We start from the raw sequence: 461373 nt of genomic DNA, 5'->3' as shown, positions 1-461373 counted from the left end.
CGCCGGTGCCACTTGTAACGCCAGGAAATTCTCTGACGATGACGAACACGGGCGAAGAGTTGGACCTCGCCGTCGCTGCCGCTGCGCAGGGCGACAGATCCGCTTTAGCCCAGGTACTCGAATTGGTCCGCCCGTTGGTGGTGCGCTATTGCCGCGCGCGGATCGGCGCCGCGGAGCGTGGACAGCTCTCCGCGGACGACGTTGCGCAGGAGGTATGTCTGGCCGTGATGACAGCTCTGCCCCGGTATCAGGACCAGGGCAGGCCCTTCATGGCCTTCGTATACGGAATCGCTTCGCACAAGGTTGCCGACGCTCATCGCAACGCCGCCCGTAACAAGGCGGAGGCAATGGCCGAAGTACCAGATGTCATATCCACCGACCAGGGGCCGGAACAGCGAGCTCTCGAGTCCGAAACGAGCAGGCAGATGAACAGCCTGCTCGCGACGCTTCCGGAGAAGCATCGAGAGATTCTGATCCTGCGTTTGGTCATGGGTTTGTCAGCAGAAGAAACCGCAGTCGCCGTGGGCAGTACGGCGGGTGCGATACGCGTCGCCCAACACCGGGCGCTCGCGAAACTGAAGTCACAAGTGGCGAGGGCAGGTGAAATGTATGGCTAGGGATGGCGAGCGCGGTCGGGGCGACTGGAAGGCGCGGCGTGGATCGCGAAATAGCGGTCCCTACGCCGGGAGCGGTGACACCGGTCCGGTGGATATCGCGGCGGTGCGCCGAGACGATGCGCTGATCGATGCCATTGCTAGCAACGGCCCGGTACAGACCGACAGCACGGAGGAGTTTCAGCTCGCCTCGTTGCTCGCGGACTGGCGAGCGGAGCTGATTGCTCCGCCGTTGCCCGGCGGACCGAACCTGGACGAGATCGTTGCGGCGGTCAATCAGGAGATCGGCGCCCGGCAGGTCCGTATCGGTGCGCAGTCCGGTGGGCGACTACGGCTTGTCCGTCCGATTCTCGGGACGGCTGCCGCGCTGGCACTGGTCATCGGTGGTCTGTCGGCGTTCTCCTATGGTGCCGCTCCGGGTGATCCGCTCTGGCGGGTCAAGGAAGTCGTGTTCAGCGAGCAGGCGCAGTCGACCGTGGTGCAGCGTGCCGACAGCGATCTGGCCACCGCGAAAGCGGCGCTCGCTCAGGACAATCCGGAGCAGGCAAGGGCAAGGCTGGAGGGCGCCAAGGCGAATGCGGAACTGATCGACGATCCGGTCAAGCGGGACAAGCGAATCAACGAATTCAACCTCTTGCTCGCGGAGTTGAACAAGATCGCTCCGGAGATCGGCAAGTCGCTGGCGGCGAGCACGACACCGACGACGCCCAGCCCGGCGGCAACCGATGGCACCAACTCACCGACCAAGCCTTCCGGCGATGCCGGTTCGACCTCATCGGTGGTTCCGCCGGTCGATACGAAGGTGCCGACAACGGACGCGAATCCACCGGACAAGTCGACACTGCCGACCACCGCGCCGCCGGTGACCACTCCAGAACCGCCCACCCAGCCCAGTCAACCGACCCAGGCTCCGCCGACCACCGTGGTACCCAAGCCCACGGGGGTCGTGCCGAGCGCGGATACCGGCCCACCCGTGCAACCACCGACTCATCAGCAGCCGCCGACCTTCGTGGTTCCCACCGGTTTGCCGTCTTTGCCGGGGTTGCCCGGATCGGGCCCAGCCACTTAATCGGAGTCGATACTCCGACAGCGCTTTGGTTCGTGAAAGCGCTCGATCCAGCAGAAGCGCTGTGGCGGATGCACATCCGCCACTTCCGCGCGTGCGTTGGTGCGCGGACATCCGAATAATCGTGCATGAACCGATCGCCGACCGGCGGTCGGCTTCTTGTATGTCAGCTATTTCACATCGCGCCCGCGCGTCAGCGCGGTGTGTGGGCGCGCGATGTCAGCTGTCGAACCCGTCGAATCCGTCGCCGTGGAATGCCTCGTTCATCGAGGCGTCCGCGTATCCCCGGCAGTAATCCCAGGTGACATACGCTTCCGGCATCGGGTCGTAGGCGGGCTCGTGCGGGCGCACCGTGCCGTCGACCAGCAGCTGAAGCAGGTTGGCGCGCAGCATGTCCCAGTCGTGGTAGTGATCTTGTCTGCAGTCTTCGCAGCTGACCACGAGTCCTCGGATGCCACGGTGCGCTAGTAATGCCTCATACACCGCAAGGTCGGCGAGATCCTCCTCGACCGCAAGGCGCTCGTGGGGATCCAGCGGTTCACCGGGCTCGATGGCATCGAGCGCGGCGGACGGGTCGGAGGGGTCTCCGGCGAACGGATCCGGCGGCAAGCCAGGTGGTAGATGGTCACGCACACCCCCACGGTACGCAGAACAGGGTGCTCTTCGCCAGCTATGTGGCGCGCAAGTTTCGGTGGTGGGCTCAGTTCATCCGCGTGTTTGCGGGACAGATACCATGGGTGACAGGCCCGGCCAGTATCCGACAGCGCTGGCGGAGCCGCCACCATCTATCCCATCAGCTTCCACGACGCCGGCCACCCCGGCGTTCGTTGCTTTCGACGTCCAGGAGGGGTCGATCCGAATGAGTAATCCCGTATCGGGCGAACGAATCGCGGTCCGCCCTCCTACGGGTGGTGACGATCCGAACAAGATCGCCATGCTCGGCCTCACGTTCGACGATGTGCTGTTGCTGCCGGCCGCTTCGGATCTCATCCCGAGCTCGGTGGAGACCTCCAGCCAGCTCACCCGCGAGATCCGGTTGCGCACCCCGCTGTGCAGTTCCGCGATGGACACCGTGACCGAGGCACGCATGGCCATCTCCATGGCGCGCGCTGGCGGCATGGGCGTACTGCACCGCAATCTCTCCGTCGCCGATCAGGCCGCGCAGGTCGAGACCGTCAAGCGGTCCGAGGCGGGCATGGTCACCGATCCGGTGACCTGTCGACCCACCGACACCCTGGCCGAGGTGGACGCGATGTGCGGGCGCTTCCGCATTTCCGGTCTGCCGGTGGTGGATGAGACCGGCGCGCTTGTGGGCATTATCACCAATCGCGATATGCGCTTCGAGGTGGATCAGAACCGTCGGGTCGCCGATGTGATGACCAAGGCGCCGCTGATCACCGCACAGGAGGGTGTCACCGCCGAGGCCGCGCTCGGTCTGCTGCGCCGCCACAAGATCGAGAAGCTGCCGATCGTCGACGGCAACGGCCGCCTGCGCGGACTCATCACCGTCAAGGACTTCGTCAAGACCGATCAGTACCCGAACGCCACCAAGGACCGCGACGGCCGCCTGCTCGTCGGCGCGGCGATCGGTGTCGGCGAGGACTCCTGGTCGCGCGCCATGACTTTGGCCGACGCCGGGGTGGATGTGCTCATCGTCGACACCGCGCACGGCCATCAGGCCGGTGTGCTGCAGATGGTCACCAAGGTCAAGGCCGAGGTCGGCGATCGCATCCAGATCGTCGGCGGCAATGTGGCCACCAGGGCCGGTGCGGCCGCGCTGGTCGAGGCGGGCGCGGATGCGGTGAAGGTCGGTGTCGGTCCCGGCTCGATCTGCACCACCCGCGTGGTCGCCGGTGTCGGAGCGCCGCAGATCACCGCGATCCTCGAGGCCGTCGCCGCGTGCAAGCCGCATGGCGTTCCGGTGATCGCCGACGGCGGCATCCAGTTCTCCGGTGATATCGCCAAGGCCATCGCGGCGGGCGCGTCCACCGTGATGCTCGGCTCGCTGCTGGCCGGTACCGCCGAGTCGCCGGGTGAGCTCATCCTGGTGGGCGGCAAGCAGTTCAAGAGCTACCGCGGCATGGGATCGCTCGGTGCCATGCAGGGCCGCGGCCAGGCCAAGTCCTACTCCAAGGATCGCTACTTCCAGGATGACGTGCTCGCCGAGGACAAGCTGGTGCCCGAGGGCATCGAGGGCCGGGTGCCGTTCCGGGGACCGGTCAACCAGGTGATCCATCAGCTCGTCGGCGGACTGCGGGCAGCCATGGGCTACACCGGGTCGCAGTCCATCGCGGATCTGCAGGAGGCACAGTTCGTGCAGATCACCGCGGCGGGACTCAAGGAGAGCCACCCGCACGACATCACGATGACCGTCGAGGCGCCCAATTACACTGGTCGCGGCTAGCCTGCTTGACGGGTTGTGTACTGGACGGAATGGTCCGTGCATGATTGACCGTGTTCGCGGTCATCGAGGTGCACAGCCGAGGGCCTCGCGAGGTGGAGGGCACAGGATCACGAGTCCTGACCCGACGCTCCGGACGTAGTCACGTGTTGGCGATCGACCGCTCAGTATGGCTCTACGAATATTGGCGATCGATGACCCGATCTGCGACTACGAATATTCGTGCGTCAGATTCGTCTGGCGCACCATAGCTGACGTGATCGGCACCTGAGGCGACCACAACGGAGCGAGTCTACGAGCGACCGTTCGCGGCCCGTCTCGCGTCCCGCGCCGAAGGCGCGGCCATCGACTCAGCCGAGTCGTCGAAGCGCATACGACGCAGTCGTATGTCTCGACGGCTCGGACGCGAGACACCAGGGGGCCGCGAACACGCAGCGCCGAAGGCGCTGCCAAAGATAAGGAGAGCAAGCGTGCGCGACATGGTCGAGATCGGTATGGGTCGGACCGCCCGGCGTACCTATGAACTGGACGATGTCGATATCGTCCCGTCGCGGCGGACCCGTTCGTCGAAGCAGGTATCGCTGGCGTGGCAGTTGGACGCCTACCGATTCGAGATCCCGTTCCTGGCGCACCCGACCGATGCGCTGGTCTCGCCGGAGTTCGCCATCGAACTCGGCAGGCTCGGCGGACTCGGCGTCATCAACGGCGAGGGGCTGTGGGCCCGGCACGCCGATGTCGCCGCCAAGATCGACCAGTTGCTCGAACTCGTCGCCAAGGGCGGTTACGAGCGTGCCGTCGGGTTGCTGCAGGAACTGCATGCCGCGCCGATGCAGCCGGACCTGCTGGCCGCCGCGGTCGCGCAGGTGCGCGCCGCCGGTGTGACGGTGGCGGTGCGGGTGAGCCCGCAGAACGCACGCGCGCTGACCCCGGCGCTGCTGCAGGCCGGTATCGACCTGCTCGTGGTGCACGGCACCATCATCTCCGCCGAACACGTCGGCGACGGTGAGCCGTTGAACCTGAAGACCTTCATCGCCGAACTGGATGTGCCGGTGGTGGCGGGTGGCGTGAGCGATCACAAGACCGCACTGCATCTGATGCGCACCGGCGCCGCAGGCGTCATCGTCGGCTACGGCTCCTATCCGGGCGCGACGACCACTGGCGAGGTGCTCGGCATCGGGGTGCCGATGGCCACCGCCATCGCCGATGCGGCCGCCGCCCGTCGCGACTACCTGGACGAGACCGGCGGACGCTATGTGCACGTGATCGCCGACGGCGATATCGCCACCTCGGGTCAGCTGGCCAAGGCCATCGCCTGTGGCGCCGATGCCGCCATGCTCGGTGTACCGCTGGCGCTGGCCGCCGAGGCTCCTGGCCGCGGTTGGTACTGGCCGTCGTCGGCCGCGCATCCTTCGGTCCCGCGCGGTTCGCTGCTGCATGTCGAGGATCCGTGGGATCTGGGCGGCGAGCTGTCCGGTGATACCGGCGAGACGGTGCGCCCGAGCCTGGAGCGGGTGCTGTACGGCCCCTCCGACGACCCGTTCGGTTCGCTGAATCTCGTTGGCGGCCTACGTCGCTCGATGGCCAAGGCAGGCTACTCCGACCTCAAGGAATTCCAGCGGGTCGGCCTCAGCGTCCGCGCCTGACATCTCGCTGCGGCACAGATCTCGCCGTAGCCGTTCAGCGGTGTCATTCGACTACCCTCGACGGTCGTCAGCGGACGTGGGTGGGGACACCGCGCTCGCGGAGGAACTGCTGGATGGCGTTATTCACCGGGTCCGGGTGGGTCATGGTGACCGCCAGGCGCGCACCCGCGATCTCGACGAAGGTCGATGCGGTGAGACCGGCGGCCAGCTGCTGGGCGCGCTCGCGGGCGATGCCGCTGTCGGTGGCGTGAATCACCAAGGCGGGGCAGGTGATTTCGGATAAGCGGTCCGATACCGAATCGCGGCTGAGCAGACAGCCCGCGGCCGCCTCGATGCCGCGGCGGTCGCGGCCGAGCCAGCGCTTGGTCCAGATCGCCCGGTACCACTCGTCGTCGCCGATCAGCCAGTACGCGAGCTGTTCGACCGCCTCCTGTCGGGAGCCGTCGTCATACCATTCGTCCAGGAATTTCTGGGTCGCGGTGGATTGTTCCGGCGTCGGGCCGTGCGCCTCGGTGCTGATCAGGATCAGCGCGGAAACCCGCTCGGGTGCGATGAGCGCGGTGCGCAGCGCGGTGAATCCCCCTTGCGCGGTGCCGCCGATGACGGCGCGTTCGGCGCCGAGATGATCGAGCACGGTGAGGGCGTCGCGCGCCGCGGTCCAGTAGGTGAACGGTAGCCCCTCGTCCCTGGTGCGGCCGTGTCCGCGCGCATCCCAGGACACGATCCGGAATTCCGGTGCGAGCGCGGCCATCTGGGATGCGAACATCGTTCGGTCCATGAAGAATTCGTGTGCTAGTAAGACCACCGGACCGTCGCCGCCACTGTCCTCGTAATGGATGTCGGCGTCTATCGCGCGGGCGAAGGGCACGGCATGAGGATAACCAGCGGTGCGGGGGCGCGCGGGACGATTTCACCCCCTCACTAAACTGTGCGAGTGGCAGAAACTCAGAGACCGGTCCTCGTCGTCGACTTCGGCGCACAGTACGCCCAGCTGATCGCCCGGCGGGTCCGTGAATCGAGTGTGTATTCGGAGGTGATCCCGCATTCCGCCACGGTGGACGAGATCGCCGAGAAGCAGCCGCTCGCGGTGATTCTGTCCGGCGGACCGTCCAGCGTGTACACCGAGGGTGCGCCGCAGCTGGACGCGCGGCTGTTCGATCTCGGCATCCCGGTCTTCGGCATCTGCTACGGCTTCCAGGCCATGGCGCAGGCACTCGGCGGGACCGTCGCGCACACCGGGACTCGCGAATACGGCCGCACCGAGTTGAGCGTGGACGGCGGTCTGCTGCACGGTGGCCTGCCGACCAAACAGCCGGTGTGGATGAGCCACGGCGATGCGGTCACCGACGCGCCCGAGGGCTTCGAGGTCACCGGAACCAGCGCGGGCGCTCCGGTCGCCGCATTCGAGGATCGGGCCCGCAAGCTGGCCGGTGTGCAGTACCACCCGGAGGTGCTGCACTCGCCGCACGGTCAGCAGGTGCTCAGCCGCTTCCTGCACGAACTCGCCGGAATCCCCGCCACCTGGACCCCGGCCAATATCGCCGAATCGCTGATCGCCTCGGTGCGTGAGCAGATCGGCGACGGCCATGCGATCTGCGGGCTCTCGGGCGGTGTGGACAGCGCGGTCGCCGGCGCACTGGTGCAGCGCGCCATAGGCGACCGGCTGACCTGCGTATTCGTCGACCACGGCCTGTTGCGGGCGGGCGAGCGCGAGCAGGTGCAGCGAGACTTCGTCGCCGCGACCGGCGCCAAGCTGGTGACCGTCGACGCGGTGGACAAGTTCCTCGGTGAGCTGAAGGGCGTCACCGATCCGGAGGAGAAGCGCAAGATCATCGGCCGGGAGTTCATCCGGTCGTTCGAGGATGCGGTGTCCGAGGTCGTCATCGAACAAAGTGGCGGCACCAAGCCGGAGGTCGAATTCCTGGTGCAGGGCACGCTCTACCCGGACGTCGTCGAATCCGGCGGTGGCAGCGGCACCGCGAATATCAAGAGTCACCACAATGTCGGCGGTCTGCCCGACGATCTGGAGTTCGACCTCGTCGAACCGCTGCGGTTGTTGTTCAAGGACGAGGTGCGTGCGGTCGGCCGCGAACTCGGGCTGCCCGAGGAAATCGTTGCCCGCCAGCCGTTCCCGGGTCCCGGCCTGGCCATCCGCATTGTCGGCGAGGTCACCGCGGACCGCCTCGAGACGCTGCGGCAGGCCGATGCCATCGCCCGCGAGGAGTTGACCGCCGCCGGACTGGATCGCCAGATCTGGCAGTGCCCGGTGGTGTTGCTCGCGGATGTGCGCAGCGTCGGCGTGCAGGGCGACGGCCGCACCTACGGTCATCCGATCGTGCTGCGCCCGGTCTCCAGCGAGGACGCGATGACCGCGGACTGGACCCGGCTGCCCTATGACGTACTCGAGCGCATTTCCACCCGAATCACCAATGAGGTGGCCGAGGTCAACCGGGTTGTCCTGGATGTGACGAGCAAGCCACCGGGCACCATCGAATGGGAGTGACCCCGCAATCGGGCCTGATTTGCCGGATTCCGGGAGTACCGTCAGCCGGGTAGACCAGTTCCCCAGGGAGTCCGGATGGCAGCGAAGAAGCCGCTCTGCACCGTCAACGCGGTCGTCGAGGCGCCGTGTGGCCTGGTGGCCGCGCTACTCACCACGGTGTGCGCCGGTCCGGTCGGTCCGGACAACGCCTTCTTCCTCGCCGACGGCCCCGATCCCGGGATGCGGTTGCGCGGCGGCCCTAATGAATTCCGGGCCGCGATCGCCGGGGACCCCAATGGGATTCGGGTCGAGGTGGATCGGGCGCAAGCGATGCTCGCGGTCGAAGGGCAGCGATGGTTTCGCGCCGAGTGTCGAGTGTTGCCGCATCCGAAGGGCGCTCGGGTGATCCAGCAGATGTTCAACGTCGCGACCAGTGCGCGGTGGATGGTGCCGATGATCGCGCGGGGTGTCGAGGGCAAGCAGCGGGTGAGTATGCAGCGGCTACTCGACCGGATCAGTGAACATTTGGGCTGCCCGGCCTATTTGGAGTAGTGGTCTCGGGATTCGTCGTGGGCGGCGGTGTGCGGCCGAGGACGAGTTGCCCGAGTAATAAGCCGCCGCCGAGGTAACTCCGGCTCGGTGTCAGCGGCATGAAGTGGCCGATCGGGATTCCCGTATGGTCGGTCGGATCGTCATCGATGTCGAACTTTTCCATGGGCATTGGCGTTCTGCTCCTCCGGAAAGAAAATGGCCCGTCCATCGGACGGGCCATTCGGGTGATCAGCGGGGTCTGCGCGGGGAAATGACCAGCAGGATGCCGACCACGATGGCGGCGATCACGACGACCCAGCCCAGTGAGGCCACGCTGGTGGCGGTCATGGGGGCCGGACCGACGAAGGCCCAGATGCTCACGCCCAGGGCGAGCAATCCGACGATCAGCAGGGAGACGGACGGTCCCCGCTTGGTGACGTTGTCTTGGGTGGGGTCAGCCACGGTGCACCTCCGCATCGCCGGTCCGGACATGGACTTTCAGATCGAGCACCGGTGCGCCGTCGGCATGCGGGCCGGTAATGCCGGTGGGACAGTTGACATCTCCCAGATTGACGGTGCAGTCGGTGCGCACCGCCATACCCTCCGGCAGCAGGATCTTGGCATTGCCGAGTTGGACGACGACCTCGACTGCGCGGCTCTCGGTCAGCTTCAGCGAGCGCAGATCCAATGTGCCTGTCCCCACGGTCAACTCGTACTTCGGGGCCAGATCGGTCATCGTGGTCGGCGCCCAGGTGCGGTCGCCGACGGTGGCGCTGTCGAATTCGATCGGGCCGAGCATCGAGGCCAGCACCACGAATCCGGCGAGCGGTGCGGTGAGTACGAGCAGGCCGTAGCCGCGGCGCAGGAATGCGCCGATCACCAGCCCCAACCCGATCACCACCAGCGCCACCGCGGCGATGCGTCCGGGTGTCATCCACTCGACGCCGGACGCGGCCAGCGCACCCGCACCCGCGGCGGCCAGGATGGCCAGGCCGAGCACCACTGGCGTGAGCCGGGACCGAGGGCGCTTCGGCGGCGGCGCGACGATGGTGCGGGTCGGGGTCGGGTCGGGCAGATCCCAGGCGAGCGGGGCGACGCCGAGCGGGTCCCAGGCGGGTGGCGTGAGTCCGGTGCGGTGCGCGGGTGTCGCGGTCGCCGTGCGGGATGGGGGAGTGCTTGTGCGCGAAGTGGATTCGGCTGCGGCAATCCCCGTGGGTGTTCCGTCTTCGGGCGCTGCGGTCTCGACGGGAGGAGCTTTGGTTCCCGCGTCGCCCTTGTCGAGCAACACGGTGTCGGCGTCTTCCTTACGTAGCAGGACGGTGTCGGGATCGGCTGGCGTAGCGCCCGCGATCGGCGTGCCGGCCTTTTCGATCAGTTCGGTGTCGGTGTCGCCATTTTCGGTGTCCGGCGAGAGGATCGGATCTGCCTGCTGCGCCGGGGAGTTCGGTGCCGCCTGTGCGGGAGCGTCCGGGACATACGCGTCCGGCAACTTCGTGTACGGCGTGTACATGCTGGTCTCCGGCGCGTAGAAGTCGCCGGGCATCGTGCGCTGCGGGAATACCGCCCCGGGGTAGCCGGTCGCGGTGAGACCGCCGTCGAAGCCGCCCAGCGAACTCGTGCCGGGCGGCGGCTGCGGGGTGCGCATATGCAGCATCCACCATCCGGCCAGCATCAGCGCCATGCTGATCATGCCCGAGCCGGCCAGTCCGACGCCGACCGGTCCGATGGTGCTGACCGCGATGGCCAGTGCCACGAGCAAAACGATGGTCTTGGTCTGCGACTGCGAGCTGTGCCCCTTGCCGAACAGCGACTCGGCCGCCGAGGACTGGTCACCGGCCGCGCTGAACAGCAGCCAGGCGAGCAGGTACAGCACTATGCCCGCGCCGCCGAAGATCGTCGACACCACGAGCGCGACCCGCACGAGCACCGGATCGATCCCGTAGCGCTGCCCGAACCCGGCCGCGACGCCCGCGATCGGACCTTGCCGCGGCAACCGGACGGGCCGCGTCTGCCACATCTGGTGAATCTGATCGCCGAAGCTCGTTTTCGTCATGGTTTCCATGGTGGGCGTGACCAGCGCTTCGGCACATCGGGGGGAACCCTGAAACTATGGCTGATCCTTTTGGACCAATCGGTCTCTTGGGTTATTCGATCGCGTGCTGCTCGTCCAGACCGCACCGCCCTTGTGGTGCCGGGTTACAGGAAGATCCGGTCTCCTGTCACGGCATCGGCGGCGGTGACCTCGGATGTGTCGGCGGTTATGGTCACGTAGGACTGGATGGTCAGTGGGCCGCCGCAGTTCTCGACCACCAGGTGGTAGTCGTGGCTGACCAGATAGCCGGTGCCGCCGAGGGCCAGGTCCTTGGTGCCCACTTCGATCGGCTTGATCTCGCCGGGGCTGATCGACATGTCGAGGCTGACTCCGGCGTAGATCTTCGGGCCGATACTGGCGTCGAAGTTCGGTGACGTCGAGTCGCCGCTGCCGCTGACACCGATGCTGAATCCGGCGTCGAAGCCGATCCCGGCCTGGATATCGACCGTTAGATCGAGATCGACCGCACAGGCGACCAGGTAGCCCGCCTTCATGGTGCCCGTCGCATGCGCGGGGATGGTGCCGTAGAAGGTGTTGTCCAGGAACACCTCTCGGTTGGTCGGCATTCCGTTGAGCGGGGGGACCGGGCGGAACTGTTCGTCCATATGACCGACCGTGAGCTCGAATCCCGCTGGGCCCGAGTAGTTCTTCTCGTGCGGCGCCATCCCCTGGGCGGCGGCGAGTGGCGCACCCGCCGATGCGATTCCGACCAAGGTGGCGGCGGTCAGTACCGACTTGATATTCATGATTCCTCCCCGAACCTGTGCTCGGCCCCCTGCGGCGCGAGTCCCGGTGTTGAGTGGGACGTTTCCGGCCCGAAAGAAACGTATGGCGCAGAGTGCTGCGCTACCGAGTCGATTGATCGACGGGAGGTATGAAACGTGCTGGTAGAAGCGGTCGTGACCAGTTATCCGGTCCGGCGGCGCGCGAATCGGCCGGGTTCGGGCGCCTGGCCCGGACCGTGCGTCGTGTGTCGGCTGAGCGGCGGATAAGAACGAGAGGTCAGCGCGGCTTTTTTGTCCGGACCGGACACTCGGGCAGCCGTTACGGCCGATGCTCCGGCTGTGGGCGGCCGGCCTCCATCGCGATCGGTGAAGATCAGGGTGATTCCTTATGGTCGGGTGTCGGTGAGCCGTGCCAGTATCGAAGGCATGTACCCGTCCGTGCCCGCGTTCGATGCTGCTCGGGGGGCCGATCCCCGGGGGTTCGGCGCCGCGCCCGGCTTCGCGCCCGGCCCCGGTCGCTTCGGCGCCGCGCCGGTCCTTCAGCCCACTGCGCCGTATCCGAGGATGGTGCGGCGTTCGGGTGGTCGGATCGTCGGTGGTGTGGCCGGTGGTGTCGCCGATCATCTCGGGCTCGATGTGTTCAAGGTGCGGATGGCATTCGTATTGCTGTCCGCACTCGCGGGGGCCGGAATCGTCGGCTACGGGATGCTCTGGATCTTCACTCCGGGCGGCCACGATGCGGTAAAGCCGACCGGTAAGGAGCGCCGTCAGGCGATCGGGTTGGCCTTGCTCGGACTCGGGCTCGCGGTGGGGGTGTCGTGGCTGTTCAGCGGTACCGCGGCGAAGGTGATCGTGCCGATCGTCGTGGTGGCGGTGGGTGCGGCGCTGGTGTGGCGCGAATACGACACCGACGGCCCGCGGTCACTGCTCGGGCTGCCCGCGCGACCCTCGGTGGTGACCTGGTCGCGCATCGTCGCCGGGATCACGATGATCGTGCTCGGACTCGGCGTGGTGGTGCTGGCCAGGATCGATCTGAGTTCGCTCGGCTCCGCGCTGATCGCGGTGGCGGTCACATTGATCGGCGCCGGTCTGCTGACGGTGCCGCTGTGGCTGCGCATGATGCGCGCGCTGAATGCCGAGCGCGCGGCCCGCATTCGCAATGAGGAACGCGAGGAAATCGCATCCCACCTGCATGATTCGGTGCTGCAGACGTTGGCGCTCATCCAACGTCAGGCCGACGATCCGCAAGAGGTGGCCCGGCTGGCGCGCAGTCAGGAGCGGGAACTGCGCCGGTGGCTCTTCGAGGATTCCGGGCCCGCGCAGTCGAGTCTGGCCGTGGCGCTGCGCACGATCGCGGGCGAGGTCGAGGATCAGCACGGGGTGAAGGTGACTCCGGTCACCGTCGGCGATGTGACGATGGACGGCGCCGACAGCGGATCCGGCCTGCCGAAGGAGCATTTCACCGCATTGCTCGGCGCGAGCCGGGAGGCGCTGGTGAATGCCGCCAAACATGCGGGTGTCCCGGAGATCGATCTGTTCGCCGAGGCGGAACCGCATCAGGTGAGCATCTTCGTGCGCGATCGTGGGGCCGGATTCGATATCGCGGCGGTGCCGCAGGATCGGCGGGGTGTCGCGAAATCCATTCGCGCCAGAATCGAGCGGCGCGGCGGTTCGGTCGAGATCCTTTCCGCGCCCGGTCGGGGCACCGAGGTGCGGATCATCATGCCGCGCACCGATTCCGGCGATCAGGATCGAGTCGAGGATGCGCCGGTCGGCGACGAAAAGGTCGATGGAGTGCGACAAACGGTTCGCAATCGTCGATGATCGTGGCGTCGAGCAGGGGCTGCCGTGCTGACGGCGTTCGGTCGCGGGTTCGCGGCTCGGCCGATGGTGTCGGATAGATGGAACTCGGCACCGGCGATTCGGTCGTTCGAATATCGGGTTGCCGTGCGTCCGATCCGGGCGGCGGGCAGCGCATTCGAGGCTTCGCTGGCGATGGTTGCGCCGTAGTGGCGCGGATGACGACGGATGCGGCGGCGGTTGTGGTACCGATGAAGTGCGGACGACCTGCGGGCGGTCCGTGCGTCAGGGTGGGTCGATCCACCGAGGGTGAGGAGAAGTAGGTGGCCGTGCGGGTCTTTCTCGTCGATGATCACGCCGTATTCCGCTCGGGTGTGCGGGCCGAATTGAGCCGGGAGACCGATATGGAGGTCGTCGGGGAGGCGGGGGGCGTGGCGGAGGCGGTCGCCGGAATCAATGCCGCGCGTCCGGATGTCGTACTGCTCGATGTGCATATGCCTGACGGCGGCGGGGTCGCGGTGCTGTCCGGGATCGATGACGGTCCGGTATGTCTGGCATTGAGCGTCTCCGATGCGGCCGAGGATGTGATCGCGGTGATCCGTGCGGGTGCGCGCGGTTATGTGACCAAGACGATCTCGGGATCCGAACTGGCCGATGGCATTCGGCGGGTTGCCGGGGGTGATGCGGTGTTCAGCCCGCGGCTGGCCGGTTTCGTCCTCGATTCGTTCACTGGCAAATCGCCGGTGCCGGAGCCGCCGCTGGATCCCGAACTGGATTCGCTCACCCCGCGCGAACTGGAGGTGCTGCGGCTGCTCGCCCGCGGCTACACCTATCGGGAAATCGCGGAGAAGCTCTTCATCTCGGTGAAAACCGTTGAGACGCATGCCTCCAACGTGCTCCGCAAGACCCAGCAGTCCAACCGCAACGCCCTCACCCGCTGGGCGCACCGGCGCCGCATCGACTGACTCCGCGCATTCTGGCGTGCCGCACACGTATTCGCTCGGCGCGCACGGTCTCGCCGGGCAATTTGTGCGGACTGGGCAAGTTCGTGCGCGCCGGGCAAATTCGTCCGCAACGGGTCGGTTTGCGCGTGTCGGGCTGGTGCGTCTGCGGCGGGCCCGTTTGTGCGCGCCGAGCCCAGCTCGCAGAGTTCCTACGCGCCGCGCTATTTCGTCCGCGCTGTGGTGCCATTTCTACACTCGAGTTCAGAGTTCGTGTGCGCCCCACGGTGCCATTTGTGCGCGCGGTGCCACTTCGTGCGTGCTGCGCAGTCATGGGAAAGCTGAAGAGCTGCGGCGCAGTGGATTACATCATCGCGATGATGACGGCGATGATGAGGATCAGGCCGATCAGCAGGCCGATGGCGATGGCGAGCGGGGCATTGCTGGCTTCCTTCGACTTCGCCTTCGGGCGCTGGGGTGCGGCGGCCGCTGGACCGGAGGTGTTGCTGCGGTGCGGGCGAGGCAGCGGAGTCGAGTGCGGACTGCGCAGGCCCGATGCCGAATTGCGGGCGGCCCATGCCGGAATGGTGCCGTCCTCGGTGCGCACCGGAGCGCCGAGGATATACGGACCGGTGCCGGGACCGAATGCGGCGGTGAGGATTTCGTCCCGCGCCTCGGCCATGGTCGGCCTGCGCTGCGGAGCCGGTTCCATCATGTGCAGCAGGGCGTTGGTGAGCATGCCGCTGCGGCTGGGCGGGATGATCTGCGCCATGGCCGCGCGATAGACCACGGCATCGGTGTCGTCGTCCATACCGAACGGCGGTTGCCCCTCGATCGCGGTGTAGAGCGTGGCGCCGAGGGAAAATACATCGCTGGCCGTGGTCGGCTGTGCGCCGCGCGCCACCTCTGGGGGAAGGTAGGCCGGAGTGCCGGTGATCACGCCGTCGGGTTCGTCGGAGTTGTCGGTCGCACCACGCGAGATGCCGAAGTCGCTGAGCTTGGCCATGCCGACGACGGGTCCGCGGTCGGCGACGAGAATATTGCCCGGTTTGATATCGCGGTGCACGATGCCGGCGGCGTGCGCGGCCGCCAACGCATCGGCGACCTGCGCTCCGATCTGCGCCACTTCGATCGGCGGCAGCGCATTCACCAGCGCCAATGCCTTTGCGACACTGCGTGATGGCAGATGTTCCATCACCAGCCACGGCTCGCCCGCCTCGAGCACCACGTCGTAGACGGCGATGGCGTGCTCATGCGAGAGCTTGGCCGCGACCCGGCCCTCGTGCATGATCTGGTTGCGGATCTCATTGGCCTCCGCCTCCGGGAGTCCGGCGGTGGAGAGCACCTGTTTGATCGCGACGTCCCGGTTGAGCAGGCGATCGTGTGCGAGCCATACCGCGCCCATACCGCCGCCGCCCAGCTTCGACTGCAGACGGTAGCGGCCGGCAACCAGATAATCGGGGCCGACAATGGGACGAGCGCGTTCGGTCACGGTGCGAGGGTAGCGGAAAACGAGGCCAGCTGGCCTGATTCGCGTCGTGCCGGTTATTGCGTCAGCAGCCGATCCGGGTGCATGCCGTCCACCATGCCGACGAAGGGCGGGTGAATGCTGTAGCCGAGCATGCGCCGGATTTCGGGCGAGACCGCGCGCACGGTATCGCGACTGGTCGAGAGGGTGAAGGCCTCCTGGGTGCGCAACCACGGCTCGCAGTACTGCGCGGTGGCGGCCAATCGCGAGCTCGCCGAGCGGTTCGCGCCGCCGCCGTGCCAGAGGGTGCCGAGGAAGAAGACGCACGAGCCGGCGGGCATGACGCCGGGCACGCGCACGTCGTCCTGCTGTGGTGTCCGACCGTCCGGCCAGCGGTGACTGCCAGGGATGAGCATTGTCGCGCCGTTCTCGGCGGTGAATTCGTCGATCGCCCAGATGGTGGCCGCCGACAAGGCCTTTCGTGGTCGCGGCACCGGATAGAAGCCGTCGTCGGGATGCAGGAGTTGGGCGTTTTCGCCGGGGGCGATATTGATGATCTGCAATTGCGACAGCAGATATCCGGGTAGCAGGAGTCGATCCAAGAGGGCGAGTACGCGGGGATGGTCGACCAGCCGATCGACCATGCGCGTCTTGCCGAGCACGCTGTAGAGCCGCTGAGTCCGGTGGCCCTCGAACGCATTTCGCCCGTTCGGGCCGAGCAGGGGCAGGAGTTCCGCGCGCAGTTCCGCGCATTGTGCCGAGTCGAGCAGGCTCTCGAGGATCACATAGCCGTCGCGATCGAGGGCGGCGAGATCGGCGTCCACCTGCGCGGCGGGAACGTCGCGTACGTCGTGGACGGTTCGATGGGTTCGAGACAGATCGCCCGCGAGGTCCTCGAGCCGTTCGACCTCCGGTTGTGCAGTGCTCATTGTTCTTCCTTCCCCGCGCCGGTTGCTCCGGCCACGAATTCCCATACCTGGTCGGCGACGACGGCCCGGTCCGGGCGCGGGCTGCGGGTGAGCGCCACCGCGACGGCCATGTGCACCCCACCGAGGACGGCCGCGACTAGCAATTCCGGATCGCGGTCCGCGGGCACCATGCCCTGTCGCTGGCCCTGCGCCATATTCCGGATGCCGACCTCGATCGCCTGTTGTAGCCGTTGCCGCTCCACGCCCGCCGCCTCGGCGTCACCGAATCGTCCGAGCGCGACGGGGGCGAGCGGTTCGTCGTAGAGGAAGTTCACCCAGGCCACCACGCGCGCGTGTTCGCGTGCGCGCCAATCCTTTCCGGCGAATTCCGCATAGGTGACCTGGGCACCGAGCCGGTCGTAGAAGTCGGTGATGACGGCGGTGAGCAGTCCGCTGCGCGAGCCGAAGTATCGGTAGGGCAGCCCGACGCTGACCCCGGCGCGGCGGGCGACGGCGGCCACCTCGAGTTCGCCGGTTTCGCTCAGCTCGGCGTGCGCCGCTTCCAGCAGTCGCCTGCGTGCGGTCGCGCCGCGGCCGGTCCATTGCTCGCGCATGACTCTGATCCTAAGTTGAGTTCAACTCAAAAACAACGGCAGCATTGCGACGCGATCGCGGTCGGTACGCGTACTTGACGGAAGTCGGGGGTGGGTTTCTACTGAGCGGGTATCGAACGTATATTCGATACTGATCGATAGCTGGATCGGTGCTGAACCCTTGTTCTTGGGGGGTTCGGGCCGCGCCTTCGCCTCGGGTCCATCGTTGGAAGTAGGTGGTTGTGATGGGTTCGGATGGGGATTCAGGGGCGGGGAGACGGCGGGACAGGATGCCGCCGAGGGATATACCGACACTGGATGAGCTGCGCCGACGGATGGCGGCGATACCCGGGCGCGGGGAAGCGGCGGCCGAGCGGATTCCGCGTGCCGCCGAATCGCGCAGGGAAGCGCTTGCGGTTCCGCCAGCTCTTGCCGAGCTTTTGCCTGATGGTGGCCTGGCCAAGGGGTCGGTGGTGGCCTATTCGGGTGCGAGTTCGCTGCTGGCCGGGCTGCTCGCCGCGGTGACCGAGGGCGGTGGGCATGCCGCTGTGGTCGGGATGCCGCGGCTCGGGCTGCTCGCCGCGGTCGAGATGGGCGCGCAATTGCAGCGCCTCGCCGTCGTCGCCGAGCCCGGGCCGGATCCGGTGGAGGTGGCCGCGGTGTTGCTCGACGGCCTCGATCTGGTGGTGCTCGGCCTCGCCGGTGCCGCCGTCGCCCCGTCCCGGACCCGCGTCATCGCCGCCCGCGCGCGTAGCAAGGGGGCCACCCTGGTGGTCACCGACGGGCGCTGGCCCAATCCGTCTCTGCGCTTGGATACCCGCATCGCCGGGTACGGCGGTCTGGGCGCGGGCCGCGGGCGCCTCCGTTCGCTCCGCTTGGAGGTCGCGGTCCGCGGCAAGGCGGGCCCACCCTGTCACGGCCGAATCGAGCTGCGCCCCAGTGCGAGCCGAGTGGAATGGGTGGCACTGGAAACGGTCGCCGCGGCCGATGAAACGACCGTCGAGGCGCATGGTGCGGCGTCATGAGTCGGCCCGTCGCGCCATGAGTTCAGCTGCGCGAAGCGGCCTTTCCGTCGATCCGGGGCGACCGGAACCGCGGGGCGCCCTGCGGGTCCGCCGTGGTCTCGACCAGTGGGGTTTCGACGCGGCGCCGAGGCCGGGGCAAGTGAGGTGATGTGCGGTGCGCTTGCATGATTCGGGCGAGGTCACGCTCACTGCCGTAACCATCGCCGGTCAGTGGGCAACGGTTGGCTGCCGCATTGACCGCGGCGCGCCGCCGCTCGGCGGCGAGGTTCGTCCGGGAACCCGGTCTTGCGACTGGACACCCCGGATAGCGGGTGCCAGGACGCTACACGAGGTGCCGGTGTGGTGATCCAGCCGAGTCGGGTGGGGATGCGGGTGCTGGCGCTGTGGTGTCCGGACTGGTCGGCGGTGACCGCGGCGGCGGTGGCGCGGGTGCCTGCGACGCGGCCGGTGGCGGTGTTGTTCGCCAATAAGGTGGTGGAGTGTTCGGCCGTTGCCAGGGCCGAGGGGGTGCGGCGTGGGCTGACCAAGCGGGAGGCGCAGGCACGGTGTCCGAATGTGTATGTCGCGCAGGTGGATCCGGATCGGGATGCGCGATTGTTCGAGCCGGTGGTGGCGGCCATCGATGCGACGGTGCCGGGCGTGGAGGTGCTGCGCCCGGGACTGTTGGTGCTCGGCGCGCGCGGTGCGGCCCGGTTTTTCGGGTCCGAGGAGGCGGCGGCCGAACGGCTCGTCGACGCGGCCGCCGCGGTCGGGGTGGAGGCGCAGATCGGCGTTGCCGACGAATTGTCCACGGCGGTGATCGCGGCGCGTTTCACCGCGATCGTGCCGCCCGGCGGCGGTGCGCGATTCCTGGCCCCACTGCCGGTGCGCGAACTCGCGCTGGAACCGAGCCTGTCCGCACCGGAACGCATCGATCTGGTGGATCTGCTGCACCGCTTGGGATTGCGGCGGATCGGTGATTTCGCCGCGCTGACCCCGATCGAGGTCACCTCGCGCTTCGGCGCCGATGCCGTGCTGGCGCATCGCTGTGCCAGGGCCGCGCCGGAGCGTCCGCCGTCCGCGCGTCGTCCGCCGAAGGATCTGACGGTGCAGCATCGCTGCGATCCGCCGATCGATCGGGTCGATGCGGCCGCCTTCGCCGGACGCCTGCTCGCCGCCCAATTGCATGAGGCGCTGTCCAAAGCCTCGATGGCCTGCACCAGGTTATCGGTGCTCGCGGAAACTGAAGCGGGCGAACAGCTTTCGCGCATCTGGCGGTGCGCCGAACCGCTGACCCCGGAGGGGACCGCGGATCGGGTGCGCTGGCAGCTCGACGGCTGGCTCACCCGCCGCGACCGGCCGACCGCACCGATCACACTGCTGCGTTTGGAGCCCGTCGAAGTCGTTGCGGCGAGCGCACTTCAGCTCGGTCTGTGGGGCGGCGTCGGCGAGGAGGACGAGCGGGCCCGCCGCGCCCTGATCCGGGTGCAGGGTCTGCTCGGCGGTGAGGCGGTTCGGGTCGGTGTGCTCAGCGGCGGTCGCGGGCCCGCCGAACGCATCACCATGGTCGCGCTCGGTGACGAGCCGATTCCGGCCGCCGACCCGGCTCTGCCGTGGCCCGGCCGCCTGCCCCGCCCCGCACCCGCGGTGATCCTGGTGAACCGTCCTGTGGTGCGTCTGGAGGCCGCGGACGGAACGCCGGTGCGGGTCACCGACCGTGGCCTTTTCACCGCCGACCCGGCCCTGCTGCGCTGGGGCAGTAAGCAGTGGCCCCTTGCGGGCTGGGCCGGTCCGTGGTCGGTGGACGAACACTGGTGGACCCCGGAATCCGCCACCCTCTGCGCCGGAATCGCCGCCCGCATCCAGGTGCAACTCGCCGGTGAACCGGCCGACGTTCGCGTCCTGCTGCTCATCTACAACGATCAGACCTGGCGCGCCGAGGGGCTCTACGACTGACTACGTGCGCGACCACACCAGCGCCAGCGTGAACGGATGTCCGCGCAGCCGCGCCCATTTCGGCTTGGCCGCGATCCACGCGTCATCCACCAGCGCCTCGGCCATCTCGGTGAGCACCCAGCCCGCCGCCGTTGCCGCCGACACCTGCTCGCTGATCAAATGCAGATGCGTGCTGATCGCGACCGGCTCACCAGATGCCGGGGTGTAGTGCGTCGGCATCCCGGTCACCATCATGAACTGCGGGTGATAGCTGACCGTGACACAAGTGCCGCCGGGTGCGGCCAGCCGCCAGGCTTCCGCGTAGAAGGGCGACAGCTCGTCCAGGTGCTCGTCGATCAGCGAGGAGATCACCAAATCGTATGCGCCACTTGTCAACCCGGTGTCACGTACATCGGCCTCGGCAAGTGTGGTGTGCACCCCGCGGTCGCGTGCTCGCGCCAGCATTCCCGCACTCACGTCGACCCCATCGATATGCCGTATTCCGCGCTCCCGCAACCAAGCTCCGGTCCGCCCGGTCCCACAGCCGAGATCCGCGGCGCGTCGCACGCCAGCCCAGTCCGGTCGCCGCAGCCGATTCAGCAGCGCGAGATCCATCTCGTCCATGACGGTCTGCTCATATGTCGGCGCCCACCCGTCGTACCCGGCGGCGACATCGACGGTGTGATAGTTGCGGCGATCGAAGTCAGCGAAGGAGGGCATGGCCGCAGTTTGCCGCGACCCTTCGACATCCGCCAGACAATTTTGGCCACTGCACCCGGCATGGCGAAGCCAACACCGTGATACGTGCGACAAGTCGGGGGCGCTGCTATGGCAACACCAGTACCCTCGGAAATCGTGGATCTTGCGGTGACCAGGGCTGTGCTCGACGGCGTGCGGATCGCCTATCGGGATTCCGTGGTGGGCGATGGCGTGCCGGTGGTGCTGGTGCACGGTATGGGCGGGGACGGACATACCTGGGATCGGTTCGCGCACACGTTGGTGCGGGCCGGGCGGCGGGTCATCATTCCCGACCTGCGTGGGCACGGGCGCAGCGCGCACACCGAGTCCTATCTGTTCGCCGAATTCGGCGCGGACGTGCTGAACCTGTGTGACCGGCTGGAGCTGGATTCGGTGGATCTGGTCGGACATTCGCTCGGCGGCTATGCGGTCTCCTGTGTCGCGCAGGAGCGGCCCGAACTGGTGCGGCGGCTGGTCATCGAGGAGTGCCCGATGCCGCTGCGTTCCGGCGATGAAGAGGTGAAGCTGACCCGCCGCTTCCCGACCATTCCGGAACTCTGGCACGCCACCACCAGCCTGATCCGGCATCCGCGCGCGGTGCTCGCCTTCGATCGCTCGATGACGCGGACCGCGCTGGAACAGTTCCGCAAGCCGCATCCGGAGTGGTGGGAGCGGCTCGCCGATATCACCGCGCCCACCCTGGTGCTGCGCGGCGGCCCCGGCGGCATGGTCGATCCGGAGAAGCTGGCCATTCTGCGCGACACCATTCCGGACTGCGCGGTCACCGCCTTCACCTGCGGTCACAGCATCCACCGCGACCGCTACCGCGAATTCGAGGCTGCCGTACTGCCGTTCCTCACGACGCTCCCCGCCGCCGCTATCTAGAGTGAAGCGGTGCCCGCGCAAGACCGCCCGGTTCTGTTCTTCCCCGACGAGCAGTCGTTCCGCGACTGGCTCCTGGTCAACCATGCCTCGGTGGACGGGGTCTGGCTGCGCTTCGCCAAAAAGGGCTCCGGACGTGCTTCGCTGAACCATGCCGGCGCGCTGCGGCAGGCACTGTGCTTCGGCTGGATCGATGGGCAGGCGCGTGGCGAGGACGCGGAGTTCTGGCAGGTCGGCTTCACCCCGCGACGCAAGTGCAGCCCATGGTCACTGCGCAATATCGGCTTGGTCGCCGAGCTGATCGAGCAGGGGCTGATGCATCCGGCCGGACAGGCCGAGATCGATCGGGCCAAGGCCGACGGCCGCTGGGACCTGGCCTACGGCGCGACGGTGGTGCCTGCGGATTTCCTCGCCGCACTCGCGCGAAATCCCGAGGCCGAGGCCTTCTTCCAGACGCTCGGCAACCAACAGCGTGCCGCCGTCGGCTATTTGCTCGCCGACGCCGTCAAGCCCGAGACCCGGGCGCGGCGCATCGAGAAGTTCGTGCGGAAGTTCGCCGACGGACAGACCTTGGGCTGATGACCGGATTCGAAGGGATGCTGTGCTCGGCCGCGGCCGCGGTCGATGTGCCCTTGCCCGGCACGGCGACTCGGGTGACGGGGTGGCTGTGCGTCGAACAGCCGGGCGCGTGGGGTCGGGATGTGATCGGTGACGAGGTGCTCGGTCAGGAGATCACTGCCGAACTCGCTGTCCGCACCGCCGCCGCGAAGGTTCGTCCGACGCTGATCCGGCGGCCGGGACGCAATGAATTCACCGGTGTCCGAACGGTTTTCATCGCCAACTCGCGTCCGCAGGGCTTCTGGTGCGAACGCTTCGAGATCACCGACCTGAAGCAGTTGCTCGATCTGGACCTGAACCTGCTGAACGGTCCACCGCCGGGAATCGGTGCGCCCGTGCGTGATCCGCTGATCCTGGTGTGTGCGCACGGAAAGCGCGATCAGTGCTGCGCGCTGTTCGGCCGTCCGATCGCCGCGAATCTGGCCGCCGACTATCCGGATCGGGCCTGGGAGTGCTCGCACACCGGCGGTCATCGCTTCGCGCCCGCCATGGTGTTGCTGCCCGCCGGACTGACCTACGGCCGCGTCGATACCGCGGCAGCTGTCGCGGCGGTCGAAGCCGTGCAGCGCGGTGCGGTTTCGCTGGCTGGACTGCGCGGCCGCAGCGGTCACCATCCTGTCGAGCAGGTCGCGGAAATCGCGGTCCGCGAACAGGTTTCGGCGGGACTCGACGAACTCGACGTTCGTCGCGAAACCGATTCCACCGCAACCAATTCCGACCTGGCGGTGGTAACCCATCGCGACGGCCGCCGCTGGCGTGTGAGGACCCGCACCGTCGAACTCCCACCGCGCCAAGCCAGTTGCGGTGCCGCCCCGAAACCTGTCACCGCCATTGTGGCCGACCAGATCCAGTCGTTGACCACAGGAGAGTGGCCCCGGCTAGTCCTCGGCTGAAAACGACGAACGGGACATGGTTGCCGTGAATCCATCGCAGCCATGTCCCGTTCGCGGCGACCTTTATCGCCCCCTGCGGGATGAAGGTCGCGGGCTTACCAGTGCGTGCCAGGCACCCAGCGGGCAGCGCGGCGCAGGGCCGTGCCGGTGACTCGGCGGGTCGTCGACTGCTGACGCGGTTCGCGTTGCGGCACAGGGGATTCCGCTGGTTCCCCAGTGTCCACCTGCTCACCCTTGGCGGCGGGGGAGTCGGGCAGGGCACGGTAGTAGCGGTGCAGGATGCGATCGCGCAGCTTCGGGGTGAGCAGCGCGGCGTATTCGGCGAATGTGCCCAGCGGGACGTCGATGCGCTTGGGCCGCTCGCTCAGCGCGCGCACGATGGTGGCGGCCGCCCATTCGGGGGACGCCGACGGACCCTGATCGCCGCTCGGCGTGATCATCGGGGTACGCACCAGCGGCATGTGGATGGTGGTGAAGGTGACGCCGTCTGCCATGGTTTCGACCGCCGCGACCTCGGCGAACTTATCCAGTGCCGCCTTGCTCGCGAGGTAGGCGGCGAAGCGCGGCGTGGCCACCTGCACGCCCGCACTGCTGATATTGACGATGTGGCCGAACTTGCGCTCACGCATCTGCGGGAGCAGCGCCAGCGTCAATCGCACGGCGCCGAAGTAGTTGACCGCCATGGTGCGTTCGAAGTCGTGCAGCCGGTCGGTGGAGCGGTGGATGGCGCGGCGGATCGAGCGGCCCGCATTGTTCACCAGCATGTCGACGTGGCCGTGCTCGTCCAGGATGGTCTTGACGGCGTGGTCGACGGAGTCGGAATCGGTTACGTCGCACTGATATCCGTAGGCGCTGCCGCCCTCGGCCCGGATCTCCTCGACCACGGCCGTGAGTTCGTCGGCGCGTCGGGCGAGCAGGAAGACGATGGCGCCCTTGTCCGCGACGGCCAGCGCGGCGGCCCGGCCGATGCCGGAGGACGCGCCGGTAATGAGCACATGCCGCCCGGTCAGGTCGCGGTTGCGACGATTGCGCCGGGTCTGCCCGCGCAGGTCGACGTCATCAGCGGAAGCTCGGGTCATCGCTGCTCCTTCGCAGGTCGAGTTGGCATGAACTTACTCTGAAGTAAGTTTACCTGCCAAGTGCGCTTCGTCACCTCCGGCGTTCGAATCCGGCCACGCCGAGGTGTTCGAACCGGTCTCGAATCTATCGAACATATGTGCGATACTCTGCGCATGGCGGACGATCGGATGGCGGAAATCTTTGCCGCGGTGCGGCTCTCCGGCAGTGATCCGGAGGCGGCGCGGCGGATGCTGGCGGAACTGTGGGACGAGCTCGGCGACGGTGGAGATCCGTTGCAGCGCTGCGTGATTGCGCATCACCTCGCCGATCTGCAGGGCACGGCCGAAGGTGCGCTGCACTGGGATCAACGCGCGCTGGCCGCGGTCTTCGGTCCTGGCGTTCCGCTCGATGAGGGGCTGCGCGGATTCCTGCCCTCGCTCTACCTCAATCTCGCCGACAGTCACCGCCGCGTCGGCGACTTCGATGTGGCCTATATGCAGCTGACCATCGCTCGCGGCCACCTCGATGTCCTCGCCAACGACGCCTATGGCGCCGTGATCCGCACCAGCCTGGACAAGGTCGAGGCCGCGCTGGGTGAGAAGTCGACGGATCCGCTCCCGGTCGCCTGATTCGGCGGGTGCCCTCACCTTCTTCGTGGTTCGAATGTATGTTCGACTATATGAGGAGGTGATGTGTCATGGGTTGGAGCAACGGCCCGCCGACCTGGGCGGAGTTGGAGCGGGTGCTGTCCGGTCGGCCGGGGCCGACGAATCCGGACGCGATGTATCCGGGCGACGGCGGCGACAGTCCGGCGTGGTCGCGCAGGCGCGGGGATTACCGACCCGAACCGGTCGAACCGCCCGGTGGCCCAGTGGTGCCGTACGCGGAGTTGCACGCGCATTCGGCCTACAGCTTCCTCGACGGTGCGAGCCAGCCGGAGGAGTTGGTGGAGGAGGCGGTGCGGCTCGGGCTGGAGGCGATCGCGCTCACCGATCACGATGGCTTCTACGGAACCGTGCGCTTCTTCGAGGCGGCCAGGGAATTGGGTATGCCGACGGTCTACGGGGCCGAATTGTCGCTCGGCACCGTGGAAGACGCACCGCGACTGGGGAATTCGCTCGGACATATCGGCGCACCCGATTCGGCGCCGCGCACCGGTTCGCCGGACCCGGCCGGTCCGCATCTGCTGGTGCTCGCCCGCGGTCAAGAGGGCTATCGCCGACTCTCCAGTCAGATCGCGGCCGCGCATATGGCCGCGGGGGAGAAAGGCATCCTCCGCTACGACCTGGACGCGCTCACCGCGGCGGCGGACGGGCACTGGCACATCCTGACCGGATGCCGCAAAGGCCATGTGCGCCAAGCCCTCGAACGCGATCTGCAGGCGGGAGACACCCGTCTCGGACGAGCCGAGGCCACCCTGCGTGATCTGACCGAGCGCTTCGGCGTCGACCGGGTGAGCGTGGAACTCACCCATCACGGCATTCCTGAGGACGACGAACGCAACGCCCACCTCATCGCCCTGGCCGATCGCCTCGGTCTGCCCGTGGTGGCCACCACCGGGGCGCATTTCGCCGCACCCGCCCAGCGCCGTCGCGCCATGGCGCTCGCGGCGATCCGGGCGCGCCGGAGCCTGGACGATATCGCGGGCTGGCTGGCGCCGACCGGTGGTGCGCATCTGCGCTCCGGCGCGGAGATGGCGCAGTTGTTCGCCGCGTGTCCGGAGGCGGTGGCGAATGCGGTGACGCTCGCCCGCGAATGCGCCTTCGATCTGAAATTGATCGCACCGAGCCTGCCGCCGTTCGACGTGCCCGACGGCCACGACGAGTCTTCCTGGCTGCGTGAACTCACACTCGAGGGCGCGGCTCGGCGTTACGGTCCGCCATCGGGAAATCCCGAGGCGTATCGGCAGATCGAGCACGAACTCGCGGTCATCGACGAGATGAAATTTCCCGGCTACTTCCTGGTGGTGCACGATATCGTCAGCTTCTGCCGGGAAAACGACATCCTCTGCCAGGGGCGGGGTTCGGCGGCCAATTCGGCCGTCTGCTACGCGATCGGCATCACCAATGTCGACCCGGTCGCCGCCGAGTTGCTGTTCGAACGCTTCCTCGCCCCGGAGCGCGACGGTCCGCCCGATATCGATATCGATATCGAATCCGATCGCCGCGAGGAGGCGATCCAGCACGTCTATGCCGAATATGGTCGCGAATACGCCGCTCAGGTGGCGAATGTGATCACCTATCGCGGCAAGTCCGCGGTCCGCGATGCCGCACGCGCACTTGGCTTTTCACCGGGACAACAGGATGCCTGGAGTAAGCAGGTGAGCCGCTGGACCGGAGTAGGCGCCGAAACCGGTACCGATATTCCCGCGGAAGTGCTGGAGCTGGCCACCGAAATCGAGGGTCTGCCGAGACATCTCGGCATCCATTCCGGCGGCATGGTGATCTGTGATCGGCCCATCGCCGATGTCTGCCCGGTCGAATGGGCGCGCATGCCCGGCCGCAGCGTACTGCAGTGGGATAAAGACGATTGCGCCGCAATAAATCTGGTGAAGTTCGACCTGCTCGGTCTCGGCATGCTCTCCGCGCTGCACTACATGATCGATATGGTGCGCGAGTACAAGGGGAAGACCGTCGAGCTGCACAAGCTGGACCTGAAGGAAACCGCTGTCTACGAGATGCTTTCGCGCGCCGATTCGGTGGGGGTGTTCCAGGTGGAGTCGCGGGCGCAGATGGCCACGCTGCCCCGGCTGAAGCCGCGGGAATTCTACGACCTGGTGGTTGAGGTGGCGCTGATTCGTCCCGGCCCGATTCAGGGTGGTTCGGTACATCCCTACATCCGTCGCCGCAACGGTGACGAGAAGGTGCGCTATGACCATGACGCGCTGAAGAATTCGCTGAAACGCACGCTCGGCGTGCCACTGTTCCAGGAACAGCTGATGCAGATGGCCATCGACGTCGCCGGTTTCACCGCCGCCGAGGCCGATCAGTTGCGCCGCGCCATGGGCTCCAAACGCTCGCCGGAACGCATGGAGCGCCTCAAGGACAGGCTGTATCAGGGCATGCGCGACCTGCACGGCATTACCGGCGAGGTCGCCGACCGCATTTACGAGAAGCTGTACGCCTTCGCGAATTTCGGCTTCCCGGAAAGCCATTCGCAGAGCTTCGCGTCGATCGTGTTCTATTCGGCCTGGTTCAAATTGCACTATCCGGCGGCCTTCTGCGCCGGACTGCTGCGTGCCCAGCCGATGGGCTTCTACTCTCCGCAGTCGCTGGTCGCCGACGCCCGCAGGCACGGCGTTCCGGTGCACGGACCCGATATCAATGCCAGCCGCGCCGAACCCACCCTCGAAAACCACGGTGAGGAGGTGCGGCTCGGCCTTGCGACGGTCCGCCACATCGGTACCGACCTCGCCGAACGCATTGTCGCCGCCCGCTCGTCCGGTCCGTACACCTCCTTCCTCGACCTGACCGGTCGCGTGGAACTCACCGTCCCGCAAGCCGAATCCCTCGCCACCGCAGGCGCTTTGGGTTGTCTCGGCATCACCCGGCGGGAAGCATTGTGGGCGGCGGGAGCCGCAGCGGGTGAACGCCACGACCGACTTCCCGGCACCGGCGCCGCCACCACCGCCCCCGCCCTGCCCGGCATGAGCGAATTAGAACTCGCGGCCGCCGACGTCTGGGCCACCGGCATTTCCCCGGGCAGCTATCCCACCGAATTCCTACGCCCGCAACTGGATGCGCTCGGCGTCATCCCCGCCGCCGGTTTGCTCGACGTGCCCGACGGCTCCCGTGTTCTGGTCGGCGGCGCCGTCACGCATCGGCAACGTCCCGCCACCGCCGCCGGTGTCACCTTCCTCAACCTGGAAGACGAAACCGGCATGGTGAATATCGTCTGCTCGGTGGGCCTGTGGACCCGCTATCGCCGCCTGGCCCAGAGCGCCCCCGCCCTGCTCATTCGCGGCCGGGTCCAGAATGCCGAGGGCGCGGTCAGTGTCGTCGCCGAATATCTGCAGCGCATGGACCTGCGCGTCGATTCGAGATCCCGCGACTTCCGTTGAGCCTTAGAACATTCCGTTCGCATTGACGGCCTGCTCCGGAACCGGCTGGATGACATCCCAGTGTTCGGCCAGCTTTCCGTCGTCGAGGCGGAAGATATCCATGATCGCCAGCCCACGATCACCGGGCTCGCGCACGCCGTGCACATGGGCGACCACGTAATCACCCTCTGCCACAATGTGTTTCACTTCGACGCGCAGTTTCGGTGCGCGCTCCTTCAGGTCGGTGAGCCGGGCGAGAAGTCCGTCGAAACCATCTGCGATTTCCGGATTGTGCTGGATGTAGTGCGCGCCGAAGAACTCGGCGGTGGCCTCGAAATCCTTGGCATTGAACGCGGCCTCGTAGAACGCGAGGACGGTCTGCCTATTCGATTCGAGCTTCGGATCTGCGCAGGTCACGAGGATTTACTCCGAACTTTCGAGCGACATACAAGCAGTCGCAGCGGTAACTGAACAGGTGTAGCGTTACAACTGTAGCGCTACGTATGTCCAGCTACAATCCCCTCATGACCTCCGATACGACGACCCGGCGCGGTCGTAATCCGCGCGGCCACGGCGGCCGACTGCGTGCGGAGATCGTCGACGCCACGATTCGGCTGCTGGATGAACTCGGCGATGACCAGGCCCTGTCCATGCGTGCGGTCGCGCGCGAAATCGGCAGTGCCGCAACGTCGATCTACCTGCATTTCGCCGATCGGGACGCTTTGGTGTCGGCCGCGCTGGAGCGCTATCACAGCGATCTGGTGCGAGCGATCGATGACGCGGAGGCCGCGGTCGATGATCCCGTCGACAAACTGCGCGCTCGGATCCGCGTCCTCGGTGACTGGGCCTATCGACACCCCGGCATGTACAAGGTGTTGCACGAGAGCACCATCAACCAGCGCGTGTCCATGCCGTTCAAGCGGGAACTGACCGAGCGGACCGCCGCCGCGATCCGGCGCTGTATGGACGCCGGTCTGGCACCCGTCGACGACCCGGTCTCGGTCATGCTGGATCTACGCGCGGCGGTGCACGGCGCGGTGTCGATGCGGCTCAACGAACCCGGCCAGACCTGGCCGCCGCTCGCCGATCAGATCGAACGATTTCTCGTGAAACTGGTCGGCGTCCCTTCGGCATTCGGGAATGGGCCGCATCGAGCTTCGTGACCGAATCCGCCGCAGCGGCTACCCTGCGTCCATGCGGAAGCTTGCTGTGCTGGTGATCGGCCTGCTTGGTTTGACGTTGCTGGTCGGCTGTGGTGATGACAACGACGACAAGTCCGGTCCGGGTCGGACGGGCATGGCGACCGTCGCGCCGATGGCGCCGCCACCGAGTCTGCGTGAGGGCTCCCCGGCGAAGGGGGATACCGGCGGAAACACGGTCGAGGCGCGCAAGGAGGTCATCACCGGCAGCGTCGACATCACCGCGGACGATCCGATCAAGGCGGGCGGTCAGGTGACCGATCAGGTGCGCGAGGTCGGCGGTCGGGTCGACAGCCGCACCGAGCAGCCGCGGACCGATGACAACGATCCGCAGGCCACGCTCACCCTGCGGGTGCCCGCGGACAAGACCGACAAGTTCATCGACGGCTTAGGCAGCGTCGGCCGGGTCACCCGGATGAGCACCAACCGCGACGACGTCACCATGCAGTGGGAGGACCTCGACGCCAGGATCAAGGCCCTGCAGGCCTCGGTCGACCGGTTGCGCACGCTCATCGCCGGTGCGACCAACACCGCGGATCTCATTGCCGCCGAACAGGCGCTGTCGAGTCGGCAGGGTGAACTCGACAGCCTCACCGCACAGAAGCGGCACCTCGACGATCAGGTCGCGCTGTCCACCCTCACCATCGACATAACCACCGAGGACAAGGATTCCGATGAGGGGCCGACCAATTTCTGGGACGGCATCGTCTCCGGTTGGCATTCGCTGGTGAATTGGCTGAAGGACGCGGTGGTGTTCACCGGCAAGGCGATTCCGTGGCTCGGGTTCGTCGTCGTGATCGCCGCGGTGGTGTGGGGCGTTGTGCGAGTGGCGAGGGGTCGGAGGCATTCGACGGGATCGGGAGAATCCGAGCACGGCAAGGCCGCTGCGGTCGGTGCGCCGACCGGGGCGAGCGCGACCGCAGCAGAAGGTGCCGGTGCTGACGCAGGTGCCGGATCGGCTGGAGGGGCCGGAGCCGAGACTGACACGGGTGCTGGAACCGGTTCAGGCGCGGGAACTGGTGCAAGCGCTCAGCCAGCGAAAGGCGCTGGGATGACAGGAGATACAGGTGCCGACGGTCGTAAGGGCGACGATCAAACCGAACAGCCGTAAGGGTCCACTCGTCGAAACCCTCGATGACGGCACCCTATTGCTGTACGTCCGCGCCCCCGCCATGGAGGGCAAGGCCAACAAGGCCGCGGTCGAACTCCTTGCCGACCACTACGGCGTACCCAAGTCCGCCGTCCGGCTCGCCGCAGGCGCAACCTCCCGCTTCAAACGTTTCGAGCTGGACCTCTGAACCCCGCACTGGGGCTCGAACTGCTCACCGCTCGTATGAGCCGTACACCCATGTTCCGTGTGTACGGCTCACGCAAGCGGTCTCGGCATCGCCGAATCGGGTTGAGCGACAGGGTCATACAGCGCCGGGAAATCCGAACTGGCGCCAAGCCTCGTAGACGGTGACGGCGGCGGCATTGGAGAGGTTCATCGAGCGGCGGCCGGGCAGCATCGGAATGCGCAGTCGATCGGTGATGTGCGGATCGTCGAGCACCTCCGTCGGCAGCCCCGTCGGTTCGGTGCCGAACAGCAGCACATCGCCATCGCGGTAGGCCACATCGGTATACCGCGTGCTCGCCTGGGTCGTGAACGCGAACACCCGCTCGGGCCGCACCGCATCCCACGCCGCCGCGAGATTCTTGTGCACCGTCACCGAGGCCAGATCGTGGTAATCCAATCCGGCCCGCCGCAACTTCGCCTCCGAAAGGTCGAACCCCAACGGCTCGACCAGATGCAGCTCACACCCGGTTCCCGCGACAAGTCGAATCGCATTGCCGGTATTTCCGGGAATCGCGGGCTCGTGAAACATCAAACGGAACACCCGTGCAGTCAACCAGGTCGCTCGAGCCAGCCGGGAACGACGTCGGCTTCAGTTCGGGCACGTTCAGCTCGCGCGCGGAACGCTGGTTCAGCGTTCCTCAGCGGCCCGTTCCGGGATGGCGCATGCCATGCCCTCCGCCATCCCGGTCGGGCGCACGCCGAGGCCCTGGTTATGGCGGGCACGCTGGTTCTCCCAGGCAATGGTGGCCGTCAGTTCGGCGAACTGCCCTTTGGACAGGTGGGTCAGCAATTCAGTGCGCAGATCCGCGAGGTCGATGGCCGGGGTGGCGGTCATGGCTTCGGCGAAGGAGATGACGAGTTTTTCCAGGTCGCTGTAGGCGTCGCTGGTGCGATAGCGCGGCAGGTCGCGCAGTTGCTGTTCGGTGAGTCCGCTCGAGTGCGCCAGCGCCGAGCCGATATCCAGGCAGAACTCACAATTCACGAGTCCGGCCGTCTTCAGTTCGGCCAGTTCCTTGAGCTTCGGATCCAGTCTGTTGCTGAACAGCAGCGCTGTCTCGTACCCGATCGTGCCGAAAAGGATCTGCGGTCGGCGGGCGAGCCAGCCGAAAAGATCGGATCGGTTCCGCTTCGCCTGTCGAATCGCTCGCAGGTAGTGCCGAATCCGGGTGAGCGCTCGCATGTCCGTACCCCCTCGTGCGGGATGAATCTCTTCTCGCTGAAACTACGCCGTGTAGTAGTCGGAGGCAATGCCTGATCGGATATCGCGAAACCTGTTGCGGCGCAGTAGCCGTGCCTCGGGGCTCGGCAATCGGGTGCACGGCTGCGTCGCACTGGTGTGAGCGGCGGCATGCCGTCTGCAAGAATCGGGGCGTGACCGACGTTGACTCGTCTGCCGCCGAACGGCAGTCCGACCGGACCAGCCCGGGTGCGCAGTTCCTGCGCTGCCACCTGCCCATGCTGGTCGTGACAGCGGTCATCGTGCTCGCGGTCGTCTTCGTGGCCTGGGACCGCTGGCGCCGCGGCGCACTGTTCTTCGGCGGTGCGGCCCTGCTCGCGGCCACTTTCCGGCTCTGCCTGCCGACGGCGCGAGTCGGGCTGCTGGCGGTGCGAAGCAAGCCGTTCGATGTCGCCGCGCTGAGCCTGCTCGGCAGCGCCATCGTCTTCATCGCCGCCACGATCAATACGCTCGGCGTCGGCTGAGACCGCGACGATTTCGCCACGACATCCGAGCCGCTAGACGGTATGAAGGCCCACTGAGTTTGGGGGCCGGAGGCCTCGATTCTGTAAAACCGCGTGGGTTGCCGGGGTGAAACTCACTTCGGTAGGGCCACATTTGCAGGTCAGGAGGGCCTCCGGTGAGTATCGAGCGTACGAGTGTCGGGCTGGATGTGCATGCGTTATCGGTGGTGGCGTGTGCTATCGATAACGAGACCGGGCAGCTGAAGCGGCAGCGGTTGTGCCCGGATCCGGGACAGATCCTGGCGTGGTTGGCTGGGCTGGCGGGGCCGGTCCGAGTGGTTTACGAGGCCGGGCCGACCGGGTTCGGCCTGTACCGGGCTTTGACCGCGGCCGGGATCGACACTGTCGTGGCCGCACCGTCGAAACTGCAACGCCCGGCCGGGGACCGGATCAAGACCGATGCTCGTGATGCCCTGCATCTGGCGCGGCTGCTGCGGCTGGGTGAGATCGTGGCGGTGGCGGTGCCGAGCGTGGCCCAGGAAGCGGCGCGTGATCTGGTCCGTGCCCGTGAGGACGCGCGTGGTGATCTGATGCGGGCCCGGCACCGGTTGTCGAAACTGCTTCTGCGGCAAGGGATTGTGTATTCCGGTGGGTCCGCGTGGACCGGGGCGCATGATCTGTGGTTGCGTGGGCAGCGCTTCGACCAGGCCGCGTTGCAGACCGCGTTCGATGCCGACTACGAGGCGATGACGCTGACCAAGACGCGCCGCGACCGGCTCGATGCCGCTATCACCGCGATGGCCGCCGCCAGCGACTACACCCCGATGGTCCACCGGTTGGGGTGTCTGCGCGGGATCTCGACCCTGACCGGGTTCGCCCTGGCGGTGGAGATCGGGAATTGGGATCGGTTCACCGGCAAGACAATCGGTGCCTACCTGGGCCTGGTTCCCACCGAATTCTCCTCCGGCACCACTCGATCCCAGGGATCGATCACCAAGACCGGCAACACCCACGCCCGCCGACTGCTGGTCGAGGCGGCCTGGCACCACCGCCGCTCCTACCGCAACCCGACTGCCACTATGGGCGCACGCTGGGCGCTGGCCCCGGCCGCGGCCCGCGTGCGCGGCCATGCCGGCAACCACCGACTGCACCACCGGTGGGAACAATTCACCGCCCACCACAAACGGCCCGTGATCGCTAACGTCGCCGTCGCCCGTGAACTCGCCGGCTGGTGCTGGTCACTGGCCATCCTCGATGGCGGCTGACGCCGCCCCCGAGACCGCGGCCAGGCGAGTCAACCCTCGAGTCGGCGTGCGGGACGATCCGCGACACAACTATGGGCAGCAACGCTTTTCGCGTCGCGATGCCCGACGCTAGACCAGCGGCACCGTCCCCATCGAACAGTCGTCCTGCGGTAACCAACCCGCGCATATCAGTCTGACCACGCCGTCGCCAACCACGACACGACCCGAGACAAACCCCGCCCAACCGCACACGAAAGCGGTCCCGGCAACCGACGTTACCGGGACCGCTTTCACCTGCCACTTGACAGAACAGGCCTACATATCAGTTGTGGCAGGTGTCCCGGTCGTTGTAGAGCATCAGCTGGGTGACCTTGGCATCGGCGGGCATATTTCTATAGATGCCGAGGAAGCCGTAGTGCGCGGGTTGGTCGGGTACCACGGCCGAACTCCAGTTGTAGCCGATCTCGAGTGTGGGATACGCGGCGCGCACTTCATCGACGGTGGAGCCGACGGCTATGCCCTCGGGGGTGCGGACCGGAAGTGTGCCGGGCATGATCGCGACGATTTCGCCCTTGTTGGTGAACCCACGCCAACCGGCTCGCGCGGTATAGCGGCCGCAGCCGGGCGGATCGTTGGTGTCGTCGAAGGCCGCGATTTCACCGCTGGCCTCGGCCTCGCTTCGGTTCATCCCGAGCCGAAGCTTGCCGAATCCCAGCGGGCCGAGCACGGTCGGCGCAGCTGGCACCGAGGTCGTCGACGCCGCTGGCCGGGTGGGCTCGGTCGGCTCGTCCGAGCACGCCGTTGCGCCGGTGAATACCGCGCTGAGCAGGGAGAATGCCAGTAGGGCACGGTGAATACGCATGGTCTTTCCCCCGATGTCGTTCATGAACCGGAATGCCCGCCGAATCGAGACGGGTGCGATGTCGGCCCAGTCTGCACAGCGGCGACTGCCCGAGTCAAGGCGACCCCCATCGGCCCACGTGCAGCTTATGCGTCACCACTTCGGCGACGGTGTCGGTTGAGGCGCAACAACTTTCGACGGCCGCGGCTTCCGATCGAGCGCAGTGAAATGGCGGCTCCCGAGGTCTTGCGGAGCCACCATTTCACCAGCGATGAAATGTCAGCTCGACGGGTATCGCTACTCCTATCGCTCGGGACTGGATCGAGGTCAATATCAACCGCATCGAAGCGGTACGTCGCGCCGCCCGCTAGCCGCCCTCGGTCCCCGCGAACCGACCTTGGCCCCGGTGAACCGCCCGTTAGCCGACCTCGGCGACCGGGCGCCGACCGTGCCCGCCGTACAACTGCCGCGCCCGGCTCGGCGTAATCGTCTCCAGTCGCGCCGGGGGCTCGCCCTTCAGATGCTGTTCCAGAATCTGCCCCGCCATCGGTGCGACGAAGGGCGCGGCGACGATAAGACCGTACGAGTTGAATGCCGCAGTGCCCCACACGATGGTCTTGGCGGCCGGTCGGACCAGTAGGTCGACGATTCCCCAGCGATCGAAGCGGCCGAGTTTGCGCATCCATTTCGGGAGCGTGGCAACCGAAGCCATGGACAGTAGCCGACTGCCGAGGGCATAGCTGATGCCCGCGCCATTGCGCGGCGAGGTCCACAGCAGGTGGTGCATGCCCTCCTCGGCGCGCTCGGAGGTGCACAGGCGTGGACGCACCTCGGCGAAGTACGCGCGCACCTCCTCGCGGGAGCGCGGCACATCCTCCGGTTTGCAGGTCTGCAGTTCGGCGGCGATCGCGCACTCGCGCCAGTAGCGCGCTTCTTCCTCCGGGCTGAGCGGACCGGGGCCGAATACCTCGTACGCCTCGAGCACCGAATGCCAGCCGGTGATGTGGATCCACAGCTGGGTTTCCGGACTGTTCGCGCTGTAGCGCTGGCCGCTGATCGGTTCGACACCGGTCATCGGCGCGTGCACCCGCATCAGATGTTCCGCGGCCTGGATGGCCGTGCGGCCGTCGGCGATCGCGACGAGCAGGAAGTAGGCGAAGGTGTGGTCCAGACGACTGCGCGGGTCGGTGTAGATGCCCTGCGAATCGGCGACGGCCGCGGTCAGGAACGGATCGAAGTGCTCGAGGACTACCGCGCGCTGGAAGCCGATCACGGCGGTCGGCGCGGTCCAGATCTTCCAACTCGGCGAATCCGGGCCGAAGAACCCGAAGTCATCCCGGCGAAGAGTGGTCGGATCGAAGGCCATCTGCTTGCTCCTTTGCCTGCTGGCCCGCCCGTATCGGCGAATACAACGCAACCGTAGCAATTGTGGCATTTGTTCGTGCGCCTACCGCGCGGCCGACTGAATGACGGCTGCGTCGGGCTGAACGTTCTTGTTTGCACACTAGAATCGACACATGACCGCAGCGCACGACTACGAAGATCTGCATCGCTTGGTCGATCGGCTGACGCCGGACCAAGCGCATGCGCTCAGGGCCGTCGCATTGCAGTTGGTCGTCACTGATGCCCCCCAACGAGGCTCCACCACCGAGTCCACGGCCGACCGCCGTCGCCGCCTCTCGTTTGCTGGCATGATGCATGCTGAGCCCGATCTCGCGGCGAGGTCGGAAGAGCTACTCCGCGAGGAGCGTGCTAAACAAGCCGAGTGATCGTCTGCGACACAGGTCCGCTCGTTGCCGTACTGAACGAAAACGACTCGGATCATCAACGCTGCCTTGATCTCCTGGAGACGCATCCCGGGCCGTTGCTTGTGCCTGGCCCTGTTCTCGCGGAGGTCTGCTATTTCTTGGAAACTCGTGTCGGACCTACCGCTGAGGCTCGGTTCCTGGAATCGATCGCAAACAATGAGATCGAGCTCATCGATCTCACCCGAACCGATCTATTTCGGATGGCCGAGTTGGTCCGGAAATACGCCGACTTCCCACTGGGGGCGGTCGATGCCGCCGTCCTTGCCGTCGCCGAACGACTCGAGGTGAAGGAAGTGGCAACCCTGGATCGCCGCCATTTCAGCGCCGTCCGAACCCGTCACTCGGTTCCTCTTCGACTGCTACCTGACTGACGGTGGCGTTGGCGGCAGCGAATTATCAGCTGGCGCGGCCGATTCGCGCCAATCGCATTGTCTCGATCAGCAGCTTGGATACCGCGGCGGCTTCGGTGAGGAAGCCGTCGTGGCCGTCGCGGGAGTGCACGATTTCCAGGCCCTCACAGCCCGGCAGGCCGTCGGCCAGTTCCTGTTGAGTTCGCAACGGGTACAAGCGATCCGAGTCGACGCCGCCGACCACGCACGGCACCGGGGTGGCGGCGAGGGCGGCCGCGATGCCGCCGCGACCGCGGCCGATATCGTGTCGGTTCATCGCCTCGGTCAGCAGCACATAGGTAGCGGGATCGAAACGGCTGCAAAGCTTTTCGGCTTGGTGATCCAGGTAGCTCTGCACCGCGTAGCGGCCGCCGTTGCGCGGATCCTCATCGCCCTGCGCGTTGTTCTCGAAGCGGTGATCGAGTTCGCTTTCGGTGCGGTAGGTCAGGTGCGCGATGCGGCGGGCGATGCCCATGCCGGTCATCGGGGCGCGATCGGTGTCGTGATAATCGCCGCCCTGCCAATCGGGATCGGCCTTGATGGCGGCGATTTGCGTTGTCTGCGTGCCGATCTGGTCGGCGGTGGCGCGTGCGCCGACGGCGAGCACCAGCGCGGATGCGACCCGCTCCGGCGCGCCGACCATCCACTCCAGCACTCGCATACCGCCCATCGAACCGCCGACGACGGCGGCCAGGCGTTCGATGCCGAGCAGATCGAGCAGCGCCGCTTCCGCGGTCACCTGATCCCGGATCGAGATCTCCGGAAACCTTGCGCCCCAAGGCTTTCCATCCGGCGCCAGCGTCGACGGGCCGGTGCTGCCCTTGCAGCCGCCGAGCACATTCGTCGCGACGACGCACCATTCGTCGGTATCCACCGGTGCGCCCGGCCCGACCATGCCGTCCCACCAGCCGGGCAGCGGATGGATGTCGTCGGGTACCCCCACGACATGCGAATCGCCGGTCAGCGCGTGCTCGACGAGCACCACATTGTCCAGTGCGGGGGAGAGTTCGCCCCAGCGCTGTACGGCCAGATGAACGTCCGGGATGACAGCGCCGCTCTCCAGCCGCACATCCCCGATGGCGATGATGCCGAGCCTCCCGTCCGGCGGTGGCAGGGCCACCGTGGCGGAACGCGCGGTACGAGGGTCGGTCACAGTCACGTCGTCGCCGCCGTGAAACCGACCCGCCGCGCACAGTGCGTCGCCGACGCCGGGGGAATCACGAGGGAACGCACATCCCCGATGTTAACTACCCGGCTGAACCGGGCCGCGGTCCGGTAGACCGGGAGTCCGGCCGCGGACGCGATGGGGTCACTCATATCGTGCTCCAAAGGGTTGTTCGCCTGCGGTCTTATCGGGGTGCGGGTGACGGACGACAACTCATCGGAAAAACCTCCTGAAGTGCGCGCTTGCCCTCGACCATCGAGAGCCCGGTCATCACCCGGAGCACCCCACCGCTGCTGGAGGGTTGCCGTCCAGCAAGCCGGGGCTTCGCGCTGGCACTCATGACCTGACGGACATGGTAACCGGCGGGCGGGCGGCGACTGAAATCCGTTACCGGGTTTCCACCGGCTCGGTCGCGGGCCGCCCGGTGCACACGCGCATGAATTCGTCGAACGATGTGGTGAATCCGTTGCGGGCCTCGGCGGCGGCCGCGGCGGTGTCCTCCTCGTCGAAGATCGAGTTCTGGCACTCCATGCTGAGATGGCCGATCAGCTGCCAGGCGCCGACGACCAGCCGCACCGGCAGCGCGTCGGGCTGGGTGCCGAGTCGCTCGGCGATCACGTCGGCGATCGCGGCGTTTTTATCGTCGGCCAGTTCCATGCTCTGCGCGCTGACCGTCGGACTGCTGCGCAGGATTCGCTGCATCTGCTGGAAGCGGCGGAATGACAGCGGTCCGTCGACACTCGCCGCAGCCTGGTCGACGACCTGCAAGAAGGCCTCGCGCAGCGATTGCAGCTCATTGCCGGTGACCGGGAGTCCGCGCAGGCATTCGGCGATCGCCAGTCCGAAATCCTTGACCGGCCCGAGGACGATGGCCTCTTTGCTGTCGAAATACCGGTTGATCGTGCGCGGGGACACATCCGCGCGGTCGGCGATCTGTTCGACCGTCGTCGCGTCGAATCCCTGTGCGTCGCACAGGTCGAGTGCCACCTCGATGATGCGCAAACGGGTCTGCTGCTTCTTGCGCTCGCGCAATCCCGGACCGCCGGACGCACTGGTCCCTGGATTCGCTGGGGCGCGCACAGCGTCCTCGGCTGTGGCGCTCGCGCCGATCGGCGTCGATGACTCGAGCATGGCCCCATGCTATCGCAATCGGGCGGGTTTGTGTCCTCAACGGTCAAATGTCGGAGTGCGACATTTTTCTCTTGACGACAAATGTCTGTAGATGACAGGATGGCTGCACGAACTTCGGACTAGGAGACCAAGGTGAGCGAGACTGCGACAGCGGTGGAAGTTCTGGAGAAGCAAACGAGTTCGGCACGCTGGTGGGCCCTGGGGGTGATCGCCTTGGCCCAGCTCATGGTGGTGCTCGACGCCACCATCGTGACCATCTCGCTGCCCTTCGCCCAACAGGATCTCGAGATCAGCGACGGCAATCGGCAGTGGATGCTGACCGCCTACACCCTGATCTTCGGCGGTCTGCTGCTGCTCGGCGGACGGCTGGCCGACTACCTCGGCCGGCGACGGATCTTCATCGTCGGCCTGGTCGGCTTCGCCGGGGCGTCGGCGGTGGCCGGTCTGGCGCAGAACGGCGCGGAGCTGTTCGCCGGACGGGCGCTGCAGGGCGCGTTCGCGGCTCTGCTGGCTCCCGCGGCGCTGTCACTGCTCTCGGTGACCTTCACCGAGGCCAAGGAGCGCGCGACCGCCTTCGGCGTCTTCGCCGGTATTTCCGCGGGTGGTGCGGCTCTCGGCCTGATCGCCGGTGGCGCGCTGACCGAATACGCCTCCTGGCGCTGGTGCCTGCTGGTGAACACCCCGATCGCCCTGCTCGCGCTGCTCGGCGCGCTGGCATTCGTGCTGAAGGATGTGCCGACACCGCGCATCGGCGGTTACGACGTGCCCGGTGCGGTCACCGTGACGCTCGGTCTGATCGCCATCGTGTACGGGTTCAGCCGCGCCGCCGAGGACGGCTGGCTGGCTGGCAGCACCCTCGGCTTGCTCGTCATCGGCGTCGCGCTGCTGATCGCCTTCGTCGCCATCGAGCGTCGCTCGGCGAATCCGTTGCTGCCGCTGCATATTCCGGGTGAGATCAACCGCGGTGGCGCCTTCCTGGCCGCGCTGCTGATCCCGATCGCGATGTTCGCGATGTTCCTGTTCCTGAGCTACTACTTCCAGATCACCCTCGGCTACTCGTCGCTGAAGGCCGGCTTCGCCTTCCTGCCGTTCCCGGCGGGCATCGCGATCTCGGCCGGTGTCACCAGTGCGCTGCTGCCGAAGCTGGGCCCGCGGCCGCTGATGGTCGTCGGTGCCGTGCTCGGCGTGCTCGGTCTGGTGTGGCTGGCGCAGTTGGGCTACGGCGACGGTTACGCGGTCAGCGTGCTGCCCGCGCAGTTGCTGATCGCGCTCGGTATGGGCCCGCTGTTCGTCGGGATGCAGACGGTCGCGCTGCATCAGGTCGAGGAAGCGGACTCGGGTGTGGCCAGTGCATTGTTGAATGCGGCACAGCAGGTCGGCGGCGCGGTCGGCACCGCGCTGCTCACCACCATCTCGGTGCAGACGGCCAAGACCTACGCGCAGAACAATCCGACCATGGACAATCTGCTGGCCCGCGCTTCGATCCACAGCTACGACGTGGCGTTCTATGTCGGCGCCGGATTCTTCCTCGCGGCAATTCCGGTGATCGCGTTGATGATTCGGGACAAGCCGGAGAATCTGATCGAGGGATCCGAGGAGGACGCCCGGATTCCGGTCGCGATCTGATCCTGAAATAGCGATGTCCGGGTATCCGATGGGATGCCCGGACATCGCTATTTCGGCAGGGTGTCGGCACCGCCGACCTACTTGTCGGTAACAATTTCGGGCGGCTTCACATGGGGGGCTGCCCGCGCGGTGAGGTCAATGGCAGCAGTACGCTTGTCTTGTTTGCACCACTCGTCTCGCGGACAACGCGGGACATATACGTTGTCTGTTGGAACAGCTGGGGTCCGCTCACAAGCGTGTTCGCCTGGCCGTGCAATAAGGGCACCATCCTAGGAGGACACGAAGATCCATGTCCAAGATCAAGGTTGAAGGCACCGTCGTCGAACTCGACGGCGACGAGATGACCCGGATCATCTGGCAGTTCATCAAGGACAAGCTGATCCACCCGTATCTCGATGTGAACCTCGAGTACTACGACCTCGGCATCGAATATCGGGACAAGACAGACGACCAGGTCACGATCGACGCCGCGAATGCGATCAAGGAGCACGGTGTCGGCGTCAAGTGCGCCACGATCACTCCGGATGAGGCCCGGGTCGAGGAATTCGGCCTGAAGAAGATGTGGCGCTCGCCCAATGGCACCATCCGCAACATCCTCGGTGGCACCATCTTCCGCGCGCCGATCATCATCTCGAATGTGCCGCGTCTGGTCCCCGGCTGGACCAAGCCCATCATCATCGGCCGTCACGCGTTCGGCGATCAGTACCGCGCCACCGACTTCAAGGTCTTCCAGGGCGGCACCGTCACCCTCACCTTCACCCCCGAGGACGGCAGCGAGCCGATCGTGCACGAGGTCGTGAAGATGCCCGAGGACGGCGGCGTCGTCATGGGTATGTACAACTTCAAGAAGTCCATCGAGGACTTCGCGCGGGCCTCGTTCAACTACGGCCTGCAGCAGAACTACCCGGTCTACATGTCGACCAAGAACACCATCCTCAAGGCCTACGACGGCATGTTCAAGGACACCTTCCAGGAGGTGTTCGACGCCGAGTTCAAGACCCAGTTCGACGCGGCGGGCCTCACCTACGAGCACCGCCTGATCGACGATATGGTCGCCTCCTCCATGAAGTGGGAGGGCGGCTACGTCTGGGCCTGCAAGAACTACGACGGCGACGTGCAGTCCGACACCGTGGCGCAGGGCTTCGGCTCGCTCGGCCTGATGACCTCGGTGCTGCTCACTCCGGACGGCCGGACCTGTGAGGCCGAAGCCGCGCACGGCACCGTTACCCGGCACTACCGCCAGCACCAGCAGGGCAAGCCGACCTCGACCAACCCGATCGCGTCGATCTTCGCCTGGACCCGCGGCCTCGAGCACCGCGGCAAGCTGGACAACACCCCCGAGGTAATCGGCTTCGCGCAGACGCTCGAGGACGTCGTCATCAAGACCGTCGAGGGCGGCCAGATGACCAAGGACCTGGCGCTGCTCGTCGGCGGCGATCAGGGCTACCTGACCACCGAGGAGTTCCTCGGTGCGCTCGACGCCAACCTGGCCCGCGCCCTGCGCTGACGGGGTGAACTGAATACCCGGCGCTGGGCAAGAGCCAGCGCCGGGCGCGACATACGGGCACCCGCACCACACCGCTAGCGACTGCTTGCAGGTCGCTCGAAAGGGTCGGTGGTACGGGTGCCCGCACTGTTTCGCGACCCGGGGGTCACTTGACGCCTGTATCGGCGATGCGAAGCCTCGGATCGCGGTGTCCTGTGCGGGAATCGAGCAGCGGTTGCCATCCGGTGCCCGAAATGTGCGGTATGCGGGTGAGACTTTCGATTTCTCGATGCTGACGTGGGGGAACTCACGCTTGCTCGGGAAGCGTCGGCGGTCGCCGGACGGTTACATGAAGTTGTGACCAGTTCCGTAGCAACGCAGAGTCCCGCACGTGCCGAGGCCGAGCGGACGGACTGGCATATTCCGGCGATGCTGGCGCTGGCCCTCGGTGGATTCGGAATCGGCACAACCGAATTCGTCACCATGGGTTTGCTGCCCGATATCGCGAGCGCCATGAGCGTGTCCGAGCCGACGGCAGGGCATGCCGTATCGGCCTATGCGCTCGGTGTTGTCGTCGGCGCTCCGCTGATCGCCGCACTGGCCGCACGGGTGCCGCGCAAACGTCTGCTAGTCGCCCTGATGGTGGCGTTCACCATCGGAAATGCGGCGACGGTTATCGCGCCCACATTCGAAACTCTGGTCATCGCGCGGTTCTTATCGGGCCTGCCGCACGGCGCGTACTTCGGTGTCGCGTCGCTGGCCGCCGCGACGCTGGCGCCGGTGGGGCAGCGTGCCAAGGCGGTTGCCGCGGTTATGCTCGGATTGAGCGCCGCCAACGTTGTCGGCGTTCCCAGCGCGACCTGGCTGGGCCAGCATCTCGGCTGGCGCGATGCCTTCGTGGTGGTCGCGGTGATCGGTGTCGCCACCGTCGCGGCCCTGATCCGCTTCGTTCCGGAGCTGCACGGTATCCGGATCACCAATCCGATGACCGAACTCGGCGCATTGCGGCGCCCGCAGGTGCTGCTGACCCTGCTGGTCGGCGCGATCGGCTTCGGCGGCATGTTCGCCGTCTACACCTACATCACCACCACCTTGACCGATGTGGCCGGTCTGCGGCTCGGACTGGTGCCGTTCGTGCTCATGCTCTTCGGACTCGGAATGGTCGCTGGCAATATCGTCGGCGGCATTCTGGCCGACCGCGGCGTCGACCGGGCGATCTACGTCTCGATGATCGCCATGGTGGTCATCCTCGCGGGATTCGTTGCCGCCGCGCACAATCCATACACGGCGGCCATCAGCGCGTTCTTGGTCGGCGCGTCAGGTGCGGCGCTCGCGCCAGGTCTACAGACCCGACTGATGGATGTCGCCGCCGACGCCCAGACCCTCGCCGCGGCGCTCAATCATGCGGCGCTCAATATCGCCAATGCGGCGGGTGCGTGGTTGGGTGGGCTCGTTATCGCGGCGGGGCTGGGCTATACCGCGCCCGCTACGGTCGGGGCGGGCTTGGCCGTGGTTGGTGTGCTGCTGTTCATGGTGACTGTGTGGGCTGGTCGTCGCTCGGTGGCTTAGGTGTTGGGTTCCAGTGCGACGACGGGGATCACTCGATCGGTCTTGGTCTCGTATTCGGCGAAGCCTGGCATGACCTGCACCATTGCCGCGTAGAGCCGATCGCGTTCCGGTCCTGCGGTGATCGGGGTGGTGGAGCGGTAGGCCGACGGATCCGGCCAACGCCTTCACCGCGTCGTCGCCATCGAATCATCCAGACCCCAGGTCTGCCCGCGCCCGTTCAGCGATCTCATCGATGCTGGTGTCTTTCAGGAACTTCTCGATCGCCGTGATCCCCGCCGTCGCGACCCGACGCCACTCGTCGTCGTCTGTGAGTGCGCCCGGTTGACGATCGAGGTGGTTTCGGACCACCACCAAGGAGGAGTCGGGTGCAACCATCAAATCTGTTATCGCGCGGTCCCGGCGCTCTAGGGAGGGGCCCACCTCGCTGCCCACGATCCGCATCGCAACTTCCGCGCGCATATGAGCTTGCAGAGGTTCCTGAAGTTTGTTCATTTCCGCTGTGATAGTGGCCCGGTCGGGTGGATGGGCGCCCAACGCAACATTGATCCGCTGCAACTGGACGCTGAGGTTGATGGTAGAAGTCGCATACTCCACATACACCTCACGACGATCCTTGCGCACCGCCTGCGCTGCGGTGAAATGCTCCTGCCGGTTCATCTCCGTGCTGCTGACACTGGTGGATGCCCACGCTGATATCCCAGCTGAAATCACAGCCGCAGCGACTGCGGTGACCAGCGCGTATCGTCCGTTCCGTGTCGCGATCCGCAGATCGCGTTGAAGTGCTGCCAAGTCGAACGAGGACGCTGGCACCGAAGGTTCGGCCGGACCGGCGGACTCCTGAGGAGTCCTCGGCTTGGAGGTCTCGTCTTCCATGAGCTCAAATTACGTAGGAGCTGTCCTCAAAGGGCCAGGCGCGCGCGAGTGTGGTCAGTTCTCGATGGCCACCCTGCCGCCGCTGCGGAGTTGAGCGCATATTTGTATAGGGTTTCTGGCCGCCGGTAACTCCCACTTCGCGTCAGTTCTCGGCGGTCAGGTGGCGGTAGGGGGGTCGAGGAACATCGCTGAGAAATCCGGCGCTTAGCCAGTACCGCACATAGCCACGCACTATGTGCGGCAACTCGGACGCCGACCTGGGCGGATAGGCCGTGCGGAGGGTTTCGGCTCCCGAAACTATCTGCGGTACATGGCTTACCGCCGGATTTGGAGCTAGTGGACCTCACGGGCCGATTACTACTGGAACCCCCTGGAGCGGGATCCGGCTGGCCGGTACTTGCAATGAAACCAGGTGGGATCGTCCCTGCTGCGTCATCGAGGTCACTGAGACCGCATCGGACATCGTGCAGGACTGTCGGCAGGGCGATCCCGCCCGTCGCGGCATGGGTTTCGGCTGCGCGGCCGGTCGGGGATGGATTTGCCGGCGATGCGTTGACATGGGCAGATCGGGTGCTCACGCTTATTTGAGGCAGCGTGTTCCCTGCGTTGACTGAGCAGTTCATCGATGTGCCGTAGGACGCACCTGGACCAGGGTGCGGCAAACCACAACGGAGGTTTCGATGTCTGGCAGTAGCAAAGGCAGCAAGGCCAAGGCCGTGAAGGCCCAGCCGATGAGGCAACAGCAGCAACAGCAACCCGCCGTTCAGGCTGACACCGAGAAGACGCCGTGGTCTGCGGCACGCGATCGCGCATCGGTGACAACCAGAGCGCGCCCCAGTACGTACCAGATACTCAACGACACCGACTCGGTCGTCGCCGTGCTCGCGGTAAAGGGCGGTCAAGCCGCTATGCACCAGCTCTTCACCCTTGAGCCGAACCAAACTAGCAGCGTCTTCACAAATTCCGACATCGGCGACTACCTCATCGTCAAACGCTGCAATGGCACTTGGATCTCGTCCGACACGGGCTACGCGGCGGATTGGCAGGGGCCGCCGAATGACGGCAACCTGACCCGTGTTTCCGCTCTCTAGCGATGAGCTCAACGCAACAGGGCGGATACCGCCGGATGCCAGAGTTTCGTGCGGCGTGCCGGCCGTCGGCGCAGGGTGGTAGGGCGACCGGCTCCCTGGGATGGATCACCGACACAGCGATGGGAGATGCGAATGACTCAGCAGAGTAGCGAGATCACCGAAGTCGAGCGTGCAGCACAGGAAGAGGCCACCGGGATCCTCTCGAAGATCCTGGGCATGTTGGTCTCATCGCCGACGCCGGAGGGCGCCGAGGGAACCGCGGGGACCGGCGGCGAGTACGACGGCCCGTTCCCCCACAATGCCGCGGTGCGGGGCCACCCGGAGGTCCAGGCGGCCCTGCTGGACCTGCAGAAGAAGGGGGATTACTACATAGCCCAGCTCGTGTGGCGCTGCTGGGGCCACGCCAACGAATGGGACGGTGGCCTGCTGAACGCTCTGCGGTCGTTTGGCTACAAGGTCTGAGCGCAGAGATCCACACTCGTTCCGGACCGCGCGGCACGACCGCGAGGCTCTGACATCCGGAACTCACACCGCGCAGCCCCGGACTCCGAGTCCGGGGCTGCGCCGGATGTCGATTGCTCGGCGTCGCCATCGACGGGGACATCCCAAGCCGATCGACCCCGGCGTCGCGGCGCACGGCGAGGGGATTGTGGTGCTCGGTGGCGAGGCATGCCTCCTCGCCCCGCCCGCTGGCGTCCGGGTCGAGGTGTGGACATCGACGAGCCCTCCGAGCGCGGGATCGAGGGCATCGAGCGGATACGCCTGATCCGCGACGACATCACCACCCGCGTCCACACCCTGCTCACCGGGCTGCGGGAAATCGCCGTCAACGGGAAACCCCAGCGCCCCGCACTGACGTTCACCGGGAAAAATTACTGACACCGAGTGGGAAAAGCCCAGCTCACCCCCCCTGACATTTCAGCGGGAAATCGCACAGCGCAGACAGCGGAATCCGCAGATCAAATCCGGCGGTAAGCCATGTACCGCAGATAGTTTCGGGAGCCGAAACCCTCCGCACGGCCTATCCGCCCAGGTCGGCGTCCGAGTTGCCGCACATAGTGCGTGGCTATGTGCGGTACTGGCTAAGCGCCGGATTTCTCAGCGATGTTCCTCGACCCCCATCACGATGCTGCTGGCTGGCTCGAATACAACCGATCAGTCCTGACCCGACAGTCCCCAGGATGGGGATGAGAACAAACCACAGCGGGCCTGACCACGGTAGGTGGCTCCAGGAGGACATCGTCATGCAGGGTAATCGTTTTCCGGCCACAGAATCTCTGGATCGGCAGGTCAGGCCGAACCATCTGACCGCCGACGCCAGTAATCAGTGACTATGTGCGATACGGGCTAAGCGCCGGATCGGGCAGAGATGTTCCTCGACCCCTGTCATGGGCCGCAAACGCGGTGAGCCGTTGGTGCGGATCGTCGACGTCGAGGTCGTCGAGGTCCGGCGTGAGCGCTTGGACGCCATCACCGCCGAAGAGGTTCACGCCGAGGGGTGCTGGCGGAAACGATGACCCGCAGATTGCTCTGCGGGTCATCGTTTTTGGTTGAGCGGCGAACCTGATCTACTGCACCAGTCCGCGGCGACGCCAGTCCTCGGTGACCGCAGCCGCGATCTCTTCCTCGGACAAATCGGCGGAGACGGTTACCGTCTTCTGGATCTCACGCAGCCAGTCCTCGTTGAACTCGAACGTTGCACCCATATCAGAACACCTCCTTCCCAGGGTGCGAATCCTGTTGGGCAGCAACACTCGCGTGTGAGCTGCCCAACCGAATCTGCCTGTACTACTTCTCGTTGCGGACGCCCTTGTGTTCCTTCGGGCTGCCGTTGAGAATGCGGCCGGTCGAGGCGTCCCGTTTGAACCAGGTCTTGCCGACCTTGAATTCACTGCGGTTCTTCACCGCACCAACGCGATGTCCGCGTCCGGTGTTCTTGGCCATCTCGATCACCTCCGTCCTGACAGCGGCCGGATTCACGGCGGCGTTGTCTGCGCTGTCATGAAGTAGTCGAGACAGACACCGAGACAGTTAGTGAAGGGCAAATCTGTTATCGGCGATCAGGGCTGGCAGTCCTCACATAGCCCGTTGACCAGCAGATTCGGCTGGAATTTCATGTAGCAGCCTCCTGTGCACATCTGCTCTTTCAGCGCAGCGCGTTCGCAGCGGCAATATCGGCATTTCGGACAGTGGGGCTGGTGGCAGGTATCGCAGGGATAGCCGCGGACGGTCTGTGTACTTCCGCAGCAGTAGATCTCGGCGGCGGGGCGCTGGTCGATTTCACGTTCAGAATCAAGGTGAAGCGTCTCGCTTCCCCACACGTCGACGTCCGAGAACACGGCGATGGTTCGTCTGGCATCGCTGATGGCGTCGATGTAGAAGTCGGCCCGCTTTCCCCACGTGGTCTCCCAGAAGGTCTTGCGAGTCAGCGACATATCGCGGTGCATGTTGTTCAGTGGGTGGCCGGGGGGCACACGTTGTCCTGGCCATGGAAATACGGTCGGCCACGGTTGGTCGGGGTCGGGCCGGACACTGCCGTAGCACACAGCCTGAGAGGGGCGATCGATGATCACGACAGCGCCCAGGTGTGACAGCTTGGAGGCAACGGCGATCGCGCAAACGGGGCGACTGGCTTGGGTCGCCTCGTATAGCCTGGTCACATCGGATGCGCGGGTGGGCTGTGTGTCGAGAACCGAGTCGATGAGACTGCTCGGAAGGAGCAGGTGCTGAGCGACTCGGTCGCAGACGGTTTCCAGCAGTTCTTCGGTGTGGTCCTGGTCTGCGAGCCAATCGAGTACTTCGTCGTTCTGGTTGACCAGGTAGTGACCGAATTCGTGTGCGAGGGTGAAGTTCTCGCGACGGCTGTACGGGGTCGGGGCGTACAGGATGACACCGTCTTGTAGGTACGACATGCCATCACATGCACCGCCGTCCGCGCGCTGCTGGGCAAGCTGCGGCACAGCCTTGACCTTCAACAGCAACTCGGTACTGAGTACGCCGAGCGGATCCGCGGCGAATCGCGCTCGTGTACCTGGATCCAGCTGGGCCAGACTCAACTCAACGCACCTGTCGAGCGTCACCCGTTCTGTCCTTCTTCCATCGCGGTCACGAGCTCTTCCAACGAATCCAACATCTGCTCCGCGTTCGGACGTTCACCGCGGTGAACAGTGGTGAGCATCCGCGACTGCAGCGTGGATGTCGCCATGCTCAGCGTTTGGTCAGCTCCGACGCAAGAGAGTAACCACGCAGGTCAGCGGGCTAAAGATCTATATCCGCCCGATTTTCGGCCGATGCTACGGCGACCCCTTCATGTAAAACTCCGCCTTACGCATCTGGAGGCGGATCCGGTCTTTTCGACCACCACCTCGTGAGGTCGCGAAGAATGCGGCGTGCATCTCGCCGACGGGTCTCGTCGGGATGCATCACAGCGTAGCTGCCGGCGACGAGCAGCAGTAGTGATTTGGACTAAGCCTACGAAAAGCCGGACCTCACAACGATTTCCAAGGAAAACGGGGTGTGCGCGGCGGTGGCGTCAGGGAAGCATGTACCTGATCAGGGGGTTGTGCGGTGCCGAAGTCCAAAGGGCGCAAGCTGAAGAAGACCGTTTCGCCTCGCCGCGCAACGCCCCACCGGCTTCGGCGGCAGCGCTGAGCGAGTTCGCCGTCGGGCCGCACCGGTGAGACCGGCCCGCACCGCGGAGGAACTGAGCGGGTTCCAGCGGTAGGCATCGGTTCGGCTTGCGGAACGGGCGATCCGTTTGCCGAGAATGATTACCGAGCTGGCTACACCGCTGTGATCCGTGTCAGCGTGTGCCGAGCAGTAGGGTCTGGGTGCCGCGCCCGATCGGGCCTCTTTGGTCGAAGAGGCGGGACTCGGCCAGGCCGATGCCGCTGTGTTCCGGGTAGGTGACCGCGTCCAGGCATATCCATTCGTCGACCGGGTCGCGGTGCAGGGTCACTGTGAGGTCGGTGTTGATGAAAAAGTATCGGCCCCAAGCCAGGATAGAGCTAACGCCGTTGCCGAAGTCAGCGGCGGCGAGGGTGCGCTGCAGCGGGCTGAGCGAGGCGCCGGCCACGATCGGGTAGCGCAGGCGAATCCAGCACACGGCCGGGCCCGGGGTCTGGAAAGCGCCTGAGACAAAACGGTATTCGACCCCGGTGTGGAATCCGACCGGTTGAGTACTCGGGAAGTTGTGATCCGGGCTCGGTGTCACGGTGGCCGGGCCGGGCCGGGTTCCGGTCGGCAGCATCTCGGGTGGTACGTCGAGTTCCGGCTCGACTGGTTGAAGCCGCCACGCTGTGGACTTCAGGACCGGTCCTCGGTCCGAACTCAGTGTCGCCTCGATCAATTCGACACTGCGCCCGGGTTGGGTGACTCGCGCTTGGGCCGGGGTGACTCGCGCTTCGACTCGTAGCGGCGCGATCGGCACCGGCCCGAGAAACTCCACCGTGACCCGTGCGACCCGAGACCCCGGCCGTGGCTCGCACTGCTCGATCACATACCCCAATAGCGCCGACGGTGCCCCGCCGTGCTGAGCATCCGGCGACCACGGTCCACGGGTGAGTTCGGTGGGATGGAACAGATTCGGGTCCGAAGAGTCGGGCAGGTAGAAGGCATCCATGGCGTTACTCCTTGCGGCACCGGAAATACCGGCGGTGCACTTGTGCTCAGCGCGTCACTTGGCGGCGGTTGATGGTCTTCACGATTGCGTCGCGCACGGCGTCGGCGTGCCGGCGGAGTGTCGATGCCAGGGCCGCGGCGTCCCTTTCCTTCAAGGCGTGCGCGATTTCGATATGTTCGTTCTGGCGCTGAGTTTCGTGTGCGCCGGCATCTAGCACCAGGTAGTGGGAGATCAGCAGGTGAAGGTTCAGCGACCGATAGGCCTCGCAGAGGTAGGGGTTGTTTGCGCCGGCGATGATTCGGCGGTGAAACTCGACATCGTTGTCGATGAATTCGATCCGGCGGGCTAGTTCGTCCGGTGTCTGCTCCTCCGGCGATGGCGCGGAGGTCAGAGCGGGGACCAGTGCGAGCACGTCAGCGATCTGTTCGTCGGTGATCCGCTCCGCGATGAGGGGAGCCGCGGCATCTTCATACAGTGAGCGCATCTCGAACATCTGCATGACACCGGTTGCGGTCAGTCTGGTCACCGAAGTGCCACTGCGGCCGCGAATCTGGAACAGTCCTTCGCCAGCGAGCCTGTCGATGGCAGCTTTGACCGGTGCCCGGCCCAGGCCGGTCGCAGCCGATAGTTGACCGACCGATGTCCGCTCACCGGGGCGAAGCTCCTGGTGGAGCAGCATAGATCGGATGCGGCGGTACGCGGCATCCGTCAGATCTCCGCCAACACCTGCTAATTCAGTCACCTGTGCCCCTAATTCTCGGCTCGGCACTACCTCATGCAAACTCACGCGGCCGTGGCGTTATCGAGCGCTACGAGCATCCCGTGGGCGGCTCGGGTGACTGGAGTCGGGACGCCGTGGGCCTCGCCAAGTTCGATAACATAGCCGCTGAAGGCATCGAGTTCGATCTTTCGTCCGGCCGCGAGGTCCTCGGCCATGGACGAGGAGATGTCCATTCGGGCGGCGGTGTCATCGACGCGGGCCTTGTGATCGGGTGCCAGCGGCGCGCCGGCCGCCAGGGCCGCAGCCGCGGCTTCGTCGACGAGCATGTCGAACACAACGGCGGTCGCCTGGTGTGACAGCAGCTCACCCAGGCGCTTCTTCGTGATCGCCGTGAGGGGGTTCAGTCCGCAGTTGAACAGGAACTTCTGCCACTTCGACCGGCTGATATCGGGTTCGACGGCGGCTTTGATGTTGGCGCTGGAGAACAACTCCCGCACTTGCGAACTCGCGGCGAGATCGGTGCCGAGGTAAGGACCGACGGTCAACGACGGCGGTGCTGAACAGCGGATAGCCGCCCGTCGCGCCAGCGCCGACCACCGTCACAGACATTTCAACACTCATGTGATCTCCCCGAAATCATCGCCGTGCCCATTGGCATGTCAATCTAACATGTCAATACGCTAAAGCGGTCATCGCCGCGACATCACCGAGCCACGGCTCCGCCAACTCTCCGGAACCCGCGCGGACCGGCGACGGTCGTATCCGGGTTCTCACCAGCCCAAAAGCCCTTAGCGCTGTCCGTTCCGGTTCAGCCTTGCCGACAGCGACTGGCTGACCTGCGGCCCGAAAGGTAGTACGGACGGTTTTGGCTGCCCGAGCGTTCGGACCTACTTTGCGGATTTGGGGGCAACCGGGTACTGCATGTAGTTTCGTCCGGCTGATCTGCCCCTGGATCCTCGGCTTCCCGCCCCATCGAGAAAAACTCAGGCAATAGCGGTGAGGGCCAACGTAGCAGCCACGAAGGCGAGTACGACCACATCCATTGTCACCGCCGAGATGGCGTCGCGAACCCGGAGTCGGGCCACGATCGCTCCTACCATCAGGGCAGCCAGGCCGACGGTCGCAGCGATCCCCAACGGTCTGAAGTAAATACCGACGCCTGCGCCCAAGGCGCCGGCCACCTCTAGCGCGCCTGTCAGGCGCCACAGAACAGGAGAGATGCGCAGGTGATCACGGATCTCGAGCGATTGTCGTAGCCCGATGAGCTTCACCGCGCCAGTCACAACGAAAAGGAGACAGACGGCCAGGGTCAGGACTGTCGTCACGTTCATATGACTCCTGAAAGTTCGAGAGATCTCGCGACTCTATGAGGTTCTGAACGGATCTCACACACCAGGTGTCCCAGTCCCTCCTCCAACGGCACCAGCGCACCGGATCTGGCATCGACACAGGCGACGTCGAGCCCCCGACCGGCGGTGCGCCGTCGTGCACCACGCTCAGGCTCGGCGTGGGCACACAGTTCGCCTGCCGGAGCCCTGCGGCCCTATGTTCTCAGAACCCGCAACCTATGTCCGAACTCCGCAACCACTCCCGCAAACTACCCCCGGACACCGCACGCTATCCCCGGACAGTACAAGCGCGACTTTTCGCGTCATTGGACCCCATGTGCCGTCTCGTCGGGGTGTCTTGAAACCATGGATTCGAGACGGCGCGATGCGCATGGTGACCCCGAGGGTTTGAGCCGAGATTCAGGGAATTGCCTTGCCGCGCAACAAGATCGAAAACAAGATGTGTCGGTGGGTGCTGTCATACTTCGCGGCTATGACTCATCAAGTGCGTGCGCATTTGCGAAAAGGGCGTCCCGTGCGGGCGCACACTCGAAGGTCGCGAGGGAGTTCGGCCTCCCCGCTGGGAGTTCTCGCTCTCGGCGGCGTCGCCGTCTTCGGCGTCATCATCATGGCGGCAGGAGGCGGTCAGAGCTCCGATGGCCATCCCTCAGCGCCGACAGTAGCTCCCCGGCAGATCGTGTCGGCGACACCAGCGTCGCCGCCCTCCGGATACTTCCCGTTCCAGGCTGGCTGCTAAAAGCCGCCGATTCCGCCCACTTATCGGAGGTCAGAAAACCGTCGGTGATCGCTTGAGATTTCCGCCGATTGTCCTATCTCAGCGAAGTCGGCCAAGTCTCGGTCGATCTGGCCAACGGTCCGTAGATTTGGCCAACGTTTCTGAATCTGGCCAATCCCGGTATCGCGGCTACCTGTCGTCCTTATCATCACTCGAGTCGTACTCGTCGACATCGAGCTCAGCTCGCGTCGACAGCAGGAAGTCCAGCACCCTCAGCGATAGATGCCATCCCAGCGGTCGGGGCCGCTCCTGCCCCTGATCCCATGCAGTGTCATCGGGCACGGCATCGACGCCCTCTGGATCACCGAAAAGGCGCACGACCTGCATTACCGGGCTGACATCGTCGTCGGCACACAGCGAGACCAGTTCGGCACGAATCGGTTCCAACCGATCCATCAGATGGTGAAGTTGGTCGTCGACGCTCTCGTCGCTACGGCAGACGATCTGCCAGGCATGGAAACGCGGAAGGACACGTGCGGGTGATCGGCTGCCCATGACAAGCGCCTTGTCCGGCTGCATCCGCAGCCTCGCGGTCATGTCCGCAGCCGACAGCGAGGTACTCCTCACCGAGAAATAGCAGTACTGGCTGATCTTCACGCCGCAGATCCCACCACACACACCTCGGGACCAACGACTCAATTACCTGCTTCAGGCTGGTGAGACCGGTTCACGGCTCGGGAGCTCGGCGGTGAACGGTTCAAGCTCGCGCAGGCACCTGCACTGGCCAGAAACACTGAGACCCAGAGACTTTCGTCGTCTTCATGAAGGATAAGTCGCGCGACCTGCACGACCGGATTCAGACGGTGGTCGAGGATTTACACACGGATAGCCCGGAGCATCCGGCGATTGCCCTGCTGACGAAGGCGGCAGACGAGATCGAGGTGGCGGCGATGGCCAATTCGTCGCGCCGCCATGCGGACTACGAGCAGAAGTCAACAAGATGACCCGTCGAGACGACACGGCGGTCCATCGAAGTAGATGCCGCCGAGCTTGGCGAACCACGCTATGGAATGCGGTTTTTCGCGATGTCGCTCGATGAGACGGAAGGGAGCGTCGCCGTCGCCAGTGGCGAGATCTGGCGCGACCATATTGCGCTTTCGGCGCTCTAGAACTCAACTCGCAAGCGACGTACCCCCCGGAGGCCCTCTCTGGGGGTTACGCGTTCTCTAGGTTCGTAACGGAGGTCACGTTTGGGTCGATAGTCACTCGCTATCCTTGCGCGGTCGTCCAGCTGCGCGGGACCCAAACATGCTGCTACTTGCAGTGTTTGGGTGCACTGTTGTCAGTTCACGTCAAATGAACAGTCCGAACAGGTCGCCGATCGTCTTGTGCCCGATGTGCGCACACGCGGCGATATCGAGACGGTAGGGATGCTGCACCTGCAAGCGTCGTTGGTGTCCGCCACGATGGGCAAGGACCCAGAACCGCATCTTGCCGAAGCGGCCGAGCAAGCGAGCAGGCTTGACGATGCCCCAGCGGGAACGAGTCAGGCACGGAATCGAACTTTCGGCACGGCGAACGTCACCCTGTGGAAGATGTCCGCTGCCATGGAGCGGCGCGAACCGGGGCAAGTGCTCGACCTTGCGCCCACGTTGTCACCGGCCGATCTGCCTGCCGATGCGCGCCGTGCTCAGTACTTCGTGGAGATCGGGCGTGCGCACACCATGCAACGTGACCACCGGAGCGCGCTGAATGCCTGCTGCGCGCCGAACATGCCGCGCCCCAGCACGCACGAGCGATGCCGATCGTGCGCGAACTCGTCGGGCACATGATGCGTACCGCGCGGCGCGACCTTACCGCCGGGGATCTCGGGCGGCTCGCTCAGCGGGTCGGCGTCGTGCCCGCGTGAGAGCAGTACAGCGGCACGGTCGAGGACAATTCGCTGTGACCAGTGCATTTCAAGGCGCGGAACCTGACAAGTGACGCTCGCTGCGGCGCTCAATCACGCGGCGCTCAATATCGCCAATGCGGTGGGTGCGTGGTTGGGTGGACTCGTTATCGCGGCGGGGCTGGGCTATACCGCGCCCGCTACGGTCGGGGCGGGCTTGGCCGTGGTTGGTGTTCTGCTGTTCATGGTGACCGTCTGGGCTGGTCGTCGTTCGGTTAGGTGTTGGGTTCCAGCGTGACGACGGGGATCACTCGATCGGTCTTGGTCTCGTATTCGGCGAAGCCTGGCATGACCTGCACCATTGCCGCGTAGAGCCGATCGCGTTCCGGTCCTGCGGTGATCGGGGTGGCTGTTGCCTGGATGGTCTCGGTGCCGATTTCGAGGGTGACCTTCGGGTTCGCGAGCAGATTGTGATACCAGTCCGGGTTATCGGGTGCGCCTGCCTTGGACGCGATGATCACCAGTCGGTCGCCGTCGCGGATGTAGGCGGCCGGATTGGTGCGCGGTAGTCCGGTCTTCGCGCCGGTCGTGGTGAGCAGCAGCAGATCCTTGCCCTCGAACGGGCCGCCGACCTTGCCCGCATTCGCGCGGAACTCCGCGATGATGTTCTGGTTCCAATCGTTGGCCATCTGCACTCCTCGGATCGAGAGATCGGGTCGAGGTAATCGTCGCCGATCTACAGTCTGCTCAGATGACCTTTTTGAAGAATCCGCGCAGGTCGGCGAGTAACAGGTCGGGGGCTTCGTGGGCCGCCCAGTGCCCGCCCCGGTCGTATTCGTGCCATTGCACCAGGTTGCGATGGTCGCGTTCGGCGAATTTGCGCGGCGGTTTGAAGTCGAAACCGAAGGAGGCCAGCCCGATCGGCACGGTGGTGGGCTGCGTCGCCTCGGGTGCGCGATCGTGCTCGAAGTAGAACCGGGCCGCAGGTGCCGAGGTATTGGTAAACCAGTAGATCGCCACATTGGTGAGCAATTCGTCGGTGCTCATCGCGTTCACCAGTGCCTGACCGCTCCAGGCGAGTTGGCCGACCGGGGAATCCGACAGTGCGTGGCCGAGGGTCTGCGGCTGCGCTTGCTGGACGGCGTTGTGGATGGCGTGCGCGCGGAATTTCTGCCCGAAGTACACCATGATGAGCTCGTATTCGCTGAGTCCGTCGAACTCGCCCGGCTCGCGCCTCGGAAAGGAATAGAGCTGGGTCACGTGCACGCCGACGACTCGGTCCGGGGCGAATCGGCCCAGCTCGGGGGCGACGACGGCGCCGCAGTCGTTGCCGTGCACACCGTAGCGGTCGTAGCCGAGCCGGTTCATCAGCTCGTCGAATGCCGCCGCCATGCGCGCAGGATGCCAACCGGCGGTGTGGGTCGGTCCCGAGAAGGCGAAGCCGGGGTAGGACGGGATCACCACGTGGAAGGCGTCGCTCGGATCACCGCCGTGTGCGCGTGGATCGGTCAATTCGCCTACCAGGCCGAGGAATTCGGTGAACGAACTCGGCCAACCGTGCGCGAGTAGCAGTGGCATCGCGTCGGGCTCTGGCGAGGTGACGTGCACGAAATGGATGGTTTGCCCATCGATTTCGGTCGTGTATTGCGGAAATGCATTGAGCCGCTGCTCTTGTGCGCGCCAGTCGAAATTGTCACGCCAGTATTCCTGCAGCGGGCGGACGAATGACAGCGGAACGCCGTACTCCCAGCCGGGCCGCACCGGCACGCCCGGGTACACCCGGCCCGCGATCTCCCGAGCGGGCAGTTCCGCGACGTACCTGGTGTGTGTCAGGCGGTATGCCAGGTCGTCCAGGTCGGCCTGCGGGATCGCGATTCGGAAGGGCTTGATCTCGGACACGTCTGCTCCAGCGGTGTGTTGCCAATGTGCCGCCTCAGCCTGCGAGAGTCGCGCGGCCGGAACAACGCCGAATCCGACTGTCTTTCGATCACTTTCGCTTATCGGCGGCCGTATGCAGTAGCCGGTCGACCAGCGTATCGACGTAATCGTCGGTGAGCGGGCCGGTGCCGAAGAGGGTGCGGGTGTAGAGCGGGGCCAGGATGATGTCGACCACCTCCAGTACCTCGGGGGCCGCTTCGCCGCGGGCGGTGGCTCGATCCAGCATGGCCTGGACCTGATCCGCGCGTTCGGTGAGGAATCGATCGCGCGTCTGTTCGCCCGCCGCGCCGGTGTCGAGCAGCGCGAGAATCGTGCGCAGCAACGCCAATCCGTCTGGCCCGCTGACGTCACGGGCCGCTTTGGCGGCATACGCGCGTAGGTCGCCCTCGAGCGAACCGGTATTCGGTATCGCCGACTCGGTGCCGAGCCGATCGACGGTCACCTCCATGGCCAGCGCCTCGAGATTGCCCCAGCGCCGGTAGATGCTGGTATCGGCGACACCGGCGCGCGCCGCGACATCGGCGACAGCGAAGTTGCCGTAGCCGCGTTCGGCGACCAGTTCGGTGACCGCCTGGTGTACCGCCGCGCGGACGCGGGCGCTGCGACCTCCAGGACGGCGGGCGCGGGCTTGTTCATCCATGACGCGATCTTAACGCAGTGCCGACTTGCGTTTGTGGGCGTCGACCACTACCGTCGTTTAACGCCGCCTTTAACTGCGTTTAGGGGGGGCTGGGCCTAACCCTTGCCCAGCTGCTCGATACTTTCCAGGAGACCTGACATGAACACCGTCGACCGCATCGACCGAGCCATCGATATGACCGGCGGCATCGTCAAAGGGATTGCCGCGGAACAGATGACCGCGCCGACGCCGTGCCGGGAATGGGACCTGCGCGAACTGCTCAATCACCTGGTGGGCGGCATGAATATCTTTGCCGCGCAACTGCAGGGCCTGATCCCGGTCCGCGATCACCACGACGACTGGCTCGGCGCTGATCCGCAGGGCGCCTACGCCGAGGCGGCCGGGCTCGACCGCGCGGCCTGGCATCGCCCCGACGCACTCGAGCGGAAGGTGCGCCTCGGCTTCGGCGAGGTGCCCGGCCCGATGGCGGCGGTGATCCACTTGACCGAACTCGTCGTGCACGGTGCCGATCTGGCGGTCGCCACTGGACAGGTGCATTCGCTCGACGAGCAACTGTGCGCGGAGCTGCTGGCGATCATGTGTGAAATGGGCATCGAAAACTTCCGCGTACCAGGGATGTTCGGTCCGGAGGTCGCGGCGCCCGGCGATGCTCCCGCGCACCGTCGGCTGCTCGCCTACGTCGGCCGAGCCTGAGCCTCGTGGCCCGTTGCATCGTTGCGGCGGGCCTGTGCCATGCCGTCTGCCTTCGTCGCGTCACCGGCTGCCGCCGTCAGCTCGGTCGCGTCCGACCGCGCGGTCAGTTCTGCTCCAGTGGCCCCAACTCGCGAACAACGCTCGCCAGCGCGTGAATCTGCTGGGTCTCACCGCCGCTGCGCCAGACCAGCGCCCACCGGACCAGGTGTGAATCGCTGATCGGCACGTAGCGGATACCAGGGCGGTTGTAGTAACGGGCGACATGGCTCATGCCCATGGTGAAGGCGCCGCGGGTGCTGGCGACCGTGAGGATGTCTTCCACCGTCGAGACGGTGGAAACGCGTTCGATGCGGCGTCCGCGGGGTGTGTAGAAGGGGCTGATGGCGTCTTCCCAGTAGTCGGGCATCGGTTTGCTCGGCGCCAGCACGCCGCGATCGCCGAAAATTTCCAGGGATAAGTGCTTTTCGCCCGCGAGCTCGTGGTCGTCACCCATCATGGCCACCATGGGTTCGGTCGAGATGATCGGCCCGACGGTCAAATCGGGTTCCTCGACCGGTAACCACGCGATGACGATGTCGGCCTCGCCGCGTCGCAATGGGTCGAACTGTTCGACGAATTCGATATTGCGGATCTGTAGTTCCCACTGTGGGTGCCGGGTGCGGAAGAGTTCCCAAAACGGCCGGTAGTCATAGGAATTGAAGCCGATCATCGCGATGCGGAGCACCCGAGCCGCGCCCTGCGCGGTCGCGCGCGCGTTCTCGATCGCCTGGGTCAGATCGTGGTAGGCGGGGCGCAGGTCGTCGAGCAGCTGCTTGCCGAGCGCGGTGAGTTGGATATTGCGCGGGTTGCCGCGGTCGATGAGACGCCCGCCGATACGACGTTCCTGATTCTTGATCGACTGGCTGATCCGAGCCTGGGAAAGATACATCCGTTCCGCGGTCCGCCCGAAGTGCAACTCCTCGGCCAGTGCCAGAAAGATCTCGATATCTCTCAGTTCCATCGTGGTGCTCCTGATTGGTTACGCCAGCCAATCAGACCATTTTTCGACGGAACGCGCTCATCCTGCTCAGTCGCCCACGGCGGAGATCCGCGCGGCACCGGGACGCGCCGTGAAGCGGCGCCGCTCGAAGTCCCAAAAGCGGTAGATCGGCCACTGCACCGTGTGCGCGAGCCACGCGCCGACGATGAAGGCGCGATGGCGGGCCTGCGGTTGGAATCGGTCCACGCGGCAATGAACATACAGCTCTGTATGTAAGTGTAGAATCGCCGGAATGACCAGGTCCGAAGCGTCCAAGCAGCAGCGTCGCACGCAGGAGCAGCGCAGTAGTGAGATGCGCACCCGGCTGCTCGATGCCACCATTGATTGCCTGGTCGAATACGGATATGCGGGGACGACGACGCCGCGGGTCGCCGAGCGGGCCGGGGTCACCCGCGGTGCGCAGGTGCACCACTTCGGGTCCAAGACCGATCTGGTGGTCGCGGCGATCAGTCATCTGGCGCAGTTGCGCGCGGAGACCGCGATGCGGGAGATGTCCAGAGTGCAGGGCGGTGGCGATCCGGTCGGGGCAGCCTTGGACTTCCTCTGGGAGCTACATCAGGGGCCGCTGTTCATCGCGACCGCCGAGCTGTGGGTGGCGGGCCGGACCGATCCGGTGCTCGCCTCGGCCATGGAGAAGGTCGAGCCGTTCGTCAACAATGCCGTGCTGATGGCGGTCGCCCGGTTCGTCCCGGATGAGATGCGGCGCAAGGAAGCTCGTGATTTCGTCTACACGGCGATGGATGCGCTGCGCGGAATCCTGGTCTCCAACTTCATCGATCCGGATTCCGAACGGGCGCACCGGCGTTGGCGTCGGGCCTCGGTGAATCTGCGGGAGATCGCGACCGCCGCATTGGCGTCGCGGCCGGTGCTTCGGCCCGCCGAATAGCAATGGCCCCTGGGCTTTTCGACCTGGCGATGTGTGATGGCGCGGCAATCAGCGTGACGGTCGGCGAATGCTTCGCCGCGACGAACAGGCCGTCGCCTGCCTGATCGCATCGAGGAGATCGCCCTGAAGGGCGCTCAGGCGGGTCGGTGAGCAGCATCCGAGGCTGCTGGCTCCGGCATGGCATGTCCGGCGCGCTTGGCTGCTCGCTCAGGTCGACTGTCTGCGCTTCATGCCTCGGCGCGCGCAGTTGCCCCTTGGTGGATGGCGCAATATCCACCGCGCACGGCATGTTGCTGATTATTCGTCTGAACAGGAGGTTCTCTCGTTTCATGAGGAAGATGCTCGCTAACTCTTGCGACCTTACATACAGCTCTGTATGTTTGTTTCTGTTCGATCCGGGCGCGAGCGACCACTGCGGGCTGTCGACTTCGACGCGACGCGTGGTCACGCCGGGTCAGGTACTACGTGAGGAGTTCGATGGCGAACAAGGTCTACGTCGTTGGCGTCGGTATGACGAAGTTCGAGAAGCCGGGCCGCCGTAAGAACGAGGACGGCAGCGCTTGGGACTACCCGGATATGGCGCGGGAATCGGGTACCAAAGCACTCGCCGACGCCGGGACCGACTATCGCGAAGTCGAGCAGGCCTATGTCGGCTATGTCTACGGCGAATCCACCTCCGGACAGCGCGCGGTCTACGAACTGGGTATGACCGGCATTCCGGTGGTCAATGTCAATAACAACTGCTCGACCGGATCGACCGCGCTTTTCCTTGCGGCACAGGCGATTCGGGGCGGATTGGCCGATTGCACGCTCGCCTTGGGCTTCGAGAAGATGCAGCCGGGCTCACTCGGTTCCACCTGGGACGATCGTGAACAGCCGATGGCCAAGCACGTGATGGCGCTCGCGGAGATCTCCGAGGTGCTTTTCCCGGTGGCGCCGTGGATGTTCGGCGCGGCCGGGCGTGAGCATATGAAGCAATACGGCACCACGGCGGAGCATTTCGCGAAGATCGGCTTCAAGAATCACCAGCATTCGGTGAATAATCCGTATTCGCAGTTCCAGGACGCGTATTCGCTCGATGACATCCTGGGCTCGCGGATGATCTACGACCCGCTCACCAAGCTGCAGTGTTCGCCGACCTCGGACGGTTCGGGTGCGGTGGTACTGGCCAGCGAGGAATTCGTGAATTCGCACGACCTCGCCGCGCAAGCGGTGGAGATCGTCGGCCAGGCGATGACCACCGACTTCGCCTCCACCTTCGACAACACCGCCAAGAACCTCATCGGCTATGACATGAATGTCCAAGCCGCACAGCAGGTTTACCGGCAGGCGGGCCTCGGGCCGGAGGACTTCCAGGTCATCGAACTGCACGACTGCTTCTCCGCCAACGAACTGCTGCTCTACGAGGCCCTCGGGCTCTGCGGCGAGGGCGAGGCCGGAAAGCTGATCGACGACAACCAGACCACCTACGGCGGCAAGTGGGTGGTGAACCCCTCCGGCGGGTTGATCTCCAAGGGACACCCTTTGGGCGCGACGGGTTTGGCGCAGTGCTCCGAACTCACCTGGCAGCTGCGCGGCACCGCGGACAAGCGCCAGGTCGACAACGTCACCGCCGCGCTGCAGCACAATATCGGCCTTGGTGGCGCGGCGGTCGTCACGGCCTACCAGCGGGCGGACCGCTGAACGCTTCTCGGCGAAAGCCATAAGACAGCAACGACATTCACTCGACGAGGAGTAACTCATGGGCCATATCGAAGCCAGCAAGGACGTCAACGCCACTCCCGATGCGCTGTGGGCGGTCGTCTCCGACCCGCAGACCTGGGACAAGTGGTTCACCATCCACGAGCGCTTCATGGAGGAGCCGCCCGCCACCTTGGCCGAGGGGGCCAAGCTGGTCGCGAAGATTGTCATGCTCGGCATGGCGAACAAGCTGGAATGGACCGTCGTCGCGGTGCAGCAGCCGAACAAGCTCACCCTCGGCGGCACCGGAATGGCCGGGGTGAAGACCGAATTCACCTTCGATATCCGGCCGAAGGGCGATGGCGGCAGCACCATCCTGGTCTCGGGCGACTTCGAGGGTGCGCTGATCAAGGGCGCACTCGGCAAGGCGGTCGAGAAGGACGGTCTGAAGCAGTTGGACCGGTCGCTCGAACAGCTCGACGCGCTGGCCTCGGCCTGAGAAGGAGCCGGTGATGACAGCGGAGGCCGCTGCGGCCCGGCCGGTGGAGTTCGATGACGGCGGACTCGAAACCTGGTGCGACGATGAACATTTCGAGGTAACCCAGGAGCGGATCGCCGAATACGCCGCCGCGACCAATGATCCGATCGAGGCGCATCTGGCGGGCAAGGTGGCCTCGCCGATCTTCGGCATCGTCCCGGTGTTCGAGGCCATGATGATGCCGGTGATCGATGTCGCGCCGATGGATATCTTCGGCCGAGTCGTGCACGGCGAGCAGGATTTCCACTTCTACCGCGCGATCCTGCCCGGAGACAAGCTGGTCTCGCGGGCCAAGGCGATCGGCTACGCCAGTCGATCGAACGGCAGCACCATCACCATCCTCATCGAATGCCACACCGAGGCAGGGGAATTGGTGAACGAGCAGTATCTGACCGCCTTCTTCCGCAATATCGACGCTGGCAAGACGGTCGGTGTCGCCGCTCCGGCGCACAAGTTCGACGAGAACCTGCGGGCGCGGCAGCCGATCGCGGTGGTGCCGCAGCATGTCGATCTCGACCAGACCTACCGATACTCGCCCGCATCCGGTGATCCGGTGCCGCTGCATCTGGACGAGCAGGTCGCCAAGGACGCGGGTCTGCCCGGGATCATCGCGCACGGTCTGTGCACCATGGCCTTCGCATCGTGGGCGGTGCTCACCGAGGTCGCGGGCTCGGATGTCAACCGGCTGAAGCGATTCGCGGTGCGCTTCGCCAAGATGGTCTTCCCCGGTGACGACCTGCAGACCCGGATCTGGCGGGTCGGCTCGGCGAACGGCAGCACCACTTATGCCTTCGAGACCGTCCGCGGCGAAGACGTCGTCCTGAGCGACGGTCTCGCCGAAGTCGCCGACCAACTACCGAACTGAGGAGCCATCTAGATGGGTGCATTGGAAGGACGGGTCGCCGTCATCACCGGCGCGGGTCGCGGCATCGGGCGTGAGCACGCACTGCTGTTCGCGCGCGAAGGTGCGGCCGTCGTCGTGAACGATCTCGGCGGCAGCAATGCCGGTGAGGGTTCCGATATCGGTCCGGCCCAGGAGGTCGTGAACGAGATCATCGCGGCGGGCGGTAAGGCGGTCGCCAACACCGATGACATCGCGAGCTGGGACGGCGCGGGTAGCGTTGTCGCCCAGGCGGTTTCAGAGCTAGGCGGCCTCGATATCGTGGTCAACAATGCGGGCATTCTGCGCGACGCCTTCATCGCGGGCATGGATGAGGCGCAGTGGGATGCGGTGATCGCCGTACATCTCAAGGGCCACGCCGCGGTACTGCATCACGCGGCCGCGTACTGGAAGGCGCAGAGCAAGGCGGGCAACCAGCCGAATGCCGCGGTGATCAATACCGCGTCGGCCTCCGGAACGACCATCCCGAATGCGGGTCAGGCCAACTACGGCGCGGCCAAGGCGGCCATCGCCGCGCTGACCCTCGTCGCGGCCGACGAACTCGCGCGCTACGGCGTTCGGGTCAATGCCATCGCACCGATCGCGCGCACCCGGCTCACCCTGGCCACCCCCGGCATGGGCGAGATGATGGCCGCCGAAGCCGCGGCGATCGAGGACGGCGATTTCGACGCCTTCAGCCCGGCCAATATTTCTCCGCTGGTCGCCTATCTGGCCTCGGAAAAGTGCCCGATCACCGGCAAGGTTTTCGCGGTCCAGGGCGGTGCCATATCCGAGCTGGCAGGCTGGCATGACGTGAAGACGATCGAGACCAACGGGCCATGGCTCATCGACGATATCGCCGCTCGGCTGCCTTGATCTCGCGGGAACGTTAGGAGAACGATGATGTTCGAATGGTCCGAGACCGACGAGATGATCCGCGAGGCGGTGCGCAACTTCATCGATAAGGAAGTCCGCCCGCACCTCGACGCACTGGAGAGCGGTGAGCTCACCCCCTACCCGATCATTCGGAAGTTGTTCAGCGACTTCGGAATCGATGCGATGGGTGGGGAGGCGGTGCAGCGGCTGCTCGCCAAGGAACGCAAGAAGGCACAGGCGCTGGCCGCGGGCGAGCCGCTGCCGGAGAAGTCCGAAAAGCCCTCCGGCGGTAGTCCGTTCGCCGGTCAGGAATCGCTGATGGCGGTGCTGATCGGGGAGTTGTCCGGCGTCTGCATGGGGCTGGTCACCGCGATGGGCGTCAGCATCGGTCTCGGTGCCACCACCATCCTCGCGCGCGGCACACTCGCGCAGAAGGAGCGCTGGCTGCCCGATATCGTCACCATGAAAAAGGTTGCGTCATGGGCGATTACCGAGCCCGATTCGGGTTCGGACGCGTTCGGCGGTATGAAGACCTACGTCAAGCGCGACGGCGAGGACTACATCCTCAACGGGCAGAAGACCTTCATCACGAATGGTCCGTTCGCCGATGTGATGATCGTTTACGCGAAGCTCGACGAGGGCGACGGCGGGGACAGGCGCGAGCGCAAGGTGCTCACCTTCGTCCTCGACAAGGGGATGGCGGGCCTCACCCAGGGCAAGCCGTTCAAGAAGATGGGCCTGCACGCCTCACCGACCGGTGAATTGTTCTTCGACAATGTGCGCCTGGGCCGCGACCGGCTGCTCGGCGAGACCGAGGAGCACAAGGGCGGCGACGGCCGGGAAAGTGCCCGCTCCAGCTTCACCGCCGAACGCATCGGCGTCGCCTTCATGGCGCTCGGCATCATCAACGAATGTCACCGGCTCTGTCTGGACTATGCCAAGAGCCGCAAGCTGTGGGGTCAGGAGATCGGCCGCTTCCAGTTGGTACAGCTCAAACTGGCCAAGATGGAAATCGCCCGGATCAATGTGCAGAACATGGTCTTCAACACCCTCGAGCGCGGAAAGGCGGGCAAGCCGCCGACCCTCGCCGAGGCATCGGCCATGAAGCTCTACGCCTCCGAGGCCGCGACCGAGGTGGCCATGGAGGCGGTCCAACTCTTCGGCGGCAACGGTTACATGACCGAGTACCGAGTCGAGCAACTCGCCCGTGACGCCAAGTCCCTGATGATCTACGCGGGCAGCAATGAAATCCAGGTCACCCACATAGCCAAGGGCCTGCTCGCCCAGTAGCGCGAACTGTGCCCTTGGCACACCACATGGTTCAGACCGCGCGCAAATGGGTGCGGCTGGCGTAGATATGTTCGGCTATCAGGGTCGCGATGCGGTCCGGAGCTTCGAGCATGGGGACGTGCCCGACCCCGTTGACCAGGATGCGGTCGGCGGAGTCGGGCAGTTCCTGCAGGAAGCGGCGGGCGTACACGCGGTTGGGAATGATCCGGTCGTATTCGGCCATCAGCAGACGCACCGGGGTCGGGAGGTTCGACAGGTCTTCCAGGGCGGGAGCGCGCACGGTCCCCAGGATCAGCGGAATCATGGCATCGCAGTGCAGCGCGGCGCTGATCACGGCGGCGATATCGCGGCGCGAGACGGCCGCGGCGTTCTTGCTCAGCAGCAGTAGTGCGAAGCGTTGCGCGATCGGATTGTTGATCGCGAATCCGCCGAGCCGCTTACCCACCTCGACGATCGGCACCAGCGACAGGAATTTCGCGCCGACGCGGAACTGGATGAGCGAGGGCGACTGCCAACCGCCCGCCGGTGCGATCGCGGTCAGGGTACGGGCCCGGCCACGTCGGGCCAGTTCGAAGCCGACCCAGGCGCCGAGCGAATTGCCCGCGATGTGGCAGGTGCGCCAACCGAGTTCGTCGAGTTGATCCTCGATCCGATCGGCGAGGGCATGGACATCGGTTGACCAGCCGTCGATCGGCGCACCGCCCCAGTGCCCGGCGAAGGCGGGGGCGAACACCTCGCAATGGGCGGATAGCCGCAGCGCAACCTGTTCCCAACAGTGCGGCGAAAGCATGAACCCGTGCAGCAGCAGAACCGGATCACCGGATCCGATGTGCAGCGCTTTGATCGGGGCGGGGGAGTTGGTGGTGCCTGACTTCATCGTCAATCACCCCTTCCTGGACTTCGATGTCCCGGGGGAGTTCGTCTGACCAGCATTGTACGGTCGTCAGGTGCCTTATATCATCTCGTCGATCAATGTGAACGGGGTCCGTGCGGCGACGGGCAAGACGGGCAAGGGGATGCTCGAGTGGCTGGCGGTCACCGAAGCCGACATCATCTGCCTGCAGGAGACCCGGGCAACCGATGAGCAGACCCGCGCCGCGCTGGCGCCCGCACTGGACGCGGGCTGGTACCTGACGCATGCGGAGCCGGGAGCGAAGGGCCGGGCCGGGGTCGGCATTCTGTCCCGTCGCGAACCCCGTGCCGTCCGCATCGGACTCGGGGGCTGGCAGGACGGAACCTGGCATCCCAGCACCGAATTCGCGGGTACCGGACGCTATGTCGAGGCCGAATTCGATGAATTGACCGTGGCCAGCGTGTATGTGCACACCGGCGAGGCCGATACGCCGATGCAGGACGAGAAGTACCGCTTCCTAGACGAGATCGGCGCCCATATGCGGGCCCAGACCAGCGATTTCGTGATCTGCGGCGACTGGAATGTCGCGCATACCGAACTCGATATCAAGAACTGGAAGGGCAACCTGAAGAACTCGGGCTTCCTGCCGCAGGAGCGGGCCTGGATCGACGGCATGCTCGCCGCCGGATACGTGGACGTGGTGCGCAATCTGCATCCCGGTGTCGCGGGCCCGTACAGCTGGTGGTCCTACCGCGGCCGCGCCTACGACAACGATGCGGGCTGGCGCATCGACTACCACCTGGCCCGCGGCGAGGTGGCCGGACGGGCGAAACAGGCCGTGGTCGAACGCGCCGCCACCTACGCCGAGCGCTGGTCCGACCACGCCCCTGTGACGGTGCAATACCGATAGGGTTCGCGACATGGCAGTGCTGGAGATCGGGATCGCATGAATATTTCCTCGAAGCGGGTTCGCGCCTTCGCCGCGCTCGGTGTGGCCCTGCTGGCCTTGGTGATCGCACTGCTCGCATCGCGCGGCGGGGACAGCAAGGCGAGCGCCGCCTCCGTCACCTCCACCACTCGCAGCGCGAGCGTGGCGGTTCCGGCGCGCGGCCCGGATGTGACCACAACCGCTACGGCGCGAGCCCCCGGCGTTCCAGACCGCGCCTACGCGACCCTGGTCGAAATCGATGCGGGCCGCTGGCCGGATTCGGCGAACGCGCCAGGCACCAAGGGCGGCGACCGCTGGATGAACCGCGCGGGCACCCTGCCCGCCAAGGATTCGGCGGGCAAAGCCATCACCTACCAGGAATGGGATGTGAACCCGAAGGAGCGCAACCGTTCCCGCGACGCCGAACGCATCGTCACCGGCAGCGATGGTTCGGCCTGGTACACCGGTGACCACTACGAAACCTTCACGAGGATGCGCTGATGACAGTTCCGTTATCGCAGTTCCTTGCCCGCCCGGAGGCCACCGACGCGCCCGCTTCGATGCCGACCGCCGTCGTGGGTGCCCTCCCCGTGGACGCCCCGACACTCAGCGGTCTGCGCTACGACGCACCCGTCGACTACGCCGTGCGTGAACTGCGCGGACCCAAAATGCGTACCACCGCACGCGTTTTCGACGAATTCGCGGCCGCGTTCCAATTCCCGTACTACTTCGGCGCGAATAAGGACGCTTTCGACGAATGTCTACGCGATCTCGATGATTTCGTCGGCCCCGCCGCCGGATACGTTGCGGTGATCCGCGATTCGGCCGAGCTGCTGATCGATGAACTGGAAGAACGCGCCTGGTTCGTCGAAGCCATGCGCGAGGCCGCCGCATACTGGTCCCAAAAGGGTCTGGCCTTCCGAGTGGTACTCCAGGGCGAACCTGCCGATCCGGACATCGTCCGCCTGAAACCGTAGCGCCGAGGACAGTCGAGTGGTGGCTGTCGGTCTCTCGGGGAACAACCATTCGACTACCGTCGATGCGGTGCCAGGCGGCGGGCGAGGTCCTCGCCGAGCAGGACGAAGACGTCGGTGGTGTGGTTGATCAGTTCGTCGCGGGTGAGGGGGAGGCTGTTCTGTAGCCAGGCGGTGAGGGTTTGGACCAGGCCGCCGACCAGGTAGGTGGCGCGAAAGTCGATGGTGGGATCGGGATTCGGGTCGGTGATGCCGTAGAAGTCGATGCCTTCGGCGGCGACGATGCGGGCGAATACCCGCACCGTCTGGTTCGTGCGAGCGCGCAGTTCCGGCGTCGCCATGCCCGCGACCAGCGCGACGTGCGCCTTGCGCGGATCGTCGGTGAGCAGGTGAATGCCCGCGGAGATCGCGGCATGCGCCTTGGCCCGGGTATCGGCCGGTGCGGTCTGCAGGGCGCCGATGATCGCCCCGGCCAGTTCCTCCGCGATCCGATCGATGAGCGCGGCCAGCACCGCGTCGCGGCTGTCGAAGCTTTCGTAGTAGTAGCGCTCGTTCAGTCCGGCCTGTGCGCACAACCCGGAGACGGTGAGCTTGGCGATGCCCTGGGTGCCGATGATCTCCAGTGCGGCATCGAGCAGTGCCGTGCGTCGCTGGGCGCGGCGCTCGTCGGCGGAGACGCCGCCGTAGGTCCGTTTCGCCGGACCGCTCGTCGTCCGACCGGATTCGCTGCGTGACGCATGCTCGCCCGTGGCCTGACCGGGATCGCTTCGCGATGCAGGCCCGCCCGCCGCCCGACCACGCTCCTCGACGGAATCGTTCCGCGATGCAGTTCCCTCCGTCGCCCGCCGACCGCCCCCCACGGAATCGCTTCGCGATGCAGTCATGTGGCGATTCTGGCACGGCTGCGGTTCCGGTCGATCGGATCGTGGTCGGGAAGTATGGCCTCAATCTGGCATAGGATATTGCCAGATTGCGAAATCTGGTGGATTCTGTTGTCAGATGCTGTGCGCCCCGACACCCGGGGCGCTATGCCCCACGGCACGCGCTCAAAGAGGAGGCAGCGATGTCCCAGCCCGGCTACTTCGCCGATAATTCGATGGCCCGACGGGTCATGAGCAAGCGTGCGGTGGGGCTCACCTATGGCCAGCGCGCCCTGGTGGTCGGCGCGGTCAATCCGCTGCTGTATGTCGGAACCGCCGAGAACACCGAGCATCGGATGACCCCGTACTCGCGACTCGCGTTGACCGGCAAGCTCTTCGAGGCCGTCTTCCTCGGCAGCAAGGACGAGGCGGATCGCGCGCTCGCATTCACCAGCAAGAAGCACGCGAAGGTCGTCGGCGAACTGCCCGAGGACGCTGGCCCGCACCATCGGGCGGGCACCGGCTACTCCGCGCTCGACCCGCACCTGATGTACATGACCATGGCCTTCGCCTTCGACTCGGCCGAGGTGATGCACGATCTGCTGGTCCGACCGCTGACCAATGGCGAACGCGAGGGCCTGTACCAGGACTACGTCCGCTGGGGCGAGCTGTTCGGCATGCCGCGCGAGGCCGCACCAGGCAGCTATCCGCTGTTCCGCAAATCCTTCGACGACTACCTCGCCTCCGACGAGCTGTTCCTCACCGATGAGGCCCGGCTGGTCGGTTCTTATCTGGCCGGTCAGCGCGTGCCCTATCCGCAGCGCAAGCCGATGCGTCAGGTCGTCGACGCGTTCTACCTGCTGGTGCAGGGCAGTCTGCCGCTGCGCATCCGCGAGATGTACGGGATGCGCTGGGGGCTGCCCGAGCAACTCGCCTTCCGTGCGCTCGCTCAGGGCGTGCGCACCGCGCATATCGCCCCACCGCTGGTTCCGCCGGTGCTGCGCGGGACACTGGCCGGTCCGAGCGCGCCGGTCTACAAGTTGCTGTCCAAGCGGGAACGTGAACTGCACAGCACCGGCCGCCCGAGCATGCCCGGTGTCGACCCGCGCAACTGGGCGGCGCGAAATTCCGCGTGACAGCCATGCGAAGATCGGGATATGTCCAGTCCTGCTCAGACGAACCCGGCCGCTGAACGCAAACAGCGGGTGCTGTCCGGGATCCAGCCCACCAGCGCGTCCTTCCATCTCGGCAACTACCTTGGGGCGCTGCAGTACTGGGTGACCATGCAGGACGACTACGACGCGCTCTACTTCATCCCGGACATGCACGCGATCACAGTGTCGCAGGATCCGAAGGAACTGCGCAGGCGCACCAAGGCGGCCGCCGCGCAGTTGCTCGCGCTCGGCATCGACCCCAAACGCTCCACGCTCTTCGTGCAGAGCCAGGTGCCCGAGCATGCCGAGCTGACCTGGGTGCTCAGCTGCATCACCGGATTCGGCGAGGCCAGCCGGATGACCCAGTTCAAGGACAAGTCGGTCAAACAGGGCGCGGAGAACGCCAGCGTCGGACTGTTCACCTATCCGGTGCTGATGGCCGCGGACATCCTGCTCTACCGCGCGCACCAGGTGCCGGTCGGCGAGGATCAGCGCCAGCATCTGGAGCTGACCCGAAATCTGGCCCAGCGCTTCAACACTCGGTTCAAGAAGACGTTCGTGGTGCCGGAGGCGCATATCGTCAAGGGCACCGCGAAGATCTACGACCTGCAGGACCCCACCTCGAAGATGAGCAAGTCGGCCTCCACCGACGCCGGTCTGATCAACCTGCTCGACGATCCGAAGATCACCGCCAAGAAGATTCGCTCCGCGGTCACCGATACCGAGCGCGAAATCCGCTACGACCCGGAAACCAAGGCGGGTGTCAGCAATCTGCTGGTGATCTTGAGTTCGTTGAACGGCACCCCGATCGTCACGCTGGAACGCGACTATGCCGGTAAGGGTTACGGCGATCTGAAGTCCGATGTCGCCGACGCGCTGGTCGAATTTGTCACCCCGCTGCGGGCGAAGGTGGAAGAGTACTTGGCAGATCAGGGCGAACTCGACCGCATCCTCGACGCAGGCGCCGAGCGGGCGCGCGAGATTGCGGGCAACACCCTGGCGCAGGTCTACGACCGGGTGGGTTTTTTGGCTCGCTAGTCGGGGAATCCAGCTAGCGACCGCTTGCGGGATCCACACCGCGGTCTCTGTTGAAGGGGCGTGACAGGTGCAGGTGATCGACAACATCAAGGCGTCGCTCGAACGTCGGATCCAGTCGCGGCCGTGGCTGGATCACCTCATCCGCGCGGGCGGAAATTATCAGCGGCAACGCGGTGATTACTACGCGGCCGGTATCACGTATTTCACGGTGCTGTCGCTGTTTCCGCTGTTGATGGTCGCCTTCGCCATCGCGGGCTTCGTGCTGTCCGGCCATCCGGATATGCTCACCGAGCTGCAGAACAAGATCATCGAGAACATTCCGGGGTCACTCGGCGGCCAGCTCAATGATCTGATCGAGCAGGCGGTCCGATCACGCGGCACGGTCGGCACGCTCGGTCTGCTCGTCGGTGTCTACACCGGACTCGGCTGGATGGCCAACCTGCGCGCGGCACTGACCGAACAGTGGGAACAGAAGACCCCGGAAGACAATTGGTTCCTCAACAAGCTTTCCGACCTCGGTGCCCTGATAGGTCTCGGCCTGGCCTTCGTGGTCTCGATCGGTCTGTCCACGCTGGGGTCGAGCACCCTCGGCGCGCGACTGCTGATCACGCTCCGCCTGTCGGAGTTGCCCGGTGCGCGCCTGATCCTTGTCCTCATATCGATACTGCTCGGCTTCCTCGCATCGTGGGCGGTATTCGTCTGGATAATCGCGCGCCTGCCCCGCGAGCCGGTCACCTTGCGCAGCGCCGCCCGAGCGGCGGCGATTGCCGCAGTGGTCTTCGAGCTCTTCAAATACGTCGCGTCGTTCTACCTGCAGATGGTGCTGCACAGCCCCGCAGGCGCGGTATTCGGATCGATCATCGGTCTAATGGTGTTCAGCTACACCACCTATCGCATCATCCTGTTCGCAACCGCCTGGGCCGCAACAGCATCGGAAAACGAGATCGAAGCCGAAATCCCCCCACCCGCCCCCGCCGTAATCAAACCCCGCATGACCGCGTCCGGGCTCTCGATGGGCACCAGCGCCGCCTCCTTCGGCGCGGGTGCCCTTGCGGCACTAGTACTTTCGGGCCTGCGCCGCCGCTGAGTGTTCCCGTCCGGCTGTGAATCACCCCGGAAGCCGACGAAGCGCGGGTCGGTCCCGGTGAAAGTTGCTGCAATGGAATTGGCGCCGGATGCGGTTCAAATGACAGCTTCACTTGTCGGTCCGAGTTCCACCTGGTTGCTATAAATTGTCTGCGGTGAAGTGAGAGTTCGTGGCGCAATTGCGCTGTCAGCCGGCGGGTACGAGTTCGCCGCGTTCATCCACGACTAGCGCGGACAGCGGTGTGAGTGATGGCAGGAAACGCGGATTAAGCGGTGGCTGGGTAAGAGTGTCCCAGTCCACGGCCTGAATGCGCCGTCCGTTCGAGAGAAAGAGATAGTAGCCCGGAGATGGGCCGTCGGAGCTCGTCCGGTGCGGTAATCCCTGCCAACAGATTTCGGGCAGATCGATCTGTGCCGCCTTGTTCAGTTCGTGGATATCCGGATCCGAATAGACGGTGATCATTCGATCCCAGTTGTCAGACCATCCGGCGTCGCGTGCGATGTCGCCGAGGGTAGTCGGTGTTTTGGCGGCGGCCGCCTTGCTGATCTCCGTCTTGAGGCGTGAACCAGATCCCAATGGCTCATTTCGGATATCGAAGTTGAAAAGGTTATTCGAGCCACATACTTCCTCGGCGGATGGTGGCGTCCCGCAAGCGGTCATCATGGACACAGCCGCCGCAACGACGGCAACGTATTGGATCTTCATTCCCGTCCTCATCGCTTCTAGGGGAACAACCTCAACAAACGCCAGGCCGGTGTTGGAATAGTACGGCCGCATAGATAGTTGACAACCTGACCTGCCCCACCTCTCGGGTTCCAGTTCCGAAGTCGATCAGCTCTGACCAAGCCAATTCACAGCTGGCACAGGGACCTCGGGCGCTGAGATCCACCAAGCTCGACGGCCGGAACAGACCGTGTCTGGTCCGAGTGGTCACAATAAGTGTCGGTTTGCTCCCAGGCGCACGAAACCGCCCGCCTGCATTGCGTCCACCTATTTTGGGAACTCTTCGATTTGGATGCTCCAGTAGGTGTCGCTTTCCGTTGTTCCCGCTGCCGTTCGCTCCACGGCTTTCACCTCAGAATCTGGTGTTGCGCCCCTATAAGCCGCATACCGTGGATTGCGGTCACTGTATGCGTACACGACTTTGCCATTATTGACGAATACTTGTATGAGAGAGTCGGACATAAAAGGGAGACCCGACCAGTCCAATCCCTTCGTCCCGAGACCATCGTTGAGGCTTTCCTCTGTGGCGGACGAAAAGCTGTACATCCGGTCCCACGTACCTACCGGAATCCCGGATTCGGTAATGAGGTCCCCGAGTCGAGCTGTGCCGTGAGAGTTCCGAACACGTTCGAATGCTTCCGCCAGAGCTGGACTCTCCTGTTCGACGATGACTTTCTCATCGGACGACGACAGGTCGCAGCCGACGGGCAGGAGCAGGATTGCCGCGAGCCCGAGTACAGAGAGCAGGCGCATACTGGGGGTCAGATTTCTCCGCATGAATTCCTAACTGAGCTAGATCATTAGGGTGACAGTCATTTCTCTGCTACAGGGGCGCCCGGCAAGCGGCTGTCCGGCTGGTCGTCGAAGGCCGCCGAGTTCACGGCCTCGCCGATCTTCACCTGGTTGGTCCAGTTCAGATTCATGTTCTTGTCGATCAGTACGGTGTCGCCTCGCAAGACAGCTTCTTTGACGACATCGCTCAAGTCGCTCCCAAAGGGGCTGTACCCATTCTTCGTCGGATTGTCGACGGCAATCTTGCGCCCGACCTCGTTGTTGTACAGGTCCATCGCCTCGCGCACCGAGCGGTTGTCGTCTCGCATCTCGTGCTTCGAGGTGTATTCCTTGGTCCAATCCTCGCCGAATTCGCGGGTCAACAGGGCATTCCAGTAGGCGTGGCGGAACGCGTCGGTGTGATTGTCCTGGTTATTCATAACAGGCTTGCCGTCCTTATCGAACACGGGATTGCCTGCAGCATCGAGCATCTGTACCGGAGGAAAGGCCTTTTCGGCTTCCTCCTGCGCTTTCTCCGAAATCTGTTTGAATTGCCACTGGTCCCAAAGGCTCAAGTTGTTCAGCATTTCCGCCTCCGCAGCGGTGACCTGCTTGGGCTCGATGTCGATCGTTCCCAGAGACCACTTCTTCCACTGCGCAATCTTGTCCGGGTCAGGCCACATCACGTAGCGCTTGTCGCCGTCATCGACTTGGTATGAGGTCAGGATGGTTTCGAGATCACTACCCAGCGGCACCGGAACATCAGCGAACACCTTCTCGATCGCTTCCCGGGCAGCCCCCGCGGCATCGCCGGCCTCCCGGAGGCACTTCTTGATCTTGTCCTCGTACTGGTTGGCGACACGCGTCACCACCATCCTGGCGATTATCGGACTGCCGATGTCGTTTTCCTTCGCAATCCATGCGAGGACGTCTTCGGAGAAGCTGACCGTGCCGTCCTCAGCGACAGTGAACCGCGCGTCCTCGGCATCTCGAATCGCGTTGACTGCAGCGGATTTGGCGAAACTGAGCGAGGCGACGATCTGCGACGTGGATTGCTGAGCGTTGTCGAAGGCCGAAACCACCTTCGACAACGACGATTTAGCTTCGTCCCCCTTCCATCGCATCGAGTCTCCGGCGCCTCCGCGCCAGAAACCCGGGGAATCCGCGAGCTGCTGGGAGACGACGGTGCGCTGCTCGGTGATCTTCTGTGCGTTTTGGCCCCATTCCCCAGCTTGGGAGGTCAACGCATCGAAGGTCCAGCTGCGGACTTGAGTCTTCGTGGGCGGTACCCAGCTCATCGCGGACCGGACTCCAGCGATTCGGACAACTCCGCGATTCGTTGCGCCTGCTCTTGTTGCTGCCTGTTGTACTCCGCGATGCAGATACCCGCCGAGTCGTTGATCTCCTTCAGCTGGACGTTGACACCGCGGACGCTGAGCTCGGCCCGTGCACCGGCCTTCATGAAGGCGTGCCCGAGGCCGGAGCCGGGCAGCGCATTCTCGATAGCCCACATGAAACTCGTCGCCTTCACGGCAGCAAGTGCGTCGTGCGCTGTGTTCAACACGGCAACCATGCCCTCGAGCGCAGCCTGATCCACATACAGATCGGACACGCGCGACCCCCCTCACCACGAATCTTCCGCACGAAATGTGTTGCTACGATAGCACGGTCGTACCAGCCACGATGGGGAGCGTGCAGTGCAGTTGTACCCGAAAAACGGTGATATCGACCCGATCACCAATCAGATCGATGCCGTACAACGCGCCCTGATGACCGACCGGTCCACCGCATCGCGATACGGGGTTGCGGTCGACGTGCTCGCGGACGGAACGCTCCAAGCAGTTCGAATCGACGAGAGCGTCACACCTTTCGGAGCCGCACTGGGCAACCTGATCACCGAGCTCGTGCACGAGGCCCTGGACCAGGCTCGTGGGAATGTGCGTGAGCGTCTCGCCGAACTCAGCGCTGACCCGCGCATAGCAGCGGCGGTCGAGACTCTCGGGCTGGCTGCGGAACGCCCGTACCCGGTCTCATTCGAGCCTACGGTGAGGCATGAACCGTCCGACGACGAGCTCACCGAAGAAGAATTGATCGAGCAAAACCAGCGGCGTAACCAGTCGTACTGGTAGGCCTGTGAACGCCTGCGGCGCAGGAGTATTCAGATCGGCAGGGTTCGAGCAGACGTGTGGACGAAATCGGTGACGCGACTGCGCACGATCAAACTTCCACCGGCACATTCGATTTCGGCTCCCGCTGAGCTGAGCCGCTTGGATGCTTGGATCGAACAAACGTTTCGACGCCGTGCTGCGCGACGGCGAAAGGTACGGATGGAGCCACACTGATCGAGGTAACCCGTGCGGCCGGTAACGCTGATGGCTGGATATTTCCGATACTGTCGTCGCACGGGTGCCGGTCTCCGTTGGGGAGTTTGCCGAATGCCGAGAGGACTTTGGCGATGGGTTTGTCCAGGAACTCCTTCAGGCCGCCGTGGTCGGTGAAACCGATTCCGTTGTCGGCCACCGACGACCCGATCCGGACGGCCCCCCCGCTATCTCCCATGCACAAGACGATAACGGCGCTCTGCCTCAGGCATCCACACTGCAGCGGGCTATGTCGGTTGCCCGGCAGACGTCTGTCCATGTCGATTGGCCCTCGACCACATCGACGCCACTGTTGAAGAGTTGGTGCCCGGTCCGCTCGTGGCATCGCCACCTAGTGGTAGGTGAACACCAGTGCGGGGCCGGAGCGGTTCTTCGAATCGCGGACGCCGACAAGGGTGTTCGGGAGGAGTGCGACTTCGACGCAGTTCGAGTGGGCACCGCTGCGGCTGCTCTTGAACCATTTCGCTTCCGAGAGATTCGCCATAGGGTGCCCCTACGAGATCAGCGGTCGAACTCTCCGCGAGTTGTCGCGGCGGTGAAGGCCGACCATTCGGCTGGGGTGAACACCAGTGCGGGGCCGGAGGGGTTTTTCGAATCACGGACGCCGACAAGGGCGTTGGGAAGGAAGGCAACCTCAACGCAGTTCGCGTTGCCTCCGCTGCGACTGCTCTTGAACCAGTTCGCGTTCGAAAGATTCGTCATAAGTGCCCCTCTGAGATCAGCTGTCGAACTCTCCGCGAGTTGTCGCGGCGGTGAAGGCTGACCATTCGGCTGGGGTGAATATGAGCGCCTGGCCGGATGGGTTCTTCGAATCGCGTACGCCGACAAGGGTGTTCGGAAGGAAGGCGACTTCGACGCAGTCTGAGCTGGCACCGCTGTGGCTGCTCTTGAACCAGCCAGCACCGGTCAGATCAATGTTCACGCGTACTCCTTCGCCATTCGCATCAGTAGAGCACGGCTGTCGATGGGATCCATCGCACTTCGCCGGAGGCCCTCGTACGCCTCATGATATCGCCGAACAGTGGCTGGTTTCGCAAGATACAGACCCCCTGTGAAATTCTCAGCGAAGACCACGGGCGGTTCGATCGCCTGTCCCTGCTTATCCGTGCCGAACTCCAGGATGACGAATGGACCGGTCGCGTCCCCAAGGGGGAATCCCGCGCTGAACGGGAGGATCTGCAAACGCACGTTGGGGCGGGTGCTCATGTCGGCGAGGTGTCTCAGCTGGGTCGCCATTACTTTCGGCCCACCAACCAGCCCTCGCAGGACCGGCTCTCGCAGCATGACGTCGAGTGTCGCCGGATGGTGCTTGCGGGTGATTCTCGTTTGCCGCCGCATCCGCAACTGCACCCGACGCGCGTGTTCCTCAGCGCCGTCGTTGGGGTAGCCGGACCGCAGCAGGACGCTGGCATATGCCGGTGTCTGTAACAATCCCGGCACGAGTTCGGGCTGATAGGTCGTCAGGCGCTGCGCCGATGCCTCCAACCCCACGAAGAAGTCGAAGTTTGCTGGCATCACGTCGCCATATTCGAGCCACCAGCTCAGCTCATTGCCTTGTACCGCAAGCCCTTTCATCGCGGCAGTGTGGTCAGGATCGAACTCGTAGATCTTGCACAGCGCCTCGAGATCCACCTCGCGCAGGTGCGCCACGATGCCCTTCTCGATCCGCTGTAGTGTGCTGCCGCTGCGTTCGATCAGCCGGGCTGCCTGCTGGAGCGTGAGTCCGCACCCCTCCCGTCCATCCCGCAGGTACTTTCCCAGCTGCCGCCGTGCCAGCGTCGATCCATCCTCCGACATGTCCCGCCTCCCATCAGGTTTCACTGTTCGCCACAGCAGAGCACACCGGCATTTCATGCGGAGGCCACATCGCGAATGATCATGCGATCGGGGCATAACACCAGGAAGGATTGCATCCTTGAGGCTTTCGCGGATCAGGTCAGCGTCGGCGTATTTGCGTCCGTCGGGTTCACTGGGCCCGCCATGAGCCCGGCACCGCACGCTGCTCGAGGTAAGTGTCCGCGCCGAGTGCGGCAGGCGTCGCCTGAATCCCCAGCATCGGAACCAATCGAGAACGTTTTGCGTCCCAATGGAACCGATTGAGCGTTTCACGCGTCCAGTACAGTAAGCGCACGAACAGCGAGGGAGGGAGCGCCGATGGAAGTGGGGCAATCGGCCGCAAATGCGCTGTATCAGCAAGCTACTGGGGGAACATTTCGGATGGAGGCCGACGCTGCACGGCGGTGCGCCGATGTCTACACCAGGTTCGTTGAGACGACGCTCGATCCAGAGATAAATCGATCGATTCGTTTGCAGCGGCTCGATGGCTTCGGTGGGTTCGAGTCGGCCAAGCAGCTTCAAGAAGGGTTTTCGCGCAAGGCTGTGCAGATGACGGATGCTCTTAGCGGGATGAAAGAGGCCGCGTTGAAGATGGCGGCGGCATACCTGCGTGCTGGTCAACTAGTCGAGGAAGCCGACGCTGTGTATGCGCGGTCGGTCAGTACCGCTACCTCGGAGGTGCAGTCTTCATGAGGGGAATACGCAATACCTGGCTTGCACTATTTGCGATAACGATCGCACCAGTTGTGGTGAGTTGTTCCTTCGGCAGCGACTCCACACAGCACACTGCCAATTCAGGTCAAACTACGTCGACCACCGCGACACAACCAGCGCGGCCGACAATAACAAACCCAAAGCTTCAACCGCCATCGCAGGACAACCAGTACACGGCCAGCACGGGACGCCCCAAGGTCGTCTTCGACCCGTGTACATGGATCAGCGATGACACAGCTCGACGAGCTGGATTCGATCCCGCATCCCGGGCACGTGGCGACGACCTCGTGGCCGAGTACAGCTTCCTTACCTGCGACTTTCGCTCGACTTTGAGAAACCTCCAATTGAACTCGGGAAACGCGACTTGGGCGGAAAACCTCGCGAAGGTCGGTTCATACAGCGAGCCGATCACTGTGAACGGACGCCAAGCTCTGTTGGTCCATGACCCCGCCACGTCCATGAAGCGGAGTTGCCAGGTTGATGTTCAGACCAAGGTGGGTTTCGTGCAAATAGCGGTCGACCTCACCGACCGCGCCCCGCAAAACCTCAACCCCTGCGACGGCATAACCGACATCGCCTCCACCATCGAGCCGGAGATCGGCAAGGACAACTAACCATGACCGGCCCTCTCGACATCAACAATGTTCCTTCGGCGCTCGGTGCATTCGATTCGAGCCGCAAGCCCGACACCACCCGGTCGAGCACGCTTGCGCGCGGTCAGCAGCAGGGTGTGGAGCAGTACGAGACGAAACTGTCCGCTGGCGGCCAGGATTCGGCGTACATCACTCGGATGGAGCAGTTCGAGGGCATCACTCACGAGGAGATCTATACCCACGCACAGCAGATGAGTCCGGGGATCATGCATCAGCAGGCCGATACCTGGATCAGTATCGCCACGGCGCTGAGCGGTGGGCTGCTTGGCGCGAATATCGCGATTCAGAAGGCATTGGCGTCGGGCATCGAGGGCGCCATGGCCGATGCGGCTCTTGCCGCGGCGCAGACGTTCTATCGGCAGGCAAGTGATGTCGAGCAGGTGATCAATGCCTGCGGGCATCGGATCAAGGGTGTGGCGTCGGCCGCCGAAGTGGTGAAGATGACGGTGCCGCCACCGTCCGCGGCGCAAGGCGGCAGAGGTTCGGCGACATCGCTGGATCCCGCGCAGGTCATTATTTCCGCGATCGGCGCGGGACTTGCCGGGGCCGGTGACAGTCAGGAGGTCGCCTATCAGCGCGGCATCGAGGCGCTGCATCGCACGGCGATCGACACCATGAACAACAACTACAAACCGTCCTACGGTCCCGCCGGGTCCGGTGTGCCTACATTCGTGCCGGTTACATCGCCGGGTGGGGGCAACGAGGGCGTGAGCGGTCCGGGCGGAAGTAACGGGGGCAGCGGTGGCGGCACCACCGGAGCGGGCACCGGTGACACCGGCGCCGGCAACGGCGAGTCGAACGGATCGGGGACATCTGGGACCGATCCGGGCACGGTGAACCCCACGAGTCTCGACTCGAATTCCACTACCGGACAACAGACGCAATCCCCGACCACGGCCGCGAGCACCACCGCCACCTCGCCCGCCGCAACGACCACCACCCCGACGACTTCGGGACATCCGGGCAGTCTCGGCACCTCCGGACCGGGCAGCATCTCCGGACTCGGCAGCAGCACCACACCCGGCCCAGGCCGCAGCGTAACCGGCGTGCCGACGACCGGAAATGCCAGCGCTGCAAAGGTTTCCACGGCGGCGACCAGCGCGGCCAGCACCGGCCGCAACGGCATGTCGGGCATGTCGTCGCCCGGCGCGGGGCGCAAATCGGGGGAGGACGAGTCGAGCCGCAAGGTCCCCGATTACCTGATCGGCCAGTACGAAGAACTGGTCGGCCCGGACGATCCCGCGGTTCCCCAGGCGATCGGTTCCGATGCGCCTGCGGCGAACGGTGAGCGCGGGTGAAGTTCGAGTTCACGCCCGATGAGTTCATGCACATCTGGCGCGAGACCCGGTCGGATCGCTACCCGTTTCCGTTGCGCCTGATCGCCTCGGTGCGCTGGGAGGACGAATTCGACCAGCTCACCCGCGAATTGGACCGTCGCATGCCGCTGCACGGCAACCCGGACCTCTCGGCCGCCTTGCGGGTGGCTGCCGACCCGCCAATCGCATTGACGCTCATAGGAACTCGGCGACGCCCGCTTCGCGCGTTCGGCGCGATCGACGCCGACATCGGCGTCACGCTGGTGCAACGGCCTGGCCCCGACCCCGAATTCGGCGGCAATGTCGTGCTCGAAGTCGGCACCGCCGCAATCGTGCCCGCCGTGTTCACGGCGGTGCTCGGCGACGTGCCGCCCGGACGGCATCCTGCGGTGGCCGAGGATGTCCAATGCCTGGTCGACAATCTGGAGTCCTGGACCGGCATCGAAGAGGCAGCGTCCGACCGGATCTACCGCCTGCTGCGCGCCCCGCGCTCAGGGTCCGGAACCGTGGAAATCCTTCGCGGCCTACGCGATTCACAGCCCGCCCCACCCGAATACCTGAACTGGTTCGACATCGACGGCGACGGTCGCTATCACTACCGCCACCGATACAACGAATTCCACATCACCCCCTGCGACCAGCACGCGATCCGCCGCGAAATCACCCGCATGGTCCACCCGATCTCCTGATCCGTCGCTCGAGCACCGAGGGTCGCCTCACGGTCGACCGCCAGAGTGGCCGGATGCCCAAAATTCCGCCTCGGACGCCTGGCCAGCTCGGGCAGTTCGCGGTGGGACCGTTCCCCGGTGGGCGCGGTTAGGTTCGAATTCGGCTAGGTCCTGGTCGTTTTCGTTGCTGAATGCTGTGAGGACACTGATCATGGTTGGTCACTGCTACTTCGCCGGGAATTCGTTATCCAAGTGGCGATCTGGCGCCCCCGCGCCGGCTTGGGCGCCCGCCGTGGTCGGTCACTACGCCGCGGACCAGTCCGCCACTCAGCGCCTCCTGGAATCCACCGGTACCGACGCGACCGCGTATGGCAGGCTCAATATGCCCTACTCGCCAACAGCCTCTGAAGTCCGGTACCTCCGATTCGCCCCCCGCACCGGAACTTCCCGACGACACTATCGGTGGCGGTTGACGCGGCGAGCTCCGAATAGCAGTGCGAGGACCAGAACTACCCCGCCTACCAGCAGTAGCGTGCGGTTCCCCGCGTGGTTGTCGGGTTCATCGGCGGGCTCGGCATGGTCGGTGTCTTTCGGGGGCGGGGAGGCAAGTCCGGCAGTGCCTTTCGTGGATGCGGACTTGGTTTCGGGGAGTTTGCCGACGGTGGCGCTCTTCGGCAGGGCGAATCCGTAGTCGAGCAGGCGCGCGGCCTGTTCCGACGGACGCAGCGGCAGCACATCGGCTTTCAGCAGCGTCACGACGAGGCGGCGGCCATCGCGTTGGGCGGCGGCGACGAAGGTCTGTCTGGCGTCGTCGGTGTAGCCGGTCTTGCCGCCGAGTGCACCGTCGTAGTCGTAGAGCAGGTGGTTGTCGTTGGCGATGGGGAAGCCCGGATGGTCTTTGTCGTCAGGGTTTTGCGGGTCCTTGGGGTAGCCGGGGAAGTCGACCTGTTCGGTGTGGATGAGTTCGGCGAACACGGGAATTGTCATCGCCTCGCGGAACAACACCGACAGGTCGTAGGCCGAGGTGCTCATGCCGGGACCATCCAGACCGGACGGGCTGGCGGTGCGAGTATCCAAGGCGTACAACGACTTTGCCAGTTCGTTCATCTTCTGCACCGCGGCGGCGTCGCCGCCGAGCTGGGCGGCGATGGCATGCGCTGCATCGTTGCCCGACGCCATGATCAGCGCCTGCATCAGCTGTCGGTTGGTGTAACGGCCACCCGGACCGATGCCGACACGGGTGCCGTCGGCATTCGCGTCCTCCTGCGTACCGGCGACGGGCTTGTTCAGGTCGAGGCTGCGCAGCGCGACGGTCGCGAGCAGCACCTTGATCGTGCTGGCCGGCCGGTAGCGCCCGTGCGGGTCCTTGGCGGCGAGCACCTCACCGGTATCGAGATCCGATACCTGCCAGGCCGTGGCGGAAATGTCCTGCGGCACCGGCGGTGCGCCGCGCGGGATGACGACCCCGCATTCACCCAGTCGTGAGCCGCCGACCGGCGGGATCGGCACGGCCAGCGGGGTCGGTGTCGGCTGTCCGGGTTCGGGGACCTCGGATTCGTCGATCGGGTTGGGCGGCTTCGTCTTCTGCGGGCAGCTGTCGGTATTCGGGGTGCTGAACGGCGTCGTCGTGGTGGTCGTCGGCGTCGCCTGCGAAACGGTCGCGGCCGGACCCCAGGTCACGGCCGTAATGGCCAGCGCAGAACCGAGGCAGAGTGCGAGGAGGAGGCGAAGGTCCCGGGTGTTCATCGGCTGCGAGCCTACTGACCGGCCGCGTGATGGGCCCGGAGGAGACACGGATAGGGCAGGTATTGACATGAACTACTAAATGAGAGCTACTATCAAAAAGTTGTAGCTATCAATTTCTGGAGGGGTTATGCAGACAGACTCGACTCGCCGCTGGTTGGCGCTGGGTGCGCTGGCCTTGGCGATGCTGACCATCGGCCTGGATATGACCGTGCTGACGGTCGCGCTGCCCACCCTCGCCGTCGACCTGAACGCGAATACCGGCGCGCTGCAGTGGTTCAGCAGCGCGTACACACTGGCGCTCGCGGCCGTGATGCTGCCCGCGGGCGCGCTCGGCGACCGCTACGGCCGCAAAAAGCTGCTGCTCGGCGCGCTGGTGCTATTCGGAGCGGCCTCGCTGGCCTGCGCCTTCGCCGCCACCGCCGGTCAACTCATCGCGGCCCGAGTTGTGCTCGGCGTCGCGGCGGCGGTCATGATGCCGCTGTCGATGGCGGTGTTGCCGGTGCTGTTCCCGGATTCGGCGCAGCGAGCCAAGGCCATGAACATCTGGGTCACCTCGACCGCACTCGGCCTGCCGCTCGGTCCGATCCTCGGCGGGTGGCTGATCGATAACTTCTGGTGGGGTTCGGTATTCCTGATCAATGTCCCGATGGTGGTGCTCGGTGCGGCGGCCGTCGCGGCCCTGGTGCCGGAATCACGGAATCCGGATCAGCGGCCGATGGATCTGCCGGGCATCGCGCTGTCGATCCTCGGCATGGTCGGCGTCACTTACGGATTCATCCGGCTCGGTGATAAGGGCTGGGGCAATGGGCTCGGTTGGGGTGCGCTGCTCGGCGGTGTCGCGATCGTCGCGGTATTCATCGGGTGGCAGCGGCGCGCGAGCTTCCCGCTGGTCGATCTGGGCCTGTTCGGCAGCCGCGGTTACCGCTGGGGGGCGGCCTTCACCGTGATCATCACCTTCGGCCTGTTCGGCCTGTTCTTCACTGTGCCGCAGTACTTCCAGGCGGTTCTCGGCGCGGATGCGCTCGGCAGCGGCGTGCGCCTGCTGCCGTTGATCGCCGGACTACTGATCGGATCGCGGCTGGGTGATCGGTTGCAGCCCAAACTGGGTCCGGCGCTGATGGTGGCACTCGCCTTGGCGGTGTTGGCACTCGGCCTGGGCTTGGGCGGGTTGACCGAACTGGGGACCTCGTACTGGTTCGTGGCCCTGTGGGTCGGGTTGACCGGTGCGGGCATGGGCCTCGGGCTGCCGGTCGGCATGGCGGTCGCGCTGGACGATCTCGAGGTCGCCCGCGCGGGCGTCGGCTCGGCACTGGTGCAGGCGCTGCGTCAGGCGGCGGGCACCATCGCGGTGGCGCTGCTCGGCACCGTGCTGGCTACCGTGTACCGCGGCGATCTCGGGGCGCTGAATGTCGACCCGATTCGCGACAGCGTGAATGCCGGTGTGGCAGTTGCGAAGTCGACCGGCGATGCCGCCATGCTGGAACAGGTGCAGTCGGCGTTCGTCGGCGGGATGAGCGCGATGCTGTGGGTGTGCGCGGCCATCTGTGCGGTGGCGGTGCCGCTCGCGCTGCGGGTGTTGCCCGGGCGGTCGATTGCCGCACCACAACGCCAGGACGCGATACCGGACGCGCTGGTGGCCGTCGATGGGCCAGAATCGACACATGTCGGTTGAACTGCCCGCGGACGGGACGGCCGCGCAGAGCCTGCGCGAGCGGAAGAAGGAACGGACCCGCCGGACGATTCGCGAAGAAGCGTTCCGGCTGTTCCGTGAGCAGGGCTATACCGAGACCACCGTCGAGCAGATCGCCGCGGCGGCCGAGGTATCACCCAGCACCTTCTTCCGCTATTTCCCGACCAAGGAACAGCTGGTCTTGGCCGACGATCTCGATCCACTGATGATCGACGCGATTCGGGCCCAGCCGCACGACATCGCGCCGATGACGGCATTCCGCAATGCGGTGGCTGGGGTTTTCGCGAATCTGCCCGCGGCCGAGCTGGCATTCGAACAGGAGCGTCAGGCGCTGCTGTATCACGTGCCCGAGCTGCGCGCGGCCATCGGACTGGAACTGCAACGGGGCATCGACCTGATGGCCGGTCTGCTCGCCGACCATATGGGCCGGGATGCCGATGACTTCGAGATACGCGTGACCGCAGGCGCCATCGCGGGAGTCGCGCTCGGCATCGCGAGGTTCAACCCGCTGAATGCCGAGAACCTCAATCGCGCACTGGATTTCCTGGAGGCAGGGTTACCGCTCGGCAAGCAGTGATGCTGCCGAGCGGCCGAAAATCCTAGGCGGACTTGGTAACCGGGCACCCGTGTGCCAATGGGCCGAGCAGCTTGTTGTTGTCGTAGAAATGCTCGAGTTCGAGAATGCGCAGGTCGTCGCTGACCCGGGCGATTGTCACGCCGAACATCTCGATCAACGCGCCGGTTGGCTGGTGGCCCTTGTATTCGCCGTCGTAGCGACCCCAGTGCCGCCAGCGGAATGTGACCGCGGGCGGTCCGGCCAGCACCTCCAGCACCTCCCAGAAGAAGCCCTTCGGGAAGGCGGTGTGGAAGGTCTCGTGCGAGGACTCGAAGGTCTCTCGTTCGACCTCGTAGTACGGGTTATCGCCGATCAGGATGTTGTAGCTGCCGATCCGCGCGAATTCCTCGGCGTCCTGCCACGGTCCGCCGTTGACCCGGCCCCGGTAGTGTTCGGCAACCAGCGACACCCAGGTCGCCGGATCCTTCTTGTGCGAGACCTCCATTTCGAAGACCCGCACCAGATCCTCGACGATGGCCTCGAGCGAACCCGCCGCGTGGTCGGTGGTGCGCTCGCGCGGCACGGTCTCATTGGTCAGGTGGTAGTCGGGCGCGCCGTTGCGCCAATCCTCGGCCGGTGTCGCGGCGACCACCGCGTCCCGGCCCTGTAGCCACAGCGGTGTCTCGGTTGTGGAATCCGGTGTATCAACTGTCATCTCGGCTCTCGCCCCTTCGAAGAGATCGGACGCGAGGCAGGCTAACAGTCGGTTGGTCGGTTGTCGCGGCATGTTGGCGAGACGGACAATTTGCCGAACTGTAATGTCTCCCAGCAACTTTCGAGTTTTAAACGATGATGTGTCACATTCTACTCGTGCTGTGCAGCACGCGGTGCGGCGAATCGTCGTCCATGGTGGCGAAGAAGCCGCCGATCACATCCTCGATCTCCGAAATCGACTGTGCGCAATACAGAATCGGTTGGTAGTGGGTGATGTCGTAGACGGCGGTGCCCATCGTCGCCACGTCCAGCGGTCGCAGCTCGGCGTGCTGGAACTCTTCGATCTCGCCGTAGGAGGACAGCAAACCGGCTCCGTAGCAACGAATTTCGTCCTTCTCGCGAACCACGCCGAACTCCATGGAGAACCAGAACACATCGGCGAGGAACTTCAGCGCCGTCTCGGTGGTCAGCCGGGCGACAGCCGCGCCGACCGCCTCGTAGATGGCGGCGAAGCGCGGGCTGGCGATCTGATTGGCGTGCCCGATGATCTCGTGGATGGCATCGGGCTCCGGGGTGTACAGCGGGGCCGAGTGGTGCCGGATGTACTGGGTGGAGTGGAAGGTCCGATCGGCGAAGGAGCCGAAGAACTCGCGCAGGGGCACCAGGCCCGCGGCGGGCACATAGCGGAATCCGGTCAGCGGGGTCAGTGCCGCGGAGACCTCGTCGAGCTGCGGAATGTGATCGCGCGGCAAATCGAGCCGGGCCGCGGCCGCGAGTACCTCGGTGGCGGCGTACTTCTGGTGTTTGCGGGCGAGTTCGGCCGACACGATGCGCCACACCTCTTCTTCCGCGTCGGTGTAGTGAATGTGCGGCAACGGTTTACCCGGTGCGTAATCCAGTGCCAGCGCGGCGATCGCATTTCGGCGGGCGCGGTAATCCGGATCGTGCACGCCGGGGTGCTCGTCGCTCAGGTGCACCATGACATCGCCATCGCCGGATCGGGTCACCGGCGAGTACAGCTGAGCTTCGGTGAACATACCTCGATGCAAGCACCGCCGGGCGGTCGCGACAACAAAAGCCCGCCCAGATGGTCAAACTGCCTAGCTGGGCGGGCTTTTTCGCGTAATTACCGGCAGCAGACCGGCTCCTGCGGCGGCGAGCTGATCAGTGGTGGCCGTGCAATTCGTGCACTACCGCATGGCCCTTGCCGCGGCCGATCATCCACTTGTTTACCGGTGTGGTGAGGATGAAGGCGACCACCAGGGAGAAGGCGAGTGTCGACCAGAACATCACCGTATCCAGATGCGCGTTCATGGCGCCCGGCACGGCGAGGATGACGGCATTGTCGACGATTTCCATGACCGTGATCGAGACCGTATCCGCGGCCAGCGCGGTGGTGATGGCGGCGGCCAGCGGCAGACCCGCCTTCAGTACGCCGCGCATGGTCAGCGCGTAGCCGAAGAAGAAGGCCAGCACGATCGCCAGCACCATGGTCGCGGTGTTGTTCCAGCCGAGCGCGGTGCCGATCACCATGCCGAGGATTTCGCCGATCGCGCAGCCGGTGAGGCAGTGCAGGGTGGCCTGGGCGGCCATTCCCCAGGACGCCGGAGCGTGATGTTCGGTGGTTGCGTGCCGGGTGTGCCCTGCGGCCGCCTGATGCGCGGAATGTGCTGCATGCCCGGCATGTTCGTGGTGATCGACGGGCGTTCCGTGCTCATGCTCCATGCGTGGAACTATACCCCCGTAGGGTAATTAGTCAAATGTCGATCCCGCCGTTGTGCCCGATTTGCCAGACATCAGCGGGCCGGATAAAGCAATATGGCGAATGTACGAAGGAGGGCGCATGAAATCCGTGCGGATCGATCTCGACCAGAAACTGCTCGCCGCCGCGGCCGCCATCATGGGCACGTCGACGAGCGACGCCACCATCAACGAGGCGCTGCGCCGAATCGTTGTGCACGAGCGGCAACTTCACCATCTGGAGCGATTGGCTGCCGGTGTGCTGTGCCCCTTGCCCGGACCCGAGATCGCGGTTTCCGACGGCTGATCGGGTCACCGCGTCGGGCAGCGCAGCCCTTTCTGCGGCGGAGTCGGTTCGATCAGGTACTGCCCGCCTCGCGATATCGCGAGGCGGGGGCGCAGACCATCGCGGCCGACCTGTCGGTGCGGGCTGGCATGATGCCGAGATCGCACCGCATTCGAGGGGGATTGATGTCGGTACCCATCGCCAAACTGCCATCCGGCCAACGTCCACGGGAACGGCTGCTCACGCTCGGCCCGCACGCGCTCAGCGACAGTGAGTTGCTCGCCCTGTTGCTGCGTCAGGGGCGTAGGGGTGAGAGCGCACTGGATATGGCCGCCGAACTGATTGCCGCGCACGGCGGCATCGCCGGGTTGGCGGCCGCGCGGCCGGAGGAATTATCGCGGCGTGCGGGCGTCGGGGACGCCAAGGCCGCGGCCATCATCGCCGCATTCCATCTCGGCACCAGGGCCCGCAACAGTCCGGAAACCGCGCCGCGCATGGACGGCGGCGCCGATGTCGTCCGGGTGGCGCTGCCGCTGTTCGCCGGTGCCCGCGTCGAACGGCTGCTGGTGCTGGTGTGCGATGCGCAGAATCGGTTGCGGCACAAGGTATTCGTCGCCGAGGGCGCGATCGATCAGGTCGCCGTCCCGGTCCGCGAAATATTGAATACCGTACTGCGCCACGACGGTCGCGCCTTCGCGGTCGTGCACAATCACCCCTCCGGCGACCCGGTCCCCAGCTTCGACGACCGTCGCGCGACGAGCCTGCTCATCGAATCCGCGCGCACCGTCGGCCTGCGCTTTCTGGACCACGTGGTGATCGCGGGGGAGGGGTGGGCCAGCGCCGCACCTCTGCACCGGTCCGGCGCGTGATGCGGTCAGCGGGGCAGCGCTGGAATGCGTTGCAGCAGTCCGGGTGTCGGCTCGTCGACACTCGCCGCGAAATCGTCGTGCCTGGTGACCCACCGCACCACGAACGGGCACACCGGCACGATCCGTCGGCCGCTGGCCACGGTGTCCGCCAGCGCGTCATGGATCAGAATGCTGCCCAATCCGCGGCCGCCGAACGCCGGATCGACCTCGGTCGCATAGAACACCCGGTGCGCACCGTCATCGAAATACAGCTCCTCGCCGACGGTCGTGCCATCGAGTCGGATCTCGTACGCATTGCGCGCGGGCACGCCGACTACCTCTACTTTCATTTCACTCATGCCCCCTGGAACGCATCCGTACCGCCGTTTATTGCGCAGACGACGAAGGCCGCCCGCATCTTTCGATGCGGGCGGCCTTCGGGTGTCTCGGGTCAGCGGGCGAACAGCAGTGCGCGCTTGACTTCCTGGATGGCCTTGGTGACCTCGATGCCGCGAGGGCAGGCGTCGGTGCAGTTGAAGGTGGTGCGGCAGCGCCAGACACCTTCGACATCATTGAGGATGTCGAGGCGTTCGCGGGCGCCTTCGTCACGGCTGTCGAAGATGAAGCGGTGCGCGTTCACGATCGCGGCCGGGCCGAAGTAGCTGCCGTCGCTCCAGTACACCGGGCAGGAGGTGGTGCAGCAGGCGCACAGGATGCACTTGGTGGTGTCGTCGAACCGGGCGCGATCGGCCTGGCTCTGGATGCGCTCGCGGGTGGGCTCGTTACCCGAGGTGATCAGGTAGGGCTTCACGGCACGGAACGCGTCGAAGAACGGCTCCATGTTGACCACGAGATCCTTCTCCACGGGCAGGCCGCGGATCGGCTCGACGGTGATTGTGAGGGTCTTGCCGCTCTTGGGCAGCATGTCCTTCATCAGCACCTTGCAGGCCAGCCGGTTCACGCCGTTGATCCGCATGGCGTCCGAACCGCAGACGCCGTGCGCGCAGGAGCGGCGGAAGGTGAGCGTGCCGTCCAGGTAGGACTTGATGTAGATGAGCACGTTCAGGAAGCGGTCGGTCGGCAGCACCGGCACCTGGAAGGTCTCCCAGTGCGCGCCCTTTTCGTCCTCCGGGTTGAACCGGGCGACCTTGACGTCGACCATGACCGAGCCCTCGGGCACCGGTGCGGCCTTCTGCGGGGGTGTTTCGAGTACGGCAGTCATCAGTACTTACGCTCCATCGGCTCGTAGCGGGTCTGCACCACCGGCTTGAAGTCGAGGCGGATATCGGAGATGAGCTCCGCACCCTCCTTGTAGGCCATCGTGTGCCGCATGAAGTTGACGTCGTCGCGGTCCGGGTAGTCCTCGCGGGCGTGGCCGCCGCGCGATTCCTTGCGGTTGAGCGCGCCAACCACGGTGACCTCGGCCAGCTCCAGCAGGAAGCCGAGCTCGACGGCCTCGAGCAGGTCGCTGTTGTAGCGCTTGCCCTTGTCCTGCACCGTGATTCGGGTGTAGCGGTCCTTGAGCGCGTGGATATCGGTGAGCGCCTGCTTGAGGGTGTCCTCGGTGCGGAACACCGCGGCGTTCATATCCATCGTGTACTGCAATTCGGTGCGGATATCCGCGACGCGCTCGTTGCCGTGCTCCGACAGCAGCATGGCCAGCCAGTCCTGCACCATCTTCGCCGGGTTCTCCGGCATCTCGACGAACTCGGTGCGCTGGGCGTATTCCGCGGCGGCGATGCCGGAGCGGCGGCCGAAGACATTGATGTCGAGCAGCGAGTTGGTGCCGAGACGGTTGGAGCCGTGCACCGAGACGCATGCGCATTCACCCGCGGCGTACAGACCGGGCACCACATCGGTGTTGTTGCGCAGTACCTCGCCGCGGATCCGGGTCGGGATGCCACCCATCACGTAGTGACAGGTCGGCATGACCGGCACCAGTTCCTTCACCGGGTCCACACCCAGGTAGGTGCGCGCGAATTCGGTGATGTCGGGCAGCTTTTCCTCGAGCACGTCCTCGCCGAGGTGGGTCACGTCGATGTAGACGTAGTCCTTGTTCGGTCCGGCGCCGCGGCCCTCGAGCACCTCGAGCACCATCGAGCGGGCGACGATGTCACGCGGCGCGAGGTCCTTGATGGTGGGGGCGTAGCGCTCCATGAACCGCTCGCCGCTGGCGTTGCGCAGGATGCCGCCCTCACCGCGGACGGCCTCGGAGATCAGGATGCCCAGACCGGCAAGGCCTGTCGGGTGGAACTGGTGGAACTCCATATCCTCCAGCGGCAGACCCTTGCGGAACACGATCGCCATACCGTCACCGGTCAGCGTGTGCGCGTTCGAGGTGGTCTTGTACATCCGGCCGGAACCGCCGGTGGCGAAGATGATCGACTTCGCGTGGAAGACATGCAGTTCGCCGGTGGCCAGCTCGTAGGCGACCACACCGGTCGCGACCGGACCGCGGTCGGTCTCGGACATGACCAGGTCGAGCACATAGAACTCGTTGAAGAACTCCACGTCGTGCTTGACGCAGTTCTGGTACAGCGTCTGCAGGATCATGTGGCCGGTGCGGTCGGCGGCGTAGCACGCGCGGCGGACCGGGGCCTTACCGTGATCGCGGGTGTGACCACCGAAGCGCCGCTGGTCGATCTTGCCCTCGGGTGTGCGGTTGAACGGCAGACCCATCTTCTCCAGGTCCATCACCGCGTCGATGGCCTCCTTGGCCATGATCTCCGCGGCGTCCTGGTCGACCAGATAGTCGCCACCCTTGACGGTGTCGAAGGTGTGCCATTCCCAGTTGTCTTCTTCGACATTGGCCAGTGCGGCGCACATGCCGCCCTGTGCCGCGCCGGTGTGACTGCGGGTCGGGTAGAGCTTGGTCAGGACGGCGGTGCGGGCCCGGGGACCGGCCTCGATCGCGGCGCGCATACCGGCGCCACCGGCACCGACGATGACGACGTCGTAGCGGTGCTCCTGAATCCGGGATTCACTCATCGAGTGCCTGTTCCTAACTGATGTTGGGGTCGAAGGTGAAGATGACGTAGGTGCCGACGCCCACGATCAGGATCATCGAGATGGCCAGCAGGGTGTTCAGCCAGAACCGGGTCGAGTCCTTGCGCGAGTAGTCCGCGATCACGGTGCGCAGGCCGTTGCCGCCGTGCAGCTGGGCCAGCCAGAGCATGGTCAGATCCCAGAACTGCCAGAACGGGCTGGACCAGCGGCCAGCGACGAAGGCGAAGTTCAGGCGCTTCACGCCGCCGTCGAGCAGCAGCATGATCGTCATGTGGCCGAGGACCAGCACGATCAGCAGCAGGCCGGAGAAGCGCATGAACAGCCACGCGTACTTCTCGAAGTTGTTGTTGGAGCGGGCACGCGGCGAGCGGGGGAGGTCCAGGCTCGCGGGCCGGTCGTATGACTTACCGAGAACAGGTGCGCTCATGTCAGTGCTCCGTGAACAGGTAGAAGAACTGGCGACCGACGGCCGGAACCACCAGCAGGAACCAGACGGCGAGAATCACCCAGAGCATCGTCTTCTGGTACTTGGGGCCCTTGCCCCAGAAGTCGACCAGGATCACGCGGACGCCGTTGAGCGCGTGGAACAGCACGCAGACGACAAGGCCCATCTCCATCAGCGCGACGATGGGGTTCTTGTAGGTCTCGATGGCGTGGTCGTAGGTATCGGGGCTGACCCGAACCAGTGCGGTGTCCAAGACGTGCACGAAGAGGAAGAAGAAGATGGTGACACCGGTGATCCGGTGCAGCGCCCAGGACCACATTCCGGGGTCGCCTCGGTACAGCGTCTTCCGCTTCGGCTGTGCCGGAGCTTCTATCGTGGTCATAGAGTGCGGTGCCTCCAACGTCGTTGATGGACCCGGTTGCAAGTCCGAGGCAGGCGACGTGGATGTAAATGCCCAGGTGGCTGCGCTTTGCTGCTCCAAATAGCTCGCGCGGGGCCCGCCGCCGGGAACCTGAACCGATCTGTTCTGGACTCTAATCCCCTCGCAATCGCGGAACTAATTCGGCGTGCCGTGCGTTGCGCTACAGTCGAGGGAGTTAGGTTTACCTTTCTTGATGCGTAATGGGATGCGCCGTAGCCCCTGCGTGGGCGGGTGTGGCTCGGCTCGGCCTGGGGTGCCGATATCGGAATTCGCCTGAAAAATCTTGTGCGACAAGGTGATTCAAGTTATGCGCAACGTCTATGCGTCGAACTCGTGGTTCCCGGCCGGCGTCGGGGCTCTCAGTTCCACGAGCCGAATTGTGAGCGTCGGCAGTGTGGAAAATGTCTCATTCGACGGGCGATAACCTACTCATCGGTAACAGAAAACTATCGCAGATTCCGGCTCGACTACGGCTGAATTTCGCTACAACCCCGATCGACGTCGTTCCAGCAATCGAGTCATGAGTTCGCGTTCCGCACGCCGGTGACGGAGCCGCGCTCCCACAACTCCGATCCGCACCGGAGCGCCGGAAACAGCACGCACTCACGCCGAGTCGACAACGGCACCTCGCTGCACAGAAAATCCGGTGCGTAGAAAATCAGGCTGACGAGCCGCGCACTGGAATCTGGACACCCGCCCTCGACCACGGAAGGTAGCGAACACGTGGATATCGACTGGAATCTCTTACGGACCAGCGCATATGAGGTGATGCAGCGGGCGTACGCGCCGTATTCGCGATTCCCGGTCGGGGCGGCCGGGCTGGTCGACGGCAGAGTGGTCGTCGGGTGCAATGTAGAGAATGTCTCCTATGGATTGGGCCTGTGCGCCGAATGCGTACTGATCGGGAACCTGTGCGCGGGCGGCGGTGGGCGGTTGCTGGCTGTTTCCGTTACCGATTCCCGAGGCGAAATCCTGATGCCCTGTGGGCGTTGCCGACAGCTGCTCTACGAACACGGCGGACCCGACCTGCTTGTCGACCACAAGGCCGGACCCGTTCCGCTACGAAACCTGTTGCCCGACGCCTTCGGACCCGACGATCTGGATGCCGGGCAGACCTAGGCTTTGCTCAGGGTGGGCGAGCGTGTCCCGTGCCAGACTTGCCGGTGTGACGGCAGTGGACGCGGTTTCGATCATTACGACCAAGCGCGACGGTGGGGAGCTGTCGGATGCGCAGATCGATTGGGTGGTGGATGGATTCACCAAGGGGGCGGTGGCCGACGAGCAGATGGCGGCGTTGGCGATGGCGATCGTGTGGCGTGGGATGACGCGGCGGGAGACCGTGCGGTGGACGAATGCCATGATCGCGTCGGGGCGGCGGATGGACTTCACGGATCTGGCGCGGCCGACGGTGGACAAGCATTCGACCGGTGGGGTGGGGGACAAGATCACGTTGCCATTGGCGCCGTTGGTCGCCGCCTGTGGGGCCGCCGTGCCGCAGCTTTCCGGGCGCGGGTTGGGGCATACCGGCGGCACGCTGGACAAGCTGGAGGCGATCCCGGGCTGGCGGGCCGATGTGCCGGTGGCGCGGATGCGCGAGATTCTGTCCGATCCCGGCATCGGCGCGGTGGTGTGCGCGGCGGGAGCCGATCTCGCCCCCGCCGATAAGCGCCTGTACGCGCTGCGTGATGTCACCGGAACCGTCGAATCCATACCGTTGATCGCCAGCTCGATCATGAGCAAGAAGATCGCCGAAGGGACCGCCGCGCTCGTCCTGGATGTGAAGGTCGGCTCGGGCGCCTTTCTGAAAACCCTGGACGGTGCGCGCGAATTGGCAACGGCCATGGTCGAACTCGGCGCCGACGCCGGGGTGCGGACAGTGGCACTACTGACCGCGATGGACACACCCCTCGGACGCACCGCCGGCAATGCACTCGAGGTCGCCGAATCGGTGGAGGTGCTCGCGGGCGGAGGCCCCGCCGACGTCGTCGAACTGACGCTCACTCTCGCCCGCGAGATGGTCGCCCAGGCGGGACTCGATATCGATCCCGCCGACGTGCTCGCCGATGGCCGTGCAATGGACCATTGGCGTGCCATGATTCAGGCCCAAGGCGGCGATCCGGACGCGCCCCTGCCGCGTGCGAAGCACACCGAGATCGTGCGGGCTGAACAAGACGGTGTGCTCACCCGCCTGGATGCCATGGCCGTCGGCATCGCCGCCTGGCGCCTCGGCGCCGGTCGCGCCCGCCAGGGCGACCCCGTCCAATTCGGCGCAGGCATCGAAATGCACGCCAAGCCAGGCGATCCCGTAACCACCGGCCAGCCCCTACTCACCCTGCACACCGACACCCCGCAAGCCTTCTCCACCGCCCTCGCCGCCCTCGAAAACGCCTACACCATCGGAACCACACCCCCACCGCCAACCCCTTCGGTCCTGGACCGCATCGCCCCCTGACGCCACAGCGAACTGCCGCACCCGATTTGCCCGACGCACGATTTCCCCAGCGCATGAACCGGGCGCACGGACTTCGCCTGCCCGATCTGGACTCGGCTGCGCGTGAGCTTGCCTGTCCGCGCGATCTCGCGTGCTCCGCATGAACTCGTACTGCCCGCACGGATTCAACCGGCCGCATGAGCTTGCTCGCTGGGCCGTGGTCAACCGGGCAACCGCAAGCGCGGCGCCCCAACTTCGTGTGGCGGTGTATGCCGTCCACTCATCGAACGACTGCGACACGTCCGAGCCTGAGTGCGAGTCGATCGCGCCGAGGTAGGTGTGCGGGTTGCGACAAGTGGGCAGGAAACCGACCGCTACGTTAATTCTTGGCTGGTCAAAGGGGCTTTCCGGTACTCATGGGATGGCCATCGGCTACTCGAGCTGGGGACATTGCGGGTTATGTCTCGGGTGGGCGTAGCGGAGAGCGCAATCACAGGCGCATGAAGGGGGCGGTGCGGCTAACGTGTGGTCATGACAGGACCGATGCCTTTGACCCTTGCCTCGATCCGCCAAGCTCCCAAGGCGCTGCTGCACGATCATCTCGACGGTGGTCTGCGGCCCGCGACGGTTTTGGAGCTCGCCGCCGATTGCGGTTACGACGACCTACCCGCCGACAATGAGACCGAGCTGGCGGCATGGTTCCGCGATGCGGCCGACAGCGGCTCGCTCGAGCTCTATCTGGAAACCTTCGCGCATACCGTCGCGGTGATGCAGACCCCCGAGGGGCTGCGCCGCGTGGCTCGGGAATGTGCGGAAGACCTCGCCGCCGACAGCGTGGTCTATGCCGAAGTGCGCTTCGCTCCCGAACAGCATCTGGAGCGCGGCCTGACCCTGGACGAGGTGGTGGAGCACACCCTCGCCGGATTCCGCGAGGGTGCCGCGGCCGCGGCAGAGGCCGGTCACCCGATCGTGGTGATCTGCCTGCTGACCGCCATGCGGCATGCCGCGCGTTCGCGCGAGATCGCCGAACTCGCGGTGCGGTGGCGCGATCGTGGTGTTGGCGGTTTCGATATCGCGGGCGCGGAAGCGGGCTTCCCGCCCAGCCGCCACTTGGACGCCTTCGAATACATGCGAGCCAACAGCGCGCACTTCACCATTCACGCCGGTGAAGCGTTCGGGTTGCCGTCCATCCACGAGGCACTGGCATTCTGCGGCTGCGACCGGCTCGGCCACGGCGTGCGGATCACCGACGACATCACTGTTCCCGGTGCGATCGAGGACGCGCAGCTCGGACTGGTCGCGAACTATGTGCGGGATGCCCGAATTCCGCTCGAGCTCTGTCCGTCGTCGAATGTGCAGACCGGTGCGGTCCCAGCACTCGACAAGCATCCGTTCGACCTGCTGGCCCGGCTGCGCTTCCGCGTCACCGTCAATACCGACAACCGCCTGATGAGCGATACCAGCATGAGCCAGGAGATGCTCAAGCTGGTGGAGACCTTCGGCTACGGCTGGAGCGACCTCGAACGCTTCACCATCAATGCGATGAAGTCCGCGTTCATCCCGTTCCCCGAACGCCTGCGCATCATCGACGACATCATCAAGCCGGGTTACGCCGTACTGCTCGGCTAGTTACTTCTCCTGCGTGAGCCGGGACTCGAAGTTGCGTTCCAGGTCCCGCCAGCTCTGGGCCTCCGCGGTGAACGGCGGGTTCGGGGCCAGGCGGGTCGGGTCCGGGTTCAGCAGGTAGGAGACGTACCAGCCGAGCGGGGTGGACTGCGCCAGCGCCTGCTCGACGGTGTCGTCGTCGGCGTAATCGGCTGCGTCGGTGAACAATTCGACCGCCAGATCGAGCTGTTCGATATCGACCGCCTCCGGACCCTCGGCCAGATCGTCGGCGAGACCGGGCAGCACGTAGACGTTCTCGTCGGTCACCTCGACCTCGAGCGAACCGTCGACAGCGGCGGTCTGCACATCGGTGTAAGTGCTCACCCGCGCCAGCTCGTGCTCGTGGTCGTCGGCCAGGTAGCGGGCCAGTGCGCGCTCGGAGCCGAAGACGGTGATGGATCCGTTCTTGCCGAGGAAGATCGGCTCGTCGTCGAGGTAGCAGCGCAACGTGAAGTAGGTGCCGTCGGAGGTGACGATCTTGACCGGGTCGATGCCGACCTCATGCCAGAACGACTCGTCTTCCTCTTCTTCCTCCTCCTCTTCGTCCTCGTCATCGGCATCGAGGTCGACCGATTCGAACTCCTCGTCCTCCTCGCTGTCGGCCGCGTCATCGGCGTCGACGACGTTCTCCTCCGCGGCGAGCAGTTCGGCCTCCGCGACCGCGACCGCCTCGGCATCGACCTCGGGGGTCTGCACCACGGAGTCGATGGCGTCGAGGACATCGTCCCAACCCTTGGCGATGGCCGCGCCGATCTGATCCCACAGCTCCTCGCCGTCGCGCCCGACGAAGGCGCTCACGCCGCTGGCCAGCGCGCCGACCACCGGATGCGAGCCGAAGAACTTGGTCACCGTCTCCAGCTCGCATACCTCACCGATATTGCGCACCATGCTGAGCGTGTCGTCGAGCTCGGCGATGGTGTCCACATCGGGATCGCTGGCGACCAGTTCCGGCACCCCGACCAGATCGAAGGTGAAGTTCTCCTCCGGCTCCAGTTCGACCGCCGACAACCCGGACACGACTTTCCACGCCGGATGGTCCACGAGATCGTTATCGGAGTTGGTCCGGATGAATGCGGCCAGCTCCGCGACGGTCTCGAAACCGTAGAGGGAGTCCTCGTGTCCGAGGAACGCCTCCCACTCGTCATCACCGTCGCGCCAGCGCGGTGCCCACAGGGTGACGAGATCGCCGTCGGTCAGGCCGAGCTCGATCGGGACGATGTCTCCAGAAGCCATGTGCGGAAGCCTATCGACCTTCCGAGTCAGTGACTATCCGGCCCGCCTCCAATGCTTCCGGGGGCACCCTCCGGCGCCACCGCGAATGACTCGTTCAGTGTCGCAACGACCTTCGATCGCTGCGCGCCGGCGTCCTCGGCGGCCTGGCGACAGGCCCATACGATCAGCTGACCGACCTCGGCGGGCGGCAGCGAGGTGACCGCCTCCGACAGGCTCAACGCGACCAGCGCGCCGTCGCTGTTCACCTCGACGCTGACCGTCCCGTCCTCGGTCCGGAACCGGCCGTGCACCTGCTCGAGGCCGTACAGGGCGGCCTCGAGCGCCTCCAGTTTCGCCGTCGCGTTGGCGACCAACGCATCCATCTCAGCGCTCATACCGGCCTCATCCAGCTCGTCGGTCCCGTGTCCGCGTCATCTATCCGGTCCAGTTCGTCCACCGCGGCCTGGCGCGTCGGCAGACCGAGCTTGTCCAGGATGTCGGCGGGCATACCCGCCTCGGCGAGCAGCTCGCGGCGGCGGGCCCTGGCGGCGACAGTGGAGCGCTTGGTCAGCCGCAGGATCTCATCGGCCAGAGTCTGTGCGCCGTAACGGTATTCGCTGCGCTCGAACTTGATCTCGATCGGCATGCCCTGATCGGTGGCACGGACCGAGATGGTGCCCGATCGGTTGGTGCTCGACGCCACCGTCACATTCGGTATCGGCGGGGTCTGGGGCTGGGACATTAGTGGTTCGCTCCGCTCACTTATGAGGTCGGCCGGTAGAAGCCATGGAAGTTCATGCCCATGTTGTCGGTTCGGACCGAGCTGATCTGGACCGGATTACCGGCCTCGACGAACTGCCCGTTACCGATCACCATCGCGACGTGGCCATCCCACACCGCCAGATCACCCGGCATCAGATCGCCCGGCGAGACCTGCATATGGCCATTGCCCTGTTCCTGGGCCAGGCGGGGCAGGTCGACACCGGCCTCGCCATACGCGTACTTGGTGAGGCCGCTGCAGTCCAGTCCGGAACCGGGCGCATTGCCACCCCACACATAGGGCGTGCCGACCGCGCCGATCGCCGCCTTGACCGCTGTCGCCGCCTTCTCGTTCGGGGCCTCCACGACGCTGCCGTCCGGCAGGGTGATCTTCACACCCTTGCCGGAGGTCGTCGACTGGCCGGTCCCGGTTGTGCTGCTCGTACTCGGTTTGGAACTCGACGCCGTGCTCGCGGTCGTCGTACCGGCCTTGCTCGCGGTGCTCATCAGGCTGCTGAGCATGCCGCCCGCGCCGCTCGCGACGCTGCTCACGGTCGACGACAATTGCGAGGCGCCCTGGGTGGCGGTGCCGACCGTGCTGGCGACATTGGACAGCGACGGCGTCGACGGCGCGGGAGTCAGCTCGTTCATCGACGCGGTCTGGGTATCGAGTTCGTTGCGTACCCGGCCGACCACATTCAGCCCTTGACCGATGTGGTCGATCGCGGAGCCGACGAGCACCGTGAGCCCCTCCGGTGTGGCCAGCACCGGACCCAGACTGGTGGCCTGGTTCACGAACGACTGGACGATCCCGTTCAGTTCCTTCTGGCCCGTTTCGACCTGGGCGGCAGCCTGATTCACGACGGTGGCCATATCGTTGCCGCGGTCGGAAATGGCGGCGGCCGAGGTCTGTACCCGCAGCGCCTTCGCGGTGACGGCGTCGGCCGCCGCACCGTCCCATGCGTTGTTCACCTGGTTGATGCTGTTGCGGCCGACCGCATGCACCTGGTCGACGGCGGTCGAGGTTGAGGTCAGTGCGTCGGCGGGACCGCCGGTGGGCAGGACGCCGGTGCCGAAGCTGGAGAGCAGGTCGAGCAGCGGCTGGACCAGGGCGCTGACATCGATCACGGCGTCACCCGTCCAGTCCGATGGCGTTCAGTCCGGAGGCATTGTTCAGGTCGGTTTCCTCGAGGACGACGGCGGAAGAGGCTGCCGTGCCGCCCATGCTCGCGAGCACCGCCGACAATTGACCGATCGAGGCAACGTGTCCGGCGTGCGCCGCGGCGTACGCGGCCATGAAATCGCCGCCGATCAAGCCCATTATGGGGCCGAGGAGCGTGGGATCGGCGGCCGCGGCGCTTACTCCGGCGGCGGCGAGATCACCTGACATGGCCGCGGCGGTCGCGCCGTAGGCGGTGATGCCCTCGGTGTCGGCCGACATCTTTCGCATAGTGCTTCCCCCATCTGTTCGTTCCCAGGCAGAGTACGTCATCCACCTAGTTCGACGCGCTGCCTTCCAGATCGGTTCCAGCCGTTCGAAAAAAATTCGGGTGGAGGTTTCCCGCCGAACTCGATTTTCGACCTTATCGTTCCCTCATGCGCACGCACACCGTGGACCACCCACTCGCCGCCGCCCTGCTGACCACGATGCGCGATGCGGGAACGGCCAATCCGGCCTTCCGCGCGGCATTGCGCGATCTCACCGGAATCCTGATCTACGAGGCGCTGCGCGAAGCGCCGGTCGTCCACTTCCCGATCACCACACCGGTATCCGATACCGAGGGAACGCGATTGGCGCGGCCGCCGCTATTGGTTCCGGTGCTGCGCGCCGGACTCGGCATGGTCGACGCGGCCGCCGAACTCATTCCGGACGCCAGGGTCGGTTTCGTCGGCATCGCCCGCGACGAAACCACCCATCAGCCGGTGCCGTATATGGAATCACTGCCCGCAGACCTGTCCGAGACGCCGGTCTTCGTACTCGACCCGATGCTGGCCACCGGCGGTTCGATGCGCCACACCCTGCAACTGCTCGCCGCCCGCGGCGCCACCGACATCACCGCGATCTGCGTCGTGGCAGCCCCCGAAGGCATTGCCGCTCTTGCTGATTCGGGATTGCCGGTGCGCCTGGTCACCGCGGTCGTCGACACGGGCCTCAACTCCGACGCCTACATCGTCCCCGGCCTCGGCGACGCGGGCGACCGCCAATTCGGCCCCCGCTGATGTCACACCCATCGAGGAGTCGAATGGTTGCTCAAAAAACACCCACAACCACCATTCGACTACCCTCGAGTGCGGCCCACACGTCTGGCTCCACCGAATACGCCGCGTTCGAGCCTGCTCTCGATCCAGCGGGCGTGACGGCAGTGGCTTCATCAGTGTCCTCGATGAACGCGGTCCCAGATCCGTTGCGCCGCAAGGTTCGCAGGTCCTTACGACAGGTCCTCGCAGAATGCGTGGAGTTCGATGAGACGTTGCTGGGCGGCGGATCGTGCGGCATCGAGTGCTTCGCGGGTAGCGACCGGCTCGACCACCTCCAGGTAGCACTTGAGTTTCGGCTCAGTGCCCGACGGCCGGACCACGATCCGGAAATTGACGCCTTCGAAAATCAGTGCGTCGGTGCGCATTCGGCCGCGCACCTGGAGCAGATCGGTGTATTCGACCGGCTCGCCCGCGATTTCATCGGGCGGGGCGGCGCGCAGCCGGTGCACGAGGTCCGCTGCGGCGGCCGGGTCGGGTAGGCGCAGCGCGACCTGGTCGGTGGCGTGCAGGCCGAATTCGACCGCGTAGTCGTCGAGTTCGTCGCCGAGGGTGCGGCCCGCGGTCTTCAGCCGGGCCACGAGATCGGCGGCCAGCACCGCCGCGGAGATGCCGTCCTTGTCGCGAACCGCGGCCGGGTCCACGCAGTGACCGATGGCCTCCTCGTAGGCGTAGACCAGACCGTCGCCCGCGCGGGCCAGCCATTTGAAGCCGGTCAGCGTTTCCGCGTACCGCGCGCCGCGGACGGCGGCGAGTTTGGAGAGCAGTCGCGACGACACGATGGTGGTCGCTACCAGTGCATCCGGCGGCGCGGTCCGCAGCACGTAATCGCCGAGCAGCACACCGGTTTCGTCGCCGCGCAGCATGCGCCAGCCGCCGTCGCCGTCCGGAATTCCTATGGCGCAGCGGTCGGCATCCGGGTCGAGCGCGATGGCGAGATCCGCGCCGATCCGGGTGGCGGTTTCGAGCAAGAGGTCGGTGGCTCCGGGCTCCTCGGGATTGGGGAAGGCGACGGTGGGGAATTCGGCATCGGGTGCGAATTGCGCACCCACGACGTGCACATGCTTGAATCCCGCCCCGGCAAGAGCTGCCACGGCCGTATCACCACCGACGCCGTGCAGCGGCGTCAACGCGATTCGGATATCGCAGCGTTCACCGGGACCGCCGATCAACTCGGGCAACCGAGCAACCCGATCGATGTAGCGGCGCACCACGTCATCGGCGGCGGGTGTGACGGGCGTGCGGGCGATCGGCTCGGTGACGGTCTCGATGCAGCGCTCGATCTCGGTGTCGGCCGGTGCGATCAGTTGCGAACCGCCGTCCAGATACACCTTGTAGCCGTTGTCCGTCGCAGGATTGTGCGATGCGGTGATCTGTACTCCGGCAACAGCTCCCAGCTCACGCACCGCGTAAGCGACGACCGGGGTGGGCAGCGGTCGCGGCAGCAGCGTCACCGGAAAGCCCGCGGCGGCAAAGATTTCCGCGGTCGCGATGGCGAATTCGGCGGAGCCGTGCCTGGCGTCGCGTCCGACGACTACCGCGCCGCCGCCGAGGCAGCGACCGCGCAACCAGTCCACTAGCCCGGCGCCCGCCCGGCTCACCGTGTCCAGGTTCATACCGTCGGGCCCGTCCTGCAGCGGCCCGCGGAGCCCGGCGGTGCCGAAGCGCAGCATCTACAGCCGTTCCAGTACGCCGCGCAGCAGTTTGCCGAGACGTGGTGCGGCCGCATGTCCCTCGGCAAGTACCTCGGCATGCGAGAGGTGCGCACCCGTGACACCCGCGGCGAGGTTGGTGACCAGCGAAATGCCGAGCACTCGGGCCCCGAGCGCACGGGCCGCGATGACCTCGAGCACCGTCGACATGCCGACCAGATCCGCGCCGTTGGTGCGCAGCATCCGGATCTCGGCCGGGGTCTCGTACTGCGGTCCGGTCAGACCCGCGTACACGCCCTCGGTCAGGCTCGGATCGATTTCCCTTGCCAGCGCCCGCAATTCGGGATCCCAGGCGTCCACGAGGTCGACGAAGGTCGCCCCAACCAGTGGCGTGCGGCCGGTGAGATTGAGATGGTCACTGATCAGCACCGGCTCACCGACGCGCAGTCCGTCCCGGATCCCGCCCGCCGCATTGGTGAGCACCACGGTTTCCACGCCCGCCGCGATCGCCGCGCTCACCGGATGCACGACATCGCTCGGCTGATAGCCCTCGTACAGATGCTGACGCCCCATCAGCAGCAGCACAGGCGTGTCGTCGACGGCGACCGAATGCACCATTCCGACATGCCCTTGTGCACTCGGCGTCCCGAATCCGGGCAGCTCCGGCATCGGCACCGAAGCGATCGGCGCGCCGATCTCCGCGGCCGCCTCCTGCCAGCCCGATCCCAGCACCACCGCAACCCGGTGCCGTTCCACTCCCGTACGTTCGGCAATCGCCCTCGCGGCCTGTTCGGCAAGCATGCCGTCACGGTATCTGATTTGCCGCGCCTTCGGCGCGGCGTGTTCGCGGCCCCCCGATGTCTCGCGTCCGAGCCGTCGAGACTCGCGACTTCGTCGCATGCGCTTCGACGGCTCGGACGCGAGACGGGCCGCGAACGGTCGCTCGTAAGACTCGCTCCGTCGTGGTCGGTGATGGCGGGATCTTCGGCACCTATTGCACGCGTGCCGGAGGGTCGAGTCCCAGGCCTGCGGCGCATGCGCTTCGACGGCTCGGACGCGAGACGGGCCGCGAACGGGTCGCTCGTAAGACTCGCTCCGTTGGGGTTGGTGATGGCGGGACGTTCGGCACCTAGTGCACGCGTGCTGGATGGGCGAGTCCGGGGGCCTGCGGCGGATGCGCTACGACGACTCGGACGCGAGGCGGGCCGCGAACGGTCGCTTGTAAGACTCGCTCCGTTGGGGTCGCTGATGGCTGTAGGTTCGGTACCTGGTGCGCATGCGCCCTGATGGTCGAGCCAGCGCGCGCTCCCCTCGACCGCGGCAAAGGTGATCTCCTCGCGGGTCAGGCTCGCTCCCGTGGCGGCCCGGGGGAGCGGGGTCGGGTCCGCCATCTGACCTGCCGAGGATTTGCTACCCGTGAGTAGGTATTCCATCGTTTACCCGTTACGCTGCACGCATGCCGTACCTGGAACGTGAAGGGGATGTGTTCGTCGTCTACCTCGGGAACGAGGGGCAGACCGACAGCGAGAACCGTTTCCATCCGGATTGGATCGATGCGTTGCACGGGCTGTTGGACCAGGTCGAGGCGTCCGAGGGGCCGGCGGCGCTGGTAACAACGGCGAGTGGGAAGTTCTACAGCAACGGGCTCGATACCGACTGGCTGTTCGGCAACCTGGACAAGATGCACGGCTACCTCGATCGCGTGCACAGCGTCTACACCCGCCTGCTGACCTTCCCGCTGCCGACGGTCGCCGCCGTCAACGGGCACGCCTTCGGCGCGGGCGCGATGCTCGCCACCTCGCACGATTTCCGGGTGATGCGCGCCGACCGCGGCTTCTGGTGCCTGCCCGAGGTGCACCTCGGCATGCCGTTCACCGTGGGGATGAACGCGCTGCTCACCGAGCGCCTCGCCAACCAGGTCTGCGTACAGGCCATGACCACCGGTCACCGCTTCGCCGCCGACGAGGCCATTACCGCGGGAATTGTCGACGCGAAGGCCGATGCTGATGTGTTGCTGAAGTCCGCGATCGAGCGCGCGGGCGCCCTCGCGGCAAACCGCAAGCCCAATCTTCCGGTGATCAAGCGGTCATTGCATGCCAAGGCACTCGCCGGGCTCGCTACCCCCACCACACCGGAGAATCTGGCGTTCGCCGCGGGATAACCGCAACTCGAGCACAATCCTTGCGCCGCGCGGCGATATCGCCCATGGACGCAGGGTGCGCCCGATCATCTGCGCAGTGCCAGACTGTGTGCCATGCCACCACCGCGCAGCGGGCACCCCGAATCACGCACGGACCACCACGTCGCGCACCCGGGTGCGGCGGCGGATGCCGCGATCCTGGCCGCCGCGCCCGAACTGATCGCGCTCTCGCATTCGCTGCACGCCGAACCTGAGCTGGCGTTCGAGGAAACCCGCAGCGTCGCCAAGACCATCGCGCCGCTGGCCGAACGCGGTTTCGCGATCGAGACTCCCGTCGCCGAGTTGTCCACCGCATTCCGCGCGACCTACGGATCCGGCGAGCTCACGGTGGGTATCTGCGCCGAATACGACGCGCTGCCCGAGATCGGGCACGCCTGTGGACACAACATCATCGCCGCATCCGCGGTCGGCGCCGGACTCGGTCTGGCCGAGGTGGCCGACGCCCTCGGTATCACCGTCGTAGTCTTCGGCACACCCGCCGAGGAGAGCGGCGGCGGCAAGGTGCTGATGCTCGAGCGCGGCGTCTTCGACGATGTCGCGATGGCGATGATGGTGCACCCAGGCCCCATCGATATCGTCGACGCGCGCTCGCTGGCACTGGCGGATCTGTCGGTGGTCTTCCACGGCCACGAAGCGCATGCCAGCGCGGCTCCGGAATTGGGCCGGAATGCGGGCGACGCGGCGACTGTCGCGCAGGTTGCTCTGGGATTGCTGCGGCAACATCTCCGACCCGGACAGCAACTGCACGGTATAGTCAGCGACGGTGGCGTAGCCCCCAACATCGTTCCCGGACGTGCGGAACTGCTGTATTACCTACGCGCAGTCGACTCCGCATCCCTCGACGATCTGATGCGACGAGCGTCGGCTTGTTTCGAGGCGGGTGCGTTGGCGACCGGCTGCACTCACGAAATCCGGACGGTTGCGCCGACATATACCGAGCTGACGCCCGATTCGGGATTACTGTTCGCCTATCGTGAGCAGATCGTCGACTTGGGCCGGGTGCCGATCGCACCGGAACTCGAGGCGCAGCGACCGCTCGGGAGTACGGATATGGGCAACGTCACCAACGTCATACCGGGCATACATCCGGTCATCGGCATCGATGCCGGTGGGGCGGTGACGCATCAGCCCGGCTTCGCCGCGGCGAGTGTCAACGCTTCGGCCGATCGTGCGGTAACCGACGGTGCGATCGCGCTCGCGCGTACCGCTATCGCCGTAGCTCGCGATCAAGTACATAGGGACAGGTTGTTGCAACGGCTCGTTCAACGACAGGAGGACATTCGGTGAGCATTACCGGCCGTTCCGCGGCGCACGCGACACGCTCCGTGGCGGTGAAGCGCGCGACCATGGGGGGCCAGGGGAGCGCCGCGCAATCGGATATCGCGGAAGTCGGACCGGATGCGGTCGATTCCTGGCTGGCCGAGCACACGGTCGATCTCATCCAGTGGCGTCGGCACATTCACGCGAACCCCGAGCTGTCCCGCACCGAATTCGCCACCACCGAGTTCGTCTCGGCCTGGCTGACCAAGGCGGGGTTGACGCCGCAGAAGATGCCCAACGGCACCGGAGTGCTCTGTGACATCGGTCCGGTGGACGCACCGCGCATCGGTCTGCGCGCCGATATGGACGCGCTCCCGCTGCAGGAATTCACCGGACTCAGCTTCGCCTCGACCGTCCCCGGCGTCTCGCACGCCTGCGGTCACGACGCGCACACCACGATCCTGCTCGGCACCGCGCTCGCGCTGGCCGATCAGGAGCTGCCGGTGGGGGTGCGATTCGTCTTCCAGCCCGCCGAAGAGGTGATGCCGGGCGGTGCCATCGATATGGTCGCCGCCGGGGCGATGGAGGGCGTCGATCGGATCTTCGCACTGCACTGCGATCCGCGCCTCGAGGTCGGCCGGGTCGGCATCCGGGTCGGTGCGATCACCTCGGCCGCCGACACCATCGAATTGGTCCTCGATTCGCCGGGCGGGCACACCTCGCGTCCGCACCTGACCAGCGACCTGGTCTACGCCATCGGCACCGTGATCACCGGCCTGCCCGGTCTGCTCAGCCGTCGCATCGACCCGCGCACCAGCACGGTGATGGTCTGGGGCGCGGTCAGCGCGGGCAAGGCGCCGAATGCGATACCGCAGACCGGCATGCTCACCGGCACCGTGCGCACCGGCGATCACGCGACCTGGTCGCTGCTGGAGCCGATGGTGCGCGAGATCGTGGACGGCCTGCTCGCCCCGACCGGGGTGCGCTACCAGTTGAACTACCGTCGCGGCGTGCCGCCGGTGGTCAATGACGAGCACTCGACCAGGATGTTCGAGGACGCGATCCGCATGCTCGGCCCGGACGCGCTCGCCGACACCTTGCAGTCCGGTGGCGGTGAGGATTTCTCCTGGTACCAGGAAGAGGTGCCGGGCGCGATGGCCCGCCTGGGCGTTTGGTCCGGGCACGGCGAACAGCTGGATCTGCATCAGCCGACCTTCGATCTCGACGAGCGCGCGCTTGCCGTCGGTGTCCGGGTGCTCAGCAATATCGTGTTGAACGCGAGCTGACGAAGACAAGGAAAGCGGCCGACCCTCCATGGGGGTCGGCCGCTGCTGTTCAGCTACCGAAGAAGCCAGGTCCGACGTTCTTGCTGTTGCGAGTGCGCAGCGCGTGCACGTATTCCGCTGGCGCGCCAGCCTTTTCGGCCGCATCGGCCATCACGCCGATATAGCGCGCCGAGGGTAGCCCGCCCTCGTAGGCATCGAGGACGTACAGCCAGGCCAGGATGGGTTCGGAACCGCTGCCCGCGCTCGGGGTCACGCGCAGCCGGATCTTGCGGTGGATCCCGAAATCGGAACCCTCCCAGCGGTCCAGGCGCTGCTCGTCCTCGGGAGATACGTCGTAAAGCACGACGAATACCCGTTCGCCCGGCTCCTCGACGACGGTGGCCAGCGGCCCCTCCCAGCCGATGTCGTCGCCGCTGAAGGTGAGGCGCCAGCCCTCCAACCAGCCCGTCCCGTACATGGGGGAGTGCGGACAGCGCTCGAGCATCTGGGACGAGTCCATGTTGGACCCGTAGGCGGCGTAGATCGGCACGACGCAAGGGTATCCAATAACCTGCGCGCATCGTCTCTATCCCGGCGAGATGACCGTGTGTTCGCCAGCTAACGTTGTTTACCGGCACCGGAGATCCCGGTCGAACAGCTCCAGCGGAGGTATCCATGACCCGCATAGCGATCATCGGTGGCGGACCGGCCGGTTATGAAGCGGCATTGGTGGCGGCCCAACACGGGGCCACGGTCACCCTGATCGATAGCGACGGCATCGGCGGGGCGTGCGTCCTGTGGGACTGCGTGCCGTCGAAGACTTTTATTGCCTCGACGGGCGTGCGCACCGATCTGCGTCGCGCCCGTGACCTGGGCATTACCCTCGATCCGAGCCAGGCCCAGATCGAATTGGGCGAGGTGAACGCGCGAGTGAAGGCGCTGGCGCTGGCCCAGTCCTCCGATATCCGATCCAAGGTGCAGGCCGCGGGCGTGACGGTGCTGGCCGGACACGGACAGCTCAGCGGTCCGGCCACCGGGCTGGCCGCGCACCGGGTGCGCGCGCTGCTGGCCGATGGCACCGAAGAGGCCGTCGAGGCCGAAGTAGTGTTGATCGCCACTGGTGCGAGCCCGCGCGTGTTGCCCGGCGCCGAGCCCGATGGCGAGCGCATCCTGAACTGGCGCCAGCTCTACGACCTGGAAGAACTCCCGGAGACGCTGGTCGTGGTCGGCTCCGGTGTCACCGGCGCCGAATTCGTCTCCGCGTACACCGAAATGGGTGTGCGGGTGAAGTTGGTCTCCAGCCGCGACCGGGTGCTGCCCGGTGAGGACGCCGATGCCGCGCTCGTACTCGAGGACGCGCTCGCCGAACGCGGTGTCGAACTGGTCAAGCACGCCCGCGCCGATGCGGTGGAGCGCACCGCCGAGGGCATCGTGGTCAAGCTCTCCGACGGCCGTACCGTCACGGGTACCCATGCGTTGATGACCGTCGGCTCGATTCCCAACACCGGTGACCTGGGCTTGGAGCGGGTCGGCATCGAACTCGATCGCGGTGGCTATCTGCGGGTGGACCGGGTGTCGCGTACCTCGGTGCCCGGCATCTACGCCGCGGGCGACTGCACCGGCCTGCTGCCGCTGGCCTCGGTGGCCGCCATGCAGGGCCGCATCGCGATGTACCACGCGCTGGGTGAGGGCGTCAGCCCGATCCGGCTGAAGACGGTCGCCTCGGCGGTATTCACCCGTCCGGAGATCGCGACGGTCGGCGTGAGCCAGACCGCGATCGATAACGGTGAGGTCCCCGCGCGCACGGTTATGCTGCCGCTCAATACCAACCCGCGAGCCAAGATGTCGGGTCTGCGCAGGGGTTTCGTCAAAATCTTCTGTCGGCCCGCGACCGGTGTGGTGATCGGCGGTGTGGTCGTCGCGCCGATCGCCTCGGAGCTCATCCTGCCGATCGCGCTCGCGGTCCAGAACAATCTGACGGTCAACGATCTCGCCCAAACCTTCTCGGTGTACCCCTCGCTCACCGGCTCGGTCACCGAGGCGGCGCGCCTGCTGATGCGTCACGACGACCTGGATTGAACGCCGCTGTGTTCGACTTGCAGCGCCTGCGGCGCTGGGTGTTCGCGGCCCCCTGCTGCCGCGAACGTCGCTCGTAAGACTCGCTCCGTGGTGGCCGGATATGCGGTCGGTCTCGAGTGCCCCGAGTCTTACTGTCTTGTCTGGTTTTTCATCGCGTTGCCAGTACGGCGCGCATGTGGTTCACTTCCCGCAGAGATGCGATCGGCGGGCGATCGCGAGGGTTCTGTGTGGGGGGATCGATCCTTTCCAGCGGGAACGGCGAACGGCCGCTTGGTCGTTCGGCGGTCCTCATTCGTGGACCAAGCGTCTCACCAGGGATAACTGCGTGCGACCCACCCGGTCGCACACGGGAAGGGATTGCGAAAAGTGAAACATCGTAAGCCGAGTCGGGCGCAGCGAGCGATGGCGAGCACATCGTTGCCACTGGCCACCGCGGCGGCCGTGGCCACGCTCTTCGCGGCGCCGGCGGGGGCAGTTCCGGATCAGCCGAGTACACCGACCAATCCGGCGCCCGCGCCCGCCGATCCCGGCAGCACCTCGCCGACGGACCAGGGCCAGCCGGAGACCACCAAGCCGGATCCGGGTAAGCCGGAGGCCAAGCCGTCGCCGACGCCGAGCCAGCCGGGTGTCACCACGCCGGATCCGAACCAGGTCATGCCGAATCAGCCGAAGGATCCCAACGATCCGAAGCTGGCCGGGCCGACCCAGCCGGGTGTAACCACGCCGCGCGTCGCGCCGCTGCCGGTTCCGGGCCAGACCGGACCCGCGATCCCCGCTGTGGTGCCGGAGACGGCCCCCGGTGCGGAGGCTCCGAAGCCCGCGCAGCCCGGTACCACCGCGCCGGGTGCGAACACCCCGAGCGGTCCGAATGCCCGGACCCCGCAGCAGCCGGAGTCCGACACGCTGGTGCAGCAGCCGCGCTGGTCGGCCCCGCGCTTCCAGCAGGCCCCGGCCGCGCCAGTCGTCGAGATGGACGGGCCGCACCAGGAGGTCGGCGCCAATATCGACGGCGGCTCGCTGGCGCCCGGCTACGTGGCCAACACGCACCACTTCAACAATGCCTCGGGCTACGTCGGCACCATCGGTTACCGCACGCCGACCGGTCAGGGCGAGGCCGGTGTGTCGGTCGAATACATCACCGCCAACAGCGTCAAGGTCACCTCCTACACCGGTGGTGAGGGTCTGGCCGACAACAAGACCGAGGTCGTGCTCGACACCACCCAGGCCAACCTGGCCAAGGCCGCTGTCGAGCACTGGATTCGGGAACAGCCAGGCGGCGCGGCTGCCCTCGAGGCGGCCGCACAAGTTAAACTTCCGGTGCCGCCAGGCGAACTGGCTCCGCAAACGGTCAACGTTGCCGGGGTCACCACCCAGTGGGGTGGGTCACTCCAGTACTGACACGAGCTGATTCGACGGGTGGGGCGGTCGTTCTCGACCGCCCCACACGTGTGTCCTGGGGAAAGGATTTGGTGTGGGCTCCGAGGGTGATGGCAGGGACAACGAATCCGACCGCTCCGGGTCGGAATTCGGACCACCGTTGGACGATTTCGGCCCGCCGGTCTCCGAATTCGGTCCGCCGTTAGGCGATTTCGGTCCGCCGACGGGTGGTCAGGCTCGACCGCAGTGGTCGGTGCCCGAGCCTGCCACCGATCATCCCGAGCTGATCTGGCGGCCCGCCGACGAACCGCCGACGGTGCCGCCGCCGCCCCCGCAGTACCGCGCGCCGGATACGACGGTGTTCGGTGATGCGCCGCCACCGCCGCCCCGGCGACCGGAACCGCCGGTCGAACCGGACCCCAACGAGGCCACCGTCCGGCATACGACCTCTGCCGCGGGCCAGCGCGACACCTGGTGGAACAGTCCCACCGAATCCGGCGGGGTGCCGAAGCCGCCGCCGTCCGGGCCGCCCGGCCTGTCCTGGGCCGACGATCCGATCGCACAGCGTCTTGCGCCGAAGCTGATCTCCGACACCATCACCGCGACGCCGACTCGGCACAGTTCGCGCGGCCGGTGGGTCGCGCTCGGTGTGCTCGCCGCCATCGTGGTGGTCCTCGCGCTGGTGGTGACCTTCGTCGCGGTCAAGCGCGACGACAACGGCAGTCCGAAAGCGGCACCGCCCGCACCGCCGAGCACCTCCGCCGCGTTGAGCTGTCCGGCGAGTAAAGACGGCAAGGTGACCCGCGGCAACGGGCAGGGCGACACCTCGAGCGGCCCCGGCGCGATCCTCGGCTTCCAATACGGGTTCTACGTCGACCGCAATGGTGAGCGGGCGCGCAGATTCGTCGCGCCGGATGCCGAGAATGTGTCGACGGCCGAGGTCATCCAGCAGGCCATCAATGAACAGATCCCGGTCGGCACCACGCATTGCCTGCGGATTGCCGAGTCGGCCGCGGACACCTTCGAGGTGGATCTGACCGAACACCGCCCCGACGGCACGACCAATGTCTACCGGCAGACCATCATCACGGTGGTCCGGGACGGCAAGACCGTGATTTTCGCCATTCGGGAGCGCATCTGACCCAGATCATGGGATGAATATTTCCCAATTTGGTAGCGGTATGCGAGAGTGGGATTTCGCGTGTCCCCTCGGAGGTTTTCCATGTCGCCGACCAATCCACCGCTCGCGGCCAAACTGAGCGGACTGAAGAGTTCGGCGATTCGTGATCTGCTGAAACTGACCGCGCGCGACGAGGTGATCAGCCTCGCCGGTGGTCTGCCCGATGCTGAGTTGATGCCACGGGAACGGCTCGCCGCGGCTGCCGATGCGGCGCTGCGTGGTTCCGCGGTGTTGCAGTACACCGAGTCGGCCGGGTGGCTACCGCTGCGCGATGTGCTGCGGCAGCGGGAGTCGGCGAAGCTCGGTCGTGCGGTGGGGGTCGACGAGGTCTTCGTGACTCATGGTTCGCAGCAGGCGCTTTCGCTGCTCGCCGAGGTGTTGCTGGATCCGGGTGCGTTGGTTGTCGTGGAGGATCCGGCGTATGTCGGTGCGCTGCAAGTGTTCCGAGCCGCCGGAGCACGAATTGTGGCGGTGCCTCTGGATTCCGAGGGCATGCGGGTGGACGTACTGAAGGAACTGCTGGCGCGCGGTGAGCGTCCAGCGATCGTGCACACGGTGAGCAATTTCCACAATCCGGGTGGCGTCACCATGAGCCCGCCGCGTCGTCGCGAATTGGCCGAACTCGCCGACAACCACGGCTTCTGGGTGATCGAAGACGATCCGTACGGTGAGCTCTGGTTCGACCGGCCCTCGCCTGATCCCGTGGCGACCTACTCCCGCAACGTGATTCGGCTTTCCAGCGCCTCGAAGATCCTCGCTCCCGCGCTGCGGGTCGGCTGGATGGTGGCGCAGGAGCGGATCTGTCGCGCCGTCGAATTGCTGAAACAGGGTGCGGACCTGTGCGGTTCGGCGCTGACCCATCAGATCGCGGCCGATCTGCTCACCGACGAAACCTGGCTGACCGGCCACGTCGACACCGTCCGCACCGCGTACGGTGACCGCGCCAAGGCGCTCGTGCACGCCGTGCGCACCCGCTTCGGCGACCGTGTCAGGTGCACCGATGCCGCCGGTGGCATGTTCGTCTGGGCCGATTTCACCGACGGTACCGACTCCGATCGGCTGCTGCCGCGAGCCCTCGAGCACGGCGTCGCCTTCGTCCCCGGCGCGGCCTTCGCCGTCGATACCGACTACAGCCACTCCATGCGCATGTGCTTCACCACTTCGGACACGGCGACGTTGGCGGAGGCGATCGACCGGCTGGCTCGCGCTGCCGAATAGGCGTCAATCCACCCAGTTGTAGGTGCGCTCCACGGCCTTGTTCCAAGCGGCCAGACGGGTCTCGCGGTCCGTCGCCGACATCGCGGGCTGCCAGGTCTTATCCGCGGCCCAGTTGGCGCGGATGTCATCGGTGCTCTCCCACAGGCCGACGGCGAGTCCGGCCGCATAGGCCGCACCGAGCGCGGTGGTTTCGTTGACGACCGGGCGGACCACCGGCACGTCGAGAATGTCGGATTGGAACTGCATGAGCAGATCGTTGCCGACCATGCCGCCGTCGACCTTGAGGGTGGTCAGCTCCAGCCGCAGCTGTTGGGATTCGGCGTCGGCGCGCATCGCGTCCATGACCTCGCGGGTCTGAAATGCGGTGGACTCCAATACCGCTCGCGCCAGATGCGCCTTGTCGACGAAGCGCGTGAGGCCCGCGATGACGCCGCGCGCGTCCGGGCGCCAGCGCGGCGCGAACAGCCCGGAGAACGCGGGAACGATGTACGCGCCGCCATTGTCCTCGACGCTGCGCGCCAGCGGTTCGATCTCGTCGGCTGCGGAAATGATGCCGAGATTGTCCTGGAACCATTGCACCAGTGAGCCGGTCACCGCGATGGACCCCTCCAATGCGTAGACCGGTGCCTTGCCGTCGAGCTGGTAGCAGACCGTGGTGAGCAGGCCGTGCTTGCTGAACACCGGTGTGGTTCCGGTATTGAGCAGCATGAAATTGCCGGTGCCGTAGGTGTTCTTGGCCTCACCCGGGGACAGACAGGCCTGGCCGAAGGTCGCCGCCTGCTGGTCGCCGAGAATGCCCGCGACGGGTATGCCCGCCAGCGGGCCGGAGCCGATCTCCGCGTAGATCTCCGATGAGCTGCGGATCTCGGGCAGCATCGACTGCGGTACCCCGAATTCCGCGCAGATCTTCGAATCCCATTGCAGCGTACGCAGATCCATCAGCATGGTGCGCGACGCATTGGTCACATCGGTGATGTGCTGACCGGTGAGATTCCACAGCACCCAGCTGTCGATGGTGCCGAAACACAGCTCACCGGCCTCGGCCCTGGCTCGCGCGCCCGCCACATTGTCCAGAATCCAGCGCAGTTTCGGACCGGCGAAGTAGGTGGACAGCGGCAGACCGGTGCGGTCCTGGTAGCGCGTCGCGCCGAATTCGCCGCCGAGTTCGGTGACCAGGCGGTCGGTGCGGGTGTCCTGCCAGACGATCGCGTTGTGAATCGGCTTGCCGCTGGCGCGATCCCACACCACCGTCGTCTCGCGCTGATTGGTGACGCCGACCGCATTGATCTCCTCGGCGGCGATACCCGTACTCCGCAGCACCTCGCCGAGTACGAATTCGGTATTGCGCCAAATGGTTTCCGGATCGTGCTCGACCCAGCCCGGCCGCGGGAAGATCTGCTCGTGCTCGCGTTGCGCGATACCGACGACGCGGCCCTGCTGGTCGAAGACGATGCACCGACTCGAGGTCGTGCCCTGATCAATGGCGGCCACATAGCGACGCATTCGTGCAGGCTACTAAAACCGACGTGGCCCGCGGTGAAAACAGCGGACCGCGCCGCGCATCGCCTCGCGACCAGCATCGTGTCGGACTAGTGTTGGGATCGGTTACCGGCGAGTAGCGCGGGCTATCGGCCGCGGGCGACACGGCTTCGGCCCCCGACCGGGGATCGTCGCCGATTCCTTTAGCCTGTACAACAGAACACCCCCCCGGACTGAGCAGCTCGATCGTGTGCCCTAAAGACCACAAACGTCGTCTGAACCCCGACGCCGGGGTCGGCTGGAGGAGTCGAGCATGACCATGAAACCGGAATCGCAGTTCCTGGGCCCCGAGCAGCGCGTGGCGGCATGGGAGCGCTTCGGTAAGGACCACTTCGACGTGGTCGTTGTCGGTGGTGGCGTGGTCGGCTCGGGTATCGCGCTCGATGCGGCGACACGTGGTCTCAAAGTCGCGCTGGTCGAGGCGCGTGATCTCGGCTCCGGTACCTCCAGCCGCTCCTCGAAGATGTTTCACGGCGGGCTGCGCTATCTGGAGCAACTGGAATTCGGGCTGGTGCGCGAGGCGTTGCGGGAGCGCGAACTCGCCCTCTCGACCCTGGCGCCGCATCTGGTGAAGCCGCTGCGCTTCCTCTACCCGCTGACCCGCCGTGGTTGGGAGCGTCCGTATGTGGCCGCCGGACTGGTGCTCTACGACACCATGGGCGGCGCGAAATCCGTTCCGGGCCAACATCATCTGACTCGGCACGGCGCACTGCGGCTGGCGCCGGGGTTGCGCCCCGACTCGCTGATCGGCGGCGTCAGTTACTACGACACGGTCGTCGACGATGCCCGCCACACCATGACGCTCGCCCGCACCGCCGCGCACTACGGTGCGGTCATCCGTACCTCCACCCAGGTCGTCGGTTTTCTGCGCGAAGCGGACCGGGTCGTCGGCGTGAAGGTGCGCGACAGCGAGGACGGCCGAACCGGGGAGATCCGCGGGCATGTGGTGATCAATGCGACGGGGGTGTGGACCGATGAGGTCCAGGCGCTGTCGCACAATCGTGGCCGCTTCCACGTGCGTGCGTCCAAGGGGGTGCACATTGTGGTGCCGCGCGACCGCATCGTCAGCGATGCCGCGATCATTCTGCGCACCGCCACCTCGGTGCTGTTCGTCATCCCGTGGGGGGCACACTGGATCATCGGCACCACCGATACCGATTGGAATCTGGATCTCGCCCATCCGGCGGCGACCAAGGCCGATATCGAATATCTGTTGGATCGGGTCAACCAGGTGCTGGTCACGCCGCTCACCCCGGACGATATCGACGGTGTCTACGCGGGTCTGCGGCCTTTGCTTGCGGGCGAAAGCGATTCGACTTCCAAGCTGTCGCGCGAACATGCCGTCGCCCGGGTTGCGCCGGGGCTTGTCGGCATCGCGGGCGGCAAGTACACCACCTACCGGGTGATGGCCTATGACGCGGTCGACGAAGCGGCACAGGACATCCCGGCGCGCGTCTCGCCGTCCATCACCGAGAAGGTGCCGCTGCTCGGTGCCGACGGCTATTTCGCGCTGATCAATCAGACGGTGCAACTCGCCGAGGCCTATGGCGTGCATCCGTACCGGATCAAGCATCTGCTCGATCGCTACGGTTCGCTCATCGACGAGGTCATGGCCATGGCCGACGGCAAACCCGAACTGCTGCAACCGATTATGGACGCACCGTCGTATCTGCAGGTGGAAGCCGTCTACGCGGTCGCAGCGGAAGGCGCGCTGCATCTGGACGACATTCTGGCCCGCCGTACCAGGATCTCGATCGAATACTCGCACCGCGGCGCGAACTGCGCCGAACAGGTGGCCCATCTGGTCGCGCCGATCCTCGGCTGGGACGGTGACGAAATCGACCGGGAGGTAGGCACTTACCAAGCACGCGTCGAGGCGGAGATCCGCTCCCAGACGCAGCCGGACGACCCCTCCGCCGATGCCCTGCGCATCGCGGCCCCCGAACCGCGCGCGGAGATTCTGGAACCGGTCCCGTTGGACAGCTGAGAACTAGACAGCTGGCGGCGGCAGCACAATCGAGGTGATCGTGCCGCCACCGGCAGCAGGTTCCATTGTCGCTGTGCCGCCATGCAATTCGGCGATCCACGCCACCAACGCCAGCCCGATTCCGCTGCCACGCCCACCACTCACCCCGCGCGTGAACGGACTGCTCGACAACTGCGGAGTCAAACCCGCCCCATGGTCACGCACACTGACCCGGCCATCGGCCACATGCACCTCCACGGGCGCACCGCGGTTGATCGCCCCGTGCGTGATCGCATTCTCGATGAGATTGCGCACCGCGAGGCTCAGCAGATTCGGATCACCGACCACCACACTGGGATTCGCCTCGAGCATGATATTCGCATCTGGGAATTCCTCGACCACCGACTCGGTGAGCTGATCGAGCAGCAGCTGCACCTTCTCCATGGTGGTCACGCCCGCCTGCATCCGGGCACGTGCCAATAGACCCGCGACGATCCGCTCCATCCGACTGCCGAGCGCCCTGGCATCGACCAGCGCCCGCTCGACCTCGTGCGGATTGCGGCGGCGCGGCGCGGTGACCAACCCGAGAGTCGTGAGCGGGGTACGCAATTCGTGTGCGGCATCGCCGAGGAAGCGCTCCTGCTCTTCGAGCAGCACAATGGCCTGCCGCATGCTCCGGCCCGAGAGCAGATGTCCGGCCACCGCCGACAGCGCGACCAGCGCGAGCCCGCCGACGACGAGTCCCCAGATCAACAGCGCCCGATCACGGTCGAACGCACCGGGATTCGTACCCGCGATGACCACCGCCTCGGTCCCGGAGCCCTCCCAGGTGATGGGTGTCGCCGCGATCCGGACCGGGCGGCCCGCACCGTCGTATCCGTCGCGGAAAACGGTCTCACCGGCCAGATCGGCGTCATCGGCGAGTCCAGCGACGCCGTCGTCCTTGGGCAACCAGGAGCGCAGATGCGCGAAATTCTCCTGCCATTTGCCGTCCCCCGGCGCGCTGAGCACCAGCACCGCGACCTCGCCATTGGCCAATGCGTCGTTCTCGAGCTGGCTCACATCGATGGCATCCTCGCCCTCGGGCAGGTTGACGGCGCGGAAGAGTCCGCTCACCACCCGATCGAGGGAATCGTCGAGCGCGGCCTCCCGCGAGCGGGTATCAATGGTCGCGGCGACGATGCCGAGAATGATCAGACAGGTCGCGGTGATGGCGGTGATCACTGCGGTGAGCAGCCAGCGGGTGCGGCGCAGGCGGGCCACGGCGGGGCGGGCGTCCGCCGTGGAAATCAGGGTGCGAATGAGTCACTTCCGATCATGAAACCGGTGCCGCGCACGGTCTCGATCACCTGCGGTGCACCGAGCTTGCGCCGCAGCTGCGCGATGACGGCGTCGACGACATTCGATGCCGGCTCGGCCATTTCGTCCCAGCAGCATTCGATGAGTTCCGAACGCGAGACGACGCTGCCCGCGCGGGTGGCGAGCAGTTCGAGTACGGCGAATTCCTTCGGCGTCAGCGAGCGCAATATGCCCGCGCGCTGCACCCGGCGGCGCGGCAGATCGATATCGATATCGCCGAGCACGATCCGGGCGGGCGCCGGATGTTCACGCCGCCGCGACAGCGCGCGCACCCGCGCGGCGAGTTCCGGCAGTGCGAATGGTTTGACGAGGTAGTCGTCGGCGCCGTGCTCGAATCCGGCAATGCGATCGGCGAGCGCGTCGCGGGCGGTGAGCATCAGGACCGGCACCCGCTGACCTCGTGCGCGGTGTGTCGCGACCAGCTGCAGACCCTCGCCATCGGGCAGGCCGCGATCCACCACGAGCACGTCGTAGCCATTGACGGAGATCTTGAAATCGGCATCCGCGAGGTTGGCGGCGAGGTCAACCGCGAAACCGGCCGAGCGCAGTCCCGCGGCGACTTCCATGCCGAGACCTTCGTCGTCCTCGATCACCAGCACTCGCACGAGGTCAGAGAATAAGGTATTTCACACCTGGTGCGCAGACTGGTACCCGAGTGCTCAGTAGGTGTACAGATCCCAGCCGCCGACGACCTCGCGGCACTCCCACTGGGTGCCACCGGTCTTCGGGGAGTTGCCGTCGGCGGCGCAGGCCTCGTAGGTCGCGTAGTTGCCGATGAAATCGGTGTGCATCGGAGTGGGCGCGGCCGAGGCGACACCGGCTGCGGCTACGGCGCCGATGGCGAATACTCCGGCGGCGATCGCGGTGCGGATCTTCATGGCTTTCCTCTCTTTCGCGCGGGTCGTTCCCGCGTCGGGACTAGAAAACCAATGCGTCCGTGAGAATTTCGTGAGGACGATGAAACCGCAGTTCAGTGTGGCTTTTTCGAGGCCTCGACATGGGTGGCCCAAGCGATGAGCGACCGAATGTAGTTCAGTACCAGTTCATCCGGGTACCGCTGCGGATCGGCCAGGTGCAGCCGGGCCAATTCCTCCAATGCCGCGAGCATGATTCGCTCGGTCGCGCCATCCGGATCGACCGTGACCCCGGCATAGCGCGACAGATGTCGCGCGCCGATCGCCCGCGCATAGGCCCGGCCGAGTTCGAGCCGGTCGCGCAGATCCGGCGGTCCGCCGTCGGGTGGGCTGAGGATGATCCGCCAACTGGTCGGTGCGGCATGCAGATAGGCGAGAATGCCGCGGCCGACCTGATCCGCATCGTCCTCGGTGCCCGCCCAGTCGACACTGCCGATCCCGGCCAGTGCGATCGCCGATTCCCGATCCAGCAGCGCGGTCATCAGCCCGGACAGATCGGTGAACTGCTGATACACCAGTGCCCGTGCGACCTCGCCCTCGCGCGCGACCCGATCGATGCTCACCGCGGCGAAGCCGTCGGCGGCGACGATTTCGCGCGCCACATCGAGTAGCTGTGCGCGCCGGTCGGCCGCGGACATGCGGCGCTTGGGCGTTGCACAGGGTTTCGCGGTGGGGTGCTCAGACGTCGAGCGCTCCGTGGTCACGGCAACGACGGTAGCGCAAGAAGCAGATCCACCGCCTTGGCAGCGCTTTGCACCGCGCTCTCCATGGTGGCCGACCAGTCGGTCGCGGTCCAATCACCGGCCAGCACCAGCGTCGGCACCGAGGTGCGCTGATCCGGGCGCAGGCCGTGCGTGCCGAGCACCTGGGAGAAGGTCGCCTTCGGCATCCGAACCACGTGTCCCTGAACGACTTTCGCGTTCTCGGCGGCCGGGTAGTAGCGCCGCAGCAGCCGCATCTGTTCGTCGATGATCTGCTCGTTGGTCTTGTGGATCTGCTCGTAGGCACCGCTGGTGGTCAGGCAGTACAGCCAGGCCTGGTCGGTGCTGCGCCCGGTCATCAACTGGCGGTCGAAGACCTCGTCGATGACGCCGGTGCCGCCGATCAGCGCCTCGAATTCGGCCTCGGTGCCGAGCGGCCGGTCCAGGTACAGATTGGTGCTGACTATCGGCGTATAGCCCAATTTATCTGCGGCGGCATAGATTTCGGGATGTTCGGGCAGGTCGTCGAGCAGTCCGCCGATATTCGAATTCGGTACCGCGCAGACGACGGCATCGGCTGGGACGATCGATCCGTCGGCGAGCACCACCCCCGTCACCGCGCCATTCTCGATATTGATGCGGCGGGCCACCGCGCGGTGTCGGACCTCGACGCCGTATTTCTCGAAAACCCTTTGGGCCCCGGTGATGTAGAGCGTATCGAGGTCGGTGGTCGGGTAGCCGATGGTGACCGCTCTGCGGTGTTTGATCCCGAGCCGGATGCCGGTGGCCATCAAATCGGCCAGTATCTTGGCCGATTCCTGCTGCACCGGTTCGGCCGCCAGACCGAGAGCGAGCCAGTCCCACAACGCTTCTCGCGCCGGTGCGGGCATGCCTACCCGGTCGAACCACTGTTCGGTGGTGAGATCGGCGAGATCGGCGGGTTGGCGCAGGCACTGACAGCCCAGCCGCAGCGTGGCACGAGCGGCGCGCAGCCGATCGAGCAGGCTCGCATCGGGATGTGCGCCGAACAGGGTGCGCCATGCGCCGAAACCCTTGGTCGACATGGACGCGCTGCGTCCGTCCGGCCAGCGCAGCATGGCGCGATGCGGGAAGGCGATGTACTGGCGGGTGCCGATGCTGGTCAGATAGCGGAACAGATGGTCGTAACCGCTGGCGATCACATGCTGACCATTATCGGGAAGGTCATCGGCCGCTTCGACTTTCATCGCATGGGTGCGGCCGCCGAGTCGGCCGCGGCGCTCCAGCAGGGTCACCTGCTTACCCGCCTCGGCCAACCAGACCGCGGCGGCGAGCCCGGCCAGTCCACCCCCGATGACCACGTACCGCCGCGAATCGTTCACGTCGCACTCCCTAGATTAACTTACATTCTGCAAGTTAATCGGGAGTGCTTGGGCCGTCAAGGGTTTGGCTGAACGCCGACCTGTTCCATCGCATGGAATTCGATCGAACTGTGCGCCGAAAACACCCTGACCTCGTCGCCGTGGTCGCGCACCAGTTCACGCAGCCGCCGCTGGTTCTCGATGCGGGCGGCGGGAAGCGTCTGCACATTCCTCTCGAACATGGCCGTTCCGAACGGTTGTCGCGGACGAACCGGGTCGAGCACGCCGGGATGGTAGTAGGAGTCGCCCGCGGACAGCAGCCATCCGTTTCCGGTATCGACGGCGACGCCCGCATGCCCGCGGGTATGCCCGGCGAGCGGGATGATCAGGATTTCCGGTGGCAGACCGGTCAATTCGCGCACCGCGTCGAAACCGAACCAGCTTTCACCGGTATCCGCGTACGACTCCCAACGTGGACCGTGCCGGAACTGAGGTTCCTTGTAGCGCAAGCGTTCTGCCCGCGTATGTCCACCCTGCAGCGCACGCAGTTCCTCGGCGTATACGTGCACCCGCGCGTGCGGGAAGTCGGCGAGTCCGCCCGCATGGTCGAGATCGAGATGGGTGAGCACGATGTCACGGACGTCCTCGCGTCGGTAACCCAGCGCTTCGATCTGGCGCACCGCGGTCTGCGCGAGATCGAGGACCGGATTGGTGAGCCGGACGAAGCGGCGGCCGAGCCATTCCTCGGGCCGGTGCACCGCCTGTTCGCCGATGCCGGTCTCCACCAGGACCAGTCCGGAGTCGAGTTCGAGCAGCAGGCAGTGGCAGACCATTTCGGCACGGCGGAAGACGCTGCCGGTGCCGTCGAGGAGTCGGCCGCCGAGTGGGCGCATGGTCCCGCAATCGAGGTGGTGCACGCGCATCAGGAAAGCTCCCGTTCGAAGGTGGTACGCAGGTGGGCGGCGACCGCGCGCAGCGGCGCGACATCGCGTTTGGTCTTGGCGAGCATCAGGGCGCCCTCGATCGTGGCGAGGGCGACGGTGGACAGTTCGGCGGCGCGCTCTTGGCCGATTCCTTTGTCCCGCAGGTACTTTTCGATCGACTCGCGCCAGGATTCGAAACCGGTGACGCATGCCTGCCTGATCGTTTCGCTCTCGCGGCCCGCATCGAGTGCGATGGTCGCGATCGGGCAACCGCGTTCGAAATCGGACTCGACCAGCAGTGCGGTGAGGGCGTCGAAGACGGCGGCGATATCGCCGCCATCGGCGAGGGTGGCGTCGAGCTGGTCGCGCAGTTGCCTGCTCGATTGGGTGAGGGCTTCGGCGGCGAGCTGTTCCTTGCCGCCGGGGAAGTGGAAGTAGAGCGAGCCCTTGGGTGCGCCGCCCGCGCTGACGAGTTGATTCAGGCCGGTGGCGTGATAGCCCTGGGTGTGGAAGAGGTCGGCCGCGGCGTCGATGAAGCGTTGGCGGGAGTCGGTGCGAGGTGCCACGTCCTCACGATACGTGAACTATGACGACCGGTCTAGTTAGTTGGCGAAGTTCGAGTAGTGGGGGGATTCATAATCGCGTGGCTATCGCGATATCAGGCGGGTTCTGGTTGGCAGCGCGGGCAGAAGTAGATGCCGCGTTCGCGCTGGGTAATTCGGTCGGACTGGGGGTTTCGGGCGGTACGGCCGGGTTGGGATTCGGTCTCGCCGAGTAGATGCACGACCATGCGGGTGCCGCAGCGCTGGCACGGTCGGCGAGCGCGGCCGTAGGCCAGTGGCCGCCACGGTGGTTCGGTGGCGGCCTTGGTGAGTACCCGATGTGCCTCGTGTACGAGGGCGAGCAGGTCGGGGACATCGCCGACCGGTGTGGCCGGGTGGACGCGGCGCAGGAAGCAGATTTCGCTGCGGAAGATATTGCCGATCCCGGCCAGATTACGTTGATCGAGTAGCGCGAGGCCGATGGGTTGCGCCGGATGCCGTTCCAGCCGTCGCACCGCCTCGGTCACATCCCAGTTCGCGCCGAGCAGATCCGGCCCGAGGTGGTCGGTGGCGGTGTGCTCGTCAGCGCGTCGCAGCACCTCTACGGTGCCGAGTGAAAAGCCCACCGCCTCGGTGTCATCGGTGCCGAGCACCAGCCGGGCGGTCACCGGCGGCCGGGTCCACCGTTCACCGGCGCAGTAGGTCCGCCATTCGCCCTCCATCTTCAAATGCGTGTGGACGCTGACCTCGTCGGTTCGGACGAATAGGTGCTTGCCATAGCTCGCGACCCCCTCGACCCGCTGCCCGACCAGATCGACCGTGGCATAGCGCGGCACCCGGAAATCGCTGCGAATCAGCGTCTTCCCCTCCAGCGCGAGCCGCAGCCTGGCTGCGGTCAGGAAAACGGTGTCGCCTTCAGGCATGGCTCGACCCTTGCCGCAGCGGTGTCGCCACGCGCGAGTTGGTTCGGCGAGTCACGGCTTGCTCCGGAGTCGCAGGCCGCGTGGGGTCGCGGAGAAACCGGCCTCGGTGAGGAAACCGGCGAAGGTGTTGCCGTGCACGGTTTCTCCGTCGACCCGGTCGATTACCAGCGAGTCGACGCGGCGGTCGCGCACCAGATCGGCCAGCGCGGTGGCCGCGGCCTGGCGGACGTTCGGATCCTCGGTGAAGGTGAGCAGGGTTTTGCCGCCGCGCTCCACATACAGCGCGAGTTCGCCGTCGACGAGCACGACGATCGCACCGGCCTTGCGTCCCGGACGGTGGCCCGCGCCCTCGGATGGTCCCTTCGGCCAGGGCAGTGCCGCGCCGTAGGGATTCGCGGGATCGCTTGCCGCCAAGGCGAATGCGGTGCTCCGGCCGCGTCCGCCGTCGCCTGGGCGAGTGCGCTCGGTGTCGAAGGAGCGCAGTCGGTCCACCACATCGGTGGTGGAGAACTGCGCGCCGCCCAGCGAATCGATGAAATAGCCGCGGCGGCAACGGCCGCGATCCTCGAATTCGGTGAGCACGCGGTACATCAGCGCGAATCCGCCGGGCACGCCCTCGTTCTGCACCGAGCCGCGGGTCAGCACGCCGTACCGCTCCAGCAGGGTGTCTGCCGTCGCGTGCGCGCGCAGGGTGTTGTCGGCCACCCGTTCCGGCAGCAGCGACCAGCGGCCAGCGACGGCGGGCGGCCCGGATCTGGTCGGCATATTCGGTCGGGGAAGGTAGGCCCGTCCGCGTGGTGCCCGCCGGGGTGTGCGATGTGCGGTTGTGGTCCGTGCCGTGCCCGAGAGCAGGGCGCGGACCGGGGCGAAGGTGTCACCGGAGACCACGCCTGCCCAGACGAGCTCCCACAATGCGCTCGCGACTTTGCTGTCGTCGAGAAGTCCGGTGGTGTCGGAGAGTTGCCGGAAGAAGTACGCGCCGCCACCGTGCAGGACCGGGGGAAGTCGCATCGGCGAACCGCCTCGGCGCGCTGAGCCCGAGGAACCCCCAGTCGGCGAACTGCCCGGCCTCGCTGAAACATCCTGTACCGCATCATCATCCAGCGAGACAACCTGGTCCGTCCCTGCGGGCTGCTCCGGCGTATCGACATCGATGGGCGTCCACGGGGCGATCGATGCGCCCAATGCGCTGAGCAGACGCAGATGCACCTCGGAGAGTTCGATCTCGTCGGCGGGAGTCAGTGTGAACGGGGCCTGATCGGCCAGGTGCAGCGCGATCCAGCCATCCTTGGTGGTGATGGCGCCGTGCCCGGACCAGATGACCTCACCGGTGGCCATCAACTCGTCCAACATGGCGGGAGAGTAGTCGCGCACCCGCGCGGGCAATACCAGCGATTCCCATGCCGAAGCGGGAATCGGCACTCCCGCAAGCTGTTCCACCACGGTGGCGACCCCGTCGACGCCGCGCAATTCACCGGTACCGATGTGCTGCCAGGACGGCAGGAATCGGCCGAAGGCGGCGGTCGCGACCGGCTCCACCTCGTGCCGGGCGGCGGCCAGCGACCGACGGCGCAATCGGCGCAGCACCTGGCTGTCGCACCACTCCGAGCCGCTGGCCGCTGGCGTGAATTCGCCCTCTACCACGCGCTTTTCCGCGACCAGCCGGTGCAGTGCCGTCGCGGCGACCGCGGTGCCGAGTCCGAAACGGGCGGCCACGGCCTCGGTGGTGAACGGTCCGTGCGTGCGGGCATAGCGCCCGACCAGATCCCCGAGCGGATCGGCGACCGGTTCGATGAATGCGGCCGGGGTGCCGATCGGCAGCGGTACGCCGAGCGCGTCGCGCAGGCGCGCGGCGTCTTCCACCGCGACCCACCAGGTCCGTCCCGCGAAGGTGACCTCGAGTGCGCGCTTCGATTTCACCAAGGCGGCGAACCATTCCGCCGGACTACCGGTTGGCTCTGCGTCGTCGAGTCGCACACCGACGCACCGCTGCGCGGCTTCCTCGGCAGTAAGCGGTCCGAGCAGCCGCAATAGATCGGCCAACCCCTCCGCATCCCGCGCCAACCGTTCGGGTGTGAGCCGCTGCAACTCCTGTTCGGTCTGCTCGATGACGCTGGCGTCCAACAACTCCCGCAGCTCCACCCGCCCGAGCAGTTCGGCGAGCAGACTCGAATCGAGGGACAGCGCGGCGGCCCGACGTTCGGCCAGCGGACTGTCTCCGTCGTACATGAACTGCCCGATGTAATCGAACAGCAGCGAATTGGCGAACGGCGACGGTGTCGCGGTCTCGACCTCTACCAGTCGCACTTGGCGACGCGCCACCCGTCCGAGCAGATCCCGCAGCGACGGCAGATCGTAAACGTCGCGCAGACATTCGCGCACTGTCTCCAACAGGATCGGAAAGTCCGGAAACTTCCGCGCCACATCGAGCAATTGCGCCGACCGCTGTCGCTGCTGCCACAGCGGCGCACGCTTACCCGGATCGCGTCGGGGCAGTAGCAGCGCCCGCGCCGCGCACTCCCGGAAGCGCGATGCGAACAGCGCCGATCCGCCGACCTGCTCGGTGACGATATCGTCGATCTCATCGGGCTCGAAGACGAAAAGCTCGGCACCGGGCGGATCGTCGGTGGTATCGGGCAGTCGCACCACGATTCCGTCATCGGAGGCATTCGGTGCGACATCCACACCGAACCGCTCCCGCAGCCGCGCACCGATCGCCAGCGCCCACGGCGCATGCACCGGCAGACCGTACGGGGAATGCAGCACCAGTCGCCAATCACCGAGCTCGTCGCGGAACCGCTCGACGATCAGGGTCTTATCGGTGGGCAATTGTCCGGTGGCAGTGCGCTGTTCATCGAGCAGGGTGACCAGATTCGCGGTGGCATTGTCGTCCAGGCCGGCATCACGAAGGAGTGCCTCGACTGCCGGGTCCGCTGGGGAGTTCTTCTTCGGGTCGAGGTCCGAACCCTTCGGCGAGTGCGCGCCGGCATTGCGAATGAATTCACCGAGCGCCGCACCGAGTTCGGCGGGGCGACCGAGTCCGTCGCCATGCCAGAACGGCAATCGCCCCGGCTGCCCGAATGCGGGCGTGACCAGCACTCGGTCGAAGGTGATCTCCTCGATGCGCCAGCTGGTCGCGCCGAGAGCGAATACATCGCCGACCCGGGACTCGTAGACCATCTCCTCATCGAGTTCGCCCACTCGAGATGCCTTTTCACCGACCATGTAGACGGCGAACAGGCCGCGGTCCGGGATCGCGCCACCGGAGGTCACCGCCAGTCGCTGTGCGCCGGGCCGACCGGTGAGCGTGCCCGCGTCGCGGTCCCACACGAGCCGGGGCCGCAATTCGGCGAACTCGTCCGACGGGTAGCGACCGGCGAGCAGATCGAGCACCGATTCATACGCCGACCTGGGCAGCGAGGCGTAATTTCCGGTGCCGCACACGGTCTCGAACCACGCGTCGACATCGATGGGTTCGAGCGCGCAGGCCGCGACGGTCTGTTGGGCCAGGATGTCCAAGGGGTGCGCGGGAACTTGGAGTGCTTCGATCTGACCAGCCGTCATCCGCTGTGACGCGACCGCGCAATGGATGACGTCCGTGCGATGCTTCGGGAACAGCACCCCGCGCGAGATCTCACCGACCTGGTGCCCGGCCCGCCCGACCCGCTGCAACCCACTTGCCACCGAGGGCGGCGCCTCCACCTGCACCACCAAATCGACCGCGCCCATATCGATTCCGAGTTCGAGACTGCTGGTGGCCACCACGCAGCGCAGCCGTCCGCTCTTGAGATCATCCTCGATCAGCGACCGCTGCTCCTTGCTCACCGATCCGTGGTGTGCCCGGGCGAGCAGCGGATCGGCGCCGTGGATTACTTCGGTGGACGCACCGAGTTGGGCGGGCGGTTTGTGCTCGATCTCGACGGCCTCGCCCAGCCGCGCGGCATAGGCCTCATTGAGCCGTGCGGTCAGTCGCTCGGCCAATCTGCGCGAGTTCGCGAAGACGATCGAAGACCGGTGGTCCAACACCAGATCCACGATCGCCTCGTCGACATGCGGCCAGATCGAGCCCGGCTGATCGGAATCGCCCGGCTCGGTCATATCCGCGATCGGTACACGCACAGACAGATCGAAGGTTTTCGGCGCAGGCGGCGAGACGATCGTGATCGGCGCATTTCCAACCAGGAACCGCCCGACTTCCTCGGGCGGCCGCACCGTCGCCGAGAGCCCGATCCGCTGCGCGGGCCGCTCGGTCAGCAGATCCAGCCGGGCCAGCGACAGCGCCAGATGCGCACCGCGCTTACCGCCCGCGATGGCGTGCACCTCGTCCACGATCACCGTGCCGACATCGCTCAGCGTTTCCCTGGCCGCCGAGGTGAGCATCAGGAACAGCGATTCGGGTGTGGTGATCAGAATGTCGGGCGGTGTCCGCTGCATCGATCGCCGGTCCGCCGCACTGGTATCGCCGGACCGAACGCCGACGGTGATCGTCGGCGGGTCCAGGCCGAGCCGCTTGGCGGTCTGGGTGACCCCGACCAGCGGCGCGCGCAGATTCCGTTCGACATCCACCGCCAATGCCTTCAGCGGTGACACATAGAGCACCGAGGTGCCGACCTTGCCCTCGGGCTTCGGTCGGGTCGCGAGTTGGTCGATGGCCCACAGAAAGGCCGACAGCGTCTTACCCGAACCGGTCGGCGCGACGACCAAGGTGTGCTCACCTGCGGCAATGGCCTTCCATGCGCCCAGCTGAGCGGAGGTCGGCGCAGGAAATGCGCCGTCGAACCACTCTTGGGTCGCGGTGGAGAACTGGGCCATGGCATCAGTGTGCACCCCGGCACCGACAACCAGCAGCGGCGCCCGGAATACCTCGAGTCCGGCAAATGGCTCCAGGCCCGAGCGAAGGGGTGGCAATCGAAGTACGGCCGCCAGCGTCGCGCCGTACGCTTCCAACCGTGCAAAAGGTGCTCAGACTCGACCTGGTCAGCCATGGCATGACCGAGGCGATGCGAAAGGCACGTTTTCCAGTAGACGAATCGCTGACCGAGGCGGGTCGTCGAGCAATCGCGGCGTGCGGCCGCCTGACCGCGGCGCGGGTACTCACCGGACCCGAACGCCGCACCGTGGAAACCGCTGCGTTGATGGGACTTCCGGGCGAGGAAGACGCCCGGTTGCGCGATCTGGACGCCGGAGCCTGGCGCGGCGGCGAACTGATGTCGGTGCCGCAGGATGAGCTGTACGCCTGGCTGACCGACCCGCAGTTCCGTGGTCACGGCGGCGAATCCGTAACCGATGTGGTCGAGCGAACCAGGTACTTGATGGCCGAAATCGCTTCCGAGGGCATGTCCACCATCGCGGTCACCCACCCGGCGGTGATCCGCGCGGCGCTGTTGGTGACCCTGGACGCCCCGCCGAAATCGTTCTGGCGGATCGATATTCCGCCGGGCAGCGTCACCCGATTGCACTACCGCGGCGAATGGACGCTGCACTTCACGGCGTGAGATCCGGGCGCGTCTCCGGTGCGACTAGTGTGTGGAACCATGGGTAACAAAAACCGGTCGCAACGACGCGGCCTGGCCATCGGCTGCGGCGGCACGCTCGGGTTCGCCTGGATCGTCGCCGCGCTGGCCGCCACCCGCGAGGTGCTGGATTGGGATCCGCGCGAGGCGGATCTGCTGCTCGGCACGTCGGCGGGTGCCGAGACGGTCACCCTGCTCGGCAGCGGTATCGGCGTGGACGAACTCGTCGCCATGCAACGTGGCACCTCGACGAACCCGATTCTGTCGGCGCATATGCGTTCCGAGCCCGGACGGTTCCCGCCGCTGCCCCGACCGCGGCTGGGTGAGCTGGCATTGAGTCTGCGTGCGCCCGCGACCGGACAGCGGTTGCTCACCGCGGGCAGCGGTCTGCTGCCGATAGGCGGCGGTGACGCGAGTTGGCTGCAGCACCTTGCCGATCGCCTGAACCCCGGCGACTCCTGGGTATCTCACCCAGCGACCTGGTTGGTCGGCATGGATTATGCGACGGGAGAACGGGTTCCGTTCGGCTCGCCCGATGCGCCGTCGGCGAACTTGGGGGCGGCGCTGCGCGCGTCGTGGGCGGTGCCCGGCTGGTTTCCGCCGGTGACGATCGCCGGACGGCGCTTCATCGATGGTGGTGCGGGCTCGACCGCATCGGTGGATCTGCTTGCCGCGCAACAACTCGACGAGGTACTGGTGCTCGCGCCGATGGCCTCCGTCGAAGAGGTCTCCGCGACCGGCCCCGGTCATTTCTTGGAGCGGCAGTTGCGCAATCGAATGAGCGCCCAACTCGCGGCCGAGGTCGCGGTGTTGCGCGCGTCGGGCACCCGCGTCCTCGTGATCGGTGCCACCGCGGCCGATCTCGCGGTAATGGGCCCGAACTTCATGGACGGCCGCCGTCGCCTCCAGACCTTCGAACACAGTTTGCGCAGTACCCGCCGAGCGCTAGAACAAGGAGCTTTCGCATGAATATTCTCGGTCACGGTTACCCGGGTATCGACCTGCGGGGCGCGCGGGTGCTGATCACTGGTGCGGGCCGCGGTATCGGACAGTCGACCGCGGAACTTTTCGCGGCGGAGGGCGCTGATATCGCCATCGCCGATGTGGATAAGGTCGCAGCCGAATCCGCCGCTGCCGCGATCGGTGCGCGCGCCTATGAGCTCGACGTCCGTGCCCGCGATCAGTGGGACAAGGTCGTCGCGGAGTTCGGCACGGTGGACGTGCTGGTCAACAATGCGGGTGTCATGCCAGCGGGCGCGTTCCTTGACGAGCCCGATGCGGTCGGCCGCGCCACCATCGATATCAACGTCTGGGGTCTCATCCACGGTATGCGCGCGGTGGTGCCAGGCATGATCGAGCGCCGCCGCGGGCACGTCGTCAATGTCGCCTCGCTCGCGGGCAAGATTCCGGTCGCGGGCCTGGCCGTCTACAACGCCAGCAAATTCGCCGCGGTAGGCCTGTCCGCCGCAACGCGTTTGGAGTTCGCACCGCAGGGTGTCAGCGTCAGCTGCGTCATGCCCTCGGCTGTGCGCACCCGCCTCTCCTCCGGCCTGACCCTCGGCAGGGGCATGCCCACCGTGGACCCCGAAGACGTCGCCGCAGCCATCCTGCAAACCTGCGAAACCCGCAAGGCCGAGGTAGCCGTTCCGAACTACCTCGGCCCCATCGACATAGCCTTGGCCGCCGCTCCCGAACGCGCAGTGCGCCTTGTTCGCAGACTCCTCGACGGCAACCGTGCCCTCCATCCTGCCGACTCCGAAACCCGCGCCGAATACGAACAGCAGGTCCGTTCGATTACCGAATAGTCAGATCTTGTGGCGAGAGATCGACCGGCCCGCCACAGGTACCTCTGCGATCAGAACTGGGGTGGTTCGATGCCGAGGTCGTGGAGGGCGTTTCGGTAGAGCTCGACGTTGGCCAGTTTGACGTCCTCGTAGCCGCGGACCATGTCGGGGAGTGCGGCGGCTTCGGCGGCGCGGTCGTAGTCTGCCAGGTCGAGGTCGGCGGCCAGGGTGGTCACCATTTCCGTGTAGTGGCCGAGCAGGGTGCGTTCGACACGGCGGACGTGCGCGTAGCCGAAGGGGTCGAACTTGGTGCCGCGCAGGCGTTTTCCCTTGGCGAGGACACGCAGGGCGACGTGGCTGCGTGGACCGAGGCCGATCTTCTTCTTGCGGCCCATGGCGCGCAGGATCGGTGGGTGCAGGCGGTAGGTGAGGTTCGCGCCGTCGGGGAGTTGCTCGCTGACCTGCTCGAGGAAAGCCGGGTCGGTCAAGCGGCGGGCCACCTCGTATTCGTCCTTGTACGCGGTGAACTTGTAGAGGCCACGGGCCACCTGCTCGCTGAACTCGGTGCGATCGGTGACGCGTCGCTCGGCATCCCAAATGCGTTGCACGGTACGGACATACTCGCGTGCGATGCGCACACCTTGGAAGCCGATCAGCTCGACGGCACGCAGTTCGAGCAGTCGCCTGGTCTCTCCCGTCACGGAAACACCATCGAAAAGGTCTGCCGGAATAGCGATCTCGGCACGCTTATGGGTCTTTCGTACAGTGGCGGCAGCGAATTCATCCGGTCGCGCGATCGCCATCCGACCCCATCGGAATGCCGCGATATTGGCATGCACCGCAACGCCGTTGATCTCGATGGCCTCCTCGATCGCGGAGGCAGGTATGCGCAGACCACCGATCTGATAAGCGGCGCCGACGAGCAGGAAGTTGGCAGCCGCGGTATTGCCGAACAGCACCTCCGCGGCGGCCAGCGCGTCGAACGATCGCACCGAACGCGAAACCCGCTCGAGCCGGGAAAGCAGTTCGCGCTCTTCGGGATATGCGACGGATTTGTCGTAGACCATATCGCCGGTCGGCGTCTTACTGGTCGAGGCGACGGACAAGGTGGTCTGCTCGGACCCGTACGACAGATTCTTGTTATCAGTCGCGGCGAGCAGGTCGAATGCGACGATGCAGTCGGCCGAGCCCGGGGTCAGGCGGTTCGCCGGTTCCAATTCGCCGCTCGCGAAGCGCAGATGCGATACGACCGGTCCGGCCTTCTGACTCAGGCCGATCTGGTCCAGACTCGCCACCTCGTACCCGGCGCGCAGCGCCGCGGTCGCGAGCACCTGGTTGACCGTCACGATTCCGGTGCCGCCGATACCGGCGAGGAATACGTTCTGGGTCGTCGCAGGAGCGCCGGTCGGCAGCTCGGGCAGCACCGGTGGCTCCGGGCGTCGAGTTGCCTTGCGTTGCTCGGCTTTCGCCGGAAGCTCGACCGTGACGAATGAGGGGCAATCGCCGTCCATGCAGCTGTAGTCGGTATTGCAGGAGGTCTGATCGATGCGGGTCTTGCGACCGAATTCGGTATCGATCGGCTGCACCGAGAGGCAGTTGCTCTTGACACCGCAATCGCCGCAGCCCTCGCAGACCGCCTCGTTGATGACCACCCGGGTCCGCCGGACCGGCAGCGTGCCCCGCTTGCGCTGGCGGCGCGCGTCGGCGGCGCAGTGCTGGTCGTAGATGAGCACGGTCACGCCGGGAATTTCGCGCAGGGTGCGTTGGGCTTCGTCGAGCCGATCCCGGTGCCAGAGCAGGGTTCCGGCGGCGAGGTCGCGCTTGCGGTATTTCTTGGGTTCATCGGCGCAGATGATGATCTGCCGCACGCCTTCGGTGGTGAGTTTGTGGGTCAGCATTGGCACCGCGAGTGCACCCTCGGCGTCCTGTGCGCCGGTCATCGCGACGACATCGTTGTAGAGCAGCTTGTAGGTGATATTCACGCCCGCGGCGATACAGGCCTGCACGGCGAGTTGTCCGGAGTGGAAATAGGTGCCGTCACCGATGTTCTGGAACAGATGCCGCACCGAGGTGAACGGGGCTTGCCCGATCCACTGCGCACCCTCGCCGCCCATCTGGGTCAGCCCGGTCACCTTGCTGTCCTCGCGGCCGGACATGGTCACCATGGTGTGGCAGCCGATGCCGCCACCGGCGATCGACCCTTCCGGCACGGCGGTGGACCGGTTGTGCGGGCAGCCGCTGCAGAAGTAGGCCGCCCGCTTCGCGGGCAGTACCGCAAGCGACAGTGGTTGCGGCAAGGGACGTTTCATCTCCAGCCGACCCTGCAGCGCGCGGCGCAGCGGCGCCACGATCCGACCCGAGGTGAGTTCACCGTCCTGAGGGAACAGCGGCCGGTTCTCCGCATCGCGCTTGCCGACGATCTGCGGCGCATCGGCGCCGCCGTACAGGATTTCGCGGATCTGCGTTTCGATGAACGCGGTCTTGTCCTCGACGACCACGATCCGCTCCAACCCATCGGCGAACTGCCGGACCCGTTCGGGCGCAATGGGATACGGCATGCCGATGCGCAGCAGTCGAACCCCGGCGCGATGCAGGGCGTCATCGTCGACACCGAGATCGATCAGTGCCTGACGCATGGCGTCGAAGGTGGTTCCGGTGGCAGCGATTCCGATGCGGGCGCGCGGCGGATTCACCTCGATGACGTCGAGTTCATTGAGTGAGCTGTAGGCCTGCACCATTTTCCAGCGCGGCCCGTACAGATCGGCCTCGGCGAGCACGCTGTCCGCTGGTGCGGCCATCGGACGCTGCAGGTAGGTGAACGGCCTTCCCTCCCAGTCGATCTCGGGGACAGCGATGTCGATATCACCGACCGTGCCGTCGACTGTCCACGCGCCATCGGCCACGTCCGCGACGATCTTCAGCGCCACCAGGCATCCCGATGCGCGCGATAACGCGACGCCCTGCAGACCCATGGTGATGATCTCGCGCGCATTGCGCGGAAACAGCACCGGAATGCCCATTGCGGCCAGCGATCGCTCACTCACCGCTGGCACGGTCGAGGACTTGGAGGCCGGGTCATCGCCGACCAGTAACAGCACGCCGCCACGGGCATTCGCGCCGTACATATTGGCGTGCCGCAATGCGTCCGTGGCGCGATCGAGGCCGGGGCCCTTGCCGTACCAGACTCCGACAACGCCGTCGTGCGTCGCCTCGCCCGCGGGCAGATCCGCCTGGCTACCCCACACCGAGGTCGCCGCGAGTTCCTCGTTCAAACCGGGGACAAACGAAATATCGTGCTCGGCCAAGATATTCGGCATTCCGCTGAGCATCTTGTCGACGCCGCCGAGCGGGCTGCCCTGATATCCGGAAACGAAGGTGCCGACCCGGCGTCCGGCGCGCAGATCACGAACATGCTGCTCGACCAGCTGTCGAGCGATCGCCTGGACGCCGGTGAGGACAACGGTGCCCGCGCCGACGCGGTAGCGGTCGGCCAGGTCATAGGGGGCTGGGATCAGTTCGCGGTCCGCGAGCTCGGTCATGAATCCACCCGTCCGCGAAGCGCCGATCGGGCGCTTCGCTTCGTTGAGCATTTGTTGCCGCCATCCTGTACTTGAAGAGCTGAACGCACAACCGATGCGCGGCACGCTGAGCACACTGCTCAATCTGAAGCTCAACGAGTGGGCACGCGCTATGCAGGATGTGAGGTGGACTGTGACCCCGGCCACGCGAGCGGTAATCGGCTGCCTCGCCGTCGGGAGCTACAACCAGGCGGCTACACCACCGTGATGGGAGCAGGTGCCCGACCGATGCTGGCTACAGCTGTAGGTGCCGTCGGAGCGGCGGGCGGTGGCTCCGGGCGGGGCGGCGGGTGCGGACTGGGGTCGGTGCACACATTGGTTGTCCGAGTTGAGGTATGAGTCGTCGCCGCAGCTCTGCTGGGATTGTGGCAGCGGGGCGGCTGCTGCCAGTGGTGGGGAGGCGATCGGTGCGGGAGCCGCCACGGGCGGTGATGCCGACGTGGTCGGCGGTGCGGTCGTCTGAGCCGCAGTAGTTGTGGTTGGCTGCGGCGACGGTGTCGGAGTGGGCGTCGCGATGTGACCTTCGACGTGATGACCGACGCCGTCGCGGCGGTGAATGCTGGTCCGCTCGATTGCGGCGCGCATCCGCTGAGCAGCAGTGTGAGCGCACCCATGAAGGCAGTGCCTGTGCCGACGAAGGTGGTGAAGCGAGTTCCGGTTTGGCGGCAAATCACCGGGGCCGACCGCTCGGACCAGCGGACGCGACGCTTCGTGACTCGTGACCATCACCGCGGGGCGTGTCAGATAGACCGCACCCTAATTTCCTGGAGTGTCTACTGCTTCCTTCAGTTTCGCTGTCTCCTGCACTTGCTGTTCCTGTTGCTGGCCGAAGCTGGTGGCGGCTGTATGAAGCGCATTTCCAATCTGCTCAGCCACGGGCTTCGCCTCGTTGAGGCGGTTTTGAATGAAATCAGCCGCTTGGGTATATTCGAACCACATACCGGCGAAGAGCGGGCCGAACTGCACGACCGTGTATTTCAAGCCGTCGATATCTGCAGCTGTCTTTCCCAGTTCTGGCGCCACCTCATCCAGCCAAACCTTGGAAACCTTCTCGAGAAGCTCGAGGTCGACATTCAAATCTCTAGTCATAAACAATCACTCCGGAAATATTCATTTCTCGAGGATATTCACGGTTGGTTCGATAATTGTCCACATCATGCTGGATCGACAATCTTCCAGATCGCCGTCTCGGCCTCCCTGGACGGCACGCCATTCCATGGGTGTTCTTGGAAATTTTCATCGGTCAGCAGCGTTCGGTACTTCGGCTTCGCTGTACCCCAGTTATCGATGTCCACGACCGAGATGCGCAGTCCGATTACAGTCTTCTTGAGAACGTGTGCGATATCGGTAGCGACCGGACGTAGATCATCCGGGCTTTTCGAGTCTGCGACGTCGAGACTGACAGTGACGTGTATTGTTTCTGGTTTGTCGAGTGCATCGCCCGTGTCCACCATGAATAAGCAGGTTCCCGAGGGAAACTGCATTTTCGAAATTTCCGCCGTCAAGTATTTCTCGTCCGGGTTCCGCGCGTAGAATTCTGTCTTGGTGCATGCTGCAACGGTGGATGTCGCCACTGTCGGCGAACTAAACTCCGCAGTTGGCGTAACAGATTCTCCTGAACTACACGCTGCCAAGACGAACACACCCGCTACAGCAGCTATGATCTTCGGAGCCGAATAGAGATGACCAAGGCCTTCAATTGATCGGGCATACGCCCCAGTGAGTTCATCGCCCGCCCGCGACGGCTGTCTGCGCACTACGCCGCTCCATCCTGTTTCCAATCGTCCTCTTTGTTATCGAACAGATCGCTTGCGCTGCTGGGCCAGCTCACCTTGCCTGATTTGGCCACGTCGAACCCGCTCGGTGCCCGGACAAGGTTCTTGAGCTCCTGACTGGCGACATACACCTTGCTCTCGGTCTTTACGAAGTCGGTAAGTGCCTGCACGATGAGTTCAACGGCCGCCACAATAGCCGAGTTCAAATTATTAATTGTCCAGATACAGGCAACGCCCGCTGTGCCAGCCGTCTCCTCGGCGAACGTCGCGACCTGGGCGACTATCGTCGACAGCTTATTGACTATGTTCAGATAAAGATTCTGCCCCTCTTCCGCGACAGTAATGAGTTTGTCATGAATCGTGTTGCACATATTCTCGATGGAAGTCATGGCCGCCTGCTGACTTTCCTTTGTTGTCTTGAAAGACTTGTAGGCACTCCCATCCCATCGACCCTCCATATTCAACACACGTCTACCCTGCATGCCATTACATGAGCGGACCTGGGAACCTATGACTTGCCATTTGGCCGCGTAATCCAGGAATAACCAGGGGGCAAACATTCCATCGACTGCCTCTTTGAGTTTCTCGAACAGTTCAGCGAGGGTTTCTTGTATATCATCCCTGACTTCGCTCACTTTCAAATACACCAGGGGTGCTACATATTTCAAATTGTCGACCGCATTATTGATTTTGTCTGGCGTCTTCTTGACTTCATCCACCTTTTGTGAGAAGTTGTTCCTGAGTTGCGCCAGGCTCGCTTCCGTCAATTCGGCCACAAGAATCAAACGTCCGTTCTTATCCAGCTTCGATCTGCTTATCCACTAAAATGGCACCCATCCCGAGGTGCATGAGGTCGACTGGTCAAAGGTGTTCAAAATTGCCGATGCGATGGAAGGCTGCCTCGCCTCCCGACCAACTCTGCAGTTTATCGGAAGTGCTTTATCGACCGTTGGTGTGAGGGTCGACCATACCCGTCGCAATAACTTCGCCACCCCTATCCATATTGCAATAGATACTGCTCATGCCCCACGACCCTCGAAGCCAATTCGCTATCCGATTCCTGATCCAGGTATACGTCTTTCACAGACTGCGGTTTTTTCGCTCGAACTTGCTGACAGCATTCGAGAATGTCTTGGGCGATGAAATTCGCATCGGTTCCCTCCGCCCACCCTGGATCGATCCCGATCGAGATCAGCTTGGACTCTGTCGCGGTGACTGTCAGTGCTGGCTGACCGTACGCGTTACGTCCCGGCCCGTGAACCGTAATTGGATTTTCCAGAAATAGATGATCGTACAGTTCTCGAAACTCGTCGATAGTACGGGTTCCCAACAGCAACGGAGCAGCATCACGCAGCGACGGCACGGTAGATGGAGGCAGCTCTCCGGACTCGACCATGCGAGCAGCCATCAGATAGAGCCCATAGCGATAGGCATCCATAATCGACCGACCGTATTGCGACGGATCTAATGAATTTTTCCAGCTGCGCCCCAGACTGATACCTATGGGCAGACGATCGGAACCCACCTCCACGGAAACCAAGGACGATTTCTCAGGCGGGGTGATGCCAAGCCTGGTCATTACAGTGGCCGACGAGCTCGGCGTCGGTGCTGTAGAAGGCTGACTGAACGAGTGAGAGGGGGTCGCGGGAGTAGCGGAAGTTACCGGAGGGGGCGGACTGTACGAGGCGGACCGACCTGCTGGGTGAGGGTGCGAAGAAGGCGACGGTGCATGAGAAGCCTTGGTCCGCGGCTCGAGCGGTGCCTCGTCCCAGAATTCATCGGGGTCGTCATAGTGGTTGTAGAAGCCGCCAGCCATCACTGCACCTCGCGGTAACCGTTGACCGCCGTTGCGGACAGCGCGGTCATCTCTGGAATCGACATCAACCCCCCGTGGCGTCAACCGCCCCCCAAAGGGGCGGGCGTGATCACTCTCTCCGGCGTCCTTCGGTTTGTCAACCGCTCCTGCTCGCAGACACGTAAACCTCTGCCCGGGATCGAATCTCGCGCGCAGATCCCGTGCGCGCGTTCGCAGACAAGACGCAATTGCCCACTCTGGCTGGGGAACCGGGCTCGACATCCGCGGAAGATTATTCGCTCTGCCGCACACACATGAGCGGCGCGCAGAACCCGTGCCTCGTGCTGTCGCCGTTCACTGCGACGATATCGCCGCGCCATGCGCCCGGGTGGCAGGACGGACTGTGGCTCAGCCGAACTGGATGCCCTGCGCCAGTGGCAGCTGATCGGAGTAGTTGACGGTGTTGGTCGCCCGCCGCATGTATGCCTTCCACGAGTCCGACCCGGATTCCCGGCCGCCGCCGGTGTGCTTTTCGCCGCCGAACGCGCCGCCGATCTCCGCGCCGGAGGTGCCGATATTGACATTGGCGATGCCGCAGTCGGAGCCATCGGCGGCGAGGAAGCGTTCGGCTTCGCGCTGGTCGGCGGTGAAGACGGCCGAGGAAAGGCCTTGCGGCACACTGTTGTGCAGGGCGATGGCGGCGTCGAAGTCACGGTAGGTCAGCACGTAGAGGATCGGTGCGAAGGTTTCCTCGCGGACCACGGCGGTCTGGGCGGGCATCCGCACGATCGCGGGGCGCACATAGAAGGCGTCGTCGCCGAAGCCGTCGACTCGCTCACCGCCGCAGACCAAATCGCCGCCATCGCCGAGCGCACGATCGATGGCCGCACGCATTCCCTCGTAGGCGCGGCCGTTGATCAGCGGTCCGACCAGCACCCCGTCGTCGAGCGGATTACCCACGCGCAGTTGCCGATACGCTCCGGCCACTCGATCCAGCAGCGGCCCGACGACATCGGCGTGCACGATCAGCCGACGCAAGGTGGTACAGCGCTGTCCGGCCGTACCCGCCGCCGCGAAGACGATCCCGCGTGCGGCCAACTCCAAATCCGCTGTGGGCGTGACGATCGCACCGTTGTTGCCGCCCAACTCCAGCAAGCAACGCCCGAACCGAGCGGCCACCCGCGGCGCCACCATTCGGCCCATCCGCACCGAACCGGTCGCGCTCACCAGCGCCACCCGCTCGTCGTCTACCAGCCGGGAGCCGACCTCCGCACCACCTTGAATCAGTTGGTGCACTTCGGGATCCGCGCCCACATCGGCCGCCGCGCGGCGCAGCAGCGTATGGCAGGCCAGCGCCGTCAGCGGTGTCGTCTCCGACGGCTTCCACACCACCGTGTCGCCGCAGACCAGTGCGACCGCGGTATTCCACGCCCACACCGCGACCGGGAAGTTGAACGCCGAGATCACCCCGACCACGCCGAGCGGATGCCAGGCCTCCATCAGCCGATGTCCGGGCCGCTCCGAGGGCATGGTCTTGCCGTACAGCTGGCGTGACAGCCCGATCGCGAACTCGCAGATATCGATCATTTCCTGCACCTCGCCGACGGCTTCGGCTCCGATCTTCCCCGCCTCCAGGGTGACCAGTTCGCCGAGTTCGGCCTTGTGCGCGGCGAGCAGCTCGGCCAGTCGCCGCACCACCCCGGCCCGCACCGGCGCGGGAACGGTACGCCAGCCGCGGAAGGCGACCGCCGCCCGCCCGATCGCCGCATCGGCGTCGTCGAGGGAATCGGCGGGCAGGGTCATGAGCGTGCCACCGGTGATCGGCGTCCGTGCGGGCAGTTCGCCCGCGACCGGTGTCTGCGCCCCGAGTGTGTGCAGCAGTTCGGCCGCGCGGGTGGCCAGGTCCTTGGTCAGGTGGTCGTCGAGCGTATCTGTCATCGGTTGCTCCGCTGTAACTTTGGGTCTGCGAACAGTATCGGATGGGTAGGGCGGGTTAACGAGCAAAAGTTTTCGCCACGAGTAGCCTCCGCTGGGTTAGCCTTCGCTGATGGCGGATACACCGGCAAGACCCGTACTCGATGACATCGATCGCCTGCTGATTCGTGAACTGATGGCCGATGGTCGCGCCACCCTGTCGAATCTGGCCGAAAAGGCGAGCTTATCGGTCTCGGCAGTGCAGTCGCGGGTCCGCAGACTAGAGGCGCGCGGGGTGATCCGTGGCTACACCGCACATGTCGATCCAGAGGCGCTCGGGCAGCTGTTGTCGGCATTCGTCGCCATCACTCCTCTCGACCCCTCGCAACCCGATGACGCGCCCGCCGTGCTGCAACATATCCCGGGAATCGAGGCATGCCACTCGGTGGCCGGTGACGAGAGTTACGTGTTGCTGGTGCGGGTGGCCTCTCCTCGGCACCTCGAGCAGTTGCTGCAGGAGATCAGGGCGACCGCCAACGTGCGAACTCGAAGCACCATCATCTTGCAGACATTCTACGACAGGTAGCCTCTGACCGTAATTACTCCGTTATTCCGTAGAACTTTCGTAAAGATTTACGTACCCTACGGGTGTGACCATCGAACTGGAGCGCACCCGCGCGGGGAGTGGCACTGCACCGGTCGCCCCCGCCTCCCGGGTACACGAGATCTTGTCGGCGCACATCCTCGCCGACGGATTCGACCTGGTGCTGGATCTACGGAAATCCCGTGGCTGCCGGATCGTCGACGAACGCGACGGCAGCTCCTACCTCGATATGTTCGGCTTCTTCGCCTCGAATGCCCTTGGCATGAACCATCCCGCCCTGGCCGAGGACGAAGAGTTCCGGGCCGAACTGAGCGTCGCGGCGCTCAACAAGCCGAGCAACTCCGATATCTACACCGTCGAAATGGCCCGCTTCGTAGAGACTTTCGTGCGAGTACTCGGTGATCCCCGGCTACCGCACCTGTTCTTCATCGACGGCGGCGGACTAGCGGTGGAGAACGCGCTCAAGGTCGCGTTCGACTGGAAGAGCAGGCACAACGAATCCCATGGACGCGCACCGGAACTCGGCACCAAGGTGCTGCACTTGACCGGAGCGTTCCACGGCCGCACCGGCTACACCATGTCGCTGACCAATACCGATCCGGTGAAGACGGCCCGCTTCCCCAAATTCGATTGGCCCCGCATCGATGCGCCGTTCCTGGCCAACGGCGTCGATATCGCCGCCGCCGAAGCGCACGCACTCGACCAGGCGCGTCGCGCCTTCGCCGAAAACCCGCACGACATAGCTTGTTTCATCGCCGAGCCGATCCAGGGCGAGGGCGGAGACCGGCATATGCGCCCGGAATTCCTGCAGGCCGTGCAGCGGCTCTGTCGCGAGAACGACGCACTGTTCATCCTCGACGAGGTGCAGACCGGCGTCGGCATGACCGGAACCACTTGGGCTTACCAACAACTGGGGCTCGAGCCCGATATCGTCGTGTTCGGCAAGAAGACCCAGGTCTGCGGCATTATGGCGGGCGGGCGCGTGGACGAGGTGCCCGATAATGTCTTCGTGGTCAGCTCTCGGCTCAATTCCACCTGGGGCGGCAATCTCACCGATATGGTGCGGACCCGGCGCATCCTCGAGGTCTTCGAGCGCGATGAGCTGATCGAGCGGTCCCGGCCGCTCGGTGCGCACCTGCTGCGGCGTCTGGAACAGCTCGCGGCCGACCATCCTCGGGTCACCGAACCGCGCGGACGCGGGCTGATGTGCGCCATCACGCTGGCCTCGACCGAACTGCGGGACGAGCTGCTGACCGCACTGCGCGAACGCGAACATGTGCTGATTCTCGGCACCGGCGATCGCGGCATCCGGTTCCGGCCGCCGCTCACCGTTACCGAGTCGGAACTGGACGCCGCGGTCGACGCGCTCGATCGGGTACTCTCCGACGCCGGATAGTTATCTGACCGCAAACGGAAAATCGGCTGTCCGAGTGCGTATTTCCGGATGATTCGGGCAATCCCTCATGCCCTGGCGGGGATTGCTGTGGAATCCCTGCGGCAGCGCCTAGGCTTCGCACCCATGTCATCTCGTCTTCACCACCTCCTGGCACGGTGCAGCGCGTGAACCGACAGCGCAAACACCGAAGCTGCGCACCATTGCTCGCCTCGCTGACCGTCCTCGCGACGGTCGCGGGGTGCGCCCCGAGCGAGGCCGGATCGGTGGGTGTGACTACTGCGCCACCCACCACCGTCGCCGCCCCGACCAGCGCGGCACCGCCGTATCTGGAGAATCTGCTCCCCGGCATGCCGCCGCCGCTGTCGCCGACCGACGTCTATGCCGCGAACCGGGAGCTGAGCCCGGCGGTGGCCTATCATCGGCCCCTGGTCTACGTGCCGAACAGCGAATCGCATTCGGTAACGGTGATCGACCCGGCAACCTTCCAGGTGATCGACAATTTCTCGGCCGGTGGTCGGGAACCCCAGCATGTGGTCCCGTCCTATGACATGCAGACGCTGTATGTCACCAACGATCTGCCGATCGGCGGGGGCACCCTGCTGCCGATCGATCCGCGCACCGGCAAACCCGGCGAGCCGTTCCCAGTGCGCGACCCCTACAACATGTACTACACGCCGGATGGCCGATACGCGCTCGTCGTCGCCGAGGCGGATAAGTCGCTGGACTTCTACGATCCGCACACCTGGCAGAAGATGCATGCGCTCGCGGTGCCGGACTGCGCGGGTGTTGACCATATGGACTTCACCGCCGACGGTCGATTCGCCCTGGCCAGTTGCGAATTCATCGGCCGCATGCTGGTTTTCGATGTGGCCGAGCGCAAGGTGGTCAAGATGATCGACCTGCCCGGCGGACGTGCTGGCATGCCGCAGGACGTCAAGCTCTCCCCGGACGGACGGACCTTCTTCATCGCCGATATGGTCGCGGACGGCATCTACACCATCGACGTATCGACGTGGGAGAACACCGGTTTCGTGCCGACCGGCAAAGGTACGCACGGCCTGTATGTCACCCGCGACTCCAAACAGATGCTCATCACCAACCGGCACGAGGGCAGCATCTCGGTCTGGGATTTCGCCGCGAACAAGTTGGTGCACAAGTGGTTCATCCCCGGCGGCGGCAGTCCGGACATGGGTAATCTGTCCGCGGACGGGCGGGTTTTCTGGGTATCGGGTCGACACCATGGTGAGGTCTACGCGATCGATATCGAGAACTGGAACCTGTTGGCGCGCATACCCGTTGGGCGCGGGGCGCACGGTCTCACCATCTGGCCGCAGCCGGGCCGTTACTCCACCGGGCACACCGGTGTGATGCGCTGACTCAGGGGAGTCGCAGGCCGAGGCCGCCTTCCACGAAGCGCCGGACCGCGGTGATGCCGGTTTCGAGGGCGGGCTGGTAACCGGGACGGGCCCAGCCAGAGAGTTCGGCAGTTTTGTCGGCGCCGGGCGTCACCACGATTTCGGCGACCAGTTCGGCGGTGGTGGGTTCGCAGACGGCCCAAGAGAAGTGGGATTCGTCATCCCACTGCTCGGTACGGAGGGTGACGTAGTTCGGATCGGTGATGCCGCCAGCGGCGAGGGCGGGGCGGTCATCGATGCGGTCGTCGGCGCGCAGGGCCCGCAGGTACCAGGTGCCCGCATTGATTTCGACGGGCTCCATCAGTCCTCCAGCAACCTGCGACGTCGGCGGTCGCGCGGGCGGCGGCGTTGGTGTTCGTGCCGACCGCCGAACAGCAGTGCGCCCGCGAGCGGGATGGCCAGGAACCAGAGCCAGCTGCCGGTGACGAAGAAGAGGATGACCGCGAGGATCGGGATCACCGCCATCACCCGCTCCGGCCACTCGTCGAGGAACCCGGAGTCGGGCTTGGCGGGCGCCGCGGCGACGGGGGCTGGTTCGGGCAGGTCGATGAAGACTTTTTCCAGGTCGCCGCGGGTCAGCGCGGCCGCGACCACGGCACTGCGCTCATCGAACTCCGCCACGCTGAGCCGCCCGGCGGCGAAATGATCGGACAGGCGTTGCATCGCTTGCTCACGCTCCGCGGTGCCGATGCGAATCTCGGGCAGGTCACTCATAACAGCAAGGCTAGCCGCTTTCACCGAACGTTCTCCTGCTGCCGCCTCGACCCCGAGCTCGTCGAATTTCGCGACGCCGAGCGGCCCGATTGCGTCATGATCGCCTCTGCTGCCGGATCGGATTCACGGATTATGTAATGCCGGTGCGGATTTCGGGTAGCTAAAGGACGAAGGGAAGGTAGTAGGAGGTTGGACATGGGCAAGGCGTGGTTTGGCCACTACCGCCTCGATAGGTTGCTCGGCAGCGGTGGGACCGGCCAGGTCTGGCTCGCTCGGGACACCGTCGCCGACCGTTGCGTCGCACTGAAGGTGCTGGCATGTTCGCACGCCGCCGATCCGACCTGCCGACTGCGATTCACCAGGGAGGCCCGCCTGGCGGCGCAGGCCCCCGGACCACACCGGGTTCCGATCCACAGCTTCGGCGAACTCGACGGCCGCCTCTATATCGATATGGAGTTCATCGAGGGCACCGATGTCAGCGCATTGCTGCGGGATTCCGGGCCGCTGGATCCGGCGCGTGCTGTGGCGATCATCGCGCAGACCGCTATGGCGCTCGATGCCATGCACCGGGTCGGTCTGGTGCACCGTGACGTCAAACCGTCCAACATCATGGTGGGTCCGACCGGGTTCGTCCACCTGATCGACTTCGGCATCGCACATCGCATCGACCAGCCCGCGATCACAGCCAACGGCAATGTGGTCGGCACCTTGGCATATATGGCGCCGGAACGTTTCGACGGCGTCGCTGACGCGCGTGCGGACCAATACTCGCTGGCCTGCGTCCTGTACGAATGTCTGACCGGCCAAAGGCCTTTCGGCAATGTCGACTCCCCACAGCAACTGCGCGCCCACCTACTGACCGCCCCACCCAGCGCAGCCATCCTGAACCCCGCCGTACCCGCGGCCCTGGACGCCGTCATCGTCCGCGCCATGGCCAAGGACCCCAGCCAACGCTATTCCAGCGCAGGCGAATTCGCCGCCACGGCCTATACCGCCGCGACCGGTCGCGAGGCATCGACAGTCGAGATCGCCGCAGAAACCGAGCCGAACAACTATGGCCCACTCGAGCCATGGTGTACGGCCGAGTCGCTCGGGGTCGATGCCGGGGGCTGCTACGCCGAGTCTGCGGGTGGGCCGATGCGGACCAGCGGGATCGCCGACCCTGCGAGTGCGCCGAGGTGGGTAGCTGGGCAGATGCTCGATGGCGGGACTAAGCGTGAGCCGATGCAGGACGGACCGTTCGAAGCCACGGAGACGCGGGAGGCTGGACCTACGCCGGAGCCGACCTTGGCCGGTGGCGACCAGGGTGCCGCGATGGGGGAGGCAGGGGCTGCGCGTGTGTCGGCGCGGGTCGGTGGGGCAGTGGGCGCGGGGGTGCAAGGCGCCGGGTCTATGCCTGGGGCGACGTGGGTCGCCGGGGCTGGGAGCGGACCGGTGTGGCTCGGCGGGTCTGTGGGCGGGACGATGCGGGGCGGCGAGGTTGCGGATGGGGGAATGCGGGAGGGCGGTGCTGCGCGTGATTCGATGTGGGGCGGCTGGACTGGGGACCAGTCGATGCAGGGTGGTGCGGGCGCGGCTGAGCGGACGCGGGATGTTGGGACTTCGGGTGAGGCCACGTGGGTCGGCGGGGGTGTGGGGGAGTCGGGGCGCGATGATGAGTTGTGGGGGGAGCGGGGAGTTGGGGCGGGGTATGCGACTGTCGCTATTGCCGCGTTGGTTGGGATGATCGGGCTGGGGTTGTGGTTGGGGCGGCCTGGGGGTGAAACGAGGGTTGCGGCACCGTCGTCCGGGCGGAGCACACCGACTGCTCCCGTATCGCTGGTGCCGACCGAATCGGCGCAGGCGGCATCGCCGAATGTGGTGATTCCGGGTGTTGGGCAGCCGTGCGATCCAGATGTCGACGGTCATGCCGTTGCCGTGGATGGCACATCGCTCGCATGTCGAACAGTGGGTGTCGGTATCGCGAATTGGGTTCCCGCGCAGCCTTTCGGCGAGCTACCCGAACAGGAGTCGGAGCCCACCATCGTGGGCAATGGAAATCCGCATGTGGACAACTCGGCCAATGGCGACTCGGGCAACGACAAGCCCAACAAGGGCAAGCCCGGACATGGTGGCCGCGCCAAGCCGGGCAAGTGAGCGTCGCCCGGGAAAGGCGGATATCGCTCGGTGAGTAGGACTACGTAGGGGAGCTCACACTGTTCGATGGCGGCTGGCGGGGTTAGGGTCGGGAGAGGTTCGGGCGATGCGGTTTCGATCGGGTTGCCGCCCCACTCCGCAACGGCGCGGCCACCTGCCTCGTCCCAGCGATGGAGGTCAGTGATGGGGGAACAGTTCGGGAAGTACCGGCTCGACCGTTTGCTCGGGCGAGGCGGTATGGGGGCGGTATGGCTGGCGCATGACAGCGAAACCGGGCGCACGGTCGCGCTGAAGGTATTGGCGGAGCATGTGGCCGCCGACACGGACTATCGAAAGCGATTCCAGCGGGAGGCGCGGCTCGGATCGAGTCTGCGGCATCCGCACATCGTGCCGATTCACGGTTTCGGCGAACTCGACGGCCGGTTGTACATCGATATGGAGTACATCGATGGCATCGACCTGTCCGAAATGCTGACCAGGGTCGGCACTTTGACACCCATCGCGGCCGTCGACTTCGTGACGCAGGCGGCATCTGGTCTGGATGCGGCGCATCGAGCCGGGCTGATCCACCGCGACGTCAAACCGTCGAACATCCTGGTCGGTACCGGCGGCCACGCATATCTCATCGACTTCGGCATCGCGCACAGCCTTGGCCAGACGGCCGTCACCGCCACCGGCATGGCCATCGGCAGCTGGGCCTATATGGCGCCGGAACGCTTCAACGGCACCGTCGACGCACGCTCCGACGTCTACTCCCTGGCCTGCGTCCTCTACGAATGCCTGACCGGCCGCCGCCCCTACGGCGACACCGACCCGGCCCGCCAAATGCACGGCCACCTGATGACCGCCCCGCCTCACGTATCAACCGTGAACCCTGCGGTCCCACCGGCATTGGACGCGGTAATCGCCCGAGGTATGGCCAAGGACCAGACCCAGCGCTACCCGACCGCCCGCGAATTCGCCGCCGCCGCATACGCAGCCACCGCTTTCGCGCGTCGCCCACACACCACCCCGCACTCATCGACACCCAGCTCGCCCACACCCGCTGCCGAGCCCTCGACACTGAAGTCTCAGCCGTCCGCGCAGCCGCCCCCGGTTGCACTGCAGTCGCACGCGCCGCAGTTGGCTCCACCGCAGCCGTTCTCGGATGTCCCGCAATCCCGTGCGTCGCAGTCAGGTTCACCGCAGCCCCCGCTCGAGGGTCGTCCGCAACCGCACACGCCGTTACCGCAGACAGAACGGCCGCTAGCAGATGTGCAGCCGCCACGGACGCGGGTAGAGACGTACCCGCCGACACGAGTCGAACCACACCCTCCGGTACGGCCAGAGACGCCTGCACCGACCCCATCGGCAGAATCGCCAGCGCCACTGGTCAAGTCGCCGAAGCCACTCAATCCGACCAAGGTCTTGCCCGAGCCCGGCCCGACACCCACACTCGTGGCAACGCGACTGGCACCGGCCCAAGCGGGACCCGCCGCACCGCAACAGCATTCACCGTGGTCGCCGAATCGTGCTGCGGTCCAACCGCAACCGCTCGTCCGACCGGTCAAACGCGTTGCACCACAACCGAAGCGAGCAGCATGGCGCGCTCCGGTCGCCCCTCGCTGGTCGGTCTCACAACGCCGCCCATGGATCGCAACACCCCCGCGTAGAACACAGCGTCGGCGCCGCAAGTCCTTCCTGTCCAGGATGATCGGCGCACTCGTCGTGATATTCCTGACCCCGTTCATGCTGGCGGCGGGATGTGCCGCGCTCATCGCGTTCGGCAATACCGGCAGTGGCGGCGGCACGCGCACGACTGATCCGTCGGTCGCGGTGCGCGACGGCGATACCGCGCAATCGGCCGAGCCGCCCGCGCCGGGGTCCGCCGGTCTGAACAGTCCGGTGCGCGACGGCAAGTTCGAATTCGTGGTCAGCTCGGTGGATTCCGGTGTCCCGCGGATCGGATTGCAGAATGCGAGCGGCTCCTACTCCGTGGTCACGGTCGCGGTCCGCAATATCTCCGATGAGCCGAAGTGGTTCCTGCCCGTCGGCCAACGGCTCGTGGACACCCAGGGCCGCCAGGTCGACCACAACGCCATCGCGACCATGTGGCAGACCACCCAGCGCCGCTACGGCTATTCGTTCGAACTCCAGCCCGGCCAATCGGCCACCACCCAGCTGGTTTTCGACGTCCCGCAGGACGCCACCCCGAGTCGGCTCGAACTACACGACTTCATGTTCTCCAACGGCGCCACCGTCGAGCTGAACTGAGGCCGCCAAGGACGCATGCACGGCTTGCCGCCCGATCATCAATGCCGCGGCGAGCAGCGCGGTATCGCGTGCGGCGCTGTCCACATCCGGCGAGCCGCTGGGCGGGTGGATCTGTAGCGCCGCCGCTCCGAGGCCCGCCAGGAAGCGGTCCTCGATGGCCTGCTGATGCGGCCGCTGCAACCAGGCACGATAAGCGCCGGGTGCCCGGACGCGCAGATAGCTGCCCCCGACAACCTGGTGCAACCGTGACGCGGGCGGACGTTTTTCATCGGTGCGCCGGGTGCGCAGCACCAAGGCGTGCGTCGCCCCGTCGCGCACCGCGGTGCGGATCGGCACTGTTTCCGACAGCCCGCCGTCGAGATATTCGGCACCGCCCAGCGGCACCGGTGGACCCGCGAGAATCGGCAGCCCCGCCGAGGCTCGCAGCGCGGTCATCAGCGTGGATTTGTCGACGATGTGACGGCGCAGATCTACCGCGTGCCCGGTTCGGACATCGGTGCCGATCGGATGAAAGGTGGTGGCATTGGCCAGAATTGCCGGAAAATCCATCGGCACGATGCCGTCGTAAACCTGGTTCACCAGGTAGTCCAGATCGAAGGCGGGCCGCCCGCGCAGCAGCCGGGCCGGATCGACCGCGCGTCGCATGATCACCGGATCGGTCCAGGCCCGCGTTGCCGACTGCGCCCGCCCGCACAGGAACCATGCACCGTTGATCGCACCGGCCGACGTGCCGTACACGGCATCGAAGATCGAGGCGAGCCCGAGTTCTTCCAGCGCCAGCACCATCCCGCTGGAGTAGACGCCGCGGCTGCCACCACCCTCGATGACCAAGGCGAGGCGATATCCGTCGGCGCGGCTGGCTGATTCACGTCGGCCGCGGATGACCTCCGCGACGGTGGGCACGACGGCAGAGCTGGTCACCGGACCACGATACGACAGAGCGGGCGCGGACGTCGGTGTCCAGCGCCCGCTCCGAGACGGTCTTCGCCAGCTGTTTACTTACTTGATCTCTGCCAGCACGGTGCCCTGGGTAATGGCCGCGCCCGCCTCCACGGACAGGCCGGTGACCACACCGGCCTTGTGCGCGTTGACCGGGTTCTCCATCTTCATGGCCTCGAGCACCACGATCAGATCGCCCGCCTCGACCGACTGGCCCTCTTCGACCGCGACCTTGACGACGGTGCCCTGCATCGGCGCGGTGACCGCGTCACCGGAGGCCGCACCGCCACCGGAGCCGCCACGCTTGCGCGGCTTGGGCTTCTTGCGGATCACTCCGGCGCCATTGCTGGCCGAGCCCGCGGCGCCCGCGCCGACGGTGAAGTTGCCCGGCAGCGACACCTCGACCCGACGTCCGCCGACCTCGACGACGACCTTCTGCCGCGGCAGATCCTCGTCCTCGTCAGCGGCGGCACCGGCAGGGCTGTACGGCTCGACGGTGTTGACCCACTCGTTCTCGATCCACTTGGTGTAGACGTCGAACTTCTCGCCGTCACCGATGAATGCCGGATCTTCGACGATCGCGCGGTGGAACGGGATGACCGTCGCCAGCCCCTCGACGTGGAATTCGGCCAGCGCGCGCCGGGCCCGCTGCAGCGCCTGCTCCCGGTTCTCGCCGATGACGATCAGCTTGGCCAGCATCGAGTCGAACTGACCGCCGATCACACTGCCCTGCACCACACCGGAATCGACGCGCACACCGGGACCGCTCGGCTCCTGGTACACCGAAACCGGACCCGGCGCTGGCAGGAAGCCGCGACCAGCGTCCTCACCGTTGATCCGGAACTCGAAGGCGTGCCCGCGCGGCGTCGGATCCTCCTTGATCGCCAGCTCGTGGCCCTCGGCGATGCGGAACTGCTGGCGCACCAGGTCGATTCCGGCGGTCTCCTCGGTGACCGGGTGCTCGACCTGGAGGCGGGTGTTCACCTCGAGGAAGGACACGGTGTCGCCCTGCACCAGGTACTCCACGGTGCCCGCACCGTAGTAGCCGGCTTCCTTGCAGATGGCCTTGGCCGAAGCGTGGATGCGGGCGCGCTGATCATCGGTCAGGAACGGCGCGGGCGCCTCCTCGACCAGCTTCTGGAACCGGCGCTGCAGCGAGCAGTCACGGGTACCGGCGACCACGACATTGCCGTGCTTGTCCGCGATGACCTGCGCCTCGACGTGGCGGGCCTTGTCCAGGTACTGCTCGACGAAGCATTCACCGCGACCGAATGCCGCGGTGGCCTCGCGCACGGCGGAGTCGAACAGCTCCGGAATCTCCTCGATGGAGTGCGCGACCTTCATACCGCGACCACCGCCACCGAAGGCGGCCTTGATCGCGACGGGCACGCCGTACTCCTTGGCGAACTCGACCACCTCGGCCGCGTTCTTGACCGGATCTTTGGTGCCCGCCGCCATCGGCGCCTTCGCGCGCTCGGCGATGTGGCGCGCGGTGACCTTGTCGCCGAGGTCGCGGATGGACTGCGGGGAGGGGCCGATCCAGATCAGCCCGGCGTCGATGACGGCCTGGGCGAAATCGGCGTTCTCGGAGAGAAATCCGTAGCCGGGGTGGATGGCGTCGGCGCCGGACTTGGCCGCGGCGTCGAGAATCTTGTCGAAGACGAGGTACGACTCGGCCGAGGTCTGCCCGCCAAGGGCGAACGCCTCGTCGGCGAGCTTCACGAAGGGGGCATCGGCGTCCGGCTCCGCGTACACCGCGACACTGCCGATACCGGCATCCTTGGCCGCCCGGATCACGCGAACGGCGATCTCGCCTCGGTTAGCTACGAGTACCTTCGATATCCGCGCGCTGGCATGGCTGGGCACTGAGCCTCCTGTTAGCAATCTTCTTGGTCGCCCCGTGGTCGACAAACTTCCGTCTCGGGGGAGTGTAGGCAGTCTGCCAACAACCGCCGCACTCGGATAGGCCTACTCCACAGTAGGTCACACATCACAATGTGCTCTCGGATGTGATGCGCCCAGATCACGGCTATCGGGCTCGCGCCTTGCGGGTACCGGCCGTCGGTGCCTCACCCGGTTCATACCCCTTGGCAATCGGCATGCGAACCGAATTGCCCCATTCGGTCCAGGATCCGTCGTAATTGCGCACGCTTTCGAAGCCGAGCAGATAGGTCAGTACGAACCAGGTGTGGCTGGATCGCTCGCCGACCCGGCTGTAGACGACCAGATCGTCCGCGACCGCGAGCGCGCCATAGATCTCGTCCAATTCGGCGCGGGAACGGAAGCGGCCGTCGCTGTGGAAGGCCTCGGTCCACGGAATGTTCACCGCGGTCGGAATATGTCCGCCGCGCAGCGCCGTGTCCTCATACCTCGGTGGTTGGATCAGCTCACCGGCGTACTCCTCGGGGGAGCGCACGTCGATCAACGGTTTACCGAGATGGGCGAGCACATCCTCGCGGAACGCGCGCACCGAACTGTCGTCGCGCCGGACCGCCGGATATTCACTGCGCACCAGGTAGGGCAGGTCGAACGTGGTGTCGCGCACCTCGGAGATCCACGCGTCCCGTCCGCCGTCGAGCAGTCGCACATCCGGATGCCCGAACAGCGTGAAGACCCAGAACGTGTGCGCGGCCTGCGCGTTGCCGCGATCGCCGTAGATGACCACGGTATCGTCGCGCTCGATTCCCTTGGCGCGCATCAACTCGGTGAACCGGGCACCGTCGATATAGTCACGCGTAACCGGATCGTTGAGATCGCCACGCCAGTCGATTTTGGTGGCGCCGGGAACGTGACCGATGTCATAGAGCAGGATGTCCTCGTTGGACTCGATGATCTTCAGTCCCGGCGTGCCGATGTTTGCCGACAGCCACTCTGTGGTTACTAGTCGGTGAGGATGTGCGTACGAACCGAAAGCGGGATGAGGATCCGGGGCAACGGGCACGATGTGTGGGTCCTTCATACGAGGTAGACGGGTGGTTATAGCGGTTCGGGTCGCACGCCGATGTTCGGTGTGAGGCGTTAGTGAAACTCGTTTCAGATCACAAATCGGCTGAATGGGCGAATAAATCGCACCCTCATCCGATAAAGTCTCCCGGGAGGAGGGGTGAGCTATGTCCGATTCTTGGCCGAGGCGTCGACTGCTCGCGATCCTACGTGGCGCCAGCGAACCTCTCGACGCCCAAGAACTGGCCAGAATCACCGGACAGCACGTCACCACTGTTCGGTTCCATCTGGATGTGCTTACCAGGGAATCGCTGGTGCGCCAGTTCCAACAACCGCCGCGCGGGCGTGGGCGGCCACGCATCGGCTACAGCGCGGTCCAGCGATCGGTTGGTTATCAGGAACTGGCTCAGGTCCTGGCCGACCAGCTCGGCCCCGATCCGCGGCGTCGCTCCGAGGCGGCCATTGCCGCCGGACGTGCCTGGGGCGCCAAACTCGACGCGGGTGACCATGCGGTCGAATCGCTGGAGGACGCCAAGGACGTCACCATGACGCTGATGTCCGAACTCGGTTTCGCACCGGAGCGTGATGCGGCCGCCGAAACCGATGAGCAAGTCCTGATCCGGCTCACCGCGTGCCCGCTGCGCGAACTCGCGCGCACGCACTCCGAGGTGGTGTGCGGCGTGCATCTGGGCCTGATCAAAGAGGTGCTCGATCGCAACGGGGTGCGCGGCGAGGTCAATGTCCGGCTGCAACCGTTCGTCGAGCCAGAACTCTGCGTAATCCGATTGGAGATGATGGCGGCACGGCGGGAGCCGGAGCGCGAGGCGACACCGGTGCCGATCGGCGCGGAGGCCGGGGCGGACGCGCGGATCGCGCCGCCGTCAGCTGGGCGAGTGGCGCCACAGCTGCGCAATGCCGATCCCAACGTCGCCAAGCAGTCGGCGCAGCAGTGGTAGTCCGATCCCGATAACGCTCGACGGATCGCCATCGATGCGATCGACGAACCATCCGCCCATCCCGTCCAGGGTGAACGCCCCGGCGACCTGCAAGGGCTCCCCGGTCGCGATATAGGCGTCCAGTTCCTCGGGTTCGGGCTTGGCGAAATGCACTGTGGTGCAACTGCAGTCGACAGATTCGGCGATGATTTCGCCGTCTCGCATGCGCAAGACGCAATGGCCGGTAATGAGATCCGCACTGCGCCCTGCCATTGCGGACCAGCGGGCCCGCGCCACCTCGGGCGTATGCGGCTTGCCCTGTAGTTCGCCGTCCACCAGCAGCATCGAATCACAGCCGACCACAACGCAATCCGCGGCGAAATCCGGAATCACGGCGGCCACCGACCGGGCCTTGGCCCGCGCGAGCTCTACCACGACGACCTCGGGCGCCGTGCCCGGCGGCAGTGCCGCCGCGACGGCATCCTCGTCGACATCGGAGATCTGGACGACGGGTTCGATGCCCGCCGAGCGCAATACCGCGCGGCGGGCGGGTGAGGCGGAGGCGAGAACGAGTCTCGTCATCCGATCAGTCGCGCAGGTGTGACAGTTGCGGGAAAGAGTACGGCGAGAACGGCGAGGTGCCGCGGTGCATCAGGGTCGGGCGACCCCAGGAGTCGGCCGGGCCGACCGGTCCGCCGGGCGCGGCGCTGTTCGCGGCCGCCAACAGCACACATACCAGCGCCGCGACTTCCTCATCGGACGGCGCACCCTTGATGACTCGGATGAACGGCTGCTCGGCCGGCGCGGGGGCCGGTGCTGCCGCCGGTGCGCTCGCCTCGACCGCATCCGCGATCGGGTCGACTGTGAGATCCAGTTCGACGGCGGTCAACACATCTTCATCTGCCACGGTCGTCACGGTGCCAGATCCTCTCTCTATTGCGATCGAGCCTATGCCCGACTCGAAGACATATGGACCAAGCGACCCTCATCCTCGAATCGACTCATTGCGTCTCTGCAACCAGTGTGCGCGGCCCATGGAGGTTATCGCTTGATCACAGTGGAATGTTGCCGTGTTTCTTGGGCGGCAGCGAGACCATCTTGCGCTCGAGTAGACGCAGCGCCGACACGATCTGGCCGCGGGTGTGCGAGGGCGGGATGACCGCGTCGACGTACCCGCGCTCGGCGGCCACGTAGGGGTTCACGAGGGTGTCCTCGTACTCGTTCTGCAGCTCCAGGCGCAGCGCGTCGACATCGTTTCCGCTCTTCGCGGCCTCTTGCAGCTGTTTGCGGTAGACGAAACCGACGGCGCCCGATGCGCCCATCACCGCGATCTGGGCGCTCGGCCACGCGAGGTTCACATCGGCGCCCATGTGCTTGGAACCCATGACGTCGTAGGCGCCGCCGTAGGCCTTGCGGGTGATGATCGTGATTTTGCCCACAGTGGCCTCACCGTAGGCGTAGAGCAGCTTCGCGCCGCGCCGGATGATGCCGTTGTATTCCTGGCCGGTGCCGGGCAGGAAGCCGGGAACGTCGACCAGGGTGATGATCGGGATATTGAAGGCATCGCAGGTGCGCACGAAGCGCGCGGCCTTCTCCGAGGCGTCGATATCGAGGCAGCCAGCGAACTGGGTCGGCTGGTTGGCGACGATGCCGACGCTGCGGCCGTCGATCCGGCCGAAGCCGACGATGATGTTCATCGCGCGCTCGGCCTGCACCTCGAGGAATTCGTCGTCGTCGAGCAGGCGACGAATGACCTCGTGCATGTCATAGGGCTGGTTCGGCGAATCCGGGATGATCGTGTCCAGCTCGAGGTCCTCGTCGGTGAGCGAATCCTCGATGGCGCCGTTGATCGGGTCGGTGGCCGGGAAGCGCGGGGCCTCGGCGCGGTTGTTGCTCGGCAGGTAACTCAGCAGATCCTTGACGTAGTCCAGCGCGTCCTGCTCACCGGAGGCGACGTAATGCGCCACACCGGATTTCGTCATATGGGTGTGCGCACCGCCGAGGTCCTCCATGGTGACGTCCTCACCGGTGACCGTCTTGATGACATCCGGTCCGGTGACGAACATCTGGCTGGTGCCGTCGACCATGACGACGAAGTCGGTCAGCGCGGGCGAGTAGACGTGCCCACCAGCGGCCGGGCCCATGATCAGCGAGATCTGCGGGATCACGCCGGAGGCCTGGATATTGCGGTGGAAGATCTCGCCGTACAGGCCGAGCGAGACGACGCCCTCCTGGATGCGCGCGCCCGCGCCCTCGTTGATGCCGATCAGCGGGCGACCGGTCTTGAGCGCCAGATCCATCACCTTGACGATCTTCTCGCCGTAGACCTCGCCGAGGCTGCCGCCGAAGACGGTGACGTCCTGGCTGAAGATGCAGACGTCGCGGCCGTCGATGGTGCCGTAACCGGTCACCACGCCGTCGCCGAGCGGCCGGTTGTTCTCCAGGCCGAAGTTCACGCTGCGGTGGCGGGCCAGCGCGTCCAGTTCCACGAAGGAGCCCTCGTCCAGCAGTGCCAGGATGCGCTCACGGGCGGTCATCTTGCCCTTGGCGTGTACCTTGTCGACCGCGGCTTCACCCATCGGGTGCTTGGCCTCTTCCAGCCGATTCCGCAGATCAGCCAGCTTCCCAGCGGTGGTGTGGATATCGGGGGCGCCCGCCGATTCCGATGCGGGCTGGTGCTGGACACTCGTCATGGCTCCGGAGTGTAACCAGTACCAGTGCCTCTCGGTAACCGAGTGTCGCTTACCGGTCAGTAGAAAACCGCAGCTAGATCATGTTCCAACAGGCGAATGGCGGCAAACTTCCTGGTCGATTCCCGAACCGAACGCGGTGCTCGCGGCCGGAAAATCGGTGGAGCGCCACCTCGGTGCCCGGATACCCTGAGGACGTTCGCATTTCAGCTCGAGACAAGGGGGCAGTGAGGTGCACGGGAGGACAACGCACACCTAGCTGAGGAGCAAATCGTGTGGGGATGGAGCAGCAGAGTCGCCGAGCATGCCTCGGCGACCACGTGGACCAGTTGGCAGACGGTGGAAACCGAGCCGACCGTAGTGGATCCGCAGGATTGGGGACGGCAGTCGGCGGAGCCGACGGGGTGGGTAAACACAGGGGCCGAGGTCGAAGCGGAATCCGATGACGGCATGTCCGTCGCGGTACCGATTCGCGAGTACGACCTCGTCGGATAGCCTGCCGGTGTGCACAGGCCACCGTTGGATGCAGAGCAGTTGCGGCGCAGTCTCACCGAGTCGCCCGAACTGTCGTTCTTCTCCCACATCGCTGTGGTGGAGTCGACCGGGTCCACCAATGCGGACCTGATCGCTCGGGCCGGGGAGGTCGGAGCCGATCGTGCGGTACTGCTCGCCGAAACCCAGGAGCAGGGCCGGGGTCGGCACGCGCGCAGCTGGGTCAGCCCGCCGCGCGCACAGATAGCGATGTCGGTGTTGCTGCGGCTGCCCGGCATCGATCCCGCCGCGATGGGCTGGCTGCCGCTGCTCACCGGTGTCGCCGTGGTGGACGCACTGCGCGCGACCGCCGGTGTGGACGCGAATCTGAAGTGGCCCAACGATGTGCTGATCGATGGCCGCAAAGTCGCGGGCATCCTGGCCGAAGTCGCCTCCGGTGGTGGGGCGCCCGCCGTTGTCGTCGGGATCGGTCTGAACGTCGGTCTCACCGAGGCGGAACTGCCGGTGCCGCATGCCACTTCGCTCGCGCTGGCGGGCGCGAAGGTCACCGACCGCACCGAGCTCGTGCGGTCGCTGCTGACCGAATTCGCCCGCCGCTTCACCGGGTGGCGCGACGCCGGTTGGGACACCACCGACCTGATCGGCGTCTACCGCGACCGCTGCGCCACCCTCGGCGCACCCGTGCGCGCCGAACTGCCCGGCGGCCAGACTCTCGAGGGCATCGCCACCGATGTCGACACCGCGGGCCGCCTGCGCATCGGCGAACACGTCGTCTCCGCCGCCGATGTAACCCACTTGCGCGCCGACTACTGAGTACTCAGCTGAACCTTTTGTGCGGCACCGACATTCGCGGCATCACACTGGTTGCATGATGCCGCGCGCCGCCTCGCGGGCGAGCAGCCGGTCGCGCTGTTCCTCGAACTTGACGACATCCTTCTCCAGCTTCGCCAGGAATTCGCCGAGTCGCTGGCGCGCCTGTTCGCCGCGTGGGCCGAAGTCGTTGCGGTCGAAGACATTCCACTTCTTCAGCACGGGCTGCACCACCTCCTCGAGGTGCTGGCGCAGATCGTAGATGCCGTGCTTGGCCATCAGTGCGCCGTTGCGGCGGAAGTTGGGCATGCCGTAGCCGGGCATGACGAAGTTGGTGAGGATTTTGGTGATCGCCGCCATGGCCTGGTCTGGGACCAGATCCAGGCCAGCGCCGCAGAGGTTGCGGTAGAAGATCATGTGCAGGTTCTCGTCGGCGGCAACGCGCTGCAGCATGCGATCGGCGATGGGGTCATCACAGACCTTGCCGGTGTTGCGGTGGCTGACCCGGGTGGCCAGCTCCTGGAAGGTCACGTACGCGACATTGACCAGGAATCCGCCCCAGTCCTCGGGCGAGGGCACGCCGCGGGTCATATGGATCATCCGGGCCTGTTCGAGCGCGACCGGATCGACGCCACGGGTGACCACGAGATAGTCACGCAAGACGATGCCGTGCCGGTTCTCCTCGGCGGTCCAGCGCCCCACCCAGGTGCCCCACGCGCCGTCCTGGGAGAAGTTCTCGGCGATCAGCCGATGGTAGGAGGGCAGATTGTCCTCGGTGAGCAGGTTGGTGATCATCGCGGCCTTGGCTACCTCGTTCAGCTTGGACTGTTCCGGCTCCCAGTCCCGGCCGCCCATCGCGGCGAAGTTGCGCCCCTCGTCCCACGGGACGTAATCGTGCGGGTGCCAGTCCTTGGCCATCGACAGGTGACGCTCGAGATTCTGTTCGGCCACCGGTTCGAGTTCGGTCAGGATTTCCAGCTGGGTCAGATCCTTGGTCACACACGCCTCCACGGTTCGTTTTTCGACGTCTTGTCAAGCCGGACTTGTGTTTTCACAGGCAGAGCGTTGAGCAGAACAAACGAGAGCCAGTCGACGACAGCGCCGGTCGAGCGGCTGCCGTCGGATCGAGGCTATGGAGCGATCCTGTGCGAAATCTCGAGGGTTCTCGAGAGACGCTCGAGGCCCCGACGGCGCAAGGTGCCGATTGTGCAGCACGGCACGCGTCGCTGTCCACGCTTTCCGGCATGTTCTCGCGGTAGGGTTCCGGCATGGGTTATCCGGAGGAGGTGCTCGCCCCGGACGAGCAGTTGATACTCCATCGTCATCCGCATTGGAAAATGCTGTTCTGGCCGATCGTGACGCTGATCATCGCAACCGCGTTGGCCGGATTCGCCGGGGGGCTGGTCTGGCGCAGGACCGAGGGCACGACCCGTTCGGTATTGCTGATCGTGCTGCTGGTCGTCTGGCTCGGCATCATCGTATGGCGTTGTGTCGCAAGGACTATCAGCTGGAAGACGACGCATTTCATCGTGACCGACCGGCGGGTGCTCATCCGACAGGGCGTGATCACGCACACCGGCATCGATATCCCGATGAGCCGGATTTCCAGTGTGCAGTTCCGGCACGGGCTGTTCGACCGGCTGCTCGGCACCGGCACCCTGATCATCGGATCCTCCTCGGAGGAACCGCTCGAATACGACGACATCCCGCAGGTGCAGCAGGTGCACGCGCTGCTGTACCGGCAGGTGTTCGAGGAATCCAGAGACGACGATCCGCGCTGGGACCACCGCATATGACCGCTGTACTGCTGGCCGAAGACGATGAGGCCATCGCCGCACCACTCTCGCGTGCGCTCGGGCGCGAGGGCTATTCGGTCACCGTGGAACGCTTCGGGCCCGCGGTGCTGCAACGCGCCTTGGAGGGCGATCACGATCTGCTCATCCTCGATCTCGGACTGCCCGGTATGGACGGGCTCGAGGTGTGCCGCCAGGTGCGCGCCCGCGGCGCCGATCTGGCCGTGCTGATGCTCACCGCGCGCACCGATGAGGTGGACTTCGTCGTCGGGTTGGACGCGGGCGCGGATGACTATGTCGGCAAACCGTTCCGGTTGGCCGAGTTGCTCGCCCGGGTGCGAGCACTGTTGCGGCGCAGCGGAATCGGTGACGAGGCGGTCGAAGTCGGCGGTATCCGGCTCGAGCCCGCGGCGCGTCGGGTACTGGTGAACGGCGTCGAAGTCGGTTTGGCCAATAAGGAATACGAGTTGCTCAAGGTCTTGATCGATCGGGCGGGTCAGGTGGTGCCGCGCGAGACGATCCTGCGCGAGGTGTGGGGCGATGCCGAGCTGCGCGGTTCCAAGACCTTGGATATGCACATGTCCTGGCTGCGCCGCAAGATCGGTGACGAGGGGCCGATGGCCGAGCGACGCATCGTCACTGTGCGCGGTGTCGGCTTCCGGCTGAACACCGATTGATGGTGCGGCGCAACTGATATGAGACGCAGAATTCTGCGATCGATCCTCACCGTGCTGACCATCACCACGGTGGTGCTCGGTGTTCCGCTGATCTACACTGCGTGGCTTTGGGTCGAGGACATCACCCGCAACGATCTGGAGAACCGGCTCGAGCGCATCGCTTCGGAGATCATCAACCAGGAACACGGCGACGGTATGGTGCTCGGCGAACTCGACACCCGCCTGGTGCGGCCGCTGATCCCCAAGGACGGCAAGCTGACCATCATCTATCCGGCCCCGCAGGACAATGCGTCCCGGCTCGATATCGGCGCGGATCGAGTACACGATCCGGTGGTGGAATCGCTGGCGATGGGCACCGAGGGGTCGTTGCGCCTCGAGGTGCCTTCGGGGCCGATGCATACGCGCCAGATCCAGGCCGTCGCGGTAGTTGCCTTCGCGGTGCTCGCCTCACTGGGCGCGGCGGTGTCGGTGGCGATGATCACCGCGCGGCGGGTCGCCGATCCGCTGCGTGATGTCGCGGCCCGCGCCGCCCGACTGGCCATGGGTGACTTCCGGCCGGACCCGCGACGGCACGGGATTTCCGAACTGGACCGGGTTTCCGATGTGCTCGATTCGGCGACCGTCGAGATCGCCGGGCGGCTGCAGCGCGAGCACGCGCTGGTCGCGGACGTTTCCCATCAGCTGCGCAGTCGCCTCACCGCGGTGCGATTGCGGCTGGACGAGTTGTCCGCGCACGCCGATCCGGCCGTGGTGCACGAGGCCGAGGAGGCGATGGCGCAGGTCGACCGCCTGACCGAAGCGATCGACGATCTGGTCCGGGCCTCCCGCGACGAGGATGCCGCCGATCGCGATCCGGTGCCGGTAATGGACGAGCTGCGCGGTGTCGTCGAGGAGTGGTCGCATCCTTTCACCGAGGCGGGCCGGATCCTACGGCTGATCGGCGATGAATCACTGCGCGCGCCGATCACCGGTTCCCGGCTGCGCGAAGCACTCGCCGTGCTGGTCGACAATGCGCTGATGCACGGCGGCGGCACCTGCACGGTATCGGTGCGCACGGTGCGCACGGTCAGCGAGCGCGAACCCTTGGTGGTGGTCGAGGTCGCCGACGAGGGTGACGGCGTCCGTGACGAACTCGCACCGCATATCTTCGACCGCGGCTTCTCCGCGGGCGGCTCGACCGGTGTCGGACTCGCTCTGGCTCGGGCGCTCATCGAGGCCGATGGTGGACGGTTGGAATTGCAGCGCCGCCGCCCCGCGCTGTTCGCGATGTTCCTCGGATCCAGCGCATCACAACGCACGCCCAACGGCGCGCAGGTCCCCGAGCCGCGCTAGCTGTGGCCGAGCTGCTCTTCCTCGAGCATCTCCTCGATTTCCTCGACGAGTTCGCTGATTTCGTCCGGGAACACCCAGCGGCGCATCGCCCAGAAGCGGAATGCCATCTGCAGCAGGTTGCCGATGATGAAGGCGCTGATGAAGTCCGCGATGTTCTCGACGGTGAAGCTCACGTCGGGTTGACGTAGGTCGAAGACGTAGCTGGAGATCCACAGCGGGATGAAGCTCAGCACCACACCGACGCCGCTGACACCGAAGAACAGCAGCGCCTCATGGTGCTTCTCACGCCCGCCGCGGTTCTTGAACGACCATTCCCGGTTGAGGATGTAGGAGCAGATGACCGCGATTACGCCGGAGATGATCTTCGCGGTGACCGGCTTGGTCTCCAGCACGGTCCACTTGAGTACGTAGAAGATGCCCGAGTCGATGATGAAGGTGGTCGCGCCGACGATGGCGAATTTGATCAGTTCGTGGTGGCGGTAAGCGATCTCCCGCAGGGGCTTGGGGAGGACGTTGACCACGTCGTCGACGAAAGACACAAGGCCCGAGTGTACCGGTAGGGATCATGGCGCTCGGACATGACAAGATTGCACGACGTGAGGTCCCGCCGTTCATTCGATCCTGCCGCCATGCCCACCGTCACCATGATCGGTGGTGGCCAGCTCGCGCGCATGACGCACCAGGCCGCCATCGCGCTCGGTCAGCGACTGCGGGTGCTGGCCGAGAATCCGGATGACCCGGCCGCGCAGGTCAGCCCGGAGGTCGTACTCGGCAGCCACACCGATCTGACCGCACTGCGCAAGGCCGCCGTCGGTTCGCACGCGCTCACCTTCGACCACGAGCACGTGCCGACCGAACATCTGGAAGCGCTGGTCGCCGAGGGCGTGAACGTGCAGCCGCCGCCGCAGGCGCTGGTCTTCGCGCAGGACAAGTTGGCCATGCGCACCAAGCTGTCCGACCTCGGGTTGCCGGTGCCCGCCTTCGTACCCGTCAGCTCGGTGGCCGATGCGGTGCGATTCGGTGACGAACACGACTGGCGGATCGTGCTGAAGGCGGTGCGCGGCGGTTACGACGGACGCGGCGTCTGGATGCCGGAATCGGCGGCCGAGGCCGAGACGATCGTGGCCGACCAACTCGCGCACGGTGTGCGACTACTCGCCGAGGCCAAGGTGGATCTGAAGCGCGAACTGTCGGCGATGGTGGCGCGTTCGCCGTTCGGCCAGGCCGCGACCTGGCCGGTGGTGGAGACGGTGCAGCGCAACGGTCAGTGCGCCGTGGTGATCGCGCCCGCGCCGGACCTGAGCGACGAATTGGCAGCGCAGGCAGAGACACTCGCGTTGAACCTGGCCAAGGAACTCGGTGTGGTCGGTGCGATGGCCGTCGAACTCTTCGAAACCGATGACGGCGCGATCCTGATCAACGAACTGGCCATGCGCCCGCACAACTCCGGTCACTGGGGCATGGACGGCGCGTGCACCGGCCAGTTCGAACAGCATCTGCGCGCGGTGCTCGACTATCCGCTCGGTGACACCAGTCCGCTGGCGCCGGTCACGGTGATGGCGAATATTCTCGGCGCGGCCGAGGCGCCGACCATGTCGATGGACGAGCGGCTGCACCACCTCTTCGCCAGATTGCCGCAGGCGAAGGTGCACCTGTACGGCAAGGGCGAACGCCCGGATCGCAAGATCGGGCATATCAACGTGCTCGGCGACGATGTCGCCGTGGTGCGCGAGCAGGCCGAGCGCGCGGCGCACTGGATGTCGCACGCCATTTGGACCGACGGATGGGATCCCCACGGTGAGTAACGCGCAAGTCGGCCTGATCATGGGCAGCGACTCCGACTGGCCGACCATGGAGGCCGCGGCAATCGCCTTGGCGGAGTTCGATATTCGCTTCGAGGTCGGCGTCGTTTCGGCGCACCGCACACCGCAGCGCATGCTCGACTACGCCCGCGAGGCGGCGGGCCGCGGCCTGAAGGTCATCATCGCGGGCGCGGGCGGCGCCGCCCACCTGCCCGGCATGGTCGCCTCCGCCACTGCGCTCCCGGTCATCGGCGTGCCGGTGCCGCTCAAATATCTCGACGGCATGGACTCTCTGCTGTCCATCGTCCAGATGCCCGCTGGCGTCCCGGTGGCCACCGTCTCCATCGGCGGCGCCCGCAATGCTGGCCTGCTCGCCGCCCGCATCCTCGCCACCGCCGACCCCGACCTGCGTGCCCGGATGGAGCGGTTCCAGTCCAGCCTGGAAGCCATGGTCTTGGAGAAGGACGACGCGCTCCGCAGCAAACTCCTCGGCTGACCGACCGACTCGGCTCGCTCGGAGCGCGGCGGCTCGGCTCGTGGCCGCACTGCGACGCTTCCCGCATCGGCCGGGGTCAGTACGGTGATGCGGTGGCGATTGAGGAAACCGTTCGGGGGCGTGGTGGAGATGATGCGGCCAGGTTTCGGCTGACCGTTGTGGATCAGGCGCTGCGGTTGTTCGCCGAGCAAGGGTATGAGGCGACGACCGTGGATGAGATCGCCGAGGCGGCGGGGATTTCGCGGCGGACATTCTTTCGGCAGTTCCGGTCGAAGGAGGATGTGATCTTCGCCGATCACGAGTCCCAGTTGGCGCAGGCGGCGCAGTTCTTGGCGGCCGCGCAGGGGGATCCGTGGGAGGCGGTATGTGCCGCGGTGGTGCAGGTATTCGAGCGGTTCACCCAGTGGCGCGAGATCGCCGAGCGGCGGTATCGGGTGGTGCGCAAGGTGCCGGCGTTGCGAGAGCGCGAGATCGTGACCGTATTCCGGTACGAGCGGTTGTTCACCGACTACCTGCGTGAGCGGCTGCCGGAAGTGCCGGATCTGGCGCGGGTGCAGTTCACGGCCGCGGTGACGGCCACGCACAACTACCTGCTGCGCCGCATGGTGCGCGGCGAATCGGATGCGGGCGCGGCGGATCTGCGCGAGGAGTTGGCGGCGATTCCGCGTGGGGGCGGATCGGGTGCGGCGGAAATGGTGGTCGCGGTGTTCCCGAGGGATATGCCGCCACGGCAGGTCGCCGATCTGGTGACGCGGCAGCTCGGTAGCTTGTGACAGGAGTCATAGTATGCATTATCTGACACTCGGTGCCATGCTGTAACCGCACTTGATGTCGGCTTCCGGGCATATACTCGATCGAAGTATGGCACTGAGTGCCGACAGTTGGAGCTCCGATCCAGCACAATCACGACCGACAAACCCAGGAGTGTGTCCCATGGCAGGGAACCCCGATTTCAATCTGTTCCAGCTCGAGGATTTCCACGACGAACTGCGTGCGGCCATCCGCGGACTGGCGGAGAAGGAAATCGCTCCGTACGCCAAGGACGTCGACGGCAACTCCCGCTTCCCGGAGGAGGCGCTCACCGCGCTGAACGCCGCGGGCTTCAACGCGGTGCACGTACCCGAGGCCTATGGCGGCCAGGGCGCGGATTCGGTCGCCACCTGCATCGTGATCGAAGAGGTCGCCCGCGTGTGCGGTTCGTCCTCGCTGATCCCCGCGGTCAACAAGCTCGGCACCATGGGCCTGATCCTCAACGGTTCCGAGGAGCTCAAGCAGAAGGTGCTGCCGGATATCGTCAACGGCGAGATGGCCTCCTACGCGCTGTCCGAGCGTGAGGCGGGCTCCGACGCGGCCAGCATGCGCACCCGCGCCAAGCGGGACGGCGACGACTGGGTCATCAACGGCTCCAAGTGCTGGATCACCAACGGCGGCAAGTCTTCCTGGTACACCGTCATGGCCGTGACCGATGCGGAGAAGGGCGCCAACGGCATCTCCGCCTTCCTGGTGCACAAGGATGACGAGGGCTTCGTGGTCGGCCCGCTCGAGCACAAGCTCGGCATCAAGGGCTCGCCCACCGCGGAATTGTATTTCGAGAACTGCCGGGTGCCGGGTGACCGCATCGTCGGCGAGCCGGGCACCGGCTTCAAGACCGCGCTGCAGACGCTCGACCACACCCGCCCGACCATCGGCGCGCAGGCCGTCGGCATCGCACAGGGCGCACTGGACGCCGCGATCGCCTACACCAAGGACCGCAAGCAGTTCCGCACCGCGATCGCCGACTTCCAGAACACCCAGTTCATGCTCGCCGATATGGCGATGAAGATCGAGGCCGCGCGCCTCATGGTCTACACCTCCGCGGCCCGCGCCGAGCGCGGCGAAAAGAACCTCGGCTTCATCTCCGCCGCCGCCAAGTGCTTCGCCTCCGATGTTGCCATGGAGGTCACCACCAACGCCGTGCAGCTGTTCGGCGGCGCGGGCTACACCACCGACTTCCCGGTGGAGCGAATGATGCGTGACGCCAAGATCACTCAGATCTACGAGGGCACCAACCAGATCCAGCGCGTCGTCATGTCGCGCGCGCTGCTGCGGGGCTGATAGCGCGATACCGACCGGGTGTTTACGCCGCTGCGCCGAGCGGTGTGAACACCCGGTCTTTTTTGTGCCCGCGGTACCCCACATAATTTTGTGCACCGTCGAAATAATTTCGAAGCCGATCGGTTGTTTATCCGTGTCCTTGGCACGAGCAATTCGAGACCTTGCGCGGAACATTAATATTGTGAAAAAGATTCGACACTGATTCGCCCGGCGTATGGCGCGAACGAGGGCGGCGACCTCCGTTGACGAGGTCGCGCCGAGTGTGGCCCTCGTAGGTGTGTCTCCAACGGATGGGTGCGCGTTACGCGTTTTTCACCCAATTTCGCATGGAAGTTGAACCGATAAATTAGGTGGCTCGTTACCTACTAAAGACACCCAGCAAGGGTGGATACTCGACTTCGTAAGCATGACGAGGTTTGGATATGACCAAGATCGTAATTGGATCGCGGTCGGGGATGAATTGGGTCCCGCTGTCCATGACCGAGATGCCGTGTCCATTCACGAGATCCGTGATGGACGTGGTCCGAACGTGGGCCGAGCAGCATTTGTCGGTGGAGGATCCGGAGTTGGGCCGCGCCGGTCCGGTCTGTCCGTATGTCGCCCCGTCCATGCGGCGCGACCTGATGTGGGTCGGCCGCATACCCGGCGCGCGCCCATGGCCGTCGTTCGTTCGGCTGGTCCTGCGGGACGCGATGGAGCTGTATCAGAACCTACCGCCCACCGAGGGTGGCGCGGCGGTCCTGCGCGCACTGATCACGGCGTTGCCTGACCTGAAGGACTACGCGCTGATCGATGAGCTGCACGCCGAGTTGAAGACGCCGTGCGTGGCGCGCGGGTTCATGCTCGGTCAGTTCTATCCGGGTTGCGATGAGCCCGGGCTGTGGAACAAGGACTACCGTCCGCTCGACGCGCCGATTCCGATGTTCGTCCTGCGCAGCATGATGGCCACCGACTTCCCGTTCCTGCTGGAGAAGCCGGAGTGGATGGCGGCCTACGTCAAGAAGTTCGCACCCGCTCTGCCCGCGTACGTACGCAACGTTGTGGTGAGCAGACTGATGGCGGGTTCGATCAGGGATGTCGAGGTGTATCACATCGAGCCGGAGGGGGTTACGGTCGACGCGACGCATGCTCGGACCAACGATAAACCGGTGCCCCGTCGGGCGGCATCGAGGTAACTGATCCGGGTGGTTGCTCATGTCGCACGGCCTGTCATCGGTACGGCCATCGGCTGCCGCTGACACTCAGGTTTTCCCGCTCTCACCCGCGCAGCTGGGCATGTGGTACGCCCAGCAGCTGGATCCCGATGTGCCGTTGTACGAGGCGCAGTACATCGAGATGACCGGACCGCTGGATATCGACGTGCTGACCCGGGTGGGTCGCCAGGCCGCGCACGAATTCGAGTCGGGCGTACTGCGGTTGATCGAAAAGGACGGTCGGCCATATCAAGTGGTCGACCATCGGGTCGACACGGAAGCGCCGTATCTGGACTTCCGTGACGCAGCGGATCCATATGCCGAGGCGCTGGCCTGGATGCGCGCCGATGTGGCGGCGCCGATTGATCTGCTCCGGGACCGGCTCGCGATTTCGGCGCTGCTGCGGGTCGGCGCCGACCGCGTGCTGCTGTACTCGCGGGCGCATCACATCGTGCTCGACGGCTTCGGGGCGGTGAGTCTGCTGTATCGGGTCGCCGAGCTGTACAACGCGGCGCTGGCGGGTGACGAGCCGCCGCCCGCGGCGGCGGCGAGCCTGCGGGAGGTGCACGAATCCGAGATGAGCTATCGCTCGTCGACGCGATTCACCGCCGATGCGGCGTACTGGTCCGAACGGATGGCGGGCATGCCGCAGCGGTGCAGTCTGGTGGATGCGGTGGCGCCCGCACACGCACTGGGTCGTCAGCATCGGATCGAGCTGTCGCAGCGGACGATCGAGCGGATCGATACCGCGGCGGAACGCTTCGGTGTCGGTTCGGCCGCATTGGCGATGGCGGCGCTTGCGCTGTATTACGCGCGGATGACCGGTGAGCGGGAGGTGGTGCTGAGTCTGCCGGTCTCCGGGCGGACCAATGCGATGCTGCGGCGCTCGGGCGGCATGCTGGCCAATGTGGTGCCGTTGCGGATCGCGGTCACCGAGGACAGCACGGTCGCCGATATCGTCACGGCGGTGCGGCTCGAGGTGTCGGGTGCGCTGCGGCATCAGCGGTACCGGCACGAGGAGATCCGGCACGGTGCCGACGATATGGTGCCGGGACGTGGGTTCGTCGGGCCGGTATTCAATATCATGTTGTTCCCGACGGAAGTCGTTTTCACCGGTGTCCGAACAGCGCTGCATGTACTGACTTCGGGGCCGGTCGAGGACCTGTTCGTCAACCTCTACCAGCACGGCGCGAACAGCCCGATCCATGTCGACTTCACCGCCAACCCGGACTTGTACGACGCGGATTCCCTTGCCCGGCACCATTATCGGTTCATCGCGCTGTTCGAGTCGATGCTCGCCGCGCAGCCCGATACACCGGTCAGGGAGCTCGAGTACTTCCTCGACGATGAGCGGCATCTGCTTCGCGGGGTACATGGACCGAAGGTTTCGGCGGTGCGGTTATTGCCCGAGGTGCTGGAGGCGGGATTGCGTGCTGCGGAGGCAGACGCACCCGCTGTCATATGCGGCGACCGGACGTTGTCCTATGCGGAACTGGATCAACTCTCGAATTCGTTGGCGTGCAAGCTGATCAGGCTTGGTGCGGGACCTGATATTCCGGTGTTGAGCGCGCTGCCGCGTTCGATCGAATCGGTGCTGACGTTCTGGGGTGTGGCTCGATCGGGTGCGGCGTTCGTGCCGATCGGGGCCGGGAATCCGAGCGAGCGGGTGGCGCGGATAGCGGCGGAATGCGGTGCGCGACTGGGGATTACCGTGTCGGAGCGGCTTCCAGATCTGCCCGACGATATGACGTGGATCGTGCTCGATGCCGATGCCGATGCCGATGCCGATGCCGATGCCGATGCCGATGCCGATGCCGATGCCGATGCCGATGCCGACGCGATGGCGGCAGCGGACCTGCGTGGGGTCGTGCGGGCGGAGCACGCGGCCTATGTCGTCTTCACCTCGGGGTCGACCGGCGTGCCGAAAGGTGTTGTGGTTTCGCATATCGGATTGGCGGGACTGGTCGCGGCGGCCCGCTATTCGTTCTATTCGGGGCCGTGGGCGCGGGTATTGCACTGTTTGAATCCGAGTTTCGATGCCTCGCTACTGGAGTTGCTGCTGGCCTTCTCGGCGGGCGCGACATTGGTGGTCGCGGAGGGGGATCAGGCGGCCGGGACCGAGTTGGCGCGGGTGATCCAGGACTACGGCGTGACGCAGTTGTGTTCGACGCCCGCCGTTTTGGCGACTCTGCCCACCGAGGCGTTGGACGGGGTGCATGCGGTGTCCACTGGCGGCGAGAGTTGTCCGCCGGAGTTGGTCGCGCGGTTCGGGTCAGGGCGGACATTGCTGAATTCCTATGGGCCGACCGAGACTACGGTGGCGGCGACCTTCACGGACCGGTTGACGCCTGCTCGGCCGTCGGGGCTGGGGCACCCGGTGCCAGGGCTCGGGCTGCTGGTGCTGGACCGCTGGTTGCGTCCGGTGCCGATCGGGGTCGCTGGCGAGTTGTACATCGTCGGGTCTGGACTGGCCAGGGGTTATGCGGGGCAAATGGGCATCACCGCAGAACATTTCGTGGCGAATCCCTTCGGGCCGGGTGGATCTCGGATGTATCGGACCGGTGATCTGGTTCGATGGCAGCTGGAGCATCCGATCGATGTGCAGCACGATGGGGCGCCGGAACCGGTGCTGGAATATCTGGGCCGCACCGACTTCCAGGTCAAATTGCGCGGCATGCGGGTCGAGCCGGGTGAAGTGGATGCCGTGCTGGATATGCATCCCGATGTCGAGATCGCGGTGACGGTATTGCGACGCACTGCCGCGGGCGGCTCGATGTTGGCGTCGTATGTGGTTCCGGTGGATCACAGGGAACCGCCTGTACGCCTGGATGTTTCGGATCTGCGCGACTTCTGTGCACACCGGCTGCCCGGACATCTGGTACCTGGATCGATCACCGTGCTGGATGCGCTGCCGTTGACCGGCAACGGCAAGATCGATCGTCGTGCCCTGCCGGAACCCGAGCTCGTGGCGGCCGCACCGGTGCACGCGGTGGGTACCGAAACCGAACATGCGCTGTGTGCGATTTTCGCGGAAATCCTCGGCAGCCGGACCGTTGACGCGGAGTCGTCCTTCTTCGCACTCGGCGGTGATTCGATCATGGCCATCCAGCTGGTATCCCGGGCCCGTGCCGAAGGACTGATCTTCGCGGCCCGCGATGTTTTCGAACATCCGACTCCCGCTGACCTGGCCCGATTCGTCTCGACACCTACCGGTCACCCGGTACTGCATGAACTGCCGGGGGCGGGGATCGGCCGGATACCCCGCACGCCCATCGTTTCCTGGCTGCTCGAACAGCCGACCGATACGCGCCGCTTCGCACAGTCGATGGTGCTCACTCTGCCCGTCGGCATCGAGCGAATCCCGTTGGTGCGCACCGTACAAGCCGTCCTCGATCGGCACGACGTCTTGCGTGCGATTCTGGTGGATGGGGAACTCGAGGTGCGTCCGGTGGGGGCGGTCGACGCGGACACCCTGCTGGTCGTCGATTCCGAAAGTTGCCCGGACGCGTCCGCTCGGGCTGTCGCAGACGCTACGGATCGTCTCGATCCGCAGCGTGGGCGGATGCTGGCCATGGTGTGGCTGGACGCAGGGCCGACGCGGCCCGGACGACTCGTCATCGTGGCGCATCACCTCGTCATCGATGCGGTGTCCTGGCGGATCGTAGTTGCCGATCTGATCGCCGCATGGACCCGGATCGCTGCGGGTGAGGAGCCGGTACTGCCGCCGGTCGGCACATCGATGCGAACGTGGGCGCACGCTTCGGCCATGGCCGCCGCCGAGGAATCCGTGGTCGAGGAGCTGGATTACTGGGCTGCGGTCCTTGCCACCCCGGATCCGCTGTTGCGGCGTGATCGCGAGGCTGCCATCCCGCAGGAGGACACCGGTCGTCGTGATCGCGGCGATTCGATCGAAGCGCCGACCGGGCGTGCTCAGCAGACCGGACACGCTCAGCCGACCGGGCAGGTTGAGGCGACCGAGCGCGGTGATTCAGACCTTGCCGTTGATCTGACGCGGGCACGCGATGTCAACACCGAGCCCGAACCCCTGACGGACGAATCGCGACAGACCCGTGAGCGAATCGAGGTGCGACTGCCGGTCGAGGTGACGAGGACGCTGCTCGAGCGGTTGCCGGAGGCGTTGCGGTGTGGCATTGAGGACGCACTGTTGAGCGCGTTGGCGTGCGCGGTGACGCGGTGGCATGGGGATCGAACACCGGTGCTGGTGAATATCGAGCGGCATGGGCGGGATGAGGCGTTGGTGCCTGGGGCGGATCTTTCCCGGACGGTGGGTTGGTTCACCAGTCAATTCCCGGTGCGGTTGGACGTCGACGCGGCCGACCCGGTCACGGCATTGAAGGCCGTGAAGGAGCAAGTACGCGCGGTGCCACGGGGCGGGTACGGATTCGGGCTATTGCGGTATCTGAATCCGGCTGGGCGCGAACGATTGTCGGCCGTGCAGCCGCGGATCGGGTTCAACTATCTCGGGCAGGTGCCTGCCGTCGATGTGGGGCCATGGCTGCCGGAATCGATAGTGACGTCGTTGCGAACCGCGCCGGACTTGCCCGCGGCCGGTGATATCGCCATCGATGCCCTGACCTCGGAAACTACTGAAGGCCCTGTCTTGCAGGCGGTCTGGCAGTTCAGGTCCTCGGCGGCCGGTCTGGAAGACGTTGCACAGCAATGGATATCGGAACTCAGTTCGCTCGCCGATCTGCTGCGTGCCCCGGATGCGGGTGGATTCACACCCTCGGATCTGCCGCTGGTATCCGCCACGCAACAGCAGATCGACGAATGGGAGTCGCGGTACCCGGCATTCGAGGATGTCTGGCCGCTCGCGCCGCTGCAGCAAGGGCTGTTGTTCCACACACAGCTGGCCGCCGGACGCACCGACGGGTACTCGGTGCAGGCGGTGATCCAATTCGAGGGCGAAGTGGATGTCGCACGGCTGGAGCGGGCCGCTGGCGCGCTCGTCGAGCGGCACCAGGCGCTGCGGACGGCCTTCCTACCGGGCGACGATGCGACGGTTCAGCTGGTGCAGGAGCAGGTAACCGTGCCGTGGGACTACATCGAAGCGGATGCGATGGAATGCGACCGCCGCGCCGACGCCGAACTAGCGAAACCGTTTGCCCCGGATCGGCCACCCCTGCTGCGCTTCCTCTGCGTGCGCTGCGGCGAGCGCGATGTCCGGTTGGTTATCACGAACCATCACCTGATCCTCGACGGCTGGTCCATGCCATTGTTCTTAGGTGAACTGCTCGCGCTGTACGAAAAAGACGGTGACAGTGCCGAATTCGGCCCAACTGTCTCGTATCGTCGCTACTTGGAGTGGCTGGCGGAGCGAGACCACACCGCCGCGCGGGCCGCATGGGCCGCCGCATTGGCCGACCTATCAGGCCCGACTTTGGTGACCGCTGGGCGGGCTCCGGCCATGGCCGACGGCGGCCCGAGTGAGTCGAAACCCACCGGGACCATCGCCATCCCTTTGGCTCAACCGAATGTATCCGCACTCCAGCGGATTACCGCGGAGCATGGCGTCACGCTCAATACGGCGGTACAGGTCGGGTGGGCATTGCTGCTGGCCGAGCTGACGGGGGAGCACGACATCGTATTCGGCGCCACCGTATCCGACCGTCCGCCCGAATTGCCGGGGGCGGAACGCATTGTCGGCATGCTGGTGAACACCATTCCGGTACGGATCACGCTGGCACCGGCCGAGTCGGTGGCGGATCTGCTCGGGCGCGTACATCGTGAGCAGGCCGTCTTGCTCGAGCACCACATGTTGGGGCTCAACGATATTCAAGGTGCAGTCGGTTTGGGGCCGCTGTTCGACACCGCACTCGTCTTCGAGTCGTATCCGGTGGATGCGGCGGCCCTCATGTCGGCGGCCGAGCGGGTGGCATTGCGGGTCAGGGGATTCCGTGCCTACGACGGTACGCACTATCCGCTCGCATTGGCCGCACACGCCCGGGGCGGCCTGCATCTGGTGATGAGCTATTCGGCCGAGTACTTCGATGAAGCCGAGGCGGATGCGCTGGCGAGTCGGCTGGCCCGCATTCTCGCTCGGCTCGGATCGGATCCGAACCAGCTGGTCATGGCAGTCACTGGAGCCGACCCCGGCGACATACTGCGCGCGCGTCCACAGCCGCTGCGGTTGCTCCCCGAGATACTGACGGGAGGCATCGAACCGGGCCGGATCGCAATCCATTACGGTCCAACAGAATTGACTTATCGAGAACTCGACGAGCAGTCGAATCGGCTGGCCAGCGTGTTGCTCGAGGCCGGTGCGGAACCGGAAACGGCTGTGCTGCTCGCGGTGCCGCGATCGCCGGAGTGGATGGTCGCGGTGTGGGCGATCGCGAAGACCGGGGCTGCCTTCGTGCCGGTCGATCCGGCCCAGCCCGCGCAGCGGATCATCGATATCGCCGCCGACTGCGGTGCGCTATTCGGGGTGACCGTCGCGACGGTGCGGGATCGACTTCCGGACGAAGTTCGGTGGCGGGTGCTGGAGGATCAGACGGCAGCCGCGCCATCGCTGACTGTCGCGGATCGACGCAGGCCACTGCTTGCCGCACACCCGGCCTACATCGTGTACACCTCCGGCTCGACCGGAACACCGAAGGGCGTAGTCGTCACCCATGCCGGTCTGAGCGGGCTCGTGACGGGTACCGCTGCCGCCATCGGAGCCGGGCCGGGAGATCGCGTATTGCAGAGTCTGAATCCGAGTTTCGATGGCGCCATTCTGGTGTGGCTATCCACCTTCGAAACCGGCGCGACCCTGGTGATCGCACCACCGGAGGCGAATGCCGGTGCCGAGTTGTGTGCGGTCATCGCCGAATCCAATGCCACCCACGTGATCTCGACGCCCGCGGTACTCGCCACGGTGCCCGCCGCGGCGGTCGCGGATGTGCGGGTGCTGGTCTCCGGCGGTGCGGCGTGCCCGCCGGAGCTGACCGCGCGCCTCGCTGACGGCCGGACGCTGCTGAATTCCTATGGCCCCGCCGAAACAACCGTGGCAGCGACGTTCACCGCTGCGCTGCGTCCAGGAGAACCCGCGGATCTCGGCACGCCGCTGCCGGGAACCGGTCTGGCCGTGCTGGATTCGTGGTTGCGTCCGGTACCGCTCGGTGCGACGGGTGAGTTGTATGTCATGGGGCCCGGACTCGCCCGCGGCTATGTCGGGCAGCCGGGACCGTCGGCGGCGCGGTTCGTGGCGAACCCGTTCGGAACGTCGGGTGAGCGGATGTACCGCACCGGCGACCTGGTCAGGCGTATGTCTCGGCGGCGACTGGAGTACGTGGGGCGCAATGATTTCCAGGTGAAGTTGCACGGCATCAGAGTCGAACCCGGTGAGGTCGATGCGGTGCTGCGCAAGTGCCACGGTGTCGAGACGACTATCACCGTGCCGCGCCAGGGACCGGCCGGAGCGCATGTGCTGGCCAGCTATGTGGTGCCGACAGAGGATGCCGTACTTACCGTGAACGCGTTGCGGGACTATCTTTCCCAGCGCCTACCGAGACATCTGGTGCCCGCGACCATCACCGTACTGACCGACCTGCCGCTGACCGGAAACGGCAAGGTCGATCTGCGCGCACTGCCCGAACCCGAACTGGCGGTGGCCGAATACGTCGAACCAGTCGGGCGGGAGCGCGTGGTCGCCGACGTCTTCGGCACGGTGCTCGACCAGGAAAAGGTCGGTGCGGCCGACGACTTCTTCGCACTCGGCGGTGATTCGCTCTCGGCAATCCGAGTCGCCGCTCGGCTCGGCTCGGCCCTGGCGATTTCGGTGCCGGTCCGCCTGATCTTCGAAGCGCCGACCGTGCGCGCGCTCGCCGCGCGACTCGGCGCCACGGCCGCCATGGATATGGCTGGTCCGCGGCAAGGTGCACGGCCACAATGGATTCCGCTTTCGCCCGCGCAACAGCGGATGTGGTTCGTCAACCAATACGATCCCGATTCCGGCGCTTACAACGTGCCGATCGTGCTGCGGCTCACCGGAAGATTGGATCCGGTGGCACTCGAAGCGGCGGTGCGCGATGTGCTCGAGCGGCACGAAGCGCTGCGCACGGTATATCCGGCTCGCGACGGCGTCGGGTATCAAGTGATTCTGCCAACGGATTCCGTTGTGCCGGAACTAGATCCGATTTCCATCACCGATGCGAAGCTGCCCGGCGCGATCGCGGACTGTGTCGGTGCGGGATTCGATGTGACCGCCGCGGTGCCATTGCGGCTACGCCTGTTCCGGCTCGCGGAGAACACCCACGTACTCGTGCTGGTAATCCACCACATCAGCACCGATGGCTTCTCGATGGGCCCACTCGCCCGCGATGTGATGAGGGCCTACGCGGCCCGGCTTGGCGGCGCGGCACCTGCCTGGACCCCGCTGCCGGTTCAGTACGCCGACTACACCCTGTGGCAACACGAGCGTTCGGGCTCCGAAAACGACCCGGAATCGAGACTGGCCCAACAGATTCGGTACTGGACCGATGCATTAGCCGCACTGCCCGACCAACTCCCACTGCCCGCCGACCGCCCCCGCCCGCCGACAGCATCTTTGCGGGCGGGCACGGTCTACCGCGAATTCGACGCCGCACTTACCGCGCGTCTCGATGAACTCGCCACCGCGAACCAATGCACGCGATTCCAGGTGCTGCACAGCGCACTCGCGGTGCTGTTCGCCCGACTGAGCGGCACCACCGATATTGCCATCGGCACCCCAGTGGCGGGCCGTGGCGTCGCCGAACTCGACGATGTGGTCGGCATGTTCGTCAACACCCTGGTGCTGCGCACCGAAATTCGTGCCGCCGAGCCATTCACCGCGCTACTGGGCCGGGTGCGACGCACCGACCTCGACGCACTCGCTCACGCCGACGTGCCCTTCGAGCGGCTCGTCGACCTGCTCGAACCCACCCGCTCGCCCTCCCGGCATCCCTTGATTCAGACAATGCTGGTGATGCAGAACCTCGCGCCGGTCGAACTCGCGCTACCGAATCTGCGCGCCGAAGTACTGGATCTCGACCAGCAGAACATCCGTTTCGATCTGAGTGTCACAGTGGCGCCGACAGATTCATCCGGCCTATCGGTCCGGATCGTATACGCCACCGACCTCTTCGACCGCGCGACCGTCGCGCATATGGCCGAACGCTGGCTGCGCGTGCTGCGCGCGGTAGCGGCGAATCCCGAGGTGCCCGTCGGTGATATCGAATTGCTCGCGCTCGCCGATCGCCGCGATCTGCTGTCGAGGCGGGCACCGATCGAGCGGCCACCGCGCGTGCTGGCAGAGCTGCTCGCCGACGCGGTCACCGCGAACACGGACGGCATAGCCGTGGTCGATGGCGCGACGACGATGACCTATGCCGAACTCGACGAACGCTCGAATCGACTGGCCCGCAAACTTATCAGCGCGGGCGCGCGCCCCGAAACGCTGGTCGCGGTGGCCCTGCGCCGCTCGCTCGAGTCGGTCCTCGCGGTATGGGCGGTGGCCAAGTCCAGCGCTGCCTTCGTCCCTGTCGACCCCGGCTACCCTGCCGAGCGGATCGAACAGATAATTGCGGACTCGGGTGCCGAACTCGGCATCACCCGGAGTTCGATCGAACCGAGTCTGCCGGATTCGACGCGGTGGCTCGTCCTCGATGACCCGGACTTCATCGAATCACTCGATGCCACCGCGAGTTCGTCGATCGAGCCGCGGAACGTGCGGCCCGAGAACCCGGCCTACGTCCTGTTCACCTCCGGATCAACCGGCAGGCCGAAGGGTGTCGTCGTCACCCACGCCGGTCTCGCCAATCTCGCTGCGGTACAACAGAAACGCAATGCGACGACCAGCGCCTCTCGCGTCCTGCACGTCGCCTCACCGAGTTTCGACGCCTCGATTCTCGAACTCCTGATAGCAGTGGCTCCGGCGGCAACCCTGGTCATCGCGGGCCCCACCGCATTCGGCGGCCCGGAACTCGCGGAACTGCTGATACGCGAACAGGTTACGCACATCGCCCTGTCACCATCGGCGCTGGCTTCGGTCGACCCCGCCGGATGCGACACCGTGCGCGTCATCATTACCGGCGGTGAACCGTGTTCGCCCGACCTGGTCGCCCGCTGGGCTGCGCCGGGTCGCCTGCACTTCAACGATTACGGGCCAACCGAAACGACAATCTGGGCGACAGGGAGCAACTCGCTACACGAAGGTGACGCGGTCACCATCGGCGGTCCCATCGCGGGCATGGCCGCACTGGTGCTCGACGACCGGCTGCACCCGGTGCCCGAAGGCGTTGCCGGTGAGCTGTATCTGGCGGGTCTCGCACTGGCCCGCGGCTACCACGATCGTGTCGGCCAGACCGCATCGCGCTTCGTCGCCGACCCGTACGGCCGCCAGGGTGAGCGCATGTACCGCACCGGTGACCTGGTGCGCTGGCGCGGCCGCGACCTCGAATTCCTGGGCCGTTCGGACCTGCAGATCAAGCTGCGCGGCCTGCGCATCGAACTCGGGGAGATCGAATCGGCGCTGCTCGCCGACCCGGCCGTGGACCAGGCGGCGGTGAGCGTGCACACCGATGCCGCCGTCGGTGAGGTGCTCGTCGCCTACGTTGTACCCGGTGCCGAATTCTTGTCCGATTCGCTCAAGAGTCGTGTGGCACAGCGCCTTCCGTCTTACATGGTCCCGTCGGTCATTATCGCGCTCACCGAACTGCCGCGAACCGCGAGCGGAAAGCTGGACCGCAAGGCGCTGCCCGCACCCGATCTGCGCGGCGGCCGGTATCGCGCGCCCGAGACGCCCACCGAACGAGCGATCGCCGAAACCTTCAGTGAACTGCTCGGTGTCGCCCGCGTCGGCCTCGACGACAACTTCTTCGCCCTCGGCGGCAATTCGCTGATCGCCACCCGCATCGTCGCCCGGCTCGGCGCCGCACTGAATACCCGAATCCCGGTGCGCACCGTCTTCGACGCGCCCACCGTCGCCGACCTCGCCGAGGCGATCCGGACCGCGTCCGCCCCACCCGGACCGCGGCCCGGCCCACGCGAGCGACCACGCCACATCCCACTCTCGGCAGCCCAGCGGCGCATGTGGTTCCTCAACCGCTACGACCCGAGCTCTCCCGCGCACAATGTGCCCATCGCCGTCGAGGTCCGCGGCGATCTAGATCCGGAACTGCTCCGCGCGGCCGTCCCGGATCTGGTCGCACGGCACGAATCACTGCGCACCGTGTACCCGGTGGATGCCGCGGGCGATCCATACCAGAAGATTCTTCCGGCAGCGGAAGCCGTTGTCCCGGTGGTGGTCTCCGATATCGGAGAGGAGACCGCGGCCGAGTTCACCATGCGCGCCAGCGGGCACGGCTTCGATCTGACCCGAGAACTTCCGCTGCGCGTGTGGCTGCTGCGCCTGGAACCCGAGCGCTGGGTGCTCATCGTCGTCATGCACCACATCGCCTCGGACGGCTGGTCGTTGGGGCCGCTGACCCGCGACGTGCTGTTGGCCTACGCCGCGCGCCGGGCCGGTACCGCGCCGCAATTCGCCCCATTGCCGTTGCAATACGCCGATTACGCGCTGTGGCAGCACGAATTGCTCGGCGCCGATGACGATCCGGACAGTGCGGCACACCGCCAGCTGGAGTACTGGCGCGGTGCACTCGACGGACTGCCGGAGGTATCGGCGCTGCCCACCGACCACCCGCGACCCGCGGTGGCGACGCATCGCGCGGACATGGTCGAGTTCGATATCGGAATCGCGGTGCAGCAACGGATCCGCGAGATCGCGCGCTGGCACGGCGTGAGTGTCTTCATGGTGGCGCATGCCGCGCTCGCGGTGCTGCTCACCAGGCTCTCCGGTGCCACGGATGTGGCGATCGGTTCGGTCACCGCGGGACGCGGGGACGGCGAACTCGACGATCTCGTCGGGATGTTCGTCAATACCCTGGTCCTGCGCACCCGGATCGAGCACGACGCGACCTTCGAAAACATCCTCGCCACAACCAAAGACGCCGATCTGGATGCCTTCGGCAATGCCGATCTGCCATTCGAACGGTTGGTCGAGGTGCTCGCACCCGCTAGGTCGACCGCGCATTCGCCACTGTTCCAAGTGATTCTGGTGTTCCAGAACTTCGATCGCGAGCCGCTTCGGCTGCCCGGATTGGAGATAACGCCGGTATCGCTGGCGGCGGTCGGTGCCAAATACGATCTGGAATGGATGCTCGCCGAGGAATTCGATGCCGATGGCGCACCCGCCGGTATCACCGGAACCCTGACCTTCGCCCGCGATCTCTTCGAACAGGCGTCCGCGGAAACCTTGACGCGCAGATACGTTCAGGTACTCGACGAAGTCACCGCGGACCCGGCCGTCGTCATCGGCGAACTCGATGTCACCGCCCCGCCGGGCACGGTCGTGCACCAGCCTCCGCCAACGACCGTGCGGCGCAAGGATTTACCGTACCGGCCGCCGGTCACCAGCACTGAACACCTCGTTGTCGACGCCTTCGAAGCCGTACTGGGTACGGACCGAATCGGCTTGGACGACAACTTCTTCGAACTCGGCGGCACCTCCATGGTCGCCATTCGACTCGTCACCGAAATCCGCGAGCGCAGCGGCTTCAATATGCCGGTGCAGTGGATGTTCGGTGAACCGACGCCCGCCGTTCTGGCGCAGCGCATCATCGAGGGTGACCAGCCAGGCGTCGATCCGGCCTTGCGCACCGTCCTGGCCCTGCGCCCGGGTGGCACGGGTCCGGGACTGTTCTGCATCCATCCCGCCATCGGATTGGCCTGGTGCTACGCCGGTTTGGTGCAATACCTCGACGGTGATCACCCGATCTATGGCCTGCAGTCACCCGCCGTGGCCGACGGTGTCCAACCGGACGGCACCCTCACCGAACGGGCCGCCCGCTACGCCGACCACATGCTCCTGACCCAGCCCGCTGGCCCCTACCGCCTGCTGGGCTACTCCGCGGGCGGCCCGCTCGCCCATGCGGTCGCCGTCGAACTCCAGCGCCGCGGTGCCGAGGTATCGGCCCTGGTCCTCATGGACGGCCGCGCCGATGTCGAAGCGGAAAGCGCCGTCCAGATGCCGCCCCCGGAGGCATTGCTCGCCGAATTCGGCGGTATCGATCCCGCCCTGCTCGACAATCTCGACGGGGACGTGGCGCTCGCCGACCGCGCCGCCGAACTCCTGCGCGCCGCAGGCGGCACGTTCGCGGCCCTGACCCCCACCGACCTCGAGCACCTCTATGTCGACTATCAGCAACTGATCCGGGAAAGCGCCGACTACCACCCGGCCGTCTTCGATGGCGACATACTTTTCTTCAGCAGCACCAACAGCCGCCCCGGGTTCATTCCCAACTCCGAAACCTGGCGACCCTATGTCACCGGAACCATCGCGGACCACCAAGTCGGCCACGAACACAACAAACTCACCAGCCCGGAAGCCCTGGCGGTGATCGGTCCGATCCTCGCGGACTACCTGCGTTAGGCGACCAGATCGGCGTATTCGCGGTGCTCCGCGATGTACTTCTCGACGTACCAGCAGGTCGGGATGATGGCGAAGCCATGCGCACGCGAATCCTGCAGCGCGTACTCGACCACCTGCGCGGCCACGCCGCGGCCGCGGAACTCCGGGAAGGTCATGGTGTGGTGGAAGTCCCGTACCTTAGGGGGATGGTTGTCGGCGGAGCCGACGGGGCGGGTGAGATCAGCATCGTCTTGTTCGGCGTAGTCGGCGTACCCGGCGAGGGTGTCGTCGAGATAGATCTCGAAGCGGGTATCGGCGACATTGTGCTCGAGCCTGGTGGTCATGATCGGGTGAAACTCCTCAGCAGCCGGGAATGTTCCGTTTACAGAATCGCGCCTGGGTTGAGAATGCCATGCGGGTCGAGCGCATCCTTGATCCGATGAGTGAGTGCCATCACATCGGGGCCGAGTTGATCGGGCAGCCATGCCTTCTTCAACCGGCCCACGCCGTGTTCGCCGGTAATGGTGCCGCCGAGCTCGATGGCCAGGTCCATGATCTCGCCGAAGGCGCGGTGCGCGCGTTCGGTCATCGCCGCATCGGTCGGATCGTGCACGATGAGCGGGTGCGTATTGCCGTCCCCGGCGTGCGCGATCACCGAAACCAGCACGTCATTGCGCGCCCCGATGGCGGCTATACCGTTGACCAGATCGGCGAGCCGCGGCAGCGGAACACCGACATCCTCGAGCAGCAGCGGCCCGATCTTCTCCACCGCCGGAATGGCGAAACGCCGTGCGGCGGTGAAGGCTTCGCCTTCCTCGGGATCCTCGGTGTGGAAAACCTCGGTGGCACCGGCCTTTTCGCAGATGCCGACCATGATTTCGGCTTCGTGCCTGGCGAATTCGCCCGGTGCGTCCGAACGGGCGACCAGCAGCGCGGCGGCCTCGCGATCCAGGCCCATCCGCATCTCGTCCTCGACCGCATTGATCGCGACGGCATCCATGAACTCGAGCATGGCGGGCCGCAGGGTGCCGGTGATGCCGAGGATGGCGTCGGTGGCGGCGGTCAGTGTCGGGAAGGTCGCGACCACGGTGGACTGCGGCGGTTGTGCTGGCAGCAGCCGCAGGGTGAGTTCGGTGATCACCCCGAGCGTGCCCTCGCTGCCGACGAACATCTTGGTCAGCGACAGACCCGCCGAATCCTTCAGCCGTGGCCCGCCGAGTCGCACCACTGTGCCATCGGCGAGCACGACCTCCATGCCCAGCACATAATCGGTGGTAACGCCGTATTTCACACAGCACAGGCCGCCCGCATTGGTGGCCGCGTTGCCGCCGATCGAGCAAATTTCGAACGAGGACGGGTCCGGCGGATACCACAGGCCGTGCTCGGCGACCGTGCGTTTGACCTCGGCATTGAGCAGGCCCGGCTGGACCACCGCGGTGCGGGTGACCGGGTCGACGGTGATCGCGCGCATGCGTTCGGTGCTGAGCACGATGCCGCCGTCGACGGCCGTCGCGCCCCCGGACAGTCCGGATCCGGCGCCGCGCGGCACCACCGGGACCTTGTGTTCGTGCGCCCACCGCAACGTCGCCGCGACATCATCGGTGCCGGTCGCGCGGACCACGGCCAGTGGTGTGCCAGCGCTCGGATCGCGCGCCCAGTCCTGCCGATAGCCCGCCAACAGGTCGGAATCGGTGAGTACCGCGCCATCGGGCAAGCGGGAGATCAGGTCATGCAGGTCCACATGGCTCACGCTATACGCCGGGTGCGGGCCAGGGTGAGCGCCCGACTGTAACAGCCGCGCGTCCGGTTCTCCCTGGAGGTTTGCTACAACACCGAGCCCGGCGGGATGTGGGCCGGTCCAGTGGTGCCGGCGCCGCCAGCCGATAAGAATTTCGGACAAGGCGCCCGTTCGGGGCGCTGTCCGATTCCATAAGGTGCGCAGGCGCGCCGAGGAGGTCTCATGCAGGTCGAGTCGCCGGATTACTGTGATTTGGTCGCTGCCGTGTTCTCCTACGAAGTCGTCGACGGGGGCATTGATCCGGATTCATTGCGCCGCATCCACGCGGGGGATATCGCCGAATGGATCACGGCACTGGATCGCTCGGGCATGTTCGGCAAGACCGCCATTGCCACCCTGTCCGATCAGTGGCACAGCAACCCTCGCCTCTTGCTCGACGCCCTCCTCGACGATGTCGACGACGTCACCCGCCGCCGCTGCCTCGTCGCCTGGTCCGCCCTGGACCGCCGTTCAGCACTGATCCAGATCGGCTGATCGAGGTCGGCTTCCACCCCGGTCTTGTTTCCTGGACGATCACCTGGTGGACACCTGCCGCTGGCAAGCTGGCGGCGTGACGAGCACCGAGTCCCTGGTGGCGGGCTTCTCCCGCTGGTGCGAGGCCGTCGTCGGGCGGCTGCCCTCGGGGCTGAATCGCCTTGTCGCCCCGACGTTTCTAGGTTTCGCGCTGATCAACGGCTGCACCTTCGGTATCGATCTGGCGCTGCTCACGGTGCTGCACGGCTGGTTGGGACTGCCGGTATGGCTGTCGGTCACCGTGGCCTATATCTGCGCGTTCGGGCTCGCTTTCGTGCTCAATCGCACCTTCAACTTCCACTCGCACGCGCCGGTCGGCAGACAGGCCGTGGTCTACGTGCTGGTCGTCGTGATCAACTACCTGGCCTTCATACTCGGCGTCGGCAGCGGACTGGCCGCACTGGGGTTGGAATATCACCTGTCGCGGCTGCTGGCCGGGGTGTGTGAGGCGGTCTATATGTACAGCGCGATGCGCTGGGTGGTGTTCCGCGGCCTATCGCAGGATCTCGAGCTCGTCGCCGTCGACCACGACGACATCGTCGTCGGTGAGCGCCCAGTGCGCGATGCCCTCGGCCCGGTAGCGAGCGGCGAGTAGCGCGGACTCGCCGTCCGGATCGGTCGCGGAATCCAGATGCGGGACGATGCGGTGGTCGACCAGCCCCAGTCCGTCCCATAGCGGTTCGATACCGCACGCCGGTTCGACCTCGGCCGGGTCGTCGGTGGATTCCAGACCGTGCAGATCCGGGGTCAGCAGGCAGGCGCCCGCGCTGTACCCGGCGTAAACAAGCGCGTCGGCGGCGAGCAGCTTCGGCAGGACGAAATCGGCTCCGCTGCGGGCGAATTGGGCCCGCAAGACGAAAGTATTGCCGCCCCGCACCCACACCAGAGGGTATTCGGTCAGGGTGGCTTCCAGTTCGGTTGCGCGCCCGACGAATTCGCGCAGATCCAGCACGTCGGGGGAGTAGCCGAGCTTGCGCAGCGGGGTCACATCACTGCTGACCGCACCCGCCCAGGCCGCGGGCCAGGCGTCACACGCGTTGGGAATCACCGCGACTCGGCCCGGCGCGCCGACGAGCGCGGCGAGCCGGTCGTAGTGTGCGCCGAATCGGTAGCTGGACAGGAAGAGTCGCACCGCGGCTCAGATGGTGAAGGCCAGGCTGCGCACCAGTCGGTTACCGAGTTCGGCGTCGCCGGAGATGGTGAATTCGCCTTCGTGCGCATCCGCGGTGGTGCGTCCGCCGCGCAGCCGGGCGAACAGGCCCGAACCCATCCGAACCAGCACGGTCGCGGGTGCGTCCAGCTCCGCCACGATATTGGCGCGACCGTCCACCGCGACGTGCAGCGTCTGCGGCAACGGACCGGTCAGCTCGAAGGTGATGCGCGATCCGTCCGGCGCCTGCGCCCCCTTGGCCACTGCTCGCCCGATCGTGGCGGTGAGTTCGCCGAAGGCCCGCTCGGCGCGCGGACCGCCCTCATCGACGGAAATGCCGAGCGCATCGGCGATATCGAGTTCGTGCATCCAGCAGTCGAACAGCCGCACCCGCATGAACCGGGCATAGCTGACCTTGCCGATCGGCGAAACGGTCTCGGCCTGCCATTCCGCATCTCCGAAGGATGCGAGCGCCGCGCGCCTGCGGTCGGTGACATCGCGGTACAGCTCGAGCAGTCGCTTACCCGAAAGCGGCCGCAGCCGGTCGACCCAGATCTCGTTGAGCACACCGGTTTCATTGCGCACATGCGGCAGCGTGGTCACATCGGTTTTGGGCCGGATCGGATCGTGCGCGGGCGGACGCTCGCCGAGCAGCCAGGACTCCGTCCCGACGACGTGTGCGACCACATCGAACAGCGACCAGCCCGGCAGCGGAGACGGTGTGCGCCAACGCTCTTCGTCGAGATCGGCGACCAGAGTCGCGATCGTCTCCCATTGCTCGGACAGTAGGCCGGTCAGCTCCGTCCGGTCCTGGGTCGAGTCGGTCATTCCTGCTCCTCGGCGCTGGTCTTGTCGTCATGTGCCAATGCCGATATTCCGGCGCGGATGGCGGCCGCGGTGGACTCGGGATCGTGCGGGCGCCGCAGCAACAGTCCGGCGGCGAAGCTCAGTTTGTCGCCGTGTCGGCGCGGGATCACGTGCAGGTGGACGTGCGGGACGGTCTGGAAGGCGGCGGTGCCGTCATTGAGGACGAGATTCGCGCCGTCCGCGGCCAGATCGCTGCGTCTGATCGCCAGCGCGAGCCGGTGTCCGGCGCGGAAGATATGCGCACCCGATTCGGCATCCAGATCCTGCAATTCGGCTGCGTGTCGCTTCGGGATGACCAGGGTGTGGCCGCGGGCGATCGGGCGAATGTCCAGGAATGCGCACAGCGTGTCGTCCTCGTAGACTTTTGTCGCCGGGGCCTGTCCCGCCGCGATGCGGCAGAAGACGCAGTCGTTCACACCGCCGACCCTACGGCGTACCAGTCACCGGGAAAATACTCGGGCATGACGCACATCACTATGCGGGGGTATTGCACCGCATCGACCAGGATTCGAACCTTGGTGATGGTCGCGAATCCGACATAACGGCGGAATCCGGCCGCAACTTGTGACCGCCATCTCAGCTACGCTCACCGCGAGCCGGGTACAGTTGCGAGGATTTGGGCGAACTTACTCTGAAGTAACATCGTCCAGCCGTGACCGGTTGCCTGAAGCTGAGCCAGAGAAGGAAGTCTGACAAGTGGAGACAACGCAGAGCGCGGGCGACCAGTCGCCTCGCGGAGCGCGTGTCGGAGTCGTTCGCGAGTCAAACGCGGGCGAGCGGCGTGTCGCATTGGTGCCCAAGATCATTCCGAGCCTGCTGAAGCAGGGCGTCGAGGTAGTGGTCGAAGCTGGCGCCGGACTCGGTGCGCTCATTCCGGACGCGGCCTATGTGGATGCGGGCGCGACCATCGGCGATCCGTGGTCGGCCGATGTGGTCGTGAAGGTCGCCCCACCGAGTGACGCCGAGGTGGCGAAGCTGAGCAGCGGGCAGACCCTGATCGGCTTCCTGGCCCCGCGCAATACCGAGAACCAGATTCCGGCGCTGAAGGCGGCCGGGGTTCAGGCCTTCGCCGTGGAGGCGATTCCGCGTATCTCGCGCGCCCAGGTGATGGACGCTTTGTCCTCGCAGGCCAATGTCTCCGGTTATAAGGCGGTGCTGCTGGCCGCGTCGGAGTCGACGCGTTTCTTCCCGATGCTGACCACGGCGGCCGGCACGGTGAAGCCCGCGACGGTGCTGGTGCTCGGTGTGGGCGTCGCGGGTTTGCAGGCCTTGGCGACGGCGAAGCGTCTGGGTGGGCGGACCACCGGCTACGACGTGCGCCCCGAGGTCGCCGATCAGGTGCGTTCGGTGGGTGCGCAGTGGCTCGATCTCGGTATCGATGCCGCGGGTGAGGGTGGTTATGCCCGTGAGCTCACCGATGAGGAGAAGGCCAAGCAGCAGCAGGCTTTGGAGGATGCGATCAAGGGTTTCGACGTGGTGATCACCACCGCGTTGGTGCCGGGTCGTCCCGCGCCGCGGTTGGTGACCGCGGCGGCGGTGGAGGGTATGAAGCCCGGCAGTGTGATCGTGGATCTGGCCGGTGAGACCGGCGGCAACTGCGAGCTGACCGAACCCGGTGAGACCGTGGTCAAGCATGAGGTGACCATCTGCTCGCCGTTGAACCTGCCCGCGACGATGCCCGAGCATGCCTCGGAGTTGTACTCGAAAAATATTGCGGCGCTGTTGGAGCTGATGTTGGTCGACGGGAAGCTGTCGCCTGATTTCGGTGATCAGGTGCTCGCCGATTCCTGTGTCACTCGTGAGGTGGATGCCTGATGTACACCGAACTCCTAGCGAATATCGCGATCCTGGTGTTGTCCGGGTTCGTCGGGTTCGCCGTTATCTCCAAGGTCCCCAATACCCTGCACACGCCGTTGATGTCGGGTACCAACGCGATCCACGGCATTGTCGTGTTGGGTGCGCTGGTAACTCTCGGGAATGTGCAGGATCCCTCGATCCTGACTCAGATCATTCTGTTCGTCGCGGTCGTGTTCGGAACCCTGAATGTCATCGGTGGTTTCGTGGTGACCGACCGGATGCTCGGCATGTTCAAGGGCAAGAAGGCCGCACCCGTGAAGGCGAGTGAATGATGCATACCTTCGACAATGTGACCTATCTGGTCAACGGGCTCTACATCATCGCCTTCGGCATGTTCATCTACGGTCTGATGGGTTTGACCGGCCCGAAGACCGCGGTGCGCGGCAACCTGATCGCCGCCGCGGGCATGGTGATCGCTGTTGTGGCGACACTGATTTCGATCCGCCACACCTCCAACTGGATCCTGATCGTCGCCGGACTGGTCGTCGGTGTCGCGCTGGGCGTGCCGCCCGCCAAGTTCACCAAGATGACCGCGATGCCGCAGTTGGTGGCCGCGTTCAATGGTGTCGGTGGTGGCACGGTCGCGTTGATCGCGTGGTCGGAATTCATCAATTCCCAGGGTTTCTCGCATTTCGATGAAGAACCCACCGTGCACATCGTGATCGGCTCGCTGTTCGCGGCGATCATCGGTTCGGTGTCGTTCTGGGGATCTTTGATCGCGTTCGGCAAACTGCAGGAAATCCTGCCCGGACGTCCGATCGGTCTTGGCAAGCTCCAGCAGCCGTTGAACCTGCTGCTGCTGCTCGGGGCGATCGCTGCCGCGGTAGTGATCGGCATCGGCGCCACCAATGATGGTGTGCCGCAGATCTGGATGATCGCGGTACTCGTGTTGGCCGGTGTGCTCGGTTTGATGGTGGTGCTGCCCATCGGCGGCGCCGACATGCCGGTGGTCATCTCGCTGCTGAACGCGTTGACCGGTCTATCGGCCGCCGCAGCGGGTTTGGCGTTGAACAACACCGCGATGATCGTTGCGGGCATGATCGTCGGCGCGTCCGGCACCATCCTGACCAATTTGATGGCCAAGGCCATGAACCGCTCCATCCCCGCGATCGTCGCCGGTGGATTCGGTGGCGGCGGAACCGCTCCCGGCGCTTCGGGTGGGGAGCAGAAGCAGGCCAAGGCCACCTCGGCCGCAGACGCCGCGATCCAGATGGCCTACGCCAATCAGGTCATCGTGGTACCCGGTTACGGTATGGCCGTGGCCCAGGCCCAGCACGCGGTCAAGGAAATGGCGTCCCTGCTGGAAGCCAAGGGCGTCGAGGTCAAATACGCCATCCACCCGGTCGCCGGTCGCATGCCAGGCCACATGAACGTGCTGTTGGCCGAGGCCGAGGTCTCCTATGATGCGCTCAAGGAAATGGACGACATCAACGGCGAATTCTCCCGCACCGACGTGGCTTTGGTGATCGGCGCCAACGACGTCACCAACCCCGCCGCCCGCGAGGACTCCTCGTCCCCGATCTACGGCATGCCCGTTTTGAACGTCGACCAGGCCAAGTCGGTGATCGTGCTCAAACGTTCCATGAACAGTGGATTTGCCGGTATCGACAACCCGCTGTTCTACGCCGACCACACCTCCATGCTCTTCGGCGACGCCAAGAAGTCTGTCGGAGCTGTCACCGAAGAACTCAAGGCACTGTAAGTACGTAAACACGAAAGCCCTCGGCCCTGCCGAGGGCTTTCGTGCTCTACTCGTTCGAGTGTCGGCTTTATAGTTCGCATTCTGAGCGTTCATGTTCGCGCCGTCGGTGTTTCGACCGTTCCCGGTCCGCGTCGGCGCGGGGTTCTTGCGCGGTCAGCTAGCGCGCGCTCACCTCGACAGACAAGCACAGCTTCTCACTAATATCTGGCGGATCCGTCCGGCCACACGATTTCCACGGGTACACCGTGCTGTCGTGCCAACGCAACCACGCTGCCGGTTCCGCTGCGTTCACCATCCCGGCCATCCCACACCGCGATCAGCCGAGTTCTCCGCCTAGACGAGTCTGCGTCATCGGAGGTGCCGTTCGCGCTCTTCGACCGCATCCTTGGCAGCAAGAGACTGTTTCGGGCGTATGCGCGGCTGGTATTTCGAGCATTCCGAGGACCGGGCCTGAGAGGTGCTACCGGGTGGTCGCGACCAAATCTAGCAGGAGCGGGGCAATGGCTGGACTGGCTGCAATGGTATGTGCCGCAGTCAGGCTGTGTTCGCTGCCATTGGAATCGGTTACGACAGCGCCGCTTTCGCGTGCGATGAGCACTCCGGCCGCTGTGTCCCACGGCTTATTGGATAGCATGACGCAGCCGTCGAGGCGCCCATCAGCGACCCAGGCGAGATCCAAGGCGGCTGATCCGATCATGCGCACTCGCTCGACGCGTTCCGCGAGCGCAGTCGTCACGGCGAATCGCCGCCGATTCTCCTCGGAGGCATCGACTCCGACGGCGTAGTCACCTATCGAAACGATCGCATCCTCGAGAGAACTAGTGTGACTTGCTCCTATGCGGACATCATTGCTGAAGGCGCCCTGCCCCGCACTCGCGTGGTATTCCAGATTCAGGAATGGGGCCTTGATGATTCCGATCACCGGAATGTCGTTGTGCACCAAGGCTAATGACACCGCACACAGGGGGATGCCGTGGATGAAATTCGATGTGCCGTCGATGGGGTCGAGTATCCAGCGATAGGGCTGTCCGTCGTCGGACTTTTCACGCTCGCCAGCTTCTTCTCCGATAAATCCCACGTCCGGAGTTCGGTCGCTGAGAAATTGGCAGACTGTCTCTTGAATGCGTAGGTCGAGATCAGTAACGAAGTCACGGTCGCCTTTGACCGCTATTTTTCCTGGCTCAGCAGTCCGCAGAAGTCGGCAGCCTTCCTCGGCTGCTGCCCGCCCAACCGTCAGCAGTTCGTCCAGGGTCATCTCCAGGATTCCTCTCTTTTCGGTGCGCGATGACGTTGGTACTCAACGAGAATCGCGAAGCTCTGTTGAGTGGAGGAGGAGACGGGCTGGCGGCCGAAGTTGATGGAGGGATTGGTCACCTACCAGCCACCGTCAACCGCGCCCTGTACGAGGTCGTCGCCGAGTTCAGGTGACGGGCCTACAGCAGATTGAGGAATTCAGTGGCTGTCATCCCCGCCTGCCGCAGAATCGAGGCCAGTGTGCCGCGCTTGACCGTGCCATGCAGCGGCACGACCGCGGTCCTGCCGTCTGCGCGACGATAGACGGCATGACTGCCTGCCGTTCGCGTGTGTTCGAAACCGACTGATTCCAAGACCCGCAAGACCTTCCGCACCGGAAGGTCCGACAGCGCCGGGCTCACGCCGCCGTGCCGGGAATCTGGAATGAAGTCACCAATGGAGTGGCAGTTAGTTGGGGTTCGGGTGCCTCGGCCAGATAGAGAGCGACGGCTTCACGGAGATTGGTCAGGGCCTCCTCGATCGTCTGGCCCTGGCTGGCTACATCGACCTCGAGGCACTGCGCGACATACCAGTCCTCTTCCTGGTGCACCGCCGCCGTCAATACTCGCTGATCAGCCATGGAAATAGTGTCCCACAATGCCTTCGGCGCCGACATCGCCCGGCACACTCAATCTGTGACCAGGGCGGTGGCAGCGGTGCGGATTACTTCCGGGATCTCCACCGGTTTGCGGGTTTCGTTGTCCACGTACACGTGCACGAAGGTGCCGGTGGCGGCCAGTTCTAGACCGTCATCGGCTTCGCGGAAGATGGCCAGGTCGTAGGTGATGCTGGAGCGGCCGAGGCGGGAGATGCGCAGGCCCACCTGGAGTTGGTCGGGGAAGCTCAGGGAGCCGTGGTACTGGCAGGAGGTTTGGGCGACCACGCCGAGGGCGGGCAGTTGCCGGATGTCCGTGCCGGTGGCGTGCATCAGCCAGGCATTGACCGCGGTGTCGAAGTACGAGTAGTACGTCACGTTGTTCACGTGGCCGTAGTGGTCGTTATCGGCCCAGCGGGTCGGCATCGGCCAGAGGACCGGATACTGCTGTGTCACCCGGCCGACGATAGCTCAGCCGGAGTGCTGCCCTGCCGGTGGTCGCGGGGACTCACGCCGAAGTGGCGTTTGAATGCCGTGCTCAGTGCGAACGCGCTGCCGTAGCCGACCTGGCGGGCTATGGATTCGATGGTGGCATCGGATTCCTGCAGCAGATCGGCGGCCAGAGCCAGCCGCCATTCGGTGAGGAATGCCATCGGCGGCTCACCGACCAGATCGGTGAACCGGCGGGCCAGCGCCGCCCGTGAAACCCCGACCGCCTCCGCCAAGCTGGCGACCGTCCAGCCGTGCGCCGGATTGTGCTGCAGCAGCCGAAGCGCCTTGCCGACCAGCGGATCGCTGTAGGCGTGATACCAGGCGGGCGCGTCATTGCGGGCGAACCAGGCGCGCAGGGCCGCGATCAGCACCATATCGAGCAGCCGGTCCAGGACCACGCCCTGTGCGGGCTCGTCCTTGGTGGCCTCGTCGACCAGGATGTCGAGCAGCCGGGTGTCGAAATCGCCGCGCTGCAAGACGATCACGGGCGGCAGGGCGCGCAACAGCCGCTGACTCGCCGCGCCCGCGGACTCATAGGTGCCGGTAACCATCAGGGTTGCGCCGTTCGCGTCGGTCCCCCATTGACGCACGCCGAGACTCAATGTCTCGCAGAGGATTTCACCGTCGGCGGTCTTGGTGACATTGCCCGGATCGATGAAGATCTGCGGTGCGGTGGCCGGATCGTCGGCGACCGTATATGGATCGGGTCCGCGGAAGATCGCGATATCGCCCGCGTTCAGTTGCCGTGGCTTACTGCCCGCCGCATCGGCCATGATCCAGGCCGTGCCGCGGATCATCGACACCACCGTCAGCGGCGCCCGGTCCTGGATGCGCAGCGACCACGGCGGATCGAGCAGTGAACACATCACGAACGCGCCTCGGGCGCGTGGACCTTCGAGCAGACTGGCGAGCGCATCCACCCCACAAACAGTAGACGCTGACGCATGATCCCGAGTCGCTGAACTATGTTTCGTCGCGGGCCGCGCCGATGTACTGGAAACATGACAAACAGCACCCCCCACCAGCGCCTCATTCTCGTCACCGGAGGTACGGGCAAGACCGGCAGTCGCGTCGCGACCCGGCTCCGGCAGGCCGGACATCCGGTGCGGATCGGTTCCCGCGCCGCCGAGATCCCCTTCGACTGGGCCGATCGCAGCACGTGGACACCGGCGCTGTTCGGCGTGGACGCGGTGTACATCGCCTTCCAACCGGATCTGGCGGTGCCGGGTGCGCCCGAGACCATTCGCGCGTTCACCAATGCGGCCAAGGTCAATGGTGTGCGCAAGCTCGTCCTGCTGTCCGGTCGCGGCGAACCGGAGGCGGTGGCGTGTGAGCAGATCGTGCAGGGCTCGGGCCTCGACTGGACCATCGTGCGCTGCAGCTTCTTCGCCCAGAACTTCAGCGAAGGCGCATTCCTGGAGCATGTGCTCGCCGGTGAGGTGGCACTGCCCAATGGCGACGTACCGGAACCGTTCGTGCATGCCGACGATATCGCCGATGTCGCCGTCGTCGCGTTGACCGAGGACGGGCACAGCGGCGAGCTCTACGAACTGACCGGGCCGAGGTCGTTGACCTTCGCCGAGGCCGTCGCGGAGATCGCCGCGGTAACGGGACGCGAGGTCGCGTTCATTCCGGTCTCACGCACGGATTTCGTTGCGGCACTGACCGAGTACCAGGTGCCCGCCGACGTCGTCAGCCTGCTCGACTACCTGTTCGGCACGGTCCTGGACGGCAGGAACTCCAAGACCGCGGACGGCGTCCAGCGTGCGCTTGGCCGGGAACCCAAAGATTTCCGCGATTACGCCGACGAGACGGCAGCCGCCGGAATTTGGAACATCTCGAGCGAGTAAGTTGTTGAACGTAGCAGGACCACCGCGCGGACGTTGATCTCAATGGCGAGATCCGCGGAGCCGGACCCTACGGCCGATGATGTCCCGGACCGGCTCCCCGCGCGGCCACGCGATCGCCCTCGACGCGGTACCGTCGAATCGGTGTCGACCACGACGATCGATCCGCATATCCGGATAGCACGCGCCGCGGTATTCGTGGTGTTCGCGTTGAACGGTTTCCTGCTGGCCATGTGGGTGGTGCACATCCCGGCCATCACCGACCGGACCGGGATCGCGCATTCCACGCTCGGCATGTTCATTCTCATGCTCGCGGGTGCGGGCATTGTCGGTATGCGCATCGCGGGCCCGCTCGCCGACCGACTCGGCAGCCGGACCGTGGTCGCGGCCGCCGCGGCGATCACCTCGATATCCGTGCTCGGACCCGGACTCGCGACCGGGCCTGTCGGCCTGGCAATCGCGTTGGCCTGCTTCGGTTTCGGCAATGGTGCGCTCGATGTTTCGATGAATACCCAAGCGGTGCATGTCGAGCGGGCTTATCAGCGACCGATCATGTCGGCGTTCCACGCATTGTTCTCCGGTGGTGGATTCCTCGGTTCGTTACTGGGCGCGGCCGCTCAGGGCGCGGGATGGGATGTGCGCTTGAGCTTGTCCCTCGCGGCGGTGGCGGGGTTGGCGATTACCGCCGTGCTGGTGCCGCGTCTGCTGCCGGACACCGGATCTGTGGCGCGAGAACGGAATTCGGACGATCGTGCCGAGAGCGGCCCGCACGACCACACTCCGGAGAGCATGGGCCGCGTTCCACAAAACCCGGGAGCCGCAACCGCATCGGATGCCGTGACAGCGCGGTCGACAACCACACCGAACCGTTCCCGAAAAGTCCTGGCGCTGGCCGCGATCGCCTTCGCGCTACTGCTCACCGAGGGCGTCGCCGCCGATTGGAGCGCCCTGCAGGTCCGCGACCACCTCGATGTCGATGATGCCACCGCCGCATTGGCCTTCGGTGCGTTCTCCTGCACGATGACCGCGGGCCGATTCGCCGCCGATCGCGTCGCGGGCGCGTTCGGCCGGGTCGCCGTCGTACGCTACGGCGCCTTGATCGCCGCATTCGGATTGGTCCTGATCATGGCGTCGGGTTGGGTGCCGCTGACGCTGCTCGGCTGGGCGATGTGCGGCCTCGGTCTCTCCGGCGGCATACCGCAAATCTTCACCGCCGCAGGCAATCTCGGCTCGACAACGGCCGCCACCGATATGTCGCGAGTGTTCAGCCTCGGTTACTTCGGTCTGCTCGCCGGACCCTCCATCATCGGCTGGCTGACCGCCCTCGTCCCGCTCACCACCGCGATGGCGGTCCCCCTCATCGCCGTCCTGATCTGCAGCCGCTACGCGGGTGCGGTTGCCCCACGACAAGTCACCGGCTAGCGGCTGAATCCCGTGCCAGCGCGGCCAGCTCACGCCATTGCGGCAGCGGCAGCGCCATCGGGTCGGCCGTGAGCACCTGCAGACACACGTGATCGGCCCCCGCGTCAAAGTGTTGCCGGACGCGGTCGCCGATCACCTCGATATCCCCATACGCCACAACCGAATCCACCAGCCGCGAACTCGGACCGCCGACGATGTCTTCGTCATCGAATCCGAAGCGGCGCAGATTGGCCACCTGATGTGGCGCGGATTCGAGATAGCCCCCGATATGGGCCCTGGCCACCTCGCGGGCGCGCGTCCGATCGGCATCGAGCACGATGACCTGCTCGACACCGAGAAATGCGGCCGATCCCATGATCCGCCGTGCCTCGGCGGTGTGCTCGACCGGCGCGTGATAGGGATGCGCACCCCATGTCCGCTCGGCGGCCAATGCCAACATCCTGGGCCCGAGCGCGGCGAGGACTCGACGCGGGGCCGGGTCAGGTCGCGGCCCGTACTGCGGTACAGCATCCATCGCATCGAGATAGCCACGCATCAGCGCCAGCGGTTTGCCGCCGGATGGAATCGTGTAGCCACCGGCCTCGACGGACCGACCACCGACCCGCTGACCGCCGAGTCCGAGCAGATAGCGACCGGGGAAGGCCTCGCCGAGCGCGCGCTCGGCGGTGGCCATCGCCATCGGATCCCGCAGTGCCACATTGGCAATGCCCGCGGCGACCACCAGCCGCTCGGTCGCCCCGAGCAATAGCCATGCCTGCCCGACCGAATCGCGTCCGAACGCTTCGCCGAACCACAATGCGCGGTAACCCAATTCCTCGATCTCGGCGGCGGCATCGCGCACCCGAGCGACCGGTTGTCCATCGAATGCGAAGGTCCAGATGCCGACGCCGCCGAGTTCGTGCTCCACCATCATCGCGCTCCCAACACTTAACCGGAGAAGTTCTCCGCTTCCCTGGCGGTACGATAGCGGAGAACTTCTCCGGTTAACAAGGGATGCGCATGCGGGTCGATGCTCAGCGGAACTACGAACGCGTACTCGAAGCGGCGACGGCGGCATTCGCACAGGAAGGACCGGAGGCCTCGCTCAATGACATCGCCCGCCGCGCGGGCGTCGGCCCCGGCACTCTCTACCGACACTTCCCCAACCGGCAGACACTGCAGGCCGCCGTGCTGAGGGAGCGGATCGAAACACTCTGCGGCCGAGCCGAAGAACTGCAGTCGAGCGAGCCGAGCGCCGCACTCACCGAATGGCTGCGCGCCCTACTCGTGCACGCCCGGACCGACCACGGGCTCGGCGGTGCTGTCCTTGCCGGACCGGTCGACCTGGGCTTCGACTGCCAGCAGGCCATCCACCAAGCGGGTGCCGGTCTACTCACCAGGGCGCAGCAGAGTGGCATCCGTGCGGATGTCGACATCGACGATGTGATCCAACTGGTCGCGGGCATTGCCCTGGCAGCGCGTCACGGCACCGATCCAGACCAACCCGACCGCCTGCTCCGCCTCGTCACGGATGCCCTACGAAGCACGAGCGAAGAGCGTCGAAATCGGTAAGTTCGAGAGATGTTCGACAACAACAGGCTCGAGCGCCGAATCGATCGACTCGAGCGCAAGCTCGACATGATCATCGAGCACCTCGGTCTCCCGAGCCAAGATTCGGCGACACCCTATGACGAAATCGACGAACTGATTCGGCAGGGTAAGAAGATCCACGCCATCAAGCTCCATCGCGATATGACGGGCAGCAGTCTCCGTGCTGCCAAGGATGCGGTCGAAGAGCGCGAACGCCATTTGCGATGACGCGCTGACTCGTCTAGCCGGAGAACTCGGCGACTACCTCGTAGAGCGCGGGGTTGGCGGTGGCGACCGTCATCCCGGATCGAATCGCCATGCGATGGCGTGCTCATATGACTATCCTGAAGCCTCGATTGCACTCCAGCTCGAGGGGATTCGCCGGATCAGGCCCGCAGTGAGCGATCGGCGGATCCAGCCAGTCGATCCAGCAGCGGTGCCGTGCGCGGTCCGACGAATTGCTGCATTACCAGTGCCATATTTGTGCGTTCCACCCCGGGAATCTTCAATATCTGTCCGGCGATCCGGTAGAGATCGTCCGCGTCCTGGGCCACCACCCGTACGGTGAGATCGGTCAGTCCGGTCATGCCGCACACTTCGGTCACCTCCGGCACCCGGGCCAGTTCGCCGACCACCGAATCCAACCGATGCTGATCGACGACGACAGCGACGAAAGCCGCCAGTGGGTAGCCCAGCGCCTGTGGTTGCACGCGACGTTCGAAGCTGGCGAGCACTCCGCTCGCCTCCCAGCGCGACAGCCGCGCCTGCACGGTATTGCGGGACAGCCCGAGCCGGGTCGCCAGTTCGACGCCGGTCGCGCGTGGGTTGGCGACCAGCTCGAGCAGCAGCCGCGCGTCGGTGGCGTCCAGGGTCACGTCGGCGGGTTCTCTACTGGTCATACAACGCAGTATGACATCAGCTCGCCGCACAGATTTGGGCATTCTGCTTACTCGTGTATCGGTCACTTGCGCACTTCGCCTAGTCGTGGATGCTATGTGATATAGGGCACACCAGCCCTGCGCTCGTGGTCAGGAGGCGATCCCGAATGACGAACAAATCCGACTATCCGGTTCAGTTGGTACAACCCGACGGCCGCCGTGTATTCGACCGAGAACATGCGGCCCTGATCACCGACATCGGGCCCGCACAGCTGCGCGCGATGTATACCGACCTGGTGGTGACCCGCCGGATCGACACCGAGGCAACCGCTTTGCAACGCCAGGGTCAGCTCGGACTGTGGGCGCCGATGATCGGCCAGGAGGCCGCCCAGGTCGGCTCGGCGTACGCACTGCGCCCCGACGACTACGTCTTCTGCAGCTACCGCGAGCATGCCGTCGCCTACTGCCGCGGCGTCCATCCCGCAGAGCTCACCCGGATGTGGCGCGGGGTCGCGCACTCCTGCTGGGATCCCGATGCGGTCAATATGACCAACCCGAATATCATCGTCGGCTCGCAGGGCCTGCACGCGACCGGTTACGCCTACGCCGCCCACCTCGACGGCGCGGAGATCGCGACCATCGCCTACTTCGGTGACGGTGCCTCGAGCCAGGGCGATCTCGCCGAGGCCTTGGGCTTCGCCGCGACCTGGAGTGCGCCGGTCGTATTCTTCTGCCAGAACAACCATTGGGCGATCAGCTCACCCGTCCGGATCCAGAGCGCGACCCCGATCGCGCGGCGCGCCTACGGATATGGAATTCCGGGTCTGCAGGTCGACGGCAACGATGTGCTCGCCGTCCTCGCGGTCACCAGGCAGGCCGCCGCCCGCGCCCGTGCCGGTGGCGGACCGTCGTTCATCGAGGCGCTCACCTACCGGATGGGCCCGCACACCACCGCCGACGACCCGACCCGCTACCGCTCCGCCGCCGAAACCGAGGAGTGGGCGCGCCGCGATCCGATCGCAAGGCTGCGCCTGCTTCTGGAGCGAGAGTTAGTGTGGGACAACGCATTCGAGCGCCACGTCGATGCGCGCGCGGACGAAGTCGCGCAACAGGTGCGCACCGCGACCATCGATATGCCGGAACCGGCGCCGACACAGCTGTTCGACCACGTCTATGCCACCCCGCATCCGCTGATCACCCAGGAGCGGAGCGAATACGCGGCGTATCTGGCCGGTGATCCCGGCGAGACCACCGCGCGACCGGAAGGAGTCCCCAGATGATCACGACCTTCGCCGCAGCGCTCAATGCCGGGCTGCGGCGGGCCATGGACGACGATCCGAAAGTCGTATTGATGGGCGAGGATATCGGCCGTCTCGGCGGGGTCTTCCGGGTAACCGATACGCTGCAAAAGGACTTCGGGAACAACCGGGTCATCGATACGCCGCTGGCCGAATCCGGCATTGTCGGAACGGCTTTCGGTATGGCGCTGCGCGGCTACCGGCCGGTCTGCGAGATTCAATTCGACGGCTTCGTCTATCCGGCCTTCGATCAGATCGTCTCGCACGTCGCCAAGATCCATTACCGGACGCAGGGAAAGGTGATCGCGCCCATCACGATTCGCATTCCGTTCGGCGGCGGAATCGGTTCGGTCGAGCATCACTCGGAGTCACCGGAGGCGTATTTCGCGCATACCGCGGGACTGCGCGTCGTGACGCCGAGCAACCCCGCCGACGCGTATTTCATGATCCGCCAGGCGATCGCGCTCGATGATCCGGTGATCTTCTTCGAACCCAAGCGGCGTTACTGGGATAAGGCCGATGTCGATTTCGATGCCGAGGCCATGCCGCTGGACCGGGCCCGCGTCTGCGTCAGCGGTACCGACGCCACTGTCGTCGCTTATGGCGGCACCGTGGCCTCGGCCGTTACCGCCGCGAAAATTGCTGCCGAGGAAGGGCATTCGCTCGAGGTGGTCGATCTGCGCAGTTTGTCGCCGATCGATTTCGACACCATCGAGGCCTCGGTGGCCAAGACCGGCAGGTTGATCGTGACGCACGAAGCGCCGGTCTTCGGCGGGCTCGGCGCCGAAATCGCCGCGCGGATCACCGAGCGCTGCTTCTACTACATGGAGGCGCCGGTGCTGCGCGTCGGTGGCTTCGACATCCCCTACCCCCCGGCTAAGCTCGAAAAGCACCACCTGCCCGATGCGGACCGCATCCTCGCGGCGGTCGATCGCTCACTCGCCGCCTGACTCACTGAGAGGTGCCCAAGTGGAAGATCGTGCCCCCGAGGAAGATCAGGGCAATATCCTGGAATTCCGGCTACCCGATCTCGGCGAGGGCCTGGCCGATGCGGAATTGGTGTCCTGGTCGGTGGGCGTCGGCGACACCGTGCAGCTGAATCAGACGATCGCCGATGTGGAAACGGCCAAGGCGGTGGTATCGCTGCCGTCGCCCTTCTCGGGCACGGTGATCGAATTGCTCGCTCAGCCAGGCGAGACGGTCGCGGTGGGGGCGCCGCTGATCCGGGTGCGCAATGATCTGGCGGTCGCGCCGGAGGGTGCGAACGGGCGTACCGCGGTGCTGGTCGGATACGGTCCCGAAGGGGAGACGGTGTCGCGGCGGCGCAGAAAGCCCGCGGAACCGACCGCGCCGAGTTCGACAGCCGAGCCGGTCGAGTCGGAAATGCGCCGGGCCGCGGCGACCCCGGGGGCACGCAAACTGGCCAAGGAACTCGGCATCGACCTCTGGTACGTCGCGGGTTCGGGTCCAGAGGGCGCGGTCACGATCGAGGATGTGCGCGGCGCGGTCCCGGTATCGCAGCCGCGCGCCCAGACGAACCACGCGGAGGGCCCGACCACGCTGCCGACGCCATCGGTCACCGATCCGAATGCGGGCGTCATCCGCCCGGCATCCCGCGAGGAACGCGCGCCGATCAGCGGTATTCGCAAACGCACCGCGGCCGCGATGGTGGCCAGCTCGCGCACCATCCCGCAGGCCAGCACCTTCGTCACCATCGACTTCACCGCATCGATGGAACTACTCGACCATCTGCGCACCACCAAATCCTTCGAAGGGCTGACGCTGACACCGCTGGCCTTGGTCGCCAAGTCCGTACTGGCCGCCCTCGCGGAATATCCCGGCCTCAACGCGTTCTGGGATGAGGCGAATCAGGAGATCGTCACCAAGCATTATGTGAATCTCGGCATCGCGGTCGCCACCGAACGCGGCCTGCTTGTGCCCAATCTCAAGGAAGCCCAGGCATTGAGCCTGCGCGACCTGTGCCGGGAAATCAGCTGGCTCGCCGATACGGCGCGATCGGGCGGCGCTACCCCGACCGACCTGCGCGGCGGCACCTTCACCATCACCAATGTCGGCGTCTTCGGCGTCGATGCCGGTGTTCCGCTGGTCAATCCCGGCGAGGCCGCGATCCTGTGCCTCGGCTCGATTCGCAAGCGCGCGTGGGTATTCCGTGACGAACTCGCCATCCGGTGGGTCACCACCATCGGCATCAGCTTTGATCACCGGATGATCGACGGTGAGCTGGCATCGCGCTTCCTCGCGACGGTCGCCGGTCTGCTCGAGGATCCGCTCACGCTGTTGAGCCGGATGTAGTCATACCTCCGGGTCGCCGTAGTGCGCGGCGATGTCTTCGGAGCCGCTCCATCGGCTGTAGGTCGGCGACTGCGGCCACCCCTCGGGCGAGTCCTGCCATTCCTCCTGCCGCCCGTACGGCAACACGTCGATCAGGGCGAAACTGTGGCTGAGCTGCTCGGTGCCGCGGCCATTGGTGTGCCAGGTGCGGTAGACCTTGTCGCCGTCGCGCAGGAATACATTGACCGCGAATCCACCGCCGGGCGGTGCGCCGACATCGCTGCCGAAGGAACTGTTCGCCGTGGAATACCAGCTCATTTTGTTCCCGACTCGCCGTTTGTATTCGAGTGCCTCGTCGATCGGTCCCTGCGTGACGATGACGAACCTGGCGTCGTAATTGTCCAGGAACTCCAACCTGGTGAACTGGGAGGTGAACCCGGTACAACCACCGCACTGCCACTTCTCGCCCGGGAACCACATGTGGTTGTAGACGATCAGCTGTGACTTACCGTCGAAGATCTCCGCCAGCCGAACCGGTCCCTGCTCGCCCTCGAGGGTGTATTCCGGCATTTCGACCATCGGCAGGCGGCGCCGCTGGGCAGCGATGGCATCGAGTTCCCGTGTCGCGGCCTTCTCCCGGACGCGCAGCTCATCGAGTTGGCGCTGCCAGGTCTCGGCATCGACGACGGACGGCAGAGCGCTCATGGGGTCCTCCCTGATCGTGTTGCGTTTGCAGATATAGACGCGGCCAGGTCACCGAACTCATCGCCGCGTCGGAAAAATTCCCTGAACTCGCCGAGATGGACCCGTTACTACCCCTTGGCGCCACTTTCGGAACATACTGGTATATCCGCTGGTCATCGCATGAGAACCGCAGTTGGGCGTCAACGGAAAGCGGAGGGCAAAAGCATGACGATTCTGCTCCAGGTACTCGAGCAGAGCTTCACGCCGACTACGCCGTGGGAACGGCGCAAATTCACCTTCGTCAATGCCGACAAGATCGTCGGCATGCGACTGGACGGACAGTCCGGCGTCTGGCTGGACCTGTCGCGCCCTGGTGAATCACAGCGCCTGGCCCGCACCCTGGACCCGCGTGACGCCGTCACGTTCCTGCTCACCACCTTCGCGAAGATCGCCGAGTGCGAGGAGCGCGGTGGTTCGTGGCTGATCGGACACGACGGCGCGCACACCGAGTCCATCGTGGCCACCAGATTCCCGCCCCGGGCCAGTGAAGTCGCCAATGACGATCTGCTGGCTCGCGCCTGGCTGTGACCGGCTGGATTCGCGAGGCACTCCAGCTGGGTTCTACGAATGTCGGTGCCGCCGGGTACATCTGGCACGGTGCGTGCCGACATCCGACGATGGCTGCCTGCCCTGACGGCGGCGGCGCTGTGCGCGCTGCCCGGATGCGTCGAGGTCGGCGGTGAACCGGTCGCGCCCGGCCGGGGGACGGCAGCCGACGGGGCGGCCGGACTCAGCCCTACCCGGGTTCAGCTCGAACAGTTGTTGGTCTCGGTTCGGGTCGTTGCGGCGCGGGCACATCCCGGCGGTTATGAGCGCGGTTGTCAGGAAGGACAGCGGTGCGTATTCGGACCGTCATGGACCGATGACTACGACGGCCCCGGTGGACACGACGGCTGCGACACCCGCAACAACGTACTGAACGCGCAGCTGACCCGGGTGAGCCTGCGGCCAGGCACCCGCGATTGCGTGGTGATCGCGGGCACGCTCGACGATCCGTACACCGGCGAGCGGATCACCTTCAGCAAGGCCGATGCGGGCGGTGTCCAGATCGACCACGTCTATCCGCTGGCCGCGGCCTGGGATATGGGCGCGGCGTACTGGCCGCTCGAGCGGCGGGTGCGTTTCGCCAACGATATCGACGTGAATCTGCTGGCGACCGTGGCGAGTGCCAACCAGGCGAAGGGGGACAGCACACCGTCCGAATGGACGCCACGCACGAACCGCTGCTTCTATGCGGGCAGATACCTGACGGTCGCCGTCCGGTACGACCTACCGGTGACCACCGCCGACAATGCCGTGCTGAACGACATTGCCAGGTCGTGCCCGTAGCGACCTATGCCCCGGTGGCGACCGGGCGTTTCGGATCGTTCGACCATTGCGACCATGAGCCCGGATACAGCGCCGCTTCGATGCCCGCGGCGGCGAGCGCGGCGACCTGATGGGCCGCGGTCACACCTGATCCGCAATAGACCGCGACCGGCCCGGACCCGAATGCGGCGAAACGATCTCGCAAATCGTCCACGCTGCGGAACCGTCCGTCGGCGTCGAGGTTCTGCGTGGTCGGTGCGCTGATCGCGCCCGGAATGTGGCCCGCCTGCGGATCGACCGGCTCCACCTCGCCGCGGTAGCGCTCGCCCGCGCGTGCGTCGAGCAGGATGCCGGACCATTTGGCGACCGCGTCGGCATCGACCACCGGCAACTGACCCGGATTCACCTCGATGTCCCCGAGTTCGGGATCGGCCTCCGCGCCGGAGGCGATCGCACCGCCCGAACCGGTCCACGCGGGCAGACCGCCGTCGAGAATCCGCACGTCCGCGATTCCGGCCCAGCGCAGCAGCCACCAGGCCCTTGCCGCCGCCATGCCGCCCGTCGCGTCATAGACGACCACCGGATCGCCGGTCCGCAAACCCCAGCTGCGTGCGCATTTTTCGAGTTGCGCGGGATCGGGCAGTGGATGCCGCCCACGCGCGGGCGACGGCGGTGCGGCCAGTTCGGTTTCCAGATCGACGAAGACCGCGCCCGGAATATGTCCGGCCAGATAATGCTGCGGGCCGTCCGGATCGCCGAGCGCCCACCGCACATCGAGTAGACGAACCCGCTTGTCCGCCAATACTTCCCGAAGTTCATCCGCCGAGATGAGTACCGCGCTCAACAAAGCTCTCTTCCGCCTCTCCGGAGATTTGGGCCATAGTTGTAAGAGCCACTATGCCTGGGTGCAGGTCCTACGTCATGTGCCACATCAGTTTTGGGCGTACCCGTTGAGTTACCCATGTACGCACCAAATCAGGTAGCACGTCCGCATTCGATTCGGCGCTTCACCCTAGCTGGATGCCACACGATTTCAGTCCAGTTTCCAGCGACTGGCTGTGACAACTGGACTGATGACCGGGGAGGATTCCAGAAATGTCCAGGCTTTCCCCGGCGCTCGCCGACACTCCGACACCGGCACAACCCTCGGGGCGGCTGGCGCAGCCGGTCGGGGCCGGTGTTGTCACCGCGCTGGTCGGGTTCACCAGCTCATTCGCGGTGGTGCTGAGCGGTTTGACGGCGGTCGGCGCCACCTCGGCGCAGGCGGCGTCGGGACTGCTCGCGCTCTGCCTCACCCAGGCCATCGGGATGATGCTGCTCAGTTATCGGTATCGGTTGCCGATCACACTGGCCTGGTCGACGCCGGGTGCGGCACTGCTGGCCAGCACCGGCGCGGTCGCCGGTGGCTGGGCCGCGGCGGTCGGGGCGTTCGCGATCACCGGTGTGCTGATCGTGATCACCGGACTGTGGCAGCGGCTCGGCAATCTGGTGGCCGCGATTCCGGTGGAGATCGCCCAGGCCATGCTCGCCGGTGTGCTGCTGCCGCTGTGTCTCGCGCCGGTGAAGGCCGTGCAGGCCAGTCCGGTGGTGGTGGTTCCGGTGATCGTGGTCTGGCTGGTGCTGCAGCGATTCGCCAAGCGCTGGGCCGTGATCGCGGCCTTCGCGACCGCGGCGATCGGAGCGGGCATCAGTATCGCGGTGCAGCACAAGCAGCTCGACCTCGCGGCGATGCGTCCCTCGCTCGAACTGACAGTGCCGCACTGGAGTTGGCAGGCGATGATCGGCATCGCCATTCCGCTCTACATCGTCACCATGGCCTCTCAGAACATTCCGGGCACCGCCGTGATGAGGTCCTTCGATTACCAAATCCCTTGGCGCGCTTCGATGTCTGTCACCGGTATCGGCACCGTTCTTGGCGCACCGGCGGGCGGGCACGCCATCAATCTGGCCGCGATCAGTGCCGCGCTCTCGGCGGCCCCCGCCGCGCATCCGGATCCGAAGCGTCGCTGGATCGCGGCTTTCACCACGGGTGCCGTCTATTTGATACTCGCCCTCGGTTCTGCGGCGCTGGTCACGCTGATCGCCACCGCGCCCAAGGGCACGCTGGAAACCGTCGCGGGCCTTGCCCTGCTGGCCACTCTCGCGGCCGCCCTCGTCGGTGCCCTGAAATCCGAACAGCACCGTGAGGCGGGCATTGTCACCTTCCTGATCGCCGCCTCCGGTGTCGGGTTCCTCGGCATCGGCGCGGCCTTCTGGGCGCTGGTCGTTGGTCTTGTCGTGCGCAAGGTCCTCGCCCACCGTCAAGACGCGTGAGACGGCCGAGCGTCTCGTACCAGGATGGCCGCAGCGTCTGTCGGACCCGCCTGATTGGATGGGGTGATGCTGCACGGTCTGTGGTCGCCGGGATCGGGCTTGCTGCTCTGGCAGGAGGCCCCGGTCGAGCTACCCGAACCGTTGGGCGGGGTGCTGTCCGCGTCGAAGTTCCGGCATCGGGCGCAGGTGCTGGTCAGCGGGTCGCAGGGGGCCACCGAGCAGGTCAGGGCGCATGCGATGGTGCCCGAGGCGGCCGTGGTCGCGTTGCGACAGCGGCTGCCGGTCGACGCGGTTTCGGGGGATCTGCGTTTTCTCGCGCATGTGGCACACGGTGTCGAGCGATGGGTGCGGGCCGGGCGGGTGGCGCCCGAACTGCGCCGTGACGACGGTCAGTGGTGGGTGCGCTGGCGGTTGGTCGGCGGCGAGCGTCAGCGGGCCTGGCTGGCGGAGTTGGCGGTGGCGATGCCGCCCGCGCTGCGCGTCGCGGGGAAGCCGGGGATGCTGCTCGAGGATATGGTCGCCGAACTCGCCGATCCGATCGTCCGGGAGCTGCTGGATCCGCCGCCGTCGGCGCATCCGCTGGTTGCCGCGCTCATCGATGACGTCGCCCTGGACGGCGGCAGTCATCAGCTGGCCGAGGTGCTGGAACGCTGGCGGGCGAGCCTGACCGGGGACGAGCCCGAGTTGGTGCTGCGGCTGCTGGAGCCCGAGGGCGATATCGCGCTCGGCGAGGTCGACAACGATGCCGATGACGTGGTGGCGCTGTGGCGACTGCAGGTCTGTCTGCGTGCCGATGGTGAGGCGCCGAATCCGGTTCCGCTGCTGGGTGATCCGGTGCTGGTCCGCACCGCGATCGAGAAGCTGGGAGTGGCGACGCGGGCCTATCCGCGCCTGCGCGATCTACCGAACGATCCGCAGTCGATGGACCTGCTGTTGCCGACCGAGGTGGTCGCGGATCTGGTCGAACACGGCGCACATGCCCTGCAGGCGGCGGGGGTGCGGCTGTTGCTGCCGCGCGCCTGGAATATCAGCGCCCCGACCATGCGGCTACGCGTGGAGAGCGCGGTACCGGCTGCCGACAGCACCGTCGGCATGCGTGGACTCGTCTCCTACCGTTGGGAACTCGCACTCGGCGATACCGTGCTGACCAAGGCCGAGATGGAACGGCTGGTCCGCTCGAAATCGGATCTGGTGCAGCTGCGCGGCGAATGGGTGCAGGCCGACCACAAGATGTTGGCCGCCGCCGCCCGCTATGTCGCCGCCCATCTCGACGACACCGAAATCACCTTCGCCGATCTGGTCGGCGAACTCGTCACCGGCCATGTCGACAAGGTTCCGATCACCGAGGTCAGCGCAACCGGTTGGGCCGCGGACCTTTTGGACCAGACCCGCGAACCGGTACCGGTGACACCGCCGGTCGGTTTGAAGGCGCAGTTGCGGCCGTATCAGGAGCGTGGGTTGGCCTGGCTCGCCACCATGAGCCGCTACGGTATCGGCGGGATCCTGGCCGATGACATGGGTCTGGGTAAGACCGTGCAGGTCCTGGCCCTGCTCGTGCACGAGCGCGAGCGGACCGACGGCTGCGGACCGACGCTACTTGTCAGCCCGATGTCGGTGGTCGGCAACTGGCAGCGCGAGGCCCAGCGGTTCGCCCCTGATCTGCGGGTATTGGTCCACCACGGCGTCGGCCGCAAGTCGGGCACGGAACTCGACGAAGCCGTTGCGGACGCGGATCTGGTGATCACCACCTATTCGCTCTTGGCACGGGACGCAGCCGAGTTGGCGCGGCAGCAATGGGATCGGGTGGTGCTCGACGAGGCACAGCACATCAAGAACGCGGGGACCAGACAGGCGAAGGCGGCTCGGGCACTGCCTGCCCGACACCGGTTGGCGCTCACCGGAACTCCGGTGGAGAACCGCCTCGAAGAATTGCGCTCGATTCTGGACTTCACGATGCCGAAGGTGCTCGGCAGTGCACAGACTTTCCGTGCCCGGTTCGCCGTGCCGATCGAACGCGATCGAGACGAGAACGCCATCAGTCGACTGCGCACCATCACCCAGCCGTTCGTGCTGCGCCGGGTGAAAACCGATCCCGCCGTCATCAGCGATCTGCCGGAGAAGCTGGAGATGACGGTGCGCGCCAACCTGACCGTCGAGCAGGCGGCGCTCTACCAGGCGGTGGTCGACGACATGATGGCCAAACTGAAGGATGCGAAGGGTATGGCCCGCAAGGGCGCGGTACTCGGCGCGCTGACCCGGCTCAAACAGGTCTGCAACCATCCCGCGCATTTCCTCGGCGATGCCTCCGGTGTGCTGCACCGCGGCAGTCATCGTTCCGGCAAGCTCGCCCTGGTGGAGGATGTCCTCGATGCGGTGCTGGCAGATGGCGAGAAGGCATTGCTGTTCACCCAGTTCCGCGAATTCGGCGATCTCATCGCGCCCTATCTGACCGAGCGCTTCGGTACCGCGATTCCGTTCCTGCACGGTGGCGTGCCGAAGAAGCGACGCGACACCATGGTCGAGCGCTTCCAGGAACCGGATGGCCCACCGCTGATGTTGTTGTCGCTCAAGGCCGGTGGCACCGGCTTGAATCTCACGGCGGCCAACCATGTTGTGCACCTGGATCGTTGGTGGAATCCGGCGGTCGAGAACCAGGCCACCGACCGTGCCTTCCGCATCGGTCAACGGCGCAATGTGCAGGTGCGCAAGCTGATCTGCGTCGACACCATCGAGGAGAAGATCGACGAAATGATCAGTGGCAAACGCCAACTCGCCGATCTGGCCATCGGTGCGGGCGAGAACTGGATTACCGAATTGAGCACGGATGAACTGCATCGGCTCTTCGCCCTCGGTGCCGAGGCGGTGGGCGATTGAGTCCCTTCGAAGACTACAGCAAATACGGCAAGCGCCTGCCGGTGCGCGGTGGCGTCGAAGCACGCAGTCGCCGTGGTGGATTCGGTCGCACCTGGTGGGGTAAGGCTCTCATCGAGGCGGTCGAGCAGATGGCCGAACCCGGTCGACTCGCTCGCGGCCGGACCTATGCCAGGGCCGGACAGGTCGTGAGCTATCGGATCGAACCCGGCGCGGTCACCGCGGAAGTGCAAGGAAGTCAGCCGCGCCCGTTCACCTCGGTATTCGCCATCCGGCCGCTGCGCGACGAGGAACTGGAACTGCTCATCGAAACCATCCGGACCACGCCGGGTGTACTGGCTGAAATCGCCTCCGGCGCATTGCCGACGAGCCTCGGCGAGCATCTGCTCCCGACAACGGCCGCGGATCTCGACTTCTCCTGCACCTGCCCGGATCCCGGCTGGCCGTGCAAACATGTGGCCGCGGTCTGCTATCTGCTCGCCGAACGCCTCGATGAGCGTCCGCGCGAAATCCTCACCCTGCGCGGCCTCGACCTGGACACCCTCATCGTCGGCATCGAACGGGACACGACTCCAACGGTTTCCGATGACCCTTACGGCGACCGCGCGCAACTGCCCGATCTTCCGAAGCTCGAATTCCGTCCCGCCATCGATGACCTGGACCCGACCCTGCTGCGCCGCGCACTGCGCATGATCGCCGAGGATGAACCGACGGCCGCGGCCGGACTGCGCGATATCCGCGCCCTATATGAAGCCTTGGATCGCTGAAATGCCATCGGGTGCTGTCATGACCGACGATCTGGGTGCGGCCGTGCAAATCGATCGCCCGGTGCGTCGGGTGGTGTCGCTGGTTCCGTCACTGACCGAGGCCGTCGCCGTGAGTCGCCCCGAAGTCCTTGTCGCGGCGACGGATTGGTGCACACATCCCGCCGATCTGGACGTCGAGCGGGTTCGCGGCACCAAGAATCCGAATGTGCGCCGAATCATCGAGCTCGCGCCGGATCTGGTGCTGTGCAACCAAGAGGAGAATCGTCGCATCGATGTGGAGCGGCTGCGCGATGCGGGAATCCCGGTGTGGGTCACCAGAATCGAAACGTTGGACGAAGGCTTCGCATCGTTGCGTCGACTTTTCGCCGAAGCCCTCGACGGCCCGGTGCCCGACTGGCTACTCGAGGCCGAAATAGCTTGGGCCGCAACAGCTCCCGCGCCACCGCGCAATACGGTAATCCCTATCTGGCGCAACCCCTGGATGGTGGTCGGCCACAATACCTTCACCGGTGATCTGGCAGCGCGCCTCGGCCTCCGACTCGTGCACGCCGACCGCACCGAGCGCTATCCGCACGTACCAGAGGATGAGTTGACTCGCGATGTCGAACTCGTCCTGCTCCCCGACGAACCCTACGTATTCACCAGATCCGATGGCCCCGAGGCCTTCCCCGGCCTCCGGGTCGCCTTGGTCGAAGGCCGCAGCCTCACCTGGTACGGCCCATCTTTGGCCACCGCCCGCGATATCCTGACTCGCCAAATCGCGGAGTCATTCATCGCCTGACCGCGCTTTGGACCAGATGTCAGGATTCGATTCGGTAGACCCGCTGGGCGTTGGTTCGGAAGATCTGCGCCAACTCGTTGTGACCGCCACCGTGCTCGGTGATCGCAGTGGCGATGATATCGGCGCTGTCGGCGATGCTCGTAATCGGTTTGTCCACCGGGAAATTGGAGCCCCACAGCAGGCGGTCCGAGCCGAAGACATCGAAGGCGTGCTCGACGAGCGGGCGAATTCGATCCAGCAGCACCGGAATCGGTGTCGACGTGCCACGTGGTGGTACCGGGTGACCGAGGATCGGCATCATCAAACCGCTGACTTTCGCCACCACATTGGGGTTTTCGGCGAGCGCGGTGAGATCATCGCGCCAGCGGACGAATAGTTCTCGGCGCAGACTCGGATTCGTTCCGGTGCGTTTGCCGACCGGGCCGAAAATCCCCGCGGGCGTGGCGAGATGGTCGAGCACTACCGGGACTTCCGGATAGCGCTCGGCAAGAGCCGTCACATCGGGTAGCGCATGCGAATACACCCATGCCTCGAAAGACAATCCGCGCTCGGCCAGTGCCGCGAAGCCGTTCAGGAATTCCTTGGTGGTGAGCGCGCTTTCGTGCTGGGTATAGGGCCGGACGTCTGGATCGGGGTGGTGTGCGACGTGTGCCCGAATGCCGCGCAGCAGGGGCGATGCGGCCATATGGGCATCGAGCAGCACCGCGAAATCCGGTGCCGCCGGATCGGCATTGCCGATGATTGCGCCGAGTGTCGGATTGTCGCCGCCGCCGAATGGCAGCCTGGCCACCCAATTGGTCTCATCGACCTCCGCCAGCGCGCCCTTTCCGGTCCATCCGACCTCGATATGCACGATCGACTCGACCGGAACGCCATCGGCATCCGCCCGATAATTCGCGGGCAGATATGGATTCGCATAGGCGGTCGGATCCCCGACGAATTCCCGATCCCGGCGCGGCGCCACCCGCTTTGCCCAGTCGATCGGGATGGGCAGCATCCGGAGCAACTTCGCCGTCCGGCTGAATTCGCGCGGTGTGCGGAACGGATCCCACTGATGAATATGGCTGTCGATAATCCGGATATCCGAGAGATCCATGTCCGCCGTCCCAACCATGCCGAAGGCCCTGACGTCGCGATTGTCACACGTGCGGGGGTGGGCGCGTTTCGGAATCAGCGGGAGCCGTATGCGGACAGGAATGTCCGCACCGCCGCATCGGCGATATCGCGCTGCTCGGCCTCGCTCACCTCGCGGGTGCCGAGCCGGGACCGTGCTTCCAATGGCGCGGTGAGCAGGGCGAGCAGCTGTTCTGCGGCCTGCGCCGGATCGGTGATCCGCAGCCGACCCGAAAGAGCCAGTCGCGCGAGTCGATCGGCCAGCGCCTCGGCGATGCGCCGCGAGGTGCGCTCCAGCACCGTGTCGGCCAGGTCCGGAAAGGCGGCGAGTTGCGCGTAGGTCAGCGCGCGTAGCGAACGGGCGCGCGCACCGGAGCATTCGGCGAGCAGTGCGCGCGCCGTCTCGGTAAGCGCGGCGGACAGATCGTCGCCTGGCTCGCGCAGGCTATCGACGATCTCGAGGGTTTCGGCGGCCACGGCATCGGCGGCGGCGAGCACGGCGTGCCGGAACAGGGTCTGCTTGTCATTGAGGTGGTTGTAGACCGTCGGCTTGGCGACGCCCGCCTCGTCCGCGATCTCCTGCACACACGCCTTGTCGTAGCCGCGCCGCGCGAAGACGGTGAATGCGACGTCCAGGATCGCCTGCCGCTTGTCGATGCGCCCACGCGCTGCCGTCGTACCCGTCACCCCTGCATATTAGCGCCCGAGCACCTGCGAATGAACTCATGGGTTCACTCTTGTGTATCTACCGGTCAGTTATCTAGATTGAACTCGTTGGTTCAAACAAGGAGGTATCCATGATCGTTCACCTGTTGCGCTTCGGCTTTCGCGAAGAGACCACCGAGGCGCAGAAGGCCGAGGTGCTCGCGCTGATGAAGCGCACCGCATCGGTGGAATCGGTGTCCTTCGCGACCGTCGGCCAGAATCTCGGCGACGCGAGCGAAGGGCTGACGCACGCCTACTGCGTCGGCATCGAGAATCTGGCCGCGATGGAGCGCTATATGCACGATCCGGTGCACCTGGCCGGTGATCCGCAGATCATCCCGCACTTGAAGAAGATCGCCATCGGACCCGACGTCTCCGATGAGCCGGATCCCGAACTGCGCGAGAAGATTATGGCGTTGAACAACGCCAAGCTGGCGAAGTACCCGGAGTGGGCGCGTCAGATGGATTCGATTCCGGAGGTGCGAATCTTCTGACGGCCCAGCCTATTTCACACGTTGCGGCGGTACTGTCCGCCGACGGTGAAGAAGGTGTCGGTGATCTGTTGCAGGGTGCAGACCCGGGCGGCGTCCATCAGCACCTCGAAGATGTTGTCGTCGGTGCGGGCCACCGCGTCCAGGCGAGCCAGGGCGTCATGTGCGGCATCGCGATGGTCGTCCTGGAACTGACGCACACGCTGCAGTTGCGACTGCTTCTCCGCTTCGGTGCCGCGAGCCAATTCGATGACCCGATGCGGTTCGCCGTGCGGATTGCGGAAGGTATTGACGCCGATGATCGGTAGCGAGCCATCGTGTTTGCGGTGCTCGTAGCGCATGGATTCGTCTTGGATCTTGCCGCGCTGATAGCCGGTCTCCATGGCCCCGAGGACCCCGCCGCGCTCGCTGATCCGATCGAATTCGGCGAGCACGGCATCCTCGACGAGATCGGTGAGCTCATCGATGAGAAAGCTGCCCTGGAGCGGGTTTTCGTTCATCGCGACACCCCACTCGCGGTTGATGATGAGCTGGATGGCCAGCGCACGGCGCACCGATTCCTCGGTGGGGGTGGTCACCGCCTCGTCATAGGCATTGGTGTGCAGGCTGTTGCAGTTGTCGTAGATGGCGATGAGGGCCTGCAGGGTGGTGCGAATGTCGTTGAAGCTCATCTCCTGTGCGTGCAGCGACCGGCCCGAGGTCTGCACGTGGTACTTCAGCTTCTGCGAACGCTCATTGGCGCCGTAGCGATCTCGCATGGCGATGGCCCAGATGCGCCGCGCCACCCGGCCGATCACCGAATATTCCGGATCCATGCCGTTGGAGAAGAAGAACGACAGATTCGGCGCGAAGTCGTCGATCCGCATGCCACGCGCGAGATACGCCTCGACATAGGTGAATCCATTGGCGAGGGTGAAGGCCAGCTGACTGATCGGATTCGCACCGGCCTCGGCGATGTGATAGCCGGAGATCGAGACCGAGTAGAAGTTGCGAACACCGTTGCGCACGAACCATTCCTGGATATCGGCCATCATGCGCAGACTGAACTCGGTGGAGAAGATGCAGGTGTTCTGGCCCTGATCCTCCTTGAGGATGTCGGCCTGCACGGTGCCGCGTACCGTCGCCAGCGTGCGCGCTGTGATATCCGCAGCCTCCTCGGCGGTGGGCTCGCGGCCTTCGGCGGTCGAGAAGCGTTCCAGCGCTTGGTCGATGGCGGTATTGAGGAAGTAGGCCAGGATGGTGGGGGCCGGGCCGTTGATGGTCATCGATACCGAGGTGGTCGGCGCGGTCAGGTCGAAGCCGTCGTAAAGCGCCTTCATATCGTCGAGTGAGGCGATCGAGACGCCGGAGGTGCCGACCTTGCCGTAGATATCCGGGCGCTCGGCGGGATCGTGACCGTAGAGCGTCACCGAATCGAAGGCAGTGGAAAGCCTTGTCGCCTCGGCATGTTCGCTCAGCACCTTGAAGCGCCGGTTGGTACGGAACGGGTCGCCCTCACCGGCGAACATGCGCGCCGGATCCTCGTTATCGCGCTTGAACGGAAAGACGCCCGCGGTGAAGGGGAACCGTCCGGGCAGATTCTCCGAGCGCAGGAATCGCAGCAGCTCGCCGTGATCGGTGAAACGCGGCAGCGCGACGCGCGGAATGGAATTGCCGGACAGTGTCTCCCGGCGCAGCGGGGTGTGGATCTCGCGATCACGAACCCGAACCACCTGCTCATCGCCCCGATAGGATGCGGCCAGTTCGGGCCAACCCGTGAGCAGTTCAGCATTGTCGGAATGCAGTGCGGCGCGGGCTTTTTCGGCGAGCTCGGCCACTGCGGAGTCATCGGGCAGCTCGGCCGCCACCTGTTCGAGGCGCTGCAGGCGCTGTGCCGCGACGATTTGTGTGGCGGTCTCGGCGTGATAGTCTCGGACCGTATCGGCGATCTCGGCGAGATAGCGCACCCGGGCGGGCGGGATGATCTGCGCGAACCTGGTGGAGGCGCGGGTATCCACCTTCGGAAGTACGCCGGGCTCCATTTGCAGACCGTGCTCGGCGAGTAGTCCGGTGAGGTGCTGGTAGAGCGCGGTCACGCCGTCATCGTTGAAAGTGGCGGCGCTGGTGCCGAATACCGGCATTTCCTCGGGAGATTTGGTGAACTCCTCGCGATTGCGGATCAACTGGCGCGAGACATCACGCAGCGCGTCCTCGGCGCCGCGGCGCTCGAATTTGTTGATCGCCACCACATCCGCGAAGTCCAGCATGTCGATCTTCTCCAGCTGGGAGGCGGCGCCGAATTCCGGTGTCATCACATACATCGACACGTCGACGTGGTCGGTGATCGCGGCGTCACCCTGGCCGATGCCCGGGGTTTCCAGAATGACCAGGTCGTATCCCGCTGCCTTGCAGGCGGTCACGATGACGTCGATATTCTGCGGCAGTTCGTGGCCGCCGCGGGTGGCAAGTGAGCGGAAGAAGGTGTGATCGCTGTCGAGGGCGTTCATCCGGATGCGGTCGCCGAGCAGTGCGCCGCCGCCGCGTCGCCGGGTGGGATCCACCGCGAGAATCGCGACGCGCAACTTGTCCTGCTGATCCGAACGCAGACGGCGCACCAATTCATCGGTGAGCGAGGACTTTCCGGAACCGCCGGTGCCGGTGATGCCCAGCACCGGTACCGTGCGCGCGGCAGCGGCCGACGCCAGGGTCCGCCGATCGGACTCCGACAGCGTGTCCTGCTGCAGGCAGGTGATCGCCCGGGCGAGCGCGGCCCGCTCACCGGCGAGTACCGCATCCAGTACCGGCGGTTCGGCGGCGAGATCGAAATCGCAGGTGCGGATCAGCTGATTGATCATGCCGGGCAGACCGAGTCGCTGGCCGTCCTCGGGGGAGAAGATGGTCACCCCGGATTCGGCGAGGCGCGCGATCTCCTCGGCGACGATCACGCCGCCGCCACCGCCGAAGATCCGGACATGGTCGGCGCCCGCCTTTTTCAGTGCGTCGGCGAGATATTCGAAGTACTCGATATGCCCGCCCTGATACGAACTCACTGCGACGCCCTGTGCGTCCTCGGTGAGCACCGCGTCCACGACCTCACTGACCGCGCGATTGTGCCCGAGGTGAATGACCTCGGCGCCCTGCGCCTGCAGGATCCGCCGCATGATGTTGATCGCCGCATCGTGCCCGTCGAACAGCGCGGCCGAGGTCACGAATCGGACGGGATGGGTGGGCGTGTGGAGCGCGGTGCTGTCGGCCACGGGGGTCCTCCGGGGGAGATCCTGTTTGGCGCCCGATACTAGGACGTCAAACTAATTCTACGGTGGTGGCGGTCACAGCGCCAGGTGAAGGTATCTGGCTCGATGATCGCTCGGGATTCCGCTCATCGTGACCGCAAACCGCGACATCCGCCCCGACTCGAGTTCCGATGGAGGCTGCTGCCGGGTAGGGATTCCGCAAACCGCACGAATGCGATTGGTGGTGGGTCGAGGTGAATTCGGAGGCTATCCGAGTGTGGTGCACCGCAGGTGTCGATCGGATCTCGCGATGGTGCGACATCAGTGCCGGGGCTTGGACCGCAGTGGAAGCTCCGACAGTCGCGACCGGGATGCGCGATGCGGTCATGATCGCGGCTGTCACCGAATTCGGTTCGCCGAGTAGGCCGAATGCGGCGGCCGGTGGCTTGCTGTGACGGCGCGCGCGACGGTCAGTGGGGCCACATCGGCGATCGCCCGATGCCATTAATGATTGCCGATTCAGTCGCCATACTCGATACATGGGGATCCGAGATCGGTCGGGGGCGGCCCTGCGGCGGCTGGTCGACGAAGGTGTATTGACCGAAGCTCAGCGCGACGCGGTTGCGAAGGCGCTGGTGGCGGAGCGGACGAAGCCCGAGTCACCGGGCAGACTATTAGCCGAGATCGCCGCCTACATCGGCGCCGGTTCGATGTTGGGCGCGCTCGCCCTATTACTCACGTCGTCCTGGGACGACCTGCAGCGGACCGGCCGCATTGTCATCTTCGGGCTGGTGTCCATCGGTCTTACCCTCGGCGGTATCGCGCTGGCCGGTGGTATCGCCGGATTGTTCACGCGCACCAGGGATGCGCATACATCCCGCTCGCGGCTCGCTGCGGTGCTCTTCGCCCTCGCGTCCGTATCGGTCGCCGTGACGGTCGGATCGGTCTTCGAACGCGGTGACTCCGACACAGCCTTGGTCTGCGCATGCGGGGCGGGTCTCGTTGTGGCGGTACTCGGTTACCTTGCGTTGCCCTCGGTCATCGGCATCTTCGCCGTGGCCTTGTACAGCGTTGTTCTGATCCTGGTACTGCTCGACGAGGTCTTCGATGTCGACGAGGTCTGGGTCGGCCTCGGGCTACTCGGCCTCGGCGGGCTCTGGTTCGCGGTCACCAGATTCGGCTTGTTCGTCGAAAACTGGTCGGGGATATGTCGTCGCGATCCTCATCGCGGACTCGGGCGCGGTGACTATCGACGGTAGCCCGGACCAATGGGGCTTCGTGCTCACCGCACTGGTAGCCGTCGTTTGTTTTGTCCTGTATGCGACGCAACGTTCGGCGGTGCTGGTGATCGGCGGCAGCGCGACGGTCGCGCTCGCCGTCGGCATGGCGGTCACCAGTCGCTTCGATGGCGAAGTCGGGGTAATGGTCGCGATCGTGATTGTCAGCGCGGTGGTGCTCGCCATCGGCGCGCTCCTGCTCACTCGCTCCTCAAAGCCCGCCGACTGACAAACTGACCCGCACTCGCTGCTGCGCACCAAGGCTGGGCGCGCAGCAGCGTCGGGCTTGGTGGCTGCCGACTGGGCCGGTCCGGCTGATTGCTCGTCGGTTGCCGTGGGATGAATCACAGTCCGCCCCTCCGTCTGTATTTACTTGGACATCCAACTATAGGATGACCGTAAATCGCGCAGTGCGCGGCGTCCACTACGAGAACAGGACTGGCATGGTTCGCGAACTCACTCATTACATCGGCGGACAGCATGTCGCCGGGGCCTCGGGCAACTTCGCCGATGTCTTCGATCCGAATACCGGCCAGGTGCAGGCGCGGGTGCCGCTGGCGAGTAAGGCCGAGGTCGATGCCGTCATCGCGAATGCGGCCGAGGCGCAGCAGGTGTGGGCCGCGTTCAACCCGCAGAAGCGGGCCAGGGTGCTGATGAAGTTCCTGACGCTCGTGCAGGACGAGATGGATTCCCTCGCGGCGCTGCTGTCCGCCGAACACGGCAAGACCATCCCCGACGCCAAGGGCGATATCCAGCGCGGTATCGAGGTCATCGAATTCGCGGCGGGCATTCCGCATCTGCTCAAGGGTGAATACACCGAGAGCGCGGGCACCGGTATCGACGTCTACTCGATGCGTCAGCCGCTCGGTGTGGTCGCCGGCATTACCCCGTTCAACTTCCCGGCCATGATCCCGCTGTGGAAGGCCGGTCCGGCGCTGGCGTGCGGAAATGCCTTCGTGCTCAAGCCATCCGAGCGCGATCCCTCGGTGCCACTGCGCCTGGCCGAGCTGTTCCTGGAGGCAGGTTTGCCAGCGGGTGTGTTCAACGTGGTCAACGGCGATAAGGAAGCCGTCGATGCGATCCTGCATTCGCCGACCGTCAAGGCCGTCGGGTTCGTCGGCTCCACCCCGATCGCGGAGTACATCTACGAGACCGCGACCGCGAATGGCAAACGCGCACAATGCTTCGGCGGCGCCAAGAACCACGCGATCGTCATGCCGGACGCCGACCTCGACGATGTCGCCGACCAGCTCATCGGCGCGGGCTACGGCTCGGCGGGTGAGCGCTGTATGGCCATCTCGGTCGCCGTCCCGGTCGGCCGGGAGACCGCGGACCGCCTGCGCGAGAAGCTGATCGAGCGGATCGCCAAACTGAATGTCGGCCGCTCCGACGATGCCGGTGCCGATTTCGGTCCGCTGGTCACCAAGGACGCGCTCGGCCGGGTCGAGAACTACATCCAGATCGGCGTCGATGAGGGGGCCGAGCTGGTGATCGACGGCCGCGGCCTCATGGTCGACGGCGGCGAGGGCGGGTACTTCACCGGTGCAACGCTTTTCGACAATGTAACCCCGGAAATGCGGATCTACCAGGAAGAGATCTTCGGCCCGGTGCTCGCGATCGTGCGGGCCGAGGATTACGACGAAGCGCTCGCCCTGCCCAATGAGCACGAATACGGCAACGGCGTCGCGATCTTCACCCGCGACGGCGATACCGCACGGGATTTCGCCGCCCGCGTGCAGGTCGGCATGGTCGGTATCAATGTGCCGATACCGGTGCCGATCGCCTACCACACCTTCGGCGGTTGGAAGCGCTCCGGATTCGGCGACCTGAACCAGCACGGTCCGGATTCCATTCGCTTCTACACCAAGACCAAGACCGTCACCCAGCGCTGGCCTTCCGGGCTGAAGGACAGCAACCACTTCGTCATTCCGACGATGGACTGAACAGCAGACGGACGGGAGGTCGACGATTGTGTTCGCACTGAATGACGACGAGCGCGCCATTGTCGAAATGGCGCGCGACTTCGCCGACGAATACCTCGCCCCGAATGCCCTGGAATGGGATGAGCAGAAGCACTTTCCAGTGGATGTGCTGCGCAAGGCGGGTTCGCTCGGCATGGGCGGGATATATATCGGCGAGGATGTCGGCGGCTCCGGACTGCGCAGGCTCGATGCCGTACGTATCTTCGAACAACTGGCCACCGGCTGCCCGACCATCGCGGCGTATATCTCCATCCACAACATGGTTTCGTGGATGATCGACAACTACGGCAATGCCGAGCAGCGCAACCGCTGGCTGCCCCGGCTGACCACGATGGAATGGCTCGGCAGCTACGCGCTGACCGAGCCGGGTGTCGGATCGGATGCGGCGGCCTTGAGCACCAAGGCCGTTCGCGACGGTGACGATTACCTGCTCACCGGGGTAAAGCAATTCATCTCCGGTGCGGGTAGCACGGATGTGTACGTCATCATGGCGCGCACCGGCGACGTGGGTGCGCGCGGGATTTCGGCGTTCATCGTTTCGGCCGACGCCCCGGGAATTTCCTTCGGCGCCAACGAGAAGAAGATGGGTTGGAATGCCCAACCCACTCGTCAGGTGATTCTGGACGAGGTCAGGGTGCCCGCCGCCGATATGCTCGGCATCGAGGGCAATGGTTTCCGTATCGCCATGAACGGGCTCAACGGCGGTCGGCTCAATATCGCCGCCTGCTCACTCGGCGGCGGTCGGGCAGCGCTCGAGAAATCCGTGGCGTACCTGGCCCAGCGCAAGGCATTCAACAGCCGACTGCTGGACAACCCGGCACTGCAATTCCAACTCGCCGATATGCGCACCGCACTGGAGGCGGCGCGGACCCTGCTGTGGCGGGCCGCTGCCGCGTTGGATGCGGATGCCGACGACAAGGTCGAATTGTGTGCCATGGCAAAGCGATTCACGACCGATGCCGGGTTCGAGGTCGCGAATAAGGCGCTGCAGATGCACGGCGGTTACGGATACCTGGCCGAATACGGCGTGGAGAAGATCGTCCGCGATCTGCGGGTGCACCAGATTCTGGAGGGCACCAATGAAATCATGCGGGTGGTCGTCGCCCGCTCGGTGGTAGGAGCAGCATGACCGAATCCGAAGTTCTCATCGATAAGCGCGACGGACTCGGTCTGATCACGCTGAACCGGCCCAAGGCCATCAATGCACTGAATCATCCGATGGCCCTTGCCATTTCCGCCGCATTGCAGGCATGGGCGGATGACGACGAGGTGCGCACCGTCGTCGTCACCGGCGCGGGGGAGCGCGGGCTCTGCGCGGGCGGCGATATCGTCGCCATCCACCGTGACGCTGCCGCATTGAACGATCACTCTGCCGGTGCCAACGCGGATTCGGCCACCGGTGTCTTCTGGCGCGACGAGTACATCCTCAACGCACTGATCGGCCGCTATCCCAAGCCGTATGTGGTGGTCATGGACGGCATCGTGATGGGTGGCGGTGTCGGTCTTTCCGGGCACGGCAGCCATCGGATCGTCACCGAGCGCTCCAAGATCGGCATGCCCGAGGTCGGCATCGGATTCATTCCGGATGTCGGTGGCACCTACCTGCTCGCCCGTACGCCGGGCGAAATCGGCACACACGTCGCACTGACCACCGCGCGAATGAGTGCCGGTGACGCCATTGCCGCGGGTTTCGCCGATTACTTTGTGGCCTCGGAACATATTCCGGCGCTGCTGGAAACGCTGCGGACCGAGACCGCCGAGATCGCCATCGCCAAATTCGCCACGGACGCACCGGAATCCGAGTTGGTCGCCCAGCAGGACTGGATCGATGCCTGCTACAGCGCCGACACCGTGGAGGAGATCGTCGATCGGCTGCGGACGCACGGCTCGCCGGAGGCGGCCAAGGCGGCGACCGAGGTGCTCGCCAAATCGCCTGTGGCACTGAAGGTCACGTTGCGTTCGCTGCGCGCGGCCCGTGCCGCGAAGAGTCTCGAGGCGGTGCTGAACGAAGAGTACCGAGTGTCCATCGCCGCGCTGGCCTCGCGCGATCTGGTCGAAGGCATCCGCGCGCAGGTGATCGATAAGGACCGCAATCCGCAGTGGTCGCCCGCGACGCTCGCCGATGTCACCGCCGAGCAGGTCGACGCGTACTTCATCGAATTGGGCGAAAACGAATTGGGTTTGGAGGCAGGCAAATGACGAAGAAGATCGGTTTCCTCGGCCTCGGCCATATGGGCGGGCCGATGGCCGCGAACCTGGTCAGGGCAGGATATGACGTGCTCGCCTTCGATCCGGTCCCCGCCGCACAGGAGCAGGCACGCAAAGACGGTGCCACCGTGGTGGATTCGGCGGCCGCGGCCGCCGCCGACCGCGATGCCGTTGTCACCATGCTGCCCAATGGCAAGCTGGTCCTCGACGTCTACGCCGATCTGCTCCCGGCCGCGAATCCGGGCACCCTGTTCATCGACTGTTCCACCATCGATGTCGCCGATGCCAGGGCGGCGGCTGCCCGCGCCATCGATGCGGGCCATCGCGCACTGGACGCGCCGGTCTCCGGCGGTGTCGCGGGTGCCGCTGCCGGCACGCTGACCTTCATGGTCGGCGGCGCCGAGGCCGACTTCGCCGATGCGCTCGACATGCTCCAGGTAATGGGCGGCAAGGTCGTGCACTGCGGCGGCTCCGGTGTCGGCCAGGCCGCGAAGATCTGTAACAACATGCTGCTCGGCATTTCGATGATCGGCCTGTCCGAGGCCCTGGTGCTCGGCGAGAAGCTGGGGCTGAGCCACCAGTCGTTCTTCGATGTCGTCTCCACCGCATCCGGCCAGAGTTGGGCGCTGACCAGCTACTGTCCGGTGCCAGGACCGGTACCCACCAGCCCGGCGAACAACGACTACCAGCCCGGTTTCGCCACCGCGTTGATGACCAAGGACCTGGGGTTGGCCGCGAATGCCCTGCGCGATAACGACGTCGACGGCCAACTCGGTTTGCTCGCCGCGGAGATCTACACCCGGTTCAACCAGTCGCGGGCTGAGAAGGACTTCTCCGCTATCGTCACCGATATCCGTGACCGTTCCGATCAAGAGGATGCCAAGTGAGCGATTTCGAGACGATTCTGCTGGAGCGCAAGGGCCGGGTCGGCTGGATCACGCTGAACCGCCCGAAGGCGCTGAACGCGCTGAACGCGCAGGTCCTCGACGATGTCATCGCCGCGCTCGACGAACTCGAGCACGATGACGCGATCGGTGCCATCGTCATCACCGGTTCGGAGCGGGCCTTCGCGGCCGGTGCCGATATCAAGGAGATGCAGCCCAAGTCGTACATGGACATGTTCATGAACGACTACTTCGCCCGCTGGGATCGGCTGGCGCAGTTCCGCAAGCCCACCATCGCCGCCGTCGCCGGTTACGCTCTCGGCGGCGGCTGTGAGCTGGCCATGATCTGCGACATTCTGCTCGCCGCCGATAACGCGAAATTCGGTCAGCCGGAAATCAAGCTCGGCGTCATTCCGGGCATCGGCGGCTCGCAGCGCCTGACCCGCGCCATCGGTAAGGCAAAGGCCATGGATCTGGTGCTCACCGGCCGCAATATGGATGCCGAGGAGGCCGAGCGCGCCGGTCTCGTGTCCCGCATCGTGCCCGCGGCCGAATTGCTCGACACCGCACTCGAGGTCGCCGAAACCATCGCCTCGATGTCGCTGCCGGTCACCATGATCGCCAAGGAAGCCGTGAATCGCTCCTTCGAAACCACTCTCGCCGAGGGCCTGCGCTTCGAACGCCGAGTCTTCCACTCGCTCTTCGCGATCGACGATCAGAAGGAAGGCATGAGCGCCTTCGTCGAGAAGCGTCCGGCGAAGTTCACCAACCACTGACAAGCGAGGTGCCCGGCCGAATCTCGGCCGGACACATATGCGTGACTGTCAGCGGCTGGTGTGACTCAGGCGGTTCAGTTGAAGGATGTCGCGGGGATTCCGGCGACTTCGACAGGAGTCGGTGCGTTGACGCCATCCGGTGGCTTGGCGGCGCTGTGGTCCACGGCGAGTAGCCCGGCGATGGTCGCGCCCAGGGCGATCGTAACGGCAACGGCGGCAATGAGTTTGCGGCGGCCGGGGGTGGTCGGCACCAATGAAGCGGTCAGCGCGCCGCTGCGTAAGCGCGCCATGCGCACATCGCCACTGGGACGTTCCGCGGCGAGCAATACCGCCCCGCGGGCCGAAACGTATTCGGGCTCCGAATCGTAGATGACCGGGAGTTCGATCATTTCGGACAGTTCTTCGCGGATATCGGGGTTGCGGGTGCAGCCGCCGAGCAGGACCAGGGCCTCTGGTTGAACGCCGGTTTCCTCGATCAGTTGGCGGACGAACGAGGCGGAGTGATGGATGCCTGCGGCGCACAGTTCGGCGAGATCGCTGCGGGTGACCACGGCACGTCCGCCGGAGTTGGTGTCCATCGCGGTGATCACCCGGGCGCTGCTGAGTTCTTCGCGGTGCCTGCGGCTGGTCAGTTTGTCGGTGAGCACGCCGCCACGGGCCAATTGCCAGCGCAGCAGTGCGTCGTAGCCGTCGCCGCCGAGTACGGTGCTGCGTTTGCTGGACAGGATGGTGTCGGTGCGGCAGTCGGCGTGGGTGATGGTCAGCCCGGAGCTGCCGAGGTCGTAGAGGATGACCGAGCCGGTGGTAGGCAGACGGCCGGTGAAACGCAGATAGCGCAGCTGGGCCAGCGGTTCGTCGACGATGGTGAGCCGGGTGCGGCCCGCGGTGCTGCGGATGGCGTCGGCGTGCAGCGGGCAACGACAGGTCACCGCGGTTCCGGTGACCAGCTCGTCGCGCCGGTCGGCGGCCGCGCGCATCTGGCGGATCGCTTCGAAGACCGGTTCTTCGACCCCACCACCCGCCCGACGCGGCACTTGGCATCGATCGATCGGGGGGAGATGTGGCTGATCGGAATGCGTCAGCATCGCGCGAGCGCCACCAGCGCCCGCCGATACCCCCAAGACCAGCACCATGAATCCATGGTGGACCCTTTCGCCTCCGCTGCCAAGACGACGGGGCGGGGAATTCGCTAGTTGGATGCCAGACCGTTACCGCGCATTGGTGCGTGCTGCGAAAAGACCGACCGGTCCGGGTGTTTTGTTACTGTTCGTGCGCCGACCATCGGGCCGGTTCATCGCCGGTGGCGAAGTCGCCTGCGGCATGGCGGAATTCCGCGAGCAACTGCAGCAGAGTATGCAGCCGATCCGGCGGAAGGCCTGGCACCGCGAACACTTTCGCGTTGAGTTCCTCGGTTGCCTCGGCAACCAATTCTCTTCCAGCGGAGGTGATTTCGATCAGAGTGGCACGCCGATCGCTGGGGTGCGGGACCCGCTCGACGAGCTTGGCGGCCTCGAGTCGATCGACGGTATTCGTCACGCTGGTCGGGTGCACCTGTAGTCGCGCACTGGCCTTCGCCATCGGCAGTGCACCCGTCTTACTGAAAGCAAGCAGCATGAGAAGTTCATATCGAGAGAACGTCAGACCGGTAGGTTTCAGGGCCTCGTCCACCCGCGCCATCACGATTTGCTGGGCGCGAACCAGTGAGGTCACGGCCGCCATTCCGTCGGCGAAATCGCCCCAGCCGTGGCCGACCCATTGACGATGGGCCTCCTCGATCGGATCAGTCGGAAGTGGACGTGGCCGCGACATGGTCTTGATCATTCCATGCTTGCAAGCCTCTCCGGATGTTCTACCGATCAGTGAGCGTCGCGAACTGGAATCGCGGACCGACGGTCGAGTCCTGGACTACCGGTTCGGATCACACTGAGTACAACCGTGGGCTATTCGACGAGGCGACGGCACTATTTATCGCGAGGCGGGCGTGGCTGAGTGGTTGAGGCAACGGTCTGCAAAGCCGTTTACGCGGGTTCAATTCCCGCCGCTCGCTCCAAATAACGGTGAGGGTGCGCCACCATGGGTGCCCGGCCCGGTGATACGCCACCGCCGGGCCGGGTGTCCGTGGTTCAGGCCGCTTCGAATGCCACGGCGTTGCCGAGCACCTCCAGCTGGACGCGCTCGCCAGCGGTCGGCGCCGCAACGCTGGCACGGCGCACTCGCACCGGATCGACATCGCCGTCCAGTGCGATGGTCAGCATCACATCGGCGCCGCGGAATTCCACATCGCGCACGATTCCGCTACCCGGCTCGCCATCGGAAACCACCTGCGCCACAAGCTGTTCCGGACGGAACATAATGGTCGCCGAGCCGGTCGGCGCGGACTTCTGCACCGGAACCCGGCCGAGCGCGCATTTGGCCACATCGCTGTCGACCACCGCATCGAGCAGCACACAATCGCCGAGGAATCTGGCGGTGAACAGATCAGTGGGCGCGGCATAGACCTCTTCCGGCGCGCCGACCTGGGTGAATACCCCTTCGCGCATGACCGCGACCTGTTCGGCGAAGCAGAGCGCCTCCTCTTGGTCGTGGGTGACCAAGATGCTGGTCATGCCCGCCGCGCGCAGTGTCTCGGCAACGGCCTGCCTGGTGGTGGCCCGCAATCCGGCATCGAGTGCGCTGAACGGCTCATCGAGCAGCATCACATCGGGTTTGCGGGCAAGAGCACGGGCGAGCGCGACGCGCTGCTGCTGGCCGCCGGAGAGCTGATGGGGGCGTCGGTCGGCGTAGGACGGATCGAGCGAGACCATCTCCAACAGTTCGTTCACCCGATTCCGGCCACGTCGCAGCCCACAGAATCCGCTGCGCAGGCCGTACGCGATGTTCTGTCCGACGGTCAGATGCGGAAACAGCGCCCCGTCCTGCGCGACGTATCCGACATTGCGCCGCTGCGGCGGCACCGAAAACCGGTCGCGGGTCACGGTTTCCGTGCCGATGGCGACCGAACCCGTATCCGGAGCCTCGAATCCGGCGATTACCCGCAATAGCGTGGTCTTTCCGCACCCCGACGAGCCGACGACCGCGGTCGAACTGCCGTTCGGCACTTCGAGATCGATCCCGCCGAGTACCCGGTGCTGGCCGAATGTCTTCGAAACATCCGCCACGACAAGCCGACTCATAACCCGGCCGCCTTCCTGGATTGGGTGAACAGCAGATACGTCACCGGCACCGCCGCGACGATCATGATGAGTGCATAGGGTGCGGCCGCGGCATAGTCCAATTCGCCCGACAGCGACCAGAACCGCATTGCCAGCGTGCGAGTTCCGCTGGGCGCCAACAGCAATGTCGCGGTCAATTCGGTCGCGACCGCAACGAATACCAGCGCACCGGCGGAGGCCGCGGCGGGCGCGGTCAACCGCAGCGTGACGCGCAGGAACGTGACCGGCCCCGACTGACCGAGCGAGCGCGATACTTCCTCCAGCCCGACCGGCACCTGCGCCAGCCCGGCGCGCACGCTGACCAGCGCCCGCGGCAGGAACATCAACACATAGGCGGCCACGACCATGGTCACTGTCTGATAGAGCGGCGGCGCCCACCGAATCGTGACGGTCACCATGGCCAGCGCGATCACAATGCCGGGCAGCGAACTCGTAATGTAATTGGCGCCCTCCACAATTCGGGCGAATGCCGAGGTGGAGCGCACCGCGATCCAAGCCACCGGAAATGCGCACAGCGTGGTGAGCAGTGCGGCCATCGCCGCGAGCGCGATCGTCTGCCCGAGCGCCGTGCCGATTTCGGTGAAATCCCAGACCTGTGCACCGCCGATGCGCAGCCAGCGCACGATGGTCCACAGCGGCACGCCGATCGAGCCGACGACCACCGCCGCCAAGGCGAGCAGAACCGGAATCGTGCCGGGCCCCAACGCGGCCCGGACAGCCGCCCGAGGCGCACCGCTGCCGATCCGCGCGTAACGCGCCTTACCGCGGGCCCCCGCCTCGGCCGCGAGCAACACCAGACAGCACAGCACCAGCACACCGGCCAGCATGCTGCCCGCCGGTCCGGCGAAGCTGGATTGGTACTGCTCGAAGATCGCGGTGGTGAAGGTATCGAACCGGATCATCACGAACGCGCCGTATTCGGCGAGCAGATGCAGCGAAATGAGCAGTCCGCCGCCGAGAATCGCCAACCGCAACTGCGGCAACACGATTCGGGTGAAGACCGCGGCCGGACCGGAACCCAGCGCGCGCGCCGATTCCTCCACCGCAGGATCCAGACGGCGCAGTGTGGCCGCGGCGGGCAGATACACCAGCGGGAAATACGACATGGTGGAGATCCCCACACCCGCCCACAGCCCGTGCATGGTCGGGAACACGCTGACCCAGCCGTAGCTGTTCACGAACGCCGGCACGGCGAGTGGCGCCGCGAATACCGGCCCCCACCACGCCGCACCCGGCACATTCGTCCGCTCCACCACCCAGGCCAGCCCCACCCCTAGCACTACACAGATCGGGACGGTGACGATGACCAGCCCGGCCGTATTGCGCAGCAGATCACCGACTCTCGGGCGGAACACCAGATCAGCCGCCTCGTGCAAGCCGGTGGAGAAGACGGTGGACACGATGTAGCCCAGCGGCACGAACGTCGCCGCCACCAATAGCAGCGCGACGGTCGTGACGAGTGGCCCAGGTCTTCCGACCCGAGGTGCGGCGACAGCGGTCCGGATGGCCATGACTAGAGCAGACCCGCCTCGGTCATCAGCGCCGTCACCTTCTTGGCATCGAGCTTGCTCGGGTCGACGGCAGGCGCCTGCAGCGAGGCCAGCGGCGGCAGTGCCGGATTGGCCGCGACATCACTGGCGACCGGGTACTCCAGCGAGTTGCCGTCGCGCAGGATCTCCTGCCCGGCCTTGGAGGTGATGAACGCCAGGAACTTCTGCGCCGATTCCTGCTTCTTGCTCGACTTCAGCACGCCGCCACCGGAAACCGAGACGAACGCGCCCGGATCCTGGTTCTTGAAGTAGTGCAGTCCGGTGTGGCTGCTGCTCTCCTTGGTGTTGGCCTGATCGCGGTACCAGTAGTAGTGGTAGATCACCCCGCCGTCGGGCTGACCGGAGTCCACCGCCTTCATAGTGGCGACATTGTTGGGGAACGCGGTGGCGTTGTCCTTCATGCCCTTCAGCCACGCCTTGGTGGCGTCCTCACCCTTCAGCGCGAGCAGGCCCGCCACAATGGCTTGGAAGTCCGCTCCGGAAACGCCCGCGCCCCAGCGGCCCTTCCACTGCGGCTGCGCCAGATCGAGCAGCGATGCGGGCAGCTTATCGGCCGCGACCTTGTCCTTGTTGTAGACGAAAACCGTTGAGCGGGCGGCGATTCCGGTCCACTTCCCGGTGGACGGGCGGAACTGCGCTGGCACCTGGTCCAGCGTCTTCTTGTCGACATCGGCGAAGAGTCCGGCGTTCTCCACCAGCGCCATGGCGGGGGAGTTCTCGGTGAGGAAGACATCGGCGGGGGAGGCCGCGCCCTCGGCGACCAGCTGGTTGCCCAGCGCGGTGTCGCCGCCCTGGCGCAGGGTGACCTTGATGCCGGTCTCCTTGGTGAACGCGTCCACCCATTCCTTGGTCAGCGATTCGTGCTGGGCGTTGTAGACGGTGATCTCGTTCTTGTCGTCCGAGGAATTCGAACAGGCCGTCACGCCGAGCGCCGCGACAGCGACGGCCAGCGCTGCGGAAATCGCTTTCCATCTGATCGACATGTTCGAGTCCTTCCGACGAGCAAGGTTCCACTTCATATGATGAGGCTTACCTAAGCAAGATACCGCGTCCGAACTGCGGCGACGGTATCGGTACGGCCGCGGTGGACTCGAGTTCTCGGGCCGGTCAGGTCAGGCCCGAGAAGTCCCGCAGCACAACGTGATTGCGGTCGGCGAAGGTGCCGAGCGTGTAATCCGGCAGCAAGCCGAAGTATTCGCCCCGGGTGGTCGCACTCCAGCGGCGCGCGGCCGCGGTGCGGGTCTTGTAGAAGTTGATCATGTATCCGCCCTCGTACAGGCGCAGCAGGCTGTAGCCGCCCGGATACTCCTTGACCGCGGCCACCTCCAGGAATTCCACCGCGGCACCGGTGTCGGGACGGGTGCGACGGTTGCGGTGGGTATGGCCGCTGTGCTGCAGGAATACGCCGGGTGCGCGCTCGTAGAGCGTCTGGAGTTCGATGCTGTCGGGACGATTGAGGACGAAACCCGGTCCGGCGGTATTGGTCAGACCGGATTCGACGGTCACCGGGTGATGTCCGAAGACCAGCGTCGGGCGATCCGGATCGTCGCGCAGTAGTTCGCCGAGTCGATCGAATTGCGGTCGTTCGATGCTGCCGCCCGAACCGTCGAGTTCGCTGGTATCCAGGCCGAGTAGCCGCAGGCCGCCCAACTCGTGCTCGATCAGCTGCTGGCGCGGATCGAATTCCTCGGCCCAGCAGTCGAAATGATCCGCGGCTGCCGGGATGCAGCCCTGGTATTCCGCGCCGATGTGCGGACGGTCGTGATTGCCGCGGACAGCGAGGTAGTCGCGGCCCGGTGCGCCCCAGGAGTCCAGATGTCCGCGGACCGAACGCGATTCCTCGGGCCTCGCCTCGGCGGTGAGATCGCCCGCGATGAGCAGGAAGTCGGCGCCGCGGTCCGGGCGGCGCAGATCATCGAGCACGGCCGCGAGCATCACCTCCGGATAGGGCGGCAGGCCGGGCTCCTGTCGGAAACCCGGCGGCAAATTATCGACGACGAGACCGCTGACCTGCTCGCCGTAATGCACATCATTGGCGAGCGCGAGGGTGCGCAGCGGGCGGCCGGGCGGCGGTGTCAGGGTGGTGAATTCGCCGGTGGATTCCGGACTTCCGGGGGCTCGGGTGGTCAGCGAGAGGGCGGGCACGGCTCGGACGCCGTTCGACCACGCCTCGAATCGGTAGCGGCGGCCCGGTTCGAGTCCGTCGATCTCCGCATAGTGGAACGCGGTGCGCTCGTCATCGACGTAGACGGCAGTCAGTGACGAATCAGCAGGCCCGAGGCGCACTTCGGCGTCCGTGTCGACCGGCAGCAGTCGACCGTTCGGATCCGGGGCCACCGTCGTCCAGGTGAGGATCACCGATCGATCGGTGACCGTGACGACCTCCAGATCGGTCGCGAAGAGCGGATTCGGTTGAGCCCGAACCGAACCCGGATCCGCGAGGCACGCCGACGCGGCCAGTCCGATGACGCTGAGGAAGGTCCGGCGCGACGGTCCGCAGCAGCTCATCCGACGAGATTACGTCAGTTCTTACCCGACTCCGCCGAGCAGACCTTCCACTTCCCGTCTTCCTTGCGCAGGTGTTCGGTGGTGCCCGTATCGGTATCCGGGGTCTCACCCGGGACGGTCAGCGTGAGTTTGCCGGTGATCCGGGCGGTCGCACGGTCACCCGTGACAACGATGTCATCGATCTTGTCGATGTCGACCTCGATCTTGGCGGTATCGAATTCCTTCTTCTGCTCCTCGGTCAGTGTGTCGAACTCGGCACGGTCGGCCGCGCACGCCTTGTTCGCCGCGGCGGCGAAACCATGCGATTCGAGCGTGTCGTAGAAGTCGTGGATGGCCACCTGGATCTTCTTCTCATCCGAGGCCAGTGGCGTCTTGCCCTGCACGGTCAGCACTACGCCCGCGGCGACCGCACCCGCGATGACGAGCACCAGCACCAACAGGCCGATGATCAGGCCGGTCCTGCGCTTCTTCGGCGGCGAATACCCCGGCTGTTGATAACCCCCAGGCGGCGGATACCCCTGCTGCGGTCCATACCCCTGACCACCCGGCGGCGGATAACCCCCTTGCTGCGGATACCCGGGCCCACCCTGCTGCGGATAGCCATACGGCTGCTGCGGCTGCCCCTGCGGCTCCCCGAACGGCGGTTGCCCACCCGGCGGATATGTCATCGTCGCGTCCTCCCGCTAACCCCGTCTGTGTGAGGTTACGGCAACCCGGACCCCCGCGACCGGAACACCGGCCACGAGGCCACGCCCACCGAGCGCGGCTACCTCGGCAAGACCGAGACCTACGTAACCCGGCAATGACAACGGCCCGAACGAAGCTCGGGCCTGGACTGGAGCTCTGCCTGCGTGACCCCTGGTCGGACTCCACGCTCGCCACTTAGCCGTGAGGAACGCCATGTGACTGGTAGGCCCTCAAATTGTGGTGACGAAGCCGCCGTCGATCCGCAGATCGGATCCGGTGGTGTTGGCAGACCGATCGCTGACCAGGAACACGACCAGGTCGGCAACCTGCTCCGGAGTGGTGAACCGGCCCATCGCGGAAGCACCGGCGGTCGCGGACCGCACCTGTTCGGGGGTCTGACCGCTGGCGTCGGCGATCGTGTCGGCGACTCCACCTTCGTCCAGCCACAGCCCGGTCGTCACGGGTCCGGGGCTGATGGAGTTGACGCGAATGTTCTTCGGCCCCAGTTCCTTTGACAAGGCTTTGCCGAAGTTGGTGACGGCGGCCTTGGTGGCACAGTAGTCGTAGATCCCGGGGTCCGGGTAGTACGCGTTGACCGATCCGATGATGACGATCGATCCGCCGCCACGGCGGTACATCTGTGGCAGCGCGGCCCGGGTCGGTCGCACCGTCCCCATCACATTGAGGTCCCAGGATGCCTGCCACTGGTCATCGGTAACGCCCGCGATGCCGCCTGGTTGCACCGTGACCGCGCCGACGTTGTTCACCAGTACATCGATGCCACCGCGGTCCGCCGCGGCCGCGATCAGGTCATCCGCACCGCCGGGCTGCGATAAATCGGCGGATACAAATGTCACGTTCCCGGCCTCCTCCAGCGCCTCGAGACCGGGCCCACAAGTGCGTGATCCGGCCACGACGTGGGCGCCGGCGTCCACCAGCGCCTGGGTGATCGCGAGCCCGATACCTTTGCTGGCGCCGGTCACCACGGCGGTCTTGCTTGACAGATGCAGATCCATACGGTTGCTCCCCTCGCCGGCTCAGCTTGCGACCCCGCACACGCTACGCCCGGCTCAGCTCTGTGCCGTTGAAGATGGTGGTGTCACTGCGTACATCAGCCCAGTGCAATGAGGCCAGCCACGCAAATACTTACGGGCGGTTCACACCGCGCTACTCGGGTGACCCGATCCTCGACAGCGCCCGAGTTCGGGATTGGGGCGCTAGATCGATTGGCTGGCTGCGGGACAACGCGTCGCCTCAGGCGCCGAATATCGAAGCGGGTGTTGAGCCCTTCCCGAGGAGTGTGACTGAGTCAAGATCGAACTCAGGGGCGAAATCGGAGGTTAACGGCAAATGGTGCCCAGCAAGGATTCGAACCTGCAACGCGAAAAATTGCCCTGACCTGTGGAAACGCTGTTGTAAGTGGTGCCCTCGGCAGGATTCGAACCTGCGGCCTTCTGCTCCGGAGGCAGACGCTCTATCCCCTGAGCTACGAGGGCGGGATAGTTTTCGAACGGTGCCGGTGGGGGCGGCCGTTCGGGCGGGGCCAAGCGTATCGCATTGCGGGGCGTCCGCCAAAAAGTGTGTCGGGCCGGGGAGTTTCGGTTCCCCAGCCCGACGCGATGGATCAGTTCTGCGGCAGTGGAGTCGCGTTGCGTGCGGTCAACATGGTGGTGATGAGCTGGGCTTCACCCTGCTGGGTGGTCGCCATGGTGGACGCCAGGGTGCGCACCGCGGTTGTTTCGGCGTGCTGTGCGGCGTACTTGATCATCTCGAGTCCGCCCTGGTGGTGGCGCAGCATCAGTTGCAGGAACATCGTGTCCAGTGCGGGGCCGGTGGCTTGGCGCAGCGCGGTCAGCTCCGCGGTGGTCGCCATGCCCGGCATGGACGCTGTCGGTCCGGACATCGCGTGGTCGGCGCCGGAATGTGAATGGCCCGCGGGTTCGGTCATCCAGCCCATATAACCGTCGACATTCTGATTCGGCTTACCCCACATCTGCAGCCAGCCCTGCATTCGGCCGATCTGCCCCTGCTGGGTGGTCAGAATGTCGTAGGCCAGCCTGCGCACATCGTTATCGGTGGAACCGATGAGCGCGACACCGGCCATTTCGACGGCCTGCGCGTGATGTGCCGACATGTCCTGGCTGAATCCGATATCGACCGCGCCGGGGTCGGGTTCGCTATTGCTGTCCAGCGGCAGCCGGGCCAGTACGCCGACCGCGAAGCCGATCAGCAGGACGCCGATCGCGCCGAGCACCAGCAGCGGCGTGCGCTGCCGCCGCGCCTGCGCACCCAAGCCCGTGGAATCGCTCGCCACATCCGGCTCGATTTCGGTATCCACTGGCATCTACTGACCTTCCGTCGGCTGGGTCGGAATTCCGTTGGGGATGCCGGGGATATTCGGCACACCCGGAATGCTCGGCATACCCGGCAGACCACCGGCGGCGCCGCCGAGTTCGGTCTGGTCCTGTGACAGACCCTTACCGTCCATCGGCACCGCATCCGGTCCGGGCGGCGTCGGGTCGTACGGCGTCGGGTTGTTCGCGTCGAACGCGGGGTTCGAGCAACTCGCGCCCACTTCGGGATAGGCGTAGGGGTTCTCGCGCAGGGCGGTGATGAACTGGTTGACCCGCTTGTCGTCGGCGCTGTCCAGCTTCAGCTGATGCCCCCAGGACTGCAGCGATATCGCCGAAGGCAGACCGGGGAACGGCGACATCAATGTGAACGGCTTACCTTCGACCTTCTGCTTCAGCGTGTCGATGCCCGCCGCGTCGACCTTGTCGGGGTTGTAGGCGATCCACACCGCACCGTGTTCGAGCGAATGCACCGCGTTCTCCACCCGGATCGGCTTGCTGTAGACCACGCCCATGCAGTTCGCCCAGACCTGATCGTGTGGACCGCCGAACGGCGGGGTCTGGTCATAGGCGACGCGTTGCGCGCCAGAGACGTGCAGTCCGGCCGGATATTCTTTCTTGGTCACCCCGCCGATCTGATCCGACGGATCCTTCTTCTGCGCGCTCGGTGTGTATTTCTCGAGTTCGGCCTTGTCCCGATACTTCGGCACCAGACTGAACGCGAGCGCACCGATCAATGCGATGATCACCACGGCGGCTCCGATGACCAACCAGGGGATCTGGCGCTTCTTCAACGGGCCCTTGCCCATCGGAACCTTGCCGCCGCCTTTTTTCCGCGACGGTGCGACCTTCCCTGCGGCCCGGACGGCCTTGGCCGATTTGGCGCTCGTGCTGCTCGGCATAGCTCGCTGTGCTCTTTCCACGTATTGATCCACGGTGCTGGGTGGTTGCGGAGGGCTCCGCCGAGGTGCCCACTCGAGGCGTACACCTGCCCAGACCATAGGATAGAGACTCGTGACTCCAGCTGACCTTGCAGATCTCCTTCGCGCGACCGCGGCGAAGGTGCTTGTCGAACGTGGACTGGACCCTGCGGTCCTCCCCGACGAGGTCAATGTGGAGCGTCCCCGTAATCCGGAACATGGCGACTATGCCACGAATGTGGCCATGCAGGTAGGTAAGAAGGCCGGAACGAATCCGCGCGAGTTGGCGACCTGGCTGGCCGAGGCGCTGGCCACCACGGATGCCATCGACACCGCCGAGGTCGCCGGTCCTGGCTTCCTCAATATCCGGCTCGCCGCTTCCGCGCAGGGCGCGATCCTGCAGCAGGTTTTGACCGCGGGTGCGGCCTACGGCACCTCGGACACCCTGAAGGGCACTCGGATCAATCTGGAATTCGTGTCGGCCAATCCGACCGGTCCGGTGCATCTCGGCGGCACCCGCTGGGCCTCGGTCGGTGATGCGCTCGGCCGCATTCTGGCCGCACAGGGCGCCGACGTGACCCGCGAGTACTACTTCAACGACCACGGCGCGCAGATCGACCGCTTCGCCAAGTCCCTGGTCGCCGCCGCCACCGGTGCGCCGACCCCGGAGAACGGCTACGCGGGCGAATACATCGGCGAGATCGCCGCCAATATCGTGACCGCGCATCCCGAGGCGCTGACCTTGCCGGAGAACGACCAGCTCGAACTTTTCCGTGCCCGGGGCGTCGAGTTGATGTTCGCCCATATCAAGGAATCGCTGCACGAATTCGGCACCGATTTCGATGTGTATTTCAACGAGAGTTCGCTCTTCGAATCCGGTGCGGTGGAAGCGGCCGTGACCAAACTCAAGGATTCCGGCGACCTCTACGAAAAGGACGGGGCCTGGTGGATCGCCAGCTCCGAATACGGTGACGATCAGGACCGGGTCGTCCTCAAGAGCGACGGCAATGCGGCCTATATCGCCGGTGATATCGCCTATTTCCAGAACAAGCGCTCGCGCGGCTTCGATCTGTGCATCTACATGCTCGGTGCGGACCATCACGGCTACATCGGCCGGTTGAAGGCCGCCGCGGCCGCCTTCGGCGACGATCCGGCCACCGTCGAGGTGCTCATCGGACAGATGGTGAATCTCGTCAAAGATGGTGTGGCCGTGCGGATGTCCAAGCGTGCCGGCACCGTGGTGACCCTCGACGATCTGGTCGAGGCGATCGGCGTCGATGCTTCCCGGTACTCGCTGGTGCGCAGCTCGGTGAACTCGAGCATCGATATCGATCTGAACCTGTGGACCAGCCAGAGCAACGAAAACCCGGTCTACTACGTGCAATACGCGCACGCCAGGACCGCGTCCATCGCGCGCAATGCCGCCGAATTCGAATACGACACGGTGACACCGGATTTCGGTCTGCTCACCGCCGATGAAGAGGGTGAACTCATCCGCACCATCGGCGAATACCCGCGCGCCGTCGCCAGTGCCGCGAGCCTGCGCGAACCGCACCGCGTCGCGCGGTATCTGGAGGAACTTGCCGGTGCCTACCACCGGTTCCAGACCAATAAGAACCTGCGCGTACTGCCACTCGGCGACGAACCCGTCACGCCGACCAATGCCGCCAGGCTGGCCCTGGCCAATGCCACCCGTCAGGTGCTGAGCAACGGCCTCGGGCTGCTCGGCGTTAGTGCACCGGAGCGAATGTAGTGAGTGCTCACCCTGCCGGTCCCCGGCACGCAGAAATCCCACACGCGCCCAGCCTCGCGGAGCGGCCGAGCGCTCCCGAGCAGATGATCGATCTGCCCGCGAATGTCTGGCCGCGCAACGCTTCTCGCGCGGCCGACGGCGTCGTAAACCTGGCCGGTGTGCCGGTGCACGAACTCGCCGAGCAGTTCGGCACCCCGCTGTTCGTGGTCGACGAGGACGACTTCCGTTCCCGCTGCCGCGATATGGTCGCCGCCTTCGGTCCGGACGCGCGAGTTCACTACGCCTCCAAGGCATTCCTGTGCGGTGAGATCGCGCGCTGGATCCGCGACGAGGGTCTTTCGCTGGACGTCTGCTCCGGCGGTGAACTGGCCGTCGCCCTGCATGCGGGCTTCCCCGCGAACCGAATCGCATTGCACGGCAACAACAAATCCGCTGCCGAGCTGGCTGCCGCGGTCGAGGCCGGCGTCGGTCATGTGGTGGTCGATTCGCTGATCGAGATCGAGCGCCTGGAGGCCATCGCGGGGCGCGCCGGAGTCGTTCAGGATGTGCTCGTCCGCGTCACCGTTGGCGTGGAAGCCCATACCCACGAATACATTTCGACCGCACACGAGGATCAGAAGTTCGGCTTCTCGATTTCGGGCGGCGATGCCATGGAGGCGCTGGCTCGGGTCTTCGAGACCGATAATCTCCGACTCGTCGGCCTGCACAGTCACATCGGTTCGCAGATCTTCGAAATCGATGGTTTCGAGATCGCCGCGCGCCGCATGCTCGGCCTGCTGCGCGAGGCCATCGACAAGTTCGGCATCGAGCGCACCGCGCAGATCGCCACGCTGGATCTCGGTGGCGGACTTGGTATTTCGTATCTACCCAATGACGATCCGCCGCCGCTGGACGATTTCGCGGCGAGCCTGCGCAAGCTGGTAGCGACCGAGGCGAGCCGCGCCGGACTGCCCGAACCGAAGATCGCCGTCGAACCCGGCCGCGCCATCGCGGGACCGGGCACCGTCACCCTCTACGAGGTAGGCACCATCAAGGATGTCTCGCTCGACGGCGGACTGCGCAGGCGCTATGTCAGCGTGGACGGCGGCATGAGCGACAACATCCGGCCCGCGCTGTATCAGGCCGACTACGACTGTCGCCTGGTTTCGCGCTCCTCCGATGCCGCGCCCGTCGTCGCCCGGGTCGTCGGAAAGCATTGTGAGAGTGGGGATATCGTTATCCGCGATACCTGGATGCCCGCCGATGTCGGCCCCGGCGATCTGGTCGCCGTCGCCGCGACCGGCGCGTACTGCTACTCGATGTCCAGCCGGTACAACCAGCTGACTCGTCCGGCGGTCGTCGCGGTGCGGGATGGTGTGCCGCGACTCATTCTGCGCCGGGAAACGGTGGCGGATCTGCTCAGCCTGGAGGTGCAATGAACTCAGTATCGCGTAGCGATTCCATCGGGGACGGTGGTCCGGCGACGGGTGGGCCGGACGCTGCGAAGTTCGGTGCATGGGGAACCGATCGTCCGATCGGAGTCGCGGTCCTCGGAATGGGCAATGTCGGCACCGAGGTGGTGCGCATTCTGCGCGACCACGTCGATGACCTGCGGGCGCGCGTCGGCGCGCCGGTGGTGCTGCGCGGTGTCGCCGTGCGCAACCTGGACGCCGACCGCGGTATCCCGGCCGAATTGCTGACCACGGACGCCGATGCGCTGGTCGCCCGTGACGATGTCGATCTGGTGGTCGAAGTCATCGGTGGCATCGATCCGGCCCGCCGCCTCATCCTGGCCGCGCTCAATGCGGGCAAATCCGTGGTGACCGCCAATAAGGCCCTGCTGGCCGATTACACCGGCGAACTCGCCGCCGCGGCCGAGCGCAACCGCGCCGACCTGTATTTCGAGGCCGCAGTCGCGGGCGCGATCCCGGTGGTGCGTCCGCTGATCCAGTCGCTGTCCGGTGACCGGGTGAACAAGGTCGTCGGCATCGTCAACGGCACCACCAACTTCATCCTTTCCGCGATGGACGAGACGGGCGCGGACTACGCGATCACTCTTAAAGAGGCCACTCGCCTGGGTTACGCGGAGGCCGATCCGACCGCCGACGTCGAGGGCTACGACGCCGCCGCCAAGGCCGCGATCCTGGCCTCACTGGCCTTCCACACCCGAGTGACCGCGGCCGATGTGTACCGCGAGGGCATTTCCAAGATCACCGCCGAGGATCTGGAGACCGCTTCCGCACTGGACTGCACGGTGAAACTGCTCGCCATCTGCGAGCGGGTCTCGGCGGGTCCGGGCGAACCGGGCCCGGCAGAGGGCGGAAAGGAGCGCGTCTCGGTGCGCGTCTACCCGGCCCTCATTCCGCGCAAGCATCCCTTGGCCGCGGTCACCGGCGCGTTCAACGCGGTGGTCGTCGAGGCGGAGAACGCCGGTCGGCTGATGTTCTACGGTCAGGGCGCGGGCGGTGCTCCGACGGCGTCGGCGGTACTCGGCGACCTGGTCATGGCGGCGCGCAATAAGTTCTTCGGTGGCCGCGCTCCCGGCGAGTCGGTTTATGCTGAGCTACCGATCGCGCCGATGGGCGATACGCCCACGCGTTACCACGTGAACCTGCAGGTCGCGGACCGACCCGGGGTGCTGGCCAAGGTGGCGGGCGAATTCGCCAACCACGAGGTGAGCATTTCCACGGTCCGTCAGGAAGGACACGGCGAGGGTGCGCGCCTGGTCGTGGTCACCCACCACGCTTCGGAGTCCGCGCTCGCGGACACCGTCGCCGCCCTGGCGGAAATGGAATCCGTCACATCCGTGACCAGCGTTCTGAGATTGGAAGGCACCAACGAATGAGTACGCGCGTTGCGCCGCAGGCAGGAGTGCACTCGCGGTGGCCCGGCCTGATCGCCGCCTACCGCGATCGGCTGGCCGGCGCCGCCGACTGGGAGCCGGTCACCCTGTACGAAGGCGGCACCCCCCTGGTGCCCGCACCGCATCTGTCCGAACTGACCGGATGTGATGTCTATCTCAAGGTCGAGGGCCTGAATCCGACCGGCTCCTTCAAGGACCGCGGCATGACGATGGCCATCACCGACGCGAAGTACCGCGGACAAAAAGCAGTGCTGTGCGCGTCCACCGGCAACACCTCGGCATCGGCCGCCGCCTACGCGACCCGGGCCGGGATGAGCTGTGCGGTGCTGATTCCGCAGGGCAAGATCGCCATGGGCAAGCTGGCCCAGGCCGTCATGCTCGGCGCGAAGATCATCCAGGTCGACGGCAATTTCGACGACTGTCTCGAACTGGCGCGCAAGGTCACCGCGGAATTCCCGACCGTCGGTCTGGTGAACTCGGTGAATCCGGCCCGCATCGAGGGCCAGAAGACCGCCTCGTTCGAAATCTGCGATGTGCTCGGCAAGGCGCCCGACGTGCACGCCCTTCCGGTGGGCAACGCGGGCAATATCACCGCCTACTGGCGCGGTTACCGCGAGTACTACGCCGACGGCATCACCACCGGCCTGCCACGCATGCTCGGTGTGCAGGCCGCGGGTGCCGCGCCGCTGGTCAACGGTGCCCCGGTCAAGGAGCCCGAGACCATCGCCACCGCTATCCGGATCGGCGCGCCCGCGTCCTGGAACGGCGCGGTGGAGGCCAAGGAACAGTCCGGTGGCGCGTTCCGTGCCGCCACCGACGAGGAGATCCTGGAGGCGTACCGACTGGTCGCCGCGACCGAGGGTGTTTTCGTCGAGCCCGCGTCGGCGGCCAGCATCGCGGGCCTGCTCGCCGCGCGCAAAGAAGGTTGGCTGGATTCCGGGCTGACCGTGGTGTGCACGGTGACCGGCAACGGCCTCAAGGATCCGGATAACGCGCTCGCGGGAATGCCGCAGGTGCAGGCGATTCCGGTCGACCCGATCGCGGTCGCCCACGAACTCGAGCTGGCCTGAGTTGAATTCGCGCGAAAGCCAATTGATGACAAGGACGCTGCCCGCCGGTCTGTCGGTGATCGCGCGGGTGCCCGCGTCCAGTGCCAATCTCGGTCCCGGATTCGATTCGCTCGGTATGGCTTTGGGCATCTACGACGAGATCGAGGTGCGCACTACCGATTCCGGGCTCACTATCCGAGTGGAGGGTGAAGGCGCCGACGACGTGCCGTGGGGCCCTTCACATCTCGTGGTGCGCGCGATCGAGCGCGGCCTGGAGGCGTCCGGCGTCTGGGCCGATGGTCTCGATGTGGTGTGCCGCAACGTGATTCCGCATTCGCGCGGTCTCGGTTCGTCGGCCTCGGCGGTGGTCGGCGGGCTCGCCGCCGGCTGCGGTCTGGCAGCGAAATTGGATCCGGCATTGGCCACCGGAAGTGACCAATTGGTCCAGCTCGCATCGGAATTCGAAGGTCATCCGGACAATGCCGCGGCCAGCGTGCTCGGTGGCATCGTGGTGTCCTGGACCGAAACCGCCACCGACGGTGCCGCGGCGCCCGACCACGGCCGCGTCTACCGTGCGGTGCGCCTGGATCCGCATCCGACGCTGCGTCCGGTGGTGCTGATTCCGGAAGAGCGCTCTTCGACCGCGCATACCCGTGGCCTTTTGCCCGAGGTCGTGGCGCATGGCGATGCCGCGTTCAATGTCAGCCGCGCCGCGCTCGCGGTCGTCGCCCTGACTCAACGTCCCGACCTGCTGCTGCCCGCGACGGCCGATCGTCTGCATCAGACCCAACGCGCGCCCGCGCTGCCGCTGACCACCGCATGGATCGCCCGGCTGCGGGCGGCCGGGATCGCGGCCACGGTATCCGGCGCGGGACCGACCGTACTGGCCTTGGGTACCAGCGAATTCCCCGCCGAACTTCGTGAACTCGCGGCCATCGACGGGCTCCGCGTGGTCGAGCCGGGACTCGCAGAAGGCGTCCAAGTCGACTGACGGCGCGTCTGCCTTGCCGAGGTTCCAGGTTGCCAGCTATCCTGAGCACGTCCGTACATCGTGCGCATCAGACGCCGGTGCTTCATCAGGGCAATCGCTCCAGCAGGCTCCAGGCTCGAGCCTCCAGGCCATGGGGGTGCTGCGTAGCTGCGCAACTGGAATGATCTCTCCCACCTTTCGGGAACTGGTGGCGAAGCCGCCGGTCCGGCGGGGCAGGTGATACGGCAAAAGCGCCGGTCCGAGCTGTGTGTTCGGCCCTCGCATCCGAGTCCGGCAGAACGCCCGGACTGCGGGACGGAACCCTCGAAACAGCACACGGCAGTCGAGGGAAGGAAAGGATTTCCGTGACAGATACGGACCTGCTCGCGACACCCGGGGTGGATTCCAACCCGGCAGGGGACCGCGAAAGTGACTCCGGACAGATTTCGAAGATGAGCGAAAAAACCGACGTCGCACGATCGGGGCTGACTGGAATGTTGTTGCCGCAGTTGCGCGCGCTCGCGGGGGAGCTCGGTATCCGAGGCACCTCTGGAATGCGCAAGGGCGATTTGATCGCCGCCATCAAGGAAAATCAGGCCGGAAAGTCGGCGAAGGCGGAAAAGTCCGCGCGTGGCGAGGTGAAGTCCGATGCGGACGCCGCCAAGGCGGCGCCGGCGAAGGCCGAGCAGGGCACCCTCGACGTGTCGCCCGCTGCTTCCGCTCCGGTGAAGGAGGCTCCCGCTCCGGCGAAGGACGCCCAGACCAAGGACGCTCCGGCGAAACAGGCCGTCGCGAAGGAGGCTAGCGCCGACTCCGCAGCACCGAAGGCCGCCGAGAAGTCGGCCGATTCGAGGCCCGATCAGGCGCAGGCCGAGACTGCCGCGCCGACGGAGAGCACCGAGGATTCCGGTCGCGACGGCGGTCAGCGCGGTCGTGGCAGGCAGCGTCGCGGTCGCGACCAGGCGCGCGCCGGTACTGAGGCCGCAGCTGGCGAGGCCCGTGGTGACGAGCCGAAGCAGGATCAGGAGCAGGGCGAACGTCGCCGCGAGCGCAACCAGGGCGAGCGCAACGGCAATGCCAACGGCGGCCGCGGTGGCGAGGGCGGCGGACGTGGCGACGGCGGCCGTGGTGAAGGCGGCGGACGTGGCGAGGCCAACCGCGGCGGTGACGAGGACGAGGGCGGTCGCGGACGGCGCGGACGCCGGTTCCGGGAACGTCGTCGTGGTCGCGACCGTGAGGGTGGCACCGGTGGCGGTGAAGCCCGCGAGCTCGAGATCCGCGAGGATGATGTCCTGCAGCCGGTCGCGGGCATCCTCGACGTGCTGGACAACTACGCCTTCGTGCGCACCTCGGGCTACCTGGCCGGACCGAACGACGTCTATGTCTCGATGAACCTGGTCCGTAAGAACGGCCTGCGCCGCGGTGACGCGATCACCGGTGCGGTGCGCGCCCCGCGTGACGGTGAGCAGAGCAACCAGCGCCAGAAGTTCGATCCGCTGGTGCGTCTGGACACGGTCAACGGCGGTGAGGTCGACGCGGCCAGGCGGCGTCCCGAATTCGCCAAGCTCACCCCGCTGTATCCGAATCAGCGTCTGCGCCTGGAGACTCAGCCGAACAAGCTGACCACGCGCGTCATCGACCTGATCATGCCGATCGGTAAGGGCCAGCGCGCCCTGATCGTCTCCCCGCCCAAGGCAGGTAAGACGACGATCATGCAGGACATCGCGAACGCCATCGCCATCAACAACCCTGAGGTCTACCTCATGGTTGTGCTGGTCGACGAGCGTCCGGAAGAGGTCACCGATATGCAGCGTTCGGTGAAGGGCGAGGTCATCGCCTCGACCTTCGACCGTCCGCCGTCAGATCACACCTCGGTCGCCGAACTGGCCATCGAGCGCGCCAAGCGCCTGGTGGAAATGGGCAAGGACGTTGTGGTGCTGCTCGACTCGATCACCCGATTGGGCCGCGCGTACAACAACTCCTCACCCGCTTCGGGCCGCATTCTCTCCGGTGGTGTCGACTCGACCGCGCTGTACCCGCCCAAGCGGTTCCTCGGCGCGGCGCGCAATATCGAGAACGGCGGCTCGCTCACCATCATCGCGACCGCCATGGTCGAGACCGGTTCCACCGGTGACACGGTGATCTTCGAGGAGTTCAAGGGCACCGGTAACGCCGAGCTCAAGCTGGACCGCAAGATCGCGGAACGTCGGGTGTTCCCGGCCGTCGACGTCAACCCGTCCGGCACTCGTAAGGACGAGCTACTGCTCAGCCCCGACGAGGCGGCGGTGCTGCACAAGCTGCGCCGCGTACTGTCCGGCCTGGACTCGCACCAGGCGATCGACCTGCTGATCGACCGCCTGAAGAAGTCCAAGAACAACCTCGAGTTCCTGATGCAGGTCAGCAAGACCGCACCGGGTGCGCTCGACGAGTGAATGAACGGGGGCTCCGCTCAGGCGGAGTCCCCGTACTTTTTGCGCATACGCCACGAATGATTTCGTGCGCACATGGGTAACTCGTCGGGTACGCCCAGAACTGGAGTGCACTGCCTGCCGCCGGTCCGCAGGGGTGGTCTCTACGCCCACGACGTCCGGCAAAAGGCGCGGGGAGGCGGGGGAGCGCCCTTTCGGCGTACGTGGGCTGAAGAATGCGAGACCGATGCCTGCCGCGCCGACGATCATGAACGCGAGAATGATCGCCGTGGTCGCCGGGCTTGCGGCGCTCACCACATTGTTCGTCGAATCATACTGTGCAGCAGTGGGTTTCGCGTATGTGTAGGTGTTCGGGCGATCCGGAGTGGCAAACCAGCCGACCGCGACAGTGAGAATCAGCGAAACGAAGACCGCCAGTGCAACGCGGCTGTTCACGGTGTTCTCCCTTCTGTCTCGGCACGCCGATCTGTATCAGGCCTCAAACTCTATGAACATTGGTGTTCACATCCACGAGTAGTTGACTACCTGTATTAAGGGTTCCGTAAGAACACGATCAACACGCGCCAGTAGTTCAAGTGGCAACAAGACTTGGGGACTACCTAGGGGGTGGGAACAAACCAGACGTCTGGGGTGTTTTGGGAGCGTAACCGCCGTTCTGGCATACTGAGCGGTCGTTGCGTCTGCTCCGCTGAGCAGGCCTCCCGCCTAAGTCGGCTCCGGTTCACGTCCTCGCGATCTGCGCGGGCGACCCGGCGGCCAATATCGAGAGGACACCCATGAAGGCAGGAATTCACCCGGCGTATGTCGAGACCACGGTCGTCTGTGGTTGCGGCAACACCTTCCAGACTCGCAGCACCAAGGAGTCGGGACACATCACCGTCGAGGTCTGCTCGCAGTGCCACCCGTTCTACACCGGCAAGCAGAAGATCCTCGACACCGGTGGTCGCGTGGCCCGCTTCGAGGCTCGCTACGGCAAGCGTGCCGGCAAGAAGGCCGACGCAAAGTAGCTTCCTCGCCGACGCCCGGTCCTGCACTGCAGGCCGGGCGTCGGCGCTTTTGTGTGGCCTGTACGGAAAAAGAGAGGAAGCACCGTGACGCAACCGTCCGCGATCGATGACATTCTGGCCGAGCACGCGGGCCTGGAGACGCAGCTCGCCGATCCGGCGCTGCACAACGATCCGGGCGCCGCGCGCCGGGTCGGCAAGCGGTTCGCCGAGCTGGCACCGATCATGGCCACCTACAACAAGCTGAAGTCCGCCCGCGATGATCTCGCCGCCGCACAGGAACTCGCGGCCGATGACGCATCCTTCGCCGCCGAGGTGCCGGGCCTGGAACAACAGGTCGTCGAGCTGGAGCAGACCCTCGCGGATCTGCTCGCTCCGCGCGACCCGCACGACGGCGACGATGTGGTGCTCGAGGTGAAATCCGGTGAGGGCGGCGAGGAATCGGCGCTGTTCGCCTCGGATCTGGCCCGCATGTACGTCCGCTACGCCGAGCGGCACGGCTGGAAGGTCGAGATTCTCGATGTGAACATCTCCGACCTGGGCGGCTACAAGGAAGCGACCATTTCCATCAAGAGCCGCGACGCCGCGCGCGACGGTGTCTGGTCCCGCTTCAAATTCGAGGGCGGCGTGCACCGCGTGCAGCGGGTTCCGGTGACCGAGTCGCAGGGCCGCATCCACACCTCGGCGGCCGGTGTGCTGATCTACCCGGAGCCCGACGAGGTGGAGGAGGTGCAGATCGACGAATCGGATCTGCGCATCGACGTCTACCGCTCCTCCGGCAAGGGCGGACAGGGCGTCAACACCACCGACTCCGCGGTCCGCATCACCCACCTGCCCTCGGGCATCGTGGTGACCTGCCAGAACGAGCGCTCCCAGCTGCAGAACAAGGCCCGCGCCATGCAGGTGCTCGCGGCTCGACTGCAGGCGCTCGCCGAGGAGCAGGCCGATCAGGAAGCCGCCGCGGGTCGAGCCTCCCAGATCCGCACCGTGGACCGCTCCGAACGCATCCGGACCTACAACTTCCCGGAGAACCGCATCACCGATCATCGCATCGGCTTCAAGGCGCACAACCTCGACGCCGTGCTCGACGGTGATATGGACGCACTCCTGGATGCCCTTGGCAAGGCGGATCGCGAAGCCCGAATGGCCGCGGAGTAATGACCCGGGTCGCCTTGCGCCCCGCCATCAACCAGGCGGTCGAAACCCTGCGGGCGGCGGGCGTGCACAGCCCGCAAGCCGACGCCGAGTACTTGGCCGCCCATCTGCTCGGTGTCGACCGGACCCGGTTGGCGCTGACCCCGCTGGTCGCGCCGGAGCTGATCGAGGAGTACCGAGCCCTGGTGGAGCGGCGCGCGCAGCGAATTCCGCTGCAGCACCTGACCGGTACCGCGGCGATCGGCCAAATCGAACTTGCGGTCGGCCCCGGCGTCTTCGTGCCGCGTCCGGAGACCGAGTTGCTGTTCGCGTGGGCATTGGCGCAATTGGAGGCGCTGCCGCACGATCACCCGCCGGTCGTCGTCGATCTGTGCACCGGCTCCGGCGCACTGGCACTCGCCATCGCCCAGGCCCGCCCGGATGCGGACGTGCACGCGATCGAAATCGATCCCGCGGCCCTGCAATGGGCCCGCCGCAATGCCGATCTGCGCATTGCCGATGGCGACACCCCGATCACCCTGTACGCCGACGATGTCACCGACTCGAATCTGCTCACCGAACTGAATGGCCACGTCGATCTCGTCGTCGCCAATCCGCCCTACATTCCCGAAGGCGCCGAGCTCGATCCCGAGGTCGCCGAGCACGATCCGCGTCTGGCCCTCTTCGGCGGTCCGGACGGGCTGGACGTCATCCGGCGGATGATTCCCACCATCACCCGTTTACTGCGTCGCGGCGGCTCCTGCGCCATCGAACACGACGACACCAACGGCTCCGATCTCGCCGCACTGCTGGGCGAACAGGGTGACTTCACCGACATCGTCGAGCATCCGGACCTCGCGGGTAAGCCCCGCTTCGTCGTCGCGACTCGTAACTGATCCCGCCCGGCACCCAGTGTGCGGACCAACCCACCGAAGCGAGTCGAATGGTGGGGCGCGGGTCCTCCGACAGCGACCATTCGACTCGGCTCGGCGAGTATCGGATCGAACCAACCCCGCCGATGGTGGCATCGAGTCGCACCCGTGACAGGATGGTGGCCGTGAGTACCGTCTACGACTGCGCGGATCCCGACTCGCGCGCCGCCGGACTGACCGCGGCCACCAGTGCCCTGAAATCCGGCCGGCTGGTCGTACTGCCGACCGATACCCTGTACGGCCTGGCCGCCGACGCGTTCGATTCCACCGCGGTGAGCGATCTGCTCGCCGCCAAGCGGCGTGGTCGCGACATGCCGGTGCCGGTGCTGGTCGGCTCCTGGCACACCATCGACGGTCTGGTGTTCTCGGTGCGCCCGCAGGCCCGCGAGCTGATCCGGGCATTCTGGCCCGGTGGGCTGAGTCTTGTTGTGCAGCAGGCGCCTTCGCTCGCCTGGGATCTCGGTGACACCCGTGGCACGGTCATGCTGCGGATGCCACTGCACCCGGTCGCGCTGGAACTGTTGCGCGAGGTCGGCCCGCTCGCCGTCTCGAGCGCCAATGTCTCCGGCCAGCCGCCCGCCAAGACCGCCGCCGAGGCGCGCGATCAGCTCGGCGATCTGGTCGGCGTCTATCTCGACGGCGGCCCGGCCGAACACGCGGTCGCGTCCACCATCGTCGACCTCACCGCGGATCAGCCGCGGATCCTGCGCGCGGGCGCGGTACCGGTCGGCGATATCGCCGATGTGCTCGGGATGTCCGCGGAGGCGCTGACCAGCGTCGCGACGCGGTGACCTCGGGACGCAGTGATCGTATGGCGGATCAGATAAACGGATGATCGGTTCGGGTGCGGTAGTTCCTTTGCGCGAGCTGCTGCTCGTGCTTCTCATCTCGGGCACGGTGACCTTCCTGGCCACCGGTGGAATTCGGGTGCTCGCCATCGCCTTCGGCGCGGTGGCGGTGCCGCGCGAGCGCGATGTGCACGTCAAGCCGATTCCGCGGATGGGTGGTGTCGGCATGTACGTCGGGGTGGTCGCGGCCGTCCTGTTCGCGCACCAATTGCCCGCGCTGCGAAGGGGTTTCGATTACGCGCCGGACATTCCCGCGGTACTGGTTGCGGCCACGCTGATCGTGCTCGTCGGCATCGTCGACGACCGCTGGGGTCTGGACGCGCTGACCAAATTCGCGGGCCAGGTCACCGCCGCCGGTGTGATGGCGGTCATGGGCCTGAGCTGGTACGTCATCTACAACCCGTTCAACGACACGACGGTGGTGCTGGACGCGCTGCAGGGCGGTCTGGTCACCGTCGGCATCACGGTGACTCTGGTCAACGCGATGAATTTCGTCGACGGACTCGACGGACTCGCGGCCGGATTGGGCCTGATCTGCGCGGGTGCGGTCTTCGTATTCACCGTCGGTCTGCTCTACAGCCAGGGCGGTTCGGTCGACACCTATCCGCCCGCGCTGCTCGCCGCCGCGCTCGCGGGCGCCTGCTTGGGATTTCTGCCACACAACTTTTCCCCCGCCCGGATATTCATGGGCGATTCCGGTTCGATGTTGATCGGACTCATGTTGGCGGCGGTATCGACGGGCGCCTCGGGCCGAATCAATTTGGCGGGCTACGGACCTCGCGACATCGTCGGTCTGCTTTCGCCGCTGCTGCTCGTCGGTGCGGTGATGTTCATTCCGGTCTTGGATCTGCTGTTGGCGATCGTGCGCCGGGTTCGGGCCGGTGTGAGTTTCTCTACACCGGACAAAATGCACTTGCATCACCGGCTGTTGCAGATCGGACATTCGCATCGTCGCGTTGTCCTGGTGATCTATTTATGGGTCGGTGTGCTCGCCTTCGGCGCCGTCGGCACTTCGCTGATCCATGATCGCCGGATTGTGGTGTTGATGATGGCCGGCGGCCTGGTTTTCGCGCTGGTGGTGACGGCCATTCCGGGTCTGCGGCGCAAGGAGCCCGCGGATTCGTAAAGCAAGGCCCAGGTAAAGTGCTGGTCGTGAGGGAGCGAAGCGAGCGAACCATAAACACAGCGTCCGGAGGAACGACGGAGCCGAGCGCCAGCGAGGCGCAGTCGTGAGTCTCACTAACCCCGTCCCCGGTCCCGATGCCCCGCTGAAGGCGGCGCTGCGCTACGGCGTGACCGGTTTGGCCGTGTTGGTGGTGGTTTCGGTGGCCATTGCCTCGGCCGTCGCGGGGTTGTCCGGACTCTGGGGCGCGCTGCTCGGTGCGGCCATCGGCGGTGGATTCATTCTCACCACCGCGGCCGTCGTACTGTTCGGCGCGAAGCTGCCGCCGAGTACCGCGGGCCTGATCATGCTGGTGAGTTGGGTGGGCAAGCTGCTGGTCGCGATGATCGTGATCGCGGTGCTGCAGCGGTTCGACTTCTACGACCGAATGGCATTGTTCCTGACCGTGGTCGGGTCCTTGCTGGTCGTGCTCGGCGCGGAGACGTATGGCGTTCTCCGACAGAAGGTTCCGTACGTAAACGTACCGACCGGTGAGTCCGATTTGCCCTCTGCGCAGCAATAATCGCCCCCACCTACACGCTGTCGTAGATAACTTGGTAAAGTGTTGGTAAGCAAGCGACCAAGCAAGGGGGGATCACCGAGATCCCGCTAGCTGCCGCTATGCTTACTGCCGTGCCGGGCTCCGAGGGGTTCCGGTTCTGCATGTCGACGAATGTCGCCGACACTACGTACAGACGCCCATGCGGATTGCCGCACAGCTGCTGACGAATTTTCGAGCCGACCTGAGTCGACCCAATTGATCGTCAATGTCCGATCGAACCGCGGGAATGACCGTACCCGCGGCCCGAACACGGGAGAGAACGCTGAGCGTCACCACTTTGGCGGGCGAGTTCCACGCGCCATCGCTGTCCGACTTCTTCCCTCCAGCCGTGCTGTTCGAGGGTACGCCGTTCGAACTCGACCGTTTGATGCTGATCCGGCTGTTGATGACCGCCGTGTTGGTACTCGTCATGGTGCTGGCATTCCGCAATCCTCGCATCGTCCCGCGCGGTCTGCAGAACATCACGGAAACCGGATTGGTCTTCGTCAAGGATCAGATCTGTGACGAGGTGCTCGGCAAGGAATCCGGTCGCAAGTACTTCCCATTGATCGCGACGATCTTCTTCGCGGTTCTCTTTCTCAACTTCTCCGGCATCATTCCGGGGCTGAACATCTCGTCGAACGCTCGAATCGGCATGCCGCTGGTGCTGGCCCTCATCGCGTACCTCGCGTTCAACTTCGTGGGTATCAAGAAGTACGGGTTCGTCACCTACATGCGCAGCAGCATCGTCGTTCCGAATGTTCCGCCCGCATTGCACGTGTTGCTGATTCCGATCGAGTTCGTCTCGACATTCATCCTGCGTCCGTTCACGCTGACCGTCCGACTCATGGCGAATATGCTGGCCGGCCACATCATGCTGGTGCTGTTCTTCAGCGCCACCTGGTTCTTCCTCTTCGACGCGGCGGCCTGGATGAAGGTGTTCTCGCCGTTCTCGCTGCTGGCCGGACTCGGGTTCACGCTGTTCGAAATGCTGGTCATCTTCCTGCAGGCCTACGTTTTCGCCCTGCTGACCGCCGTTTACATCGGACTCGCACAACACGCCGATTCGCACTGACCGAACAACTACCGGATATCTGCTACACCACGCCGTCCGGCGGGTGAGCAAAAGAAAGGGAATGGAAGACTCATGAGCCTCGCGTACCTGGCCCAGGAAGCCGCGACCACGTCGGAGAAGTTCAAGGGCTTCGGCGCCATCGGCTACGGCCTGGCCGCCATCGGCCCGGGCATCGGCGTAGGCATCGTCGTCGGTAAGGCCATCGAGGGTATTGCCCGTCAGCCCGAGCTGCAGGGCACCATCCGCACCAACATGTTCCTCGGTATCGCGTTCACCGAGGCCCTCGCCCTGATCGGCCTTGTGGCCGGCTTCATCTTCTGAGATTGCTATGAACACGCTTTCTTTGCTCGCGGCGGAGACAGGGGAGGACATCAATCCCCTCATCCCCGAGACCTACGACATCGTCTGGTCGGTGGTCTGCATTGCGATCATCGGCGTCGTTTTCTACAAGTACGTCATCCCGCGCCTCATCAAGGTGTTGGATGAACGTGCGGACAAGATCGAGGGTGGAATCCAGCGGGCTGAGGCCGCGCAGGAAGAAGCCCAGCTGACGCTGCAGCAGTACCAGCAGCAGTTGGCCGACGCTCGGCTCGAGGCCGCGCGCATCCGTGAGGACGCACGCACCCAGGGCCAGCAGATCCTCGCGCAGATGCGCGCGGAAGCACAGGCCGAAAGCGACCGCATCGTCGCTGCCGGTCACAGCCAGCTGGAAGCTCAGCGCCAGCAGATCCTGACCGAGCTGCGCGCCGAAGTCGGCAAAACTGCCGTCGATTTGGCCGAAAAGATTATCGGGCAGTCGGTTTCGGACGAAGCTAAGCAAGCGGCATCGATCGACCGGTTCCTGTCCGAACTCGATCAGTCGGATGCGGCCATCGGGGTCGGAAGGTAGCGACGCGAAAGTGAGAAGCATGTACGCAGCGAGCCGCGAGGCAAGCTCCCGGGCACGGGAGGCACTTCGGGCCGCTCTGACCGGAAGCGACAGTGTTGCGGCCACGACGGGGTCGGAACTGTTCGCCGTTGTCGCCGTGCTGGACGACCAGCGTTCGCTGCGTGTTGCGCTCGCGGACGTGTCGGTGCCCGGCTCGGTGCGCGCCGAACTCAGCGAGCGGGTCTTCAGCGGCAAGGTCAGCCCCGCCAGCTTGGCGGTGCTGACCACCGCGGTGGCCCAGAACTGGTCGCGCACCGCCGATTTGGTCGACACCCTGGTGTTGCTCGGCCAAGAGGCGTTGCTGGAGTCCGCCGCCGACAGCGGACGACTCGGGGCGGTCGAGGACGAATTGTTCCGGCTCGGCCGGATCATCGGCGACAATCCCGAACTGGAGCAGGCACTTTCGGATCGTGCGAAGCCAGCCGCGGCCAAGCGCGAACTGATCGACCGGCTGCTCGCGGGCAAGACCGAGACCATCACCCAGACCCTGGCGGATCAGGTGGTCACCCGGTCGACGAATATCGGCGCGTTCAGCGAGCTGTCCGATCTCGCGGCCGCGCGGCGCGATCAGATCGTCGCGCATGTGCGTGCCGCGGTCGCACTGACCGACCAGCAGCGCGACCACCTCGGGGCGTCGTTGCAGCGCATCTACGGCAAGCCGGTCACGGTGCACGTGCAGGTCGATTCGAGTCTGCTGACCGGCGTCGTGGTGCGGGTCGGCGACGACCTGATCGACGGCAGCGCCACCGGCCGCTTGGAACGGCTGCGTCGGGCTCTGGCCTGACGACCCACCACCCCCCGACATCCAGACCAGACAGCGAGAGCAGGAAGACTATGGCGGAGCTGACGATCTCCACCGATGAGATCCGTAGCGCGATCGAGAGCTACACCCAGAGCTACACCCCGGAAACCTCCATCGAAGAAGTCGGTGTAGTCACCGACTGCAGTGACGGCATCGCGCACGTCAGCGGCCTGCCCTCGGCGATGGCCAATGAACTGCTCGAGTTCCCGGGTGGTGTGCTCGGCGTCGCGTTGAACCTCGAGGACCGCGAGATCGGTGCGGTCATCCTCGGCGAGTTCGCGGAAATCGAAGAGGGCCAGCAGGTTCGCCGCACCGGCGACGTGCTCTCGGTCCCCGTCGGTGACAAGTTCCTCGGCCGCGTGGTCAACCCGCTCGGCCAGCCGATCGACGGCCTGGGTGAGATCGAGGCCGAAGAGCAGCGCGTGCTGGAACTGCAGGCCGCGACCGTGCTGCAGCGTCAGCCGGTCGAGGAGCCGCTGGCCACCGGTATCACCGCCATCGACGCCCTGACCGCCATCGGTCGTGGTCAGCGTCAGCTGATCATCGGCGACCGCAAGACCGGTAAGACCGCGGTCTGCATCGACGCGATCCTGGCGCAGAAGGCGAACTGGGAGACCGGCGACCCGAAGAAGCAGGTCCGCTGCATCTACGTCGCGATCGGCCAGAAGGGTTCCACCATCGCGGGCGTGAAGACCGCGCTGGAATCGCACGGTGCGATGGAGTACACCACCATCGTCGCGGCCCCGGCCTCTGACTCCGCTGGCTTCAAATGGCTTGCGCCCTACACCGGTTCGGCGATCGGCCAGCACTGGATGTACCAGGGCAAGCACGTCCTGATCGTGTTCGACGACCTGACCAAGCAGGCCGAGGCGTACCGCGCCATCTCGCTGCTGCTGCGTCGTCCGCCGGGCCGCGAGGCGTACCCGGGTGACGTCTTCTACCTGCACTCGCGCCTGCTGGAGCGTTGCGCGAAGCTGTCCGACGAGATGGGCGCGGGCTCGATGACGGGTCTGCCGATCATCGAGACCAAGGCCAACGACATCTCGGCGTTCATCCCGACCAACGTCATCTCCATTACCGACGGCCAGGTCTTCCTCGAGTCCGACCTGTTCAACAAGGGTGTCCGTCCGGCGATCAACGTCGGTACCTCGGTCTCCCGTGTCGGTGGCGCCGCCCAGACCAAGGGCATGAAGAAGGTCGCCGGTTCGCTGCGTCTGGAAATGGCGCAGTACCGCGAGCTGGAGGCGTTCTCCGCCTTCGCCTCCGACCTCGACGCCGCCTCGCTGGCGCAGCTCGAGCGCGGTGCCCGCTGGGTCGAGCTGCTCAAGCAGGACCAGTACTCGCCGGTTCCGGTCGAGGACCAGATCGTCTCGATCTTCCTGGTCGACGCCGGCTACTTCGACTCGGTCCCGGTTGCCGACATCCGTCGCTTCAACGCGGAACTGCTCGAGGATCTGCACCGCAGCGCGGCCGACGCCTTCAAGTCGATCGAGGGCGGCAAGGTCCTCGACAACGAGAACGGCGATGCCATCAAGGCGGCGACCGACAAGTTCAAGCAGGGCTTCCTCGCTTCCGACGGTTCGCGCGTCGTGAACGAGGCCGCCGCCGGTGAGCTCGACCACGAAGAGGTCGAATCGCTGTCGGTGACCCGCAAGCACGTCGAGAAGTAATCGAGCCGGCTGATGCGCTATTCGATTCTGGCGAATGAAGGGAGTGTGAACCGCTGATGGCAAGCTTGCGTGAATTGCGCTCCCGCATTCGTGGTGTGAGTTCGATCAAGAAGATCACCAAGGCCCAGGAGCTGATCGCGACCTCGCGAATCTCCAAGGCCCAGGCCAGGGTTGCGGCCGCCAAGCCGTTCGCCGAGGAGATCACCAAGGTCCTCGGTGAACTGGCGAGTGCGTCGACGAGTTTGTCGCACCCGCTGCTGACCGAGCGCGCCAATCCGCGCCGTGCCGCCGTCCTGGTGATCACCAGTGACAGCGGCATGTGCGGTGGCTACAACTCCAACGTGCTCAAGCGCGCCGAGGAGCTCATGGTCACGCTGCGTGGCGAGGGCAAGGAGCCGGTGCTGTACGTGATGGGCAATAAGGGCCTCACGTACTACACCTTCCGCAATCGGCCGGTGGTCAGTGCCTGGACCGGGTTCTCCCAGCAGCCGAAGTACAACGATGCCACGGCCGCCTGCCACCACCTGGTGGACGCGTTCATGGCGGGCTCGGAGGTCGAGATTCCGGCCCCGAACGGGGTGGGCAATATCGAGGGCGTCGACGAGTTGCACATCGTGTACACCCGTTTCGTCTCGATGCTGACCCAGACCCCCGAGGTTCGTCGCCTGGCGCCGATCCAGGTCAGCTATGTCGACGAAGACTACGACATGGGTGAGGACAGCTTCACCGACTCGCCGACCGCGGAACTCACCGCGCAGTACGAGTTCGAGCCCGATGCCGATGTGCTGTTGGCGGCGTTGCTGCCCAAGTACATCAACACCCGCATCTACTCATCGTTGCTCGAGGCAGCGGCATCCGAGTCCGCGGCTCGGCGCACCGCAATGAAGGCAGCCACCGACAACGCCAACGAACTGGCCAATGTGCTTACCCGGCAGGCGAATTCGGTGCGGCAGGCCCAGATCACGCAGGAAATCAGCGAAATCGTCGGCGGCGTGAACGCGCTGGCTTCGAGCTCGGACCGCGACTAAAGGCGCAGGAAGAGAAAAATGACCGCAGCAGTCACACAAGAGAGCCGGACCGGCGCGAAAACAGGTCGCGTCGTCCGCGTCATCGGCCCCGTCGTGGACGTCGAGTTCCCGCGGGGTTCCATCCCCGAGCTGTTCAACGCTCTGCACGCCGAGATCACCCTGACCTCGGTGGCCAAGACCCTGACCCTCGAGGTCGCCCAGCACCTCGGTGACAACATCGTGCGCACCATCTCGATGCAGCCCACCGATGGTCTGGTCCGTGGTGCCACCGTCACCGACACCGGCAAGCCGATTTCGGTGCCCGTCGGTGACGTTGTCAAGGGCCACGTCTTCAACGCCCTCGGCGACTGCCTCGACGCGCCGGGTACCGGTCGCGACGGCGAGCAGTGGGGCATCCACCGCAAGCCCCCGTCATTCGACCAGCTCGAGGGTAAGACCGAGATCCTGGAGACGGGTATCAAGGTCATCGACCTGCTGACCCCGTACGTGAAGGGCGGCAAGATCGGTCTGTTCGGTGGTGCCGGTGTCGGCAAGACCGTGCTGATCCAGGAGATGATCACCCGTATCGCGCGTGAGTTCTCCGGTACCTCGGTGTTCGCGGGCGTCGGTGAGCGCACCCGTGAGGGCACCGACCTGCACCTGGAAATGGAAGAGATGGGCGTCCTCCAGGACACCGCCCTTGTCTTCGGCCAGATGGACGAGCCGCCGGGCACCCGTATGCGCGTCGCGCTCTCGGCCCTGACCATGGCCGAGTACTTCCGCGACGTGCAGCACCAGGACGTGCTGCTGTTCATCGACAACATCTTCCGGTTCACCCAGGCGGGTTCCGAGGTGTCGACCCTGCTCGGCCGCATGCCCTCGGCCGTCGGTTACCAGCCGACGCTGGCCGATGAGATGGGTGAGCTGCAGGAGCGCATCACCTCGACCCGTGGTCGGTCCATCACCTCGCTGCAGGCCATCTACGTGCCCGCCGACGACTACACCGACCCGGCCCCGGCGACCACCTTCGCCCACCTCGATGCGACGACCGAGCTTTCCCGCCCGATCTCGCAGAAGGGCATCTACCCGGCCGTCGACCCGCTGACCTCGACCTCCCGCATCCTGGAGGCCTCGATCGTCGGCGCGGAACACTTCCGGGTCGCCAACGAGGTGAAGCGGATCCTGCAGAAGTACAAGGAACTGCAGGACATCATCGCCATCCTCGGCATGGACGAGCTCTCCGAAGAGGACAAGGTCCTCGTCGGCCGGGCCCGCCGTCTGGAGAAGTTCCTCGGCCAGAACTTCATCGTGGCCGAGAAGTTCACCGGCCAGCCGGGTTCGGTGGTGCCGCTGACCGACACCATCGAGGCGTTCGACCGCGTCTGCAAGGGCGAGTTCGACCACTTCCCGGAGCAGGCGTTCAACTCATGCGGTGGTCTCGACGATGTCGAGGCGGCCGCGAAGAAGATCGCCGGAAAGTAGTCACCCATGGCGGAGATGTCAGTTGATCTGGTCGCCGTCGAACGTTTGCTCTGGTCCGGCCAGGCCACGTTCGTCAGCGCGCAGACCACCGAAGGTCAGATCGGCATCATGGCGGGTCACGAGCCGCTGCTCGGCCAGCTGGTCGAGGGGGGAATCGTGAGCATCGTGCCCACCGAGGGTGAACGGATCACCGCTGCGGTGCACGGTGGGTTCTTCTCGGTGACCGCGACCTCGGTCCGGGTGCTGGCCGAATCCGCGGAGTTCGCCGATGAGATCGACATCGAGGCGGCCCGCCGGGTGCTGGCCGACGCCGATGCCTCCGAGGAAGCCAAGATCGCGGCACAGGGCCAAGTGCGCGCGGTCGAAGAGGCTAAGGCGTAGTACCGCACCAGGATTGGGCACGACCCGATAGCACGGCGCTGTCGGCGGCGAACGTATTCGCCGCCGACAGCGCCGTTTCCGGCTTCGAACGTTCAAAGACAAGGCCCCGCCATTTGTAAACTCGGGGCCATGGTTGAATTGCCGAACGCGGTGTGAGCATCAGGCCCGGAGGCGGTAGCCTGCGTAACCACGGAGGGCCTGCGAACACCGCCGATCGAATGCCGTGTCGTCGACACGGCGGTTGAACGAAGGGACGAACGGCATTGCAGACCGGGATGGTTCTCCTGATCATTCTGGTGCTCACGCTCGTTCTCTTGGCGTTGGCCTCCACCTACCGGCTGATCATGTTGCGCCGCGGCGGCACCGCCGCGATTCTGCGAGTGCTGCCCGCGCGCGGCGGGCAGGGTTGGCGGCACGGTCTGATTCGGTATGACGAGGATCGCCTCGTCTTCTACAAACTCTCCAGTCTGAAACTCGGCCCCGATTCCACCATCCGGCGCCAGGGCATCGAGATCGGTGATCGGCGCGGCCCGCGTGGCGACGAATACGACATCATGACCGACGAGATCGCGGTTACCGCGGTTTCCGATAGCGACGGCAATTACGAACTGGCCCTGGACCGTGGCTCACTGGCAGCCTTCCTCTCCTGGGTCGAATCCCGGCCCTCGGATCGCACCCGTCGGCTGCCCGGACTCTAGGCTGAACTCGTGAATGTGCACCTGACGCGGATCTATACGCGGACCGGCGACGATGGGACGACCGGTCTCAGCGATTTCTCGCGGGTGGCCAAAACCGATCCGCGGCTGGTCGCTTATGCCGACTGTGACGAAACGAATGCCGCTATCGGTGTGGCCGTGGCGCTCGGTGACCCGGCCCCGGAGTTGCTGAAGGTATTGCGCCAGGTGCAGAACGATCTGTTCGATGCGGGCGCGGATCTTTCCACCCCGGTGCTCGAGGAGCCGAAGTATCCGCCGCTGCGAATCACCCAGCCGTATATCGATCGTCTGGAAGCCTGGTGCGATGAGTTCAATGCCGAACTGCCCGCGCTGAATTCGTTCATTCTGCCCGGCGGTACGCCGCTGGCCGCCCTGTTGCACACCGCCCGTACGGTGGCGCGGCGGGCGGAGCGTTCGGCATGGGCGGCAGTGCAGGCGCATCCGGACGATACGAATATCCTTCCGGCGAAGTACCTGAACCGTCTCTCCGACCTGCTGTTCATCCTCAGCCGTGTCGCCAACCCGGGCGGTGACGTGTTATGGAAGCCTGGTGGCGAACAAGGTGGTTCGTGAACCGTTCGATCCGCACCGACACACCCAAAAAGTTGCTGGACACCCGGAAATGTGTCCCAGCTACCTGGATATAACCCCGGCACTGCTACCACCGGCCCGCAACGCAACTATCCTTTGCACCAACAGTGCGCCGAATACGCGGAGAGGCGGCATGGAACGGTTTTTGGTTACTGGCGGGAATCGACTCGTCGGTGAGGTCGCGGTCGGGGGTGCGAAGAACAGCGTCCTCAAGTTGATGGCGGCTGCATTGCTGGCCGAAGGCACGACCACCATTACGAACTGCCCGGACATCCTCGATGTGCCGTTGATGGGCGATGTGCTGCGCGGCCTCGGCTGCGACGTCGCGATCGACGGGTCGGTCGTCACGATCAACACGCCCGCGGAGCCCAAGTACCACGCGGATTTTCCCGCGGTGACGCAGTTCCGCGCTTCGGTCTGTGTCCTCGGTCCGCTGATGGCGCGGTGTAAGCGAGCCGTTGTCGCACTGCCCGGCGGTGACGCCATCGGCTCGCGGCCGTTGGATATGCATCAGGCAGGCCTGCGTCTGCTCGGCGCGACCAGCGAAATCGAGCACGGTTGTGTGGTCGCGCGCGCGGATGAGCTGCAGGGGGCGCGGATCAGGCTGGACTTTCCCTCGGTGGGCGCGACCGAGAACATCCTCATGGCGGCGGTGCTGGCCGAGGGGGAGACGGTCATCGATAACGCGGCCCGGGAACCCGACATCGTCGATCTGTGCAACATGCTCGTTCGGATGGGGGCGCGAATCAGTGGCGCGGGCACGTCGGTGCTCACCATTCAGGGGGTCGAGCGTCTCGCACCGACGACGCACCAGGTGATCGGTGACCGGATCGTTGCCGCGACTTGGGGGATTGCCGCGGTGATGACCATGGGCGATGTCCGGGTGACCGGCGTGAACCCCAAACACCTGTCGCTTGTGCTGGACAAGCTGCGCTCGGCCGGTGCGCGCATTTCGTTCGAACCGGACGGTTTTCGGGTGATCCAGGCCGATCGGCCGCGTGCGGTGAACTTCTCGACGCTGCCGTTCCCGGGATTCCCGACCGATCTACAGCCGATGGCCATCGGTCTGGCGGCGATCGCGGACGGCACCTCGATGATCACCGAGAACATCTTCGAGGCGCGCTTCCGATTCGTGGAGGAGATGATCCGGCTCGGCGCCGATGCGCGAACCGATGGACATCATGCGGTGGTTCGCGGAATTCCGCGGCTGTCGAGCGCGCCGGTGTGGTCGTCGGATATTCGGGCGGGCGCCGGATTGGTACTTGCCGGTCTGGTTGCCGATGGCACCACAGAGGTGCACGACGTCTTCCATATCGACCGCGGCTACCCGAACTTCGTCGAGCAGCTGCAGGCGTTGGGTGGTCAGGTGGAGCGAGTCGGCGCGGCGGATTGATCATGTGAACGGCAGGCGACGATGCCCTTGCGCCGAAAAGCGTTCCTGACCAGGCGATTTGACATCGTGCACACCGACACGTAACTTTATTCGAGTCAGAGCGACACGGACACCGACCCGGGGCCCACGCGCTGAGCCGAAAGGCTGGGCGAAGGACCAGGGACACGAGGTAGGACGTTGAGCGCCTGACGATCACACTAGCTCGAACGAGACCCCGATTTTGATTCGGGTTCACGGCTGAGCTAAGCTGGATAAGTTGCCTCACCGATCGACCGGGTTCAAATCCGCTAGATGGTGTGTGCGTGTGTTCTTTGAGAACTCAATAGTGTGTCGATGAATGTCAGTGCCAATAGTTTTATTGGTTCCGGCTCCTCAAACCCCCGTTTGGGTGGGTCGGACATTTAGTCAGCAAATATTTTTTGTTGGCGTTTGATTTTGCCAAGGTTTTCGGACTCTGGTTAATTCTTCTGATTGCATCCTTTTTTGGAGGGTGTGGTTGAGAGTCTTCAACGGAGAGTTTGATCCTGGCTCAGGACGAACGCTGGCGGCGTGCTTAACACATGCAAGTCGAGCGGTAAGGCCCTTCGGGGTACACGAGCGGCGAACGGGTGAGTAACACGTGGGTGATCTGCCTCGTACTTCGGGATAAGCCTGGGAAACTGGGTCTAATACCGGATATGACCTCAGGATGCATGTCTTGTGGTGGAAAGATTTATCGGTGCGAGATGGGCCCGCGGCCTATCAGCTTGTTGGTGGGGTAATGGCCTACCAAGGCGACGACGGGTAGCCGACCTGAGAGGGTGACCGGCCACACTGGGACTGAGACACGGCCCAGACTCCTACGGGAGGCAGCAGTGGGGAATATTGCACAATGGGCGGAAGCCTGATGCAGCGACGCCGCGTGAGGGATGACGGCCTTCGGGTTGTAAACCTCTTTCGACAGGGACGAAGCGCAAGTGACGGTACCTGTAGAAGAAGCACCGGCCAACTACGTGCCAGCAGCCGCGGTAATACGTAGGGTGCGAGCGTTGTCCGGAATTACTGGGCGTAAAGAGCTTGTAGGCGGTTCGTCGCGTCGTTCGTGAAAACCTACCGCTCAACGGTGGGCTTGCGGTCGATACGGGCGGACTAGAGTACTTCAGGGGAGACTGGAATTCCTGGTGTAGCGGTGAAATGCGCAGATATCAGGAGGAACACCGGTGGCGAAGGCGGGTCTCTGGGAAGTAACTGACGCTGAGAAGCGAAAGCGTGGGTAGCGAACAGGATTAGATACCCTGGTAGTCCACGCCGTAAACGGTGGGTACTAGGTGTGGGTTTCCTTCCACGGGATCCGTGCCGTAGCTAACGCATTAAGTACCCCGCCTGGGGAGTACGGCCGCAAGGCTAAAACTCAAAGGAATTGACGGGGGCCCGCACAAGCGGCGGAGCATGTGGATTAATTCGATGCAACGCGAAGAACCTTACCTGGGTTTGACATACACCAGAAACACCTAGAGATAGGTGCCCCCTTGTGGTTGGTGTACAGGTGGTGCATGGCTGTCGTCAGCTCGTGTCGTGAGATGTTGGGTTAAGTCCCGCAACGAGCGCAACCCTTATCTTATGTTGCCAGCGCGTTATGGCGGGGACTCGTGAGAGACTGCCGGGGTCAACTCGGAGGAAGGTGGGGACGACGTCAAGTCATCATGCCCCTTATGTCCAGGGCTTCACACATGCTACAATGGCCGGTACAGAGGGCTGCGATACCGTGAGGTGGAGCGAATCCCTTAAAGCCGGTCTCAGTTCGGATCGGGGTCTGCAACTCGACCCCGTGAAGTTGGAGTCGCTAGTAATCGCAGATCAGCAACGCTGCGGTGAATACGTTCCCGGGCCTTGTACACACCGCCCGTCACGTCATGAAAGTCGGTAACACCCGAAGCCGGTGGCCTAACCCCTTGTGGGAGGGAGCCGTCGAAGGTGGGATTGGCGATTGGGACGAAGTCGTAACAAGGTAGCCGTACCGGAAGGTGCGGCTGGATCACCTCCTTTCTAAGGAGCACTTCTCCAGACATGCCAACAGAGGTTGGATGTTGTTCTGGCAGAGACCGTTTAGTTCTCACATGTAGAACTGCGGATGCTCATGGGTGGAACACTGACAATTTCTTTCGCACATAGTACGAGCTGAGTCTCGTATCGCGGTGGATATATCGGCACACTGTTGGGTCCTGAGAGAACACGCGAGTGTTTCTTTCGGAGCAAAATAACGATCTGCTCGGATCTCTTGTGATACCGCCGGCGACGGAAGTTGTTGGTTGGTCCTGGGTTCTGGTTCGGGTGGGTGTGTTGTTTGAGAACTGCACAGTGGACGCGAGCATCTTTGTTTGTAAGTGTTTAAGAGCGTACGGTGGATGCCTTGGCACCAGGAGCCGATGAAGGACGTAGGAGGCTGCGATAAGCCTCGGGGAGCTGTCAACCGAGCTGAGATCCGAGGATTTCCGAATGGGGAAACCCAGCACGAGTGATGTCGTGTTACCCGCATCTGAATATATAGGGTGTGTGGAGGGAACGTGGGGAAGTGAAACATCTCAGTACCCACAGGAAGAGAAAACAATAGTGATTCCGTGAGTAGTGGCGAGCGAAAGCGGATGAGGCTAAACCAGGAGCATGTGATACCCGGCAGGGGTTGTGTTCTTGGGGTTGTGGGGTCATTCTTCTCAGATCTGCCGGTCTGGGCGACAGTCAGAAACCGTTGTGTTAGTTGAAGTGGTCTGGAACGGCCTGCCATAGACGGTGATAGTCCGGTAGACGAAAACTCAACGGCTGTTGTGGATGATGCCCGAGTAGCAGCGGGCCCGTGAAATCTGCTGTGAATCTGCCGGGACCACCCGGTAAGCCTGAATACTCCCTGGTGACCGATAGCGGACTAGTACCGTGAGGGAAAGGTGAAAAGTACCCCGGGAGGGGAGTGAAATAGTACCTGAAACCGTGCGCTTACAATCCGTCAGGGCCTGCGAGTGACTTTGTCGCTGTGGGTGATGGCGTGCCTTTTGAAGAATGAGCCTGCGAGTTAGTGGCATGTGGCGAGGTTAACCCGTGTGGGGTAGCCGTAGCGAAAGCGAGTCCGAATAGGGCGTTTCCAGTCGCGTGTTCTAGACCCGAAGCGGAGTGATCTACCCATGGCCAGGGTGAAGCGACGGTAAGACGTCGTGGAGGCCCGAACCCACTTAGGTTGAAAACTGAGGGGATGAGCTGTGGGTAGGGGTGAAAGGCCAATCAAACTCCGTGATAGCTGGTTCTCCCCGAAATGCATTTAGGTGCAGCGTCACGTGTTTCACACCGGAGGTAGAGCTACTGGATGGTCTAGGGGGCCTACAAGCTTACCGAAATCAGCCAAACTCCGAATGCCGGTGTGTGAGAGCGTGGCAGTGAGACTGCGGGGGATAAGCTTCGTAGTCGAGAGGGAAACAGCCCAGATCGCCGGCTAAGGCCCCTAAGCGTGTACTAAGTGGAAAAGGATGTGGAGTCGCGAAGACAACCAGGAGGTTGGCTTAGAAGCAGCCATCCTTGAAAGAGTGCGTAATAGCTCACTGGTCAAGTGATTCTGCGCCGACAATGTAGCGGGGCTCAAGTACACCGCCGAAGCCGCGGCATTCACACAATACATCCGCCATAGATTACGGTTTGTGGTGCAGTGGTGTGGATGGGTAGGGGAGCGTCCTACAGCCATGGAAGCAGCAGCGTGAGCTAGTTGTGGAGGCTGTGGGAGTGAGAATGCAGGCATGAGTAGCGAAAGACGAGTGAGAAACTCGTCCGCCGAATGACCAAGGGTTCCTGGGCCAGGTTAATCCGCCCAGGGTGAGTCGGGACCTAAGGCGAGGCCGACAGGCGTAGTCGATGGACAACGGGTTGATATTCCCGTACCCGTGTATCCGCGCCCAATGGCGAATCAGTGGTGCTAAGTATCCAAAAGCGGATGGACTCCCTTCGGGGAGCTGGAAGTGGCTGCATACGACCCTTGCTGTAGTAGTCAAGCGATGGGGTGACGCAGGAAGGTAGCTGGGCCAGTCAGTGGTTGTACTGGTGTAAGCCTGTAGGGAGAGTGGTAGGCAAATCCGCCACTCGTATATCCTGAGAGGTGATGCGTAGCCGATTGAGGTGAATTCAGTGATCCTATGCTGCCGAGAAAAGCCTCTAGTGAGTTGGTACACGGCCCGTACCCCAAACCGACACAGGTGGTCAGGTAGAGAATACTGAGGCGATCGAGAGAACTGTGGTTAAGGAACTCGGCAAAATGCCCCCGTAACTTCGGGAGAAGGGGGACCACGTCTGGTGAACGGATTTACTTCGGGAGCTGGGTGTGGTCGCAGAGACCAGAGAGAAGCGACTGTTTACTAAAAACACAGGTCCGTGCGAAGTCGTAAGACGATGTATACGGACTGACGCCTGCCCGGTGCCGGAAGGTTAAGAGGACCGGTTAGCTGCTTCGGTGGCGAAGCTGAGAATTTAAGCCCCGGTAAACGGCGGTGGTAACTATAACCATCCTAAGGTAGCGAAATTCCTTGTCGGGTAAGTTCCGACCTGCACGAATGGCGTAACGACTTCTCTGCTGTCTCAACCACAGACTCGGCGAAATTGCATTACGAGTAAAGATGCTCGTTACGCGCGGCAGGACGAAAAGACCCCGGGACCTTCACTATAGCTTGGTATTGGTGTTCGGTACGGTTTGTGTAGGATAGGTGGGAGACTGTGAAACATGCACGCCAGTGTGTGTGGAGTCGTCGTTGAAATACCACTCTGATCGTATTGGACCTCTAACCTCGGGCCATGATCTGGTTCAGGGACAGTGCCTGGTGGGTAGTTTAACTGGGGCGGTTGCCTCCTAAAATGTAACGGAGGCGCCCAAAGGTTCCCTCAGCCTGGTTGGCAATCAGGTGTCGAGTGCAAGTGCACAAGGGAGCTTGACTGTGAGAGTGACAGCTCGAGCAGGGACGAAAGTCGGGACTAGTGATCCGGCACCGGCAAGTGGAAGCGGTGTCGCTCAACGGATAAAAGGTACCCCGGGGATAACAGGCTGATCTTCCCCAAGAGTCCATATCGACGGGATGGTTTGGCACCTCGATGTCGGCTCGTCGCATCCTGGGGCTGGAGTAGGTCCCAAGGGTTGGGCTGTTCGCCCATTAAAGCGGCACGCGAGCTGGGTTTAGAACGTCGTGAGACAGTTCGGTCTCTATCCGCCGCGCGCGTCAGAAACTTGAGGAAGGCTGTCCCTAGTACGAGAGGACCGGGACGGACGAACCTCTGGTGTGCCAGTTGTCCTGCCAAGGGCACTGCTGGTTAGCTACGTTCGGAAGGGATAACCGCTGAAAGCATCTAAGCGGGAAGCCTGTTCCAAGATGAGGTTTCTCACCACCTTCGAGTGGTTAAGGCCCCCCACAGACCATGGGGTTGATAGGCCAGAACTGGAAGCCCGGTAACGGGTGTAGGTGACTGGTACTAATCGGCCGAGGACTTACCAACAAAGAAGCTACGCGTCCACTGTGCAGTATCTGAAACAACACACACATTGTGTGGATAGTTTCATAGAGTTACGGCGGCTATAGCGGTGGGGAAACGCCCGGTCCCATTCCGAACCCGGAAGCTAAGGCCACCAGCGCCGATGGTACTGCACTCGACAGGGTGTGGGAGAGTAGGACACCGCCGGAACATCCTTGCGAAAGGCCCCCAACACAGTTGGGGGCCTTTTTGCGTCATATTCTCTTTGCACGTTGTGCGGCACGAGGTTTCGTAGCAACCTCACAGGGAACAGTCACCCTATGCGGCGCTCCGGTGTCCATGATGGAGAATGACAGAAGGTAGTAATCAGCGTCGGCAGGTTCCGAGCAGGAACGGTCGATGCGCATGGAGGTGTTGATGGTCGCAGCGACGACAACCGCAGACCGCGCGCCGGTCGTTCCCCTCAGACCGCTTCGCTCACGCTGGTGGCAGCTGAGGCTCCCGGCGACGTTCGGATATCTGGCGGCTCTTGTCGCGGTCACCGCGGTCTTCTCGGCGCTCAGCGAGTCGGCGCAGGCGCGGGTTGTGCTGCATGCGAGCACGAATCTGCACAATCTGCTGGATGGCCGAGTCGGCACCGTGCTGTCGAGCGCACTGGTGATCGGCGATGTCAGCGCCGCCTGGGTGCTGATTCCGTTGCTCGGTTGTCTGCTGGCACTCGCCGAGCTGCGTTTCGGCGCGGTGCATATGGTGCGGGTGTTCCTGGCTGGACATATCGGCGCCACGCTTCTTGTGGCCGTCGGCCTGTGGATCGCGATCGAGGTCGACTGGTTGCCCGCCAGCATCCGCTGGGCGCAGGACGTCGGCGTCAGCTATGGCGCCATGGCGTTGGTCGGGGCGATCGTGGTCGCCATTCCACACCGCTGGCGAATCGCTTGGTCCACTGTGTGGTTCATCGTCGCGGCCGAAGGCGTGCTGATCGAACGGACCTTCACCAATGTCGGTCATCTGTTGGCATTCGTCATCGGAACCGCGGTCGGTTTCGGCATGCTGCGCGCGAAGGCGGCGTCTACCCGCCGACTCACCCGGGTCGAATCCGGTCTGCTCGCCGTGAGCGCGTTCCTCGCGGCAATCCTGCTCATGGGCTGACGGTCGATGCGACAGGGGTGACGCCGCGCCGGACCGGGCGCTCCCCTACAGTGCTTGGGTGCGCCTAGTGATTGCTCGCTGTCAGGTCGACTACGTAGGGCGACTCACCGCCCATCTTGCGATGGCCCGCCGATTGTTGCTGATCAAAGCCGACGGTTCGGTGCTCGTACATTCCGATGGCGGCTCGTATAAGCCGCTGAACTGGATGAGTCCACCGTGCTGGTTGGAAGAGCGCGACGGTGATGCGGTGCCCGAGGGGGCCAAGGCCTTCTGGGTGGTTACCAATAAGGCGGGTGAGGAACTGCGCATCACCATCGAGGACATCGAGCACGACTCCGCGCATGAACTGGGCGTGGACCCTGGTCTGGTGAAAGACGGTGTGGAGGCTCATCTTCAGGAGCTGCTCGCCGAACACGTGCAAACCCTCGGGCCCGGTTACACACTGATTCGCCGCGAGTACATGACCGCCATCGGCCCGGTGGATCTGCTCTGCCGCGATGCCGACGGCGCCACTGTGGCCGTCGAGATCAAACGCCGTGGTGAAATCGACGGCGTCGAACAGCTCACCCGTTACCTCGAACTCCTGAACCGTGACCCACTGCTCGCCCCGGTCGCCGGTGTCTTCGCCGCCCAACAGATCAAACCCCAAGCCCGCACCCTCGCCGAAGACCGCGGCATCCGCTGCCTGACCCTCGATTACGACGCCCTACGCGGCACCGAGAGCAACGAATTCCGCCTGTTCTAGTTCCTCTCCCTCCCACGAGCCGTGGCGGATGAGTTCGTTTGCTGCGCACGAGCTCTGCGCGTGGGTTCGCTCACCGCGTGGGTTCGGTCGCCGTGCGTGGGTTCGCTCACCGCATGGGTCCGCCCGCCATGCATGGGTCCGCCCGCCGTGCATGAGTTCGCCCGCCGTGCGAGGGTTCGGTCGCCGTGCATGAGTTCGCCCGCCGTGCGAGGGTTCGGTCGCCGTGCATGAGTTCGGTCGGCGGGTATGAGTTCGCTCGCAGCGCATGAGTATGGTCGCTGCGCATCAGTTTGGTCGCTGCGGATGTCGCCGGGTGAAGGTGTGGCGCGGGAGGTCGCGGGTGCTGGAGGGGACGGACTGTGCGTGCGGCGTGAAGTCGGTCACGACCTAGGCTTATGGAATGCCTCGACGGAAACCGCGGACGGAACCTCAGGTGGGCCGCTCGCCGGAGGGCGTGTCGCCGATCGGTGATGTCTTCGGTCGGCGGGAGGCCGGGCCGGACAGCGATGATATGTACATCGTGCGAACCATTCCGGGTAGCCGGGCCATCAAAACCTATCGCTGCCCCGGGTGCGATCACGAGATCCTGCCCGGGGTGGCCCACATCGTCGCCTGGGCGGTCGACGGCGGTGAAGACGACCGCAGACACTGGCACCGCGGCTGCTGGAACGGCCGCCGCACCCGCCGCATCACCCGCCGCTGGTCCTGAATCCCCTGCGCCCCAGAGCAACCAATGCACCGCGCGTTGCCAGGGATTCGCCACGTCGTCAGTGCCGGCCAGGCGCAGACGGTGTGCGGCGGAGGCAAATGGGTGCGTGTCTGCAGTCAGAATTCGCACCTTTGGAAAAGGGTGTATCTGCGGGCGTTGAGTGCGCGTGCGGGCGTGGATATGCCTACGGGCCTGGGTACGCGTGGGGGCGTGGGGGTCTGCCGACGTAAATGTGCGTGGTGACGTGAGTGTGCGTGGTGACGTGTGAATGCGCGTGGGTGCGTGGGTGTGCCTGTGGGCGTGGGTGTTCCGCGCCGGATTCCTCGTCGATCAGCTTGAACGCGCCGGATATGTGCGGCGAGTGCCGGATCCGAGCGACGGCCGGGCGCGCTTGGTCGTGCTGTCCGAACGCGGGTGAAGATGGCGGCGTACTCGAACTCCGTTGCCGACCGGATCGAGGACGAATGCGCGTGGGTGCGTGGGTGCGTGGGTGTGTCTATGGGCGTGAATGCGCTTGAGGGCGTTGGTGTGCTTGCCGACATGAATGCGCGTGGTGACGTGAGTGTGCCTGCCGACATGAATGCGCGTGGGTGCGTGGGTGTGTTCCGCGGGCGTGGGAGCGGAGCGCGTGGGTGTGTCTGCGGGCGTGAATGCGCGTGAGGGTGTGGGGTGCGCGTGCGGGAGTGGGTGCGCGTGAGGGCGGGGTGCGCGTGGGTGTGTCTGCGGGGTGTCGGTGCGCGTGGATGCGGGGGTGTGTGTGCTGCCTATGGGCGTGAATGCGCGTGAGGGCGTGGGTGTGCCTGCCGCCGTGAACGCATGTGAGGGCGTGGGTGTGCCTGCCGCCGTGAATGCGCATGAGGGCGTGGGTGTGCCTGCCGCCGTGAATGCGCATGAGGGCGTGGGTGTGCCTGCCGCGGTGGATGCGTGTGGGTGCGTGGATGTGCTGCCTAGCGGGAATGTGCCTGCGGGCGGGTGCGCGTGCTGACGTGGGTTTGCATGTGGACCTCGGTGGGCCTGTCGTGCGAAGGGCTGCTGCGGTCCAGACGGACCAAATCGGCAGCGCCGGGAAAACAAGGTTGCCCAGCGGATGGGTTCGCGTCTGTGGATTCGCTGGTGGTCGTCATCGACGACTGGCACAGGCGGGCAAGCAGGTCGTGAGGATCGAGATGGGGCAGAGGCAGAATTGGAACACAGCTGATTGGACGGTAAAGTGTTCTGCACCATGCTCGATTCGGATGAGCGCTCGTATTGGTTTGGGGGCTGAGATCTTCGGGACGCGGTGGCGTGCCGGGTGGCGCGTTACGTCAACTCGCGGTCGGCCAAATCGGAAGTGCGGACGCCGAATTACTCAGAAGCCGAGAGTTACCAGGCGTGGTGTCGGCAAGGCCGTCGACATGTCAGCGGTATTCGCCCACGAAGCCATGATCGCAGTTGATGGTCAGCGCGCGCCGGAGTGGGTCTACGGGTTCTTTTGCGGCTGAGGGGCTCTCGAGGTAGCTACAGAGTACGGGGCGAATGTTCTAGGGGCGGTGGGCGTCTCGGTGGGGCTGAATATCGTTGTGGCGGTGTATGTCCCGTAGTGGGTGATGTCCGGATATTAGGAAGGCCGCCCCGGGTGTGGGGCGGCCTTGGTGTGAATTCGGTTGGGGTGTTGCGTTTGTCGCCGCTCAGCCCGCCGTCGTCAGTTGGTGATTTCGGCGTTCTCGCGCTCGTCGGCGTCGATGTCGTCTTCCTCGGCCGAGACCTCGGGGATGGCCTTGGTGCGCGAACCGCCGGTTACCGACTTGGTGCCGCCGCCGATGGACTTGCGCTGATCCGGAACCCCGTCCAGCAGTTCGCTTTCCCGGTTGACGGCCGCGAGCATGGCGGGCACGGAGTCGAGCTGGCCGCGGATACCGAGCAGCTGGGCGAGCACCCGGCCGCGCAGCACGCGCATCTCCTCGGCGAGTTCCTTGGCGTGCGCGATCTTGCGCTCGGAGGTCTGGGTGGCGGAGGTGATGAGGCGGTTGGACTCGTCGGTCGCGTCCTTGATCCGCTGAGCGGCCTCGGCGCGGCTGGTGGCCTCGAGCTCCTCCATGGCGCGGGTGAGCTTGGTGCGACGCTCCGCCATGGTGGCCTCGAAGTCCTGCTGGGTCGCCTTGCGCTTGGCATCGGCTTCCTTGCCGAGGCGGTCGGCCTCGGCCTGAGCGGCCTCGATGATCTTGGCGGACTCGGTACGCGCATTCGCCAGGGTCTGCTCGAATTCGATCTCGAGCGCCTCGCGCTTCTCCTTGGTCTCGGCGAGCAGCGATTCGTACTTACCACGCATTTCGGTGGCCTGCTGCTCGGCGATCGACACCATTTCCGCCGCCTCGGCCTGCGCGAGCGCGCGGACCTCGGAAGCCTCGTCGGAAGCCAGTCGCAGCATCCGAGAGATGCGGTCGGACATGCCTTCCGCGGTGGTTGGCGGAACCGAAAGGCGATCGACTTCCTTACGGAGCTCGTCGATCTCGTCCCGCGCGTCCTCCAGCTGGCTGGCGAGGTTACGGGCTTGCGCCGCAGCGGCATCCCGATCTGTGGCGGTGACCCTTAACTCGGCATCGAAACGGTCGAAGTAGTTGCGTACCTCGTCTTGCGCATAACCCTTGCGCACAACGGTGAAGGGCAGTGCAACGAAGCGATTGCGATCGGACTCAGGTGACGACATGGCACACAAACTACAGCCTACTTGCACCTCATGGTGACTCGACCGCGAATGTGATCGGGACGAGTTTTTCAGGCCCGATCTTGATACTAGTGCGTAACATTCGCGTTCGGCTCGACCAACTCGATCAGCACACCGCCAGCATCCTTCGGGTGAATGAAATTGATGCGAGAATCGGCGGTTCCGTGACGCGGGGCGTCGTACAGCAAACGCAGACCTCGATCACGAAGATACGTGGAAACGGCCTCGATATCGGTGACGCGATAGGCGAGTTGCTGCAGGCCCGGGCCGCTGCGATCAATGAACTTGGCGATGGTGGAGTCCGCGTCGAGCGGCGCCAGCAACTGTAGGGCAGTCGCGCCGTCCGGTGCGCCGGGCAAAGACAGCATCGCTTCGTGCACGCCTTGGGCCTCGTTCACCTCGCGGTGGGTCTCGATCATGCCGAGATTGTCGGCATACCAGGCAATTGCGGCATCCAGGTCGGGTACGGCGATGCCTACGTGGTCGACGGCGATGATGTAATCGCCGGGGATGAAATTCGACGGGTCGATAACATTGCTCACCCCTCGAACGTAGCGCGTACCTGGTAGGGGGCGTTCGAGTAGGACAAGCTACCGTTGAGTACAGAGGTTTACGTCGCGAGTGCTCGGTGCGCGACGCTGTTTGCGATCAATGAATGCGAGGCTCGTCGTGACCACAACCGTGATCGTCTCCGGTGCGCGTACCCCGGTAGGTCGGCTGCTCGGGGGTCTGAAGGACTTCACCGGTTCCGACCTGGGTGGTTTCGCCATCAAGGCAGCACTGGAGAAGGGCGGCGTCGCACCGGAGCAGGTCGACTACGTGATCATGGGCCAGGTGCTCACCGCGGGCGCGGGGCAGATCCCGGCCCGGCAGGCGGCCGTGGCCGCGGGCATTCCGATGGATGTGCCCGCGCTGACAGTGAACAAGGTGTGTCTGTCCGGTATCAACGCGATCGCGCTCGCGGATCAGCTGATCCGGGCGGGTGAGTACGAGATCGTCGTCGCGGGCGGTCAGGAATCCATGAGCCAGGCCCCGCATCTGCTCGAAAAGAGCAGGGAGGGATACAAATACGGCGATGTGACGCTGCGCGACAGCATGGCCTACGACGGCCTGCACGACATCTTCACCGACCAGCCGATGGGCGCGTTGACCGAACAGCGCAACGACGCCGAGCCGGTCAGCCGGGCGGATCAGGATGCGTTCGCGGCGGCCTCGCATCAGCGTGCGGCGGCGGCGTGGAAGAACGGCGTCTTCGATGACGAGGTGGTCCCGGTCTCGGTGCCGCAGCGCAAGGGCGATCCGATTGTGGTTGGCACCGACGAGGGCATTCGCGCGGACACCACCGTCGAATCGCTGGGCAAGCTGCGCCCGGCCTTCCGCAAGGACGGCAGCATCACCGCGGGCACGGCCTCGCAGATCTCCGACGGCGCGGCCGCGGTGGTCGTGATGAGCAAGGAAAAGGCGCAGTCGCTCGGCCTGAGCTGGATCGCCGAGATCGGCGCCGCGGGTGTGGTGGCCGGTCCGGATTCGACGCTGCAGGATCAGCCCGCCAATGCGATCGCCAAGGCCTGTGCGCGCGAAGGTATTTCGCCCGCGGAGCTGGATCTGGTGGAGATCAACGAGGCGTTCGCTGCGGTCGGTATCGCGTCCACCCGGAAGCTGGGCATCGATCCGGAGAAGGTGAACGTCAACGGTGGTGCGATCGCCATCGGTCACCCGCTCGGCATGTCCGGTGCGCGCATCCTGCTGCATCTGGCGCTGGAGTTGAAGCGCCGCGGCGGCGGTATCGGTGCGGCGGCGCTCTGTGGCGGCGGCGGTCAGGGCGACGCGCTGATCATCAAGGTGTAGTTCTCGTCTCCGTCGATCCGGCATCCATCGGGTCGACGGAGTTCAGATGTGACCGGTTCAACTACGGCCCGTCGTAGCAGTCCGGCACAATGGTGGCCATGGGCAATTTCTTCGACTTGAGCACCGTGGCCAAGCGGTTCCGCTTCATCGCCGTGCTGGAGGCGATCTCCTGGGTCTTCCTGATCGTCGGCATGGTGTTCAAGCGCCTCCCCGACCCGGTGCTCTGGCCGGTCAAGGTGTTCGGGATGACGCACGGCATCATCTTCATCCTGTTCGTCATCACCGCGATCCTCGCGGCCCGCGAGCTGGCCTGGAACACCAAGACCACGGTGCTCGCGCTGCTGTCCAGCATTCCGCCGTTCTTCACCGTGCTGTTCGAGGTGTGGGCGGTGCGCGCGGGCAAGCTCGGTGAGCTGAGCGAGGTCACTTCCGTCGACTCCGGAGCCCCGGCGTCGGTCACGCCGTGACAAACTGGAAACCGTGACTCGACCTGCTGCCCGCCGCCCTTCGCCAGCCGTCGCCGCCGCCATGTCCGGTGCGGTGGATCTGTCCAGCCTGAAGCAGCCCCCGGCCGGGGCGTCGGGTGCGGGCGGCGGCGGCGACTATGCCGTCTCCGAAGCGGATTTCGAAACGAAGGTGCTGCGCCGATCCACTCAGGTGCCGGTGGTCGTCGCGCTGTATTCGCAGCGCAGCCCGGGCAGCGTCGAGCTGGTCCGGACGCTGGAGCGGCTCGTCCAGGAGGGCGCGGGCGCGTGGGATCTGGCGACGGTCGAGGCCGAGGCCAATATGCGGATCGCGCAGGCGTTCGGTGTGAAGGGCATTCCGACGGTCATCGCGGTGGCCGGTGGCCGTCCGCTCGCGGATTTCGAGGGCGCCCAGCCGGAGCCGCAGGTTCGGCAATGGTTGAGCGCGGTCGTCGAGGCGGTCGGCGGTCAGCTCGAGGGCGGTGAGCAGTCCCCGCCATCCGAGGACCCGCGTTTCACTGCCGCGGAGGCGGCACTGGAGCACGGTGACCTGGCCGGCGCCGAAGCGGCCTATGAGGCCATTATCGCCGCGGAGCCGGGCAATGAGGAGGCGAAGAGCGCGCTGCGTCAGCTGCGCTTCCTGTCCCGGGCCCAGGCCGTTTCGGATTCCGCGATCGCCACTGCCGATGCCGATCCGGCCAATGTCGACGCGGCCCTGGACGCCGCCGATGTCGAAATGCTGAGCCAGCAGCCGGAGGCCTCGTTCGACCGGTTGATCGCCGTGATCAAGAAGACGGCGGGCGACGATCGCACCAAGGCGCGCACCCGGCTGCTCGAACTCTTCGAATTGTTCGACCCGGCAGAGCCTTTCGTGGTCGCGGCCCGTCGCAAGCTGGCTGCCGCGCTGTACTGATCCGGGCGCCGGGCGTGCGTGGCCTCGGCAGATAACCGGTGCCGATGCGATCGCCGGGCTCTATCCGCCGATCGCATCGGGGCGGTCGAGCCGGGGCGGCGGCCGTCGGAAACGGCCTAGCGAGCACCGCAGGATAGGTCCAGCTGGGCACTGGGGGCGAGCCAGATCGCGGTGTTCGGGGCCAGCGCCACGGTGGCCGAAGCCGGTCGGCCGTGCCAGGGGTCATCGGTTGCCTTGACGCCGCCCAGGTTTCCGATGCCGGAGCCGCCGTATTCGACGGCGTCGGTATTGAGGATTTCGCGCCAGGTGCCTGCGGTGGGCAGGCCGACGCGGTATTCGCCGTGCACGGAGCCGGAGAAGTTGAAGACGCAGGCGATGGCCGAACCGTCGGAGCCGTAGCGCAGGAAGGCGATCACATTGTTGTCGCGATCGTCGGCCTGGACCCAGGAGTAGCCGCCGGGGCTGGTGTCCTGACTCCACAGCGCGGGATGGGCGCGATAGACCGCGTTCAGATCCCGGACGGCGGCCGTAATGCCCTGGTGCAGTGGGTTTTCCAGTTCGTGCCAGTCCAGACCGCGATCGTGCGACCATTCCCGGAACTGGCCGAAATCCTGGCCCATGAACAGCAACTGCTTACCGGGATGCGACCACATGTAGGCCAGCAGTGCGCGTACGCCCGCGGCCTTGGCGAAGTCGTCGCCGGGCATTCTGGTCCAGAGGGTGCCCTTGCCGTGTACGACCTCGTCGTGACTGATGGGCAGCACATAGTTCTCGCTCCACGCGTACACCAGCGAGAAGGTGATCTCGTTGTGGTGCCAGGAGCGGTGGATCGGATCGCGCCCCAGATAGCCAAGGGTGTCGTGCATCCATCCCATATTCCATTTCATGGTGAAGCCGAGACCGCCGACATCGGCGCCGCGGGTGACACCGGGCCAGGTGGTGGATTCCTCCGCGATGGTGACGACGCCGGGATGATGGCGGTGCACGGTTTCGTTGAGATCCTGCAGGAAGTCGACGGCCTCCAGGTTTTCCCGGCCGCCGTGCACATTCGGCTCCCATTCGCCTTCGGCGCGTGAGTAATCCAGGTACAGCATGGAGGCGACCGCGTCGACGCGCAGTCCGTCGATATGGAATTCCTCGATCCAGTACCGCGCATTGGCGACCAGGAAGTTGCGCACCTCATTGCGGCCGAAGTCGAAAATGTAGGTGCCCCAGTCGAGTTGCTCGCCGCGGCGCGGGTCGGCGTGCTCGTAGAGCGCGGTGCCGTCGAAGCGCGCCAGCGCCCATTCGTCACGGGGAAAGTGTGCGGGCACCCAGTCGAGCAGTACGCCGATGTCTGCGGCGTGCATGCGGTCGACGAAGGCACGGAAATCGTCGGGGGAGCCGAAGCGGGCGGTGGGTGCGTAGTACGAGGTGACCTGGTAGCCCCAGGAGCCGCCGAACGGGTGCTCGGCGATCGGCAGCAGTTCGATATGGGTGAATCCGGCCGCGCGCACGTAATCGGCTAGCTGATCGGCCAATTCGCGGTAGCCCAGGCCGGGACGCCACGAGCCCAGGTGCACTTCGTAGACGCTCATCGGGGCGCGGGTCGGGTCGGTGCGTTCGCGGGTCGAAATCCAGTCACCGTCGGACCACACGTAATCGCTTTCGGTGACCACCGATGCCGTCGCGGGCGGCAGCTCCGTGGCGAAGGCGAGTGGATCCGCATGATCGACGGTGCGTCCGTCCGCGCCGTGCACCCGGAACTTGTACTTGGTGCCGACGCCGACACCCGGCACGAAGACCTCCCATATCCCGGAGGATCCGAGCGAACGCATCGGTGCGCTGTTCCCGCTCCAACTGTCGAAATCGCCGATCACGGTGACACCCCGGGCATTCGGTGCCCATACCGCGAACGAGGTCCCGTCCACCACACCGTCGAGGGTGGTGTAGCTGCGCGGGTGCGCGCCGAGCACATCCCACAGGTGTTCGTGGCGGCCCTCGCCGATGAGATGCAGATCCAACTCGCCGACGGTGGGCAGGAACCGGTAGCCGTCCGCGCTGACGATCGTCTGTCCGCCTTGGTAATTGGTGACGATGCGGTAGTCCATCAGGTCCGGATGCGGTACGACACCGGCGAAAATGCCGTGCCCCAACGACTTCAGCGGGTGGTCGACGCCGCCGACGCGGGCGAACACCGTATCGGCATGCGGGCGCAGCACCCGCACTATGGTGCCGTCGGGATGCGGGTGCGCGCCGAGCACGGTATGCGGATCGGTGTGGGTGCCCGCCGCGAGCAACATCAGATCGCGGCGCTTCATCGAAATGTCCTCCGGAAGGCAAGTTCCGCGCGCGCCTGCTGGGATACCGCGGGCAGCGTGAGAATGTGGGCGACCGCGTTGGCCGGATCCAGTCGCACGTAATTGGTCTGCGCCCAATGGTATTCCTCGCCGCCGACCTCGTCGAAGACCACCGGATGGTCGTGCCATTCGCGGCCGATGGCGGGCAGGTCGAGCGAGATCATCCCCCATTCGGCGCCATAGGGATTCAGATTCACCACGACCAGGACCGCGTCACCGCTGACCGGATCGACCTTCGAATAGGCCAGCAGCGCGTCATTGTCGACGTGATGGAAGTGGATGCAACGCAACTGCTGCAGCGCCGGATGCGCGCGGCGAATCTCGTTGAGCCGAGTGATCCACGGCTCCAATGATTCTCCGCGCGCCAGCGCCTCGGCGAATGGGCGCGGGCGCAACTCGTACTTCTCCGAATCCAGGTATTCCTCGCTGCCCGGGCGCACCGCCTGATGTTCGAAGAGTTCGAATCCGGAGTAGACGCCCCAGGTCGGAGCCAAGGTCGCGGCCAGCACCGCGCGGATGGCGAACATGCCGGGACCGCCGTGCTGCAGACTTTCGTGCAGGATGTCGGGGGTGTTGACGAACAGATTCGGTCTGGCCTCGTCGGCCTTGGCGGCCAGTTCGTTGCCGAATTCGGTCAGTTCCCATTTGGCGACGCGCCAGGTGAAATACGTGTAGGACTGGCTGAATCCGCGGCGGGCAAGACCGTAGAGCCGGGCCGGTCGGGTGAATGCCTCGGACAGGAAGATCACATCGGGATCGGCGCGCCGCACGGTCGCGATGAGCCATTCCCAGAAGTCGGCGGGCTTGGTGTGCGGGTTGTCGACGCGGAAGATCTTGACGCCCAAGCCGATCCAGTGTCGGACGACGCGCAATACCTCGGCGTACAACCCGTCCGGATCGTTGTCGAAGTTGACCGGGTAGATGTCCTGGTACTTCTTCGGCGGATTCTCGGCGTAGGCGATCGTGCCGTCCGGGAGGGTGGTGAACCACTCCGGGTGCGCGGCGACCCACGGATGATCCGGTGCGCATTGCAGTGCCAGGTCGAGCGCGACTTCGAGGCCGAGTTCGTTTGCGGTGGCCACGAATTCGGCGAAGTCTGCGGTGCTGCCGAGTTCGGGATGGACCGCGTCGTGCCCGCCCTGCTTCGACCCGATCGCCCACGGGGATCCGACGTCACCGGGTTCGGCGGCGAGCGTGTTATTGCGGCCCTTGCGGTTGATCTCACCGATCGGGTGGATCGGCGGCAGGTAGACCACATCGAAGCCCATGCCCGCGATCCGCGGCAATTCCTTTGCGGCGGTGGCGAAATTGCCGTGGACCGGGTTGCCAGCCGCATCGCGGCCGCCGGTCGAGCGCGGGAAGAACTCGTACCACGAGCCGTACAGTGCGCGTTGACGTTCCACCAGCACTGAATGCTGCGGGCCGCGAGTGACCATGTCCCGCAATGGCGTATTGCGCAGGATCTCGGCGACCTCCGCGCTGAAGGCGGGGGCGACCCGGGCGGGCAGCTGTTCGGCGGCGCGCAAGGCCGTCGCGGCGGCGCGTAAGCGCTCGAATTGCTTCTTGGGCACCGCCTGCGCGGCCCGCTCGAACAGCCGGGCGCCGAGTTCGAGGTCGTTGGCGAGATCCGCGGCGCTCTGTCCGACGGCCAGCTTCGCCTCTACCGCCGCCCGCCAGGTGGCGATCGGATCGCTCCAACCCTCGATGCGGTAGGTCCATGTGCCGGGCAGGTTGGGTACGAAGGTGGCATTGAAGACGTCCGGCTCGTAGTCCGGCGTCATCCGAATGCGGGTTATCCGCGACGAGCCGGGGCCGCGCACCGCGAGCGTGGCGGAGACGGCGTCATGCCCCTCGCGCCAGACCACGGTGCGCACCGGAAACACCTCGCCGACCACGGCCTTGGCCGAGCGGCCGCCGGGGATCGCAGGGGCGGTGTCATCGATGGCGATGCGGCCGGTCACGTCGACCAACCTACCGGGTGCGGGTCGGTTGGACGGGATCAGCGTGCGTCGGCCGCCAGACCGAGGCCGAGTGCGACCAAGATCGCGCCGAGCGCGCGCTCCACTCGCTGGCGGATGCCGGTGCGTCGCAGCCAGGTCCCGGCGCGGTCGGCCGCCAGCACGATGCCGATGCACCAGGCCGTATCGATGACCAGTTGGATGCCCGCCAGGATCAGCACGGTCGGCAGCACCGGACCGCTCGACGGCAGGAACTGCGGCAGGATCGTCAGGCCGAAGACGGCCGCCTTCGGATTCGCCGCGATCGAGATCAGCGAGGCGCGGAAGGCCGAACCAGGGGTGCGGCCGGTCGGCAGCAGTTTTGTCGCGCGGGGATGGCAGCCGGCGGGGCGGGTAAACGCTGTGCCGCCGAATTCGTCGTCACCGCGGGCGCCCCGCCAGGCCTGCACGCCGAGCCAGATCAACACCAGCGCCCCGATGACGTGCACCGCCGTATTCATGAACCGGTTCGCGACCAGCAGCACAGACAGACCCGCGCCACCGGCGAGTGTCCACCCGAACACCCCGATCTCGTTCCCCGCCACCGCCGCCAGACCCGCCGCGCGACCGTCGCGCACGGCGCGCTGGAGGAACAACGCCGTCGCGGGTCCTGGCAGTGCGGCCAGGATGAGGCAGGCCAGCAGGAACTGGGGGAGCACATCGATCCAGTGCGGCATCAGCAGATGGTGCCACCCACGCGGGGTAATCGCGAACCGTTATTCGGTCCAGGTGGCGATGTGGCCAAGGGCATTGCGTCCGCCCGATACGCAATAGTATGAGACGTTCATACTTTGCGTATCATGCTGGTCATGGCACGTATTACGATCTCGATCCCGGACGACCTGGCCGCCAAGGCGGATCGCGCCGTCGAAGCAGGACTAGCGTCGTCGGTGTCGGCTTGGTTCGCCGCGCTGGCCCGGCGTGAACCCGACTGGGCGGCCGCCGAGGCCATCTTCACCGAACTCGCCACCGAGGCGGGGGTCACCGACGCCGACAGAGAAGAGGCCGGCGCCGCTCTCGACGCTGCCGAGGCCGCCGCAGCGACGGACCGGCTCGGCGGTGCCGCATGATTGTGCTCGACTCCGGAGCATTGATCGGCCTCGAAAAACGCAACTCCCGCGCAGTCGCTGTGCTACAAGAAGCAACTCGGCGGAATTACCAAATCCTCATCCCCGCAACAGTTCTGGCACAGACGTGGCGGAATAGCCCACGTCAGCGTGCGATTTCGCGGCTTTTGAAAGCACATACGGTAACCGTCGCCGACCTCAGCGAGACCAACGCCGTCGCGGTCGGTGCGTTGCTGGCCGCCACTGGCACCGCCGATGTCGTCGATGCACACGTGATCGTGCTTGCTCATGCTGTGCAATCGATCATGGTCGTCACCTCCGACCCGGACGATCTCGCCGCCTTCGACCCTGCGGTGCGGCTGCATGTGGTCTAACCGTCAGGGGCTGCCGTCCTCCGGTGACCCTGATCGGGCATGCGGCGCATATGGTCAAGTGACCTGGGTTGCTGGAGCCACCAGGTGCCGCGGCATTCGGTAGGGTTCGGCACGTGAAGGCACTCCGTCGTTTCACCGTCCGTGCCCATCTGCCCGAGCGTTTGGCGGCCCTGGGCGAACTTTCCACGAATCTGCGCTGGTCGTGGCATTGGGCTACCCAGGATCTGTTCGCGGAGCTCGATCCCGAGTTGTGGCGCGAGCTCGGTCACGATCCGGTGCGGATGCTGGGCGAGGTCCCGGCGTCGCGGTTGGACGAGCTCGCCGCCGATGCGGACTACGTCGGGCGGGTGGATGCCGCGGCCGCGGATCTGCGCGACTATCTGACGCGGCCGGGCTGGTTCCAGCGGCAGACCGACGAGCCGGTGCGCGGTATCGCCTATTTCTCGATGGAGTTCGGCGTCACCGAGGTACTTCCGAACTATTCGGGCGGTCTCGGGATTCTGGCCGGTGATCACCTGAAATCCGCATCGGATCTGGGGCTGCCACTGATCGGCGTCGGATTGCTCTACCGCTCCGGCTACTTCCGGCAGTCGCTGACCGCGGACGGTTGGCAGTCCGAGCACTATCCGGCACTGGATCCGCAGGGGCTGCCATTGCGCCTGCTGACCACCGAAGGTTCGCCGGTACTGATCCATGTGGCCATGCCCGATCAGCGGGTGCTGCGGGCGCGGGTGTGGATCGCGCAGGTCGGGCGGGTGCCATTGCTGCTGCTGGATTCCGATATCGCCGAGAACGATCCGGAACTGCGCGCCGTCACCGATCGGCTCTACGGCGGTGATCAGGACCATCGGATCAAGCAGGAGATCCTGGCCGGTATCGGTGGCGTGCGGGCGGTACGCGCTTATACGCGAGCCGCGGGGCTGCCGGATCCCGATGTGTTCCATATGAACGAGGGCCACGCCGGATTCCTCGGCGTCGAGCGGATCCGCGAATTCGTCTCGGCCGGACTGGATTTCGATACCGCACTCACCGCCGTGCGGGCAGCTACCGTGTTCACCACACACACGCCGGTGCCCGCGGGTATCGACCGGTTCCCGATGCCGTTGGTGCGCAGGTATTTCGGCGGTGGCCACGGCGAATCCGAATCCGCCATGCTGCCAGGGCTTTCCATCGACCGGATCGTCGCGCTCGGTCGTGAGGCCGATCCGTCGGTATTCAATATGGCGCATATGGGCTTGCGACTCGCCCAGCGCGCCAATGGTGTTTCCAAACTGCACGGCGAGGTGAGCCGTGCCATGTTCGCGCCGCTGTGGCCGGGCTTCGACGCGACCGAGGTGCCGATCGGTTCGGTCACCAATGGCGTGCACGCCCCGACCTGGGCCGCGCGCGAATGGTTCGACAAGGCACGCGAACACATCGGCCCGGAGCTGGTCGAGGAGGCGCGTGGCTGGGAGAAGCTGCGCGATTTCGACCTGGGGGAATTGTGGTCGACCCGGAACACCTTGCGCGCCACCCTCGTTGCCGAGGTGCGTCGCCGGGTGCGCGCGTCCTGGTTGGAGCGTGGTGCGGCTTCGGCCGAATTGGGTTGGGTCGACAGCGTTTTCGATCCGAATGTGCTGACCGTCGGTTTCGCGCGCCGGGTGCCGACCTATAAGCGGTTGACCCTGATGCTGCGCGATCCGCAGCGCTTGCGTGCGCTGCTGCTGGATCCCGATCGACCGGTGCAATTGGTGGTCGCGGGCAAGAGTCATCCTGCCGACGACGGCGGCAAGACGCTGATCCAGCAGGTCGTGCGGTTCGCCGACAATCCGGAAGTGCGTCATCGCATCGTTTTCCTGCCCGACTACGACATGTCCATGGCTCGCTACCTGTACTGGGGCTGCGATGTCTGGCTGAACAATCCTTTGCGTCCGCTGGAGGCCTGTGGCACCTCCGGTATGAAGTCCGCGCTCAACGGCGGGCTCAACCTCTCCATCCGCGACGGCTGGTGGGATGAGATGTACGACGGCGAAAACGGTTGGGCCATACCGACCGCCGACGGCGTCTCCGATGAACACCGCCGCGACGACCTCGAGGCCGCTGCCCTCTACGACCTGTTCGAACGTACCGTCGCACCGCGCTTCTACGATCGCGACGGCTCGGATATGCCGGTGCGCTGGGTCGAGATGGTGCGTCACACCCTGCAAACGCTCGGCCCCAAGGTGCTGGCCTCCCGCATGGTTCGCGACTACGCCGTCGACTACTACGCCCCAGCCGCGTCCGCGGGTCGACGGGCGAGCGCCGACGAATTCGCCGGTGCCCGAGCGGTTTCGGAGTACCGGCGCCGGGTCGAGGCCGCTTGGTCCTCGGTCAAGATCATCCAGGTCGACAGTGCGGGACTGCCCGACACCCCGATCATCGGCGCCGAACTCTCCCTCGCCGCCCGCATCGACCTCGGCGGCCTCACCCCCGCCGACGTCAGCGTGCAAGCGGTGCTCGGCCGAGTCTCGCCGACCGATGACCTCTCCGACACCACCACCTTCCCCATGACCCATACCGGATCCGAATCCGGCGTCGACCTTTTCACCGTCGAAACACCGGTCCCGCTGTCCGGCGCCGTCGGCTACACGGTCCGCGTCCTGCCCCACAACGAACTGCTTGCCAGCGACGCCGAACTGGGCCTGGTAATCGCCCCGAACGGTTGATGCCGAATCCGGGACCTACTCCGAGCTCAGTTTCGGGGCCCAGGGCAATGGTCCGGTTGGGTCAGTGGAGCGAATAGGCGAGCCAGAGGTTGATGGTGGCCGTGGCTCACTTGGTGATGGGTCGGGTTCTCGGGCCCAGTGAATTGTCGGCTACCGTGCCTTGGCACCCCCGTACTCGTTTCACTGGAGAGCTCATGGTCACCGACGTTCTGACACGAACCCGAGGACGCCTCGACGCGTACTTCGGCATCAGTTCGAACGGTTCGACCATGAAGCGCGAGTTGATGGCCGGAACCATCACCTTCCTCGCCATGTCCTATGTGCTGGCAGTGAATCCGTCGGTGCTCGGCGACGAGGGTGCGCTCGGCGCCAAGGGCATTCCCATGCAGGCGGTCTTCACCGCGACGGCGGTCGCCGCGGTCTTCGGCACGCTGGTCATGGGGGTGTGGGCCAGGTATCCGATCGCGCTCGCACCGGGTATGGGTCTCAATGCCTTCTTCGCCTATTCGGTGGTGCTCGGAATGGGGATCCCCTGGCAGGTGGCGCTATCGGGAACCTTCCTGTCCGGGGTGATCTTCTTCGTACTCGCGATCACCAAGGTGCGCGAGCGCATCCTCAATGCGATTCCGATGCAGATGAAGCTGGCCGTCGGCGCGGGCATCGGCATGTTCGTGGCATTCCTCGGGCTGAAGAACGCCGGCATCGTGGTGAATAGCGAGGCCACCCTCGTCACGCTCGGCGACTTCACCAAGGGCACCACGCTGCTGGCACTGTTCGGTCTCGTGATGACCGTGGTGTTCCTGGTCATCGGCTGGCACGGTGCGGTGCTCTACGGCATCGTGCTCACGGCCATTGTGGGCGTCATCAGCGGTCTGGTCGATCTGCCCAAGGGTGTCGTCGCGATGCCGAAGGGGCTCGAGCACACCTTCGGCCAGGCGATCATCCATCTGCCCGATGCGTTCACCGGGCAGATGGCCGTCGTCGTTCTCACCATGCTCTTCGTCGACTTCTTCGACTGCTCGGGCACCCTGATCGGCGTCGCCAACCAGGCCGGACTGCTCGACAAGGACGGCAAACTGCCGCGCGCGGCCAGCGCACTCGCCGCGGACTCGGTGGGCACCATGGCGGGCGCGGTCATCGGCACCTCGACCACCACCGCGTATGTCGAATCGACGGCGGGTGTCTCAGCGGGCGGACGGACCGGTCTGACCGCCGTGACTACCGCGGGCTGGTTCCTGATCGCCATGTTCTGCTACCCGATATTCGCGGTGGTCGCTGGTTCGGCTGCCATTACCGCGCCCGCGCTGATCGTGGTCGGCGTGCTGATGGCCCGCGCGCTCGGCGAGATCGACTGGAATCGGCTGGAATACTCGATTCCGGCCTTCATCACCGTCGTCATGATGCCGCTGACCTACTCGATCGCGAATGGTCTGGCGATGGGCATGCTGTTCTATCCGATCGTCATGGTCGCGAAGGGGCGCGTCAAAGAGGTGCATCCGGCGATGTGGGCGCTGATGGTGATGTTCCTCGGATACTTCTTCTTCCTCGCGGAATAAGCCTCGCCTATCGCGTGGTTGGCCTGCACTGTGCGATAATCGGACCGCAGTCCGCTTCATTGCCGAGGCTAAACAAGCCATTGTTCATAACCGAATGCACGGATGGGGACCAGCATGACTTCCAACGGCACACTCGACCGCTCCACCAATCCGGATGGCGCGACCCTCGACAACTCCGCCGCCGATATCGGCCTCTTGGTGCTGCGCGTCGTCTTCGGCGGCCTGCTCGCGGCGCACGGCTCACAGAAACTGTTCGGCTGGTTCAGTGGCCCAGGTTGGCGCGGCAACGCCGCCGCCTTCGATTCCATGGGCTACAACCCCGGAAAACTGTTCGGTACCCTCGCTGGACTCAGTGAATTCACCGGCGGCATCCTGCTGCTGCTCGGCCTGCTGACGCCGCTGGCCTCGGCCATCGTGCTCGGCACCATGATCAATGCGATCAACGCCACCTGGAGTGGCGGCCTGCTGACCGGTAAGGGCTACGAGATGCCCTTGCTGTTCGCGACCGCCGGCGCGGTCGTCGCCTTCACCGGTCCCGGCAAGTTCTCGCTCGACCACGGCCGTCCGTGGCAGCGTCGGGGCATTGTCTGGGGCATGGCGGCGATCGTGGTGGCCGTGATCGCGGCTGTCGTCACGTTGATCCTCAAGTGGACGATCTGATCGAGTGCAGGACCAGAACCGTGGTCGCCCCGCGGTGGAACTCGTAGGCGGTTTCCCGCAGCGATGAGCGGATTCCCTTGTCGTGCAGTTCTTTTCGCAGGTACGCGACCAGATCGTCTTGGCGTGCGCCGGTGTGATCGACCAGCGGGTACAGCCGAGTCTCGCCTGCGGATACTCGGGAGAGCTCGAGCAGGGACGCCAGATGGAAATCCGGATCGAGGCGGTCGGCATAGGTGAAGAGCAGATGTGAGCTCAGCACCAGGTCGAAGCTGTTGTCCGGGAAGGGAAGCGAAGGCAGCAGCGCCGCGACGTACCGATCTCGATGGGCGGTGAGGTCGGCGCCGAAGCGGGCCGCGGCAGCCAGACGTATCGCTCGGTGCTGTTGCGGATCGCCGTAGAAATCCCACCGGTAGCGGTCCAGATGTGCTGTTGCCCAAACGTTTCCGCGATCGGTTTCCGAGATGGCGAGGGTGCGCAGTTGCTCCGCGGGTCGGGCGTAGATCGGATCGGCCGCGATGACCCTGGCCCCGAGTTCACTCGCCTCCGCGGTGAAACTTGCTGCGCCGCCCGGGCAGTCGAGGATGTGTCCGTCGAGGTCGGCTTCGGTCAGTGCGAAGATCGCCCGGTATTCGGCCAAAGATCTTGCGCTGATCAAGAATTCGCCGAGGGCGTCGATATCTGGCTGGTGCGTCATTGGGAAACGGTCTCATGGGTGGACCGGCCGTGACAGGGATTTGTGGTGTCCCCGCGCCGCGTGCAGGGCTTGGCGCGGGGACCGTCGATACATCCGGTGTGGGAATTGGGGTTCCACCGAAGTACCGATTCTCAAACTTACTTCTGTCTGGAAATATTGGAATGCGTTGTGAGTGGTCTCACAGTTTGGCCTGCTCAGGCGCTTGCCGCGGCGAGTCGCCGCAGCGCTTTGGTGACGACTTCGGGATCGGCGGTCTCCCAGTACGGCGGCAGTGAGGCCCGCAGATAGCCGCCGTAGCGCGCGGTCGCCAAACGGGAATCCAGGATCGCGACGACACCGCGGTCATCGACGCTGCGCAAAAGCCTGCCGGTGCCCTGGGCCAGCAGCAGCGCGGCGTGATTGGCCGCGACCGTCATGAAGCCGTTGCCGCCGCGCGACTCGACAGCCCGCTGTCGCGCGGTCAGCAGCGGATCGTCCGGTCGTGGGAACGGGATCCGATCCAGGATCACCAGACTCAGCGACGAACCCGGCACATCGACCCCCTGCCACAGTGACAGCGTGCCGAACAGCGAGGTCTCCGGGTCGTCGGCGAACTTGCGCACGAGCGCACCGGTTGCATCGTCCCCTTGACACAAAACGGGGGTATTCAGCCGGTCGCGCAGTGCGTCGGTGGCCGCGCGGGCAGCGCGCATCGAGGAGAACAGCCCGAGCGTGCGCCCGCCCGCGGCGCTGATCAGCCGCTCGATTTCGTCGAGGTAGGCCGGTGCCAGACCATCTCGGCCGGGCGCGGGCAGATGCTTCGCCACATACAGGATTCCCGACTTGGCATGGTCGAAAGGCGAGCCGACATCGAGCGAACTCCAGCGCACGGTCTCCGCGTCCGACGGTGCCTGCGCGCCGTTCGCGGTCGCGGTATCGCTGCGGCTGTCCGATTGGGCAGGCAGACCCCAGGTGATGGCGAGTCCGTCGAAGGAGCCGCCGATCTGCAGGGTGGCCGAAGTCAGCACGACGGTGGCGGTGCCGAAAAGTCTGCTGCGCAGTAGTCCGCCCACCGACAGCGGCGCCATCCGCAGCGTGCGCCGGGTGACGCCGCGGATCTCGTCGGCGGCCAGCCAGATGACGTCGTGACGCTTGGCCGGATCGGCTTCGTCGAACGCGGTCAACGCGCGCACCGCGCTGTCGTGCACCTCATCGATGGCGGCCAGTGCCTGGGTGCGGGCGGCGGCGCTTTCCGGATCGCCCTGTGCGGTGGTGCCGCCCTGTGGCGCGAGCGCGGTGCGGGCATTCCAGGCGGCATCGCGGACCAGTGCGAGCACCGGCGCGATGCCATCGGGCAATGTGTCCCAGCGTGCGGCGGGCAATTCGTCGAGGATCGTGTGCCAGGCCTCGGCGGCCTCTTCCAGCCGGTCCACTTCCTGCTGGTCGATGAGTTTGGCGCAGCGCCGGGCGGCGGCGCTGATCGCCGATGCGGCCAGTTCGGCAGTGGCGACGCCGGTGACCCGATCGACCAATTCGTGCGCCTCATCAATGACGACCACATCGTGTTCGGGCAACACCTGGATGCCGCTGATCGCATCGATGGCGAGTAGAGCGTGATTGGTCACCACCACATCGGCCTGCGCCGATTCCGCCCTGGCTCGTTCGGCGAAGCAGTCCTGGCCGAACGGGCAGCGCGATTTGCCGAGGCATTCCCGCGACGACACGCTGACCTGCCGCCAGGCCCGATCGGTGACGCCGGGAGCGAGCTCATCCCGGTCACCGGTCTCGGTATCGGAGGCCCATTCGTTGAGCCGCTGCACCTCCCGGCCCAGCCGCGAGATGGCGAATGCGTCGAAGAGTTCTGCCTCCGCGGGCTCGTCCGGGATCACACTATTGATCTTGTTCAGGCACAGATAGTTATTGCGCCCCTTGAGGATCGCGAATTTCGCCTCCCGACCCAGCGGTTTGCTCAGCGCCTCGGCCAGTCGCGGCAGATCCCGGTCGACGAGCTGACGCTGCAGCGCGATCGTCGCGGTCGATACCACCACCGTGCGTCCGGTGCGCACCGCATGACGCAGACTCGGCACCAGATACGCCAGCGACTTACCGGTACCGGTGCCCGCCTGCACCGCGAGATGCTCCTTGGTATCGATGGCGTGATCGACCGCCGCCGCCATCGTCACCTGCCCGACGCGCTCCTTGCCGCCGAGCGCGTGCACGGCGGTGGCCAAAAGCTCGGGGACGGGCGGCAGTTCGGGCACGCGACGAGCCTACTGCCAGGGACCGACACAGATCACCGCCGATCGGATCCTCGGCCTGCTTCGCACATCTTCCATCGGCGAACCCGGCGTGTCCTGCGCCAGGTCGAGGTGGACGGTCTGCGTCAGCGAACGACCGAACCCTCGATATCCACGCCCGCCGCACGCATGCGGTCGAGTGCGGAGGTGGTCGTATCGGGTGCGACGCCCGCGGTGAAGTCCAGCAGCACCCTGGTGTCGAAACCTTCGATGCGGGCGTCCAGTGCGGTCGCGCGGACGCAGTGGTCGGTGGCGATTCCGACGATGTCGAGTTCGTCGATGGCGCGCTCGCGCAGCCAGTCCGCCAGACTGGTGCCGTCCTCGGTGGCGCCTTCGAAACCCGAATAGGCGGCGGAGTACTGGCCCTTGGAGAAGATCTCCTGGATCTGCTCGGTGTTCAACGCGGGGTGGAAATCCGCGCCGGAGGTGCCGACCCGGCAGTGCGGCGGCCAGGTATCCACATAATCCGGGTGTTCGGAGAAATGGCCGCCGGGATCTATGTGGTAGTCACGGGTGGCCACGACCGCACTGTAATGCGCGGAGTTCAGGTAGCCGGTGATGCGCCGGGCGACCGTTGCCCCGCCGGTGACGGCCAGTGATCCGCCCTCGCAGAAATCGTTCTGTACGTCGACGATGATCAACGCTCGGTTCATGTCGACCTCACCTTTCCAGGATCTGAGCGCCGAGGGTGTAAACACTCGGGCTCCTGTCTGTGGATTACATTGTGCCGCCTGATCGATCGGGCGGGCTACGAACACTCGGAGGTCCACGTGAGCAGTACCGTCAGAATTTCGATCGCACTCTTCATCGGCTATACGGCCTATCTCGCCACCGCTTTTCTGCTCGGTGACCGACCCGACAGAGTCGGTGACTGGGTGGCGCTGCTGATCAAGGGGTTCCTGGTCGTGCTGGTAGCGATCTCCTTCGTGGATTGGCTGGCCAAGCGACGCAATGCCGAAGCCGTCCTGGTCAGTTCGCAAATGTCGTCGGAATCGCGGGCTCCCCAGCCGATAGTTTCAGGCCCTCCCACGGCAGACTGACCAAACCGCGCGCCACCAACTCGCGGCTGTCCGCGAGCGTGGGCAGCCCATCGACCGCCGCGCCGTCGCGCACCAGCGGGACCAGCAGTTCGCGAACCTCGAATCCGTCTGCGGCGGGCTGGGTTCCGGCGGCCGGATAGACGATCTCCTCGACCACTGTGCCGGTCCGGCGGGACAGCCGAATCGCCTTCTTGGTGCCGCCGCGCGACTCCTTGTGGCTGCTGCGCTTGGCGACCGGCAGCCCGTCCACCTCGACCAGCTTGTAGACCATTCCTGCGGTGGGCGCCCCGGACCCGGTGACCAGTGACGTCCCGACCCCATAGGCGTCCACCGGTTCGGCGCGCAGTGCGGCGATCGCGTACTCGTCCAGATCGCCGGAGACCACGATGCGGGTCTTGGTCGCACCGAGTCCGTCGAGTTGGTCTCGCACCTGCCGCGCCAGAACGCCGAGATCACCGGAATCGATACGCACACCACCCAATTCGGGTCCGGCGACCTCGATCGCGGTCGCCACCCCCTGGGTGATATCGAAGGTGTCGACCAGCAGCGTGGTGCCGATGCCGAGCGCCTCGATCTGACTGCGGAACGCGGCCGCCTCGTGCGCGCCGTCCGCGGCGCTGTGCAGCAGCGTGAACGCATGCGCGCTGGTGCCTGCTCCAGGCACACCGAAGCGGCGCACGGCCTCCAGATTCGAGGTGGCGTCGAAACCGGCCAGATATGCGGCGCGTGCGCAGGACGGCGCGGCGAGTTCGTGGGCGCGGCGCGAGCCCATCTCGATCATCCGACGGCCGTCGGCCGCGCTTACCATGCGGGCGGCGGCCGAGGCGATCGCGCTGTCGTGGTTGAGGATCGATAGGGCGAGGGTCTCCAACAGGACACATTCGGCGAAGCTGCCGCGCACCGAAAGAATCGGGGAGCCCGGAAAATACAGCTCGCCCTCCTGATAGCCGTCGATATCGCCGGTGAAGCGGTATTCGCGCAGCCAATCGATGGTCTTCGAGTCCAGGAAACCGGCCGCGATATCGAGCTCCGGCTCCTCGAAACGGAAATTCGTCAGCGCCTCGACCAGTCGGCCGGTGCCCGCGACCACGCCGTAGCGGCGACCATTCGGCAAGCGCCGTGCAAACACCTCGAAGGTGCAGCGTCGGTGCGCCGAGCCGTCGCCGAGGGCGGCCGCGAGCATGGTCAGTTCGTACTGATCGGTCAGCAGTGCGGTGCTGCGCATGTCCACCCGAGCCACTGTAGACAGCCGTGGCGGGCATGATAGGCGGCTGTGGCCGGGGTGTCTGTCAATTCGTGGTGGACGGGTGTTGTGTATCCGGAGTCGAGTCGTACCCTGAGTGTTATGGCCTTGTGCGAAGCGAAAGCGACATTGTCGGCGGCACAGGCGACTCCGGAGGCGGTCGAATACACCGAGATCCTGGAGGCCGAGGACCGTCCGTGGGTAACGGTCGTCTGGGATGATCCGGTCAACCTCATGCACTACGTCGCCTACATCTTCCAGAAGCTGTTCGGCTACAGCAAAGCGAAGGCGACCGAATTGATGCTCAAGGTGCACAACGAGGGCAAGGCAGTGGTGTCGTCGGGGTCGCGGGACAAAATGGAACAGGACGTGCGACGGCTACACGCCGCGGGACTCTGGGCGACCATGCAACGTGACGACTGACCGGTACGACTACCCTGACGTCAGTGCGTAAGTGGAGCCGGAAAAACTCGCTGAGCGGCCTCAAATTGCGATCCGAAATGGACGCGCGTGAGGCGAGCGTACTGCGGTCCCTGGTCGGCGCCGTTTCCGGCCTGCTGACCGAGCGGGCCGAATCCGCACCAGACGATGAGCTCGCCGAGCTCACCGGGTTGCGCAGCGGCAATACCACCCCGCCCGACGATCCCCGGCTGCACCGGCTGCTGCCGGACTTCCACCGGAGTGAGCCGGGCTCTCCCGACGCCGATCGCGCCGATCTCAACAGCGCGCTGCGCGGCCTGCACGAGCCGGAGATCATCGACGCGAAGTTGGCGGCCGGATCGGTCGTGCTGAACACGGTGCCGACCGATGGCGGCAAGATCGTGCTGACGCCGGAGCAGGCCGACGCCTGGTTGACCGCGCTGACCGATGTGCGGCTGGCATTGGGCACGGTGCTCGGAATCGATGCCGAGACACCGGATCATCTCGAACCGGACGATCCGCGTGGGCCGCATCTGGATGTGTATCACTGGCTGACCTGGATGCAGGATTCGCTGCTGCAGGCCCTCGCGCCCTGACGGCATCGGGCCGTGCTGCTCGAGGAGTAAATGCTGTGAATGTGCAAGCAGGACAGCGTAATTCGCTGACCGATGTCCCCAGCCTGCTGGTCGGACATCATCATGTGCTCGATCCGGACGCGACGCTGGGTTCCGGCGCGGCGACCGGCTGCACCGTCGTGCGCGTGCCCGGCGGCGCGGTCGCCGCGGTCGATGTGCGTGGCGGCGGGCCGGGCACCAGGGAAACCGATCTGCTCGACCCGGGCAACACTGTGCGCCAAGTGAATTCGATCCTGCTGACCGGCGGCAGCGCCTACGGGCTCGCGGCCGCGGACGGCGTCATGCGTTGGCTGGAGGAACATCACGAGGGCATACCGATGGATCCGACCGATCCGAGTCGAGTGGTGCCCATCGTTCCCGCCGCGGTGATCTTCGATCTTCCGGTGGGGGACTGGCGAATTCGACCGACCGCCGATTTCGGCTTCCTGGCGGCGGAGGCGGCGGCGGAGGAGTTCGAGCGCGGGTGCGTGGGCGCGGGCGTCGGCGCGCGGGCCGGTTCGATCAAGGGCGGCGTGGGAACGGCGAGCGTCGTGCTCGGCGCGGGTCCCGCCGCGGGCGTCACGGTGGCGGCGCTGGTTGTCGCCAATCCCGTCGGCTCGGTTTTCGACCCGCGCACCGGCCTGCCGTGGGGGGTCGGCACCGACGGGCCCGACGCATTCGGACGGTATCCCGCTACGCCCGAGCAACTGGCCGTGGCCAACGCTCTCCCGGTCAAGGGCACCGTCCTCAACACGACCATCGGTGTCGTCGCCACCGACGCACCCCTGGACCCGGCCAGCTGTCAGCGCATGGCCACCACCGCCCACGACGGGCTCGCCCGCGCCATCCGCCCCGCTCACTCGCCCCTCGACGGTGACACCATATTCGCCCTGTCCACCGGCACCGCCGAAATCACCGAGACCGCGCTGCCGCCTGCCTTCCCATCCGACCTGCTGGTCCTGGACGAGGTCTGTACCGCGGCCGCCGTCTGCGTCGAGCGCGCCATCGTCGACGCAATCCTGTCCGCCCATTCCGTAGCGGGCATCCCCGCGTACTCCGATCTCTTCTCGCGCGCGTAGTGGTCCCGCACAGCCTCGGTTCTCGACGTGCCACGCTCGGAGCGGGTGCCGCGCAGCTTCGGACGGCCTCGCACAGCGACTCGCCGCCCGACATGCCGGGCAGGTTCCGCGAAAGTGGGCGGGAGCCATGGCAACAGCGCCAGGGAGGGTACCGGCCGACAGGCGGACGGGAATAGCCGAATATTCTGGGTCGTTGTCGGGTGCGATGTGTCGGCAGCGGATATGCCGAATGCGGAAGGGTTTGACTCGTGCTGGTGATCAGGACCGACCTGGTGGAGGCGATGGTGGCGCATGCGCGCGCCGATCACCCGGACGAGGCCTGCGGCGTCATCGCCGGTCCGGAGGGTTCGGATCGGCCGGAGCGGTTCATCGCCATGGTCAATGCCGAGCGCTCGCCGACCTTCTACCGGTTCGATTCCGGTGAACAGCTGAAGGTGTGGCGGGCCATGGACGATGCCGACGAGACACCGGTGGTCATCTACCACTCGCATACCGCCACCGAGGCCTATCCGAGCCGCACCGATATCTCTTACGCGTCCGAGCCGTTCGCGCATTACGTGTTGATCTCCACCCGCGATCCGGAGCAGCACGAGCTGCGCAGCTACCGGATCGTGGACGGTGAGGTCACCGAGGAGCCGGTCCGGATCGTCGATGCGTACGAGACCGCTTAGTACCCATGTTCGTCGAATTCGAGGAGTCCCCATGCCGGTAACCGTGTCCATCCCGACCATCATGCGTGGCCTTACCGGAGGCGAGAAGCGCGTCGACGCGCAGGGCTCGCCCCTGTCCGCGCTGATCGACAATCTCGAGGCCAACCATCCGGGCCTCGCGGAGCGGCTGCTCAAGGACGGCAAGCTGAACCGCTACGTCAACATCTACGTCGACGACGAGGATGTGCGCTTCGCGGGCGGTCTCGACGCGGAGGTGCCCGAGGGCGCGAGCGTCACCATCCTGCCCGCCGTCGCCGGAGGCTGATCGACCCCGTGGCGCGCTACGAATCGCTGATCGCGACCCTCGGTAACACCCCGCTGGTCGGGCTGCGAAACCTGTCTCCGCAGTGGGACGGTGAAAATCCGGTGCGACTGTGGGCCAAGCTCGAGGACCGTAATCCGACCGGTTCCATCAAGGACCGTCCCGCCCTGCGGATGATCGAACAGGCCGAGGCCGACGGTCGGCTCACGCCCGGCTGCACGATCCTGGAGCCGACCAGCGGAAACACCGGCATTTCACTGGCAATGGCAGCCAAGCTCAAGGGCTACCGGCTGGTTTGCGTGATGCCGGAGAACACCTCGGTCGAGCGTCGTCAGCTGCTGACCATGTTCGGTGCGGAAATTATCGATTCCCCGGCCGCGGGCGGTTCGAACCAGGCGGTCGCGCTGGCCAAGAAGATCGCGACGGAGAATCCGGATTGGGTCATGCTGTACCAGTACGGCAATCCGGCCAATGCCTTGGCGCACTACGAGACCACCGGCCCGGAAATCCTTGCCGACCTGCCCGAGATCACGCATTTCGTCGCGGGTCTCGGTACCACCGGCACGCTCATGGGGACCGGCCGTTTCCTGCGCGAGAAGGTGCCCGGCATCGAAATCGTCGCGGCCGAACCGCGCTACGGCGAACTCGTGTACGGACTGCGCAATATCGACGAGGGTTTCATTCCCGAGCTCTACGACGAGTCGGTGCTGACCACTCGCTTTTCGGTCGGTCCCTTCGACGCGGTGAAGCGCACGCGCGAGCTGGTGCTGGAAGAGGGCATTTTCGCGGGCATTTCGACCGGCGCGATTCTGCACGCGGCACTCGGTGTCGCGCGCAAATGCGTGCGGGCGGGCACGCGGGCGGATATCGCCTTCGTGGTTGCCGATGGCGGGTGGAAGTACCTGTCCACCGGGGCGTACGACGGAACTCTCGAAGAGGCCGAGGAGCGCCTCGACGGCCAGCTCTGGGCCTGAGTTTCGATCGATCCGGTCTGAGCGTGCTCTTTCGTGCGGAAAGTGCGCGCTCACGCCCGTATGACTGGCCGTTTGGCCGCGATTTGCCCCGGTACTCTCGAAAGAGCGGGCCCCTGTCGCATATCGTCGGCGTCCGGGCCTCGCTCGACGAGGAGGTTGCGATGACCGGCGGTTCGGGAATCGGTTCGTCGTTCGATCCGGAGCGGGTCGCCGCATTACGCGCCCAGCTCGGGCAGCCGATCGGTTCGACACCTGCGAAGCCGAGTAGCTTCGCGCCGATCAAACAGCTCTGGCTGCGCGCGGGCGTCATCATCACCGCATTCGTCGGCTTGCTCTACGGCGTGGAAGGCGTCGACAACCTCGACCACAACCAACTCGATTACAACGGCATCGAGCCGCGCGAGGCGGATGGCCTGTGGGGCATTCTCTGGGCCCCTGTCCTGCACCACGGCTGGGACCATCTGTTCGCCAATACGCTTCCGGTTATCGTCCTCGGCTTCATCACCCTGCTCGCGGGCATCGGGCGCGGACTCGCCGCCACCGCGATCATCTGGATCGTGGCCGGAGTCGGCGTCTGGCTCACCGGCGCTACCGGATCGGTGCATCTCGGCGCATCCTCGCTGATCTTCGGCTGGCTGACGTTCCTCATCTCGCGCGGCTGGTTCGCGCGCAATCTCGTGCAGATCGGCATCGGGCTGGTTGTACTGGCGATTTACGGGTCGGTGCTGTGGGGTGTGCTGCCCGGACAGCCCGGAATCTCTTGGCAGGGGCATCTTTTCGGGGCAATGGGTGGAGTGCTGGCCGGCTGGGTACTCTCTGGTGATGAACGTCGACACCGTCGCGGGGATCGAGCCGGAGTCAATGCGCAGCCGCGGTGATCGCGCGGCGCGCAGCGGAATGTGGGGGATCGGTTCTTGAGTGAGAATTCGTCGTGGGAGCATGGGGGAATGCGCCTTACCGTCCTCGGGTGCTCGGGCAGTGTGTCCGGCCCGGACTCCCCAGCGTCGGGGTACCTGCTGACCGGGCCGGATATGTCGCCGGTGGTCATCGATTTCGGACCCGGCGTGCTCGGCGCATTGCAGCGCTACGCCGATCCCGGTGAGGTCGATATCTTCCTCACGCATCTGCACGCCGATCACTGCCTGGATCTGCCCGGACTGCTGGTCTGGCGGCGCTACCATCCGACACCGCCGGCGGGTCGGGCGATCGTGCGTGGTCCCTCCGACAGCGCGGTGCGCATCGGCAATGCCTCCGCCGAAATCGGCGGGGAATGCGACGACTGGTCCGACGTCATCGATCACCAGACGTGGGTCGAGGGCGAAGCGGTCGAATTCGGGCCTGGCCATACGGTGCTCGCGCGTCGGATGTATCACCCGCCGGAGTCGTACGGGCTGCGCATCGCGACCGCGTCCGGGCGGACCTTCGTCTACACCGGCGACACCGCGATGTGCGATGCGGTACTCGAACTCGCGCAGGGCGCCGACATTCTCATGTCGGAGGCGTCCTGGACGCACGATCCGGCCAACCGGCCGCCGGGCATTCATCTGTCCGGCGCCGAGGCGGGCATTATCGCCGCGCGTGCGGGCGTGAAAGAGCTACTGCTCACCCATATTCCGCCGTGGACGTCCCGCGAGGACGTGATCGCCGAGGCGAAGGCGCAGTTCTCCGGACCGGTGCACGCCGTCGCACCGGGCGAAACCTTCGACATCTGACCGGCTGCCGCGCGCGGCAGGCCATGTGACTAGGCTTGGCGCGTGTCGAGACGAGCCGATGGCAGGGCGGACGATGAGCTCCGCGAGGTACGGATCACCCGTGGCTTCACCACGCATCCAGCCGGTTCGGTGCTGGTGGAGTTCGGGCAGACCCGGGTGATGTGCACCGCGAGCGTCACCGAGGGCGTGCCCCCGTGGCGTCGCGATTCCGGACTCGGCTGGCTCACCGCCGAATACGCGATGCTGCCCGCGGCCACGCATACCCGCAGCGGGCGGGAATCGGTGAAGGGCAAGGTCGGCGGGCGCACCCAGGAGATCAGCCGGTTGGTCGGCCGGTCGCTGCGGGCATGCATCGACCTGGCCGCCATCGGCGAGAACACCATTGCCATCGATTGCGATGTGCTGCAGGCCGACGGTGGCACGCGGACCGCGGCGATCACCGGCGCGTATGTCGCGCTCTCCGATGCGGTCACATACCTGGGTGCGGCGGGTGGGTTGGCCGACCCGCAGCCGATCTCGTGTGCGATCGCCGCGGTGAGCGTCGGCGTCGTCGACGGCCGGGTGCGGTTGGACCTGCCGTACGAAGAGGATTCGCGCGCCGAGGTCGATATGAATGTGGTCGCTACCGACACCGGCACGCTGGTGGAGATCCAGGGCACCGGTGAGGGCGCCACCTTCCCGCGCTCCACCCTGGACAAGCTGCTCGACTCCGCACTCATCGGCTGTGAGCGGCTGTTCGTCATCCAGAAAGAGGCGCTGGCACTGCCGTATCCGGGTGTGCTGCCGCAGCCTGCCGAGTCGAAGAAGAAGTGATGTCGCGCCGCGTCCTGGTCGCCAGTCGCAATGCCAAGAAGTTGAACGAGCTGCGTCGGATCCTCGCCGACGCCGGTATCGCGGGCATCGAGATCGTCGGACTCGGCGATGTGCCCGGCTACGACGAGGCGCCCGAGACCGGCGCGACTTTCGAGGAGAATGCGCTGGCGAAGGCACGCGATGGTGCCGCTGCCACCGGATTGCCCTGTGTCGCAGATGATTCCGGGATCGCGGTGGACGCGTTGAACGGGATGCCCGGCGTGCTGTCCGCGCGCTGGTCCGGGGTGCACGGCGACGATGCGGCCAATAACGCCCTGCTGCTCGCCCAACTCGGTGACGTACCGGACGAGCGGCGCGGCGCACAGTTCGTCTCCAGCTGTGCGCTGGTGGTGCCGGGCGGCACCGAGATCGTGGTGCGCGGCGAATGGCCCGGTGCGATCGGCCGGAAGCCGGTGGGCGACGGTGGTTTCGGCTACGACCCGCTGTTCATTCCGGCGGGCAGCGATATCACTGCTGCTCAGCTGACCCCGGCCGAGAAGGACGGCGTGTCCCATCGTGGTCGCGCGCTCACCCAGCTTCTTCCTGCCCTGGCGGCCCTCGCCGAGTCCTGAATCAGCGTATGGCTCGAGCGGCCGCAACCTGTGCGGATCCCGGTGACGGATGTACGTTGCGCGCCGGGTGCTGATCCCGGCGATGGGCGGACCTCGCGAAGGGGGCGGCGTTCGCGGTCGGTCAGAGGTTGAAGTCCTGCTTGACCTTGTTCGCGTTGACGTGTTCGACGAAGAAGGACAGCAGTGGAATGGTGCCTGCGATCAGGGTGCCGACGGTGCGCGGGAGTGGCCAGCGCACCTTGACCGCGAGGTCGGCGGTGACCAGCAGGTAGACGAAGTAGACCCAGCCGTGCACTACCGCGATCCAGTTCGGGGTGTGCACGTCGAAGCCGTACTTGGCGATCATTTCGCCGGTGAGCAGCAGCAGCCATAGACCCGTCGTCCAGGCGAGTACCCGGTAGCGCAGCAGTGCGGGCTTGATCTTCGCGACATTGGTGGCCGTCGGCTCGGGTGCGAGCGTCGCGGCGGATTCGGTCGAGTTCTCGCTGGTGGTCAACCGGCGCTCCTCTGTGTGTCGTGGGCGAGGCCCGCGTCCCGGACATGTTGGTCGATATCTTGTGCGTGCAGCTCGGCCAGATATTTGTTGTATTCGGCGAGCACCGGATCATCGTCGCGGGCAGCCTTGGGCCGCTCGGGCAGCAGTCCGGCCGGAATCTCGCGCGGCGCAGCGGCTTTCGCGGATCGGTGCGCGTTCGCGGGAGCCGGTTCCGCTTTCGGCTCCTTCTCCGCTTCGGATTCCAGCCGCACGAACCGGAAATAGGCGAAGACCGCGAATCCGGCGAACAGCGGCCACTGCAATGCGTAACCGAGATTCTGGCCCGTGCCGCTCGCCGATTCGAACCGCTCCCACTGCCACCACCCCAATGCCAAGCAGGCGAGGGCGGCCACGATCACCAGCACGATGAGGGCCGGGCGATTGTGTGCCGAGCGGCGAGGTGGAGCGGACACGCATACCACGGTACCCGTCTACTACACGGTACGTAGGAGCAGGTCGGGCCTCAGAACTTGTAGGTGATCCCGGTCATGCGTTCGGATTCCTCCCATAGGCGGCGCAGCAGTTCCGGATTCTTCGACAGCTTGCTCGACGGCGACGGTTCGACCGGGCCCTGGCTCTGGAACAACCGGTTCGGACCCCAGTAGGTGGCGGGATCGGCATCGGGCATGGTGGCCGCGAACAGGGTGGAGTGGGCGGCCTTGGCCGGGGCATGGCCGACGATGCGGATGAAGGGCTTGCTGATCCGGTCCAGTGGGGTTTCGGTCCTCGCGAACAGATCGGTCGCAGAGACGCCAGGGTGCACCGCGTAGGAGCGTTTTTCGGAACCCGCCTCGGTCAGTCGCCGCTGCAGTTCGCGGGCGAACATCAGGTTGGCCAGCTTTGACTGGGCGTAGGCGAGGTTGCGCTGGTAGCGGCGATTCTCGTAGTTGAGATCGTCGATCCACAGCTTGGGGGTCTGCTTGTGCGCGATGCTCGCCAGGCTCACCACTCGGTCGCGGAGGCGATCGAGCAGCAGTCCGGTCAGCGCGAAATGGCCGAGGTGGTTGACGCCGAATTGGGTTTCGAATCCGTCCTTGGTGCGTGAGAACGGGATGTTCATCAGACCGGCGTTATTGATCAGCACATCGAATTCGCCGGTCTTATCGGCGAATTCGCGCACCGAGGCCAGATCCGCCAGATCCAGCTGCGCCACCCGGACGTCGCCATCGATCCGGTCGGCGATCGGCTGCGCCTTCGCGACATTGCGGCAGGCCATGATCACGGTGCCGCCCTTGCTCGCGAGCACCGTGGTGGTCTCGACTCCGAGACCGCCGTTGGCTCCGGTAACGATGAATGTGCGCCCACTCTGATCGGGCATATCTTTCGGTTTCCATGCCATGAGCCGACCTTACTTCGCAGTAAGTTCCCACGAAAGAGCGACACGCAATCTGGACCGTCGATCACTATGCGCTGGTGGCGGCAAACGTCGAGAAGGAGCCGTTCTCGATGACTGCTGTCATGTCGAGCGAGCTGGTGCGGGTGGTACTTGTGCGCGAATACTCGTGGACGTATATTTGTAGGCGAGTAAGGAGGTGCCCATGGCGACGAAGCGCAAGGTGAACAATCTGCTGGCGCTGGCGGTGCTCGCGACCGTCATCGAACGGCCGATGCACCGCTACGAAATCGCCTCGCAGATGCGTGAGCGCGGCAAGGACCGCGATATGGACATCAAATGGGGCTCGCTGTACACCGTCGTGCAGAACATGGAGAAGGCGGGCTTCCTCGAGGTCGTCGGCAATGAGCGCGACGGCGCTCGGCCGGAACGCACGATCTATGCGATCACCGATGCCGGTCGCGCCGAAATGGCCGACTGGACAAGGGAATTGATCGCCGAGCCGGAGCTGGAACACCACCGGTTCACGGCCGGACTCTCCGTCGTGGCGGCGCTGCCGCCGGATGAAGTCGTCGAGTTGCTCGGCAGGCGCATCGAGGCGCTGGGTCGCATCATCGAGGCTGCGCGCCGAGAACTCGATCAACTCGCGGGCGCCAATCTGCCCCGGCTGTTCGTCGTCGAAGCCGAATACGGCGTGGCGATGCTGGAGGCCGAGGTGGCGTGGGCCGCGTCGCTGCGTGACGAGATCGCCGCGGGCACTTTCCCCGGCGTTGATCTCTGGCGGCATATGCATGCCGTCGGCATGTCGCCCGCCGAGGTCACGGAGCTGGTGGAAAGGGGGATGACGGACTAGAGACCAGGCCCGGCGGGGTGCGGCAACACCGCCGCCGAGCCCGATGTAACCGTCTCGAACCGCGTCCGCATGCGCGCACCCGGCTACAAGGCTGGCAACCACAGGATAACTGGGTGTGCGATGGGACGGTCGGTTCGGGCTTCGAAGAAACCCGTATCGCACATAACTGGAGTACACCCATGTCCACAACAGAAACGGCGATCGTTATCGGCGGTGGTATCGCCGGACCCGTCACCGCGACCGCATTGCACAAGGCGGGCATTGCCGCTCGCGTCTACGAGGCCTATCCGGGGCCTACCTACGGGATCGGCAGCGGGCTGGCATTGGCGCCGAATGGTGTTGCCGCCCTTGATATTGTCGGCGCGGGCGACCGCGTTCGCGAGATCGCGAGTCCGATATCGCATACCCAGCTGTCGGTCGGCGGCAAAGTATTGCGGATGCCGGAAATGCCAGATGTTCCGTCGTTGAAGATGGTCGACCGCAATGAATTGCACCGGACGCTGCATGATCATGCGGTCGCCGCGGGCGTTCCTTTCGAGTACAACAAGCGACTCGTGCGCGTCGAGGAGGCCGCGGACGGCATCACCGCGTATTTCGCCGATGGCAGTAGTGCCACCGCCGATGTATTGATCGGCGCGGACGGTATTCGCTCGACGGTGCGCGGTCTCATCGACCCGAATAATCCGGGACCGGCGTACACCGGGATGATCGGATTCGGCGCGATGCTCGACAATGATTACGGAATTGCGCCGGAGACAATGGTTTTCGCGTTCGGGAAGCAGGCGTACTACCTCTACGGAACCGTCGACGACAAGGTCATGTGGGGTGCCAATCTGCCGCACAAGGAGTATCTGTCGCTGACCGAGGCGCGTGCGATTCCGGCCGAGCACTGGTTGGCAATCCTGCGGGAGACCTATGCCGAGGACACTCCGGGCGGCGAATTCGCTCGCAGGACCACCGCCGAAAACCTGGAAACGACTGGGGCACTGCACATTATGCCGCCGGTGCCGACCTGGTATCGGGGGCGCATGGTGTTGGTCGGGGATTCGGTGCATGCGCCGTCCAACAGTTCCGGTCAGGGGGCGTCGCTGGCCATCGAGAGCGCGGTGCAATTGGCGCGCTGTCTGCGGGATCTGCCTGATCACGCCTCGGCCTTCGCCGCCTATGAAGGGCTGCGGCGGCCGCGGGTGGAGGCCGTCGCGGCGCGGGCGCGCAAGATCAACCACAGCAAGACCCCCGGGCCGGTGGCGCGCCGGATGATGTCCATGCTGATGCCGCTGCTGATCAAGGGGATGAACCCGGAGAAGACCATGGGTGTCGAGCAGCGGTATCGGATCGATTGGGATGCGCCGGTGCAGCAAGAATTGGCGACTGCGAAGGTGTAGCGCTGATGCTGCCCGCCTCTTTTGGGGGCGGGCAGCATTTTTTTCGAACCCGGACGCCGGTTCGTCCGTAACGTAGGAGATGGGAACCGAAGACCAGGGGGGATAGACAGTGCATCCTGCGTTGCAGCTGACCGGGCTCTATAAGCGATTCGGTGGTCCGTGGGTGGTCGACGATATCGGGCTCACGGTGCCGCCGGGTTCGTTCTTCGGGCTGGTCGGCCCGAACGGTGCGGGCAAGACGACCACCTTGTCGATGGCCTGCGGACTGTTACGGCCCGACGCCGGAGAGGCGCGGATCTTCGGCGTCGATGTATGGGCCGATCCGATCACCGCCAAGACCTTGGCGGGCGTACTGCCGGATGGACTTGCCCTACCGGAGCGCCTGACGGGCCGAGAACTGTTGACCTACACCGGCTTACTACGCGGACTGCCCGCGAAAACCTTGGCCGAACGTGCCGAGGAACTGCTCGGCGTCTTCGAATTGACCGGTGCCGAACGGACTCTCGTCGTCGATTACTCCGCGGGCATGCGCAAGAAGATCGGATTGGCGACGGCACTGCTGCACGCACCGAAGCTGCTGGTGCTGGACGAACCGTTCGAAGCGGTGGATCCGGTGTCGGCGAGCACGATTCGCACCATTCTGCAGCGGTTCGTCGCGGCGGGCGGTGCGGTGGTGCTGTCGAGTCATGTGATGGCGCTGGTGGAGAACCTGTGCGATCGGGTCGCGGTGATCACCGGCGGCCGGGTGGTGGCCGCGGGCACGCTCGACGAGGTGCGTGCGGGAAGCACTTTGGAGGCGGCGTTCGTGCACCTGGTCGGTGGACGGGTCGGCGGAGAGGACGGGCTGTCGTGGTTGGCGTCCTGATTCGGATGCGGTTGCTGCTGACCAAGCGTGCGGTGGGCAATGGCTGGCAGGGAGTCACATTCGTCAGCGGTGTGATCATCGGTCTCGTATTCGCGCTCGGCACAGCGGGTCTCATCGGATTCGGGGTGCGGGACGGTGATGTGTCGGGTGGTATCACGGTGGCCGCCGCGTGGTACGGGATATGGACGCTCGGCTGGCTGTGCGGTCCGGTATTGATGGGCAGCAGCGATGAGACCGTGCAGCCGGAACATCTGCGGTTGTTGCCGCTGAGTCATCGGCAGTTGGCCACCGGGTTATTGGCGGCGGCATTCGTCGGGCCAGCGCCGGTGATCAATCTGTTGGCCTTCTCCGGACTGATTGTGCTCGCGGCGCAACTGAGTTGGGCCGCGGCCGTGGTGGCGCTGGTCGGTGTGGTGCTGCAGTTGATATTCGTGGTGGTGCTCTCGCGGGTGGTGCTGGCGTGGATCGGTGCCGCGATGCGTTCCCGGCGCGGACGTGACCTCGGGGTGCTGCTTGCCGGGCTCGCCGGTTTGGCCTACTACCCGATGAGTTTCCTGCTGAATCATGTGGATGCGGTGCGGGAATCGGCACCTTGGTTGGCGAATCTGTTGTGCGCGTTGCCTTCCGGGTGGGCACCGGTTGCGGTGGGTGCGGCGGCGCGCGGTGACTGGTTGTCGGCGGTGGGCGCGTTGGTCGGGTTGTCGGCCTTGACAGCGGTGTTGTGGCAGGCATGGTCGATGCTGTTGCGGCGACGGTTGACCGCGCCGCTGGATTCGGTATCCGGCGCGAGCGGGAGTGGCATGCTGCTGAGCCGGGTGCGGACGACAGGGCCGGTGGGCGCGGTGGTGGTCAAGGAGTTGCGGACTTGGTCGCGAGATAGCCGACGCCGGGCGGCGCTTTTGCCCGTGCTGCTGGTGGGAGCCCTGCTGCCGGTGTTTCCGGCGATCCAGGGTGGAAGCTCGGGCGGTGTGGTTTTCGCGGGTGTGAGTGCCGCGTGGTTCGCGGGCCTGGCCGCCAATAACCTCTACGGGTACGACGGCACCGCACTCTGGCAGACATTGGTGACGCCCGGCGCGGCACGCGCCGATGTGCGCGGGCGACTGCTGGCCCTGCTGCTGGTGATCGGTCTGCCGTCTGTGCTGCTGGCGGTTGTGTTGCCGGGTGCGCTCGGCCGCTGGTCGATGTACCCGTGGACGCTGTCGCTACTGTTCGCTGTGCTCGGCGTCGGCGCGGGTTCGGCCGTATTCCTGTCGGTAACCGCGCCCTACCCGCTACCCGCGCGCACCGGAAACCCCTTCGCATCCTCCGGAAATCCAGGCTGCGCAAAGGCTTTGGTGCAAGTTGCCACCAGCCTTGGCCAATTGGTCGCGGTGATCCCGGTGCTGATCGTGCTGATCACCGGCCTAGCCCTCGACCTCACCGCCGTACTGTGGCTGGCCCTGCCGGTCGGGATCGCCATCGGGATCATCGGAGCTGTGCTCGGTGCACGTCTCGCCGAAGAGCGGTTGACCGCCCGTGGGCCAGAGGTCCTCGCCGCTGTGCAGCCGCGTTGATGCTGGTCGGCGTTGCAGGTCCGGGTTCTACCAGTGGTCATGGCGGGGATTCGAGCGAGAGGCGGAGGAGACCGGCGATCGGCTGGTTAAGTATCGGGAGAGAAATACACTTGTTGGGTGGGCGATAGGGATTCCGATGGCAGTCTCGATCTGAATCAGCTGCGGACGTTCCTGGCGGTGCATCGCGCCGGATCCATTACGGCGGGGGCACGGTTGGTGGGGTTGTCGCAGCCGACGGTGACAACGCAGTTGCAGGCGTTGGAGAAGCGGTTGGGGTATCGGCTGTTCGAGCGGTTGCCGCGCGGGGTGGCGTCGACCGCCGCCGCCGCGGAGTTGGCGGCGCGGGTGGCTGGGCCGTTGGATGCGCTCGGTGGGATTACGGGACGGGCGGTGCCGGCCGAACCGGTGCCGCAGCCGCCCGTGCGGCTGGCCGGACCCGCTGAATTGCTTGCGGTGCAGGCACTTCCGGCTCTCGCGCCGTTGATCGAGCGCGGTGTGCGGCTGACGGTCACCGCGGGACTTTCCGAGGAACTGCTGGCCGGGCTGCGCGCCGGACACTACGACCTCATCGTGTCCACGGTGCGCCCGCGCGGCCGCGCGTTGGTCGCCGAACCGCTCGCCGACGAGGAATTCGTTCTGGTCGCCGCACCCGAACTGGCCGCCCGCATCGACACCACGCGGCTGCGCGCCGACGGACCCGCCGCGCTCACCGGTCTCCCCTTGGTCAGCTATTCGGCCGACCTCCCCATACTCCGCCGCTACTGGCGACACGTCTTCGGTGTCCGCCTCGCCGCAGAAGCCGCAGTAGTCGTCGCCGACCTACGCGCCATCACCGCGACCGTCGCCGCAGGCGCAGGCATCAGCGTCCTTCCCCGCTACCTGTGCGCCACCGAACTCGCCGCAGGAACCCTGGTCCCCCTACTCGAACCCGCCGACCCACCCATCAATACCGGTTTCCTGGTCCGTCGCCCCGGCGCCACCTCCCGCTCTCACATCGACCTCGTCCACGACCACCTGCGAGCCGCCGCGCGCACCTGGTAACCACCGCTGACGTGGACCGCACTGGCGTCGATCCGACGTCTGTGGCTGCGGCGTCGCCGACCAGTGCTCAGTTCGCGCCGCCAACGGGCTGAGCGCTAGTTCGCTTGACGCTGTTCGGAGCGACGGCGCAGGAATTCGGCGGTTCGGTCGTCGGCGGGGAGGAAGGCTTCCAGGTGGAGTTCGGAGAGGGTTATATCTACTGCGGTGGCGAAGCTGGTGATGGTGGTGATCAGGCGGAGTTCGCCGTCGGGGCTGGTCAGGCGGAGGGGGACGGCGAAGCCGAGGTGGTCGGGGCCGGGGCTGGCGGCGGGGAGATAGCTTTCGAGTTCGGCGATGAAGTCGTCGAGGCCGGGGTCGGGGCTGCGCAGGGCCTTGCCGCGCAGGCTTTCGGTGACGTGGCGGCCCCATTCGGGGAGATTCAGCACGCGTCGTGCCAGACCGTCGGGGTGTAGGGCGAGGCGAAGAACGTTGACCGGCGGGGTGATCAGTTCCATTGCTGCACCCTCGGTGAGGAGTTCGAAGGCGGCATTGGCGGCGACCAGCTCACCGTAAGGGCGGGTGACGACGGCCGGGTAGGGCAGGTGCCCGTCGAGTATGCGCTCCAACGCGACCCGCACCGGACCCAGTTCCGGTGTGTCCAAATCGGATTCGGGGAAGACCGGGGCATAGCCCGCGGCGAGCAGCAGGGCATTGCGTTCGCGCAGCGACAACTCCAGCGATTCGGCCAGCCGCACCACCATGGTGCGGCCCGGACGCGAGCGGCCCTGCTCCAGGAAGCTCAGATAGCGCTGGCTGGTGTCCGCGCGAATGGCCAGGTCGAGCTGGCTCACATGGCGCTGCGTGCGCCAGTGCCGCAACTGCTGAGCGAACGGATTCGGCTCCACCACTGTCGTCATGAATTCAGTGATATCCGACCCGCGGTGTCCGCGCCATTCCCCGGAGGGAATCACCGAACAGCATCGGGTGTCATTCCCTGGAGGGAATCGCGCGACAGCGCCGTGCCCGCAAAACTCGGTGCCATGAGCAATGACAACGACCTGACCCCCTTCGCCGAGCGCTACATGTCCCAATGGAACGAATCCGATCCCGAGCTCCGCCGCAAGCTGATCCAGGAGATTTGGGCAGCCGACGGCGCCCAGACCCTGGTCGACCCGCCGGTGGAGATCCGCGAGGCGGCGGCGAACCTGAACTTCGCCGTGCCCGCCCTGAAAGTGCGCGGTCACGACGCGATGGAGGCCCGGGTGTCGCGCGCTTACGAGATGTTCGTGGCTCCCGGCGAGTACCTCTTCGAAGTGGGTGCGGCCACCCGGCTGCCCGCCGGTCTGATCGGCCTGCCCTGGTCGATGGTTTCGCGCGCCGACGGTTCCGTCGCGGGCGGCGGTTACGAGGTGATCGGCCTCGACTCCGACGGCCGCATCACCTTCGACCACCAATTCATCGAAGGCGTGCGGTGACCGAGGCCTTACGGTTCAGCCGAATCGTGCGCACCGCCGATGGCGGCTCCCGATTCGTCGATGCGGAACTCGCACTGACCGATCGAACCGTCGCCGCGGGCGTACCTGCAATGGCCGTCGCCGGAATGTCGGCGGCGGCGACCGTAACTTACCTGCGCAGTTCGCAATTCGACAGCGAACCGCATCCCGCGCCGATGCGGCAATGGGTGGTGATGCTGCGCGGCGTAATCGAAGTGACCACGAGCGACGGCGTTCGGCGCAGATTCGGGCCCGGCGACCTCGTCCATGTCGAGGACACCGACGGCCGCGGCCACATCACCACCGGTGTCGGCGACGCGCCCTTTGAGGCGCTGTTCGTGCCTACCACAGGAAGCAGATCATGAATGCCATTGCCTACCACCTCGATCCACTACATGGCCTCGCCGGTTTGACCGTCCGGGATCAGGAGTTGCCGCAGCCGGGACCGAATCAGGTGGTCATCAGGGTGCGGGCAGCCTCGCTCAACCGGCGGGATCTCATGTTGATGGACGGTATCTACCCGCTCCCCGCCACGCCGGGCATCATCCCACTGTCCGACGGTGTCGGTGAGGTTATCGCCGTGGGCGACAATGTGACTCGCGCCGCGCTCGGCGATCGGGTGACCGCGTCGTACTTCGTGCGTTTCATCAACGGCCCGCAGCGACTGGCGCAGGTCGCCGAACAATACGGCGCCAACTACAACGGCATGCTCGCCACTTATGCGGTGATCGAAGAGGATTCGGTGGTGCATGTGCCCGAACATCTCACCGATGTCGAGGCCGCCACGCTGACCTGCGCGGGAGTCGTCGCGTGGGCGGCACTGACCAAGCCGGTACCGGTATCGCCGGACCAGACGGTACTGACCGTCGGCAGCGGTACCGTCGCATTGTTCGCCGTGCAGCACGCGAAAATGCTCGGCGCACGGGTCATTTCGATCACCTCCGGTCCGGAGAAGGCCGAGCGGCTGCACAAGCTCGGCGCGGACGAGACCATCGACCGCAATGCGACACCGGACTGGGACGAGAAGGTGCTCGAACTCACCGACGGCCACGGCGTCGAACATGTGGTGGAGGCCGTCGGGCTGCCCACCCTGTCGAAATCGGTGCGGTCCGCGGGGTACAACGCGATGGTCACCATGATCGGCGCATCGCAGCTGCCGAAGGGAGAGGCATTCGAGAATCCGTTCGTCGGATCGTATCTCGCCATCCGCCGGATCGCGGTCGGCAGCCGGGACGATTTCGAGGCGATGAACCGCACCATCACCGCACATCGCATGCGCCCGGTCATCGATAGGACGTTTCCGCTCGACCAGGCGATGGAGGCGTACCGCTACTTCCGCGAGGACAATCCGTTCGGCAAGGTCGTCATCACCATGCCCTAGGTCTACCTATCAGGCCTCGAAGGGCACGGTATTGCCTGCCGCATCGCGGGTTCCGGCGGTGGCTTCGATGGCGGCCGCCAACTCGGCGACGGTGGTCCAGGTGCGCGGCGGCTCCGCTTCGAGATTGCCGATGGTGTACCAGGTCTCGGTTTTGCGATAGCGGACAAGACCTTTACCCGTCGCATCGACGGTGACATCGAGCTCGCCGGAGACCGTCCCTTCCTCTTCGGTCATGACGGCCGCCTTGGCGGAAATCTCGATGATGTCGCTTATTTGAACTCTCCTCGACTGACGCAGTCGGCGACTGCGTTGCGCAGTGCGGTGTGTTCGGCGGGATCAACGTTCAGCGCATATTTTACTTTGATCTTGACGTAGTGCTCGAGATAGCCACACCGGAATTTTCCCGGCGGCAGATAGTTCGCGGCGTCCTGGTCACCCTTGGACCTGTTGGCGGAGGGATCGGAGGCGATCAGATTGACGGAGTCGTTGGCGATCCGGCGGCGGGTATCTTCATCGCGCTTATTCGCACCCGAACGCCACGCCTCGGCCAGCGGCACGATGTGTTCGGCATCGACACCGGCCGGGTCGGTGATGAACTTGTACGGCTTGAGTTTTCCAGTCTTGGAATCCAATACGCCGTACTGGTCCTGCCAGCCGCCGCCGCGGCCGACGGTGAGCTCACAGGTCTTCGGGTCGAGTTTGACCGAGCCGGTGGCGTCGCGGAGCATCATCACGTCACGGCTGGTGCACTTGGCGTACTGGGTGAAGTCGGGGCCGAAGCCGTGCTCCGGCTTATTGGTATCCCAGTGCGGGAACTTCTCCCGACTGTAGCCTTCCATCGACTCTTCGGGCGCATCGACGAGCTGCCCGAGCAGATCGTTGATGTCCTTGCCGGATGCCGTTGTGACATTCGCCGGTCCGGATCCCTTGCCTGTCTTGCCGGTCCACTCGTCGATAAACGAATAGCCGACGGCGACAACGACAGCCAATACGACGGGTGCACTGACAGCGAGTACGCGACGCGCGGTGCGGGACGACAACCACTTCACAAAGATCGAACTTCCTAGCCTCGCACCGATGAACTTGTCGGGCGTCAAGCTACCCTGCGGCTGATCGTCCCGTATGTGATTGTCGCGTATGACGTTCGGCACAGCTAGTCGAAGAACGCGCGGTGTGGCAAGGGGACTCGACGGCAGACGTGGAACCACCCCTGACTCGGCGTGCCGGCGCTGATCCAGGGGTGGTCCTGTCACGAATGAGCTCGTGCGCGGCCGAATGAACGGGCCGGTTGTCCAAGCCGGATGATCCGTTCTCGCGGCGCCACGAGGCTGATGAGGGAAGGCTCGTCGTGCCGTGTCGTACTGCGGGTAACTCCTCGTGACGGTCTGCGTGAACTTCATTGTTCTTACGTAGAGCGACAGTAGATCATTCCATATTCCTTTGCAATCGCTTTACTTAAGTCTGAGAATCTCCTGAAAGCCGCATTGTGTGGTTGAAACATGTACTGCTCAGATACGGAAGTTAGGTTTACCTGCGGTTGCGGTGAGATCGGACGTCCTGCCGCCTTCCTCGCCGGTGACGAGCATCACATTCGGCGGCGGTCACAGCGGGGCCGAAACATGTGTCGAAACCGGGTGCAGGCATAAAGCCGGATCCAGGAAGGACCCATATCATGGCTACCGTCGACGTCCTCGACTCGTTCATCAACTACACCGACCTCGGTGCCGGTTCGGTACCGGTGGTTTTCCTGCACGGCAACCCGACCTCATCGCACCTGTGGCGCAAGGTGATCCCGCACGTCGCCGATCAAACCCGGGTGCTCGCACCGGATCTGATCGGAATGGGTGCGTCCGGAAAGCCGGACAGCACCTACCGCCTCGCCGACCACGCCCGCTATCTCGATGCCTGGTTCGACGCATTGGGCCTCGACCAGGTCGTCATCGTCGGGCACGACTGGGGTGGTGCGCTCGGTATGCACTGGGCGGCACGGCATCCCGAGCGCATCCGGGGCATCGCATTGATCGAGACGTTCCTGCGGCCGATGCGCTGGGACGAACTCCCGCCGCTCGGCGCCGAACTGTTCCGCAAATTCCGGACGGCGGAGGGGGAGCGAATGGTGCTGGTGGAGAATACGTTCATCGAGTTCAACCTGCCGAAGGGCATCACCGATCTGTCGCAGGAAGATCACGATGTGTATCGCGCTCCCTTCCCGACGCCGGAATCGCGTAAGCCCATGTTGGCCTGGACGCGCGAATTTCCGGTGGAGGGTGAGCCCGCCGATGTGGTTGCGCTGGTGGAGAACTACGACAGGTGGGCGGCCGAGTCGCCGGAGGTGCCCAAACTCATCATGGCGCTCGACAATGGCGTCGGCCTCGGCTCGCCGGAGGTGATCGCTTGGGCCGCCGAGACATTCGCCGGTGCCGAGGTCGTCTCGGTCGGCGAGGCGGGACATCACGCTCCGGAGGATCAGCCAGATGCCATCGGGACCGCGGTCGCGACATGGTTGCGCGCGCACTCGTTGACCGCCGCGACCACGAGTGCATGAGCGAGGTGCGCCGCGCGGGTGCGGGCCGCCCACCCGCGCGGCGCACATAGGACTTGCGTAATGCCGGATACCGCCGAAGGATTGTGCGGTGGAACCCGAGCTATCGCACCCAGAGGTAACGGCGGACAGCACCGCAGACATCGCTCGGGAGCGGGAACTGGTCGATCGGGCGATTGCCGGTGAGGTGGCGGCTATCTCGGATGTGGTGCGGCAACTCCAGGATCCGCTGTATCGGCTGGCGCTGCGCATGGTGTGGCGACCCGCCGAGGCCGAGGATGCGACGCAGGAAATCCTGCTGCGAGTGGTCGGCAATCTCGCGACGTGGCGGGGCGAGGCCAAGCTGCTGACCTGGGCCTACCGGATCGGCGTCAACTATCTGCTGAACCTGAAACGGCAGACGCCCCAGGAGGCGGCGCAGCTCAGCCTCGATGCCTACCGTGACGGGCTGGCGGACGGCCTCGCCGCCGACGACTTTCGCGGACCCGAGGCCGAACTGCTCTCCCATGAGGTGCGGTTGAATTGCAGTCAGGCCATGTTGCAGTGCCTGGCCCGCGACGAGCGGGTCGCCTTCGTACTCGGTGACGTTTTCGAACTCGGTTCCGCCGATGCCGCCTGGATTCTGGGAATCACCGCATCCGCATTCCGAAAGCGCTTGGAACGAGCCAAGAAACGCATCGGCACATTCCTGAATTCGACCTGCGGGGTGGCCAATCCCGAGGCGTTCTGCCGCTGCTCTCGTCGGGTGGACAAGGCATTGGCGCTCGGACGCGTCGATCCGAAGCGGCCGGTATTCGCCCGACATGCGGTGCGTGCGGGCGGCCGCAGCGTCAGCGAGGCCGAGCAACAGATGATCCGACTGCACGACGCCGCCGCGGTAATCCGGCTGCACCCCGATTACGCTGCGCCGCAGGCGAAAATGGACGCGATCGCCGGACTACTGAATTCGGGAAGGTTCCCGCTGCTCGACTGATTTACGCGTTGGCCGGAAAGCGCACATCGGTCAGGGGCGAGTTTGGATCAGGCCGGTCGCAGCAGCGGCCCGGTGACCGCGCCGCGGATGGTCTTGGCGGCGACGACTGCCCAGGCGCCGACCAGTCCGACATACAGCGCGACGGCGGCGACGGCGAAGATATCGGCACCGGTGTGGCCGTAGAGCACGGTGCTGCCGGTAATGCAGGTTCCGAGTGGGAAGGTGAAGCCCCACCAGGTCAGATTGAACCGCAATTCGCCTGCGCGCGCGGTCTTTACCGTGACGGCGGTGGCCAGCGCCAGCCACAGCATGGCGAAGCCCCAGGTGAGGACGCCGAAGACCACCGAGAATACGGCCAGCCCCTTGGCATAGAGGTCGGGCAGTGCCGAGGGCCCCGCATCGGCGAGCAGGCCTGCGGCGGTGACGGATTGGCCGAGCGGGCCGAGCACGAGCCAGACAGTGGGAACCATGCCCGACTGCGGGATGCCGTGATGCACCAGGCGTGACCAGATCATGGTGGTGGTGACCAGCGCGGCGATCAGGCTCAGCCCGAACATGGCCAGGCACAGCAGGGTCATGGTGAGCCGCAACTGGCCTTCGGGCAGATAGGGGACCAGCAGTGCGCCCATGGCCGCCGACACCATCGGCGGCACTACCGGCATCAGCCAGCCGCCGAAGGCGGCATCGGGTTCGATGTGATGGTGGATGAACATCCGGTAGGGGATGGCGACGGCGGTCAGCAGCCCGAGCGCGGTTCCGAGCGACCACAACACCCAATCGACGGTGAGTGCGGCATCGAGACCGATCACCTGGCGTCCGAGCACCAGGGTGCCTCCGCCGACGGTCACGAGTGCCATCGGCGGTGCGCCGTAGAAATGCGACATGACCGGGTGATCCTTGTGGCTGCGGGCCTGCTCCGGATAACGCACCAGGTGCGCGACCCAGGCGGTGCTCAATGCCACCAGCGACAATGCGGCCACCGCCCAGACGGCCGTCGCTGCGCCGCGCAGACCTGGAAACTGCAGCGGCAGCGTGGCGGCGGCATTGGCGACAATGCCGGTGCCCATCACGGCGGCGAACCAGTTGGGACCGAAGTGCCGCAGCGAGGGGGATGCGGCACTCTGTCCGAGCTCACCGAGCAGACGCCGCGGGGCTGCGGGACGAAAGGTTGCTATGGCGGTCATGAGTCCAGATTCGTCGGTGTCGGTGCCGGCGAGTAGTCACCGCATTCCTATGCATGCATAGACTCGTTCTATGCCCCTGTCGCCGCGTGTCCCCGATCTGGCCGCGCTCGACCTGCTGCTTTCGGTCATCGAGCTGGGCAGTGTCGGACGCGCGGCGCAGGCACACGGCATCAGCCAGCCCTCGGCGTCCTCGCGCATCCGCTATCTGGAGAAGTTGGTGGGCATGCCGGTGCTGGAGCGCACCACCCTCGGTTCCAGGCCCACGCCCGCCGGGGTATTGATCGCCGAATGGGCGCGCGGGGTCGTCGATGCGGCGCAGCAACTGGATGCGGGCATCGACACCTTGCGCGCCGAACGCGATTCGCAGCTGCGGGTGGCGGCGAGTCAAACCGTTGCCGAATACCTGTTCCCCGGGTGGCTCATGACCCTGCGAACCACCGCACCCGATACCGCGATCGCATTACAGTCCGGCAATTCCGTCGAAGTCGCGCAGGCGGTGCTCGACGGCAAGGACGCCATCGGCTTCATCGAGAGCCCGCGGAATTTCCGTGGGCTGGAGAGTCACATCGTGGCCCGCGATCGGCTGGTCGTCGTGGTCGCCCCGCAACACCGGTGGGCCCGCCGTGGCTCGGTCGACCTGGCCGAACTCGCGCGGACCGCGCTGATCCAACGCGAACCCGGATCCGGCACCCGGACCTGGTTCGAAAATGCTGTCGCGCGGGCGATTCCGGGCTGGGAACCCACGGTCGTCCTGGAACTTTCCTCCACCACCGCGATCAAAACCGCAGTTGCCTCCGGTGTCGGTCCGGCCGTCCTCAGCTCCCTTGCCGTGGCCGCCGAAATCGCCTCCGGCACCCTCGTTTCGCCGACCGTCACCGGTCTGGATCTGGCCCGAACCCTGCGCGCTGTCTGGCCCGCGGGCCATCGCCTCGCCGGTCCGGCCCGCGACCTCTATGCCATCGCCCGCCGCACTTCTTAGCTGGCGTCGGAGACTTGGGCTGTCGGCGGAATTCCGGTGTCCAGGAAGCGGATCAGGCGATCGATGCGGATGGTGTGGTCGATAGAGCGTTCGAGGTTATTGCCCACAAGGGCGATATCGATGGCGGACTCGGTGGTGGTTCGCTCGGTCAGCGCCGAGTGGAGTTCGCGGTGGAGTTGATCCATTGCGGGCATCCCGGAATCGGGCGTGACGGGTTGGCGACCGGTGGCGACCGATTCGCCCGCTAGGGCGGTGTGGTGCGCGGCCAGTCGACCCATGGCGGTGAGGATATCCATCAGGGCTTGGGGCGCAACGGGTTTCGGGTGATATTTGTAGACCTGATCGGCGACCTGGTTGATCAGCGAGCCGATCCGGGACAGTTCACCGGCGATCTGGATGGCGGTGACCACATGCCGCAGATCGCGCGCGACCGGCGCCTGCAGTGCCAGCAGCACCACGGTTCTGGCCTCGCAGGCGGCGTACATCTTCTGTAGCTGCTCGTCGAGCGCGAAGGCCTCATAGGTGGCGGCGAGATCGGCGTCGCCGAGCGCGGCCGTGACACGCTCGGTGGCATCGTGGGCGAGCCGACACATGAGCGTCAAGTCATTGGTCAACGCGATGAGCTCGCGAGTGAACTGGGTCCGCACTCCGCACATTGTCGCTTATCGCCACGCCGTCCAGTACACGAATCTCGACTCGATCGTCTGACCGATTGCAGTGCATCGTTGCTTACCGTGATGTCGACCTTTAGTCGTCATTGAACTTTCCAATGCGGAAGGCGGCGGCGACGCGGGGAATGCACTGGTCGAGCCGGTATCGGCACAGTGCCGAATGCGATCGGCGGGTGCTAGCGTCGGGAGATGGCGAACTTGCGTGGTGTTCAGCACCGAGTCGTCACGGCATTTCAGCGGCGGCTCGGGAATCCGATTCTGCGCAAATTGCCCACGCAGCAGTTGCTGGAGACCGTGGGGCGCGTAAGCGGGCAGCCGCGGATTACGCCGATCGGGGGGCGGCGGGTCGGCAAGCAGTTCTGGCTCGTCTCCGAATTCGGCGACAAGTCGCAGTACATTCGAAATATCAAGGCCGACAATCGGGTTAGAGTGCGGCTGCGCGGACATTGGTACACCGGTACCGCACAGCTATTGCCGGATGATGATCCGCGCGCCCGGTTGCGATCGTTACCCAAGGCCAACAGCGCGGCTGTTCGAGTGCTCGGCACCGACTTATTGACCGTCCGGATCGATCTCGACGACTGAAACTGCTCGTCCCGCTGCCAGAAACTCTTGCGGCCGTGCGTGAACTCTTGCGGCCGTGCGTGCCGCCCGCGCGATCAGGTGCGGAACAGCTCGATCTCGCGCTCGGCTCCGCCATGGCGAGCACCATTCCGGCGATTGCCGTAGCAACCATCTGGCTAGACGGTCCGCTGGTCCTCGGAATCGGCGCGACGCAGATGGTGCTGCTCGCTGCGACGGCCGTGTTCGGCGTACTGACGGTGGTTCGGGTCGGGCGACGCTGCTGCGGTGCGGTGTTCATATGGCTCTGTTCTCGGCTTTTGCGCTCCGCGCCGCCACTTCGTAGCCGATGTGATCGGACCCATGAATAACCGCGCTGAGTGGGTTGAACGGCAAGTAAGTGGCGAGCATCACAGCTTGTCGATTTTGTTGTTACTCGCCGTAACGATTAGCTTGCTGGATGTTGGCATCGACGCCGAATCCGGAGAGTGCGGCATGAAATTCGACACAGCCCGTGCCGCAGGCGCGACCGCGGGATATGGACTATGACGTCGGACCTGCAGATCCGCGAATCCGCGAGTTCGGTTGTCCGGAAGAACTTTTCGGACACGGTCGTCTCGTCGCTGCGCACCTTCGGTCGGGCCTTCGGCGTCGCGCAGGAATCGGTCCTCGGCGCGGTCGGTGATATCGCCCGCGGCCAGTTCCAATGGCGCGAGGCCGTGCTGCAGGCTTGGCGGTTGATCACCGTCACGACCATCCCGGCGATCTTGATGGCGATCCCGTTCGGTGTGATCGTCTCGATCCAGGTCGGCAATCTCATCCACACCCTCGGCGCGGATTCGCTGCTCGGCGCGACCGGCGGACTCGGTGTCATCAAGCAGGGCGCGCCGATGGCGACCGGCTTCCTGCTCGGCGGCGCGGGTGCGGCGGCGATCGCGGCAGATCTCGGCGCGCGCACCATTCGTGAAGAGATCGATGCGCTGAACACCATGGGCATCAGTCCGATCCATCGCCTGGTGATTCCACGGATGGCGGCGATGCTGGTGGTCGCGCCGTTGCTGAATATTCTGATCATCTTCGTCGGCATCATGGCCGGATATGCCGTCGCCATCGGTGGCCAGGGCGTCACGCCGGGCAGCTACTGGGCCACCTTCGGCTCGTTCACCACCACCGCGGATGTGTGGGTGTCACTGGTGAAGGCGCTCATCTTCGGCTTCCTCGTGGTGGTCATCGCCTGCCAGCGCGGACTGGAGGCCAAGGGCGGACCGCGCGGTGTCGCCGATGCGGTGAATGCCGCGGTGGTGCTCTCGGTCGTCTCGATCACCGTGGTGAATCTGGTGCTCACGCAGGTCACGGCCATGTTCCTGCCGACGAGGCTGGCCTGATGGCGATTTCGTCCTACGCCCCCAAGGGGTTCGGCTGGGTCACGCGGTATTTCCGGCGCGGCTCTCGGGTGCTCGGCGCGGTCGACGGTTTCGGCTTCGTCGCCGTATTCGTGTGGCAGGTGCTCGCGGCGATTCCGTTGACGCTCAGGCGGTATCGCGGTGAGACCATGCGCGCCATCACCGATATGACCTGGGGCCGCGGCTCGGTCGTGGTGGGCGGCGGCACGGTGCCGATGATGATCGTGCTCGGGCTTGTTATGGGTGCCTCCGTCGCGGTCGAATCATTCGCGACACTGAGCATGCTCGGGATGGGGCCGGTCACCGGGATCGTCTCGGCCTACGCCACCACTCGCGAACTCGCGCCCATCGCGGCCGCGGTCGGCTTCGCCGCGCAGGCGGGTTGCCGGATCACCGCGGAGATCGGTTCGATGCGCATCTCCGAGGAGATCGACGCCATCGAGGCGCTCGGTCTACGTTCGGTGCCGTTCGTGGTCACCACCCGAGTGCTCGCGGGTGCGTTGGCGATCGTGCCGACCTTCCTGATCGCGCTGATCCTCAGCTACGCGGCCTGTCGCGGCATCATCACGCTGGTGCACGGCCAGTCCGCTGGCGTCTATGACCACTACTTTTTCCAATTCGTCTCCGGCTTCGACGTGATCGCCGCGGTGATCAAGGTCGCCATCTTCGGAACGGTGGTGATCCTGGTGCACAGCTACTACGGTTTCTTCGCCACCGGTGGGCCGGAGGGCGTCGGTATCGCGTCGGGTCGCGCGGTGCGCACGAGTTTCGTGGCAATTATCGCGATCGACATGGTGCTCAGCATTGTGCTGTGGGGCTTCAACGCGGCGATCAGTTTTACGGGGTAGCGGATGCCGAAGTACGGAATGCCCGGTGTAGCCGCGGATAAGAAGCGTTCGCGGACGGTTGGTTCGGCGATCATCGCGCTGATAGCCGTTGTCGCCCTTGCCACTTCGCTCTACCGGCAGCTGCGCGCCGACGAGGGCCTGCGGATCGCGTTGCACACCCAGCAGATCGGTGACGGCCTCAGCGCGGGCACGCAGGTGCGCCTCGACGGCGTGCTGGTCGGCAGGGTCGCGCAGATCGCGCCGGATGAGCGCGGCACCCAGCGAATCACCTTGCGACTGGACCCATCCCGGCTCTTCGGCATCGATGACAGCCTGCGCGTCGACTACGCGCCAGCCAACCTGTTCGGTATCAGCGAACTCGAATTGCGCCGCGGGCCCGGTGGTTCGCCGCTGCGACCGGATGCGGTCATCGATCTGACCGGCGGACGCGCGGCGGATGTCTACGACGCGACGATGGGCAGCATCCTGCGCAGCCTGTCCCAGGTCGGCGCGACGGTATTCACCCCGCAGCTGGCCAGCGTCATCGCCCAAGTCTCGGCCGACTTCCAGGCCTTCACCCCGCTGGTGCAGGCGCTGATCACGGTCGCACGCACCATTGCCGACAACCAGCGGATGCCGACCTCCGAGCTCGTCGGCAGACTCGGTCCGGCCTTCGACGGCGGCGGCAAATTCGCGGGCGCCACCATCGAGGTCCTCGATCAGATCCGCGATATCAAGATCCTGCAGAGCGATCGCGAGCACTACGATCGCGGTGTCGCCGCGCTGACCGGCAGCATCCTGCCCGCGCTCGGGACCACGCTGACCACCGCGGGCGGCCATTTCGCCGAGGGTGCCGACATGCTCGCGCCGATACTGAATGTGTTGGCGCAGATGGTCCCTCGTCCGCGGCAGACCGCGGCAGAGCTGCGGGTCCTGCTCGAACGGCTGCGAGCCGCCATGCCGGATACGCCCGACGGTCCGGTGCTGAATCTCGACGTGGATCTGCGGGGCGTGCCCGGTATCGCGGTGCCGTTGCTCGGTCAGGCGGGTGTGCGATGACGGTGCGTGGTGCGGCCTGGCGGCTCGGCGTTTTCGCCGCGATCATGATCGTGGTGCTCTCGCTGGTGCTGACGGCGATCAAACGGCCGGTGGCCGGGGATACCGAGGCGCACGATGCGCTGTTCACCGATGCCAATGGCCTGAAGGTCGGTGATGACGTGCGCATGTTCGGCGTGCAGGTCGGCAAGGTCGAGGGCATAGCGCTCGACGGCATCAGGGCCAAGGTCCATCTCACTGTCGAAACCGCCACGCCGATCTACGACAACAGCACCCTCGCGATCCGATACCAGAACCTCACCGGACAGCGGTATATCGATCTGCAGCAGCAGCCGAATCCCGGTGTCCGGCTGCCCGCGAACGCGGTTGTCGACACCGAGATGACGCTTCCGTCCTTCGATGTGACCAGCCTGTTCAATGGCCTGAAACCGGTGCTGGCCACCATGTCCGCGGAGGCCGTCAACCAGTTCACCGAAAGCATGCTCGCGGTGATCGAGGGCGACGGTTCGGGTTTGGGTCCGGCCATGGATGCCATCGGCAGGCTGAGCAAGTACGTCGGCGATCGGCAGACGGTGATCGCGACGCTGGTGCGCAATATGTCCGAACTCGCCGACCGGGTGGGTGGCCGGGTGCACTATCTGGTTCCGCTGCTGGCCCGGCTGACCGATATTTTCCAAGCGCTGCAGGCGAATATCGGCGGCCTCGCCGAATTCGCCATGAACGCGCCATCGGTGCTCGGACCGCTGGACCGGCTGCTCGCCACCGTCGGCCTGACCGCCGACAGCGGAGCGGATATCGATGGACTCATCCGCAAACTCTTCCCCGACCCGCAGGAGGCCGTCGACGTTTTCGGCAAACTGCCCGGCCTGCTCGCCGCTATCGACAATGCCGTGCCGCGCACCATCGCGGACTGGAAACCGGTGTGCAGCAAGGGGAATGCCGAGCTGCCGAATCCGGTGCGGGTGCTCATCGGCGGACAGCAGGTGGCCGTATGCAACGGGTGAGACAGTGGTTCGGCCGCGATACGCCGATCCTCGACGAACCGGCCCGGCTGCGCAAAGAGGTGCGGCTCGGCGTTGTCGGCGCGGTGCTGGTTGTCATCGCAATGGGCGCCGCCGCAGCGCTTTACGTGATTCCGTTCGGCAAGACGACCTATACGGCGGAGCTGTCCGAGGCGCAGTCGGTGAAGTCCGGCGACGATATCCGTTTGGCCGGCATCTCCGTCGGCACCGTGAAATCGTTGGAGTTGCAACCGGATAAGGTCGTCATGCGATTCACCGTGGACTCCGATGTGTTCGTCGGTGACCAGACCTCGCTGGATGTGCGCATGCTCACCGTGGTCGGCGGACACTATGTCGCGCTGTTCCCCGCGGGCACCGAGCCGCTCGGTGATAAGCCGATTCCGACCGATCGAGTTCGCCTGCCCTACAGCCTGATTCAGACCTTTCAGGACGCCACCGCACCGATCGGCAAGATCGACGGTGATACCTTGCGGCGCAATCTTGCCGCGCTCGACAAGTCGGTCGAGGGTGCGCCGGATAGCCTGCGCACCACGCTGGACACCGTCGGCGGCTATATCGATGCCATCGACCGCCAGCGCACCCAGGTCTCGAATGCCATTGCGGTGGCCGATGAATACGTGACCATGTACGACGGCGCGAAGAGCGATCTGCGCAGGTTGATGGAGAATGCCGATCTGCTGGAGACCGTACTTCTCGACAAGCGCGCCGAGCTGCGCGAATCCATCGCCTTGCTCAACAGCGTTGTTCAGCGGATCGCCGCGCTGGCGCCGTCCTGGGATGCCACCTTGAAGCCGAAGGCGCGGCAATTGGCCGATGCCCTGCCGCGGTTGGAGCAGATGGGCGGGCAGCTGGAGCCGATCATCTCCTCCGCACACGACCTGAGTCAGAAGTTGGGCGGGCTGGTGATTCCGGAGGGCGGGATCGTGGTGGATCAGTCCGGTGAAACCATTCGGGCGGTGTGCGTGCCGCTACCAGGGAAGGCGTGCTGATGCTGAATCGGGTGCTCGGCTCGCAGGCGTTCATGTCGATCGCCGGTGCCGTCGTTGTCGCCGCGCTTGCTTTCACTGGGTATTTGATTGCCTTCGATCCGCTGCAGCGGACCGAATCCTATTGCGCGATAATGCCCGACAGCATCGGGCTGTATCCGGGCAATCAGGTGACGATGCGCGGTATCACGGTCGGCACGGTTACTTCGGTGCGGAACCAGGGCAAGAACGTGCGGGTCGATTTCGATGTCGATGCCGACCATCCGGTGTATGCCGATGCCTCGGCCACCACCGTGTCCGACACGGTGGTCGCCGATCGAAATCTGGCCGTGTTGTCCAGCGGTAAGAACATGCAGCGCTGGGACAGCGGTCAGTGCATCACCAAGACGCTCACTCCGAAGAGCCTCACCGAAACGCTGACGGCGCTGTCCTCACTGTCCGATCAGCTCAATGGAGCCGATCAGAATGCGCTGGCCAAGGGCCTCGCCGCGCTGGACGCGGCGACCTCGGGCACCGGACCGCGGGTCAACGAGCTGATTCGCAAACTCGGCTCCGCGCTGAAATCCCCCGATGCCGATATCGGCCATCTGGCAGGCATTTTCGATGCGTTCGCCTCGGTATCGCAGAAGGTGAACCAGTATTGGGGCGATCTGCAGTCGATGCTGGTCCGCATCGGGCCCGCGCTGAATCAGGCGAGTACCGAATTGCTCGGTCCCGCAGTGCGACTCTTCGACGGACTGCGCCAGATCCTGCCCATGCTCAACGACATCACCACCATGTTCGGTGATCCGATCATGCGCGCGCTCGACGCGAGCGTGCCGCTGATCAAGCTGTTACGCGCCGATGTCGGCTCGCTGCGCGATGTCGTGCTCATGACGCCCGCGCTCACCTCGGCATTCCGCACGGTCGTTTCCGATGGCGCGCCGGGTATCAGCTATGCGTCGCCGAGGGTGGCGGTTCCGCAGCAGAACGCCGAAGAGGTCTGTGCCGCGGTCAATTCCGTGGCACCAGGTAAATGCGCGGGTGCCGCGAATGGCATGGTCGATGTGCAACTCGTCCCGCTGGTACTCGGATTGGCAGGTGGACGATGAGAAGGCGTCTCGTGGCGGTCGTGTCGGCGGCCGGAATTGCCCTGGGCGGCTGTGCCTTCGATCCGTCATCGGTGCCGGTCCCCGGCACATCGGTATCCGGCGCCACCTATCGCGTGCGGATCGAATTCGCGAATGTCTTGAACCTGCCCGCCAAGGCCAAGGTGATCGCCAATGGCGCGCAGATCGGCACGGTCGACAAGGTCACCGTGGTTCCGGCCGCCGAAGCGCCGGCGGGTCGCGGCGGATTCGTGGTGGTCGACGCCGATATCGCGAAGTCGGTACAGCTGCCGACCACGACCATCGCGGAGCTGCGGCAGAAAACCGTGCTCGGCGATATCCATATCGCGTTGACCACGCCGCCCGATGGTTTCGGCTCGCTGCTCGGACCCGACGGCATCATTGCGATCGAGCGGAGCAAACCACCGGTGGAGCTCGAGGACACCATGGCCGCCATGGCCTTGTTCGTCCAGGGCGGCGCGATCGGTCAGCTACAGGACATCATCACTCGGTTCAATTCCGTACTGCCGCAGGATCCCCGGGAGACCGCGCGCATCTCGAAGGTGATGGGCGGCGATGCCGCGGATCTGGCCGCGAATCTCGACCAGGTGGATTCACTGCTGTACGGTCTGCTCACCAATTCCGAAGTGCTGCACGATATTCGGCCCGAGCTGGACAATATCCTCAGCGCCGAGTCGGTGCGGCAGGTGAACGCGGCGACGAATTCGTTCGCCGGAGTGGCGAATATCTTCGGCGTGCTCGGCCCGGTCGGCAGGTCGATGACCTGGCTCGCGCCGCTGGTGCGGTCCAATGACGCGATGCTGCAGGCGTTCGTGCCGATGCTGACCGGCGGGCCGCTGGATCTGCGGTCACCCTCGAATCTGGCCATGCTCGTCGCGCTATTGCGCGACAAGATCATTCCGTTCGTGCAGCACGGCCCGAAGGTGGATATCACCGGCGTGCGGACCGATGGCGCGACGGTATCCGAGCCCGAGCAGCTGGATCGGATCATTCAGACATTGCGCATGATCGGAGCGGTCCGATGAAGGTGGGTTCGCTGGCCTCGCTCGGCGGCATCGCCGCCATCCTGATCCTCGGCTCGGGCTATCTGACCTTCGGCGTGGTGCGGTTCGATCCGTTCGCCGATTACACCAATGCCGCTATGGTGCTACGGAATTCGGGCAGTCTCGGAGTCGGCTCGCCGATTCTGCTCACCGGCATTCCGGTCGGCAAGGTGACCTCGGTGCAGAATACGGCCGCGGGCGTCGAGATCGGCTTCCGCATCGACAAGGGCCAGCAGGTGCCGACCGACAGCACCGTCACCATCGAACAGCTCTCCGCGCTCGGCGAGCCCTACGTGCAGTTCGTGCCGAATACCGGCGGCGGACCGTATCTGAAGGACGGACAGCGGCTCGACACCGAGGACATCCGCCCACCGCTATCGATTCCGGAGGTGGCGCGGCTGGTCACCAAGACCATGAATCAGCTCGACCCCGATGTGGTCGGCTCGATCGTGGATACGCTCGGCAAGTCGCTGTCCGGCACATCCGCGGTGATGCCGGAACTGACACGGTCGGGCGATCTGCTCGCCGCGGCCATCATGACCAGGGCCCCGAAGATCGCCGAACTGCTCAATAGCTTTCAGCTGGCCGCGAGCGATATCGCATGGGCCGGACCGGCCACTTCGATCGGCGCGCCCGATCTGGTGCGGTTCGGCCAGTCGCTAGACGATCTCGTCGAGGCGGTCGGTCGGCTGGTCACAGCCGGCAACAGCCCGCGGATGTATCTGGAGGGCGATGGCCTGGTGCCGTTCCTGCAGCGGGTGACCGAATGGATGGACAAGGTCGGTCCGGAGCTGAAATCGCTCATTCCTGGACTGCGGCCATTGGCCGACGCGGTCACCGCCAGTGCGCCGCGCATCGATCTCAGCAGTCTGGTCAGCCAGGCGCTGCACGAAACCGGCGATGACGCGGTCAAGGTGCGCGTCGGCATCAAATAGGGCACTACCTGCGCGAACCCGTGTCGCCAAAAGTTGATCTCCCCCAGCACGTCTTCGGTAGCCTGCCAGCAGAGCTTTTCGTGAAGGTAGTCCCTACTCGGAACGAAGGCGGTGCGATGGTGGAATCCGGTGTCGGCACAACACCCGGCGGTGATCGCGGAACCGATAACGGGCGCGGCGTAGTCATCGCGGCCGTCATCGCCGCCGCGCTCGCACTCGTGGTTTCGATCGCGCTGCTGATGCGATCGAATCAGGATGCGAAGAACGACGCACCGCCATCGGCCACGTCGAGCGGCAACGCCAGCACCGCTCGTCCCGCACCACCGCTCGTGCCGCCGTCGAACCGCGGGAAAACCTCCGGGGCGCAACCGGCGCGCAAGCCCGGCGACGATTGCTCGCACGAAGGGATCGTCGCCCAGTGGGATATGCGCAATGGCCTGTGGGTCTGCGCGCCGCGGGAACCGGCGCGCAATCAGCACCAGGTCGGCGACGATTGCTCGCACGACGGGATCGTCGCGCAATGGGGCCAGTCACCCGATGGTGCTTGGAACTGCATACCGCAAGGTCAGGGCGTTGCGGAAGCGCCGCCGGTGCCGCAGAATCCGGTGCCTCGGTCGGTTCCGGTCCCGGAGAATCCGAACCCCAATCCGGTCCCGCAGAATCCGAACCCCAATCCGGTCCCGGAGAATCCCAACCCCAACACGGTCCCCGAGAATCCCAACCCTGTCCCCGAGAATCCGCACCCCAATCCACCTCCGCAGAATCCCATCATCATCCCGGGCCTGCCCCCGCTGCCACCGCTTCCCGGGCTGCCATAGCCGACCGACGATGAAATTCGTTCGACACGGCTGAGATGCTCGATCGGTGATCGTTGTCCCCGAATTCTTCGCCGAGCGTCTGGTCAAGATGGAGCCCGCGGCTCGGGCTTGGCTGAGCGGTCTGCCCGAACTCGCGGCTCGATACGCCGAGCGCTGGGAGCTTCGGTTCGAGGGCGCACCCATGCATGGTTATGGCGGCTTGGTGCTGCCCGCCGTGCGCGCGGATGGCAGTCGGGTCGTGCTCAAACTCGGCTATCTCACTCCGGAGACCCGCGACGAACCGGTCGCCCTGACCGCCTGGGCGGGCAATGGCGCGGTGCGGTTGCTCGACAGCGATGCAGAGCACGGCGCGCTCCTGCTGGAACGACTCGATCCCACCCGGTCATTGGACCTCGAGCCCATCGACGATGCGGTTCGGATCATCTCCGTCCTGCTGCGTCGGCTCGCCATCCCCGCTCCGCCCGGCATTTCTCGTGACTTGCGCGCCGAGGCCGAGCGCCTGGTGGAGGAGTTGCCGAAGGACTGGCAGCGCCTCGGCGCTCCTTTCCCACGCAAGATGCTCGATGCGGCCGTCGACGTCTGCGCTCAGCTCGGCCCGAGCGCGAACCGCCTGCTGGTGAATGAGGATCTGCACTACGAGAATGTCCTCGGCGGCACCCGCGAACCGTGGCTGGTCATTGATCCGCAGGCGCTGGCGGGCGACCTCGAATTCACCACGCTGTCGCTGCTGTGGAACCGGCGCACCGAATCCGCCCTCGACGATCGCTTTGCCGCCGTCGTCGAGATCGCCGGGCTGGATCCGGATCGCGCCCGCGCCTGGACCCTGGTCCGTGCCGTGCAGAACTGGCTCTGGTTCGTCGAAGACGAGGACACCGAAGACTTCGGCTGGCCCGCCGTCCAGGCCATTGTCCCGTGGGCCATGCGCTGATCCTCCCGGCCATGCGAAAGAAACGACTGCACGCCACCCGCCCCGCCGACGCGCCTTGGCGAAATCGCTTGCGCGCCAGGCCGACAGAGACCAGGCCGCCCAACTTCACCGCTCGCCGGTCCCCCCGTCGGCGCTACTGGTGAACCATGCGATTGCTGGTGTTCCCAGCAGGGCAGACCGCCGATGAGGACGGTCAGCTCATGAGCATCGAGAAGGCGGACAGGACATAGCAGTTCGACTGCTTGTGTTCGCACCCAGCACGCGCGTGCGGACTATCGGCTCCTGCGCTCCAGGCCCAGCTCCGTGCCGAACCCGATCTGCTCGGCACGTTCCTCGAAGAGGCCCTGCGCCTGGAGTCCCCGTTCCGCGCCCACCACCGCCACGTCGTCCGCGATACCACCCTCGGCGGCACGGATCTCCGCGCGGGTAGCCACCTTCTTCTGTGGTCCGCCGCCAACCGCGATCCCGCAATCTTTGCCGCCCCCAGCGAAATCCGCCTCGACCGACCGGCTCAGCGCAATCACCTGGCGTTCGGCAAGGGCATCCACTTCTGTGTCGGAGCGGGTTTGGCGCGGCTGGAAGCCCGTGTAGCTCTGCACACCCTCCTGACCCGCAGCACGTCGTTCTGCCTGTCGTCGAATCCCGGTGCGGCCCAATGGATCCCCAGTATATTCGTGCGCCGCCACCGCCACCTGGACCTCACCATCGCCTGACCGACCAGGCACGCGGTCTTTGTCTCGGCGGGAATTCGGGAGGATCGAATTGCGATAGCCGCCGGATCCCGAGCCGCCGCATGGCGGGTTGCCGATCTCGCGGTGCGACTACCTGTCTTCGACGCCGTGGCCGTCGCGATCCGGGCTGAGCCGCGAACCCGATGTGCATGTCACGAGCCGGGATTCGGGATGAGGCTCGATAGCGTAAGGGCATGAATCCTGTCGGTGTGCGACCGCGCATCCACGAACTCGACGCGGTGCGTGGTTTCGCGCTGTGCGGGATTCTTGTGGTCGATATCTGGCAGCTCACCGATATGCGCGCGACCATCGGGGCAGGCATCGTGGATCCGGTGCGGCATATGCTGTCCGTGCTGGTCGAGGGGCGGTTCTTCCCGATCTTCTCGTTCCTGTTCGGGCTGAGCTTTTCGCTGTTCCTGGATCGCGCCGCGGAGCGCAGCGACCGTCCGAGGCAGGTACTTGGGCGTCGGCTCGTCGCACTCGGCGTGCTCGGCCTGATTCACCATGTGTTCCAGCCGGGTGAGGCGTTGCTGCCGTATGCGATCGTCGGGTTGGTCGTTTTGCTGCCTGCCGCTGGGCTGGCGCGCTGGATGTTATTGCTCGCCGGGCTGGTTGCCACGATCGGGGTTCCGGTCACGATCGGCGGTGGGCTCGGGTTGGTGCCGGGTCTGTTCCTGCTCGGCCTGGCGGCCGATCGTTTCGGCCTCGTCGACAACCTGCGCGATCACGGCTGGCGGATCGCGGTGGTCTTCGTGCTGGCCGTGCCCGCGGCGGTGGCCGCCGGGGTATGGGAGTACCGCACGCCGTATATCGATCTGTGGACCGGCAGCGCGGCTCCGGTGGCCGGATTGCTCGGTGCGCTCGCCTATTTCACCGGATTCCTGCTGTTCCTGCGCACCGAGACGGGTGAGGTATTCGCGGAGGTGCTCGAGCCGATGGGGCGGATGGCGCTGACCAATTACATCTCGGCAACCGGACTCGTCCTGGCCGCCGACCCGTGGCTCGGTCTCTCCGATTCCAATCGCTACGGCGCGGTGCTCGGCTTGGCGGCCGGAATCATCGCGGTGCAGGCGGTGTGGAGTTACTGCTGGTTGCGCTGGTTCCGCTACGGCCCGCTGGAATGGGTGTGGCGGTGTGTGACCTGGTGGCGGCTGGTGCCCAACCTTCGCACGCGAGAGGAACGCCGGGACCTCACAGTGCGGTATGGGCGCGGACGCTAGGTGATATCGGACGGCGGTGCGTCCGCGCGGGCGGCTACTTCGCGCCGACGCCCGCCGAGCGGATCGCGTCGAGTACCTCACCATAGGAAAGGGTGGAATTGACGGTGATGGTTTCCGAGGTGCGGTCGACATCGACCGATTGCACACCGCCGAGGTTGTAGAGCGCGCGTTCGGCGACGACGGCGCGCTCGTCCGAGTAATCGGTCATATCAAAGGTATAGGTCATCACGACCTCCTGGTAGGTGACTGTCTTCGGTTCGGCACATAGCCGAATCGGCGGTTTTCAAACGCCGCGCCGCCGAGGTGTTTGATTTCGGAATTACCGGGCATAGCCAGAAGGTAATATCAACCAGCGCAACGGGATTGTCATGATCATTATCATCGGGCTCGTCGTTCTCATCGGCGCGGTAATTATCGGCGTTGCCGGTGTGGCGGCCAATACGGGCGAAGTTCGTACGTCACCGGGCGATTTCGGAGTATTCGACTATCACTTCAGCGTCTCCGCGGGGGAACTTTTCCTCTACGGGATCGCGATCGGGGCGATCGGGATGCTCGGCTTGAGCCTGCTGCTCGCGGGCCTCTGGCGTAGTTCCCGTCGCAGCAGCGCCGCACGGCGCGATCTGCGGCAGTCGCGCCGGGAGTTGGCGGCACAGGAAAAGGCGGCCAAGGCCGATCAGCGTCGAAGCACGCCACCGGCGGCGGAAGCACCGCCCGCCACGAAACCACCCGCGACCGATCCCGCGCAGGTCACCCCGCCGAAGGGCGGTAAGCCGGTGTGGAGCCTGAATCGGTTCATGCGCCAGCCCAGCGGGTCGGCGCCGGTCGAAACATCCGGCCGCACAACGGTCAAGACGACCAAGTAAAGGAAAGAACGATGATCGTCCTCGGCTTGATACTGCTCATTGTCGGATATCTGCTCGGCATCGGTCTGCTCACCACAGCCGGAATCATTTTGTTGCTCATCGGTGCGATCCTCGCACTCGTCGGGTCGGTGGGGCGCCCGGTCGGCGGTCGGCGACACTATTACTGACGCCGCCGCGCTGAGCGAAGGACGGGCCGAGGGTTTCCTTCGGCCCGTTCTCATATCCCGGCGATATCCGCCAATTGACCGATGCCATAGGTGATCGCCATTGCCAGCGCACCACCGATCACGACCCGCAACACCGCGCGTGCGCGATTACTACCGCCGAGCCGGGCGCTGACCGACCCCGTGATCGCCAGCGCGATCAGTACCGACCCGAATGTCACCGGAATGCGAGCCGTGGTCGGCGGCAGGATGATCGCCAACAGCGGAAGCAGCGCACCCAGGGTGAACGAGACCGCCGAGGAGACGGCCGCCGCCCACGGATTGGTCAACTCACGTGGATCCAGGCCCAATTCGGCCTCGGCGTGGGCGAGGAAGGCATCGTGCGCGGTCAACTCCTCGGCCACCTTGCGCGCCGTCTCCGGTGTCAGACCCTTCGACTGATAGATATCGGCAAGTTCGGCAAGCTCGTATTCGGGTTCTTCGCTGAGTTCGGTGCGTTCCTTGGCCAATAGCGCCCGCTCGGAATCGCGCTGTGCGCTCACCGAAACGTATTCGCCGACGGCCATGGAGATCGCACCCGCGGTGAGTCCGGCGATCCCCGCGGTGAAAATGGCCGAGGCACTGGTCGTCGCCGCGGCGACACCGACAACCAGCCCCGCGGTCGACACGATGCCGTCGTTCGCCCCGAGTACGCCCGCGCGCAACCAGTTCAGCCTCGACGCCAGACCCTCGCGATGCGGTTCATGCGGGTGCGGCGAACCGGGCGTGTTGTCCATACGCCGCAGACTATGCGAAAGTCCGCAAAGTATCAGCTAGCCGAACTGCCAGCGCCACCATCGTCAGGTCGGATCGGTATGGCCGGTGATCGCGAAAACCGAACCAGCACAGGGTGACCGCCGATCAGGACGGCGGGAAGGCGTAGAGCTTCTCGGGCGTGAGCCGCACGATCAGCCGCTCGGCCTCCGGTTCCGGCGAAGGATCCGCCGATGACGCAGGCGAGCACCGCGCATATCGAATTCGATCGCCGCACCCAGCCGTATCGGCGCGAATTGCTCGCGCACTGCTACCGGATGCTCGGCTCACCCGACGACGCCGAAGACCTGGTCCAGGAGACCTATCTACGCTCTCCGGTAAACAGGCGGCGGCTATCGGGCTTTCGGACTCGCGGTGCTCACCACCACCGACCGAGCGATCACCCGCATCGCCGCCTTCGCTGACGCGAATCTGGTCACCGCATGTGGATTCCCGGCGACCATGCCCGAACCGGCTGCGCCCTAACGATGTTCGGGATTCTCGAAATCGAACCGGCAGCCCGCATCCCATTCGGAGCGCTGGTTGCCGTGCGCGGGTATCCCGCTGTTGTCCTTCAGCATCCGGGCCAAATGCAGCAGGTTCCAGGTCATGAAGGTCGTATTGCGGTTGGTGAAATCGTTTTCCGGACCGCCCGAGCCCGGATCCAGATATGACGGTCCGGGTCCGGCCTCGCCGATCCAACCGGCATCGGCCTGCGGCGGAATCGTGTAGCCGAGGTGCTGGAGGCTGTAGAGGATATTCATCGCGCAATGTTTGACGCCGTCCTCGTTACCGGTGATCAGACAGCCGCCGACCCGGCCGTAGTAGGCGTACTGGCCGCGCTCGTTGAGGATCGACGAATTGCCGTACAGTCGCTCGATCACCTGTTTGGTGACCGAACTGTTGTCACCGAGCCAGATGGGTCCGGCCAGCACCAGGATGTCGGCGTTCATCACCTGTCGCTGCAGCGCGGGCCATTCGTCGGTGGCCCAGCCGTGCTCGGTCATATCCGGCCAGACTCCGGTCGCGATGTCGTGATCGACGGCGCGGATATGCGAAACCTGGACGCCGTTCTTCGCCATGATCTGGGCGCTGACATCGATCAGGCCCTGTGTGTTGCTCGTCTCGGGGGAGCGCTTGAGCGTGCAGTTGATATACAGCGCCCGAAGGTCGTCGAAGGTTGTCATCTCCGAAGTGTGTGCTGGTCCGGGGGCCGCGACAAGGAGTTGGGCCGGCATGTCACGGACTCGTCAGACCTGCGTTTGCGACTCGGGGTTCTTTCAGATAGTCGATGAACCGGGCGCACCGGCAACCGGTGCTGCCGGGGCGACCACGGCGTGCGCGGACTGCGTGGACCGGACCCGGCGGGCCCGCAGCCGCTGTCGATGCGACGTCCGCGATCGGGTGAACCTATCGATCAGGAGAACCGCGGTCGGACATGTCGATACGACTTGTGTACCCCTCGTACACAAGTCGGTATACAGCGCGCCAGCACGGTGACACCCACGACGGCGATCGCATCGACCCAGAGAATTCCAGGCAACCATCAGTGCCCGATAAACGTTGGATAAACGCCGCCTAATCCGCGATATCGGCGCTCGGCGCGGCACTGAACAGCCGGTCGATGGTGGGTGGCGCCAGACCCGCGCGTCGGAAGATTTCGGCCGCCTCGCCGAACTCCGTCGCGGCCGGACCGGTGCGTCCCTGTGCGGCCAACGCGCTCGCGTGCAGTGCCAGCGCACGCGCCCGATCGATCGGGTCGGCCGCCTTGGTGAGCAACCGAACCGCTCGTGCGGCTTGGCTTTCCGCATCCGCCACATTGCCCGCGCGCAGTTGGATCTGCGCCAATCTGGTTCGCGCCCAACCCTCCCAGAGTCGAACCCCATTGCGCTGCGCGATCCTTACGGCATCGTGGCCGAGCTCGAGTGCCCGCTCGTGTTCGTCACGCATCGATAGCGTGGCCGCCAATTCGTGGGTCGCCCAACCGAGTGCCACCGGATTCGACGACGCCCGCGCCAACGCGATGGCCCGACCCGCGATATCGACCGCCTCGTCGTATCGCCCTGCCTCACAATAGGTTCGGATGACCAAGGCCAGACACCAGGCCTGCATCGACCGGTCGCCGAGTTCACTGGCGAAGCGCATCGCATTCTCGAAATGCCGACGTGAGGTTTCGACCTCGCCGAGTCGTCGATCGGCGATGCCGAGCAGGACCTCCGAGAGCACCGCGATCCGGCGATCGACGTCGTCCGTTGGTGGATCGGCCCCGGCGTCGAGATACTTCAGACTCGCCTCGACCTCGCCGAGCCCGACCTGCAGCAGCGCCCCGAGGGCGACCCGGATGCGGCGTTCGCTCGCGTGCGATTCGAGAATCGCGGTGTCCAGCAGGGCCGTCAGAGCTTCGGACAGTTCCCTGGCGCGGGTGCCCGCGTCCATCAGTTCGGCCATCACCCAGGCCAGATCCGCCGCCACCTGCAGTGCGCGGCCACCGACCCGGGCGGCCTGCCGGTGCAGCGCGATCACGACCGGCCGTTCGATGTCGTTCCAAACCTGTCCCTCGGCGCCGTTGGCGAACCGCCGCCCCGGCACCGTGGTCGGGATCAACAGGCGCGTGGTGTTGCTGTAGTCGATGGCGCTCAACAGGTTCTTCGCACCCGCGAGGTAGTAGTCGAGCAGCCGGACCAGCACCGCCGACTCGTCCTCGTCGGCGACGCTCTGGGCGAACAAGCGCAGCAGATCGTGGAATCGGTAGCGGCCGGGCACCGTGGTCTCGAGCAGGCTCAGATCGACCAGTGATTCACAGATTCGCTCGGCCTCGGATTCCGCGATGCCGAGCACCGCGGCCACGCCGTCTACCGGCAGATCCGGGAAGTCGACGAGTGCGAGTGTGCGAAATGCCTTGGCCTGCTGTTCATTCAGCTGTCCATAGCCCAGCCGGAATGCGGCCTCGACGCCGAGTTCGCCGGTTTCCAGCACCGCCAGCCGACCCTTCTCGTCGGCCAGTCGCGCCGCGAACGATCCGATCGTCCACTGCGGCCGCACCGCAAGTCGAGCTCCGACAATGCGTACCGCCAACGGCAGGCATCCGCACAGCGCGACGACCTGCCGTGCCGCGCCTTCCTCGGCCGCGACGCGTTCCGGGCCGAGGATGCGGATCAGCAGTGCCATGGCCTCGTCGCGCTCCAGCACGTCGAGGCGGGTGCGGCGTACGGCGGGCATCTCGGTCAGCGCCGAACGACTGGTGATCAGCACCGCGGTGCCTGGCGTGCCCGCGAGCAGCGGCGTCAATTGCGCACTGTCACGGGCATTGTCGAGCACGATCAGCATGCGCTTACCGGATAGGCGGGTGCGCAGTTCGGCAGCGCGATCGTCGACGGCGCCCGGAATCTCGCCCTCCGCGATGCCGAGTGCGCGCAGGAATCCGCCGAGCGCGTCGCCGGGTGAGGTCGGCACCGGATCGACGCCGCGCAGGTTCACATACAGCTGTCCGTCCGGGAAGCGATCGCGCACGTGGTGAGCCACATGCAGGGCCAATGTGGTCTTGCCGACACCGCCCATGCCGCCGACCGCGCAGATGGCGACCGCACTGCCGCCGCCGGTCAATTGCTCGGCAATGCGCTGCACGAGTTGTTCACGGCCGGTGAAATCGGCGATATCCGGCGGCAATTGCGCGGGCACGACCGGCTCCGGGCCGTAGCCGTTCTGTCGCGGTGTCGGCATTTCGGCGCGCAGGATGCGTTCGTGCATCGCGGTCAGCTCCGGACCGGGTTCGACGCCGATTCCGTCCACCAGATCGCGGCGGGCCCGCGCGAACACTTCCAACGCTTCGGCTTGGCGGCCGCAGTGATACAGCGCGGCCATGAGCAGCGCGCGGAACCGTTCGCGCAATGGATGCTCATCGATCAGCGGACCCAGTTCGCCGACCGCGTCGGCGGCGCGGCCGACCTCGATATCGAGGGCCAGCCGGTCCTCGAGAATCGCCAGGTGCCACTGTTCGAGGCGGGTGCGGTGGCGTTCGGCGAACGGTCCGGCCAATCCGCTCAGCGCGGGACCACGCCAGCGGGCGAGTGCGTCGACCAATGCCGCGCGTGCCGCGTCCGGTGACTCGCCGCGCACCCGTTCGGCCGTGGCCACCAGTGCCTCGACCTCTTCGATATCGGTCGAGCCCGGCGGGATCCGCAATGCGTAACCGTCACCGACCGAGACCAGCACCGTCGACGGTGCGCGCGAAATCCGATCCGGTTCCAGCACCCGCCGCAATTGCGCGACATGGGTGCGCAGCGCGGCGATGGCGCGCGGCACCGGATCCTCGCCCCAGATCCCCTCCACCAATTCCGCTGCGGTGACCGACTTTCCGGCACGCAGCAACAGCGCGGCCAGTACCGCGCGACGTTGCGGAGGTCCCAATTCGAGCGGCGTCTCCCCACGCCACCCGCAGACCTCGCCCAAAACGGAAAACTGCACTGACCCGACCTCCCGGACCCGGGAGCTTACGCGCGCATCCGCCGAACGGCTCGTTCATTCCTTGACTATCCGGCGTTCATCGATCGCTGCTAGCGCGGTTGCGGCCCGACCGGACCGCCGATGCCTTCCGGGCGCTGGCCGAACGGACACTGCGTGTAAGGCGGTGCCGCGGGTGACCGGTACCTGATTTTCGGTGCCGCCGAGCCCACTGTTGGTGCGCTACGCTGCGGCGATATCGGTTCCGATATCGGCTTTCGGCCACGTCGGTCTTGGACAGGCGGATCTGCATTGTGCTGTCGTGTCGCCATGACAAAGATCGGTAGACGCGGGGCTCGTATCGGGCTCTTTCTGGTGACAGCGGTGCTGCTCGGCGCATGTGGGACCGAGTCGAAGAATCCGGACCCGGCACCGAACCCGGTGGGCCAGTTGGCCGGTATCGAGCAGCAGCATCAGGCCAGGCTCGGCGTCTTCGCCGTCGATACCGGTTCGGGAAAGACCGTCGGCTTTCGTCAGGACGAGCGGTTCGCGATGATGTCGACATTCAAGACACTCGCGTGCGCCGCGCTACTGCGCGAACATCCCCTCGCCACAGGGTATTTCGATCAGATCATTCATTTCACCGAGGCGGATGTGGCGGCCGCGGGTGGTTCGGCGGTCACCGGCACCCGGATCGATAGCGGTATGTCGGTGACGGAACTGTGCGATGCGGCCATTACCCGCAGCGATAATGCCGCGGGCAATGAGCTGCTGAAACTTCTCGGCGGACCGCAGGCGCTGACGCAGTTCCTGCGGTCCATCGGCGATCAGATCTCCCGACTGGACCGCTGGGAGCCGCAGCTCAATACCGCCATCCCCGGCGACGAGCGGGATACCACAACGCCCGCGGCGATCGCGGCGGACTATCGGGCGCTGACGGTCGGCGACGCACTCGCCGCGCCGGAGCGAGCGCAGCTTACGGCGTGGCTGATCGCCACCACCACCGGCGGTACTCGCATTCGCGCTGGTCTGCCCAGTGATTGGCGGACCGGCGACAAGACCGGAACCGGCGACTACGGCTCGGCCGACGATGTCGCCGTCACCTGGCCCGCCGCCAGCGCCGCGCCGATCGTGATCGCGGTACTGACCACCCACGCCAGCCCAGATGCCAAGGCGGACAACGCATTGGTCGCCGAGGCAGCGAAAGAGGCGGTTGGCCTATTGCGGTAGCCGGTGCTGCACGCCTTCCCGGCGAATGGCGGTAGGTGTTGTGCCCCACCACCTTCGGCAGCATCGGGTGAAGGTGGCCTGTTCGGACAGTCCGATCAGTGAGGCGACCTGACTCATCGGCATATCGGTGGTGGTCAGGTAGCGGCGGGTCTCGTCGCGCCGGACGGTATCCAGGATGGCGGCGAAGGAGGTGTCCTCGGCGGCGAGGCGACGTTGCAGGGTGCGCGGATGGATTGTCAAAAGCCTTGCCACGGCGGTGATCTCCGGCGGGGAAGTTCCCAGTAATTGTTGTACGGCGGCACGGACCTTGGGTGCGATGGCGGCATCCGCGCCGCCGGACTGTTCGGCCAGGAATGCCATGGCCAACCGATGCAGATTCTCGTCGCCGCCGCTCAGCGGCCGGTTCGCCAGGCTGATCGGCACGCGCAACGCCGCCGCGGCACGCTCGATCCGCACGGGTGCGCCGAAGAACTCCTCATAGATCCGGATCGGCGCGGCCGGTCGATACGGCAGTTCGACCGAGCGCAGTCCGTAGCGCACGTCTACCAGCCGTTGAAATGTGCGGTGCACGAAGGCGAGTCCGAGATCGGTGCCCTGGACCGGTGTCGGCCCGCCGGGCTGGACGCCATAGCGCAAGGCGGTCACGCTGCGATCGCCATACGGGTCGGGTTCGAGCGTCAGGCTGAGCGACCGGGCGTGTAGGAACAGGTAGCGCGAGCAGCATTCGAGGGCATCGGCGAGGGTCGGCGAGTTCCGGATGGCCAGGGCCAGCGGGCCGAGCATATCCAGATCTTGTCGGTGCGAAATGCGCAGGCCGAGGTCGGGGCATTCGAGCCGCTGCGCGGCCAGCTCCAGCGCCGCGGCGACCGCCTGATCCGGCACCAGCAGATCGTCGGCATCGAGGGCGGCGATCGGCAGCCCGACGGCCGTGGCGAACTCCTCGGCGTTCCCGCCCAGCTCGGCCACCGTCGCGCGAAATCCGCGCAATCCCGCGGACCGAATCACCGACATGTCGCTCAGAATCAAATACTTGTCGCGCAAAGTCAAGAATTGGGTCGACTGCCCTCGCAGACTGGGACTATGCAGGCAGCGTCGCGCAGCGATTCGATGAAGGGTAGCGGCCCGGAGACGGGCGGCCCCGAGACCGCCGTAGTTCCGGAACACCTCGACGTCGTAATCGTCGGCGCCGGGTTGTCCGGCATCGGCGCAGCGTATCGGCTGCAGACCGAATGCCCGGGCCGAACCTATGCCGTGCTGGAGGCGCGCGAATCACTGGGTGGGACGTGGGATCTGTTCCGCTATCCGGGAATTCGCTCGGATTCGGATATGTTCACCCTCGGCTATCCGTTCAAGCCGTGGCGGGACGCGAAGTCGATCGCCGACGGTCCGTCAATCCTGCGCTACGTCGAGGAGACCGCCGCGGAATTCGGCATCGACCGGCACATCCGCTACGGCGCCAAGGTGGTCGGGGCCGACTGGTCCACCGCATCGGCGCGCTGGACACTGACCCTCGAGCAGCGCGATGGCGCCGGTAATATCACGCAACGCACGTTGACCTGCAATTTCCTCTATGCCTGCGCCGGGTACTACAACTACGACCAGGGCCACTCCCCGGAATTTCCGGGCATCGACTCCTTCGCCGGGCAGGTCGTGCATCCGCAGTTCTGGCCCGAGGATCTCGACTACGCGGGCAAGCGCGTCGTGGTCATCGGCAGTGGTGCGACGGCGGTCACGTTGGTGCCCGCGATGGCCGATCAGGCCGAGTCGGTGACGATGCTGCAGCGCTCGCCGACCTGGATCAGCGCCGTTCCCGGTCGGGACAAGCAGGCCGACAAGATCCGCGAATTGCTGCCGCCGCAGCTGGCGCACCGGGTGATCCGCACCAAGAACATCCTGTTCGGCATCGGTTTCTATCAGTACTGCCGTCGTCGTCCGGAGGCCGCGCGCAAGCTGCTCACCGGACTGACGACGCGAATCCTGAAGGATGAGAAGGCCGTTGCCGAACACTTCACACCGAAGTACGACCCGTGGGATCAGCGGCTGTGCGCCGTACCCGATGCCGATTTCTTCAAAGCGATGAAGAAGGGTAAGGCCCACGTCGTCACCGATCACATCGAAGCCTTTGTGCCCGAAGGAATTCGGCTGAAGTCCGGTCGAATTCTGCAGGCGGATATCGTGGTCACCGCCACCGGGCTGCAATTGCTCGCCTTCGGCGGTATTGCGCCGCGGGTCGATGGCGAGACGGTGAATCTGTCGGAGCAATTCGTCTGGCAGGGGGCGATGCTCACCGGTGTACCGAATTTCGCGGTCTGTATCGGGTATACGAATGCCTCATGGACGTTGCGTGCCGATCTGACCTCACGGTTGGTCTGCAAGGTCATCAACCACTTGGACCGCAATGACTATGCGGCCGTGGTGCCGAAGCCGGAGGGCAAGCTCGGCGAGCATCCGCTGCTGGATCTGGCCTCCGGCTACATTCAGCGCTCGATCGGCGACTTCCCGCGTCAAGGTGATCGGCATCCGTGGAAGGTGCGGCAGAACTACCTGCTCGACTCGGCCACGACCATGCGCACCAGTCTGCACAAGACGCTGGCTCCGACCCCGCGCTCGGCCGTCCGGCTCACGGTTACCCGCTGAGCCGCGGCTCTCGCATATCCAGTGGGGACCTCGCATACCGGGCACCCTATGCGGGGTGCTCACAGGTTGTGCGTCAGCGGGGCACCGGCTGGGGTGCCCAGTCGATTCGGTGGTCGAACATCCAGTTGAGCGGGGCGACACCGGCTTTGGCGGCTTTGCGGAGGAAGTAGGGCGTGAGTAGGCGGACCAGTAACCGAGCGAGTCCATTGGATGCCTTGTCGCTGGTGGTTTCCGCGCCATAGGCGACCACCTTCTCGACGCGCTCGCGGCGGCGGTCCTCGAAGGCGGCCAATGCCGCGGCGGTATCGGGGATATCGCGCAGGCAGATCGCCAGCGTCACGGCGTCTTCCACCGCCATGGACACGCCCTGGCCGGAGGAGGACGCCACGGCGTGCGCGGCATCACCGACAATGACCATATTGTCGTTGTGCCACTTGGTGACCGTCGGCATGTCGTACTGATTGAAGGCGGGGACGAACGTGTCATCCGGTGTGGCGGCCACGATTCGGGCGGCCGGGCCGCGATCCGCCGACAGCGATTCGACGAGCCGGGCTCGCCAGTCCACCGGCTCGACTGATGAAAGTTCCTGCGTCCGAGGCATATTGGCGAACCACCAGATCTCGCCGTCCGGTGCGACGAAATAGCCGAAGAACGCCTTCTTGCCGAAGATCATGCTGTACACGCCGGGCCGCAATCCGAGTTCGCTGTGCAGCGCCGGATCGGTGACGAATCCGCCGAGCCCGTAGATGCCGAGGAAGTGCGCCTTCGGTGCGGCGGGGTCGATGATTTCCCTGGTGCGGGAACGGATTCCATCGGCACCGATCAGTAGGTCGGCGTCCATCGTGGTGCCGTCGGCGAAGGTCGCACGGACGCCGCCTTCGGTCGATACCGCGTCCACCAGTCGCTTGTTGTACTCGAACCGCACACCGCGCCGGGTCGCCTCGGCATTCAGCGCTCGATACATATCGCGCCGCTTGATGCTGTGCGTGACGGTGCCGTCGGGCAGTGTGCCGCCGATCGGCATATCGGTGATGTGTTTGCCGCCGCTGGTCGCGAAGGACAGGGTGGCGGTCGGGTGCCCGATCTCGGTCACCACATGATGTGCGTCCAGCAGCGCCAGCGCCGACAGTCCGTTCACCGCCACGGTCAGATACGCGCCGATCTGCTCGGCTGCCGCCTCCGCGTGTGCCTCGCACACGATCGGCTCCAGCCCCGCCCGCTGCAATGCCATCGCGGTGACCGGTCCGGCGATCCCGCCGCCGATGATCAGTGCCTTCCTCATGGGTTTCTCCCGAGATCTCTCTTGGTTCTGCTGTATCTTGATTATCAAGACATATTTAGTTTGACGATCAAGAGGCTTGAATGTCAAGAGAAAAGTCGGAGCTGGCGGAACTGCGTGCCGAGGTCGGTCGGGAAGCGCAGGCACTACAGGCCGCGGTCGATGCTGTGGACCAGGCCGCCGCAACCAATCTCGGCGTCAACCGCACCGATCTGCGCTGCCTGGAAATCCTGTGGCACGGCGCATCGACCCCCGGCGCCCTCGCCGCCGAACTGGGGCTGACCAGCGGCAGCGTGACCACCATGCTGGATCGTCTCGCCAAACTCGACTACGTCGTCCGGCAACCCGAACCGGGGGATCGCCGCAAGGTCGTCATCCGCATTACCGACACCGCGATGGCCAAGGTCATGCGGATCTACGGGCCGATCGCGGAGGAGGGTGCGGGCGAGGTATCGCGCTACAGCGCCGCGGAACTGCGCATCGTCCTCGACTATCTGCGTCGCTCGCGCGAGCTGCAGCAGCGGCACCGCACCCGGATCACCGAGCTCTGAAATACCTTCCGCAGGTGGGTGCTCGCGGCGGCAGCTGACATGATCACCCCATGATCGAATTGCGTAACGCACGGTGGGCAGTGGCAATGGCGGCGGGCGCGGTGCTCGTCGCGGGCTGTGGCAGCGAGCACGACTCGGCGGAGCATGGGAAGTCCGCGGCCCCCAGCACACCTCGCGAACAGTTGGTGCTGACCCAGGAGGAATTCCCCGCGGGCACGAAGAAACTCGACCTGCCACCGGAGCAGCTGCAGTCCACGGTCGGCGACCTCACCGCAACCCAGCAGAACGCCACCTTCACCCCGGCGGAGTGTGGTTCCACGCAGCAGGATCTCGGAGCGGTGACCAAGGAACTGCTCGCGCAGTCATCCATCTCCGCGGCGACCGGTAAGTCGGGCCAAATCTTTGTCGAATTCGTTTCCGGGCGGACCGGAGATCTGCAACGGATCGCCGACGGCAACAAGCGCTGCGGTTCGGTCGAGGTGGTCGCGAGCTACGACGGTCACCAGGTCACCGCGAAGGAGCGCGTCACGGATCAGGCTGTGCCTCGAGACCTGAAGGGTACGAACGCGATCGCCTACCACGCGACGAGCACCGCGACCACGGACGCCAGCGACAAGCCACTGACCCAGAACGCATACCTGGGCTACGCCGAGGTTCGGGGCATCACGGTCGCGGTTCGCGTTGCCGCGCTGGACGATTCGCTCGACCAGGCGGCCTTCGATCAGTTCTTTGTGGCCGCGGTGCAGAAGGTGGCGAAGGCGGCTTAGCCTACTTGCGGACGATCAGTTCCAATGCGATATTGTCCGGATCCCGGAACTCGAGGATATAGCTGAACCCGATGTCCTTGATATCCTCACGCGCGACCCCGCAGGCATCCAGATGGGCTGCGGCAGCCTCCAATTCGGCCAGTGAGTTCAGCGGAAACGCGAGATGATCGAGCCCGACCCGGTTCTCGTCGAAGCTGTCGGTGCCGACCGGCCGCAACCCGATCATCCCGTGCTCCATCCGATAGATCACTCCGCCGAACAGGAACCCGAGCTGCTCGCGTGTCGCCTCATCCGCATCGGCGGGCACCTCCAGCGCAACCGGCCATCCGAACACTTTCTCGTAGAACGCCCGCGACCGATCGATATCGCAAACTGTCAGTCGCACATGGGCAATGGCACTAGTGGCAATCGGCATACCCCATGCTCGCACCCGACCCCGATTACCCGCCGGTCAACCCCCTCCCACCTGCCGTTTAGGTAAGCGCACGACCCATGCTGTAGCGTTATCCCTACCGACGCGGGGTGGAGCAGCTCGGTAGCTCGCTGGGCTCATAACCCAGAGGTCGCAGGTTCAAATCCTGTCCCCGCTACTAGGGAAATGGCCCGGAACACATTGTTCCGGGCCATTTTTCGTTCCCGGTCAGGAGTGCGTTCCGGTCGGCATCGCAAACCATCGGCTTCTTCAATATTGGATTTGTTTTTCGACTCTGGCGAACAGCGTCTGCGTGGAGGCCCCGGCCGTAGCAAATGATCAGAATGCGGACTGGTGCGCCTTCCCATATTTGGAGAGTTCACTCGGGCGAGGTCTGCTATTCCTGGTGTAGCGACGCCCCGAGGAGACCAATGTTTTACACCGCACAATCCTGGCCGAGCCGATTGGTGATCACTCCTCGATCGAGCCCGCGGCCCGTCCTCGGCTGCGGTAGCCATTGCGAAGCTACTGGTCGGTTGACAAGGCCAAGATCGTCAAATTACTGTTCAGTACGATGAATCGTGTTCTGCTGTTCGAAAATTTGAGGGATCATCGCGCTGATCCACATGGCTGTCGCATAGGTGCCGTGCATGCATCTCGCGTCAGATGTTTCGGGCACCACCCCCTCTTGTGCGCGCCCGGATCATCTGGTGTGCCCACGTAGCGCATCGGTCTTCAGCATCGTTTGCTGATCATTTGCTTTGGTGTGCCCGGCGGTACGTCATGTCCAGTCCGGGCCTAGCCTGCGCCGTCTCCTCGGGTCTCCAGGTCGCTTGCGGACGCTACGCAACATTCAGGGCTCTTCGCTGAGTCTCGTCCGCGTCGAAATCCGTTATGTCCGAAGCAGGAATCGTCTGATTCCTTTGCCACGGACAACAAACTCACTCGTCACAGTTTTACGGCGGGTCCCAGCTGCCATTGGGAAGGATGTTCAGAGGTGACCGGATCGGTGTTCGAGGTCGCTATCGTCGGCATGTCCTGCAGACTGCCTGGCGCGGCCGATCTCGACAGTTACTGGCAGCTGCTCAGCGAGGGGCGCGCCGCGATCGGCACGGCTCCCCCGGGGCGGGAGAGCATCACCGAGCGCGCCGGATTCGTCGACACCGTAGGGGAGTTCGACACGGACTTCTTCGGCGTCTCGCCCAACGAGGCGCGGGCGATCGATCCGCAACAGCTGCTGGCACTCGAGTTGAGCTGGGAGGCGCTCGAGGACGCTGGCCTGGCGGCCACGGCGCGCGAGGCCCGGCGGTGCGGTGTGTTCCTCGGCAGCACCGGAAGCGATTTCGCCGAAATCCTGGCCTCCCAGGGCGGTCCAGGCGTCAGCCGCCACTCACTATGGGGGGTCGGACGCGGCATCATCGCGAACCGCATCTCGAACTACTTCGGTTTCAGCGGCCCGAGCATCCTGGTCGACAGTGCCCAGGCATCCTCGCTGGTCGCGGTGCACCTGGCCTGTGCGAGCCTGCGCAGCGGTGAGAGCGAAATTGCCCTGGCCGGTGGCCTGAACCTGATCCTGTCGCCGACCAGCGGTGAGCGTATCGAGCAGTTCGGCGCGCAGTCGGCGCTCGGCGCCTGTTACACCTTCGACTCGCGGGCCGATGGGTTCGTGCGCGGCGAGGGCGGCGGCATGGTGGTGCTGAAACCCTTGGCGCGGGCGGTCTCCGACGGCGACCGGATCCATGCCGTCATCCGCGGCAGTGCGGTCAACACCGGCAACGAACGCCGAGTGCTGACCGCCCCGAGCCGGGATGCGCAGGCGGCGGCGATCAACTCCGCGCTGACCGCCGCGGGTGTCGAGGCACCGTCGGTGCAGTACGTCGAATTGCACGGCACCGGAACACCCGCCGGTGATCCGGTGGAAGCCGCCGCGCTCGGCGAAACCTACGGCGCGAGCCGGGCGCAGGATGCGCCGCTGGTGGTCGGATCGGTCAAAACGAATATCGGGCATCTGGAAGGCGCCGCCGGTATCGCGGGGCTCATCAAGACCGTGCTCTCGCTGACCAACCAGAAGCTGGTCCCCAGCCTCAACTACGAGACGCCGAATCCGCGAATTCCGCTCGACGACTTGGGTTTACGAGTGGTGACCGGCACCGAGAATTGGCCAGCGGCCACCGTACGCAGGGCGGGTGTGTCCTCGTTCGGCATGGGCGGCGCCAATGCCCACGTGATCGTGGAGCAGGCGCCTGCCGTCGGGGCTGCCGCGTCCGCGGCGGACGGTGTGGCCGGTGCGGTGCCGTGGGTGGTATCGGCTCGCAGCGAGGAAGGTGTGCGGGCGCAAGCAGCCAGACTGCGGGAGTGGCTGCTCCGCCATCCGGAACCGGATGTGGCCGATGTGGCCTACTCGCTGCTGGCCACCCGAGCCCAGATGGAGTGGCGCGGCAGCGTGGTCGGGCGGGATCGAGCGGAACTGCTGGCGGGCTTGGCGGCGCTGGCCGACCCGACCGCGCCCGCCGTGCCGATCGAGCCGACCACCGAGCGGGCCGAGCCGCGGCGGGTCGCGTTCGTCTTCCCTGGACAGGGCAGCCAGTGGGAGGGCATGGCGCTCGGCCTGCTGGATTCGGGTGGGGCATTCGCGGAGTCGATCGCGGAATGTGAAGCGGCACTTGCGCCGTACGTGGACTGGTCGCTGACGGCGGTGCTGCGTGGCGAAGGTGACGCGCCCCCGCTGGATCGCGTCGATGTGGTGCAGCCGGTGCTGTTCGCGGTGATGGTTTCACTGGCCCGGAAGTGGCGCGCGGCCGGCGTGGAACCGGACGTGGTGATCGGTCATTCCCAGGGCGAGATCGCCGCCGCCTACATTGCCGGTGGACTGTCACTGTCCGATGCGGCGCGTGTGGTCGCGCTCCGGTCGCGGGCGGTCGCCGATGAACTGGCCGGACAGGGCGGCATGGCCTCGATCGGACTCGGCGTGGATGCGGTCCGGGAACGATTGTCGGCATATGGGGATCGGCTGTCGCTGGCAGCGGTGAACGGGCCCGCGCAAAGTGTGATCGCCGGTGATGTCCCGGCGATGGAGGAATTTCTCGCCGCCTGCGCCAGCGACGGTGTGTGGGCCCGCCGGATCCCGGTGGATTACGCGTCACATTCGAAAGCGGTCGAGCGGCTTCGTGATCGGTTGCTCGGCGAGCTGGAGCCGATCCGCCCGCAATCCGGGACGGTCCCGTTCTTTTCCACCGTGTTCGCCGATCGGTTGGATACGGCGGAACTGGACGCCGAATACTGGTATCGGTCGTTGCGGGTTCCGGTCCGATTCGCCGAGGCCGTTACGGCGCTGATCGGGGACGGGATCACCGGATTCGTCGAGGTGAGTCCGCATCCGGTGGTCGCCATGAGCATCGGGGCAACCGCCGAGGCGGTCGGTGCGACCGAGGACGTGGCTGTTGTCGGGTCGCTGCGGCGCGGTCAGGGCGGACCGGAACGGTTCCTGGCATCGTTGGCACAGGCCCATTGCGCCGGTGTGCGGGTGGATCCGCGCGCGCTGATCTCCGGTGGGGCGCGGGTCGACCTGCCGCCATATGCGTTCCAGCGCCGTAACTTCTGGGCGCCGGTCACTGTTGGTGGCGTCACGGGGGTCACCGATGTCGTCGCGCCAACCGATGATCACATTTCCGATGCCGGTGCACAGGCCGGAGCGCGGGACGACACTCCGCTGGCGCACCTACTGCTGGACACGGCCGAATATCAGCGCGACACAGTGGTTCTCGACATTGTTCGTGCGCACGCCGCTGCCGTACTCGGCCACGAGTCGGCCCGATCGATTCACCCCGACCTGCCGTTCACCGAGTTCGGCTTCGACTCCGTCAGCGGGGTGGAGCTGCGGAACCGACTGATCCGGGCCACCGGTGTGCCGCTGCCGAAGACACTCATCTTCGACCATCCGACCGCGGGTGCGGTCGCGGCGCTGCTACGGGCACAGGTTGCCGGAACCGATCGCGGGCAGCGCCGGGCAGCGCGGCGTGTGACGTCGGACGAACCCATCGCGATCGTGGGCATGAGCGCCCGATTCCCGGGCGGTGTGCGGTCGGCTGAGGACCTGTGGGACCTGGTGGCGGCGGGCCGGGACGCGATCGGCGAATTCCCGGCCGACCGCGGCTGGGACCTGGAGCGGCTGTTCGACCCGGACCCCGACAAACCGGGAAAGGTCTATACGCGCCACGGCGGATTCCTCAGCGGTGCGGGCGATTTCGATCCCGGCTTCTTCGGTATCAGCCCTCGTGAAGCGTTGGCGATGGATCCGCAGCAGCGGCTGCTGCTCGAAACAGCCTGGGAGGCTTTGGAAGACGCTGGCATCGACCCGATGTCGTTGCGGGGCAGCGACACCGGCGTCTTCGCTGGCGCCTGCACGTCGGGATACGCCGGACGGGTGACCGGTGACCTCGAGGGATTCCGGCTGACCGGCACATCCCACAGCGTCATCTCGGGCCGCGTCGCGTACGCGTTCGGCCTGGAAGGTCCGGCGGTAACGGTGGATACGGCGTGCTCGTCGTCGCTGGTGGCATTGCACCTGGCGTGCCAGGCGCTGCGCCAGGGCGACAGCTCGCTGGTGCTCGCCGGTGGTGTGACCGTCGCGGCCAGCCCGTATCTGTACGTGGACTTCTCCCGCCAGCGCGGTCTGGCACCGGACGGTCGCTGCAAGGCGTTCTCGGCCGCCGCCGACGGTGTGGCGTGGTCGGAGGGCTCGGGCGTTCTTGTACTGGAACGACTTTCGGATGCGCAGCGGCTGGGGCACAACATCCTGGCCGTTGTTCGCGGTAGTGCGGTGAACCAAGACGGCGCCAGCAACGGTTTGACCGCACCGAACGGTCCGTCGCAGCAGCGGGTGATCGTGCAGGCTCTCGCCAATGCGGGGATATCGGCGGTCGACGTGGACGCGGTGGAGGCGCACGGGACCGGCACTTCGCTGGGCGATCCGATCGAAGCGCAGGCGTTGATCGCCGCCTACGGACAGGATCGCGGCGATCGGGAACCGCTGCGGATCGGTTCCTTGAAATCGAATATCGGCCATGCCGTGGCCGCCGCCGGTGTGGCCGGTGTGATCAAGATGGTGCAGGCGCTGCGGCACGAGCGGCTGCCGCGGACGCTGCACGCCGAAACGCCGACGCCGCACGTGGATTGGACCGCGGGCGCGGTGCGTCTGCTGACCGACGCCGAACAGTGGACCGCGGGCGATCGAGTACGCCGGGCCGGGGTGTCGTCGTTCGGAATCAGCGGCACCAACGCGCATGTGATCCTCGAAGAAGCACCGGCCGCACCGGTAGCGGCCGCCGAGGGCGACGAAGACGATGCGGATCGGCAGTCGAATATGCCGGTCATCCCGCTGCTGGTGTCGGGTAAGGGCGAGGCGGGTCTGCGTGCGCAGGCTGCCCGGCTGCGTACCTGGTTGTCGCAGCGGCCGGAGATCGATGTCTCTGACGCGGCCTATTCGCTCGCGACGTCGCGGGCCCAACTGGATTCGCGCAGTGTGGTTCTCGGCCGCGATCGCGACGAGCTGCTGGAGCGGCTGGCGAACCTCGCCGAATCGGGGACCGGCACCGGTGTCGTCACAGGTGCCGTCGGGTCGGGGACGACGGCATTCTTGTTCACCGGTCAGGGTGCACAGCGGATCGGTATGGGTGCGGGCCTGTGCGAGGCGTTCCCGGTTTTCGCGGACGCCCTGGATTCGGTATGCGCGCAGTTCGATCCGATGTTGGAGTGCTCGCTCGTAGACATCATGTTCGGTCGTTCCGGTGCCACGGTTCTGGATCGGACCGAGTTCACCCAGCCCGCGTTGTTCGCCTTCGAGGTGGCGCTGTACCGCTTGCTGGAATCCTTCGGCGTCACCCCGGATGTGTTGATCGGCCATTCGATCGGAGAAGTCGCGGCCGCATATCTCGCGGGCCTGTGGTCGCTCGAGGACGCGTGCCGGTTGGTGGCGGCGCGCGGCCGGCTTATGGGTGCGTTGCCCGAAGGCGGCGCGATGCTGGCGATCGGAGCATCCGAAACCGAGGTGAACGAGGTCGTCGCTCGATACCCCGACCGCGTGTCGGTCGCCGCGGTGAACGCGCCAGCGGCCCTGGTGATTTCCGGTGACGAGGACGCGGTCGCCGAGATCGAGGCCAGCTTCGCCGAGCGCGGCCGCAAGACGTCGCGGCTGCGGGTCAGCCACGCCTTCCACTCGCATCGGATGGAGCCGATGCTCGCCGAGTTCGATACTGTCGCAAAGGGTTTGACGTACCACCGACTACGCCTACCGGTGGTGTCGAACGTGTCAGGTCGGCTGGCCGGGGACGAGGTGCTGGAACCTTCCTACTGGGTTCGGCAAGTGCGGGCCGCGGTGCGATTCGCGCCGGGTATCGAGACATTGATCGCCTCGGGTGTGCGCCGATTCCTGGAGGTCGGGCCCGACGCGGTACTGGCGGCGATGACCCGGCAGACCCTTCCGGAGGGCGGGCAGTCGGTGGTGGCGGCGGCCGCGCGCCGGGATCACGGTGAGCCCCGACAATTCCTGACGATGCTGGCGCACGCGCACACGTCCGGTGTCAGCGTGGAATGGACGCCACTGTTGCGTCACCCGGCGGTACGCCGAATTCCCCTGCCTACGTATGCCTTCCAACACCAGCGATTCTGGTTGCCGCCGCGTCCCTCCGGCGACACGCTCGGCCATCCGCTGCTCACCGGTGTGGTGCCGGTGGCCGGTAAGGACGAGTTCGTTTTCACCGGCCGGTTCTCGCTGTCGACCGACCCGTGGGTCGCCGACCATATGACCTACGGCACCGTGGTGCTGCCGAGCGCGACGCTGGTCGAGTTCCTGCTCGTCGCGGGCGGCCGAATCGATTGCGGCGTCGTGGAGGAGCTGACCCTGGAGGCTCCGATCCTGCCGTCGGAGGACGACGAGGTCGAACTCCAGGTATCGGTGCAGGAGCCGGATGGGAGCGGCCGCCGCCCGTTCACCTTCTACTTCCGGAAGTCGGGCCGTAGTGCGGGTGAATGGGTGCGCAATGCCAGCGGCGTACTGGCCCCCTCATGGGACGGCGATGATGCTCTGCTGGACCGGCTGCGGGACGAGGCATGGCCGCCTGCCGACGCCGAAACTCTGGACACCTCCTGGATTCCCGAGCGGATCGCGAAGGGATCCGGACTCGAATACGGTCCGGCGTTCATCGGTGTCGAGGCCGCATGGCAGCGGGGTGGGACCGTCTTCTCCGAGATCACCCTGGATACCGCGGCCGCGTCCGAACCGGAGCGGTTCGATCTGCATCCCGCACTGCTCGACCTGGTGATGCACGCCGGGCTGGCCGGGCTCGCCTGGCGCGATCAAGACAGCGATCCGAATACCGGCCGGTTGCTGTTCCGCTGGGGCGGGGCGCGACTGCACCAGCCGCTGGTCAAGGCGACGACGCTGCGGGTCATCGCGGTGGCGAGCGGCCCGGAGACGGTTTCCGTTGCGACCGTTGACGATTCGGGACGGCCCGTGGTTTCCGTCGATGCGGTCGTCATGCGGCCCTACGACGTGAAACAGATGCGCGCCACCCTGGCCGGAGATGACGTCGACCTCTACGAGATCCAGTGGACGCCCGCGCCGACGGCGACATCGAGTCTGTCCGCCGACCGGCTGGCCGTACTCGGTTCCGTGCCGGTCGCCGGAATCGAGACCTGCTATCCGAGCCCGTCGGAACTGGCTGCGGCACAAGTTATTCCGGATGTCGTGATCTGGCCTCCGGAGCCCGATGTCGCGGCCGACGATCCCACGGCCGTTCGCGGCCACCTGGAAAACGTGCTGGCGACGGTGCAGGCCTGGCTGGCCGAAGACGGTCTGGCCGACACTCGGCTGGTCGTGGTGACAACGAACGGTGCCGCGCTGCCGGGCGCGGCACCGGATCTCGCGGCGGCCGCCGTTCGGGGCCTGATGCGCAGCGCCCAATCCGAATATCCGGGACGGTTCATCCTCCTCGACGCCGACCCGTCTGCCGCCGCGCCCATGGATTACCCCGCGCTGGTCGGCGCGATGATCGCGGCAGACGAACCGCAGGCCGCGGTGCGCGAGGGCGCATTGCTCGTGCCGAGACTGGCGAGAGCACGAGCCGAGCACGATGCCGAGCCGGGACGGGCCCACCCGTCGCCCGAACGCGACGCGACGCCGTCATTCGGTGTCGGTACCGTACTGATCACCGGCGGCACCGGTGGCCTCGGCGCACTCGTGGCTCGACATCTGGTCGCCGCACACGGCGTCCGCCGTTTGCTGCTGGTGTCCAGGCGTGGCGAAACCGCCGATGGTGCAATGGAACTGGTGTCCGAGCTGGCCGCGGCCGGTACTTCGGTCCGGGTGGCCGCCTGCGATGTCGGCGATCGAGAAGCGCTGCGCGCTCTGCTGGATTCGATCGATGCCGATCATCCGCTGACCGGCGTGGTACACGCGGCGGGTGTCCTCGATGACGGCACCGTCGCGGGCCTCACCACCGAGCAATTGCGGCGAGTGTTCGGCTCGAAGGCTACCGCCGCATGGCACCTGCACGAACTCACTCGCGACCGTGACCTGTCGGCCTTCGTGCTGTTCTCGTCCGTCGCGGCGACGATCGGATCGGCCGGGCAGGGCAATTACGCGGCAGCCAACGCCTTCCTCGACGCGCTGGCGCACCACCGCCGGGCCGAAGGGCTGTCCGCGGTTTCGCTGGCGTGGGGGCCCTGGAATTCCGCCGCCGGTATGACCGGTGGCCTGGACCGCAGCGCCGTCGCCCGCTGGGAAAGGCTCGGTCTGCACCCACTCGGCAACGACGAAGGTCTGCGGCTGTTCGATGCGGCCACCGGCCGCGCCGCCGCGCACCTGGTCGCGATCGGGTTCGACCCGGCGAAGCTGCGGCGCGAAGCGCGCAACGGTGCGGTGCCGACGGTGTTCCGTGGTTTCCTGCCCCGGACCACGGACCGGACCGCGGCCGCGTCGAGCTCGCTCGGCACACGACTGAGCCGGGTACCGGAGAACCGCCGCGCCGAGGTGGTGCTCGACCTGGTCCGGGAGCACGCGGCTGCCGTGCTCGGCCATGGTTCCGCCGAAGACATCAGTCCCGACGAGCGATTCGACGCACTGGGATTCGACTCGCTCGGCGCCGTCGAATTCCGCAACCGGCTATCGAAGGCCACCGGTGTCCAGTTGCCGTCCACCCTGGTCTTCGATCATCCCACCGCCGCGGCGGTCGCCACCCTCTTGCACGCCAAGATCGAGGGAACGGAATCCGGTCCACGGACCACACGGGTATCGCGCCGCGTCCGCGTGGACGAGCCCATCGCGATCGTCGGCATGAGCTGCCGATTCCCCGGCGGCGTCCGCACCCCGGAGCAGTTGTGGGATCTGGTGCGGTCGGGGACCGATGCCACCACCGAATTCCCGAACGATCGTGGCTGGGATCTCGAGCAGTTGATCGACCAGGACCCGGACAAGCCAGGCACGGTCTACAGCCGCGGCGGCGGATTCCTCGAAGACGCCGGTGATTTCGACGCCGGATTCTTCGGAATCAGCCCGCGCGAGGCCCTGGCGATGGATCCGCAGCAGCGGTTGCTGCTGGAAGCATCATGGGAGGCACTGGAGGAATCCGGAATCGACCCGATCACGTTGCGCGGCAGCGACACCGGTGTGTTCGCGGGCGCGTGCGCCTCCGGATATGTCGATCGCGTCACCGGTGACCTGGAAGGCTTCCGGCTGACCGGCACCACGCACAGTGTCGTATCCGGCCGCGTGGCATACGTTTTCGGCCTCGAAGGACCAGCGGTCACCATCGATACCGCATGCTCGTCCTCGCTGGTGGCATTGCATCTAGCGTGCCAGGCATTGCGTCAGGGGGAAAGTTCGCTGGCACTCGCCGGTGGCGTCACCGTAGCCGCGACTCCTTATCTCTCTGTGGATTTCGCGCGGCAACGTGGCCTGTCGCCGGATGGCCGATGCAAGGCGTTCTCCGCGGCGGCCGACGGTGTTGCCTTCGCCGAGGGCGTGGGCGTACTGGTTCTGGAGCGGCTGTCGGACGCGCAGCGGCTCGGCCATGACGTCCTGGCCGTCATCCGGGGCAGTGCGGTGAATCAGGACGGTGCTAGCAACGGCCTGACGGCGCCGAACGGTCCGTCGCAGGAGCGAGTGATCGCGCAGGCCCTCGCGAATGCCGGGCTCACCCCCGCCGACGTGGATGCGGTGGAAGCGCACGGAACCGGCACTCCCCTCGGGGATCCCATCGAGGCCAACGCGTTGATCGCCGCATACGGGCAGGATCGCGGGGATCGGGAGCCGCTGCGCATCGGATCGATCAAATCGAATATCGGTCACACCGTCGCGGCCGCCGGTGTCGGTGGCGTGATCAAGATGGTGCAGGCGCTGCGACACGAAGCTCTGCCCCCGACCTTGCACGCGGAAACGCCGTCCCCGCATGTGGATTGGTCCGCGGGCGCGGTGCGCCTGCTGACCCAGCCGGAACCGTGGCGTGCCGGCGGAACGGTTCGCCGGGCGGGTGTGTCCTCGTTCGGGGTCAGCGGCACCAACGCCCACCTGATCCTCGAGGAAGCGCCCGCAGCTCGGCCTGTGGTCTCGCCACCGGCTACCGACCATCCGCACCCGGCGGTGCCATGGCTGGTGTCGGCCAAGAGTGAGAACGCCCTGCGGGCACAGGCGGCGAAGCTGCGGCAGTGGCTGGTCGATCGCCCCGACGCCGATCCGGCGGATGTGGCGTATTCGCTCGCGACGACACGTGCGCAGCACGAGTGGCGGGCATCGGTCCTCGGCTCCGATCGCGACGAACTGCTGGCGCGGCTGGCGAAGCTGGCCGCCGGGTCCGCCTCGGCCGGCGTGGTTTCCGGCACGGTCGCCGCGGGGAAGACCGCCTTCCTTTTCACCGGCCAGGGCGCGCAGCGGGTCGGCATGGGCGCGGGCCTGGCCGAGGCCTTCCCGGTATTCGCCGAAGCGCTGGACGAGGTGTGCGCCCGGTTCGATCAACTGCTCGGATGTTCCCTGAAGCAAGCGATGTTCACCGGACACCTGATCGACGATCAGGGAGTCACCGCGGAGACCGGGATCCTGGATCGGACACGACTGACCCAGCCCGCACTGTTCGCGTTCGAAGTGGCGTTGTATCGGCTGCTGGAATCGTTCGGACTCGTCCCGGACATGGTGATCGGGCACTCGATCGGTGAACTGGCCGCGGCGTATGTGGCCGGTGTGTGGTCACTGGAGGACGCCTGCGAGCTGGTCGCGGCACGAGGGCGGCTGATGGATGCGCTGCCAGCGGGCGGCGCGATGCTCGCGGTCGCCGCGTCCGAGACCGAAATCAGCGCGGCGATCGCCGGATTCGGTGATCGGGTGTCGGTGGCGGCGGTGAATGCGCCTGCGGCCGTTGTGGTCTCGGGTGACGAGGACGCCGTCGACGAGATCGATCGGCAGTTCACCGAGTCGGGTCGCAAGACGAGCCGACTGCGGGTGTCGCATGCGTTCCATTCCGCTCGGATGGAGCCCATGCTGGCCGAGTTCGAGACCGTGGCGGCGCGAGTGGCCTTCCACGACCCGCGGATTCCATTGGTGTCGAACGTCTCCGGCCGGATCGCGGGAGACGAGATCCTGGATCCGGGGTACTGGGTGTCGCAGGTGCGCGCCGCGGTGCGTTTCGCGCCCGGTGTCGAGACGCTGGTGGCGTCGGGCGTGCGACGGTTCCTCGAAGTCGGACCCGACGCGGTGCTTGCGGCGATGACGCGGCACACGCTTCCCACGGATGTCGAGCCTCGATCGGTGGTCGCCGCGGCGGCCCGCCGGGACCACGACGAGGTCGAGCAGTTCCTGACGATGCTCGGCCAAGCGCACATCGCCGGGCTGGCTGTGGATTGGAATCGGCTGTTCACCGGCCGCCGGATATCACGAGTCGCCTTGCCCACCTACGCCTTCGACCATCGGCGGTATTGGCTCGAACCAACCCTCGGCGAGCCTCGGCACGCCACCTCGGAACACCCGCTGCTCACCGACGTGGTTCGAGTGGCCGACCGCGACGAGTGGCTGTTCACCGGGCGGCTTTCGCTGCGCACCCATCCATGGATCGCCGACCACACCACCTACGGAGTGGTGCTCGTCCCGAGTGCCGCGCTCATGGACATGCTGCTGGTCGCGGGTCAGCGCATCGGATGCGGTGCCGTGGAGGAGCTCATCCTCGAGACGCCGATCATCCCGCCGGAACAGGGGGAAGTCGAACTCCAAGTGCTGGTGCGGGAACCGGATTCCGCGGGACGTCGATCGTTCACGTTCCACTACCGCCTCGCCGGCGACACCGACAGCGAGTGGCGGCGCAACGCCAGTGGCGTGCTGAGCGGTCGGCAGCTGATCGACATCGGACTCGTGGACATGCTGCGCAGCGGGCCGTGGCCGCCCGTCGACGCCGAACCGGTGGATACCGAGCGGATTCCGGCCCAGATGGCGCGTGCCGCCGTACTGGAATACGGTCCTTCGTTCATCGGCGTCGACGCCGCCTGGCGCAGTGGTGACACGGTCTTCTCCCAGGTCACCCTGAACCAGGACACCCCGACCGAAGCGTTCCGGCTGCACCCGGCGCTGTTCGACATGGTGATGCATGCCGGGATCGCCGGTCTGATCCGGCCCGACCGCGAGGGCAACCCCGCCGAGAGTAAATCCCTGTTCCGCTGGGGCGGAACGCAATTCCACAGCACGTCCACGGTCAGGACATTGCGGGTGATGGCCATCCAGCGCAGCAGCGAGGCGATCGCCGTCGTGGCCGTCGACCAGGACGGAACCCCGGTGGTCAGCATCGATGAAGTGGTCATGCGCTCCTACGACGTCCAGCAGTTGCGCGCCATGCTGCCGGGCGCGCGTGCGGCACGGTACGGGTTGCGCTGGGCGCCGGTGGACTTGCCGGACGGACGCACTTCCGCCGGGAGCGCCGCCGTGCTCGGAGTCGCGCAAGTGACCGGAATCGGCGAGCGGTATCCGGATCTGACGGCGCTCGCTTCGGCTTCGTCCGTACCGGACGTCGTAGTGTGGTCCGAAATCACTGCACCGCACGATGATTCGCAGTCATCCGGGCGGGCTCGGGTCGATGCCGCCTTGCATACGGTGCGAGACTGGCTGGTCGACGAGCGATTCGCACGGTCCCAGCTCGTCATCGTGACCGCACGTGCCGTGGCCCTGCCCGATGAGACGCCGGACCCCGCATCGGCGGCGGTATGGGGGCTGATACGTAGCGCTCAGACCGAATATCCGGGCCGATTGGTGCTGCTCGACACAGAGGAATCCGTTGGCGCGCAGCAGATTTCGGTCGACTCGATCCGGTCTGTGATTGCCACCGGAGAGCCGCAGGTGGCCGTGCGCGGTGACCGCGTCCTGGTACCGAAACTGGCGGCGCTGACCTCCTTGGACGGGGAGCGCATATCCTTCGGCTCCGGGACCGTCCTGATCACCGGCGGGACCGGGGGATTGGGCGCGCTGCTGGCCAGGCACCTGGTCACCGAGCACGGTGTGCGACGACTCCTGCTGGTATCCCGCCGTGGCGAGCGTGCGGACGGCGCAACGGAACTCGCAGCAGAGCTGTCCCGATCCGGCGCCGAGGTGCGCATCGCCGCCTGCGATGTCACCGACCGCGATGCGCTTCGAGATCTGTTGTTCAGCATTCCCGCGCAGCACGCACTGACCGGTGTCGTCCACACCGCGGGCGTACTCGACGACAGCACCTTCCACACGCTCACCGATGATCAGGTCGATCGAGTGTTCGCTCCGAAAGCCGATGCGGCGTGGTATCTGCACGAGCTGACCCGGGACATGAAACTTTCGGCGTTCGTGATGTTCTCGTCGATCGCCGGAATGATCGGCTCCGCCGGACAAGCGAATTACGCTGCCGCGAACAGCTTCCTGGACGCCCTCGCGATGCAGCGCCGCGCCGCGGGACTACCGGCACTCTCACTTGCCTGGGGTCCGTGGCAGCAGGGCATCGGCATGACAGGCGCTTTGGATCGCACCGGCCTAGCCCGGTTGGAGCGACTGGGCCTGGCCCCGCTGGACCGTGCCGACGGCCTGCGATTGTTCGATGAATCGCTGACCACGGCCGAGCCGGTGTCCGCGCTGTTGCGGCTGGATACCGACAAACTGCGCCTGGAGGCGCATACCGGTCCGGTACCGGCGGTGCTGCGCGGGTTTGTTCGCGAACGCGGCCGGTCGGCCACGACATCGAGTGCTGAACTGTCGCTCGGGGAGCGTCTGCACGGTGTGCCGGAGCCGAAGCGACGTGTGGTCGTCCTGGACCTGGTGCGGGAAAAAGTGGCGGCAGTACTGGGTTACGGGTCTGCCGACGACATCGAGCCTGATCGCGGCTTCAGCGAGCTCGGCTTCGATTCCCTCGGCGCAGTCGAGTTTCGCAACCGGCTTTCGAAGGTGACGGGGCTGTCGCTGCCCTCGACCCTGATATTCGACTACCCGACCGCGGGAGCTGTCGCTGATTACTTGCTGACGCAGACCGCGGTAACGGTGTCCGCGCAACCGACGTCGGCGGTGCCCGACGACATCGCGCAGCTCGAGATCCTGCTCGAGCGGATTATCGCCAACGGCAGCGACAACGACGAGACCGTTGCCGGATTACGGGGTGTCAACGAGCGTCTGCGTACCTACCTGACCGGCAAGTGGTCCGGCGGTGCGTACGACGACCTCGAACTCCGTTCCGACAGTGAACTTTTGGATCTGATCGACGAGGAGTTCGGCCCAGCATGAGCAACCCCGGCACCAGCGACGAGGAACGGATCAGCCGGTATCTGCGCAAGCTCACCGTAGACCTCCGCGCCGCCAAGAAGCACATCAACGATCTGGAAGAACGTGCCAGCGAACCGATCGCGATCGTCGGCATGAGCTGCCGGTATCCGGGCGGTGTCGAAACTCCGGCGCAGCTGTGGGATCTGGTCGCTTCCGGCACCGACGCCATCGGTCCCTTACCGGCCAACCGGGGCTGGGACCTCGAGCGGCTGTTCGACACCGATCCGGATACGCCGGGGACTGCCTACACCCGGGAAGGTGGATTCCTGGATGCCGCAGGCGACTTCGATGCGGGATTCTTCGGAATCGGTCCGCGCGCCGCCGAGGCGATGGATCCGCAACAGCGCCTTTTCCTGGAATGCGCATGGGAGGCATTGGAGGACGCCGGCATCGATCCGGTGTCGCTGCGCGGCAGCGACACCGGTGTTTTCGCCGGTGTGTTCCACCTGGACTACGGTCTCCGCGTGGGTTCGCCGGGCCTGACCGCCGAGTCGGAGGGGCATGCCTACGTAGGTGTTTCAGCCAGCATCGTCTCCGGGCGCGTCGCGTTCACCTTCGGTTTCAAAGGTCCGGCACTCTCGGTGGACACCGCGTGCTCGTCGTCGTTGGTCGCGCTGCACCTCGCCTGTCAGGCGCTGCGTCAGGGCGAGACCTCGCTCGCCCTGGTCGGCGGGGTCACCGTGATGTCCGACCCCACTGTGCTGATCGCATTCAGCAGGCAGCGTGCGCTTTCCCCGGATGCGCGGTGCAAGGCCTTCGCGGCAGCCGCGAACGGGACCGGATTCTCCGAGGGCATCGGCATGCTGGCGGTCGAGCGGCTGTCGGACGCCCGCCGCCACGGCCACCAGGTCCTCGCGGTCATCCGCGGCAGCGCGGTCAACCAGGACGGCGCCAGCAGCCATCTGACCGCACCGAACGGTCCGTCGCAGGAAAAGGTGATCGCGCAGGCCCTCGCCAATGCCGGTCTGAAGCCCGCCGACATCGATGTGGTCGAAGCGCACGGCACCGGCACCCCCCTCGGGGATCCGATCGAGGCGCAGGCGCTGATCGCCGCCTACGGTCGCGATCGCGCCGGAGATCCGCTGCGTATCGGCTCGCTCAAGTCGAACATCGGGCACACCTCCGCCGCGGCGGGTGTCGGCGGCGTGATCAAGATGGTGCAGGCGCTGCGACACGAAATGCTGCCCGCGACACTGCATATCGATGCTCCGACCCCGCATGTGGACTGGTCGGCAGGATCGGTGCGGTTGCTCACCACGGCAGAACCGTGGCGGGCGGGACAGCGGCTGCGTCGCGCAGGTGTGTCCTCCTTCGGCGCCAGCGGCACCAACGCCCACCTGATTCTGGAAGAGGCCCCTGCCCTGGAGGAGGCCCCTGCAGAACCGGCAGACGAGGCCCCCGATCGTGGTGCGAAGGCCGTCGCGGCCCGCGTCACCCCATGGCTGGTATCGGCGAAAACCGAGGACGGCCTGCGTGCACAGGCGGCCAAACTGCGGCAATGGGTGACCGAGCACCCGGACATGACCGTCGATGACATCGGCTATTCACTGCTGACGACCCGCGCCCGGCTGGACTGGCGGGGAACAGTAGTCGCCGCCGATCGAGAGGCGATGCTCGCCGGACTGGCAGCGCTCGCCGAACACGGCTCGGCGAGCAGCATCGGCGGTGTGACGGCAGGCAAGGCGGTGACGCGCAAGGCGGCCTTCCTGTGCACCGGACAGGGGGCACAGCGGGTCGGGATGGGACGTGAACTGTACGAGGCGTTCCCGGTATTCGCTGCCGCGTTGGACGAGCTGTGCGAACAGCTCGATCCACTGCTGGGCGGTTCGCTGAAGCAGTTGATGTTCACCGGTCAGCTGGCCGATGGCAGCCCCGGCAATGCCGATGCCAGCGTTCTGGATCGGACCGAATTCACCCAACCCGCGCTGTTCGCATACGAAGTCGCGCTGAGTCGACTCATGAACTCGTTCGGTGTGACACCGGATGTGGTGGTGGGACATTCGATCGGCGAGCTGGCTGCCGCGTACATCGCCGGTGTGTGGTCGCTCCCGGACGCGTGCCGGTTGGTCGCGGCGCGCGGCCGCCTCATGGGGCGGCTGCCCGAAGGCGGCGCGATGTCTGCGATCGCGGCCAGCGAGCACGAGGTAGCCGAGGCGCTCGTCGATCATGACGCCCGAGCCGCCATCGCTGCGGTGAATTCACCTGCGGCCGTTGTAATTTCCGGTGACGAGGAGGCCGTTGCGGCCGTCGAGCAGTGGTTTGCCGACCGCGGGCGCAAGACCTCGCGGTTGCGGGTGTCGCACGCGTTCCATTCGCACCGGATGGAACCGATGCTGGCCGAGTTCGCCGCTGTCGCACGGGATGTGACCTACCATCGCCCGCAGATTCCACTGGTGTCGAATCTCTCCGGTCGGATCGCCGGGGATGAAGTGCTCGAATCCACGTACTGGGTCCAGCAGGTGCGGGCGGCCGTCCGATTCGCCCCGGGTGTCGACACCCTGGTGGCTTCTGGCGTGCGCCGATTCCTGGAAATCGGTCCCGATGCGGTCCTGACTGCGATGACCAGGGAATGTCTGCCGGACGATATCGAATCGCAGTCGCTGGTGCTCGCCGGGGCACGTCGAGGACGGGCCGAGGTCGAGCAGTTCGTGAATTGCCTCGCGCACGTGCACGCGGTCGGTGTCGACGTCGACTGGAGTATGTTTTTCGCCGCGCGCCCGGTCTCACGAGTGCCGTTGCCCACCTACGCTTTCCAGCGCCGTCGCTACTGGGTCGAACCCTCGCTCGGCACCGCCGGTGTGGAATCCGCGGGTTTGGCTGTGGTGGAACACCCCATGTTGGACGCGGCATTGCCGATGGCAGATGGTGGTGTCATCCTGACCGGACATCTGTCCCCGCTGTCGCAGCCGTGGCTGGCCGACCATGTCATCGGTCGGGTCATGTTGTTGCCGGGGACCGGGTTCGTGGAGTTGGCGTTGCGTGCCGGTGCGGAAGCCGGGTGTCCGGTGCTCGAGGAATTGATGCTGCAGGTGCCGCTGGTGTTTCCGGCGGCAGGTGGCGTGCGGATCCAGGTTGTCGTCGGCGCGCCCGAGCACGAGTTCGCGCAGCGGTCGATATCGATCTACTCGCGCGGTGAACACGACCGCGATGGGCAGTGGGTACTGAACGCGCGTGGTCTGCTGACCACCCGAGACGACTCGGCCGCACCCGAACCGGAGGTATGGCCGCCGTCCGCGGCGATCGGTATCGGTGTCGCGGCCGCGTACACCGGCTTGCTGGCGCGCGGCTACGATTTCGGTCCGGCGTTCCAGGGTGTGCGGGCGTTGTGGCGACGTGGCGAGGAGGTGTTCGCCGAGATCGCCGTCGATGCGGACGCCGGGGTGCGAGCCGAAGGGTTCGGGATCCATCCGGCACTGCTGGACGCGGCCTTGCACGCGAAGCTGCTGGCCGATGTGCCCGAAAACGGTGCGGGACAGTCGGAGTCACCGTTCGCGGTCGGTGCGGGGCAGGTGGTGCTGCCGTTCTCGTGGGAGTCGGTGTCGCTGCACGCGGTCGAATCATCGGCGTTGCGGGTACGTCTGACCACGACCGGGTCGTCGGTGTCGATGTCGGTGGCCGATGAGCAGGGACAGCCGGTGTTGTCGGGGTCGGTGACGACCCGGCCGATGCCATTGGAACAGCCCGCACCCGCGGCCGATCAGGTACTGGAGCTGGTGTGGTCGCCGACCGCATCCGCGGCGCCGGTGCTGGATTCGGGTATGGGTCGGTGGGATCGGTTGGATCCGGAGTCGCCGGTACCCCCGGTGGTGGTGGTCGAGGCCGGGTCCGGCTGGAACGACCACACCGACACCGACGTGGTGGCTGCCACCCATACCGAGGTCGCACGGATCCTCGAGGTGGTGCAGGCGTGGCTGGGGCGGGATCGGTTCGCCTCGAGCACGCTGCTGGTCGCCACGCGTGGCGCGGTGGCGCTGCCCGGTGAAGATCTCACCGATCTCACCGGTGCCGCGGTGTGGGGTTTGGTGCGCGCGGCGCAGGCGGAGGATCCGGGCCGAATTGTGTTGCTCGACGCGGACACCGACATCGACGAGCAGCTCGCGGCCAGGGTAGTCAACGTGGACGAACCGCAAGTGGTGGTGCGTGCCGGTGTCGTCAACACCGCTCGGCTCACTCGATCCGCAACCCGCGATTCTGTTGCCGACGTTGATGCTCGCGCCTTCGGTGCGGGGACAGTGCTGATTACCGGTGGCACAGGCGGTTTGGGCGCGGTCGTGGCCCGGCACCTGGTGGTCGAGCACGGCGTGCGGTCGTTGCTGCTGGTCAGCCGCAGCGGCCCGGGAGCCGAGGGAGTAGCCGCGCTGAGCGCCGAATTGGCGCAACTGGGCGCGCAGGTGCGGGTGGTGGCCTGCGATGTCACCGACGCCGCCGCGGTCGCGGGCCTGCTGGGCGAAGTGCCCGCGCAGTGGCCGTTGACGGCCGTGGTGCACGCCGCGGGTGTGCTCGACGACGGGGTCATCGCGTCGTTGACCGCACAACGGGTGGACACCGTACTGGCACCGAAAGTCGACGCGGCCTGGTATCTGCACGAGGTGACCGCGGATCTGAATCTGGCTGCGTTCGTGGTCTTTTCGTCGGTCTCCGGCACGGTCGGTGGTCCCGGGCAGGGCAATTATGCGGCAGCGAACACCTTCCTCGATGCGTTGGTGGCACACCGTCGAGCGCGAGGGCTGGCGGGCCAGTCTCTGGCGTGGGGTCCGTGGGCGCGCTCGAGCGGCATGATCGGACAGCTGGCCGAGGCCGATGTGGCCAGGATGAGTCGCGGCGGATTCACCGCGATGCCGGACGAACTGGCGTTGGCCGGATGGGATGCGGTACTCGATCGGGGCGCGGCACACGCGGTGATCGCCTTGGTGGACACCGCCGCGATCCGTGCTCAGGCCGAGGCAGGACTACTGGCACCGCTGCTGCGGGCACTGGCACCGACAGTGGTCCGGCGCTCGGTGCCGACTTCGGCGGTGACGTCGGGTCTGCGGCAACGGCTTTCCGGTCTGGATGCCGATCGGCAGCGGCAGGTGGTGCTCGATACGGTGCGCACCCACAGTGCGGCCGTGCTCGGTCATGACGGTGTGTCCGCGGTCGATCCCGATCGCGTGTTCCAAGACCTCGGCTTCGATTCCCTGGGCGCCGTCGAGTTGCGCAATCGACTCAAGACCGCCACCGGTCTGGCACTGCCGCCCGCAGTCGTCTTCGACTACCCGACACCACAGGCGCTGGCCACCTACCTGGCCGGTGAACTCACCGGCACAGGGCAGGACATCGCGGTCACGGTCACTGCCGCGAAAGCTGTTGACTACGACCCTATTGCGATCGTCGGCATGGCGTGCCGGTACCCGGGCGGTATCAGTTCGCCCGAGGACCTCTGGAATCTGGTCGTAGACGGGACCGACGCGACGTCCGAGTTCCCCGTGAACCGAGGGTGGGATACCGAGCGCCTCTACGATCGCACGGGCGAGACCCCGAATAGCACTTACACGCGTGCGGGTGGCTTCCTGCATTCCGCCGGTGAATTCGATCCGGCGTTCTTCGGCATCAGCCCCAACGAAGCCTCGGTGATGGATCCGCAGCAGTTCCTGCTGCTGGAGACCTCGTGGGAGGCGTTGGAGCGGGCCGGTGTGAATCCGGCGGTGCTGCGCGGCAGCTCGACCGGGGTCTTCACCGGCATGATGTATCACGACTATCCGGCCAATGCGAACTCGGGATCTATTGCCTCCGGGCGAGTCTCGTATGCATTCGGTCTGGAGGGCCCTTCGGTCACCGTGGATACGGCGTGTTCGTCGTCGTTGGTGGCGTTGCATCTGGCCGCGCAGTCGTTGCGGTCGGGTGAATGTGATCTGGCGCTGGCCGGTGGTGTCACGGTGATGGCTACCCCGGAGACGTTTGTGGAGTTCAGTCGTCAGCGAGGGTTGTCTCCAGATGGTCGGTGCAAGTCCTTCGCTGATGCGGCTGATGGGGTGGGTTGGTCCGAGGGTGCGGGTGTTCTGGTGTTGGAGCGGTTGTCCGACGCTCAGCGCAATGGCCATCAGGTTTTGGCGGTAGTCGCTGGTTCGGCGGTCAATCAGGATGGTGCCTCGAATGGGTTGACCGCGCCGAATGGTCCCTCGCAGCGTCGGGTGATCCGTCAGGCATTGGCGAATGCCGGTGTGTCTGCGGTCGATGTCGATGTGGTCGAAGCACACGGCACCGGTACGACTTTGGGTGATCCGATCGAAGCCCAAGCGCTGCTGGCGACTTACGGCCAAGACCGGGACCCGGAGCGTCCACTGTGGCTGGGGTCGTTGAAGTCCAATATCGGTCACGCTCAAGCCGCCGCGGGTGTGGGCGGCGTCATCAAGATGGTGATGGCGATGCGGCACGGGCTGCTGCCCAAGACCTTGCACGTGGATCAGCCCTCCACGAAGGTCGATTGGTCCGAAGGCCATATCCAGTTGTTGACCGAGCCTCTGCCATGGCCGGAAGTTGATCGGCCACGACGTGCTGGTGTGTCCTCGTTCGGTATCAGTGGCACCAATGCTCACGTCATCGTCGAACAGGCCCCAGCGGAACCGGCTCCCGTGCCGGTGGTCGAGAACGTCCCGACCGTGTTGCCATGGGTGGTCTCGGCGCGTAGTGCTGAGGCTCTTGCGGGTCAAGCTGCTCGTTTGACATCGCATGTGGGCGAGCACGATCCGATCGATGTCGGTTTCTCCCTGGCGTCGACGCGTGCTGTTTTCGAGCATCGTGCAGTGGTCGTGGGCGAGGGCCGTGACGGTCTGCTGGCGGGTGTACGCGCACTGGCTGCCGGTGTACAGGCACCTGGTGTTGTGTCCGGTCGTGTGGTGTCGGGTTCTACGGGTGTGGTGTTTTCGGGTCAGGGTGCGCAGTGGGCCGGTATGGCCACGGAGCTACGTGATACGTATCCGGTGTTCGCCGAAGCATTCGATGCGATTGTCGCTGAGTTGGATCCGCTTCTGGGGCAGCCGGTTTCGTTGAGTGTGGCGTTGGTCGATGGTGATCTGGTTGATCAGACGGTGTTCGCGCAGGCGGGGTTGTTTGCGTTCGAGGTGGCGTTGTTCCGTCTGCTCGAATCGTGGGGTGTGCGTGCGGATGTGGTGGCGGGTCATTCGATTGGTGAGGTGGCTGCGGCGCATGTGGCTGGGGTGTTGTCGTTGGCGGATGCGTGTGTGCTCGTTGCGGCGCGTGGCAGGTTGATGCAGGCGTTGCCTGCTGGTGGGGCGATGGTTGCCGTGGGCGCGTCGGAGGCCGATGTGTTGCCGCTGCTAGCTGGTGGGGTGTCGATCGCGGCGGTGAATGGTCCGTCGTCGGTGGTGCTTTCGGGTGTCGAGGATGCGGTCGCGGCTGTTGTCGATCGTTGTGTTGAAAAGGGTTGGCGTACGCATCGGTTGCGGGTGTCGCATGCTTTCCATTCGGTGTTGATGGAGCCGATGCTGACTGAATTCGCGACGGCGATAGAAGGTTTGACGTTCGCGCCGCCGAGTATTCCGTTGGTGTCGACGGTGACTGGTGTCCGGATCATCGATGAGATGACTGATCCGTTGTATTGGGTGGGTCAGGTTCGTGAGACGGTGCGTTTCGCTGATGCGGTCGTGGCGATGGCGGATTTGGGTGTGTCCCGGTTCGCTGAGGTCGGGCCTGATGCGGTGCTGACCCCGATGATCGCCCGGACGCTCGAAGACGCGACGGCAGTTGCTTTGACCAGACGCGACCACGCCGATGCCTCGACTGTATCGACTGCGGTGGCAGGGCTGTTCGTCTCCGGCACCGATGTGGACTGGGCCGGTTTCTACGCCGGTACCGGGGCCCAGCGAATCGACTTGCCTACCTATGCCTTCCAGCATGAGTGGTTCTGGCTCGATGCCAAGCAGATGCTGGCGCAGTCGTGGCTGGGTGCCGAACTGGGCGGAGTCACCGCTGTCGGGCTCGACGCGGTGGATCATCCGTTGCTGGGTGCCGTTGTGCCGCACCCGGATTCGGGTGCGGTGAGTTTCACCGGCCGGTGGTCACTGGATTCGGTGGAATGGCTGGCCGACCACAGCGTGCTCGGCACGGTGTTGCTGCCGGGCACCGGATTCGTCGAATTGGCCGGTTACGTCGGTGGTCTGCTGGGCTGCGAAGTGGTGGACGAACTTGTTCTGCACACTCCGCTGACCATGTCGGTCGAGGGCAGTATCGCAGTACAGGTCGTGGTGGCCGCCCCTGATGAGGTCGGCCGCCGAAGGCTGAGCGTGCATTCTCGGCAGTCGACCGAGGGGCCGTGGGTTCTCCATGCCGAAGGGGTGCTCGCGCTGGGTGACGGAGTGGCGGATTTCGACCTCGCCTCTTGGCCTCCGGCTGGCGCCCAGCCATTGGACATCAGCGGTGCGTATGACGAGCTGCTCGATATCGGATATGGGTATGGCCCGTTCTTCCAGGGGTTGCAGGCGGCGTGGCAGCGCGGTGATGAGTTGTTCGCCGAGGTCGCGCTACCGAATCCACAGGAAGCCAAGGGCTTCGGGATCCATCCCGCGCTGTTCGACTCGGCATTGCATGCCGGGATAATCCATGCGCTTCGCGGCGGTGGCAGTGCTGGTTTCCCGGCGCTGCCGTTCACCTGGAACAGGGTGGTGGTGCACTCGGCCGGTGCTGCCGCGGTGCGGGTCCGGATTGTGCTTCATGGCGACCGGTTCGCGGTGCAGATGGCTGATGAGCAGGGTCAGCCCGTATTGTCTGTGGGCGCGTTGGTTTCTCGCGTGGTGTCTGCCGATCGGCTCAACGCGAACCCGGTGTCGGATGCCTTGTTCGGTGTGGATTGGGTCGCTGTTGCGCCGTCGGTGGTGAGCGTCGAGCCGGGCCGTGTGGCGGTACTGGGTGGGAGCCAGAATTCCGGTGAGGTGCGGGGTTATCGCGATCTTGCGGCGTTGATCGCTGATCTCGATGCGACTCCCGATGCTGTTGTTCCTGACATCGTGTTGTTGGAGTGCCCCGACCATGACGGTGTGGTGCCGGAGGCTGCCCGGCAGATCGCGTTCAGTGTTCTCGACACTGTCCAACTTTGGTTGAGCGATACTCGCTTCGCTGACTCTCGTTTGGTTGTGCTCACCGAACGCGCTGTGACTGTTGCCGATTCCGAACAGGTGGATCTCGGTCAGGCGCCGGTGTGGGGTCTATTGCGTGCCGCGCAGGCCGAACACCCGGGTCGGTTCCAGCTTCTCGACTTGGATGAAGACGGCGATCCGCTCTCCGTAGCGGCGGTGTCGGCTGCGGTCGCGGCGGAGCCGGAGGCCGCGCTGCGGGGTTCGAGCGTGTTCGTGCCGCGATTGACTCGTCACGCGGCCGGCGAGGTTGTTCGGTTGTCCGAGCCGGGTACCGTGCTGGTGACCGGTGGTACGGGTGGTTTGGGTGCGGTGATTGCTCGGCATCTGGTGACCGAACATGGTGTGCGGCAACTGCTTCTGACATCGCGGCGTGGCCCGGATGCTCCTGGCGCTGCTGAGTTGCGTGCGGAGCTGGTCGAGCTCGGCGCACAGGTGACCATCGCCGCATGTGATGTGTCCGATCGGGATGCGCTGGCGGCACTGCTGGACAGCATTCCAGTCGAGCATCCGCTGGTGGGTGTGGTGCATGCGGCGGGTACCGCGGACAACGGTGTGATCGAGTCGATGCCCGGGGACCGGATCGGCTATGTCTTCGGGCCCAAGGTCGATGCGGCGTGGCATCTGCACGAACTCACTCGCCAGCACCCGCTGTCGCTGTTCGTGCTGTTGTCGTCGGCGGGTGGGTTGGTGCTGGCCGCTGGTCAGGCCAATTACGCCGCCGCGAATGTTTTCCTCGATGCCCTCGCCGCCCATCGGCATAGTCTGGGTTTGCCTGCGACCGCTATCGATTATGGCCTGTGGGCGCGGTCGAGCGGGCTTGGTAGTGACCTGTCGGAGGATGATTTCGATCGGATGCGCAGGCTGGGTTTCCCGCCGCTTTCCGAGGTCGATGGTTTGGCGTTGTTCGATGCGGCGATAGCTACTGATACTGCTCAGTTGGTGGCGTTGCGGGTTGATCCGGCGGTGCTTCGGACTCGGGGTGAGCAGATTCCCGCTCTGGTCCGCGCGATCGCACCGGCACCGGTCCGTCGCCAGATTCGGACAGCGGCAGGGCGGGCGTTCCTGCAAACGCTGGCTGGTCTCTCCGACGCCGATCGCAAGAGCGCTCTGCTCGACCTCGTTCGATCGGTAGCCGCCGAGATCCTCGGACACACCTCGATGGAAGCTGTTGAACCCCGACAAGCTTTCCAACAGCTCGGCTTCGATTCCTTGGGCGCCATCGAGTTCCGGAACAAGCTCAACGCTACGACCGGCTTGCAGTTGCCTGCCACGCTGGTCTTCGATCACCCCAACTCGCAGATCGTCGCCGAGTTCATCGATTCCCAACTCACCGGCACCGCGGCTGTCGAGAAGCTCGCGATCAGTCGGGTCCGAGCCAACGACGACCCGATCGCGGTGGTGGCGATGGGCTGCCGCTACCCCGGCGATGTCGCCTCGCCCGAGGATCTGTGGCGTCTGGTCACCTCGGGCATCGATACCACCGACGCGATGCCGATGGATCGAGGCTGGGATATCGAGGGCATCTACGATCCCGAACCCGGTAAGGTGGGTAAGACGTATACCCGTCAGGGTGGATTCCTGTACTCCGCAGCCGAATTCGACGCGGATTTCTTCGGGATCAGCCCCAACGAAGCCACGATGATGGATCCCCAGCAGCGGTTGCTGCTGGAAGTGTCTTGGGAGGCGTTGGAGCGGGCCGGTGTGGATCCAGCCGTGCTGCGTGGCAGTTCGACCGGTGTGTTCACCGGTGTGATGTACCACGACTACGCCCGGGGAACCGGTACCGGTAGCAGCTCTGCGGGGAGTCTGGTCTCGGGCCGGGTGTCGTATGTATTCGGTCTGGAGGGACCGTCGGTCACCGTGGATACCGCGTGTTCGTCATCGTTGGTGGCGTTGCATCTGGCCGCGCAGTCGTTGCGGTCGGGTGAGTGTGATCTGGCCTTGGCCGGTGGTGTGGCGGTGATGGCGACACCGGATATGTTCCTCGAGTTCGGCCGTCAGCGGGGTTTGTCCGCGGATGGTCGGTGTAAGTCCTTCTCCGATACCGCCGATGGTGTGGGTTGGTCCGAGGGCGTCGGTGTATTGGTGTTGGAGCGGTTGTCGGACGCTCAGCGCAATGGTCATGAAGTTCTTGCGGTGGTTGCTGGTTCGGCGGTGAATCAGGATGGTGCCTCGAATGGGTTTGCCGCGCCGAATGGTCCGTCGCAGCGTCGGGTGATCCGTCAGGCTTTGGCGAATGCCGGTGTGTCGCCGATCGATGTCGATGTGGTCGAAGCTCACGGCACCGGTACGACTTTGGGTGATCCGATCGAAGCCCAAGCGCTGCTGGCGACTTACGGCCAAGACCGGGACCCGGAGCGTCCACTGTGGCTGGGGTCGTTGAAGTCCAATATCGGTCACGCTCAAGCTGCCGCGGGTGTGGGCGGCGTCATCAAGATGGTGATGGCGATGCGCCATGGGGTTCTACCTCGAACGCTGCATGTTGATCAGCCCTCGACAAAGGTCGATTGGTCCGAAGGCCATATCCAGTTGTTGACCGATTCGGTGGCGTGGCCGGAGGTTGATCGGCCGCGTCGTGCTGGTGTGTCCTCGTTCGGTATCAGTGGCACCAATGCTCACGTCATCGTTGAACAGCCTCCGGTGACCGAGCCGGTGGTAGAACAGGCTCCGGTGCTGGATTCGGTCCCGGCTGTGTTGCCGTGGATGCTCTCGGCGCGCAGTGGTGCGGCTCTTGCGGCTCAAGCTGCCCGCCTGGCATCGCACGTGGATGACCACGCCTCGATCGATGTCGGCTTCTCGTTGGCGTCGACGCGTGGTGTTTTCGAGCATCGGGCTGTTGTCGTCGCGGGGAACCGCGATGATCTGCTGGCCGGGGTGCGGTCGTTGGCTGCCGGTGTGCGCGCACCTGGTGTGGTGTCCGGTCGTGTGACGGCGGGTTCGACGGGTGTGGTGTTCTCGGGTCAGGGTGCGCAGTGGGCCGGTATGGCCACGGAGCTACGCGGTGCGTATCCGGTGTTCGCCGAGGCATTCGACGGGATTGTCGCTGAGTTGGATCCGCTTCTGGGGCAGCCGGTTTCGTTGAGTGTGGCGTTGGTCGATGGTGATCTGGTTGATCAGACGGTGTTCGCGCAGGCGGGGTTGTTTGCGTTCGAGGTGGCGTTGTTCCGTCTGCTCGAATCGTGGGGTGTGCGTGCGGATGTGGTGGCGGGTCATTCGATTGGTGAGGTGGCTGCGGCGCATGTGGCCGGGGTGTTGTCGTTGGCGGATGCGTGTGTGCTCGTTGCGGCGCGTGGCAGGTTGATGCAGGCGTTGCCTGCTGGTGGGGCGATGGTTGCCGTGGGCGCGTCGGAGGCCGATGTGTTGCCGCTGCTGGCTGGTGGGGTGTCGATCGCGGCGGTGAATGGTCCGTCGTCGGTGGTGCTTTCTGGTGTCGAGGATGTTGTCGCGGCTGTTGTCGATCGTTGTGTTGAAAAGGGTTGGCGTACGCATCGGTTGCGGGTGTCGCATGCTTTCCATTCGGTGTTGATGGAGCCGATGCTGACTGAATTCGCGACGGCGATAGCGGGTTTGACGTTCGCGCCGCCGAGTATTCCGTTGGTGTCGACGGTGACTGGTGTCCGGATCATCGATGAGATGTGTGATCCGTTGTATTGGGTGGGTCAGGTTCGTGAGACGGTGCGTTTCGCTGATGCGGTCGTGGCGATGGCGGATTTGGGTGTGTCCCGGTTCGCTGAGGTCGGGCCTGATGCGGTGTTGTCTCCGATGATCGCCCAGACTCTCGATACCGGTACTTCTACGGTGGTGGCACTGGCGCGTCGAGACCGTGCCGATGTGTCGGCGGTAATGAGTGGTGTCGCCGAGTTGTTCGTCTCCGGCGCCGACGTGGACTGGGCCGCTCCGTACGCCGGTACCGGTGCTCGGCGAATCGACCTGCCCACCTACGCCTTCCAGCGCCAGCGTTACTGGATGCGCGAGGGATCGGCCGGTAGTGGCGATGCCCGCGCGATGGGTCTGGCGACCACCGGACACCCGCTGGTTTCGGCGGTGGTGTCGCAACCGGACTCCGACACGGTGACGCTCACCGGACGCTTGTCGGTGCAGACGCATCCGTGGCTGGCCGATCACAAGGTGATGGACACGGTGTTGTTCCCCGGTACCGGTTTGGTCGAACTGGCCTTGCATGCCGGGGAGCAGGTGGGCTGTCCGACTCTGGAGGACTTGGTCCTGCAGGCTCCGCTGGTGCTGCCGGAGTCGGCGGGCATTGCGGTGCGTGTCGTGGTCGGTGCCGAGCACGAGACGGGCCGTCGCGCGGTGCGGATCTTCTCCTGCCCCGATGGGGATGTCGGTTCGGCGTCATCGTGGACGCTGAACGCCGAAGGTGCGCTCGCCCCGGATGACGTGGCGACTGCTGTCGACCTCGCCTCGTGGCCCCCGGCCGGTGCGCAGCCGCTGGACATCAATGGTGTCTATGACGAACTGCTCGATGGCGGGTACGGGTACGGTCCCTACTTCCAAGGTCTGCAGGCGGCATGGCAACGCGGCGAGGAATTGTTCGCCGAAGTCGCGCTACCTGACCCGCAGGAAGCCAAGGGTTTCGGGATCCATCCGGCATTGCTGGACGCCGCTCTGCATGCCCTGCGGTTGACCGGCAACATGTCGGCGGACGAAACCGGTCTCGCGTTGCCGTTCGAGTGGTCCGGTGTCACGGTGCACGCGGCTGGGGTTGATGCGGTGCGGGTCCGGCTGACCCGAGTCGGCGAGCATGCTGTGGCGTTGGATCTCGCAGACCCGACCGGTGCTCCGGTGGCGACGGTGCGGCAGCTGGCTTCCCGGCCGATCGATCCCGCGCAGCTCACCGCCGACGCATCCACTGTGGCCAACGCGTTCCAGGTCGATTGGACACCGATTTCGGTGTCCAACACGGAGGTCAGCACGGTGGCATGGGCGGATCTCGGTGACGAGGTTCCGGCCGCGGTGGTGTTGGACTGCCCGGTGGGTAATGATCCTGCGACCGTTCGTGCCGCGACTCACGGTGTGCTGCAAGTGCTTCAGGCCTGGATTGCCGATCAGCGGTTCGGTGAGTCCGTGCTGGTAGTTCGGAGCGGTGGTGCGGTATCGGTTGCCGGGGAAGACATTACGAACTTGGCCGGCGCCGCGGTGCATGGTCTGGTTCGTTCCGCGCAGGCGGAAAGCCCTGACCGAATCGTGTTGATAGACACCGATTCCGACATCGACGGACTGCTCGGCGGGATTCTGGCTTCCGCAGAACCGCAGGTGGCTGTGCGCAGCGGGCAGGTACACAGTGCGCGACTGACCCGAGCGGCCTCCACTTCGGCTCCGAGTTCTTCTTTCGGTCCGGACGAGACAGTTCTGATCACCGGTGCCAGCGGCTTCCTCGGTGGGTTGTTCGCCCGGCACCTGGTCAATGCCCACGGTGTTCGCCATCTGCTGTTGCTGAGTCGGCGCGGTGCCTCCGCTCCCGGCGCCGCCGAACTGCGGGCGGAGTTGCGGGGTCTCGGTGCCGAGGTCGAGTTCGCCGCGTGCGATGTCGCCGATCGCGGTGCGCTCGCCGAGGTGCTGGCCGACATTCCCGCGGGCCGTCCCCTCACCGGTGTGTTCCATACGGCTGGTGTGCTCGACGACGGTGCCATCGCGTCGCTGACCCCGGATCGGATGGACGTGGTGTTGCGGCCCAAGGTCGATGCCGCCCTGCACCTGCACGAATTGACCGCCGATCTGCCGTTGAAGGCGTTCGTGCTGTTCAGCTCGGCGGCCGGTGCGTTCGGTGGCCCTGGCCAGGGCAACTATGCCGCGGCCAATGCGTGCCTGGACGCGCTGGCGATGCACCGTAGGGCGTCCGGGAGGTGCGGGCAGTCACTTGCGTGGGGTCTGTGGGGCATGGACGGGGGCATGGCCGCGGAGCTCAGCGACGTCGACCGGCACCGTATGTCTCGTTCGGGCATGCTGCCGCTGTCGGAGGAACAGGGCCTGGCGCTGTTCGCCGCCGCGGCCGAGATCGGCACGGCGGCACCCATCCTCGCCCGTCTCGATCTGGTGGGCCTCCGCAGCGCGGGGTTCGCCACCGCCCTGTTCTCCGGCCTGGTCCCTGCTCGCCGCGAAACAGTCTCGGGCGCACCCACGACGCTGCGTGCTCGTTTGGCGAACACTCCCGACAGTGAACGACTCGGTGTTCTCGTCGAAATCGTTCGCGGTCAGGTCGCGGCGGTTCTGGGTCATCGGAACGCGAATTCGATTGCGGCGGATAGACCGTTCAACGAGCTGGGCTTCGATTCGATCACCGCTATCGAGTTCCGCAACGCACTCAAAGACGTTACGGGTCTGCGGTTGCCCGCGACTCTGGTGTTCGATTATCCGTCACCACAGGCTTTGGCCGAATACCTGGCCGACGAGTTCACCGACCACCACAACCCCGACCGGTCGGCGGACCCATCGGACAACGAAATTCGAAGTGCCCTCCAAACAATCCCGCTCAGTCGTCTCCGCGACGCGGGCCTGCTGGATGCCCTCATGAAACTCGCGCGCGGGCAGGAAGGGCACGGCGAGATCGATCAGAACATCACCGATGAATCGATTGATGAGCTCGATATCGATGACCTGATCGACCTGGCTTACAACGGCTACTCAGAGGACTGACGGAACAATAATGACGAAGCCCGAGGACAATACTCAGAAGATTGCTCAGGCACTGCGTGTCTCGCTCAAAGAGACCGAGCGATTGCGTGCCCGCAATCGCAAGCTCGACGCAGCCCTTCGCGAGCCCATCGCGATTGTGGGTATGGCATGTCGTTATCCGGGTGGGGTCAATTCGCCTGAGGATCTGTGGAATTTGGTGTCGGACGGGACCGACGCCACATCGGAGTTCCCGGAAAATCGAGGGTGGGATACCGACCGCCTCTACGATCGCACCGGCGAGACACCGAATAGCACGTACACGCGCGCGGGTGGCTTCCTGCATTCCGCCGGTGAATTCGATCCCGCGTTCTTCAATATCAGCCCTAATGAAGCCGCACTGATGGATCCGCAGCAGTTTCTGCTGCTGGAGACCTCGTGGGAGGCGTTCGAACGGGCCGGTGTCGACCCTGGCTCGCTGAAGGGCAGCCGGACCGGTGTGTGGGTCGGCATGATGTATCACGACTATCCGGCCAATGCGAACTCGGGATCCATTGCCTCCGGCCGGGTCTCGTATGTGTTCGGTCTGGAAGGACCGTCGGTCACCGTGGATACGGCGTGCTCGTCGTCGCTGGTGGCGATGCATTCGGCTGCGGCGTCGTTGCGGTCGGGTGAGTGCGACTTGGCGTTGGCCGGTGGTGTCGCGGTGATGGCCACCCCGGAGACGTTTGTCGAGTTCAGTCGTCAGCGGGGTCTGTCCGCGGATGGTCGGTGTAAGTCCTTCGCCGATGCGGCCGACGGAGTGGGCTGGTCCGAGGGCGTCGGCGTGTTGGTGTTGGAGCGGTTGTCCGACGCTCAGCGCAATGGTCATCAGATTCTCGCTGTGATCGCTGGTTCGGCGGTGAATCAGGACGGTGCCTCGAACGGGTTGACCGCGCCGAATGGTCCCTCTCAGCGCCGGGTGATCCGTCAGGCGCTGACGAATGCCGGAGTGACCCCGGTCGAGGTCGATGTTGTCGAAGCCCACGGCACCGGCACCACTCTGGGTGATCCGATCGAAGCCCAAGCCCTGCTGGCGACTTACGGCCAAGACCGGGACCCGGAGCGTCCACTGTGGCTGGGGTCGTTGAAATCCAATATCGGTCACGCTCAAGCCGCCGCCGGTGTGGGTGGTGTGATCAAGATGGTCATGGCGATGCGCCACGGTGTGCTGCCGAAGACCCTGCACGTGGATCAGCCCTCCACAAAAGTCGATTGGTCCGAAGGCCATGTGCGGCTGTTGACCGAGCCGGTGGCGTGGCCGGTGGCGGATCGGCCACGTCGTGCTGGTGTGTCCTCGTTCGGTATCAGTGGCACGAATGCGCACGTCATCGTGGAACAGGCCCCGTTGGCCGAACCGGCGGTGGAACAGACTCCGGCGCCGGTGAAGACTGTCCCGGCTGGTGGGGTGCTGCCATGGGTGGTTTCGGCACGCGCTGGTGCGGCCCTTGCGGGTCAGGCCGTCCGCTTGGCGTCTCATGTCGGTGATCACGACCTGGATCCGGTGGATGTCGGCTTCTCGCTGGCGTCCACGCGTGCTGTTTTCGAGCATCGTGCTGTCGTCCTTGCCGGGGGCCGTGATGGTCTGCTCGCGGGAGCACGAGCGTTGGGTCGCGGCGAAATCACTTCCGACGTGGTTTCCGGTCATGTGGTGTCGGGTTCTACGGGTGTGGTGTTTTCGGGTCAGGGTGCGCAGTGGGCCGGTATGGCCACGGAGTTGCGTGATGGGTATCCGGTGTTCGCCGAAGCATTCGATGCGATTGTCGCTGAGTTGGATCCGCTTCTGGGGCAACCGGTTTCGTTGAGTGTGGCGTTGGTCGATGGTGATCTGGTTGATCAGACGGTGTTCGCTCAGGCGGGTTTGTTTGCGTTCGAGGTGGCGTTGTTCCGTCTGCTCGAATCGTGGGGTGTGCGTGCGGATGTGGTGGCGGGTCATTCGATCGGTGAGGTGGCTGCGGCGCATGTGGCTGGGGTGTTGTCGTTGGCGGATGCGTGTGTGCTCGTTGCGGCGCGTGGCAGGTTGATGCAGGCGTTGCCTGCTGGTGGGGCGATGGTTGCCGTGGGCGCGTCGGAGGCCGATGTGTTGCCGCTGCTAGCTGGTGGGGTGTCGATCGCGGCGGTGAATGGTCCGTCGTCGGTGGTGCTCTCCGGTGTCGAGGATGCGGTCGCGGCTGTTGTCGATCGTTGTGTCGAAAAGGGTTGGCGTACGCATCGGTTGCGGGTGTCGCATGCTTTCCATTCGGTGTTGATGGAGCCGATGCTGGCCGAATTCGCCACGGCGATAGAAGGTTTGGCGTTTTCCCGGCCGAGCGTCCCGTTGGTCTCGACCGTGACCGGTGTCCAGGTCGTGGATGAGATGTCGGATCCGTTGTATTGGGTGGGTCAGGTTCGTGAGACGGTGCGTTTCGCTGATGCGGTCGTGGCGATGGCGGATTTGGGTGTGTCCCGGTTCGCTGAGGTCGGGCCTGATGCGGTGTTGTCTCCGATGGTCGCTCAGACTCTCGACGACGGTACTGCCGCGGTGGTGGGGTTGGCGCGTCGTGACCATGCCGATCCGTTTACGGTCTCGGCTGGGTTGGCCCGATTGTTCGTGGCTGGTGTCGGGGTGGACTGGGCCGGTTTCTATGCCGGTACCGGTGCTCGGCGAATCGACCTGCCCACTTACGCGTTCCAACACGAGCGTTTCTGGCTCGACGCCAAGCACATGCTTTCGCAGTCATGGCTGGGAGCCGAGCTGGGTGGGGTCAGCTCTGTCGGCCTGGATGTGGTGGATCATCCATTGCTGGGTGCGGTTGTGCCGCATCCGGATTCGGGTGGGGTCAGCTTCACCGGCCGGTGGTCGGTGAATTCCCTCGAATGGCTGGCCGACCACAGCGTGCTCGGTACCGTATTGCTGCCCGGCACCGGGTTCGTGGAGCTGGCCAGCTATGTCGGTGGCCTGTTGGGCTGTGCCGTGGTGGACGAACTCGTTCTGCGGACGCCGTTGACATTGCCGGGTGAGGGCAGTGTCTCGGTGCAGGTGGTGGTGGCCGCCGCGGATGACGCTGGCTGTCGGCGGTTGAGTATCCATTCTCGGCAGACGGTCGAGGGTCCGTGGGCGCTGCACGCCGAGGGTGTTCTCGCCCCGGATGAAGTGGTGGCCGACTTCGATCTGACTTCGTGGCCTCCGGCCGGTGCCAAGCCGTTGCCCGTTGACGGTGCCTACGACGAGCTGCTCGATATCGGGTACGGGTATGGTCCGTTCTTCCAGGGTCTGCGGGCGGCGTGGCAGCGCGGTGATGAGTTGTTCGCCGAGGTCGCGCTACCGGATCCGCAGGAAGCCAAGGGTTTCGGGATCCATCCGGCATTGTTCGACTCGGCTTTGCATGCCGGGATAGTGCATGGTCTTCGCGGTGGTGTCGAGCTTTTCCCGGCGCTGCCGTTCACCTGGAACAGGGTGGTGTCGTACTCGGTTGCCGCTGGCGCGGTGCGGGTCCGAATCGTGGTTCAGGGTGACAGGTTCGCCGTACAGATAGCCGATGAGCAAGGCCAACCGGTGATGTCGGTGGGGTCCTTGGTTACTCGGCCGGTGTCGGCCGAGCGCCTGAGCGCCGACCGGGTGTCGGATGCTCTCTTCGCCGTGGATTGGGTTACCGCTGCGCCGCTTTCGGCAGGGACGGTCGAGCCGGGCCGTGTGGCGGTACTGGGTGCGAGCCAGAATTCCGGCGCGGTGCGGGGTTATCGCGATCTTGCGGCGTTGGTCGCTGATCTCGATGCTCCTGATTCGGTTGTTCCTGACTTTGTGCTGTTGGAGTGCCCGCGCTATGACAGCGTGCCGCCGGAGGCGGCACGGCAGGTCGTGACGGGAGTCCTCGATACCGTCCAGGGGTGGTTGGCTGATTCCCGTTTGACTGGTTCGCGTTTGGTTGTGTTGACCAGACATGCTGTGTCTGTTGTTGATTCGGAGCAGGTGGATCTGGGGCATGCGCCGGTGTGGGGTCTGTTGCGTGCCGCGCAGGCCGAGCATCCGGGTCGATTCCAGCTTATCGACCTCGATCAACCTGACCAGGATCCGGTCTCCGTGGCGACCGTGGCCGCGGGCGCCACGGAACCGGAGGCCGCGCTACGCGGGTCGGCGCTGCTCGTACCACGGTTGAGCCGCCACGCACCCGGGGCCATCGCCCGACTGACCGAGCCGGGCACCGTGCTGGTGACTGGTGGTACGGGTGGTTTGGGTGCGTTGATTGCTCGGCATCTGGTGACCGAACATGGTGTGCGCCAGCTGCTTTTGACGTCTCGTCGTGGTCTGGATGCTCCGGGTGCTGTTGAGTTGGGTGCGGAGTTGGTCGAGCTCGGTGCGCAGGTGCGTATTGCCGCGTGTGATGTGTCTGATCGGGATGCGCTCGCGGCACTACTGGACACCATCCCTGCCGAGCACCCGCTGGTGGGTGTGGTGCATGCGGCCGGAACCGCCGACAACGGTGTGATCGAGTCGATGACCGCCGACCGGGTCGACCCCGTCTTCGCACCCAAGGTCGATGCGGCGTGGCATCTGCACGAACTCACTCGCCAGCACCCGCTGTCGCTGTTCGTGCTGTTGTCGTCGGCGGGTGGGTTGGTGTTGGCCGCTGGTCAGGCCAATTACGCCGCTGCGAATGTTTTCCTGGATGCGTTAGCGGCGTATCGGCACGGCTTGGGATTGCCTGCGACCGCTATCGATTATGGCCTGTGGGCGCGGTCGAGCGGGCTTGGTAGTGACCTGTCGGAGGATGATTTCGATCGGATGCGCAGGCTGGGTTTCCCGCCGCTTTCCGAGGTCGATGGTTTGGCGTTGTTCGATGCGGCGATAGCTACTGATACTGCTCAGTTGGTGGCGTTGCGGGTTGATCCGGCGGTGCTTCGGACTCGGGGTGAGCAGATTCCCGCTCTGGTCCGCGCGATCGCACCGGCACCGGTGCGCCGCCAGACTCGAACCCCAGCGGGACAAGCATTTGCGCGCAAGCTGGCAGGGCTGTCCGATACCGATCGCAGGAGTGCTCTGCTCGACCTCGTCCGATCGGTAGCCGCCGAGATCCTCGGACACGCATCCATCGATGCCGTTGAGCCCCAGCGGGCTTTCCAGGAGCTGGGGTTCGACTCGCTGAGCGCTGTCGAGTTCCGCAATAAGCTCAATGCCGCCACGGGTCTGCAGTTGCCTGCCACGCTGGTCTTCGATCAGCCGAACCCGCAGATCGTCGCCGACTTCATCGATTCCCAACTCACCGGCACCCACCAGGACATCGAGGTCACCGCCAGCAGAACTGTCGGCGACGACCCGATTGCCGTGGTGGCGATGAGCTGCCGCTATCCGGGTGGCGTCGCCTCGCCGGAAGACCTGTGGCGGTTGGTCGCCGACGGGATCGATACCAACGGTGCGATGCCGACGGATCGTGGCTGGGATATCGAGGCCATCTACGATCCGGAGCCCGGCAAGGCGGGACGGACCTACACCCGTCGGGGTGGATTCCTTTATTCGGCAGCCGAATTCGACGCGGATTTCTTCGGGATCAGCCCCAACGAAGCCATGATGATGGATCCGCAGCAGCGGTTGCTGCTGGAGGTCTCGTGGGAGGCGCTGGAACGCGCCGGTGTCGATCCCGCTGTCCTGCGTGGCAGTTCGACCGGTGTGTTCACCGGTGTGATGTACCACGACTACGCCCAGGGAACCGGCACCGGTAATAACGCGGGCGGAAGCTTGGTCTCCGGTCGCATCGCCTACACCCTGGGGTTGGAGGGCCCGGCCGTCTCGGTGGATACGGCGTGTTCGTCGTCGCTGGTGGCGTTGCATTTGGCTGCGCAGTCGTTGCGGTCGGGTGAGTGTGATCTGGCGTTGGCCGGTGGTGTGGCGGTGATGGCCACCCCGGACATGTTCCTCGAGTTCAGCCGTCAGCAGGGTCTGTCCCCGGATGGACGCTGTAAGTCCTTCGCCGACACGGCCGATGGAGTGGGCTGGTCTGAGGGCGCTGGCATGTTGGTGCTCGAGCGGTTGTCCGACGCTCAGCGCAATGGTCATGAGGTTCTTGCGGTGGTTGCTGGTTCGGCGGTGAATCAGGATGGTGCGTCGAATGGTTTGACCGCGCCGAATGGTCCCTCGCAGCGGCGAGTTATCCGTCAAGCGTTGGCGAATGCCGGGTTGTCGCCGGTCGATGTGGATGCGGTGGAGGCTCACGGCACCGGTACGACTTTGGGTGATCCGATTGAGGCGCAAGCGCTTTTGGCCACCTATGGGCAGGACCGTGCTGCGGATAGTCCGTTGTGGTTGGGGTCGTTGAAGTCCAACATCGGTCACGCTCAGGCTGCGGCGGGTGTGGGTGGTGTGATCAAGATGGTCATGGCGATGCGCCACGGCGTGCTGCCGAAAACGCTGCACGTCGATCAGCCCAGCACCAAAGTCGATTGGACCCAAGGTCATATCCGGTTGTTGGCCGATTCGGTGGCGTGGCCTGCGGGGGATCGGCCGCGTCGTGCGGGTGTGTCCTCGTTCGGCCTCAGCGGTACCAATGCTCACCTCATTGTGGAACAGGGGCCGGTCGCGGACCCGGCTCTCGTACCGGTGGAGAAGACCGTTCCGGCTGGTGGGCTGCTGCCGTGGGTGGTTTCGGCGCACAACCGTGAGGCTCTTGCTGAACAGGCCAGGCGTCTGGCCGCGCATGTCGAGGACCTTGATCCGATCGACATCGGTTTTTCGTTGGTGACCTCGAGGGTGTTGTTCGACCATCGTGCTGTGGTGTTGGCGCCCGAGCGTGACGGTCTGCTGGCCGGTACACAAGCGTTGGGTCGGGGCGAGACGATTCCGGGTGTGGTGTCGGGTCGTGTGGTGTCGGGTTCGACGGGTGTGGTGTTCTCCGGTCAGGGTGCGCAGTGGGCCGGTATGGCCACGGAGTTGCGTGATGGGTATCCGGTGTTCGCCGAGGCTTTCGATGCGATTGTCGCTGAGCTGGATCCGCTTCTGGAACAGACGGTTTCGTTGAGTGCGGCGTTGGTCGACGGTGATCTGGTTGATCAGACGGTGTTCGCGCAGGCGGGTTTGTTTGCGTTCGAGGTGGCGTTGTTCCGTCTGCTCGAATCGTGGGGCGTGCGCGCGGACGTTGTTTCCGGGCATTCGATCGGTGAGGTCGCTGCTGCGCATGTGGCGGGTGTGTTGTCTTTGTCGGATGCGTGTATGTTGGTGGCGGCGCGTGGTCGTTTGATGCAGGCGTTGCCTGCTGGTGGGGCGATGGTTGCCGTTGGTGCGTCGGAGGCCGACGTGCGGGCGTGGCTGGTGGACGCAGACGTGTCGACTGGTGAGGTGTCGATCGCGGCGGTGAATGGTCCGTCATCGGTGGTGCTCTCTGGTGTCGAGGATGCGATCGCGGCTGTTGTCGAGGTGTGTGTCGAAAAGGGTTGGCGTACACACAGGTTGCGGGTGTCGCATGCTTTCCATTCGGTGTTGATGGAGCCGATGCTGACTGAATTCGCCTCGGCGATAGTGGGTTTGAGGTTCGCCTCGCCGAGTATTCCGTTGGTGTCGACGGTGACTGGTGTCCGGATCATCGATGAGATGACTGATCCGTTGTATTGGGTGGGTCAGGTTCGTGAGACGGTGCGTTTCGCTGATGCGGTCGTGGCGATGGCGGATTTGGGTGTGTCCCGGTTCGCCGAGGTCGGGCCTGATGCGGTGCTGTCTCCGATGGTCGCTCAGACACTCGACGACGGTACTGCCGCGGTGGTGGGGTTGGTGCGTCGTGACCATGCCGATTCGTCGACGGTGTCGGTTGGGTTGGCCCGATTGTTCGTGGCTGGTGTCGGGGTGGACTGGGCCGGTTTCTATGCCGGTACCGGTGCTCGACGAATCGACCTGCCCACCTACGCTTTCCAGCGCCAGCGTTATTGGATGCCCGAAGGGTCTTCCGGCAGTGGCGATGCCCGGGCCATGGGTCTGGTGGCTACCGGACACCCGCTGGTCTCGGCGGTGGTATCGCAACCGGATTCCGATGTGGTCGCCGTCAGCGGCAGGTTGTCGTTGCAGACGCACCCTTGGCTGACCGATCACAAGGTGATGGACGCCGTGCTGTTCCCCGGCACCGGTTTTGTCGAGCTCGCCCTGCACGCCGGAGAGCGAGTGGGCTCCTCCAGTCTGGACGAGTTGATTCTGCGGGCTCCGCTGGTGCTGCCGGATTCGGCGGGTGTTGCGGTGCGCGTCGTTGTCGGTGGCGAGGACAACGCAGGGCGTCGCGGGGTGCGGATCTTCTCCCGCCCCGACGACGACGTCGATTCGGCGCCGTCGTGGACATTGAATGCCGAGGGCCTACTCGCGCCCGAAATCACCAGTGCGGCTGCGGATCTGGCGCAGTGGCCGCCCGCCGGTGCCACCGCGGTCGATATCGATGGGGTCTATGACTCCCTCGATGCGCAGGGCTACCACTACGGTCCGGTGTTCCAGGCACTGCGGTCGGTCTGGCGGGGGTCCGATGGGCTCTACGCCGAGATCGAATTGCCTGAGCAGGCTCGCACCGAGGCAGAGCGGTTCGGTGTGCATCCGGCCTTGCTGGATGCGGCGTTGCACGCGTTGCGTTTTGCCGATGACACCTCGGCGGATGGAACCGGATTGGCGTTGCCGTTCGAGTGGTCCGGTGTCACCGTGCATGCCGCCGGTGCCGACGCGTTGCGTGTCCGGATCACCCGCCTCGGCGAGCACGCGATCGCTCTGGATCTCGCGGACTCGACCGGTGCTCCGGTGGCGACGGTGCGGCAGCTGGCTTCCCGGCCGATCGATCCCGCACAGCTCACCGCCAGCGCACCCATTACGCGCACCGCTGTGTTCGATGTCGACTGGACACCGATCTCGGTGTCCGAGAGCGAAGCCGCCGCAGTGTCGTGGGCGGATCTCGGTGCCGAGGTTCCGGCCGCGGTGGTGCTGGACTGTCCGACGGGTAATGATCCCGTCGCCGTTCGTGCCGCGACTCACGATGTGCTGCAAGTGCTTCAGTCCTGGATTGCCGATCAGCGGTTCAGTGAGTCGATGCTGGTGGTTCGAACCAGTGGTGCGGTATCGACTGCGGGAGAGGATATTACGAACCTGGCCGGTGCAGCCGTGAGTGGTCTGGTTCGTTCCGCGCAGGCGGAGAGTCCTGGCCGGATCGTGTTGATCGACACCGATTCCGAAGATGACGGTCCTGAACTCGGTGGGTTGCTCGGCGGGATTCTGGCTGCGGATGAGCCGCAGGTAGCCGTGCGTGCCGGGCAGGTGCACAGAGCGCGGCTCGCCCGCGTCGTCTCCACTGCCGCGGCCGCTCCGGCGACCGACTCCTTCGAACCGGAAGACACTGTTCTGATCACCGGTGCCAGCGGCTACCTCGGTGGGTTGTTCGCGCGGCACCTGGTCAACGCGCATGGTGTGCGCCGACTCCTGCTGTTGAGCCGCCGCGGCGAATCAGCTACTGGCGCCGCCGAATTGCGGGCGGAGTTGCGGGGTCTCGGTGCCGAGGTCGAGTTCGTCGCCTGCGATGTCGCAGACCGCGGCGCGCTCGCCGACGTACTGGCAGATGTGCCTGCCGATCACCCGCTCACCGGCGTGTTCCACATGGCCGGTGTGCTCGACGACGGCGCCATCGCTTCGCTGACCCCCGCCCGGATGGATACGGTGTTCGGCCCCAAGGTCGATGCCGCGTTGCACCTGCACGAATTGACCGCCGAGCTACCGTTGAAGGCATTCGTGCTGTTCAGCTCGGTGGCCGGTGCGTTCGGTAACCCGGGGCAGGGCAACTATGCCGCGGCCAACGCATGTCTGGATGCCCTTGCGGCACACCGTAGGGCGACCGGGCTCCGCGGCAAGTCGTTCGCCTGGGGTCTGTGGAGCATGGACGGCGGGATGGCCGCCGAGCTCAGCGATGTCGACCGGCGCCGGATGTCGCGCTCGGGCTTGCTGCCGCTCTCGGAGGAGCAGGGCCTCGCGCTGTTCGATGCCGCGACAGGGATCGATACCGCCGCCGTCGTCCTTGCCCGTTTGGACCTGGATGCCATGCGCAGCGCGGGATTCGCCACGCCCGCACTGTTTTCCGCGCTGATCCCGCATCGCCGCAAAGCGGCCTCGGGTGCATCCACGGCACTGAGCGCTCGTTTGGCGAATACTCCCGACAGTGAACGCCTCGGCGTTCTCGTGGACATCGTTCGTGCTCAGGCCGCCGCAATCCTCGGTCACCAGAACGCGAATGCGGTTGCGGCGGATAAGGCTTTCAACGAGCTGGGCTTCGATTCGGTCACCGCGATCGAGTTCCGCAATGCCATGCAAACTGTCACAGCTCTGCGGCTGCCTGCGACTTTGGTGTTCGATTACCCGTCACCGCTGGCGCTGGCGAAGTATCTGGCGGATGAGTTCGCTGGCACACGCCAGGACGTCGTGGTCACCGCCAGCGGAGCCGTTGACGACGAGCCGATCGCTGTGGTCGCGATGGCCTGTCGTTATCCGGGTGGTGTCGCCTCGCCGGAAGATTTGTGGCGCCTGGTCGTATCGGGAACCGATACCACCGGTGAGTTGCCGGTGGATCGTGGCTGGGACATCGACGGTATCTACGATCCCGAACCTGGTAAGGCGGGCAAGACCTACACCCGTCAGGGTGGATTCCTGTACTCCGCAGCCGAATTCGACGCGGACTTCTTCGGGATCAGCCCCAATGAAGCGACGATGATGGATCCCCAGCAGCGGTTGCTGCTGGAGGTCTCGTGGGAGGCGCTGGAACGCGCCGGTGTCGACCCCGCTCTACTGCGCGGCAGCTCGACCGGTGTCTTTTCCGGTGTGATGTACCACGACTACGCGGCGGGGAGCGGGAGTAGCGCGACCGGCAGCTTGGTGTCGGGTCGGATCGCCTACACGTTGGGTTTCGAGGGTCCGGCGGTGTCGGTGGATACCGCGTGCTCGTCGTCGCTGGTGGCTTTGCATTTGGCCGCGCAGTCGCTGCGGTCGGGCGAGTCCGATCTGGCGTTGGCCGGTGGTGTGACGGTGATGTCGACCCCGGAGACTTTCGTGGAGTTCAGTCGCCAGCGAGGGTTGTCTCCGGATGGGCGGTGTAAGTCCTTCGCCGATACGGCCGATGGTGTGGGTTGGTCCGAGGGCGTCGGTGTGCTGGTGTTGGAGCGGTTGTCCGATGCGCGCCGCAATGGTCATCAGGTTTTGGCGGTGGTTGCTGGTTCGGCGGTGAATCAGGATGGTGCGTCGAATGGTTTGACCGCGCCGAATGGTCCCTCGCAGCGGCGAGTGATCCGCCAAGCGTTGGCCAATGCCGGGTTGTCGCCGGTCGATGTCGATGCGGTGGAAGCCCACGGCACCGGCACCACTCTGGGTGATCCGATTGAGGCGCAAGCGCTTTTGGCCACCTATGGGCAGGACCGTGCTGCGGATAGTCCGTTGTGGTTGGGGTCGTTGAAGTCCAACATCGGTCACGCTCAGGCAGCGGCCGGTGTCGGTGGTGTGATCAAGATGATCATGGCGATGCGGCACGGGTTGCTGCCCCGAACGCTGCACGTGGATCAGCCCTCGACGAAGGTTGATTGGTCCGAGGGGCATGTGCGGTTGTTGGCCGATTCGGTGGCGTGGCCGGAGGTTGATCGGCCGCGTCGTGCGGGTGTGTCCTCCTTCGGTATCAGTGGCACGAACGCTCACGTCATCATCGAGCAGGCCCCGGATGTGGAACCGGTCCCGGCGCCGGTGGTCGAGACTGTCCCGGCCGTGCTGCCGTGGGTGCTCTCGGCGCGCAGTGGCCAGGCTCTTGCCGGTCAGGCTGCCCGGCTGGTGTCGTATGCGATCGATCACGACTCGGATCCGCTGGATGTGGGTTTCTCGCTGGCGGCGACGCGTGCTGTTTTCGAGCATCGTGCTGTGGTCGTGGCCGAGGGGCGTGACGGTCTGCTCGCGGGAGCACAAGCGTTGGGTCGGGGCGAGACGATTCCGGGTGTGGTGTCGGGTCGTGTGGTGTCGGGTCGTGTGGTGTCGGGTTCGACGGGTGTGGTTTTCTCCGGTCAGGGTGCGCAGTGGGCCGGTATGGCCACGGAGCTGCGTGATGCGTATCCGGTGTTCGCCGAGGCTTTCGACTCGATTGTCGCTGAGTTGGATCCGCTTCTGGGACAGCAGGTTTCGTTGAGTGTGGCGTTGGTGTCCGAGGATCTGATCGATGCGACGGTGTTCGCTCAGGCGGGTTTGTTCGCGTTCGAGGTGGCGTTGTTCCGTCTGCTCGAATCGTGGGGTGTGCGCACGGACGTCGTAGCGGGTCATTCGATCGGTGAGATCGCCGCCGCGCATGTGGCCGGGGTGTTGTCGCTCGCGGATGCGTGTGTGTTGGTGGCGGCGCGTGGTCGTTTGATGCAGGCGTTGCCTGCTGGTGGGGCGATGGTTGCGGTGGGTGCGTCGGAGGCCGATGTGTTGCCGTTGCTGGTTGGTGGGGTGTCGATCGCGGCGGTGAATGGTCCGTCGTCGGTGGTGCTTTCGGGTGTCGAGGACGCGGTCGCGGCTGTTGTCGATCGTTGTGTCGAAAAGGGTTGGCGCACACACCGGTTGCGTGTTTCGCACGCCTTCCATTCGGCTTCGATGGAACCGATGCTGGATGAATTCGCGACGGCGATAGCGGGTTTGACGTTCGCCTCGCCGAGTATTCCGTTGGTGTCGACGGTGACTGGTGCCCGGGTCACCGATGAGATGACTGATCCGTTGTATTGGGTGGGTCAGGTTCGTGAGACGGTGCGGTTCGCTGATGCGGTCGTGGCGATGGCGGATTTGGGTGTGTCCCGGTTCGCTGAGGTCGGGCCCGATGCCGTGCTGACTCCGATGATCACCCAGATTCTCGAGGATGTGGCGACAACAGGACCCGCCGCCTCGACTCCGACGGTAGTGGCGTTGGCTCGTCGGGATCGGGCCGACGCTTCGGCGGTGTTGGGTGGGGTCGCTGGCTTGTTCGTGTCGGGTGCCGAAGTGGATTGGGCTGGTTTGTATGCCGGTACCGGTGCCAAGCGAATTGATTTGCCCACCTATGCCTTCCAGCGTCGACGCTATTGGAAGGGAGCTACCGCTGCTGGTGGTGATGTTCGTGCGATAGGTCTGGTGGCTACCGACCATCTTTTGGTTTCGGCGATGGTGTCGCAACCTGAATCCGACACGGTAACGCTCACCGGGCGCTTGTCGGTGCAGTCGCATCCGTGGGTGGCCGATCACATGGTGATGGACAGGGTGTTGTTGCCGGGTACCGGTTTTGTCGAGCTTGCTCTTCATGCGGGGGAGCAGGTCGGTTGTTCGACGTTGGAGGAGTTGGTTTTACAGGCTCCGCTGGTGTTGTCGGAGACCGGTGGGGTAGCGATGCGTGTGGTGGTCGGTGATCAGGATGAGATGGGTCGCCGGGCTGTGCGGGTCTTCTCTTGTCCTGATGACGGTGTTGATACGAGGCCATCGTGGACGTTGCATGCCGAGGGTGTTCTCGCCTCGGACGAGGTGGCTGGTTTCGATCTGGTTTCGTGGCCGCCGGTGGGTGCTGCTGCTGTTGATGTCGATGGTGTTTATGACGAGTTGTTCGATGCTGGGTATGGCTATGGCCCGGTGTTTCAGGGTTTGCGGGCGGCGTGGCAGCGTGGGGATGAGTTGTTCGCCGAGGTCGCGTTGCCGGATCCGCAGGAGGCCAAGGGTTTCGGTATTCATCCGGCGTTGTTCGATGCGGCTTTGCATGTCGGGATAGTTCATGGTCTGCGTAGTGGCGGTTTCGGGGTTTCTCCGGCGTTGCCGTTTATGTGGAATACGGTGGTGTTGCACTCGGTGGGTGCCGCGCTGGTGCGTGTGCGGATTGTGCTCGAGGGCGACAGGTTCGTCGTGCAGATGGCTGATGAGCATGGTCGCCCGGTGTTGTCGGTGGGGGCGTTGGTTTCTCGACCGGTGGCGGCCGACCGTCTGAGTGCGAACCCGGTATCGGATGCGTTGTTCGGTGTGGATTGGGTCGCTGTTGCGCCGTCGGTGGCGAGCGTCGAGCCGGGCCGTGTGGCGGTACTGGGTGCGAGCCAGAATTCCGGAGCGGTGCGGGGTTATCGCGATCTTGCGGCGTTGGTCGCTGATCTCGATGCTCCTGATTCGGTTGTTCCTGACTTTGTGCTGTTGGAGTGCCCGCGCTATGACGGTGTGGTGCCGGAGGTAGCACGGCAGGTCGTGACGGGAGTCCTCGATACCGTCCAGGGGTGGTTGGCTGATTCCCGTTTGACTGGTTCGCGTTTGGTTGTGTTGACCAGACAGGCTGTGTCTGTTGCCGATTCGGAGCAGGTGAACCTCGGGCATGCGCCGGTGTGGGGTCTGTTGCGTGCCGCGCAGGCCGAGCACCCGGGTCGGTTCCAGCTTCTGGACCTGGATCAGCCCGACCAGGACCGTGACCCGGTCGCTGTCGCGACGGTGGCAGCGACTGCTGCGATGGAACCGGAGGCTGCGCTACGTGGGTCGGCGCTGTTCGTGCCGCGGTTGAGCCGTCACGCGCCGGGCACGATCGCTCGACTGTCCGAGCCGGGTACCGTGCTGGTGACTGGTGGTACGGGTGGTTTGGGTGCGTTGATTGCTCGGCATCTGGTGACCGAACATGGTGTGCGGCAGCTGCTTCTGACATCGCGGCGTGGCTTGGATGCTCCTGGCGCTGCTGAGTTGGGTGCGGAGTTGGTCGAGCTCGGCGCGCAGGTGACCATCGCCGCGTGTGATGTGTCCGATCGAGACGCACTGGCGGCACTACTCGGCAGCATCCCGGACGCGTATCCCCTCATTGGCGTGGTTCATGCTGCGGGTACTGCCGATAACGGTTTGATCGAATCGATTACCGCGGACCGGATCGACCATGTCTTCGCACCCAAGCTCGACGCGGCATGGCACCTGCACGAGCTCACTCGGGATCATTCGTTGCGGTTGTTCATGTTGTTGTCTTCGGCGGGCGGGCTCGTTCTAACGGCTGGTCAAGCGAATTATGCTGCGGCGAATGTTTTTCTGGATGCGTTAGCGGCGTATCGCCACAGTTTGGGGCTGCCTGCGACGTCTGTTGATTTCGGCTTGTGGGCGACAGCTACCGGCCTCGGGGGCTTGCTGTCCGAGGCTGATACCGAGCGGATACGTCGCCAGGGTTTCCCGCCGCTGAGCGAGGACGAAGGTCTCGCGCTGTTCGATGCGGCGATCGCCACCGATACCGCTCAGCTGGTGGCATTGCGGGTCGATCCGGCGGTACTACGCACCCGGGGTGAGCAGATTCCGGCCCTGCTGCGTGCGATTGTGCCGATCCCGGTGCGTCGCCGGACTCGAACTCCGGGGGTGGATCACGCATTTGCCCAGAAGCTGGCCGGTCTTTCGGATGCTGACCGTCACAGTGCTGTGCTCGAATTGGTGCGATCGGTAGCTGCTGGAATTCTTGGGCATACTTCTGCTGATGCCATCGAGCCGCAGCGGGCTTTCCAGGAGCTGGGGTTTGATTCGCTCGGTGCTGTCGAGTTCCGCAATAGGCTCAATTCCCTGACCGGTCTGCGGCTTCCGGCCACTCTTATTTTCGACTATCCGAACGCACAGATTGTTGCCGAGTTCATCGGCTCGGAACTCAGTGGCACGGCGGCTGTTGATGAGGTCGTGGTCAGTCGCGCTCGGGTCGATGATGATCCGATCGCGATTGTCGCGATGAGTTGTCGGTATCCGGGTGGCGTCGCTTCGCCGGAAGACTTGTGGCGGTTGGTCGCCGACGGGATCGATACCAACGGTGAGTTGCCGGTCGATCGTGGCTGGGATATCGAGGGCATCTACGATCCCGAGCCCGGTAAGGCGGGTAAGACGTATACCCGTCAGGGTGGATTCCTGTACTCCGCAGCCGAATTCGACGCGGACTTCTTCGGGATCAGCCCTAAGGAAGCGACGATGATGGATCCGCAGCAGCGGTTGCTGTTGGAGACTTCGTGGGAGGCGTTGGAGCGCGCCGGTATTGATCCGACGGTATTGCGTGGCAGTCCGACCGGTGTGTTCACCGGCGTGATGTACCACGACTACGCCCAAGGGGCTGACCTCGGTAATAGCGCTGCCGGAAGCTTGGTTTCGGGTCGGGTTGCCTACACGCTGGGGTTGGAGGGTCCGGCGGTGTCGGTGGATACCGCGTGCTCGTCGTCGCTGGTGGCGTTGCATTTGGCCGCGCAGTCGTTGCGGTCGGGTGAGTGTGATCTGGCCTTGGCCGGTGGTGTGGCGGTGATGGCCACCCCCGATATGTTCCTCGAGTTCAGTCGTCAGCGGGGTTTGTCCCCGGATGGTCGCTGTAAGTCGTTCGCGGACTCGGCCGATGGTGTGGGTTGGTCCGAGGGTGCGGGTGTTCTGGTGTTGGAGCGGTTGTCCGATGCGCGCCGTAATGGTCATGAAGTTCTTGCGGTGGTTGCTGGTTCGGCGGTGAATCAGGATGGTGCCTCGAATGGGTTTGCCGCGCCGAATGGTCCGTCGCAGCGTCGGGTGATCCGCCAAGCCTTGGCGAATGCCGGGATGTCTGCGGTCGATGTGGATGCGGTGGAGGCTCACGGCACCGGTACGACTTTGGGTGATCCGATCGAAGCGCAAGCGTTGCTGGCGACTTATGGGCAGGACCGTGATCCGGATCGTCCGCTGTGGTTGGGGTCGTTGAAGTCCAATATCGGTCATGCTCAGGCTGCGGCGGGTGTGGGTGGTGTGATCAAGATGGTGATGGCGATGCGCCACGGTGTGTTGCCGAAGACCTTGCATGTCGATCAGCCCAGCACCAAGGTCGATTGGTCCGAAGGCCATATCCAGTTGTTGACCGATTCGGTGGCGTGGCCGGAAGTTGATCGGCCACGTCGTGCTGGTGTGTCCTCGTTCGGGCTCAGTGGCACGAATGCTCACGTCATCGTTGAGCAAGGACCGGTTACAGCGGTGGAGCCGGTGTCGGTGGTGAAGACTGTTCCGGCTGGTGGGGTGTTGCCGTGGGTGGTTTCGGCGCGTAGTGGTGAGGCTCTTGCTGAACAGGCCAGGCGCTTGGCTTCGGTTGTCGAGGACCATGATCCGATCGATGTCGGTTTTTCGTTGGTGACCTCGAGGGTGTTGTTCGAGCATCGTGCTGTGGTGTTGGCGCCCGAGCGTGACGGTCTGTTGGCCGGTACACAAGCGTTGGGTCGCGGCGAACCCGTTCCGAATGTGGTGTCCGGTCGTGTGGTTTCGGGTTCGACGGGTGTGGTGTTTTCGGGTCAGGGTGCGCAGTGGGCCGGTATGGCCACGGAGCTACGCGGTGCGTATCCGGTGTTCGCCGAGGCTTTCGACGGGATTGTCGCTGAGTTGGATCCGCTTCTGGGGCAGCCGGTTTCGTTGAGTGTGGCGTTGGTCGATGGTGATCTGGTTGATCAGACGGTGTTCGCGCAGGCGGGTTTGTTTGCGTTCGAGGTGGCGTTGTTCTGTCTGCTCGAATCGTGGGGTGTGCGTGCGGATGTGGTGGCGGGTCATTCGATTGGTGAGGTGGCTGCTGCGCATGTGGCCGGGGTGTTGTCTTTGTCGGATGCGTGTGTGCTCGTTGCGGCGCGTGGCAGGTTGATGCAGGCGTTGCCTGCTGGTGGGGCGATGGTTGCGGTGGGCGCGTCGGAGGCGGAGGTGCTTGCGCTGCTTATCGGTGGGGTGTCGATCGCGGCGGTGAATGGTCCGTCGTCGGTGGTGCTCTCCGGTGTCGAAGATGATGTCGCCACTGTTGTCGATCGTTGTATCGAAAAGGGTTGGCGTACACACAGGTTGCGGGTGTCGCATGCTTTCCATTCGGTGTTGATGGAGCCGATGCTGACTGAATTCGCGACGGCGATAGCGGGTTTGACGTTCGCGCCGCCGAGTATTCCGTTGGTGTCGACGGTGACTGGTGTCCGGATCATCGATGAGATGACTGATCCGTTGTATTGGGTGGGTCAGGTTCGTGAGACGGTGCGTTTCGCTGATGCGGTCGTGGCGATGGCGGATTTGGGTGTGTCCCGGTTCGCTGAGGTCGGGCCTGATGCGGTGCTGACTCCGATGATCGCCCAGACACTCGACGACGCGCAGGCGGGTGCGGGTGCTGTGGCTCCTGTGCTGGTGCCTTTGGCGCGTCGTGGTCGGGCGGATGTGTCATCAGCTGTCTTGGCTGGGGTGGCCGGATTGTTCGTGGCCGGAGCTCACGTCGATTGGGCCGGTTTGTACGCCGGTACCGGAGCTCAGCGAATCGACTTGCCCACCTATGCCTTCCAGCGTCGCCGCTACTGGATGGCCGAAGGGCCTGCCGCTGGTGGTGATGCCCGTTCGATGGGTTTCGCGGCGACTGGGCATCCCCTTGTTTCGGCGGTGGTATCGCAACCGGACTCCGATGCGGTCGCACTCGGTGGCCGACTGTCGGTGCAGACGCATCCATGGCTGGCCGACCACATGGTCATGGACACCGTGTTGTTGCCGGGTACCGGCTTTGTCGAGCTTGCTCTTCATGCGGGGGAGCAGGTCGGTTGTTCGACGTTGGAGGAGTTGGTTTTACAGGCTCCGCTGGTGTTGTCGGAGACCGGTGGGGTAGCGATGCGCATCGTCGTCGATGGCGAGGACGAGTCGGGTCGTCGCGCGGTGCGGATCTTCTCCCGCCCCGATGACGGTGCTGATGCGGCGTCGTGGACGTTGCATGCCGAGGGTGTTCTCGTCTCGGATGAGGTGGCTGGTTTCGATCTGGTTTCGTGGCCGCCGGTGGGTGCTGCTGCTGTTGATGTCGATGGTGTTTATGACGAGTTGTTCGATGCTGGGTATGGCTATGGCCCGGTGTTTCAGGGTTTGCGGGCGGCGTGGCAGCGTGGGGATGAGTTGTTCGCCGAGGTCGCGTTGCCGGATCCGCAGGAGGCCAAGGGTTTCGGTATTCATCCGGCGTTGTTCGATGCGGCTTTGCATGTCGGGATAGTTCATGGTCTGCGTAGTGGCGGTTTCGGGGTTTCTCCGGCGTTGCCGTTTATGTGGAATACGGTGGTGTTGCACTCGGTGGGTGCCGCGCTGGTGCGTGTGCGGATTGTGCTCGAGGGCGACAGGTTCGTCGTGCAGATGGCTGATGAGCATGGTCGCCCGGTGTTGTCGGTGGGGGCGTTGGTTTCTCGACCGGTGGCGGCCGACCGTCTGAGTGCGAACCCGGTGTCGGAGGCCCTGCACGGCGTGGATTGGGTCGCTGTTCGGCAATCGTCGGCGGTGACTGTCGAGCCGAAACACTTGGCGGTGTTGGGATCTGGTCAGAGCTCCGGCGATGTGACGCGTTATCGCGATCTCGCGGCAATGATCGCTGAACTGGATGCGGTAGCGGATCCGGCTATTCCCGAGATCGTCTTGCTGGAGTGCCCCGACCATGAGGGTGCGCCGCCGGAGGCCGCACGGCACGTGGTAACCGGTGTCCTCGACACTGTCCAACTGTGGTTGGGCGATAGTCGTTTCGCCGACTCTCGTTTGGTTGTGTTGACCAGACATGCTGTGTCTGTTGCTGTTTCCGAGCAAGTGGATCTGGGTCAGGCGCCGGTGTGGGGTCTGCTGCGTGCCGCGCAGGCCGAGCACCCGGGTCGGTTCCAGCTCCTCGACCTGGATCACCCCGACCAGGACCGTGACCCGGTCGCTGTCGCGACGGTGGCAGCGACCGCTGCGGCGGAGCCGGAGGCCGCGCTACGTGATGCGGCTCTGCTGGTTCCGCGGTTGCGTCGTCACGCGGCCGGCGAGGTTGTTCGGCTGGCAGAACCTGGCACCGTATTGATTACCGGCGGGACCGGTGGTCTCGGTGCGTTGATCGCTCGACATCTGGTGACCGATCACGGTGTGGGACATTTGCTTTTGACGTCCCGCCGTGGTCTGGATGCTCCGGGTGCTATCCAGTTGCGGGATGAGCTGGTGGAGCTCGGTGCGCAGGTGCGTATTGCCGCCTGCGATGTGTCCGATCGGGAGGCACTGGCGGCACTGCTCGGCAGCATCCCGGACCAGCAGCCATTGGTGGGCATAGTTCACGCCGCTGGAACCGGTGACAATGGTCTGATCGAGTCGATTACCGCGGACCGGATTGATTATGTGTTCCGGCCGAAGGTCGATGCGGCGTGGCATCTTCATGAGCTCACCCATGAACACGCGCTTTCGATGTTCGTACTCGTATCGTCGGTGGGCGGGCTGGTGCTGGCCGCCGGTCAAGCGAATTATGCTGCGGCGAATGTCTTCCTGGATGCTCTCGCGGCTCACCGGCACAGTCTGGGGTTGCCTGCGACCGCTGTGGATTTCGGCTTGTGGGCGACAGCTACCGGTCTCGGGGCCATGCTGTCCGAGGCTGAGATCGAGCGGATACGTCGCCAGGGTTTCCCGCCGCTGACCGAAGACGAAGGTCTCGCGCTCTTCGACATGGCGATAGCCACCGAATCCGCTCAGCTGGTGGCGTTGCGGGTCGATCCGGCTGTGCTTCGGACTCGGGGTGAGCAAGTTTCGGCTCTGCTGCGTGCGATCGCGCCGGTCCCGGTGCGTCGCCGGACCCGAACTCCGGGGGCGGACCACGCATTTGCCCGCAAGCTGGCCAGCCTGTCGGATGCTGATCGTCACAGTGCTGTGCTCGACCTCGTTCGATCGGCAGCCGCCGAGATCCTCGGACATGCTTCTATGGATGCTGTTGAACCGCAGCGGGCTTTTGAGCAGTTGGGGTTCGATTCGCTCGGTGCTGTCGAATTCCGCAACAGGCTCAATACTGCGACTGGACTGAAGCTTCCGGCCACTCTCATTTTCGACTATCCGAACCCACAGATTGTTGCCGAGTTCATCGGCTCGGAACTCAGTGGCACGGCGGCTGTTGATGAGGTCGTGGTCAGTCGCGCTCGGGTCGATGATGATCCGATCGCGATTGTCGCGATGAGCTGTCGGTATCCGGGTGGCGTCGCCTCGCCGGAAGACTTGTGGCGGTTGGTCGCTGACGGAATCGATGCCAATGGTGAGTTGCCGGTCGATCGTGGCTGGGATATCGAGGCCATCTACGACCCGGAGCCGGGTAAGGCGGGTAAGACCTACGCGCGCAACGGCGGGTTCCTGTATTCGGCAGCGGATTTCGATGCGGACTTCTTCGGGATCAGCCCCAATGAAGCCACGTCGATGGATCCGCAGCAGCGGTTGCTGCTGGAGACTTCCTGGGAGGCGTTGGAGCGCGCCGGTATTGATCCGACGGTATTGCGTGGCAGTCCAACCGGTGTGTTCACCGGCGTGATGTACCACGACTACGCGCAGGGGACCGACAAAGGTAACAGCGCTGGTGGAAGTTTGGTTTCGGGTCGGATCGCCTACACGTTGGGTTTCGAGGGTCCGGCGGTGTCGGTGGATACCGCGTGCTCGTCGTCGCTGGTGGCGTTGCATTTGGCCGCGCAGTCGTTGCGGTCGGGGGAGTGTGATCTGGCGTTGGCCGGTGGTGTGGCCGTGCTCGCGACACCGGATGTGTTCCTCGAGTTCAGTCGTCAGCGGGGTCTGTCTCCGGATGGGCGGTGTAAGTCCTTCGCCGATGCGGCCGACGGGGTGGGTTGGGCTGAGGGCGCTGGCATGTTGGTGCTCGAACGGTTGTCCGATGCGCGCCGTAATGGTCATGAAGTTCTTGCGGTGGTCGCTGGTTCGGCGGTGAATCAGGATGGTGCCTCGAATGGTTTGACCGCGCCGAATGGTCCCTCGCAGCGACGGGTCATCCGTCAAGCTCTGGCGAATGCCGGGGTCTCCCCGGTCGAGGTCGATGCGGTGGAGGCTCACGGCACCGGTACGACTTTGGGTGATCCGATCGAAGCGCAAGCGTTGCTGGCGACTTATGGGCAGGACCGTGATGCGGATCGTCCGCTGTGGTTGGGGTCGTTGAAGTCCAACATCGGTCATGCTCAGGCTGCCGCGGGTGTGGGTGGTGTGATCAAGATGGTCATGGCGATGCGCCATGGGGTTCTACCTCGAACACTGCATGTTGATCAGCCCTCGACGAAGGTCGATTGGTCCGAAGGCCATATCCAGTTGTTGACCGATTCGGTGGCGTGGCCGGAGGTTGATCGGCCACGTCGTGCGGGTGTGTCCTCGTTCGGTATCAGCGGCACCAATGCTCATGTCATCGTCGAACAGGCCCCAGCGGAACCGGCTCCCGTGCCGGTGATCAAGTCCGTTCCGGCTGGTGGGGTGTCGCCGTGGGTGCTCTCGGCACGCAATACCGAGGCTCTTGCTGATCAGGCCAGGCGTCTGGCCTCGCATATCCACGACCACGACCACGACCCGATCGACATCGGTTTCTCGCTGGTGACCTCGAGGGTGTTGTTCGAGCATCGGGCCGTGGTGTTGGCCCCTGAGCGCGATGGCTTGCAGGCTGGCGTACAAGCGTTGGGTCGTGGTGAGACAGGTCCCGGTGTGGTGTCGGGTCGTGTGGTTTCGGGTTCGACGGGTGTGGTGTTTTCGGGTCAGGGTGCGCAGTGGGCCGGTATGGCCACGGAGCTACGCGGTGCGTATCCGGTGTTCGCCGAGGCATTCGACGGGATTGTCGCCGAGTTGGATCCGCTTCTGGGACAGCAGGTTTCGTTGAGTGTGGCGTTGGTCGACGGTGATCTGGTTGATCAGACGGTGTTCGCGCAGGCGGGTTTGTTTGCGTTCGAGGTGGCGTTGTTCCGTCTGCTCGAATCGTGGGGTGTCCGTGCCGATGTGGTGGCGGGTCATTCGATTGGTGAGGTGGCTGCTGCGCATGTGGCCGGGGTGTTGTCTTTGTCGGATGCGTGTGTGCTCGTTGCGGCGCGTGGCAGGTTGATGCAGGCGTTGCCTGCTGGTGGGGCGATGGTTGCGGTGGGCGCGTCGGAGGCGGAGGTGCTTGCGCTGCTTATCGGTGGGGTGTCGATCGCGGCGGTGAATGGTCCGTCGTCGGTGGTGCTCTCCGGTGTCGAAGATGATGTCGCCACTGTTGTCGATCGTTGTATCGAAAAGGGTTGGCGTACACACAGGTTGCGGGTGTCGCATGCTTTCCATTCGGTGTTGATGGAGCCGATGCTGACTGAATTCGCGACGGCGATAGCGGGTTTGACGTTCGCGCCGCCGAGTATTCCGTTGGTGTCGACGGTGACTGGTGTCCGGATCATCGATGAGATGACTGATCCGTTGTATTGGGTGGGTCAGGTTCGTGAGACGGTGCGTTTCGCTGATGCGGTCGTGGCGATGGCGGATTTGGGTGTGTCCCGGTTCGCTGAGGTCGGGCCTGATGCGGTGCTGACTCCGATGATCGCCCAGACACTCGACGACGCGCAGGCGGGTGCGGGTGCTGTGGCTCCTGTGCTGGTGCCTTTGGCGCGTCGTGGTCGGGCGGATGTGTCATCAGCTGTCTTGGCTGGGGTGGCCGGATTGTTCGTGGCCGGAGCTCACGTCGATTGGGCCGGTTTGTACGCCGGTACCGGAGCTCAGCGAATCGACTTGCCCACCTATGCCTTCCAGCGTCGCCGCTACTGGATGGCCGAAGCGCCCGGCGCCGGTGGTGATGCCCGTTCGATGGGTCTCGTCGCTACCGGACATCCCCTGGCCTCGGTGGTCGTCTCGCAACCCGACTCCGACGCGGTTACTCTCACCGGCCGCCTCTCGGTGCAGACGCACCCATGGTTGGCCGACCACGCGGTGATGGACACCATGCTGTTCCCGGGTACCGGTTTGGTCGAACTCGCCCTGCACGCCGGAGAACAGGTCGGCTGCTCGACCCTCGAGGAGTTGGTCCTTCAAGCCCCACTGGCATTGTCGGAGTCCGGGGGGCTTGCCGTGCGCGTTGTGGTCGGTGCGGAGGACGAGCCAGGTCGTCGCACGGTGCGGATCTTCTCCCGCCCCGACGATGGTGTCGATTCGGTGCCGTCGTGGACGTTGAATGCCCAGGGTGTGCTTGCGCCCGAAATCGCCAGTGCGGCTGCGGATCTGGTGCAGTGGCCGCCCGCCGGTGCCGATGCGGTCGACATCGATGGTGTTTATGACTCCCTCGATGCGCAGGGCTATCACTACGGTCCGGTGTTCCGGGCATTGAGATCGGTCTGGCGGGGAGTCGACGGGCTGCTCTATGCCGAGGTCGAATTGCCCCAGGCGGCCCGGGGCGAGGCGCAGCGGTTCGGTGTGCACCCGGCGTTGTTGGATGCGGCGTTGCACGCGTTGCGTTTCGCGGGGGACATGTCGGCGGATGGAACTGGGCTGGCGCTGCCGTTCGAATGGTCCGGTGTCACTGTGCATGCGGCTGGGGCCGATGCTTTGCGCGTTCGGATCACTCTCGTCGGCGAGCATGGTGTGGCCTTGGATCTGGCGGACTCAACGGGCAGTCCGGTGGCGACGGTGCGGCATCTGGCTTCCCGGCCATTGGATCCCGCGCAGCTCACTGCCAGCACACTCATTGCTCGCACTGCTGTGTTCGATGTCGGCTGGACACCGATCTCGGTGTCAGAGAGTGAGGTCGTCACGGTAGCGTGGTCGGACCTCACTGCCGAGAACGAGCAGGTCCCGCAGGTGGTGGTAGCAGGGGGCCCGGCGGGTAATGATCCGGTCGCTGTTCGTGCCGCGACTCACGATGTGCTGCGGGTGCTTCAGTCCTGGATTGCCGATCAGCGGTTCGGTGAGTCGATGTTGGTGGTTCGGACCCGTGGTGCGGTATCGGTTGCGGGAGAGGACATTACGAACCTGGCCGGCGCGGCCGTGAGTGGTCTGGTTCGTTCGGCGCAAGCCGAAAATCCCGGCCGGATCGTGTTGATCGACACCGATTCCGAAGATGACGGTCCTGAACTCGGTGGGCTGCTCGGCGGGATTCTGGCTGCGAATGAGCCGCAGGTGGCCGTGCGTGCCGGGCAGGTATACGTCGCGCGGTTGGGTCGAGTGGTTCCCACTGCGGTGAACGCTGCCGTGGAAACCTCTTTCCGTCCGGACGATACTGTTCTGATCACCGGTGCGGGTGGGTTGCTCGGTGGGTTGTTCGCGCGGCACCTGGTCAACGCACATGGTGTGCGCCGACTCCTGCTGTTGAGCCGCCGCGGCGAATCAGCTACTGGCGCCGCCGAATTGCGGGCGGAGTTGCGGGGTCTCGGTGCCGAGGTCGAGTTCGTCGCCTGCGATGTCGCAGACCGCGGCGCGCTCGCCGACGTGCTCGCAGGCGTGCCGGCCGCTTATCCACTCACGGGTGTGTTCCACATGGCTGGGGTCCTCGATGACGGTGCCATCGCTTCGCTGACCCCGGATCGGATCGATGCGGTGTTGCGGCCCAAGGTCGATGCTGCCCTGCACCTGCATGAGCTGACCGCCGATTTGCCGTTGAAGGCGTTCGTGCTGTTCAGCTCCGCTGCTGGCGCGTTCGGCAATCCCGGTCAGGGCAATTACGCCGCGGCCAGCGCGTGCCTGGACGCATTGGCGGCACACCGCAGGGCCTCGGGTCGTCGCGGTCAGTCCTTTGCCTGGGGTCTGTGGGACGGAGGTATGGCCGCGGTGCTCAGCGACGTCGACCGGCGCCGCATGTCCCGCTCCGGTGTCCTGCCGTTGTCGCAGGAGCAAGGACTGGCGTTGTTCGACGCTGCGACCGAGATCGACGCAGCAGCCCCCATCCTCGCCCGTCTCGATCTGGATAGCTTCCGCAGCGCGGGGACTGCCGTGCCGTCACTGTTGGCCGGTCTGCTCAGCGACTTGGCCAAGCGGACCGGGCGTCGGCAGAGCACCGGAACGCAGGATGTGGGAGCTCTGCGCAGACGACTGGCACAACTCTCCGAGTCCGAACAGGAACAATGGCTCCGTACGCACATCCTCGAGCATTCGGCGAGACTTCTGGGACATGAGAGCGCCCATGCACTCGACCCCGAGCGTGACTTCCTCGAATCGGGCTTCGATTCACTGGCCGCAATGGAGTTGCGAGCCGCCCTCAACGCGTCCACCGGCCTGAAGCTGCCGACCGCCGCGATCTTCGATCACAAGACGCCGGCGGAACTGGCCCGATACCTGCGGAAGGAGCTCACCGCAGACTCACGAAGCGACCATGAACCCGGTGGCGCGGACGACTCGTTGTACGGGATGTTCCGTGGCGCGGTTGCCTCCGGCCAGGTCGGCAACGGCTTCGCCCTGTTGCGGGCGGTGGCGGCGCTGCGCGAGCAGTTCTCCTCGGCGCACGAACTGGACCGACTGCCGGTGCCAACGCGACTCGCCGCGGGTCCCGCCCTGCCACGCATCATTTGCCTCGCTTCGCCGCTGGCCACCGGCGGCGCGCATCAGTACGCCCGGGTCGCATCGCACTTGCGAACCGCCCGTGAGGTTTCGGCGCTGCCTCCGATCGGTTGCCGGACGGGAGAGCCACTGCCTACGACGCCGACGGCGGCCTTGGCAGCGGTGGCGCGCACCGTCCTCGAGGCTGCGCAGGGAGATCCGTTCGTGCTACTCGGACACTCCGCGGGCGGCCTGCTTGCCTACCTCGTCACCGAGCACCTGGAAGCGGCAGGTGGCCCGGCGCCCACCGGTGTGGTCATGTTGGACACCTACGCGGTGCACGGCGATGGCGAATGGCTGCTGCGGGCGATGGCTGAATACATGGTGTCGAACGAAGCCATGTTCGGCCGCTTCGACCAGGCCCGGCTGACCGGTATGGGCCGGTATGTGCAGCTCCTGGGGGAGATGGCGCCCGGTTCCGTCGCCACGCCGACGTTGTTCGTCCAATGCGCCGAGAACTTCTTGGGGAGTTCATCGGATCGCGAGGACTGGCAGGCCGAACCGTGGGATCCGACGCATACCGTCGTTTCGGTACCGGCTGACCACTTCTCGATTCTGGAGGACGGTTCAGCGGGTGTTGCCGAAGTGATCGAGGGCTGGCTAGCGGGTTAGGAACAACGACCGGGTGGGCGAGTCGCTCACCCGGTCGTCGCGGCTCTAGCGCGAGAGTGCTCGGGCGCAGTGATCGCGAATCAGCTGTCCTATCGGGTGGCGATTCGAATCGATGAAGAAATGACCGCCCGGAAATGATTTCGCGAAGAAGCTTCCAGTGGTGTGCGCGCCCCATTCCTCGATTTGCGCGAGACTCGCATCGGGGTCACGATCGCCGACAATGGCGACGATAGGGCTGCTGACCTTCGCGTCCGCACTGCACTCGTAGTTCTCGATGGCTCGGTAGTCGTTCCTGACGATCGACAGGATCAGCTCGCGAAATTCAGGATCCTCGAGCAACGCCGATGGTGTGCCGCCGAACCGCACCAGGTGCTCACCGAGTTCTCGATCGCTCAGCAGGTGCGTTCGCAGCTCGGGTAGCGCAGCCGAAGGCGCGCGCCGACCGGAGGCGAACAGCACCCGCGCGCTCGCTCCCGATTCGTGCTCCAGCCGCCGGCATGCCTCGAAAGCTACGACAGACCCCATACTGTGCCCGAACAAGGAAAAGTCCTGGGCATCCCCGACTGCTGCTTTCAGCTCGGGAAGTAGCCCATCGACGAGGTCCGCGATATTGTCCACCAGCGGCTCGAGTCGTCTGTCTTGTCGCCCCGGATACTGGATAGCGAAAACCTCATACTCCGGCCCGACGCGTTCGGCCAATGGGCCGAAAGATATGGCGGAACCGCCGGCATGCGGAAAGCAAACCAGTTTATGAGATCCAGCCGTCCGCGCGGGAGACAGGCGACGTAGCCAGCTGTTACCCATGAGCGAGGCGCACCACCGAACTCCAAGGCTGCCGCGAATTTTCGATCGGCTTGCGGGGATCCGGCTGCGGGAAGAGCATGAACGGCTTCATGAACCAGGGCAGCCGGTGGAACCGGTGTGCCGCCGGGACTATAGGTTCCACCTCGTCGGCCGTCCAGCCGAGGTCGGCGAAGAAGCCCAGCGGATCGACCGGACCGAACCGCCAGGGGGCATTGGCCAGCAGTTCGGCGGTTGCTTTGCTCATCCGCTTCACAACCGCCTGGTTATTGACATCCAGTGCCCACCAGGCGATTTCAGGTCGAGCCAGCGCGGCGGCCAAGCTGGTGACATCCTCGTCGCTGAGATAGTAGACCAGCCCCTCGGTGAGTACCAACGCCCGATGCGCACCGTCGAGGGCCGCGTCCAGGAACTGCTCCCGTACCTCGGGATCGGCGAGATCCACCGCCGTGCGGGTGAGCGCGCATCGCGGCGCCTCCCCCTTCAGCAGCTCGTTCTTCTCGGCGACCAATTCGGGGAGATCGGCCTCTGTCCAAGACAATTCGGTGGGCAGATCCAAACGGTACGGGCGAGTATCCATCCCCGCGGCCATATTGACCACCCGATCGCAGCCTTGCGCGATGGTCTTCAGGATCAGGTCGTCGATGAGTTTGGTCCGCGTGGTCAGGTTCCAGCCACTGCGCATCAAGCGCGGCGTGTGGGCGGCTATGGCGCGGCCCCGCTCCCCGGCGACTCGGTCGGCGAGGGGATCGTGAAAGAGGGCATCCGGTCGCGCGGATTCGGCGGCGCGGAAGGCGGCCACCCAGCGGGCGGTGTCGGAAACGTTGGTAACTAGTTCAGCGGTCTCAGCCACCAGTGCAGTCTTGCACAGCGAACGAAACGGTGCTCACGACCGCGGGGCGCGCAAGACCGGTACGCATGCGGCGCCTTCTGGGGTCAACCGCCGCGGGAGCGCGAACGCGCCCGCGGCGACGGCGATCAGAATGCCGACGGCCCACCACAGGGTTTGGGCGAACGTGCGAGACATATTGTGCGCGTTGGCTTCTAGCCCGGCCTTGGTGAGTGCTTGCGCTAGTGCATCGGGTTGTCCGGGTGCGGACTGGCAGCTGGACGGTATGGCGGTGGGGTCGGTGGCGGCGGAGCGGTCGTGTACGCAGGCACGGAATTGGGTGAGTATCTGTTCGCGGGCGGTGGCCGGGATGTTCAGGTCGGTCAGTCGCTGTTGGAGGGCGGGGATGGCCGCGGTGGTGCCGTCGGCGGACGTGTTGTCGAGTTGGGTGAAGAAGAACACCCCGGCCAGCGCGACACCCAACGCCATGCCGACCTGCTGAATGGTCGACAACTGTCCGGACGCGGACCCGGCATCGTGGCCGGGAACCCCGGACAGGATCAGATCGACGGTAGGGGCGGCGAAGAGTCCGAACCCGAATCCGCTGATCGCGAGCGGCGCGAACATCTGCGCGGAGGTGATGCCAGAGCCGTAGTGCGCGGCCAGGTATAGGTATAGCCCGAACCCGGCGGCATTGATCATCGCGCCCGCGAACAGCACCATCCGCCCGTAGCGCGGCACGAATACCTGCACACTGGTTCCGGCTCCGGCCGCAGCGGCCACCGCGAAGGGCGATGCGCTCAGCCCGGCCCGCAGCGGCGTCCAGCCGAGCCCCGCTTGCAGATACAGCGTCCACACCAGGAAGTAGCCGCCGAGTGCGATCCAGAACAACAGCCACACGGCCATCCCGGCACTGAATGTGCGCTCCCGGAACAGATTCAGCACCACCAGCGGCGATCCGACCGTCGCGCTCCGGCGCCGCTCGTAGCTGACGAATACCGCAAGGAGCAGTGCGGCGGCGGCCATCAGCGCGAAGGTCCACACCGGCCAGCCGAGGGTGCGTCCCTCGGTCAGCGGATAGACCAGCAGCAGCACCGCGGCGATCGCGAGGACGGTGCCGAGCGGATCCAATCGATCCGCCGTGGCCGAGCGGGACTGCCGCACCAGCACCATCGCAGCGGGTATGGCGAGCATCCCGACGGGCACGTTGACCAGGAAGATCGGCCGCCACGCCATGCCGAAAAGGTTGGCCTGCACCAGGATTCCGCCCACGATCAATCCGGCCACCGATGCCGAGCCGAGCACACCGCCCCAGATCCCGAACACCTTCCCGCGTTCGGCGGCGGGAAACGATACGTGCATGATCGCCAGGATCTGCGGGATCATCAGCCCGGCGGTCGCGCCCTGGACTATTCGCGCGGCGATCAGCCACGTCGGGCCAGGGGCGATTCCGCATGCCAGCGATGCGAGCGTGAACAGGGTCAGGCCGACGAGCAGGATGGTTTTGCGGCCGAGCAGGTCGCCGAGTCGGCCGCCGGTGATCAGCATCGCCGCGAATCCGAGCAGATAACCCGACACCACCCACTCCAGATCCGCGTAGGGTGCGTTCAGATCGCTTTGGATCGTCGGCAGCGCCACATTCACGATCGTCACATCGAGTAGATCCATGAATCCGGCCACCAGCAATACCACCAGTGCGAGCCAGCGCCGCTTATCCGGCGTCGGCTCCCGTGTCGGGCGCAGTTCGGATGTCGTGTGCATCAGTTCGCCCTTCTATCCGAGATGGGACCGCGGGCGTGTCATGTCACCGCGGTTTCGTCCGTCATAGATATGACGGAGCCCGACCCGTCGACATGACAGGCGAATCGGACGGAAGGAGACCGCCGATGACCGATGAGACCCAGTGGCTCGCGCAACGCTTCGAAGACCACCGCGCCCACCTCAATGCCGTCGCCTACCGCATGCTCGGCTCCGCTAGCGAGGCCGATGACGCCGTGCAACAGGCATGGCTGCGACTGGACCGCGCCGAAACCGAAAGCGTGCGCAACCTGCGCAACTGGCTGACCGCGGTCGTCGCCCACATCTGCCTGGATATGCTGCGCGCCCGCAAAGCCCGCCGCGAAGACCCGGTCGGCGCGCTACCGACCGATCTCCCCGCGGTGCCCGCGGACGCCATGGATCCGGAACAAGAGGCGGTGTTGGCCGACTCGGTCGGGCTCGCACTACTTGTCGTGCTCGACACCCTCGGTCCGGCTGAGCGACTGACTTTCGTGCTGCACGATCTCTTCGACCTGCCATACGCCGAACTCGCGCCCATCCTCGGACGCACGCCAGCCGCTGCCGCACAACTGGCCGCCCGCGCCCGCCGCCGCGTCCGCGGCGCACCCCTGGCTGAGACCGGCCGCATCGCCGATGAACGTGCGGTTGTCGATGCCTTCCTGCGTGCCGCCCGCGCCGGTGACTTCGACGCGCTGATAGCCGTACTCGACCCGGAGGTCGAACTGCACGCCGACGCCGTCGCCGCACCCAGCGGACACCCGATCCGCATGAGTGGCGCTCGCCGCGTGACTTCCAGCGCCCTGATGTTCTCCAGCCGGGCCCGCTACACCCGACCGGCACTGATCGACGGCCATATGGGACTGGTGGTCGCACCCAATGGAAATCTGGAGTGTCTGCTCGCGTTCACCATCACCGGCCATCGGATAACCACCGTCGACATCATCGCCGACCCGAACCGTCTGGCTGCCATCTCCCTCGCCGTTCCCGACGAGACATAACCGAAGAGGTACCGCATCAGGCCTCGGGTCAGGGCTGTTCGAGAGGTCATGGCTGTGCGAGATTCGGAAGCCTACCCGCGTCCGTTCGGAGCGGAGGCCCGTCGAACGGTCGTCCGCATCCGAATCGCTTCGGCGACTTCATCAATCGCGGTGCGAATCATCGCCCCGTAACCGTCCTCGCCGAGCGCATCCATACACCCGCGCGCCGCATCGATCTCGCACTGCGCCGCATCGAACGAGCCGAGCCGACGATAATTGTCCGCCAGATTCAGATGCAGCGACGGATAGAAACCGCGCACATCCAGATTCGCATCGTGGCGATGCAACCGCTCATCGGTCAGACTGTCCGCCGCATCCAGCGCCCGAACATCCCAGCAAAGCGCCTGGGCCGCATCGTCGTACAGATCCGCGAGATAGTGCGCCAACGTGCACCGATGCAGCGGATCGCCCTGTGGACCGATCGCCGCCCATATCCCGAGCAGTGCCTCCCGCGCGGCTTCGGGCGAGCCTGTCCGCCCGAGCTCGACCGCCTGTGTGATGGCGACCATGGTTTCACCAGCGGCATTCATGCGCCGTACTCCTTCGAATTCAGCACAGCAGTTGGCATTACCAGCGTGGTCAGCTCGCCGTCCGTCGCGGAACGAACGACCACGGGTGCGTCGGCCGCAGCGATATCGAGCATGACTTCCGGACCGATCGCACTCACCAACGCGGGCCGTAATGTGGTGGGGGAGAAGGCAATATCGATATTTGGTCCCGTGACGGCTGCCGGAATGCGCAGGCTCGAACTCGGCTGTGAATCGGGAGAACGAGGTGAATCGAGCAAGAGGTGTCCACCGCAGGTCACGAGGCCGGGTCCGAATTGCTCATCGCACGTCACGAAAAGCCCAGACCCATTGACCGAGAACACAACCGGTGAAGCGCCGCCATCCTCTAACACGGTGAGCAACGCATCACGCCCCACCACCACCCGCGTCCGAATCGCACCCAGCCCCGCCAGCATCGCCCGATAATCCGGAAACGCCTCATCGATGGTGCCGCACCGCCGCTCGGATCCGTCGTTGGCCGAGACGAGTGCGTTGTCGGTGGCATGCCCGGGGGTGGAGGTGAGTGCGTTGTCGGTGGCACGTCTGGAGGTCGAGACGAGCGCATCGTCGGCGGTATGCCCGGGAGTGGAGACTGGCGCGTTGTCGGCGGTACGCCGGGAGGTCGAGACGGGCGCGTTGTCGGTGGCACGTCCGGGGGTGGGAACGGGCGCGTTGTCGGTGGCACGTCCGGGGGTGGAGACGAGAGCATCATCAGCGGCACGCCGGGGGGTGGAGACGAGTGCGCTGTCGGTGGCACGCCGGGAGGTCGAGACGAGCGCGTTCTCGGTGGCCTGCCCGGAGGTCGAGACGAGCCCATCATCAGCGGCACGCCCGGCGGTGAATACGAGCGCTCCACCAGCGGCACGCACGGTCACCTCATCCAATCCTCGCAGCCAGGATGCGATTCCACCCAACTCACCCGCATCGACAACCGCCGACCACGCCGCACCGCTCGGCCGCACCGGCGCCATCGCCCGCGTCGAAAGCCGATAACGATCGGTGGCCGTCAACGTGACCGAATCACCATCCGACTCCACCAAAACCCCAGTCAGCACTGGTATTTCGCGATCCAGAGCCGCCGCCGACCGCACCTGCTCGATGGCCGCCGCCAACACCGCCGCCGACAACACCACGCCCGCTCCGATCTCCTCCTTGATCACCCGCGCAACCGCGGCAGCCTCCCGAGCCCGCCGCGCAAGCTCCGCCACATGCTCGTCGAGCAACCGCTCGGCCCGCGCACCGTCCGCGTTCAAAATTTCCGAAACAACCTCGAGTGGCACCCCGATGCCCCGCAGCCGCCGAATCATCACCCCGCGCTCGATCTGCGCATCGCTGTAGTACCGATACCCGGTCAGCTCATCCACCCGAACCGGAACCAGCAACCCGCAATCGTCGTAGAACCGCAGCGCACTTGCCGTGAGCCCACAGGCCCGCGCCAACCCGCCGATCGTGATCAACCCATCGCCCGCCACCCGCTCATCATGGAGTGTCAGGTAACTCGAAGGTCAAACGGGCGATCAGGACCGGTGCACCGGCCCGTGTGCGTCGGCGCAGTGCGCGTCGTCGGCGGAGACCTCCAGGTCCGACGAGTGATCCACCTGCAAAGTCGTATGTGCCAAGCCGAATTCGTCGTGCAGCACGGTCTCGATCGTCGATCGAATCGCATGGCAATCGGCGGCGTCGTCGACGAGGACATGCGCCGACAGCGACGCCTGTCCGGAGGTGATCTGCCAGACGTGCAGATCGTGGACCTCGGTCACCTGCCGGACCGCGACGATGCGCGCTCCGATGGCGTCGGGATTCAGATGGGCGGGCGCGGCTTCCAGGAAGATCCGCCCCGAGTCCCGAACCAAGGACCAGCCCGCCTTGATCATCAGCGCCGCGACGACCAGCGCGGCGATCGCATCGGCACGGGCGAATCCGGCCAACCACACCACCGCGCCCGCGATGGCGGTCCCGATGAAGGCATAGAGGTCGTTGAGGATGTGCTGGAACGCGCCCTCGACATTCAGGCTGGTCCGATTGGCGCGGCTGATGCTCCACGCGGCGGCGATATTGACCACGATCCCGACCAATGCCGTGATCAGTACCAGCGGCCCTTCGACATCCGGCGGATTTATCAGCCGATTGATGCCCTCGTACACGAACCACGCCGCGAGCAGCAGCAATGTGATCCCATTTGCCTGTGCCGAAAGGATTTCGACCCGCTTGAACCCGTAGGTGTACCGCCCATATGCCGGACGCCGAGCCAACCGGATCGCGATCATCGCGAGCACGATCGAGGCGGCATCGGTGAGCATGTGCGCGGCATCGGAGATCAGCGCGAGCGATTGTGCCAGCAGACCGACGACCACCTCGGCCACCATGAACGCGACGATCAAGCCGAGCGCGATGGCCAGCCAGCGCGGATTCGAATCCGCCGAGACGCCGTGGTCGTGGCTGTGGGCGTGTTTGTCCGAATGGTCGGAGTGCGCGTGATCATGATCGGTGTGCTCGGCTTCGCTGGCCACCATTGCCGACCGCTTCGGCGACACGCACTGCTCGCCCATAGTCGAACGCCCCTTCCGCTTGATAATGCTGCCGTTCGACAGCGTAGCGGATCTTGCAATCATGCGCATGTGTGAATATTTGTCACCCTCGTAGCCGCAGATCAACAGTGGCGAATTCGTGATCATTCGGACCGACCGGCCCGACTACTATGCGGACTGCACCTCTCGGTGATCAACAACGCGGTATCCGGCGGTGCGGACCTGGATCGGGTTGGTCCGATGGTGAATGCAGAGGGGATGCGATGGACAGGCCTGCGTGGGCGCCCGAGGGCGTGGATATGCAACAGGCGAGCCCGGCACGGATGTATGACGCCTTGCTCGGCGGCTCACACAACTTCGAGATCGATCGCAAGGCCGCCGAGGCGGGCAAGCAACTGGTGCCCGACCTGCCCCGCCTTGCGCTGAGCAACCGGGCCTTCCTGCGCCGCGCTGTCCGCTTCCTCGCCGACCAGGGGGTGCGTCAGTTCCTCGATATCGGTTCGGGCATTCCGACCGCGGGCAATGTGCACGAGATCGCACAGTCGGTGGACCCGGAGATACGCGTGCTCTATGCCGATATCGATCCGGTCGCCGTCGCCCACGCTCGCGCGATCCTGCTGCACAACGACAAGGTCGCGGCCATCGAAGCAGACCTGCGCAAGCCCGACGAGCTGCTGGCCCGAGTACGCGAGACCGGCCTCATCGATTTCGAGCAACCGGTCGGGGTGCTGCTGGTGGCGGTGCTGCACTTGCTATCCGACGACGACCGGCCGGTCGAGAAGGTGCGCGCCCTGCGTGCGGCAGTCCCCGCCGGAAGCTATGTCGCGATCTCGCACCTGACATCGGAGTCGCGCCCCGAGGATGCGGGCAGGCTCGGCCGCAATGCGGCCAATGTGACCCGCGTCGGCATCCACTTCCGCTCCAAGGACGACATCTCCGCGATGTTCGACGGGTGGGAGCTGGTCGAACCCGGCGTCGTCGAGCTACCCGCGTGGCGGCCGGAATCCGAGCGCGACCTATACGAGACGCCGGGCCGGTCGCTCGGCCTGGCGGGCGTCGGCCGGAAGGCCTGACCGGAGCCGTGGCAGGGGGTTCGTGTGGGGACGCGTGAGCTGGCAATGCGATGGGCGGACGCGCTCGACGGCGCTGTCGCTCCGATCCTCACCCGAAGCCAAATCGAAACTCTGCTAGCGGAACTCGCCGATGTGCTGGTCGCGGCCCTGCGCGGGACGCGAGAGATCACGGTCGCTCAGGACGCCGCCGCGGTGCTCGTCGCGGCTAATTATCGTGATCAGATCGCCGTCAGCCGTTCGGTTCTGGTTATCTGCCGGGATATGGTTCGTGAAATCTGCCCCACCGGAACCGAATCCGATTACGTGGTAGTTCGCGAGCGTGCGATAGTTGTCGCTGCCGAGTTCGCCGCTGGCTTCACCTCAGCGCTGCGGAACGCGGCGTTAGGGGAGCAGGAAACCACACTCGCAGCGGCGTTTTCGGCCGCGCAGGAGGCCGAGGTGCGAAGGCAATTGTCGGAGGCCAGGTTCGAAGCGGTCTTCGCGGGAGCGTCGGTTGGGATCGGGACGGTCGACGTCACCGGTCGGGTACTGGAGGTGAACGCGGCCATGGCCGATATGCTCGGACTACCCGCGGCCATGATGCCCGGTCGGTCGGTCGCCGAATTGCTCGGACCCGCGAATATCGGTGACGCATATGCCAATTTGGAGCACCTACTCAGCGGTCGGACCGACCGTTTCCGCCTCGAAACCGACCATCTCCGACGTGACGGCACCATCACCAGTATCGATCTGTCCATGTCCGCGGTCCGCGACAGCAGTGGGCAGGTTCGCTTCCTGATCGGCGTCGCCGTCGACGTCACCGAACGCAAACAACTGGCCGACCAGCTGTGGCACGACGCCAACCACGACAGCCTGACCGGTCTGCCCAACCGTGTCCTCTTCTTCAATCGGCTGGCGAATGCCATTCCGCCAGTTGGTGTTTGCTATCTGGACCTCGACGGGTTCAAGGAAGTGAACGATGTGTGGGGGCATACGGTAGGGGATCGGGTGCTGCGCGACGTTGCCCAGCGGCTGCGTGTCTCCGTCGAATCCGTCGGCGGACTGGTCGCGCGAATCGGCGGCGACGAGTTCATCGTACTCGTCGAGAAGTGCACGGGCACAGAGCAATTGGAAGCAATTTCCGGGCTCCTGCTGGACGGCCTCGCTACCCCGATGCAGGTGGCCGGACGCCCCGTGGTCGTAGGTGCCAGCATCGGAACGGTTTTCGTCGAAGACCGCCCCGCCGACATCGACGAAATGATGCACGCCGTCGACACCGCGATGTACCGCAACAAGACCGCGGGAGGACGCCGACTCCGGCATTAGCTACCAACGGAAGGTCACGATGTTCGCGATATCCCTCGGTGCGGACGGTGCCGAGTTGCGTCCGCTCGAACCGCGGCATGCCGTGGAGTTCCTGGAACATATGGACCGTGGGCGCGAGTCCATCGGGCAATACATCAAAGTTGCCGACGCCGTAGCGGATCTGGAGTCGAGCCGCGCCTACCTGCGCGAGTACGCGGAGAAGGCGGCGGCCGACACCGGCCGGATCTATGGGATCCGGCTGGACGGCAAGTTGGTCGGCAGCGTCCTGTTCCGGACGATGGATCTCGCGCTTGGCGTCGCCGAGGCGGGCTGTTGGTTGGAACCCTCGGCCGCGGGCCGTGGCCTGGCGACCCGGGCCGCCCGCGTGATCATCGACTGGGCAATCCGAGAGCGCGGCATCCACCGGGTGGAGTGGCTGGTCGCGTCGCCGAATCATGCCAGCATCGCGGTGGCGCGGCGGTTGGGAATGACCAAAGACGGTGTGCTGCGGGAGTTCTACCCGCATCGTGGTCAACGATTCGACGTGGAGGTCTGGTCGGTGCTGGCGCCGGAGTGGCTAGCGGTCGGATAGCGCTTCCAGCGTGCTGGTGCCTGCCTGTGCCACCACCGCCCCGTGCTCGCTGATCAACCACCGCCCGCAGATGCAGCGCAGGTAGCTGGTGGCGCCGTGTGACGACACGACGGTAGGGGACGACCAGGAGCAAGACGGGCAGGTAGCGATCATGCGTCCAGCCTGGTGTAATGGCTCAGTGCATTTCAACCCTTACGGAGGCGCGGCGGCCGAACTCGCCGCCCGACTGGTGAACGCGGACCCGCGGCACGACCTGCTGCAGCTGCTCGCCGATTCCGGATACAAGCCGCTCGGCACCCTCAACGCCCGGCAGACCGCCGAGCTGCGCCGCTGGATAGTGCGCCTCGACGAGGTCTTCACCGAACCGAGCGTCGACCTGCTCAACGCCCTACTTGCCGAGACCACCAGCCAGCCCTACATCTCCACGCACGACGGCCGCGCACCCCACCTGCACTACGCCCGCGAGGATGCCCCGATCGACGAGCGCGTCAAGGCGTACACCGCCGCCGGGCTAGCGGAGCTGTTCTGTGCGGACCCCGGCCGTATCGGACGCTGCGCTCGTGAGGGGTGCGGTTCGGTCTTCGTCGATACGTCGCGCAATGGTCGACGTAGGTTCTGCTCGACGCGCTGTTCGAATCGTGTCCATGTGGCGGAACATCGGGCGCGCTCGGCGTGAAAGTCCGCTGTCAGACCGTCAGCCGCACAGGCAACGCAACCAGTCCATGCGAACGCCACGACGCGCGATACTCCAACTCGGACTCCGGAACCGACGGCCGCACTTGCGGATACCGCACGAACAACTCCGGGACGACGGCATCGACAATCATGTCGCTGACCTGTGCGCCCAGGCAATAATGCGGCCCACGCCCGAACATCAAGCTCGCCCGCCCACCACGAGCCGGATCCGAATCCGCGCCGAACAACGAGAGCAATACGGTGTCACCCTCGGGAATCAAGCGGTCGCCGATCGTCAGATCCGCAACCGCGAACCGCCGAATCGCGAACGGCAGGGGATTGGCGGCCTCCATGGTTTCTGCCCGCCGCGCCGACCAGACCGCCAACGGGTCATCCGATCCGAGTAGCGAGGCGAATATGTTGCCGCACAAATGAACCGCATTCTCCAGCCCCGCCAACATCATCAAAAACGCCAGCGAAATCAACTCGTCCTCGGACAACAAGTCCGCGTCATCCCGCGCCCGCACCCACCCACTGATCAGATCATCCGCGGGCTCATCCCGCTTGGTCCGCACCACGCTCGTGAACGTCCCCGCCGTCCACTCGACCGCATCCGCCAGCCGGACCGCGGACTCCTTCGACGAGGCATCGAACGTCACCATCGCAGCAGCCGCGTCCCGCAACTCCCTATACCGATCGGCAGGCACACCGAGCAACTCACCGATCACGAGCGCGGGCACCGGAACGCAGAGCCGTTCGAGCAGATCGACTGTGCCACCGCCCTTTTCGGCCAGGTTTTGAAACGTGGCCGCACTGATACGCTGCACTATCCTCCGAAGCGAATCGGCCGATCTACGCGAAAACGCAGGAGCCGCAAGCCGCCGCAGCCGCCCATGCTCAACGCCATCCACATTCAGCAGATTCCGATCCAAGACCGACGGCAACGAAAATCCCGAATACCCACCCCCGGAACACCGCTTATCCACACTGAGCCGCACATCCCCCAACAACTCCGCCACCTCGTCATACCCACTGACGATCCAAACCGGTTGCCCACCAGGCAGTTCAGCCTTCCGAACGGCCCCCCGCCACCCACCATGCTCCCGCCACCGAGCTCGACCAGAGATCCCAACCGGACACGTCTCCACCACAACTCCTCCCTACCACCCCGACGAGGATATTGCGTCGGACAAGCCAACGGATGCTGGCGAAGATCGCCGCCCGGGCGAATACCAATCGCAGAATGAAAAGAAGTGCGCATGGTGCTGACTCCACTGCGATGCCGCTTTCGTCGATCATGACAGCGCACCCTGAACCACAACGGGCAGCCGATTGTCAGGAGCCGAATGAACGTGAGGATGTGGTGCCTACGGCACGCCGAATCGGAGAACGTCACTGCGGGTATCGCCGGAGCCGTACCGCGATCGCCGCTGACCGACCGTGGCTGTCGACAGGCTGCCGAGACCGCCCGTGTCCTGAGCGGCGAGCCGATCGCTCGGATCTATTCCAGCACCGCACTTCGCGCCCAGCAGACGGCTGCGTTTATCGCATCAAGACGGAGTCTCGACGTCGTCACGGTAGCTGACCTGGCCGAAGTCGGCATCGGCGAGTACGAGGGGACTACTGATCCGACAGTCCGGAAACAAACCGCGGAAGTCCTGCGGGCCTGGATCGTCGAGCACGATCTCGAACAGCGAGTAGCGGACGGTGAGTCGGGGCGAGATGTGTTCGCTCGCATGGCCGCGACCTTCCGTCAGATCGCAAGTGCCCATCCGGGAGAGACCGTCACGGTTGTCGGCCACGTGGCGAGCCTTACTGTGACAGTTGCGCGGCTATGCGCCGTCGGCTCCCGTGTCTGGGGAACACCGCTACCGCACGCCGAGCCGTTTCTCGTGGAATGGGACGGCGGCACCTGGCACTGCCCATCGTGGCCTACGTAGCCGAGCAGGTTTCATCACGCACCCACCGAAGACAGCGATATCGGTGATACGTTCTGCCGCCGCACCTTCCGTGCAACCCAGTGGGAGACATATACCGTGCATCGACTTGGGCGCCCAGAGAACTCTAGGGAATGAGCGAACGGAGTTGGTTGATGGCTGTTGATGAAGGTGGGCCTTCCCCCTATTACGAATCGCCACCGAGTCGCGACTCCCGGTACGTGCTCGGGGTACCGTCGGGGCCGAATTCCAGCCCGGCGAAGCCGGTGGGGTAGTCATCGGGTTCGTAGAGGAAACGGATCACCGTGCCGTCCGGGTCGCTGATGTCGAGTGCCGCGCCGTACGGTCCGCGGTCGTGGATCTCGCTATGCGATGCGCCCAGGCGGTCGGCGCGTTCGATCAGTTTTGTGAAGGAGTCGAGTGAGTCGACTCGCAGGGCGAAGGCGTCGAAGTCGTTCAAGTGCGGACGGCTGGCGCAGTAGAGGCGTTCGCGTAACGCTATGTGCAGGTCGGCATTTGGCTCGAGGAGGACGACGCCACGTACGGCGCCGTTCTCGAAGAACTCGAAGGCGGGTACCAGATCTAGGAGTTCCCGGTACCAGGCGACGCTCTTCTCGAGGTCGGTCACGGGCAGCTTCACTTGGCGGATCTTGGTGATTCCGATGGTCATCGGTGGTGTCCTCCGCGTCGGCATCGAATGGAATTACGCTACTCGCTGAGACCCGTTCAGGGGCTGACGCCGTGTCTTGATCGGACTCGGGGCGCGAGACGGGCCCTCCGTCGTTACCGAGCTTTCGGGTTGCGGCGTCGAGGAGGCTTGGGTCCGCGTAGATCTCGGCGGTGTGGCGCCATTCGACGAGTAGCTGGGAAACCGGTGCGAGGTTGTCGATCGACACCGATGCTTGCAAGGTCGAGACCAATTCGCGGAGCAGGTTTTCCACCGCGCTCTCGGGCAGGAACATCGTCCGTGGAGGCGCCGACGGGAGGACGCGGCGCAGCATCGGCGGTCCTTCCCACATCATGTACGAGCCCGGATAGGAGTCTTGCCGAGAGGTCGACGACTTCATCTTCCTGAGTGGCGCGCTCTTCGAGCGCCGCGACCAACCGTCGTTCGAAACCGGATTGTTATCGCAAACAACAAATATCTTTGCGAAACGGCTGTGCTTCGGGTCACAGTAGAATATGTTGTGTCGCACAACATTCGCTCTTGCTCGACTGCCCGGTCTGATCGGGCGGTGGTTCGACGAAAGGCTCGCCCTCATGCGTAAGGGGATCCTCGGCATTGCGGCCGTATCGGTCGCGCTTCTCACCTCGCTCACTGCCTGCGGGGACGACAACAAGGACTCCGGTGGTGGGGGCGCCAAGATCGGTGTGATCCTGCCGGATAGCAAGTCATCCGCACGGTGGGAGACGGCGGATCGGAAGTATCTGCAGGCCGCGTTCGACGCGGCGGGGATCAAGGCGGATATCCAGAACGCGCAGGGCGATAAGAACGCCTTTCAGACCATTGCGGATCAGATGATCACCAAAGGTGCCTCGGTGCTGATGATCACCAACCTCGACAGCGGGACCGGCAAGGCCGTGATTCAAAAGGCGAAGTCGCAGGGGGTGACCGTCATCGATTACGACAGGCTGACTCTCGGCGGCGGGGCGCCGTTCTATGTGTCGTTCGACAATGTGAAGGTCGGCAAGTTGATGGGGGACGGGCTGGCCAAGTGTCTCACCGACAAGAAGGCGGTCAATCCGATCGTCGCGTATCTGAACGGCAGTCCGACCGACAACAACGCGACACTGTTCAAGAACGGCTACGACAGCGTTCTCAAGCCGAAGTTCGATTCCGGTGAGTATGCGAAGGGACCGGATCAGGCGGTGCCGGAGTGGGATAACACCAAGGCGGGCACCATCTTCGAGCAGATGCTCACCGGCACACCGAATCTCGGCGGTGTGCTCGCGGCCAACGACGGGCTCGGCAATGCCGCGATCGCGGTGCTGAAGAAGCAGAAGCTGAACGGCCAGATCCCGGTGACCGGCCAGGATGCCACGGTCCAGGGCCTGCAGAACGTGCTCGCGGGCGATCAGTGCATGACCGTCTACAAGGCCATCAAGTTGGAGGCCGATGCGGGCGCGAACTTGGCGATCGCGCTCGCGAAGGGTGAGAAGGGCGAGGCGACCAGCACCGTCGACGATCCCGAAGCGAAGGCGAAAGTGCCCGCGGTGCTGCTGGAACCGAAGGCGATCTTCAAGGAGAACGTGAACGACGTTGTCGCGGACGGCTACGTCACCAAGGCCGAGCTGTGCACCGGCGAATTCGCCAAGCTCTGCGCGGATAACGGGGTCCGCTGATCGTGTTACACCGCCCCTTCCGCGGTTCGATGAGGGGACCGCGGAAGGGGCGTCCCAAATTGAGGAGCTGCACCCATGCCGGATACCCCGGTCATCGAATTACGCGGGATAGAAAAGAGTTTCGGTCCCGTCCATGTCTTGCACGAGGTCGCATTCTCCGCGTACACGGGTGAGGTGACGGCACTGGTCGGCGATAACGGCGCGGGCAAGTCCACCCTGGTCAAGTGCATCGGCGGCACTCATCCGATCGATTCGGGTGAATTCCTTTTCGAGGGCGAGCCGGTGCGTGTGCACAGTCCGCGTGACGCCGCCGATCTCGGGATCGAGATCGTGTACCAGGATCTCGCGCTCTGCGACAACCTCGACATCGTGCAGAACATGTTCCTCGGCCGGGAGAAGAAGCACGGCCTGGTCCTCGACGAGTACGGGATGGAGGAGCTGGCCGGAAAGACTCTGGCGGGCTTATCGGTTCGGACGGTGAAGTCGGTGCGACAACAGGTGGCGAGTCTGTCCGGTGGTCAACGCCAGACGGTGGCGATCGCGAAAGCCGTGCTGTGGAACAGCAAAGTGGTGATCCTGGACGAGCCGACGGCCGCGCTGGGTGTCGCTCAGACCCAGCAGGTGCTCGAGTTGGTTCGTCGACTTGCCGACAAAGGCCTTGCGGTGGTGTTGATTTCGCACAATATGAACGACGTCTTCGCGGTCTCGGATCGGATCGCCGCGCTGTACCTCGGCCGGATGGCGGCGCAGGTGCGCACCGCCGACGTGACGCACGCGCAGATCGTCGAACTGATCACCGCCGGTCGTAGCGGAAGTCTCGGCCTCGGAAATGGAGCAAGCGTATGAGCGCCGTGGTTACGGACAAATTCGAGGCCACGGCCTCGCCGGTGACCGAGCTGGTCAACTCGTATGTCGGACGGGTGCGCAGCGGCAATATGGGTGCGCTGCCGTCGATTATCGCGCTGGCGGTGCTGTCGGTGGTGTTCTGGATCGCGCGGCCGGTGTTCATGACGCAGGGCAATTTCGCGAATCTGCTCACCCAGGGGGCGGCCATCGCGGTGATCGCCATGGGACTGATCTTCGTACTGCTGCTCGGTGAGATCGATCTGTCCGCCGGATTCACCAGTGGCGTGTGTGCGGCGGTGCTCGCGGTATTGCTCACCGATAGGGGATGGTCTTGGTACGCGGCGGTACTCGTTTCGCTGCTCGCCGGCGTCGCGATCGGCCTGACCATCGGCACGATCGTGGTGAAGATCGGAATCCCTTCGTTCGTGGTGACATTGGCGGCGTTCCTGGCATTGCAGGGTGTGGCGCTGAAGATCATGGACAACGGGCGCAATATCTCGATCCACAACGAGACGATCCTGGCGATCGCCAATAAGAATGTGCCACCTTGGCTCGGCTGGGTCATGTATGTGGTGCTGCTGGCTGGATTCGCGGTTATCCAATACCGAAAACTGCGGGCGCGCACCAAGCTTGGTCTCACCGGTGAGACCGCGACGGTGATCGCACTTCGGATCGCGGCGGTCGCCGCGGTGGCGGGCGTGGCGGTGCTGATCCTGAATGACGAACGCAGCCGCAACCCGGCGATGCACTCGCTCAAGGGCATGCCGATCGTGGTGCCGTTGATTGTTGCGCTGCTACTGCTTTGGACGTTCGTGCTCAACCGGACCTCGTTCGGCAGACATATCTACGCGGTCGGCGGCAGTGCGGAAGCGGCTCGGCGAGCGGGCATTCCGGTCGATCGGATCAAAATCTGTGCCTTCGTGCTGTGTTCGACAATGGCCGCGGTGGGTGGACTGATCGCGGCGTCGCGGGCCAACTCCGTCGATCCGAATACCGGCGGCAGCGATGTGTTGCTGACCGCTGTCGGAGCGGCCGTGATCGGCGGTACGAGTCTGTTCGGCGGGCGCGGTCGGATGCTCGACGCGGTGCTCGGTGCGGCGGTGGTCGCGGTGATCAATAACGGAATGGGCCTGATGGGCTACAGCGCGGGCACCAAATTCGTTGTGACAGGATTCGTGCTGCTGTTGGCAGCGGGAGTGGACGCGCTGTCGCGCAAGCGTGCGTTGCCAGGAAGTTGACCCACGACCGGGAGGAGGTTCGCCCGAATGAGAGCTGCACCTTCCCCGGACGAGATCCGGCGGCAGAACCTCGCCGTGCTGCTGCGCCATGTCCACTCCAGCGGCCCCATGTCGCGGGCGGCGCTCGCCGAGCGGATGGGTCTCAATCGCAGCACCATTCTGGCGCTGACCGCCGACCTCGCCGCGGCCGGTCTGGTCAGCGAGGAACTGCCGGGGCAGACCGGGAAGGCGGGGCGGCCGTCGCTGGTGGTGCGGCCCGAATCGGAGCGGGTCTACGGGTTGGCGCTGGATGTCGGGGCGGACCGGCTCGCGGTGGCTCGGGTCGGCTTGGGTGGGCTGATTCTCGATCGGCGGGAAACGCGCCGTCCCAGTGGCACACTCGATCCGAATGAGGTGATCGGTGCGCTGGCCGCCCTCGCGGAGAACATGATTCGTGGGTCCGGTCCCGAGACCGTATGTGTGGGTGTGGGAGTCGCGTTCTGCGGGATGGTGCGGGAAGAGGACGGTGTCGTTCGGTACGGGCCGAATATCGGGTGGGTGGATGTGCCGGTCGGGGCGCGGCTTTCGGAGCGTCTCGGGTTGCGCGTCGCGGTCGGCAATAATGCCAACCTCGGTGCGCTTGCCGAGCGGGAGCGTGGTGTCGGCGTCGGGGTCGCGGACATGATCTACCTGCACGGTGAGGTCGGTATCGGCGGCGGAATCATCATGGGCGGCAAGCTGCTCGGTGGTGAGGGCGGTTATGGCGGCGAGGTGGGGCACATGATCGTCAATCCGGGTGGGCGGGCGTGCACGTGCGGGTCGCATGGCTGCCTGGAGGCCGAGGCCGGGGAACTCGCGTTGATCGCGGTTGCCGGGCGGACGGATCTCACCGGGCGTGCGGCGGTCGAGGCGATCGTGGACGCTGCCGCGCGCGGTGATGCCACTGCCCGAGATGCATTACACCAGATCGGCGATTGGCTCGGATACGGCGTTGCCAACCTGGTCAATATCTTCAATCCGACGATGGTCGTGTTCGGCGGCGTGCTGCGCGAAATCTACCTCGCCTCCGCCGCGCAGGTTCGCAGCAGGCTAGCGGTGAACGGCCTGCTCGCGGTGCGTGAACGCGTTCGACTGCGCACCTCGGCCCTCGCCGACGACGCCCCCCTCATCGGCGCCGCCGAACTAGCCTTCGCCGACGTCCTGACCGACCCCCTACAAACCCTGGCCCGCATCTCCAACTGACTCGCATCAAGATCAGGTGGAAGCTGTGCAGGCATCGGCCGAAGACTCCGCCACCAGTGCCACCTGATCTTGATCGTGCGGTGCGCCAGAGCGGTCGCTTGGGTGGTTTACCTGCGGGGATATTCGTGGGATGCTGGCGCGGTCCGAGCTCGGGGGTTGTAGTTCGAACTTATTGGGGGTGTTGTGTGGAGAGACATCCGTCGGGGCTTTCGTATGCGCCGAGGACCGAGCCGCCGTTGTTGCCGTACCGTCCGACCGGGGGGCGAGGGGAATTCGAGGATCCGCCGCGTGCGTCGCCGTGCCGCACGCCGTTACCTCGGAATGATCAGACCGGACGATCCGGCCCGCCAGGTGTGCGTCGGGCGCTCAGGGCCGGACATGCCGAGTTGCCTGCTGTCGTCGAATTGGATTCGACGGCACAGCAATTCGTCGAGCGTGCGCTGCGACTGGCACTCGAGATACTCGACCACCGCCGCCCTGTCGCTCAACTCACCAGGATGGCCACGCCCGCAGTCGTTTCGGCGGTGCGGACCATAGTCCGAGCCGACCTCGCACCCGGCCGCACACTAGGCGTCGCGGTGCTCTACCGCGCGAGCCTCATGATGGTCGACCCATCGACCGCCGAGGTCTTCGCCTCCTACGACCGCGGCCGCCAACACTTCGCCATCGCCGCCCGCATCGCCCGCACCCGCTCAACGGACTGGCGGCTCACCGTTTTCCGGGTGCGGTAGCTCCAGACGCGCGATCCGATGGTTGCCGCCTACATCCGCGCTGACAGAGCCGAGAAGACACCGCGTGACCCGGCAAAACGATTTACGCTCAGCCGCACCGATGAATTCGGGCTGGATCCGCCGTCGATACCTCTGGATACACCGACAGCGGTGGGTCAGAGCAGAAGCAATCGATCCGGACAATGATCCGGCGGTGAGTGGGAGGCACAGTGAGCGGCACCAGAGTGTTGGTAGCGGGGGCGAGCATCGCGGGGCCCGCGCTGGCCCACTGGCTGCACCGGCGGGGAGCCGAGGTGACCGTGGTGGAGCGGGCCCCCGAGCTGCGTCCGGGTGGGCAGGCGGTGGACGCGCGCGGGGTGACCAAGGAGGTCATCCGGCGCATGGGGCTGGACCCGGCGGTGCGCGCGGCCTGCACCCAGACCATCGGCGCGCACACCGTGGACGCGGACGGCAACGTGCTGGAGACCTTCCGCGTGGACGACGACGGCGGCGACGGATTCATCGCCGAGATCGAGATCCTGCGCGGTGACTTGTCCCAGGTGCTCTACGACGACACCCGCGACGGTGTCGAGTACATTTTCGGCGACCGTATCGCCGAGCTCACCCAGGATGCGGACGGGGTCGACGTGGTCTTCGCGGGCGGCGACCGGCGGCGTTTCGAGCTGGTGATCGGAGCGGACGGGCTGCATTCGGCGCTGCGCACAATGGTTTTCGGGCCGCACGAGCAGTTCGTCCGCCACCTCGGGCATGTGCTGGCCTTCTACAGTGTGCCCAACGAGTTCGGGCTGGACCGCTGGCTGATCGAGTACCAGGAGGCGGGGCGCTCCGCCGGGCTGCGGCCCATCCAGGACGCCACTCGGGCGATGGCCATGTTCTCCTTCCCCGCGGCCGACCTCGATGTCGACTACCGCGACGTCGCGGCCCAGAAGCGTCTGCTGCGCGAGCGGATGACCGGCTTCGGCTGGTTGACCTCGGGCATCCTCGCGCATCTGGACGACACCCCGGACTTCTACCTCGATCAGGTCGCCCAGGTGGTGATGGACCGCTGGTCGAGCGGACGGGTGGGGCTGCTCGGGGACGCGGCGTTCAGTTCGTCGCCGATGTCCGGGCAGGGCACCGGTCTGGCCCTGGTCGGCGCCTACCTGCTGGCCGGAGAGCTGGCCGCTGCCGGGTGGGACCCGGAGGCCGGGTTCGCCGCCTACGAGGGCCGGATGCGCTCGTTCGTCGAGGCCAACCAGGAGATCGCCAACTTGAACGCCCGCAGCCGCGACCTCCCCGGGCCGGACGCCGAACCGGGCCCCGATTTCACCGGAGAGTGGTTCGCCGAGCTGGTCGAGCGGGCGATCAACGGCGTCGAACTGCCCGACTACGCGGGGGTGCCGGACTCCGGAGTTCCGGCCGGACCGCCGATCACCTCGTCGGCCAGGCCCTAGGCCACCGCCTCGGGCGCGGCTCGGTGGAGACCCGGCGAGTTCGGCATGCGCCGCTCGAGCCGTCCTGGCTAGGCGTTGCGTGTGGACAGTGGCTGGCCGTCTCCCGGGGCCGGTAAGTCCACGGCAGGCGCGGGTTGTGGGGCGGAACTACGCTGGCTGGATGATCGGCACGCGGCGCAGTTATGACCTGGTGGCCGAGCGTTATGCCGATGAGCTCGGGGATGAGTTGCGGGGGAAGCCGCTCGATCGCGGGATTTTGGAGGTATTCGCCGAACTCACCAAAGGCGGTGTGGTTGCGGATATCGGTTGTGGGCCTGGGCATGTCGCTGCTTATCTTGCGGGGCGGGGAGCGCGGGCTATCGCGATGGATCTTTCGCCTGCGATGTGTGGCGTGGCGCGGCGGACTACTTCGGTGGCGGTGGGGGCGGCCGATATGACTGCGCTGCCGGTGCGGGCGGAATCGTTGGCGGGGGTGGTTTGTCTGTACGCGGTGATCCATTTGGACGAGCGGCAGCGGGCGGTGGCCTACGCGGAGTTCGCGCGGGTGTTGCGGCCGGGTGGGCACGCGCTTATCGCGTTTCACACCAGCGATGCGGACTTTCCGGATGGCGGGGCCAAGACGCTCACCGATTGGTGGGGTCAGCAGGTTGACCTCACCTTTCGTTACCTGGACCCGGACGCTGAATCCGAAGCCTTGGTGCGGGCTGGTCTGGTTCCTGCGGCGCGCTTGGACCGTGAACCGCATCCGGATACCGAACATCCGAGCCGGCGCAGCTATCTGATGGTCCAGCGCGTGTAGGGGAAAGGTGCGAATTGTGTTGCGAGCATTACTTTTTGATGTGCAGGGTACGGCGACGGATTTTCATTCGACCGTCTGCGCGGAGGCACGACGCATCGGCGGTGCCCGATATCGCCATATCGATTGGCCCGGTTTCGTAGACCATTGGCGCGCCGAGTACTTCGCCGCGCTCCGGAAAGCGGAGCCCGACCGAGACAACTGGGTCACCGTGCATTCGGTCTACGCCGACGCACTGGACGGCCTACTGGGTGACTACGGCATCGACCTATCGCCCGACCAACGCGCCGATCTCACACTCGCCTGGCAACGACTCGAACCGTGGCCCGATGTCGTCGCCGGATTAACCAGGCTCGCAAGCAAATTCACGATCGCGACTCTGTCGAATGCGGATGTCGCCGCCGTGGTGAACATCTCGAAGCGGGCCGCGCTGCCGTGGGATGCGGTGTTCACCGCCGAGATGGCGGGTGCGTTCAAGCCCGACCCCGCGGTGTATCGCATGGCCGCGGGGTATCTGGGGCTGGAGCCATCCGAGATCATGATGGTCGCCAGCCACAAATACGACATTCAGGCCGCGGGCGCGCTGGGTTTCCGTACGGCCTTCGTCGCGCGGCCGCTCGAGTTCGGCGCCGGCGGTGACGTGGACGTTTCCTTCGACGACGATTTCGACGTCAATGCCACCGACTTCCTCGATCTCGCGGACCAACTCGGCTGCTGATCTACCCGGTTCGCATGGCACACAGCACATGCCCGGCGCGCTATTCCTCGGTGATGATCAGCGAGGTGGCGATGGGAGCGAGCACCTCGACCAGTTGTGTGATCGGCGGGCGCGGGTCGGCCAGAATCCATTCGTGCGCGACGCCGTTGATCGCGCCGATGAGTGCGCTTGCCGCCCAGGTGATTCCGCCACGGACGCGGATATCCGGGCCCGCGATCGAGATGAGCAGCGCCTCGATTGCCGCCGCCCACGCGTGGCGGCGCTCACGGCGGTGCTTCTCCATGCGTTCGCTGACCCCGACCACTTCGACGAAGGCGACCTTGGCCCGGTACGGATCGGAGCTGATCGAACCGATGAACGCCGTCAGTACCGCGGTGAGCCCGGCCGCGATATCGGTATCCGGACCCAACGTCGCGACGGCCTGCCCGACGACCGCGGCGGACTGGTCCTGGATGTAGTCGTAGGACGCGATGAGCACGTCTTCCCTGGTCTGGAACTCCTCGTAGAACTGCCGCTTGGACAGCCCGGCCGCGGTGCACACATCGGCCAGCGAGCAGTCGGCATAGCCGCGCTCGGCGAAGGTTCGGATGGCGGCGTCCAAGAATCGCTGCCGTCGCTCGGCCTTTCGCTCGCTCACTGCGCGCCCGCCGTACTGCCTGTCCACGATGGTCACAGCTCCGCCTCGCTAGCGCTCGGCTCCGCTGCGACCAAGGGTGCTGTGTCTTCGGTTCCCTCGCTGTGCTCGGTCACAAGCACCACGCTATCCGAGCAGCCACGCGGACTGCTCGGTGTGCTGCGACGGCTCGGTCAGCCCAGGATGAAGGATCTGCCCAGCGCGTCCTGTGCGCCATAGAAGAGCAAGAAGACGTAATACAGAACCGTCGAGACCGGTTCATTGAGCACGTGCATGTTTCCTCGGAGCTTCCCCAGCAAGCTATTCGGCACCAACCGGCCGGTTCGGTGAACCGAAAGTTACGGCATATTCCGCCGCTCGGCACATCGAGTCGGCGAATCGGGTCTATTTCTGCCCAAGACTGCGGTCGTTGTTGCGATGCACATCACGTCTGTGTCATAGTCGCCAACATGTGAGACGGAGTGGTCTCACAGTTGGCGAAGGGGCTGGAAGTTGATCAATCCGCTGGCGGGTCGCGCCCGGCGAATCATGTTCTCGGCCGGAATCACGGCCATCGCACTGCTCGCCACGACCGCGGTCGCGGTCGCCGAGCCGCCGGAGCAACCGACGGCGGTGCAACCTGCGGCACCTGTTCCGCTGCCGCCCGAATTGGATCCGGGTTTCTACCATCCGGTCGCAGAGGTCGTAGCGAGCAAGGCGCCGGGCGAGATCATCTCGGCGCGGCAGGTCAATGTCGCCAACTTCGGGTTGATTCCGGTGAATGTCGATGCGTGGCAGGTCTCCTACCGCTCGAACAACAGTCGGGACGAGCCGATTCCAGCGGTAGCGACGGTCGTGAAGCCGCGCGGCTCGGCACCGGACAAGCTCGTATCGATGCAGATCGCCGAGGATTCGTTGGCCGGGTACTGTGCACCTTCCTATGCGCTGCAACAGTTTTCGGTCAGTCCGTTCGTCGGACAGGTCGTCGCTCCCGCGGAATGGGTGATCGCTCAGGGGGCGGTGCAGCAGGGCTGGGCGGTTGTCATTCCCGATCATCAGGGACCGAACAACGCCTACGCGGCCGGACCGCTGGCCGGGCGCATCACCCTCGACGGCATCCGCGCGGCACGCAATCTCGAGCCGATGCGGCTCGCGCCGGATACCCGGATCGGGATGTACGGCTACTCGGGCGGGGCCATTGCTACCGGTCACGCGGCCGAGTTGAAGCAGGGCTATGCGCCCGAGCTCGAGATCGTCGGCGCGGCCGAGGGCGGTGTGCCCGCCGATCTCGGGGTGACGCTGAATGTCGCGAACAACCAGCTCACCTCCGGTCTGGTCCTGGGCGCCATCAACGGGCTCACCCGCGAGTATCCGGATTTCGCCCGATTCATCGACGGGAATATCGATCTGCTCGGCCGGGCGGTGTCGACTGTGCAGGGTGGGCTGTGTGTGCAGTATGTATCCGCGTTGCTGCCGTTCCTGAACCTGAAGGGCATGCTCCGGGTGCCCGGCGATCCGATCCAGCACCCGGCGGTCGCCGATGTGCTCGACAAGACTCGCATGGGTAAATCGGTACCCGATATGCCGATGTACATCTGGCAGGGCAATCCGGATGAAATCATTCCGGTAGGTCAGGTCAACACGCTGGTCGATACCTACTGCCAAAGTCCTTCCGCGAGTGTGCAATACACCCGCGAGCACTTTGCGGAGCATGCTGTCACCGAGGTGTCGGGCACTGCGCCCGCCCTCCTGTGGCTGCGTGACCGGCTCAATGGTGTTCCAGCACAACAGGGTTGCAGCACCGCCGATGTGGGCTGGTTGGCCTTGGACCCGAACGGAATCGAACTGTTGAGGTCGACCTTCGGCGAGACCTTCGCCTCATTCTTCGGTAAGCCCATCGGCGTGAGGTGAGACGGAACATAATCGGCTGCAGGAGATCTCAGTCGGTGGTGCTGAACATCTCCTCTGCGCGGCGGGTGTCCATGTATTCGCGCACGCGGTGGATCAGACCGTCGCGCAATTCGAAGATAAAGCAGTAGTCGTTGTCGTAGTGGTTGCCGTTCATCAATGTCGCCCGCATCCGCTCCTCCACGACGACCGTCGCGCCCTCGGCGATGACGGCTGTGAACTGCACGCTTCGATCGGAAACGAACACGGCCGGAAACTCTCTGGTCAGGAAGTGCACGATGCGGTCACGGCCGACCAGGTGATTGGTGCCGTCGAGGGCGCGGGCGGTGGCGTTCTCCGGCGGCGCGAGCCATTCGGCATCCGGGGTGAATACCGCGGCAATGCGGTCGGGATCCTGGGTCGCGAATTCGCGCCAGGCTCGGATGATCACATCTTTGCTCGTCTGTGCGTCCATTCGGTCAATCCTGGGTCGGCCGCGGCCGCCGATCACGCCATATCCGGACAGACCGTGTCCGGATATGGCTGGTCGGTGCGCGGCCCGGAGCGCAGACTCGGGAGATGGGATCGTTCGAAGGCGTCGTCACGACCGGCATCTACTGCTTGCCGCCGTGTCCCGGACGCCCTCGGGCGGAAAATGTCGTCCCCTTCACCTCCGCTGCGGGTGCCGAGGCGGCAGGGTTTCGAGCGTGCCACCGCTGTCGGCCCTATCGGAGTGATCGAAAGCCCACGAGCGCATCCGAATTGGTCTGTCGCGCTATCGATCTCATTGCAGTGGGCGCACTGGACGAGGGCAATGAGGCGGAACTCGCCGCGCGGCTGGCAGTGTCGGAACGTCATCTGCGACGGATGTTCCACGAACAGGTCGGTGCGACGCCGGATCAGCTGGCCCGTTCGCGGCGTGCGCATTTCGCGCGACGACTACTGGACGATACCGATCTGTCGGTCACCGATATCGGCTTCGCCGCCGGATTCGGGAGCCTGCGTCAATTCAATCGGGTGATGGTCGCGATATTTCGCGCAACGCCTGTCGAGCTGCGCAAACGTCGGCGGCGTGCGGATCGGCTCGTCGCGGATGGCGGTCTCGCGCTGCGGGTGCCGGTGGCCGACGGGACGAACGTCGAGCGGAGATTGGCACAGCTGGCGCACACCGCGATCGCTGGTGTCGAGAGCGCCACGCCGACCCGCTACCGGCGCACGATCGACCTGGACGGCGATCCGGGCGTCATCGAAATATCCTCAGCAGCAGCAGATGCCGCGCTTCTCATGGTGCACGTGCCGCATATCGAGGGCTTGATCCATCTGGTGTCCAGGGTGCAGCGGCTGCTCGCGGGGGACCCGTGGGACCCATTCGAGGACGACATCCGCAGTGCCGTGTCGGGCAGCGATGTTCTCGACGATCTCGTCGCTGCCTATGGCAAACCCGTCGGCGGCTTGGAGCAGTTCGGCCTTTCCCATCTCTTCCCGACCCCGACGATGCTCGCCGCTGACCCCATTGGTCGAACCACGTCGCGGTCTCGCCAACTCCACCTGGCGAGACCGCAAGTTCAGCCGCCTTCCATGCACCACTGATGTCGTCGAAGGTGGGGAGGCGAACCGATCATCGCTGTGGGAGTGGCGAATTGATCGTGGTGAAGTACTGGAGCGCGGCCGCGACGATCACCGGGGCGGTGACAAAGAGCTGACCCGCAATGGCGCCGAGCGCGCCGACCGCGATGACGCCGCCGAGACAGCCGACGGCCGCTGCGGGCAGGATCGGACCGAAAAGCCCGATGATGGTGGCGGTGGCGGCCGCCGCACCGAGCGCCCCGCCGAGCGCACATCCAACGGCCGCGCCGCCGAGTCCGCCGACAACCGTCCCGACGATGGCCCCCATGGCGATGGTGCTGCTCATCCGATTCCAGGCCGCGACCTCGCGCTCGTATTCCGATCGGAAGGGCGCCTGATCCTCGAAGGGCAGCGCGACCGGCCGATACACCGCGCGCGCCATATCGAATTGCGGTACGAGGGTCGCGCTGTGACCGGAAATTGTTGCGGCGATGGGGAATTCGAAATCGTCGAGCCGTAGCCGCAACGGCATCGCGGCGACTACGGTGCCGTCGGCGGCCTTGATCTGGAAGAGATCATTGTCCGACGAGAGTGTGCCCGAGTCGATATCGATCACGCTGGCGCCGTCGACCGCGTGTGCGGTGAAGGCGACGCCCTCGCCCTCGTCCGCGGGCTGGGCCGCGGCTGTGCCCACGGCAGTGGCGACGGCAAGTGTGCAGGTGAGGATGAATGTGGTGACGCGCATGCTTGACCTTTTCGAGTGTGGTCCGTAGTTGGGGTGTCGGTTCAGGACAGCTGGGCCAGCGTGACGACGACCGCCGCAACGATCTCCTGTTGGCCGAGGCCGGTCAGGTGGACGCCATCGTCGAGGTGTCCGTCGAAACCCGAGTCGGGCGTGGTTATCGCGAACACGTCGACGATCGGCTCCGGCTGATCGGCCAGCATCCCGGCGGTATCGGCCATATCCGAAGTGCGCCAGGCGATTCCGGCCCGCTGAAAGTGCGGGAATGCGGCCGCCTTCGCCTCGTCCACCGCGGCCGGGGTGAGCCATACCCAGCGCGCGTCGATGTCACGCATCGCCGAGTCGTGCAGCAGCAGCAGATTGCGGTTCGTTTCCAACATGCTGACCAGTCGAGGTCCGTCGATCCCGCCGAGACGCTGGGCATCGTTTGCGTCGAGATGGCACAGCACCCAATCGGGCCGTTGACTGGTCAGCGTCGACAGTGCGGCGAGCGCCTGTGTTGTGGTGCAACCGGATACGGCCAGATTGCTGAGTCGGATGCCGTCGTCCGGACGGCGAATGGCCAGCAGCGCGCGCAGTATCTCGAACCAGGACAGCCGATCCGCCGTCGTACTCTCCCCGATGGCGACGACGTGTTGGCCTGCTTCGAATGGGAGACGGTCCACCGCGTCGGCCACTTCGGGGTTGGCCAGGAGTTCGGTGGCCGCCGTGTGGACCTGTTCATCGAATCCGGCGCACAGCCGCTTGTACTCGGCGGGATCCAGGCCGAACAGACGCGCGATGCGGATGTCATCGAGTGCGTGGAGATAGTGCAGCACCCGCTCGGGCCGCTGGAACCGGATCAGCTTCTCGATCAGCTCGGCATTCACGGTCAACTCAATTCTCTTATGTGAATCATTCAGGGCCTCGTCGAACGCCGCCGCAGCGCCACCGACCGTCGCAACCACGAACTGCACCTCACCCCGAAGGCGAAACAGTTGATGGGCCAGGTGTGGCAGATCGCCACGGCACACGAAGCCGATCTTTGCGAGGGGCTGGACGACACCGAATACGAACACTTGGCGACCCTGCTCAACCGAACCGCCGAACAACAACAGCTCACCCCGGGCGTGCACCCCGGCTATCGGCGAATGCCGCCCGCCGAGTAGGCGGCGTCAACGAAATACAACTGTCGTGCTAACCCGTTGAGTCGTCCTGGCACGGAATCGGTCGCATTGTCGAACGATCGAGTGCATTGAGCACGAGTGCGGCGGTGGTGGGTGAGAAGACAGTCCCGTTGTGACCGGCTTTGCTGGCGGGGCAGACGCTTTGGAGGACGTAGTTGTCGACACCGGGCTCCGCGATCATGGCCTCGTTCTGGCCGAAGGACGAGATCGGGTCGAAACGGCTGGTGATCGTGGTGTAGGCGACCCCTGGGACGGTGACCGGTCCGGAGTTCAGTTCCTGTAGGAATGCCGACCCGGCCAGCAGATCTTTCACCGCGGGCGGCAGCGGCAGTTCGTCGCGAAGGTTGCCGGTATTGAGCAGAGTCGCGCCGAGATCGCCCAGCGTACCGTGCGTCGGCGAGGAGATGGTGGTCACCGAACGGACGCCACTGGCGATTGCCGGATCGGTTTTCACGATGTACTGCGCCATGATGCCGCCCTCGGAATGACCGATCAGGTTGACCTTCGAGGCGCCGAGCCGAGTGGTCAGCGTGGTCAGCTTCTGCTTGATCTCGACCGCCGAATCGGCGAGCGGACCATTGCCACCGCCCTGCATGGCATTGCTGCCGCCATAGGAAAAGGAAAAGACGCACAGACCCGCATTGGCGAGGGCAGGCCCCAGATACCCCCAGGCGCGATACTCGTCGCCCGCGAAACCATGGAGCAAGACAACGGGAACCGCGCCCGGCACGGTGGGCACGCAGTCGTATCGGTTGACTCCGGGCGGCGTCGGCGCTTCGACCTTGCCCTCCTGCGCCCATCGGGTTTCCTCGTCCTGCACCTGCTCCCACGTGGCCGTCGGGTACGGTCCCGACTCTGCCGCAGCCACCGGCATCGTTGCCGCGCACAGCGCAAATCCGATGAGGGACAGGATGATTCGGCGCGGTCTCATACGTGCGGTCCTTGGATGGCGGTGGTCAGGCGGATATCGGCGACCGATCGACCGGTCAGCAGGTCGTATGCGGCGGTGCGCAGTACCCAGGTTTCCATTGCCTCGTCCCAGGACTCGGCGGCTCGACGGGGGATCGGAATCGCCACCTCGGCCGCCTCGCCCGGCTCGGCTTCGACGACCGCGAAGGCGGCCAGTCGGCGTTCCGGTTGGGACGAATGCGCGATATACGTCTGGATCGTTTCGCGGCCGGGACGATCACCGGTATTGCGAACCGTCACGGTAAGCGTGCCGAGACCAGATGCCGGATCGGGCGCGAAGGTAGCGCTCTCGTAATCCCAGGTGGTGTAACCGATTCCGTGCCCGAACCAATACGCCGGAGCGGTCGGAAGTCGCTGCCACGCGCGGTATCCGATGTAGATATCTTCCTCGTAGGCGAGGATGCCATCGGTGGGCGTGACATTCAGCACCGGCGCGTCGTCCTGATGCGCGGGCCAGGTGGTGGGCAGCCGTCCGCTCGGTTCGGCCCGGCCGATGAGCACATCGGCCAGTGCGGCACCGCCTTCCTGCCCCGGAAACCAGGTGAGCAGGACCGCCGCGACGTCCTCGGCCCACGGCATGTGCACGGGGGATCCGGTATTCACCACGACGACGGTGCGCGGATTGACAGCGGCGACCCGCGCGACGAGCTCATCCTGACGACCGGGCAGCGAAAGCGATGTGCGGTCGAAGCTTTCGCTCTCCACCTCGGGCGTAGTGGCGACGACCACCACGGCCACATCGGCCGAAGCCGCTGCCGCGACCGCTCCTTCGATGAGCGCCTCGGGGTCGATATTCGGTTCCTGATGGCCGAGTGTGAACTTCTCGAAGGCAATGGGCAGTTCGGGCAGCGTTGTCACGGTATGCGTAAGTCGTATCGAAACCTGCTGTCCCGCAGTGAGTTCAACCTCGAAAAGCGTCTCCGGCGGGCGGAGGAAGGCGGCCAGCGGATCACCCTCCGGGGCGATGGTGTCGTCGAGACAGGTCACATCGCCGACCGTCAGCCGGAACGGCCCGATGCCCGCGATGGCCAAGGTATGCGTTCCCGTTGCCCGTGGCGTGAATGTGCCGGTGACAACCACCCGATGTAGTTCCCCGACCGCGATACCGTCCGGGAATTCACCGATCCATTCGATCGTGGCCTCCGGCAGCGGATGCTCGCCGAGCAGGCGGTCAGCTGCGCCGTACAGCTGGACCCGCAGATCGAAACCTTCCTTGGCGGCGGGAATCTCGACTCGGGGATCCGCACCGACGGCGTAGACCAGTTCGGTATCCGCATCGAGCACGGCCCGCAAACCCTCGAGCGGTGAGACGGTATGCGGCGGGAACACCTGGGCGCTACCGCCGCCGAGTGCCCTCGGCTGGTCAGCGGTCTGCCCGATCAGCGCGATGCGCCCGACCTTGCCGAGCGGCAGTACGCCGTTCTCGTTGCGCAGCAGCACAATCGAGCGTTGAGCTATCTCGCGAGCCAGTGTGTCGCCGTTGATCGTCGCGGGCTCGGTCGCGACTTCCGGTGGTGCCCCGGCCAATGCGCCGACGCGCGCGGCCAGCCGAAGCACATGCCGTGCCATCTGCTCGACCGTTTCGGCCGGAACTCGGCCTGCGCGAACCGCTTCCGCTAGCGCATGTCCGAAGACGCTCTGCGGCCCCGGCATCGCGATATCGAGCCCGCCGACAGCCGCGCCCACGGTGTCGCGGGCCGCCGTCCAGTCCGAGACGATGGCGCCATCGAAACCCCAACGCGCACGCAAGATGTCGTTCTGCAATGCGTTGTGCTCGGTCATCGTGACACCGTTGACGCTGTTGTATGCCGCCATCAAGGCCCACGGCTCGGCCTGCTCGACCACGGTTTCGAACGGCGCCAGATACAGCTCGTGCAGTGCACGCTGGGATACCCGCACATCGACGGTGAATCGGTCGGTCTCGGAATCATTGGCCACGAAATGCTTCGGTGTCGCGGCGACGCCACCCTCCTGCACACCGGTCACATAGGCCGCGCCGATTGCCCCGGTCAACAGCGGATCCTCCGAGTAGCACTCGAAATGCCTGCCGCCCAGTGGACTTCGATGCAAATTGAGCGTCGGAGCGAGCAGCATGTGCACGCCCTTGCGCCGCGCCTCCTGCGCGAGTAGCTGCCCGGCCCGCCGGGCTAGGGTCGGATCCCAGGTGGCGGCCAGCGCGGTCGGGCTCGGCAGGGCGATCGAAGGGTCCTCCGGACTCCAGTGCACGCCGCGCACGCCGATCGGACCGTCGGACATCACGACCGATGCCAGGCCGATCTCCGGCATCGCGGGCAGGGACCACATGTCCTGTCCGGCGAGCAGGCGGCAACGGGCATCCAGATCCAGTGCGGCCAATGCCTTTTCGACCACTGCCTCGCGGTCGGGTCGGTGATTCGCCATGTCGGTCGACTCCCTTGTTCGTATGACGCGCGGGCAGCTACCTCGAAGTATGGCCGATATACCTAATAACCGGTAGGGAATGTTATCAATACGTTATTCGCTTGGGTTGTTGTCCGGGCGGATCAATCGCAGGAACTTGCGCAGCAGCGCGGGCATATCCACATCGTCCGGCGACAGCAACCACTGCTGCTGGAGCCCGTCCAGGACCGCGATCAGCAACACCGCGGCATCGCTATGTGAGACGCCGCGCGGCGGATCGCCGCCCAGGTCGCGCTCCAGGAAGGCCGTCAGCATCTCCCGAGCCTGCGCGTATCGATCGACGAAGTAGTCGCGCGCAGGATGATCCTGGGTCACGCTCTCGGCCGCGAGCACCGTGAACGACTGCACGATTCCGGGCCGCTCGACATTGCGTTCGACCAGGTCGGCGAGCAGTTCCAGGGTGGTCGCCCTGCCCTGTGCGGTGGCGAGCAGGACATCGAGATCGTTCTGATCGCGCAACGCGAGCACATTCGCCAGCAGCGTCTGCTTATTGGGGAAGTAGTGCAGCACGCCCTGCTGGCTGAGTCCGACGCGCTCCGCGACGATCGCAATGGTCGCGCCCTGGTAGCCGCGTTCCGCGAAAACCTCGAGGGCAGCCTCCAGGATCGCTCGACGGCGATCCTCGTGACCGGCCCCGCCCTGGGCCCGTCTCATGCGGTGCACTCTTCTGCTGCGTCCATTGTTCGCAGACTAGCGAATCGCCATTGACAGGGGCGGTTCGGCGCGTTTACGGCCGGGCGCGGAAATGTACCGCGCCCGGCGGCGGCCTCACCGCAGCGTGGCGACAACCCGCTGTGCGATGTTCTGCTCACCGAAGGTGTTGGGGTGCAGGGGAACAATCGACGGTGTCGACAGCGACGGGATCAGCCCGTTGATCCACTGCTGGTCGGGTGTGGCGCACATATCGTGTCCGACGCTGGACGTTGCCGTGTCGACGAAGATCGCGCCGTGTGCGGCGGAGACATTGCGCAGCAGCGTATTGAGGTTGACCAGCACGTCCTGGAGGTAGTCGGCGTCGCGCGGCCAGGCGGGCTGTTGCGCCGGGCAGGCGCCTGCGCGCGAGGCGGTCGGGTATCCGACGATCACGATCGTGGCTTCGGGTGCGCGCGAGTGGATTTCATCGATCGCGGTGCTGTAGACGGGTGCCAGGGCCTTGGTCCGTTCCGCGAAAGTGTCGACGCCGTTCGCCGTGAAGGTGTCCGCGCATGACGTGCCGTACGGCTCCGGCAGGAGATTTCCGCACCGCAGGGCCTGGCTCGCCAGGCCGATATCGTTGCCGCCCATGGTCATTGTCACCAGGGTGGTGTCCGGTGTCAGCGCATCGAACTGTGGGGCGGCGGTTCCGGAGACGACGCCGCGCTGCGGGTTTGCGAGGTCGTCCAATGTGGCCCCACCGCAGGTGACGTCCTTGAAGGTCGCGACGCCGAGCTCCTTCGCGACCAGCGACGGGTAGTTGACCGCGGAGCGTGAACACGTGGTGAGCTCGGTTTGCGGAAATACGCCCGCGCCCGCGGCGAAGGAATCACCGAGGGCCACATAGTGGGTGTCCGCAGCCGGGGCTGCGCTCGCTTGCCCGGTGATAGCGGCGCTCGCCGCGACTGTCATCGCGGCCGCGGCGACCGCCGGTCTCACCTTTCCGAATAGATGGTTCCAGCTGCCGAAAACTTGCATGGTTTCTCCTTGTGAACCCATGACCGGACGAATTCTGGTCGAACTCCCACGAGTAACTCGCGCAGGCAGGACCGACCCTGCACATCCGACCGGTACGGGCCGAGTCTAGCCGCGATTCGCCAATCCCGAATAGCTTTCGGTTTTCCTGCTGGCAATTTCTGGTCGCCGCACGCCGAGATGTCGGGTGACATTGGGGGATAGCGCATTTCGTCAGCCGTCAGGGACCGGGCTTTGTTTCAGATTCATGCCTTCATGTGGGGCACTGTTGCGTTCCTCACTAATTCGCTGCTACCTGTGGAAAGTCGACGATGACGAATCGTCAGGGTTGACACCACCCGCTCGCGCTGGCTACGGTCGCCATTGTTCGCGCTGAGTCATCGCCCGCCTCGGCATTCTTGGCAACAGACTGTCGATATGGTCTGGCCAAATGCTTCGACTGCGGGGAGGCTGTCGTCATTTTCGACTCTGGTCCCATTCACGAAGAAACTCGGCGAACCTTTTCTTTGTGCTCCGAGACAAGATTCTCGCGCCTTTTTCTATACCGCCGAGACCCCACCCGTTCCTTTCGACGTTAGGCGCCAGTTTGTCTGTCTCGATCTCACCCGCCAGGACCGTGGATGATCTCCCCGGGCCGAGCCGGTGGCCGTTGTTGGGGAATCTCCCGCAGATGCGGCCCTCGTTGCTGCACCGTCAGTTCGACGAGTGGTGCGATGAGTACGGCCCGCTCTACCAGCTGAAGATGCCGGGGCGGCACATCGTCGTCGTGAGTGATCCCGATCTGAACCGCGAGATCTTCCGGGATCGGCCCGGTGGGTTCCGGCGGCAGTCGGCGATCGAGTCGGTGATGGACGAGATGGGTTCCAATGGACTGTTCTCGCTCGAGGGTGAGGCATGGCGGCTCCGTCGCAAGCTGGCGATGCCCGCCTTCAATGCCTCGCATCTGCGCAGCTTCCACCCCGCCCTGGAGACGATCACCGGACGGCTGCGACAGCGCTGGGAACGGCAGTCGCCCAAGGATATTCGCGCCGACCTGACCCGCTATACGGTGGACGTCACCGCCAAGCTGACCTTCGACTACGACATCAACACCATCGAACAGTCCGGCGATATCATCCAGCGGCACCTGGAGCTGATCTTCCCGCTCATCAACCGGCGGATCAACAGCCCGCTACCGTACTGGCGCTACGTCAAACTTCCGGACGACCGAGCGCTGGAGCGCGCGCTGGCCGCGCTGCGCACCGATCTCACCGGCGTGATCAGTCGGGCCCGCGCGAATCTGCCCGCGGCACCGACGAATTTCATCGAGGCCTTCCTGTTGGCGCAGGATGGCAGCACCTCCTTCACCGATGACCAACTGTTCGCCGAGGCGCTGACCATCCTGATCGCCGGTCAGGACACCACCAGCAATGCCATGGCCTGGCTGCTCTACCACCTCGCTGGCAATCCCGCTGTGCAGGAACGGATTCGCGAGGAGGTCGCCGAGATCCCCTCGGCGCTGGACCGGCAGCCGTATCTGGAAGCCGTTGTCGCCGAATCGATGCGGCTGCGGCCTACGACACCGATCGTCGGACTCGAGGCCGCCACCGATACCGCGATCGATGGCGTGCACATCCCGGCAGGCACCTGGGTGATCGTCAATGTGCAGCATGCGAGCCTGCAGGAGAAGAACTTCGAGGACGCGCTGCGCTTCGACCCGGATCGCTGGCTGCGCTCCGAGCACGGCACACATCGTCCTGAGGTCTCCACCCCGTTCGGGGCCGGTCCGCGGTTCTGTCCGGGACGCGGGTTGGCGATGTTGGAGATCAAGAACGTGACCGGCATGGTCTGCCGGAACTTCGAGGTGCGTCTGCCCGCGGGCGCGCAGGCACCGAAGGATCGCTTCCACTTCGCCGTCATCCCCATCGATCTCGATCTCGAACTGATCCGACGGCCCGCCTGAACCCCCATTCGCCGAGCACACTCTAAGGATGTAGATGTCGTTGCATCGATTGACCGCGACCGACGGTGTCTGGCTGTCGCTCGAATCTCCCGATATGCCCATGCATATCGCCTTCCTGCTGGAATTCACCGCACCCGAGGGCGGGGCGGCCCAGTTCCTGCGGCAGTGGCGGGCCGGACTGGACGCACCGGCGAGCCTGCCGCAACCGTGGAACTTCCGCCCGCTGCAGTTCCCGCCGCCGGGTGTCGCGGCGCTGATGCGTGAGGTCGACGATATCGACCTGAGCGAGCACATCCGAGAGTGGACGCTGCCGGAGCCGGGCAGCCAGGACCAGCTCACCGAGCTCGTCGCATCGATCCACCAGAAGCAGCTCGATATGAGCCGTCCGCCATGGGAATTGCACGTCATCGAGGGGCTGGCGCAGGACCGTTTCGCGCTGCTGCTCAAGGTGCACCACAGCCTGCTCGACGGCGCGTCGGCCATGCGGTTGTTCACCGATACGTTCACCGAGGACGGCGCCGCCCGCGATGTGCCGGACCTGTTCACGGTGCGCCCGGCCGCCGAGTCGGCGGAAGGCGATAAGGCGAACCCGTTCCGTGCCCTGCTCACCGCATTGACCGGCGTGCTGGCTTTGTTGCGCGGCGTCGGATCCGCCGCCCGCGATGCCTTCCGACGTGCACGCGGCGATAAAACGATGGCGCAGAAGGCATATCAGCAACCGGAAACCATTCTCAACGGCACCATCACCGGCGCGCGCGATCTGTCCCGGCGTCGCTACGACCTCGCGCTGTTCAAGCGATTGGCGAAGGCGGGTGACTGCACGATCAACGACATCGTGCTGTACCTCGTCAGCACGGCGCTGCGCAGCTACCTGACCGATCACGCCACGTTGCCCGAAGAGTCGTTGACCGCGGGCGTGCCCACCGATCTACGCGAGGAGGACGATGCTCGCGCCGGCACCCGCGCTGGCATGATGTTCACCGCGCTGGCCACCGATATCGCCGATCCGCGGGACCGGTTGAGCGCGGTCAAGTACTACATCCGGGCCGCGAAACAGCATATGGGCGAGATGGCCCCGAACGAGGTCATCGGCTATGGGCTCGCGGTCACGCTGCCGTGGATTCTCGGGCTCGGCTTCGGCTTCACCAACACCGCATCCTCGCACCCCATGGGCATCTCCAATGTGCCGGGACCACGAAACCCGCTGTACTGGAATGGCGCTCGGCTGGAGACGATCTATCCGATCTCGCTGCTCATGCACGGCAATCCGCTGAACTTCACCTGCATCGGCTATTCGGGTGGGCTGCATTTCGGTGTGCTCGGTGTCCGGGACAAGCTGCCGCCGATGTCGTACCTCACCGGGGCCATGGATGTCGCGCTCGATGAACTCACCGAACTGCTACTGCCGGACCGCACACAGCTAGCCGCTGGATGACGTCCATGACGAATTACGATGTGGCGATTATCGGTTCGGGCTTCAGCGGGCTCGGCGTCGCGGTCAACCTACGTCGCCTCGGCAATGACAACTTCGTCATCTTGGAACGCGCCGACGCCGTCGGCGGTACCTGGCGCGATAACGTCTATCCCGGCTGCGCGGTGGACGTGCCATCGGTCCTGTACTCGTATTCCTTCGCGCCGAACGCGGATTGGACCCGCGTGTACGCGACCCAACCCGAATTGCGCGCCTACACCGAGCGGGTCGTCGACACCTTCGATCTGCGGCGGCATGTGCGGCTGAACAGTGACGTGGCCGAAGCGGATTTCGACGACGACGCCGAACAGTGGGTGCTGCGGCTCAGCGACGGCAGGCTGGTCCGGGCCCGCGCCGTCGTCATGGGCTACTTCTCGCTGCACGCCGAGGCGATTCCGGATATTCCGGGGCGCGCCGATTTCGCTGGGCCGCAGATGCATTCGAGTAAATGGGATCGATCATTCGAACCGGAGGGCAAGCGGATCGCGGTGGTCGGCGCCGGTGCCAGTGCGGTGCAGATCGTGCCCGCGCTCGCGAAGTCGGCGGGCGAGCTCATCTCGTTCCAGCGCACTCCGGCCTGGGTGATTCCGCGTCTGGACCGGCCGATTCCACCAACGGTGCGCAAGATACTGCGTACCGTGCCGCCGATTCGGCTGGCGGCGCGCGGATTCGTCTTCCTGTTCCTGGAGACCATGCACTTCGCCGAATTCCATCCGCGCTTGGTTTCGACCTACGAGCGGATCGTCCGTAAAGTACTGGCCAAGCAGATTCCCGATCCCGAATTGCGACGAAAACTCACGCCCGACTATGCCTTCGGGTGCAAGCGGCCGATGGTGTCCGACGATTACTACCGCTCGTTCACCCGCCCGAATGTGCGGCTGAGCACCGAGAAGATCACCGAGATCACCGCGACCGGCATCCGCACCGCCGACGGTGCGCTGCACGAGGTCGATGCGATCGTATGGGCCACCGGATTCCACGTTCAGGATTCCATCGCGCACTTCCCGGACTTCCGCACCGCGACGACCTCGACGCGAAAGAAGTTCCAGCGCGATGGGTTTCGCGCCTATCGCGGCATCGCTTTCGCGGGACTGCCGAATCTGTTCGCGGTCACCGGACCGAATACCGCCCTGCCACACACCTCGCAGTTCCTCGCCATCGAACCCACCACGAAGCTGATCGCCAGGACCATCGAGCATATGCGGGCCAAGGGGATTCGCCGCTACAGCCCGTCCGAGCGCGCCGAGCGCGAATGGGTCACCCGCGCACGGAAGCTGCTCGGCACCCGGGTGTGGTCGACCGGCGGTTGCACCAGCTATTTCATCGACGAGGACGGCACCAACACCCTGACCTGGCCGGGCGGGACCTTCAGCGTCCGACTCGATCGCCGTCGCATCCGTCCGCGGGACTGGGATACCGAAAGGCCGTGACACAACGTCTCACAACCCTGACGGTTCCAGCGCCCCGCACACCGCACAATCAGATCAGGGAGAATGCCTGGCAACTTAAATGCGGTACATAGCCCGAGGTGTGCTGTACAGAGCGTTGTCGCGAGCCATGGTTGCGTACCAACGGTGATGCACGTTACTGTACCCACTCGATGATGGGAACGGGGTAGTTCCTCATTGCCGGGAGGGTTTGGCGAACATGGTCCGACGTCGACGTCCGATTAAGGCAGTGGCTGCCGCGATAGCCACCTTCACCGTGTTCGCCGGAGCCGTTGTCGCGGCCGCGCCGACCCAGGCCACGCTGGGTCTGGATGCGCAATTCACCGCGAAGCACGAAGGGCCGCAACAGTATCCGAACGTCTACATCGACTGGGACATCCCGATCACCATGAGTGACGGCACGGTGTTGAAGGCGAACGTGTACCACCCGGCCGACGCCTCCGGCCGCCCGATTGTCGAGCCGACGCCGACCATCGTGAACCTCACGCCCTACACCAAGCTGATGGCGAATATCGCCGACTCGGTGCTCGCCGTTCCTGGCCTGGCCGAGCCGCTGATGCAGGCTTTGCACGGCTTCGATCTGTCCGCCTACGGCCTCAGTGGAATCAGCGATCTGGCACAGGCATTGGCGGGCGGCGCCGCGCGCACCTTTGCCGTTGATCGCAAACTGGTGCAGAGCGGCTACACCCAAGTGGTGGTGGACGTGCGCGGCACCGGCTTCTCCGAGGGCATCTGGCAGGTGTTCGGGGACCGCGAGCAGCAAGACGGCGTCGAGGTGGTCGACTGGGCCGCGGCACAGCCCTGGTCCAATGGCAAGATCGGCATGAGCGGCATCTCCTATTCGGCCATCAACCAGCTGCAGACCGCGGAGCGCAGACCCGCTGCGCTGCAGGCGATCTTCCCGATCGTGCCGGGCAGCGATCTGATCCGCGACGTGGCCGCACCCGGTGGCGCACTCGGCATCGGGTTCATCCCGGAATGGCTGCTCGCCGTCGACGGCACGAAGCTGATTCCCGATGTGGTGTCCATGCTGGCAGGCAAGTTCGACTGGACCTGGCTGGCGGACCGCGTCCGCGACCCGTTCACCTTCTTCAATATGATCATCATGGCGCTGGGCACCCAGAGCATGGATCAGATTCCGGCCGAAATGTATTCGGTGCTCGACGACCGAAGTCCATTGCGCACGGCCTGGATCGGACATCCCGATCGCATCGATGTGCCGACCTTCGTCTACGGCGGCTGGCAGGACATTTTCGCCTACTCCTCGCCGCGGGTCTACAACGCGATCAATGTGCCGGACAGCCAGAAGAAGCTGGTGATGGACAACAACTATCACATCACCACCGGCTCGGGCATGGGTGACGCCGACGGACCGGCGGCCCTGGATGTTTTGCAGCGCGCGTGGTTCGACAAGTGGCTCAAGGGCATCGATAACGGCATCGATGACTACGACCAGGTCACCCTGTGGCAGCAGGGCGGCGGCTGGACCCACACCTCGGCCTTCCCGCGGCCCGATATGGATTACCGCCGTATGTATTTGAACGCGACGGCCTCGGGCACCGCACCGGGCAGCGCCTACGACGGCAGTCTCACCGCGCAGCCGGGTGGAGCAGCGCGGGTTACGATCGCGCCCGGCCTGACCTCGCTCTGCTCCCGCGACGGTGCGCAGGGTACGGCGGGTATCCTGCCGCTCCCGGATATCTGCACGAAGGATTCACGGATCGCCGAGACAAACGGTCTGACGTTCACCAGCGCGCCGGTCGCCGTGCCGACACAGATCTCCGGCCCGATCGCGATCCACCTCGACACGGTCCTGGACGCGACCGACGGCTACTGGACCGTGACGTTGAACGACGTTGCGCCGGACGGACGTTCGACCCAATGGACACACGGCCAACGCACCGCATCCCTGCGCGCGGTCGACGAGAGCAAGGCCACCCGCTCGGCCAACGGCGACTACACCGACCCCTACCCCTATCTGACCCTGGACACCCGCGAACCGATCGTGCCCGGCCAGCCGACGGTCATCGATATCGGCATGTTCGCCACCGACGGCGTACTGCAACCGGGGCACCGGCTGCGCGTCGACATCTACGCCGGGAACTTTCCGAGCAGTCTTCCGTTGCGCCCCTTGCTGAATGAGAGCGGATTGAAGCCGCAGCATCTCGAGCTGGACCCGAATCAACCGAGCTGGGTGAACATTCCGGTCGACGGCGAGCCGGGCTGGTGAATCAAGCCGGGCCGGAGCCGAGCAAGACCAGTGCGGCGCGAGTCAGTATGGGCGCCAAGGCCGGTAGCTGCTGTGGCCCGGATTCGATCAGGGTGGCCCGGACTCGATCGTCGATGCCGCCGAGCAGCACATCGATCAGTCCGGGATCGGGTTCGGCGCGAACTTCGCCCGCGCGCACGCCGATTCGCGCCGCGGCCACCATCCGATAGCCGAACATGCGGTGCGTGCGGGCCCGGCGGGCGATGAGTCCCGGCCCGGCGGCGAGGGTTTCGATATGCAGCGCACGTGCCGCGGCCGGTTCGGCGGCCAGGAACTCCAGATACGTTTGCAGTGTCGTGCGCACCAACTCGACGAAGGTGTCCGCGCCCGATTCCGCGACCACCCGATCGAGCTCACGGGTGATGACGTCGACCGCGAAATCGAAAGCGGCGGTGAAGCATTCCTCTTTGCTGTCGAACAATCCGTAGAACGTGCGCCGAGCCACCCGGGCCCGACCGACGATATCGGTGATGGTGGTCGGGCCGTACCCGAGTTCGGCGACCGCCTCCAAAGCGGCGAGATATAGCCGCTCGCGCTGTGACGTCACGACTTCGTCCCGGGTCAAGCGATGCGGCCCTCGGGGCAATCGGTCCGGAGACGCGCTGGTCAAGACGGTCATAATGCCGACGATTCTGCCACACCGAGAACTTTCGTCCGGAAATTCCGGTCCGGCCCCGAAGACTCAGTGCAGCGCGCTGCCCTCGAGCCACTCGTCCCACGGCACGCCCCAGTCGCCGTTCTGCCAGACCTCGAGCGGTGCGCCGCCGGTATTGCGGACCTCGACCACATCGCCCGGAATCGAAAAGTTGTAGAACCACTGGGCATTCGCGCCGCTCAGGTTCAAGCAGCCGTGCGAGAGGTTCTGGCTGCCCTGTGCCCAGACCGTGGAATCGAGCTGGTGCAGGTAGATGCCGTCGGTGCTGATGCGGGTTGCCCAGCCGATGGCCTCCTTGTAGCCGAGCCGGGAATTGACCGGCAGGCCGTAGGTGGAGGAGTCCATGATCACCGGATTGCCCTTGTCCATCACGGTGTAGATGCCCGGCTGGGTCCAGAAGCTCAGCGTCTTACCCGCGATGACCTCGCTGCCACCTCTACCCATCGAGGTGGGCATGGTGCGGATCAGGTTGCCGTTCTCGAAGACCTGTACCTGTTTGGTGTTGTCATCGGCGATGGAGACATGTGACGGGCCGATGGTGAAGGTGGTCTTGGTGTCCTCCTGGCCGTAGAGACCACCGCCGAGGTCCGCGCCGTAGATGTTTGCCGTGGCGGTCACTTTGGTGCCCGGCGCGTAGTAGTGCTGCGGCCGCCAGTGCGCGTTGCGCTTGTCGAGCCAGTACCAGGAACCGTCGACCGGCGGGTTGGTCGTCACCGAGAGTCGCTTCTCGGCAACGGCCTTATCCGGGACATCCTCATCGAAATGCGCGACAACGACGGTGCCGACACCGAAGGTGCCGCCGTCCGTCAGCGGTTGGCCGCCGGTGGTTGTCATGTAGACCTTGGTCTGGTTGTTCGGCGCGAGCGTGCTGAAGGTCGAGGTGATCGGTCCGACGCGGCCGGTGATGGTGAGGCTTTCGGCGCTGATCGTGTAGGTGTGCCCGTAGCCGAGCGGATCGACGGGCTTCCACGCCGTCTTGTCCGGGGTGTAGATGCCCTCGATCGAACGGCCCGCCTCATTGGTGAGTTTCACCGAGGTCAGCATGCCGTCGTTCGCGGTCACCACGACCGGCGCGAGCGGATCGACGTTATTGCCGCCGCCCGGCGTGATGACGATCGCGGGTGGCGGTGGTCCGGCCTGGGTGGTCGGCGCTTCCGACTTCGACGAACATCCGGCGACGAGCAACGCCGTCACCAATGCAAAACCCGCAGCTGTTCTCCACCGGAAGCGGCGACTCGACATGACTCTCCTGTGTTTCGCCGTGCGTTCCCTGCGGCGCACCTACGACTTACTGGCCCGTGCCGTAGTTTACCGGCCATTTCGAGCCCATTTCGCCGCTGCGGTGTGACCTGCGCGAACATCCGGCCTCAGTTGACGCAGGGCACACTGCTGCCGATTGTGGTCGCGACCGGCTTGCCCGCATCGGGCGCGGGTTGGACGGAGGTGGTGGTCGGGGTCGCGCTGGTGGTCGGCACGAGTTCGGCGGGCATGGTGAAATCGGTGCCGACGACCACCCTGATGTGGCCGGGCTCGACACTCGAGGATGCGGTGGGGGTGACGCCGAGGATGTCGCCCAGCTGTGCGGCATCGGCATCGGCCCCGGTGCCGTAGCTGACGGTGGTGGTCGTGCCGTCGGCGCGGGTGCCGGGAGCCACCGTGCCCGCCGGATAGCCGCGTTTGGTCAGTGCGGTGGACAGCTGGGCGGCCCGGCCGCTGTATCCGCTCGCATTGTGGACATCGACGATGCTGGTCGGGGTGCGTGTCGGGGTGTTCGGCGTGGTTTCGATGCCGAAGGCGGCGCGCACTTCCTTCTTGATGGCCGCCGGATCGACGATATTGACGTCCTGACCGTCGATAACGTCGTAGCGCAACACCGGCAGTGTCCGGAATTCGACCGAGATCGAGCCCGCCGAGCCGAGGTCGCGGGCGAAGTCGAGCAGGTTCCAGCCGTCGGACAGCACGATATCGCGGTGCGCCACGTCCATCAGACCGGAGAGCTTGCTGAAGTTGGTCAGCGTTCCGGTGTCCTTCAGCGATTTGGCGACCGAGGTCAGGAAGGCCTGCTGGCGGTGCGTGCGGTCGAGGTCGCCGTTCTCCAATCCGTGGCGTTGCCGCACGAACGACAGCGCATTGGCGGCGTCGAGGTGCTGCGGGCCCGCGGGGAAGACGGCGCCGGAGTAGTAGCTGTCGTCGACCGCGTGATTGAGGCAGACATCGACGCCGCCGAGCTTGTCGGCCAGGTCGTAGAAGCCCACGAGCGAGATTTCGGCGAAGCGGTCGATCGGGACGCCGACCAGATTGCGCACCGTCTGCACGATGGATGCTCGCCCCGCCTCACGGCCCGCGCGTTCCAGGGCCACCTTGTCCTTCATGCCCGAATTTTCCAGCTTGGTCTCGGTCGCGGCCTTCTTCAGCCCGTAGGCCTCCTTGATCTTGGCGTGGTCGTAGCCAGGAATGCCGGAGACCGCGACATAGTCGTCGCGCGGAATGGAGAAGGCGACGATTTTGTGCATGTCCGCGGGAACATGCAGCAGGATGAGCGAATTCGCGTTGTAGCCGCCGTTGTCGCCGTCGCCCGCATGCAACTGGTCCAGGATCTCCTTGGGCAAATCCTTGCCGTCCAGGTCTTTGCGGGTGTCCAGGCCGATCAGCAGGATATTCAGATCGCCGCCGAGTGAACGGGGCGCATCCTTGCCGATGGCGTCGGTGTGGGTGAAGCCGTTATCGAATTCGGTCTTGGCCGACCAGGCGAATCCGGTGCCGGACAGGACGGCGAGCGCGGCAATCGATGTGAGGACGCGCATCGCGATTTTTGCCGCTTTGCGGCCGCGATGGGGTTTCGGTTCTGCTCGTCGGTGTCTGGGGCGGCGAGGGTCGGTGATTTTGGGAATCTCGACGGTGTCGTCATCCATGGCGGCGACCTGGGTCCCGGATCATTCTCGCCGCCTCAGCTTTCGTCTCGGGTTATTCGACACAGCGCACGTCCGGGTCATACCCGCTGATGACTAGTCGCACGCGCTGGTGACTGCTCGCCAGTCACTCGAAAGGCCCGTTCAACCTTTCCAGTCTTACCGACGCCGGCAGGAGCGGGCAAGAATCGGACACTGTGATCTGCACGGATTCACGATCTAGTCTCTTATGTATGGCTGCTCCGGTGTTGCGCATCCTCGGTGTCGGTCCCGGTGTCGGATTGTCCCGTCCGCCACCTCGCCGGCTGGACGCCGCATGTGTCCGATAGCGGCTGATCCGACCCGACACTGCGACCGACGACGCGCCCGCGCCGGATTTTTCTTCGAACCGAACGGGACCCGCGCCGGTACCACTCTCCGCACCGAAGGAACGGCCGAGCGGGCCGTGGGGATGGAGGATGAATGCGGCGGTTCAAGCTGACGATGGCTCTGGTTTCAGCGCTGATGATGATTTCGGTGCTGCCGAATTTGGCGGCATCCTCGGCCCAACCGGCACCGGTGCGCCTCAACGTGCTGCAATCCCGGCTGGATGACCTGGTCCGTTCGGCTTTCGTGCCGGGTGCGCAGCTGGTCGTCACCGCCGACGGCGACGCGACCCAGTTCAATAGCGGCGTCGGCGATCTCGCGTCGCGCGAGGCGTTTCCGGATGACGCACAGGTCCGTATCGCCAGCAATACCAAGACATTCGTGGCGACCGTGGTGCTGCAGTTGGTGGGGGAGGGGCGTATCCAGCTCGATGCTCCGATCGAGGATTATCTGCCCGGTGTGGTGCGCGGCCCCGGCGGCGACGGGAATCTGATCACCGTCCGAAATCTATTGCAGCACACCAGCGGTATTCCGGACTATCTCGTTCGATTGGACTGGGGTTCGGTCGAGGCATTGCAGCGGTACCAAACCTCGGATCAGCTGATCCGACTCGGTTTGGATATGCCCGCGCTGTTCGCGCCCGGATCGGCCTTCAGCTACTCCAATACCAACTACCTGCTGGCCGGAAAGCTGATCGAGCAGGTCACGGGACGACCGGTCGGCGCCGAGGTGACCGCACGGATCCTCGAGCCGCTGCAACTGCGCGACACTTATTGGCCCGCATTTCCGCAGGAGAACGTGATTCGCGGTCCACATCCGCGCGCATACCAGATTTTCAATGGCACCCAGGTGGACATCACCGATATCGACCCGGGCTGGGGCCTGGCCGATGGCGCACTCGTCTCCACCGACGCCGACCTGAACCGCTTCTTCACCGCCCTGCTCACCGGAAACCTGCTCCGCCCGACCGAACTCGCCGAAATGCAGCACACCATCCACGGCGGCGACCCAGCCCTGGCCGACGATGTCGGTCTCGGTCTGTTCCATCGCACCAATGCCTGCGGCATCGATATCTGGAGCCACGGCGGCGCCATGGACGGATTCTTCGTCTTCGGCGGCTACACCCCTCGCCGCTCGATAACCGTGGGTCTCAACCAAGTCCCACCGCTGTACGGTCTCGGCTACCGGGCCGCGATGGACGGCCTAGTAGACGCCGCCTTCTGCGGGTGAGGCTGTCAGAGTGGTCGCTGGCCTCTCGCTTGGCCGGCGACCGATCTAGTTCGGCGCGGCCGGGGTGGTCGGCGCGGCTTGGGTCGTCTTATCCGCGAACCGCGTGGTCCCGTCCGGAGCCAACATCGTGTTGACGTAATCCACGCCGGATGCGATCAGGACCGGTCCGCCAACCGCTATCGTGCCGATGATCCCGCCGAGGGCCGCACCGGTGGTCAAGCCGAGGATGCATCCGGCGGCAATGGTCGCGACACAGCCGACAACCGCGCCGATCGCGGTTCCGACGAAGCCGCCGACCGCCGTGGCCAGACCGAACTGGGTGGCGAATTCGTCACGGGCGCGGTGGTTTTCGGTCACCGATGCGACCGGCTTGACGGCCAGCGGCTGCGAGATGTCGAGTCCGGCGGGCTTATGCGGCGCCAGTTCCAGTACCGTGCCGTCCTTTTCGACCACGGGCTTGACCGGAATGTCGGTATCGGCGACCCGGAATCGCAGTGGCAGTGTCAAAACGACGTGGCCGTCGGTATCGGCCAGATCGACGACGTCGACCACATCGGCGACATCGGCGGCCTTGCCGTCCTTATCGACCAATGTGCCGTCCTTGTCGACCAGCCGCCCGTCGCCGCCCGCCGCGAGTTCGCTTTCCGCCGCCTTGGACAGCGTGAATGTGCCGCCGCGCACGCTGGCGACGACGGTCTTGTCGACTAGCTTGACCGAGTAAGTGATGTCCTGCCGCGCGGGCGCGGCGACCGGCTCGGCATGCGAGACTCCGGCGCCCAAGGTCACGGCACCGATGACAAGGATCGCCGCCGCAGTGCTATCGCAAAGCTTCATTCGGTATTCCATTCCGTCACCAGGATTTTCGCTATTGGCAAACGCAGGCGCAGGCTCGACACTCCTGCTCGAGATGCTCCCCGTGCAAATGTACTCATTTGCGCGGCAAGAAGGTCGAGGGGAGCCTAGCCGAGCCTGCGGTGCGAGCGGACCGGATTCGGGACGAAAAATCGATGTCAGCTATGACACGGTTACTTCTTCCGGCGTGTCGATCTTCGGCGTGGGACGTGTCCGCAGCAGCGCCATTCCGAGTAGGGCGGCGGCGATGCTGAAGCCCGCACTGATCCAGGCGCCGGTCGACATCGCATCGGTGAACGCGTCCTTGGCCGGTTCGACATAGCCGAGTTGGAAAGCGGCGCCGATGGATTCACGTGCGGCGTCGGGTGCGTCGTCGGGCATGTGGGAGGTGAACACACCGGCCAGTACGCTGCCGAGGATCGCGATGCTGATCGCCATGCCGATCTGCTGCAGCGTGTCGTTCATGGCCGAGCCGACGCCCGCATGCTCCAGCGGAATCGCGCTCATGATCGCGGCATACGCGGCCGGACCCGCCAGACCACCGCCGATCCCCATGACCAGCATGCTGGCCAGCACCGCGAAGTATCCGGAACCGACGGCCAGAATCGCGAACGCCCCGCCCATGACGAGCAGACCGGCGACGATGAGCGTCTTATTGCTCAATTTCTTGCCGAGCGTCGCGCCGAGACCGTTGCATACCGCCGCGGCCACCGCATACGGCAGCAGGGCAAGACCCGCCTTCATCGGCCCGTAGCCGAGCACGAACTGCAGGTACTGGGTGAGCATCAGCATGATCGCGCCCATACCGAACACCATCAGCAGCAGTGTGCAGCAGGTGCCGGTGAAATCGCGATTGCGGAATACCGCCAGCGGCAGCATCGGATGTGCCGACCGGCTCTCCCAGACCACAAACGCCAGACCTGTGACCACGGCGAGCCCGATCATCGGGATATTCCACTCGCGCTCGATGATGACGTAGACCGTCGAGGTGAGCGCGACGATGGAGAGCAGCACCCCGATCAGGTCGACCGGCCGCTGCTCACCGGTGGATTCCGGCATCAGAACCAGCGCGGCGACAATCGCGAGCACCGCGACCGGGATATTGAGCAGGAACACCGAACCCCACCAATAGTGCTGCAGCAGAAAGCCGCCCAGCGTCGGACCGAGCACGATGCCGACCATCGAGACGGTGGACCAGGCCGCCATCGCCTTGCGCCGCTCGTCCTCGGCGAAGGTGGTCATCAGGATGGACAGGGTCGATGGCATGAGCAGTGAACCGCCGACGCCCATCAGTGCGCGGGCTCCGACCACTTGCCATGGCTCGGTCGCCAAGACGGCGGCAAGCGACGCCGCGCCGAACAGTGCCAGTCCGAGCACCAGCATGCGCCGCCGCCCGAACCGATCGGACAGGCTGCCCGCGGTGAGCAACAGTCCAGCGAAGACAAGGACGTAGGCGTCGAGGATCCACTGGACATCCGACGGCGTCGCGTCGAGTTCCCGGATCAGCGACGGAATAGCGATATTGAGCACAGTGCCGTCGATCATCAGCACCAGCAGAGACAGGCAAAGGACCCCCAGAATCCACCAGCGGCGAGGGTCTCGTACAACGTTCGATTCCACTCGAACACCGTACGATAGAATCGCACAATGTGCGAGAGAATTATGCTGACCTTGTGACTGAGCGCAGCGAAGGAACCGAAGACGCAGCACATCTTGTCGCAGCGGAGCCGAGCGCTAGCGAGGCGGAGCTGTGACAAAGCAGCAGTTCTCCTCGGTATGGACCCGTGAGCCGCGCCAGCCCAAGGCGGCCGGACTGCGCCGCGACCAGATCGTCGCCGCCGCAATGGAGGTATTGGACGCCGATGGCCTCGGCGCATTGAGCATGCGCAAGCTGGGCGCCAAGCTCGATGCGGGCGCGACCAGCCTCTACTGGCATGTCGCGAATAAGGACGAACTGCTCGAACTCGTCCTCGACGAGATCTGGGGTCTGGTGCGGATCCCGGATCCGGAACAGGCTTCATGGCGTGAGGTCGTCACCACCTACGCCTATAACTTCCGGCTCACCATGATCGACCATCCCTGGGTGACCACCTTGATCGGCTCGCTGCCGAGCGTCGGCCCGAAGGCCTTCGAACTCAGTGATCGCCTGCGCCGCACCTTCATCAGCGCCGGATTCACCGGCGTCGACATCTACCTCGCGAGTGGCACCGTGACGAGTTATGTACTCGGGCAGGTCATCCCGGAGATCACCGCGGCGAAGGTCTTCGGCGACAAGGGTTTCGACAAGGAGATGGTGCTCGATGTCATGGATGAGCTGGCCTCCGACTATCCGGAGATGCTGAACGACTACCGGAAGATGCAGCCCGCCGATTATCAGACTGCCCGCGCGATGGCCTTCGATTTCGGTCTGCTCTGTGTGATGGACGGCCTGGAATCGCGCCTTCGCAAGTGAAGCCTCGGGAATAGATGGCGACACCGCCCTGTTGGTTGCCATATCCACCAAATAGGTGTCAGACTTTCCGAGAGGAGGCGGCGTGCAGTTCGGAATTTTCACCGTTGGCGATGTGACGGTCGACCCGACGACAGGTCGGGCCCCGACCGAGCACGAGCGCATCAAGGCGATGGTCGCGATCGCGCGCAAGGCCGAAGAGGTCGGCCTGGACGTATTCGCCACCGGTGAGCATCACAACCCGCCGTTCGTGCCGTCCTCGCCGACCACGATGCTCGGCTATATCGCGGCGCGGACCGAGCGGTTGCAGCTGTCCACCGCGACGACGCTCATCACCACCAATGATCCGGTGAAGATCGCCGAGGACTTCGCCATGCTGCAGCATCTGGCCGACGGTCGCGTCGATCTGATGCTCGGCCGCGGCAATACCGGCCCGGTCTACCCCTGGTTCGGCAAGGACATCCGCGACGGCATCGCGCTGGCCATCGAGAACTACCATCTGCTGCACCGGCTTTGGCGCGAGGATGTGGTCGACTGGGAGGGCCGGTTCCGTACGCCGTTGCAGGCGTTCACCGCGACGCCGCGACCGCTGGACGGTGTTCCGCCGTTCGTCTGGCACGGGTCGATCCGCAGTCCGGAAATCGCGGAGCAGGCCGCCTACTACGGCGACGGCTTCTTCGCGAACAATATTTTCTGGCCCAAGGAGCACTTCCAGCGGCTGATCGAGCTGTATCGGAGCCGCTTCGAACACTACGGCCACGGCTCTGCCGACCAGGCCATAGTCGGCCTCGGCGGACAGGTGTTCATGCGCGAGAACTCTCAGGACGCGGTGCGCGAATTCCGGCCCTACTTCGACAACGCGCCGGTCTACGGCCACGGCCCGTCGCTCGAGGATTTCACCGAGCAGACGCCGCTGACCGTCGGCAGTCCACAGCAGGTCATCGAAAAGACCATGACGTTCCGGGAAAGCTTCGGCGACTATCAGCGACAGCTGTTCCTGATGGACCACGCGGGTCTACCGTTGAAAACGGTCCTGGAGCAACTCGATCTGCTCGGTGCGGAGGTAGTTCCGGTGCTGCGCAAGGAGTTCGACGCACTGCGTCCGGCTCATGTGCCGGATGCGCCGACACATGCGTCATTGGTCGCGGCCAGGGACGGGGCCGTCGAGGTCGCGCAGTGACTGGGCTCTCCCACCGGCTACGCGTCGGAATCGACCGTGTGGCAGTGGATTTCGCCGCCACGACCTGACTCCGGTGCAACGGCGCACCGGTCCGGTAATGCCAGAACTGAATACCCGTATCCACGTAATTGAAATCTCAACTATATGAGGAGAACGACAATGTCGACCACCACCGCCAAGGACCTGACCGCGGGCACCTGGGTCATCGATCCCGCCCACTCGACCCTCGGATTCACCGTGCGTCACCTGATGGTCAGCAAGGTCCGCGGTCGCTTCGCCGACTTCTCCGGCAAGCTGGTCATCAATGAAGACGGCACCGCCTCGGCCGAGGCCGAGATCAAGGTCGACTCGGTGACCACCGACAACGAGCAGCGCGACGCGCACCTGCGCACCGCCGACTTCTTCCACGCCGCCGACTTCCCGGTGGCCACCTTCAAGTCGACCGGATTCCGCGTCAACGGCGAGGATTTCGTCGTCGACGGTGACTTCACCATCCGCGGCACCACCCGCCCGGTCTCCCTCGATGTCGAATTCCTCGGTGTCAACCCCGGCATGGGCCATGGCCCGGTCGCCGGTTTCGAGGCCAAGACCGTCATCAACCGCCGGGACTTCGGCATCACCATCGATATGCCGCTGCCCGACGGCGGCGCGGTGATCGGCGACAAGATCACCCTCACCCTGGAGATCGAGGTCGGCCTGCAGGCCTGATCTGGACAGATGTAGTGCCTTCGCCGCCGCCCGGGGTCACCGACCGGGCGGCGGCGCTTACGCTGAATTCCATGTCCGCTGATTCCGCCGCTGTCGAGCGCTTGTCCGGGCTGCTGACGGGGCGGCGGGTGGCGGTGCTGACGGGGGCCGGGGTGTCGACCGACAGCGGGATTCCGGATTATCGGGGGCCGGGGTCGCCGTTGCGGACCCCGATGACGTACCAGCAGTTCGTGGGTGACGCGCTGTTCCGGCAGCGGTATTGGGCGCGCAACCATATCGGGTGGCGGGCCATGGACGGGTCACGGCCGAATGCGGCGCATCGGGCGCTGGCGCGGCTGGAGCGGTCCGGCTTCGTCACCGGGTTGATTACGCAGAATGTCGATCTGCTGCATACGAAGGCGGGTCATCGGCGGGTCATCGATCTGCACGGGACCTATGCGCGCGTTCGGTGTCTCGGCTGCGAGGCGCTGATTTCGCGGATGACCTTGGCCGAGCGGTTGGAGGCGGCCAATCCGGGTTTCGCGGCTTCGGCGACGGCCACCGGGGTCGAGGTCGCGCCCGATGCGGATGCGGTGGTCGCCGAGACCACGAATTTTCGGATGGTGGATTGCGCGCACTGCGGCGGCATGCTCAAACCGGACATCGTGTACTTCGGGGAAAACGTCCCCAAGCAGCGCGTCGCCGCCGCGTTCGAAATGGTCGAGGCGGCCGACGCACTACTGGTGGCGGGATCGTCGCTGACGGTGATGTCCGGGCTGCGGTTCGTGCGATATGCGGCGAAACAGGGCAAACCAGTCGCCATCGTCAACCGCGGCCGGACCCGCGGTGATGAACTCGCCGCGCTCACCGTCGATGCCGGGTGCGCGGATGTGCTGACCGCGCTGGCAGATTGCCTGGGTGCAGTGCCCGTCTGACCGGCTCAGCCGAAGTGGCAGACGTAGTGCACCGTCGAAAGCACCTCGATCTCGAATGAGCTGTTGCCCGGCACCTCGAACGATTCGCCGCCCGCGTAGGTCACGGCTTCGGTTGCACCGGCGAGGGTGACCTTGCACTCGCCCTGGATCAGCTCCATGATCTCCGGCTCGACCGTATTGAACGTCAGCGTGGACGGCAGGATGACGCCGACCGACTTCGCGGTGCCATCGGCCAGCTCGATGCTGTGGCTGATGCACTTGCCGTCGAAGTACACATTGGCCTTCTTGACCACACTGACGTTCTCGAACCGCGTCATGATCTCTTTCCCGAGGTGCTGGAGCTGGAGCCGTCAGCGTACGTGAACCCGCCTCGACCGCTCGGACGGGTGGCCGGTCGGTGCGTTAGCGTCGCTGTCATGCGGCTTCACGTGGGGTGTGCGATGTGGACGCACCCGGCATGGCAGGAATATCAACCGGTCCCGGCCGAGCGATTGCGGCATTACGCCTCGTGGTGCACCGCGGTGGAAGGCAATACGACCTTCTACGCGACGCCTACGCGCAACACGGTGGAGTCGTGGGCGAAGCAGACCGATCCCGACTTCCGTTTCGTCGTCAAACTGCCCAAGCCGATCACACATGAGCGCAGACTGAATGGTGTGGAGGCAGAACTGCGCACCTTCCTGGATGCGATGGAACCGCTCGGCCCGCGCATCCATGCGCTGTGGGTGCAGTTGCCGGGCTCATTCGGTCCGACCGAGCTGGGGACGCTGGCCGGATTCCTGCGCACACTGCCCGACTCGTACCGGTCCGCTGTCGAGGTCCGTCATCCGGCATTCTTCGAAAATGAGAGTGCTGCAAGGCAATTGGATCAGGTGCTTGCGCGGGCAGGTGCCGAATGGGTGCCCTTCGACACCACTTTGCTCTTCGAAGGATCCGCCGAGAGCGCCGCGGAGGCCGAGGCGCGGGCGAAGAAACCGCGGGTGCCGCGCCGCACCCGAGCGCTCAGCGAATTCCCGATCGTCCGCTATCACGGCCGCGATTCGGCCGAGCGCACGATCGCTGGCTGGCAGCCGTGGCTCGACATCGTCGTCGCATGGCTGCACGAGGGTCGCTCGCCAACGGTTTTCATCCACACCCCGGACAATGCCTCCTCGCTGCACCTCGCCCGCCGCTTCCACGACGAGGTCCGCGCCCGCCTGCCCGAACTCGAGCCGCTGCCCGAACCCATTCCGACCGAGCCGATGACTTTGTTCTGAAATATCTCGAATAAATAACAATCCCGAATGCGCGCTCGGTTAGAATGGAGGTGTTGCCGCACTAGTGCCGAGCACGATGGAGGAAACCGATGAGCCACGCCACCGCGCAATCCACATCCTTCACCCTGCACGGCGGGGCGGGCACGCTGGCCGCCTGGGAATCCGTGCCGCCGCACGACGTCGAGATGCGCGGCACGGTGCTCTTGGTCCCCGGCTTCACCGGCTCCAAAGAGGACTTCGAGGCCATGCTGCCGATTCTGTCCGCGGCCGGATTCCGTTGTGTCGCTTACGATCAGCGCGGGCAGTGGCAGTCCGACGGCCCCGATGACGTATCCGGATACACCATGGCCGATTTCGCCGAGGATCTGATCCTCGTCGCCGACCAGATCTCCGACGACACCCCGATTCACCTGGTGGGCCACTCGTTCGGCGGCTACGTCGCCCGTGCCGCCCTCGCCGCGCATCCGGACCGCTTCCGCAGCCTCACCCTGCTCGCCTCCGGTCCGTCCTCGACCTCCGATATCAATTTCGCGCCACCGCAATTGGTCGCCCAACTCATCGAACGTGGGGGTCAGAAAGCGCTGTGGGAGCAGCTGAGTCAGGCTATCGCCCCGCTGGTTCCGCCCGCGAAACTCGAATTCCTGCGCAACCGCATCCTCCGGACCAAGAAGGCGAATTTGGTCGGCATCATGCGGGTCATGGAGGGCCCGACCGACTGCACCGCCGCCCTGCGCGCCGCGGGCCTCCCGATTCTCATCGCCTACGGCAACTCGGGTGATCTGTGGCCGCCGAGTGTCCACGAACGCTATGCCGAGGAATTGGGCGCTCGTACCGCGGTTTACGACGGCGTCGGCCACCTACCGAACGAGGACCGCCCGGCCCGCGTCTGCGCCGATCTGATCGCCTTCTGGACCGATATCGATCCGCACTGAGCGGATCTGTCTGAGAAGGCGCCTGCTAGCGTGCAGGCATGCACGATAGCGTGACGGTTCGAATGGCAGCGCCCGCCGAGAAGATCTGGGAGCTGGTCAGCGATATCACGAATACCGGAAAGTTCTCGCCGGAGACCTTCGACACCGAATGGCTCGGTGGGGCAACGGCTCCCGCCGTCGGCGTCAAGTTCCGCGGGCACGTCAACCGCAATGGCTGGGGGCTGAAGTATTGGACGGTCTGCCGGATCGTCGCGTGCGAGCCCGGCCGTGAGTTCGCCTTCACCGTGCTCGGACCACGCGGGATGTCGGTCAATACCTGGCGCTACCGTTTCGAGCCCGTCGAGGGCGGCACCGACGTGACCGAATCCTTCCAACTCAACGAAAACACCCTCGCCCTGCGCCTCTACTGGCGGGTCGCCGGTCGCGCCCGCGGCAAAACCAACCGCGACGGCATGCGCCAAACCCTCGAGCGCATCAAGGCGTACGTCGAGTAATCAAGATCAGGTGGAATCCATGGCGGCATCGGTCGCGAGAAGCCTCCGATACCAGTTCCACCTGATCTCGAGCGGGCTCAGTGGCCGCGGGCGATCCAGTCGGCGAGGGCGGGTTTTTCGGTGCCGATGGTGGTGGTGTCGCCGTGGCCGGTGTGGACGGTGGTTTCGTCGGGGAGGGTAAGCAGGCGGTCTCGGATGGAATCGATGATGGTGTCGAAGTCGGAGAATGAGCGGCCGGTGGCGCCGGGGCCGCCGTTGAACAGGGTGTCGCCTGTGCAGAGGGCGGCGGCCTCGGGTAAGTAGAGCGAGACCGAGCCGGGGGAGTGGCCCGGGGTGTGCAGGACTTCGATATCGGTGCCCGCCACGGTGATTCGCTGAGTATCGGCCAGTGATCGGTAGTCGACGTCGGGGTGGGTCATGCGCCAGAGCGGGTCGTCGCCCGGATGCAGCAGGATCGGGGCGTCGAGGCGTTCGGCCAGTTCCGGTGCGACGGTGACGTGGTCGTTGTGACCGTGGGTGCAGACGACCGCGCGGACATCGCGATTGCCGACGGCTTCGATGATCGCGTCGGCATCATGGGCGGCATCGACGATGACCACCTCGGCATCGTCGCCGATCAACCACACATTGTTGTCGACGTCCCAGGTGCCGCCGTCGAGTGAGAAGGTGCCGGAGGTGACGACGCGATCGATGCGCAGGCTCACCAGACCACCACCGAACGCAGCACCGCACCCGCATGCATCGCGGAGAAGGCCTTTTCGACCTGGTCCAGCGCGATGCGCTCGGTGACGAAGCGCTCCAAGGGAAGTCGGCCCTGCAGATACAGATCGACCAGCATCGGGAAATCGCGTTCGGGCAGGCTGTCGCCGTACCAGGACGATTTCAGCGCGCCGCCACGGGAGAACAGGTCGATCAGCGGCATATCGATGGTCATATCCGGGGTCGGCACGCCCACCAGTACCACGGTGCCCGCGAGGTCGCGTCCGTAGAACGCCTGCTTCCAGGTTTCCGGGCGGCCGACCGCATCGATGACCACATCCGCGCCGAAACCGTCGGTATATTCCTGGATCTGTTCGACGACATCGGCTTTGGTCGCATCGATCGTGTGCGTCGCACCGAATTCCGTTGCCCAGCTGAGCTTCTGGGGATCGCGGTCGATCGCGATAATGGTCCGCGCACCGGCGAGCCGGGCACCCGCGATAGCGGCGTCGCCGACACCGCCGCAGCCGATGACCGCCACCGTATCGCCGCGCGACACATTGCCGGTATTCATTGCCGCGCCGATACCCGCCATGATGCCGCAGCCGAGCAGTCCGGCGACGGCCGGGTCGGCAGCCGGGTCGACCTTGGTGCACTGGCCCTCGTGTACCAGCGTCTTATCCGCGAATGCGCCGATGCCGAGGGCCGGACTGAGTTCGGTGCCGTCGGCGAGCGTCATCTTCTTGCTGGCATTGTGGCTGGCGAAGCAGTACCACGGGCGGCCGCGCTTACACGCGCGACACTCGCCGCACACCGCACGCCAGTTCAGAATGACGAAATCGCCCGCGACAACATGAGTTACCGCATCCCCGACGGTCTCCACGATGCCCGCGGCCTCGTGCCCGAGCAGGAACGGGAACTCGTCGTTGATACCGCCCTCGCGATAGTGCAGATCGGTATGACACACCCCGCAGGACTGGATGCGCACCACCACATCGTGCGGCCCGGGATCCGGGATCACGATATCGACGAGTTCGACCGGTACGCCCTCACTACGGGCAACCACGCCACGCACGGTTTCGGACACGAATCCTCCTAGGTGTTGGATGGTGCTCGGATGGGTCCGGTGCCATCGGACCATTGAACCGCGCGGATGCACTCCGCTTCTACAAATCGGCGGTCAGGTGCCGAGCCCATTGGCGAGAATCGGCCAGGAATCCTTCAGCGCGCGTTCCCAGTAACCCCAGGAGTGGGTGCCGGTGGGCTCGAGGTCGTAGGTGGCCGCGATGCCGAGCTGATTCAGCCTGGCCCGCATGTTGCGGGTGCACCAGGCGGTCGCACCCTCGATCGCACCGCCCGTCGTCACCTGCAGGGGCAGCCCGCCCTCTGCCCAGCTCTGCGTGTGTGGATCGGCGGGATTGTCGTACGGCCCGGGCAATCCGCTTCCCGCCGACAGGTACAGATTCAGCCCGCGCAGGGCTTCGGCATTGAGATACGGATCGTTCGCCGCCCACATCGGATCCTCCGGCGGCCCATACATATTCACCGGATCGCCACCGCCCTTGCGCACCGACAGCGCGACGAATGCCTGGCCGACCGGATCGCTGATCTGCGCGCATCCGCTGAACGCGCCGATGGATCGGTATAACCCCGGATTCGAAATCGCCAGCGACAGCACCGATGTACCGGAGGTGGAGATCCCCGCGATGGCATTGCGCCCACTGGTGCCCAATGCGGCATCGATCAGCGGCGGCAATTCCCGCGTCAGATACGTCTGCCATTTGTTGACTCCCAACGCCGGATCCACCGCCCGCCAATCGGCGTAATAGCTGTACGCCCCGCCGAGCGGCTGCACCACGTTGACATTCTTATCCCCGAAAAACCGCATGACATCGGTCTTCGTACCCCATGTCGCCCCATCGATCCCACCATCGACCCCGGCCAGCAGATACAACGTCGGCCGCGGCACCGTGGTATCGGCAGGCCGTTGCACCTGCACCGAGAACTCCCGTCCCATCGCCCCCGAATACACCGTCAACGTGAGATGCCGATCGTCCCGAGTCTGAACCCCGGTAATCCTGGAACCATCCCCGGTGACCACCGACTCCAGCACCTGACCATCAGCAACGACCAGGTCTGGGCCACCGGCTTGTGCGATACCGGTCGACGCGCTGATGGCGACCGCGCCGAGAGCGGCCGCTAATCGAAATCTGCCAACACCCACGAGTTCGACCCTCTCACAGACCGGACTCTCGAATGCCGCGCACGCGCGCGTAGCAGCGCCGTCGATAACAGCGTCAGCTGGTGAGTTTACGCTCGGCCGTCCGCCGCATGGTCACTGTCCGCATGGCCGACAGTAGCTACAGCCCGGCGAAATCGCGCAGTACAACGTGGTTGCGGTCGGCGCAGCTGCCGAGGGCGTGATCCGGATGCAGGCCGAGGTATTGGCGGCGGGTGCGGGTGCTCCAGCGGCGAGCGGATTCGGTACGGGTCTTGCAGAAGTTGACCGTGTAGCCGCCCTCGTAGACGCGCAGCAGGCTGTAGCCGCCCGGATATTCCTTGGTAGCGGCGACTTCCAGGAATTCCACATCGACACCGGAGTCCGGGCGGTTGCGCCGGTTGCGGTGCGTGTGGCCGCAGTGGTGCAGGAATACGCCGGGTGCGTCGCGATAGAGCGCGTGCAGCGCTGCGGCATTCGTGCGATCGAGGACGAATCCCGGACCACCCGGATTGCTCACCGCCGCATGGGAAGTCACAGGATGATGGCCGAAGACAAGAGTGGGCCGGTCCGGATCGGCCGCCAGGAGTTCACGCAGATGTGCCAATTGCGGTGCGACGATGGTGCCACCGGATCCACGCAGCCGAGTGGTGTCAAGGCCGATCATGCGTAGCTCGCCGACGCGATATTCGACCAGGCGTTGACGGGCGTGAAATACCGTGCCCCAGTGGTCGATTCGGTGTTCGTCCGGCTTGTCGTGGTTACCCCGACAGACGAAGTAGTCGCGGCCGAGCGCACCCCACTCGTCCAGCCGGGCCCGCACGCCGAGGGACTGTTCGAGGGTGCCGGTATCGGTGAGATCGCCCGCGACGATCAGTTGATCGGCGGCGCGGTCCGGTCGGCGCAGGTCATCGAGCAGTGCGGTCAGCATGAACTCCGCATATTGCTCGGTCTCGTGGCGTAGGCCGGTGGGGAGCCCGGCCACGATAAGGCCGCTGCTGTGCTCGCCGAAGTGCACGTCATTGGCGAGTGCGATGGTGTGCAGCAGTCGTCCCGGCGGCGGGTGTGCGGTGGTGAATGTGCCGGTGGATTCCGGTGTTCCGGAGCGGCGCGTCACCAGGGTGCGGGCGGGAACGGCGCGGTGGCCGTCCGAATAGGCCTCGAATCGGTAGGTGCGGCCGGGTTCGAGGCCATCGAGCTCCGCATAGTGATAGGCGGTCGGCCGGGAGTCCAGATAGCGCGGTCGCGCCGCCGACCGGCCGTCGACCGGTGCGATCCGGACCTCGGTATCGGCCGGGACCGGACGGCCGCGGCCATAGCGATCGCGAACGCACGTGGTCCAGGTCAGAATCACCGAGCGATCGGTAACCGTGACCAGCTCGAGATCGGTGGCCAGCACGAGTCCCGTTGCACGCGAACGGAATGGGCGGTTCTCGGTCGAGCGTAGAGCGGCGTTCGCACGGTCACCGCGGCCGCGCCCGCGGCCACATTCGCCAGCCATAGGGTTCGAAGTCGCGGCTCGAGCATGGGGATCTCCGTTCGCCTCTGCCTCGAACGGTACGGTTGCCGGTTGAACGCTCGGGTCCCCGCACATGACCCGATGTCGAACATTCGTATCGCCGGGCCTGGGAATTTGACTCCCGGGTTGATCCGGGTCGAGAGTTCGCGAATGGATGGAACGCCCGAGGTGTCCCGCGCGACGTTGCGCAAGGTCACGATTCGACTGGTGCCCTATCTCGGGCTGCTGTATTTCGTCAACTACCTGGACCGGGTCAATATCGGATTCGCCGGGCCGAGCGGTATGAAAACGGAGCTGGGGCTGACCGAGACGGCCTTCGGGTTCGCCTCCGGCATCTTCTTCATCGGGTATCTCGTACTCGAGGTGCCGAGCAATCTGGCGCTGCACCGGTTCGGTGCGCGTCGGTGGATCGCCAGAATCATGGTGAGTTGGGGTGTGGTCGCCACCGCCATGGCATTCGTGCCGAACGAAACCTGGCTCTATATCCTGCGATTCACCCTCGGCGTGGTCGAGGCCGGATTCTTTCCAGGCATCCTGCTGTATCTCACCTACTGGTTTCCGCAGACCCAGCGCGCGAAGATCGTCGCATTGTTCATGACAGCGGTGCCGATTTCGACCGCCTTGGGCTCGACGGTGTCGAGTCTGATCATCCAGTACGGCGATGGCGTATTCGGCCTCAGTGGTTGGCGATTCATGTTCCTGGTCGAGGGCCTACCCGCGATCGTGCTGGCGGTGGTCACCTGGTTCTTCCTCACCGACCGTCCCGCACAGGCCAACTGGCTGACCGAGACCGAAAGAAAGTGGCTCACCGCGGAACTCGACAAAGAGCAGGCGGCGCGGGTCGAACACTGGACGGTGCGCAAGGCGCTCACCCATCCCCGCGTACTCGGCCTCGCCTTCATCTACGGCGGCATCGTCTACGGCCTGTACGCGCTCGGATTCTTCCTGCCCACCATCATCAACGGCTTCCAACAGCAGTACGGCACCCACTATTCGGTGGTGCAGCGTGGGCTCATCAATGCGGTGCCCTATGTGATCGGCGCCGTGGTGATGGTGTTGTGGAGCAGACACGGCGACCGAACCGGTGAGCGAGCCTGGCATGTCGCGCTACCCGCGCTGGTCGGCGGGCTCGCCATTCCGGTGGCGCTGTATCTGGGCAACCCGTTCGCCGCCATGGTCGCGGTCACCGTCTGCGCCGTCGGGGTGCTCGCCGCGCTGCCCACCTTCTGGGCGCTGCCGAGCACCTTCCTCTCCGGTGCGGCCGCGGCGGGCGGTATCGCCCTGATCAACTCCATCGGCAATGTCAGCGGATTCGTCGCGCCGTACGTCACCGGTGCGCTGAAGGACCTGACCGGCACCCAGCGGGCCGGACTGTGGGTCGTCGGGATCGCCATGATCGGCTCGGCCGCAGGTGTTCTCGCACTGCGATCCCGCATCCGCACCAACTGAGGAGTTTGTGCCGCGGATCACCGGCCGCTCCCTCTGGTCGATATAGAACGATCCCTCTAATATGAGGATATGAGCAACCGAGACGTAGTCGAAAAGTTCTACAAAGCAACGCAATCCGGGGACCCCGCCGGCATCCTCGATGCGCTGCATCCGCACTTCCAGGGCTGGGTGGCTCCGGGAATGCCCAGCGTGACCGTCACGCAGGCGCAGAGCCCCGAAGCGGCGCTGGCGGGTATCTGGCAGCCGGTGTTCCGCGAATACGAGATCGCACCCTTCGCCGAGGAATGGTTCGACGCCTATCCGAACACCGTCATCGTCACCGGCCACTACCGCGGCATCGCGCGCGCCACCCGCAAGCATGTGGCCGCCGAATTCGCCCACATCTGGCATATCGCCGACGAAAAGCTGCTCGCACTGCACCAATACACCGACACCTGGCACTGGCACGAAGCGCTGTCGGATGCGGCCTGAGCGCACGGCCACTACTCGCGGAGCCTCGGCGCGGCGGACCTGAAATCGCCTGACCTATTGACCAGTTGGCGGCGACACGCCCGAATATGTTGACACCCCTTGAACGAACCGACTGGTTGGCTGTTAGCTGGCGGCAAGCAGTTGCGCCGCAGCGAATCCGGGCCGGTGAAGCGTATGTTCATCGCGCCGCGGGCGGCGTTCGCGAGTGCCGGATCGTCGTTAAATCGAAACTTCGGATGCGTGTGTCGCGCGCGGCACGCCGCAAGACAACCCACCGGCGGCAAATTGACAGTTTCGCTGGCAACGGTGCATCGACTATGAATGTCTGGTGCCGTTCCCACGCGTGATCACTTGTCTGCCGTCGAATCTCTCCCGCGGGGAGTCGAATTGACCATCGAGCATCATCCTGTCGAGGACGAGGTCGGACAGCTCGCGAGAAGGGTCGAGCGGGCTCGTGGCCGACTGGCCTACCAGTTCGATCCCGCGCTGACCGAGGCGCTCTCCGAGGACGAACTGGTCGCCGAGCGTGAGCTCGCGGAGAAGATTCGCGGTGAGGATCGCGCACAGCGATGGAAACAGGTGCAGGCCGCGGCCGCCGCGGCCGACCGCGCCAGGCAGACCACGGAAGCGATCGAGAAGGCCGACATCAGAGATCTATTGGTAGCCCGCAAGGCAATTGCGGCGCAGCGGCGGGAGTCCAGCCCGCATGCCAAATTGGCGTCGCTGTACCGGCATCGGGGATGGTCACTGCGCGCGCTGGCGGGCGTGGTGGCGGCGGGCATGCTGTGGTCCGCGGTCAATGTGCAGCACAACATCGCGCCGGGCGGGCCGGGCGATCCGCTGTACTGGTTCAGCTACCTCATCGAGGCGATGATCAGCGTCTGCTTGATCATCATCATGGTCGGCACCAATAAGGTCGCCGAATGGGGCGTGATCGACAACCGCCGACAGGTCGCCGCGGCCGAAATCGCCCTGCTGTCACTGACTGTCACCCTCAACACCTACCCGTACCTGCGGGACGGGGAATGGTACGAGACCGGTGTGCACGCGGTCGCGCCGGTGATGATCGGTGTCGCCCTGCTCATCCACGACGCGGCCAGCGCACGCTACGGCCTGGCCATCTACCGGGCCACCGAGCAGGTCCGCGAGCTGCCCGATCCGGCCGAACAACTCAAGCAGACGATGCCATCGATCGCGTCCTATCGCGCGAATACCCAGGCGGCCCTGGTGGCGCCGGGGGCGGAGAAGGAATCCGCGGAGCACGAGGCGCTGGCGGCCGCCGAAGGTGCGCAACAGGCCGCCGACGCGATCGTGGAGGCCGAGGCGGTCGAGGTCGAGGAGTCGTCCGACGGGGAAAGCCCTGCCGCGCAAGAAGGCTCGGACGACGCACCCGAGAAGCGTCGCGCGCCGACCAACGGCCAGGCACCGGAGAATGCGGAGGCCCAGCAGCGGCCCGCTCCCGCGAAGACCGAGAACGGTCCCGCTGTCGTCAAGGAGCCGACCGCGCCGGTGGCCGCGAAGCCGGTCGTCGCGAAGAACAACCCCTTCGCACCACCGGAGCCGGAGCCGATCGCCGAGCCCAAGCCCGTCGCGAAGGTCGACAGCCCGCCGCCGCCCCCGGCCAAGGCGCCCGCGCGTAAGGCCGCCCCGGCGAGCGCGGAAAAGCCCGCCGCGGAGAGCAAGCCGTCGGTCGTGTCGGCACTGCGCCGGGGCAACGGTTCGGCCGCGGCGACGGCGCGCAAGCCCAGTTCGCTCGAGGGCCGCAAGGACAGCAGGTCGACCGAGAACGCGAACGCGCGCGCCAAGACCAACACTTCGTCCGAGCCGGATTCGCACCTGCAGGTGGTTCGCACGCCCGATATCCACGACACCGGGCAGTTCCGCATCGCCGAGATGCTCGAACAAGAACTCGCCGAACTACAGGCCGAGCGCAGGCGGGCGAGGGCCAGCAGGCAACGATGACCCCGCCGCTTGCTTGCCCCGGCACTTCGGGGCATGATGCAGGCGCGGGTCATTAGGTACGTTAAAAACTGGCTATCGCCGTAGTGCAGCAGGTGCGGGACGAAGGGATGGATCGGTCGTCGTGATGAGGTCTTATCACCCAACAGGATCCGGTATCTCGAATCCCGCGACGGTGTTGCCTCGGTCATAGCGGATCGGTGCGAGACACCCGGAAGCTGGAGTTTCCGCGTACGGGACCAGCGATATACCTGCTCGCCGGTAGCGCCCTGCTGTCGGTGATCCTGCTCTTCACCACCATTGATCCCTTCCTGGACAAGGGCGGGTTCCTGGTCGGTGGCCTGGACGTGCATATCTATCGCGACGGTGCGTGGCGCATCGTGCACGATATTCCGCTGTACACCGAGCCGACCATGCGCGGCCTGCTGTACACCTATACGCCGTTCTCCACCATCGCGTTCGTGCCGATCTACCTGGTGCCTTGGGGTTACGTCACCAACACCTGGCTGGTGTTCAACCTCGCCATACTCATCGCCTGTGTCCTGCTCAGTTGGCGGCTGCTCGGCTATCGGATCACGACTCGGCTGGTGGTGGTCAGCGTGCTGATCGCGGCCACCTGCGTATTCATCGAGCCGGTCCGCCAGACGCTCTACTTCGGGCAGATCAATCTGGTGCTGATGCTGCTGGTGCTGTTGGACGCCTTGCGCGAGGACCGAAGCAAACTGCGTGGCCTCGGCGCCGGACTCGCGGCGGGTATCAAACTCACCCCGATGTACTTCGTCGCCTATTTCGTGGCGCTGCGGCAGTGGCGCTCGGCGATTACCGCATTCGTGACCTTCCTCGCCACGGTGGCTTTCGCCTGGATCATCCTGCCCACAGATTCCCGGCAGTACTGGACCTCCACTTTCTTCCAATCCAACCGGATCGCGGCGGACAATCACCCGTCCAACCAGTCCGTCCGCGGCGTCATCGCACATCTGCTCGACGGTCCCGCGCCGGTGTGGTTGTGGTTGCTCATCGCGGGCTCGGTCACGATCGCCAGCCTGATGGTCACGACGGCGCTGTATCAGCGCGGTGAGCGGCTGCTGTCGATCACCCTGGCCGGTCTCACCGCGTGCGCGGTGTCGCCGTTCTCCTGGGGACACCACTGGGTGTGGTTCGTGCCGCTGTTCGTCTTCCTCGTACACAAGGGGCTGGACAACTGGCGCTGGTGGGTGGCGGCGGCGGCGCTGTTCACCGTGACCGCCTCCTGGACCTACCACTGGAGCAAGACCTGGGTATCGATCGGAGTGTTCCTGCTGCCGCCGTGGTGGCCGATCACCAAGGTCTTGATGAACGGCTACGTCATCGAATTCCTCATCGTCCTGATCGCGGCGTGGATACATCTGCGCAGGGACGGCTGGTCGGCGCTCAGCGAGCACTCGGCCGAGCGTTCGATCCGTTTCCCACTGCCGCGGCGCCGCAATCCGGACTCCCCTTCGTGCCCAACCCCTTCACCTTGATAAACGCCGGAACCCGGTAGCGCGGGCCGGGTTTCCGCAGTGGCGGCGTTGGGGATCGAGACCGGGCCGATGGATGCGCCGAATACTCATTTGTGGAGCGGTTGCTGTGCCACGATCGGGCAGGCGTTCAGTGCCGCTGCTCGGGCAGCCGCCGCGCCATACCGACGATATGGCTAGACGCCTTTGCGATCTCTTTACCTGCGGATTCCCTTCGGTTTCCACCCGAAGTGGACGCTTGCCGGGCGGGTCGGCCGGAGTTACGGTTGCTTCCTGCGTCGCGAAGCAACCGGTCACCACTGGGTTGCTGAAGCGGCATGAACATTTCGCTCGAGGGCTGGAGGGTTCCGCTATGACGAAGAAGAAGGCTCAGCCCAACCCGATGTTCGCGGTGACCATGGTCAATGCCATCCATAAGGATGTCGATGGTTACGGGGACAGATGGGTAGCCACCGTCGACCACGGCAATATGCGCGCCGACTGGATCGCCGAAGCCGTTGCCAAAGACGCGCGCACGGTCCGGATCTGGTGCGACGACTGCGGTAACAGCGTCCATCTGTGTGCGGAAATCCGGGATTACCTTCCCTCGGAGGTGCGCAAGGCGCTGGCCGACGCCTGGGAGCACTACCACCCGACGCACCACGCCTCGTAGTCTGCGCGCGGCTCAGGCGAATTCGAGGATCGGTCCCTATCCGTGCGGCCAGATCGAAATGAGCTGGTCGCCATTTGAAATCGACCAGCACATCACGGGATTGCGGCAGAACGGGGTGCTACTCGGCGGAAACACGGTTCGCCGCAACCGTTTCCGGGGGGTAGATCATCCCGTCCGGCGGGTTGCTCGTGCGACGTGCGAGTGGATAGTAGATCGCCGCCGTGAAGACGATGCCGACGATCCAGGAGATATCCGCGCCGCCGAGCATATCGGTGATCGGGCCGGTGTAGAGCTTCTGTGCGAGGAAAGGGATCTGGGCGAGGATGCCGAGGGTGTAGCAGGCCAGGGCGGTGCCGTTCCAGCGTCCGTAGCGGCCGTCCGGATCGTAGAGTGCGGGGATATCGATGCGCTCGCGCGAGATCAGGTAGTAGTCGATCAGATTGATCGCGCTCCACGGGGTGAACACCATGAGCAGGACGAGCACGAAATTCTTGAAGTTATTGAGGAAATCGGCGCTGGCCCCGATGGCGATCAGCATCGACACCACCGTGAAGCCGACGATATAGGCCGTCCGCGCGGCCTGGGTGGTGCGCGACTGACCGTTGAACGCGGTCACCGAGGTCAGGATGGACATGAACCCGCCATAGGCATTGAGACAGTTCACCGTCAACTTGCCGACCACGATCACCAGGTAGATCAGCAGCGCGATCGCGGACGGGCCCGCGAGGTCGCCGATGAAGCCGACTTGATTGCCCAGGAACGCCTTTCCGGCGACGGCGGCCACCAGCGCGCCGAGCGTCATCGCCCACTGCGAGCCGAGCACGCTGCCCGCGAAGGTGGACCAGAAGGTGGTTCGCGCGCTGGTGGTGCGGGGCAGATAGCGCGAATAGTCAGCGACGTACGGTCCGAAGGTCAGCTGCCATCCCGCGCCGAGGGAGACCGCGAGGACGAAGGTCACGATGTCGAAGGATTTGGCACCGACGTAGGCGCTGACGTCGTATTCGGCGAACAGGCGGATAGTCAGGTAGGTGAAGCCGATGATGCCGACCACGGTCGCGATCCGCCCGATGACGTGGATCAGCCGGTAGCCGGTCACCGCGACCACGGCGGTGAGCGCACCGAAGACGAGAATACCGACGGTCGAATTGTCCACGTGCAGAATCTTGTTCACCGCCTGACCGGCCAAAACCGTACCGGTGGCGGCGAAACCCAGATACATCACGATCACCAGCAACAGTGGCATTACCGCACCGAGGACGCCGAATTGGGCTCGGCTGGAGATCATTTGCGGCAATCCGAGCCGCGGGCCCTGCGCCGAATGCAGTGCCATGACAATGCCGCCGAGAATATTGCCGAGCAGCAATCCGATGACCGCCCATAGCGCATCGGCGCCGAACACCACCGCCAACGCACCGTCGACGATGGCGGTGATCTGCATATTCGCCCCGAACCACAGGGTGAATTGATTGCGCGCGGTGCCGTGGCGTTCGGCATCCGGAATTACTTCGATGGTGCGGCGCTCGATCTGCAGTCCGGCGTCGAATTCGTCGTTGTGCGGCATGGATCCGCCTTCCATCAGGAGAAGGGCAGCTGGGACAGCCTGCCCAAATGCATAGTCCTGTATATACAAGTGACTGTCAACCGGAACGGCTAAGGTTGCGGCCAGGCGACGTGAGAGGTGGTGGCGATGGCCCGCCCGGTGGGCGATGCAGATCTGGCGGCCTTGTTCGCGGCGTCCGGACCCGATTCGGCACCAGCATACGAGCGGATCAAGACCCTGATCCGCACGCAGATCGGTGCCGGACGCTGGGGCGCGGGCGATCAGCTTCCCTCGGAGCATCAGCTGGTCGACGCACTCGGGATCTCCCGCATGACGGTCAACCGTGCACTGCGTGAGTTGGCCGCGGCCGGAGTGGTCGTTCGCATGATGGGGGTGGGCACCTTCGTCGCGCCCGCGAAGGTGGCCTCGCCGCTGTTCGAGGTGCGCAATATCGCCGATGAGATCCAGCAGCGCGGCCACCGGCACCGCA

At 65.3% G+C, this 461373-nt stretch carries 391 protein-coding genes, 3 tRNA genes, 3 rRNA genes, 6 pseudogenes and 1 riboswitch (1 of these 404 cut by a window edge); of the genes and pseudogenes, 235 read left to right on the top strand and 168 right to left on the bottom strand.

Annotation, left to right across the window (positions count from 1 at the left end):
* Window positions 1-38 precede the first annotated feature (38 nt).
* Entirely contained in the window at window positions 39-617 is a 579-nt protein-coding gene (locus ACQP1T_RS34565) for a sigma-70 family RNA polymerase sigma factor (RefSeq protein WP_040686727.1), read from the top strand.
* Entirely contained in the window at window positions 610-1683 is a 1074-nt protein-coding gene (locus ACQP1T_RS34560; protein WP_433757198.1) for an anti-sigma-D factor RsdA, read from the top strand. Before ACQP1T_RS34565 ends, ACQP1T_RS34560 begins: the two co-directional genes overlap by 8 nt.
* A gap of 216 nt (window positions 1684-1899) precedes the next feature.
* Here ACQP1T_RS34560 and ACQP1T_RS34555 read toward each other — a convergent pair whose 3' ends face one another.
* Window positions 1900-2313 carry a DUF5319 domain-containing protein gene (locus ACQP1T_RS34555; RefSeq protein WP_040686729.1) on the bottom strand — a complete coding sequence of 138 codons (414 nt, stop codon included), beginning with the start codon at window positions 2311-2313 and terminating at the stop codon, window positions 1900-1902.
* 226 nt (window positions 2314-2539) lie between these two features.
* Here ACQP1T_RS34555 and guaB point away from each other — a divergent pair, with 226 nt between their 5' ends.
* Both guaB and ACQP1T_RS34545 read left to right on the top strand, forming a co-directional pair.
* A complete protein-coding gene (guaB, locus tag ACQP1T_RS34550) occupies window positions 2540-4084 on the top strand; it encodes an IMP dehydrogenase (protein ID WP_433757197.1) in 1545 nt (514 codons plus the stop codon).
* A gap of 467 nt (window positions 4085-4551) precedes the next feature.
* Window positions 4552-5724 carry a GuaB3 family IMP dehydrogenase-related protein gene (locus ACQP1T_RS34545; RefSeq protein ID WP_040686730.1) on the top strand — a complete coding sequence of 391 codons (1173 nt, stop codon included), beginning with the start codon at window positions 4552-4554 and terminating at the stop codon, window positions 5722-5724.
* A gap of 67 nt (window positions 5725-5791) precedes the next feature.
* On the opposite strand, the gene ACQP1T_RS34540 is transcribed toward ACQP1T_RS34545, so the two are convergent.
* A complete protein-coding gene (locus tag ACQP1T_RS34540; RefSeq protein ID WP_433757196.1) occupies window positions 5792-6592 on the bottom strand; it encodes an alpha/beta fold hydrolase in 801 nt (266 codons plus the stop codon).
* A gap of 60 nt (window positions 6593-6652) precedes the next feature.
* Between ACQP1T_RS34540 and guaA the strand changes: the two genes are divergently transcribed.
* Window positions 6653-8227 (top strand): glutamine-hydrolyzing GMP synthase, encoded by a 1575-nt coding sequence (gene guaA / locus ACQP1T_RS34535; RefSeq protein ID WP_433757195.1) that lies wholly within the window; start codon window positions 6653-6655, stop codon window positions 8225-8227.
* 75 nt (window positions 8228-8302) lie between these two features.
* Window positions 8303-8758: a hypothetical protein gene (locus tag ACQP1T_RS34530; RefSeq protein WP_433757194.1), complete on the top strand. Its 456-nt coding sequence runs from the start codon at window positions 8303-8305 to the stop codon at window positions 8756-8758.
* A gap of 228 nt (window positions 8759-8986) precedes the next feature.
* Here ACQP1T_RS34530 and ACQP1T_RS34525 read toward each other — a convergent pair whose 3' ends face one another.
* The 3 genes from ACQP1T_RS34525 to ACQP1T_RS34515 form a co-directional block, all read right to left on the bottom strand.
* Entirely contained in the window at window positions 8987-9199 is a 213-nt protein-coding gene (locus tag ACQP1T_RS34525) for a hypothetical protein (RefSeq protein ID WP_433757193.1), read from the bottom strand.
* A complete protein-coding gene (locus ACQP1T_RS34520; protein ID WP_433757192.1) occupies window positions 9192-10790 on the bottom strand; it encodes a PspC domain-containing protein in 1599 nt (532 codons plus the stop codon). Before ACQP1T_RS34520 ends, ACQP1T_RS34525 begins: the two co-directional genes overlap by 8 nt.
* A gap of 143 nt (window positions 10791-10933) precedes the next feature.
* Window positions 10934-11575 (bottom strand): MspA family porin, encoded by a 642-nt coding sequence (locus ACQP1T_RS34515; protein WP_433757191.1) that lies wholly within the window; start codon window positions 11573-11575, stop codon window positions 10934-10936.
* 405 nt (window positions 11576-11980) lie between these two features.
* On the opposite strand from ACQP1T_RS34515, the gene ACQP1T_RS34510 reads away from it, so the two are divergent.
* Window positions 11981-13378 carry an ATP-binding protein gene (locus tag ACQP1T_RS34510; RefSeq protein ID WP_433762484.1) on the top strand — a complete coding sequence of 466 codons (1398 nt, stop codon included), beginning with the start codon at window positions 11981-11983 and terminating at the stop codon, window positions 13376-13378.
* 305 nt (window positions 13379-13683) lie between these two features.
* The gene (locus ACQP1T_RS34505; RefSeq protein ID WP_062983336.1) at window positions 13684-14319 is read left to right on the top strand and encodes a response regulator; all 636 of its coding nucleotides are present in this window, start codon (window positions 13684-13686) and stop codon (window positions 14317-14319) included.
* Between the two features lie 340 nt (window positions 14320-14659).
* Here ACQP1T_RS34505 and ACQP1T_RS34500 read toward each other — a convergent pair whose 3' ends face one another.
* The 3 genes from ACQP1T_RS34500 to ACQP1T_RS34490 are packed head-to-tail and all read right to left on the bottom strand — an operon-like array spanning window position 14660 to window position 17285.
* The gene (locus ACQP1T_RS34500) at window positions 14660-15787 is read right to left on the bottom strand and encodes a serine/threonine-protein kinase (protein ID WP_433757190.1); all 1128 of its coding nucleotides are present in this window, start codon (window positions 15785-15787) and stop codon (window positions 14660-14662) included.
* A gap of 53 nt (window positions 15788-15840) precedes the next feature.
* Window positions 15841-16692 (bottom strand): phytanoyl-CoA dioxygenase family protein, encoded by an 852-nt coding sequence (locus ACQP1T_RS34495; protein ID WP_433757189.1) that lies wholly within the window; start codon window positions 16690-16692, stop codon window positions 15841-15843.
* Window positions 16689-17285, bottom strand: coding sequence for a TetR/AcrR family transcriptional regulator (locus ACQP1T_RS34490; RefSeq protein WP_433757188.1), 597 nt, complete (start codon window positions 17283-17285; stop codon window positions 16689-16691). The genes ACQP1T_RS34495 and ACQP1T_RS34490 overlap by 4 nt, the downstream gene beginning before the upstream one ends.
* Before the next feature lie 269 nt (window positions 17286-17554).
* On the opposite strand from ACQP1T_RS34490, the gene ACQP1T_RS34485 reads away from it, so the two are divergent.
* Both ACQP1T_RS34485 and ACQP1T_RS34480 read left to right on the top strand, forming a co-directional pair.
* On the top strand, window positions 17555-18289 hold the full coding sequence (locus ACQP1T_RS34485) for a hypothetical protein (RefSeq protein WP_433757187.1): 735 nt from the start codon (window positions 17555-17557) through the stop codon (window positions 18287-18289).
* Between the two features lie 366 nt (window positions 18290-18655).
* Window positions 18656-20224 (top strand): DNA polymerase Y family protein, encoded by a 1569-nt coding sequence (locus ACQP1T_RS34480; RefSeq protein ID WP_433762483.1) that lies wholly within the window; start codon window positions 18656-18658, stop codon window positions 20222-20224.
* Here the strand turns inward: ACQP1T_RS34480 and ACQP1T_RS34475 are convergent, their stop codons facing one another.
* Window positions 20225-20923: a class I SAM-dependent DNA methyltransferase gene (locus tag ACQP1T_RS34475; protein WP_433757186.1), complete on the bottom strand. Its 699-nt coding sequence runs from the start codon at window positions 20921-20923 to the stop codon at window positions 20225-20227. It abuts the gene before it with no gap.
* Between the two features lie 108 nt (window positions 20924-21031).
* Between ACQP1T_RS34475 and ACQP1T_RS34470 the strand changes: the two genes are divergently transcribed.
* Genes ACQP1T_RS34470 through ACQP1T_RS34460 form a run of 3 tightly spaced genes read left to right on the top strand, consistent with a single transcriptional unit; the run spans window position 21032 to window position 23334 of the window.
* The gene (locus ACQP1T_RS34470) at window positions 21032-21826 is read left to right on the top strand and encodes an alpha/beta fold hydrolase (protein ID WP_433757185.1); all 795 of its coding nucleotides are present in this window, start codon (window positions 21032-21034) and stop codon (window positions 21824-21826) included.
* A gap of 9 nt (window positions 21827-21835) precedes the next feature.
* Complete coding sequence (locus ACQP1T_RS34465; protein ID WP_433757184.1) at window positions 21836-22402, top strand: YdeI/OmpD-associated family protein; 567 nt, start codon at window positions 21836-21838, stop codon at window positions 22400-22402.
* The gene (locus ACQP1T_RS34460; protein ID WP_433757183.1) at window positions 22402-23334 is read left to right on the top strand and encodes a sucrase ferredoxin; all 933 of its coding nucleotides are present in this window, start codon (window positions 22402-22404) and stop codon (window positions 23332-23334) included. The genes ACQP1T_RS34465 and ACQP1T_RS34460 overlap by 1 nt, the downstream gene beginning before the upstream one ends.
* A 95-nt stretch (window positions 23335-23429) precedes the next feature.
* On the opposite strand, the pseudogene ACQP1T_RS34455 reads toward ACQP1T_RS34460, so the two are convergent.
* Window positions 23430-24374 (bottom strand): annotated as a pseudogene (locus ACQP1T_RS34455) (SDR family NAD(P)-dependent oxidoreductase); the annotation flags it as partial.
* 192 nt (window positions 24375-24566) lie between these two features.
* Between ACQP1T_RS34455 and ACQP1T_RS34450 the strand changes: the two are divergent.
* Window positions 24567-25022: a hypothetical protein gene (locus ACQP1T_RS34450; protein WP_397052844.1), complete on the top strand. Its 456-nt coding sequence runs from the start codon at window positions 24567-24569 to the stop codon at window positions 25020-25022.
* A gap of 68 nt (window positions 25023-25090) precedes the next feature.
* Window positions 25091-28453: an error-prone DNA polymerase gene (locus ACQP1T_RS34445; RefSeq protein WP_433757182.1), complete on the top strand. Its 3363-nt coding sequence runs from the start codon at window positions 25091-25093 to the stop codon at window positions 28451-28453.
* 3 nt (window positions 28454-28456) lie between these two features.
* On the opposite strand, the gene ACQP1T_RS34440 is transcribed toward ACQP1T_RS34445, so the two are convergent.
* Window positions 28457-28849: a nuclear transport factor 2 family protein gene (locus tag ACQP1T_RS34440; protein WP_433757181.1), complete on the bottom strand. Its 393-nt coding sequence runs from the start codon at window positions 28847-28849 to the stop codon at window positions 28457-28459.
* A gap of 107 nt (window positions 28850-28956) precedes the next feature.
* Here ACQP1T_RS34440 and ACQP1T_RS34435 point away from each other — a divergent pair, with 107 nt between their 5' ends.
* Genes ACQP1T_RS34435 through ACQP1T_RS34425 form a run of 3 tightly spaced genes read left to right on the top strand, consistent with a single transcriptional unit; the run spans window position 28957 to window position 30929 of the window.
* On the top strand, window positions 28957-29595 hold the full coding sequence (locus ACQP1T_RS34435; RefSeq protein ID WP_433757180.1) for a TetR/AcrR family transcriptional regulator: 639 nt from the start codon (window positions 28957-28959) through the stop codon (window positions 29593-29595).
* Window positions 29596-29626: 31 nt separating this feature from the next.
* The gene (locus ACQP1T_RS34430; RefSeq protein WP_433757179.1) at window positions 29627-30742 is read left to right on the top strand and encodes a DUF4349 domain-containing protein; all 1116 of its coding nucleotides are present in this window, start codon (window positions 29627-29629) and stop codon (window positions 30740-30742) included.
* Window positions 30699-30929, top strand: coding sequence for a DUF167 domain-containing protein (locus ACQP1T_RS34425; RefSeq protein WP_433757177.1), 231 nt, complete (start codon window positions 30699-30701; stop codon window positions 30927-30929). Before ACQP1T_RS34430 ends, ACQP1T_RS34425 begins: the two co-directional genes overlap by 44 nt.
* 114 nt (window positions 30930-31043) lie before the next feature.
* Here ACQP1T_RS34425 and ACQP1T_RS34420 read toward each other — a convergent pair whose 3' ends face one another.
* Together ACQP1T_RS34420 and ACQP1T_RS34415 are read right to left on the bottom strand one after the other, a co-directional pair.
* A complete protein-coding gene (locus tag ACQP1T_RS34420; protein ID WP_433757176.1) occupies window positions 31044-31508 on the bottom strand; it encodes a tRNA (cytidine(34)-2'-O)-methyltransferase in 465 nt (154 codons plus the stop codon).
* An 87-nt stretch (window positions 31509-31595) separates the two neighbouring features.
* Window positions 31596-32147 (bottom strand): carboxymuconolactone decarboxylase family protein, encoded by a 552-nt coding sequence (locus tag ACQP1T_RS34415; protein WP_433757175.1) that lies wholly within the window; start codon window positions 32145-32147, stop codon window positions 31596-31598.
* Window positions 32148-32422: 275 nt separating this feature from the next.
* Between ACQP1T_RS34415 and ACQP1T_RS34410 the strand changes: the two genes are divergently transcribed.
* Both ACQP1T_RS34410 and ACQP1T_RS34405 read left to right on the top strand, forming a co-directional pair.
* Complete coding sequence (locus ACQP1T_RS34410; protein ID WP_433762482.1) at window positions 32423-32668, top strand: DUF3017 domain-containing protein; 246 nt, start codon at window positions 32423-32425, stop codon at window positions 32666-32668.
* Between the two features lie 155 nt (window positions 32669-32823).
* Window positions 32824-33912 (top strand): IS110 family transposase, encoded by a 1089-nt coding sequence (locus tag ACQP1T_RS34405; RefSeq protein WP_433757174.1) that lies wholly within the window; start codon window positions 32824-32826, stop codon window positions 33910-33912.
* A gap of 301 nt (window positions 33913-34213) precedes the next feature.
* Here the strand turns inward: ACQP1T_RS34405 and ACQP1T_RS34400 are convergent, their stop codons facing one another.
* Together ACQP1T_RS34400 and ACQP1T_RS34395 are read right to left on the bottom strand one after the other, a co-directional pair.
* Window positions 34214-34753, bottom strand: coding sequence for a hypothetical protein (locus ACQP1T_RS34400; RefSeq protein ID WP_433757173.1), 540 nt, complete (start codon window positions 34751-34753; stop codon window positions 34214-34216).
* Between the two features lie 397 nt (window positions 34754-35150).
* Window positions 35151-36098, bottom strand: a complete 948-nt coding sequence (locus ACQP1T_RS34395; RefSeq protein WP_433757172.1) for an oxygenase MpaB family protein — start codon at window positions 36096-36098, stop codon at window positions 35151-35153.
* A gap of 151 nt (window positions 36099-36249) precedes the next feature.
* On the opposite strand from ACQP1T_RS34395, the gene ACQP1T_RS34390 reads away from it, so the two are divergent.
* On the top strand, window positions 36250-36501 hold the full coding sequence (locus ACQP1T_RS34390; RefSeq protein WP_433757171.1) for a hypothetical protein: 252 nt from the start codon (window positions 36250-36252) through the stop codon (window positions 36499-36501).
* Window positions 36498-36911, top strand: coding sequence for a type II toxin-antitoxin system VapC family toxin (locus ACQP1T_RS34385; protein WP_433757170.1), 414 nt, complete (start codon window positions 36498-36500; stop codon window positions 36909-36911). The genes ACQP1T_RS34390 and ACQP1T_RS34385 overlap by 4 nt, the downstream gene beginning before the upstream one ends.
* A 25-nt stretch (window positions 36912-36936) precedes the next feature.
* Here ACQP1T_RS34385 and metX read toward each other — a convergent pair whose 3' ends face one another.
* Window positions 36937-38088: a homoserine O-acetyltransferase MetX gene (gene metX / locus ACQP1T_RS34380; RefSeq protein ID WP_433757169.1), complete on the bottom strand. Its 1152-nt coding sequence runs from the start codon at window positions 38086-38088 to the stop codon at window positions 36937-36939.
* Window positions 38089-38327: 239 nt separating this feature from the next.
* A riboswitch (SAM riboswitch) is annotated at window positions 38328-38438 on the bottom strand.
* Window positions 38439-38481: 43 nt separating this feature from the next.
* A complete protein-coding gene (locus ACQP1T_RS34375) occupies window positions 38482-39225 on the bottom strand; it encodes a TetR family transcriptional regulator (protein WP_433757168.1) in 744 nt (247 codons plus the stop codon).
* A 132-nt stretch (window positions 39226-39357) separates the two neighbouring features.
* Between ACQP1T_RS34375 and ACQP1T_RS34370 the strand changes: the two genes are divergently transcribed.
* The 3 genes from ACQP1T_RS34370 to ACQP1T_RS34360 all read left to right on the top strand — a co-directional run bounded on the left by ACQP1T_RS34370 (window position 39358) and on the right by ACQP1T_RS34360 (window position 43906).
* On the top strand, window positions 39358-40851 hold the full coding sequence (locus ACQP1T_RS34370) for an MFS transporter (protein WP_433757167.1): 1494 nt from the start codon (window positions 39358-39360) through the stop codon (window positions 40849-40851).
* Between the two features lie 289 nt (window positions 40852-41140).
* On the top strand, window positions 41141-42358 hold the full coding sequence (locus ACQP1T_RS34365; protein ID WP_433757166.1) for an NADP-dependent isocitrate dehydrogenase: 1218 nt from the start codon (window positions 41141-41143) through the stop codon (window positions 42356-42358).
* A 408-nt stretch (window positions 42359-42766) separates the two neighbouring features.
* The gene (locus ACQP1T_RS34360; protein WP_433762481.1) at window positions 42767-43906 is read left to right on the top strand and encodes an MFS transporter; all 1140 of its coding nucleotides are present in this window, start codon (window positions 42767-42769) and stop codon (window positions 43904-43906) included.
* Here ACQP1T_RS34360 and ACQP1T_RS34355 read toward each other — a convergent pair.
* On the bottom strand, window positions 43903-44028 hold the full coding sequence (locus ACQP1T_RS34355) for a nitroreductase/quinone reductase family protein (RefSeq protein ID WP_433762479.1): 126 nt from the start codon (window positions 44026-44028) through the stop codon (window positions 43903-43905). The genes ACQP1T_RS34360 and ACQP1T_RS34355 overlap by 4 nt on opposite strands.
* A 64-nt stretch (window positions 44029-44092) precedes the next feature.
* Complete coding sequence (locus ACQP1T_RS34350; RefSeq protein ID WP_433757165.1) at window positions 44093-44779, bottom strand: hypothetical protein; 687 nt, start codon at window positions 44777-44779, stop codon at window positions 44093-44095.
* A 680-nt stretch (window positions 44780-45459) separates the two neighbouring features.
* Between ACQP1T_RS34350 and ACQP1T_RS34345 the strand changes: the two genes are divergently transcribed.
* The 4 genes from ACQP1T_RS34345 (at window position 45460) to ACQP1T_RS34330 (ending at window position 47387) form a co-directional block, all read left to right on the top strand.
* The gene (locus ACQP1T_RS34345; protein WP_433757164.1) at window positions 45460-45870 is read left to right on the top strand and encodes a hypothetical protein; all 411 of its coding nucleotides are present in this window, start codon (window positions 45460-45462) and stop codon (window positions 45868-45870) included.
* A gap of 132 nt (window positions 45871-46002) precedes the next feature.
* Window positions 46003-46332, top strand: a complete 330-nt coding sequence (locus tag ACQP1T_RS34340; RefSeq protein WP_433757163.1) for a hypothetical protein — start codon at window positions 46003-46005, stop codon at window positions 46330-46332.
* A gap of 246 nt (window positions 46333-46578) precedes the next feature.
* A complete protein-coding gene (locus ACQP1T_RS34335) occupies window positions 46579-46749 on the top strand; it encodes a hypothetical protein (RefSeq protein WP_433757162.1) in 171 nt (56 codons plus the stop codon).
* A 509-nt stretch (window positions 46750-47258) separates the two neighbouring features.
* Window positions 47259-47387: a hypothetical protein gene (locus ACQP1T_RS34330; RefSeq protein ID WP_433757161.1), complete on the top strand. Its 129-nt coding sequence runs from the start codon at window positions 47259-47261 to the stop codon at window positions 47385-47387.
* A gap of 51 nt (window positions 47388-47438) precedes the next feature.
* Here the strand turns inward: ACQP1T_RS34330 and ACQP1T_RS34325 are convergent, their stop codons facing one another.
* The 8 genes from ACQP1T_RS34325 to ACQP1T_RS34290 all read right to left on the bottom strand — a co-directional run bounded on the left by ACQP1T_RS34325 (window position 47439) and on the right by ACQP1T_RS34290 (window position 53933).
* Window positions 47439-47576 (bottom strand): hypothetical protein, encoded by a 138-nt coding sequence (locus ACQP1T_RS34325; RefSeq protein WP_433757160.1) that lies wholly within the window; start codon window positions 47574-47576, stop codon window positions 47439-47441.
* 82 nt (window positions 47577-47658) lie between these two features.
* The gene (locus ACQP1T_RS34320) at window positions 47659-47814 is read right to left on the bottom strand and encodes a hypothetical protein (RefSeq protein WP_433757159.1); all 156 of its coding nucleotides are present in this window, start codon (window positions 47812-47814) and stop codon (window positions 47659-47661) included.
* Between the two features lie 116 nt (window positions 47815-47930).
* On the bottom strand, window positions 47931-48950 hold the full coding sequence (locus ACQP1T_RS34315) for an ImmA/IrrE family metallo-endopeptidase (RefSeq protein ID WP_433757158.1): 1020 nt from the start codon (window positions 48948-48950) through the stop codon (window positions 47931-47933).
* A 722-nt stretch (window positions 48951-49672) separates the two neighbouring features.
* Window positions 49673-50491 (bottom strand): thioesterase family protein, encoded by an 819-nt coding sequence (locus ACQP1T_RS34310; RefSeq protein ID WP_433757157.1) that lies wholly within the window; start codon window positions 50489-50491, stop codon window positions 49673-49675.
* A gap of 46 nt (window positions 50492-50537) precedes the next feature.
* Window positions 50538-51278 (bottom strand): GntR family transcriptional regulator, encoded by a 741-nt coding sequence (locus ACQP1T_RS34305; protein WP_433757156.1) that lies wholly within the window; start codon window positions 51276-51278, stop codon window positions 50538-50540.
* A complete protein-coding gene (locus ACQP1T_RS34300) occupies window positions 51275-51757 on the bottom strand; it encodes a ketopantoate reductase family protein (RefSeq protein WP_433757155.1) in 483 nt (160 codons plus the stop codon). The genes ACQP1T_RS34305 and ACQP1T_RS34300 overlap by 4 nt, the downstream gene beginning before the upstream one ends.
* Window positions 51758-52195: 438 nt before the next feature.
* Complete coding sequence (locus ACQP1T_RS34295) at window positions 52196-52543, bottom strand: DoxX family protein (protein ID WP_433757154.1); 348 nt, start codon at window positions 52541-52543, stop codon at window positions 52196-52198.
* Between the two features lie 922 nt (window positions 52544-53465).
* Window positions 53466-53933, bottom strand: a complete 468-nt coding sequence (locus ACQP1T_RS34290) for a DUF4279 domain-containing protein (protein WP_433757153.1) — start codon at window positions 53931-53933, stop codon at window positions 53466-53468.
* Between the two features lie 164 nt (window positions 53934-54097).
* Between ACQP1T_RS34290 and ACQP1T_RS34285 the strand changes: the two genes are divergently transcribed.
* The 3 genes from ACQP1T_RS34285 to ACQP1T_RS34275 all read left to right on the top strand — a co-directional run bounded on the left by ACQP1T_RS34285 (window position 54098) and on the right by ACQP1T_RS34275 (window position 55462).
* Window positions 54098-54280 carry a hypothetical protein gene (locus tag ACQP1T_RS34285; protein ID WP_433757152.1) on the top strand — a complete coding sequence of 61 codons (183 nt, stop codon included), beginning with the start codon at window positions 54098-54100 and terminating at the stop codon, window positions 54278-54280.
* Window positions 54281-54673: 393 nt separating this feature from the next.
* Window positions 54674-55108, top strand: coding sequence for a hypothetical protein (locus tag ACQP1T_RS34280; RefSeq protein WP_433757151.1), 435 nt, complete (start codon window positions 54674-54676; stop codon window positions 55106-55108).
* A gap of 147 nt (window positions 55109-55255) precedes the next feature.
* Entirely contained in the window at window positions 55256-55462 is a 207-nt protein-coding gene (locus ACQP1T_RS34275) for a hypothetical protein (RefSeq protein ID WP_433757150.1), read from the top strand.
* Here the strand turns inward: ACQP1T_RS34275 and ACQP1T_RS34270 are convergent.
* The 3 genes from ACQP1T_RS34270 to ACQP1T_RS34260 all read right to left on the bottom strand — a co-directional run bounded on the left by ACQP1T_RS34270 (window position 55440) and on the right by ACQP1T_RS34260 (window position 57742).
* Window positions 55440-55853, bottom strand: a complete 414-nt coding sequence (locus ACQP1T_RS34270) for a nitroreductase family deazaflavin-dependent oxidoreductase (protein WP_433757149.1) — start codon at window positions 55851-55853, stop codon at window positions 55440-55442. The genes ACQP1T_RS34275 and ACQP1T_RS34270 overlap by 23 nt on opposite strands.
* A 58-nt stretch (window positions 55854-55911) precedes the next feature.
* The gene (locus ACQP1T_RS34265) at window positions 55912-57063 is read right to left on the bottom strand and encodes an epoxide hydrolase family protein (protein ID WP_433757148.1); all 1152 of its coding nucleotides are present in this window, start codon (window positions 57061-57063) and stop codon (window positions 55912-55914) included.
* A gap of 88 nt (window positions 57064-57151) precedes the next feature.
* A complete protein-coding gene (locus tag ACQP1T_RS34260) occupies window positions 57152-57742 on the bottom strand; it encodes a TetR/AcrR family transcriptional regulator (protein WP_433757147.1) in 591 nt (196 codons plus the stop codon).
* Between the two features lie 138 nt (window positions 57743-57880).
* Between ACQP1T_RS34260 and ACQP1T_RS34255 the strand changes: the two genes are divergently transcribed.
* Window positions 57881-58435: a TIGR03086 family metal-binding protein gene (locus ACQP1T_RS34255; RefSeq protein ID WP_433757146.1), complete on the top strand. Its 555-nt coding sequence runs from the start codon at window positions 57881-57883 to the stop codon at window positions 58433-58435.
* 103 nt (window positions 58436-58538) lie between these two features.
* Here the strand turns inward: ACQP1T_RS34255 and ACQP1T_RS34250 are convergent, their stop codons facing one another.
* Window positions 58539-59435: a LysR family transcriptional regulator gene (locus ACQP1T_RS34250; protein ID WP_433757145.1), complete on the bottom strand. Its 897-nt coding sequence runs from the start codon at window positions 59433-59435 to the stop codon at window positions 58539-58541.
* 66 nt (window positions 59436-59501) lie between these two features.
* Window positions 59502-59660, bottom strand: coding sequence for a hypothetical protein (locus ACQP1T_RS34245; RefSeq protein WP_433757144.1), 159 nt, complete (start codon window positions 59658-59660; stop codon window positions 59502-59504).
* A 46-nt stretch (window positions 59661-59706) separates the two neighbouring features.
* Between ACQP1T_RS34245 and ACQP1T_RS34240 the strand changes: the two genes are divergently transcribed.
* The 6 genes from ACQP1T_RS34240 (at window position 59707) to ACQP1T_RS34215 (ending at window position 65624) form a co-directional block, all read left to right on the top strand.
* Entirely contained in the window at window positions 59707-60360 is a 654-nt protein-coding gene (locus ACQP1T_RS34240; RefSeq protein WP_433757142.1) for a TetR/AcrR family transcriptional regulator, read from the top strand.
* 477 nt (window positions 60361-60837) lie between these two features.
* Window positions 60838-62043 carry a lipid-transfer protein gene (locus tag ACQP1T_RS34235; RefSeq protein ID WP_433757141.1) on the top strand — a complete coding sequence of 402 codons (1206 nt, stop codon included), beginning with the start codon at window positions 60838-60840 and terminating at the stop codon, window positions 62041-62043.
* 58 nt (window positions 62044-62101) lie between these two features.
* Complete coding sequence (locus tag ACQP1T_RS34230) at window positions 62102-62539, top strand: type II toxin-antitoxin system Rv0910 family toxin (protein ID WP_433757140.1); 438 nt, start codon at window positions 62102-62104, stop codon at window positions 62537-62539.
* A gap of 13 nt (window positions 62540-62552) precedes the next feature.
* Window positions 62553-63443, top strand: a complete 891-nt coding sequence (locus ACQP1T_RS34225) for a MaoC/PaaZ C-terminal domain-containing protein (RefSeq protein ID WP_433757139.1) — start codon at window positions 62553-62555, stop codon at window positions 63441-63443.
* 12 nt (window positions 63444-63455) lie between these two features.
* On the top strand, window positions 63456-64334 hold the full coding sequence (locus ACQP1T_RS34220; protein ID WP_433757138.1) for an SDR family oxidoreductase: 879 nt from the start codon (window positions 63456-63458) through the stop codon (window positions 64332-64334).
* A 27-nt stretch (window positions 64335-64361) separates the two neighbouring features.
* The gene (locus ACQP1T_RS34215; RefSeq protein ID WP_433762478.1) at window positions 64362-65624 is read left to right on the top strand and encodes an acyl-CoA dehydrogenase family protein; all 1263 of its coding nucleotides are present in this window, start codon (window positions 64362-64364) and stop codon (window positions 65622-65624) included.
* 31 nt (window positions 65625-65655) lie between these two features.
* On the opposite strand, the gene ACQP1T_RS34210 is transcribed toward ACQP1T_RS34215, so the two are convergent.
* Entirely contained in the window at window positions 65656-66501 is an 846-nt protein-coding gene (locus ACQP1T_RS34210; RefSeq protein ID WP_433762476.1) for an alpha/beta fold hydrolase, read from the bottom strand.
* Between the two features lie 70 nt (window positions 66502-66571).
* On the opposite strand from ACQP1T_RS34210, the gene ACQP1T_RS34205 reads away from it, so the two are divergent.
* The 3 genes from ACQP1T_RS34205 to ACQP1T_RS34195 are packed head-to-tail and all read left to right on the top strand — an operon-like array spanning window position 66572 to window position 68382.
* On the top strand, window positions 66572-67387 hold the full coding sequence (locus tag ACQP1T_RS34205; RefSeq protein WP_433757137.1) for an exodeoxyribonuclease III: 816 nt from the start codon (window positions 66572-66574) through the stop codon (window positions 67385-67387).
* Window positions 67388-67423: 36 nt separating this feature from the next.
* Window positions 67424-67906, top strand: a complete 483-nt coding sequence (locus ACQP1T_RS34200) for a ribonuclease domain-containing protein (protein WP_433757136.1) — start codon at window positions 67424-67426, stop codon at window positions 67904-67906.
* Entirely contained in the window at window positions 67906-68382 is a 477-nt protein-coding gene (locus tag ACQP1T_RS34195) for a barstar family protein (RefSeq protein WP_433757135.1), read from the top strand. The genes ACQP1T_RS34200 and ACQP1T_RS34195 overlap by 1 nt, the downstream gene beginning before the upstream one ends.
* A 53-nt stretch (window positions 68383-68435) precedes the next feature.
* On the opposite strand, the gene ACQP1T_RS34190 is transcribed toward ACQP1T_RS34195, so the two are convergent.
* Complete coding sequence (locus ACQP1T_RS34190; protein ID WP_433757134.1) at window positions 68436-69263, bottom strand: TetR/AcrR family transcriptional regulator; 828 nt, start codon at window positions 69261-69263, stop codon at window positions 68436-68438.
* 179 nt (window positions 69264-69442) lie between these two features.
* On the opposite strand from ACQP1T_RS34190, the gene ACQP1T_RS34185 reads away from it, so the two are divergent.
* From ACQP1T_RS34185 to yhjD, 3 genes are all read left to right on the top strand, one after another.
* Window positions 69443-70375 carry an oxygenase MpaB family protein gene (locus ACQP1T_RS34185; RefSeq protein ID WP_433757133.1) on the top strand — a complete coding sequence of 311 codons (933 nt, stop codon included), beginning with the start codon at window positions 69443-69445 and terminating at the stop codon, window positions 70373-70375.
* Between the two features lie 21 nt (window positions 70376-70396).
* Complete coding sequence (gene trpS, locus ACQP1T_RS34180; RefSeq protein ID WP_433757132.1) at window positions 70397-71431, top strand: tryptophan--tRNA ligase; 1035 nt, start codon at window positions 70397-70399, stop codon at window positions 71429-71431.
* 67 nt (window positions 71432-71498) lie between these two features.
* Window positions 71499-72518, top strand: coding sequence for an inner membrane protein YhjD (gene yhjD / locus ACQP1T_RS34175; RefSeq protein WP_433757131.1), 1020 nt, complete (start codon window positions 71499-71501; stop codon window positions 72516-72518).
* Between the two features lie 186 nt (window positions 72519-72704).
* Here yhjD and ACQP1T_RS34170 read toward each other — a convergent pair whose 3' ends face one another.
* The 4 genes from ACQP1T_RS34170 to ACQP1T_RS34155 all read right to left on the bottom strand — a co-directional run bounded on the left by ACQP1T_RS34170 (window position 72705) and on the right by ACQP1T_RS34155 (window position 75624).
* A complete protein-coding gene (locus ACQP1T_RS34170; protein WP_433757130.1) occupies window positions 72705-73295 on the bottom strand; it encodes a hypothetical protein in 591 nt (196 codons plus the stop codon).
* 213 nt (window positions 73296-73508) lie between these two features.
* A complete protein-coding gene (locus ACQP1T_RS34165; RefSeq protein ID WP_433757129.1) occupies window positions 73509-74018 on the bottom strand; it encodes a hypothetical protein in 510 nt (169 codons plus the stop codon).
* Between the two features lie 35 nt (window positions 74019-74053).
* Window positions 74054-75310 carry a DUF6973 domain-containing protein gene (locus ACQP1T_RS34160; protein ID WP_433757128.1) on the bottom strand — a complete coding sequence of 419 codons (1257 nt, stop codon included), beginning with the start codon at window positions 75308-75310 and terminating at the stop codon, window positions 74054-74056.
* A complete protein-coding gene (locus tag ACQP1T_RS34155; protein ID WP_433757127.1) occupies window positions 75307-75624 on the bottom strand; it encodes a hypothetical protein in 318 nt (105 codons plus the stop codon). The genes ACQP1T_RS34160 and ACQP1T_RS34155 overlap by 4 nt, the downstream gene beginning before the upstream one ends.
* An 85-nt stretch (window positions 75625-75709) precedes the next feature.
* Here ACQP1T_RS34155 and ACQP1T_RS34150 point away from each other — a divergent pair, with 85 nt between their 5' ends.
* Window positions 75710-76141 carry a YbaB/EbfC family nucleoid-associated protein gene (locus tag ACQP1T_RS34150; protein ID WP_433757126.1) on the top strand — a complete coding sequence of 144 codons (432 nt, stop codon included), beginning with the start codon at window positions 75710-75712 and terminating at the stop codon, window positions 76139-76141.
* Window positions 76142-76229: 88 nt separating this feature from the next.
* Here ACQP1T_RS34150 and ACQP1T_RS34145 read toward each other — a convergent pair whose 3' ends face one another.
* From ACQP1T_RS34145 to ACQP1T_RS34125, 5 genes are all read right to left on the bottom strand, one after another.
* Complete coding sequence (locus tag ACQP1T_RS34145; protein ID WP_433757125.1) at window positions 76230-76532, bottom strand: hypothetical protein; 303 nt, start codon at window positions 76530-76532, stop codon at window positions 76230-76232.
* Between the two features lie 192 nt (window positions 76533-76724).
* A complete protein-coding gene (locus ACQP1T_RS34140; RefSeq protein ID WP_433757124.1) occupies window positions 76725-76877 on the bottom strand; it encodes a DUF397 domain-containing protein in 153 nt (50 codons plus the stop codon).
* A gap of 17 nt (window positions 76878-76894) precedes the next feature.
* A complete protein-coding gene (locus ACQP1T_RS34135) occupies window positions 76895-77095 on the bottom strand; it encodes a DUF397 domain-containing protein (RefSeq protein ID WP_433757123.1) in 201 nt (66 codons plus the stop codon).
* Window positions 77096-77111: 16 nt separating this feature from the next.
* On the bottom strand, window positions 77112-77315 hold the full coding sequence (locus ACQP1T_RS34130; RefSeq protein WP_433757122.1) for a DUF397 domain-containing protein: 204 nt from the start codon (window positions 77313-77315) through the stop codon (window positions 77112-77114).
* Window positions 77312-78214: a helix-turn-helix domain-containing protein gene (locus ACQP1T_RS34125; RefSeq protein ID WP_433757121.1), complete on the bottom strand. Its 903-nt coding sequence runs from the start codon at window positions 78212-78214 to the stop codon at window positions 77312-77314. The genes ACQP1T_RS34130 and ACQP1T_RS34125 overlap by 4 nt, the downstream gene beginning before the upstream one ends.
* A 333-nt stretch (window positions 78215-78547) precedes the next feature.
* Between ACQP1T_RS34125 and ACQP1T_RS34120 the strand changes: the two genes are divergently transcribed.
* From ACQP1T_RS34120 to ACQP1T_RS34105, 4 genes are read left to right on the top strand one after another with little or no spacing between them, the layout of a single operon-like run.
* Window positions 78548-78922 (top strand): hypothetical protein, encoded by a 375-nt coding sequence (locus ACQP1T_RS34120; protein WP_433757120.1) that lies wholly within the window; start codon window positions 78548-78550, stop codon window positions 78920-78922.
* Window positions 78919-79557 carry a DUF3558 domain-containing protein gene (locus ACQP1T_RS34115; RefSeq protein WP_433757119.1) on the top strand — a complete coding sequence of 213 codons (639 nt, stop codon included), beginning with the start codon at window positions 78919-78921 and terminating at the stop codon, window positions 79555-79557. Before ACQP1T_RS34120 ends, ACQP1T_RS34115 begins: the two co-directional genes overlap by 4 nt.
* A gap of 2 nt (window positions 79558-79559) precedes the next feature.
* Window positions 79560-80894: a hypothetical protein gene (locus ACQP1T_RS34110; RefSeq protein WP_433757118.1), complete on the top strand. Its 1335-nt coding sequence runs from the start codon at window positions 79560-79562 to the stop codon at window positions 80892-80894.
* On the top strand, window positions 80891-81601 hold the full coding sequence (locus tag ACQP1T_RS34105) for an ESX secretion-associated protein EspG (RefSeq protein WP_433757117.1): 711 nt from the start codon (window positions 80891-80893) through the stop codon (window positions 81599-81601). Before ACQP1T_RS34110 ends, ACQP1T_RS34105 begins: the two co-directional genes overlap by 4 nt.
* Before the next feature lie 435 nt (window positions 81602-82036).
* Here ACQP1T_RS34105 and ACQP1T_RS34100 read toward each other — a convergent pair whose 3' ends face one another.
* On the bottom strand, window positions 82037-83326 hold the full coding sequence (locus ACQP1T_RS34100; RefSeq protein ID WP_433757116.1) for a D-alanyl-D-alanine carboxypeptidase family protein: 1290 nt from the start codon (window positions 83324-83326) through the stop codon (window positions 82037-82039).
* A gap of 127 nt (window positions 83327-83453) precedes the next feature.
* Here ACQP1T_RS34100 and ACQP1T_RS34095 point away from each other — a divergent pair, with 127 nt between their 5' ends.
* Both ACQP1T_RS34095 and ACQP1T_RS34090 read left to right on the top strand, forming a co-directional pair.
* Complete coding sequence (locus tag ACQP1T_RS34095; RefSeq protein ID WP_433757115.1) at window positions 83454-84998, top strand: MFS transporter; 1545 nt, start codon at window positions 83454-83456, stop codon at window positions 84996-84998.
* On the top strand, window positions 84988-85593 hold the full coding sequence (locus tag ACQP1T_RS34090) for a TetR family transcriptional regulator (protein WP_433757114.1): 606 nt from the start codon (window positions 84988-84990) through the stop codon (window positions 85591-85593). The genes ACQP1T_RS34095 and ACQP1T_RS34090 overlap by 11 nt, the downstream gene beginning before the upstream one ends.
* Before the next feature lie 22 nt (window positions 85594-85615).
* On the opposite strand, the gene ACQP1T_RS34085 is transcribed toward ACQP1T_RS34090, so the two are convergent.
* The 3 genes from ACQP1T_RS34085 to ACQP1T_RS34075 form a co-directional block, all read right to left on the bottom strand.
* Window positions 85616-86287, bottom strand: coding sequence for an ester cyclase (locus tag ACQP1T_RS34085; RefSeq protein ID WP_433757113.1), 672 nt, complete (start codon window positions 86285-86287; stop codon window positions 85616-85618).
* Between the two features lie 142 nt (window positions 86288-86429).
* The gene (locus tag ACQP1T_RS34080) at window positions 86430-87323 is read right to left on the bottom strand and encodes a phenylalanine 4-monooxygenase (protein WP_433757111.1); all 894 of its coding nucleotides are present in this window, start codon (window positions 87321-87323) and stop codon (window positions 86430-86432) included.
* A 127-nt stretch (window positions 87324-87450) separates the two neighbouring features.
* Window positions 87451-88011, bottom strand: coding sequence for a DUF4396 domain-containing protein (locus ACQP1T_RS34075; protein ID WP_433757110.1), 561 nt, complete (start codon window positions 88009-88011; stop codon window positions 87451-87453).
* A 118-nt stretch (window positions 88012-88129) separates the two neighbouring features.
* Here ACQP1T_RS34075 and ACQP1T_RS34070 point away from each other — a divergent pair, with 118 nt between their 5' ends.
* Both ACQP1T_RS34070 and ACQP1T_RS34065 read left to right on the top strand, forming a co-directional pair.
* The gene (locus ACQP1T_RS34070) at window positions 88130-88333 is read left to right on the top strand and encodes a type II toxin-antitoxin system VapB family antitoxin (protein ID WP_433757109.1); all 204 of its coding nucleotides are present in this window, start codon (window positions 88130-88132) and stop codon (window positions 88331-88333) included.
* A gap of 164 nt (window positions 88334-88497) precedes the next feature.
* The gene (locus ACQP1T_RS34065) at window positions 88498-89181 is read left to right on the top strand and encodes a JAB domain-containing protein (RefSeq protein WP_433757108.1); all 684 of its coding nucleotides are present in this window, start codon (window positions 88498-88500) and stop codon (window positions 89179-89181) included.
* Window positions 89182-89186: 5 nt separating this feature from the next.
* Here the strand turns inward: ACQP1T_RS34065 and ACQP1T_RS34060 are convergent, their stop codons facing one another.
* The 5 genes from ACQP1T_RS34060 to sdhC all read right to left on the bottom strand — a co-directional run bounded on the left by ACQP1T_RS34060 (window position 89187) and on the right by sdhC (window position 92993).
* Complete coding sequence (locus tag ACQP1T_RS34060; RefSeq protein ID WP_433757107.1) at window positions 89187-89519, bottom strand: GNAT family N-acetyltransferase; 333 nt, start codon at window positions 89517-89519, stop codon at window positions 89187-89189.
* A 92-nt stretch (window positions 89520-89611) separates the two neighbouring features.
* Window positions 89612-90382, bottom strand: a complete 771-nt coding sequence (locus ACQP1T_RS34055; RefSeq protein ID WP_433757106.1) for a succinate dehydrogenase iron-sulfur subunit — start codon at window positions 90380-90382, stop codon at window positions 89612-89614.
* Complete coding sequence (sdhA, locus tag ACQP1T_RS34050; RefSeq protein ID WP_433757105.1) at window positions 90382-92148, bottom strand: succinate dehydrogenase flavoprotein subunit; 1767 nt, start codon at window positions 92146-92148, stop codon at window positions 90382-90384. The genes ACQP1T_RS34055 and sdhA overlap by 1 nt, the downstream gene beginning before the upstream one ends.
* A gap of 13 nt (window positions 92149-92161) precedes the next feature.
* The gene (locus ACQP1T_RS34045) at window positions 92162-92593 is read right to left on the bottom strand and encodes a succinate dehydrogenase hydrophobic membrane anchor subunit (protein ID WP_062982838.1); all 432 of its coding nucleotides are present in this window, start codon (window positions 92591-92593) and stop codon (window positions 92162-92164) included.
* Window position 92594: 1 nt separating this feature from the next.
* Window positions 92595-92993 (bottom strand): succinate dehydrogenase, cytochrome b556 subunit, encoded by a 399-nt coding sequence (sdhC, locus tag ACQP1T_RS34040; RefSeq protein ID WP_433757104.1) that lies wholly within the window; start codon window positions 92991-92993, stop codon window positions 92595-92597.
* A gap of 762 nt (window positions 92994-93755) precedes the next feature.
* Between sdhC and ACQP1T_RS34035 the strand changes: the two genes are divergently transcribed.
* The 3 genes from ACQP1T_RS34035 (at window position 93756) to ACQP1T_RS34025 (ending at window position 97092) form a co-directional block, all read left to right on the top strand.
* Window positions 93756-94151: a cytidine deaminase gene (locus ACQP1T_RS34035; RefSeq protein ID WP_433757103.1), complete on the top strand. Its 396-nt coding sequence runs from the start codon at window positions 93756-93758 to the stop codon at window positions 94149-94151.
* Between the two features lie 46 nt (window positions 94152-94197).
* Window positions 94198-95484, top strand: coding sequence for a thymidine phosphorylase (locus ACQP1T_RS34030; protein ID WP_433757102.1), 1287 nt, complete (start codon window positions 94198-94200; stop codon window positions 95482-95484).
* A 510-nt stretch (window positions 95485-95994) separates the two neighbouring features.
* The gene (locus tag ACQP1T_RS34025) at window positions 95995-97092 is read left to right on the top strand and encodes an adenosine deaminase (RefSeq protein ID WP_433757101.1); all 1098 of its coding nucleotides are present in this window, start codon (window positions 95995-95997) and stop codon (window positions 97090-97092) included.
* On the opposite strand, the gene ACQP1T_RS34020 is transcribed toward ACQP1T_RS34025, so the two are convergent.
* Genes ACQP1T_RS34020 through ACQP1T_RS34000 form a run of 5 tightly spaced genes read right to left on the bottom strand, consistent with a single transcriptional unit; the run spans window position 97093 to window position 100540 of the window.
* Window positions 97093-98361, bottom strand: a complete 1269-nt coding sequence (locus tag ACQP1T_RS34020) for a primosomal protein (RefSeq protein ID WP_433757100.1) — start codon at window positions 98359-98361, stop codon at window positions 97093-97095. It abuts the gene before it with no gap.
* Between the two features lie 26 nt (window positions 98362-98387).
* The gene (locus ACQP1T_RS34015; protein ID WP_433757099.1) at window positions 98388-98735 is read right to left on the bottom strand and encodes a YbaB/EbfC family nucleoid-associated protein; all 348 of its coding nucleotides are present in this window, start codon (window positions 98733-98735) and stop codon (window positions 98388-98390) included.
* Window positions 98732-99082, bottom strand: coding sequence for a hypothetical protein (locus tag ACQP1T_RS34010; protein ID WP_040686879.1), 351 nt, complete (start codon window positions 99080-99082; stop codon window positions 98732-98734). The genes ACQP1T_RS34015 and ACQP1T_RS34010 overlap by 4 nt, the downstream gene beginning before the upstream one ends.
* A gap of 20 nt (window positions 99083-99102) precedes the next feature.
* Window positions 99103-100227, bottom strand: a complete 1125-nt coding sequence (locus tag ACQP1T_RS34005; protein WP_433757098.1) for a C40 family peptidase — start codon at window positions 100225-100227, stop codon at window positions 99103-99105.
* A 4-nt stretch (window positions 100228-100231) separates the two neighbouring features.
* Window positions 100232-100540 carry a hypothetical protein gene (locus ACQP1T_RS34000; RefSeq protein ID WP_433757097.1) on the bottom strand — a complete coding sequence of 103 codons (309 nt, stop codon included), beginning with the start codon at window positions 100538-100540 and terminating at the stop codon, window positions 100232-100234.
* Window positions 100541-100695: 155 nt separating this feature from the next.
* Between ACQP1T_RS34000 and upp the strand changes: the two genes are divergently transcribed.
* A complete protein-coding gene (upp, locus tag ACQP1T_RS33995) occupies window positions 100696-101319 on the top strand; it encodes a uracil phosphoribosyltransferase (protein WP_433757096.1) in 624 nt (207 codons plus the stop codon).
* A 209-nt stretch (window positions 101320-101528) separates the two neighbouring features.
* Here upp and ACQP1T_RS33990 read toward each other — a convergent pair whose 3' ends face one another.
* Window positions 101529-103028 (bottom strand): phospho-sugar mutase, encoded by a 1500-nt coding sequence (locus tag ACQP1T_RS33990; protein WP_433757095.1) that lies wholly within the window; start codon window positions 103026-103028, stop codon window positions 101529-101531.
* Complete coding sequence (locus ACQP1T_RS33985) at window positions 103029-103808, bottom strand: purine-nucleoside phosphorylase (RefSeq protein ID WP_433757094.1); 780 nt, start codon at window positions 103806-103808, stop codon at window positions 103029-103031.
* Between the two features lie 655 nt (window positions 103809-104463).
* Here ACQP1T_RS33985 and ACQP1T_RS33980 point away from each other — a divergent pair.
* From ACQP1T_RS33980 to ACQP1T_RS33970, 3 genes are all read left to right on the top strand, one after another.
* Window positions 104464-105168, top strand: a complete 705-nt coding sequence (locus ACQP1T_RS33980) for an enoyl-CoA hydratase-related protein (RefSeq protein WP_433757093.1) — start codon at window positions 104464-104466, stop codon at window positions 105166-105168.
* A 93-nt stretch (window positions 105169-105261) separates the two neighbouring features.
* Complete coding sequence (locus tag ACQP1T_RS33975) at window positions 105262-106494, top strand: M20 family metallopeptidase (RefSeq protein WP_433757092.1); 1233 nt, start codon at window positions 105262-105264, stop codon at window positions 106492-106494.
* 59 nt (window positions 106495-106553) lie between these two features.
* Complete coding sequence (locus ACQP1T_RS33970; protein ID WP_062983311.1) at window positions 106554-107753, top strand: M20 family metallopeptidase; 1200 nt, start codon at window positions 106554-106556, stop codon at window positions 107751-107753.
* 49 nt (window positions 107754-107802) lie between these two features.
* On the opposite strand, the gene ACQP1T_RS33965 is transcribed toward ACQP1T_RS33970, so the two are convergent.
* Window positions 107803-108282, bottom strand: coding sequence for a gamma-glutamylcyclotransferase (locus ACQP1T_RS33965; protein ID WP_062982810.1), 480 nt, complete (start codon window positions 108280-108282; stop codon window positions 107803-107805).
* A gap of 125 nt (window positions 108283-108407) precedes the next feature.
* On the opposite strand from ACQP1T_RS33965, the gene ACQP1T_RS33960 reads away from it, so the two are divergent.
* The 4 genes from ACQP1T_RS33960 (at window position 108408) to ACQP1T_RS33945 (ending at window position 113586) form a co-directional block, all read left to right on the top strand.
* Window positions 108408-109811: an NAD(P)H-quinone dehydrogenase gene (locus ACQP1T_RS33960; RefSeq protein WP_433757091.1), complete on the top strand. Its 1404-nt coding sequence runs from the start codon at window positions 108408-108410 to the stop codon at window positions 109809-109811.
* 366 nt (window positions 109812-110177) lie between these two features.
* Window positions 110178-111209 (top strand): hypothetical protein, encoded by a 1032-nt coding sequence (locus ACQP1T_RS33955; RefSeq protein ID WP_433757090.1) that lies wholly within the window; start codon window positions 110178-110180, stop codon window positions 111207-111209.
* 73 nt (window positions 111210-111282) lie between these two features.
* Window positions 111283-112329 (top strand): hypothetical protein, encoded by a 1047-nt coding sequence (locus ACQP1T_RS33950; protein ID WP_433757089.1) that lies wholly within the window; start codon window positions 111283-111285, stop codon window positions 112327-112329.
* 81 nt (window positions 112330-112410) lie between these two features.
* On the top strand, window positions 112411-113586 hold the full coding sequence (locus ACQP1T_RS33945) for a PLP-dependent aminotransferase family protein (protein ID WP_433757088.1): 1176 nt from the start codon (window positions 112411-112413) through the stop codon (window positions 113584-113586).
* Between the two features lie 3 nt (window positions 113587-113589).
* On the opposite strand, the gene glpK is transcribed toward ACQP1T_RS33945, so the two are convergent.
* On the bottom strand, window positions 113590-115089 hold the full coding sequence (gene glpK / locus ACQP1T_RS33940; RefSeq protein WP_433757087.1) for a glycerol kinase GlpK: 1500 nt from the start codon (window positions 115087-115089) through the stop codon (window positions 113590-113592).
* A gap of 289 nt (window positions 115090-115378) precedes the next feature.
* Here glpK and ACQP1T_RS33935 point away from each other — a divergent pair, with 289 nt between their 5' ends.
* Window positions 115379-117112: a glycerol-3-phosphate dehydrogenase/oxidase gene (locus tag ACQP1T_RS33935; protein ID WP_433757086.1), complete on the top strand. Its 1734-nt coding sequence runs from the start codon at window positions 115379-115381 to the stop codon at window positions 117110-117112.
* A gap of 3 nt (window positions 117113-117115) precedes the next feature.
* On the opposite strand, the gene ACQP1T_RS33930 is transcribed toward ACQP1T_RS33935, so the two are convergent.
* From ACQP1T_RS33930 to ACQP1T_RS33890, 9 genes are all read right to left on the bottom strand, one after another.
* Window positions 117116-118354: a sensor histidine kinase gene (locus ACQP1T_RS33930; RefSeq protein WP_433757085.1), complete on the bottom strand. Its 1239-nt coding sequence runs from the start codon at window positions 118352-118354 to the stop codon at window positions 117116-117118.
* Window positions 118355-118380: 26 nt separating this feature from the next.
* Window positions 118381-119055 (bottom strand): winged helix-turn-helix domain-containing protein, encoded by a 675-nt coding sequence (locus ACQP1T_RS33925; protein WP_433757084.1) that lies wholly within the window; start codon window positions 119053-119055, stop codon window positions 118381-118383.
* A gap of 54 nt (window positions 119056-119109) precedes the next feature.
* Window positions 119110-119328 (bottom strand): hypothetical protein, encoded by a 219-nt coding sequence (locus ACQP1T_RS33920; protein ID WP_433757083.1) that lies wholly within the window; start codon window positions 119326-119328, stop codon window positions 119110-119112.
* A 92-nt stretch (window positions 119329-119420) separates the two neighbouring features.
* The gene (locus ACQP1T_RS33915; RefSeq protein ID WP_433762474.1) at window positions 119421-120002 is read right to left on the bottom strand and encodes a TetR/AcrR family transcriptional regulator; all 582 of its coding nucleotides are present in this window, start codon (window positions 120000-120002) and stop codon (window positions 119421-119423) included.
* A 62-nt stretch (window positions 120003-120064) separates the two neighbouring features.
* Window positions 120065-121426 carry a hydroxysqualene dehydroxylase HpnE gene (hpnE, locus tag ACQP1T_RS33910; protein ID WP_433757082.1) on the bottom strand — a complete coding sequence of 454 codons (1362 nt, stop codon included), beginning with the start codon at window positions 121424-121426 and terminating at the stop codon, window positions 120065-120067.
* Between the two features lie 56 nt (window positions 121427-121482).
* Complete coding sequence (locus tag ACQP1T_RS33905) at window positions 121483-122328, bottom strand: MBL fold metallo-hydrolase (protein WP_433757081.1); 846 nt, start codon at window positions 122326-122328, stop codon at window positions 121483-121485.
* Window positions 122328-122894, bottom strand: coding sequence for a TetR/AcrR family transcriptional regulator (locus ACQP1T_RS33900; RefSeq protein WP_433757080.1), 567 nt, complete (start codon window positions 122892-122894; stop codon window positions 122328-122330). The genes ACQP1T_RS33905 and ACQP1T_RS33900 overlap by 1 nt, the downstream gene beginning before the upstream one ends.
* A gap of 92 nt (window positions 122895-122986) precedes the next feature.
* Window positions 122987-123793, bottom strand: a complete 807-nt coding sequence (locus tag ACQP1T_RS33895; protein WP_433757079.1) for a DNA-formamidopyrimidine glycosylase family protein — start codon at window positions 123791-123793, stop codon at window positions 122987-122989.
* Between the two features lie 51 nt (window positions 123794-123844).
* The gene (locus ACQP1T_RS33890; protein WP_433762472.1) at window positions 123845-128605 is read right to left on the bottom strand and encodes an ATP-dependent helicase; all 4761 of its coding nucleotides are present in this window, start codon (window positions 128603-128605) and stop codon (window positions 123845-123847) included.
* Between the two features lie 137 nt (window positions 128606-128742).
* Between ACQP1T_RS33890 and ACQP1T_RS33885 the strand changes: the two genes are divergently transcribed.
* From ACQP1T_RS33885 to ACQP1T_RS33875, 3 genes are read left to right on the top strand one after another with little or no spacing between them, the layout of a single operon-like run.
* A complete protein-coding gene (locus tag ACQP1T_RS33885) occupies window positions 128743-129288 on the top strand; it encodes a histidine phosphatase family protein (RefSeq protein ID WP_433757078.1) in 546 nt (181 codons plus the stop codon).
* Window positions 129289-129327: 39 nt separating this feature from the next.
* On the top strand, window positions 129328-130275 hold the full coding sequence (locus ACQP1T_RS33880) for a patatin-like phospholipase family protein (protein ID WP_433757077.1): 948 nt from the start codon (window positions 129328-129330) through the stop codon (window positions 130273-130275).
* A complete protein-coding gene (locus tag ACQP1T_RS33875; RefSeq protein ID WP_433757076.1) occupies window positions 130272-131111 on the top strand; it encodes an SDR family oxidoreductase in 840 nt (279 codons plus the stop codon). The genes ACQP1T_RS33880 and ACQP1T_RS33875 overlap by 4 nt, the downstream gene beginning before the upstream one ends.
* A 50-nt stretch (window positions 131112-131161) precedes the next feature.
* On the opposite strand, the gene ACQP1T_RS33870 is transcribed toward ACQP1T_RS33875, so the two are convergent.
* The 7 genes from ACQP1T_RS33870 to amaB all read right to left on the bottom strand — a co-directional run bounded on the left by ACQP1T_RS33870 (window position 131162) and on the right by amaB (window position 140176).
* The gene (locus ACQP1T_RS33870; RefSeq protein ID WP_433757075.1) at window positions 131162-134629 is read right to left on the bottom strand and encodes an indolepyruvate ferredoxin oxidoreductase family protein; all 3468 of its coding nucleotides are present in this window, start codon (window positions 134627-134629) and stop codon (window positions 131162-131164) included.
* A gap of 219 nt (window positions 134630-134848) precedes the next feature.
* Window positions 134849-135253, bottom strand: a complete 405-nt coding sequence (locus ACQP1T_RS33865; protein ID WP_433757074.1) for a DUF3761 domain-containing protein — start codon at window positions 135251-135253, stop codon at window positions 134849-134851.
* 171 nt (window positions 135254-135424) lie between these two features.
* Window positions 135425-135745 (bottom strand): hypothetical protein, encoded by a 321-nt coding sequence (locus ACQP1T_RS33860; RefSeq protein ID WP_433757073.1) that lies wholly within the window; start codon window positions 135743-135745, stop codon window positions 135425-135427.
* 77 nt (window positions 135746-135822) lie between these two features.
* Window positions 135823-136425 carry a hypothetical protein gene (locus tag ACQP1T_RS33855; protein ID WP_433757072.1) on the bottom strand — a complete coding sequence of 201 codons (603 nt, stop codon included), beginning with the start codon at window positions 136423-136425 and terminating at the stop codon, window positions 135823-135825.
* Window positions 136425-137219, bottom strand: a complete 795-nt coding sequence (locus ACQP1T_RS33850; protein WP_433757071.1) for a hypothetical protein — start codon at window positions 137217-137219, stop codon at window positions 136425-136427. The genes ACQP1T_RS33855 and ACQP1T_RS33850 overlap by 1 nt, the downstream gene beginning before the upstream one ends.
* A gap of 218 nt (window positions 137220-137437) precedes the next feature.
* Window positions 137438-138022: a hypothetical protein gene (locus tag ACQP1T_RS33845; protein WP_433757070.1), complete on the bottom strand. Its 585-nt coding sequence runs from the start codon at window positions 138020-138022 to the stop codon at window positions 137438-137440.
* A gap of 624 nt (window positions 138023-138646) precedes the next feature.
* Complete coding sequence (amaB, locus tag ACQP1T_RS33840) at window positions 138647-140176, bottom strand: L-piperidine-6-carboxylate dehydrogenase (RefSeq protein ID WP_433757069.1); 1530 nt, start codon at window positions 140174-140176, stop codon at window positions 138647-138649.
* Window positions 140177-140285: 109 nt separating this feature from the next.
* Between amaB and ACQP1T_RS33835 the strand changes: the two genes are divergently transcribed.
* From ACQP1T_RS33835 to ACQP1T_RS33825, 3 genes are all read left to right on the top strand, one after another.
* The gene (locus ACQP1T_RS33835; protein ID WP_040686931.1) at window positions 140286-140738 is read left to right on the top strand and encodes an Lrp/AsnC family transcriptional regulator; all 453 of its coding nucleotides are present in this window, start codon (window positions 140286-140288) and stop codon (window positions 140736-140738) included.
* A gap of 64 nt (window positions 140739-140802) precedes the next feature.
* Window positions 140803-142152 carry an L-lysine 6-transaminase gene (gene lat, locus ACQP1T_RS33830; RefSeq protein WP_433757068.1) on the top strand — a complete coding sequence of 450 codons (1350 nt, stop codon included), beginning with the start codon at window positions 140803-140805 and terminating at the stop codon, window positions 142150-142152.
* Window positions 142153-142316: 164 nt separating this feature from the next.
* Entirely contained in the window at window positions 142317-143528 is a 1212-nt protein-coding gene (locus ACQP1T_RS33825) for a hypothetical protein (RefSeq protein WP_433757067.1), read from the top strand.
* 1 nt (window position 143529) lies between these two features.
* Here the strand turns inward: ACQP1T_RS33825 and ACQP1T_RS33820 are convergent, their stop codons facing one another.
* Together ACQP1T_RS33820 and ACQP1T_RS33815 are read right to left on the bottom strand one after the other, a co-directional pair.
* Complete coding sequence (locus ACQP1T_RS33820; protein WP_433757066.1) at window positions 143530-143868, bottom strand: hypothetical protein; 339 nt, start codon at window positions 143866-143868, stop codon at window positions 143530-143532.
* Entirely contained in the window at window positions 143868-144281 is a 414-nt protein-coding gene (locus tag ACQP1T_RS33815; RefSeq protein ID WP_433757065.1) for a DUF1707 SHOCT-like domain-containing protein, read from the bottom strand. The genes ACQP1T_RS33820 and ACQP1T_RS33815 overlap by 1 nt, the downstream gene beginning before the upstream one ends.
* A gap of 195 nt (window positions 144282-144476) precedes the next feature.
* Between ACQP1T_RS33815 and ACQP1T_RS33810 the strand changes: the two genes are divergently transcribed.
* Complete coding sequence (locus ACQP1T_RS33810) at window positions 144477-146417, top strand: serine/threonine-protein kinase (RefSeq protein ID WP_433757064.1); 1941 nt, start codon at window positions 144477-144479, stop codon at window positions 146415-146417.
* A gap of 183 nt (window positions 146418-146600) precedes the next feature.
* Entirely contained in the window at window positions 146601-148670 is a 2070-nt protein-coding gene (locus ACQP1T_RS33805) for a protein kinase domain-containing protein (RefSeq protein ID WP_433757063.1), read from the top strand.
* Here ACQP1T_RS33805 and ACQP1T_RS33800 read toward each other — a convergent pair.
* The 3 genes from ACQP1T_RS33800 to ACQP1T_RS33790 all read right to left on the bottom strand — a co-directional run bounded on the left by ACQP1T_RS33800 (window position 148623) and on the right by ACQP1T_RS33790 (window position 152550).
* Window positions 148623-149591: a patatin-like phospholipase family protein gene (locus ACQP1T_RS33800; protein WP_433757062.1), complete on the bottom strand. Its 969-nt coding sequence runs from the start codon at window positions 149589-149591 to the stop codon at window positions 148623-148625. The genes ACQP1T_RS33805 and ACQP1T_RS33800 overlap by 48 nt on opposite strands.
* 78 nt (window positions 149592-149669) lie before the next feature.
* Entirely contained in the window at window positions 149670-151475 is a 1806-nt protein-coding gene (locus tag ACQP1T_RS33795) for an acetyl/propionyl/methylcrotonyl-CoA carboxylase subunit alpha (protein ID WP_433757061.1), read from the bottom strand.
* Between the two features lie 163 nt (window positions 151476-151638).
* Complete coding sequence (locus tag ACQP1T_RS33790) at window positions 151639-152550, bottom strand: sulfurtransferase (RefSeq protein ID WP_433762470.1); 912 nt, start codon at window positions 152548-152550, stop codon at window positions 151639-151641.
* Window positions 152551-152719: 169 nt separating this feature from the next.
* On the opposite strand from ACQP1T_RS33790, the gene ACQP1T_RS33785 reads away from it, so the two are divergent.
* Window positions 152720-153508 carry a helix-turn-helix transcriptional regulator gene (locus ACQP1T_RS33785; RefSeq protein ID WP_433757060.1) on the top strand — a complete coding sequence of 263 codons (789 nt, stop codon included), beginning with the start codon at window positions 152720-152722 and terminating at the stop codon, window positions 153506-153508.
* Here the strand turns inward: ACQP1T_RS33785 and ACQP1T_RS33780 are convergent.
* From ACQP1T_RS33780 to ACQP1T_RS33770, 3 genes are all read right to left on the bottom strand, one after another.
* Window positions 153434-154069, bottom strand: coding sequence for a Maf family protein (locus ACQP1T_RS33780; protein WP_433757059.1), 636 nt, complete (start codon window positions 154067-154069; stop codon window positions 153434-153436). The genes ACQP1T_RS33785 and ACQP1T_RS33780 overlap by 75 nt on opposite strands.
* 4 nt (window positions 154070-154073) lie before the next feature.
* Complete coding sequence (locus ACQP1T_RS33775; RefSeq protein WP_433757058.1) at window positions 154074-154403, bottom strand: acyl-CoA carboxylase subunit epsilon; 330 nt, start codon at window positions 154401-154403, stop codon at window positions 154074-154076.
* Window positions 154404-154539: 136 nt separating this feature from the next.
* Window positions 154540-156180, bottom strand: coding sequence for an acyl-CoA carboxylase subunit beta (locus tag ACQP1T_RS33770; protein ID WP_433757057.1), 1641 nt, complete (start codon window positions 156178-156180; stop codon window positions 154540-154542).
* Window positions 156181-156450: 270 nt separating this feature from the next.
* On the opposite strand from ACQP1T_RS33770, the gene ACQP1T_RS33765 reads away from it, so the two are divergent.
* Together ACQP1T_RS33765 and ACQP1T_RS33760 are read left to right on the top strand one after the other, a co-directional pair.
* A complete protein-coding gene (locus tag ACQP1T_RS33765) occupies window positions 156451-156672 on the top strand; it encodes a hypothetical protein (RefSeq protein WP_433757055.1) in 222 nt (73 codons plus the stop codon).
* 9 nt (window positions 156673-156681) lie between these two features.
* Window positions 156682-157482, top strand: coding sequence for a biotin--[acetyl-CoA-carboxylase] ligase (locus ACQP1T_RS33760; RefSeq protein WP_433757054.1), 801 nt, complete (start codon window positions 156682-156684; stop codon window positions 157480-157482).
* Between the two features lie 42 nt (window positions 157483-157524).
* On the opposite strand, the gene ACQP1T_RS33755 is transcribed toward ACQP1T_RS33760, so the two are convergent.
* Window positions 157525-158478: an acyl-ACP desaturase gene (locus ACQP1T_RS33755; protein ID WP_433757053.1), complete on the bottom strand. Its 954-nt coding sequence runs from the start codon at window positions 158476-158478 to the stop codon at window positions 157525-157527.
* Window positions 158479-158747: 269 nt separating this feature from the next.
* On the opposite strand from ACQP1T_RS33755, the gene ACQP1T_RS33750 reads away from it, so the two are divergent.
* From ACQP1T_RS33750 to ACQP1T_RS33740, 3 genes are read left to right on the top strand one after another with little or no spacing between them, the layout of a single operon-like run.
* Window positions 158748-159275, top strand: a complete 528-nt coding sequence (locus tag ACQP1T_RS33750; RefSeq protein ID WP_433757052.1) for a PH domain-containing protein — start codon at window positions 158748-158750, stop codon at window positions 159273-159275.
* On the top strand, window positions 159272-159949 hold the full coding sequence (locus ACQP1T_RS33745) for a response regulator transcription factor (RefSeq protein WP_397031849.1): 678 nt from the start codon (window positions 159272-159274) through the stop codon (window positions 159947-159949). The genes ACQP1T_RS33750 and ACQP1T_RS33745 overlap by 4 nt, the downstream gene beginning before the upstream one ends.
* 18 nt (window positions 159950-159967) lie before the next feature.
* Entirely contained in the window at window positions 159968-161281 is a 1314-nt protein-coding gene (locus ACQP1T_RS33740) for a sensor histidine kinase (protein ID WP_433757051.1), read from the top strand.
* Here the strand turns inward: ACQP1T_RS33740 and ACQP1T_RS33735 are convergent.
* A complete protein-coding gene (locus tag ACQP1T_RS33735) occupies window positions 161278-161820 on the bottom strand; it encodes a GtrA family protein (RefSeq protein ID WP_433680727.1) in 543 nt (180 codons plus the stop codon). The genes ACQP1T_RS33740 and ACQP1T_RS33735 overlap by 4 nt on opposite strands.
* A 90-nt stretch (window positions 161821-161910) precedes the next feature.
* Here ACQP1T_RS33735 and ACQP1T_RS33730 point away from each other — a divergent pair, with 90 nt between their 5' ends.
* The 6 genes from ACQP1T_RS33730 to ACQP1T_RS33705 all read left to right on the top strand — a co-directional run bounded on the left by ACQP1T_RS33730 (window position 161911) and on the right by ACQP1T_RS33705 (window position 180319).
* A complete protein-coding gene (locus tag ACQP1T_RS33730; protein WP_433757050.1) occupies window positions 161911-163086 on the top strand; it encodes a 5-(carboxyamino)imidazole ribonucleotide synthase in 1176 nt (391 codons plus the stop codon).
* On the top strand, window positions 163070-163579 hold the full coding sequence (gene purE, locus ACQP1T_RS33725) for a 5-(carboxyamino)imidazole ribonucleotide mutase (RefSeq protein ID WP_433762469.1): 510 nt from the start codon (window positions 163070-163072) through the stop codon (window positions 163577-163579). The genes ACQP1T_RS33730 and purE overlap by 17 nt, the downstream gene beginning before the upstream one ends.
* A gap of 92 nt (window positions 163580-163671) precedes the next feature.
* Window positions 163672-164352, top strand: a complete 681-nt coding sequence (locus ACQP1T_RS33720; protein WP_433757049.1) for a TetR family transcriptional regulator — start codon at window positions 163672-163674, stop codon at window positions 164350-164352.
* Window positions 164353-164512: 160 nt separating this feature from the next.
* On the top strand, window positions 164513-165673 hold the full coding sequence (locus tag ACQP1T_RS33715) for an acyl-CoA dehydrogenase (protein WP_433757048.1): 1161 nt from the start codon (window positions 164513-164515) through the stop codon (window positions 165671-165673).
* A 512-nt stretch (window positions 165674-166185) separates the two neighbouring features.
* Window positions 166186-166848 (top strand): DUF6875 domain-containing protein, encoded by a 663-nt coding sequence (locus ACQP1T_RS33710; RefSeq protein WP_433757047.1) that lies wholly within the window; start codon window positions 166186-166188, stop codon window positions 166846-166848.
* Window positions 166849-166867: 19 nt separating this feature from the next.
* Complete coding sequence (locus ACQP1T_RS33705) at window positions 166868-180319, top strand: amino acid adenylation domain-containing protein (RefSeq protein WP_433757046.1); 13452 nt, start codon at window positions 166868-166870, stop codon at window positions 180317-180319.
* Here the strand turns inward: ACQP1T_RS33705 and ACQP1T_RS33700 are convergent.
* A complete protein-coding gene (locus tag ACQP1T_RS33700) occupies window positions 180316-180642 on the bottom strand; it encodes a GNAT family N-acetyltransferase (RefSeq protein ID WP_433757045.1) in 327 nt (108 codons plus the stop codon). The two genes, ACQP1T_RS33705 and ACQP1T_RS33700, sit on opposite strands and share 4 nt — an antisense overlap.
* A 38-nt stretch (window positions 180643-180680) precedes the next feature.
* On the bottom strand, window positions 180681-182039 hold the full coding sequence (locus ACQP1T_RS33695) for an FAD-binding oxidoreductase (protein ID WP_433757044.1): 1359 nt from the start codon (window positions 182037-182039) through the stop codon (window positions 180681-180683).
* A 219-nt stretch (window positions 182040-182258) separates the two neighbouring features.
* On the opposite strand from ACQP1T_RS33695, the gene ACQP1T_RS33690 reads away from it, so the two are divergent.
* Both ACQP1T_RS33690 and ACQP1T_RS33685 read left to right on the top strand, forming a co-directional pair.
* On the top strand, window positions 182259-182570 hold the full coding sequence (locus tag ACQP1T_RS33690; RefSeq protein WP_433757043.1) for a hypothetical protein: 312 nt from the start codon (window positions 182259-182261) through the stop codon (window positions 182568-182570).
* Window positions 182571-182646: 76 nt separating this feature from the next.
* Window positions 182647-183204 carry a GtrA family protein gene (locus ACQP1T_RS33685; protein WP_433757042.1) on the top strand — a complete coding sequence of 186 codons (558 nt, stop codon included), beginning with the start codon at window positions 182647-182649 and terminating at the stop codon, window positions 183202-183204.
* Here the strand turns inward: ACQP1T_RS33685 and ACQP1T_RS33680 are convergent.
* From ACQP1T_RS33680 to ACQP1T_RS33670, 3 genes are read right to left on the bottom strand one after another with little or no spacing between them, the layout of a single operon-like run.
* Window positions 183103-183741 (bottom strand): Type 1 glutamine amidotransferase-like domain-containing protein, encoded by a 639-nt coding sequence (locus ACQP1T_RS33680; RefSeq protein WP_433757041.1) that lies wholly within the window; start codon window positions 183739-183741, stop codon window positions 183103-183105. The genes ACQP1T_RS33685 and ACQP1T_RS33680 overlap by 102 nt on opposite strands.
* A gap of 6 nt (window positions 183742-183747) precedes the next feature.
* Window positions 183748-184587, bottom strand: a complete 840-nt coding sequence (locus ACQP1T_RS33675; RefSeq protein WP_433757040.1) for a maleylpyruvate isomerase family mycothiol-dependent enzyme — start codon at window positions 184585-184587, stop codon at window positions 183748-183750.
* Window positions 184584-185042 (bottom strand): HIT family protein, encoded by a 459-nt coding sequence (locus ACQP1T_RS33670; RefSeq protein ID WP_433757039.1) that lies wholly within the window; start codon window positions 185040-185042, stop codon window positions 184584-184586. Before ACQP1T_RS33670 ends, ACQP1T_RS33675 begins: the two co-directional genes overlap by 4 nt.
* Window positions 185043-185322: 280 nt before the next feature.
* Here ACQP1T_RS33670 and ACQP1T_RS33665 point away from each other — a divergent pair, with 280 nt between their 5' ends.
* From ACQP1T_RS33665 to ACQP1T_RS33655, 3 genes are read left to right on the top strand one after another with little or no spacing between them, the layout of a single operon-like run.
* Complete coding sequence (locus ACQP1T_RS33665) at window positions 185323-186441, top strand: Re/Si-specific NAD(P)(+) transhydrogenase subunit alpha (protein WP_433757038.1); 1119 nt, start codon at window positions 185323-185325, stop codon at window positions 186439-186441.
* On the top strand, window positions 186441-186755 hold the full coding sequence (locus ACQP1T_RS33660) for an NAD(P) transhydrogenase subunit alpha (RefSeq protein ID WP_433757037.1): 315 nt from the start codon (window positions 186441-186443) through the stop codon (window positions 186753-186755). The genes ACQP1T_RS33665 and ACQP1T_RS33660 overlap by 1 nt, the downstream gene beginning before the upstream one ends.
* Window positions 186755-188185 (top strand): NAD(P)(+) transhydrogenase (Re/Si-specific) subunit beta, encoded by a 1431-nt coding sequence (locus ACQP1T_RS33655; RefSeq protein ID WP_433762467.1) that lies wholly within the window; start codon window positions 186755-186757, stop codon window positions 188183-188185. Before ACQP1T_RS33660 ends, ACQP1T_RS33655 begins: the two co-directional genes overlap by 1 nt.
* A gap of 460 nt (window positions 188186-188645) precedes the next feature.
* On the opposite strand, the gene ACQP1T_RS33650 is transcribed toward ACQP1T_RS33655, so the two are convergent.
* From ACQP1T_RS33650 to ACQP1T_RS33630, 5 genes are all read right to left on the bottom strand, one after another.
* Window positions 188646-189440, bottom strand: a complete 795-nt coding sequence (locus ACQP1T_RS33650) for an inositol monophosphatase family protein (RefSeq protein ID WP_433757036.1) — start codon at window positions 189438-189440, stop codon at window positions 188646-188648.
* Window positions 189441-189618: 178 nt separating this feature from the next.
* Window positions 189619-189813: a type II toxin-antitoxin system HicA family toxin gene (locus ACQP1T_RS33645; protein ID WP_433762465.1), complete on the bottom strand. Its 195-nt coding sequence runs from the start codon at window positions 189811-189813 to the stop codon at window positions 189619-189621.
* Between the two features lie 23 nt (window positions 189814-189836).
* Complete coding sequence (locus ACQP1T_RS33640) at window positions 189837-190058, bottom strand: type II toxin-antitoxin system HicB family antitoxin (protein WP_433757035.1); 222 nt, start codon at window positions 190056-190058, stop codon at window positions 189837-189839.
* A 48-nt stretch (window positions 190059-190106) separates the two neighbouring features.
* Complete coding sequence (locus tag ACQP1T_RS33635; RefSeq protein WP_433762463.1) at window positions 190107-190499, bottom strand: acyl-CoA thioesterase; 393 nt, start codon at window positions 190497-190499, stop codon at window positions 190107-190109.
* A gap of 26 nt (window positions 190500-190525) precedes the next feature.
* A complete protein-coding gene (locus tag ACQP1T_RS33630; RefSeq protein ID WP_433757034.1) occupies window positions 190526-191485 on the bottom strand; it encodes an AraC family transcriptional regulator in 960 nt (319 codons plus the stop codon).
* Window positions 191486-191566: 81 nt separating this feature from the next.
* Here ACQP1T_RS33630 and ACQP1T_RS33625 point away from each other — a divergent pair, with 81 nt between their 5' ends.
* Both ACQP1T_RS33625 and ACQP1T_RS33620 read left to right on the top strand, forming a co-directional pair.
* Window positions 191567-192415: an NAD(P)H-binding protein gene (locus ACQP1T_RS33625; protein WP_433757033.1), complete on the top strand. Its 849-nt coding sequence runs from the start codon at window positions 191567-191569 to the stop codon at window positions 192413-192415.
* A 141-nt stretch (window positions 192416-192556) separates the two neighbouring features.
* A complete protein-coding gene (locus ACQP1T_RS33620) occupies window positions 192557-193834 on the top strand; it encodes an MFS transporter (RefSeq protein WP_433757031.1) in 1278 nt (425 codons plus the stop codon).
* Here ACQP1T_RS33620 and ACQP1T_RS33615 read toward each other — a convergent pair.
* Window positions 193824-194747 carry a TIGR03620 family F420-dependent LLM class oxidoreductase gene (locus tag ACQP1T_RS33615; protein ID WP_433757030.1) on the bottom strand — a complete coding sequence of 308 codons (924 nt, stop codon included), beginning with the start codon at window positions 194745-194747 and terminating at the stop codon, window positions 193824-193826. The two genes, ACQP1T_RS33620 and ACQP1T_RS33615, sit on opposite strands and share 11 nt — an antisense overlap.
* Before the next feature lie 86 nt (window positions 194748-194833).
* Between ACQP1T_RS33615 and ACQP1T_RS33610 the strand changes: the two genes are divergently transcribed.
* Together ACQP1T_RS33610 and ACQP1T_RS33605 are read left to right on the top strand one after the other, a co-directional pair.
* Window positions 194834-195385, top strand: a complete 552-nt coding sequence (locus tag ACQP1T_RS33610; protein WP_433757029.1) for a TetR/AcrR family transcriptional regulator — start codon at window positions 194834-194836, stop codon at window positions 195383-195385.
* 9 nt (window positions 195386-195394) lie between these two features.
* Window positions 195395-195631, top strand: coding sequence for a hypothetical protein (locus tag ACQP1T_RS33605; protein WP_433757028.1), 237 nt, complete (start codon window positions 195395-195397; stop codon window positions 195629-195631).
* A gap of 158 nt (window positions 195632-195789) precedes the next feature.
* On the opposite strand, the gene ACQP1T_RS33600 is transcribed toward ACQP1T_RS33605, so the two are convergent.
* Complete coding sequence (locus ACQP1T_RS33600; RefSeq protein ID WP_062982695.1) at window positions 195790-196302, bottom strand: Lrp/AsnC family transcriptional regulator; 513 nt, start codon at window positions 196300-196302, stop codon at window positions 195790-195792.
* A 146-nt stretch (window positions 196303-196448) separates the two neighbouring features.
* Here ACQP1T_RS33600 and pdhA point away from each other — a divergent pair, with 146 nt between their 5' ends.
* Genes pdhA through ACQP1T_RS33585 form a run of 3 tightly spaced genes read left to right on the top strand, consistent with a single transcriptional unit; the run spans window position 196449 to window position 199892 of the window.
* A complete protein-coding gene (pdhA, locus tag ACQP1T_RS33595; RefSeq protein WP_433757027.1) occupies window positions 196449-197561 on the top strand; it encodes a pyruvate dehydrogenase (acetyl-transferring) E1 component subunit alpha in 1113 nt (370 codons plus the stop codon).
* A complete protein-coding gene (locus ACQP1T_RS33590; protein ID WP_433757026.1) occupies window positions 197558-198529 on the top strand; it encodes an alpha-ketoacid dehydrogenase subunit beta in 972 nt (323 codons plus the stop codon). The genes pdhA and ACQP1T_RS33590 overlap by 4 nt, the downstream gene beginning before the upstream one ends.
* A 19-nt stretch (window positions 198530-198548) precedes the next feature.
* Window positions 198549-199892, top strand: coding sequence for a dihydrolipoamide acetyltransferase family protein (locus ACQP1T_RS33585; RefSeq protein WP_433757025.1), 1344 nt, complete (start codon window positions 198549-198551; stop codon window positions 199890-199892).
* Here ACQP1T_RS33585 and ACQP1T_RS33580 read toward each other — a convergent pair whose 3' ends face one another.
* The gene (locus ACQP1T_RS33580) at window positions 199893-200576 is read right to left on the bottom strand and encodes a DUF899 domain-containing protein (protein ID WP_433757024.1); all 684 of its coding nucleotides are present in this window, start codon (window positions 200574-200576) and stop codon (window positions 199893-199895) included.
* A gap of 204 nt (window positions 200577-200780) precedes the next feature.
* On the opposite strand from ACQP1T_RS33580, the gene ACQP1T_RS33575 reads away from it, so the two are divergent.
* On the top strand, window positions 200781-201143 hold the full coding sequence (locus tag ACQP1T_RS33575) for a hypothetical protein (protein ID WP_062982690.1): 363 nt from the start codon (window positions 200781-200783) through the stop codon (window positions 201141-201143).
* A 39-nt stretch (window positions 201144-201182) separates the two neighbouring features.
* Window positions 201183-201944, top strand: a complete 762-nt coding sequence (locus tag ACQP1T_RS33570; RefSeq protein WP_433757023.1) for an HNH endonuclease family protein — start codon at window positions 201183-201185, stop codon at window positions 201942-201944.
* Window positions 201945-201948: 4 nt separating this feature from the next.
* On the opposite strand, the gene ACQP1T_RS33565 is transcribed toward ACQP1T_RS33570, so the two are convergent.
* Window positions 201949-202767 (bottom strand): sulfurtransferase, encoded by an 819-nt coding sequence (locus ACQP1T_RS33565; RefSeq protein ID WP_433757022.1) that lies wholly within the window; start codon window positions 202765-202767, stop codon window positions 201949-201951.
* 251 nt (window positions 202768-203018) lie between these two features.
* Between ACQP1T_RS33565 and ACQP1T_RS33560 the strand changes: the two genes are divergently transcribed.
* The 4 genes from ACQP1T_RS33560 to ACQP1T_RS33545 all read left to right on the top strand — a co-directional run bounded on the left by ACQP1T_RS33560 (window position 203019) and on the right by ACQP1T_RS33545 (window position 208655).
* Window positions 203019-204236, top strand: coding sequence for a benzoate/H(+) symporter BenE family transporter (locus ACQP1T_RS33560; RefSeq protein WP_433757021.1), 1218 nt, complete (start codon window positions 203019-203021; stop codon window positions 204234-204236).
* Between the two features lie 66 nt (window positions 204237-204302).
* Complete coding sequence (locus ACQP1T_RS33555) at window positions 204303-207110, top strand: DEAD/DEAH box helicase (protein WP_433757020.1); 2808 nt, start codon at window positions 204303-204305, stop codon at window positions 207108-207110.
* The gene (locus ACQP1T_RS33550) at window positions 207107-207874 is read left to right on the top strand and encodes an SWIM zinc finger family protein (RefSeq protein ID WP_433757019.1); all 768 of its coding nucleotides are present in this window, start codon (window positions 207107-207109) and stop codon (window positions 207872-207874) included. Before ACQP1T_RS33555 ends, ACQP1T_RS33550 begins: the two co-directional genes overlap by 4 nt.
* A 19-nt stretch (window positions 207875-207893) precedes the next feature.
* On the top strand, window positions 207894-208655 hold the full coding sequence (locus tag ACQP1T_RS33545; RefSeq protein WP_433757018.1) for a helical backbone metal receptor: 762 nt from the start codon (window positions 207894-207896) through the stop codon (window positions 208653-208655).
* A gap of 19 nt (window positions 208656-208674) precedes the next feature.
* Here ACQP1T_RS33545 and ACQP1T_RS33540 read toward each other — a convergent pair whose 3' ends face one another.
* Both ACQP1T_RS33540 and ACQP1T_RS33535 read right to left on the bottom strand, forming a co-directional pair.
* Complete coding sequence (locus tag ACQP1T_RS33540; RefSeq protein ID WP_433757017.1) at window positions 208675-209751, bottom strand: amidohydrolase family protein; 1077 nt, start codon at window positions 209749-209751, stop codon at window positions 208675-208677.
* Window positions 209752-209825: 74 nt separating this feature from the next.
* Window positions 209826-210455: a TetR/AcrR family transcriptional regulator gene (locus ACQP1T_RS33535; protein WP_433757016.1), complete on the bottom strand. Its 630-nt coding sequence runs from the start codon at window positions 210453-210455 to the stop codon at window positions 209826-209828.
* Window positions 210456-210565: 110 nt separating this feature from the next.
* On the opposite strand from ACQP1T_RS33535, the gene ACQP1T_RS33530 reads away from it, so the two are divergent.
* The gene (locus tag ACQP1T_RS33530) at window positions 210566-210967 is read left to right on the top strand and encodes a Dabb family protein (protein WP_433757015.1); all 402 of its coding nucleotides are present in this window, start codon (window positions 210566-210568) and stop codon (window positions 210965-210967) included.
* A 14-nt stretch (window positions 210968-210981) separates the two neighbouring features.
* On the opposite strand, the gene icmF is transcribed toward ACQP1T_RS33530, so the two are convergent.
* On the bottom strand, window positions 210982-214200 hold the full coding sequence (icmF, locus tag ACQP1T_RS33525; RefSeq protein WP_433757014.1) for a fused isobutyryl-CoA mutase/GTPase IcmF: 3219 nt from the start codon (window positions 214198-214200) through the stop codon (window positions 210982-210984).
* 515 nt (window positions 214201-214715) lie between these two features.
* Here icmF and ACQP1T_RS33520 point away from each other — a divergent pair.
* From ACQP1T_RS33520 to ACQP1T_RS33490, 7 genes are all read left to right on the top strand, one after another.
* Entirely contained in the window at window positions 214716-215435 is a 720-nt protein-coding gene (locus tag ACQP1T_RS33520) for a DUF2157 domain-containing protein (protein WP_433757013.1), read from the top strand.
* Window positions 215436-215454: 19 nt separating this feature from the next.
* Entirely contained in the window at window positions 215455-215682 is a 228-nt protein-coding gene (locus ACQP1T_RS33515; protein WP_433757012.1) for a hypothetical protein, read from the top strand.
* Between the two features lie 214 nt (window positions 215683-215896).
* Entirely contained in the window at window positions 215897-217396 is a 1500-nt protein-coding gene (locus ACQP1T_RS33510; protein WP_433762462.1) for a CoA-acylating methylmalonate-semialdehyde dehydrogenase, read from the top strand.
* A 28-nt stretch (window positions 217397-217424) separates the two neighbouring features.
* Window positions 217425-218564 (top strand): acyl-CoA dehydrogenase family protein, encoded by a 1140-nt coding sequence (locus ACQP1T_RS33505; protein ID WP_433757011.1) that lies wholly within the window; start codon window positions 217425-217427, stop codon window positions 218562-218564.
* On the top strand, window positions 218561-219634 hold the full coding sequence (locus ACQP1T_RS33500) for an enoyl-CoA hydratase/isomerase family protein (protein ID WP_433757010.1): 1074 nt from the start codon (window positions 218561-218563) through the stop codon (window positions 219632-219634). Before ACQP1T_RS33505 ends, ACQP1T_RS33500 begins: the two co-directional genes overlap by 4 nt.
* The gene (gene mmsB / locus ACQP1T_RS33495) at window positions 219631-220530 is read left to right on the top strand and encodes a 3-hydroxyisobutyrate dehydrogenase (RefSeq protein ID WP_433757009.1); all 900 of its coding nucleotides are present in this window, start codon (window positions 219631-219633) and stop codon (window positions 220528-220530) included. Before ACQP1T_RS33500 ends, mmsB begins: the two co-directional genes overlap by 4 nt.
* Entirely contained in the window at window positions 220527-221303 is a 777-nt protein-coding gene (locus ACQP1T_RS33490) for an enoyl-CoA hydratase (RefSeq protein WP_433757008.1), read from the top strand. The genes mmsB and ACQP1T_RS33490 overlap by 4 nt, the downstream gene beginning before the upstream one ends.
* A 74-nt stretch (window positions 221304-221377) precedes the next feature.
* Here ACQP1T_RS33490 and ACQP1T_RS33485 read toward each other — a convergent pair whose 3' ends face one another.
* Window positions 221378-222436, bottom strand: a complete 1059-nt coding sequence (locus ACQP1T_RS33485; RefSeq protein ID WP_433757007.1) for an Hsp70 family protein — start codon at window positions 222434-222436, stop codon at window positions 221378-221380.
* 127 nt (window positions 222437-222563) lie between these two features.
* Window positions 222564-223112, bottom strand: coding sequence for a MarR family winged helix-turn-helix transcriptional regulator (locus tag ACQP1T_RS33480; protein ID WP_433757006.1), 549 nt, complete (start codon window positions 223110-223112; stop codon window positions 222564-222566).
* A 166-nt stretch (window positions 223113-223278) separates the two neighbouring features.
* Between ACQP1T_RS33480 and ACQP1T_RS33475 the strand changes: the two genes are divergently transcribed.
* Window positions 223279-223353, top strand: a tRNA-Cys gene (locus ACQP1T_RS33475).
* 73 nt (window positions 223354-223426) lie between these two features.
* Here the strand turns inward: ACQP1T_RS33475 and ACQP1T_RS33470 are convergent.
* From ACQP1T_RS33470 to ACQP1T_RS33430, 9 genes are all read right to left on the bottom strand, one after another.
* Window positions 223427-224476 carry an ABC transporter ATP-binding protein gene (locus ACQP1T_RS33470; protein ID WP_433757005.1) on the bottom strand — a complete coding sequence of 350 codons (1050 nt, stop codon included), beginning with the start codon at window positions 224474-224476 and terminating at the stop codon, window positions 223427-223429.
* Window positions 224473-226026, bottom strand: a complete 1554-nt coding sequence (locus ACQP1T_RS33465; RefSeq protein ID WP_433757004.1) for an ABC transporter permease — start codon at window positions 226024-226026, stop codon at window positions 224473-224475. Before ACQP1T_RS33465 ends, ACQP1T_RS33470 begins: the two co-directional genes overlap by 4 nt.
* A 2-nt stretch (window positions 226027-226028) precedes the next feature.
* Window positions 226029-227048, bottom strand: a complete 1020-nt coding sequence (locus ACQP1T_RS33460) for an iron ABC transporter substrate-binding protein (RefSeq protein WP_433757003.1) — start codon at window positions 227046-227048, stop codon at window positions 226029-226031.
* Window positions 227049-227172: 124 nt separating this feature from the next.
* Entirely contained in the window at window positions 227173-228573 is a 1401-nt protein-coding gene (locus ACQP1T_RS33455; protein ID WP_433757002.1) for a metallophosphoesterase, read from the bottom strand.
* Between the two features lie 14 nt (window positions 228574-228587).
* A complete protein-coding gene (locus ACQP1T_RS33450; RefSeq protein WP_433757001.1) occupies window positions 228588-229241 on the bottom strand; it encodes an Rv0361 family membrane protein in 654 nt (217 codons plus the stop codon).
* Between the two features lie 249 nt (window positions 229242-229490).
* Window positions 229491-230276, bottom strand: coding sequence for an SDR family NAD(P)-dependent oxidoreductase (locus tag ACQP1T_RS33445; RefSeq protein WP_433757000.1), 786 nt, complete (start codon window positions 230274-230276; stop codon window positions 229491-229493).
* A gap of 404 nt (window positions 230277-230680) precedes the next feature.
* Window positions 230681-230756: transfer RNA gene (locus ACQP1T_RS33440), tRNA-Arg, on the bottom strand.
* Between the two features lie 128 nt (window positions 230757-230884).
* Complete coding sequence (locus ACQP1T_RS33435) at window positions 230885-231604, bottom strand: DUF305 domain-containing protein (protein WP_433756999.1); 720 nt, start codon at window positions 231602-231604, stop codon at window positions 230885-230887.
* Entirely contained in the window at window positions 231605-232513 is a 909-nt protein-coding gene (locus ACQP1T_RS33430; RefSeq protein WP_433756998.1) for a DUF3105 domain-containing protein, read from the bottom strand. It lies immediately after the preceding gene.
* 112 nt (window positions 232514-232625) lie between these two features.
* On the opposite strand from ACQP1T_RS33430, the gene argS reads away from it, so the two are divergent.
* The 30 genes and pseudogenes from argS to ACQP1T_RS33280 all read left to right on the top strand — a co-directional run.
* Entirely contained in the window at window positions 232626-234284 is a 1659-nt protein-coding gene (gene argS, locus ACQP1T_RS33425; protein ID WP_433756997.1) for an arginine--tRNA ligase, read from the top strand.
* Window positions 234284-235702 (top strand): diaminopimelate decarboxylase, encoded by a 1419-nt coding sequence (lysA, locus tag ACQP1T_RS33420; RefSeq protein WP_433756996.1) that lies wholly within the window; start codon window positions 234284-234286, stop codon window positions 235700-235702. Before argS ends, lysA begins: the two co-directional genes overlap by 1 nt.
* Window positions 235699-237108 (top strand): homoserine dehydrogenase, encoded by a 1410-nt coding sequence (locus tag ACQP1T_RS33415; protein WP_433756995.1) that lies wholly within the window; start codon window positions 235699-235701, stop codon window positions 237106-237108. Before lysA ends, ACQP1T_RS33415 begins: the two co-directional genes overlap by 4 nt.
* On the top strand, window positions 237105-238196 hold the full coding sequence (gene thrC, locus ACQP1T_RS33410) for a threonine synthase (protein ID WP_433756994.1): 1092 nt from the start codon (window positions 237105-237107) through the stop codon (window positions 238194-238196). The genes ACQP1T_RS33415 and thrC overlap by 4 nt, the downstream gene beginning before the upstream one ends.
* A 25-nt stretch (window positions 238197-238221) precedes the next feature.
* Window positions 238222-239166, top strand: coding sequence for a homoserine kinase (gene thrB / locus ACQP1T_RS33405; protein WP_433756993.1), 945 nt, complete (start codon window positions 238222-238224; stop codon window positions 239164-239166).
* A gap of 431 nt (window positions 239167-239597) precedes the next feature.
* A complete protein-coding gene (gene rho / locus ACQP1T_RS33400) occupies window positions 239598-241577 on the top strand; it encodes a transcription termination factor Rho (RefSeq protein WP_433762460.1) in 1980 nt (659 codons plus the stop codon).
* A gap of 773 nt (window positions 241578-242350) precedes the next feature.
* Entirely contained in the window at window positions 242351-242581 is a 231-nt protein-coding gene (rpmE, locus tag ACQP1T_RS33395; RefSeq protein WP_062982643.1) for a 50S ribosomal protein L31, read from the top strand.
* Window positions 242582-242665: 84 nt separating this feature from the next.
* Window positions 242666-243736, top strand: a complete 1071-nt coding sequence (gene prfA, locus ACQP1T_RS33390; protein ID WP_433756992.1) for a peptide chain release factor 1 — start codon at window positions 242666-242668, stop codon at window positions 243734-243736.
* Entirely contained in the window at window positions 243736-244608 is an 873-nt protein-coding gene (gene prmC, locus ACQP1T_RS33385) for a peptide chain release factor N(5)-glutamine methyltransferase (protein ID WP_433756991.1), read from the top strand. Before prfA ends, prmC begins: the two co-directional genes overlap by 1 nt.
* 161 nt (window positions 244609-244769) lie before the next feature.
* Window positions 244770-245435: an L-threonylcarbamoyladenylate synthase gene (locus ACQP1T_RS33380; RefSeq protein ID WP_433624123.1), complete on the top strand. Its 666-nt coding sequence runs from the start codon at window positions 244770-244772 to the stop codon at window positions 245433-245435.
* Between the two features lie 40 nt (window positions 245436-245475).
* Window positions 245476-246618: a glycosyltransferase family 4 protein gene (locus tag ACQP1T_RS33375; RefSeq protein ID WP_433756990.1), complete on the top strand. Its 1143-nt coding sequence runs from the start codon at window positions 245476-245478 to the stop codon at window positions 246616-246618.
* A 103-nt stretch (window positions 246619-246721) separates the two neighbouring features.
* Window positions 246722-247177 carry a hypothetical protein gene (locus tag ACQP1T_RS33370; protein WP_433756989.1) on the top strand — a complete coding sequence of 152 codons (456 nt, stop codon included), beginning with the start codon at window positions 246722-246724 and terminating at the stop codon, window positions 247175-247177.
* 244 nt (window positions 247178-247421) lie between these two features.
* Window positions 247422-248270 (top strand): F0F1 ATP synthase subunit A, encoded by an 849-nt coding sequence (gene atpB, locus ACQP1T_RS33365; protein WP_397031954.1) that lies wholly within the window; start codon window positions 247422-247424, stop codon window positions 248268-248270.
* A 72-nt stretch (window positions 248271-248342) separates the two neighbouring features.
* Window positions 248343-248591, top strand: a complete 249-nt coding sequence (locus ACQP1T_RS33360; RefSeq protein ID WP_040687112.1) for an ATP synthase F0 subunit C — start codon at window positions 248343-248345, stop codon at window positions 248589-248591.
* Window positions 248592-248598: 7 nt separating this feature from the next.
* Window positions 248599-249159, top strand: coding sequence for a F0F1 ATP synthase subunit B (locus ACQP1T_RS33355; protein ID WP_433756988.1), 561 nt, complete (start codon window positions 248599-248601; stop codon window positions 249157-249159).
* A 19-nt stretch (window positions 249160-249178) separates the two neighbouring features.
* A complete protein-coding gene (locus ACQP1T_RS33350) occupies window positions 249179-249982 on the top strand; it encodes a F0F1 ATP synthase subunit delta (RefSeq protein ID WP_433756987.1) in 804 nt (267 codons plus the stop codon).
* A gap of 50 nt (window positions 249983-250032) precedes the next feature.
* Entirely contained in the window at window positions 250033-251670 is a 1638-nt protein-coding gene (gene atpA, locus ACQP1T_RS33345; RefSeq protein WP_433756986.1) for a F0F1 ATP synthase subunit alpha, read from the top strand.
* 56 nt (window positions 251671-251726) lie between these two features.
* Window positions 251727-252698: a F0F1 ATP synthase subunit gamma gene (locus tag ACQP1T_RS33340; RefSeq protein ID WP_433756985.1), complete on the top strand. Its 972-nt coding sequence runs from the start codon at window positions 251727-251729 to the stop codon at window positions 252696-252698.
* A gap of 18 nt (window positions 252699-252716) precedes the next feature.
* Window positions 252717-254159, top strand: a complete 1443-nt coding sequence (gene atpD, locus ACQP1T_RS33335) for a F0F1 ATP synthase subunit beta (protein ID WP_397031964.1) — start codon at window positions 252717-252719, stop codon at window positions 254157-254159.
* Window positions 254160-254165: 6 nt separating this feature from the next.
* Complete coding sequence (locus ACQP1T_RS33330) at window positions 254166-254540, top strand: F0F1 ATP synthase subunit epsilon (RefSeq protein ID WP_062982621.1); 375 nt, start codon at window positions 254166-254168, stop codon at window positions 254538-254540.
* A gap of 275 nt (window positions 254541-254815) precedes the next feature.
* Window positions 254816-255238: a DUF2550 domain-containing protein gene (locus ACQP1T_RS33325; RefSeq protein ID WP_062982618.1), complete on the top strand. Its 423-nt coding sequence runs from the start codon at window positions 254816-254818 to the stop codon at window positions 255236-255238.
* Between the two features lie 9 nt (window positions 255239-255247).
* Window positions 255248-255829 (top strand): cob(I)yrinic acid a,c-diamide adenosyltransferase, encoded by a 582-nt coding sequence (locus ACQP1T_RS33320; protein ID WP_433756984.1) that lies wholly within the window; start codon window positions 255248-255250, stop codon window positions 255827-255829.
* Between the two features lie 151 nt (window positions 255830-255980).
* Window positions 255981-257240, top strand: coding sequence for a UDP-N-acetylglucosamine 1-carboxyvinyltransferase (gene murA, locus ACQP1T_RS33315; protein WP_397031967.1), 1260 nt, complete (start codon window positions 255981-255983; stop codon window positions 257238-257240).
* Between the two features lie 506 nt (window positions 257241-257746).
* Window positions 257747-259265, top strand: a 16S ribosomal RNA gene (locus ACQP1T_RS33310).
* Window positions 259266-259597: 332 nt separating this feature from the next.
* Window positions 259598-262733, top strand: a 23S ribosomal RNA gene (locus ACQP1T_RS33305).
* Between the two features lie 69 nt (window positions 262734-262802).
* Window positions 262803-262919 (top strand): 5S ribosomal RNA (gene rrf / locus ACQP1T_RS33300).
* The 16S, 23S and 5S rRNA genes sit together here, the layout of an rRNA operon.
* A gap of 207 nt (window positions 262920-263126) precedes the next feature.
* On the top strand, window positions 263127-263858 hold the full coding sequence (locus ACQP1T_RS33295) for a rhomboid-like protein (RefSeq protein WP_433756983.1): 732 nt from the start codon (window positions 263127-263129) through the stop codon (window positions 263856-263858).
* Window positions 263859-263916: 58 nt separating this feature from the next.
* Complete coding sequence (gene nucS, locus ACQP1T_RS33290; protein ID WP_433756982.1) at window positions 263917-264603, top strand: endonuclease NucS; 687 nt, start codon at window positions 263917-263919, stop codon at window positions 264601-264603.
* Window positions 264604-265003: 400 nt separating this feature from the next.
* Entirely contained in the window at window positions 265004-265312 is a 309-nt protein-coding gene (locus ACQP1T_RS33285) for an ATP/GTP-binding protein (protein WP_433756981.1), read from the top strand.
* Window positions 265313-265625: 313 nt separating this feature from the next.
* Window positions 265626-265727 (top strand): annotated as a pseudogene (locus ACQP1T_RS33280) (winged helix DNA-binding protein); the annotation flags it as partial.
* A gap of 1266 nt (window positions 265728-266993) precedes the next feature.
* Here ACQP1T_RS33280 and ACQP1T_RS33275 read toward each other — a convergent pair.
* Together ACQP1T_RS33275 and mce are read right to left on the bottom strand one after the other, a co-directional pair.
* On the bottom strand, window positions 266994-267998 hold the full coding sequence (locus tag ACQP1T_RS33275; RefSeq protein ID WP_040687167.1) for a hypothetical protein: 1005 nt from the start codon (window positions 267996-267998) through the stop codon (window positions 266994-266996).
* 86 nt (window positions 267999-268084) lie between these two features.
* On the bottom strand, window positions 268085-268558 hold the full coding sequence (gene mce / locus ACQP1T_RS33270; RefSeq protein ID WP_433756980.1) for a methylmalonyl-CoA epimerase: 474 nt from the start codon (window positions 268556-268558) through the stop codon (window positions 268085-268087).
* A gap of 127 nt (window positions 268559-268685) precedes the next feature.
* Between mce and ACQP1T_RS33265 the strand changes: the two genes are divergently transcribed.
* The 3 genes from ACQP1T_RS33265 to ACQP1T_RS33255 all read left to right on the top strand — a co-directional run bounded on the left by ACQP1T_RS33265 (window position 268686) and on the right by ACQP1T_RS33255 (window position 271241).
* Window positions 268686-269864, top strand: coding sequence for an acetyl-CoA C-acetyltransferase (locus ACQP1T_RS33265; protein WP_433756979.1), 1179 nt, complete (start codon window positions 268686-268688; stop codon window positions 269862-269864).
* An 89-nt stretch (window positions 269865-269953) separates the two neighbouring features.
* The gene (locus ACQP1T_RS33260) at window positions 269954-270331 is read left to right on the top strand and encodes a DUF3817 domain-containing protein (RefSeq protein WP_433756978.1); all 378 of its coding nucleotides are present in this window, start codon (window positions 269954-269956) and stop codon (window positions 270329-270331) included.
* Window positions 270332-270392: 61 nt separating this feature from the next.
* The gene (locus ACQP1T_RS33255; RefSeq protein WP_433762458.1) at window positions 270393-271241 is read left to right on the top strand and encodes a tetratricopeptide repeat protein; all 849 of its coding nucleotides are present in this window, start codon (window positions 270393-270395) and stop codon (window positions 271239-271241) included.
* 116 nt (window positions 271242-271357) lie between these two features.
* Here ACQP1T_RS33255 and glgB read toward each other — a convergent pair whose 3' ends face one another.
* The 3 genes from glgB to ACQP1T_RS33240 are packed head-to-tail and all read right to left on the bottom strand — an operon-like array spanning window position 271358 to window position 276254.
* The gene (glgB, locus tag ACQP1T_RS33250; protein WP_433756977.1) at window positions 271358-273541 is read right to left on the bottom strand and encodes a 1,4-alpha-glucan branching protein GlgB; all 2184 of its coding nucleotides are present in this window, start codon (window positions 273539-273541) and stop codon (window positions 271358-271360) included.
* Entirely contained in the window at window positions 273538-275541 is a 2004-nt protein-coding gene (locus ACQP1T_RS33245) for a maltotransferase domain-containing protein (protein ID WP_433756976.1), read from the bottom strand. Before ACQP1T_RS33245 ends, glgB begins: the two co-directional genes overlap by 4 nt.
* A gap of 38 nt (window positions 275542-275579) precedes the next feature.
* Entirely contained in the window at window positions 275580-276254 is a 675-nt protein-coding gene (locus ACQP1T_RS33240; RefSeq protein WP_433756975.1) for a LysE family translocator, read from the bottom strand.
* Between the two features lie 132 nt (window positions 276255-276386).
* Here ACQP1T_RS33240 and ACQP1T_RS33235 point away from each other — a divergent pair, with 132 nt between their 5' ends.
* The 5 genes from ACQP1T_RS33235 (at window position 276387) to ACQP1T_RS33215 (ending at window position 281918) form a co-directional block, all read left to right on the top strand.
* Window positions 276387-276647, top strand: coding sequence for a hypothetical protein (locus ACQP1T_RS33235; protein WP_433756974.1), 261 nt, complete (start codon window positions 276387-276389; stop codon window positions 276645-276647).
* 164 nt (window positions 276648-276811) lie between these two features.
* Entirely contained in the window at window positions 276812-277018 is a 207-nt protein-coding gene (locus ACQP1T_RS33230) for a hypothetical protein (protein WP_433756973.1), read from the top strand.
* A gap of 113 nt (window positions 277019-277131) precedes the next feature.
* The gene (gene glgP / locus ACQP1T_RS33225; RefSeq protein ID WP_433756972.1) at window positions 277132-279702 is read left to right on the top strand and encodes an alpha-glucan family phosphorylase; all 2571 of its coding nucleotides are present in this window, start codon (window positions 277132-277134) and stop codon (window positions 279700-279702) included.
* Between the two features lie 194 nt (window positions 279703-279896).
* On the top strand, window positions 279897-281258 hold the full coding sequence (locus ACQP1T_RS33220; RefSeq protein ID WP_433756971.1) for an NCS2 family permease: 1362 nt from the start codon (window positions 279897-279899) through the stop codon (window positions 281256-281258).
* A gap of 114 nt (window positions 281259-281372) precedes the next feature.
* Window positions 281373-281918 (top strand): DoxX family protein, encoded by a 546-nt coding sequence (locus ACQP1T_RS33215; RefSeq protein ID WP_433756970.1) that lies wholly within the window; start codon window positions 281373-281375, stop codon window positions 281916-281918.
* Here ACQP1T_RS33215 and ACQP1T_RS33210 read toward each other — a convergent pair.
* The 4 genes from ACQP1T_RS33210 to ACQP1T_RS33195 all read right to left on the bottom strand — a co-directional run bounded on the left by ACQP1T_RS33210 (window position 281902) and on the right by ACQP1T_RS33195 (window position 287153).
* Entirely contained in the window at window positions 281902-282612 is a 711-nt protein-coding gene (locus ACQP1T_RS33210) for a methyltransferase domain-containing protein (protein WP_433756969.1), read from the bottom strand. The genes ACQP1T_RS33215 and ACQP1T_RS33210 overlap by 17 nt on opposite strands.
* Window positions 282613-282806: 194 nt before the next feature.
* Window positions 282807-284852 carry an ATP-dependent DNA helicase gene (locus ACQP1T_RS33205; protein WP_433756968.1) on the bottom strand — a complete coding sequence of 682 codons (2046 nt, stop codon included), beginning with the start codon at window positions 284850-284852 and terminating at the stop codon, window positions 282807-282809.
* A gap of 122 nt (window positions 284853-284974) precedes the next feature.
* Window positions 284975-285541 carry a nicotinamidase gene (locus ACQP1T_RS33200; RefSeq protein WP_433756967.1) on the bottom strand — a complete coding sequence of 189 codons (567 nt, stop codon included), beginning with the start codon at window positions 285539-285541 and terminating at the stop codon, window positions 284975-284977.
* 316 nt (window positions 285542-285857) lie between these two features.
* Complete coding sequence (locus ACQP1T_RS33195) at window positions 285858-287153, bottom strand: nicotinate phosphoribosyltransferase (protein WP_433762456.1); 1296 nt, start codon at window positions 287151-287153, stop codon at window positions 285858-285860.
* Between the two features lie 120 nt (window positions 287154-287273).
* On the opposite strand from ACQP1T_RS33195, the gene clpS reads away from it, so the two are divergent.
* The 10 genes from clpS to rdgB all read left to right on the top strand — a co-directional run bounded on the left by clpS (window position 287274) and on the right by rdgB (window position 294366).
* Window positions 287274-287594, top strand: a complete 321-nt coding sequence (gene clpS / locus ACQP1T_RS33190) for an ATP-dependent Clp protease adapter ClpS (RefSeq protein WP_157110647.1) — start codon at window positions 287274-287276, stop codon at window positions 287592-287594.
* 23 nt (window positions 287595-287617) lie between these two features.
* Window positions 287618-288187, top strand: coding sequence for a DUF2017 domain-containing protein (locus ACQP1T_RS33185; RefSeq protein WP_364355678.1), 570 nt, complete (start codon window positions 287618-287620; stop codon window positions 288185-288187).
* A gap of 35 nt (window positions 288188-288222) precedes the next feature.
* Window positions 288223-289284, top strand: coding sequence for a P1 family peptidase (locus ACQP1T_RS33180; RefSeq protein WP_433756966.1), 1062 nt, complete (start codon window positions 288223-288225; stop codon window positions 289282-289284).
* Between the two features lie 248 nt (window positions 289285-289532).
* Complete coding sequence (locus ACQP1T_RS33175) at window positions 289533-289955, top strand: Mov34/MPN/PAD-1 family protein (protein ID WP_433756965.1); 423 nt, start codon at window positions 289533-289535, stop codon at window positions 289953-289955.
* Window positions 289956-289986: 31 nt separating this feature from the next.
* A complete protein-coding gene (locus ACQP1T_RS33170) occupies window positions 289987-290259 on the top strand; it encodes a MoaD/ThiS family protein (protein ID WP_433756964.1) in 273 nt (90 codons plus the stop codon).
* A gap of 8 nt (window positions 290260-290267) precedes the next feature.
* A complete protein-coding gene (locus ACQP1T_RS33165; RefSeq protein ID WP_433756963.1) occupies window positions 290268-291230 on the top strand; it encodes a PLP-dependent cysteine synthase family protein in 963 nt (320 codons plus the stop codon).
* A 161-nt stretch (window positions 291231-291391) separates the two neighbouring features.
* Window positions 291392-292108: a rhomboid family intramembrane serine protease gene (locus ACQP1T_RS33160; protein WP_433756962.1), complete on the top strand. Its 717-nt coding sequence runs from the start codon at window positions 291392-291394 to the stop codon at window positions 292106-292108.
* A 69-nt stretch (window positions 292109-292177) separates the two neighbouring features.
* Window positions 292178-292942, top strand: coding sequence for a cyclic nucleotide-degrading phosphodiesterase (locus tag ACQP1T_RS33155; RefSeq protein WP_433756961.1), 765 nt, complete (start codon window positions 292178-292180; stop codon window positions 292940-292942).
* Between the two features lie 42 nt (window positions 292943-292984).
* Entirely contained in the window at window positions 292985-293755 is a 771-nt protein-coding gene (gene rph / locus ACQP1T_RS33150; RefSeq protein WP_433756960.1) for a ribonuclease PH, read from the top strand.
* Entirely contained in the window at window positions 293755-294366 is a 612-nt protein-coding gene (gene rdgB, locus ACQP1T_RS33145) for an RdgB/HAM1 family non-canonical purine NTP pyrophosphatase (RefSeq protein WP_433756959.1), read from the top strand. Before rph ends, rdgB begins: the two co-directional genes overlap by 1 nt.
* 121 nt (window positions 294367-294487) lie before the next feature.
* Here rdgB and ACQP1T_RS33140 read toward each other — a convergent pair whose 3' ends face one another.
* Genes ACQP1T_RS33140 through ACQP1T_RS33130 form a run of 3 tightly spaced genes read right to left on the bottom strand, consistent with a single transcriptional unit; the run spans window position 294488 to window position 296240 of the window.
* Window positions 294488-294862: a DUF3817 domain-containing protein gene (locus ACQP1T_RS33140; protein WP_433756958.1), complete on the bottom strand. Its 375-nt coding sequence runs from the start codon at window positions 294860-294862 to the stop codon at window positions 294488-294490.
* Window positions 294859-295314 carry a transcriptional regulator gene (locus tag ACQP1T_RS33135; protein WP_433756957.1) on the bottom strand — a complete coding sequence of 152 codons (456 nt, stop codon included), beginning with the start codon at window positions 295312-295314 and terminating at the stop codon, window positions 294859-294861. Before ACQP1T_RS33135 ends, ACQP1T_RS33140 begins: the two co-directional genes overlap by 4 nt.
* A gap of 50 nt (window positions 295315-295364) precedes the next feature.
* Entirely contained in the window at window positions 295365-296240 is an 876-nt protein-coding gene (locus ACQP1T_RS33130; RefSeq protein ID WP_433756956.1) for an oxidoreductase, read from the bottom strand.
* A gap of 199 nt (window positions 296241-296439) precedes the next feature.
* Here ACQP1T_RS33130 and ACQP1T_RS33125 point away from each other — a divergent pair, with 199 nt between their 5' ends.
* The 5 genes from ACQP1T_RS33125 to ACQP1T_RS33105 all read left to right on the top strand — a co-directional run bounded on the left by ACQP1T_RS33125 (window position 296440) and on the right by ACQP1T_RS33105 (window position 301931).
* Window positions 296440-297087 carry a PadR family transcriptional regulator gene (locus tag ACQP1T_RS33125; protein ID WP_433756955.1) on the top strand — a complete coding sequence of 216 codons (648 nt, stop codon included), beginning with the start codon at window positions 296440-296442 and terminating at the stop codon, window positions 297085-297087.
* 179 nt (window positions 297088-297266) lie between these two features.
* Window positions 297267-298472, top strand: a complete 1206-nt coding sequence (locus ACQP1T_RS33120; RefSeq protein ID WP_433756954.1) for an FAD-dependent oxidoreductase — start codon at window positions 297267-297269, stop codon at window positions 298470-298472.
* A 109-nt stretch (window positions 298473-298581) separates the two neighbouring features.
* Entirely contained in the window at window positions 298582-299337 is a 756-nt protein-coding gene (locus tag ACQP1T_RS33115) for an ABC transporter ATP-binding protein (RefSeq protein WP_433756953.1), read from the top strand.
* Complete coding sequence (locus tag ACQP1T_RS33110) at window positions 299322-300890, top strand: hypothetical protein (protein ID WP_433756952.1); 1569 nt, start codon at window positions 299322-299324, stop codon at window positions 300888-300890. Before ACQP1T_RS33115 ends, ACQP1T_RS33110 begins: the two co-directional genes overlap by 16 nt.
* 117 nt (window positions 300891-301007) lie before the next feature.
* The gene (locus tag ACQP1T_RS33105; protein ID WP_433756951.1) at window positions 301008-301931 is read left to right on the top strand and encodes a LysR family transcriptional regulator; all 924 of its coding nucleotides are present in this window, start codon (window positions 301008-301010) and stop codon (window positions 301929-301931) included.
* Window positions 301932-302026: 95 nt separating this feature from the next.
* Here the strand turns inward: ACQP1T_RS33105 and ACQP1T_RS33100 are convergent, their stop codons facing one another.
* Window positions 302027-302827: a helix-turn-helix domain-containing protein gene (locus ACQP1T_RS33100; RefSeq protein WP_433756949.1), complete on the bottom strand. Its 801-nt coding sequence runs from the start codon at window positions 302825-302827 to the stop codon at window positions 302027-302029.
* Window positions 302828-302950: 123 nt separating this feature from the next.
* On the opposite strand from ACQP1T_RS33100, the gene ACQP1T_RS33095 reads away from it, so the two are divergent.
* From ACQP1T_RS33095 to ACQP1T_RS33085, 3 genes are read left to right on the top strand one after another with little or no spacing between them, the layout of a single operon-like run.
* Complete coding sequence (locus tag ACQP1T_RS33095) at window positions 302951-303385, top strand: hypothetical protein (protein WP_433756948.1); 435 nt, start codon at window positions 302951-302953, stop codon at window positions 303383-303385.
* Window positions 303382-303768, top strand: a complete 387-nt coding sequence (locus ACQP1T_RS33090) for a cupin domain-containing protein (protein ID WP_433756947.1) — start codon at window positions 303382-303384, stop codon at window positions 303766-303768. The genes ACQP1T_RS33095 and ACQP1T_RS33090 overlap by 4 nt, the downstream gene beginning before the upstream one ends.
* Window positions 303765-304784 (top strand): zinc-dependent alcohol dehydrogenase family protein, encoded by a 1020-nt coding sequence (locus tag ACQP1T_RS33085; RefSeq protein ID WP_433756946.1) that lies wholly within the window; start codon window positions 303765-303767, stop codon window positions 304782-304784. Before ACQP1T_RS33090 ends, ACQP1T_RS33085 begins: the two co-directional genes overlap by 4 nt.
* 9 nt (window positions 304785-304793) lie before the next feature.
* On the opposite strand, the gene ACQP1T_RS33080 is transcribed toward ACQP1T_RS33085, so the two are convergent.
* Together ACQP1T_RS33080 and ACQP1T_RS33075 are read right to left on the bottom strand one after the other, a co-directional pair.
* On the bottom strand, window positions 304794-305018 hold the full coding sequence (locus ACQP1T_RS33080; protein WP_083897694.1) for a hypothetical protein: 225 nt from the start codon (window positions 305016-305018) through the stop codon (window positions 304794-304796).
* Between the two features lie 35 nt (window positions 305019-305053).
* Window positions 305054-306184, bottom strand: coding sequence for an HNH endonuclease family protein (locus ACQP1T_RS33075; RefSeq protein WP_433756945.1), 1131 nt, complete (start codon window positions 306182-306184; stop codon window positions 305054-305056).
* 272 nt (window positions 306185-306456) lie between these two features.
* Between ACQP1T_RS33075 and ACQP1T_RS33070 the strand changes: the two genes are divergently transcribed.
* The gene (locus ACQP1T_RS33070) at window positions 306457-307329 is read left to right on the top strand and encodes a haloalkane dehalogenase (protein WP_433756944.1); all 873 of its coding nucleotides are present in this window, start codon (window positions 306457-306459) and stop codon (window positions 307327-307329) included.
* Between the two features lie 88 nt (window positions 307330-307417).
* Window positions 307418-308299 carry an RNA polymerase sigma factor gene (locus ACQP1T_RS33065; RefSeq protein WP_433756943.1) on the top strand — a complete coding sequence of 294 codons (882 nt, stop codon included), beginning with the start codon at window positions 307418-307420 and terminating at the stop codon, window positions 308297-308299.
* 47 nt (window positions 308300-308346) lie between these two features.
* Here ACQP1T_RS33065 and ACQP1T_RS33060 read toward each other — a convergent pair whose 3' ends face one another.
* Complete coding sequence (locus ACQP1T_RS33060) at window positions 308347-309483, bottom strand: TDT family transporter (RefSeq protein ID WP_433756941.1); 1137 nt, start codon at window positions 309481-309483, stop codon at window positions 308347-308349.
* A 70-nt stretch (window positions 309484-309553) separates the two neighbouring features.
* On the opposite strand from ACQP1T_RS33060, the gene ACQP1T_RS33055 reads away from it, so the two are divergent.
* A complete protein-coding gene (locus tag ACQP1T_RS33055; RefSeq protein ID WP_433756940.1) occupies window positions 309554-310462 on the top strand; it encodes a LysR family transcriptional regulator in 909 nt (302 codons plus the stop codon).
* On the opposite strand, the gene ACQP1T_RS33050 is transcribed toward ACQP1T_RS33055, so the two are convergent.
* A complete protein-coding gene (locus ACQP1T_RS33050; RefSeq protein ID WP_433756939.1) occupies window positions 310459-311118 on the bottom strand; it encodes a phosphate signaling complex PhoU family protein in 660 nt (219 codons plus the stop codon). The two genes, ACQP1T_RS33055 and ACQP1T_RS33050, sit on opposite strands and share 4 nt — an antisense overlap.
* Window positions 311119-311322: 204 nt before the next feature.
* On the opposite strand from ACQP1T_RS33050, the gene ACQP1T_RS33045 reads away from it, so the two are divergent.
* The 15 genes and pseudogenes from ACQP1T_RS33045 (at window position 311323) to ACQP1T_RS32975 (ending at window position 323772) form a co-directional block, all read left to right on the top strand.
* Window positions 311323-311718 (top strand): nitroreductase/quinone reductase family protein, encoded by a 396-nt coding sequence (locus tag ACQP1T_RS33045; RefSeq protein ID WP_433756938.1) that lies wholly within the window; start codon window positions 311323-311325, stop codon window positions 311716-311718.
* Between the two features lie 5 nt (window positions 311719-311723).
* Window positions 311724-312040 (top strand): annotated as a pseudogene (locus tag ACQP1T_RS33040) (ionic transporter y4hA); the annotation flags it as partial.
* Between the two features lie 17 nt (window positions 312041-312057).
* Window positions 312058-312243 (top strand): hypothetical protein, encoded by a 186-nt coding sequence (locus ACQP1T_RS33035; RefSeq protein ID WP_433756937.1) that lies wholly within the window; start codon window positions 312058-312060, stop codon window positions 312241-312243.
* Window positions 312240-313079: an ABC transporter permease gene (locus ACQP1T_RS33030; protein WP_433756936.1), complete on the top strand. Its 840-nt coding sequence runs from the start codon at window positions 312240-312242 to the stop codon at window positions 313077-313079. The genes ACQP1T_RS33035 and ACQP1T_RS33030 overlap by 4 nt, the downstream gene beginning before the upstream one ends.
* The gene (locus ACQP1T_RS33025; RefSeq protein WP_433756935.1) at window positions 313079-313945 is read left to right on the top strand and encodes an MlaE family ABC transporter permease; all 867 of its coding nucleotides are present in this window, start codon (window positions 313079-313081) and stop codon (window positions 313943-313945) included. Before ACQP1T_RS33030 ends, ACQP1T_RS33025 begins: the two co-directional genes overlap by 1 nt.
* Window positions 313946-313948: 3 nt before the next feature.
* Window positions 313949-314983: an MlaD family protein gene (locus ACQP1T_RS33020; protein WP_433756934.1), complete on the top strand. Its 1035-nt coding sequence runs from the start codon at window positions 313949-313951 to the stop codon at window positions 314981-314983.
* Window positions 314980-315984: an MlaD family protein gene (locus tag ACQP1T_RS33015; protein ID WP_433756933.1), complete on the top strand. Its 1005-nt coding sequence runs from the start codon at window positions 314980-314982 to the stop codon at window positions 315982-315984. The genes ACQP1T_RS33020 and ACQP1T_RS33015 overlap by 4 nt, the downstream gene beginning before the upstream one ends.
* Window positions 315972-316991: an MlaD family protein gene (locus tag ACQP1T_RS33010; protein WP_433756932.1), complete on the top strand. Its 1020-nt coding sequence runs from the start codon at window positions 315972-315974 to the stop codon at window positions 316989-316991. Before ACQP1T_RS33015 ends, ACQP1T_RS33010 begins: the two co-directional genes overlap by 13 nt.
* On the top strand, window positions 316991-318079 hold the full coding sequence (locus tag ACQP1T_RS33005) for an MlaD family protein (protein ID WP_433756931.1): 1089 nt from the start codon (window positions 316991-316993) through the stop codon (window positions 318077-318079). The genes ACQP1T_RS33010 and ACQP1T_RS33005 overlap by 1 nt, the downstream gene beginning before the upstream one ends.
* A complete protein-coding gene (locus tag ACQP1T_RS33000; RefSeq protein ID WP_433756930.1) occupies window positions 318076-319122 on the top strand; it encodes an MlaD family protein in 1047 nt (348 codons plus the stop codon). The genes ACQP1T_RS33005 and ACQP1T_RS33000 overlap by 4 nt, the downstream gene beginning before the upstream one ends.
* A complete protein-coding gene (locus ACQP1T_RS32995) occupies window positions 319119-320075 on the top strand; it encodes an MlaD family protein (RefSeq protein ID WP_433756929.1) in 957 nt (318 codons plus the stop codon). The genes ACQP1T_RS33000 and ACQP1T_RS32995 overlap by 4 nt, the downstream gene beginning before the upstream one ends.
* A 116-nt stretch (window positions 320076-320191) precedes the next feature.
* Window positions 320192-320893, top strand: coding sequence for a hypothetical protein (locus ACQP1T_RS32990; protein WP_433756928.1), 702 nt, complete (start codon window positions 320192-320194; stop codon window positions 320891-320893).
* 46 nt (window positions 320894-320939) lie between these two features.
* Window positions 320940-321821 carry an aminoglycoside phosphotransferase family protein gene (locus ACQP1T_RS32985; RefSeq protein WP_433756927.1) on the top strand — a complete coding sequence of 294 codons (882 nt, stop codon included), beginning with the start codon at window positions 320940-320942 and terminating at the stop codon, window positions 321819-321821.
* A 281-nt stretch (window positions 321822-322102) separates the two neighbouring features.
* Window positions 322103-322534, top strand: a pseudogene (locus ACQP1T_RS32980) (cytochrome P450); the annotation flags it as partial.
* Window positions 322535-322746: 212 nt separating this feature from the next.
* Window positions 322747-323772: a DUF418 domain-containing protein gene (locus ACQP1T_RS32975; protein WP_433756926.1), complete on the top strand. Its 1026-nt coding sequence runs from the start codon at window positions 322747-322749 to the stop codon at window positions 323770-323772.
* A gap of 34 nt (window positions 323773-323806) precedes the next feature.
* Here ACQP1T_RS32975 and ACQP1T_RS32970 read toward each other — a convergent pair whose 3' ends face one another.
* A complete protein-coding gene (locus ACQP1T_RS32970; RefSeq protein WP_062990687.1) occupies window positions 323807-323998 on the bottom strand; it encodes a heavy-metal-associated domain-containing protein in 192 nt (63 codons plus the stop codon).
* Window positions 323999-324140: 142 nt separating this feature from the next.
* Between ACQP1T_RS32970 and ACQP1T_RS32965 the strand changes: the two genes are divergently transcribed.
* Both ACQP1T_RS32965 and ACQP1T_RS32960 read left to right on the top strand, forming a co-directional pair.
* Complete coding sequence (locus ACQP1T_RS32965; protein ID WP_433756925.1) at window positions 324141-324635, top strand: hypothetical protein; 495 nt, start codon at window positions 324141-324143, stop codon at window positions 324633-324635.
* 11 nt (window positions 324636-324646) lie between these two features.
* Window positions 324647-324802: a DUF6131 family protein gene (locus ACQP1T_RS32960; protein WP_169811366.1), complete on the top strand. Its 156-nt coding sequence runs from the start codon at window positions 324647-324649 to the stop codon at window positions 324800-324802.
* Between the two features lie 50 nt (window positions 324803-324852).
* Here the strand turns inward: ACQP1T_RS32960 and ACQP1T_RS32955 are convergent, their stop codons facing one another.
* Window positions 324853-325575, bottom strand: a complete 723-nt coding sequence (locus ACQP1T_RS32955; RefSeq protein ID WP_433756924.1) for a VIT1/CCC1 transporter family protein — start codon at window positions 325573-325575, stop codon at window positions 324853-324855.
* A gap of 210 nt (window positions 325576-325785) precedes the next feature.
* On the opposite strand from ACQP1T_RS32955, the gene ACQP1T_RS32950 reads away from it, so the two are divergent.
* Window positions 325786-326016, top strand: a complete 231-nt coding sequence (locus ACQP1T_RS32950; RefSeq protein ID WP_433756923.1) for a sigma factor — start codon at window positions 325786-325788, stop codon at window positions 326014-326016.
* Window positions 326017-326073: 57 nt separating this feature from the next.
* On the opposite strand, the gene ACQP1T_RS32945 is transcribed toward ACQP1T_RS32950, so the two are convergent.
* Complete coding sequence (locus tag ACQP1T_RS32945) at window positions 326074-326778, bottom strand: flavodoxin family protein (protein ID WP_433756922.1); 705 nt, start codon at window positions 326776-326778, stop codon at window positions 326074-326076.
* A 391-nt stretch (window positions 326779-327169) separates the two neighbouring features.
* Entirely contained in the window at window positions 327170-330055 is a 2886-nt protein-coding gene (locus ACQP1T_RS32940) for a BTAD domain-containing putative transcriptional regulator (protein WP_433756921.1), read from the bottom strand.
* Window positions 330056-330361: 306 nt separating this feature from the next.
* Here ACQP1T_RS32940 and bla point away from each other — a divergent pair, with 306 nt between their 5' ends.
* Window positions 330362-331261 (top strand): class A beta-lactamase, encoded by a 900-nt coding sequence (bla, locus tag ACQP1T_RS32935; RefSeq protein ID WP_433756920.1) that lies wholly within the window; start codon window positions 330362-330364, stop codon window positions 331259-331261.
* On the opposite strand, the gene ACQP1T_RS32930 is transcribed toward bla, so the two are convergent.
* Complete coding sequence (locus tag ACQP1T_RS32930; RefSeq protein ID WP_433756919.1) at window positions 331250-332272, bottom strand: AraC family transcriptional regulator; 1023 nt, start codon at window positions 332270-332272, stop codon at window positions 331250-331252. The genes bla and ACQP1T_RS32930 overlap by 12 nt on opposite strands.
* Before the next feature lie 96 nt (window positions 332273-332368).
* Here ACQP1T_RS32930 and ACQP1T_RS32925 point away from each other — a divergent pair, with 96 nt between their 5' ends.
* Window positions 332369-333898, top strand: coding sequence for a flavin-containing monooxygenase (locus ACQP1T_RS32925; RefSeq protein WP_433762454.1), 1530 nt, complete (start codon window positions 332369-332371; stop codon window positions 333896-333898).
* A 73-nt stretch (window positions 333899-333971) separates the two neighbouring features.
* Here ACQP1T_RS32925 and ACQP1T_RS32920 read toward each other — a convergent pair whose 3' ends face one another.
* Window positions 333972-335180 carry an FAD-dependent oxidoreductase gene (locus tag ACQP1T_RS32920; protein ID WP_433756918.1) on the bottom strand — a complete coding sequence of 403 codons (1209 nt, stop codon included), beginning with the start codon at window positions 335178-335180 and terminating at the stop codon, window positions 333972-333974.
* Between the two features lie 80 nt (window positions 335181-335260).
* Here ACQP1T_RS32920 and ACQP1T_RS32915 point away from each other — a divergent pair, with 80 nt between their 5' ends.
* On the top strand, window positions 335261-335728 hold the full coding sequence (locus ACQP1T_RS32915) for a MarR family winged helix-turn-helix transcriptional regulator (RefSeq protein WP_433756917.1): 468 nt from the start codon (window positions 335261-335263) through the stop codon (window positions 335726-335728).
* A gap of 50 nt (window positions 335729-335778) precedes the next feature.
* The gene (locus ACQP1T_RS32910; protein WP_433756916.1) at window positions 335779-336495 is read left to right on the top strand and encodes a hypothetical protein; all 717 of its coding nucleotides are present in this window, start codon (window positions 335779-335781) and stop codon (window positions 336493-336495) included.
* Between the two features lies 1 nt (window position 336496).
* On the opposite strand, the gene ACQP1T_RS32905 is transcribed toward ACQP1T_RS32910, so the two are convergent.
* Window positions 336497-336910 carry a VOC family protein gene (locus tag ACQP1T_RS32905; RefSeq protein ID WP_433756915.1) on the bottom strand — a complete coding sequence of 138 codons (414 nt, stop codon included), beginning with the start codon at window positions 336908-336910 and terminating at the stop codon, window positions 336497-336499.
* Between the two features lie 101 nt (window positions 336911-337011).
* Between ACQP1T_RS32905 and ACQP1T_RS32900 the strand changes: the two genes are divergently transcribed.
* The 5 genes and pseudogenes from ACQP1T_RS32900 (at window position 337012) to ACQP1T_RS32880 (ending at window position 394343) form a co-directional block, all read left to right on the top strand.
* Window positions 337012-337085: transfer RNA gene (locus ACQP1T_RS32900), tRNA-Met, on the top strand.
* A gap of 819 nt (window positions 337086-337904) precedes the next feature.
* Window positions 337905-340862 (top strand): annotated as a pseudogene (locus ACQP1T_RS32895) (type I polyketide synthase); the annotation flags it as partial.
* 63 nt (window positions 340863-340925) lie between these two features.
* Window positions 340926-351674, top strand: a complete 10749-nt coding sequence (locus ACQP1T_RS32890) for a type I polyketide synthase (RefSeq protein WP_433762453.1) — start codon at window positions 340926-340928, stop codon at window positions 351672-351674.
* Window positions 351671-367498 carry an SDR family NAD(P)-dependent oxidoreductase gene (locus ACQP1T_RS32885; protein WP_433756914.1) on the top strand — a complete coding sequence of 5276 codons (15828 nt, stop codon included), beginning with the start codon at window positions 351671-351673 and terminating at the stop codon, window positions 367496-367498. The genes ACQP1T_RS32890 and ACQP1T_RS32885 overlap by 4 nt, the downstream gene beginning before the upstream one ends.
* 10 nt (window positions 367499-367508) lie before the next feature.
* The gene (locus tag ACQP1T_RS32880; RefSeq protein ID WP_433756913.1) at window positions 367509-394343 is read left to right on the top strand and encodes an SDR family NAD(P)-dependent oxidoreductase; all 26835 of its coding nucleotides are present in this window, start codon (window positions 367509-367511) and stop codon (window positions 394341-394343) included.
* Window positions 394344-394388: 45 nt separating this feature from the next.
* On the opposite strand, the gene ACQP1T_RS32875 is transcribed toward ACQP1T_RS32880, so the two are convergent.
* Genes ACQP1T_RS32875 through ACQP1T_RS32865 form a run of 3 tightly spaced genes read right to left on the bottom strand, consistent with a single transcriptional unit; the run spans window position 394389 to window position 397734 of the window.
* Entirely contained in the window at window positions 394389-395147 is a 759-nt protein-coding gene (locus ACQP1T_RS32875; RefSeq protein ID WP_433756912.1) for a thioesterase II family protein, read from the bottom strand.
* The gene (locus tag ACQP1T_RS32870) at window positions 395140-395997 is read right to left on the bottom strand and encodes a class I SAM-dependent methyltransferase (RefSeq protein WP_433756911.1); all 858 of its coding nucleotides are present in this window, start codon (window positions 395995-395997) and stop codon (window positions 395140-395142) included. The genes ACQP1T_RS32875 and ACQP1T_RS32870 overlap by 8 nt, the downstream gene beginning before the upstream one ends.
* Window positions 395998-396030: 33 nt before the next feature.
* Window positions 396031-397734, bottom strand: coding sequence for an MFS transporter (locus ACQP1T_RS32865; protein ID WP_433756910.1), 1704 nt, complete (start codon window positions 397732-397734; stop codon window positions 396031-396033).
* 125 nt (window positions 397735-397859) lie between these two features.
* On the opposite strand from ACQP1T_RS32865, the gene ACQP1T_RS32860 reads away from it, so the two are divergent.
* Window positions 397860-398750, top strand: coding sequence for a sigma-70 family RNA polymerase sigma factor (locus ACQP1T_RS32860; RefSeq protein WP_433756909.1), 891 nt, complete (start codon window positions 397860-397862; stop codon window positions 398748-398750).
* 71 nt (window positions 398751-398821) lie between these two features.
* Here ACQP1T_RS32860 and ACQP1T_RS32855 read toward each other — a convergent pair whose 3' ends face one another.
* The 3 genes from ACQP1T_RS32855 to ACQP1T_RS32845 are packed head-to-tail and all read right to left on the bottom strand — an operon-like array spanning window position 398822 to window position 401850.
* Complete coding sequence (locus tag ACQP1T_RS32855; RefSeq protein ID WP_433756908.1) at window positions 398822-399319, bottom strand: hypothetical protein; 498 nt, start codon at window positions 399317-399319, stop codon at window positions 398822-398824.
* Entirely contained in the window at window positions 399316-400809 is a 1494-nt protein-coding gene (locus ACQP1T_RS32850) for a MerR family transcriptional regulator (protein WP_433756907.1), read from the bottom strand. Before ACQP1T_RS32850 ends, ACQP1T_RS32855 begins: the two co-directional genes overlap by 4 nt.
* Window positions 400810-400854: 45 nt before the next feature.
* On the bottom strand, window positions 400855-401850 hold the full coding sequence (locus tag ACQP1T_RS32845; RefSeq protein WP_433756906.1) for a cation diffusion facilitator family transporter: 996 nt from the start codon (window positions 401848-401850) through the stop codon (window positions 400855-400857).
* A gap of 278 nt (window positions 401851-402128) precedes the next feature.
* Between ACQP1T_RS32845 and ACQP1T_RS32840 the strand changes: the two genes are divergently transcribed.
* From ACQP1T_RS32840 to ACQP1T_RS32830, 3 genes are read left to right on the top strand one after another with little or no spacing between them, the layout of a single operon-like run.
* The gene (locus tag ACQP1T_RS32840; protein WP_433756905.1) at window positions 402129-402938 is read left to right on the top strand and encodes an SAM-dependent methyltransferase; all 810 of its coding nucleotides are present in this window, start codon (window positions 402129-402131) and stop codon (window positions 402936-402938) included.
* Window positions 402939-402962: 24 nt separating this feature from the next.
* The gene (locus ACQP1T_RS32835; RefSeq protein WP_433756904.1) at window positions 402963-404243 is read left to right on the top strand and encodes a diguanylate cyclase domain-containing protein; all 1281 of its coding nucleotides are present in this window, start codon (window positions 402963-402965) and stop codon (window positions 404241-404243) included.
* Window positions 404244-404262: 19 nt separating this feature from the next.
* Complete coding sequence (locus tag ACQP1T_RS32830; RefSeq protein WP_433756903.1) at window positions 404263-404814, top strand: GNAT family N-acetyltransferase; 552 nt, start codon at window positions 404263-404265, stop codon at window positions 404812-404814.
* On the opposite strand, the gene ACQP1T_RS32825 is transcribed toward ACQP1T_RS32830, so the two are convergent.
* The gene (locus ACQP1T_RS32825; protein WP_433756902.1) at window positions 404800-404922 is read right to left on the bottom strand and encodes a hypothetical protein; all 123 of its coding nucleotides are present in this window, start codon (window positions 404920-404922) and stop codon (window positions 404800-404802) included. The two genes, ACQP1T_RS32830 and ACQP1T_RS32825, sit on opposite strands and share 15 nt — an antisense overlap.
* A 70-nt stretch (window positions 404923-404992) precedes the next feature.
* Here ACQP1T_RS32825 and ACQP1T_RS32820 point away from each other — a divergent pair, with 70 nt between their 5' ends.
* Complete coding sequence (locus tag ACQP1T_RS32820) at window positions 404993-405490, top strand: CGNR zinc finger domain-containing protein (protein ID WP_433756901.1); 498 nt, start codon at window positions 404993-404995, stop codon at window positions 405488-405490.
* A 10-nt stretch (window positions 405491-405500) separates the two neighbouring features.
* Here ACQP1T_RS32820 and ACQP1T_RS32815 read toward each other — a convergent pair whose 3' ends face one another.
* Complete coding sequence (locus ACQP1T_RS32815) at window positions 405501-406316, bottom strand: hypothetical protein (protein WP_433756900.1); 816 nt, start codon at window positions 406314-406316, stop codon at window positions 405501-405503.
* 519 nt (window positions 406317-406835) lie between these two features.
* Here ACQP1T_RS32815 and ACQP1T_RS32810 point away from each other — a divergent pair.
* Window positions 406836-407429, top strand: a complete 594-nt coding sequence (locus tag ACQP1T_RS32810) for a histidine phosphatase family protein (protein WP_433756899.1) — start codon at window positions 406836-406838, stop codon at window positions 407427-407429.
* Window positions 407430-407613: 184 nt separating this feature from the next.
* On the opposite strand, the gene ACQP1T_RS32805 is transcribed toward ACQP1T_RS32810, so the two are convergent.
* The gene (locus tag ACQP1T_RS32805) at window positions 407614-408096 is read right to left on the bottom strand and encodes a VOC family protein (protein ID WP_433756898.1); all 483 of its coding nucleotides are present in this window, start codon (window positions 408094-408096) and stop codon (window positions 407614-407616) included.
* Between the two features lie 590 nt (window positions 408097-408686).
* Here ACQP1T_RS32805 and ACQP1T_RS32800 point away from each other — a divergent pair.
* The 4 genes from ACQP1T_RS32800 (at window position 408687) to ACQP1T_RS32785 (ending at window position 413074) form a co-directional block, all read left to right on the top strand.
* Window positions 408687-409769, top strand: coding sequence for a sugar ABC transporter substrate-binding protein (locus ACQP1T_RS32800; RefSeq protein WP_433756897.1), 1083 nt, complete (start codon window positions 408687-408689; stop codon window positions 409767-409769).
* A 75-nt stretch (window positions 409770-409844) separates the two neighbouring features.
* Window positions 409845-410615 (top strand): ATP-binding cassette domain-containing protein, encoded by a 771-nt coding sequence (locus ACQP1T_RS32795; RefSeq protein ID WP_433756896.1) that lies wholly within the window; start codon window positions 409845-409847, stop codon window positions 410613-410615.
* Window positions 410612-411853 carry a sugar ABC transporter permease gene (locus ACQP1T_RS32790; RefSeq protein WP_433756895.1) on the top strand — a complete coding sequence of 414 codons (1242 nt, stop codon included), beginning with the start codon at window positions 410612-410614 and terminating at the stop codon, window positions 411851-411853. Before ACQP1T_RS32795 ends, ACQP1T_RS32790 begins: the two co-directional genes overlap by 4 nt.
* A 27-nt stretch (window positions 411854-411880) precedes the next feature.
* Window positions 411881-413074 carry an ROK family protein gene (locus ACQP1T_RS32785; protein WP_433756894.1) on the top strand — a complete coding sequence of 398 codons (1194 nt, stop codon included), beginning with the start codon at window positions 411881-411883 and terminating at the stop codon, window positions 413072-413074.
* 311 nt (window positions 413075-413385) lie between these two features.
* On the opposite strand, the gene ACQP1T_RS32780 is transcribed toward ACQP1T_RS32785, so the two are convergent.
* Window positions 413386-413562 carry a hypothetical protein gene (locus ACQP1T_RS32780; protein ID WP_433762583.1) on the bottom strand — a complete coding sequence of 59 codons (177 nt, stop codon included), beginning with the start codon at window positions 413560-413562 and terminating at the stop codon, window positions 413386-413388.
* On the opposite strand from ACQP1T_RS32780, the gene ACQP1T_RS32775 reads away from it, so the two are divergent.
* From ACQP1T_RS32775 to ACQP1T_RS32760, 4 genes are all read left to right on the top strand, one after another.
* Window positions 413479-413805, top strand: coding sequence for an Rv3235 family protein (locus tag ACQP1T_RS32775; protein ID WP_433762452.1), 327 nt, complete (start codon window positions 413479-413481; stop codon window positions 413803-413805). The two genes, ACQP1T_RS32780 and ACQP1T_RS32775, sit on opposite strands and share 84 nt — an antisense overlap.
* 209 nt (window positions 413806-414014) lie before the next feature.
* Window positions 414015-415238 carry an FAD-dependent monooxygenase gene (locus ACQP1T_RS32770; RefSeq protein WP_433756893.1) on the top strand — a complete coding sequence of 408 codons (1224 nt, stop codon included), beginning with the start codon at window positions 414015-414017 and terminating at the stop codon, window positions 415236-415238.
* Window positions 415239-415398: 160 nt separating this feature from the next.
* Window positions 415399-416037 (top strand): class I SAM-dependent methyltransferase, encoded by a 639-nt coding sequence (locus ACQP1T_RS32765; RefSeq protein WP_433756892.1) that lies wholly within the window; start codon window positions 415399-415401, stop codon window positions 416035-416037.
* A gap of 7 nt (window positions 416038-416044) precedes the next feature.
* Window positions 416045-416752, top strand: coding sequence for a haloacid dehalogenase type II (locus ACQP1T_RS32760; protein WP_433756891.1), 708 nt, complete (start codon window positions 416045-416047; stop codon window positions 416750-416752).
* A 40-nt stretch (window positions 416753-416792) separates the two neighbouring features.
* Here the strand turns inward: ACQP1T_RS32760 and ACQP1T_RS32755 are convergent, their stop codons facing one another.
* Window positions 416793-417425 carry a TetR/AcrR family transcriptional regulator gene (locus tag ACQP1T_RS32755; RefSeq protein WP_433756890.1) on the bottom strand — a complete coding sequence of 211 codons (633 nt, stop codon included), beginning with the start codon at window positions 417423-417425 and terminating at the stop codon, window positions 416793-416795.
* A 489-nt stretch (window positions 417426-417914) separates the two neighbouring features.
* Between ACQP1T_RS32755 and ACQP1T_RS32750 the strand changes: the two genes are divergently transcribed.
* Window positions 417915-419276 carry a lipase family protein gene (locus ACQP1T_RS32750; RefSeq protein WP_433762450.1) on the top strand — a complete coding sequence of 454 codons (1362 nt, stop codon included), beginning with the start codon at window positions 417915-417917 and terminating at the stop codon, window positions 419274-419276.
* 28 nt (window positions 419277-419304) lie between these two features.
* Here ACQP1T_RS32750 and ACQP1T_RS32745 read toward each other — a convergent pair whose 3' ends face one another.
* On the bottom strand, window positions 419305-419727 hold the full coding sequence (locus ACQP1T_RS32745) for a nuclear transport factor 2 family protein (RefSeq protein ID WP_433756889.1): 423 nt from the start codon (window positions 419725-419727) through the stop codon (window positions 419305-419307).
* A gap of 104 nt (window positions 419728-419831) precedes the next feature.
* Between ACQP1T_RS32745 and ACQP1T_RS32740 the strand changes: the two are divergent.
* Both ACQP1T_RS32740 and ACQP1T_RS32735 read left to right on the top strand, forming a co-directional pair.
* Window positions 419832-419966: pseudogene (locus ACQP1T_RS32740) on the top strand (Ada metal-binding domain-containing protein); the annotation flags it as partial.
* 78 nt (window positions 419967-420044) lie between these two features.
* On the top strand, window positions 420045-420842 hold the full coding sequence (locus tag ACQP1T_RS32735; RefSeq protein ID WP_433762449.1) for a helix-turn-helix domain-containing protein: 798 nt from the start codon (window positions 420045-420047) through the stop codon (window positions 420840-420842).
* Between the two features lie 28 nt (window positions 420843-420870).
* Here ACQP1T_RS32735 and ACQP1T_RS32730 read toward each other — a convergent pair whose 3' ends face one another.
* Both ACQP1T_RS32730 and ACQP1T_RS32725 read right to left on the bottom strand, forming a co-directional pair.
* Window positions 420871-421563 carry a hypothetical protein gene (locus tag ACQP1T_RS32730; protein ID WP_433756888.1) on the bottom strand — a complete coding sequence of 231 codons (693 nt, stop codon included), beginning with the start codon at window positions 421561-421563 and terminating at the stop codon, window positions 420871-420873.
* 41 nt (window positions 421564-421604) lie between these two features.
* Window positions 421605-422507, bottom strand: coding sequence for an SGNH/GDSL hydrolase family protein (locus ACQP1T_RS32725; RefSeq protein WP_433756887.1), 903 nt, complete (start codon window positions 422505-422507; stop codon window positions 421605-421607).
* Window positions 422508-422540: 33 nt separating this feature from the next.
* On the opposite strand from ACQP1T_RS32725, the gene ACQP1T_RS32720 reads away from it, so the two are divergent.
* On the top strand, window positions 422541-422708 hold the full coding sequence (locus ACQP1T_RS32720; RefSeq protein WP_433756886.1) for a hypothetical protein: 168 nt from the start codon (window positions 422541-422543) through the stop codon (window positions 422706-422708).
* A 28-nt stretch (window positions 422709-422736) separates the two neighbouring features.
* Here ACQP1T_RS32720 and ACQP1T_RS32715 read toward each other — a convergent pair whose 3' ends face one another.
* The 4 genes from ACQP1T_RS32715 to ACQP1T_RS32700 all read right to left on the bottom strand — a co-directional run bounded on the left by ACQP1T_RS32715 (window position 422737) and on the right by ACQP1T_RS32700 (window position 427805).
* Window positions 422737-423657 (bottom strand): esterase/lipase family protein, encoded by a 921-nt coding sequence (locus ACQP1T_RS32715; RefSeq protein ID WP_433756885.1) that lies wholly within the window; start codon window positions 423655-423657, stop codon window positions 422737-422739.
* Complete coding sequence (locus ACQP1T_RS32710) at window positions 423654-426095, bottom strand: beta-glucosidase H (protein WP_433756884.1); 2442 nt, start codon at window positions 426093-426095, stop codon at window positions 423654-423656. Before ACQP1T_RS32710 ends, ACQP1T_RS32715 begins: the two co-directional genes overlap by 4 nt.
* A 93-nt stretch (window positions 426096-426188) precedes the next feature.
* A complete protein-coding gene (locus ACQP1T_RS32705) occupies window positions 426189-426788 on the bottom strand; it encodes a TetR/AcrR family transcriptional regulator (RefSeq protein ID WP_433756883.1) in 600 nt (199 codons plus the stop codon).
* A gap of 114 nt (window positions 426789-426902) precedes the next feature.
* The gene (locus tag ACQP1T_RS32700) at window positions 426903-427805 is read right to left on the bottom strand and encodes an SGNH/GDSL hydrolase family protein (RefSeq protein ID WP_433756882.1); all 903 of its coding nucleotides are present in this window, start codon (window positions 427803-427805) and stop codon (window positions 426903-426905) included.
* Window positions 427806-428232: 427 nt separating this feature from the next.
* Here ACQP1T_RS32700 and ACQP1T_RS32695 point away from each other — a divergent pair, with 427 nt between their 5' ends.
* From ACQP1T_RS32695 to ACQP1T_RS32680, 4 genes are all read left to right on the top strand, one after another.
* Complete coding sequence (locus ACQP1T_RS32695) at window positions 428233-429744, top strand: cytochrome P450 (RefSeq protein WP_433756881.1); 1512 nt, start codon at window positions 428233-428235, stop codon at window positions 429742-429744.
* Between the two features lie 34 nt (window positions 429745-429778).
* Window positions 429779-431179, top strand: coding sequence for a wax ester/triacylglycerol synthase family O-acyltransferase (locus ACQP1T_RS32690; protein WP_433756880.1), 1401 nt, complete (start codon window positions 429779-429781; stop codon window positions 431177-431179).
* A gap of 5 nt (window positions 431180-431184) precedes the next feature.
* Complete coding sequence (locus tag ACQP1T_RS32685) at window positions 431185-432645, top strand: flavin-containing monooxygenase (RefSeq protein WP_433756879.1); 1461 nt, start codon at window positions 431185-431187, stop codon at window positions 432643-432645.
* A 217-nt stretch (window positions 432646-432862) separates the two neighbouring features.
* Window positions 432863-434893 (top strand): CocE/NonD family hydrolase, encoded by a 2031-nt coding sequence (locus ACQP1T_RS32680; RefSeq protein WP_433756878.1) that lies wholly within the window; start codon window positions 432863-432865, stop codon window positions 434891-434893.
* A 1-nt stretch (window position 434894) separates the two neighbouring features.
* On the opposite strand, the gene ACQP1T_RS32675 is transcribed toward ACQP1T_RS32680, so the two are convergent.
* From ACQP1T_RS32675 to ACQP1T_RS32665, 3 genes are all read right to left on the bottom strand, one after another.
* Complete coding sequence (locus tag ACQP1T_RS32675) at window positions 434895-435551, bottom strand: TetR/AcrR family transcriptional regulator (RefSeq protein ID WP_433756877.1); 657 nt, start codon at window positions 435549-435551, stop codon at window positions 434895-434897.
* A 63-nt stretch (window positions 435552-435614) separates the two neighbouring features.
* Window positions 435615-436829: a L,D-transpeptidase gene (locus ACQP1T_RS32670; RefSeq protein WP_433756876.1), complete on the bottom strand. Its 1215-nt coding sequence runs from the start codon at window positions 436827-436829 to the stop codon at window positions 435615-435617.
* A gap of 125 nt (window positions 436830-436954) precedes the next feature.
* Complete coding sequence (locus tag ACQP1T_RS32665; protein ID WP_433756875.1) at window positions 436955-438499, bottom strand: LCP family protein; 1545 nt, start codon at window positions 438497-438499, stop codon at window positions 436955-436957.
* A 459-nt stretch (window positions 438500-438958) separates the two neighbouring features.
* On the opposite strand from ACQP1T_RS32665, the gene ACQP1T_RS32660 reads away from it, so the two are divergent.
* The gene (locus ACQP1T_RS32660) at window positions 438959-440092 is read left to right on the top strand and encodes a serine hydrolase domain-containing protein (protein ID WP_433756874.1); all 1134 of its coding nucleotides are present in this window, start codon (window positions 438959-438961) and stop codon (window positions 440090-440092) included.
* A gap of 45 nt (window positions 440093-440137) precedes the next feature.
* On the opposite strand, the gene ACQP1T_RS32655 is transcribed toward ACQP1T_RS32660, so the two are convergent.
* Window positions 440138-440926, bottom strand: a complete 789-nt coding sequence (locus ACQP1T_RS32655) for a hypothetical protein (RefSeq protein WP_433756873.1) — start codon at window positions 440924-440926, stop codon at window positions 440138-440140.
* A gap of 180 nt (window positions 440927-441106) precedes the next feature.
* Window positions 441107-442564 (bottom strand): MFS transporter, encoded by a 1458-nt coding sequence (locus ACQP1T_RS32650; RefSeq protein WP_433756872.1) that lies wholly within the window; start codon window positions 442562-442564, stop codon window positions 441107-441109.
* A 130-nt stretch (window positions 442565-442694) separates the two neighbouring features.
* Here ACQP1T_RS32650 and ACQP1T_RS32645 point away from each other — a divergent pair, with 130 nt between their 5' ends.
* From ACQP1T_RS32645 to ACQP1T_RS32630, 4 genes are all read left to right on the top strand, one after another.
* Complete coding sequence (locus tag ACQP1T_RS32645) at window positions 442695-443396, top strand: TetR/AcrR family transcriptional regulator C-terminal domain-containing protein (RefSeq protein WP_433756871.1); 702 nt, start codon at window positions 442695-442697, stop codon at window positions 443394-443396.
* A gap of 82 nt (window positions 443397-443478) precedes the next feature.
* On the top strand, window positions 443479-444573 hold the full coding sequence (locus tag ACQP1T_RS32640; protein WP_433756870.1) for an LLM class flavin-dependent oxidoreductase: 1095 nt from the start codon (window positions 443479-443481) through the stop codon (window positions 444571-444573).
* 159 nt (window positions 444574-444732) lie between these two features.
* Entirely contained in the window at window positions 444733-445281 is a 549-nt protein-coding gene (locus tag ACQP1T_RS32635) for a YceI family protein (RefSeq protein WP_433756869.1), read from the top strand.
* 71 nt (window positions 445282-445352) lie between these two features.
* Entirely contained in the window at window positions 445353-446195 is an 843-nt protein-coding gene (locus ACQP1T_RS32630; RefSeq protein ID WP_433756868.1) for an NAD-dependent protein deacetylase, read from the top strand.
* Between the two features lie 5 nt (window positions 446196-446200).
* On the opposite strand, the gene ACQP1T_RS32625 is transcribed toward ACQP1T_RS32630, so the two are convergent.
* A complete protein-coding gene (locus ACQP1T_RS32625; protein ID WP_433756867.1) occupies window positions 446201-446512 on the bottom strand; it encodes a pyrimidine/purine nucleoside phosphorylase in 312 nt (103 codons plus the stop codon).
* A gap of 99 nt (window positions 446513-446611) precedes the next feature.
* Between ACQP1T_RS32625 and ACQP1T_RS32620 the strand changes: the two genes are divergently transcribed.
* From ACQP1T_RS32620 to ACQP1T_RS32610, 3 genes are all read left to right on the top strand, one after another.
* Window positions 446612-447451 (top strand): DUF72 domain-containing protein, encoded by an 840-nt coding sequence (locus ACQP1T_RS32620; RefSeq protein ID WP_433756865.1) that lies wholly within the window; start codon window positions 446612-446614, stop codon window positions 447449-447451.
* Between the two features lie 89 nt (window positions 447452-447540).
* On the top strand, window positions 447541-448383 hold the full coding sequence (locus ACQP1T_RS32615; RefSeq protein WP_433756864.1) for an alpha/beta fold hydrolase: 843 nt from the start codon (window positions 447541-447543) through the stop codon (window positions 448381-448383).
* A gap of 38 nt (window positions 448384-448421) precedes the next feature.
* Window positions 448422-448877, top strand: a complete 456-nt coding sequence (locus ACQP1T_RS32610) for an SRPBCC family protein (RefSeq protein WP_433756863.1) — start codon at window positions 448422-448424, stop codon at window positions 448875-448877.
* A 77-nt stretch (window positions 448878-448954) separates the two neighbouring features.
* On the opposite strand, the gene ACQP1T_RS32605 is transcribed toward ACQP1T_RS32610, so the two are convergent.
* The 4 genes from ACQP1T_RS32605 to ACQP1T_RS32590 form a co-directional block, all read right to left on the bottom strand.
* The gene (locus ACQP1T_RS32605) at window positions 448955-449581 is read right to left on the bottom strand and encodes an MBL fold metallo-hydrolase (protein WP_433756862.1); all 627 of its coding nucleotides are present in this window, start codon (window positions 449579-449581) and stop codon (window positions 448955-448957) included.
* Window positions 449578-450663: an S-(hydroxymethyl)mycothiol dehydrogenase gene (locus tag ACQP1T_RS32600; RefSeq protein ID WP_433756861.1), complete on the bottom strand. Its 1086-nt coding sequence runs from the start codon at window positions 450661-450663 to the stop codon at window positions 449578-449580. The genes ACQP1T_RS32605 and ACQP1T_RS32600 overlap by 4 nt, the downstream gene beginning before the upstream one ends.
* A gap of 93 nt (window positions 450664-450756) precedes the next feature.
* Window positions 450757-451800, bottom strand: coding sequence for an alpha/beta hydrolase (locus ACQP1T_RS32595; RefSeq protein WP_433756860.1), 1044 nt, complete (start codon window positions 451798-451800; stop codon window positions 450757-450759).
* A gap of 136 nt (window positions 451801-451936) precedes the next feature.
* Window positions 451937-453193: a metallophosphoesterase family protein gene (locus ACQP1T_RS32590; RefSeq protein ID WP_433756859.1), complete on the bottom strand. Its 1257-nt coding sequence runs from the start codon at window positions 453191-453193 to the stop codon at window positions 451937-451939.
* Between the two features lie 270 nt (window positions 453194-453463).
* On the opposite strand from ACQP1T_RS32590, the gene ACQP1T_RS32585 reads away from it, so the two are divergent.
* From ACQP1T_RS32585 to ACQP1T_RS32565, 5 genes are all read left to right on the top strand, one after another.
* Complete coding sequence (locus tag ACQP1T_RS32585) at window positions 453464-454762, top strand: MFS transporter (RefSeq protein WP_433756858.1); 1299 nt, start codon at window positions 453464-453466, stop codon at window positions 454760-454762.
* 69 nt (window positions 454763-454831) lie between these two features.
* Window positions 454832-455233 (top strand): nuclear transport factor 2 family protein, encoded by a 402-nt coding sequence (locus tag ACQP1T_RS32580; RefSeq protein WP_433756857.1) that lies wholly within the window; start codon window positions 454832-454834, stop codon window positions 455231-455233.
* A gap of 387 nt (window positions 455234-455620) precedes the next feature.
* On the top strand, window positions 455621-457195 hold the full coding sequence (locus tag ACQP1T_RS32575) for a hypothetical protein (RefSeq protein ID WP_433756856.1): 1575 nt from the start codon (window positions 455621-455623) through the stop codon (window positions 457193-457195).
* A 197-nt stretch (window positions 457196-457392) separates the two neighbouring features.
* Entirely contained in the window at window positions 457393-458694 is a 1302-nt protein-coding gene (locus tag ACQP1T_RS32570; protein WP_433756855.1) for a glycosyltransferase 87 family protein, read from the top strand.
* Between the two features lie 349 nt (window positions 458695-459043).
* Window positions 459044-459343 (top strand): hypothetical protein, encoded by a 300-nt coding sequence (locus ACQP1T_RS32565; RefSeq protein ID WP_433756854.1) that lies wholly within the window; start codon window positions 459044-459046, stop codon window positions 459341-459343.
* A gap of 118 nt (window positions 459344-459461) precedes the next feature.
* On the opposite strand, the gene ACQP1T_RS32560 is transcribed toward ACQP1T_RS32565, so the two are convergent.
* Window positions 459462-460904, bottom strand: a complete 1443-nt coding sequence (locus ACQP1T_RS32560; RefSeq protein ID WP_433756853.1) for a purine-cytosine permease family protein — start codon at window positions 460902-460904, stop codon at window positions 459462-459464.
* A 126-nt stretch (window positions 460905-461030) separates the two neighbouring features.
* Between ACQP1T_RS32560 and hutC the strand changes: the two genes are divergently transcribed.
* Window positions 461031-461373, top strand: partial view of a histidine utilization repressor gene (gene hutC / locus ACQP1T_RS32555; protein ID WP_433756852.1) — the beginning only. The gene runs 413 nt beyond the window's last position; the window shows 343 of its 756 coding nt (coding positions 1-343); it begins with the start codon at window positions 461031-461033; the stop codon falls past the right edge of the window.

Source organism: Nocardia sp. CA-135398, assembly GCF_050955845.1.
Taxonomy (GTDB): domain Bacteria; phylum Actinomycetota; class Actinomycetes; order Mycobacteriales; family Mycobacteriaceae; genus Nocardia.
Note: the sequence above shows the minus strand (reverse complement) of the source record. Positions and strands in the feature narration are given on the sequence as shown.

Coding starts and splice junctions, on each gene's coding strand:
- ACQP1T_RS34565 (WP_040686727.1), top strand. CDS start 39: ATGACGAACACGGGCGAAGAGTTGGACCTCGCCGTCGCTGCCGCTGCG.
- ACQP1T_RS34560 (WP_433757198.1), top strand. CDS start 610: ATGGCTAGGGATGGCGAGCGCGGTCGGGGCGACTGGAAGGCGCGGCGT.
- guaB (WP_433757197.1), top strand. CDS start 2,540: ATGAGTAATCCCGTATCGGGCGAACGAATCGCGGTCCGCCCTCCTACG.
- ACQP1T_RS34530 (WP_433757194.1), top strand. CDS start 8,303: ATGGCAGCGAAGAAGCCGCTCTGCACCGTCAACGCGGTCGTCGAGGCG.
- ACQP1T_RS34520 (WP_433757192.1), bottom strand. CDS start 10,790: ATGACGAAAACGAGCTTCGGCGATCAGATTCACCAGATGTGGCAGACG.
- ACQP1T_RS34515 (WP_433757191.1), bottom strand. CDS start 11,575: ATGAATATCAAGTCGGTACTGACCGCCGCCACCTTGGTCGGAATCGCA.
- ACQP1T_RS34510 (WP_433762484.1), top strand. CDS start 11,981: ATGTACCCGTCCGTGCCCGCGTTCGATGCTGCTCGGGGGGCCGATCCC.
- ACQP1T_RS34495 (WP_433757189.1), bottom strand. CDS start 16,692: ATGAGCACTGCACAACCGGAGGTCGAACGGCTCGAGGACCTCGCGGGC.
- ACQP1T_RS34490 (WP_433757188.1), bottom strand. CDS start 17,285: ATGCGCGAGCAATGGACCGGCCGCGGCGCGACCGCACGCAGGCGACTG.
- ACQP1T_RS34485 (WP_433757187.1), top strand. CDS start 17,555: ATGCCGCCGAGGGATATACCGACACTGGATGAGCTGCGCCGACGGATG.
- ACQP1T_RS34480 (WP_433762483.1), top strand. CDS start 18,656: ATGCGGGTGCTGGCGCTGTGGTGTCCGGACTGGTCGGCGGTGACCGCG.
- ACQP1T_RS34475 (WP_433757186.1), bottom strand. CDS start 20,923: ATGCCCTCCTTCGCTGACTTCGATCGCCGCAACTATCACACCGTCGAT.
- ACQP1T_RS34470 (WP_433757185.1), top strand. CDS start 21,032: ATGGCAACACCAGTACCCTCGGAAATCGTGGATCTTGCGGTGACCAGG.
- ACQP1T_RS34460 (WP_433757183.1), top strand. CDS start 22,402: ATGACCGGATTCGAAGGGATGCTGTGCTCGGCCGCGGCCGCGGTCGAT.
- ACQP1T_RS34450 (WP_397052844.1), top strand. CDS start 24,567: ATGGCGGACGATCGGATGGCGGAAATCTTTGCCGCGGTGCGGCTCTCC.
- ACQP1T_RS34445 (WP_433757182.1), top strand. CDS start 25,091: ATGGGTTGGAGCAACGGCCCGCCGACCTGGGCGGAGTTGGAGCGGGTG.
- ACQP1T_RS34435 (WP_433757180.1), top strand. CDS start 28,957: ATGACCTCCGATACGACGACCCGGCGCGGTCGTAATCCGCGCGGCCAC.
- ACQP1T_RS34430 (WP_433757179.1), top strand. CDS start 29,627: ATGCGGAAGCTTGCTGTGCTGGTGATCGGCCTGCTTGGTTTGACGTTG.
- ACQP1T_RS34415 (WP_433757175.1), bottom strand. CDS start 32,147: ATGCGAGCGCTCACCCGGATTCGGCACTACCTGCGAGCGATTCGACAG.
- ACQP1T_RS34410 (WP_433762482.1), top strand. CDS start 32,423: ATGCTGGTCGTGACAGCGGTCATCGTGCTCGCGGTCGTCTTCGTGGCC.
- ACQP1T_RS34400 (WP_433757173.1), bottom strand. CDS start 34,753: ATGCGTATTCACCGTGCCCTACTGGCATTCTCCCTGCTCAGCGCGGTA.
- ACQP1T_RS34395 (WP_433757172.1), bottom strand. CDS start 36,098: ATGGCCTTCGATCCGACCACTCTTCGCCGGGATGACTTCGGGTTCTTC.
- ACQP1T_RS34390 (WP_433757171.1), top strand. CDS start 36,250: ATGACCGCAGCGCACGACTACGAAGATCTGCATCGCTTGGTCGATCGG.
- ACQP1T_RS34375 (WP_433757168.1), bottom strand. CDS start 39,225: ATGCTCGAGTCATCGACGCCGATCGGCGCGAGCGCCACAGCCGAGGAC.
- ACQP1T_RS34365 (WP_433757166.1), top strand. CDS start 41,141: ATGTCCAAGATCAAGGTTGAAGGCACCGTCGTCGAACTCGACGGCGAC.
- ACQP1T_RS34360 (WP_433762481.1), top strand. CDS start 42,767: ATGCTGGCGCTGGCCCTCGGTGGATTCGGAATCGGCACAACCGAATTC.
- ACQP1T_RS34350 (WP_433757165.1), bottom strand. CDS start 44,779: ATGGAAGACGAGACCTCCAAGCCGAGGACTCCTCAGGAGTCCGCCGGT.
- ACQP1T_RS34345 (WP_433757164.1), top strand. CDS start 45,460: ATGTCTGGCAGTAGCAAAGGCAGCAAGGCCAAGGCCGTGAAGGCCCAG.
- ACQP1T_RS34340 (WP_433757163.1), top strand. CDS start 46,003: ATGACTCAGCAGAGTAGCGAGATCACCGAAGTCGAGCGTGCAGCACAG.
- ACQP1T_RS34330 (WP_433757161.1), top strand. CDS start 47,259: ATGGGCCGCAAACGCGGTGAGCCGTTGGTGCGGATCGTCGACGTCGAG.
- ACQP1T_RS34325 (WP_433757160.1), bottom strand. CDS start 47,576: ATGGGTGCAACGTTCGAGTTCAACGAGGACTGGCTGCGTGAGATCCAG.
- ACQP1T_RS34320 (WP_433757159.1), bottom strand. CDS start 47,814: ATGGCCAAGAACACCGGACGCGGACATCGCGTTGGTGCGGTGAAGAAC.
- ACQP1T_RS34310 (WP_433757157.1), bottom strand. CDS start 50,491: ATGGATGCCTTCTACCTGCCCGACTCTTCGGACCCGAATCTGTTCCAT.
- ACQP1T_RS34295 (WP_433757154.1), bottom strand. CDS start 52,543: ATGAACGTGACGACAGTCCTGACCCTGGCCGTCTGTCTCCTTTTCGTT.
- ACQP1T_RS34285 (WP_433757152.1), top strand. CDS start 54,098: ATGAAGGATAAGTCGCGCGACCTGCACGACCGGATTCAGACGGTGGTC.
- ACQP1T_RS34270 (WP_433757149.1), bottom strand. CDS start 55,853: ATGGCCAACGATTGGAACCAGAACATCATCGCGGAGTTCCGCGCGAAT.
- ACQP1T_RS34260 (WP_433757147.1), bottom strand. CDS start 57,742: ATGGATGAACAAGCCCGCGCCCGCCGTCCTGGAGGTCGCAGCGCCCGC.
- ACQP1T_RS34255 (WP_433757146.1), top strand. CDS start 57,881: ATGAACACCGTCGACCGCATCGACCGAGCCATCGATATGACCGGCGGC.
- ACQP1T_RS34250 (WP_433757145.1), bottom strand. CDS start 59,435: ATGGAACTGAGAGATATCGAGATCTTTCTGGCACTGGCCGAGGAGTTG.
- ACQP1T_RS34240 (WP_433757142.1), top strand. CDS start 59,707: ATGACCAGGTCCGAAGCGTCCAAGCAGCAGCGTCGCACGCAGGAGCAG.
- ACQP1T_RS34235 (WP_433757141.1), top strand. CDS start 60,838: ATGGCGAACAAGGTCTACGTCGTTGGCGTCGGTATGACGAAGTTCGAG.
- ACQP1T_RS34230 (WP_433757140.1), top strand. CDS start 62,102: ATGGGCCATATCGAAGCCAGCAAGGACGTCAACGCCACTCCCGATGCG.
- ACQP1T_RS34225 (WP_433757139.1), top strand. CDS start 62,553: ATGACAGCGGAGGCCGCTGCGGCCCGGCCGGTGGAGTTCGATGACGGC.
- ACQP1T_RS34220 (WP_433757138.1), top strand. CDS start 63,456: ATGGGTGCATTGGAAGGACGGGTCGCCGTCATCACCGGCGCGGGTCGC.
- ACQP1T_RS34215 (WP_433762478.1), top strand. CDS start 64,362: ATGTTCGAATGGTCCGAGACCGACGAGATGATCCGCGAGGCGGTGCGC.
- ACQP1T_RS34210 (WP_433762476.1), bottom strand. CDS start 66,501: ATGAAGTCAGGCACCACCAACTCCCCCGCCCCGATCAAAGCGCTGCAC.
- ACQP1T_RS34200 (WP_433757136.1), top strand. CDS start 67,424: ATGAATATTTCCTCGAAGCGGGTTCGCGCCTTCGCCGCGCTCGGTGTG.
- ACQP1T_RS34195 (WP_433757135.1), top strand. CDS start 67,906: ATGACAGTTCCGTTATCGCAGTTCCTTGCCCGCCCGGAGGCCACCGAC.
- ACQP1T_RS34190 (WP_433757134.1), bottom strand. CDS start 69,263: ATGACTGCATCGCGAAGCGATTCCGTGGGGGGCGGTCGGCGGGCGACG.
- ACQP1T_RS34185 (WP_433757133.1), top strand. CDS start 69,443: ATGTCCCAGCCCGGCTACTTCGCCGATAATTCGATGGCCCGACGGGTC.
- trpS (WP_433757132.1), top strand. CDS start 70,397: ATGTCCAGTCCTGCTCAGACGAACCCGGCCGCTGAACGCAAACAGCGG.
- ACQP1T_RS34170 (WP_433757130.1), bottom strand. CDS start 73,295: ATGCGGCCGTACTATTCCAACACCGGCCTGGCGTTTGTTGAGGTTGTT.
- ACQP1T_RS34165 (WP_433757129.1), bottom strand. CDS start 74,018: ATGCGGAGAAATCTGACCCCCAGTATGCGCCTGCTCTCTGTACTCGGG.
- ACQP1T_RS34160 (WP_433757128.1), bottom strand. CDS start 75,310: ATGAGCTGGGTACCGCCCACGAAGACTCAAGTCCGCAGCTGGACCTTC.
- ACQP1T_RS34140 (WP_433757124.1), bottom strand. CDS start 76,877: ATGGCGAATCTCTCGGAAGCGAAATGGTTCAAGAGCAGCCGCAGCGGT.
- ACQP1T_RS34135 (WP_433757123.1), bottom strand. CDS start 77,095: ATGACGAATCTTTCGAACGCGAACTGGTTCAAGAGCAGTCGCAGCGGA.
- ACQP1T_RS34120 (WP_433757120.1), top strand. CDS start 78,548: ATGGAAGTGGGGCAATCGGCCGCAAATGCGCTGTATCAGCAAGCTACT.
- ACQP1T_RS34115 (WP_433757119.1), top strand. CDS start 78,919: ATGAGGGGAATACGCAATACCTGGCTTGCACTATTTGCGATAACGATC.
- ACQP1T_RS34110 (WP_433757118.1), top strand. CDS start 79,560: ATGACCGGCCCTCTCGACATCAACAATGTTCCTTCGGCGCTCGGTGCA.
- ACQP1T_RS34100 (WP_433757116.1), bottom strand. CDS start 83,326: ATGAACACCCGGGACCTTCGCCTCCTCCTCGCACTCTGCCTCGGTTCT.
- ACQP1T_RS34095 (WP_433757115.1), top strand. CDS start 83,454: ATGCAGACAGACTCGACTCGCCGCTGGTTGGCGCTGGGTGCGCTGGCC.
- ACQP1T_RS34090 (WP_433757114.1), top strand. CDS start 84,988: ATGTCGGTTGAACTGCCCGCGGACGGGACGGCCGCGCAGAGCCTGCGC.
- ACQP1T_RS34085 (WP_433757113.1), bottom strand. CDS start 86,287: ATGACAGTTGATACACCGGATTCCACAACCGAGACACCGCTGTGGCTA.
- ACQP1T_RS34080 (WP_433757111.1), bottom strand. CDS start 87,323: ATGTTCACCGAAGCTCAGCTGTACTCGCCGGTGACCCGATCCGGCGAT.
- ACQP1T_RS34075 (WP_433757110.1), bottom strand. CDS start 88,011: ATGGAGCATGAGCACGGAACGCCCGTCGATCACCACGAACATGCCGGG.
- ACQP1T_RS34070 (WP_433757109.1), top strand. CDS start 88,130: ATGAAATCCGTGCGGATCGATCTCGACCAGAAACTGCTCGCCGCCGCG.
- ACQP1T_RS34065 (WP_433757108.1), top strand. CDS start 88,498: ATGTCGGTACCCATCGCCAAACTGCCATCCGGCCAACGTCCACGGGAA.
- ACQP1T_RS34060 (WP_433757107.1), bottom strand. CDS start 89,519: ATGAGTGAAATGAAAGTAGAGGTAGTCGGCGTGCCCGCGCGCAATGCG.
- ACQP1T_RS34055 (WP_433757106.1), bottom strand. CDS start 90,382: ATGACTGCCGTACTCGAAACACCCCCGCAGAAGGCCGCACCGGTGCCC.
- sdhA (WP_433757105.1), bottom strand. CDS start 92,148: ATGAGTGAATCCCGGATTCAGGAGCACCGCTACGACGTCGTCATCGTC.
- ACQP1T_RS34045 (WP_062982838.1), bottom strand. CDS start 92,593: ATGAGCGCACCTGTTCTCGGTAAGTCATACGACCGGCCCGCGAGCCTG.
- sdhC (WP_433757104.1), bottom strand. CDS start 92,993: ATGACCACGATAGAAGCTCCGGCACAGCCGAAGCGGAAGACGCTGTAC.
- ACQP1T_RS34025 (WP_433757101.1), top strand. CDS start 95,995: ATGACAGGACCGATGCCTTTGACCCTTGCCTCGATCCGCCAAGCTCCC.
- ACQP1T_RS34020 (WP_433757100.1), bottom strand. CDS start 98,361: ATGGCTTCTGGAGACATCGTCCCGATCGAGCTCGGCCTGACCGACGGC.
- ACQP1T_RS34015 (WP_433757099.1), bottom strand. CDS start 98,735: ATGAGCGCTGAGATGGATGCGTTGGTCGCCAACGCGACGGCGAAACTG.
- ACQP1T_RS34010 (WP_040686879.1), bottom strand. CDS start 99,082: ATGTCCCAGCCCCAGACCCCGCCGATACCGAATGTGACGGTGGCGTCG.
- ACQP1T_RS34000 (WP_433757097.1), bottom strand. CDS start 100,540: ATGTCGGCCGACACCGAGGGCATCACCGCCTACGGCGCGACCGCCGCG.
- upp (WP_433757096.1), top strand. CDS start 100,696: ATGCGCACGCACACCGTGGACCACCCACTCGCCGCCGCCCTGCTGACC.
- ACQP1T_RS33990 (WP_433757095.1), bottom strand. CDS start 103,028: ATGCTGCGCTTCGGCACCGCCGGGCTCCGCGGGCCGCTGCAGGACGGG.
- ACQP1T_RS33985 (WP_433757094.1), bottom strand. CDS start 103,808: ATGCTTGCCGAACAGGCCGCGAGGGCGATTGCCGAACGTACGGGAGTG.
- ACQP1T_RS33980 (WP_433757093.1), top strand. CDS start 104,464: ATGCCGTACCTGGAACGTGAAGGGGATGTGTTCGTCGTCTACCTCGGG.
- ACQP1T_RS33975 (WP_433757092.1), top strand. CDS start 105,262: ATGCCACCACCGCGCAGCGGGCACCCCGAATCACGCACGGACCACCAC.
- ACQP1T_RS33970 (WP_062983311.1), top strand. CDS start 106,554: ATGGGGGGCCAGGGGAGCGCCGCGCAATCGGATATCGCGGAAGTCGGA.
- ACQP1T_RS33960 (WP_433757091.1), top strand. CDS start 108,408: ATGACCCGCATAGCGATCATCGGTGGCGGACCGGCCGGTTATGAAGCG.
- ACQP1T_RS33945 (WP_433757088.1), top strand. CDS start 112,411: ATGTCGCCGACCAATCCACCGCTCGCGGCCAAACTGAGCGGACTGAAG.
- glpK (WP_433757087.1), bottom strand. CDS start 115,089: ATGCGTCGCTATGTGGCCGCCATTGATCAGGGCACGACCTCGAGTCGG.
- ACQP1T_RS33935 (WP_433757086.1), top strand. CDS start 115,379: ATGACCATGAAACCGGAATCGCAGTTCCTGGGCCCCGAGCAGCGCGTG.
- ACQP1T_RS33920 (WP_433757083.1), bottom strand. CDS start 119,328: ATGAAGATCCGCACCGCGATCGCCGCCGGAGTATTCGCCATCGGCGCC.
- ACQP1T_RS33915 (WP_433762474.1), bottom strand. CDS start 120,002: ATGTCCGCGGCCGACCGGCGCGCACAGCTACTCGATGTGGCGCGCGAA.
- ACQP1T_RS33905 (WP_433757081.1), bottom strand. CDS start 122,328: ATGCGCGTGCACCACCTCGATTGCGGGACCATGCGCCCACTCGGCGGC.
- ACQP1T_RS33895 (WP_433757079.1), bottom strand. CDS start 123,793: ATGCCTGAAGGCGACACCGTTTTCCTGACCGCAGCCAGGCTGCGGCTC.
- ACQP1T_RS33890 (WP_433762472.1), bottom strand. CDS start 128,605: ATGGCCCAGTTCTCCACCGCGACCCAAGAGTGGTTCGACGGCGCATTT.
- ACQP1T_RS33880 (WP_433757077.1), top strand. CDS start 129,328: ATGGGTAACAAAAACCGGTCGCAACGACGCGGCCTGGCCATCGGCTGC.
- ACQP1T_RS33875 (WP_433757076.1), top strand. CDS start 130,272: ATGAATATTCTCGGTCACGGTTACCCGGGTATCGACCTGCGGGGCGCG.
- ACQP1T_RS33870 (WP_433757075.1), bottom strand. CDS start 134,629: ATGACCGAGCTCGCGGACCGCGAACTGATCCCAGCCCCCTATGACCTG.
- ACQP1T_RS33865 (WP_433757074.1), bottom strand. CDS start 135,253: ATGCGCGCCGCAATCGAGCGGACCAGCATTCACCGCCGCGACGGCGTC.
- ACQP1T_RS33845 (WP_433757070.1), bottom strand. CDS start 138,022: ATGACCAGGCTTGGCATCACCCCGCCTGAGAAATCGTCCTTGGTTTCC.
- amaB (WP_433757069.1), bottom strand. CDS start 140,176: ATGACAGATACGCTCGACGACCACCTGACCAAGGACCTGGCCACCCGC.
- ACQP1T_RS33835 (WP_040686931.1), top strand. CDS start 140,286: ATGGCGGATACACCGGCAAGACCCGTACTCGATGACATCGATCGCCTG.
- ACQP1T_RS33820 (WP_433757066.1), bottom strand. CDS start 143,868: ATGGAGCCCGTCGAAATCAATGCGGGCACCTGGTACCTGCGGGCCCTG.
- ACQP1T_RS33815 (WP_433757065.1), bottom strand. CDS start 144,281: ATGAGTGACCTGCCCGAGATTCGCATCGGCACCGCGGAGCGTGAGCAA.
- ACQP1T_RS33810 (WP_433757064.1), top strand. CDS start 144,477: ATGGGCAAGGCGTGGTTTGGCCACTACCGCCTCGATAGGTTGCTCGGC.
- ACQP1T_RS33805 (WP_433757063.1), top strand. CDS start 146,601: ATGGGGGAACAGTTCGGGAAGTACCGGCTCGACCGTTTGCTCGGGCGA.
- ACQP1T_RS33785 (WP_433757060.1), top strand. CDS start 152,720: ATGTCCGATTCTTGGCCGAGGCGTCGACTGCTCGCGATCCTACGTGGC.
- ACQP1T_RS33780 (WP_433757059.1), bottom strand. CDS start 154,069: ATGACGAGACTCGTTCTCGCCTCCGCCTCACCCGCCCGCCGCGCGGTA.
- ACQP1T_RS33770 (WP_433757057.1), bottom strand. CDS start 156,180: ATGACGAGTGTCCAGCACCAGCCCGCATCGGAATCGGCGGGCGCCCCC.
- ACQP1T_RS33750 (WP_433757052.1), top strand. CDS start 158,748: ATGGGTTATCCGGAGGAGGTGCTCGCCCCGGACGAGCAGTTGATACTC.
- ACQP1T_RS33745 (WP_397031849.1), top strand. CDS start 159,272: ATGACCGCTGTACTGCTGGCCGAAGACGATGAGGCCATCGCCGCACCA.
- ACQP1T_RS33740 (WP_433757051.1), top strand. CDS start 159,968: ATGAGACGCAGAATTCTGCGATCGATCCTCACCGTGCTGACCATCACC.
- ACQP1T_RS33730 (WP_433757050.1), top strand. CDS start 161,911: ATGCCCACCGTCACCATGATCGGTGGTGGCCAGCTCGCGCGCATGACG.
- ACQP1T_RS33715 (WP_433757048.1), top strand. CDS start 164,513: ATGGCAGGGAACCCCGATTTCAATCTGTTCCAGCTCGAGGATTTCCAC.
- ACQP1T_RS33710 (WP_433757047.1), top strand. CDS start 166,186: ATGGACGTGGTCCGAACGTGGGCCGAGCAGCATTTGTCGGTGGAGGAT.
- ACQP1T_RS33705 (WP_433757046.1), top strand. CDS start 166,868: ATGTCGCACGGCCTGTCATCGGTACGGCCATCGGCTGCCGCTGACACT.
- ACQP1T_RS33700 (WP_433757045.1), bottom strand. CDS start 180,642: ATGACCACCAGGCTCGAGCACAATGTCGCCGATACCCGCTTCGAGATC.
- ACQP1T_RS33690 (WP_433757043.1), top strand. CDS start 182,259: ATGCAGGTCGAGTCGCCGGATTACTGTGATTTGGTCGCTGCCGTGTTC.
- ACQP1T_RS33675 (WP_433757040.1), bottom strand. CDS start 184,587: ATGACCGACTCGACCCAGGACCGGACGGAGCTGACCGGCCTACTGTCC.
- ACQP1T_RS33660 (WP_433757037.1), top strand. CDS start 186,441: ATGTACACCGAACTCCTAGCGAATATCGCGATCCTGGTGTTGTCCGGG.
- ACQP1T_RS33655 (WP_433762467.1), top strand. CDS start 186,755: ATGCATACCTTCGACAATGTGACCTATCTGGTCAACGGGCTCTACATC.
- ACQP1T_RS33650 (WP_433757036.1), bottom strand. CDS start 189,440: ATGACCCTGGACGAACTGCTGACGGTTGGGCGGGCAGCAGCCGAGGAA.
- ACQP1T_RS33640 (WP_433757035.1), bottom strand. CDS start 190,058: ATGGCTGATCAGCGAGTATTGACGGCGGCGGTGCACCAGGAAGAGGAC.
- ACQP1T_RS33635 (WP_433762463.1), bottom strand. CDS start 190,499: ATGCCGACCCGCTGGGCCGATAACGACCACTACGGCCACGTGAACAAC.
- ACQP1T_RS33625 (WP_433757033.1), top strand. CDS start 191,567: ATGACAAACAGCACCCCCCACCAGCGCCTCATTCTCGTCACCGGAGGT.
- ACQP1T_RS33615 (WP_433757030.1), bottom strand. CDS start 194,747: ATGATGGTGGAGCACGAACTCGGCGGCGTCGGCATCTGGACCTTCGCA.
- ACQP1T_RS33610 (WP_433757029.1), top strand. CDS start 194,834: ATGCGGGTCGATGCTCAGCGGAACTACGAACGCGTACTCGAAGCGGCG.
- ACQP1T_RS33605 (WP_433757028.1), top strand. CDS start 195,395: ATGTTCGACAACAACAGGCTCGAGCGCCGAATCGATCGACTCGAGCGC.
- ACQP1T_RS33600 (WP_062982695.1), bottom strand. CDS start 196,302: ATGACCAGTAGAGAACCCGCCGACGTGACCCTGGACGCCACCGACGCG.
- pdhA (WP_433757027.1), top strand. CDS start 196,449: ATGACGAACAAATCCGACTATCCGGTTCAGTTGGTACAACCCGACGGC.
- ACQP1T_RS33590 (WP_433757026.1), top strand. CDS start 197,558: ATGATCACGACCTTCGCCGCAGCGCTCAATGCCGGGCTGCGGCGGGCC.
- ACQP1T_RS33580 (WP_433757024.1), bottom strand. CDS start 200,576: ATGAGCGCTCTGCCGTCCGTCGTCGATGCCGAGACCTGGCAGCGCCAA.
- ACQP1T_RS33575 (WP_062982690.1), top strand. CDS start 200,781: ATGACGATTCTGCTCCAGGTACTCGAGCAGAGCTTCACGCCGACTACG.
- ACQP1T_RS33570 (WP_433757023.1), top strand. CDS start 201,183: ATGTCGGTGCCGCCGGGTACATCTGGCACGGTGCGTGCCGACATCCGA.
- ACQP1T_RS33560 (WP_433757021.1), top strand. CDS start 203,019: ATGTCCAGGCTTTCCCCGGCGCTCGCCGACACTCCGACACCGGCACAA.
- ACQP1T_RS33555 (WP_433757020.1), top strand. CDS start 204,303: ATGCTGCACGGTCTGTGGTCGCCGGGATCGGGCTTGCTGCTCTGGCAG.
- ACQP1T_RS33545 (WP_433757018.1), top strand. CDS start 207,894: ATGACCGACGATCTGGGTGCGGCCGTGCAAATCGATCGCCCGGTGCGT.
- ACQP1T_RS33540 (WP_433757017.1), bottom strand. CDS start 209,751: ATGGATCTCTCGGATATCCGGATTATCGACAGCCATATTCATCAGTGG.
- ACQP1T_RS33530 (WP_433757015.1), top strand. CDS start 210,566: ATGATCGTTCACCTGTTGCGCTTCGGCTTTCGCGAAGAGACCACCGAG.
- ACQP1T_RS33520 (WP_433757013.1), top strand. CDS start 214,716: ATGGGGATCCGAGATCGGTCGGGGGCGGCCCTGCGGCGGCTGGTCGAC.
- ACQP1T_RS33510 (WP_433762462.1), top strand. CDS start 215,897: ATGGTTCGCGAACTCACTCATTACATCGGCGGACAGCATGTCGCCGGG.
- ACQP1T_RS33500 (WP_433757010.1), top strand. CDS start 218,561: ATGACCGAATCCGAAGTTCTCATCGATAAGCGCGACGGACTCGGTCTG.
- mmsB (WP_433757009.1), top strand. CDS start 219,631: ATGACGAAGAAGATCGGTTTCCTCGGCCTCGGCCATATGGGCGGGCCG.
- ACQP1T_RS33485 (WP_433757007.1), bottom strand. CDS start 222,436: ATGGTGCTGGTCTTGGGGGTATCGGCGGGCGCTGGTGGCGCTCGCGCG.
- ACQP1T_RS33480 (WP_433757006.1), bottom strand. CDS start 223,112: ATGTCGCGGCCACGTCCACTTCCGACTGATCCGATCGAGGAGGCCCAT.
- ACQP1T_RS33470 (WP_433757005.1), bottom strand. CDS start 224,476: ATGAGTCGGCTTGTCGTGGCGGATGTTTCGAAGACATTCGGCCAGCAC.
- ACQP1T_RS33465 (WP_433757004.1), bottom strand. CDS start 226,026: ATGGCCATCCGGACCGCTGTCGCCGCACCTCGGGTCGGAAGACCTGGG.
- ACQP1T_RS33460 (WP_433757003.1), bottom strand. CDS start 227,048: ATGTCGATCAGATGGAAAGCGATTTCCGCAGCGCTGGCCGTCGCTGTC.
- ACQP1T_RS33455 (WP_433757002.1), bottom strand. CDS start 228,573: ATGAGCTGCTGCGGACCGTCGCGCCGGACCTTCCTCAGCGTCATCGGA.
- ACQP1T_RS33450 (WP_433757001.1), bottom strand. CDS start 229,241: ATGACATATCCGCCGGGTGGGCAACCGCCGTTCGGGGAGCCGCAGGGG.
- ACQP1T_RS33445 (WP_433757000.1), bottom strand. CDS start 230,276: ATGGATCTGCATCTGTCAAGCAAGACCGCCGTGGTGACCGGCGCCAGC.
- ACQP1T_RS33435 (WP_433756999.1), bottom strand. CDS start 231,604: ATGCCAGTGGATACCGAAATCGAGCCGGATGTGGCGAGCGATTCCACG.
- ACQP1T_RS33430 (WP_433756998.1), bottom strand. CDS start 232,513: ATGCCGAGCAGCACGAGCGCCAAATCGGCCAAGGCCGTCCGGGCCGCA.
- ACQP1T_RS33415 (WP_433756995.1), top strand. CDS start 235,699: ATGAACTCAGTATCGCGTAGCGATTCCATCGGGGACGGTGGTCCGGCG.
- thrC (WP_433756994.1), top strand. CDS start 237,105: ATGAGTACGCGCGTTGCGCCGCAGGCAGGAGTGCACTCGCGGTGGCCC.
- thrB (WP_433756993.1), top strand. CDS start 238,222: ATGACAAGGACGCTGCCCGCCGGTCTGTCGGTGATCGCGCGGGTGCCC.
- rho (WP_433762460.1), top strand. CDS start 239,598: ATGAGCGAAAAAACCGACGTCGCACGATCGGGGCTGACTGGAATGTTG.
- rpmE (WP_062982643.1), top strand. CDS start 242,351: ATGAAGGCAGGAATTCACCCGGCGTATGTCGAGACCACGGTCGTCTGT.
- prmC (WP_433756991.1), top strand. CDS start 243,736: ATGACCCGGGTCGCCTTGCGCCCCGCCATCAACCAGGCGGTCGAAACC.
- ACQP1T_RS33375 (WP_433756990.1), top strand. CDS start 245,476: ATGATCGGTTCGGGTGCGGTAGTTCCTTTGCGCGAGCTGCTGCTCGTG.
- atpB (WP_397031954.1), top strand. CDS start 247,422: ATGTCCGATCGAACCGCGGGAATGACCGTACCCGCGGCCCGAACACGG.
- ACQP1T_RS33360 (WP_040687112.1), top strand. CDS start 248,343: ATGAGCCTCGCGTACCTGGCCCAGGAAGCCGCGACCACGTCGGAGAAG.
- ACQP1T_RS33355 (WP_433756988.1), top strand. CDS start 248,599: ATGAACACGCTTTCTTTGCTCGCGGCGGAGACAGGGGAGGACATCAAT.
- ACQP1T_RS33350 (WP_433756987.1), top strand. CDS start 249,179: ATGTACGCAGCGAGCCGCGAGGCAAGCTCCCGGGCACGGGAGGCACTT.
- atpA (WP_433756986.1), top strand. CDS start 250,033: ATGGCGGAGCTGACGATCTCCACCGATGAGATCCGTAGCGCGATCGAG.
- ACQP1T_RS33340 (WP_433756985.1), top strand. CDS start 251,727: ATGGCAAGCTTGCGTGAATTGCGCTCCCGCATTCGTGGTGTGAGTTCG.
- atpD (WP_397031964.1), top strand. CDS start 252,717: ATGACCGCAGCAGTCACACAAGAGAGCCGGACCGGCGCGAAAACAGGT.
- ACQP1T_RS33330 (WP_062982621.1), top strand. CDS start 254,166: ATGGCGGAGATGTCAGTTGATCTGGTCGCCGTCGAACGTTTGCTCTGG.
- ACQP1T_RS33325 (WP_062982618.1), top strand. CDS start 254,816: ATGGTTCTCCTGATCATTCTGGTGCTCACGCTCGTTCTCTTGGCGTTG.
- murA (WP_397031967.1), top strand. CDS start 255,981: ATGGAACGGTTTTTGGTTACTGGCGGGAATCGACTCGTCGGTGAGGTC.
- ACQP1T_RS33295 (WP_433756983.1), top strand. CDS start 263,127: ATGGTCGCAGCGACGACAACCGCAGACCGCGCGCCGGTCGTTCCCCTC.
- ACQP1T_RS33285 (WP_433756981.1), top strand. CDS start 265,004: ATGCCTCGACGGAAACCGCGGACGGAACCTCAGGTGGGCCGCTCGCCG.
- ACQP1T_RS33275 (WP_040687167.1), bottom strand. CDS start 267,998: ATGTCGTCACCTGAGTCCGATCGCAATCGCTTCGTTGCACTGCCCTTC.
- ACQP1T_RS33260 (WP_433756978.1), top strand. CDS start 269,954: ATGGTGGCCATGGGCAATTTCTTCGACTTGAGCACCGTGGCCAAGCGG.
- ACQP1T_RS33255 (WP_433762458.1), top strand. CDS start 270,393: ATGTCCGGTGCGGTGGATCTGTCCAGCCTGAAGCAGCCCCCGGCCGGG.
- glgB (WP_433756977.1), bottom strand. CDS start 273,541: ATGAAGCGCCGCGATCTGATGTTGCTCGCGGCGGGCACCCACACCGAT.
- ACQP1T_RS33240 (WP_433756975.1), bottom strand. CDS start 276,254: ATGCCGCACTGGATCGATGTGCTCCCCCAGTTCCTGCTGGCCTGCCTC.
- ACQP1T_RS33235 (WP_433756974.1), top strand. CDS start 276,387: ATGGCACGTATTACGATCTCGATCCCGGACGACCTGGCCGCCAAGGCG.
- ACQP1T_RS33220 (WP_433756971.1), top strand. CDS start 279,897: ATGGTCACCGACGTTCTGACACGAACCCGAGGACGCCTCGACGCGTAC.
- ACQP1T_RS33215 (WP_433756970.1), top strand. CDS start 281,373: ATGACTTCCAACGGCACACTCGACCGCTCCACCAATCCGGATGGCGCG.
- ACQP1T_RS33210 (WP_433756969.1), bottom strand. CDS start 282,612: ATGACGCACCAGCCAGATATCGACGCCCTCGGCGAATTCTTGATCAGC.
- ACQP1T_RS33200 (WP_433756967.1), bottom strand. CDS start 285,541: ATGAACCGAGCGTTGATCATCGTCGACGTACAGAACGATTTCTGCGAG.
- ACQP1T_RS33195 (WP_433762456.1), bottom strand. CDS start 287,153: ATGCGCAGCACCGCACTGCTGACCGATCAGTACGAACTGACCATGCTC.
- clpS (WP_157110647.1), top strand. CDS start 287,274: ATGGCCTTGTGCGAAGCGAAAGCGACATTGTCGGCGGCACAGGCGACT.
- ACQP1T_RS33170 (WP_433756964.1), top strand. CDS start 289,987: ATGCCGGTAACCGTGTCCATCCCGACCATCATGCGTGGCCTTACCGGA.
- ACQP1T_RS33160 (WP_433756962.1), top strand. CDS start 291,392: ATGACCGGCGGTTCGGGAATCGGTTCGTCGTTCGATCCGGAGCGGGTC.
- ACQP1T_RS33155 (WP_433756961.1), top strand. CDS start 292,178: ATGCGCCTTACCGTCCTCGGGTGCTCGGGCAGTGTGTCCGGCCCGGAC.
- rdgB (WP_433756959.1), top strand. CDS start 293,755: ATGTCGCGCCGCGTCCTGGTCGCCAGTCGCAATGCCAAGAAGTTGAAC.
- ACQP1T_RS33130 (WP_433756956.1), bottom strand. CDS start 296,240: ATGGCATGGAAACCGAAAGATATGCCCGATCAGAGTGGGCGCACATTC.
- ACQP1T_RS33125 (WP_433756955.1), top strand. CDS start 296,440: ATGGCGACGAAGCGCAAGGTGAACAATCTGCTGGCGCTGGCGGTGCTC.
- ACQP1T_RS33120 (WP_433756954.1), top strand. CDS start 297,267: ATGTCCACAACAGAAACGGCGATCGTTATCGGCGGTGGTATCGCCGGA.
- ACQP1T_RS33100 (WP_433756949.1), bottom strand. CDS start 302,827: ATGACGACAGTGGTGGAGCCGAATCCGTTCGCTCAGCAGTTGCGGCAC.
- ACQP1T_RS33095 (WP_433756948.1), top strand. CDS start 302,951: ATGAGCAATGACAACGACCTGACCCCCTTCGCCGAGCGCTACATGTCC.
- ACQP1T_RS33085 (WP_433756946.1), top strand. CDS start 303,765: ATGAATGCCATTGCCTACCACCTCGATCCACTACATGGCCTCGCCGGT.
- ACQP1T_RS33080 (WP_083897694.1), bottom strand. CDS start 305,018: ATGACCGAAGAGGAAGGGACGGTCTCCGGCGAGCTCGATGTCACCGTC.
- ACQP1T_RS33075 (WP_433756945.1), bottom strand. CDS start 306,184: ATGAAGTTCACGCAGACCGTCACGAGGAGTTACCCGCAGTACGACACG.
- ACQP1T_RS33070 (WP_433756944.1), top strand. CDS start 306,457: ATGGCTACCGTCGACGTCCTCGACTCGTTCATCAACTACACCGACCTC.
- ACQP1T_RS33060 (WP_433756941.1), bottom strand. CDS start 309,483: ATGACCGCCATAGCAACCTTTCGTCCCGCAGCCCCGCGGCGTCTGCTC.
- ACQP1T_RS33055 (WP_433756940.1), top strand. CDS start 309,554: ATGCCCCTGTCGCCGCGTGTCCCCGATCTGGCCGCGCTCGACCTGCTG.
- ACQP1T_RS33050 (WP_433756939.1), bottom strand. CDS start 311,118: ATGTGCGGAGTGCGGACCCAGTTCACTCGCGAGCTCATCGCGTTGACC.
- ACQP1T_RS33045 (WP_433756938.1), top strand. CDS start 311,323: ATGGCGAACTTGCGTGGTGTTCAGCACCGAGTCGTCACGGCATTTCAG.
- ACQP1T_RS33035 (WP_433756937.1), top strand. CDS start 312,058: ATGAATAACCGCGCTGAGTGGGTTGAACGGCAAGTAAGTGGCGAGCAT.
- ACQP1T_RS33030 (WP_433756936.1), top strand. CDS start 312,240: ATGACGTCGGACCTGCAGATCCGCGAATCCGCGAGTTCGGTTGTCCGG.
- ACQP1T_RS33025 (WP_433756935.1), top strand. CDS start 313,079: ATGGCGATTTCGTCCTACGCCCCCAAGGGGTTCGGCTGGGTCACGCGG.
- ACQP1T_RS33020 (WP_433756934.1), top strand. CDS start 313,949: ATGCCGAAGTACGGAATGCCCGGTGTAGCCGCGGATAAGAAGCGTTCG.
- ACQP1T_RS33015 (WP_433756933.1), top strand. CDS start 314,980: ATGACGGTGCGTGGTGCGGCCTGGCGGCTCGGCGTTTTCGCCGCGATC.
- ACQP1T_RS33010 (WP_433756932.1), top strand. CDS start 315,972: ATGCAACGGGTGAGACAGTGGTTCGGCCGCGATACGCCGATCCTCGAC.
- ACQP1T_RS33005 (WP_433756931.1), top strand. CDS start 316,991: ATGCTGAATCGGGTGCTCGGCTCGCAGGCGTTCATGTCGATCGCCGGT.
- ACQP1T_RS33000 (WP_433756930.1), top strand. CDS start 318,076: ATGAGAAGGCGTCTCGTGGCGGTCGTGTCGGCGGCCGGAATTGCCCTG.
- ACQP1T_RS32995 (WP_433756929.1), top strand. CDS start 319,119: ATGAAGGTGGGTTCGCTGGCCTCGCTCGGCGGCATCGCCGCCATCCTG.
- ACQP1T_RS32990 (WP_433756928.1), top strand. CDS start 320,192: ATGGTGGAATCCGGTGTCGGCACAACACCCGGCGGTGATCGCGGAACC.
- ACQP1T_RS32975 (WP_433756926.1), top strand. CDS start 322,747: ATGAATCCTGTCGGTGTGCGACCGCGCATCCACGAACTCGACGCGGTG.
- ACQP1T_RS32970 (WP_062990687.1), bottom strand. CDS start 323,998: ATGACCTATACCTTTGATATGACCGATTACTCGGACGAGCGCGCCGTC.
- ACQP1T_RS32965 (WP_433756925.1), top strand. CDS start 324,141: ATGATCATTATCATCGGGCTCGTCGTTCTCATCGGCGCGGTAATTATC.
- ACQP1T_RS32960 (WP_169811366.1), top strand. CDS start 324,647: ATGATCGTCCTCGGCTTGATACTGCTCATTGTCGGATATCTGCTCGGC.
- ACQP1T_RS32955 (WP_433756924.1), bottom strand. CDS start 325,575: ATGGACAACACGCCCGGTTCGCCGCACCCGCATGAACCGCATCGCGAG.
- ACQP1T_RS32950 (WP_433756923.1), top strand. CDS start 325,786: ATGACGCAGGCGAGCACCGCGCATATCGAATTCGATCGCCGCACCCAG.
- ACQP1T_RS32945 (WP_433756922.1), bottom strand. CDS start 326,778: ATGACAACCTTCGACGACCTTCGGGCGCTGTATATCAACTGCACGCTC.
- bla (WP_433756920.1), top strand. CDS start 330,362: ATGACAAAGATCGGTAGACGCGGGGCTCGTATCGGGCTCTTTCTGGTG.
- ACQP1T_RS32930 (WP_433756919.1), bottom strand. CDS start 332,272: ATGTCGGTGATTCGGTCCGCGGGATTGCGCGGATTTCGCGCGACGGTG.
- ACQP1T_RS32925 (WP_433762454.1), top strand. CDS start 332,369: ATGAAGGGTAGCGGCCCGGAGACGGGCGGCCCCGAGACCGCCGTAGTT.
- ACQP1T_RS32920 (WP_433756918.1), bottom strand. CDS start 335,180: ATGAGGAAGGCACTGATCATCGGCGGCGGGATCGCCGGACCGGTCACC.
- ACQP1T_RS32915 (WP_433756917.1), top strand. CDS start 335,261: ATGTCAAGAGAAAAGTCGGAGCTGGCGGAACTGCGTGCCGAGGTCGGT.
- ACQP1T_RS32910 (WP_433756916.1), top strand. CDS start 335,779: ATGATCGAATTGCGTAACGCACGGTGGGCAGTGGCAATGGCGGCGGGC.
- ACQP1T_RS32905 (WP_433756915.1), bottom strand. CDS start 336,910: ATGCCGATTGCCACTAGTGCCATTGCCCATGTGCGACTGACAGTTTGC.
- ACQP1T_RS32885 (WP_433756914.1), top strand. CDS start 351,671: ATGAGCAACCCCGGCACCAGCGACGAGGAACGGATCAGCCGGTATCTG.
- ACQP1T_RS32880 (WP_433756913.1), top strand. CDS start 367,509: ATGACGAAGCCCGAGGACAATACTCAGAAGATTGCTCAGGCACTGCGT.
- ACQP1T_RS32875 (WP_433756912.1), bottom strand. CDS start 395,147: ATGGGTAACAGCTGGCTACGTCGCCTGTCTCCCGCGCGGACGGCTGGA.
- ACQP1T_RS32865 (WP_433756910.1), bottom strand. CDS start 397,734: ATGCACACGACATCCGAACTGCGCCCGACACGGGAGCCGACGCCGGAT.
- ACQP1T_RS32860 (WP_433756909.1), top strand. CDS start 397,860: ATGACCGATGAGACCCAGTGGCTCGCGCAACGCTTCGAAGACCACCGC.
- ACQP1T_RS32855 (WP_433756908.1), bottom strand. CDS start 399,319: ATGAATGCCGCTGGTGAAACCATGGTCGCCATCACACAGGCGGTCGAG.
- ACQP1T_RS32845 (WP_433756906.1), bottom strand. CDS start 401,850: ATGGTGGCCAGCGAAGCCGAGCACACCGATCATGATCACGCGCACTCC.
- ACQP1T_RS32840 (WP_433756905.1), top strand. CDS start 402,129: ATGGACAGGCCTGCGTGGGCGCCCGAGGGCGTGGATATGCAACAGGCG.
- ACQP1T_RS32830 (WP_433756903.1), top strand. CDS start 404,263: ATGTTCGCGATATCCCTCGGTGCGGACGGTGCCGAGTTGCGTCCGCTC.
- ACQP1T_RS32810 (WP_433756899.1), top strand. CDS start 406,836: ATGAACGTGAGGATGTGGTGCCTACGGCACGCCGAATCGGAGAACGTC.
- ACQP1T_RS32805 (WP_433756898.1), bottom strand. CDS start 408,096: ATGACCATCGGAATCACCAAGATCCGCCAAGTGAAGCTGCCCGTGACC.
- ACQP1T_RS32800 (WP_433756897.1), top strand. CDS start 408,687: ATGCGTAAGGGGATCCTCGGCATTGCGGCCGTATCGGTCGCGCTTCTC.
- ACQP1T_RS32795 (WP_433756896.1), top strand. CDS start 409,845: ATGCCGGATACCCCGGTCATCGAATTACGCGGGATAGAAAAGAGTTTC.
- ACQP1T_RS32790 (WP_433756895.1), top strand. CDS start 410,612: ATGAGCGCCGTGGTTACGGACAAATTCGAGGCCACGGCCTCGCCGGTG.
- ACQP1T_RS32785 (WP_433756894.1), top strand. CDS start 411,881: ATGAGAGCTGCACCTTCCCCGGACGAGATCCGGCGGCAGAACCTCGCC.
- ACQP1T_RS32765 (WP_433756892.1), top strand. CDS start 415,399: ATGATCGGCACGCGGCGCAGTTATGACCTGGTGGCCGAGCGTTATGCC.
- ACQP1T_RS32750 (WP_433762450.1), top strand. CDS start 417,915: ATGTTCTCGGCCGGAATCACGGCCATCGCACTGCTCGCCACGACCGCG.
- ACQP1T_RS32745 (WP_433756889.1), bottom strand. CDS start 419,727: ATGGACGCACAGACGAGCAAAGATGTGATCATCCGAGCCTGGCGCGAA.
- ACQP1T_RS32730 (WP_433756888.1), bottom strand. CDS start 421,563: ATGCGCGTCACCACATTCATCCTCACCTGCACACTTGCCGTCGCCACT.
- ACQP1T_RS32720 (WP_433756886.1), top strand. CDS start 422,541: ATGGGCCAGGTGTGGCAGATCGCCACGGCACACGAAGCCGATCTTTGC.
- ACQP1T_RS32715 (WP_433756885.1), bottom strand. CDS start 423,657: ATGAGACCGCGCCGAATCATCCTGTCCCTCATCGGATTTGCGCTGTGC.
- ACQP1T_RS32710 (WP_433756884.1), bottom strand. CDS start 426,095: ATGGCGAATCACCGACCCGACCGCGAGGCAGTGGTCGAAAAGGCATTG.
- ACQP1T_RS32705 (WP_433756883.1), bottom strand. CDS start 426,788: ATGAGACGGGCCCAGGGCGGGGCCGGTCACGAGGATCGCCGTCGAGCG.
- ACQP1T_RS32700 (WP_433756882.1), bottom strand. CDS start 427,805: ATGCAAGTTTTCGGCAGCTGGAACCATCTATTCGGAAAGGTGAGACCG.
- ACQP1T_RS32695 (WP_433756881.1), top strand. CDS start 428,233: ATGCTTCGACTGCGGGGAGGCTGTCGTCATTTTCGACTCTGGTCCCAT.
- ACQP1T_RS32690 (WP_433756880.1), top strand. CDS start 429,779: ATGTCGTTGCATCGATTGACCGCGACCGACGGTGTCTGGCTGTCGCTC.
- ACQP1T_RS32685 (WP_433756879.1), top strand. CDS start 431,185: ATGACGAATTACGATGTGGCGATTATCGGTTCGGGCTTCAGCGGGCTC.
- ACQP1T_RS32680 (WP_433756878.1), top strand. CDS start 432,863: ATGGTCCGACGTCGACGTCCGATTAAGGCAGTGGCTGCCGCGATAGCC.
- ACQP1T_RS32675 (WP_433756877.1), bottom strand. CDS start 435,551: ATGACCGTCTTGACCAGCGCGTCTCCGGACCGATTGCCCCGAGGGCCG.
- ACQP1T_RS32670 (WP_433756876.1), bottom strand. CDS start 436,829: ATGTCGAGTCGCCGCTTCCGGTGGAGAACAGCTGCGGGTTTTGCATTG.
- ACQP1T_RS32665 (WP_433756875.1), bottom strand. CDS start 438,499: ATGGATGACGACACCGTCGAGATTCCCAAAATCACCGACCCTCGCCGC.
- ACQP1T_RS32660 (WP_433756874.1), top strand. CDS start 438,959: ATGCGGCGGTTCAAGCTGACGATGGCTCTGGTTTCAGCGCTGATGATG.
- ACQP1T_RS32655 (WP_433756873.1), bottom strand. CDS start 440,926: ATGAAGCTTTGCGATAGCACTGCGGCGGCGATCCTTGTCATCGGTGCC.
- ACQP1T_RS32635 (WP_433756869.1), top strand. CDS start 444,733: ATGTCGACCACCACCGCCAAGGACCTGACCGCGGGCACCTGGGTCATC.
- ACQP1T_RS32630 (WP_433756868.1), top strand. CDS start 445,353: ATGTCCGCTGATTCCGCCGCTGTCGAGCGCTTGTCCGGGCTGCTGACG.
- ACQP1T_RS32625 (WP_433756867.1), bottom strand. CDS start 446,512: ATGACGCGGTTCGAGAACGTCAGTGTGGTCAAGAAGGCCAATGTGTAC.
- ACQP1T_RS32620 (WP_433756865.1), top strand. CDS start 446,612: ATGCGGCTTCACGTGGGGTGTGCGATGTGGACGCACCCGGCATGGCAG.
- ACQP1T_RS32615 (WP_433756864.1), top strand. CDS start 447,541: ATGAGCCACGCCACCGCGCAATCCACATCCTTCACCCTGCACGGCGGG.
- ACQP1T_RS32610 (WP_433756863.1), top strand. CDS start 448,422: ATGCACGATAGCGTGACGGTTCGAATGGCAGCGCCCGCCGAGAAGATC.
- ACQP1T_RS32585 (WP_433756858.1), top strand. CDS start 453,464: ATGGATGGAACGCCCGAGGTGTCCCGCGCGACGTTGCGCAAGGTCACG.
- ACQP1T_RS32580 (WP_433756857.1), top strand. CDS start 454,832: ATGAGCAACCGAGACGTAGTCGAAAAGTTCTACAAAGCAACGCAATCC.
- ACQP1T_RS32565 (WP_433756854.1), top strand. CDS start 459,044: ATGACGAAGAAGAAGGCTCAGCCCAACCCGATGTTCGCGGTGACCATG.
- ACQP1T_RS32560 (WP_433756853.1), bottom strand. CDS start 460,904: ATGCCGCACAACGACGAATTCGACGCCGGACTGCAGATCGAGCGCCGC.